General features: G+C 60.9%; 431 protein-coding genes, 4 tRNA genes, 1 other RNA gene and 4 pseudogenes (2 of these 440 running past the window's edge). 207 read left to right on the plus strand and 233 right to left on the minus strand.

All coding sequences use genetic code 11. The features are described from left to right. A protein-coding gene (locus EX00_RS09715) for a hybrid sensor histidine kinase/response regulator (RefSeq protein WP_047456666.1) crosses the window boundary here: on the plus strand, window positions 1-3,209 show its 3' portion. It extends 181 nt beyond the left edge of the window; the window shows 3,209 of its 3,390 coding nt (coding positions 182-3,390); its start codon lies off the left edge, out of view; its stop codon occupies window positions 3,207-3,209. Continuing rightward, the gene (locus tag EX00_RS09720) at window positions 3,202-4,125 is read left to right on the plus strand and encodes a response regulator transcription factor (RefSeq protein WP_047456667.1); all 924 of its coding nucleotides are present in this window, start codon (window positions 3,202-3,204) and stop codon (window positions 4,123-4,125) included. The genes EX00_RS09715 and EX00_RS09720 overlap by 8 nt, the downstream gene beginning before the upstream one ends. Window positions 4,126-4,218: 93 nt before the next feature. On the opposite strand, the gene EX00_RS09725 is transcribed toward EX00_RS09720, so the two are convergent. The 11 genes from EX00_RS09725 to EX00_RS09775 all read right to left on the minus strand — a co-directional run bounded on the left by EX00_RS09725 (window position 4,219) and on the right by EX00_RS09775 (window position 17,794). Beyond that, window positions 4,219-5,340 (minus strand): branched-chain amino acid ABC transporter substrate-binding protein, encoded by a 1,122-nt coding sequence (locus EX00_RS09725; protein ID WP_047456668.1) that lies wholly within the window; start codon window positions 5,338-5,340, stop codon window positions 4,219-4,221. 166 nt (window positions 5,341-5,506) lie between these two features. Further along, on the minus strand, window positions 5,507-5,860 hold the full coding sequence (locus tag EX00_RS09730; protein ID WP_047456669.1) for a DUF6867 family protein: 354 nt from the start codon (window positions 5,858-5,860) through the stop codon (window positions 5,507-5,509). A 24-nt stretch (window positions 5,861-5,884) separates the two neighbouring features. Continuing rightward, window positions 5,885-6,613, minus strand: coding sequence for an ABC transporter ATP-binding protein (locus EX00_RS09735; protein WP_047456670.1), 729 nt, complete (start codon window positions 6,611-6,613; stop codon window positions 5,885-5,887). Then, window positions 6,613-7,485, minus strand: coding sequence for an ABC transporter ATP-binding protein (locus tag EX00_RS09740; protein ID WP_047456671.1), 873 nt, complete (start codon window positions 7,483-7,485; stop codon window positions 6,613-6,615). The genes EX00_RS09735 and EX00_RS09740 overlap by 1 nt, the downstream gene beginning before the upstream one ends. After that, complete coding sequence (gene livM, locus EX00_RS09745) at window positions 7,485-8,876, minus strand: high-affinity branched-chain amino acid ABC transporter permease LivM (protein WP_047456672.1); 1,392 nt, start codon at window positions 8,874-8,876, stop codon at window positions 7,485-7,487. The genes EX00_RS09740 and livM overlap by 1 nt, the downstream gene beginning before the upstream one ends. Before the next feature lie 4 nt (window positions 8,877-8,880). Beyond that, window positions 8,881-9,783: a branched-chain amino acid ABC transporter permease gene (locus EX00_RS09750; protein ID WP_047456673.1), complete on the minus strand. Its 903-nt coding sequence runs from the start codon at window positions 9,781-9,783 to the stop codon at window positions 8,881-8,883. A gap of 307 nt (window positions 9,784-10,090) precedes the next feature. Beyond that, window positions 10,091-12,517, minus strand: coding sequence for a GcvT family protein (locus tag EX00_RS09755; RefSeq protein ID WP_047456674.1), 2,427 nt, complete (start codon window positions 12,515-12,517; stop codon window positions 10,091-10,093). Window positions 12,518-12,735: 218 nt separating this feature from the next. Further along, window positions 12,736-13,290 (minus strand): sarcosine oxidase subunit gamma, encoded by a 555-nt coding sequence (locus tag EX00_RS09760; RefSeq protein ID WP_047456675.1) that lies wholly within the window; start codon window positions 13,288-13,290, stop codon window positions 12,736-12,738. Between the two features lie 7 nt (window positions 13,291-13,297). Next, window positions 13,298-16,255 (minus strand): sarcosine oxidase subunit alpha family protein, encoded by a 2,958-nt coding sequence (locus tag EX00_RS09765; RefSeq protein WP_047456676.1) that lies wholly within the window; start codon window positions 16,253-16,255, stop codon window positions 13,298-13,300. Next, a complete protein-coding gene (locus EX00_RS09770) occupies window positions 16,252-16,527 on the minus strand; it encodes a sarcosine oxidase subunit delta (RefSeq protein WP_047456677.1) in 276 nt (91 codons plus the stop codon). The genes EX00_RS09765 and EX00_RS09770 overlap by 4 nt, the downstream gene beginning before the upstream one ends. Before the next feature lie 13 nt (window positions 16,528-16,540). Then, on the minus strand, window positions 16,541-17,794 hold the full coding sequence (locus EX00_RS09775; protein ID WP_047456678.1) for a sarcosine oxidase subunit beta family protein: 1,254 nt from the start codon (window positions 17,792-17,794) through the stop codon (window positions 16,541-16,543). A gap of 268 nt (window positions 17,795-18,062) precedes the next feature. On the opposite strand from EX00_RS09775, the gene cysQ reads away from it, so the two are divergent. The 5 genes from cysQ to EX00_RS31015 all read left to right on the plus strand — a co-directional run bounded on the left by cysQ (window position 18,063) and on the right by EX00_RS31015 (window position 20,610). Continuing rightward, window positions 18,063-18,857 (plus strand): 3'(2'),5'-bisphosphate nucleotidase CysQ, encoded by a 795-nt coding sequence (gene cysQ, locus EX00_RS09780; protein WP_047456679.1) that lies wholly within the window; start codon window positions 18,063-18,065, stop codon window positions 18,855-18,857. Window positions 18,858-19,088: 231 nt separating this feature from the next. After that, window positions 19,089-19,364, plus strand: coding sequence for a CtrA inhibitor SciP (sciP, locus tag EX00_RS31010; RefSeq protein WP_007533628.1), 276 nt, complete (start codon window positions 19,089-19,091; stop codon window positions 19,362-19,364). Between the two features lie 344 nt (window positions 19,365-19,708). Then, entirely contained in the window at window positions 19,709-19,990 is a 282-nt protein-coding gene (locus tag EX00_RS09790) for a GNAT family N-acetyltransferase (RefSeq protein WP_047456681.1), read from the plus strand. Window positions 19,991-20,060: 70 nt separating this feature from the next. Continuing rightward, entirely contained in the window at window positions 20,061-20,327 is a 267-nt protein-coding gene (locus tag EX00_RS09795; RefSeq protein WP_047456682.1) for a type II toxin-antitoxin system ParD family antitoxin, read from the plus strand. Further along, window positions 20,320-20,610, plus strand: coding sequence for a type II toxin-antitoxin system RelE/ParE family toxin (locus tag EX00_RS31015; protein ID WP_080761225.1), 291 nt, complete (start codon window positions 20,320-20,322; stop codon window positions 20,608-20,610). Before EX00_RS09795 ends, EX00_RS31015 begins: the two co-directional genes overlap by 8 nt. A gap of 179 nt (window positions 20,611-20,789) precedes the next feature. On the opposite strand, the gene EX00_RS09805 is transcribed toward EX00_RS31015, so the two are convergent. Further along, the gene (locus EX00_RS09805) at window positions 20,790-21,146 is read right to left on the minus strand and encodes a hypothetical protein (RefSeq protein ID WP_007703800.1); all 357 of its coding nucleotides are present in this window, start codon (window positions 21,144-21,146) and stop codon (window positions 20,790-20,792) included. 440 nt (window positions 21,147-21,586) lie between these two features. Here EX00_RS09805 and ctrA point away from each other — a divergent pair, with 440 nt between their 5' ends. Further along, a complete protein-coding gene (ctrA, locus tag EX00_RS09810) occupies window positions 21,587-22,288 on the plus strand; it encodes a response regulator transcription factor CtrA (RefSeq protein ID WP_047456684.1) in 702 nt (233 codons plus the stop codon). A gap of 132 nt (window positions 22,289-22,420) precedes the next feature. Here ctrA and EX00_RS09815 read toward each other — a convergent pair whose 3' ends face one another. Beyond that, the gene (locus EX00_RS09815; protein WP_047456685.1) at window positions 22,421-22,783 is read right to left on the minus strand and encodes a response regulator; all 363 of its coding nucleotides are present in this window, start codon (window positions 22,781-22,783) and stop codon (window positions 22,421-22,423) included. Window positions 22,784-22,991: 208 nt separating this feature from the next. Beyond that, window positions 22,992-23,639: a histidine phosphotransferase ChpT gene (chpT, locus tag EX00_RS09820; protein ID WP_047456686.1), complete on the minus strand. Its 648-nt coding sequence runs from the start codon at window positions 23,637-23,639 to the stop codon at window positions 22,992-22,994. A gap of 306 nt (window positions 23,640-23,945) precedes the next feature. Here chpT and EX00_RS09825 point away from each other — a divergent pair, with 306 nt between their 5' ends. Beyond that, the gene (locus EX00_RS09825; protein ID WP_234708994.1) at window positions 23,946-24,560 is read left to right on the plus strand and encodes a DUF1134 domain-containing protein; all 615 of its coding nucleotides are present in this window, start codon (window positions 23,946-23,948) and stop codon (window positions 24,558-24,560) included. A 185-nt stretch (window positions 24,561-24,745) separates the two neighbouring features. Beyond that, complete coding sequence (locus EX00_RS09830) at window positions 24,746-25,912, plus strand: hypothetical protein (RefSeq protein WP_047456687.1); 1,167 nt, start codon at window positions 24,746-24,748, stop codon at window positions 25,910-25,912. A 27-nt stretch (window positions 25,913-25,939) separates the two neighbouring features. Here the strand turns inward: EX00_RS09830 and EX00_RS09835 are convergent, their stop codons facing one another. Then, window positions 25,940-26,770: a TrmH family RNA methyltransferase gene (locus EX00_RS09835; protein WP_047456688.1), complete on the minus strand. Its 831-nt coding sequence runs from the start codon at window positions 26,768-26,770 to the stop codon at window positions 25,940-25,942. A gap of 10 nt (window positions 26,771-26,780) precedes the next feature. Next, a complete protein-coding gene (locus EX00_RS09840) occupies window positions 26,781-27,158 on the minus strand; it encodes a hypothetical protein (protein WP_047456689.1) in 378 nt (125 codons plus the stop codon). A gap of 49 nt (window positions 27,159-27,207) precedes the next feature. On the opposite strand from EX00_RS09840, the gene EX00_RS09845 reads away from it, so the two are divergent. Next, window positions 27,208-28,233 (plus strand): RluA family pseudouridine synthase, encoded by a 1,026-nt coding sequence (locus tag EX00_RS09845; protein ID WP_047457662.1) that lies wholly within the window; start codon window positions 27,208-27,210, stop codon window positions 28,231-28,233. 368 nt (window positions 28,234-28,601) lie between these two features. Next, a complete protein-coding gene (gene rpoH / locus EX00_RS09850; protein ID WP_047456690.1) occupies window positions 28,602-29,510 on the plus strand; it encodes an RNA polymerase sigma factor RpoH in 909 nt (302 codons plus the stop codon). 91 nt (window positions 29,511-29,601) lie between these two features. Here the strand turns inward: rpoH and EX00_RS09855 are convergent, their stop codons facing one another. The 4 genes from EX00_RS09855 to EX00_RS09870 form a co-directional block, all read right to left on the minus strand. Beyond that, window positions 29,602-31,881 (minus strand): hypothetical protein, encoded by a 2,280-nt coding sequence (locus tag EX00_RS09855; RefSeq protein WP_047456691.1) that lies wholly within the window; start codon window positions 31,879-31,881, stop codon window positions 29,602-29,604. Window positions 31,882-31,942: 61 nt separating this feature from the next. Further along, a complete protein-coding gene (locus EX00_RS09860) occupies window positions 31,943-33,238 on the minus strand; it encodes an adenylosuccinate synthase (protein WP_047456692.1) in 1,296 nt (431 codons plus the stop codon). 225 nt (window positions 33,239-33,463) lie between these two features. Continuing rightward, window positions 33,464-34,315 (minus strand): GNAT family N-acetyltransferase, encoded by an 852-nt coding sequence (locus tag EX00_RS09865; protein WP_047457665.1) that lies wholly within the window; start codon window positions 34,313-34,315, stop codon window positions 33,464-33,466. Between the two features lie 117 nt (window positions 34,316-34,432). Then, complete coding sequence (locus EX00_RS09870; RefSeq protein WP_047456693.1) at window positions 34,433-35,731, minus strand: amidohydrolase family protein; 1,299 nt, start codon at window positions 35,729-35,731, stop codon at window positions 34,433-34,435. Between the two features lie 279 nt (window positions 35,732-36,010). Here EX00_RS09870 and EX00_RS09875 point away from each other — a divergent pair, with 279 nt between their 5' ends. Together EX00_RS09875 and EX00_RS09880 are read left to right on the plus strand one after the other, a co-directional pair. Next, window positions 36,011-37,330 carry a UDP-glucose dehydrogenase family protein gene (locus EX00_RS09875; protein WP_047456694.1) on the plus strand — a complete coding sequence of 440 codons (1,320 nt, stop codon included), beginning with the start codon at window positions 36,011-36,013 and terminating at the stop codon, window positions 37,328-37,330. Window positions 37,331-37,344: 14 nt separating this feature from the next. Then, window positions 37,345-38,349 carry an NAD-dependent epimerase gene (locus tag EX00_RS09880; RefSeq protein ID WP_047456695.1) on the plus strand — a complete coding sequence of 335 codons (1,005 nt, stop codon included), beginning with the start codon at window positions 37,345-37,347 and terminating at the stop codon, window positions 38,347-38,349. Between the two features lie 10 nt (window positions 38,350-38,359). Here EX00_RS09880 and rutF read toward each other — a convergent pair whose 3' ends face one another. Continuing rightward, the gene (gene rutF / locus EX00_RS09885) at window positions 38,360-38,899 is read right to left on the minus strand and encodes an NADH-dependent FMN reductase RutF (RefSeq protein ID WP_047456696.1); all 540 of its coding nucleotides are present in this window, start codon (window positions 38,897-38,899) and stop codon (window positions 38,360-38,362) included. Between the two features lie 336 nt (window positions 38,900-39,235). Here rutF and EX00_RS09890 point away from each other — a divergent pair, with 336 nt between their 5' ends. Then, complete coding sequence (locus tag EX00_RS09890; protein ID WP_047457667.1) at window positions 39,236-40,033, plus strand: creatininase family protein; 798 nt, start codon at window positions 39,236-39,238, stop codon at window positions 40,031-40,033. Here the strand turns inward: EX00_RS09890 and EX00_RS09895 are convergent. Beyond that, complete coding sequence (locus EX00_RS09895; RefSeq protein WP_047456697.1) at window positions 40,021-40,989, minus strand: LysR family transcriptional regulator; 969 nt, start codon at window positions 40,987-40,989, stop codon at window positions 40,021-40,023. The genes EX00_RS09890 and EX00_RS09895 overlap by 13 nt on opposite strands. 184 nt (window positions 40,990-41,173) lie before the next feature. Here EX00_RS09895 and EX00_RS09900 point away from each other — a divergent pair, with 184 nt between their 5' ends. From EX00_RS09900 to EX00_RS09925, 6 genes are all read left to right on the plus strand, one after another. Next, complete coding sequence (locus EX00_RS09900; protein ID WP_047456698.1) at window positions 41,174-42,190, plus strand: ABC transporter substrate-binding protein; 1,017 nt, start codon at window positions 41,174-41,176, stop codon at window positions 42,188-42,190. Window positions 42,191-42,336: 146 nt separating this feature from the next. Then, window positions 42,337-43,161, plus strand: a complete 825-nt coding sequence (locus EX00_RS09905) for an ABC transporter ATP-binding protein (protein ID WP_047456699.1) — start codon at window positions 42,337-42,339, stop codon at window positions 43,159-43,161. After that, window positions 43,161-44,027 (plus strand): ABC transporter permease, encoded by an 867-nt coding sequence (locus EX00_RS09910; RefSeq protein ID WP_052210697.1) that lies wholly within the window; start codon window positions 43,161-43,163, stop codon window positions 44,025-44,027. The genes EX00_RS09905 and EX00_RS09910 overlap by 1 nt, the downstream gene beginning before the upstream one ends. After that, window positions 44,027-45,340, plus strand: a complete 1,314-nt coding sequence (locus EX00_RS09915) for a cytosine deaminase (protein WP_047456700.1) — start codon at window positions 44,027-44,029, stop codon at window positions 45,338-45,340. Before EX00_RS09910 ends, EX00_RS09915 begins: the two co-directional genes overlap by 1 nt. 1 nt (window position 45,341) lies before the next feature. Beyond that, on the plus strand, window positions 45,342-46,751 hold the full coding sequence (locus tag EX00_RS09920; protein ID WP_047456701.1) for an FAD-binding oxidoreductase: 1,410 nt from the start codon (window positions 45,342-45,344) through the stop codon (window positions 46,749-46,751). Continuing rightward, window positions 46,748-47,329 (plus strand): NAD(P)H-dependent oxidoreductase, encoded by a 582-nt coding sequence (locus EX00_RS09925; RefSeq protein WP_047456702.1) that lies wholly within the window; start codon window positions 46,748-46,750, stop codon window positions 47,327-47,329. Before EX00_RS09920 ends, EX00_RS09925 begins: the two co-directional genes overlap by 4 nt. 3 nt (window positions 47,330-47,332) lie before the next feature. Here EX00_RS09925 and EX00_RS09930 read toward each other — a convergent pair whose 3' ends face one another. The 4 genes from EX00_RS09930 to EX00_RS09945 form a co-directional block, all read right to left on the minus strand. Continuing rightward, complete coding sequence (locus EX00_RS09930) at window positions 47,333-48,061, minus strand: class I SAM-dependent methyltransferase (RefSeq protein ID WP_047456703.1); 729 nt, start codon at window positions 48,059-48,061, stop codon at window positions 47,333-47,335. A gap of 35 nt (window positions 48,062-48,096) precedes the next feature. Continuing rightward, window positions 48,097-48,579: a VOC family protein gene (locus EX00_RS09935; RefSeq protein ID WP_047456704.1), complete on the minus strand. Its 483-nt coding sequence runs from the start codon at window positions 48,577-48,579 to the stop codon at window positions 48,097-48,099. A 20-nt stretch (window positions 48,580-48,599) separates the two neighbouring features. Then, on the minus strand, window positions 48,600-48,989 hold the full coding sequence (locus EX00_RS09940) for a RidA family protein (protein ID WP_047456705.1): 390 nt from the start codon (window positions 48,987-48,989) through the stop codon (window positions 48,600-48,602). 62 nt (window positions 48,990-49,051) lie between these two features. After that, on the minus strand, window positions 49,052-49,948 hold the full coding sequence (locus EX00_RS09945) for a DMT family transporter (protein ID WP_047456706.1): 897 nt from the start codon (window positions 49,946-49,948) through the stop codon (window positions 49,052-49,054). A 216-nt stretch (window positions 49,949-50,164) separates the two neighbouring features. Between EX00_RS09945 and EX00_RS09950 the strand changes: the two genes are divergently transcribed. Next, window positions 50,165-50,590, plus strand: a complete 426-nt coding sequence (locus tag EX00_RS09950; protein WP_047456707.1) for a hypothetical protein — start codon at window positions 50,165-50,167, stop codon at window positions 50,588-50,590. A 111-nt stretch (window positions 50,591-50,701) separates the two neighbouring features. Here EX00_RS09950 and EX00_RS09955 read toward each other — a convergent pair whose 3' ends face one another. The 7 genes from EX00_RS09955 to EX00_RS09985 form a co-directional block, all read right to left on the minus strand. Further along, window positions 50,702-51,436 (minus strand): phosphotransferase, encoded by a 735-nt coding sequence (locus EX00_RS09955; protein WP_047456708.1) that lies wholly within the window; start codon window positions 51,434-51,436, stop codon window positions 50,702-50,704. 142 nt (window positions 51,437-51,578) lie between these two features. Further along, a complete protein-coding gene (locus EX00_RS09960; protein ID WP_047456709.1) occupies window positions 51,579-52,190 on the minus strand; it encodes an alpha/beta hydrolase in 612 nt (203 codons plus the stop codon). Between the two features lie 15 nt (window positions 52,191-52,205). Further along, window positions 52,206-53,138 carry a VOC family protein gene (locus EX00_RS09965; protein ID WP_047456710.1) on the minus strand — a complete coding sequence of 311 codons (933 nt, stop codon included), beginning with the start codon at window positions 53,136-53,138 and terminating at the stop codon, window positions 52,206-52,208. A 143-nt stretch (window positions 53,139-53,281) separates the two neighbouring features. Continuing rightward, window positions 53,282-53,983, minus strand: a complete 702-nt coding sequence (gene ung / locus EX00_RS09970; RefSeq protein WP_047456711.1) for a uracil-DNA glycosylase — start codon at window positions 53,981-53,983, stop codon at window positions 53,282-53,284. A 213-nt stretch (window positions 53,984-54,196) separates the two neighbouring features. After that, on the minus strand, window positions 54,197-55,453 hold the full coding sequence (mauJ, locus tag EX00_RS09975) for a methylamine utilization protein MauJ (protein ID WP_047456712.1): 1,257 nt from the start codon (window positions 55,451-55,453) through the stop codon (window positions 54,197-54,199). Window positions 55,454-55,587: 134 nt separating this feature from the next. Next, window positions 55,588-58,035, minus strand: a complete 2,448-nt coding sequence (locus EX00_RS09980) for a GcvT family protein (RefSeq protein ID WP_047456713.1) — start codon at window positions 58,033-58,035, stop codon at window positions 55,588-55,590. Window positions 58,036-58,044: 9 nt separating this feature from the next. Then, complete coding sequence (locus EX00_RS09985) at window positions 58,045-58,923, minus strand: phosphotransferase (protein WP_047456714.1); 879 nt, start codon at window positions 58,921-58,923, stop codon at window positions 58,045-58,047. Between the two features lie 335 nt (window positions 58,924-59,258). Between EX00_RS09985 and EX00_RS09990 the strand changes: the two genes are divergently transcribed. Next, window positions 59,259-60,068: a DeoR/GlpR family DNA-binding transcription regulator gene (locus EX00_RS09990; protein ID WP_047456715.1), complete on the plus strand. Its 810-nt coding sequence runs from the start codon at window positions 59,259-59,261 to the stop codon at window positions 60,066-60,068. Between the two features lie 14 nt (window positions 60,069-60,082). On the opposite strand, the gene EX00_RS30775 is transcribed toward EX00_RS09990, so the two are convergent. Next, complete coding sequence (locus EX00_RS30775) at window positions 60,083-61,711, minus strand: Hint domain-containing protein (RefSeq protein ID WP_052210698.1); 1,629 nt, start codon at window positions 61,709-61,711, stop codon at window positions 60,083-60,085. 122 nt (window positions 61,712-61,833) lie between these two features. Further along, complete coding sequence (locus EX00_RS10000; RefSeq protein WP_047456716.1) at window positions 61,834-62,715, minus strand: LysR family transcriptional regulator; 882 nt, start codon at window positions 62,713-62,715, stop codon at window positions 61,834-61,836. 115 nt (window positions 62,716-62,830) lie between these two features. Between EX00_RS10000 and EX00_RS10005 the strand changes: the two genes are divergently transcribed. Beyond that, on the plus strand, window positions 62,831-63,841 hold the full coding sequence (locus EX00_RS10005) for a YeiH family protein (RefSeq protein WP_047457673.1): 1,011 nt from the start codon (window positions 62,831-62,833) through the stop codon (window positions 63,839-63,841). Here the strand turns inward: EX00_RS10005 and EX00_RS10010 are convergent. The 7 genes and pseudogenes from EX00_RS10010 to EX00_RS10040 form a co-directional block, all read right to left on the minus strand. Beyond that, window positions 63,804-65,642 carry a GGDEF domain-containing phosphodiesterase gene (locus EX00_RS10010; protein WP_047456717.1) on the minus strand — a complete coding sequence of 613 codons (1,839 nt, stop codon included), beginning with the start codon at window positions 65,640-65,642 and terminating at the stop codon, window positions 63,804-63,806. The two genes, EX00_RS10005 and EX00_RS10010, sit on opposite strands and share 38 nt — an antisense overlap. A gap of 137 nt (window positions 65,643-65,779) precedes the next feature. Then, complete coding sequence (locus tag EX00_RS10015; protein WP_047457676.1) at window positions 65,780-67,564, minus strand: IlvD/Edd family dehydratase; 1,785 nt, start codon at window positions 67,562-67,564, stop codon at window positions 65,780-65,782. A gap of 7 nt (window positions 67,565-67,571) precedes the next feature. After that, window positions 67,572-68,456 carry an NAD(P)-dependent oxidoreductase gene (locus EX00_RS10020; protein WP_047456718.1) on the minus strand — a complete coding sequence of 295 codons (885 nt, stop codon included), beginning with the start codon at window positions 68,454-68,456 and terminating at the stop codon, window positions 67,572-67,574. Window positions 68,457-68,491: 35 nt separating this feature from the next. Then, window positions 68,492-68,671: pseudogene (locus tag EX00_RS10025) on the minus strand (D-erythronate dehydrogenase); the annotation flags it as partial. Between the two features lie 250 nt (window positions 68,672-68,921). Then, complete coding sequence (locus EX00_RS10030; RefSeq protein WP_047456720.1) at window positions 68,922-72,119, minus strand: efflux RND transporter permease subunit; 3,198 nt, start codon at window positions 72,117-72,119, stop codon at window positions 68,922-68,924. 127 nt (window positions 72,120-72,246) lie between these two features. Next, complete coding sequence (locus EX00_RS10035) at window positions 72,247-73,437, minus strand: efflux RND transporter periplasmic adaptor subunit (protein WP_047456721.1); 1,191 nt, start codon at window positions 73,435-73,437, stop codon at window positions 72,247-72,249. 182 nt (window positions 73,438-73,619) lie between these two features. Further along, window positions 73,620-74,432 carry an alpha/beta hydrolase fold domain-containing protein gene (locus tag EX00_RS10040; protein ID WP_047456722.1) on the minus strand — a complete coding sequence of 271 codons (813 nt, stop codon included), beginning with the start codon at window positions 74,430-74,432 and terminating at the stop codon, window positions 73,620-73,622. Between the two features lie 233 nt (window positions 74,433-74,665). Here EX00_RS10040 and EX00_RS10045 point away from each other — a divergent pair, with 233 nt between their 5' ends. Further along, a complete protein-coding gene (locus EX00_RS10045) occupies window positions 74,666-75,577 on the plus strand; it encodes a LysR family transcriptional regulator (RefSeq protein WP_047456723.1) in 912 nt (303 codons plus the stop codon). Window positions 75,578-75,632: 55 nt separating this feature from the next. On the opposite strand, the gene EX00_RS10050 is transcribed toward EX00_RS10045, so the two are convergent. After that, entirely contained in the window at window positions 75,633-76,091 is a 459-nt protein-coding gene (locus tag EX00_RS10050) for a carboxymuconolactone decarboxylase family protein (protein ID WP_047456724.1), read from the minus strand. Window positions 76,092-76,210: 119 nt separating this feature from the next. On the opposite strand from EX00_RS10050, the gene EX00_RS10055 reads away from it, so the two are divergent. Beyond that, window positions 76,211-77,095: a sigma-70 family RNA polymerase sigma factor gene (locus EX00_RS10055; protein WP_047456725.1), complete on the plus strand. Its 885-nt coding sequence runs from the start codon at window positions 76,211-76,213 to the stop codon at window positions 77,093-77,095. Between the two features lie 5 nt (window positions 77,096-77,100). Here the strand turns inward: EX00_RS10055 and EX00_RS31970 are convergent, their stop codons facing one another. Next, a complete protein-coding gene (locus EX00_RS31970; RefSeq protein ID WP_234708995.1) occupies window positions 77,101-77,256 on the minus strand; it encodes a helix-turn-helix domain-containing protein in 156 nt (51 codons plus the stop codon). After that, complete coding sequence (locus tag EX00_RS10060) at window positions 77,217-77,876, minus strand: AraC family ligand binding domain-containing protein (protein WP_234708996.1); 660 nt, start codon at window positions 77,874-77,876, stop codon at window positions 77,217-77,219. Before EX00_RS10060 ends, EX00_RS31970 begins: the two co-directional genes overlap by 40 nt. A gap of 158 nt (window positions 77,877-78,034) precedes the next feature. On the opposite strand from EX00_RS10060, the gene EX00_RS10065 reads away from it, so the two are divergent. From EX00_RS10065 to EX00_RS10095, 7 genes are all read left to right on the plus strand, one after another. Beyond that, window positions 78,035-78,961: a DMT family transporter gene (locus tag EX00_RS10065; protein WP_234708997.1), complete on the plus strand. Its 927-nt coding sequence runs from the start codon at window positions 78,035-78,037 to the stop codon at window positions 78,959-78,961. 66 nt (window positions 78,962-79,027) lie between these two features. Next, entirely contained in the window at window positions 79,028-79,756 is a 729-nt protein-coding gene (locus EX00_RS10070) for a GntR family transcriptional regulator (protein ID WP_047457678.1), read from the plus strand. A 102-nt stretch (window positions 79,757-79,858) separates the two neighbouring features. Beyond that, window positions 79,859-81,139 (plus strand): cysteine desulfurase-like protein, encoded by a 1,281-nt coding sequence (locus tag EX00_RS10075; RefSeq protein ID WP_047456727.1) that lies wholly within the window; start codon window positions 79,859-79,861, stop codon window positions 81,137-81,139. A 181-nt stretch (window positions 81,140-81,320) separates the two neighbouring features. After that, the gene (locus EX00_RS10080; RefSeq protein ID WP_047456728.1) at window positions 81,321-82,097 is read left to right on the plus strand and encodes an HpcH/HpaI aldolase family protein; all 777 of its coding nucleotides are present in this window, start codon (window positions 81,321-81,323) and stop codon (window positions 82,095-82,097) included. Window positions 82,098-82,293: 196 nt separating this feature from the next. Next, window positions 82,294-83,502, plus strand: a complete 1,209-nt coding sequence (locus tag EX00_RS10085; protein WP_047456729.1) for a pyridoxal phosphate-dependent aminotransferase — start codon at window positions 82,294-82,296, stop codon at window positions 83,500-83,502. Window positions 83,503-83,581: 79 nt separating this feature from the next. Next, the gene (locus tag EX00_RS10090; protein WP_047456730.1) at window positions 83,582-84,379 is read left to right on the plus strand and encodes an ABC transporter substrate-binding protein; all 798 of its coding nucleotides are present in this window, start codon (window positions 83,582-83,584) and stop codon (window positions 84,377-84,379) included. 98 nt (window positions 84,380-84,477) lie between these two features. After that, window positions 84,478-85,152 (plus strand): amino acid ABC transporter permease, encoded by a 675-nt coding sequence (locus EX00_RS10095; RefSeq protein WP_047456731.1) that lies wholly within the window; start codon window positions 84,478-84,480, stop codon window positions 85,150-85,152. 69 nt (window positions 85,153-85,221) lie between these two features. Here EX00_RS10095 and EX00_RS10100 read toward each other — a convergent pair whose 3' ends face one another. Both EX00_RS10100 and EX00_RS10105 read right to left on the minus strand, forming a co-directional pair. After that, the gene (locus tag EX00_RS10100) at window positions 85,222-85,737 is read right to left on the minus strand and encodes a MarR family winged helix-turn-helix transcriptional regulator (protein ID WP_047456732.1); all 516 of its coding nucleotides are present in this window, start codon (window positions 85,735-85,737) and stop codon (window positions 85,222-85,224) included. Window positions 85,738-85,835: 98 nt separating this feature from the next. Then, window positions 85,836-87,404, minus strand: a complete 1,569-nt coding sequence (locus EX00_RS10105) for a phytoene desaturase family protein (RefSeq protein ID WP_047456733.1) — start codon at window positions 87,402-87,404, stop codon at window positions 85,836-85,838. Window positions 87,405-87,801: 397 nt separating this feature from the next. On the opposite strand from EX00_RS10105, the gene EX00_RS10110 reads away from it, so the two are divergent. The 4 genes from EX00_RS10110 to EX00_RS10125 all read left to right on the plus strand — a co-directional run bounded on the left by EX00_RS10110 (window position 87,802) and on the right by EX00_RS10125 (window position 91,417). After that, window positions 87,802-88,584, plus strand: a complete 783-nt coding sequence (locus EX00_RS10110) for a cyclase family protein (protein WP_047456735.1) — start codon at window positions 87,802-87,804, stop codon at window positions 88,582-88,584. A gap of 72 nt (window positions 88,585-88,656) precedes the next feature. Beyond that, on the plus strand, window positions 88,657-90,246 hold the full coding sequence (locus tag EX00_RS10115) for a phytoene desaturase family protein (RefSeq protein ID WP_047456736.1): 1,590 nt from the start codon (window positions 88,657-88,659) through the stop codon (window positions 90,244-90,246). A gap of 26 nt (window positions 90,247-90,272) precedes the next feature. Next, window positions 90,273-90,779 carry a MarR family winged helix-turn-helix transcriptional regulator gene (locus tag EX00_RS10120; protein ID WP_047456737.1) on the plus strand — a complete coding sequence of 169 codons (507 nt, stop codon included), beginning with the start codon at window positions 90,273-90,275 and terminating at the stop codon, window positions 90,777-90,779. A gap of 113 nt (window positions 90,780-90,892) precedes the next feature. Further along, window positions 90,893-91,417: a hypothetical protein gene (locus EX00_RS10125; protein WP_047456738.1), complete on the plus strand. Its 525-nt coding sequence runs from the start codon at window positions 90,893-90,895 to the stop codon at window positions 91,415-91,417. Window positions 91,418-91,463: 46 nt separating this feature from the next. Here the strand turns inward: EX00_RS10125 and EX00_RS10130 are convergent, their stop codons facing one another. The 3 genes from EX00_RS10130 to EX00_RS10140 all read right to left on the minus strand — a co-directional run bounded on the left by EX00_RS10130 (window position 91,464) and on the right by EX00_RS10140 (window position 97,010). Next, window positions 91,464-93,023, minus strand: coding sequence for an indolepyruvate oxidoreductase subunit beta family protein (locus EX00_RS10130; protein WP_155294035.1), 1,560 nt, complete (start codon window positions 93,021-93,023; stop codon window positions 91,464-91,466). A 9-nt stretch (window positions 93,024-93,032) separates the two neighbouring features. Then, window positions 93,033-95,186: a thiamine pyrophosphate-dependent enzyme gene (locus EX00_RS10135; protein WP_047456740.1), complete on the minus strand. Its 2,154-nt coding sequence runs from the start codon at window positions 95,184-95,186 to the stop codon at window positions 93,033-93,035. 198 nt (window positions 95,187-95,384) lie between these two features. Further along, window positions 95,385-97,010 carry an AMP-binding protein gene (locus EX00_RS10140; protein ID WP_047456742.1) on the minus strand — a complete coding sequence of 542 codons (1,626 nt, stop codon included), beginning with the start codon at window positions 97,008-97,010 and terminating at the stop codon, window positions 95,385-95,387. A 292-nt stretch (window positions 97,011-97,302) separates the two neighbouring features. Between EX00_RS10140 and EX00_RS10145 the strand changes: the two genes are divergently transcribed. The 8 genes from EX00_RS10145 (at window position 97,303) to EX00_RS10180 (ending at window position 106,511) form a co-directional block, all read left to right on the plus strand. Then, window positions 97,303-99,621: a bifunctional salicylyl-CoA 5-hydroxylase/oxidoreductase gene (locus EX00_RS10145; protein ID WP_047456744.1), complete on the plus strand. Its 2,319-nt coding sequence runs from the start codon at window positions 97,303-97,305 to the stop codon at window positions 99,619-99,621. A 7-nt stretch (window positions 99,622-99,628) separates the two neighbouring features. After that, a complete protein-coding gene (locus tag EX00_RS10150; RefSeq protein ID WP_047456746.1) occupies window positions 99,629-100,417 on the plus strand; it encodes an SDR family NAD(P)-dependent oxidoreductase in 789 nt (262 codons plus the stop codon). Further along, on the plus strand, window positions 100,414-101,265 hold the full coding sequence (locus tag EX00_RS10155; protein ID WP_047456749.1) for an enoyl-CoA hydratase family protein: 852 nt from the start codon (window positions 100,414-100,416) through the stop codon (window positions 101,263-101,265). Before EX00_RS10150 ends, EX00_RS10155 begins: the two co-directional genes overlap by 4 nt. Before the next feature lie 4 nt (window positions 101,266-101,269). Beyond that, window positions 101,270-102,448, plus strand: a complete 1,179-nt coding sequence (locus tag EX00_RS10160) for an acyl-CoA dehydrogenase family protein (RefSeq protein WP_047456750.1) — start codon at window positions 101,270-101,272, stop codon at window positions 102,446-102,448. Between the two features lie 88 nt (window positions 102,449-102,536). After that, a complete protein-coding gene (locus EX00_RS10165; protein ID WP_047456752.1) occupies window positions 102,537-103,718 on the plus strand; it encodes an acyl-CoA dehydrogenase in 1,182 nt (393 codons plus the stop codon). Between the two features lie 8 nt (window positions 103,719-103,726). Then, the gene (locus tag EX00_RS10170) at window positions 103,727-104,158 is read left to right on the plus strand and encodes an acyl-CoA thioesterase (protein ID WP_047456754.1); all 432 of its coding nucleotides are present in this window, start codon (window positions 103,727-103,729) and stop codon (window positions 104,156-104,158) included. After that, window positions 104,136-104,531, plus strand: coding sequence for a RidA family protein (locus tag EX00_RS10175; protein WP_047456756.1), 396 nt, complete (start codon window positions 104,136-104,138; stop codon window positions 104,529-104,531). Before EX00_RS10170 ends, EX00_RS10175 begins: the two co-directional genes overlap by 23 nt. Before the next feature lie 12 nt (window positions 104,532-104,543). Beyond that, entirely contained in the window at window positions 104,544-106,511 is a 1,968-nt protein-coding gene (locus EX00_RS10180) for a 3-hydroxyacyl-CoA dehydrogenase NAD-binding domain-containing protein (RefSeq protein WP_047456757.1), read from the plus strand. A gap of 12 nt (window positions 106,512-106,523) precedes the next feature. On the opposite strand, the gene EX00_RS10185 is transcribed toward EX00_RS10180, so the two are convergent. The 3 genes from EX00_RS10185 to EX00_RS10195 all read right to left on the minus strand — a co-directional run bounded on the left by EX00_RS10185 (window position 106,524) and on the right by EX00_RS10195 (window position 109,618). Further along, window positions 106,524-107,735: an adenylate/guanylate cyclase domain-containing protein gene (locus tag EX00_RS10185; RefSeq protein ID WP_047456758.1), complete on the minus strand. Its 1,212-nt coding sequence runs from the start codon at window positions 107,733-107,735 to the stop codon at window positions 106,524-106,526. Window positions 107,736-107,892: 157 nt separating this feature from the next. Beyond that, window positions 107,893-108,795: an SDR family oxidoreductase gene (locus EX00_RS10190; protein ID WP_047456760.1), complete on the minus strand. Its 903-nt coding sequence runs from the start codon at window positions 108,793-108,795 to the stop codon at window positions 107,893-107,895. Window positions 108,796-108,877: 82 nt separating this feature from the next. Beyond that, entirely contained in the window at window positions 108,878-109,618 is a 741-nt protein-coding gene (locus EX00_RS10195; protein ID WP_047456762.1) for an SDR family oxidoreductase, read from the minus strand. A 123-nt stretch (window positions 109,619-109,741) separates the two neighbouring features. Between EX00_RS10195 and EX00_RS10200 the strand changes: the two genes are divergently transcribed. The 3 genes from EX00_RS10200 to EX00_RS10210 all read left to right on the plus strand — a co-directional run bounded on the left by EX00_RS10200 (window position 109,742) and on the right by EX00_RS10210 (window position 112,693). Next, window positions 109,742-110,653 carry a LysR family transcriptional regulator gene (locus tag EX00_RS10200; RefSeq protein WP_047456764.1) on the plus strand — a complete coding sequence of 304 codons (912 nt, stop codon included), beginning with the start codon at window positions 109,742-109,744 and terminating at the stop codon, window positions 110,651-110,653. 139 nt (window positions 110,654-110,792) lie between these two features. Next, window positions 110,793-112,139: an LLM class flavin-dependent oxidoreductase gene (locus tag EX00_RS10205; protein ID WP_047456767.1), complete on the plus strand. Its 1,347-nt coding sequence runs from the start codon at window positions 110,793-110,795 to the stop codon at window positions 112,137-112,139. Window positions 112,140-112,150: 11 nt separating this feature from the next. Next, the gene (locus EX00_RS10210) at window positions 112,151-112,693 is read left to right on the plus strand and encodes a carboxymuconolactone decarboxylase family protein (protein WP_047456769.1); all 543 of its coding nucleotides are present in this window, start codon (window positions 112,151-112,153) and stop codon (window positions 112,691-112,693) included. A gap of 159 nt (window positions 112,694-112,852) precedes the next feature. On the opposite strand, the gene EX00_RS10215 is transcribed toward EX00_RS10210, so the two are convergent. After that, the gene (locus tag EX00_RS10215; RefSeq protein ID WP_047456771.1) at window positions 112,853-113,281 is read right to left on the minus strand and encodes an OsmC family protein; all 429 of its coding nucleotides are present in this window, start codon (window positions 113,279-113,281) and stop codon (window positions 112,853-112,855) included. A gap of 153 nt (window positions 113,282-113,434) precedes the next feature. Between EX00_RS10215 and EX00_RS10220 the strand changes: the two genes are divergently transcribed. Then, window positions 113,435-114,700, plus strand: coding sequence for a glycerate kinase type-2 family protein (locus EX00_RS10220; protein ID WP_047456772.1), 1,266 nt, complete (start codon window positions 113,435-113,437; stop codon window positions 114,698-114,700). 2 nt (window positions 114,701-114,702) lie between these two features. On the opposite strand, the gene EX00_RS10225 is transcribed toward EX00_RS10220, so the two are convergent. Further along, the gene (locus EX00_RS10225; protein ID WP_047456775.1) at window positions 114,703-114,900 is read right to left on the minus strand and encodes a hypothetical protein; all 198 of its coding nucleotides are present in this window, start codon (window positions 114,898-114,900) and stop codon (window positions 114,703-114,705) included. A gap of 343 nt (window positions 114,901-115,243) precedes the next feature. Here EX00_RS10225 and ggt point away from each other — a divergent pair, with 343 nt between their 5' ends. Continuing rightward, complete coding sequence (gene ggt / locus EX00_RS10235; RefSeq protein ID WP_047456779.1) at window positions 115,244-116,989, plus strand: gamma-glutamyltransferase; 1,746 nt, start codon at window positions 115,244-115,246, stop codon at window positions 116,987-116,989. A 339-nt stretch (window positions 116,990-117,328) separates the two neighbouring features. Then, window positions 117,329-118,783: an MFS transporter gene (locus EX00_RS10240; protein WP_047456781.1), complete on the plus strand. Its 1,455-nt coding sequence runs from the start codon at window positions 117,329-117,331 to the stop codon at window positions 118,781-118,783. Between the two features lie 217 nt (window positions 118,784-119,000). On the opposite strand, the gene EX00_RS10245 is transcribed toward EX00_RS10240, so the two are convergent. Beyond that, complete coding sequence (locus EX00_RS10245; protein WP_047456783.1) at window positions 119,001-120,155, minus strand: MFS transporter; 1,155 nt, start codon at window positions 120,153-120,155, stop codon at window positions 119,001-119,003. Between the two features lie 109 nt (window positions 120,156-120,264). Between EX00_RS10245 and EX00_RS31430 the strand changes: the two genes are divergently transcribed. Beyond that, complete coding sequence (locus EX00_RS31430) at window positions 120,265-121,071, plus strand: AraC family transcriptional regulator (protein WP_162184542.1); 807 nt, start codon at window positions 120,265-120,267, stop codon at window positions 121,069-121,071. 346 nt (window positions 121,072-121,417) lie between these two features. Here EX00_RS31430 and EX00_RS10255 read toward each other — a convergent pair whose 3' ends face one another. Continuing rightward, a complete protein-coding gene (locus EX00_RS10255; RefSeq protein ID WP_007703204.1) occupies window positions 121,418-121,627 on the minus strand; it encodes a cold-shock protein in 210 nt (69 codons plus the stop codon). A gap of 508 nt (window positions 121,628-122,135) precedes the next feature. Here EX00_RS10255 and EX00_RS10260 point away from each other — a divergent pair. After that, on the plus strand, window positions 122,136-122,363 hold the full coding sequence (locus EX00_RS10260) for a hypothetical protein (protein WP_047456787.1): 228 nt from the start codon (window positions 122,136-122,138) through the stop codon (window positions 122,361-122,363). Window positions 122,364-122,501: 138 nt separating this feature from the next. Next, window positions 122,502-124,055 carry a VOC family protein gene (locus EX00_RS10265; RefSeq protein WP_047456788.1) on the plus strand — a complete coding sequence of 518 codons (1,554 nt, stop codon included), beginning with the start codon at window positions 122,502-122,504 and terminating at the stop codon, window positions 124,053-124,055. Between the two features lie 67 nt (window positions 124,056-124,122). On the opposite strand, the gene EX00_RS10270 is transcribed toward EX00_RS10265, so the two are convergent. Next, window positions 124,123-125,400, minus strand: a complete 1,278-nt coding sequence (locus tag EX00_RS10270; RefSeq protein WP_047456791.1) for an L-fuconate dehydratase — start codon at window positions 125,398-125,400, stop codon at window positions 124,123-124,125. A 40-nt stretch (window positions 125,401-125,440) separates the two neighbouring features. After that, window positions 125,441-126,601: a CaiB/BaiF CoA transferase family protein gene (locus tag EX00_RS10275; RefSeq protein WP_047456794.1), complete on the minus strand. Its 1,161-nt coding sequence runs from the start codon at window positions 126,599-126,601 to the stop codon at window positions 125,441-125,443. 241 nt (window positions 126,602-126,842) lie between these two features. On the opposite strand from EX00_RS10275, the gene EX00_RS10280 reads away from it, so the two are divergent. After that, on the plus strand, window positions 126,843-127,256 hold the full coding sequence (locus EX00_RS10280; RefSeq protein ID WP_047456795.1) for a carboxymuconolactone decarboxylase family protein: 414 nt from the start codon (window positions 126,843-126,845) through the stop codon (window positions 127,254-127,256). Between the two features lie 60 nt (window positions 127,257-127,316). Here the strand turns inward: EX00_RS10280 and EX00_RS10285 are convergent, their stop codons facing one another. Then, complete coding sequence (locus tag EX00_RS10285; RefSeq protein ID WP_047456801.1) at window positions 127,317-127,706, minus strand: BRA0787 family protein; 390 nt, start codon at window positions 127,704-127,706, stop codon at window positions 127,317-127,319. Between the two features lie 344 nt (window positions 127,707-128,050). Between EX00_RS10285 and EX00_RS10290 the strand changes: the two genes are divergently transcribed. The 4 genes from EX00_RS10290 (at window position 128,051) to EX00_RS10305 (ending at window position 131,438) form a co-directional block, all read left to right on the plus strand. Then, window positions 128,051-128,527 carry a cupin domain-containing protein gene (locus EX00_RS10290; RefSeq protein ID WP_047456804.1) on the plus strand — a complete coding sequence of 159 codons (477 nt, stop codon included), beginning with the start codon at window positions 128,051-128,053 and terminating at the stop codon, window positions 128,525-128,527. A gap of 213 nt (window positions 128,528-128,740) precedes the next feature. Then, a complete protein-coding gene (locus tag EX00_RS10295) occupies window positions 128,741-129,586 on the plus strand; it encodes a MetQ/NlpA family lipoprotein (protein WP_047456806.1) in 846 nt (281 codons plus the stop codon). Window positions 129,587-129,706: 120 nt separating this feature from the next. After that, window positions 129,707-130,792: a methionine ABC transporter ATP-binding protein gene (locus EX00_RS10300; protein ID WP_047456807.1), complete on the plus strand. Its 1,086-nt coding sequence runs from the start codon at window positions 129,707-129,709 to the stop codon at window positions 130,790-130,792. Then, the gene (locus tag EX00_RS10305) at window positions 130,782-131,438 is read left to right on the plus strand and encodes a methionine ABC transporter permease (protein WP_047456809.1); all 657 of its coding nucleotides are present in this window, start codon (window positions 130,782-130,784) and stop codon (window positions 131,436-131,438) included. The genes EX00_RS10300 and EX00_RS10305 overlap by 11 nt, the downstream gene beginning before the upstream one ends. Here the strand turns inward: EX00_RS10305 and EX00_RS10310 are convergent. Then, window positions 131,435-132,805, minus strand: coding sequence for an LLM class flavin-dependent oxidoreductase (locus EX00_RS10310; RefSeq protein ID WP_047457682.1), 1,371 nt, complete (start codon window positions 132,803-132,805; stop codon window positions 131,435-131,437). The two genes, EX00_RS10305 and EX00_RS10310, sit on opposite strands and share 4 nt — an antisense overlap. A gap of 223 nt (window positions 132,806-133,028) precedes the next feature. On the opposite strand from EX00_RS10310, the gene tauA reads away from it, so the two are divergent. From tauA to EX00_RS10325, 3 genes are all read left to right on the plus strand, one after another. Then, window positions 133,029-134,036 (plus strand): taurine ABC transporter substrate-binding protein, encoded by a 1,008-nt coding sequence (gene tauA, locus EX00_RS10315; RefSeq protein WP_047456813.1) that lies wholly within the window; start codon window positions 133,029-133,031, stop codon window positions 134,034-134,036. A 61-nt stretch (window positions 134,037-134,097) separates the two neighbouring features. Continuing rightward, window positions 134,098-134,895, plus strand: a complete 798-nt coding sequence (locus tag EX00_RS10320) for a taurine ABC transporter ATP-binding protein (RefSeq protein WP_047456814.1) — start codon at window positions 134,098-134,100, stop codon at window positions 134,893-134,895. Continuing rightward, window positions 134,892-135,731, plus strand: a complete 840-nt coding sequence (locus EX00_RS10325; RefSeq protein WP_047456817.1) for an ABC transporter permease subunit — start codon at window positions 134,892-134,894, stop codon at window positions 135,729-135,731. Before EX00_RS10320 ends, EX00_RS10325 begins: the two co-directional genes overlap by 4 nt. 20 nt (window positions 135,732-135,751) lie before the next feature. Here EX00_RS10325 and EX00_RS10330 read toward each other — a convergent pair whose 3' ends face one another. The 4 genes from EX00_RS10330 to EX00_RS10345 all read right to left on the minus strand — a co-directional run bounded on the left by EX00_RS10330 (window position 135,752) and on the right by EX00_RS10345 (window position 139,950). Next, a complete protein-coding gene (locus EX00_RS10330; protein ID WP_047456819.1) occupies window positions 135,752-136,747 on the minus strand; it encodes a prohibitin family protein in 996 nt (331 codons plus the stop codon). 95 nt (window positions 136,748-136,842) lie between these two features. Then, the gene (locus EX00_RS10335) at window positions 136,843-137,874 is read right to left on the minus strand and encodes a hydroxyacid dehydrogenase (RefSeq protein ID WP_047456821.1); all 1,032 of its coding nucleotides are present in this window, start codon (window positions 137,872-137,874) and stop codon (window positions 136,843-136,845) included. Window positions 137,875-137,931: 57 nt separating this feature from the next. Then, window positions 137,932-138,627, minus strand: a complete 696-nt coding sequence (locus EX00_RS10340; RefSeq protein WP_047456822.1) for a DNA-3-methyladenine glycosylase I — start codon at window positions 138,625-138,627, stop codon at window positions 137,932-137,934. Between the two features lie 120 nt (window positions 138,628-138,747). Continuing rightward, entirely contained in the window at window positions 138,748-139,950 is a 1,203-nt protein-coding gene (locus EX00_RS10345) for a multidrug effflux MFS transporter (RefSeq protein ID WP_047456824.1), read from the minus strand. Between the two features lie 223 nt (window positions 139,951-140,173). Between EX00_RS10345 and EX00_RS10350 the strand changes: the two genes are divergently transcribed. The 3 genes from EX00_RS10350 (at window position 140,174) to EX00_RS10360 (ending at window position 141,806) form a co-directional block, all read left to right on the plus strand. Next, window positions 140,174-140,842, plus strand: coding sequence for a TetR/AcrR family transcriptional regulator (locus tag EX00_RS10350; protein WP_052210717.1), 669 nt, complete (start codon window positions 140,174-140,176; stop codon window positions 140,840-140,842). Window positions 140,843-140,959: 117 nt separating this feature from the next. After that, window positions 140,960-141,220, plus strand: a complete 261-nt coding sequence (locus EX00_RS10355) for a DUF982 domain-containing protein (RefSeq protein ID WP_047456826.1) — start codon at window positions 140,960-140,962, stop codon at window positions 141,218-141,220. 283 nt (window positions 141,221-141,503) lie between these two features. Continuing rightward, window positions 141,504-141,806: a hypothetical protein gene (locus tag EX00_RS10360; RefSeq protein ID WP_047456828.1), complete on the plus strand. Its 303-nt coding sequence runs from the start codon at window positions 141,504-141,506 to the stop codon at window positions 141,804-141,806. A gap of 565 nt (window positions 141,807-142,371) precedes the next feature. Here the strand turns inward: EX00_RS10360 and EX00_RS10365 are convergent. The 9 genes from EX00_RS10365 to EX00_RS10405 form a co-directional block, all read right to left on the minus strand. Beyond that, window positions 142,372-142,881, minus strand: coding sequence for a hypothetical protein (locus EX00_RS10365; protein WP_047456830.1), 510 nt, complete (start codon window positions 142,879-142,881; stop codon window positions 142,372-142,374). Window positions 142,882-143,079: 198 nt separating this feature from the next. Continuing rightward, a tRNA-Met gene (locus EX00_RS10370) sits at window positions 143,080-143,156 on the minus strand. A gap of 164 nt (window positions 143,157-143,320) precedes the next feature. Further along, entirely contained in the window at window positions 143,321-144,520 is a 1,200-nt protein-coding gene (mnmA, locus tag EX00_RS10375; RefSeq protein WP_047456832.1) for a tRNA 2-thiouridine(34) synthase MnmA, read from the minus strand. Window positions 144,521-144,699: 179 nt separating this feature from the next. Continuing rightward, window positions 144,700-145,350: a CDP-alcohol phosphatidyltransferase family protein gene (locus EX00_RS10380; protein ID WP_047456833.1), complete on the minus strand. Its 651-nt coding sequence runs from the start codon at window positions 145,348-145,350 to the stop codon at window positions 144,700-144,702. 4 nt (window positions 145,351-145,354) lie between these two features. Further along, window positions 145,355-145,741, minus strand: coding sequence for a hypothetical protein (locus tag EX00_RS10385; RefSeq protein ID WP_047456835.1), 387 nt, complete (start codon window positions 145,739-145,741; stop codon window positions 145,355-145,357). Further along, the gene (locus EX00_RS10390; protein WP_047456837.1) at window positions 145,741-146,688 is read right to left on the minus strand and encodes a phosphatidate cytidylyltransferase; all 948 of its coding nucleotides are present in this window, start codon (window positions 146,686-146,688) and stop codon (window positions 145,741-145,743) included. The genes EX00_RS10385 and EX00_RS10390 overlap by 1 nt, the downstream gene beginning before the upstream one ends. Continuing rightward, window positions 146,685-147,374, minus strand: coding sequence for a lysophospholipid acyltransferase family protein (locus tag EX00_RS10395; RefSeq protein ID WP_052210700.1), 690 nt, complete (start codon window positions 147,372-147,374; stop codon window positions 146,685-146,687). Before EX00_RS10395 ends, EX00_RS10390 begins: the two co-directional genes overlap by 4 nt. A gap of 134 nt (window positions 147,375-147,508) precedes the next feature. After that, entirely contained in the window at window positions 147,509-149,104 is a 1,596-nt protein-coding gene (gene serA, locus EX00_RS10400) for a phosphoglycerate dehydrogenase (RefSeq protein ID WP_047456838.1), read from the minus strand. Between the two features lie 146 nt (window positions 149,105-149,250). Next, window positions 149,251-150,429, minus strand: a complete 1,179-nt coding sequence (locus EX00_RS10405) for a phosphoserine transaminase (protein ID WP_047456840.1) — start codon at window positions 150,427-150,429, stop codon at window positions 149,251-149,253. 280 nt (window positions 150,430-150,709) lie between these two features. Here EX00_RS10405 and EX00_RS10410 point away from each other — a divergent pair, with 280 nt between their 5' ends. Continuing rightward, complete coding sequence (locus EX00_RS10410; protein ID WP_047456842.1) at window positions 150,710-151,462, plus strand: glycosyltransferase family 25 protein; 753 nt, start codon at window positions 150,710-150,712, stop codon at window positions 151,460-151,462. A gap of 8 nt (window positions 151,463-151,470) precedes the next feature. On the opposite strand, the gene EX00_RS10415 is transcribed toward EX00_RS10410, so the two are convergent. Further along, the gene (locus tag EX00_RS10415; protein ID WP_047456843.1) at window positions 151,471-152,301 is read right to left on the minus strand and encodes an outer membrane protein; all 831 of its coding nucleotides are present in this window, start codon (window positions 152,299-152,301) and stop codon (window positions 151,471-151,473) included. A gap of 247 nt (window positions 152,302-152,548) precedes the next feature. Then, window positions 152,549-153,397 carry an outer membrane protein gene (locus tag EX00_RS10420; RefSeq protein ID WP_047456845.1) on the minus strand — a complete coding sequence of 283 codons (849 nt, stop codon included), beginning with the start codon at window positions 153,395-153,397 and terminating at the stop codon, window positions 152,549-152,551. 397 nt (window positions 153,398-153,794) lie between these two features. Between EX00_RS10420 and EX00_RS10425 the strand changes: the two genes are divergently transcribed. Further along, a complete protein-coding gene (locus EX00_RS10425; RefSeq protein WP_234708999.1) occupies window positions 153,795-154,271 on the plus strand; it encodes an SH3 domain-containing protein in 477 nt (158 codons plus the stop codon). Window positions 154,272-154,364: 93 nt separating this feature from the next. Here the strand turns inward: EX00_RS10425 and glmM are convergent, their stop codons facing one another. From glmM to ybgC, 11 genes are all read right to left on the minus strand, one after another. Then, on the minus strand, window positions 154,365-155,717 hold the full coding sequence (gene glmM / locus EX00_RS10430; RefSeq protein WP_047456850.1) for a phosphoglucosamine mutase: 1,353 nt from the start codon (window positions 155,715-155,717) through the stop codon (window positions 154,365-154,367). Between the two features lie 240 nt (window positions 155,718-155,957). Beyond that, window positions 155,958-157,901: an ATP-dependent zinc metalloprotease FtsH gene (gene ftsH / locus EX00_RS10435; protein ID WP_047456852.1), complete on the minus strand. Its 1,944-nt coding sequence runs from the start codon at window positions 157,899-157,901 to the stop codon at window positions 155,958-155,960. A gap of 125 nt (window positions 157,902-158,026) precedes the next feature. Beyond that, entirely contained in the window at window positions 158,027-159,349 is a 1,323-nt protein-coding gene (gene tilS / locus EX00_RS10440; RefSeq protein WP_047456854.1) for a tRNA lysidine(34) synthetase TilS, read from the minus strand. A 4-nt stretch (window positions 159,350-159,353) separates the two neighbouring features. Next, window positions 159,354-160,400, minus strand: coding sequence for a tol-pal system protein YbgF (ybgF, locus tag EX00_RS10445; RefSeq protein ID WP_047456858.1), 1,047 nt, complete (start codon window positions 160,398-160,400; stop codon window positions 159,354-159,356). Window positions 160,401-160,559: 159 nt separating this feature from the next. Continuing rightward, complete coding sequence (gene pal, locus EX00_RS10450) at window positions 160,560-161,093, minus strand: peptidoglycan-associated lipoprotein Pal (RefSeq protein ID WP_007703336.1); 534 nt, start codon at window positions 161,091-161,093, stop codon at window positions 160,560-160,562. Between the two features lie 155 nt (window positions 161,094-161,248). Further along, window positions 161,249-162,553, minus strand: coding sequence for a Tol-Pal system beta propeller repeat protein TolB (gene tolB / locus EX00_RS10455; RefSeq protein ID WP_047457689.1), 1,305 nt, complete (start codon window positions 162,551-162,553; stop codon window positions 161,249-161,251). Between the two features lie 20 nt (window positions 162,554-162,573). Next, window positions 162,574-162,963: a TonB C-terminal domain-containing protein gene (locus EX00_RS10460; RefSeq protein WP_234709008.1), complete on the minus strand. Its 390-nt coding sequence runs from the start codon at window positions 162,961-162,963 to the stop codon at window positions 162,574-162,576. Between the two features lie 20 nt (window positions 162,964-162,983). Beyond that, complete coding sequence (locus EX00_RS10465; RefSeq protein ID WP_047456860.1) at window positions 162,984-164,216, minus strand: hypothetical protein; 1,233 nt, start codon at window positions 164,214-164,216, stop codon at window positions 162,984-162,986. Window positions 164,217-164,225: 9 nt separating this feature from the next. Beyond that, complete coding sequence (gene tolR / locus EX00_RS10470; protein ID WP_047456862.1) at window positions 164,226-164,684, minus strand: protein TolR; 459 nt, start codon at window positions 164,682-164,684, stop codon at window positions 164,226-164,228. Window positions 164,685-164,711: 27 nt separating this feature from the next. Beyond that, window positions 164,712-165,434 (minus strand): protein TolQ, encoded by a 723-nt coding sequence (gene tolQ, locus EX00_RS10475; protein ID WP_047456863.1) that lies wholly within the window; start codon window positions 165,432-165,434, stop codon window positions 164,712-164,714. A 417-nt stretch (window positions 165,435-165,851) separates the two neighbouring features. Next, window positions 165,852-166,301: a tol-pal system-associated acyl-CoA thioesterase gene (gene ybgC, locus EX00_RS10480; RefSeq protein ID WP_047456866.1), complete on the minus strand. Its 450-nt coding sequence runs from the start codon at window positions 166,299-166,301 to the stop codon at window positions 165,852-165,854. 136 nt (window positions 166,302-166,437) lie between these two features. Here ybgC and EX00_RS10485 point away from each other — a divergent pair, with 136 nt between their 5' ends. From EX00_RS10485 to bioB, 5 genes are all read left to right on the plus strand, one after another. Then, window positions 166,438-167,658: an NAD-dependent epimerase/dehydratase family protein gene (locus EX00_RS10485; protein WP_047456868.1), complete on the plus strand. Its 1,221-nt coding sequence runs from the start codon at window positions 166,438-166,440 to the stop codon at window positions 167,656-167,658. Beyond that, the gene (locus EX00_RS10490) at window positions 167,658-168,521 is read left to right on the plus strand and encodes a glycosyltransferase (RefSeq protein WP_052210718.1); all 864 of its coding nucleotides are present in this window, start codon (window positions 167,658-167,660) and stop codon (window positions 168,519-168,521) included. The genes EX00_RS10485 and EX00_RS10490 overlap by 1 nt, the downstream gene beginning before the upstream one ends. Beyond that, window positions 168,518-169,438 (plus strand): NAD-dependent epimerase/dehydratase family protein, encoded by a 921-nt coding sequence (locus tag EX00_RS10495; RefSeq protein WP_047456870.1) that lies wholly within the window; start codon window positions 168,518-168,520, stop codon window positions 169,436-169,438. Before EX00_RS10490 ends, EX00_RS10495 begins: the two co-directional genes overlap by 4 nt. Before the next feature lie 344 nt (window positions 169,439-169,782). Beyond that, the gene (locus EX00_RS10500) at window positions 169,783-170,358 is read left to right on the plus strand and encodes a biotin transporter BioY (RefSeq protein WP_047456872.1); all 576 of its coding nucleotides are present in this window, start codon (window positions 169,783-169,785) and stop codon (window positions 170,356-170,358) included. Beyond that, window positions 170,355-171,341: a biotin synthase BioB gene (gene bioB / locus EX00_RS10505; protein WP_047456874.1), complete on the plus strand. Its 987-nt coding sequence runs from the start codon at window positions 170,355-170,357 to the stop codon at window positions 171,339-171,341. Before EX00_RS10500 ends, bioB begins: the two co-directional genes overlap by 4 nt. Window positions 171,342-171,387: 46 nt before the next feature. Here bioB and EX00_RS10510 read toward each other — a convergent pair whose 3' ends face one another. Genes EX00_RS10510 through ruvC form a run of 9 tightly spaced genes read right to left on the minus strand, consistent with a single transcriptional unit; the run spans window position 171,388 to window position 176,102 of the window. After that, entirely contained in the window at window positions 171,388-171,951 is a 564-nt protein-coding gene (locus EX00_RS10510) for a DinB family protein (RefSeq protein ID WP_047456875.1), read from the minus strand. Between the two features lie 14 nt (window positions 171,952-171,965). Next, entirely contained in the window at window positions 171,966-172,475 is a 510-nt protein-coding gene (locus tag EX00_RS10515; protein WP_047457697.1) for an NUDIX hydrolase, read from the minus strand. A 19-nt stretch (window positions 172,476-172,494) separates the two neighbouring features. Continuing rightward, window positions 172,495-173,538 (minus strand): Holliday junction branch migration DNA helicase RuvB, encoded by a 1,044-nt coding sequence (ruvB, locus tag EX00_RS10520; protein WP_047456876.1) that lies wholly within the window; start codon window positions 173,536-173,538, stop codon window positions 172,495-172,497. Next, window positions 173,535-173,933, minus strand: coding sequence for a PIN domain-containing protein (locus EX00_RS10525; protein WP_047456879.1), 399 nt, complete (start codon window positions 173,931-173,933; stop codon window positions 173,535-173,537). The genes ruvB and EX00_RS10525 overlap by 4 nt, the downstream gene beginning before the upstream one ends. Further along, the gene (locus EX00_RS10530) at window positions 173,930-174,190 is read right to left on the minus strand and encodes an AbrB/MazE/SpoVT family DNA-binding domain-containing protein (protein ID WP_047456881.1); all 261 of its coding nucleotides are present in this window, start codon (window positions 174,188-174,190) and stop codon (window positions 173,930-173,932) included. Before EX00_RS10530 ends, EX00_RS10525 begins: the two co-directional genes overlap by 4 nt. Before the next feature lie 56 nt (window positions 174,191-174,246). Beyond that, window positions 174,247-174,861: a Holliday junction branch migration protein RuvA gene (ruvA, locus tag EX00_RS10535; RefSeq protein WP_047456882.1), complete on the minus strand. Its 615-nt coding sequence runs from the start codon at window positions 174,859-174,861 to the stop codon at window positions 174,247-174,249. A 12-nt stretch (window positions 174,862-174,873) separates the two neighbouring features. Continuing rightward, a complete protein-coding gene (locus EX00_RS10540) occupies window positions 174,874-175,293 on the minus strand; it encodes a type II toxin-antitoxin system VapC family toxin (protein WP_047456883.1) in 420 nt (139 codons plus the stop codon). Further along, window positions 175,271-175,534 (minus strand): AbrB/MazE/SpoVT family DNA-binding domain-containing protein, encoded by a 264-nt coding sequence (locus EX00_RS10545; RefSeq protein ID WP_047456884.1) that lies wholly within the window; start codon window positions 175,532-175,534, stop codon window positions 175,271-175,273. The genes EX00_RS10540 and EX00_RS10545 overlap by 23 nt, the downstream gene beginning before the upstream one ends. A gap of 55 nt (window positions 175,535-175,589) precedes the next feature. Next, window positions 175,590-176,102, minus strand: coding sequence for a crossover junction endodeoxyribonuclease RuvC (ruvC, locus tag EX00_RS10550; protein WP_047456886.1), 513 nt, complete (start codon window positions 176,100-176,102; stop codon window positions 175,590-175,592). A 193-nt stretch (window positions 176,103-176,295) separates the two neighbouring features. On the opposite strand from ruvC, the gene EX00_RS10555 reads away from it, so the two are divergent. Then, a complete protein-coding gene (locus EX00_RS10555) occupies window positions 176,296-177,294 on the plus strand; it encodes an LLM class flavin-dependent oxidoreductase (RefSeq protein ID WP_047456887.1) in 999 nt (332 codons plus the stop codon). A gap of 57 nt (window positions 177,295-177,351) precedes the next feature. Here the strand turns inward: EX00_RS10555 and EX00_RS10560 are convergent, their stop codons facing one another. From EX00_RS10560 to EX00_RS10595, 8 genes are all read right to left on the minus strand, one after another. Continuing rightward, complete coding sequence (locus EX00_RS10560) at window positions 177,352-178,098, minus strand: YebC/PmpR family DNA-binding transcriptional regulator (protein WP_047456888.1); 747 nt, start codon at window positions 178,096-178,098, stop codon at window positions 177,352-177,354. A gap of 146 nt (window positions 178,099-178,244) precedes the next feature. Further along, window positions 178,245-179,087 (minus strand): MBL fold metallo-hydrolase, encoded by an 843-nt coding sequence (locus EX00_RS10565; protein ID WP_047456889.1) that lies wholly within the window; start codon window positions 179,085-179,087, stop codon window positions 178,245-178,247. A 127-nt stretch (window positions 179,088-179,214) separates the two neighbouring features. Continuing rightward, a complete protein-coding gene (locus tag EX00_RS10570; RefSeq protein WP_047456891.1) occupies window positions 179,215-180,039 on the minus strand; it encodes a TIGR00282 family metallophosphoesterase in 825 nt (274 codons plus the stop codon). Between the two features lie 2 nt (window positions 180,040-180,041). Next, the gene (locus EX00_RS10575) at window positions 180,042-180,629 is read right to left on the minus strand and encodes a 5-formyltetrahydrofolate cyclo-ligase (RefSeq protein WP_047456892.1); all 588 of its coding nucleotides are present in this window, start codon (window positions 180,627-180,629) and stop codon (window positions 180,042-180,044) included. A 103-nt stretch (window positions 180,630-180,732) separates the two neighbouring features. Continuing rightward, a complete protein-coding gene (locus EX00_RS10580) occupies window positions 180,733-181,410 on the minus strand; it encodes an HAD family hydrolase (RefSeq protein WP_047456894.1) in 678 nt (225 codons plus the stop codon). A 199-nt stretch (window positions 181,411-181,609) separates the two neighbouring features. Next, a complete protein-coding gene (locus EX00_RS10585; RefSeq protein WP_047456896.1) occupies window positions 181,610-183,007 on the minus strand; it encodes a virulence factor in 1,398 nt (465 codons plus the stop codon). Next, window positions 183,004-185,613 (minus strand): bifunctional lysylphosphatidylglycerol flippase/synthetase MprF, encoded by a 2,610-nt coding sequence (gene mprF / locus EX00_RS10590; RefSeq protein ID WP_047456897.1) that lies wholly within the window; start codon window positions 185,611-185,613, stop codon window positions 183,004-183,006. The genes EX00_RS10585 and mprF overlap by 4 nt, the downstream gene beginning before the upstream one ends. A 357-nt stretch (window positions 185,614-185,970) precedes the next feature. Next, window positions 185,971-186,453 carry an SRPBCC domain-containing protein gene (locus EX00_RS10595; protein ID WP_047456899.1) on the minus strand — a complete coding sequence of 161 codons (483 nt, stop codon included), beginning with the start codon at window positions 186,451-186,453 and terminating at the stop codon, window positions 185,971-185,973. 74 nt (window positions 186,454-186,527) lie between these two features. On the opposite strand from EX00_RS10595, the gene EX00_RS10600 reads away from it, so the two are divergent. Beyond that, a complete protein-coding gene (locus EX00_RS10600) occupies window positions 186,528-186,851 on the plus strand; it encodes an ArsR/SmtB family transcription factor (RefSeq protein WP_047456901.1) in 324 nt (107 codons plus the stop codon). Between the two features lie 12 nt (window positions 186,852-186,863). Here the strand turns inward: EX00_RS10600 and EX00_RS10605 are convergent, their stop codons facing one another. Next, window positions 186,864-187,742, minus strand: coding sequence for a helix-turn-helix transcriptional regulator (locus EX00_RS10605; protein WP_047456902.1), 879 nt, complete (start codon window positions 187,740-187,742; stop codon window positions 186,864-186,866). A gap of 101 nt (window positions 187,743-187,843) precedes the next feature. Between EX00_RS10605 and EX00_RS10610 the strand changes: the two genes are divergently transcribed. Both EX00_RS10610 and EX00_RS10615 read left to right on the plus strand, forming a co-directional pair. Then, on the plus strand, window positions 187,844-188,662 hold the full coding sequence (locus EX00_RS10610; protein ID WP_047456904.1) for an SDR family NAD(P)-dependent oxidoreductase: 819 nt from the start codon (window positions 187,844-187,846) through the stop codon (window positions 188,660-188,662). A gap of 47 nt (window positions 188,663-188,709) precedes the next feature. Further along, on the plus strand, window positions 188,710-189,426 hold the full coding sequence (locus EX00_RS10615) for an SDR family oxidoreductase (RefSeq protein WP_047456906.1): 717 nt from the start codon (window positions 188,710-188,712) through the stop codon (window positions 189,424-189,426). Between the two features lie 63 nt (window positions 189,427-189,489). Here the strand turns inward: EX00_RS10615 and ssrS are convergent. From ssrS to EX00_RS10625, 3 genes are all read right to left on the minus strand, one after another. Further along, window positions 189,490-189,648: non-coding RNA, 6S RNA (gene ssrS, locus EX00_RS31025), on the minus strand. 72 nt (window positions 189,649-189,720) lie between these two features. Then, a complete protein-coding gene (locus tag EX00_RS10620; RefSeq protein ID WP_047456908.1) occupies window positions 189,721-190,098 on the minus strand; it encodes a cell division protein ZapA in 378 nt (125 codons plus the stop codon). 51 nt (window positions 190,099-190,149) lie between these two features. Further along, complete coding sequence (locus tag EX00_RS10625; RefSeq protein ID WP_047456911.1) at window positions 190,150-190,425, minus strand: DUF4164 domain-containing protein; 276 nt, start codon at window positions 190,423-190,425, stop codon at window positions 190,150-190,152. Between the two features lie 401 nt (window positions 190,426-190,826). Here EX00_RS10625 and tkt point away from each other — a divergent pair, with 401 nt between their 5' ends. From tkt to EX00_RS10665, 7 genes and pseudogenes are all read left to right on the plus strand, one after another. Further along, the gene (gene tkt / locus EX00_RS10630; RefSeq protein ID WP_047456913.1) at window positions 190,827-192,809 is read left to right on the plus strand and encodes a transketolase; all 1,983 of its coding nucleotides are present in this window, start codon (window positions 190,827-190,829) and stop codon (window positions 192,807-192,809) included. Between the two features lie 63 nt (window positions 192,810-192,872). Continuing rightward, window positions 192,873-193,883 (plus strand): type I glyceraldehyde-3-phosphate dehydrogenase, encoded by a 1,011-nt coding sequence (gap, locus tag EX00_RS10635; protein ID WP_047456914.1) that lies wholly within the window; start codon window positions 192,873-192,875, stop codon window positions 193,881-193,883. A gap of 2 nt (window positions 193,884-193,885) precedes the next feature. Then, window positions 193,886-194,468, plus strand: a pseudogene (locus EX00_RS10640) (putative glycolipid-binding domain-containing protein). 339 nt (window positions 194,469-194,807) lie between these two features. Next, a complete protein-coding gene (locus EX00_RS10650; RefSeq protein ID WP_047456918.1) occupies window positions 194,808-196,637 on the plus strand; it encodes a potassium/proton antiporter in 1,830 nt (609 codons plus the stop codon). Window positions 196,638-196,710: 73 nt separating this feature from the next. After that, on the plus strand, window positions 196,711-197,913 hold the full coding sequence (locus EX00_RS10655; protein ID WP_047456920.1) for a phosphoglycerate kinase: 1,203 nt from the start codon (window positions 196,711-196,713) through the stop codon (window positions 197,911-197,913). Window positions 197,914-198,123: 210 nt separating this feature from the next. Next, window positions 198,124-199,146, plus strand: a complete 1,023-nt coding sequence (locus tag EX00_RS10660; protein WP_047456921.1) for a class I fructose-bisphosphate aldolase — start codon at window positions 198,124-198,126, stop codon at window positions 199,144-199,146. A gap of 173 nt (window positions 199,147-199,319) precedes the next feature. Next, entirely contained in the window at window positions 199,320-200,237 is a 918-nt protein-coding gene (locus EX00_RS10665; protein ID WP_047456922.1) for a PhzF family phenazine biosynthesis protein, read from the plus strand. A gap of 50 nt (window positions 200,238-200,287) precedes the next feature. Here the strand turns inward: EX00_RS10665 and EX00_RS31705 are convergent, their stop codons facing one another. Continuing rightward, window positions 200,288-200,449, minus strand: a complete 162-nt coding sequence (locus EX00_RS31705; protein WP_202903702.1) for a hypothetical protein — start codon at window positions 200,447-200,449, stop codon at window positions 200,288-200,290. Between the two features lie 225 nt (window positions 200,450-200,674). On the opposite strand from EX00_RS31705, the gene EX00_RS10670 reads away from it, so the two are divergent. The 4 genes from EX00_RS10670 to EX00_RS10685 all read left to right on the plus strand — a co-directional run bounded on the left by EX00_RS10670 (window position 200,675) and on the right by EX00_RS10685 (window position 203,528). Next, entirely contained in the window at window positions 200,675-201,949 is a 1,275-nt protein-coding gene (locus EX00_RS10670) for an MFS transporter (protein WP_047456923.1), read from the plus strand. 28 nt (window positions 201,950-201,977) lie between these two features. After that, window positions 201,978-202,169, plus strand: coding sequence for a DUF1192 domain-containing protein (locus EX00_RS10675; protein WP_047456924.1), 192 nt, complete (start codon window positions 201,978-201,980; stop codon window positions 202,167-202,169). A 366-nt stretch (window positions 202,170-202,535) separates the two neighbouring features. Beyond that, window positions 202,536-203,048 carry a protease adaptor protein RcdA gene (gene rcdA / locus EX00_RS10680; protein WP_047456926.1) on the plus strand — a complete coding sequence of 171 codons (513 nt, stop codon included), beginning with the start codon at window positions 202,536-202,538 and terminating at the stop codon, window positions 203,046-203,048. A gap of 111 nt (window positions 203,049-203,159) precedes the next feature. After that, window positions 203,160-203,528: a YybH family protein gene (locus EX00_RS10685; RefSeq protein ID WP_047457700.1), complete on the plus strand. Its 369-nt coding sequence runs from the start codon at window positions 203,160-203,162 to the stop codon at window positions 203,526-203,528. A gap of 60 nt (window positions 203,529-203,588) precedes the next feature. Here EX00_RS10685 and rpmE read toward each other — a convergent pair whose 3' ends face one another. Next, window positions 203,589-203,810, minus strand: coding sequence for a 50S ribosomal protein L31 (gene rpmE, locus EX00_RS10690; protein ID WP_007701269.1), 222 nt, complete (start codon window positions 203,808-203,810; stop codon window positions 203,589-203,591). Window positions 203,811-203,918: 108 nt separating this feature from the next. Between rpmE and EX00_RS10695 the strand changes: the two genes are divergently transcribed. From EX00_RS10695 to EX00_RS10710, 4 genes are all read left to right on the plus strand, one after another. Beyond that, window positions 203,919-205,805, plus strand: coding sequence for an ABC transporter transmembrane domain-containing protein (locus EX00_RS10695; RefSeq protein ID WP_404944009.1), 1,887 nt, complete (start codon window positions 203,919-203,921; stop codon window positions 205,803-205,805). 108 nt (window positions 205,806-205,913) lie between these two features. Further along, window positions 205,914-206,102: a YegP family protein gene (locus EX00_RS10700; protein ID WP_007701263.1), complete on the plus strand. Its 189-nt coding sequence runs from the start codon at window positions 205,914-205,916 to the stop codon at window positions 206,100-206,102. A 252-nt stretch (window positions 206,103-206,354) separates the two neighbouring features. Further along, window positions 206,355-206,693 carry a YciI family protein gene (locus EX00_RS10705; protein ID WP_047456930.1) on the plus strand — a complete coding sequence of 113 codons (339 nt, stop codon included), beginning with the start codon at window positions 206,355-206,357 and terminating at the stop codon, window positions 206,691-206,693. A 7-nt stretch (window positions 206,694-206,700) separates the two neighbouring features. Then, the gene (locus EX00_RS10710) at window positions 206,701-207,948 is read left to right on the plus strand and encodes an RNA polymerase sigma factor (RefSeq protein WP_047456932.1); all 1,248 of its coding nucleotides are present in this window, start codon (window positions 206,701-206,703) and stop codon (window positions 207,946-207,948) included. A gap of 3 nt (window positions 207,949-207,951) precedes the next feature. Here the strand turns inward: EX00_RS10710 and EX00_RS10715 are convergent, their stop codons facing one another. The 5 genes from EX00_RS10715 to EX00_RS10735 all read right to left on the minus strand — a co-directional run bounded on the left by EX00_RS10715 (window position 207,952) and on the right by EX00_RS10735 (window position 212,429). Continuing rightward, window positions 207,952-208,983, minus strand: coding sequence for a peptidoglycan -binding protein (locus EX00_RS10715; protein ID WP_047456933.1), 1,032 nt, complete (start codon window positions 208,981-208,983; stop codon window positions 207,952-207,954). Between the two features lie 3 nt (window positions 208,984-208,986). Next, window positions 208,987-210,030: a hypothetical protein gene (locus EX00_RS10720; protein WP_047456934.1), complete on the minus strand. Its 1,044-nt coding sequence runs from the start codon at window positions 210,028-210,030 to the stop codon at window positions 208,987-208,989. Between the two features lie 133 nt (window positions 210,031-210,163). After that, window positions 210,164-210,967, minus strand: coding sequence for an inositol monophosphatase family protein (locus EX00_RS10725; protein WP_047456936.1), 804 nt, complete (start codon window positions 210,965-210,967; stop codon window positions 210,164-210,166). 233 nt (window positions 210,968-211,200) lie between these two features. Further along, a complete protein-coding gene (locus tag EX00_RS10730) occupies window positions 211,201-211,848 on the minus strand; it encodes an NrsF family protein (RefSeq protein ID WP_047456938.1) in 648 nt (215 codons plus the stop codon). After that, a complete protein-coding gene (locus EX00_RS10735; RefSeq protein WP_047456940.1) occupies window positions 211,845-212,429 on the minus strand; it encodes a sigma-70 family RNA polymerase sigma factor in 585 nt (194 codons plus the stop codon). The genes EX00_RS10730 and EX00_RS10735 overlap by 4 nt, the downstream gene beginning before the upstream one ends. A gap of 172 nt (window positions 212,430-212,601) precedes the next feature. Here EX00_RS10735 and EX00_RS10740 point away from each other — a divergent pair, with 172 nt between their 5' ends. After that, window positions 212,602-213,381, plus strand: a complete 780-nt coding sequence (locus EX00_RS10740; RefSeq protein ID WP_047456941.1) for an alpha/beta fold hydrolase — start codon at window positions 212,602-212,604, stop codon at window positions 213,379-213,381. A gap of 77 nt (window positions 213,382-213,458) precedes the next feature. On the opposite strand, the gene EX00_RS10745 is transcribed toward EX00_RS10740, so the two are convergent. Together EX00_RS10745 and EX00_RS10750 are read right to left on the minus strand one after the other, a co-directional pair. Further along, on the minus strand, window positions 213,459-214,688 hold the full coding sequence (locus EX00_RS10745; protein WP_047456942.1) for a tetratricopeptide repeat protein: 1,230 nt from the start codon (window positions 214,686-214,688) through the stop codon (window positions 213,459-213,461). Between the two features lie 9 nt (window positions 214,689-214,697). Continuing rightward, window positions 214,698-215,351 carry a thiamine phosphate synthase gene (locus EX00_RS10750; RefSeq protein ID WP_047456944.1) on the minus strand — a complete coding sequence of 218 codons (654 nt, stop codon included), beginning with the start codon at window positions 215,349-215,351 and terminating at the stop codon, window positions 214,698-214,700. Between the two features lie 244 nt (window positions 215,352-215,595). Between EX00_RS10750 and EX00_RS10755 the strand changes: the two genes are divergently transcribed. Beyond that, window positions 215,596-215,856 carry an ArsR/SmtB family transcription factor gene (locus EX00_RS10755; protein WP_047456945.1) on the plus strand — a complete coding sequence of 87 codons (261 nt, stop codon included), beginning with the start codon at window positions 215,596-215,598 and terminating at the stop codon, window positions 215,854-215,856. Window positions 215,857-216,058: 202 nt separating this feature from the next. Here EX00_RS10755 and EX00_RS31030 read toward each other — a convergent pair whose 3' ends face one another. Continuing rightward, window positions 216,059-216,232, minus strand: coding sequence for a YdcH family protein (locus EX00_RS31030; RefSeq protein WP_047456947.1), 174 nt, complete (start codon window positions 216,230-216,232; stop codon window positions 216,059-216,061). Window positions 216,233-216,460: 228 nt separating this feature from the next. On the opposite strand from EX00_RS31030, the gene EX00_RS10765 reads away from it, so the two are divergent. From EX00_RS10765 to EX00_RS10790, 6 genes are all read left to right on the plus strand, one after another. Next, complete coding sequence (locus EX00_RS10765) at window positions 216,461-216,664, plus strand: YdcH family protein (protein WP_047456948.1); 204 nt, start codon at window positions 216,461-216,463, stop codon at window positions 216,662-216,664. Window positions 216,665-216,683: 19 nt separating this feature from the next. Next, window positions 216,684-217,178: a 5-(carboxyamino)imidazole ribonucleotide mutase gene (gene purE, locus EX00_RS10770; RefSeq protein ID WP_047457702.1), complete on the plus strand. Its 495-nt coding sequence runs from the start codon at window positions 216,684-216,686 to the stop codon at window positions 217,176-217,178. After that, complete coding sequence (locus EX00_RS10775) at window positions 217,175-218,233, plus strand: 5-(carboxyamino)imidazole ribonucleotide synthase (RefSeq protein WP_047456950.1); 1,059 nt, start codon at window positions 217,175-217,177, stop codon at window positions 218,231-218,233. The genes purE and EX00_RS10775 overlap by 4 nt, the downstream gene beginning before the upstream one ends. Window positions 218,234-218,385: 152 nt before the next feature. Then, entirely contained in the window at window positions 218,386-218,511 is a 126-nt protein-coding gene (gene ykgO / locus EX00_RS10780; protein WP_003542835.1) for a type B 50S ribosomal protein L36, read from the plus strand. 122 nt (window positions 218,512-218,633) lie between these two features. Continuing rightward, the gene (locus EX00_RS10785; protein ID WP_047456954.1) at window positions 218,634-219,263 is read left to right on the plus strand and encodes a tetratricopeptide repeat protein; all 630 of its coding nucleotides are present in this window, start codon (window positions 218,634-218,636) and stop codon (window positions 219,261-219,263) included. Window positions 219,264-219,351: 88 nt separating this feature from the next. After that, a complete protein-coding gene (locus tag EX00_RS10790) occupies window positions 219,352-220,404 on the plus strand; it encodes an alpha/beta fold hydrolase (RefSeq protein WP_047456955.1) in 1,053 nt (350 codons plus the stop codon). Here the strand turns inward: EX00_RS10790 and EX00_RS10795 are convergent. Then, complete coding sequence (locus EX00_RS10795) at window positions 220,383-221,324, minus strand: LysR substrate-binding domain-containing protein (RefSeq protein ID WP_047456956.1); 942 nt, start codon at window positions 221,322-221,324, stop codon at window positions 220,383-220,385. The two genes, EX00_RS10790 and EX00_RS10795, sit on opposite strands and share 22 nt — an antisense overlap. 110 nt (window positions 221,325-221,434) lie before the next feature. Here EX00_RS10795 and EX00_RS10800 point away from each other — a divergent pair, with 110 nt between their 5' ends. The 4 genes from EX00_RS10800 to EX00_RS10815 all read left to right on the plus strand — a co-directional run bounded on the left by EX00_RS10800 (window position 221,435) and on the right by EX00_RS10815 (window position 223,850). Further along, a complete protein-coding gene (locus tag EX00_RS10800; RefSeq protein WP_047456958.1) occupies window positions 221,435-221,812 on the plus strand; it encodes a tautomerase family protein in 378 nt (125 codons plus the stop codon). A 5-nt stretch (window positions 221,813-221,817) separates the two neighbouring features. Continuing rightward, complete coding sequence (locus tag EX00_RS10805; RefSeq protein WP_047456960.1) at window positions 221,818-222,213, plus strand: cupin domain-containing protein; 396 nt, start codon at window positions 221,818-221,820, stop codon at window positions 222,211-222,213. Window positions 222,214-222,216: 3 nt separating this feature from the next. Next, window positions 222,217-222,789: a DUF4865 family protein gene (locus tag EX00_RS10810; RefSeq protein ID WP_047456962.1), complete on the plus strand. Its 573-nt coding sequence runs from the start codon at window positions 222,217-222,219 to the stop codon at window positions 222,787-222,789. A gap of 89 nt (window positions 222,790-222,878) precedes the next feature. Beyond that, the gene (locus EX00_RS10815) at window positions 222,879-223,850 is read left to right on the plus strand and encodes a threonine ammonia-lyase (protein WP_047456964.1); all 972 of its coding nucleotides are present in this window, start codon (window positions 222,879-222,881) and stop codon (window positions 223,848-223,850) included. A gap of 3 nt (window positions 223,851-223,853) precedes the next feature. On the opposite strand, the gene EX00_RS10820 is transcribed toward EX00_RS10815, so the two are convergent. From EX00_RS10820 to EX00_RS10830, 3 genes are all read right to left on the minus strand, one after another. Continuing rightward, entirely contained in the window at window positions 223,854-224,489 is a 636-nt protein-coding gene (locus EX00_RS10820) for a LysE family translocator (protein WP_047457705.1), read from the minus strand. 154 nt (window positions 224,490-224,643) lie between these two features. Continuing rightward, a complete protein-coding gene (pyk, locus tag EX00_RS10825) occupies window positions 224,644-226,083 on the minus strand; it encodes a pyruvate kinase (RefSeq protein ID WP_047456965.1) in 1,440 nt (479 codons plus the stop codon). After that, entirely contained in the window at window positions 226,083-226,571 is a 489-nt protein-coding gene (locus tag EX00_RS10830; protein WP_047456967.1) for a DUF1036 domain-containing protein, read from the minus strand. Before EX00_RS10830 ends, pyk begins: the two co-directional genes overlap by 1 nt. A gap of 205 nt (window positions 226,572-226,776) precedes the next feature. On the opposite strand from EX00_RS10830, the gene EX00_RS10835 reads away from it, so the two are divergent. The 6 genes from EX00_RS10835 (at window position 226,777) to copC (ending at window position 231,107) form a co-directional block, all read left to right on the plus strand. After that, on the plus strand, window positions 226,777-227,574 hold the full coding sequence (locus EX00_RS10835; RefSeq protein WP_047456969.1) for an N-formylglutamate amidohydrolase: 798 nt from the start codon (window positions 226,777-226,779) through the stop codon (window positions 227,572-227,574). A gap of 65 nt (window positions 227,575-227,639) precedes the next feature. Further along, entirely contained in the window at window positions 227,640-227,945 is a 306-nt protein-coding gene (locus EX00_RS10840) for a DUF1244 domain-containing protein (RefSeq protein ID WP_047456971.1), read from the plus strand. A 277-nt stretch (window positions 227,946-228,222) separates the two neighbouring features. Then, window positions 228,223-228,477, plus strand: a complete 255-nt coding sequence (locus EX00_RS10845) for a DUF2312 domain-containing protein (protein ID WP_007701156.1) — start codon at window positions 228,223-228,225, stop codon at window positions 228,475-228,477. A gap of 171 nt (window positions 228,478-228,648) precedes the next feature. Further along, complete coding sequence (locus tag EX00_RS10850) at window positions 228,649-229,068, plus strand: hypothetical protein (RefSeq protein WP_052210702.1); 420 nt, start codon at window positions 228,649-228,651, stop codon at window positions 229,066-229,068. A 220-nt stretch (window positions 229,069-229,288) separates the two neighbouring features. Then, the gene (locus EX00_RS10855) at window positions 229,289-230,662 is read left to right on the plus strand and encodes a PepSY-associated TM helix domain-containing protein (protein WP_047456975.1); all 1,374 of its coding nucleotides are present in this window, start codon (window positions 229,289-229,291) and stop codon (window positions 230,660-230,662) included. A gap of 76 nt (window positions 230,663-230,738) precedes the next feature. Beyond that, on the plus strand, window positions 230,739-231,107 hold the full coding sequence (gene copC, locus EX00_RS10860; RefSeq protein WP_047456977.1) for a copper homeostasis periplasmic binding protein CopC: 369 nt from the start codon (window positions 230,739-230,741) through the stop codon (window positions 231,105-231,107). A gap of 72 nt (window positions 231,108-231,179) precedes the next feature. On the opposite strand, the gene EX00_RS10865 is transcribed toward copC, so the two are convergent. The 7 genes and pseudogenes from EX00_RS10865 to EX00_RS10890 all read right to left on the minus strand — a co-directional run. Continuing rightward, a complete protein-coding gene (locus EX00_RS10865) occupies window positions 231,180-231,881 on the minus strand; it encodes a polysaccharide deacetylase family protein (RefSeq protein ID WP_047456980.1) in 702 nt (233 codons plus the stop codon). 11 nt (window positions 231,882-231,892) lie between these two features. Continuing rightward, the gene (locus EX00_RS10870) at window positions 231,893-232,729 is read right to left on the minus strand and encodes a glycosyltransferase family 25 protein (protein ID WP_047456982.1); all 837 of its coding nucleotides are present in this window, start codon (window positions 232,727-232,729) and stop codon (window positions 231,893-231,895) included. 138 nt (window positions 232,730-232,867) lie between these two features. Beyond that, the gene (locus EX00_RS10875) at window positions 232,868-233,485 is read right to left on the minus strand and encodes a hypothetical protein (protein ID WP_047456984.1); all 618 of its coding nucleotides are present in this window, start codon (window positions 233,483-233,485) and stop codon (window positions 232,868-232,870) included. 111 nt (window positions 233,486-233,596) lie between these two features. Continuing rightward, on the minus strand, window positions 233,597-234,196 hold the full coding sequence (gene purN, locus EX00_RS10880; RefSeq protein ID WP_047456986.1) for a phosphoribosylglycinamide formyltransferase: 600 nt from the start codon (window positions 234,194-234,196) through the stop codon (window positions 233,597-233,599). 126 nt (window positions 234,197-234,322) lie between these two features. Next, window positions 234,323-236,257: a peptidoglycan L,D-endopeptidase MepK gene (locus EX00_RS10885; RefSeq protein ID WP_047456988.1), complete on the minus strand. Its 1,935-nt coding sequence runs from the start codon at window positions 236,255-236,257 to the stop codon at window positions 234,323-234,325. 174 nt (window positions 236,258-236,431) lie between these two features. Next, a pseudogene (locus EX00_RS32270) lies at window positions 236,432-236,623 on the minus strand (helix-turn-helix domain-containing protein); the annotation flags it as partial. A gap of 140 nt (window positions 236,624-236,763) precedes the next feature. Next, window positions 236,764-238,015: pseudogene (locus EX00_RS10890) on the minus strand (sigma-54-dependent transcriptional regulator); the annotation flags it as partial. Window positions 238,016-238,235: 220 nt separating this feature from the next. Between EX00_RS10890 and EX00_RS10895 the strand changes: the two are divergent. The 11 genes from EX00_RS10895 to hemH all read left to right on the plus strand — a co-directional run bounded on the left by EX00_RS10895 (window position 238,236) and on the right by hemH (window position 249,361). Continuing rightward, window positions 238,236-240,092, plus strand: a complete 1,857-nt coding sequence (locus tag EX00_RS10895) for a M3 family oligoendopeptidase (RefSeq protein ID WP_047456991.1) — start codon at window positions 238,236-238,238, stop codon at window positions 240,090-240,092. Between the two features lie 23 nt (window positions 240,093-240,115). Next, window positions 240,116-241,276, plus strand: a complete 1,161-nt coding sequence (locus tag EX00_RS10900; protein ID WP_047456993.1) for an aminodeoxychorismate synthase component I — start codon at window positions 240,116-240,118, stop codon at window positions 241,274-241,276. Continuing rightward, entirely contained in the window at window positions 241,261-241,902 is a 642-nt protein-coding gene (locus EX00_RS10905; RefSeq protein WP_047456995.1) for an aminotransferase class IV family protein, read from the plus strand. Before EX00_RS10900 ends, EX00_RS10905 begins: the two co-directional genes overlap by 16 nt. Before the next feature lie 4 nt (window positions 241,903-241,906). Beyond that, window positions 241,907-242,191 (plus strand): YciI family protein, encoded by a 285-nt coding sequence (locus EX00_RS10910; RefSeq protein ID WP_047456997.1) that lies wholly within the window; start codon window positions 241,907-241,909, stop codon window positions 242,189-242,191. A 19-nt stretch (window positions 242,192-242,210) separates the two neighbouring features. After that, on the plus strand, window positions 242,211-242,579 hold the full coding sequence (locus EX00_RS10915; RefSeq protein WP_047456998.1) for a nuclear transport factor 2 family protein: 369 nt from the start codon (window positions 242,211-242,213) through the stop codon (window positions 242,577-242,579). 9 nt (window positions 242,580-242,588) lie between these two features. Further along, a complete protein-coding gene (locus EX00_RS10920; protein ID WP_047457000.1) occupies window positions 242,589-243,482 on the plus strand; it encodes a heme-dependent oxidative N-demethylase family protein in 894 nt (297 codons plus the stop codon). Window positions 243,483-243,674: 192 nt separating this feature from the next. Next, complete coding sequence (locus EX00_RS10925; RefSeq protein WP_047457001.1) at window positions 243,675-245,126, plus strand: homospermidine synthase; 1,452 nt, start codon at window positions 243,675-243,677, stop codon at window positions 245,124-245,126. Window positions 245,127-245,308: 182 nt separating this feature from the next. Further along, entirely contained in the window at window positions 245,309-245,695 is a 387-nt protein-coding gene (omp10, locus tag EX00_RS10930) for an outer membrane lipoprotein Omp10 (RefSeq protein WP_047457003.1), read from the plus strand. A gap of 28 nt (window positions 245,696-245,723) precedes the next feature. Then, window positions 245,724-246,044: a hypothetical protein gene (locus EX00_RS10935; RefSeq protein WP_047457005.1), complete on the plus strand. Its 321-nt coding sequence runs from the start codon at window positions 245,724-245,726 to the stop codon at window positions 246,042-246,044. Window positions 246,045-246,192: 148 nt separating this feature from the next. After that, on the plus strand, window positions 246,193-248,238 hold the full coding sequence (locus EX00_RS10940; RefSeq protein WP_047457008.1) for a 5'-nucleotidase C-terminal domain-containing protein: 2,046 nt from the start codon (window positions 246,193-246,195) through the stop codon (window positions 248,236-248,238). A gap of 97 nt (window positions 248,239-248,335) precedes the next feature. Continuing rightward, window positions 248,336-249,361: a ferrochelatase gene (gene hemH, locus EX00_RS10945; RefSeq protein ID WP_047457009.1), complete on the plus strand. Its 1,026-nt coding sequence runs from the start codon at window positions 248,336-248,338 to the stop codon at window positions 249,359-249,361. A 21-nt stretch (window positions 249,362-249,382) separates the two neighbouring features. On the opposite strand, the gene EX00_RS10950 is transcribed toward hemH, so the two are convergent. Continuing rightward, window positions 249,383-250,291, minus strand: a complete 909-nt coding sequence (locus EX00_RS10950; protein ID WP_047457011.1) for a S1C family serine protease — start codon at window positions 250,289-250,291, stop codon at window positions 249,383-249,385. Window positions 250,292-250,595: 304 nt separating this feature from the next. On the opposite strand from EX00_RS10950, the gene EX00_RS10955 reads away from it, so the two are divergent. Then, window positions 250,596-251,612, plus strand: coding sequence for an SPFH domain-containing protein (locus EX00_RS10955; RefSeq protein ID WP_047457706.1), 1,017 nt, complete (start codon window positions 250,596-250,598; stop codon window positions 251,610-251,612). 3 nt (window positions 251,613-251,615) lie between these two features. Further along, window positions 251,616-252,074, plus strand: coding sequence for an NfeD family protein (locus EX00_RS10960; protein WP_047457012.1), 459 nt, complete (start codon window positions 251,616-251,618; stop codon window positions 252,072-252,074). Here the strand turns inward: EX00_RS10960 and EX00_RS10965 are convergent, their stop codons facing one another. Next, window positions 252,075-253,070, minus strand: a complete 996-nt coding sequence (locus tag EX00_RS10965; protein ID WP_047457014.1) for a KpsF/GutQ family sugar-phosphate isomerase — start codon at window positions 253,068-253,070, stop codon at window positions 252,075-252,077. Window positions 253,071-253,249: 179 nt separating this feature from the next. Here EX00_RS10965 and EX00_RS10970 point away from each other — a divergent pair, with 179 nt between their 5' ends. Next, window positions 253,250-254,752, plus strand: a complete 1,503-nt coding sequence (locus tag EX00_RS10970) for an outer membrane beta-barrel protein (protein ID WP_047457016.1) — start codon at window positions 253,250-253,252, stop codon at window positions 254,750-254,752. 308 nt (window positions 254,753-255,060) lie between these two features. On the opposite strand, the gene galU is transcribed toward EX00_RS10970, so the two are convergent. Continuing rightward, window positions 255,061-255,948 carry a UTP--glucose-1-phosphate uridylyltransferase GalU gene (gene galU, locus EX00_RS10975; protein WP_047457017.1) on the minus strand — a complete coding sequence of 296 codons (888 nt, stop codon included), beginning with the start codon at window positions 255,946-255,948 and terminating at the stop codon, window positions 255,061-255,063. Window positions 255,949-256,151: 203 nt separating this feature from the next. On the opposite strand from galU, the gene EX00_RS10980 reads away from it, so the two are divergent. Both EX00_RS10980 and EX00_RS10985 read left to right on the plus strand, forming a co-directional pair. Beyond that, window positions 256,152-257,375 (plus strand): lytic murein transglycosylase, encoded by a 1,224-nt coding sequence (locus EX00_RS10980; RefSeq protein WP_047457019.1) that lies wholly within the window; start codon window positions 256,152-256,154, stop codon window positions 257,373-257,375. Between the two features lie 88 nt (window positions 257,376-257,463). Further along, a complete protein-coding gene (locus EX00_RS10985; protein WP_047457021.1) occupies window positions 257,464-258,663 on the plus strand; it encodes an SGNH/GDSL hydrolase family protein in 1,200 nt (399 codons plus the stop codon). Window positions 258,664-258,729: 66 nt separating this feature from the next. Here the strand turns inward: EX00_RS10985 and EX00_RS10990 are convergent, their stop codons facing one another. Together EX00_RS10990 and gltB are read right to left on the minus strand one after the other, a co-directional pair. Beyond that, window positions 258,730-260,184, minus strand: a complete 1,455-nt coding sequence (locus EX00_RS10990; protein WP_047457022.1) for a glutamate synthase subunit beta — start codon at window positions 260,182-260,184, stop codon at window positions 258,730-258,732. Between the two features lie 177 nt (window positions 260,185-260,361). Then, window positions 260,362-265,101, minus strand: coding sequence for a glutamate synthase large subunit (gene gltB, locus EX00_RS10995; RefSeq protein ID WP_047457023.1), 4,740 nt, complete (start codon window positions 265,099-265,101; stop codon window positions 260,362-260,364). 563 nt (window positions 265,102-265,664) lie between these two features. On the opposite strand from gltB, the gene EX00_RS11000 reads away from it, so the two are divergent. Beyond that, window positions 265,665-266,711 (plus strand): threonine aldolase family protein, encoded by a 1,047-nt coding sequence (locus tag EX00_RS11000; RefSeq protein WP_047457025.1) that lies wholly within the window; start codon window positions 265,665-265,667, stop codon window positions 266,709-266,711. A 376-nt stretch (window positions 266,712-267,087) separates the two neighbouring features. On the opposite strand, the gene EX00_RS11005 is transcribed toward EX00_RS11000, so the two are convergent. Continuing rightward, window positions 267,088-267,945 carry a LysR substrate-binding domain-containing protein gene (locus tag EX00_RS11005; RefSeq protein ID WP_047457027.1) on the minus strand — a complete coding sequence of 286 codons (858 nt, stop codon included), beginning with the start codon at window positions 267,943-267,945 and terminating at the stop codon, window positions 267,088-267,090. A 108-nt stretch (window positions 267,946-268,053) separates the two neighbouring features. Here EX00_RS11005 and EX00_RS11010 point away from each other — a divergent pair, with 108 nt between their 5' ends. Further along, complete coding sequence (locus EX00_RS11010; RefSeq protein ID WP_047457028.1) at window positions 268,054-269,073, plus strand: bile acid:sodium symporter family protein; 1,020 nt, start codon at window positions 268,054-268,056, stop codon at window positions 269,071-269,073. A gap of 104 nt (window positions 269,074-269,177) precedes the next feature. Here the strand turns inward: EX00_RS11010 and EX00_RS11015 are convergent, their stop codons facing one another. Continuing rightward, entirely contained in the window at window positions 269,178-269,642 is a 465-nt protein-coding gene (locus tag EX00_RS11015; protein WP_047457029.1) for an Hsp20 family protein, read from the minus strand. Window positions 269,643-270,009: 367 nt separating this feature from the next. Further along, complete coding sequence (locus EX00_RS11020; protein WP_047457031.1) at window positions 270,010-270,426, minus strand: DUF2000 domain-containing protein; 417 nt, start codon at window positions 270,424-270,426, stop codon at window positions 270,010-270,012. Window positions 270,427-270,556: 130 nt separating this feature from the next. On the opposite strand from EX00_RS11020, the gene EX00_RS11025 reads away from it, so the two are divergent. Together EX00_RS11025 and EX00_RS11030 are read left to right on the plus strand one after the other, a co-directional pair. Then, the gene (locus EX00_RS11025) at window positions 270,557-271,036 is read left to right on the plus strand and encodes an Lrp/AsnC family transcriptional regulator (RefSeq protein ID WP_047457033.1); all 480 of its coding nucleotides are present in this window, start codon (window positions 270,557-270,559) and stop codon (window positions 271,034-271,036) included. Window positions 271,037-271,198: 162 nt separating this feature from the next. After that, the gene (locus EX00_RS11030; protein ID WP_047457035.1) at window positions 271,199-272,173 is read left to right on the plus strand and encodes an alpha/beta fold hydrolase; all 975 of its coding nucleotides are present in this window, start codon (window positions 271,199-271,201) and stop codon (window positions 272,171-272,173) included. Window positions 272,174-272,223: 50 nt separating this feature from the next. Here the strand turns inward: EX00_RS11030 and hisN are convergent, their stop codons facing one another. Together hisN and EX00_RS11040 are read right to left on the minus strand one after the other, a co-directional pair. Beyond that, window positions 272,224-272,997, minus strand: a complete 774-nt coding sequence (gene hisN / locus EX00_RS11035; protein ID WP_047457037.1) for a histidinol-phosphatase — start codon at window positions 272,995-272,997, stop codon at window positions 272,224-272,226. A 425-nt stretch (window positions 272,998-273,422) separates the two neighbouring features. Next, window positions 273,423-274,307, minus strand: a complete 885-nt coding sequence (locus EX00_RS11040) for an N-formylglutamate amidohydrolase (protein ID WP_047457709.1) — start codon at window positions 274,305-274,307, stop codon at window positions 273,423-273,425. Window positions 274,308-274,592: 285 nt separating this feature from the next. Between EX00_RS11040 and cpdR1 the strand changes: the two genes are divergently transcribed. Continuing rightward, window positions 274,593-274,955, plus strand: a complete 363-nt coding sequence (gene cpdR1 / locus EX00_RS11045) for a response regulator CpdR1 (RefSeq protein WP_004117561.1) — start codon at window positions 274,593-274,595, stop codon at window positions 274,953-274,955. An 83-nt stretch (window positions 274,956-275,038) separates the two neighbouring features. Then, window positions 275,039-275,113, plus strand: a tRNA-Val gene (locus tag EX00_RS11050). A 154-nt stretch (window positions 275,114-275,267) separates the two neighbouring features. On the opposite strand, the gene EX00_RS11055 is transcribed toward EX00_RS11050, so the two are convergent. Then, window positions 275,268-275,579 carry a hypothetical protein gene (locus EX00_RS11055; protein WP_007701009.1) on the minus strand — a complete coding sequence of 104 codons (312 nt, stop codon included), beginning with the start codon at window positions 275,577-275,579 and terminating at the stop codon, window positions 275,268-275,270. Between the two features lie 216 nt (window positions 275,580-275,795). Between EX00_RS11055 and EX00_RS11060 the strand changes: the two genes are divergently transcribed. Both EX00_RS11060 and EX00_RS11065 read left to right on the plus strand, forming a co-directional pair. Further along, window positions 275,796-276,026 (plus strand): hypothetical protein, encoded by a 231-nt coding sequence (locus EX00_RS11060; protein WP_047457038.1) that lies wholly within the window; start codon window positions 275,796-275,798, stop codon window positions 276,024-276,026. A gap of 94 nt (window positions 276,027-276,120) precedes the next feature. After that, on the plus strand, window positions 276,121-276,594 hold the full coding sequence (locus EX00_RS11065) for a hypothetical protein (protein ID WP_047457039.1): 474 nt from the start codon (window positions 276,121-276,123) through the stop codon (window positions 276,592-276,594). A gap of 68 nt (window positions 276,595-276,662) precedes the next feature. Here EX00_RS11065 and EX00_RS11070 read toward each other — a convergent pair whose 3' ends face one another. Next, window positions 276,663-276,911, minus strand: coding sequence for a hypothetical protein (locus EX00_RS11070; RefSeq protein WP_047457040.1), 249 nt, complete (start codon window positions 276,909-276,911; stop codon window positions 276,663-276,665). Window positions 276,912-277,340: 429 nt separating this feature from the next. Between EX00_RS11070 and EX00_RS11075 the strand changes: the two genes are divergently transcribed. The 13 genes from EX00_RS11075 (at window position 277,341) to EX00_RS11135 (ending at window position 300,494) form a co-directional block, all read left to right on the plus strand. Further along, window positions 277,341-278,441: a DUF475 domain-containing protein gene (locus EX00_RS11075; protein ID WP_047457042.1), complete on the plus strand. Its 1,101-nt coding sequence runs from the start codon at window positions 277,341-277,343 to the stop codon at window positions 278,439-278,441. Between the two features lie 265 nt (window positions 278,442-278,706). Further along, window positions 278,707-280,134, plus strand: coding sequence for a mannose-1-phosphate guanylyltransferase/mannose-6-phosphate isomerase (locus EX00_RS11080; protein WP_047457043.1), 1,428 nt, complete (start codon window positions 278,707-278,709; stop codon window positions 280,132-280,134). Window positions 280,135-280,414: 280 nt separating this feature from the next. Further along, complete coding sequence (locus EX00_RS11085) at window positions 280,415-283,738, plus strand: transglutaminase family protein (protein WP_047457045.1); 3,324 nt, start codon at window positions 280,415-280,417, stop codon at window positions 283,736-283,738. 13 nt (window positions 283,739-283,751) lie between these two features. Beyond that, entirely contained in the window at window positions 283,752-286,169 is a 2,418-nt protein-coding gene (locus EX00_RS11090; protein ID WP_047457046.1) for a circularly permuted type 2 ATP-grasp protein, read from the plus strand. Window positions 286,170-286,173: 4 nt separating this feature from the next. Further along, the gene (locus tag EX00_RS11095) at window positions 286,174-287,058 is read left to right on the plus strand and encodes a transglutaminase family protein (RefSeq protein WP_047457048.1); all 885 of its coding nucleotides are present in this window, start codon (window positions 286,174-286,176) and stop codon (window positions 287,056-287,058) included. Between the two features lie 105 nt (window positions 287,059-287,163). Continuing rightward, complete coding sequence (locus EX00_RS11100) at window positions 287,164-288,414, plus strand: vWA domain-containing protein (RefSeq protein ID WP_047457050.1); 1,251 nt, start codon at window positions 287,164-287,166, stop codon at window positions 288,412-288,414. A 297-nt stretch (window positions 288,415-288,711) separates the two neighbouring features. After that, window positions 288,712-291,174 carry a glycogen/starch/alpha-glucan phosphorylase gene (locus EX00_RS11105; protein ID WP_047457051.1) on the plus strand — a complete coding sequence of 821 codons (2,463 nt, stop codon included), beginning with the start codon at window positions 288,712-288,714 and terminating at the stop codon, window positions 291,172-291,174. Beyond that, window positions 291,171-293,378, plus strand: coding sequence for a 1,4-alpha-glucan branching protein GlgB (glgB, locus tag EX00_RS11110; protein WP_047457053.1), 2,208 nt, complete (start codon window positions 291,171-291,173; stop codon window positions 293,376-293,378). Before EX00_RS11105 ends, glgB begins: the two co-directional genes overlap by 4 nt. 26 nt (window positions 293,379-293,404) lie before the next feature. Continuing rightward, window positions 293,405-294,667, plus strand: coding sequence for a glucose-1-phosphate adenylyltransferase (gene glgC, locus EX00_RS11115; protein ID WP_047457056.1), 1,263 nt, complete (start codon window positions 293,405-293,407; stop codon window positions 294,665-294,667). A 3-nt stretch (window positions 294,668-294,670) separates the two neighbouring features. Then, entirely contained in the window at window positions 294,671-296,113 is a 1,443-nt protein-coding gene (glgA, locus tag EX00_RS11120; RefSeq protein WP_047457058.1) for a glycogen synthase GlgA, read from the plus strand. A gap of 4 nt (window positions 296,114-296,117) precedes the next feature. Further along, complete coding sequence (locus tag EX00_RS11125; RefSeq protein ID WP_047457060.1) at window positions 296,118-297,746, plus strand: alpha-D-glucose phosphate-specific phosphoglucomutase; 1,629 nt, start codon at window positions 296,118-296,120, stop codon at window positions 297,744-297,746. 218 nt (window positions 297,747-297,964) lie between these two features. Further along, a complete protein-coding gene (gene glgX, locus EX00_RS11130; RefSeq protein WP_047457062.1) occupies window positions 297,965-299,938 on the plus strand; it encodes a glycogen debranching protein GlgX in 1,974 nt (657 codons plus the stop codon). 67 nt (window positions 299,939-300,005) lie between these two features. After that, window positions 300,006-300,494 (plus strand): MaoC family dehydratase, encoded by a 489-nt coding sequence (locus tag EX00_RS11135; RefSeq protein ID WP_047457063.1) that lies wholly within the window; start codon window positions 300,006-300,008, stop codon window positions 300,492-300,494. 19 nt (window positions 300,495-300,513) lie between these two features. Here the strand turns inward: EX00_RS11135 and EX00_RS11140 are convergent, their stop codons facing one another. The 7 genes from EX00_RS11140 to EX00_RS11170 all read right to left on the minus strand — a co-directional run bounded on the left by EX00_RS11140 (window position 300,514) and on the right by EX00_RS11170 (window position 306,990). Beyond that, complete coding sequence (locus EX00_RS11140; protein ID WP_047457065.1) at window positions 300,514-301,074, minus strand: sarcosine oxidase subunit gamma; 561 nt, start codon at window positions 301,072-301,074, stop codon at window positions 300,514-300,516. Further along, window positions 301,067-304,060: a sarcosine oxidase subunit alpha gene (locus tag EX00_RS11145; RefSeq protein ID WP_047457067.1), complete on the minus strand. Its 2,994-nt coding sequence runs from the start codon at window positions 304,058-304,060 to the stop codon at window positions 301,067-301,069. The genes EX00_RS11140 and EX00_RS11145 overlap by 8 nt, the downstream gene beginning before the upstream one ends. Next, window positions 304,057-304,422: a sarcosine oxidase subunit delta gene (locus EX00_RS11150; RefSeq protein ID WP_007700939.1), complete on the minus strand. Its 366-nt coding sequence runs from the start codon at window positions 304,420-304,422 to the stop codon at window positions 304,057-304,059. The genes EX00_RS11145 and EX00_RS11150 overlap by 4 nt, the downstream gene beginning before the upstream one ends. 17 nt (window positions 304,423-304,439) lie before the next feature. Then, a complete protein-coding gene (locus tag EX00_RS11155; protein WP_080761227.1) occupies window positions 304,440-304,859 on the minus strand; it encodes a hypothetical protein in 420 nt (139 codons plus the stop codon). Continuing rightward, the gene (locus EX00_RS11160; protein ID WP_047457069.1) at window positions 304,859-306,112 is read right to left on the minus strand and encodes a sarcosine oxidase subunit beta family protein; all 1,254 of its coding nucleotides are present in this window, start codon (window positions 306,110-306,112) and stop codon (window positions 304,859-304,861) included. The genes EX00_RS11155 and EX00_RS11160 overlap by 1 nt, the downstream gene beginning before the upstream one ends. 178 nt (window positions 306,113-306,290) lie before the next feature. Beyond that, window positions 306,291-306,698, minus strand: a complete 408-nt coding sequence (locus tag EX00_RS11165) for a hypothetical protein (protein ID WP_047457071.1) — start codon at window positions 306,696-306,698, stop codon at window positions 306,291-306,293. A gap of 13 nt (window positions 306,699-306,711) precedes the next feature. Next, window positions 306,712-306,990, minus strand: coding sequence for a hypothetical protein (locus EX00_RS11170; RefSeq protein WP_047457073.1), 279 nt, complete (start codon window positions 306,988-306,990; stop codon window positions 306,712-306,714). A 350-nt stretch (window positions 306,991-307,340) separates the two neighbouring features. Between EX00_RS11170 and rpsU the strand changes: the two genes are divergently transcribed. The 4 genes from rpsU to EX00_RS11190 all read left to right on the plus strand — a co-directional run bounded on the left by rpsU (window position 307,341) and on the right by EX00_RS11190 (window position 311,671). Then, window positions 307,341-307,553, plus strand: a complete 213-nt coding sequence (gene rpsU, locus EX00_RS11175) for a 30S ribosomal protein S21 (RefSeq protein ID WP_018072771.1) — start codon at window positions 307,341-307,343, stop codon at window positions 307,551-307,553. 138 nt (window positions 307,554-307,691) lie between these two features. Then, window positions 307,692-308,567 carry a tetratricopeptide repeat protein gene (locus EX00_RS11180; RefSeq protein WP_047457717.1) on the plus strand — a complete coding sequence of 292 codons (876 nt, stop codon included), beginning with the start codon at window positions 307,692-307,694 and terminating at the stop codon, window positions 308,565-308,567. A gap of 116 nt (window positions 308,568-308,683) precedes the next feature. After that, window positions 308,684-309,766, plus strand: a complete 1,083-nt coding sequence (locus EX00_RS11185) for an NAD(P)/FAD-dependent oxidoreductase (protein ID WP_047457075.1) — start codon at window positions 308,684-308,686, stop codon at window positions 309,764-309,766. Between the two features lie 243 nt (window positions 309,767-310,009). Beyond that, window positions 310,010-311,671, plus strand: a complete 1,662-nt coding sequence (locus tag EX00_RS11190) for a sensor histidine kinase (protein ID WP_047457077.1) — start codon at window positions 310,010-310,012, stop codon at window positions 311,669-311,671. Between the two features lie 112 nt (window positions 311,672-311,783). Here EX00_RS11190 and EX00_RS11195 read toward each other — a convergent pair whose 3' ends face one another. The 6 genes from EX00_RS11195 to EX00_RS11220 all read right to left on the minus strand — a co-directional run bounded on the left by EX00_RS11195 (window position 311,784) and on the right by EX00_RS11220 (window position 318,926). Continuing rightward, window positions 311,784-313,178, minus strand: a complete 1,395-nt coding sequence (locus EX00_RS11195; protein WP_047457719.1) for an NAD(P)(+) transhydrogenase (Re/Si-specific) subunit beta — start codon at window positions 313,176-313,178, stop codon at window positions 311,784-311,786. Between the two features lie 10 nt (window positions 313,179-313,188). Next, window positions 313,189-313,587, minus strand: coding sequence for an NAD(P) transhydrogenase subunit alpha part 2 (locus EX00_RS11200; protein WP_047457079.1), 399 nt, complete (start codon window positions 313,585-313,587; stop codon window positions 313,189-313,191). Next, window positions 313,588-314,751 (minus strand): Re/Si-specific NAD(P)(+) transhydrogenase subunit alpha, encoded by a 1,164-nt coding sequence (locus EX00_RS11205; RefSeq protein WP_047457081.1) that lies wholly within the window; start codon window positions 314,749-314,751, stop codon window positions 313,588-313,590. It lies immediately after the preceding gene. Between the two features lie 109 nt (window positions 314,752-314,860). Beyond that, window positions 314,861-315,085 (minus strand): aa3-type cytochrome c oxidase subunit IV, encoded by a 225-nt coding sequence (locus tag EX00_RS11210; RefSeq protein WP_007700907.1) that lies wholly within the window; start codon window positions 315,083-315,085, stop codon window positions 314,861-314,863. Between the two features lie 200 nt (window positions 315,086-315,285). Further along, complete coding sequence (locus tag EX00_RS11215; protein WP_047457083.1) at window positions 315,286-317,589, minus strand: putative bifunctional diguanylate cyclase/phosphodiesterase; 2,304 nt, start codon at window positions 317,587-317,589, stop codon at window positions 315,286-315,288. A gap of 230 nt (window positions 317,590-317,819) precedes the next feature. Beyond that, window positions 317,820-318,926 (minus strand): TRAP transporter substrate-binding protein, encoded by a 1,107-nt coding sequence (locus tag EX00_RS11220; RefSeq protein WP_047457084.1) that lies wholly within the window; start codon window positions 318,924-318,926, stop codon window positions 317,820-317,822. 296 nt (window positions 318,927-319,222) lie between these two features. On the opposite strand from EX00_RS11220, the gene EX00_RS11225 reads away from it, so the two are divergent. After that, window positions 319,223-320,029: a gamma-glutamyl-gamma-aminobutyrate hydrolase family protein gene (locus EX00_RS11225; protein WP_052210703.1), complete on the plus strand. Its 807-nt coding sequence runs from the start codon at window positions 319,223-319,225 to the stop codon at window positions 320,027-320,029. Here the strand turns inward: EX00_RS11225 and EX00_RS11230 are convergent. The 3 genes from EX00_RS11230 to EX00_RS11240 all read right to left on the minus strand — a co-directional run bounded on the left by EX00_RS11230 (window position 320,013) and on the right by EX00_RS11240 (window position 322,667). Next, window positions 320,013-320,981 (minus strand): 2-hydroxyacid dehydrogenase, encoded by a 969-nt coding sequence (locus tag EX00_RS11230; protein ID WP_047457086.1) that lies wholly within the window; start codon window positions 320,979-320,981, stop codon window positions 320,013-320,015. The two genes, EX00_RS11225 and EX00_RS11230, sit on opposite strands and share 17 nt — an antisense overlap. 31 nt (window positions 320,982-321,012) lie before the next feature. Then, the gene (locus tag EX00_RS11235; RefSeq protein WP_047457088.1) at window positions 321,013-322,035 is read right to left on the minus strand and encodes a LacI family DNA-binding transcriptional regulator; all 1,023 of its coding nucleotides are present in this window, start codon (window positions 322,033-322,035) and stop codon (window positions 321,013-321,015) included. 119 nt (window positions 322,036-322,154) lie between these two features. Then, complete coding sequence (locus tag EX00_RS11240; RefSeq protein ID WP_047457089.1) at window positions 322,155-322,667, minus strand: MarR family winged helix-turn-helix transcriptional regulator; 513 nt, start codon at window positions 322,665-322,667, stop codon at window positions 322,155-322,157. An 86-nt stretch (window positions 322,668-322,753) separates the two neighbouring features. Here EX00_RS11240 and EX00_RS11245 point away from each other — a divergent pair, with 86 nt between their 5' ends. The 6 genes from EX00_RS11245 (at window position 322,754) to EX00_RS11270 (ending at window position 329,883) form a co-directional block, all read left to right on the plus strand. Next, a complete protein-coding gene (locus tag EX00_RS11245; protein WP_047457091.1) occupies window positions 322,754-323,545 on the plus strand; it encodes a creatininase family protein in 792 nt (263 codons plus the stop codon). A gap of 139 nt (window positions 323,546-323,684) precedes the next feature. Then, entirely contained in the window at window positions 323,685-324,785 is a 1,101-nt protein-coding gene (locus EX00_RS11250) for a CobW family GTP-binding protein (protein WP_047457093.1), read from the plus strand. Then, window positions 324,785-325,774, plus strand: a complete 990-nt coding sequence (locus EX00_RS11255) for a WD40 repeat domain-containing protein (RefSeq protein ID WP_047457095.1) — start codon at window positions 324,785-324,787, stop codon at window positions 325,772-325,774. The genes EX00_RS11250 and EX00_RS11255 overlap by 1 nt, the downstream gene beginning before the upstream one ends. Window positions 325,775-325,790: 16 nt before the next feature. After that, complete coding sequence (gene cysE / locus EX00_RS11260) at window positions 325,791-326,606, plus strand: serine O-acetyltransferase (RefSeq protein WP_047457098.1); 816 nt, start codon at window positions 325,791-325,793, stop codon at window positions 326,604-326,606. A gap of 242 nt (window positions 326,607-326,848) precedes the next feature. After that, on the plus strand, window positions 326,849-328,477 hold the full coding sequence (locus EX00_RS11265; protein WP_047457100.1) for a phospholipase C: 1,629 nt from the start codon (window positions 326,849-326,851) through the stop codon (window positions 328,475-328,477). A 20-nt stretch (window positions 328,478-328,497) separates the two neighbouring features. Beyond that, window positions 328,498-329,883, plus strand: a complete 1,386-nt coding sequence (locus EX00_RS11270; protein ID WP_047457102.1) for a cytochrome-c peroxidase — start codon at window positions 328,498-328,500, stop codon at window positions 329,881-329,883. Window positions 329,884-329,936: 53 nt separating this feature from the next. Here the strand turns inward: EX00_RS11270 and EX00_RS11275 are convergent, their stop codons facing one another. Further along, complete coding sequence (locus EX00_RS11275) at window positions 329,937-330,527, minus strand: GNAT family N-acetyltransferase (protein WP_047457104.1); 591 nt, start codon at window positions 330,525-330,527, stop codon at window positions 329,937-329,939. Window positions 330,528-330,623: 96 nt separating this feature from the next. After that, on the minus strand, window positions 330,624-331,757 hold the full coding sequence (gene odc2 / locus EX00_RS11280; RefSeq protein ID WP_007700859.1) for an ornithine/lysine decarboxylase: 1,134 nt from the start codon (window positions 331,755-331,757) through the stop codon (window positions 330,624-330,626). 531 nt (window positions 331,758-332,288) lie between these two features. Between odc2 and EX00_RS11285 the strand changes: the two genes are divergently transcribed. From EX00_RS11285 to EX00_RS11295, 3 genes are all read left to right on the plus strand, one after another. Further along, entirely contained in the window at window positions 332,289-333,182 is an 894-nt protein-coding gene (locus EX00_RS11285) for a LysR family transcriptional regulator (RefSeq protein WP_047457107.1), read from the plus strand. Between the two features lie 90 nt (window positions 333,183-333,272). Then, window positions 333,273-333,929, plus strand: coding sequence for a DUF1007 family protein (locus EX00_RS11290; protein ID WP_047457724.1), 657 nt, complete (start codon window positions 333,273-333,275; stop codon window positions 333,927-333,929). After that, on the plus strand, window positions 333,923-335,026 hold the full coding sequence (locus EX00_RS11295; RefSeq protein ID WP_047457109.1) for a nickel/cobalt transporter: 1,104 nt from the start codon (window positions 333,923-333,925) through the stop codon (window positions 335,024-335,026). Before EX00_RS11290 ends, EX00_RS11295 begins: the two co-directional genes overlap by 7 nt. A gap of 4 nt (window positions 335,027-335,030) precedes the next feature. On the opposite strand, the gene EX00_RS11300 is transcribed toward EX00_RS11295, so the two are convergent. The 3 genes from EX00_RS11300 to EX00_RS11310 form a co-directional block, all read right to left on the minus strand. Further along, window positions 335,031-335,273: a hypothetical protein gene (locus tag EX00_RS11300; RefSeq protein WP_047457111.1), complete on the minus strand. Its 243-nt coding sequence runs from the start codon at window positions 335,271-335,273 to the stop codon at window positions 335,031-335,033. Window positions 335,274-335,340: 67 nt separating this feature from the next. Continuing rightward, window positions 335,341-336,045 (minus strand): tellurite resistance TerB family protein, encoded by a 705-nt coding sequence (locus EX00_RS11305; protein ID WP_047457113.1) that lies wholly within the window; start codon window positions 336,043-336,045, stop codon window positions 335,341-335,343. Window positions 336,046-336,174: 129 nt separating this feature from the next. Then, window positions 336,175-336,813, minus strand: a complete 639-nt coding sequence (locus EX00_RS11310) for a 2-dehydro-3-deoxy-phosphogluconate aldolase (protein WP_047457115.1) — start codon at window positions 336,811-336,813, stop codon at window positions 336,175-336,177. 160 nt (window positions 336,814-336,973) lie between these two features. Here EX00_RS11310 and EX00_RS11315 point away from each other — a divergent pair, with 160 nt between their 5' ends. From EX00_RS11315 to trhO, 3 genes are all read left to right on the plus strand, one after another. Further along, window positions 336,974-337,459, plus strand: coding sequence for a CYTH domain-containing protein (locus EX00_RS11315; RefSeq protein WP_047457727.1), 486 nt, complete (start codon window positions 336,974-336,976; stop codon window positions 337,457-337,459). Then, window positions 337,437-338,345 (plus strand): CHAD domain-containing protein, encoded by a 909-nt coding sequence (locus tag EX00_RS11320; protein ID WP_047457117.1) that lies wholly within the window; start codon window positions 337,437-337,439, stop codon window positions 338,343-338,345. Before EX00_RS11315 ends, EX00_RS11320 begins: the two co-directional genes overlap by 23 nt. Window positions 338,346-338,477: 132 nt before the next feature. Next, on the plus strand, window positions 338,478-339,422 hold the full coding sequence (trhO, locus tag EX00_RS11325) for an oxygen-dependent tRNA uridine(34) hydroxylase TrhO (RefSeq protein WP_047457121.1): 945 nt from the start codon (window positions 338,478-338,480) through the stop codon (window positions 339,420-339,422). A gap of 33 nt (window positions 339,423-339,455) precedes the next feature. On the opposite strand, the gene EX00_RS11330 is transcribed toward trhO, so the two are convergent. The 8 genes from EX00_RS11330 to EX00_RS11365 all read right to left on the minus strand — a co-directional run bounded on the left by EX00_RS11330 (window position 339,456) and on the right by EX00_RS11365 (window position 350,411). After that, the gene (locus EX00_RS11330) at window positions 339,456-341,669 is read right to left on the minus strand and encodes a bifunctional diguanylate cyclase/phosphodiesterase (RefSeq protein ID WP_052210704.1); all 2,214 of its coding nucleotides are present in this window, start codon (window positions 341,667-341,669) and stop codon (window positions 339,456-339,458) included. Between the two features lie 110 nt (window positions 341,670-341,779). Beyond that, window positions 341,780-342,325 carry an NADPH-dependent FMN reductase gene (locus tag EX00_RS11335; protein WP_047457123.1) on the minus strand — a complete coding sequence of 182 codons (546 nt, stop codon included), beginning with the start codon at window positions 342,323-342,325 and terminating at the stop codon, window positions 341,780-341,782. Window positions 342,326-342,490: 165 nt separating this feature from the next. Continuing rightward, window positions 342,491-343,864: a GH1 family beta-glucosidase gene (locus tag EX00_RS11340; RefSeq protein WP_047457126.1), complete on the minus strand. Its 1,374-nt coding sequence runs from the start codon at window positions 343,862-343,864 to the stop codon at window positions 342,491-342,493. 208 nt (window positions 343,865-344,072) lie between these two features. Further along, entirely contained in the window at window positions 344,073-345,260 is a 1,188-nt protein-coding gene (locus tag EX00_RS11345) for a Gfo/Idh/MocA family protein (RefSeq protein ID WP_047457128.1), read from the minus strand. Window positions 345,261-345,485: 225 nt separating this feature from the next. After that, a complete protein-coding gene (locus tag EX00_RS11350) occupies window positions 345,486-346,538 on the minus strand; it encodes a sugar phosphate isomerase/epimerase family protein (RefSeq protein ID WP_047457130.1) in 1,053 nt (350 codons plus the stop codon). A 260-nt stretch (window positions 346,539-346,798) separates the two neighbouring features. Then, entirely contained in the window at window positions 346,799-347,746 is a 948-nt protein-coding gene (locus EX00_RS11355) for a substrate-binding domain-containing protein (protein WP_047457134.1), read from the minus strand. A gap of 65 nt (window positions 347,747-347,811) precedes the next feature. Further along, complete coding sequence (locus tag EX00_RS11360; protein WP_047457137.1) at window positions 347,812-348,825, minus strand: ABC transporter permease; 1,014 nt, start codon at window positions 348,823-348,825, stop codon at window positions 347,812-347,814. Between the two features lie 62 nt (window positions 348,826-348,887). Beyond that, window positions 348,888-350,411 (minus strand): sugar ABC transporter ATP-binding protein, encoded by a 1,524-nt coding sequence (locus EX00_RS11365; RefSeq protein ID WP_047457140.1) that lies wholly within the window; start codon window positions 350,409-350,411, stop codon window positions 348,888-348,890. 166 nt (window positions 350,412-350,577) lie between these two features. Between EX00_RS11365 and EX00_RS11370 the strand changes: the two genes are divergently transcribed. Both EX00_RS11370 and EX00_RS11375 read left to right on the plus strand, forming a co-directional pair. Further along, entirely contained in the window at window positions 350,578-351,603 is a 1,026-nt protein-coding gene (locus EX00_RS11370) for a LacI family DNA-binding transcriptional regulator (protein WP_047457142.1), read from the plus strand. 12 nt (window positions 351,604-351,615) lie between these two features. Continuing rightward, a complete protein-coding gene (locus EX00_RS11375) occupies window positions 351,616-351,972 on the plus strand; it encodes a VOC family protein (RefSeq protein ID WP_047457145.1) in 357 nt (118 codons plus the stop codon). Window positions 351,973-352,015: 43 nt separating this feature from the next. On the opposite strand, the gene xylA is transcribed toward EX00_RS11375, so the two are convergent. The 5 genes from xylA to EX00_RS11400 all read right to left on the minus strand — a co-directional run bounded on the left by xylA (window position 352,016) and on the right by EX00_RS11400 (window position 359,062). After that, window positions 352,016-353,326, minus strand: coding sequence for a xylose isomerase (gene xylA, locus EX00_RS11380; RefSeq protein WP_047457148.1), 1,311 nt, complete (start codon window positions 353,324-353,326; stop codon window positions 352,016-352,018). A gap of 242 nt (window positions 353,327-353,568) precedes the next feature. After that, window positions 353,569-355,026, minus strand: a complete 1,458-nt coding sequence (gene xylB, locus EX00_RS11385) for a xylulokinase (RefSeq protein WP_047457149.1) — start codon at window positions 355,024-355,026, stop codon at window positions 353,569-353,571. A 27-nt stretch (window positions 355,027-355,053) separates the two neighbouring features. Further along, on the minus strand, window positions 355,054-356,079 hold the full coding sequence (locus EX00_RS11390) for a LacI family DNA-binding transcriptional regulator (RefSeq protein WP_047457151.1): 1,026 nt from the start codon (window positions 356,077-356,079) through the stop codon (window positions 355,054-355,056). 146 nt (window positions 356,080-356,225) lie between these two features. Further along, window positions 356,226-357,833 (minus strand): DHA2 family efflux MFS transporter permease subunit, encoded by a 1,608-nt coding sequence (locus EX00_RS11395; RefSeq protein ID WP_047457153.1) that lies wholly within the window; start codon window positions 357,831-357,833, stop codon window positions 356,226-356,228. 17 nt (window positions 357,834-357,850) lie between these two features. Beyond that, window positions 357,851-359,062, minus strand: a complete 1,212-nt coding sequence (locus EX00_RS11400) for an HlyD family secretion protein (protein WP_047457156.1) — start codon at window positions 359,060-359,062, stop codon at window positions 357,851-357,853. A 164-nt stretch (window positions 359,063-359,226) separates the two neighbouring features. Between EX00_RS11400 and EX00_RS11405 the strand changes: the two genes are divergently transcribed. The 3 genes from EX00_RS11405 (at window position 359,227) to EX00_RS11415 (ending at window position 361,728) form a co-directional block, all read left to right on the plus strand. Continuing rightward, window positions 359,227-359,907: a TetR/AcrR family transcriptional regulator gene (locus tag EX00_RS11405; protein WP_047457157.1), complete on the plus strand. Its 681-nt coding sequence runs from the start codon at window positions 359,227-359,229 to the stop codon at window positions 359,905-359,907. A 104-nt stretch (window positions 359,908-360,011) separates the two neighbouring features. After that, window positions 360,012-360,851: a GyrI-like domain-containing protein gene (locus EX00_RS11410; RefSeq protein WP_047457160.1), complete on the plus strand. Its 840-nt coding sequence runs from the start codon at window positions 360,012-360,014 to the stop codon at window positions 360,849-360,851. Window positions 360,852-360,984: 133 nt separating this feature from the next. Then, window positions 360,985-361,728, plus strand: coding sequence for a TerC family protein (locus EX00_RS11415; RefSeq protein WP_404944010.1), 744 nt, complete (start codon window positions 360,985-360,987; stop codon window positions 361,726-361,728). 34 nt (window positions 361,729-361,762) lie between these two features. Here the strand turns inward: EX00_RS11415 and EX00_RS11420 are convergent, their stop codons facing one another. Further along, window positions 361,763-362,173, minus strand: a complete 411-nt coding sequence (locus EX00_RS11420) for a hypothetical protein (protein ID WP_047457164.1) — start codon at window positions 362,171-362,173, stop codon at window positions 361,763-361,765. A gap of 350 nt (window positions 362,174-362,523) precedes the next feature. Here EX00_RS11420 and gltX point away from each other — a divergent pair, with 350 nt between their 5' ends. Further along, a complete protein-coding gene (gene gltX / locus EX00_RS11425; RefSeq protein WP_047457167.1) occupies window positions 362,524-363,981 on the plus strand; it encodes a glutamate--tRNA ligase in 1,458 nt (485 codons plus the stop codon). Between the two features lie 15 nt (window positions 363,982-363,996). Further along, complete coding sequence (gene lysS / locus EX00_RS11430) at window positions 363,997-365,493, plus strand: lysine--tRNA ligase (protein ID WP_047457171.1); 1,497 nt, start codon at window positions 363,997-363,999, stop codon at window positions 365,491-365,493. An 83-nt stretch (window positions 365,494-365,576) separates the two neighbouring features. Here lysS and EX00_RS11435 read toward each other — a convergent pair whose 3' ends face one another. Genes EX00_RS11435 through EX00_RS11445 form a run of 3 tightly spaced genes read right to left on the minus strand, consistent with a single transcriptional unit; the run spans window position 365,577 to window position 368,643 of the window. After that, entirely contained in the window at window positions 365,577-366,740 is a 1,164-nt protein-coding gene (locus EX00_RS11435) for a Gfo/Idh/MocA family protein (protein ID WP_047457174.1), read from the minus strand. A 16-nt stretch (window positions 366,741-366,756) separates the two neighbouring features. Then, window positions 366,757-367,680, minus strand: a complete 924-nt coding sequence (locus tag EX00_RS11440; RefSeq protein ID WP_047457177.1) for a TIM barrel protein — start codon at window positions 367,678-367,680, stop codon at window positions 366,757-366,759. A 48-nt stretch (window positions 367,681-367,728) separates the two neighbouring features. Continuing rightward, the gene (locus tag EX00_RS11445) at window positions 367,729-368,643 is read right to left on the minus strand and encodes a sugar phosphate isomerase/epimerase family protein (protein ID WP_047457180.1); all 915 of its coding nucleotides are present in this window, start codon (window positions 368,641-368,643) and stop codon (window positions 367,729-367,731) included. A gap of 206 nt (window positions 368,644-368,849) precedes the next feature. Between EX00_RS11445 and EX00_RS11450 the strand changes: the two genes are divergently transcribed. Both EX00_RS11450 and EX00_RS11455 read left to right on the plus strand, forming a co-directional pair. Next, window positions 368,850-369,854: a LacI family DNA-binding transcriptional regulator gene (locus tag EX00_RS11450; protein ID WP_047457183.1), complete on the plus strand. Its 1,005-nt coding sequence runs from the start codon at window positions 368,850-368,852 to the stop codon at window positions 369,852-369,854. A 99-nt stretch (window positions 369,855-369,953) separates the two neighbouring features. Continuing rightward, a complete protein-coding gene (locus tag EX00_RS11455) occupies window positions 369,954-370,238 on the plus strand; it encodes a hypothetical protein (protein WP_047457185.1) in 285 nt (94 codons plus the stop codon). Window positions 370,239-370,279: 41 nt separating this feature from the next. Here the strand turns inward: EX00_RS11455 and EX00_RS11460 are convergent, their stop codons facing one another. Then, complete coding sequence (locus EX00_RS11460; protein ID WP_047457188.1) at window positions 370,280-371,107, minus strand: hypothetical protein; 828 nt, start codon at window positions 371,105-371,107, stop codon at window positions 370,280-370,282. Between the two features lie 194 nt (window positions 371,108-371,301). Between EX00_RS11460 and EX00_RS11465 the strand changes: the two genes are divergently transcribed. The 7 genes from EX00_RS11465 to EX00_RS31035 all read left to right on the plus strand — a co-directional run bounded on the left by EX00_RS11465 (window position 371,302) and on the right by EX00_RS31035 (window position 378,284). After that, a complete protein-coding gene (locus EX00_RS11465) occupies window positions 371,302-372,210 on the plus strand; it encodes a LysR family transcriptional regulator (protein WP_047457189.1) in 909 nt (302 codons plus the stop codon). 202 nt (window positions 372,211-372,412) lie between these two features. After that, window positions 372,413-373,573, plus strand: coding sequence for an ABC transporter substrate-binding protein (locus tag EX00_RS11470; protein WP_047457192.1), 1,161 nt, complete (start codon window positions 372,413-372,415; stop codon window positions 373,571-373,573). 172 nt (window positions 373,574-373,745) lie between these two features. Further along, window positions 373,746-374,732: an ABC transporter ATP-binding protein gene (locus EX00_RS11475; protein ID WP_047457194.1), complete on the plus strand. Its 987-nt coding sequence runs from the start codon at window positions 373,746-373,748 to the stop codon at window positions 374,730-374,732. After that, window positions 374,729-375,700 carry an ABC transporter permease gene (locus EX00_RS11480; RefSeq protein WP_047457197.1) on the plus strand — a complete coding sequence of 324 codons (972 nt, stop codon included), beginning with the start codon at window positions 374,729-374,731 and terminating at the stop codon, window positions 375,698-375,700. The genes EX00_RS11475 and EX00_RS11480 overlap by 4 nt, the downstream gene beginning before the upstream one ends. Further along, entirely contained in the window at window positions 375,690-376,505 is an 816-nt protein-coding gene (locus tag EX00_RS11485; protein WP_012652428.1) for an ABC transporter permease, read from the plus strand. The genes EX00_RS11480 and EX00_RS11485 overlap by 11 nt, the downstream gene beginning before the upstream one ends. Before the next feature lie 12 nt (window positions 376,506-376,517). Next, window positions 376,518-377,945 carry a gamma-aminobutyraldehyde dehydrogenase gene (locus EX00_RS11490; protein WP_047457200.1) on the plus strand — a complete coding sequence of 476 codons (1,428 nt, stop codon included), beginning with the start codon at window positions 376,518-376,520 and terminating at the stop codon, window positions 377,943-377,945. 165 nt (window positions 377,946-378,110) lie between these two features. Continuing rightward, the gene (locus EX00_RS31035; protein WP_047457203.1) at window positions 378,111-378,284 is read left to right on the plus strand and encodes a DUF1328 domain-containing protein; all 174 of its coding nucleotides are present in this window, start codon (window positions 378,111-378,113) and stop codon (window positions 378,282-378,284) included. 25 nt (window positions 378,285-378,309) lie between these two features. On the opposite strand, the gene EX00_RS11500 is transcribed toward EX00_RS31035, so the two are convergent. The 11 genes from EX00_RS11500 to EX00_RS11550 form a co-directional block, all read right to left on the minus strand. Then, a complete protein-coding gene (locus EX00_RS11500) occupies window positions 378,310-378,966 on the minus strand; it encodes a DUF1345 domain-containing protein (RefSeq protein WP_234709000.1) in 657 nt (218 codons plus the stop codon). A gap of 127 nt (window positions 378,967-379,093) precedes the next feature. After that, window positions 379,094-379,825: an SDR family oxidoreductase gene (locus EX00_RS11505; RefSeq protein ID WP_047457209.1), complete on the minus strand. Its 732-nt coding sequence runs from the start codon at window positions 379,823-379,825 to the stop codon at window positions 379,094-379,096. Between the two features lie 101 nt (window positions 379,826-379,926). Beyond that, the gene (locus EX00_RS11510; protein WP_047457211.1) at window positions 379,927-381,057 is read right to left on the minus strand and encodes an extracellular solute-binding protein; all 1,131 of its coding nucleotides are present in this window, start codon (window positions 381,055-381,057) and stop codon (window positions 379,927-379,929) included. After that, window positions 381,057-381,509, minus strand: coding sequence for a MaoC/PaaZ C-terminal domain-containing protein (locus EX00_RS11515; RefSeq protein WP_047457212.1), 453 nt, complete (start codon window positions 381,507-381,509; stop codon window positions 381,057-381,059). The genes EX00_RS11510 and EX00_RS11515 overlap by 1 nt, the downstream gene beginning before the upstream one ends. A 3-nt stretch (window positions 381,510-381,512) precedes the next feature. Beyond that, complete coding sequence (locus EX00_RS11520; RefSeq protein ID WP_047457215.1) at window positions 381,513-382,586, minus strand: Gfo/Idh/MocA family protein; 1,074 nt, start codon at window positions 382,584-382,586, stop codon at window positions 381,513-381,515. A gap of 174 nt (window positions 382,587-382,760) precedes the next feature. Beyond that, a complete protein-coding gene (locus EX00_RS11525) occupies window positions 382,761-383,090 on the minus strand; it encodes an L-rhamnose mutarotase (RefSeq protein ID WP_047457218.1) in 330 nt (109 codons plus the stop codon). Between the two features lie 14 nt (window positions 383,091-383,104). Then, window positions 383,105-384,217, minus strand: coding sequence for a mandelate racemase/muconate lactonizing enzyme family protein (locus EX00_RS11530; RefSeq protein WP_047457221.1), 1,113 nt, complete (start codon window positions 384,215-384,217; stop codon window positions 383,105-383,107). Between the two features lie 16 nt (window positions 384,218-384,233). Then, entirely contained in the window at window positions 384,234-385,331 is a 1,098-nt protein-coding gene (locus EX00_RS11535; protein ID WP_047457224.1) for an ABC transporter ATP-binding protein, read from the minus strand. A gap of 4 nt (window positions 385,332-385,335) precedes the next feature. After that, the gene (locus tag EX00_RS11540) at window positions 385,336-386,202 is read right to left on the minus strand and encodes a carbohydrate ABC transporter permease (RefSeq protein ID WP_047457227.1); all 867 of its coding nucleotides are present in this window, start codon (window positions 386,200-386,202) and stop codon (window positions 385,336-385,338) included. Between the two features lie 2 nt (window positions 386,203-386,204). Beyond that, window positions 386,205-387,098, minus strand: coding sequence for a carbohydrate ABC transporter permease (locus EX00_RS11545; protein ID WP_047457230.1), 894 nt, complete (start codon window positions 387,096-387,098; stop codon window positions 386,205-386,207). A gap of 179 nt (window positions 387,099-387,277) precedes the next feature. Beyond that, a complete protein-coding gene (locus EX00_RS11550; protein WP_047457233.1) occupies window positions 387,278-388,594 on the minus strand; it encodes a type 2 periplasmic-binding domain-containing protein in 1,317 nt (438 codons plus the stop codon). Between the two features lie 142 nt (window positions 388,595-388,736). Between EX00_RS11550 and EX00_RS11555 the strand changes: the two genes are divergently transcribed. From EX00_RS11555 to EX00_RS11570, 4 genes are all read left to right on the plus strand, one after another. After that, window positions 388,737-389,570 carry an IclR family transcriptional regulator gene (locus EX00_RS11555; protein WP_052210705.1) on the plus strand — a complete coding sequence of 278 codons (834 nt, stop codon included), beginning with the start codon at window positions 388,737-388,739 and terminating at the stop codon, window positions 389,568-389,570. 63 nt (window positions 389,571-389,633) lie between these two features. Continuing rightward, the gene (locus EX00_RS11560) at window positions 389,634-390,470 is read left to right on the plus strand and encodes an amidohydrolase family protein (RefSeq protein WP_047457236.1); all 837 of its coding nucleotides are present in this window, start codon (window positions 389,634-389,636) and stop codon (window positions 390,468-390,470) included. 30 nt (window positions 390,471-390,500) lie between these two features. Further along, on the plus strand, window positions 390,501-391,046 hold the full coding sequence (locus EX00_RS11565) for a MaoC family dehydratase (RefSeq protein WP_047457238.1): 546 nt from the start codon (window positions 390,501-390,503) through the stop codon (window positions 391,044-391,046). A 1-nt stretch (window position 391,047) separates the two neighbouring features. Continuing rightward, window positions 391,048-392,214 carry a CaiB/BaiF CoA transferase family protein gene (locus EX00_RS11570; protein WP_047457241.1) on the plus strand — a complete coding sequence of 389 codons (1,167 nt, stop codon included), beginning with the start codon at window positions 391,048-391,050 and terminating at the stop codon, window positions 392,212-392,214. 66 nt (window positions 392,215-392,280) lie between these two features. Here the strand turns inward: EX00_RS11570 and tal are convergent, their stop codons facing one another. Further along, window positions 392,281-393,246: a transaldolase gene (tal, locus tag EX00_RS11575; RefSeq protein WP_047457244.1), complete on the minus strand. Its 966-nt coding sequence runs from the start codon at window positions 393,244-393,246 to the stop codon at window positions 392,281-392,283. A gap of 503 nt (window positions 393,247-393,749) precedes the next feature. Here tal and EX00_RS11580 point away from each other — a divergent pair. Then, entirely contained in the window at window positions 393,750-394,739 is a 990-nt protein-coding gene (locus EX00_RS11580; RefSeq protein WP_047457247.1) for a sugar-binding transcriptional regulator, read from the plus strand. Window positions 394,740-395,000: 261 nt separating this feature from the next. Here the strand turns inward: EX00_RS11580 and EX00_RS11585 are convergent, their stop codons facing one another. Together EX00_RS11585 and EX00_RS11590 are read right to left on the minus strand one after the other, a co-directional pair. Continuing rightward, window positions 395,001-395,873 carry a methylated-DNA--[protein]-cysteine S-methyltransferase gene (locus EX00_RS11585; RefSeq protein WP_047457250.1) on the minus strand — a complete coding sequence of 291 codons (873 nt, stop codon included), beginning with the start codon at window positions 395,871-395,873 and terminating at the stop codon, window positions 395,001-395,003. A gap of 82 nt (window positions 395,874-395,955) precedes the next feature. Then, window positions 395,956-396,459, minus strand: coding sequence for a DUF2244 domain-containing protein (locus tag EX00_RS11590; RefSeq protein WP_047457252.1), 504 nt, complete (start codon window positions 396,457-396,459; stop codon window positions 395,956-395,958). A gap of 22 nt (window positions 396,460-396,481) precedes the next feature. Here EX00_RS11590 and nth point away from each other — a divergent pair, with 22 nt between their 5' ends. Continuing rightward, window positions 396,482-397,261, plus strand: coding sequence for an endonuclease III (gene nth / locus EX00_RS11595; RefSeq protein WP_047457255.1), 780 nt, complete (start codon window positions 396,482-396,484; stop codon window positions 397,259-397,261). A 20-nt stretch (window positions 397,262-397,281) separates the two neighbouring features. On the opposite strand, the gene EX00_RS11600 is transcribed toward nth, so the two are convergent. After that, entirely contained in the window at window positions 397,282-397,995 is a 714-nt protein-coding gene (locus EX00_RS11600) for a sulfate transporter family protein (RefSeq protein WP_047457258.1), read from the minus strand. 254 nt (window positions 397,996-398,249) lie between these two features. On the opposite strand from EX00_RS11600, the gene EX00_RS11605 reads away from it, so the two are divergent. Together EX00_RS11605 and EX00_RS11610 are read left to right on the plus strand one after the other, a co-directional pair. Then, entirely contained in the window at window positions 398,250-399,101 is an 852-nt protein-coding gene (locus EX00_RS11605; protein ID WP_047457261.1) for a MurR/RpiR family transcriptional regulator, read from the plus strand. A 665-nt stretch (window positions 399,102-399,766) separates the two neighbouring features. Next, window positions 399,767-400,816, plus strand: a complete 1,050-nt coding sequence (locus EX00_RS11610; RefSeq protein WP_047457264.1) for a porin — start codon at window positions 399,767-399,769, stop codon at window positions 400,814-400,816. 375 nt (window positions 400,817-401,191) lie between these two features. Here EX00_RS11610 and EX00_RS11620 read toward each other — a convergent pair whose 3' ends face one another. The 9 genes from EX00_RS11620 to EX00_RS11660 all read right to left on the minus strand — a co-directional run bounded on the left by EX00_RS11620 (window position 401,192) and on the right by EX00_RS11660 (window position 410,974). After that, window positions 401,192-402,775 (minus strand): FGGY-family carbohydrate kinase, encoded by a 1,584-nt coding sequence (locus tag EX00_RS11620; protein ID WP_047457269.1) that lies wholly within the window; start codon window positions 402,773-402,775, stop codon window positions 401,192-401,194. A 20-nt stretch (window positions 402,776-402,795) separates the two neighbouring features. Further along, on the minus strand, window positions 402,796-403,470 hold the full coding sequence (locus EX00_RS11625; RefSeq protein WP_047457272.1) for an HAD family hydrolase: 675 nt from the start codon (window positions 403,468-403,470) through the stop codon (window positions 402,796-402,798). A gap of 99 nt (window positions 403,471-403,569) precedes the next feature. Continuing rightward, on the minus strand, window positions 403,570-405,051 hold the full coding sequence (locus EX00_RS11630; protein ID WP_047457275.1) for a mannitol dehydrogenase family protein: 1,482 nt from the start codon (window positions 405,049-405,051) through the stop codon (window positions 403,570-403,572). Between the two features lie 123 nt (window positions 405,052-405,174). Then, entirely contained in the window at window positions 405,175-406,173 is a 999-nt protein-coding gene (locus EX00_RS11635; RefSeq protein ID WP_047457278.1) for an ABC transporter ATP-binding protein, read from the minus strand. Between the two features lie 11 nt (window positions 406,174-406,184). Then, a complete protein-coding gene (locus EX00_RS11640; RefSeq protein WP_047457283.1) occupies window positions 406,185-407,027 on the minus strand; it encodes a carbohydrate ABC transporter permease in 843 nt (280 codons plus the stop codon). A gap of 1 nt (window position 407,028) precedes the next feature. Then, the gene (locus tag EX00_RS11645) at window positions 407,029-407,901 is read right to left on the minus strand and encodes a carbohydrate ABC transporter permease (RefSeq protein ID WP_007699090.1); all 873 of its coding nucleotides are present in this window, start codon (window positions 407,899-407,901) and stop codon (window positions 407,029-407,031) included. Window positions 407,902-408,042: 141 nt separating this feature from the next. Then, window positions 408,043-409,359, minus strand: a complete 1,317-nt coding sequence (locus EX00_RS11650) for an ABC transporter substrate-binding protein (RefSeq protein WP_047457286.1) — start codon at window positions 409,357-409,359, stop codon at window positions 408,043-408,045. Between the two features lie 147 nt (window positions 409,360-409,506). Next, window positions 409,507-410,460, minus strand: coding sequence for a sugar-binding transcriptional regulator (locus EX00_RS11655; RefSeq protein ID WP_047457735.1), 954 nt, complete (start codon window positions 410,458-410,460; stop codon window positions 409,507-409,509). A gap of 58 nt (window positions 410,461-410,518) precedes the next feature. Then, on the minus strand, window positions 410,519-410,974 hold the full coding sequence (locus EX00_RS11660; RefSeq protein WP_047457288.1) for an RbsD/FucU family protein: 456 nt from the start codon (window positions 410,972-410,974) through the stop codon (window positions 410,519-410,521). A 229-nt stretch (window positions 410,975-411,203) separates the two neighbouring features. Between EX00_RS11660 and EX00_RS11665 the strand changes: the two genes are divergently transcribed. From EX00_RS11665 to EX00_RS11690, 6 genes are all read left to right on the plus strand, one after another. Further along, complete coding sequence (locus EX00_RS11665) at window positions 411,204-411,863, plus strand: response regulator (RefSeq protein WP_047457291.1); 660 nt, start codon at window positions 411,204-411,206, stop codon at window positions 411,861-411,863. Beyond that, entirely contained in the window at window positions 411,860-413,200 is a 1,341-nt protein-coding gene (locus EX00_RS11670; protein ID WP_047457294.1) for an ATP-binding protein, read from the plus strand. The genes EX00_RS11665 and EX00_RS11670 overlap by 4 nt, the downstream gene beginning before the upstream one ends. A gap of 93 nt (window positions 413,201-413,293) precedes the next feature. Continuing rightward, entirely contained in the window at window positions 413,294-414,220 is a 927-nt protein-coding gene (locus tag EX00_RS11675) for an ROK family protein (RefSeq protein WP_047457297.1), read from the plus strand. Then, on the plus strand, window positions 414,210-414,938 hold the full coding sequence (locus EX00_RS11680; protein WP_047457300.1) for a copper homeostasis protein CutC: 729 nt from the start codon (window positions 414,210-414,212) through the stop codon (window positions 414,936-414,938). The genes EX00_RS11675 and EX00_RS11680 overlap by 11 nt, the downstream gene beginning before the upstream one ends. A gap of 121 nt (window positions 414,939-415,059) precedes the next feature. Beyond that, window positions 415,060-415,941 (plus strand): DUF6030 family protein, encoded by an 882-nt coding sequence (locus tag EX00_RS11685; RefSeq protein WP_047457303.1) that lies wholly within the window; start codon window positions 415,060-415,062, stop codon window positions 415,939-415,941. A gap of 234 nt (window positions 415,942-416,175) precedes the next feature. Beyond that, on the plus strand, window positions 416,176-417,627 hold the full coding sequence (locus EX00_RS11690; RefSeq protein ID WP_047457306.1) for a DHA2 family efflux MFS transporter permease subunit: 1,452 nt from the start codon (window positions 416,176-416,178) through the stop codon (window positions 417,625-417,627). Between the two features lie 10 nt (window positions 417,628-417,637). Here EX00_RS11690 and EX00_RS11695 read toward each other — a convergent pair whose 3' ends face one another. The 14 genes from EX00_RS11695 to EX00_RS11760 all read right to left on the minus strand — a co-directional run bounded on the left by EX00_RS11695 (window position 417,638) and on the right by EX00_RS11760 (window position 429,462). Further along, a complete protein-coding gene (locus EX00_RS11695) occupies window positions 417,638-417,940 on the minus strand; it encodes a hypothetical protein (protein ID WP_047457309.1) in 303 nt (100 codons plus the stop codon). A gap of 42 nt (window positions 417,941-417,982) precedes the next feature. Continuing rightward, a complete protein-coding gene (locus EX00_RS11700) occupies window positions 417,983-419,530 on the minus strand; it encodes a SpoVR family protein (protein ID WP_047457311.1) in 1,548 nt (515 codons plus the stop codon). Further along, complete coding sequence (locus EX00_RS11705; protein ID WP_047457313.1) at window positions 419,530-420,801, minus strand: YeaH/YhbH family protein; 1,272 nt, start codon at window positions 420,799-420,801, stop codon at window positions 419,530-419,532. The genes EX00_RS11700 and EX00_RS11705 overlap by 1 nt, the downstream gene beginning before the upstream one ends. An 18-nt stretch (window positions 420,802-420,819) precedes the next feature. Next, a complete protein-coding gene (locus tag EX00_RS11710; protein WP_047457317.1) occupies window positions 420,820-422,766 on the minus strand; it encodes a PrkA family serine protein kinase in 1,947 nt (648 codons plus the stop codon). A gap of 526 nt (window positions 422,767-423,292) precedes the next feature. After that, a tRNA-Phe gene (locus EX00_RS11715) sits at window positions 423,293-423,368 on the minus strand. 196 nt (window positions 423,369-423,564) lie between these two features. Further along, window positions 423,565-423,780 (minus strand): DNA gyrase inhibitor YacG, encoded by a 216-nt coding sequence (gene yacG / locus EX00_RS11720; protein ID WP_047457320.1) that lies wholly within the window; start codon window positions 423,778-423,780, stop codon window positions 423,565-423,567. A 5-nt stretch (window positions 423,781-423,785) separates the two neighbouring features. Further along, window positions 423,786-424,406, minus strand: a complete 621-nt coding sequence (locus tag EX00_RS11725) for a Maf-like protein (protein WP_047457323.1) — start codon at window positions 424,404-424,406, stop codon at window positions 423,786-423,788. A gap of 55 nt (window positions 424,407-424,461) precedes the next feature. Continuing rightward, entirely contained in the window at window positions 424,462-424,680 is a 219-nt protein-coding gene (gene infA / locus EX00_RS11730; protein WP_004117876.1) for a translation initiation factor IF-1, read from the minus strand. A 142-nt stretch (window positions 424,681-424,822) separates the two neighbouring features. Next, complete coding sequence (locus EX00_RS11735) at window positions 424,823-425,290, minus strand: arsenate-mycothiol transferase ArsC (RefSeq protein WP_047457328.1); 468 nt, start codon at window positions 425,288-425,290, stop codon at window positions 424,823-424,825. A 5-nt stretch (window positions 425,291-425,295) separates the two neighbouring features. Next, on the minus strand, window positions 425,296-425,769 hold the full coding sequence (locus EX00_RS11740; protein WP_047457331.1) for a UPF0262 family protein: 474 nt from the start codon (window positions 425,767-425,769) through the stop codon (window positions 425,296-425,298). 3 nt (window positions 425,770-425,772) lie between these two features. Continuing rightward, window positions 425,773-427,071 (minus strand): histidinol dehydrogenase, encoded by a 1,299-nt coding sequence (hisD, locus tag EX00_RS11745; RefSeq protein ID WP_047457333.1) that lies wholly within the window; start codon window positions 427,069-427,071, stop codon window positions 425,773-425,775. A gap of 127 nt (window positions 427,072-427,198) precedes the next feature. Further along, window positions 427,199-427,642: a DUF2948 family protein gene (locus EX00_RS11750; protein ID WP_047457335.1), complete on the minus strand. Its 444-nt coding sequence runs from the start codon at window positions 427,640-427,642 to the stop codon at window positions 427,199-427,201. A 131-nt stretch (window positions 427,643-427,773) separates the two neighbouring features. After that, window positions 427,774-429,066: a UDP-N-acetylglucosamine 1-carboxyvinyltransferase gene (gene murA, locus EX00_RS11755; RefSeq protein ID WP_047457337.1), complete on the minus strand. Its 1,293-nt coding sequence runs from the start codon at window positions 429,064-429,066 to the stop codon at window positions 427,774-427,776. Between the two features lie 126 nt (window positions 429,067-429,192). Next, window positions 429,193-429,462, minus strand: coding sequence for a hypothetical protein (locus EX00_RS11760; protein ID WP_234709001.1), 270 nt, complete (start codon window positions 429,460-429,462; stop codon window positions 429,193-429,195). Between the two features lie 155 nt (window positions 429,463-429,617). Between EX00_RS11760 and EX00_RS11765 the strand changes: the two genes are divergently transcribed. Both EX00_RS11765 and EX00_RS11770 read left to right on the plus strand, forming a co-directional pair. Then, window positions 429,618-429,692 (plus strand) — tRNA-Thr (locus EX00_RS11765). Window positions 429,693-429,936: 244 nt separating this feature from the next. Further along, on the plus strand, window positions 429,937-430,743 hold the full coding sequence (locus tag EX00_RS11770; RefSeq protein ID WP_047457340.1) for a hypothetical protein: 807 nt from the start codon (window positions 429,937-429,939) through the stop codon (window positions 430,741-430,743). A gap of 127 nt (window positions 430,744-430,870) precedes the next feature. Here the strand turns inward: EX00_RS11770 and EX00_RS11775 are convergent, their stop codons facing one another. Continuing rightward, complete coding sequence (locus tag EX00_RS11775) at window positions 430,871-431,218, minus strand: hypothetical protein (RefSeq protein ID WP_047457343.1); 348 nt, start codon at window positions 431,216-431,218, stop codon at window positions 430,871-430,873. Between the two features lie 256 nt (window positions 431,219-431,474). Here EX00_RS11775 and EX00_RS11780 point away from each other — a divergent pair, with 256 nt between their 5' ends. Next, on the plus strand, window positions 431,475-431,948 hold the full coding sequence (locus tag EX00_RS11780; RefSeq protein WP_047457347.1) for a VOC family protein: 474 nt from the start codon (window positions 431,475-431,477) through the stop codon (window positions 431,946-431,948). A gap of 26 nt (window positions 431,949-431,974) precedes the next feature. On the opposite strand, the gene EX00_RS11785 is transcribed toward EX00_RS11780, so the two are convergent. Beyond that, on the minus strand, window positions 431,975-432,412 hold the full coding sequence (locus EX00_RS11785; protein ID WP_047457742.1) for a VOC family protein: 438 nt from the start codon (window positions 432,410-432,412) through the stop codon (window positions 431,975-431,977). A gap of 388 nt (window positions 432,413-432,800) precedes the next feature. Between EX00_RS11785 and EX00_RS11790 the strand changes: the two genes are divergently transcribed. Then, window positions 432,801-433,538: a metallophosphoesterase family protein gene (locus tag EX00_RS11790; protein ID WP_047457744.1), complete on the plus strand. Its 738-nt coding sequence runs from the start codon at window positions 432,801-432,803 to the stop codon at window positions 433,536-433,538. A gap of 72 nt (window positions 433,539-433,610) precedes the next feature. On the opposite strand, the gene EX00_RS11795 is transcribed toward EX00_RS11790, so the two are convergent. The 5 genes from EX00_RS11795 to EX00_RS11815 all read right to left on the minus strand — a co-directional run bounded on the left by EX00_RS11795 (window position 433,611) and on the right by EX00_RS11815 (window position 439,881). Further along, a complete protein-coding gene (locus tag EX00_RS11795; protein ID WP_047457350.1) occupies window positions 433,611-436,766 on the minus strand; it encodes an efflux RND transporter permease subunit in 3,156 nt (1,051 codons plus the stop codon). Between the two features lie 20 nt (window positions 436,767-436,786). Continuing rightward, entirely contained in the window at window positions 436,787-437,944 is a 1,158-nt protein-coding gene (locus EX00_RS11800) for an efflux RND transporter periplasmic adaptor subunit (protein WP_047457353.1), read from the minus strand. Between the two features lie 58 nt (window positions 437,945-438,002). Then, entirely contained in the window at window positions 438,003-438,611 is a 609-nt protein-coding gene (locus tag EX00_RS11805) for a TetR/AcrR family transcriptional regulator (protein WP_047457355.1), read from the minus strand. A gap of 122 nt (window positions 438,612-438,733) precedes the next feature. Further along, window positions 438,734-439,213, minus strand: a complete 480-nt coding sequence (locus tag EX00_RS11810) for a hypothetical protein (RefSeq protein ID WP_047457358.1) — start codon at window positions 439,211-439,213, stop codon at window positions 438,734-438,736. A 236-nt stretch (window positions 439,214-439,449) separates the two neighbouring features. Continuing rightward, entirely contained in the window at window positions 439,450-439,881 is a 432-nt protein-coding gene (locus tag EX00_RS11815) for an OsmC family protein (protein WP_047457359.1), read from the minus strand. 280 nt (window positions 439,882-440,161) lie between these two features. Between EX00_RS11815 and EX00_RS11820 the strand changes: the two genes are divergently transcribed. Together EX00_RS11820 and dgoD are read left to right on the plus strand one after the other, a co-directional pair. Further along, window positions 440,162-440,926: a FadR/GntR family transcriptional regulator gene (locus EX00_RS11820; protein ID WP_047457362.1), complete on the plus strand. Its 765-nt coding sequence runs from the start codon at window positions 440,162-440,164 to the stop codon at window positions 440,924-440,926. A gap of 62 nt (window positions 440,927-440,988) precedes the next feature. Continuing rightward, a complete protein-coding gene (dgoD, locus tag EX00_RS11825; protein ID WP_047457365.1) occupies window positions 440,989-442,137 on the plus strand; it encodes a galactonate dehydratase in 1,149 nt (382 codons plus the stop codon). A gap of 335 nt (window positions 442,138-442,472) precedes the next feature. Here dgoD and EX00_RS11835 read toward each other — a convergent pair whose 3' ends face one another. From EX00_RS11835 to EX00_RS11860, 6 genes are all read right to left on the minus strand, one after another. Next, complete coding sequence (locus tag EX00_RS11835) at window positions 442,473-443,189, minus strand: Bax inhibitor-1/YccA family protein (protein ID WP_012652482.1); 717 nt, start codon at window positions 443,187-443,189, stop codon at window positions 442,473-442,475. Window positions 443,190-443,211: 22 nt separating this feature from the next. Then, entirely contained in the window at window positions 443,212-443,982 is a 771-nt protein-coding gene (locus EX00_RS11840; RefSeq protein ID WP_047457746.1) for an anti-sigma factor family protein, read from the minus strand. Continuing rightward, entirely contained in the window at window positions 443,969-444,508 is a 540-nt protein-coding gene (locus EX00_RS11845; protein WP_047457370.1) for a sigma-70 family RNA polymerase sigma factor, read from the minus strand. The genes EX00_RS11840 and EX00_RS11845 overlap by 14 nt, the downstream gene beginning before the upstream one ends. A 65-nt stretch (window positions 444,509-444,573) precedes the next feature. Further along, the gene (locus EX00_RS11850) at window positions 444,574-445,497 is read right to left on the minus strand and encodes a bestrophin family protein (protein ID WP_047457373.1); all 924 of its coding nucleotides are present in this window, start codon (window positions 445,495-445,497) and stop codon (window positions 444,574-444,576) included. 119 nt (window positions 445,498-445,616) lie between these two features. After that, the gene (gene msrA, locus EX00_RS11855) at window positions 445,617-446,357 is read right to left on the minus strand and encodes a peptide-methionine (S)-S-oxide reductase MsrA (RefSeq protein WP_047457376.1); all 741 of its coding nucleotides are present in this window, start codon (window positions 446,355-446,357) and stop codon (window positions 445,617-445,619) included. Window positions 446,358-446,481: 124 nt separating this feature from the next. Next, window positions 446,482-446,691, minus strand: coding sequence for a SlyX family protein (locus EX00_RS11860; RefSeq protein ID WP_047457379.1), 210 nt, complete (start codon window positions 446,689-446,691; stop codon window positions 446,482-446,484). 238 nt (window positions 446,692-446,929) lie between these two features. Here EX00_RS11860 and EX00_RS11865 point away from each other — a divergent pair, with 238 nt between their 5' ends. Genes EX00_RS11865 through EX00_RS11885 form a run of 5 tightly spaced genes read left to right on the plus strand, consistent with a single transcriptional unit; the run spans window position 446,930 to window position 451,963 of the window. Beyond that, window positions 446,930-447,763 carry a metallophosphoesterase family protein gene (locus tag EX00_RS11865; protein WP_047457382.1) on the plus strand — a complete coding sequence of 278 codons (834 nt, stop codon included), beginning with the start codon at window positions 446,930-446,932 and terminating at the stop codon, window positions 447,761-447,763. After that, a complete protein-coding gene (locus EX00_RS11870; RefSeq protein ID WP_047457385.1) occupies window positions 447,760-448,923 on the plus strand; it encodes an ABC transporter ATP-binding protein in 1,164 nt (387 codons plus the stop codon). Before EX00_RS11865 ends, EX00_RS11870 begins: the two co-directional genes overlap by 4 nt. Continuing rightward, a complete protein-coding gene (locus EX00_RS11875) occupies window positions 448,916-449,839 on the plus strand; it encodes a carbohydrate ABC transporter permease (protein WP_047457389.1) in 924 nt (307 codons plus the stop codon). Before EX00_RS11870 ends, EX00_RS11875 begins: the two co-directional genes overlap by 8 nt. After that, the gene (locus EX00_RS11880) at window positions 449,836-450,672 is read left to right on the plus strand and encodes a carbohydrate ABC transporter permease (protein WP_047457392.1); all 837 of its coding nucleotides are present in this window, start codon (window positions 449,836-449,838) and stop codon (window positions 450,670-450,672) included. Before EX00_RS11875 ends, EX00_RS11880 begins: the two co-directional genes overlap by 4 nt. Window positions 450,673-450,697: 25 nt before the next feature. Continuing rightward, window positions 450,698-451,963 carry an ABC transporter substrate-binding protein gene (locus EX00_RS11885; protein ID WP_047457395.1) on the plus strand — a complete coding sequence of 422 codons (1,266 nt, stop codon included), beginning with the start codon at window positions 450,698-450,700 and terminating at the stop codon, window positions 451,961-451,963. A gap of 66 nt (window positions 451,964-452,029) precedes the next feature. Here the strand turns inward: EX00_RS11885 and EX00_RS11890 are convergent, their stop codons facing one another. Continuing rightward, window positions 452,030-453,022, minus strand: coding sequence for a substrate-binding domain-containing protein (locus EX00_RS11890; protein ID WP_047457748.1), 993 nt, complete (start codon window positions 453,020-453,022; stop codon window positions 452,030-452,032). Window positions 453,023-453,254: 232 nt separating this feature from the next. Between EX00_RS11890 and EX00_RS11895 the strand changes: the two genes are divergently transcribed. Both EX00_RS11895 and EX00_RS11900 read left to right on the plus strand, forming a co-directional pair. After that, a complete protein-coding gene (locus tag EX00_RS11895) occupies window positions 453,255-454,190 on the plus strand; it encodes an AraC family transcriptional regulator (protein WP_080761231.1) in 936 nt (311 codons plus the stop codon). Window positions 454,191-454,332: 142 nt separating this feature from the next. Beyond that, window positions 454,333-455,253, plus strand: coding sequence for a YncE family protein (locus tag EX00_RS11900; RefSeq protein ID WP_047457399.1), 921 nt, complete (start codon window positions 454,333-454,335; stop codon window positions 455,251-455,253). Between the two features lie 188 nt (window positions 455,254-455,441). On the opposite strand, the gene EX00_RS11905 is transcribed toward EX00_RS11900, so the two are convergent. Beyond that, window positions 455,442-457,028: an aldehyde dehydrogenase (NADP(+)) gene (locus EX00_RS11905; protein WP_047457402.1), complete on the minus strand. Its 1,587-nt coding sequence runs from the start codon at window positions 457,026-457,028 to the stop codon at window positions 455,442-455,444. 208 nt (window positions 457,029-457,236) lie between these two features. Here EX00_RS11905 and EX00_RS11910 point away from each other — a divergent pair, with 208 nt between their 5' ends. Beyond that, window positions 457,237-457,848: the start of a mechanosensitive ion channel family protein gene (locus tag EX00_RS11910; RefSeq protein ID WP_047457404.1), read on the plus strand. 900 nt of this gene lie beyond the right edge of the window; the window shows 612 of its 1,512 coding nt (coding positions 1-612); its start codon is at window positions 457,237-457,239; its stop codon lies off the right edge, out of view.

The following is a 457,848-nucleotide window of genomic DNA, read 5'->3' on the forward strand; positions in this document are numbered from 1 at the left end:
GCGCCATCACGCTTTCCTACGGCACGACCAACGCCTTCTACGCCATCATTGTCGCCAGCATCGCCATGCTGGCGATCGGCCTGCCGATCAGCCGCTATGCCATCCGCCACGGCGTCGACATCGATCTGCTAACCCGCGGCGCGAGCTTCGGCTATATAGGCTCGACCATCACCTCGCTGATCTATGCCAGCTTCACCTTCATGCTGTTTGCCATCGAGGCGTCGATTATGTCGGGCGCGCTGGAGCTGACGCTCGGTATCCCCTTATGGATCGGCTATATCATCAGCGCCGTCATGGTCATCCCGCTGGTCACGCACGGGGTCAGCCTGATCAGCCGGTTCCAACTGCTGACCCAGCCGTTCTGGATCGTCCTCAATATCCTGCCCTTCATCTTCATTGCCTTTTCCGATTGGGGGAAATTCGATCTCTGGCGGGCTTTCGCGGGCATCCATCATGCCTCGGGCGTGCCCGGGAGTGCTGCTCCCTTCAATCTCGTGGAATTCGGCGCGGCATCCGCCGTTATCCTCGCGTTGATGTCACAGATCGGCGAGCAGGCCGACTTTCTGCGCTTCCTGCCGCCGGAAGGTCATCGCAAATGGCGCCATCGCCTGGTGATCTTTCTTGCCGGACCGGGATGGGTCATCATCGGCGCGCCGAAGCTGCTGGCCGGCTCGTTTCTCGTCGTCCTGACCTTGAGCTCGGGCGTGCCCGCCGATCGCGCCGCCGATCCGGCGCAGATGTACCTCACCGCTTTCGGTTACATGATCCCCTGGCACAATGCGGCACTGCTGCTGATGGTTGCCTTCGTGATGATCTCGCAGTTGAAGATCAATGTGATGAACGCCTATGCCGGGTCGCTCGCGTGGTCGAATTTCTTCTCCCGGTTGACCCATAGTCATCCCGGCCGCGTCATCTGGCTGATCTTCAACGTCGCCATCGCGCTACTTTTGATGGAACTCGGCATCTACAAGCTGCTGGAGGAGACGCTCGGCATCTTCTCGATCATCGCGATGGCGTGGCTCTGCACCATCTCCGCCGACCTCTTCATCAACAAGCCGCTCGGCCTTGCCCCGCCCGGCATCGAGTTCAAGCGCGCCCATCTCTACGACATCAACCCGGTCGGACTAGGCGCCATGGCACTCTCGGCGACGATCTCGCTGATCGCCCATTTCGGCGTTTTCGGCGCGGTCGCCGCCTCGCTCGCCCCTTTCATCACCCTGATCGTCGCACTGATCACCTCGCCCGCCATCGCCTGGGCCACCAAGGGTAAGTTCTATCTCGCCCGCAAGCCGCGCCAGAGCTGGAAGAACCTCAGCACCATCACCTGCTCGATCTGCGAACATCCCTTCGAGCCGGAGGACATGGCCTGGTGCCCGGCCTATGCCGCGCCGATCTGCTCGCTCTGCTGCTCGCTCGACAGCCGCTGCCACGATATGTGCAAGCCAAAGGCACGGCTTAACACGCAGATCGGCACCGTCGCCAAGACGTTGCTACCGGCAACCATCGTCGCCAAGCTCGCCACCCGGCTCGGTCGCTACGGCATCGCCGTTGCCCTGGCGCTGACGGCCGTGGGTGCTATCCTCGCGATGATCGCGCATCAGGTCGGCTCGGCCTTGCCCGAGACCGCGCAGGTGGTCGACCGCACCATCCTGATCGTCTTCTTCGTCTTCGCCGTCATCGCCGGCGTTGTCTGCTGGTTCTATGTACTCGCCCATGACAGCCGCGTCGTTGCCGAGGAGGAGTCCTCCCGCCAGAACACGCTGCTGCTGAAGGAAATCGCAGCGCACAAGAAGACGGACGCCGCTTTGCAGAGCGCCAAGGAGGCGGCTGAAGCGGCGAATCGCGCCAAGAGCCGCTACGTCGTCGGCCTCAGCCACGAATTGCGCACGCCGCTCAACGCCGTGCTTGGCTACGCCCAGATCCTCGAGCGCGACGAGACGATCCCCGCGCCACGGCAATCCTCGCTGAAGGTCATCCGTCGCAGCGCCGAACACCTGTCGGGGCTAATCGACGGGCTGCTGGATATTTCCAAGATCGAGGCCGGCCGCCTGCAGGTCTATTCCAACGAAATCAACATCAAGGACTTTCTCGACCAGATCGTCGACATGTTCCGCCCGCAGGCGCAGGCCAAGGGTCTTGTCTTCGTTTATGAACCCACCGCCGCCCTGCCCGACTATGTCCGCACCGACGAAAAGCGGTTGCGACAGATCCTCGTCAACCTGCTTTCCAATGCCATCAAGTTCACCGATACGGGCAGCGTTCGTTTCGAGGTCGGTTATCGCAGCCAGGTCGCGACCTTCACCATTACCGATACAGGCCGCGGTATTGCCGAGAAGGACCTCACCCGCATCTACGAGCCGTTCCAGCGCGGCGAGGCCGAGAGCATCCGTCCAATGCCGGGCCTCGGCCTTGGGCTGACCATCACACAACTGCTCACCAACACGCTCGGCGGCGAGATTGCCGTTGTCAGCGAGAAGGACAAGGGTTCGACTTTCAAGGTGCGCCTGATGCTGTCGGCGGTGCTCCGGCCGATGAAGCCGCCGGCGCAGGAGCAGCGGATCGTCAGCTATGAAGGCCCACGCCGCACCATCGTCGTCGTCGATGACAACGAGGACCATCGCGAACTGATGCGCGAGGTGCTGTCGCCGCTCGATTTCATCGTGCTCACGGCCGCCGGCGGACCGGACTGTTTGACGCTGATCGAGGGTATCAAACCCGATCTTTTCCTCGTCGATATCTCCATGCCGGGCATGAACGGCTGGCAACTGGTCTCGCGGCTGAGGGAAAGCAGCCAAATGGCGCCGATCCTGATGCTGTCGGCCAATATCGGCGATGGCGCCGCCGCCAACGACAGCGATGACCGTCATAATGACGCCATCGCCAAGCCGATCGATATCCGCCAGCTTCGCGATAAGCTTGCCCTGCATCTCGGCCTGAAATGGGTCTATGCCCATGCCTCCGCACCGGTCCTGCCCAAGCCGCCTCTGCCGATGAGGAGCCCGGGGATAGAGCAGGTGCGCGAGTTGATACGGCTCGGTGAAATCGGCTATGTCAGGGGGATCGAGGCGAAGCTCGCGGACCTTGCCAAGCTGGATGAGAACCAACCCTTCACCGATGCCTTGCGCACCTATGTCCAGGCCTTCAACCTCGACGGCTTCCTGGATTTCCTGAGCAAATTCGACAACGAAAAGGTAGAACCGATTGGCTGAGCCCGCCCTTCCCCGCGATATAGTCTTGCTGGTAGACGATTCGCCGGAGGCACTCGGGTTCCTGACCGATGCCCTGGAACAGTCAGGCTTCTCCGTGCTGATCGCCACGTCGGGATCGGCAGCGCTGAACATTGTCGAGCGGATCACACCGGACCTGATCCTGCTCGATGCCGTCATGCCGTCCATGGATGGTTTCGAGACCTGCCGGCGGCTGAAGGCCAATGCCGGCGTCGCCCAGATCCCGGTCATCTTCATGACTGGGCTGACCGAGACCGAACATGTGGTGCATGCGCTGGAATCCGGTGGGGTCGACTATCTCTCCAAGCCGATCAACGTCGATGAGCTGCGCGCTCGCATCCGTGTCCACCTGCGCAACGCCCGCTCCGCCCAAAGCGCCCGGGTGGCGCTCGATGCCGCCGGGCGGCATCTGCTGGCGGTCAAGGGCGATGGCGCGATCCATTGGTCGACGCCGCAGGCAACCCGCCTGATCAACGCCGCCACCGGCAGCGACGACGGACTAGAGCTGGTCGTGAAACATATCGCCGCCTTCATGGCCGAGCGCGCGCGGCTGGGCCCGGCGCGCGACAACCTGGTCTCGATCAGCAATGGCGGCCAGGCCGCCCTGCAATTCTCATTTCTCGGCGCCATCGGCCCGGACGAATATCTCTTCCGTCTGACCGCCACCAACCAGCGCGCCGACGACGGCGTATTACGCCAGCATTTCTCGCTCACCCAGCGCGAATCCGAAGTGCTGCTGTGGATCGCCAAGGGCAAATCCAACCGCGACATCGGCGAAATTCTCGGGCTCTCCGCAAGGACGGTGAACAAGCATCTGGAACAGATCTATGTGAAGCTCGGCGTCGAGAACCGCGCCTCCGCCGCCGTCAAGGCGGCGCATGTGCTGCATGAGATCTGATTAAGACCATTCTTCCCAACCAAACGAAAGAAGCCCGGCCAATGGCCGGGCTCCCTAAATCGAACACAGCGCCGAAAACCGGCGTCGTGAAGATTACTTCGAGATTTCGTCGTAGGTGTACTTGCCGTCCGAACCCTTGGACCACTTGTACATGACGTAGTCCGGACGGGTGATGTCGCCCTTCGCATTGAAGCCGAGTTCGCCGATGGCGGTCTTGAACGGACCCTTTGCCTTCAGCGCGTCTGCAACTGCCATCGGGTCGTTGGAACCCGCAGCCTTGGCGGCGTCGGCAATGACCTGCACGGCGGAGTAGGCGTAGAGCGTGTAGCCTTCCGGCTCGTAGCCTGCAGCGCGGAACTTGGCGACGAGATCGACAGAAGCCGGGTTCTTGCGCGGATCCGGAGCGAAGGTCATCAGCGTGCCGTCAACGGCGTCGCCGGCGATCGAAGCCAGCTCGTTCGAGACGATGCCGTCACCGGACATGAAGTGAGCCTTGACACCCTGGTCGGCCAACTGACGCAGGATCAGGCCGGCTTCGGTGTGCAGACCGCCGTAGTAGACGAAATCGACGCCGGCGTCCTTCATCTTGGCGATGAGGGCCGAGTAGTCCTTGTCGCCAGGAGTGATGCCTTCATACATGACTTCCTTCACGCCAGCGGCGTTGAGGTTCTTCTTGGTTTCGTCGGCAAGGCCCTGGCCATAGGGGGTCTTGTCGTGAACGACGGCAACCTTGGCGCCCTTGAAGTTGTCGGCGATGTACTTGCCGGCGACTGCACCCTGCTGGTCGTCGCGACCGCAGGTACGGAAGGTGTTCCACAGGCCGCGCTCTGTGAAGGTCGGATTGGTCGAGGCAGGGGTGATCTGAAGGATACCGTTTTCGGCGTAGACTTCCGAAGCCGGAATGGAAACACCCGAGTTGAAGTGACCGACCACGAACTTCACGCCGTCAGCGACGAACTTGTTGGCAACCGAAACGCCCTGCTTGGCGTCGGAAACGTCGTCGCCGAGTTCGAGCTTGAGCTTTTCGCCATTGATGCCGCCGGCTGCATTGATGTCGGCAACAGCCTGTTCAGCACCCTTCTGGAGCTGAGCACCGAAGGCAGCATTCGGGCCAGTCAACGGACCGCCGACGCCAAGGAGAATGTCAGCCTTCGCAACGCCGCTGAAAGCGATCATCGCCGACAGAGCCACGGCCGACATGAGATACTTCTTCATATTGTTACTCCCAATTTTTTAAGCGGGTTCCGTTTGCTCGCCCTGCGCAATACCCACCAACCATCGCGCCGGTATATTTTTATTCCAAAGTCCGGAAAGCACGATCCCCAAAATAGTCGAGCATTTCCAGTCTAGTGTCCAAACTGTGCCTAGTTTCGACGCGGTGTCAATTCTTCTTCTTCCATGAGAAGGCCGAGGTCTTTTCATAGAGCCAGTAATAATTGTTCACCATCTGGTCCGTGCGCCGGTAACGATATCCTGCGGTGGCGAAGATCAGCAGAAGAACCACGTCGACAATATAGTTGAGAAGGTCGAATACCGGTCCGTTGAACAGCGCGTGATGCAGGAACTGCAGCGCAAGCCCGATCATGAACGTATAGATGACCGCCAATGGATAGGAGTTCCAGTTGGACGCCACGGCGCGGCCGGCGCGCCATGCGGTCCAGAAACCCAGGAGCACGATGACCGCGCGGATGACTATGCGCCCGCCGGTATCGCTGTCGATGAAAAGTCCCTGCATATCAAATTCTCCGCGAAACGGGGCTCAATGATGGCCACCTTCGAGATAAGCGGCGCGCACTTCTGGATTGGCAAGCAATTCCCTCCCCGAGCCGCTCATCGTCACTCGGCCATTGACCATGACATAACCTCGATCGGACAGCTTCAGCGCCGCAAAGGCGTTCTGCTCGACAAGGAAGACAGTCAATCCCTGGGTCTTGTTCAAAACCTTGATGGCCTCGAAGATGCCCTTGACGATCAGCGGCGCAAGACCCAGCGAGGGTTCGTCGAGCAAGAGCAGCTTCGGGCGCGCCATCAGCGCGCGGCCGATCGACAACATCTGCTGCTCACCGCCCGACAACGTGCCGCCGCGCTGCGACTGGCGCTCCTTCAGACGCGGGAACAGGGTGAAGATCTTCTCGACGTCCTCATTGAAATATTTGAGCTTGTCGAGGCTCGCGCCCATCTGCAGGTTTTCATAGACTGTCATGCGCGGGAAGATGCGTCGCCCTTCCGGCGACTGCGCGATGCGCAGCCGGGCGATCTCATGCGTCGGCATGCGGGTAATGTCGCGGCCATCGAAGGTCACCGAACCACTGCGGGCCTGCGGGCTGCCGCAGATCGTCATCATCAGCGTCGACTTGCCAGCGCCGTTGGCGCCAATCAGGCTGACGATTTCGCCGCTGTTGACTTCGACATTGACGCCGGCAAGAGCGCGGATATTGCCATAATAGGTTTCGACGCCGTCAACTTTCAGAAGCGGTTGGCCCGTCATCAGTGTTCACCCTCCTGGAGGTGCTCGACTTCGGCGATGACCTCTTCCACTTCTTCATCCTCGACGCCGAGATAGGCCGCAATCACTCTTGGATCGTTTTTGACCTGGTCCGGCGTGCCGTCGGCAATCTTCTGTCCGTATTCAAGCACGACCACATGATCGGAGATTTCCATCACCACCGACATGTCATGTTCGATCAGCAGGATCGACGTGCCGGCATCCTTGCGGATATTGCGAAGGAACTCGTTGAGCACCAGCGATTCGCGCGGGTTGAGACCCGCGGCCGGCTCATCCAGGCACAAAAGTTCCGGGCCGGTGCACATGGCGCGGGCGATTTCCAGGCGGCGCTGCGCACCATAGGGCAGATCGCCGGCCGGATCGTCGGCGCGATCGATGAGATCGGCCTTCTCAAGCCAGAAACGCGCCAGCTCAATCGCATTCTTGGCTTCAGCGCGATATTTGCCGATACCGAGCAGACCGAGGATCGTGTAGCCGGACGCCTTCATCAGTTTGTTGTGCTGCGCCACCAGGAGATTCTCGAGCACCGTCAGGCCCGAGAACAGACGGATATTCTGGAACGTACGCGCCACCTTGGCTTCGCGGGTGATCCGGAAATCCGGCAGCCGCTCCAGGAGATACTCCTTGCCGCTCTTCTGATGGAGCGTGATCATCCCCATCGTCGGCTTGTAGAAACCGGTGATGCAGTTGAACACGGTCGTCTTGCCTGCACCGTTCGGTCCGATCAGCGCGGTAATGTCGCCGCGCTTGGCCTCGAAGGAGAAGTCGTTGATGGCCATCAGGCCGCCGAAGCGCATCGAGAGATGTTCGACCCTTAGCAGGATGTCGTCAGGGGTTGCGGTCACAGCGTTCATCAGCCGTGGCCCTCCTTGGTAAAGCTGCCCGACACTGCTCTTCGCTCTTTGAGGAAGGCGGTCGGCTCACGGGTTCCGACAAAGCCACGCGGTTTCACCAGCATGACGACGACCATGGCGAGGCCGAAGATCAGCATGCGGTAAAGTTCTGGCGTAAAGTCGGCACCGAAGATAATCTTGAGGAAACCCATGCTGCGCAACAGTTCGGTGCCGCCGATCATGGCAATCGCGGCAATCGCGATGCCCTTCAGCGAACCCATGCCGCCGAGAACGACGATGGCAAGGATGACCGCCGATTCGAGGAACACGAAGGATTCCGGCGATACAAAGCCCTGGCGAGCGGCGAAGAAGGAGCCGGCAAAGCCGCCAAACATCGCGCCGGTGGAAAAGGCCGTCAGCTTGGTGGTCACGGTGTTGATGCCGAGCGAGCGGCAGGCGATCTCATCTTCACGGAGTGCTTCCCAGGCACGGCCGATCGGCATGCGGCGCAGCCGGATCGTCACATAGGCGGTCAGCGCGCAGAGCGCCAGGATGACGTAGAACAGGAAGATCTTGTACCAGGCCGAGGAGGTCGACAGGCCGAAGGTCCTGATGACGTTGTGCGGATCCTTCATATCGAAGGTGTAGAGGCCGAACAGCGATGCCTTAGTGATGTTGGAAATACCAAAGCTGCCCTTGGTGACATCGGTCCAGTTGGTCAGAACGATGCGGATGATTTCGCCGAAGGCCAGCGTCACGATCGCCAGATAGTCGCCACGCAGCCGCAGCACCGGAAAGCCGAGGATCATGCCCCAAAGGGCGGCGAAGATGCCGGACAACGGCAACAGGATCCAGAAGGACAGGCCGAAATGCGTCGACAGCAGCGCATAGGAATAAGCACCGACCGCATAAAAGGCGACATAACCGAGGTCGAGCAGGCCGGCGAGACCGACGACGATGTTCAGGCCCCAGGCAAGCATCACGTAGATCAGGATCTGGATGCCGAAATTGTCGACATAGGTCAGCGATCCCTGTGGGCCGAAAAGCGCCAGCGCCAGCATCGGATAGATGAGCAGGAAGGCCAGCGCCATCTTGTTGAAGTTCTTCGAGACGAAGCCTGGCTCGGCCACGACCGGCGGCGCCTTCGCCTTGGTTGCCTTCCTCGCATCCAGCTGAGGCTGTATGAAGACCGTCATGACGAAACGACCGACCGCCGCAATGGCAACGATGGATGCCAGCAGGCCCCAGCGCTGAACGATGACCAGCTGGTTGTCGATATTCTGTTCAGTCTTCAGGCCGATATAGAGCACGAACATGCCGAAGGTGATGACCGCAGTCCAGAGGGCATCGGTAAGCCCTTTCTGGACAAGGCCGGGCGCGGTCTTGCCTGCAACGAAATTTGAATTTGCCATGGCGTTATACCTTCTCGACTTCCGGCCGCCCGAGAATACCCGTCGGCTTGAAGATCAGCACGTAGGCGAGGATGGCGTAGGTCGCGACATCCTTATACGCGATGGCGAAATTGCCCGACCAGAACGATTCGATGAAACCGATCATCAGGCCACCGAGAACGGCGCCCGGCAGCGAGCCGATACCACCGAGAACGGCGGCCGTGAACGCCTTGACGCCGGGTGTAAAGCCATCGGTGAAATTGGCGACGCCATAATACATCAGGTACATCGTGCCGGCGACGGCGGCGAGTGCCGCGCCCATGATGAAGGTGACGGAAATGGTCCGGTCGACATTGATGCCGAGCAGCGCCGCCATCTTGCGATCCTGCTCCGTGGCGCGCTGGGCGCGTCCAAGTGCTGTTTTGTTGACCAGATACCAGAAGGCCGCGAGCAGGACGACGGTGATGACGAAGATGATGATCTGCTTCAGCGACAATGACACGCCGTCGAAGGTATAGACATCACCCACCAGCGGCGGGATCGGCTTGTTGCGCGGGCCTTGCGTGACCTGGATGAAATTCGACAGCACGATCGACATGCCGATTGCGGTGATCAGCGGCGCCAAGCGAAACGAACCGCGCAGCGGCCGATAAGCGATGCGCTCGATCACCCAGTTCCACAGGCTCGTCATCAGCATGGCGACGATGAGCATGACCAGAAGCAGGACCGCTACCGGCAGGCCGGCAAAGAACGATACAAGAACGAGGTAGGTGATGAGAGCGGCGAAGCCACCGAGCATGAAAACATCGCCATGGGCAAAGTTGATCATGCCGACAATGCCGTAAACCATGGTATAACCAATGGCGATCAGGCCATATATCGACCCGAGAGTCAGCCCGTTTAGGAGCTGCTGGATAAAATAATCCATATATCATTTCCCCTGGATGCGGAGCCTATGGACCGCATCTCTTATTGATTGAGGTTCCTTTCGAGAGGGCCCTTGGGCGCGATTCCATACTGCTTTCGAAGCAAATGTGAAGCCAAAAAGGCAAGAAATTGACAAATTCTTTTCAAATCACCGTGCGATGGCGCAATTCGAACCAAAAATGGTACAAAAGCGGCATCGGCTGGCTCAAAAATAGCCAAAATGGCCAGAAACATATTTCAAGCTGAAAACATCTCGTCAGAAACGGGCTTCATCTGAAGCCCGTTTCTGATCTGCTCAAGCCGGACGATCAGGCGCGCATTCGCGCGCCATCGGGGTCGAATAACGGTTGCTGCTGCAACATCGCCGGCAATATTTCGCCAAGCAGTTCGATCGACCACCCTTGTGCATCATCGGCAATTTCCTTCGACACATAACCAATAGCGACCGAGTGACCAGAGGCGTGCGCATAACCGCCAGAGGTTACCCAGCCACAGATGGCACCATCGTGATAGATCGGCTCATCGCCAATCACATCGGCATCCTTCACGGTCAAAATGAAGGTGCGCAGCTTCATTGCTCCGCCTTCAGCCTTTTCTCTGGCAGCAGCTGCCTTGCCGATGAAATCCGCCTCCTTGGAAAGCGCAACGAATCGGCCGAGCCCTGCCTCGAACGGCCCATAGAGCGGACGATATTCACGCGCCCAGCTGCCATAGGATTTGTCGAGCCGCAGCGCGTTCAGCGCTCTCAGGCCAAAAAGCCTGATGCCGAATTCGGCTCCCGCTTCCATCAGCAGGTCGAAAAGATAGCGTTGATGCTCCGGCTTCATCCAGATCTCGTAGCCGAGATCGCCGGTATAGGAGACACGGCCGACAATGGCCGGCGCCATGCCGAGATCCATGCGGCGGATAGACATGAAGGGAAACGCGGCTGAGGAGACATCCTGATGCGTCAGCTTTTCCAAGAGCTTGCGTGCATTCGGTCCGGCGATGGAGAGGCCGAGCAGCGACAGGCCGAGCGTCTTCAGCTCCACCGAGCCATCCTTCGGCAGCAAGTCCTCGAACCAGCGCATGTGATAGGCCTCGGCAATGCCGGAGCCAATGACGAGGAAATCCCCCTCGCCCAGCTTGGCGAGCGTGAAGTCGCCGATCAGCTTGCCGTCGTGCTTCAGCATCGGCGCCAGCGTCATCCGGCCGATAGCCGGAATACGGCAGGCAAGCAATTGGTCGAGAAAGGCTTCCGCGCCCGGTCCCTTGACCGAATATTTGGCAAAGCCGGAGGTTTCCATCAGCCCGACACTGTTGCGCACGGCCTTGGCCTCGGCGCCGACCACGTCGAAATCGTTGGAACGCCGCCAGGAGAATTGGTCGACCTCGCCCTCGGGCGCGAACCACAGCGCCTGCTCTAGCCCATAATATGCCCCGCAGACGCCACCCGCCGCCTTAAGCTTGTCGTAGATCGGCGTCGTCAGTAGCGGCCGCGCCGCTGGCAATTCCTCGTTGGGATAGCGGATGGAGAAGCGGCGCGTGTAATTCTCCCGCACCTTGGCATTGGTATAGGCAAGCGTCGCATAATCGCCGTAGCGTGAGACGTCCATGGCAAAGACGTCGAAGCCCGGGTCGCCATGGATCATCCAGTTGGCAAGCGCCAGTCCGACGCCGCCGCCCTGGCTGAAGCCGGCCATGACGGCGCAAGCCGACCAGTAATTCCTTAAGCCCCGCACCGGCCCGACCAACGGATTGCCATCCGGCGAGAAGGTGAAAGGCCCGTTGATGATCTTCTTGATGCCCGCATTGTTGAAGGCGGGGAAATGGCGGAAGCCGACTTCAAGTTCCGGCGTGATGCGCTCGATATCCTCGGCTAGTAGCTCGTGGCCGAAATCCCAGGGCGTGGTCACCGGCGACCATGGGCGACAGGCCTTTTCATAGGTGCCCATCAGCATGCCCTGCCGCTCTTGGCGCAGATAGATCTCGCCGTCGAAGTCGACGCAGTGCATCAGCTCCTTGCCGCTCGTCCTGTTGTAGTCCATCACCTCGGGCATGTCCTCGGTGATCAGATACATATGCTCCATGGCGAGCACCGGCAGCTCCAGCCCCACCATGCGGCCAACTTCGCGCGCCCAGAGACCGCCGGCGTTGACGACATGCTCGGCAATGATCTCGCCCTGATTGGTAATCACTCGCCAGGAGCCGTCCTCGCGCTGCACCAGTTCCTCGACCTTGGTGTGCAGATAGATGTCCGCGCCGTTCTTCTTTGCCGAGCGGGCATAGGCATGCGTGGTGCCATAGGGGTCGAGATGGCCTTCGACGGGATCGTAGAGCGCGCCGACGAACTGGTCCGGATCGAGAAGCGGCATCATCTCGTGCGCTTCCTTCGGCGTCAGCAATGTCGCCTCCAGACCGTTATAGCGGCCCTTGGCGAGGATCGACTTCAACCAGTCGAAGCGCTGCGGCGTCGCGGCCAGCATCAGGCCCGCGGTCATGTGCAGACCGATATCCTGGCCGGAATATTCCTGGATTTCCTTGTAAAGCTCGACCGTGTATTTCTGCAGCTTGGCGACGTTCGGATCGCCGTTGATCGTGTGCATGCCGCCAGCCGCATGCCAGGTCGAGCCCGAGGTCAGCTCGGAACGCTCAAGCAGGACGACATCCGTCCAGCCGAATTTCGTCAGGTGATAGAGCACCGAACATCCGACGACCCCGCCGCCGATGACGACGACCCTGGCATGGCTTTTCATCTGGCAATCCCCTGTGTTCGGCCCGAAGCCGCAGCGAGTTTTCCGCTGTGACCGACCGTATTTGCAGGGCAGCCTAGAGACTATCCGGAGGGCCAAATAGCCCGAACTGCGAAACCGATATGTCTGTTTGCGCCATCGCGATTGTTCGGATCGCGCCATTCGCTTTTGGACGCACGGGCACCTCGGAAAACCGCGTCACGCCGTTGCGGATCGCGGGTTCAATCGGCGAAGCCGGCCGTCAGCGCGAACTCGCGTCCCATCTCCATCACTTCCTCGAAAACGCTGCCGGCATAGGAGCGCGGAACAATGATCTCGACACGGTCAGGGCCGGTTCGGGCGAGATTGGCGCTGACATGGCAGCACAACATGCTGGCCGATTGCCCCTCGACAAAGACCTGCGGGTGCAGGTCGACCGCCACGCATTTTGCCAGGATGCGGCGAACGCTTGGGCCGGAAAGGCGCAACACCACGCGGCCATCACTCTGCTCGAAAAAGGAAGCGCGGGCCGCGTCCAGCATGGCGAGATCACGCGCGAGGCTCTCCGCCCCGAGAGTCTCGGACACCGCCAGCCACTCGCCAGGCCCGACATGGCGGACGGAAATATCCGGCATTGCCTTCAGCGCCGCCAACACCCAGTCCTCTTGCCCAGCATGGCCGAGCACGGAGAAGATGACGGGGCGACGGACGACGGCGAGATGGTTCGGATTGGGCTCTGCCTCGAAACCGGAGATATGATCTTCCAGAACGTGCCTATTTTGATATGCGGCGCTCATCAGACCCTCACCCTAAAAGCTTCTTGTTGTCGGGATCGACAAAGACCGGATTGCAGACCTCGGCAACCACCTCCTCGCCCCGCAATCCATCCCAGACGATCACATGTTCGCCGATCCGCTCGCGACCCGATTTCAGGAAGGCGAGCGCGATGAAATGATTGAGAACCGGCGAGAAGCAGGCCGAGGAGACATGCCCCTGATCATTCGCGGTCGACGGCTTGGCACCCTCCCTCAAGAGATGCGCGCCGGCCCGGATTTCCTTGTTGGCCTCAAGCGGCTTCAGCCCGACGAGCTGCCCACGGTCGGCGGCGGTCAGGCCAAAGCGGGTCGAGAGACGCTTGCCGATGAAATCCGGCTTCTGCGTCGACATCATCCGGCCGAGGCCAACATCGTCGGGCGTCGTGCGGCCGTCGAGTTCGTTGTGAGTGACATGGCCCTTCTCGATGCGCAGCACATTCAGCGCTTCGACGCCATAGGCGCAGATACCATGCGCCTTGCCCGCCTCCATGACCGCATCCGCCACCGCCTCGCCATAGCCTGCGGGAACGGCGAGCTCGTAGGCCAGTTCTCCGGAAAAGGAGATACGGAACAGCCGCGCCTTCAATCCGCCCTTCAGCATCACCTCGGCGGCGGCGAGGAACGGGAAGAACTCATCGGAAACATCGTCCTCGACGATCTGTTCCAGAACCAGACGCGCCTTCGGTCCGGCAATCGCCATCTGCGCCCATTGATCCGACGAGGAGACGAAACGCACGTCGAGTTGCGGCCAGAGGTTCTGGGAGCAGAACTCCATATGCGTCATCACCTCGCCGGCCATTGCCGTCGTGGTGGTGAGGAAGAAGTGATTCGGCGATAGATGGCTCGTCGTGCCGTCGTCGAACACGATACCGTCTTCGCGCAGCATCAGCCCGTAGCGCGCCTTGCCGATCGGCAGCTTCAGGAACGCGTTGGAATAGAGCCGGTTGAGAAACTCGGCGGCATCCTTGCTGAAGATCTCGATCTTTCCAAGCGTCGAGACATCGCAGAGGCCGACATTGCGGCGGACATTCAGCACCTCGCGGTCGACGCTGTCACGCCAGGTCTTTTCACCCGCGCGCGCAAACCATGAGGAACGATACCAAAGACCGGATTCGACAAAAACAGCGCCGTTCTTCTTCGCCCAGCCATGCAGCGGCGATTCCCGCACCGGATGCGCATGCTTGCCGCGCGACGTGCCCGCCAGGGCACCGAACGAGACAGGAGTATAGAAAGGCCGAAATGTCGTCGTACCGACGGCAGCCGGGCTGACGCCACGCATGCCGGCGATGATCCCGGCAGCGTTGACATTGCCGAGCTTGCCCTGATCCGTCGCCATGCCGCTGGTCGTATAGCGCTTGGCATGTTCCGCATGGCCGAAGCCTTCGCGCAGCGCCAGGCCGAGATCCTTGGTGTGCACGTCGTTCTGGAAATCGACGAAGGCCTTGTCCTTGGCGCCCGGCAGATGCCAGGTCGCCGCGAAGGACGGATCGTAATCGCCCTCGACCTCCGGCATCTCGGCCGCATGCGCCTTGCGGCCAAGGCTTTCGATCACCAAGCGAGCCTTTGCAGCGCCATCGGCAAGGCAGCCCGAAACGCCGTCGATGCCCGCAGCCGAACCAGCAATCTCCAGCTCGCCGCCGACCGTCGGCGCCATGAAGGCCTGCTTCTCCTCCGACCACACCGGCTTTGCGCCGCGCTGGCAGGCAAGATGGATGATCGGCGACCAGCCGCCGGAGATAGCCAGCGCATCGCAGGCGATGAACTCGTCTAGTCCGCCGCGATCGGCGATGACACCGCTGATGCGATATTTGCCCTTCGTCGCCTGCACGGTGCCACCATGGATGACCCGAACACCCTGTGGTGCTGCATCGGACGCCGCGCTACGCGTATCGATGATCGCCGATATCTCGACACCTTCGGCCGCCAGATCCTGCGCCGTGCGATAACCGGAGCCGCCATTGGTGAACACCGCTACCTTCTGACCGGCTACCACGCCGTAGCGATTGAGATAGCTGCGCATCGCGCCGGCTATCATCACGCCCGGCTTGTCGTTGCCGCCGAACACCAGGGGCCGTTCTTCTGCACCGGTCGCAAGGATGGCGCGTTTGGCGGCGATGCGCCACAGGCGCTCCACCGGCAGATCCGGCGACGGCATCACTACATGCTTCTGCACCTTTTCGACCGCGCCGAAGACATTGTCGTCGTACCAGCCGACCACCGTTGTGCGCGGCATCAAGGTGACATTCTCGAAGCTCTGAAGTTCCTCGAGCGCAGTATGCAAAAAGGCATCAGCGGAAACGCCGCCGATCGTCAGCCGTTCAGACAGCAGCGAACCGCCCAGACGAAATCCTTCATCGGCAAGGACAATGCGCAGACCGGCGCGCGCCGCCGTCAGCGCCGCCATCAACCCCGCCGGGCCGGAGCCGATCACCAGCAGGTCGCAATGCGCCCAGGCTTTTTCATAGCGATCCGGGTCGGGCTCCATCACCGCCTTGCCGAGACCGGCTGCGCGGCGGATCAGCGGCTCGTAGACCTTCTCCCAGAAGGCAGCCGGCCACATGAAGGTCTTGTAGTAGAAACCGGCGCCCAAGAATGGCGACAACAGCCCGTTGATCGCGGCGACATCATATTTCAGCGACGGCCAGCGATTCTGGCTGACGGCGGTCATGCCCTGATAGAGTTCGGCAACGGTCGCCCGCGTGTTCGACTCGGTGCGCCCATCCTTGCCGATCGTCACCAGCGCGTTCGGCTCAGCCGAACCCGCCGTCAGAATGCCGCGTGGCCGGTGATATTTGAAGCTGCGACCGACCAGCAGCCGGTCGTTGGCAAGAAGGGCGGCAGCGAGCGTATCGCCCTCCAACCCTTTCATATCCTTGCCGTCGAACTTGAATGAAAGCGGCCGACTGCGATTGACGAGACCGCCAGCGGCGAGACGATAGGCCGTCATTGCGCCGCCTCCCGCGCCTTGTCGGCCGCATCGGTGACGGAGAAAACTTCGTGGGTGACATTGCTGCGCTCGACGATCAGCCAGCGGCGGCAACCGGCCGCATGATGCCAATCCTCGAGAATGCGCCCGCGCTCATTGTCGCGAATGTAGACATAGCGATGCCAGTCTTCGTCCGGCGCCGATAGTGCCGGACGGACGACCGAGGCGCCGCGAATGGTGAACTCTTCTTTCGGGCGCGCGCCGCAATGCGGGCAGTTGATCAAGCTTGCCATTGGTGTCGTGCCCTCAATGCAGATTCGGCTGCGGACCCTTGCCGCTTTCGTCCATCACAAAACCGCGCTCGAAGCGATCAAGCCGCATGAAGCGGCTGACCTCGTGGCTCTCGCCCTTGGCGATCAGGTGTGCGAAGCAGAAGCCGGAGGCGGGCGTCGCTTTGAAGCCCCCATAATTCCAGCCGCAGTTCAGATAAAGATTGTCGATATGGGTGCGGTCGATGATCGGCGAGCCGTCCATGCTCATATCCATCACCCCGCCCCATGTGCGCAGCACGCGGACACGCGAGAGCCCGGGGATCAGCGACACCCCCTCCTCCATCGTATGCTCGACGGTGGCCAGATTGCCCCTCTGGGCATAGGAGCTGTAGTAATCGATATCGGCGCCGAAGACCAAACCGCCCTTGTCCGACTGCGATATATAGAAGTGTCCGGCACCATAGGTGATGACGTGGTCGATCACCGGCTTCAATCCTTCCGAGACGAAAGCCTGCAGCACATGGGTTTCGATCGGCAGCTCCAGATCCGCCATGTTGCCAAGAATTGAAGTATGGCCGGCCGCTGCCAGCGCCAGCTTACCGCAGCCGATGAAACCACGCGTCGTCTCGACGCCGGTCACCGCCCCGCTCTCGTCACGGCGAATGCCGATCACCTCGCATTGCTGGATGAGATCGACGCCACGGCTATCGGCGCCGCGCGCATAGCCCCAGGCGACGGCATCATGCCGCGCCGTGCCACCACGCTCCTGCAGCAGGCCGCCGAGGATCGGAAAGCGCGCATGATCAAAATTGAGATAGGGCATCATCTTGCGCACCTGATCCCGGTTCAGCAGCTCCGCATCGACCCCATGCATACGCATCGCATTGCCGCGCCGGGCATAGGCGTCGCGCTGCCCATCGGAATGGAAAAGATTGAGGACGCCGCGCTGCGAGACCATGGCATTGTAGTTGAAGTCCTGCTCCAGCCCTTCCCAGAGCTGCATCGAGAATTCGTAAAAGGGCTCGTTGCCCGGCAGCAGATAGTTGGAGCGGATGATCGTGGTGTTGCGGCCGGCATTGCCGGAGCCGAGATAGCTCTTTTCGAGCACGGCGACATTGGTGATGCCGAACTCCTTGGCAAGATAATAGGCCGTCGCCAGCCCATGCCCGCCGCCGCCAACGATGATCACGTCGTAATGCGGCTTCGGCTCCGGGGTTCGCCACACAGGCTGCCAATGTCGGTTTCCCGAAAGCGCCTGTTTTAGAAGCTGATATGCCGAATAACGCATGAATTCATCCCGATCTCTACCCGGCCGCACATTCGCATATGCAATAAAAACGACAAGTCCCGAAAAGACGGAAAATCTTCGTAAATGGGACATGTCGATGTTGCCGGGATCGGCGTGGGGGATGCAAAATCCGATTGCGGGTCACAATCCGATAGCCAGGCGGTAAAAACGTGATCAGCGGTGGGTCTACACTTCATAGCGAAGATCTCTTAAGTATCATAATTCTAGACTTGCAACGCAGACGAGCTGCGGAAAGACGAATAGGCAAATGCTCGCGACATTTGAAAAAGCAGCCCTTGAGGCAGGTAAGGCCATTTTGGAGGTCTACCGCGCGGGCTATGCTGTCGCCTTGAAGCAGGACCAGAGCCCCGTCACCCTCGCAGACGAGCGCGCCGAACATATCATTCTCGATCATCTGTCCCGCGACTTTCCGGAGATCCCCGCAATTGCCGAGGAATCGGTGGCAGCCGGCAGGATTCCCGACATTCGCGGCCGCTCCTTCTTCCTCGTCGATCCGCTGGACGGCACGCGGGAATTTATCGAGCATCGCGACGAGTTCACCGTCAACATCGCCTATATCCACAATGGTGTCCCTGTCGCCGGGATCGTTTTCGCGCCGGCACTCGGCATTGCCTTCACCGGAGAAGGCGGCGAGGCGCGTAAGCTCGTCATTTCGGACACTTTCACCGTCGCCGACCGCTCGATCATTGCCGTGCGCGGGCGGCCCGACAGGCTGCTGGCGCTTGCAAGCCGCTGCAACAGCAGCCCGAGAACGGACAGTTTCCTTGAGGAAAATGCCGTCTCCGCCTGCACCTCGATCGGTTCCTCGCTGAAATTCTGTCTTCTTGCCGAAGGCAAGGCCGACGTTTATCCACGCTTCACCCGCACGATGGAATGGGACACGGCTGCCGGCGATGCCGTATTGCGCGCCGCGGGCGGCTCGACCGTCACGCTCGACGGCCATCTCCTCGCCTACGGAAAGACCGACCAGAGCGAAGATTCCGACTTCGCCAACCCCAATTTCATCTGCTGGGGCGGAAAGAAAAATCTGGTCGACGCCTAGTTTTCGATCCTGAAACGTAAGTTTTTACTGACAAAAAATAGTAGCGAAGTCTGTTTTCTCCTACGAATTATAGGGGCTTGCTTGGCTTGTGGCTGCACTGCGCCGGCTGCAAATCAGCCTGCTGCCGCTTTTCTTAAAATTCTTAGCAAAGTGTTACTAAGCGCTTAGGCAATTTTTAAATGTGGCAAGCTAGAGTGGCTCTTGTGGTCTTGAGTATGTGTAGAGAGTCCAATGACCGAAATGATACGTCCCCGAGTAAAGTATGTCATCGGCCCCGATGGCAGCCCGCTGACGATAGCCGACCTGCCGCCGCCGAATACGCGCCGCTGGGTTATCCGTCGTAAGGCCGAGGTTGTCGCCGCTGTGCGCGGTGGCCTGCTGAGCTTGGAAGAAGCCTGCGAACGTTATACGCTCACTGTCGAAGAGTTCCTTTCCTGGCAGTCGTCCATCAATTCCCATGGCCTCGCCGGCCTGCGGACGACCCGCATACAGCAGTATCGTCACTGACGATTGCAGCCGCCGCGATATCCATTTGATCTTCGTTTCGGGCCTCCTTCCCTCCTCGACGGGATAAGAAGAAGGCCCGAAATCATGATGCAGCCAGCGTAAAAACCACAGACCTGGCTGGATGGACGTCGCGGCAAGCCCGCCTGTTTTGGCGATGGCCAAACGGCCGTTGGAAGCCACACTTGGCACATCAAGCACAAAATCCGTCCAACTAGACTGTTTGATGTTCTCCTGAATATCGACGCGATATTCGAGAAGGAGACGATGCGTTGCCGATTTCACCGGTTGGCAGCTCGCCTTCCGCATGTCAATCTTCCCAATATTCAACATTTGGGAGGCTGATCATGGATATTCGCAACGAAAACAATGCGTCAGGCGGCCGCTATGTCGCGGCGGTCGAGGGCCACGAGGCCGAGATGACCTTTTCTCGCGCCTCCCCAAGCCTTATCATTGTCGATCATACCGGTGTTCCGGATGCGCTTCGCGGCAAGGGCGTCGGCCAGGCACTCGCCCTTCATGCCGTTGAGGAAGCCCGCCGCGGCGGCTGGAAGATCATCCCGCTCTGCCCTTTTTTCAAGGCACAGTCCCTGCGTCATGCGGAATGGCATGATGTTGTGAATATGTAGGCGACCGATAAGAAAATTTGTGAATTTTACTTATCTCAAGTAAAGTAGGCCTCTCAATAGGAGAGCTTACATGGCGACCATGACCGTGTCCCTTCCCGACCAGATGAAAGACTGGATCGAGACCCAAATTCGCAAGGGTGAATATGCCAGCACCAGCGATTATGTGCGCGACCTTGTCCGCAAAGACCGCGCGCGGCGTGGCGAAGATTACACGATCGAAGAATTGCGCGCGATTGTTACGGATGCCAGAGCCGGCGGCATGAGCGATCGAACCACGGATGAGATTTTTGCCGAGGCGGAGCAGGTTGCTCGTGCCAGAGGCTTAGTACGTGAGTGAATATCAGTTATCTCGACGTGCCGACCGGGAACTTTTTGAGACATTTCTTGATAGCATCGACATGTTTGGCCTGCTTCAGGCGCGGAAATATCGCGATGAGCTAACCCACTGCTTTGAGCTATTGGCAGAAAATCCCAATATGGGGCGTCAAGATGAGACTCTCGGAACAGCCGTCAGACGACACGAGCATAAAAGCCATATTATTCTTTATGAGCAAAATACGGCAGGGGTGGCCATTCTCGCCATCGTTCATAGCCGCAGCTCTCGCAGGCTTAAACTTTAACGCCATCAACGGCGCCCATATCTCCTGAAAACACCAAAAACCGTGCATGGCCGGCCCACTCACGGCCAGTCATGCACGGCTCTCGTGCCGTTCCCGCCGCTTTCCGTATCCCCCGGAAAACATTCCGATTTCGGAACATAGTCGGCTTGGGGTCAACAGCTCGCGACGGAATGGTTACATCAGGCGCGCGCCCTTACCGGACCCGAGCCGTCACGCTCTTCCAAGGCTGCCGCCTTGGCATATTCGGCCTGCATTTCTTCCAGCGAAGTTTCCAACGCCTCTTCCTGCACCTGCAATTCCCGGATCGACACCTGCAGATTGTCCGCGCGCTGACGTGCGGCCTTGGCAAATGTCGGGTAGGCAAAGTGGCTCGGGTCGACAATGCCGGACTTTTTCTCTTCCAGCACGATCTGGCTCTCCAGATCCTTTGTCATGCGGTCGAATTCCGCCATCATCATCTGCAATTGCTGCAGCTGACGGCGTTTTTCGTTCACCTGAAACTCTTTCAGGCGCGTTAGGCTCTCACGTGACTTCATACGCATTACTCCCGTGATGCGAGACCCCGGCTCTCGATAAAATGACCCGCCGCGCCGCTTTGAGACGGTTTGGTTAAAAAAATTTCCAGCGATCTTAATAAAAACCTACCGCTGGTAACCTTTCGTTTACGGGCATCGTTAATGATAGGGGCAATGATTTAAGGGTCAGTAAATGCCGCAGTCGGAATTCGATATGTCGGCATAGGCGAGTCGAATGAATCACTTGGCGTGTCTTCTTAATGCAACACTTTAGGATTGATATTTGCCGATTGTCTTTGGAAAACAGTGCAATGGAAAAATTATTTAATAAATTCGATACGACTTGCCAGAGTGAATCAGAATTTGTTAACCATTCCATGGCAGCTTCCAAATCAGGCAGTGATTTGTTCGGTATCGCGTAGGGGGCTGACGACCTTTCGGCGGCGGTAAAGGGGATAATTATGCGGGTTCTACTCATTGAAGACGATAGCGCGACAGCGCAGAGCATCGAGCTGATGCTTAAATCCGAAAGTTTCAACGTCTACACCACCGATCTCGGTGAAGAAGGCGTGGATCTTGGAAAGCTCTACGACTACGACATCATTCTGCTCGATCTTAACCTTCCCGACATGTCCGGCTACGAAGTGCTTCGTACCCTGCGCCTGTCGAAGGTAAAGACACCGATCCTCATTCTCTCCGGCATGGCCGGTATTGAAGACAAGGTTCGCGGTCTCGGCTTCGGTGCAGACGACTATATGACCAAACCCTTTCACAAGGATGAATTGGTCGCACGAATTCACGCCATTGTCCGCCGTTCCAAGGGCCATGCCCAGTCGGTGATCATGACCGGCGAACTGATCGTCAATCTCGACGCCAAGACCGTCGAAGTCGGCGGCCAGCGCGTGCATCTGACGGGCAAGGAATACCAGATGCTGGAGCTGCTTTCGCTCCGCAAGGGCACCACGCTCACCAAGGAAATGTTCCTGAACCACCTTTATGGCGGCATGGACGAGCCGGAACTGAAGATTATCGACGTCTTCATCTGCAAGCTGCGCAAGAAGCTCGCAAATGCTGCCGGCGGCGCCAACTATATCGAAACCGTCTGGGGCCGTGGCTATGTGCTGCGCGAACCCGACAACCACGAGCTAGCCGAAAGCGCCTGAGCCGCCCGCCCCACACCGCCGCACCAATCGAAATCCCGCCGCATCAGGCGGGATTTTTTATTGTCCATCTCTCCGGGCAGTAAAAAGCCGCCCAAAGAGGCGGCCGTCATTCATCGAATAGCTCAGATTTGATCAGGCAGCGATGGCGCGGTTGCCGAAGACGGCTGTCAAGATCTTGCGGTCGAAGGGCTTCAGCAGGAAATCGGTGGCGCCGGCCCGCTTTCCGGCCATCAGCTTGCGCAGATCCGCCTCGATGACACAGTAATAGATCTTCACGTCCTTGCCGTTCGGCATGGCGCGGATATTGGCGATCAGGCCAAGCGCGCCGTCCATGCCGGCATCGACGATCAGATAGTCAGGCATCTCAGCCTGGCAGCGCTTCAAAGCCTCACCTGCATCACCGGCTTCGCTCACGAGGAAATCCAGCTCTGACAGAATGCGCTTGCCGACCTTGCGTACGACATCCGATGCATCCGTAATCATGAACCGCTGCATTATCCGCTCCTTCGCGCCCGGTCGCCATCGATCGGGCACCAACCTCAAATTGGAACGATAGGCGCGCGAGGCTAAGGATTCGTTACCGTTATATTGTCAATTGCGCGAACGATCGAAAGATTGCACGCACACGCACCGACACACGTAAAAATACCCCCGCGGCCGTTTTGGGCTGCGAGGGCTTCGAAAATGATCCTGCGAAAGCCGACTATTCGCCGCGCATTGTAGCGATGAACGTCAGCTCTTCCGGCGTGGCTTTATAGGAAAGTTCCATGCCGCTCTCGTCAGCCAGAAGCACCGTGTAATAAGGCTGGACCGAATGGGCATCGACCGCCTCTTCCAGCGTGCCGGAGCAGATTTCCGCGAATTTCGGCGGCACGCGCATCAGCCGGCCCTTGGTCGTGATCGTGAACTTGGCGTCAAGATCGGGATTTTCCAGCACCACGTCGATATTGCCGCCGCGCGGGATCGAGCCATAGGCAACGAGGAAGAGATTGAGCAGCAGCTTCACGCGGTTTTTGGGAATGATCGCGCGCGGGCCGGTCCAGCTTACCTCGGCCTTCTTCTCTGCGGCGGCGAATTCCTTGGCAGCGCGTTCAGCCTCGCCCGTATCGATCGAGGCGCCAACCGAGCCGGAGGCGCCGAAAGCAAGGCGTGCGAATTTGAGGCGGACCGAAGCATTGAGCGCGCTGGTGCGGATCAGGTCCATGGCATCGGCATCGGAACCGCCCTCATCGAGCAGCTCCAGGCCATTGTTGATCGCCCCGACCGGCGAGATCACATCATGGCAGACGCGGCTGCATAGCAGCGCGGCCAGATCCGGTCCGGTCAAGGTGAGGTTCGGATTCTTCGACATTCATTGTCTCCTGAATGCTGACAAGGCGGAACGCCGTATGATTTTACGTTGCCACGGCAAGATTGCTCGAGGATTGCCGCTGGCGGCGTACCACTCGCCATAAAGACACCATATTTGGTAAACCGATTGTTAAGATGATCGACGCAAAATGCATTCATCACCACCAGACTTTTTCGCGCGCGAATCGCTATGCGGAAATCGGGCGGAACAGTCTGGACTGGGGAGCGAGGCATATCCGGCGCGTTCAAGCGAATGCGCCATGCATCCGCTCCCAATCGCACCGACCATGATGAACGGATGACTGACATGCGCTATCAACTCCTGAAGAGAATGCCCAGCCCCGGCTCCAGAACGGTAGGCCTGGGCTTGATATTGGCCATCGTTGCGTTCGTGAGCTTCGCGTTGCCTGTTCGTCAGGCGGCGGCGGCGCCAACCAACAACCACTATTCGATGCAAGAAATCGTCGATGCCGGACACTCCTTCTTTGGCTCCACCAGCGGCGGCCTCGCCAAGGTGGTTGAGCGCGCCTTCCAGCAATATGGCTTGCCGAACGGTTATATCCTCGGCCAGGAAGGCTCTGGCGCCTTTATCGCCGGCCTGACCTATGGCGAAGGCCAGCTCAATACCAAGAATGCCGGAGAGCACTCGCTCTATTGGCAGGGTCCCTCGCTCGGCCTCGATTATGGTGGCCAGGGCGCCCGCGTCATGATGCTCGTCTATGACCTGCCGAGCATCAACAGCGTCTACACCCGCTTCGGCGGCGTCAGCGGCCAGGCCTTCATCGTCGCCGGCTTCGGCATGACGGTGCTGAAGAACAACAACATCGTCCTGGTGCCGATCCGCACCGGCCTCGGTGCCCGCCTCGGTGTCAATCTCGGCTATCTCAAGGTGACGCCGAGCGCCACATGGAACCCCTTCTGAGCCTCCGGACGATATCTCCTCCCGTGCACTCGATCTCCTGGCCCGCGTCGATCGCGGGTCTTTTCTTGTTGGGAACCTCGGCGCGCCGGTAAACCATATCCGATTTAAACCCTTGCCCGCCGGCCTACCCCCATGCTTAATCAATTCACCAATATCGAAAACAACTCCCAGATGCAGGCAGTGCCGTGATTGAATTTGCTCTTTTGTTCGGATTGGGCTTTCTGACCGCCGCCTTTCTGGCCTTCCTGGTTGCGCCCGCGATCCACCGCCGTATCGTTTGGTTCACGGAAAAGCGGCTGAAGGCCACGATGCCGCTAAGCCCGCAGGAAGTGCGGGCGCAGAAGGATATGGCACGCGCACTCTTCGCCGCCGAAAACGCCAAGACCGAACAGCGGCTCACCCAGGAACGTGACAAGGGCGTCGCGCTACAAATACACAATGGCAAGCTCCTGCAGGAAGCCAGCCGTTTTGCCGCCGAAAGCAGCGAATTGCAGACGCGCATCGACGATCTGGAGGCCGAGGCCGGCGAGCTGCGCTCCCGCCTGCGCCGTGAGGAAAGCTATATCAGCCAGCTCAAATCCGGCGTGCATACAGCAGAGCAGACAAGTACCGAGAAGGATGCCGACATCGACAGCCTGCGCAAGCGGATGACCAAGATGGCCGCGGATGCTGATAATCTGAAGATCGATCTGGCGGCCCGGGAAACCGAACTCGAAAGCCTGAAACTTCGCATCAACACGCTGCGGGACGAGCGTGATACGCTTCGCCAGGACCTGAACCAGGCAAGTCAGCGTGCCAAGGATGCCGAATTGTTGCTGAGACAGGAAAGCGACAAAGCCCGGCGGCTAGACGAACGACTAAACCGGGAGATTGCCGGCAATGCCGACAAGGAAACCGCGATGGCGCGCCTGAAGGAAAAACTGGAAGCTGCCAATGGCGAAACGCGGCCGGCCGGCCGGCCGCCGCGTGCCGCCAATCTCGTCTCTTCCGCCAAGCGGACCAATGGCGCGAAACCGCCAGCCGAACCGGCTATCATGGAAACTGCTGACAATAACGCCAACGCATCGGAACCGGAGCGCACCGTGGAAGACGACATCGCTCACATGACGGAAGAAGTCCGCAATCGCGCCGCGGCCCTTTCGGACCGCCTGTCCAAATCGCGCTCGCCGGCGCATGATCAGGCCATGCGCGAGGAAATCGCCGTCATCGCCGCCAACATGGTGGCCCTAACCGCCCGCCGGGAAGGCGATCAATCGCCGATCTTCGACCTCCTGCCGAAGGAAACGATCCCCACCGAACAGGGCGCGCGCCTCAGCCTTGCCCATCGCGCCGCCGCCCTCCTGCGGAAATAGCCGCAGGCGCTCGGCAAGGGCCAAAATTCAGACCCGTTTAAGCAAGGACGCCATCTCGAAAAGCGCGATGCCGCTTGCCGTTGCCACATTCAGGCTGTCCAGGCCGGGCGCCTGCGGTATCCGCACGCTGCCAAAAGCCGACAGGATCTCCCGCGGCAGTCCTTCCCCCTCGGTGCCGACCACCAGCGCCATGCGATCCGTCGGAGGAACCGCGCGGATGTCGGTTTCGCCCCGCGGCGACAGGCTCCAGATGGCAAAGCCACGCTCCGTGAGCGCCGTAAGCAGGTCGACATCGCTCAGCTGGCGACGATAGGGCATGGTCAGCACTGAGCCGACCGAGACGCGCAACGCCTTGCGATAGAGCGGATCGCAACAGGTCTCGTCGAGCAGCACCGCATCGGCGCCGAAGGCGGCCGCATTACGGAACATCGAGCCGACATTATCGTGATTGGAAATGCCGCAGCCCACCAGAACGAGTGAGCGTTCCGGCAATCGTCCGAGAAAGGCGTCCATATCCGTGTCCGCCGTCCGCCGGCCGAGCGCCAGAACACCCCGATGCAGATGGAAGCCGACGATGCCGTCCAACACCGAGCCTTCCGCGACATAGACCGGCACGTCGGGCGGAAAGGCCGAGATGATCTCGTCCAGCCCGGCGGCGCGATTGCGCAGCAGCAGCACCTTTTCGGCAACGAAATCTCCGCCCGCCGCATGCGCCCCGGCCAGAAGCCGCAGCACCACCGTACCCTCGGCGATGAAGCGGCTCTCGCGGCCGGTCAGATCACGCTCGCGGATATCGCGGAATTCGGCGATGCGCGGATCGTCGGGATGCGTGATCTGGATCAGCCGGTCGCCCACCATCACCAAGCCGTCAGTTCGGGAGCGCTATGGTCGCGACGATACGGCCTATACCATAGTCAAAGACGACGGCCTGGCGTTGGCCGCTGGCGAGCGTGCCGTAGAACAGCACCTGGTTGCCGGAAAGCGCCGTCGACTGGACGGTGAAGCCTTGCGGCAGCGCGGCCGTTACAGAGACCGGAGCATCCGAGGGAATATTCGATGCCGCAGCGCCCGCTGGCTTTGCCGGAGCGCGCATCGTCTTATAGACAACAGCGCCGAACACGGCCATAAGGCTCACCACCATGACGGCCGCCGAGACGATCTGCAGGCGGACCATCTTGCGTCGGACACTTTCCAGGGCCGGATCGAGGGGCTTCTCCTCTTGATCGTCTGGCTCGAGATTCGTCATCGATGCGTCCTTATTTCCTGAAGAGCGCCTGTGCGCCGGAGAAATGCGTTTGAGCGACCCCTTTAAAGAAGCCGAGGGCAATAGAAAAGTCCTAACTGCCGATGAAACCGCCGAGGGCCGCCTCGACGCGTGGTTGACAGCGCAAATGAACGAGGAGTTGTCCCGCAGCCGCGTCCAGGCGCTGATCAAGGCCAATGCCGTCCTGCTCAACGGTGCTCCGGTTACCGATGCCAAGCGTAAGGTGCGTCCCGGCGACACCTACGAGATCTCTATGCCCGAACCGGAGGATCCGACGCCGCAGGGCGAGGATATTCCGCTCGACGTGCTCTACGAGGATGACGACGTCATCGTCATCTCCAAGCCTGCCGGTCTCGTCGTCCACCCCGGTGCCGGCAACTGGACCGGCACGCTGGTCAATGCGCTGATCCATCATTGCGGCGACAGCCTCTCCGGCATCGGTGGCGTGCGCCGGCCGGGCATCGTCCACCGGCTGGACAAAGACACCACCGGCGTCATGGTCGTCGCCAAGAACGATATCGCCCACCGCCATCTGTCGCTGCAATTTGCCGACCACGGCCGCACCACCCCGCTGGAACGCGCCTATCAGGCGATCGTCTGGGGCCGTCCCCGCCAGCTCGTCGGCACCGTCAACGCGCCGCTCGGCCGCGCCACCGGCGACCGCACCCGGCGCGCCGTCAAACGTCCCGACAGTGCGGACGCCGACGAGGCCATCACGCATTATGAAGTGATAGAGCGCTTTCACGAGGCTCCGGACGCCACCGCGCTCGCCTCGCTGATCGACTGCCACCTCGAAACCGGCCGGACCCACCAGATCCGCGTCCACATGGCGCATATCGGCCATCCCCTGCTCGGCGATGCTGCCTATGGCGGCGGGTTCAAAACCAAGGCCAACCTGCTACCGGATGCGGCAAAGGAGGCCGTCAATCGCTTCCCGCGCCAGGCGCTTCACGCCTACCTGTTGCAGTTCGAGCATCCTCGCACCGGCGAAGTCATGCATTTCGAGGCTCCGTTGCCAGACGATATGGAAGAACTGGCGGCTATACTGCGGGGATGACGATCGGCAGCCCCTACAATCACACGGCTGGACGCCTGCCTCTCCGGCGCCTATAATACTCACCAGAACCGATCTCCGGCACATCCCTTATCCGCCCAGAACGCAATGCATTTGCTGTTCAAGTGGTTGGATCCCCCTAGGGCTGGAGCATTCGGGAGGATAGTCACAAGGGCGAATGTCACGGCGCGCTGAGCGTTCACGCCGGGTAACAGCTGCGTGACCACGTTCTTGAATCACTGTTTCGCCGTACTTATTTACATATTGGTTTAGTGCGGGGTCTTCAGACCTGCACGCCTTGGTCAGCTTCGCAAAGAGCGTGCAACACGCCCCCAGAAGGGACCAAATCTCGAATAGGAGGGTGCACATTCATGGCCCGTAATACCTTGCCGTCCATCGCCGCCGGTGAAGCCGGCCTTAACCGTTATCTCGACGAGATCCGCAAGTTCCCGATGCTGGAGCCGCAGGAAGAGTACATGCTCGCCAAGCGCTACGCGGAACATGCCGACCGCGAGGCCGCACACAGACTCGTCACCAGCCATCTGCGCCTCGTGGCGAAGATTGCCATGGGTTATCGCGGCTACGGCCTGCCGATCGGCGAAGTCGTTTCGGAAGGCAATGTCGGCCTGATGCAGGCCGTCAAGAAGTTCGACCCGGAACGTGGCTTCCGCCTGGCAACCTATGCCATGTGGTGGATCAAGGCCTCGATCCAGGAATATATCCTGCGCTCGTGGTCTCTGGTGAAGATGGGCACGACGGCCAACCAGAAGCGTCTGTTCTTCAACCTGCGCCGCCTGAAGGGTCGTATCCAGGCCATCGATGAAGGTGACCTGAAGCCGGAGCATGTCTCCGAGATCGCCACCAAGCTGAAAGTCTCCGAGGAAGAGGTCATTTCGATGAACCGCCGCCTCTCGGGCGACGCTTCGCTGAATGCGCCGATCAAGGCTTCCGAAGGCGAGTCCGGCCAGTGGCAGGATTGGCTGGTGGACGATCATGACAGCCAGGAAGCCGTGCTGATCGAGCAGGATGAGCTGGATACGCGACGCCGCATGCTGGCCCGCGCCATGAGCGTCCTGAACGACCGTGAACGTCGCATCTTCGAGGCGCGTCGTCTCTCGGAAGACCCGGTGACGCTGGAAGATCTTTCATCCGAGTTCGACATCAGCCGCGAACGCGTGCGCCAGATTGAAGTTCGGGCCTTCGAGAAGGTCCAGGAAGCCGTGCAGAAAGACGCACTGGAACGTGCCAAGGCGCTGCGTGTCGTCGAGGCCACCGCTTAACAAGCGAGACTCCGGACACCACACCATACGTTTCAAACAAAAAGGCGGGCCGCAAAGCCCGCCTTTTTTGATTCCAACTGTTTGAAACCAGTTACTGGCCGCTCGACGCGACACCACCAAGCGCCTGCCATTCGGTGATCGCCTTGTTGAAGGCGTCGCTGCCGGTCGGGCCTTTTTCCATGGTCAGCAAGGCGCGGCGGCCATTGCGATAAACCACGGGAATGTCGATCCAGTTGCGGGTTTTCAAGAGATCGAGGTTCGTCTTGCGCGCATCCGGGAAATCGTTGAGCGCGACCATGTAGACGTCGTCGGTGACCTTGGCCGGCACGGCAATCAGCGCGTCGCCACGATCCTGCTCAGTCGACTTGAGCGCAATGCGCTGCACATTGTCGATCGCGCCACCCTCGAAGTTCGGCGGAACCTGGAAGGCCAGCTCGACTAGATGGCTTGCCGGAAGCGAAGAGTCGGTATTGCGCGACACCGTGATCGTTGCCGTCAGCCCACGCTGCGGTACGCTGATGAGACCCTGGACGGATGGCTCGGGTCGACCATCGGCGCCCTTGCCTTCCTGCAGCGACCAGGTGACCGTGCCTTCGAAAGCCGTCGGCGATGTCTGGCCGAGACGCTCCTCATAAAGGAACACCTTCTGCCCATCCGTGACCGGCGCGGCCTGCTGAGGCGTGGTGGAGGCCTGCTGATCAGTGGCGGCCGCCGGTGGCGTCGTGGCCGGCGCGGTCGCAGCAGGGCTCTGCGGCGCCTGAGCGGCGCCTGCGTTGTTGGTGGGCGCAGCCGCAACTCCAGCCGCGGGAGCGGCGGAAGCGACGTTCTGTTCGGCGACGGACTTGCCTTCGGCTACGCCGGGCTGCCCGCCGGCGGCCGGACCTGCATCTTCTTCCGTGCCGTTCGCCAATAGGCGCTGGGTGAACTTGGTGTTGACCGTATTCGGATCGTTGTCGAGCGAGGCGACATTGGTATTGCCCGCTGCCGGCGTGGTTGCGGCGGCGTTGCCATTTTGCGCTGGCGTGGTCGCAGGCGAAGCTGCTGGAGCAGTGGTGGCCGGCGCGGTATTGTTGCCGGCGGTGTCGGAAGATGGCGTGCTGGTCGCGGTCTTCGGAGCCGAACTGATGAGATCAGTGACCATCTTGTCGAGCGCTTCGCGGTTCAGCCACGCGGCATAGCCGCCACCGGCAACGGCCGCAAGGCCGACAAGCGTCAGGATAACGCCAGTCGCGCCAAAACGACGGCGCTTCGGCTCCATGCGGAAGCTCTTGCCCTGCAGCCGCGATGCCATGTCTCGATCGAGATCCGGCGGCACGGAGGAGCCGTTGCCGCTATCCCCATTTTCGGCGAGCTTGTCGAAACCAGCCAGTTCCTTGAGTTCGCGCCAACCGTCACCGTCAACCTCGCCCTTCGGTGCCGCTTTCGGCGAAGAATGCACATCGGCAAAGAGATCGACATCGTCAAAGGCATTGTCTGGCATCTGCCGTACGGGCTGTGCCGGCTTTGCGGCCGGGGACGATTGCAACTCCCCGAAAACATCCGCGTCCCAGGCGAAACCATTGTCAGCGGCTGGAGCCTTCGCGGTAGCCGGCTCCTCGGCCGGATGACCGAACGGGGCCGGCGTGAAGGCGGCGGCAGGCATGACCGGTTCGGACGCTGCCTGCTTCGAAGGTGAACCGACCTCAGCCCAGATCTCCTCGACCTGGTCGATGACGTCATCGGCGGAAGAATGAATGACATGCGGCCGTTGCGGAGCCGGCTCAGGCTCGGCGACAGCCGGAAATTCCTCCGCATAATGCTGCGGCCCGTCCTGATGAACCTCTTCATGGACAGGCTCGAGATAGGGCTCGACATGATGAGCCGCCACGGGCTCCGGCTCTTGCGGCGCGTCGTGCCACGCTTCTACCGGCTCTTGTTCATCCACAACCTCGTGCTGGACATGCACTGGTTCTTCTTGATGGATGGGCTCTTCTTCATGGAGAGGTTCTTCCTCCGCCGGAACGTAAGCAGCTACTTCCTCTTGCGCATGGACCTCGGTGGGAGCCGGTTCCGGCTCCTCTACGACATGCTCTTCCTCGACATGAGGCTCTTCGGGAAGTGCTGTCTGCGGCTCTTCATGCACAACAGGGACTTCCGCGACTGGCTCCTCGGCCGCCAAGGCTTCAGCGTGTTCCGCCTCCACCTCGACGATCGCGGTTTCGAGCTTGTCGAGCTGGCGGCGCAGCATCTCCTCCGGCGGACGCGGCTTCATGCTCTCGAGCTGCCGCTGCACGGCACCACGAGCTCGCTCATAAACCTTGACCCGCATTTCGGGAGTGTTTTCGGTCAGGCCGTCCACGGCCCGCCGAATGACTGCTACAAAATCCGCCATCAGTACTTTCTCATGATGCCCGGCACGCAGCCGGACCGGGATTCGTCATTGATCCGTAACATTAGCCCTCAAACGGATCGGTCACAAGTATGGTGTCTTCGCGCTCCGGGCTGGTCGAAAGCATCGCCACGGGTGCGCCGATCAGCTCTTCAACCTGCCGAACATACTTGATCGCCTGCGCCGGCAGATCGGCCCACTTACGGGCGCCGACAGTCGATTCTTTCCAGCCTTCGAGCGTGATGTAGATCGGCTCGACACGAGCCTGCGCCGCCTGGCTCGACGGCAGATAGTCGATTTCCTTGCCGTCCAGCATGTAGCCAACGCAGATCTTCAGCTCGTCGAGACCGTCGAGCACGTCGAGCTTGGTCAGCGCAATACCGGTGATGCCAGAGGTCTTGACGGTCTGGCGAACCAGTACGGCATCGAACCAGCCACAGCGACGCGGGCGACCGGTGTTGACACCGACTTCGCGACCAACCGTCGATAGGTGCTTGCCGATCTCATCATGCAGTTCGCAGGGGAAAGGTCCTTCACCGACGCGCGTCGTATAGGCCTTGGTGATGCCGAGAACATAGCCGAGCGCCGTCGGTCCGAGACCAGAGCCAGCTGCGGCCTGCCCCGCCACCGTGTTGGACGAGGTCACGAAAGGATAGGTGCCATGGTCGTTATCGAGCAGCGCGCCCTGCGCGCCTTCGAACAGGATACGGGCGCCCGCCTTGCGCTGTTCGTCGAGCAGCCGCCAGACCTGGTCCATATAAGGAAGAATGTGTTCCGCGACCGAGCTCAGTTCCTCATGCAGCGCGTCGAAGGAGATTTCGTCCAAACCCATGCCGCGACGCAGCGCGTTGTGGTGCGTCAGCAGCCTGTCGATCTTGGCCGGCAGCGTTTCCGGCTCGGAGAGATCGATAACGCGGATGGCGCGGCGACCGACCTTGTCTTCATAGGCCGGACCGATGCCGCGACGCGTCGTGCCGATCTTCGTGCCGCTGTTGGAGGCGGCATCTTCGCGAAGCGCGTCAAGGTCGCGGTGTAGCGACAGGATCAGCGGCGCGTTTTCGGCAATGCGCAGCACATCGGGCGTGACCGCGATGCCCTGGGCGCGCAGCTTCTCGACTTCAGCCACGAAATGGTGGGGGTCGACGACGACGCCATTTCCGATGACACTCAGCTTGCCGCGAACCAGCCCCGAGGGCAGCAGCGCGAGCTTATAGCTGACACCATCGACAACCAGCGTATGACCGGCATTGTGGCCACCCTGAAAGCGCACGATCACGTCGGCGCGTTCCGAAAGCCAGTCGACAATCTTGCCCTTGCCTTCGTCACCCCATTGCGAACCGATCACAACTACGTTCGTCATTTCTCCATTCCCGCTTCCTGCGCGCAGAGACGCGCCTTGCTCAAACCCGCGCATCTATAAAGCTTTGTTTTTCGGAAAGCGACCCTGTTGTCTCAGGAGATTCGGCTTTTTACGTGACGAATCAGCGCCTCCAACAGGATTTTTCCTGTCGGCACACACCAACAAAAGCCCAACCGCTCCCGGATCCGCCAAATTTCAGCAGCAGAGACGTGAAAAGCAGAGATTCTATCCGAGTTCGAGGGTGGTGACGGCAAAGACGCGATTGAGCGGCATGTCAGGAGCCACACCTCGATACATCCGCGCCGTTTCAAACACGGGCGACAGGCCACAGGCTTCGACAAGGCTGATTGCCTCGGCGTTCTCAGCAGGCACATCCAGATACACCGGCTCGCCGTTGGCCTCCGACAACAGTGCCGCCAGCAAGGCGACCGCGACATCGGGGCTGTTTGCAAAGAGCGGGCCGATCTTGAGCCCCTCGAAACAGCGGCGGATCGTGCCGTAGCCACGGATCCGGCTGCCGCTGCCGACCATGAAGGATTTTCGCCGTTCGGGCGCGCCGCACCAGGCGGTGAGAAAGGAATAACGCAGCCCCGGGAAAATGCCGGCATCGTAGCGCAGCAGCGCCTCGAGCCTGCCCTGCGTGACCGGCACGACTTCCACGGCCTTGTCTATGTCGGGCACCTTGGCGACACCGCCATAGCGCAGCGTGCGATAGGCCGCCTCGAAGCCGTGACGGCGATAGTTTTCCTGCTGCGCGACGACGCCGTCGAGACCAACGGTGCGGTTGCCCGCGAAGGCCATGACCTTGTTCCAGAGCGCCTTGCCATAACCCTTGCCGCGAAATTCGGGATGGACCATGTAGAGGCCAAGAAAGGCGAAGCTTTCACCATAGCGTACGAGAGAAATGCAGCCGACCGGCACTTCGCCGATCGCGCCGACGAAGAAGCCGGAAGGATCCGCCTCCCAGAATGCCGGAGCATCGTCGACACCGGGATTCCATCCCTCCTGTCGAGCCCATTCGAGAGCGAGCTCCAATTCCCCGGCTCGCATTGTACGCACGGCAAAAGTCGACTTCATGCAAACGTCCCGCATCGCCCAATCCGCACCGTTCCCGTCGAAACGATGACGCCCGCGTCCATCATGGTGCAATGCGGTGCCAATCACAAGCAAAACGGGGTAATATCTCCGGCGGTTTCAGCCCTCGGCTGCATTCGGTGCGTAAGCAGCCGGGTCGACCGATCCCGGTCTTCCCGCAAGCGAGAGCTTTGCAACACGCGCCGGCGTCTCGCTGATCACCTTGCCGCGCCGGACCACAAAGAGCCTGCCAGCACGCATCCGGACGGCCTCGATCGTGTCTTGTGCCTGCAGCACGACGAGATCGCCGTTGCAGCCGACCTCCAGCCCATAGCCGTCGATGCCCATCACCTTGGCCGGATTGGCGGTGACGGCGTCAAAGCAGAACCGCATGGCCTCGCGCGACGCCAGCTGCCCGACATGCAGCCCCATATGGGCGACATCCAGCATGTCGGCGCCGCCGAGCGAATACCAGGGGTCCATGCAGCAATCCTGGCCGAAGGCGATATTGATGCCGAATTCGCGCATCTCCTTGACCCGGGTCAGTCCGCGCCGCTTCGGATAGCTGTCGTGCCGCCCCTGCAGCATGATATTGATCAACGGATTGGGGATCGCATGCACCCCGGCTTCCGCAATCAGCGGCAGGAGCTTCGAGACATAATAATTGTCCATCGAATGCATCGAGGTCAGATGCGAGCCGGCCACCCTGCCCTGAAGACCGAGCCGCGTCGTTTCGGCGGCAAGCGTCTCGATGTGGCGCGACAGCGGATCGTCGGTCTCGTCGCAATGCACATCGACCATCAGGCCGCGCTTTTCGGCAATCTCGCAGAGCGCCCGCACCGAACGCGCGCCATCCTCCATCGTCCGCTCGAAATGTGGAATACCGCCAACGATATCGACGCCGAGATCAAGCGCGCGCTCGAGATTCTGTACCGCCGTCGGCGAACGATAATAGCCGTCCTGCGGGAAGGCGACGAGTTGCAGGTCGAGATAGGGCGCGACCTGCTTCTTTACCTCCAGCAGCGCTTCGACGGCAAGCAGCCGGTCATCGCAGATATCGACGTGGGTGCGAACGGCCAAAAGCCCCTGCGATACCGCGAGATCGCAATAGCGCAAGGCCCGCTCCGCCACCGCCTCATGCGTCAGCAGCGGCTTCAGCTCCCCCCAGAGCGCAATACCCTCCAGCAGCGTCCCGGAGGTATTCAATCGTGGCAGGCCGAGCGACAAGGTCGCGTCCATATGAAAATGACAATCGATGAAAGGAGGCGATACCAAATGGCCGCCGGCATCGATCACGCGCCCCGCCTCCCCCTCTATACCCGGCTGGACAGCCACGATCTTGCCGCCGGCGATGGCAATATCCTGCCCCTTGCGGCCGTCGGGTAGGTTGGCATTGCGGACGACGAGATCGAATGTCATGGGGAATTGCCTTCGGATCGGTGGGAGACGCGTCTATCCTGAATGTCTAGCACGCCGTCGAAGGCTGGCAAGTCGTCGGCAGCTTGAAACCGCAGCGGTTCGCGCGTGTCATATTGCCTTTATCTTTATGGTCTTTATGACGCTTCTAGCGCAGTGCCCTGGATAAGCACCGCAACGTATAGGCGTCCCCCACGATCCTGTGTATAAGCGCAGGCGACCGCCAATGAAGGGATCGCGCCGCAGAGCTGAGCCCACTGCAAGCAAGAGGATTGAAGTTCCATGCACATCACGATGATCGGTTCGGGTTATGTGGGTCTTGTGTCTGGTGTCTGCTTTGCGGATTTCGGCCATGATGTGATTTGCGTCGACAAGGATGTCGGCAAGATCGAGGCGCTGCTTAAGGGCGAGATCCCGATCTTCGAGCCCGGCCTGGAACAGCTTGTCACTGATAATGTCCGCGCCGGCCGCCTGTCGTTCTCGACCGATGTCGAAACCAGCGTTGCCGCCAGCGACGTCGTCTTCATCGCTGTGGGCACGCCGTCGCGCCGCGGCGATGGCCATGCAGACCTTTCCTATGTCTATGCCGCCGCCCGCGAGATCGCCGAGCACGTCAAGGGTTTCACCGTCATCGTCACCAAGTCGACCGTACCGGTCGGCACCGGCGACGAGGTCGAGCGCATCATCCGCGAAACCAATCCGGATGCCGACGTCGCCGTCGTCTCCAATCCGGAATTCCTGCGCGAGGGTGCGGCCATCGAGGACTTCAAGCGTCCCGACCGCATCGTCATCGGCCTCAATGACGACCGGGCGCGCGGCGTCATGACCGAGGTCTACCGGCCGCTCTATCTCAACCAGGCGCCGCTGCTCTTCACCGCCCGCCGCACCTCAGAACTGATCAAATACGCCGCCAATGCCTTTCTTGCCATGAAGATCACCTTCATCAACGAGATGGCCGATCTCTGCGAGAAAGTCGGCGCCAATGTGCAGGAAGTGTCGCGCGGCATCGGGCTTGATGGTCGTATCGGCGCGAAGTTCCTGCATGCCGGCCCCGGCTATGGTGGCTCCTGCTTCCCAAAGGACACGCTGGCGCTCGCCAAGACCGCGCAGGATTATGACAGCCCCGTGCGCCTGATCGAGACGACGATCTCGATCAACGACAATCGCAAGCGCGCCATGGGCCGCAAGGTCATCGCGGCCATGGGTGGCGATGTTAGGGGCAAGACCGTTGCCGTGCTCGGCCTGACCTTCAAGCCGAACACCGACGACATGCGCGACAGCCCGGCGATCTCGGTCATCCAGACGCTGCAGGACGGCGGCGCCACGGTGGTCGGCTATGACCCCGAAGGCATGGACAATGCCCGCCAGGTGATCGACATTGCCTATGCTCCTGATGCCTACCGCGCGGCGCAGGGCGCTGACGCGCTTGTCATCGTTACCGAATGGAACCAGTTCCGCGCGCTCGACTTCGCCCGGCTGAAGAGCGTCATGAACGCTCCCGTCCTTGTCGACCTCAGAAACATCTATCGCCATGACGAAGTCACAAAGCACGGCTTTGTCTATACGAGCATCGGCAGACCCATGAACGGGGCCGAACTGTAAGCAAGGGCCGACGAATGCGTTACCTCATCACCGGAACCGCCGGGTTCATCGGCTTTCATCTTGCCAAGCGCCTGCTCGACGACGGACATTTCGTCGTCGGCTTCGACGGAATGACGCCCTATTACGACGTCAAGCTCAAGGAGAAACGTACCGCCATCCTCGCCCGCTCCAACGGCTTCAAGGCCGTGACCGGCATGCTGGAAGACAAGGCGGCGCTGGATCATGCCGCCGAGCTTGCGGAACCGGATGTCATCGTCCATCTCGCGGCCCAGGCCGGCGTGCGCTACAGCCTCGAAAATCCGCGCTCTTACGTGGATTCTAACCTTGTCGGCTCGTTCAACGTGCTGGAACTGGCGCGAAGCATCCAGCCGAAACACCTGCTGCTCGCCTCCACCTCCTCAGTCTACGGCGCTAACGAGAAGATCCCTTTCGCGGAAAGCGACAAGGCCGACGAGCAGATGACGATCTATGCGGCGACGAAGAAGAGCATGGAGCTGATGGCGCACAGCTACGCCCATCTCTTCCACATCCCGACCACCGTCTTCCGCTTCTTCACCGTCTACGGTCCCTGGGGCCGGCCGGACATGGCGCTGTTCAAATTCGTCGACGCCATCAAGAACGACCGGCCGATCGAGATCTACGGCGAAGGCAAGATGAGCCGCGATTTCACCTATATCGACGATCTGGTCGAAGGCATCGTCAAGCTGATCGGCGTCATCCCTTCGGAAGAAAACCGGGTCCTATCGGACACGATCAGCGATACGCTATCGAACAACGCACCCTTCCGCATCGTCAATATCGGCGGCGGCCAGCCGGTCGGGCTGATGAGCTTCGTGGAAACCATCGAGGCGATGCTCGGCAAGAAGGCGATCCGCCACATGCTGCCGATGCAGCCCGGCGACGTGCACAACACCTATGCCGTGCCGGACCTCTTGGTGGCGCTGACCGGCTTCAAGCCGCAGATCGAGGTCGACGAAGGCGTGCGCCGCTTCGTCGAGTGGTATGAGGAAAATTATTGAGCAAGCCGAATTATTCGGCCTGACCCGCTGGATGATAGGCGCGGTCGAAATAAACCAGCCCCTGCCCGCCGTCGCGCTGGCGGATGGCCTCGACTTCGCACATCAGGATATCATGCGTGCCGCCATCGGCGCGGCGCACGATGCGGCAGTCGAAGGAAACGAGTGCGTCCTCCAGTGCTGGCGAGCCGGTTGACAGTTCCGACCACGCGGCCGCGGCGAAGCGCTCGGCGACCGGTGTCTTGCCGCCGAAGAGGCGCGAGAGATCCTGGTGCCCGTCCGACAGCACATTGACGCAGAGTACGCCATTTTCCGTCACCGCCGGATGGACGGACGCACCACGATTGAGACAGACGAGCAGGGTCGGCGGGCTGTCGGTGACGCTGCAGACGGCGGTTGCGGCAAAGCCGGCGAGCCCCGCCGGTCCATTGGTCGTAACGATGTTCACGGCGGCGGCCATGCGCGCCATGGCATTGCGAAATTCGGCTCGCGCCACATCGGGATCGGCGACAGGCACCGCCTTTTCGAACGCCACGGATGTCTTCATGTTCATTCCCATTGTCCCCGCATGTCGTGCCGAAATCTGGATGCAAGCAACGTACCAAGTCAACCTGCTTATCTCAAGCAACCGCATTTCGCGAAACCGGCGTCCGCATGGCAATTAATTTTCTATAAAATCTATCAACAAAAGGAAAAACTATCCTGTCCATACGCCTTTGGGGCATTTCCTCCTGCCTTCCCAGAACGAAGCAGCATGGCCGGCAATCGTGATGGCTCTGGCCATCAGCGTACACAAAAAGGCAGCGGCACGGCCGCAAATTGATGCTTTCCTCCGTCATCATCCTTGCCGTATCCATTAGAAAAGAGACGCGCATGAGAGGTTATGGCCATGGCGAAGCCCTTCTACTGGAATGAACTGAACACCTATGATTTCGCCGGCCTTTCGCCCGACACCACCATCGCCGTCCTGCCGATCGCCTCGACAGAGCAGCACGGCCCGCATCTGCCGATCGCAACCGACGTCGCCATCGCTAACGGCATGCTGGCAGAGCTGAAGGTCCAGCGCCCGGACGATCTCGATTTCCTCGTGCTGCCGACCCAGGAAATCGGCAAGGCCAACGAGCATGTCTATGGCCCCGGCACGCTGTCCCTCAGCGCCGAGCTGCTGATCCCGGTCTGGACCGCAATCGGCGCCAAGGTCGCCGAGGCCGGCATTCGCAAGATGGTCATCGTCAATTCCCATGGCGGCAATCTCGACATCATGGGCATCGTCGCGCGCGAACTGCGCGTGCGCTACCAGATGGCCGTCGTCGCCACGCAATGGATGCGCTTCGGCACGCCCGACGGCATGATCAGCGAGCACGAGCAGCGCTACGGCATCCATGGCGGCGATGTAGAGACCTCGCTGATGCTGCATTTCCGTCCCGAGCTGGTGCGAATGGACAAGGCCGAGAACTTCGCCTCCAAGGCGGAATGGATGAAGGAACATTCAAACTACCTTCAGCCGCTGCCGCCGCACTCGCTCGCCTGGATCGCCCACGATCTCAACCCCAACGGCGTCGTCGGCAATGCCGCCAACGGCACGGCGGAAAAGGGCGCGCTCATCTGCAGCCATCAGATCAAGGGTTTCATCGAAATGCTACGCGATCTCAGGGACTATCCGCTGTCGAACCTCTATTCAAAATAAGCGTCCGACCGGCGTCGCTCCGACGGCATCAGGATATGTCCTTTCGCCTGCAGTTCCTCCACCAGGCCGGCCAGTTCGGCAAGCAGATATTCCACGAACAGGCTGGTCGCCGCATCCAGCGGCGCCCGCGCCCGCGCAAAAAGCTTCAACGGCTGGTGCCGTGAATGCGGCTCGGCGATCGGCCGGAACACAAGCTCGCCGCGCCGGCAATCGGTGATGACATCGAGCGGGTTGAGCAGCGTCAGCCCCGCCCCGCATTTGACCAGCTGCTTGAGCATCTCCGACGCATTGCTTTCCAGCACCGGCTCGACCTGCACCGACAGCCGCGCCAGCGTCAGATTGATGATATCGCGCAGGCTGGTGCCCGGCTGCGCCAGCAGCAGCCGCTCCTCCACCACATCGGCGAGATTGATCGGCCCCGGCCCGATCAGCGGATGCCCGGGCGGCAGCACCACGCCGATCGGGATGTCGAAATTACCGAGCGAGCGGATGCCGGGCGTCGCCGGGATATTGAAGCCGAGGCCGATATCGACTTCACCCGACAGCACCGGCGCCACGGTGGTCGAGCCGGAATCGTTGCGCAACTGAATGAAGACGCGCGGATGCTCGGAAAGAAACCGCGCGATGATCTCCGGCAACGGCCCGGAGGCAAGGCCGACCGTCGTCACGATCCTGACCTTGCCGGCCTGCTGCATCTTCAGGCTGCGGATGCGCCCTTCCAGCCGCTCGTAATTCTTCAGCACCTCGCGAATATGCTCGATGCAGAGCTCACCCGCCGCCGTCAGCCTGAGGCCACGCGGCAGCCGCTCGAACAGCGGCGCTCCCATCTCCTCTTCCAGCGCCAATATCTGCCGGTTGATCGCCGAGGACGCTACGTTCAGCCGCGCCGCCGCCTTGCGGATCGAGCCGCAGCGGGCGATCTCGTTGATGTAAATCAGTCGTCTCGAATGCAGCATAGGTGTCCCCATTGCATAAATTTTGCCCAGGCCGCACAATTTAGGCACAGGCGCCGGCTGAGATGCCTAAAAGGCATCAATGCGCACGAATTTTGATGCTTTTCAAAGCGCAACGCAATCGCTCAAATGCAGAAAATGGGCGTCACTGGCGGCGTCCCGTGGCGAATAAGGGGAACAACCAGCCATGTTCAATGCATTGAAGTCCAAAGCATTTCTGACCGCCATGGGCCTGGTGGCCGCCATTGCCGTGGCCGAGCCGGCAAGCGCCCTCGACAAGGTGACCTACGGCACCAACTGGCTCGCTCAGGCCGAACATGGCGGCTTCTACCAGGCGGTGGCCGACGGCACCTACAAGAAATACGGTCTCGACGTCACCATCGTCCAGGGTGGCCCCAATGCCGCCAACTCGGCACTGCTGATTTCGGGCAAGATCGATTTCTACATGGGCGGCCCGCAGCAGGAAATCGACGCCGTCAAGCAAGGCATCCCGATTGTCGATGTCGCCGCCATCTTTCAGAAGGACCCGCAGGTACTGATCGCCCATCCGGACGCCGGCGTCGAGAAATTCGAGGATCTCGCCAAACTGCCGACCCTGTTCATGAGCAAGGACGGCTACGTCACCTATTTCGAGTGGATGAAGGCAAATTTCTCCGGCTTCAAGGACGAGCAGTTCAAACCCTACAATTTCAGCGCGGCACCGTTCCTTTCCGACAAGCAGTCGGCGCAGCAGGGCTATCTGACCTCCGAACCCTATGAAATCGAAAAGCAGGCCGGTTGGAAGCCGAAAGTCTTCCTGATCGCCGACGCCGGCTATTCGCCCTATTCGACGATGATCACCGCGCAGACCGCGATGGTCCAGAAGAACCCGGACCTCGTGCAGCGCTTCGTCAACGCCTCGATCGAAGGTTGGTACAACTATCTCTACGGCGACAACAAAGCGGCCAACGATCTGATCAAGAAGGACAATCCCGACATGACGGACGGCCAGATCGCCTATTCCATCGCCAAGATGAAGGAATACGGCATCGTGGAATCCGGCGACGCCATCGACAAGGGCATCGGCTGCATCACCGATGCGCACTACAAGAAGTTCTTCGACGAGATGGTGCAGATCAAGATCTTCGACGCCGATACGGACTACAAAAAAGCCTTCGACCCACAGTTCGTCTGCAAGGGTTTTGGGATGGCGTTGAAGAAATAAGTCTTGGCACCTCCCCCTTGAGGGGGAGGTCGCCGCAAAGCGGCGGGTGGGGGGGACACGCCGAGGTTTCGAAGGATCACCCCACCCCGGAGCTTCGCTCCGACCCTCCCCCTCAAGGGGAGGGTGGATCAACAAAGAGCCAAACCATGACCCTGCCTGAAGCCGCTACGACCACCCGAACCGAACCGCGCAAGCGGCCGCTGGTCGTCATGGAGCAGGTCTCGAAAGTCTTCTCCAACGGCACGCTGGCGCTTTCCGGCATGTCGCTCAACGTGGAAAGCGGCGAGTTCATCAGCCTGCTCGGCCCCTCCGGCTGCGGCAAGTCGACGGCGTTGCGCATCATTGCCGGCCTCGGTGGCGCCTCCAGCGGCCGGATCGACTGGCCAAGCTCGCGCATCAATTCCAAGGGACTGCCGGACGGCGATATCAGCTTCGTCTTTCAGGAGCCGACGCTGTTGCCCTGGAAAACCGTCTTCGGCAACGTCCATCTGCCGCTGAAACTGCGCGGCGTCTCCGAGACATCAGCCCGTGAGCAGATCATGGCAACGCTCGCAACCGTCGGCCTGCAGGATTTCGCCGGGGCCTATCCGCGCGAATTGTCGGGCGGCATGAAGATGCGCGTCTCCATCGCCCGCGCGCTGGTCACCAAGCCGAAGCTGCTCTTGATGGACGAGCCCTTCGCCGCCCTCGACGAGATCACCCGCCAAAAGCTCAACGACGATGTGCTACGGCTATGGCAAACCACCGGCATCACGGTGATCTTCGTCACCCACTCCGTCTACGAGTCCGCCTATCTTTCCAACCGCATCGTCGTCATGAAGGCCCGCCCCGGCCGCGTCCATATGGACTTCCCCCTGAACACCAGCGGCGAGCGCGACCCCCTTTATCGGTCCTCCGAGGAATATCGGCAGGTCTGCGAGAAGGTGTCCCGTTCCCTGATCGAGGCCATTGGCTGGCCGGAGGCCCATTGATGAGCGACAGCACCAGCCTCTCCGCAAACCTGTCCACGGAAGCGGCGGACGCCCCGCCGAAGCCGGCCGTCCGCACCAGAAATGCCGAACGCTCCCTCGGTATCATCGTGCCGATCCTGACTGTCGTCGTCCTGATTGTCCTCTGGCAGCTTCTCGTCATCGGCGCCGATATTCCGCAATATATCCTGCCGAGCCCGCTTGCCGTCGCCAAGGCGCTGGTGTCCGACTGGGGCATCCTCTCGCCGGCGCTCTGGGTGACCACACAGATCACCTTCATATCCCTGGCGCTGGCGCTGATCGGCGGCGTCGGCTTCGCCGTCTTCCTGGTGCAGTCGCGCTGGATCGAGCTTGCCTTCTATCCGCTGGCGGTCATCCTGCAGGTAACGCCGATCGTCGCAATCGCGCCGCTGATCCTGATTTATGCGCCAACCCGCGAATCCGCGCTGTTGATCTGCGGCTTCCTCGTCGCCTTCTTTCCGATCCTCTCCAACATGGTGCAGGGCCTGAAGAGCGTCGATCATAACCTCCTGAACCTCTTCGATCTCTACGGCGCCTCACGCTGGCAGATGCTGCTGCATCTGAAGCTGCCGGCAGCCCAGCCCTATTTCATGACCGGCCTTCGGATCGGCGGCGGCCTGTCATTGATCGCCTCCGTCGTCGCCGAGTTCGCCGCCGGCTCCGGCGGTCCCAATTCCGGCCTCGCCTTCCGCCTGCTGGAGGCGCAATACCGCCAGAACATGCCGCGTCTGTTCGCCGCGCTGCTGCTGCTCTCGGCACTCGGCGTCGCCATCTTCGCCCTCACCTCCTTCATCTCATGGCTGAGCCTGCATCGCTGGCATGAAAGCAGCCTCAAGCGGGAAAACTGATGTCCTATTCCTTCATGTCCCCGCCAAATGCCGCGCGCTTCGTGTTGAGCAACGCCACCGTCCCCGCCGTTACCGTCGTGGGCTTCTCTGGTCCGTCCAGCGAAGGCCTCGTGAAAGCCGACATCGTCGTCGCCGATGGCCTCATCAGGGACATCCTGCCCGCCGGCACAGCACCGGCTGAATTCGCCAAGGCCGACATGCGCGACGGCATGGTCTGGCCGACTTTCGCCGACATGCATACCCATCTCGACAAGGGCCACATCTGGGAGCGCCGCGCCAATCCGGACGGCAGCTTCATGGGCGCGCTCGATGCCGTGCGCTCAGACCGTGAGGCCAATTGGTCGGCCTTAGATGTGCGCAAGCGCATGGAGTTCTCGCTGCGCGCGGCCTATGCCCACGGCACCAGCCTGATCCGAACCCACCTGGATTCGCTGGCGCCACAGCACCGCATCTCCTTCGAGGTGTTCTCGGAGGTGCGCGAGGCATGGAAGGACAAGATCGCGCTACAGGCCGTCGCCCTCTTCCCGCTGGATTTCATGGTCGACGATGCCTTCTTCACCGATCTAGTGACGGTCGTCCGCGAGGCCGGCGGCCTTCTCGGTGGCGTCACACAAATGAACCCCGATATCGACCGTCAGCTCGACAAGCTGATCCGCGCCGCCGCCGACAATGGTCTCGATATCGACCTGCATGTCGACGAGACCGAGGACCGGGAAGTGCTGACGCTGAAAGCGATCGCCGAGGCCGTGCTGCGTAACGGCTTCACCGCCAAGGTCACCGCCGGCCATTGCTGCTCGCTCGCCCGACAGGACGAAGACGTCGCACGCACTACCATCGACCTCGTCGCCAAGGCCGGGATTTCCATCGTCTCCCTGCCAATGTGCAACATGTACCTGCAGGACCGCCATCCGGGCCGCACGCCGCGCTGGCGTGGCATTACGCTTCTGCACGAGCTTGCCGCCGCCGGTGTGCCGACCGCCGTCGCCTCCGACAATACCCGCGACCCCTTCTACGCCTATGGCGACCTCGATCCCGTCGAAGTCTTCCGCGAGGCCGTGCGTATCCTCCATCTTGACCATCCGCTGGATACGGCCGCCCGCGTCGTCACCACCTCGCCCGCCTCAATCCTCGGCCGCCCCGATATCGGCCGCATCGCTGTCGGCGGCCCCGCCGATCTCGTCCTCTTCAGCGCCCGCCGCTGGAGCGAATTCCTCTCCCGTCCGCAGTCCGACCGCGTCGTCCTTCGCAAGGGCAAAGTCATCGACCGCAGCCTGCCGGATTACCGTGAACTCGATACTGTTATTGGAGCCTGACATGCCGGATTATCAGCTCATCAAGAAAGAACTCGAAGGCATCGCCATCGAAGACAATCCGGCGCTGGTGCGCCAGAAGAGCCGCGATTTCTACTGGTACTCGCCGATCCTGAAAGCACAGCTCGACAATGTCACCGCCGACCTCGTCGTCACCCCGAAGACCGAGGAAGAGGTGATCCGCACGCTGAAGGTGGCCTATGCCCATGACGTGCCCGTCACCCCGCGCGGCGCCGGCACCGGCAATTACGGCCAGGCCATGCCGCTCTCGGGCGGTATCGTGCTCAACCTCGCGGCCATGAACAAGGTCAAGGAAATCCACACCGGCCGCGTCATCTGCGAGCCCGGCATCGTCATCGCCGAACTCGACCGCCAGACCAAGGCCCATTCCGGTCAGGAACTGCGCTTCCATCCCTCGACCGCGCAGACGGCTACCATCGGCGGCTTCATCGCCGGCGGCTCCGGCGGCGTCGGTTCGATCACCTGGGGCGGCTTGCGCGACATCGGCAATATCCTGCGGCTGCGCGTCGTCACCATGGAATCCGAACCGCGCGTCCTCGATCTCACCGGCTGGGACCTGACCAAGGTCAGCCACGCCTACGGCACCAACGGCATCATCACCGAGATCGAAATGCCGCTCGCCCCTGCCTATGATTGGGTGGACGTGTTGGTCGGCTATGACGACTTCATGGACGCCGTGCGCTTCTCCGACGCGCTCGCCAAATGCAACGGCATCCTGGTCAAGGAAATCGCCCCGATCGCCGCCCCCATCCCGCACGAATATTTCACCCGCCACAAACCCTATATCCGTCACGGCCAATCGATCGTGGCGCTGATGATCGCGCCGCATTCCATGGAGCCGTTCGTCGCCTTCGCCAGCCAACAGAAAGGCGAAATCACCTTCCGCTCCGACAAGGTAGAAAGCATGAAGGGCATCCCGCATGCCTATGAACTCGCCTGGAACCACACGACGCTGCGCGCCATCAAGGTCGATCCCTCAATCACCTATCTGCAGGTGCAGTATCCAGGCCCCGACCATGTCGCCAAGGTGCAGAAGATGGTCGAGATCTTCGGCGATGAAGTGCCGGGCCATCTCGAATTCATCAAGTTCGACGGCCAGATCCAGTGCTCGGGCTTGCCGCTGGTGCGCTACACCTCCGAGGCACGGCTGGAGGAGATCATCAAGATCCACCAGGATCACGGCTGCCCGATCTTCAATCCGCACCGTTACACGCTGGAAGAAGGCGGCATGAAGCAGACGGACACCGTCCAGCTCGCCTTCAAGAAGGAGACCGACCCCAAGGGCCTGCTCAACCCCGGTAAGATGATCGCCTGGGACAATCCGGACTTCGACTTCAAGGCCGGCCAGAACTATCTTTTCCCGGGCCTCGCGGCGCTGATGGAGGCCTCATGAGGGTTCTCGTCCTTCATTCGCATCCCGTCGAAGAGAGCTATGGTGCTGCCCTCAACCGGCAGACGGTCGAGAGCTTGAAAGCCGCCGGCCATGAGGTCGACGACTGCAATCTCTATGCCGAGGGCTTCGACCCGGTTCTCTCCCGCCATGATCGGATGATCTATCACGATTACCCGGAGAATACCGAGACGGTGAAATCCTATGTCGAGCGGCTCGAACACGCCGAGGCCCTTGTCATTGTGACGCCGGTCTGGAATTTCGGTTTTCCGGCGATCCTGAAAGGCTATTTCGACCGGGTCTGGCTGCCGGGCGTCTCCTTCGAACTCGTGAACGGCAAAGTGGCCTCGAAATTGCGGCATATCCGCAAGCTCGGCGCGGTGATGACCTATGGTGCCGACCCCTTCCGCGCCTTCGTTGCCGGCAATCCGCCAAAGAAGATCGTCAAGCGCGTCCTACGGGCACAGATCAAACCCTTCGCGCCCGTGGTCTTCCTCGCCCACTACGATATGAACCGCTCAACCGACGAAACGAGAAAACGGTTTCTGGGGAAGGTGAAGCAGGAGATGGAGCGCTTCTAAAACTCACTTCATCGTCGATATCAGCAGGAACATCGGACGCTCGCGCTCGATCGCCCAATCCGGATGCGCGGCGAGATCGCCATCCGTCGGCGTCCACTCCTCGACATGCGTGATCGTGAAGCCTGAGTTGATCAGCAGGTTAAGCGTCGTCCCCATGGTGCGGTGTTGCTTCACCACGCCTTCGGCGAGCCAATTCGTCACCCGCGGCCCTTCCATCTGATAGCTGTCGAGCGGCCATGTCTTGCAGCCTTCAGTATCGACCAGCCAGTCCGGCCGTCGCGGCGCCATGTAGATCGGATGCTCGATGGAGAAAATCAGCCGTCCACCGGGCTTCAACGCCCGATGGATCGTCGCCAGAAGCCCGGAGACATTCTTGATATAGTGAAAGGCGAGCGAACTATAGGCGAGATCGAAAGCGGCCGCCGGAAGCTGTAGATCTTCCAGATCGGCCTTGCCGTAGCGAATAGCCTTGTCAGCCGTCTCGGCCTCAGCGCGGGCGAGCATATTGTCGGAGATATCGAGACCCAGCACATTGGCTGCGCCCTGCTCCCTCGCCCAGCGGCAGAACCAGCCGAAGCCGCAACCGAGATCGACAACATCCAGACCGCGCAAGTCGGGCAACAGCGCCCGGATCGACGGCCATTCAGCCGCGCCTGCCAGCCCATCGATCGATCGTTGCAGCTGGCTGTAGCCCTGGAAGAAGGCCGGATCATCATAGATGTTCTGGGTCATGCTCGCCTTTCAAGGCTCGATACCGCTGATCCCCGTCAGATCGCGGGTTTCGGCCGCGACAGCCATTGCGAATAGGGCTTAACACCAAAGCTCGGATCGGCCGCATCCTCAAGCACATGGATATACTCGATCGAATGCCCATCCGGGTCCAAAAAATATTGCGAAACTGCCGGCATCCAGCCGAGAACGACGGGCTCGTCCGATGGATTGTCATTCAAATCGAGCGGCTGAACGCCATGCGCCTTCAGCGCGGCGGCAGAGCCGAGAACATCCTCCAGAGTGACCCGAAAAGCAATGTGAAGCCGCATTCGCAGGGGCGCGCTGCCTATAGCCCAGAGGCCGAGCATGCCCTTCCTTTTGTCGTCGATCCAGAAGAACGCGACGTTCCTGTTCTCGATGACGGTCGCCAGCTCCAGCCCGATGACATCGCGATAAAACCGGATCGAACGATCCAGATCGACGACCGTCAGATGGGTCTCATACAGACCCAGGATTTGCGGCATCGGCACATCTGCCATTTCGTTTGAAGCTCCTGTCATCACACTACCTTCGCTGCGGTCACTTCGACCTCCGCTAAAAACTCCGGCCGCGTAAACCCGCCAACGATGATCAGCGTCGAGACCGGCTTCGGATCGAGCGTATAGCGGTCGCGGACAGCCATGTAGGCGGGGAAATCCTCGCGCCTGGTGACAAAACCGGAAATGCGGATGACATCGGCAAAGCTCATGCCCGCCTCATCGAGGATCGCCTTGATCGCCTCGAAGCAAAGCTCCGCCTGGCCGGTCACGTCGGAGGGAATAGTCTCATCAAGAGCAATCCCGAGCTGGCCCGAAGTCACGAGCAGGCTGGCGCCCGGCGGCACCAGCAGGCCGTGATTGTAGTTGCCGAACGGGCGGCGGACGGAGGGCGGATTGAACGTCTTCTTCATTGGCATCGGTTCCTCGTTTGTAGGGCCGATTTCAGCATTTCGACAGTCGATGGACAAGCCGCTCAGAGCACCTGAACGGGCTCCTTCACCCTATTTCGCCGCACTTCCAGGAGGATATGGCCGAAGAGCGCGGCAAGCACGATCGGCCCGCCGACCAATGTCGCCTTTGAGGGTAGCTCCGCCAGGAACATCCAGGTCCACAACGGCGTCAGCGGCACTTCGAGCGACGTTATCAACGTGGCGTCGGCGGCCGGGATCAGCCGCGAACCGAACGTATAGAGGCTGAGACCCATGGCGCTCTGGACGAGGCCGAAAGCGACGATCAGACCCAAGTCATGTCCCGACACCATGGATGGCGACGCAAACCAGAAGGTGACCAAGGAGCAGAGCCATGCGGACAGTGCCATCGCCGGCAGCATCGGCACATCTCGATGCTGGCGCATGATGACGGCAAGACCGGCAACCGCCAGGGTCATGATGACGGCAAGCCCCTTGCCGAGCCAGCTTCCATCACCGGCGGCCTCACCGGAAAGCATCACCAGCACTCCGGCCAAGGCGACGACGCTGGCAACGAGCGTCGTCGCACTCGGGCGCTCCCGGATGAAGACATAGGCGACACCGGCCGTAACGAACGGCACGGTCGCATAGATCACCATCGCATCGGCAATGGAGGTGTAATAGATCGAGCCGATACCGCCGATCATGGCTGTCGTGGAGAAAACCGTCGCGGCCAGCGACGGCCAGCGCATCGAACGAATAATCCGCCAGCCATTGCCGCGCTCGATGTAGAAAAACAGCGCGAAGACGCCAAAGCCGGTGACGATGCCGCGGCAGAAGAGAATAGTCATCAGATCGGCGTGGATGGTGCGCACGAACAGGCCTGATGTCGACCACGCCAGGGCCGAAAGCGCCACATAGGTCACGCCCAGCCGATATTGCTGCTGCTCCGCCAGCGTCACGACGAATCCTCCCGACTTCCTTTTGTTTTATGCCTCGACTATTAGCGAGCACCGGAACACCCTACAAGCCATGCTTGCGGCTCGCATGTCACGAACGCGAGAAGAAAATATAGCGGTTGCAGAACCGCCACGCCTGCTCCATCCAAACCAGCCTGTCCGTCTTGCGGATATTTCAGGCGCCTTTAGGGTATGGATGATTCGGCAGAGGGAGAAACAATGCAGCTATTGCTGGCAAGCCTGTTTGCATGCGGCTGCGTGAGCCTGGTCGACGCCGTGCCGTGGCCTGTTGCCGAGAGCTATATCAACCCCGCCGTGGAATGCAGCCAGAGCGCCAATCCCGGCGCTTGCCGGCATACGCGCGACACCTGGAAGACAGAGTACAGCGACGCCATCGACGGGAAATATCAGGGGCAGCAAAACGTCGCATTCTGCCTAAGCACGGGCTGCGACAAGGCGATCCAGCCCGACAAGATTCTTGGCTGCGCCTGGCGCATCGTCATCGCGAAATCCGGGCACGCGGAGCTGGACGCTGCGGATGCTGCGAACCTAAAGGTGTTCTGTGGGCCGGACTATATTGCCCAGGCGGACAGGCGAATGGCCGAGACGCAGGCGAGAAGCATGGTGATGATGGTCGGGAAATAGCTGGAGGTCCTAGGGTCGCGGTACGCCACGGACTGGACAACAGGAGACATCGAATTGCGATCGCCAGAGGTATCCGGTGTGGATATCGGCCTGTCGATCCTTCGAAACTGCTCAGACCGTTCGAACTTCGGCAAGCCGCTTGACTGCATACTCGTCCCGCCAGCAAACGGCGGCTTCCCATGCGGCTGACGCTTGCGCGGCGATGTCATACGCGCCGTCGTCGAGATCGGCAGCGTTGTTGGGCAACACCAGGTCAAGATCGGGGACGTCGACATGTGCCTCATCCCAGTCGATCAACGCGACGCGATCTGCGGTCATGCGGACGTTGCCAGGATTATTGGGGTTGCCGTGGACAACGCATGTCTGACGTCCGACGAGCCGCGCCCACGCCGCTCGACATCGAATAACACCCTCGGGAGGCATCTCGGTAAGATTGATCCTCGTTCCCGTTTCGGCATGGAGGAGGTCGGACGACGATCGCCAGCATGGGCGCTGCGGCCAGCCCTGCGTTAACCGATGCAGCTCCCGGAGCGTGTCAGCCACGCGACGCCAGTCGGTTATCGTCTCGGGCGGTCCGCCCTCTATGTATTTCATTACTACCAGACCGTCCGCGAACAGCCGGCCGCCAGTCGTCGGGATCGGCACTGGAACGGCCATACCTTCAAGACCGAGGTGCTGGAGCAGCTCGGTTTCCCAAGCGAGATCAACGTCGGTTCTGGAGCCGAGACGACCGACGGCGATCTGCCCATGGACGCGAACGCTCCAAACGTCGTTGGCAACCCCGCCAGTAAGTGGTTCGATACGAGCGGCGTCTTCACCCCATTGCCTGAGGGCTTCCCATCCCATTGGCTATAATCCTTGGCAGCCATGATTAGATTGATGGGAGAAGTAAGGAAAATTTACGACGTTACGATGGCCGCTTCTGGCGAAACCTTCCCGCCAGAAGCACTTCAGAAAAGCCAGCGGCATTTCCCACCGAATTCCCTCTTTACATGTAAGGCGCAAGAAACCCACGGATCGCCTCGATCTCATTCGGGCGGATATCGTGGCCGCCCGGATGCCAGTCGAGCATCACCTCGGCCTTCTGCCGCGTAAAATAATCCGCCAGCGCCTTGGTCACTGGCGCCGGTGAGATCGGGTCGCGTTCGCCGGCCGTGATCAACACACGCCGACCCTCGAGCTCGGCATTGTCGCGCGGCTGGAACGGGATCAGCGGATGCATCAGCACGGCGGCATCGAAGAGACCGCCGTGCTCGATCAGCACATTGGCGAGAATATTCGCGCCATTGGAAAAGCCGAGACCAAGCACCTGCGAGGCACCGTGGTCGATGGCGAGGCCTTTGACATAGGCCGCCATCTTTTCCGTCGCGCGGGCAAGATCGGCCATGTCGTAGACGCCCTCGCCGGTACGGCGGAAGAAGCGGGCGGCGCCATGTTCCGAAACGTCGCCGCGCGGCGAGACGATGGTAGCGTCCGGCAGCAGGCGGCTGCCGAAATCGAAGAACTGGTTCTCATCCCCGCCGGTACCGTGGAAGGTGAACAGGATGGGCTTGCCGGGTGCACCGGGCTTTACCCGGTGCACATAGGTCGTATCGGTCATGATCTTACCCCTCGCTTAGACGTCCAGCGGTTCGAGATGCTCCTCGAGCAGCGCACGCAGATGCGTATGCTGTTCCGGCAGCTTCAGCGCCTCGCCGAGATGAGCCGTATCCTCGTCGCGGTTGAAGCCCGGCTCGTTGGTGGCGACTTCGAACAGCACGCCGCCCGGCGTGCGGAAATAGATCGCCCAGAAATAGTCTCGGTCGATGACCGGAGTCACCTGATACCCCGTGTCCATCAAGGCCTTACGCACTTCCAACTGCTTGGCGCGGTTCTCGACGGAGAAGGCAACGTGGTGGACGGAACCGGCACCGGGAAGCGCGCGGTTGATGTTCGGCATGGTTTCGAGATCGACGACATCGGCACCATTGCCGCCGGGAATGGCGAGCCGCTTGACGCCTTCATGCGTATCGACCACTTCATAGCCCATATATTTCAGCAGCTCGGCCGTCGCGCCCTCGTCCCGCAGCCGCATGGCGACGGAGTGAAAGCCCCTGATCGCATGTTCGGCATCGACGCCGCCATGGGTCCAGGGATCACGCTTGTCATCCTTGACCTCGACGAGCGCGAAACCGTCGCCATCGGGACCGGAGAAATGCAGGCGCTTCTGGCCGAAGGATTCATCCGCCTTCAGTCCCTCGACGCCCTGCTTGCCAAGCCGATCGGCCCAATAGCCTATGGCCCCTTCCGGAACGGAGTAGACGGTATTGCCAACTTCGCCGGTACCCGGACGGCCACGCGCCATTTTCGGGAACGGGAAATAGGTCATGATCGTGCCGGGCGTGCCGATCTCATCACCATAGTAGAGATGATAGACATCGGGCGCATCGAAATTGACGGTCTTCTTGACCCGGCGAAGGCCGAGCGTGTTGGTGAAGAACTTGTTGTTGGTACGGGCATCTTCCGCCATCGAGGTAACGTGGTGAAGACCCTTGATCTGATTGAGCATCTCTAACCCCTTGTCTCGCCCGCAACGGCAGGCGTTTTCCATGAGCAGAAGATGGTCCGAGAGCGGACGTTTCGATAGCCCTCAAGTGCCAAACGGATTGTCTCTGATTATTGAACGATAAGATGGTATCGTTCAACGTGAAGTCAGCTATTGCCCGGATCACTCGGCAAAGCCCATTCAATCGGCTCCCGACCATGTTCTTCCAGATAGGCATTGGCCTTGGAGAAATGCCGGCAGCCGAGGAAGCCGTTATGGGCGGAAAGCGGCGATGGATGCACGGATTTTAAGACGAGATGCCGCTCGGTATCCACGAAAGCGGCCTTCTTCTGGGCGTAGGAGCCCCAGAGCATAAAGACGACGCCGTCGCATTCGTCGTTAACCTGGCGGATGACGGCGTCGGTGAAGCGCTCCCAGCCCTTGCCCTGATGCGAGGCAGCCTGCGATTCCTCGACGGTGAGCACGCTGTTCAGCAGCAGCACGCCCTGTTTCGCCCAGCTTTCGAGAAAACCATGACGCGCCGGCGGAATGCCGAGATCGGCCTCCAACTCCTTGTAGATATTGACCAATGATGGCGGAATGCGCACGCCGGGGCGGACGCTGAAGCAGAGCCCATGCGCCTGGCCGGCGCCGTGATAGGGATCCTGCCCGAGGATCACGACCTGAACTTCATCGAGGGGCGTCAGGTCCAGCGCCCGGAAATACTCGCTGCCGCGCGGGAAAATCACCTTGCCGCGCTGCTTCTCCTCGACCAGAAAGGATTTGAGCTGCTGCATGTAGGGGCTCTCGAATTCCGGCGACAACGCCTCTTTCCAGCTCTCCTCCAGCTTGATACCCGCTTCCGCCATCGTCTCTCGCCTCCGTCCGTTGTCAGCATGTCGATTGAGGATGAAAGCGGCGGCGTGTCAAGAAAATGGCGGATGTGGCGGCGGGGAGATCACAGTTTTTGAACGGTGGCAGGGCTTGGCTCCGATCTCGCTCGACGAATGCCATCAATAGCGGCCCTTGGCCCGAAGCGGACAACTTTCCATTAGCTATGGCGCGCTAGCTAACGGACGCGCTCAGTAAACAACCTGCGCGGTATCAATGAACTGGCGGAACAGGTCCTGCCATTCGCCCACTTCCCCCTTCTCTATGGCCCTGTTGATCATCGCCATGTCCGTGGAAATGACCAGCGCGTAGATGTGACCACCTTGCTCACTCACATTTTGTCGAATACGTTCCAGCATTTCCTGCTGATCGCCCTTTTGGTAGCTGAGCTTTCTAAGCTGGTCGAGTTGCTCACTTGTCATTCGCACGGCAGACGGCAAAGCACTTTGCGGCGGCCCAAACGGCTTCATCGTCATAACCATTCCCGTGAAATTCAGATCGAAATGGCCGTCAGCGCCAACCGGCACAACAGTTTGGATGTGAGCGACGGCTGTCGTCTTGTAATTCACGTATGTAGACGGTACCCCCATCACCAAGGAACCATCGAACATTTCTCTGGGGAACTGTCTGACTAGGGCCTTCCACAATAGTCGCCCTAGCGTGTCGATTACACTTTCATGAGGATCAGGCAGTGAACCTTCGATTTCCTTAAGCGTCGCTCCGTGCATGAGGCTGTTGCGGGTTTTATCGAGAAGGGCCACCGTTGCATCATCGCACCCCTCATCCGCATCCATCAGCAAGGCGCGGATAGCTTGTTTTGCGTAGGGCCTATGCTGCGGATAGGTTTCGCACCTTTCGCAATAAAGCGCGGACTGACAGTGCGGGCATTTGTCATTCACCTTCGCAACTGGCTTCTGAAACTCGGCCACGATCTCCAGCGCAAACCAAAAGTAGGTGAATTGGTCGTCCGGCGCTGAGGCGTCTATTCCCAATCGATACCATCGCAGAGCGCGCCTGATAGCTGGCGGAATGTCAAACTCCAGCAGATGTTCGATTGTCTTAGCGTGCTCATCGTCTAGGAATGGCTGCGGATCATCGTATTCAATCCTATCGCCCCACATGCGGATATCTCTCATTGCGCCTTTCAAGGACGGTTCGGCATCGACAATTTGCTTTATCCTATGCTTTCGAAAGCCAGAACCCGTCGTGAATGCGAGCATGTTGAGACACGTAGCTAGGTGGTCCTCCGCTGCATCAGCCGCCTCATCCAACGCCTCAGCATCGAAGTAGATATGAACCGAGAGCAAAAACGGGGTTGTGAACTCTGAGCGCGGGATGTTCCTGATCAGCACTTTGAAGGTGTCGCGAGGGTCACAGATGTTCAACACTTGACCATCAGCCACCACCGAAAGATCAGAGGTAACTTCGAAATTAGCTACACAGCGCATGGATTGTGTTCCTAGCTTACCCAATCAATCGATCTCGATAATGGGCTATAGTCAACACGTCGCCAAGCGTCGTACGAGTGACATTCGTTACAGAATCCGTATCATCTCGCCAGAACAAGCTCCCCCTTCCCCAATCACCCCTTGATCCGCACCATCTGCGGATCATAGAGCGGCTTCAGCGACACCTGGCATGGCACTCGACGCTGCGCGACATCGAGCTCGTAGCGGCCGCCAAGCACGAAATCCTCCGTCACTCCACTTGGATCGCGGACATAGCCGTAACCGATAGCCTTGCCGATCGTGTAGCCATAGCCGCCGCTCGACAGCCAGCCGACGCGCTGGCCGTCACGGTAGATAGTCTCGCGGCCAAGAAGAACGGTCTCGGGATCATCCGGCACGAAGCAGGCGAGCATCTTCTTCACGCCCAACGCCAGCTGCCGCTCGATGGCCTCGCGACCCCGGAAAGCAGTGCCCTTCTTCATCTTCACAGCCCAGGTAAGACCTGCCTCGACCGGCGTGTGGTCGGGACCAATATCGGAGCCCCAGGCGCGATAACCCTTTTCCAGCCGGCAGCTTTCGATGGCGCGGTAGCCGGCATTGACGAGGCCATGGTCGCGGCCGGCCGCCATCAGCGTGTCGTAGACAGTGGTCGCATATTCCACCGGCACATGCAGCTCGTAGCCAAGCTCGCCGACATAGGTGATGCGCAACGCCCGGACCGGGCAGCCGTCGATGCCGATGGTCTTCACCCGGCCGAAGGGGAATGCAGCGTTGGAAATATCGGCCGATGTTACGGCCTCCAGCACCGCGCGCGAATGCGGCCCCATCAGCGACAACACGGAATAGGCGGAGGTGACATCCACCAGCTCGGCATGCATCTCGGCCGGGATGCTCTTGGCGATCCAGTCGAAATCATGGGTGGCGAAGCCCGTGCCGGTGGTGATGTAGAATTCATTCTCGGCAACACGCGCCACGGTTACATCGCATTCGATGCCACCCCGGTCGTTGAGCATCTGCGTGTAGGTCAGCGCTCCCACCGGCTTGGCGACATCATTGGAGGCAATCCACGAGATCGCCGCCTCGGCATCGCGCCCCTTCAGTACGAATTTGGCAAAGGAGGTCTGGTCGAAAATAACGGCCGCCTCGCGCACCGCCTTGTGCTCGCGTCCCACTGCATCGAACCAGTTCTGCCGTCCGTAGGTATAGACATCGTTCGGCTCCTCGCCGGCGAAGAGATCGGCGAACCAGTTCGGCCGTTCCCAGCCGAGCTTTTCGCCGAAACACGCGCCTTGCGCCTTCAGCCGATCGTAGAGCGGCGACTTGCGGCAAGGACGGCCACTCGAATATTCCTCGAAGGGCCAGGCCATGGTGTAATGCTTGCCATAGGCTTCGAGCGTGCGGGTGCGGACCCAGTCCGTGTCGAAATGCGGACGGCCGAAGCGGCGGATGTCGACCGGCCAGAGATCATAGGGCGGCTCGCCCTTCGCCACCCATTCGGCAAGCGCCATCCCCGCCCCGCCCGCGGAGGCAATGCCAAAGGCGTTGAAACCGGCGCCGACAAAGAAGTTCTTCAGCTCCGGCGCCTCGCCGAGAACGAAATTACCATCGGGCGTAAAACTCTCAGGCCCGTTCAGAAGCTGCTTCACGCCAGCTGTGTGCAGCCCCGGCACGCGCGCCAGCGCCTGCTCCATGATCTGCTCGAAATGGTCGAAATTGCTGTCGAGCAGCGTGTAGTGGAAATCCTTGGGTATGCCGTCGACCGCCCAGGGGACGGGGTTCGGCTCATAGCCGCCCATGACCAGCCCGCCGACCTCTTCCTTGTAATAGGTCAACCTGTCGGGATCGCGCAGTGTCGGCAGGTTGGAGGGAACGCCGAAGGATTCGGTGATGAGATATTGATGCTCGACGGAGACGAGCGGCACGTTGACGCCAAAGCGCGCCGCGAACGCCCGCGTCCATTGCCCGGCGCAGACGACGACACGCTCGCATTCGATGCGGCCTTTGTCGGTGATGACGGCGCGGATCCTGCCCTTGTCGATCTCCAGATCGAGAACTTCGGTATCCTCGAAAATCGAAACGCCGGCCATGCGGGCGCCTTTCGCCAGCGCCTGGGTGATATCGGAGGGATTGGCCTGTCCGTCCGTCGGCAGAAAGGCCGCGCCGACCAGATCGTCTATATCCATCAACGGCCAGAGGTCGAAGGCTTCCTGCGGTGTCAGCAGATGCATCTGCAGCCCGAAGGATTGCGCCGTCGTTGCCTGACGCTTCACCTCTGTCCAGCGTTCCTCGTTGCAGGCAAGGCGCAAGCCGCCATTCATCTTCCAGCCGGTGGCAAGCCCCGTCTCGGCCTCCAGCCTCTTGTAGAGATCGACGGAATAGCCGAGCATCTGCGTGATATTGGCGCTGGTCCGCAATTGCCCGACAAGACCGGCGGCGTGGAACGTAGTGCCCGAGGTCAGTTTCTTGCGTTCCAGCAGCACCGTGTCGGTCAGTCCGAGCTTGGCGAGGTGATAGGCCGTCGAGCAGCCGATAATGCCGCCGCCGATGACGACCGCCTTCGCTGTTTTGGGCAGTTCCTTCATCGCATCACCTCAAGAATTCCGGAATGATTGATAGGCGCGTTCAAACCGCGCCAGATTTTCGCTCGTATAGGCTGAATAATCGAAGTCGATCTCGGAATGGATTTCCGACACCATGCTCCACATCGTCTCGCGCAATAGCGACGCACATTTCATCGCCTGATAGCGCCGCCACAGATCGCCGCTCACCGGTGCCTCGAAATAAGCCTCCAGCATTGCGGTTTCCTGATCCTCGGAAAAATCATTGTTGGAGGCGAGACCGCCGAGATCGAAGAGCGGGGTGTTGAAGCCGGCATAGTCCCAATCGATCAGCCAGAGCCGTTTACCATCGTCGAGAAAGTTCGCCGCCAGCAGGTCGTTGTGGCCGAAGGCGATGTCGAAGGGGCCGGCCGCCTGCTCCAGCCGCGCGGCACTATCGAGGAAGGAAGGCAGCAATGCCCGATGCCGGCTGTCCCCTTCCTCGAGAAGCGCGGCATAGTCGCGCACGACATGGAAAACCCAGAAAATCGCGGCGGCACCGCGAAAATGTTTGGAGACATCCCGGTGGCAGGACCGAATGAGAGGCACGATGCGCGCCAGCATCGACGGCTCGCGGATATCCTCGGCCGCAAGCGCCTTGCCGTCGATATAGTCGAGCACGAGGATACCGGGCTCATGATGGATGACGGCGGGCGACAACCCGGCCGCATGCGCGGCCCTGCTCGCCGCCGCCTCATTGGCCCGGCTGATGTGATGAACCGGAATATCGGTTCCGAGCCTGACGACAAAACGTCGGCCGCCATCCGTGACCAGATAATTGCGATTGGTGATGCCGCCCACCAGCGGAGCGATCTCGATCGGCCCGCGCCAGATGCCAAGAGCATGTATTCTGTCTTCGGGTGTTGCGGCCATCCCTACCCCAGCGCGGCGATTGCGCATCTCCTGGATGCAAGAGGTTCCCCACAAACGGGGAACTGTCAAGAAGCAGCCACAAAATGAAACGGCCGAGAGGCTTTTTGTTGAGTTCCATTGGGAAATTGGATCTGCGTCATATTAGGTTATGGATAGAGACAATAGAAAGCTTCATCGTCAGCGCGATTTGGCTTAAAAATTAAATCTCGGGATGATTGCAGCAAGACCGCTTGTCTTCGAAGCATTATCCCGCTCTACATATTCGTAGGCATGGCCTCCTCCTCCGCAAGCCACTTTCAACGTTTTCGGATCATGCCCCAGATAGGATCGAAACCATGACGGGCATCTCACAGGCGCCGCTTCATTCGAACCATCGGGAACGCGAGATCCTGGAGGAGCTCCGGCTCGCCGGCGGGGCTAGCCGCATCCAGTTTCTCGCCGAGCGGCTGGACGTCTCGGAAGAGACAATCCGGCGCAATATCCGCAGCTTGGAGGCCCATGGCCTCGTCACCAAGGTGCATGGCGGCGTCCACATCAAGGACTCGTTCATCGAGCAGCCCCTGCATTTCCGCATGAACGAGAACGCGGAAGCCAAGCGCATCATCGCCGCCCGTGTCGCGATGATCATACAGGACGGCGACACGATCTTCCTCGATATCGGCTCGACCACGGCCTTCATCGCCGTGGCGCTACAGAAGCACCAGAACCTCTTCATAGTTACCAATGCCGTCTCGGTCGCGCATGCGCTGGCGACCCGCAACGGCAATCGCGTCTTCTTCGCCGGCGGCGAGCTGCGCAGTCACGATGGCGGGGCCTTCGGTGCCGAAGCGAGCAATTTCCTGCGCCGCTTCAATGTCCGGCATGCTGTCCTGTCCGTCGGCGCCGTCAACGCCACCTCCGGCTTCATGCTGCACGATCTCGAGGAAGCGGAATATTCCCGTGAAGCGGCGCGGCGCGCCGAAAACCGTATCATCGTCGCCGACAGCGCCAAATTCGGCCGCACTGCCCCGATCATCATCGACGATCCCAGCATCTACAACATGATGGTCACCGACGACACGCCGCCTGCGGATATCCAGGCCATGCTCGAGCGCAACGAGATCGACCTCGTCGTCGCCAGCCAGCGCCGCGTGGAGCAGCGCTGAGGGGACGCTGTATCTTAAGCCGCGTGCGCCGAATGCTCCGCGATCGCAGGCTCTCCTGAAGACGCCGGCGGGATCCAGCGTGGCACGGCGGGGCCGGCAAAATCGATGGTCAGGGAAAAGGATCCACGGCAACCTCCCCAGAGAGACGAAGGCAAGCGTGCATGTCCGGTGGTCCAGCGGCGGTAACCGTCCTCGACATAATGAAAACCATCGATCAACCGGTCATCGTCCACGGAGATATATCTGGCATCCGTGACTTCATCATTGATGACCAGCTTCGAGACACAAACGCCGAGCTGGCGGCCGTCGCCGGAGGAACCGATCAGGTTCGGCGCGCCCCATTCCGAGGCGAGCCATAGTTCGGACACCGAGGCCGGCACATGAAACTTCGCGCGCCAGTCGTTGAGGACAGGATCGATGCGTTGTCCGTCGGCAACCAGATGCACATCGGCAAAGGGATCGTCGCTCAGGGTCCACCCCATGTCGAGGGCGCGCGCGCGGAGTTGCATCCGAACAGCCTCGACCAGCGGCCCCTCCGGGGCATAGGCTAGGCGTCTTTGGCCGCCATCCTTCACCAGCTGAATTGGATTGCCCGTTGCCCGGGAAAAGAAATTGCGGTTCCCATGGTCGATATAGCTTTCCGACGGCAATCCATTCGTCACGAGGATATCGTGCTCATCCAGTTCCACATGCCAGTATGTCACCTTCGCACATTCGACCTGTACGACTGTCGCTCCGTTCACGAGCGCCGAAGCGGGTATCAGAAGATCGGTCACGACGGTGGTGCAAATACCATGTGCCGGAGAGACATGGAGATCATATTCAGGCTTGTTGGGCCCAAGGGCGCCGGCGGCAATGCGGATCGGCCAGCATGCATGGACGTCTCGCGCATTGGCGCAATCCAGCTCCGCGCTTCCGATCCATCGGATGGGGCGTTGTTGTGAGGATGCCGTAATGGCAACGTCTCCAACCCGTAAATCCTCGACGGCAATGTCACCTCGTGTCGTGCGGACCAGCGTCCCCGTGACAAGGCAAACGACGATCGTTCCGGTGGCGGCATCCAGTATAAACGTCGAAGGGTTGAGATTGGCCGCGAAGTTGAGCGTGTAATTGCCGGCAGTCGTAACGAATGTTGCTATCTGACCGTCGACTGAAATACTCGAAACCGCTCCCGGGCCATTATAGGCTATGGTTGCCGAATTGGTTTGGCTGTACTCATAAATGGTACCGTCGAATTGCGTGGAAAAATTAAACTGTGCGCCATCGCCCAGCGTCACCACTTGAGAGGAGCCCGATCCGCCCCATTGATAGCTCCCCCCGACAAAAACCCAACCGACGGCCGAGGTTACTCCGCTGCCGGCTTCCAGGTGGGACAAGGAGCTAATGGAGATACCCCCGCCGCCGGTGATCGGTCCATCTATCTTTATCCAGGTTTGGCGGAAGCCGCCATAAAGGTTGAGGGTACTGGCGGGCGAAAGAAAGAGGCTGCCGATATCAGGCTGATGTCCAAAATAGGGGGTAACGGTGTCGCCATTATCAACGACAATAGAATCTCCAAAGCTGGGAAGAGCGTTCGTGGACCAATTGCCGGGATCGATCCAAAGACCGTTACCGTTGTCATTCGTCCAGGTGCAGGTTGCCATCGATATCCCCTCGGATCATGATGCCAGCTGGAAAAGTCGCAGAAGCGCCTAACGGCTACCGAGTATACGGTAGCACGCAACTCGCTTATTAGTCGAGTCGCATATATCATTACTCGAGTTGTTCAGCCCTTGCACATGGCTTCCAGCGTCAGCGCCGCCTTGCTGGCATGGCGCTCCTTATGGCGCAGCAGGCGAAAGCTGCGGACAGGCAGGTCGAAGGCTGCCCGGACCAGCAAACCCTGCTGCAGATAGGCCCCGGCAGCCGCGCTGGAGATCGCCGCGGCACTCTGCCCGGAGCAGACCGCCGACAGAACGGCCTCGTTCGACGGCAGCACCAGTGCCACGCTCAGATCGCGCGGCGAGGCGCCAAGCTTCGCGATGGCGTTTTCGAATTCGGACCGCGTGCCCGACCCTTCCTCGCGCATCACCCATGAGGTGCCCGTGGCAAGATCGGCTGCGGAAAGCCGCCTGCCGTCCGCCCAGGGATGAGCCGGCGGTACGACGATCACCAACGCATCTTGCGCCACCACCTTCATTGAGAGAGCCGGCGCATCCACCTCGCCTTCGACAAAGCCCAGTTCGGCGGTGCCCTCGATCACCGCCTCGGTGACCGTGCGCGTATTGCCGATCGTCAGATCGAGATCGATGCCCGGATAATCGCGGCGGAACCGCATCAACACGGGCGGCAGCCAGTAACTGGCGATGGTCTGGCTGGCGCACAGGCTGAGCCGGCCGCGCTGCAGGCCACCGAGTTCGGAAAGCATGAGTTCGGCCGAGCGAACACGCGCCAGCGTCGCCCTGGCCTCGCCGAGAAAGGTACGGCCGGTTTCCGTCAGCTCGATCCGCCGGCCGACACGATGGAACAGCTCGACGCCGTAATAGGCTTCGAGATTCTTGATCGCCGAACTCACCGCCGACGGCGTCAGGTGGATGGCCTCCGCCGCATGGGTCAAATGCTCCCGCTCGGCGACGGCGACGAAAATGGCGAGTTGCTCGAAGGTCATGGGAAATCATTCTAATTTATCGAATGAAACATAGGATAATATTCGATGGATGTCGACATCGGTAGATGAGACTTTCCCGGCACAGCAATTCTCCGTAGCCGAATGGCGGTGCCGCATGCCCCTTTTCCAACGAACAGCGATCATCCTTCCCGGCCTCGCCCTGACCAGCGCTGTAGCCCTTCTTGCCTATGCCGGCGAACGTGCCGAGATCGGCATCTTCGGCGGCAGATGGATCGAGAGCCTGGTGCTTGCCATTGCGCTCGGCATCGTCGTCTGCACCGTCAGGCCGCTCTCGCCCTCCCTGCGCCCTGGCATCGATTTCAGCGCCAAGATCCTGCTTGAAATCGCCATCGTCCTGCTGGGCGCCTCGATCAGTCTTTCGGCGATCGATCAGGCCGGTGTCTGGCTGATCGCCGGCATCGCCATCGTCGTCGTGCTGTCGATCGCCGCCACCTATGCCATCGGCCGGCTGCTCGGCCTGCCGCCGAAGCTGGCGACGCTGATCGCCTGTGGCAACTCCATTTGCGGCAACTCGGCCATCGTCGCCATCGCCCCGGTCATCGAGGCGGGATCGGAGGAAACCGCCGCGGCCCTTGCCTTCACCGCCGTGCTCGGCATCGCCGCCGTCTTTCTGCTGCCGCTTTTCTATTTCCATGCCGGCATGAGCGTGGGCCAATATGGGGTACTGGCCGGGCTCACCGTCTATGCCGTGCCACAGGTGCTTGCCGCTACCGCGCCGGTCGGTCTGCTGGCCGTGCAAACCGGTACGGTCGTCAAGCTCATCCGCGTGCTGATGCTTGGCCCGATCATCTTTCTGCTCGGCATCGTCACCAAGACCAAAACCGCAGGCGCGGGCCACCGCCGCTCGTTGGTTCCCTGGTTCATCTGCGGCTTTCTGGGGCTGATGGCGTTGCGCTCCTTCGGCCTGATCCCGGACACGCTGGTCGCGCCGATGGCCTTGGTCTCGAACCTGCTGACGGTGATCGCGATGGCAGCGCTCGGCCTGTCGGTGAACATCCGCTCCGTCGCCCATGCCGGCGGCCGGGTGATCGCGGCGGCAACGCTGTCATTGATAACGCTCGGCGTCATCAGCTACGCGCTGATCGCCGCCTTGCAGATCCATTAGCGCCACCCTTGCCTTGGGTGGCAATGGCACTCCGCTGCTCATTGGGCCTCTCGGCCGACACCAGCAACGTGGCAATCTCGTTGGCCGGAGATGGATAGCCGATCGCATAACCCTGGAGTCCATCGCAGCCGGCCTGCGCCAGGAGCGTTGCATGTTCCTCGGTCTCCACGCCTTCCGCCATGACCTCGACGCTAAGCGCTCTTGCTATCTCGACGATCGAGCCGACAAGACGGCGCTGCTCGTCCGAGACAGTAATCGCCGTCACCAATTGCCGGTCAATCTTCAGCCGTTTCGGCTTCAGCTTCACCAGGCCGATCAACGAGGCATGGCCGGAACCGAAATCATCGATCTCGATATCGATGTCCATCCTTTTGATCGCATCGACATTGGCGAGCACCCTGTCGTCGGGATCATCGAGAAAGATCGTCTCGATCAATTCGAAAACGACGGCATGGCGCGGTATGTTCAGCATATGTAACCGCTCGATCAGGCCCGGATCAGCCAGACGGCTTGCAGAAATATTGACGGCAATGCGCGGCGGTGTCAGCCCCTGCTCGACCCATACAGCCCGGTCTGAGAGCGCGCAATTGAGAACGGCCGCGTCGATCTCGGCCGTCAGCCCATATTCTTCCGCCACCTTCAGAAAAGCTGCGGGTACGAGCAGCCCCTTCTCTGGATGCCGCCAGCGGGCCAAAGCCTCGAGGCCAATGATCCGCCGGCTGCGCGCATCCACCTGAATCTGGTAGAAAGGCACGATCTCGCCTCGCATCAGCGCCAGCCGCAGTTCCTCCGCCAACTGCCGCTCGGCCTGCAGATCGGATTGCAGTTTCGGTGTGAAAAACTCGACTCGATTGCGGCCAAGCTTCTTGGCCTGATAAAGGGCAATATCGGATTCCGCCAGCAGATTGCTAGCGCCATCGGCAATACTCCAGGCCGCACCGATCGAGGCGCCCATCTGCAACATGTCGTGATCGAAGCGTATGTCGCGCCGCAACCGCCACAGAATGTCCTCGGCAACGGTTCCGACTTCATCTGATGTAGCAATGTTGACCAGCACCGCAACAAACTCATCTCCACCGACACGGGCGACCATATCGCCAGCAGCGATCGCTCCCAAAATTCGTGCCGCTGCCGTCTGCAGCGTCGTATCGCCGGCCGCATGCCCCCATTTGTCGTTGATCTGCTTGAAGCCGTCGAGATCGATATGAAGGATCGCCAGTGTCTCCACCGCCCTGTCCGCTTGCAATTCCGCCAGCCGGCGGTCGAAGTAGCGGCGGTTGGGAAGACCGGTCAGATAGTCATGGTCGGCGGCGTGCTCGGTGCGCGCACGGCTCTGTTCCAGCGCAATCGCGCGGGCTTCGGCGACCGCTTTCTGATTGGTCAGTTCGCGGTTGAGCAGAACATCGACGGTGACGTCCCATTCCGCCCCGATGAAGGCCGGCGCGCCGTCTGGCCCCTCGAAGAAATGGGCGCGCGAGCGCAGATAGCGAACGTTTCCATCGGGCAGGATGATGCGAAATTCCGAATTGTAGAAGCCTTTTTCCACGATGGCCGCATCGAAGTCGGCGATGGCCCGCTCGACGTCATCGGGATGCAGGGCATTCAACCAAACCGCCGCCGATACTTTGCGGTTGCGGAGACCGGTCTGATAAAGCTTGTGCATCTGCGAATCCCAGAGCACTTCCTTCTCGTTGATATTATGCTCCCAAACCCCGATTTGCGACGTCTCCAGCGCCAGCTCCAGTCTCCTCAAGAGGTTCTGGAACTCCAGCTCGGATCGCCCTGATATCGTCTCTCCCATTGAGTTCGAGCCCCTCCGGACACATGGAACGCCTGCATAGTCCAGGCGATATCCTGACAGTACTCCCTTTCACGATATTTAATAACGTTCGCATGATTGCAGGCTTTTGCCCGCAACCATCGTTGCAATCGTTTTTTTCAATGATTATGACGCGGCGGATTGGCCGCGAGATCACGGAAATCCGCGGCGCCTTCGAGCACCGCGCCGTCGGAAAGCTGCGTGACCGAGCGGCGATAGATGCGCTGCCAGGGCGTAGCGTCCGGCGGGACAGCCGGAATGCCATCACCCTTGCGCCGTTCGATTTCAGCCTCCTCCACCAGCATGTCGCAGAGGCCGAGATTGAAGTCGATCCGGATGGTATCGCCGGTTCTCAGCCAGGCAAGCCCGCCGCCCGCCGCACTTTCCGGCGAGGCATTGAGGATGGAAGGGCTATCGGCGGTGCCTGACTGGCGGCCATCGCCGATCGTCGGCAGGCTGAGGATGCCGCGCTTCAACAACGCATCCGGCGGCTGCATGTTGACGACTTCGGCCGAACCGGGCCAGCCGATCGGTCCAGCGCCGCGGATGACGAGAATGGTGTTCTCATCGATACCGAGATCCGCATCGTTGATGCGCTTGTGATAGTCCTCCGAGCCGTCGAAGACGACCGCCCTGCCCTCGAACACGCCTTCGCGGCCCGGCTCCAGCAGATAGCGATTGCGGAAATCCTCCGACACGACGCTCATCTTCATGATAGCGAAATCGAAGAGATTGCCCTTCAGCACCAGGAAACCCGCCCGCTCCTTCAGCGGCTGCGCAAAGGGGAGGATGACCTCGCGATCCGTCGCCTCACGCCCCTTCAGGTTCTCCGCCATGGTCTTGCCGGTCACCGTCGGACAGTCGCCATCGAGCTTGCCGACCTGCAGCAGTTCCCACATGATGGCCGGCACGCCGCCGGCGCGGTGGAAGCGCTCGCCGAGATAGGCGCCCGCCGGCTGCACGTTGGCGAGCAGCGGAATGTCGAAGCCATGCACCTGCCAGTCCTCGGGATGAAGCTCGACGCCGGCATGCTTGGCCATGGCGGCCAGATGCGGCTGCGCATTGGTCGAGCCGCCGATCGCCGAATTGACGCGGATCGCGTTGAGAAAAGCCTGCCGGGTCAACACGTCGGACGGCTTGATATTTTCGAGCACCAGTTCCACGGCGCGCCGCCCGGTGCGATAGGCCATCTGCCCGCGCTCACGATAGGCGCCAGGAATGGCGGCGCAGCCGGTGAGCGACATGCCGAGCGCTTCGGCCATGGCATTCATGGTCGAGGCCGTGCCCATGGTGTTACAGTGACCGATCGAGGGTGCCGAGGCGAGTGACGCCTCCATGAATTCCTCTTCGTCGATCTCTCCGGCCGCGAGCTTGCGGCGCGAGCGCCAGATCACCGTGCCGGAACCGGCCAGCTCGCCATCGTGCCAGCCATCCAGCATCGGCCCGCCGGAGAGCACGATCGCCGGGATATTGACGGTGGACGCCGCCATCAGCGCCGACGGCGTAGTCTTGTCGCAGCCCGTCGTCAGTACGACGCCGTCGAGCGGATAGCCGTAGAGCACCTCGACGAGACCGAGATAGGCGAGATTGCGGTCGAGAGCCGCGGTCGGGCGCTTGCAGTTCTCGAAGATCGGATGGGTCGGAAACTCGATCGGAATGCCGCCGGCATCGCGAATGCCGTCACGGACGCGCTTGGCAAGATCGATGTGATGACGGTTACAGGGCGTCAGGTCGCTGCCGCTCTGGGCGATGCCGATGATCGGCTTGCCGGAGCGTAGCTCCTCCGGCGTGATGCCGTAATTCATGAAGCGCTCGAGATAGAGCGCGGTCATGTCGATATGATCGGGATTGTCGAACCAGTCCTGCGAGCGCAGACGACGTTTGGATGGACTGTTGTCGCTCATGTCTTTCTCAAGCCTTTCCTCGGCCATTCTTGTCTTCCAGATGCAGCAACAGGCCGCTGTGATCGCGCTCCGCGCCACCATTTTCGACGAATTCGGCGAATTCCGTCCTGACGGTTTCGGTCAGCGGCAAATGAAGCGACAGGCTTCGGCCGGCGGCCAGAACCGCATCGAGATCCTTCAGCTGATTGCGGGAGGTTCCGCCAGGCTCGAAATAGCGGTCAATCATGCGCTGGCCATGCAGCTCGAGAATCCGGCTTTCGGCAAATCCGCCACGAATGGCGGCGCGAAATGCCTCGGGCGAGCCGCCACCGGCCTCGACCAGCAGCATGGCCTCGGCGATCGCCCCGATGGTGACGGCGACGATTTGCTGGTTGCCGAGCTTGGCGAGCTGGCCGGTGCCGCTCGGTCCGACATGGGTGACGCGGCCGAGCGGGGCGAGCACATCGCGGACACTATCGATGACATCGGCGTCGCCGCCGGCCATGATCGCCAGCGTCCCGGCAGCTGCCCCCACCACGCCGCCCGAAACGGGCGCGTCGATAGGGCGAAAGCCGCGCTCGGCCAATTTCGCCGCATGTTCGCGGGCGACTGGGGGAGCGATCGAGCCATTGTCGATGACGACGGCCCCGGGCGCCAGCGCGTCCGTCACCCCGCTTCCGAACAGAACCTCACTCACCGCGCCGCCATTGGTCAGCATGGTGAAAAGCACAGATGCGCCCTTCGCCGCCTCCGCCGCCGTCGCGGCAACGGTCGCTCCGTCAGCCGCCAGTGCATCCGCCTTGCTAAGGTCACGGTTCCAGACGGTGACGGCAAAACCGGCGCCAAGCAGGCGCCGCGCCATCGGAGCACCCATCAATCCTGTCCCGAGGAAGGCAATCTTCCGACCGGTCATGACAGCCGTCCTCCCAGCTCGTCCTCGATATGCGTGGACAGATCCCTGGCGCGCGCCTTGACCTTGCCGTTGAACCCTTCCGGCCATAGTGGCTCGATCACATCGACCAGCGTCAGCCGCTTGATCCCCCGACCACCAAGACCGCCATCGGCCACCAGCCGCGCCGTCAGTTTTCGGCCGATCATGCCGGCTGCTCCGATGATGGCGATACGCATGCATCCTCCCGCATAACGATGAACGGGACAGCTCCTCCGGCCCGATGTACGTCAGTCAATATGCTTATCTGCTTGATAAACCCATGGCGTCCGCATGCAAACGAAATTGGCGGGCGAGCGGTAAAATCTTTGAAAAACAGATTGGTTGAAATGGAAAATATCAAAGCGGTCCAAGCACAGAAAAGGGCGGGACCTTGCGGTCCCGCCCATGTCATATCGGGCACTGGGGGTGCTACCCGACACGGTATCCCTATTCCGCGGCGAGAGGGAGAGCCTCCGCCGAATGGTTGTTGTCGTTGCTGTGATGCTGCTTCAGCGGACGGTTGCCGGCCATCCTGCGAATCAGCACGTAGAAGACCGGCGTCATGAAGATGCCGAAGAAGGTGACGCCGATCATGCCGGCAAACACCGCGACACCCATGGCGGCGCGCATCTCGGCACCGGCACCGGTCGAGGTGACCAGCGGCACGACGCCCATGATGAAGGCCATGGAGGTCATCAGGATCGGGCGCAGTCGCAGACGGCTGGCCTCGATGGCTGCCTGAACCGGCGTGCGGCCTTCGAATTCCAGCTCGCGGGCGAATTCCACGATCAGGATCGCGTTCTTCGCCGACAGGCCCACCAACACCATCAAGCCGATCTGCGTGAAGATGTTGTTGTCGCCCCCCGTCAGCCAGACACCCGTCAAGGCGGCGAGCACGCCCATCGGCACGATCATGACGATCGCCAGCGGCAGGGCAACGCTTTCGTACTGGGCAGCCAGCACGAGGTAGACGAGCAGCAGGGCGAGCGGGAAGATAATGATACCCGAACTGCCGGCCAGGATCTGCTGATAGGTCAGATCGGTCCATTCGAAGCTGATGCCCTTGGGCAGAGTTTCGTTGGCGATACGCTCGGCGGCGGCCTGGGCCTGGCCGGACGAGAAGCCCGGAGCCGGACCGCCGTTGATATCGGCGGCGAGGAAGCCGTTGTAGCGCGTCGTCCGTTCAGGACCGGTACTGGCCTCGACCTTCAAGAGCGCGGACAGCGGGATCATCTGGCCCGATGCCGAGCGGACCTTCAACTGGCCGATATCAGCCGCATGCGAACGGAACTTGGCGTCGGCCTGCACACGCACGCTGTAGGTACGGCCGAAGGCATTGAAGTCGTTGACATAGAGCGAACCCAGATAGATCTGCAACGTATCGAAGACATCGGTCACCGAGACACCCAGTTGCTCAGCCTTGGCGCGATCGAGATCGGCGAAGAGCTGCGGCACGTTGATCTGGTAGCTCGAGAAGATGCCGGTGAGCTCCGGCGCCTGATAGGCCTTGGCGAGGAACGCCTTGTTGGCTTCGTCGAGCGCCTGATAGCCGAGACCGGCGCGGTCCTCGATCTGCATCTTGAAACCGCCGGTCGTGCCGAGCCCCTGGACGGGCGGCGGCGGGAACATGGCGATAAACGCATCCTGGATCGCGCCGAACTTCTGGTTCAGCTGCATGGCGATAGCACCACCCGAGAGGTCCGGCGTCTTGCGATCCTCGAACCCCTTCAAGGTCACGAAGACGATGCCGGCATTGGACGAGTTGGTGAAGCCGTTGATCGACAGGCCAGGGAAGGCAATCGCATGTTCGACGCCCGGCTGCTCCAGGGCGATCTTGCTCATCCGCTGGATGACATCATCCGTACGGTCGAGCGTCGCGCCATCAGGCAGCTGCGCGAAACCGATCAGATACTGCTTGTCCTGCTGCGGCACGAAGCCGCCCGGCACGGTCTGGAACAGGAAGTAGGTCGCGCCGATCAGCGCGATATAGACCACCATGACCAGGCTCTTCAGCGACAGGATGCCGCCGACACCCTTGCCATAGGCATTCGAGCCGCGGTGGAACACCTTGTTGAAGCCACGGAAGAACCAGCCGAATGCCAGGTCCATGACCCGCGTCAGCATATCCTTGGGCGCATGGTGATCCTTCAGGAGAAGGGCCGCCAGAGCCGGGGACAGCGTCAGCGAGTTGAAGGCGGAAATCACCGTCGAGATGGCGATCGTCAGGGCGAACTGACGATAGAACTGGCCCGACAGGCCGGAGATGAAGGCAAGCGGCACGAAGACGGCAACGAGCACCAGGGCAATGGCGATGATCGGGCCGGACACTTCCTTCATGGCGCGATAGGTCGCATCGCGCGGACTAAGGCCGTTCTCGATATTACGCTCGACGTTTTCCACGACCACGATGGCGTCGTCCACGACGATACCGATCGCCAGCACCAGGCCGAAGAGGCTGAGCGCGTTGATCGAGAAGCCGAAGACATACATCACCGCGAAGGTGCCGATGATCGAGACGGGAACGGCGATCAGCGGAATGATCGAGGCGCGCCAGGTCTGCAGGAACAGAATGACGACGACGACGACCAGCGCGATGGCTTCGAGCAGCGTGTCGACGACCTTGTCGATCGAGGAGCGCACGAACTGCGTGGTATCGTAGACGATCTCATACTTGACGCCGTCGGGCATCGCCGTCTGCAACTCGTTCATGGTCTTGACGACCTCGTCCGAGATGGTGATGGCGTTGGAGCCCGGTGCCTGGAAGACAGGGACCGCAACCGCCGGCTTGCCGTCGAGCAGCGAGCGCAGCGAATAGTCGGCGGCGCCAAGCTCGATGCGGGCGACATCGCGCAGGCGCGTGATTTCGCCGTTGCTGCCGCTCTTGACGATGATATTGCCGAATTCCTCTGGCGTCGTCAGGCGGCCTTGCGCGTTGACGTTCAGCTGCACGTCGATGCCCGGAGCGCCGGGCGAGGCGCCGATGATGCCGGCTGCCGCCTGGATATTCTGCTGGCGGATGGCGTTGGCGATGTCGCTTGCGGCAAGCCCGCGTTCGGCCGCCTTCTGCGGATCGACCCAGACGCGCATGGAATAATCGCCCGATCCGAACACGCGAACCTGGCCGACGCCGTCGATGCGGGCAAGCCGGTCCTTGATGTTCAGGGTCGCATAGTTGCGCAGATAGGTGATGTCATAGCGATTGTCCGGCGAGATGAGGTTGACCACCATCATCAGGTCCGGCGAACTCTTGACCGTGGTGATACCGAGATCGCGGACGTTCTGCGGCAAGCGCGGCTCGGCCTGCGAGACACGGTTCTGCACCAGTTGCTGTGCCTTGTCCGGATCGGTGCCGAGCTTGAAGGTAACGGTCAATGTCAGCAGGCCGTCGGATGTGGCCTGGCTGTTCATATAGAGCATGCCTTCGACGCCGTTGATCTGCTCTTCGATCGGTGTCGCCACGGTCTCGGCGATGACCTTGGGGTTGGCGCCGGGATATTGCGCGGTGACGACGATCGACGGCGGCACGACGTCCGGATATTCGGAAATTGGCAGCAGTCGCATGCCAATCAGGCCGGCGACCAGGATGAGGACCGATAGCACTCCGGCAAATACGGGACGGTCGATGAAAAATCTTGAGATGTTCATGGCAGAACCCTCTCCAGGGGTGATTAAAAGAGGGCGAGGCCCGAGCCCGTCCGCGACACGCGCAACGAGCATTTCGAAATCAGTGCATTGAGCGAGTGCCGGGAGGGTTCACCTCCCGGCATATCCGTTACTGAGCGGCCGCGACTTTTTCTTCCAGCTTCGGATCGACCACGGCGCCCGGGCGAACCCGCTGCAAGCCGTTGACGATGACCCGATCGCCGGCATTCAGCCCGGCTTCGACGATGCGTTGGCCGTCGGCGGTGTCGCCAAGGCTGATCTGGCGATAGACGACCTTGTTGTCGCCATCGACCACGAAGACAAACTTCTTGTCCTGGTCGGTGCCGATCGCCCGTTCGCTGATCACCAGCTTGCTCTCGGCCTTCGGCTGGCCCATGCGAACACGCACGAACTGGCCGGGGATGAGACGCCCGCCGGGATTGCCGAAGACGGCACGCACGGTGACCGTGCCGCTTGCCGCATCCACTTCATTGTCGATCAGTTGCAGCTTGCCGGTGATCGGCGTGCCACTGTCATTGGCCGTGCCGATCTGCACGGGGATCTGCTCGACCGGCGGAGCGGCGCCGTCGGTGACCGGAAGCTCAGCCAGCGCCCGGGTGACGGTCTGTTCGCTCGCATTGAAGCTGGCATAGATCGGATCGACCGAAACCAACGTCGTCAGAGCCGGCGAAGTGGATCCAGCGGCGACGAGATTGCCCACCGTAACGGCGATCCTGCCGACACGGCCGGCGATCGGAGCCCGGACTTTCGTATAGTCGAGGTTGAGCTGCGCCGTCTGCAAGGTTGCCTGCGCCGCCTTCAGATTGGCTTCCGCCTCGGCATAGTTGCTGGAACGCGTATCCATGTCGCTCTGCGAAATCGTCTTGTTGTCGAAGAGCTTCTGACCACGGCCGACTTCGACCTTGGTCAGGTCGAGCCTGGCATTGGCCGCGCCGAGTTGCGCCTGCGCCTGGGCGACGGCCGCCTCATAGGGTGCGGGATCGATCGTCACCAGCAAGTCGCCCTGCTTGACCAACGCGCCTTCGCGGAAATGCACCGACTCGATGGCGCCGGCGACGCGCGGACGAACCTCGACGCGGTCGATAGCCTCGAGCCGGCCGGAAAACTCCTGCCAGGCTGTGATATCCCGTGCCTGCACCGCCGCGACAGTGACGGGGATCGCCGGCATTGCCGCCGAAGCCGCGTTCTCGGTCGCTTGCGCGCCGCGCGGCAAATCCAGATAGAAGGCCGCGCCTGCAACAGTCGCAGCAACACCCATGCCGGCGCCCCACAGGGCCCAGCGCTTACCGTTGGACGTCATGTTAGTCTCTCCTTGTGGTCCCGGCTTGGGACACGGGACCGAAAATTCCTATCGTCTCGATATCGTCAGGACCCAGAGCGTCGCGCGTTCACACGAACGCTTGCGATTACTCTCATTCTTCACGTCCAGAGCATCTCATCCGCTTCCGGTGGTCCCACGCGATGGCGGGATGCTCTGGTCGATCAAGCCTGCACGTCTTCGACAAAACCCTTGAACGAACAGCAGACATCCTGCTGCCACGACGGCTTGTCCTTCGACTGCCCGCCGTAGAGGGTGGGCCAGCCTGTCCCGGCGGGGAGGACTTGCTGGCGAACACGGACGCCTGCCTCCTTGAGGCGGCGGCCGTATTCCATGCTCTCGTCGCGGAGCGGGTCGTCCTCGGCCGTGAGCACCAATGCCGGCGCGAGGCCCGAAAGCCGCGAACAATATCGAGGCGCCGCATAAGGATGACAGACACCACCCAGAAAACCCAGGTAACGGTTCCAGCCTTCCGTCCAGCGCTCGCGCATGCCGCTTTCCTCCGCCTGGAGGAAAGATTTCGATCCCATGAAGGGATCAAGAAGCGGCGATATCAACACCTGTCCGTCCAGCGAACCGGGCATCTGATCGCGCGCCTTTAAAGCAACACCCGCCGCGACATTGCCACCCGATTCCTCACCGGCGACAAACAGCAGCGATTTTTTCGCCCCGCCCAGCTCAAGCATGTTCCGCTTGTTGCCGAGATAGGCGAGAATTCCGTAGGCACATTCCAGCACCTGCGGAAAGGCATTCTGATTGCCGCTGGTATAGTCTGCGGCAATTACGATCGCACCGGCCTCCGCAAGACTGGCGGCGACAGGCCGTATGGTTGCATGCTCGGTATCGAGAAAAGCGCCACCATGCAGATAAAGCACGATGGGTGCCGCCTTCTTGAGACCTTCACCGTTATAGATCCGCGCTGCGACCGGTCCCGTAGGCACGTTTTCCAGCACAACATCTTTCCACGGCGCGCTCATGAACCCATATCCTTGTCTATTCTGTCGAACATGCCCCTTTCCTAAAGCCATTTCACAGGCTTGGCGACCATGTTCAGGATAATGCGGCCCCCAGCGCCCCGTGCCGCATTGCAACAATCACGAGGATAACATATTGTTATTCCGTTCTGAGAATAAGTGGCCTATATTCGATCAGACTATTCACGAATAACAAACAATCGACCTCTTTATCTGTGGTCGAAGGGCACCCTGAAATGGACCAGCTATCAGCAATGCGGGCATTCGCACGCGTGGTGGAAACAGGCAATTTCACCCGCGCCGCCGCAACTCTCTCCATGCCGAAGGCGACGGTGACGACGCTCATCCAGTCGCTCGAGGCGCATCTCCACGCCAAGCTTCTGAACCGCACGACACGGCGCGTCATGGTGACGACCGACGGTGCGCTCTATTACGAACGCGCCATTCAGATCCTCTCCGAGATCGACGAGCTCGACGGCAGCATCAGCAATTCGCAGAGCCTGCCGAGCGGCCGCCTGCGCGTCGAAATGGCCGGTGCCTTCGCCGAGAAGATCATCATGCCGGCGCTTTGCGATTTCTACCAACGCTACCCGGATATCCATATCGATCTAGGCGTCGGCGACCGGCTGGTGGATTACTTGGCGGAAAATGTCGACTGCGCGCTGCGTGCCGGCATGCCGAGCGACCAGTCGCTGATTGCCCGGCGGGTAGGCGAGATATCTCTCATCACCTGTGCCGCCCCCCGTTATATCGAGAAATTCGGCCTGCCCGAACGACCGGATGAACTGGAAAGCACGCATTATGCCGTCAGCTATTTTCGCGCCCAAACCGGGCGGGTTATCCCGTTCGAATTTCAGCGCGGCAATGAATCGCTGGAAATCAGCCCACGCTACATCCTCTCGGTCAACGACAGCCGCAGCTACGTTAACGCCGCAATGGCCGGCCTCGGCATAGCCCAGGCTCCAGCGTTCATGATTCGCGACGAACTCGCCAGGGGCGACCTCATCCCCGTCCTCCCCGGCTGGACCCGCAACCCCATACCGCTGCACATCGTCTATCCCCCCAACCGGCACCTGAGCAATAAGGTACGCGTCTTCGTTGACTGGCTGGCGAAGTTGCTGGTGACAGCGAAGTTGAACGAAGCCTGACATGCGCGCTAGCCGCCTCCCAATTGGGAGACGGTTCTTCCCGGCGAGATCCAGATCAGTTCCAGGATGCTCCCGCCTGCTGCCGGACCGTCGCGTTCAGCCGGTTCCAGACGTTGTCGACCGCAATCGAGACGATCAGCGCGGACAGCGCTGTCTCGTCATAGTGCCGAGCAGCCTCGTTCCAGATCTCGTCACTCACGGCCTCCGGCCGGTCGGCAAGCCGGGTGACGGCTTCGCCAAGCGCAAGGGCCGCACGTTCGGCCTCGGTGAAATAGGGCATTTCCCGCCAGGCGGAGACACCGACGATACGCTCGATCGTTTCCCCCGCCTTCTGCAGCTTGCGGAATCCCATGTCGGTGCAAACACTGCAACCATTGATCTGGCTAATGCGCAGATGCACGAGGTCCATGGTATTTTCGGACAGGCCGCGATCCCTAAGCGAGGCGCTGAGCGCCATCAGGGCCTGCAGGGTTTCCGGCAGGACGACAGCGGGGTTCTTCATACGAGCTTGCATCATTCTCTCCTTGGAGTGTTTTGATCTTGACGATACCGCTCCCCGTGCCGATCCATTGTCACATCAGCCGGACCTCGTTCGTCATAGGCATGACGGAACAGGATGAGGGAATGTGACCGATGGACGAAAAAAAGTGGCAGGCGGAAAAATTCGAAGCCAACCGGCCGCACTTGCGCGCCGTTGCCTATCGCATGCTGGGCTCACGGACGGAGGCGGAGGACGCGGTGCAGGAGGCATGGCTGCGGCTCAGTCGCTCGGATGTATCCGAGATCGATAATCTCTGCGGCTGGCTGACGACGGTCACCGCCCGCATCTGCCTCGATTGGCTGCGCAGCCGCAAATCCCGGCGCGAGGAGCCGCTGACCATCCGCGTCCCCGAACCTGTCGTCACCCATGAGGCCGGAAACGGCACGGATCCGGAGCAGGATGCCTTGCTCGCCGACTCAGTCGGTCTCGCGCTGCTGGTCGTGTTGGAGAAGCTGGCGCCGGCTGAACGGCTGGCCTTTGTGCTGCATGACATGTTCGACATGGCCTTTGACGATATCGCCCCGATCGTCGGGCGCAGCACGATCGCCACGCGCCAGCTCGCCAGCCGCGCCCGCCGGCGCGTTCAAGGAGTGCCGGCCACGGCAGAGACAGACCTCAGCCGTCAGCGCCATCTGGTCAATGCCTTCTTCGCGGCATCACGCAGCGGCGACATGACCGCCCTTCTCACGGCTCTCGATCCCGACGTTGTCTTCCGCGCCGATGCGGTCGCGACGCGGATGGGCGCGCTTGCCGAAATTCGCGGCAGATCCGCGGTTGCCGAAACCTTCCGGGGCCGCGCCCAGGGCGCCCGGCTTGCCGTCATCAACGGAGCCGTCGGCGCCGTCGTCATCCTCGGCGGGCAATTGCGCATCGCGCTTCGCATCACTCTGACGGGTGACGGCAGTATCACCGGCATCAACGCGATGGCCGATCCCGAGCAATTGCAAAAACTCGATGTGCTGCTGATCGATCCGTGAAGGGCTCACCCCAGCCGCGTCGGGCTCGTCCCCGTCAGCCGGCGAAACATGGCGATGAAGGCGGAGGCACTGCCATAGCCGAGCTGCGTCGCGATCCGCCGCACCGGTTCACCGGCCTCGATCAGCGCCAGCGCCTTGACCAGCCTCGCCGCTGGCGCCACTCGTTGAAGGAGATGCCGAGATCATCGCTGCAGCGGCGGGAGAGTGTCCGCTCGGTCGTTCCCATCCGGCGCGCCCATTCCGCCAGCGAATGGCGATCGCCGGGATCGGCCTGCAATGCCTTCAGCACCGGACCGAGCAGGGGGTCGTCGGTGAGCGGCAGATAGCTTTCGCAGCGCGGGGCAAGACGGATCTGATCGACCAGGACCTGCGCCAGCCGCAGATCCTCCTCCTTCTCCGGAAGCGTGATATCGCGGGCGGCGAAGTCCGCCAGGATCGCCTTCAGCAATGGGCTAATGCTCAGCGTCGAAGGCTCGGCCGGCAGATTGGCGCAGAGCGCTCGCTCGACATAGACGGTGACATAATGCAGGTCATGCTGGTTCCACGCGCCATGCATCGTATCCGGCGGCAGCCAGATGGCATAATAGGGTGGAGACAGATAGCGCACGCCTTCGATAACGAACTCGGCGACGCCCATAAGCGCATAGTTGAGTTCGCCCCACGGCTGGCTTTTCGCCGGGAAGACTGTGCCGCCTTTATAATGCTCCGTGCGGAAGGAAACCGGGCGCGGCGGATCTCCCTCAATGCGTGGTTCGCGTGTCGCCATCTTCTGCTCCGACATGTCCGCAATCCGCTACCTGTGTCTGAAATTCGCTATATACCAGAAATCGGACAGGCAGTAAAAGCAACATCGACAGAACCCCGACCCGGCCGACCATCCGGCAGGAGGACGCCATAAGCAACAAGCCGACCTCTCCCGCCAACGACACTGCCGCCATCATGACGAGCGCGGCGCTGGCGCCCCTGCTCACCGTCCTTATCTGGTCCGGCAATACCGTCGTCACCAAGGCGGCGGCCGGCGTCATTTCGCCCGGCTCGATCTCTTTCTATCGCTGGCTGCTGGCCTTCCTCATCCTGCTGCCTTTCGTTGGCCCGGCCGCATGGCGGAACCGCGCGCTACTCGGTCGATATTGGCTGAAGATCGCCACCCTCGGCGCACTCGGCATGGTGATCTACCAGAGCCTTGCCTATGAGGCGGCCAAGACTACCTCGGCAGTCAACATGGGTGTGATCGTGGCACTGATGCCGCTGCTATCGACATTGCTGGCCGGGGTGCTGGCCGGCGAAAGACTGACGGCGACTAGCCTTGCGGGCGGGGTCATCTCCCTGATCGGCCTGATCTACCTGACTTCGCAGGGCCACCCCGCGACCCTACTAAGCGGCGACTTCCATATCGGCGACGGGCTGATGATCGTCGCGGTGCTGTCCAACTCGCTCTATGGCGTGATGCTGAAGCGCTGGGCGATGCCGCTTCCCATATGGCAACAGCTTTTCTGGCAGATCGGCTTTTCGACCATTCTGCTGATCCCGGTTTTCCTGATGGGCGATATCTCGCCGATCACCGCAACCAACCTCCCGTTGATCCTCTATGCGGCGATTCCGACATCGCTGCTGGCGCCATTGTGCTGGATGATCGGCATCCAGAAACTCGGTGCCGCACGAACCTCGCTGCTCATCAATCTCCTGCCGATCGTCGTCGCGGCGCTTGCCTGGGCCGTCCTCGGGGAACAACTACACGCCTATCACGCCATCGGCGGCGCACTTGCCCTCATCGGTGTCGGCATCGGCCTTCGCCAGACAAAGGTCGCCAAGGGCGAAGAGGTGTCCGGCGCCGATCAGGCGGCTTGGGAAACCGAGGAGGTTTGACACCGCCGCCCTTCGCTCTACGATATCCGGCATGACTGGAATCGCCCAAGCATGAGGGAAACGAGCGTGCACATAGCCCTGGAACCGGTGTCTTCGAGAACGACCATCCAGGAGGGTGTCTACCAGCAATTGCGCAACGCGCTGATGGCCGGCAATTTCGATCCCGGCCAGACGCTGACCATCGCCTCCCTCGCCGAGACCTTCGGCACCAGCAATATGCCGGTGCGCGAAGCGCTGCGCAGGCTGGCGGCGGAAAATGCGCTGGACGTCGCGCCAAACGGTTCGGCCCGCATCCCGATCGTCACGCTTGCCCGCCTTGACGATCTCTGCCGCGCCCGCATCGCCGTCGAGGGACTGGCCGCTGAACTCGGCATTCCCAGATTGACCGCCACCGACATCGCGACCCTTGAACGCATTGCCGCCGAACAGCACGCCATCGGCCTTGGCAGCAATGTCTACGATCTCATGGTGCGAAACCAGCAGTTCCATTTCACTATCTACCGCGCCTCCGGTTCCGAAGTGCTGTTGCAACTGATCGAGACGCTGTGGCTGCGCTTCGGCCCCTATATGCGTATGCTTTCGGCCTCGGTCGAACCGCTGATGCGGACCGGCGAGATTGACCCTGCCGCACCGCATGTCCCGATCATCGAAGCAGTGAAGGCCGGAGATTTCGCCCGCGCCCGTGACGGCGTCATCGACGATATCCGTCGCACCCACGAGATCCTGCGCGACTATTGCCCAGCAACACAGGACGAACCGCGCACCAAGAAACCCACCTCGGCGTTGCGGCGCTGAGACTCCGAAACGGAACGGTGCGAATTTAGTTGAGCCTTCAAATATTTTGTGATCAAATGATCACATCTTGACGTCGAACCCGTCGTTTTCAGCGAGACCATGATGAGCGCCTCCCCTTCCGCATCGAATTTCTCCGGCCATAACAGCTTCCCGGTCGATGAAATCCGCGCCATGTTTCCAGCCATCCGCAAGGCTGGCGATTTCGTGTTTCTCGACAATGCCGGCGGCGCGCAGGTGCCTCAAGCGGTAGTCGATGCCGTCGCCAATCACCTGATCGACTTCAACGTTCAGCGCATGGCAAAATACCAGCACAGCCAGGGTGTCGACCGCAATTTGGACGAGGCGCGCGAAAGCGTCGCCATGTTGGTCAACGCTTACCGACCGGAAGAAATCTCCTTTGGCCTGAACGCCACCTCCTTCATCCGGCTGGTGAGCCTCGGCATCGCCAAGCTGCTCAGCGAGCGCAACGAAATCGTCATTACCGACATGGACCATGACGCCAACATCGCCACCTGGCTGGCGCTGGAAGCCGATGGCGCCAGGATCGTCTGGTGGCGCATGCGCGAAGACGGCACGCTGCACACCGAAGATCTGAAGCCGCTCCTGAACGACAAGACCCGCCTCGTCGCCTGCACGGTGACCGCCCACTCCATCGGCACGATCGTCGATGTCGCCACCGTCGGTCGGCTGGCGCATGCAGCCGGCGCCGAAGTCTTCCTCGATTGTGTCCATTACGGCCCGCATGGCCTGATCGACGTGCAGGCGTGGGATTGCGACTATCTCGTCTGCTCCGGCTACAAGAATTTCTCGCCGCATATGGGCTTCCTCTGGGGCCGCTATGATGCGCTCGTCAAGCTGCCGACCTTCAAGGAAGACTTCATCCCGGACGTGCCGCCCTACAAGATCGAGGTCGGCACCTTCACCTATGAGAACGTCGCCGGCATGAATGCCGCCATCCACTACCTGGAAGATCTCGGCCACCGCTTCCTGCCGACGGGCACTCACACCCGCCGCCAAGCGCTTGCCGCCGCCATGGGCGCGATCCGCGATTACGAACTGACGCTGTCTCGTGAAATGATCGCCGTCCTGAAGCGCCACGGCGCCATCATCTATGGCATTTCCGACGATACCCGCCTCGAACAGCGCGTGCCGACCATCTGCTTCAACATGCCAGACATCACGCCGCAGCAGTTCGCCGCCGAGATGGGCGAAGCAGGCATCGGCCTGCGCGATGGCCACATGTTCGCTCCGCGCCTGATGAAACGTCTCGGTCTTTCGATGGAAACAGGCGCAATTCGCGTTTCTCTGGTACACTACAACAAGATCGAAGAAATCGCCCGCTTCGAAAAGGTTCTTACCGAGGTCATGGCGCGGCACACATAAGCCGCGTGTGAGCGGTGGCGGCGCCCGAACAACTCCGCCACCGCAATGCCTCCCCTCCCCAATCCTGCCCGGCGGCTTGATGGCCAGCAAGATATTTTAAACCTAAAACAGATTGCCGCTTCGCAGCTTTGTTTTTTCGGTCTATCCCTCTCTCACCGACTGTTGGAGCGCGAGGAAAACAATGAGCAATTTCCGCAAGACCTGCATCGACAAGACCTTGCTCATCGGCACCTTCGCCGCCATTCCGCATCCCGTCGCCATCGAAGTCATTGCCGCCTCCGGCGTCGATTTTCTCTGTATCGACTGGGAGCACTCGCAGATCAGCCGCGAGCGAATCGAGGATCTGATCCGCGCCGCCGACGTCCATCGCGTCCCCGCCATGGTGCGCGTTCCCGGCCATGCGCCGGAATCGATCGCGTCCGTGCTGGATGCCGGTGCCGCCGGCGTGCTGGTGCCGCGCGTATCGACAGTGGCACAGGCGAAAGCCGCCGTTCTGGCAACGCGCTATCCACCGATCGGTGAGCGCGGGGTCGGCCCCGGCCGGGCAGCGGCTTACGGTTATCGCATTCCGGATTATCTCGCCAAGGCCAATGCCGAGCTGGTGCTCGCCGTCCAGGTCGAGACGGCGGAGGGCCTCGCCAATATTGCAGACATTGCCGCAGTCGACGGCATCGACGTCATTTTCATCGGTCCCGGCGACCTCTCGGTCTCGATCAATGCCATGGGGCCAGCCGGAAAAGACAGGCTCGATGCCGCCATCGAAACCATTGCGAAGACTGCCCTTACAGCCGGTAAAACGGTCGGCATTTTTCGGCCTTCGCCGGACGATATCGGCACCTGGTCGAAGGCCGGCATCAGCTTCTTCCTGCTTGCCAGCGATACAATGTTTCTGGGCGCCAGTCTGGCTACGGGCGCCGCTGAAGCGCGCGCACGCAACGGTTCGTCGAAAGGCGTATAAAACGCAACAATTTCAGTTCTTTAAGATGGTGGATAATCGCGCCGTAATCGACTGAAAAACTAGACTTTTTAAGCTTAAAACTTTCTTCTTGAAATGCATTCCGTTTTGGATAACGATCTCAAAATGGAGGGTGTTCCAGACACCGCCGCCCGCAATACGCCGGCCTTTTCGATACCAGCTTTCCAGGGGAAGTTTCTTGTCTCTTCTACCGCCGAACAGTCTGTCCGAGACGACACTCAACCGAAACGCCTTCGAAGGCATTCGCGCCCAGATCCGTGATCTGCGCACCGACAATATCGCCGTGCTTGCCAAGCGCGCCCGCGAGCTCGGCGGCGTCATCCCGCTATGGTTCGGCGAAGGTGACCTAGTGACACCAGCCTTCATTCGCGACGCCGCCAAGAAGGCGCTCGACGATGGCCAGACCTTCTATGTTCCGAACATGCGTGGCCTCCCCGCGCTGAACGAGGCGCTATCCGACTATCAATCGCACTGGCATGGCCGCCCGATCCCGATCGAACGGACCACCGTCGCGCCCGGCGGCATGCAGGCGCTCTATATGGCGCTGGAGCTGCTGGTCGATGTTGGCACCAATGTCGTTTATGTCGCGCCGCAATGGCCGAACATCCATAACGCCATCCATCTGATCGGCGGCGAGCCGCGCGCCGTTTCGCTCGATTTCGACACCGACTGGCGCCTTGATCTCGACAAGCTCTTCGCCCGCTGCGACGCCCGCACTCGCGCCATCTTCCTGTCGACGCCAGCCAATCCAACCGGCTGGACGGCAACGCGCGAGGAAATGCAGGCGCTGCTCGACTTCTCCCGTCGCACCGGCATCTGGATTATCTCCGACGAGGTCTATGCCCGTCTCTATTTCGACGGCGAGATCGCGCCATCGATCTTGCAGGTGGCAGAAGACGGTGACCGGGTGATTGCGATCAACAGTTTCTCCAAGGCCTGGGCGATGACCGGCTGGCGCGTCGGCTGGCTGACACACCCCTCCGCTATCGCCGATCAGCTCGGCGCGATGACCCAATATGTCAACAGCGGCACATCGGCGATGATCCAGGCAGGTGCCGCCGCCGCCATCCGTGAGGGCGAGCCGCTGGTGGCCGAAATCCGCGCCAGAATCAAGGCGGGCCTCGATCTTGCCTATGAAAAGCTGCCGCAAATCCCTGGCGTCATCCTGCCGGAAAAGCCGCGCGGCGGCATGTATGCCTTCTTCGCCCTGCAAGGCGAAGCCGATGCCACGGCGGTCTGCGAGCGCATTCTCGAAACCGCGCGTGTCGGCCTGGCGCCCGGCTATCATTTTGGGGAAGCGTCGCGTCCATTCCTGCGCATGTGCACCTTCCGCGACACCGAGCAGATGCGGATTGCACTCGATCGCATGGTCGATGCCATGACGTGACGGCCTGCCGGATAGGCTGGCCCGGCAATACCCACGAACAGAACGCGTCCGTGGCCATAACCAGAGGGAGAACAATGAAATGAAGCTTACCCGCCGCAATCTACTGGTCCTTGCGACCATCGCCGGCATGGCCGGTGGCAGCCACTTCGCCTACGCCGCCGATGTGCTGAATGTCGGCTCCTACCCGAACAACCCACCCTTCGAATACAAGACCGCGAACGGCACCTTCGAAGGCTTCGAGGTCGATATCGTCAATGAAGCCGCCAAGCGCGCCGGCATGACGACCAATATCGCCGACTATGGCTTCCAGGCCCTGTTCGCCGCCACCAGTTCCAAGCGCATCGACGTGGCGATCTCCTCGATCACCATCACGCCGGAGCGCCTGAAGTCGCAATCCTTCACTCAGCCCTATTACGATTCCGACATGGGCATCGCCACCAAGGATGGTAGCCCGATCAAGAGCCTTGCCGATCTCAAGGGCAAGACCATCGGCGTCCTCTCCGGCTCGACTGGCGAGAAGTGGGCCAACGACAACAAGGCCGCCGACGGCTTCGCCGACGTCAAGGGCTACAATGCCCAGCAGGATGTATTCCTCGATCTCGGCGCCGGCCGCATCGATGCGGTCGTCAGCGACGTTCCCGGCATGCAATATCTCTTCGTCAAGACCAAGGGCTTTGCCATCAAGGACCGCATCAAGACAGGCGAACAATACGGCCTGATGATGACCAGGGACTCGCCGCTGGTCGGCAAGATCAATGATGCCATCACCGCCATGAAGAAAGACGGCACGCTGGAAAAAATCCACGAGAAGTGGTTCGGCAGCAAGGCTCCCGCCGGCTCCTCCACCGTCACCGAAATGCCTATACCCAAGGCGTGATCAAAAGATCATATTCTACGCGAGCACTTACGCCGGCCCCACTCGGCCGGCGTCATTTTGGATAGACCTTCACTTTGTTCCGCCTGATGGGAGTGCCAATGTCGTTCGTCGATACCTTCTTCAATTCCGACGTCATGATTTCGGCTTTCCCGCAATTGCTGCGCGGCCTCTGGATGACGATCGCGCTTGGCGTGGTCAGCATCGTCATCGGCGTTTCGGCCGGTCTCATCGTCAGCCTGATCCGTCTCTACGCGCCCAAGCCGATCCGCCTGTTGATGGTCGGCTATATCGACATCATGCGCGCCATGCCGATGCTGGTGGTGCTGATCCTGATCTACTACGCCCTGCCTTTTGTCGGCATCAGCTTTTCCGCCTGGTGGTCGGCGATCCTGGGCTTCTCGATCGTGCTCGCCGCCTACTCGGCCGAAGTCTTCCGCTCAGGCATCGAAAGCGTGCCGCGCGGTCAGTTCGAGGCCGCCGCCGCGCTCGGTATTCCCTTCCTGATCACGCTCTACAAGGTGGTGCTGCCACAAGCGATCCGCATCGTCATTCCGCCGACCACCAGCAACTGCGTCTCGATGTTCAAGGACACGTCGCTCGCCTCGACCGTGGCATTGCCGGAGTTGCTGAAGGAGGGCCAGAATGCGCAAGGCTTCTATGCCAACCCCTCGCCGCTGATCATGGCGGCGCTAATCTACATCATCCTGCTCTGGCCGATGGTGCGGCTCGTGAGCGTGCTCGAAAAAAGGTTCAAGAGCGAGCAGGCGCGATAGAGTGTTTTTACGCAATTCCGGACGGAAAACCGCGGCGCACTTTTCCTGGAATTGCTCTAGGCACCGCCATCAATCGAAAGCCGCACCCGAGAGGTGATTGTTGACCGACGATTTGACCTCGCCGATATCCTTCCAGAGTTCGGCGATGATTGTCGGGTCGACATCGGCCATCAGGTCGCGCAGCCAGCCCTCATGGGCGGCAGCCATTGCAGCGAAAATCTCGTCGCCCTTCTTCGTCAGCTTGGCGACCGTGACACGCCGGTCACCGTCGGGTGTCTCGCGCAGCACCAGACCGTCCGTTTCCAGCCGCTCCACAAGTCCCGTGACATTGCCGTTGGTGACCATCGTGCGCTTGGAAAGCTCGCCGAGCCGCAGGCCATCATGCTCGCGATAGAGCTGCGCCATCAGGTCGAATTGCGGCAGCGTTGCGCCGAACTCGTTGCGCAGGCGCCGTCGGATTTCCTGTGATATCAGCTTGGTGGTCGATAGCATCCGCAGCCAGAGCCGCAGCTCCTGTTTCTTGCCCTCCTGGGTGCCCCGGACGATAATTTCCAGATCGACGGTTCCGCTCTCGGATTCTGCCATGGTTTAAGCTCAGATCGCCACGTTGCTATTTCATATATGAACGGTCTACGGAGCAATATTTCAAATGTCAAAGGTTTACGCGTCAAGCCCGAAGACGGTCACTTCGCCAGCATTTTCCCCAGCATGAAACCGGAGCCGGCACCCGTCCCCGCACCCGGCCAGGTGGAAGCCCCGCACATATAGAGCGAACCGACCGGCGTCTTGTAGCGCGAATAACCGGCGACCGGGCGAAATAGAAAATTCTGGTCGAGATGGTGGCTGCCGGAAAGATTGTCACCGCCGATCAGGTTCGGGTTCTCCCGCTCGATATCGACGGGCGAAAACACCGCTTGTGCCAATATTTTGCCGCGCAGGCCAGGCGCATAGCGTTCGATGATGTCGAGCACGCGCTCGGCATAAGCCTCCTTTACCTCGTCCCAACTCCGCCCGCCAATCTCACCCGCCGCATCGCCGCTGAATTCCGCCGGCAGAACGCGCACCTGTATCCAGAGCACATGCCGCCCATCCGGCGCGCGTGACGGATCGATCGCCGTTGGCTGACCGACCACCAAAACCGGCTCGGCCGGCAGGAACCCACCCATCGCTTCGGCATAGACGCGCGACATCATTTCGAGATCCGGTGCGATATGGACATAGGCGAAGGACTTGAGCGCCTCGCCTGCTGTCCAGTCCGGTAGATCGGAGAGCGCCAGATGGATCATCATCGTCCCCGGACCGGCGCGGAACTTGGCGACTTTGCGGTCGAACTCCTGACGCGACGCCTCCTGGTCGAGCAGCTTTCCGAACAGGATCTGCGGATGGACATTGGCGATGACGGCACGCTTGGCCTCGTAACGGCGTCCGTCGGCGAGGACCACGCCGGTCGCCTTGCCCCCGGAAGTGATGATCTTGTCGACCCGCGTGCCGAGCATCAGCTCACCGCCCTTGGCCTTGAGCACACCCGCCATCGCGTTCACGATTGTATCGGCGCCACCCTTGCCGATCACCATGCCGAAAGCCTGATTGGCCATGGATTCCAGATAGGAAAACAGCGCGCCGCCGGCGACATCGGGGGCGAAATCGAGATGCAGCCCCCAAGCCGCCATCATCGTCTTAAGCTTGGCACTCTCAAACCGCGCATCGAGAAAATCGCGCGGCGAGGCAAACAGCATGCGCGCGGTGTCGTAAAGCCAGCTGGTCCCCTTCTCCCGCCAGGCCTTCCAGATCACCTTGGCTGTCTTCGCCGACGGCATCGGTGCGCCAAGCAGGCCGAAAATATGCGGCGCGTCCGAACCGAATTCGGACAGCATGGCCCGCCATGCGGCGGCGTCCTTTGGCGAGATATCGGCGATCGCGCCCGTGGTCTTTTCCAGATCGGTGCTGACGCCGAGATAGGTACCGTCGCGAAAGACGCTGGCAAAGCAATCGGCCGCCGGTACGAAACCGATGCCCTCGGCGGTCAACTCGCTTTTGTACTGTGCGAAAAAGGCGGAGCCGGCGAACATCGAGAGGTTCATGGCACAGAGATCATGACGGAAACCCGGCAGCGTCACGTCGCGGGTTTTCACCGCACCGCCCGGCTCGGCATTGCCTTCGATGACGGCGACTTTCCAGCCCTTGGCCGCCAGATGCACCGCCGCCGCCAGGCCATTGTGACCGGCACCCACAATGATCGCATCATAGTTCATCGATCGCCCCTCTTATGCCGTGATTATTATCATCACATGCATACATTTTAAGTTTTAGGCTTCAAGTACCAGAAATCGGAAATCACGGAGACCGACCACAACCAAATGTCGAACATTCCAGTAAATGTAGTGAAAATAGCGTTTACTTTCCAGCGTTTGGATTGGTTGCAAAGTCTCAAAGATCCATCCGGTTTTTGCCCTCGACACCCCGGCGAAATGCTTGCATTATCATATATTGTAAACTAGGCTCGCCCCATCCTGCTGCCGCCGCACGGCTTCGCGATTTGAGGAAATGCGTCACGCGCCTGGCGGCAAGGGCTTTCAAAGCTGGTCCTGAGATGAAGGTCCGCGAAGCGGTCCCGCATGGAGGATCATGCCAAATCAAGGGGAACGCAACATGACCGTCAATACGCTTGCCAGCCTGGCCTCGGCGCTCGTCTCGGGTGCCATCAAGGTCGTCGACCTGACCGCGCCGCTCGGCCCGGAAACGCCGGTGCTCTACCTGCCGCCACAATTCGGCAAGAACACGCCGTCTGTCAAGGTGCACACGATTTCGGAATATAACCAGGATGGCCCCTTCTGGGCCTGGAACTGGCTGGAACTCGGCGAACACACCGGCACGCATTTTGACGCGCCCAGCCACTGGGTCACCGGCAAGGACAACCCGAACAATACGACCGACACCATCCCGCCGCAGAACTTCGTCGCCCCGGTCAACGTCATCGACCGCTCGAAGGAAGCCGCCGCCAATCCGGACTATCTGCTGACCGTCGACAGCATCAAGGAATGGGAAGCCGAGCACGGCGCAATCGAAGCCGGCACCTGGGTAGTGCTGCGTACCGACTGGTACAAGCGCAACGGCTCGACCGAAACTTTCCTGAACGCCGATGAAACCGGCCCGCATTCGCCAGGCCCGACCGCCGAAGCCATCGAATATCTGCTGACCAGGGGCATCATCGGCTGGGGTTCGGAAACGATCGGCACCGACGCCGGTTCCGCCGGCGGCATGAACCCTCCCTTCCCGGCCCATAACTTGATGCACAAGAACAATCGCTACGGCCTCGCCAGCCTGTCCAACCTCGACCAGCTTCCGGCCAAGGGCGCCGTGCTGATCGCAGCACCGCTGAAATTCGTCAAGGGTACCGGCTCTCCGGTGCGCGCACTGGCACTCATTGCATGATAGGCTGAGGGGTCGAAGCGTGGCGGCGCTTCCACCCCTTTCTTCGGGATTTCTCTTTGCCAGCGGGGCGGCATGGGCGACCATGATTACATTATCGTCGGCAGCGGCATCAACGCACTGGTTGCGGCCGCCATGCTCGGCAAGAAGGGCCGCAAGGTGCTCGTCCTCGAGCGCAACGACCGCATCGGCGGTTGCCTGCGCAGCGAGGAAATCACCGAGCCGGGCTTCATCCATGACGTCATGGCGACGACGCTGGTTCTGTTCCTGACCTCGCCCGCCTATGGCGCCATCGGCAAGGATCTGGAGGCACGCGGTCTCGAATTCTGCCATGCCGAGCTTCCGACCGGTGTGCTGAGGCCGGATGGTTCACATGTCATTCTCTCCAAGGACCGGCAGCGCAATATTGCCACCTTCGATGCGCTGTCGCCCGGCGACGGCCAGACCTTTTCGCGTGAGATGGATGCGCTGGCCGCCGACGCGCCCTTCCTGTTTTCGCTGCTCGGCGGCGCGCTATGGTCGCGCCCGACCTTGAAGATGATCGCCAAGCAAGGCTGGAACCGCGGCCTGCGCAATCTTGCCGCCTGGTTCGGCGAGGCCCTGACACCGGCGCGCGGCTATCTCGAAACCACCTATCGATCCGAAGACATCCATGCGCTCTGGGCGCCCTGGGTGCTGCATTGCGGCCTCGGGCCGGAAAGCGCCTATTCTGCCGAAATGCTGAAGGTCATCGGTTTCGCCATAGAGCTTGCCGGCGCGCCCGTCGTCAAAGGCGGAACGGGCACGCTGCTGACGGCCTTCGAGCGGCTAATTACGGACAATGGCGGCGAAATCCGCACCGGCACCGATGTCGAAAGCGTCATCTCCGGTCCCGGCGGCCGGGCCGGTGGCGTCAGGCTTGCGAGCGGCGAAACGCTGAAGGCCAATGCCGGCGTCATCTGCTCGGTGACGCCGAACCAGCTCTACGAACGGCTGATGAAAGACTGGCCGACGCCACTTCCCGCTGAGATCAAGTCCGGCGTTGCCAGCTATCGCTATGGCAAGGGCAACATGCAGATCCACTACGCCCTGTCCGAACCACCGCGCTGGAAAGCCGGTACGGACCTCGGCAAGGTGGCGCTGCTGCACCTGACCCCCGGCCTCGACGGCGTATCGCGCGCCGCCAATGAATGCGAACGCGGGCTGCTGCCGGCCGAGCCGAGTGTCTGCGTCGGCCAGCCCGTCTCCTTCGACCCCAGCCGCGCGCCGGAGGGCAGATCGATCCTCTGGCTGCAACTTCCCGAAGCACCGCGTCACATCAAGGGCGATGCCGCCGGCGAGATCGCGACGCCTGCCGATGGCCGCTGGACGGAAGAAGTACGCGAGCGCTATGCCGACCGCGTCGAAACGCTGCTCGCCAGCCACATCGAGAATTTCGCCAGTATCAAGCTTGCCCGGCGCGCTTATTCCCCGGCTGATCTCGAAGCCATGAACATCAATCTCGTCGGCGGTGATCCCTATGGCGGCTACAGCGGCATAGACCAGTTTTTCCTCTGGCGCCCCTTCAAGTCCTCTGTTAACCACCGCACTCATGTAGCAGGGCTATACCACATCGGTGCTTCGACACATCCAGGAGCGGGCCTCGGCGGCGGCTCGGGTTTCCTGCTCGCAGCATCATTGAAATAGCAAGATCCCACGAGGAGATATCGTTCATGGAGGAACGGTTTTCAGGCGCCGTTTTGCGGCATAACCATGATGGCGCGGAGAAGCGTCCGACCATGGGCGAAATCGGGCTCAACCACTTCGCTCCCTATCTGATGAACCGGCTGATGGCCCGCTGGAACATCAACATGTCGGAGGAACTGCGCGAATATGACATGACGACCGCAAAGATGCGCGCACTCGCCGTCCTCAGCGTCTCCTCCTCGGTCACCATCAACGAGCTCTCCATCTTTGCCGTCACCGAGCAATCGACGATGAGCCGAACCCTGGACTCGCTGGAACAACAGGGCTTCATCCGCCGCCAGCCCCGCGCCGAAGACATGCGCATCCGCGACGTCTCCATCACCGAAGACGGCCGCGCCGCTTTCGAGAAGGTCTGGCCGACCATGTACGACCTATTCCTGCAGATGTTCGACGGCGTGGAAGAAGCCGAATACCGCGCCTTCATCGCGACGCTGCATAGGGTGCTGCATAATATCAGGAAGCATGAGATTTGAAGCAAAAGTGAAATCTGCAATCTTTCAGGATGAAAGGTTTCGAAAGATAGAAAACCGGCCGGCCGCTTCCTGTTCCATCAAAGTACGGCTGAGGAAAAGGATAAGTCGAAATTATGGGCCACCTAACGATACGGACCATTGATGATGCCGACCAGCTGATGACGACAATAAGTAGGTCTGCTGCTCAGGCCCACGCTTGGATTTCTGCACAAGCAGGTGACCCTTTAGACATGCTGAAACGAATGAAATTCGAGCCCATTGGGTTTCATCCTGTTGAGAAACGCGCTTTAAATTTGATTGAGCAGATTAATCAGACTTGGACCTATGCTGTGGCTATTGCAGCGGTTCGTCAGCTTTTGTTACTACATCCTGAAGCTGGCGGGTTTAAGCTAGCGCCGGGCGCGCATGCGTCTCTTCCCCTTGATATTATGAGCGAAATTGACGGCCTGGTAGGCGCGGAAACCTTTGCAGCGGTTTCGCCACACAACAACAATAAACTAGCTCAGGATCTAAAAAAGCTTGAGCAGCACCATGAGACCTATCGTTATATATTCTTCATGTCGCCAAATTTTCCTGGCAACACACGTCACACGCGGTTCGAACGCGACGGAATTCAGGTTTGGTCGGTTGATATATAGTAGGATACGCTATTGTATGCGTTCGAGAATTAACCGAACAGGCTCCTTACAACGTCGCCACCGTCTTCAGCGCCCCATCCAGCGCAACGCCGTTCTCATCGAGCAGCGCCGCCTGCCGCAGCCGCTTCATCCAGGCCGCGCCATCCTCCCGATCCCGCAGCGTCGGCAGCGCCGACATCACGCGATCGAACTTCGACAGGCCGCGCGCATGCGTGTCGGAATAGCCTTTGACCAGGCGGCGATTGTTCAGCACCTCGACGGCCAGGTCGTAATTCATCGCCAACAGGTTAGCCGCGGCTAACAACCAGGCTTCGCGATGCTCCGCTTCGCGCATATGCCGCAGCGTGCCGCGGCGGGTGCGGCGCAATGCCGAAACCACATAGAGGCCGAGAAACCAGAAGAGCGTTCCGGTCTGCACCCGGCGGCCCTTGTTGACCATGCGGTCGAGCCGGTCGAAGAGCTTCGGTCGGTTCTCGATCCAGAGGCCGAGGCCCTTCGGCAGGGTCCCGCAGACCTCCTCCATGCGCGGGTGCATGTACTCGGTCATATAGACGATCTGGTCGTCCTTGGCGCCTACCTCCTTGCGCACGCGATCGAAGCGCGAAGCACGCACCTTCAGATCGGCGACACGGATGACATCGTCATAGGCCATGGCGACAGCGGTATATTTCGCCGCTTGCACGGTGAAGACAAAGTCCTTGGCAGCGCCACCGGCCTTGCGATCCAGCGTATAGAGCGCCGCCACGCGGCTCAGATATTCGTCGGCATAGTCCGGGTCCTGATAATCGGTGAGCTTCCTGACGCCGGCAAACAGCAGCGGCCGCGCTTCCTCGGGAAATTCGGCGCGGATGCGATGCACCAGCCGGTCGAGTGCCGGATGGCCAGCCGTCTCTGGCAACGCTTCGAAGTGTTTCGGCGGCGTTGCGGAAACCGCATCGCGCGGTCTGTCCTTGGCGCGGTCGAAGGCGGCATTGAAAGCCTTCAGGCTGGGCTCGATGCCCTTGCCGCCGGCGCGGATCATCGCTTCGAAGGCCTGCTTGCCAAAGGGTAGTGCCCCGGAGGCAGCGAGCGCGCCGAACATCGAAGCGGAAATCACACTGCCGTTCTTGATCGCCAGCGTCTCCATATCGAAGGCGATGGTGCGCTTGGCAGCAAAATCGGTGGCCTCGACCACCACTTCCGGATTGCCGATACCATCGCCCGGCTTTTCCTTTTCGCCGACGGCGAAGGAGCGATGCGTCGAGGCGATCAGCACGGTCTTGTCCGGTGTCACAAGCCCGCGCAGCACCGAGCGCCCGGCCTCCATCAGCTCCGCCGCCAAGACGACATCGACATCGCCCGGCGTCGGCATCAGCGAGAAGATCGGTGCATGGCCGTCACGGGCGGGTAGCATCTCGATATAGTAGATCGTCGCGCCGGTGCGCTGCGCGACGCCGGGAACGGAGGTTGTCTGCGCCATCCATCCCTCGGCTTCGGCAAGCCCAACGATCCAGTCGGCCAGAACGCCGCCACCCTGCCCGCCCATGGCGAGGACGGCCAGCGACAGTGGCTTGTCGGTCGAAAGGCGGCTTGCGCCGAAATCACTCATGCTCACATGCTCGTTCATATCGTCCCCTCAATCCGAAAAGACGATGCGGCCGGCCCGGCGGCGCGCCTGCAGCCAGCCAATGACGGCGGAGCGCAGGCGAGCGGCGAAACGGTCCCAACCCGTGGGGTTATGGATGATGTCGGCGCGATAGAAGGAAGGACAGAGGACGGCCGCCTCCGAGACCTCTCCGCAATTGCCGCAGCCGACGCAATTATTGTCGATCGCCGCCACTGGATCGTCCTTCAACGGATCATCGGTATGCTTGACCGACAGCGACGGACAGCCGGAAAGACGGATGCAGGCATGATCGCCGGTGCAGACATCCTCGTCGACGCCGAAGCGTTCCTTGACCATGCGCTTGCCATCCTTCACCGCCTTGGCGAATTGCGGCTTCACGCGGCGCTGCTTGTTGAGCATGCATTCCGACGACGCCACGATGATCTTCGGGCCCGGCTCCTTCGAGGTCAGCGCCTCGCGCAGCGTGTCGCGCATCTTGGCGACATCATAGGTGCGGTCGATCTGGCGCACCCAGGTGGCGCCGATGCCCTTGACCGCGTTGACAATGGAATTGTTGGTCTTGCGGCGCGGGTTCAGCGCGCGCGATGACGGGATGTCCTGCCCGCCGGTCGCGGCCGAATAAAAATTGTCGACAACGAGGATGACGCCGTCCTGCTTGTTGAAGACGGCATTGCCGACCGAGGTCGCCAGACCATTGTGCCAGAAACCGCCGTCTCCCATCACGGAAATCGCGCGCTTGTCGGCGGCGACATTGAAGGCGGAGGCCGCAGCCGGACCAAGGCCGTAGCCCATGGTCGTGCTGCCCAGGTTGAACGGCGGCAGTATCGAGAACAGGTGGCAGCCGATATCGCCGGAGATGTGGTGCTGACCGAGTTCGCCTTCCACCAGCTTCATCGCCGCGAAGATCGGCCGCTCGGGACAGCCGATGCAAAAGCCCGGTGGGCGCGGCGGAACGACTTCGGCCAGCGCCTTGATTTTCGGGTCGTTCAGGATCGGCGTCGGGTCCGGCAGCGGCGGCTGGTTGCCGAGCAGCACGCGCTGATGCGTCTCCAGGAAATTCTTGATGCCCTTCATCAGCACTGGCGCGGTATATTCGCCGCCCATCGGCAGGACATCCTTGCCGGAAATCCTAGTCTGAATATCGCGGCGGCGCAGGATGGTGTTGAGCGACTGCTCGATATATTCCGGCGCGCCCTCCTCAACCAAGAGCACGGCCTTCTTGTTGGCGCAGAATTCGGCCATCTGATCGTCGATCAGCGGATAGGCGACGTTAAGAACATAAAGCGGCACGGCGGAGTTGCCGTAGACATCGGCAAGCCCGAGCTGCTGCAAGGCGCGCATGACGCCATTATACGCACCACCGAGCAGGATGATGCCGACTTCGCCTTCGGACGGACCGAAATATTCGTTGAGCTTACGCTTCTTGATGAATTCGACAGCCGCCGGCCAGCGCTTCTCCAGCTTCTCTTTCTCATGCAGAAAGGAGGCAGGCGGCAGCACGATGCGGTTGACGTCGCGGATCGGATTTTCCAGCGCCTGCTTCAGCGTATAGGCCGGCCGCTTGTTATCCTTGGCTTCGAACTGGCCATGGACATGACAGCTGCGGATGCCGACCTGCAGCATGACCGGCGTGTTCGAGGCTTCCGAGAGTTCGAACCCCTCCTCGACCGCCTGCACGATCGACGGCAGGTTCGGGCGTGGATTGAGCAGCCACATCTGCGACTTCATCGCATAGGCGTGGCTGCGCTCCTGCATGATCGAGGAGCCCTCGCCATAATCCTCGCCGATGATGATCAGCGCGCCGCCCGTGACACCACCCGACGACAGGTTGGAGAGTGCATCGGAGGCGACATTCGTGCCAGCCGTCGATTTCCAGGTGACAGCGCCGCGCACCGGATACATGACAGAGGCCGAAAGCATAGCGGCGGCGGCAGCTTCCGAGGCCGAAGTCTCGAAATGGACGCCCAGCTCCTCCATCACATCCTTGGCGTCGGCCAGCACGTCCATGAGGTGGGAAATCGGCGATCCTTGATAACCGCCGACATAGGAAACACCCGACTGCAACAGCGCCTTGGTGATCGCGAGAATGCCTTCGCCGCGGAAGATGTCGCCCTCCCCGAGCTTCAGATCCTCGACCTCGCGCGCAAACGACCGTTCGGCCATCGAAGTTACCCCTTTGCCCTCACGGGCTTATTCTCAAATCATTTGCAAAATCATATTTTGAATTTCTTCAGGCTGTCAATGAACAAATGGGAAACTGCTCAGTTCGCATGATTATCAAAGCTAGCTATGGAAGTGGCGATAAAGAAATTGCTGGCCTTGGCCATTGATGGTGATCGCATATGTATGCAAATGCATAAATTATGAGCTTAGATGCTGCTTGAGGCGGAACCGCTGGATCTTGCCGGACTCAGTCTTCGGCAAGGCATCCACGAAGACGATCGATCTCGGATATTTATAGGGCGCGATCGTTGCTTTCACATGATCCTGCAGCGCCTTCGCAAGGCTCTGCGAACCCTCGACACCTGGCGCCGGCACAACAAACGCCTGGACGATATGTCCGCGCTCGTCGTCAGGCCTGCCGATCACCGCGCATTCCAGCACGTCGGTATGAGAAAGCAGGGCGGCTTCGACCTCGGGCCCGGCAATATTGTAGCCGGCGGAAAGAATGATGTCGTCGGAGCGCGCGGCAAAATGAAGATAGCCTTCCTCGTCCTGGATGAAGGAATCTCCGGTCAGGTTCCATCCATCGCGGACGTATTCGGCCTGCCTCGGGTCGGCAAGATAACGGCAGCCGATCGGCCCGCGAATGACCAGCTTGCCGATGACCCCGCAGGAAACATCGTTCATATCGGCATCCACGATGCGTGCCTCGTAACCTCGCAACGGTTTTCCGGTGCAATTGGGCTTTGCATCGTCGAGACGATTGGAGACAAAGATATGCAGCATCTCTGTCGAGCCTATTCCGTCCAGGATCGGCTTGCCCGTCTTGCGTGTCCACTCCTCGAAAATCGGGCCCGGCAAGGTTTCACCCGCCGACACGGCGATCCTCAGGGACGAAAGATCGGCCCCCTCTTCCATCGCCGCCAGCATGGCGCGATAGGCCGTGGGAGCCGTGAAGCTAATGGTCGCCCTGTAGTCCTGAATGATCTGCACCATGTTCTTCGGCGAAGCGTGCTCCAGCAGCGCTGTCGATGCTCCGAAGCGAAGCGGAAAGACGACCAGGCCGCCAAGGCCGAAGGTGAAGGCGATCGGCGGCGAACCGATGAAGACATCGTCGGGCGTGACACCGAGAATCTCCTTGGCATAGGCATCGGCGATGATGAGGATATCGCGGTGGAAATGCATGGTCGCCTTGGGAACGCCGGTGGAGCCGGAGGTGAAGCCCAAAAGGGCGACATCATCCCGGCCCGTCCTGACGGCCTCGAAGCGTACCGGCTTGTTCAATGCGATCCGGTCGAGTTCGGCGTCATGATTGGCGGTGCCGTCGAAACCGATCACCTGCTTCAGAAAGCGGCTCTCTTTCGCGACCGCCACCAGCTCTTCCATCAACCTGGTATCGCATAGCGCAAAGGCGATCTCGGCCTTGTCGACCACCTTGGCGAGCTCCCCGGCCCTCAGCATCGGCATCGTATTGACCGCGACCGCGCCGACCTTGGTCACGGCGAGCCAGCAGGCGATCATGGCGGGATTGTTGCCCGAACGGATCAGCACGCGATTGCCGGGCTGAATGCCGAAATCCTCGACCAGGGCATGGGCGATACGGTTGGTCCAGTCGGACAGCTCCTTGTAGGTGCGGCGTCGGCCATTGCCGATCAGCGCGATCCGATCGCCAAAGCCGCGCTCCACCATGCGGTCGCTCAGTTCCTCGCCGGCATTCAGCCATTCGGGGTAATCGAAACCGTCGAGGAGCAGTTCCGGCCATTCGGCGAACGGCGGTAGGTTGTCACGCGTGAAAGTGTCCAGATGACCCGTCGGCCCAAGCATCGGCTTTCTCTCCGTTCCTCTCTGCCCCAGCGACTGCATCGGCGATATCCTCCCGATCGCGCTTTATGAGGAAAGGATTGCATCGAAGCCCGAAATGTTCAAGCAAGAAATTTTAAACCTAAACTAAATAGCGACTACCCTGTTTCCAAAGGATTTTCCGGGATTCCATAAGCCACAATTGCATGCGGAAGGCCGTGCGCAGGTGAAAACAGCACTTGACGCAGCGTGGTCCTAGTTTATTTTAAACTTAAATTATTTTCGGGAGCGGCTTGATCCCAGGGAGAAGTAAGCGATGAAAATCGTCTGCATCGGCGGCGGCCCGGCCGGGCTCTATTTCGGGCTTCTGATGAAGAAGCTGCATCCCGATCATTCGATCCAGGTCGTCGAGCGCAACCGTGCCTATGATACCTTCGGCTGGGGCGTCGTCTTCTCCGATGCGACCATGGTTTCCATGCGCGAATGGGACCCTGAAAGTGCGGCCGAAATCGAGGATGCCTTCAACCATTGGGACGATATCGAAGTCTGGTTCAAGGGCACACGCCAGCGCACCTCCGGCCACGGCTTCGTCGGCATCGGCCGCAAGAAGCTGCTGAATATCCTGCAGAAGCGCTGCGAAGCGCTCGGCGTCGAGCTGATTTTCGAGACCGACGTCACCTCCGATCTCGACTTTCCGGACGCCGACCTGATCATCGGCTCGGATGGTCTGAACTCGCGGATCCGCAACCACTATCCCCAGATCTTCCAGCCGGACATGATCACCCGACCGAACCGCTACATCTGGCTCGGCACCAACAAGCAGTACGACGCCTTCACCTTCGACTTCCGCAAGAGCGAGCACGGCTGGTTCCAGGCGCATATCTACAAATTCGATGACCAGACCTCGACCTTCATCGTCGAAACCACCGAGGAAGCCTATCTCGCCCACGGCCTCGACAAGATGGATCAGGACGGCTCGATCGCCTTCTGCGAGAACCTGTTCTCGGACGTCCTCGACGGCGCTTCGCTGATGACCAATGCCCGCCATATCCGCGGTTCGGCCTGGCTGAACTTCAACCGCCTGATCTGCGGCAAGTGGAGCCATTTCAACGGCAATTCGCATGTCGTGCTGATGGGCGACGCCGCCCACACCGCGCATTTCGCCATCGGCTCCGGCACCAAGCTCGCCATTGACGATGCCATCGAGCTAACTAGGCAGTTCCAGATCAACGGACATAGCAAGGACAAGATCCCGACCGTTCTCGAAAGCTACGAAGAGATCCGCCGCGTTGATGTCGCCCGCATCCAGAATGCGGCGCGCAACGCCATGGAATGGTTCGAAGTTGTGGGACCTCGCTATGCCGACACACTGGAACCGGAACAGTTCATGTATTCGATGCTGACCCGCTCGCAGCGCATCAGCCACGAGAACCTGCGTTTGCGCGACAAGGATTGGCTAGAAGGCTACGAGCGCTGGTTTGCGAAAAAGTCCGGCCTTGCCGTCGGCAACGACCGCTGCCTGCCGCCGATGTTCACGCCCTATTCGCTGCGCGATGTGACGCTCGTCAACCGCATCGTCGTTTCGCCGATGGCGATGTATTCGGCGGAAGATGGCGTCATGAACGATTTCCATATCATCCATCTCGGCTCGCGGGCGCTCGGCGGCGCCGGCCTGATCTTCGCGGAAATGACCTGTGTTACCCCCGATGCCCGCATCACCCCCGGCTGCCTCGGTCTCTGGAACGAGGGACAGGCGATACAATGGAAGCGGCTCGTCGATTTCGTGCACACCAATAGCGCTGCCAAGGTCGGCATCCAGCTCGGCCATGCCGGCCGCAAGGGTGCGACGAAAGTCGCCTGGGAAGGCATCGACCAGCCGGTTGCCGAGGGCGAATGGCCGCTGATCTCGGCCTCCGCCATTCCTTATCTCAAGAACAGCCAGGTGCCGAAGGCCATGGACCGCGCCGACATGGATCGCGTCAAGGCCGATTTCATCCGCGCCACCGAACTTGCCATCACCACCGGCGCCGATTGGCTGGAGCTGCACGGCGCCCACGGCTATCTTCTGTCGAGCTTCCTGTCGCCGCTCACCAACCTGCGCGGGGACGACTATGGCGGCAGCCACGAAAACCGCGCCCGCTATCCGCTGGAGATCTTCAGGGCCATGCGCGAAATCTGGCCGAAGGACAAGCCGATCTCCGTGCGCCTTTCCTGCCACGACTGGACCGATGGCGGCAACACGCCGGAGGATGCGGCGATCTTCGCGCGCATGTTCAAGGACGCGGGCGCCGACCTGATCGATTGCTCCTCGGGTCAGGTGTCGAAAGAGGAAGAGCCAGTCTATGGCCGCCTGTTCCAGACGCCTTTCTCCGACAAGATCCGCAACGAAATCGGCATCCCCACGATTGCCGTCGGCGCGATCTCGGAAGCCGACCATGCCAATTCCATCATCGCCGCCGGCCGCGCCGATCTCTGCGCCGTCGCCCGCCCGCATCTGGCCGACCCCGCCTGGTCGCTGCACGAGGCAGCCAAGATCGGGCTGACTTCCATTCCCTGGCCGAAACAGTATCTCTCCGGCAAGACGCAATATGAAACCAACCTTGCCCGCGCGGCCACGACCGTACCGGCGAAGTGAGGATCAGATGACGACTTCGGGCAAACTTACGGGCCGTCACGCCCTCGTCACCGGCGCCGGCAGCGGCATCGGCACCGCCATTGCGCGGACGTTTGCCGCCGAGGGTGCGCGCGTGACGCTCGCCGGACGACGCAAGGAGCCACTGGAGACCGTCGCCGCCGAAATTGGCGCGAATGCTTTCGTCGTCGACGGTTTCGACGTCACGGATGCCGAAGCTATCGCCCGCGGGCTTGCAGCGGCCCGCGAAAAATTCGGGCCAGTCGATATTCTCGTCAACAATGCCGGCGAAGCGCCGAGCGCGCCCTTCGAGAAGACCAGTCTTGAGATGTGGAACCGCGTCCTGACCGTCGATCTCACCGGCGTTTTCCTGGTGACGCAGGCCACCCTGCCCGACCTCAGGGCCTATGGGTCCGGTGCACGCATCATCAACATCGCCTCGACTGCGGGGCTGACCGGCTACGGCTACGTTTCCGCCTATGTCGCGGCCAAGCATGGCGTCGTCGGCCTGACGCGCTCGCTGGCGCTGGAACTGGCAAAAACCGGCATCACGGTCAATGCCGTCTGCCCGGGGTTCACCGACACGCCGATCATCCAGCGCTCGATCGAGACCATCGTCGCCAAGACCGGACGCACGGCGGAGCAGGCGCTTTCGGAATTCACCAAATCCAATCCGCAGGGACGACTCGTCAAGCCGGAGGAGGTTGCCGACACCGTTCTGTGGCTGGCGTCGCCGGGAGCGGCATCGATCAATGGACAGGCAATCGTGGTTGCCGGTGGGGAGGTTTTAGCGGGATGAGCGAACAGGATATGACGATGCGGGGCCATCTTGCGCCCTTCAACACCTATGTGGCCCGCCATTTCCTCTGGGAAGTCAGCGACGACGGCCGCGTCGCCACCATCCGACTGAACCGCCCGGAGCGCAAGAACCCGCTGACCTTCGACAGCTACGCCGAACTGCGCGACCTCTTCCGCAATCTCACCTATGCCTCGGACGTTCGCGCCGTGGTGCTGACCGGTACCGGTGGCAATTTCTCCTCCGGCGGCGATGTCTTCGAAATCATCGAGCCGCTCACCCGCATGGCGATGCCCGAGCTGCTCGCCTTCACGCGCATGACCGGCGATCTCGTCAGAGCCATGCGCAAGTGCCCGCAACCGATCATTACCGCCGTCGACGGCATCTGCGCCGGTGCCGGCGCCATCCTTGCCATGGCCTCGGACCTGCGCCTCGCGACGCCAGAAGCAAAGACAGCGTTCCTCTTTACCCGCGTCGGCCTTGCCGGCGCCGACATGGGCGCATGCGGCATCCTTCCCCGCATCATCGGCCAGGGCCGTGCCGCCGAACTGCTGTTTACCGGCCGCTCTATGACAGCTGCCGAGGGCCAGGCCTGGGGCTTTTACAATGGCGTACACGCCAGCGCCGATCTTGAGCAGGAAGCTGTCAAGCTCGCCCGGTCGCTCGCCGACGGACCCTGGTTTGCCCATGGCATGACCAAGACCATGCTGAACCAGGAATGGGCAATGGGCATCGACGAGATGATCGAATCCGAGGCGCAGGCCCAGGCGGTCTGCATGGCAACACAAGACTTCCGCCGCGCCTTCGAAGCCTTCGCCGCCAAGCGCAAGCCCAAATTCCAGGGGAACTGAGGCAATGTCCGCTGCATCAGCTCTTCCAGGTCCGACACGGGACCATCTGGATTGGCCGTTCTTCGAGGAGCGTCACCGCAAATTCGCGGCAGACGTCGATGCCTTCGCCAAATCCTCGGCCATGGCAAACATCGACCATAACGATGTCGACGGCGCCTGCCGCAAACTCGTCAAGGCACTTGGCGAGGCTGGTCTTCTCGCCGCCGCTACCGGCTCTGCCGACATCGACCCGCTGATCGACTCCCGTCTTGTCTGCCTCGCCCGCGAAACGCTTGCCTGGCATGATGGCCTTGCCGATTTCGCCTTTGCCATGCAGGGTCTCGGCACCGGTGCCATCGGCCTTTCCGGCTCGCCCGAACTGCGCGCCGCCGTGCTGCCGAAAGTCCGCGCCGGCGACTGGCTTTCCGCCTTTGCGCTCTCGGAAAAGGATGCCGGTTCCGACGTCGCGGCCATGAGCTGTGCGGCCCGCGCCGATGGCGACCATTATGTCCTCGATGGCGAAAAGACCTGGATCTCCAATGGCGGCATCGCCGATGTCTACACCGTCTTTGCCCGCACCGGCGAAGCACCGGGCACACGCGGCATCTCCGCCTTCGTCGTCTTCGCCGACGATCCCGGCTTCTCGATCATCGAACGCATCGAGATGATCGCGCCGCATCCGCTGGCGACGATCCGTTTCGAAAATTGCCGTATCCCTGCGTCACGCCGCCTTGGCGCGCCGGGCGAAGGCTTCAAGATCGCCATGCGCACGCTCGATATCTTCCGCGCCTCGGTTGCCGCCGCAAGCCTCGGCTTTGCGCGGCGCGCGCTCGATGAATCGATCGCGCATGTCCGCACGCGTCCGATGTTCGGCGCGACGCTCGGTGACCTTCAATTGACGCAGGCAGCCCTCGGCGACATGGCGACCGGCATCGACGCTGCGGCCTTGCTCACCTATCGGGCTGCCTGGCGCCGGGACGCGCAGCACCTGCCGACGACGCGTGAAGCGGCCATGGCCAAGATGACAGCAACGGAAACCGCCCAAAGCGTCATCGACCGCGCCGTCCAGCTTTTCGGCGGACGCGGTGTCAGGACAGGCGAAATAACAGAAAAACTCTATCGGGAGATACGCGCGCTTCGCATCTACGAGGGTGCGACGGAGGTTCAAAAACTCATCGTCGCGCGCGAGCTTCTGAAGACCTAGAGCAATTCCAGGAAAAGTGCGAAACGAGGAAATTGAGCGGTTCAGTCCTTCCGAGAAACACTGAACCGCGGCAATGGGAGACACGCCGATGAGCCGCGAGATATTCGACTGGGCCGATCCGTTCCGGCTGGTGGAGCAGCTGAACGATGACGAACGCATGGTGCTGGACACAGCCCATGCCTATGCGCAGGAGAAGCTGGCGCCCCGCGTGCTCGACGCTTTCCGCCATGAGAAGACCGATCCGACGATCTTCCGCGAGATGGGTGAGCTTGGCCTGCTCGGGCCGACTATTGCCCCCGAATATGGCGGCGCTGGCCTCGGCTATGTCGCCTATGGCCTGATCGCCCGCGAAGTGGAGCGTGTCGACAGTGGCTACCGCTCGATGATGAGCGTGCAATCCTCGCTCGTGATGGTGCCGATCGATGCCTTCGGGTCGGAAGCGCAGAAGCAGAAATACCTGCCGAAGCTTGCCACCGGCGAATGGATCGGCTGCTTCGGCCTCACCGAGCCCAATCACGGCTCCGATCCCGGCTCGATGGCAACACGGGCGAAGAAGGTCGATGGCGGCTATCACCTCACCGGCGCCAAGACCTGGATCTCCAATGCGCCGATCGCCGATGTCTTCGTCGTCTGGGGGAAGACCGAGGACGGCGTCATCCGTGGCTTCATTCTGGAGAAAGGCTGGAAGGGTCTGTCTGCCCCTGCCATCCACGGCAAGGTCGGCCTGCGCGCCTCGATCACCGGCGAAGTCGTCATGGAGAATGTCTTCGTGCCGGAGGAAAACCTGCTGCCCAATGTCTCCGGCCTCAAGGGTCCGTTCACCTGCCTCAACTCCGCCCGCTTCGGCATTGCCTGGGGTGCGCTCGGTGCTGCCGAGGATTGCTATGCCAAGGCGCGGCAATATGTGCTCGACCGCCAGCAGTTCGGCCGACCGCTTGCCGCCAACCAGCTGATCCAGAAGAAGCTCGCCGACATGGTGACCGAAATCACGCTCGGCCTGCAGGGCTGCCTGCGTCTCGGCCGCATGAAGGAAGACGGCCATCCGCCGGTGGAGCTGACCTCGATCCTGAAGCGCAACAGCTGCGGCAAGGCGCTGGATATCGCCCGTGCCGCCCGCGATATGCTTGGCGGCAACGGCATCTCGGACGAGTTCGGCATCGCCCGCCATCTGGTCAACCTCGAAGTGGTCAACACCTATGAGGGCACCCACGACATCCACGCCCTCATCCTCGGCCGTGCCATCACCGGCATCGCCGCGTTTGCGAATTGAGGTCGGATTTGCCGTTCAAAACCACCAGACCCCTGCGCTTCGGAGACTGTGATCCCTCGGGGATTGCTTATTTCCCGTCATACCTGAACATCCTCGTCGGGGTGCTGGAGGACTATTTCGCCTCGCTGGGGTTCCCGTGGAAGACGCTGATCGACAGCCGCCGCATCGGTGTGCCGACCGTGCGGCTCGACGTAACGTTCACGAGACCCGGTTTTCAGAGCGACAACCTCGAATTCGCGGTCACTGTTCGCGGCATCGGTCGCTCCTCGCTCGATCTGGAACATCAAGTCTCAGCGAATGGCCAAGTCCTGTGGACCGCTCGCCAGCGCGTTGTCGCCACTTCGCTCGATACCCATCAATCACTTGCATGGCCGGACGATATCCGCGCCGCGCTGACCTCTCATCTGGAGATGACCGATGCACACCATCCTGCAACCTGAAGGCTGGGCCAAGCCGATTGGATATGCCAATGGCATGGCGGCGACCGGCCGCATGGTGTTCGTCGGCGGCCAGGTCGGCTGGAACGCCGCTTGCGAATTCGAAAGCGACGATTTCGTCGAACAGGTGCGCCAGACGCTGAAGAATGTCGTCGCCATCCTCGCCGAGGGCGGCGCCAAGCCGCAGCATATCACCTCCATGACCTGGTATTTCACCGACAAGGCCGAGTATCTTGGGAATCTCAAGGGCATAGGCCAGGTCTACCGCGAGATCATCGGCCGGCATTTCCCGGCCATGGCCGCCCTACAGGTCGTCGCCCTCGTCGAGGATCGCGCCAAGATCGAGATCCAGGCGACCGCCGTCATTCCGGAATAGGATGGGCTCGCCATGTCGGCATTGCACTTTTCGGAGACCATCTCGGCGACACTGACTGATGGCGTCCTCGTCGTCACCATCGACAATCCGCCGGTCAACGCGCTCTCGGCCAATGTCCGCGCCGGGATGATGGCGGCGCTCGATCATGCCGAGAAGGACAATGCAGTCGTCGCTATTGTGCTGACTGGCGCCGGCAGCACCTTCGTCGGTGGCGCCGATATCAAGGAATTCGGCAAGCCGCCCATCGAGCCGCTCTTGCCGCAGGTTATCGACCGCATCGAGAATTTTGCCAAACCCGTCACCGCCGCCATCAACGACGCTGCCCTCGGCGGCGGCCTGGAGGTGGCACTTGCCTGTCACGAACGCTACGCCAGCTCCGCTGCGAAGATCGGCCTGCCGGAAGTCAAGCTCGGCATCGTTCCCGGTGCCGGCGGCACGCAGCGACTGCCACGGCTGATCGGCACCATCGCTGCCATCGACTTGATCGCGAACGGACGCACCCTCTCGGCCAATGAGGCAAGCAAGCTCGGGATCGTCGATCACCTGATCGAAAGCGCGCTGATTGACGGCGCGATTGCCAGCGTCAGCCGTATGACCGCCTCCCCCTTGCGGCGCACCGGCGCGCTGCCGGTCCTACCGGAGCCCGCCGAAGCAATCGACAAGGCAGTCGCCGAAGCCCTGCGTAAAGCACGCGGCCAACGCGCGCCCGGCGAAGCCATCCGTCTCGTTCGCCTTGCCGCGACGACATCGCTTGCGGAAGGCCTCGCCGAGGAACGCCGCACCTTTGTCGAACTCCGCGACAGTGACGAGGCTGCAGCCCTTCGTCACGTTTTCTTCGCCGAACGCGCCGCCGGCAAGGTCGAGGGCCTGGAGAAGATCGCTCCGCGCAGAATCGAAACCGTCGGCATCGTCGGCACCGGCCTGATGGGCTCGGGCATCGCCGTTACAGCGCTGAACGCCGGCTATCGCGTCATCGGCATGGAGCAGACCCAGGAAGCCGCTGACAAGGGCCGAGACCGGATCGCCGGCATCCTTAACAAGGCAGTACAATCCGGCCGCCTCGATCTCGCCGGTCGTGACGACCGCCTGAACCGGCTAACGGTAACAGCCGATGCGCAGATGCTGGCGCGGGCCGACCTCGTCATCGAAGCGGTCTTTGACGATCTCACTATCAAGACCGAATTGTTCCTGCGATTGGATGGCATCGTCCGCGCCGACGCGATCCTTGCGACCAATACCAGCTACCTCGATCCGAACGCCATCGCCGCTACCACCGCCCATCCCGAGCGCATCGTCGGCCTGCACTTCTTCTCGCCCGCCAACATCATGCGGTTGCTAGAAGTCGTAAACTGCGAGAAGACCGCGCCCGATGTGCTGGCGAGCGCCCTCGCCTTCGCCAAGCTCCTCGGCAAACTCCCCATCGTCTGCGGCGTCACCGAGGGCTTTATCGGCAACCGCATCTTCTCCGCCTATCGGCGTGAGGCCGAATTCATGCTCGAGGACGGCGTGCTGCCGCATGAGATCGACGCAGCGCTCGAAGCTTACGGCTTCCCGATGGGCCTCTTTGCCGTCTACGACATGGCCGGCCTCGAAATCGCCTGGGCACGGCGCAAGCGCCAGGCTGCAACCCGCGATCCCAGCACGCGCTACGTCGTCATCGCCGACCGGCTCTGCGAAGCCGGCCGTTTCGGCCAGAAGGCCGGGCGTGGTTGGTACGCCTATCCCGATGGCAAACGTACCGTCGATCCGGACGTGACAGTGATGATCGAAGCCGTCCGCGCCGAAAAGGGCATCATGCCGAAGAGCTTTACCCCGGATGAAATCACCACCCGGCTGCTGAAAGCCATGGCCGATGAAGGCGACGCTCTTCTCGCGGAGGGCATAGCCGCTCGCGCCAGCGATATCGATCTGGTGATAATCAGCGGTTACGGTTTCCCATCACACAAAGGCGGCCCGATGTTTGCCGCCGGCCGCCGATGAAAAGCCGCCCCCTCAAGCGGCCGAGGATAGCAGCGTGAACAGCTCCTGCGGCCGGTTGACGCCACGCAGCGCATAGCGGCCGACCGAAACGAGATCGTTGCTCTGATCCGCCGCCAGGGTCTCCACAAAATTCGACGACATCAGGATATTGCGATCGGCAGAGCGGCACATGGAGGCGATGCGGCTGACCTCATTGACGGCCGGGCCGATGACGGTGAAATCCAGGCGGTCCATGCTGCCGATATTGCCGTAGAAAACATCGCCGATATGCAGGCCGAGATAGACATCGGTCACCGGCCTGCCCTCGATCTGCCGCTGGGCATTGAGGTCACGCAGCCGCTGGCGCAACAGTGACTCTGCCATCAGCGCGGCCGCGCAGGCATCGGCGGCGTCTCTCGCCTTGAAGATCGCCAGCGTGCCGTCGCCGATCAGCTTCAGCACATTGCCGCCGGCCTCGTGGATCGAGGAAATCACGGCATCGGCATAGGCGTTCAGCATCGGGATGATTTCGTCGGGCTCGGCCGTGTCCGAGATGCGGGTGTAGTTGGCAAGGTCGGAGAACCACAGCGCCGCCGAGATGCGCTCGGCCTTGCCGCGCGTGATCTTGCCCTCGAGAACATGCCGGGCGGCATCTTCGCCCAGATAGACCTCGGCGATGGTGCGGGCGATGCGGCTGGTACCGGTGCATTTGATCGCCAAGGCCAGGGCCGGCGTAAGCTTGCGCAGCACGCGCAGATCCTCGTCGGAGAAACCCACGGCGGCGGCGGTGGCGAAATTGGAATAGAAGCAATCCATCTCACCAATCGTGCCGCCCTCTTCAAAGCGGTGCACCATGGCGATGTAGTCCGTGTGACCATCAGCGTGCAGCGTATCAAGACCATAGAAATCGATCGGGTCGCCAAAACCGATACGCCGGCGTACCTCATCCCCACCTGTGGTCAGCATATGATGGAAGGCCGTCCGTTGCCAGTTCTCGGCAGCGATCCCCTGGTGCGACGGGCCATATTCGAACTCGCGCTCGATCGCCTGATTGCCGTCCCAGCGGAAAGCACGACCTTCATAGACCGGATGCAGCGTGTCCATCAGCGCCATGGCGCGGTCGACGTTCAGACCATGTCGGCGGCACGCCTCGCAGAAACCCGTCAGGATATCGGCCTCTCCCATGCCCTTGAGGCCAGCATGCATCAGCCAGCTGGCGATTTCGCCGATGTCCTGCGCGTCCATGGATTATCTCCCGACCCTCTAAAGGATTCGCTTTAATACGAAACTTATAGGCTTGGAATGCCGTACGACACAAAATTGTCCGGACGGAAGCAAGCGATCGCCGCTCCTGTGGCACAGAAGCGGCGATTTGACGCGCGGAAAGGGTGTAGGCGAAGCTTCAGCCCCTTGGATGCGGCTTCAGCAGATCCTCCAGGCCGATCCGGCGGAAGAGTTCGGCGCGCACGCGATCGGCGACGCCATTGACGATTTCCGCGCCGTCCTCGGACGGATCGATATGAACGCGGAAGGGACGCGTGCCGAAGGGCATGTTGACAACATCGACGATGGAGACGGCAACCGAGGCGGCATCGGCATCGGCGGGTTCGAGTGAAGCCAGCCCCTTCAGGGCCTGGTCCGGAACGCCGGCATAGGGACCATCGTCATATTCGGCAGCACGCGCCTTGTCGGCGGGCGAGCCGGAATGAGCGAAATGGTTCGTGCCCTTGGTGAAGGCGCCGGGCACGATGATGGCGGTCTCGATGCCCCAGCGGGTCAGCTCGGACGCGTAGGAGACGGCAAGCGAATCCATCGCGGCCTTGGCGGCGAAATAGGGCGACAGGTACGGAGGCGTGCCGCCGCGGGTGCTAGACGAGGACACCCAGACCACTAGGCCCTTGCCCTGCTGGCGCAGATGCGGAAGCACGGCGCGATTGACGCGCTGGGTGCTGAGTACATTGATGTCGTAGAGCTCGGCGAACTGTTCCGGCGTGAAGGCCTCTGCCGGGCCGAAGGACATATGGCCGGCATTGTGGATGATCGTGTCGATGCGGCCTTCCTGCGCGATGACCTTGGCGATACCGGCTTCGACCGAAGCATCCGAGGCGACGTCGAGTTCGACGGCTTTCAGGTCGACGCCGTTTTCCCTAGCGAATGCGGCGGCTTCAGCGACTTGCGGCGCGTTGCGGCCCTCGGTTTGGCGCATGCCGGCATAGACGGTGTGGCCGGCCTTGGCGAGAGCGCGGGCGGTCAAGGCGCCGAAGCCGCTCGATGCGCCGGTGATGACGATAACTTGCTTGCTCATGATCCTGTTCCTTGTCGAAGTGACTATCGTGCGGGTGAACGGGTGGCGCGCGGCGGGGAAAACCCGCCGCAGATCAGGAAGCTCAGACCATGCCGCCATTGGCACGCAGCGTCTGGCCGTTGATCCAGGCTCCGTCGGGACCAGCGAGGAAGGAAACGGCGGCGGCGATATCATCAGGCGTGCCGAGACGCTCGAGCGGGTTCATCTTGGCCATGCGGTCGATCAGCTCGTCGCTTTTGCCGTTGAGGAAGAGGTCGGTGGCGGTCGGGCCGGGTGCGACGGCGTTGACCGTGATCGAACGACCACGCATCTCCTTGGCCATGATGCCCGTCAGCGTTTCGACGGCAGCCTTGGTGGCGGCATAGACGCCATAAGTCTCGAGCTTTAGCCCAACGACGCTGGTCGAGAAATTGATGATGCGGCCGCCGTCGCGCAGACGCTTGCCAGCTTCACGCAGTGTGTTGAAGGTGCCCTTCAGGTTGATGGCGATCTGGCGGTCGAAATGAGCATCATCGGCATCGGTGATCTTGGCGAGCTGCAAGATGCCGGCATTGTTAACTAGGACATCGATACCGCCAAAGGCGGCTTCGGCCGCGTCGAACATCCGGCGCACAGCTTCGGCATCGGAAACATCAGCCTTGGCGGTCAATGCCTTGCCGCCCTTTTCTTCTATTTTGCGGGCCAGTTCCTCGGCGGCGGCTTGGCTACCGGAGTAGTTGATGACGACCGTGAAGCCGTCCTTTGCGAGGCGTTCCGCAATCGCGGCGCCAATGCCGCGAGATGCGCCGGTAACGATGGCTACTCTATTGGAATTATTGGTCATTGTCTTCATCCTTCATATCTCTGCGCCGTGGCGCGTTTCGATGAGGGGAAGATGCCTCTTTTCAATCAGCGGATAATCATCTATTAATCGACATCACTATCCGAAATTAACGAACAAAGAAAAATGGACAGATTCGATGCCATGCGGGTGTTTTCCCGCGTCGTGGAACGACGCAGCTTCACGCTGGCCGCCGAAGACACCGGCCTGCCACGCTCGACCGTGACCGACGCCGTCAAGCAACTGGAGGCACGGCTCGGCGTTCGCCTGTTGCAGCGAACGACGCGGCATGTCAGCCCGACACTCGACGGCGAGGCTTATTACCAGCGCTGCCTGCGCATCCTCTCGGACATTGAGGATGCCGAAGGCGCCTTTGCCGGCGCCAAGCCGAAGGGGCTGTTGCGTGTCGATGTGCATGGAACACTTGCTCGACATTTCGTCCTGCCGAACCTGCCGTCCTTCCTCGAAACTTACCCCGAAATCGAACTTTACATGACGGAGGGCGACCGTTTCGTCGACCTGATCCGCGAAGGCATCGATTGCGTGCTGCGCGTCGGCACCCCGCAGGACAGCGACATGATCGCCCGCCGCGTCGCCATGCTGGAGGAGATCACGCTGACAGCGCCTGCCTATATCGAGCGCTTCGGCATGCCAACGCATCCGGACGCTCTCGACGGCCACCGCATGATCGGCTTCCGCTCTTCGGCGACGGGTGGATTGCTGCCGCTGGAATTCATCATCGACGGCGCGGTCCGCAACATCACTTTGCCCGCCACGGTCTCCGTCAACGCGGCCGAGAGTTACTTTACGGCGGCCAAGCTCGGCCTCGGCCTGATCCAGGTGCCGCGCTATCACGCCGAAGAAGCCTTGAAATCCGGCGAGTTGCTTAACATCCTCAAGGACTTTCCGCCGACCAGAACGCCGGTATCGATGCTCTACCCCCGTAACCGCCAGCTCTCACCGCGCGTACGCGTTTTCATCGACTGGCTCGTCCGGGTATTTGCCCGGCAAACCGAGGCTGAAGGTGGTGGCGGATGAATATTTCTCCGAACCGATCAAATAAATGAAACCAGCTCTTTGAATGCGCCGACGGTGCTCCTACGTCGAAGGGGATAGTCTCGCCGGCGCCTGCCCACGCGCCGCCATGACCCCATGATTTTCGAGAGGGACTGGATCCATGACTGAACAGAAGCAATTGAAGCTCGGGGCCTTCATGCGTCCCGTCAGCCTGCACACCGGCGCATGGCGCTATCCCGGCGCCTACCCGGATGCGAATTTCAATTTCAAGCACATTGTCAGCTTTGCGCAGGAACTGGAAAAGGCGAAATTCGATGCCTTCTTCATGGCCGATCATCTTGCCGTGCTGAACATGCCGGTCGAAGCGCTAAAGCGCAGCCATACCGTGACCTCCTTCGAGCCATTCACGCTGCTCTCGGCGCTTGCCGCCGTCACCGAAAGGATCGGCCTCGTCGCCACAGCGTCGACCACCTTTGACCAGCCCTATCACATCGCCCGTCGCTTCGCCTCGCTCGACCACATCAGCGGCGGCCGCGCCGGCTGGAATATCGTCACGACCTCCAACCCGGACGCAGCACTGAATTTCGGTCTCGACGAACATATGGAGCACGGAGAGCGCTATCACCGCGCTCGTGAATTCTACGACGTCGTCACCGGCCTCTGGGACAGCTTTGCCGACGATGCCTTCATCCGCGATGCCGAAAGCGGCATCTTCTTCGATCCCGACAAGATGCATGTACTTGCCCATAAGGGCGAGGAACTGAGCGTGCGCGGCCCGCTCAACATCGCCCGCCCGCCGCAGGGTTGGCCGGTGATCGTCCAGGCTGGGCAATCCGACGTCGGCCGCCAGCTTGCGGCCGAGACAGCGGAAGCGGTCTTCGCCGCCCCTCGCAATCTCGCCGACGGCAAGGCGATCTTTGCCGACATCAAGAGCCGGATGAAGCGCATCGGCCGTAACCCGGATCACCTGAAGATCCTGCCTGCCGCCTTCATCGTCGTCGGCGATACCGTCGAGGAGGCCAAGGCCAAGCGCGCCAAACTCGACAGCCTGGTGCATTACGACAGCGCCATCGCCTCGCTGTCGATCTCCCTCGGTCACGACGCTTCCAGCTTCGACCCCGACGGCCCGCTGCCGGCAACGCCGGAAACCAACGCCAGCAAGAGCGGCCGCGAGCGCGTCATCGCCTTGGCCGAAGAAGAGAAATTGACGGTGCGCCAGCTCGCCCAGCGCCTCGGCGGCTATGCCGGCCTCGCCTTTGTCGGCACGCCGCAGACCATCGCCGACGAGATGGAGCAATGGCTGCACGAGGAAGGCTCCGACGGCTTCAACGTCGTCTTCCCCTTCCTGCCGCAGGGCCTGCTTGACGTCACCACCCGCGTCGTTCCGGAATTGCAACGCCGCGGCATCTTCCGCCGCGATTACGAGGGCACGACCTTGCGCGACCATCTCGGTCTGCCGCGCCCGGAAAATCGCTTCTTCAAGCACGTTTCCGAAGCGGCGCAATAAGAGACATGCCGATGAGCCATATCACGCCGATCGACTACGAGACCGCCTCCGACGCCGTGCGCGCCGAGCACGACCGCGAGGTGGCGCTGCGCGGCCGCATGACCAATATGAAGCGGACGCTGCTGCATTCGCCCGTGGCACACCGCATCTACGCCGAGTGGTTCACCCTACGCGAAGAGCTGCGCCCGGCGCTGGACGACCGCGCCGTCTGGCTCTTCTGCCAAGCCATTTCGCTGGAAAGCCGAGCGATCATCCCGGTCGGCTTTTTTCGCCGCGCGCTGATCAATGCCGGCCTGACGCCGGAGACCATTGTACCGACTGAAGACGAGGCCCCGCTGATCGATTTCGGCAAGGCGATCGTCAAGGATTCCAACGCCGTGCCGGAGGAATTGTGGGCACGGTTGAAGGTACGCTACGACGAACCGATACTCGTCAACCTGGTCGCCTTCGCCGGCATCATGATCGCCACGGCAGTTTACACTAATGTGGTGAAGGTGGATATCGATCCGGAACTTGGGGCGTATCTGGATGGGTTTGAATTACCCTCGAAATAATGAAAAGCCCCTCACCCCAGCCCTCTCCCCGTTTTGACGGGGAGAGGGAGCGACTTCGCCAAGGCCCCTTCGCCCCGCGTGCGGGGAGAAGGTGGACTCGAACAGTTGAGAAAAGCGAAACTGTTCGAGGACGGATGAGGGGCCTTTCAGAGCTCGGAGCTAGCCTGAAATCACCGTCTCGAACTTCGGGTTGCCACGGATCGTATTGCTGACCGTGCAGATCTCATCCTCGGCGGCATGCGCAATCGCATTGCGGATCTCATCGCCGAAATCGCCCTTGATAGTGAAAGCGATGTTGAATTTTTCGACGCGCGACAGTCCTTCCGTCGCCTTCTCGCCCGTCACGACGGCGGTGACTTCGGTGAGCTTGTCGAGCACGCCGAGGCTGCTTGCGGCCATGCGGGCGCTGAGCACGAGGCAAGCCGACAGCGAAGAATAGAGCAGATCGAGCGGGTTGAACCCCGGCTGCGACGGCGAGGTGACGATGTCGATCTCACCGCCCATCACCGATGTTACATGCGGAAAGCCAGTGCGACCGAGGGTGGCGGTGGCGCCTGTCTGTCTGGTCTTCACTCTCAATTCGGCCATATCGAAAATCCCTCAAATTAAAAGGTTGAAACTGTTGTTCGAAACATAGGGATTCACATTGCACGACACAATCGGCCTTCCCCACCCTTGCGCGTTGGCGCCAGTTGAGCCACCAAATGGTTACGAGCTCATCGCAGACAGGCAGATTTCGACATGACCGTTTCCGATCCCCGCGCCTTCCTCACTTCCCTCTTTAACGCCGCCGTCCGCGCCGCCGATCCAATGACCGGCATTCGCGCGCACCTGCCTGCAAAGCCGAAAGGGCGGACCATCGTCATCGGCGCCGGCAAGGGATCGGCGCAGATGGCAGCCGCGTTGGAGCAATGCTGGGACGGCCCGCTGGAAGGGTTGGTGGTGACGCGATATGGCTTTGCCGCTCCCTGCCGCCACATCGAGATCATCGAAGCCGCCCATCCCGTGCCCGACCAGGCCGGCCTTGTCGCCTCCGGGCGGCTGCTGAAGCTGGTCGATGGCTTGACGGAAGACGATCTCGTGATCGCGCTGATCTCCGGTGGTGGCTCGGCACTGCTGCCCTCACCTGCAGGCAGCCTCACCCTTGCCGACGAGATCGCCGTCAACAAGGCGCTCCTCGCCTCCGGCGCACCGATCTCAGTCATGAACGTCATCCGCAAGCACCTGTCGACCATCAAGGGCGGCCGTCTCGCCACGGCAGCCTATCCGGCCAGGGTCGTCTCGCTGGTCGTCTCCGACATTCCGGGCGACGATCCGGCCCTCGTTGCCTCCGGCCCAACCGTGCCAGGTGCCGGCACGCGCGCTGAAGCGCTGGACCTCATCCGTCTCTACCGCATCGACCTGCCCACCGCCGTCCTCGCGCATATCGAAAAGCCGGAGGCCGATGCGCCGCGGCCAGGCGATCCGCGCTTTGCCCGCAATGAAGTGCATCTCATCGCTTCGGCGGGTGTTTCACTTGAGGCAGCGGCCAAGATAGCGCGCGAAGCCGGCATCGAGGCCGCCATTCTTTCGGATGCGATTGAGGGCGAGGCCCGCGAGGCCGCTCACATGCATGCCGCCCTCGCTCGCGAGATCCTGCATCGCAATCGGCCCTTCACCAAGCCGATCGTGCTGCTCTCCGGCGGAGAGACGACCGTAACCCTGACAGGCAAGGGCAAGGGCGGACGAAACTCCGAATTCCTGCTGTCGCTGGCGATCGATATCGACGGCCATGCCGGCATTCACGCCATGGCCGCCGACACCGACGGCATCGACGGCAGCGAGGACAATGCCGGCGCCTTTGCTGACGCCGGCACGGTGGCGCGCCTGCGCGGGGCTGGACTGGTGCCCGCCGAGATGCTCAGAAACAATGATGCCTGGACGGCATTCAACGCGATCGGCGATCTCTTCGTCCCCGGTCCGACCGGTACGAACGTCAATGACATCAGAGCTATTCTGATCGCCTGACGTCAGGATTGAACGAGATCGGCGGTTTGCGCGCAATCGTCGCAACGCCAATAGGCCGGCGCCGTCGATATCCACCGGAAGAAATGCCGGCGGCAATGGCCGCATTCGATTTCGACGACATGCGTCTTTTCGGCAACGACGACGGGCTTGGGCCTATTCTTGCGCTCGTTCTTCCACTGCTCAAGTTTCGTGACGGCCATCGTTACTCTCCACGCAATACTTCGGCCTCGATATACACACCTAAAGTAGACTACTCTGATGAATAAAATATTGCGAGCGTGGAAAGCGCCGGTGTCCTGCATTTCACGGCGGCATTAATACGAAAGCGCGATCGCACGATTTGCATTTAATACTCGGAGGTTTCAAAGGCCGACAATGGCTCCGAGTATCGCGGCTGGAGGGCCGCCTTTTGCCGAGCCGTTCCTGCGCCGGCGGCCACGAAGACCAGTGCATTTACGCGGTCGGAAATCGCTTTTGTCACACTGGACACCCTGCCCGCGATGCGCTCCTTTATCCCGATAACAAACTCCAAGAGGGACCATCATGCGCCATTTCCGCCAGCGGGCGATATCCTCGGCAACCATCCTCGCCTTCGGGCTTTTCTCCATCACCACAGTCCAGGCCGCGGCACCCCAGCCGGTCGAGGCAGACCATGGGATGGTGGTGACCGCCCAGCATCTGGCGACAGACATCGGTGTGGACGTGCTGAAAAGCGGCGGTAATGCCGTCGATGCGGCAGTGGCGGTCGGCTATGCGCTCGCCGTGGTCTATCCGACCGCCGGCAATATCGGTGGCGGCGGCTTCATGACCATCCGGCTGAAGGACGGCAAGACCGCCTTCCTCGATTTCCGCGAACGCGCGCCGCAGGCTTCGACCAAGACCATGTACCTCGACGACAAGGGCAATGTCGTCAAGGGCGCCAGCACGGATGGCTATCTCGCCGTCGGTGTTCCCGGCTCTGTCATGGGCTTCGAAACTGCCCGCGAAAAATACGGCACGAAAACCCGCCAGGAGCTGATGGCGCCGGCGATCCGCTACGCCAAGGAAGGCTTCGTGCTGAACCAGGCCGATACCGCCGAACTGAACGAGGGCAAGAAGTGGCTGTCGCGCGATCCGGCGACCGCCGCGATCTTCACCAAGCCGAACGGCGCGCCCTTCTCGACCGGCGACAGGTTCACCCAGCCGGACCTCGGCGCGGCGCTGTCAAGCATTTCCGAACAGGGGCCTGATGGATTCTACAAGGGACCGACCGCCGATGCGATCGTCAAGGCCAGCCAGGACAAGGGCGGCATCCTGGCGAAGGTTGACTTCGACCAGTACAAGGTCCGCGAACTCGATCCGGTGAAGTGCAATTATCGCGGCTACGAGATCATCTCCTCGCCGCCGCCCTCTTCCGGCGGCGTGATCATCTGCGAAATCCTCAATGTGCTGGAGGGCTACCCGCTTCCCTATACAGGCTACGCCTCGGCCGACACCGTGCATCTCATGACCGAAGCCATGCGCCACGCCTATGTCGACCGCAACTCCACCCTGGGCGATCCCGATTTCGTCGACAATCCGGTCAGCAAGCTGCTGGACAAGGACTATGCCAGAAAGATCCGCGACAGCATCGATCCCTACCGTGCCGGCGTCTCGAAGGATCTGATGCCCAAGGGTCTCGGCGAGAGCCATGAGACAACGCATTATTCGATCATCGACAATGACGGCAATGCGGTGGCCGTCACCTACACGCTGAACGGCTCTTTCGGCGCCGGCGTCGTCGCGCCCGGCACCGGCGTCCTCCTCAACAACGAGATGGACGATTTCACCTCCAAGCCCGGCGTGCCGAACCTTTACGGCCTGGTGCAGGGCGAGGCCAACGCCATCCAGCCGAAGAAGACGCCCCTTTCCTCCATGAGCCCGACGATCATCGCCAAGGATGGCAAGCCCTTCATGGTCATCGGCAGCCCCGGCGGCTCGCGCATCATCACCATCACGCTCGAAACCATCATCAACGTCATCGATTTCGGCATGGATATCCAGCAGGCGATCGACGCGCCGCGCATCCATCACCAATGGCTGCCGGACAAAATCTATACCGAGCCCTATGCCCTCTCGCCCGACACGATCAAGCTGCTGACCGGTATGGGATACAATGTCCAGATCGGCGGCGACTGGCCGGTCTGGGGGAAGGCGGCCGGTATTCTCGTCGGCGGCAAGAGCCTCAGCGATATCGCCAAGGGCGATGGCGCCCGCTACAATGGCGCGATGGACAGCCGTGCCGGCTCGGGCCTCGCCGGCGGCTACTGATCCCTTCAGTCGATCCGGCCGGCGATGGCTCCGCTATCGGAGCGTATTGCCGGCCGAAAACCATCGACGAAACACACCATCTTACACGGGAAAACAGACTGCGATCGACACAACCACGCTCGATCGCGGCCCTTTGTTCATCTGGCATTCATCGGCTGTGGCATTCCTGCCCACCTGCGTCACTTTTTCCATTTCGATCAATAAGATTTGCGATTTCTGATATAGTCATCGCGCGCGAGCGAGAGTATACAACCCGCATTCCAATCGGCCTTTGCGCTGTTGTCAGACTTGCGGTTCTGTCTTTGGACCCCTCCGCACCATCGAGAGCGATCCCCGACAATGTCGGATCAGATTTTCCAGGCCGCCCCAACCCGGCGGGCCGCACCGAATTTTCGTGTAGTAGCGCTTATCGTCGCAAGCGCCATGTTCATGGAGCAGCTTGACGCAACCGTGCTCGCCACGGCCCTGCCGACCATGGCGAGGGACTTCGGCGTCAGCGCGCCGGCCATGAGCATCGCGCTCACCTCCTATCTGCTCAGCCTTGCAATCTTCATTCCGGCGAGCGGCGCCATTGCCGACCGCTTCGGGTCGCGCACCGTCTTTCGAACGGCGATTGCCATTTTCGTCGTCGGCTCGATCCTCTGCGCCCAGGCGCCGAACCTGTTTCTCCTCGTCATCGCCCGCCTGATACAGGGCCTCGGCGGTGCCATGATGCTTCCGGTCGGTCGCCTGGTGCTGATGCGCAGCGTCGCGCGCAAGGATATGGTGAACGCCATGTCCTGGCTGCTCATTCCGGCGCTTGTCGGCCCGATCCTCGGCCCACCGGTCGGCGGCCTGTTCGTCACCTATCTCGACTGGCGCTGGATCTTTTACATCAATGTGCCAATCGGCATCATCGGTTTCATCCTGGTGTCGATGTTCATCGAAGAGGTGAAAGGCCCCCGCAACGGCCGCTTCGATCTCTCGGGCTTCATCCTCTCAGGCATCTCGCTCGGCTCGCTACTGTTCGGCTTCGAAATGTCGAGCCGCGAGGGCGAAGGCTACATGGCCATCTTCCTGATCGCGATCGGCCTGCTCTTCGGCATCGCTTACCTGCGCCATGCCCGCAAGCACCCGTCGCCGATCATGGATTTCTCGCTGATGAAGGTGCCGACCTTCCGCACATCCGTCATCGCCGGCTCGCTGACCCGCATCAGCCAGGGCGCGCATCCGTTCCTTATCCCGTTGATGCTGCAGCTTGGCTTCGGAATGTCGGCGGCCGCCGCCGGCCAGATCGCTATTGCGACCGCGCTCGGTTCCATGGCGATGAAGCCATTGCAGGTCAGGATCCTGCGCACGCTCGGCTTCCGCACCGCCTTGCTGATCTTCGGCATCATTGGCACGCTCGGCTACGGGCTTTGCTCGATCTTTCAGCCCGACTGGTCGCTGCCGGTGATCTTTGCGATCCTGTTCTTCTGCGGCTTCTTCATGTCGTTCCAGTTCACGGCCTACAACACCATCGCCTATGACGAGATCGAACGCGACCAGATGAGCTCGGCGACGAGCTTCTACTCGACGTTCCAGCAGTTGATGCTCTCGCTCGGCATCTGCATCGCTGCCCTTGCCCTGCATGGCTCGATGCAGGCGCGCGGACATGCGACCGCCGAAATGAGCGACTTCTCCGTCGCCTTCATCGTCGTCACCGCTATCGCGCTTCTCGCCGGAATCTGGAACGCCCAATTCTCGCGCACCGCCGGCTCCGAAATCAGCGGCCACCGCAAGAAGCCGCCCGAGGATATGCTCGGCGGGCACTGAGAGCCGCAAGTGTTGATATAGGGTCCACCCGAAGCTGATGGGACAAAAGCGCCAGCCGTGGACGCCAGACACTAACTAAAATGCGGAATGCTCACTGCCGCAAAAAACGGTCGCACAACTTCGATGTCTGCGATTGAGTTTTGCGACAAAATCGATGACTCCGGCAAATCAATCGCCCACGTAGTTCATGCAAAAACTGCTGTGGGAGTTATCTTGTTTAGGGTCGCTTGAAAGCCATTAGAACCGTGAAGGCAAGGAGCCCTAAGCCAACGCTTGTTGGCACCGCAGCAGGCGAAATCAGGTCCATGACGAAGCCGGTACCAGTGGAACCCATTACGCTGCCCGCCGAGTAGGCGAGGGAAAAGCTGGCAGTGCCGGCAACCAGCATGCCGCCCTCGAACCTCTCGCCCAAAATTGTGAGGGCGCATGTGCTCAAGGCGAAGGTTGCCGCGCCGATGACCGCGAACGCCACCAGGATTGCAGCCTCGGAGTGCAAGAACGGGATCAGCAGGAACACGACCGCACCCAGAAGCCCGCAGCCGAACGCGACTCCTGCGCGCGAGGTTCTGTCCAGCAGCCATCCAACCAATGGCTGCGCAAGCGCGGTCGGTAGCGACAAAACGGTGATGGCATAGGCGGCAAAGGCTTCGGAGTGGCCGACGCGGACGAAATAGACGGCCATGCCCGAGATTGCGGCAATATCGGCGAATCCGAAGGCCAATTCCATGAGAACCAGAACGGGCGCAGCCCGGATGAAGCGGAACAGCGCGCCGGTGGGCGCGCGTTGGGGCAGTGTACGCGTGTTGCCGCTGAAGGCCACGCTGGCGAAGCCGATGAGCGCGACATAAACGGCCACCAAGGCAAAGGCGAAACCGTTCTCCGTACCGAGAAGGGGAATGGCCAGAGGCCCGGCAGCAAAGCCCGCGCACATTCCAGCCCCGTAAAATCCGGAGATGCGCCCACGGATGCGGTTCGGACTCGCGGTGTTCAGCCATGCGCCGCTCAGAATAGAGATCAGGCTGGCACAGAAGCCGATCACGAAGCGCGCGGCGAACCAGAGAAGAAGATGATCAGTCAGCGCAAATGCCGCCAAACACACGGAACAGCCAAACAAGGCTGCTATGATCAAACGGTCTCCACGAAATCTGGCGGTCAGCTTGTCGATCATCAGAACGGCGGTCGCCGCTCCCACCGCGTAACCCGCAGCATTGAGTCCAATTAGTCGTCCGGATATCCCTTTACCTTGCAGCATCAGAGAAATGAGCGGGAAAGTAAGACCTTGGGCTATCGCGAAAGCAGTGACGCTCAATATTACAATAGCGATAGCGGCCCAATCTGGCGCATCAGCCTCGTGTGATCTCGCGGCGATCATGTCGCATGCTCTCTCATATTGTGTGTTGGGGTATCTGGAATACTTTAACGGTTTTCGCTATGTCTTTCTGTCGGTAAAAGGACTAGATGCATCTAGGAATCGTCAGATCATGGACATCTCGCAGTACAGCTTGCCAAAGGCTCCAGCGGAGACACGGAGGCCCCGTTATCTCGGTGAGACAATCAGGCCAGCGTCTGGTGAAAGTTCCGACTGGCACACCCATGACTTCGGGCAGCTCACTTCAGCCGCTTCCGGCTCGATGTATGTCGGCACTCGGAACCGCGTTCTCTTGCTGAGCCCCGCGATGGTGGTCTGGATTCCGCCGGACGTAGAGCATTGGATGCGATACGGATCGAACAACGAGATGCTCTACGTCGATGTAAACCGGGAAGAGTCGCGGAAGCTCGGCACGGAAAGCCGCATTATGGCAATGACGCCGCTTCTGAGCACCCTGATATCCGCAACCATGCCCGAGAACGCATCTGGCCGCGCGAGCCGTCACACCGTCGCACTCCACGCTTTGCTTCGGCATGAAATCGTCGGGGCCAAGGATGTGCCGCTTTCGATCGTCATGCCCCAGGACAAGCGAATCCGAAAATTCGCCCAGGCCGCCCTGGACAATCCGGGTACGGTGGATCTGGTCGATTCATGGCTTGCCAATGCCGCCGCCAGCCGCAAAACGATCGAACGGCTATTCATCGCAGAAACAGGCATGCCACCTTCGCGCTGGTTGCGACAGGCCCGTATCCTTCACGCTGTATCGCAACTTGCGGCTGGCGAGAAAGTCAGTTCGGTGGCGCTCAATTCGGGTTATGAGTCATCGAGCGCGTTCACTTACATGTTCCGCAATACTCTCGGAGTGAGCCCAAGCGCTTTCAGCAAAGCAGCCGATATTCGCCGCAATCTGACGAATTAACAACAATGGGCTCTTTGCGACTGTTGCAAAAGTCCCAATTAAAGCAAGAGTTTTGCGACTAAATTTCGCAACGCCGCAAAACGGGCGCTCTGCAACAGCATGCAGAATGCTTCACGAAGACATTTCTGGCAAGAAAAACGCCCGCAACCCATGCCGCAAGTGGATTTGGCACTATTATTTGCCTTGATTCCACATCTCAGCTAAGCACTGGCTCTTGGACCAGGGCTTTTCGATCACGGCTCGCCTGGAGCAAAACACAAAAAAGGCCGGGGTGACCCGACCTCTTCCTTCATCGCCTCAACGATCTATACCAGTACATCCGTGGTCAAAGACCGGAGGCAGATGCTTACAGAGATTCCAGCTGATCAGCCGACATCTTGCCCGAACGCTTGTCCTTGACAAGCTCGTAGGAAATCTTCTGGCCATCACGGAGGCTGCTCATTCCAGCGCGTTCAACAGCGGAAATGTGCACGAAAACGTCCGTTGCGCCGTCGTCAGGCTGAATGAAACCAAAACCCTTGGCAGCATTGAACCACTTTACAGTACCTGTGCTCATAACGATGACCTTTCAATCACTCATATAAAGATCGCATTCCAGGCAACCACCCGGGTGCAGTAGACCGATTTTGAGAGGAAGTTCGTCAGTGTCGCGCAGAGTGCGTCGAGGCAAAGTTCATTCAGCAATATCGATGCACGGCTTATATCGGAGGATCGAATTCTCCACAAGGAAAAACATATAAAACATCGAAAACGACCAAATATTTCATAAAAATCAGCCTGCGCGACATAAAATCATCACGTCTTGAGAGGCAAGATTCATTGGTCTTTTTCCAGATATTTTCGTGATTTTTGGACTGAATCCCGCAAGGTTTATCGGAGTTTTTCTTTCCATATCCTCGGTTTCAACACTGAAATCTCGCCTTACGTCTTGGAAAGCGACAGAATTATATCGCCAATACCGGCGCCATCCGATACAGGATGGGATTTCTCGCCTTGCAGGCGCGCAGACTACCCGCGCAAGTCCGCAAGCAACGCCAACGCCGACACGAACCCTGGAGGCCAACATGGCGCCGCCTAACAAAGACAACCTATTCGGATCCAAGAAACAGGCATCCTTGGTCAAGGCCAGCCAGCTCGACTCCACCGTCAGGGATATCCTGGCCAGCGAGCAGACAATCCGCGAAAAGAAGACCGCGCGCCTGCGGGAGCTTCGCCTGCAGCAGGAAGCATTGCTGCCGCCAGACGAACCAAAGGCAAAGCCCAAGAAGAAAGCCGCCAAGACATCCGGATAAGCAAAGCCTGATCCGATCCGTGACAGGCAACGGACGCTATGCGTTTAGTGAACACTGTCTCCATGGACTGCGCATTGAATTGACGGCGGCTTCCGCCCTAAATAGCGACCAAACTTGCAATCCATTCTGGAGCATCCCATGGTCGCCGGCATTCACCACATCACGCTGATCACTCGCAAGGTGCAGGCGAATGTCGATTTCTACGCAGGCTTTCTTGGCCTGCGGCTCGTCAAGCGCACCGGCGGCTTCGAGGATGCGACGCAACTGCATCTCCTTTATGGCGACGCCACGGGATCGCCGGGATCGCTGATCACCTTCCTCGTCTGGGAAGACGGCGCCCCCGGCCGCGCCGGCGTCGGCCAGGTCGGCGAAATTTCGCTCGCCATCGACCCAATGAGCATCGGCTTCTGGCTGACGCGTGCCCTGAGCGCGGGCCTGAAGCCGGAAGGTCCCTCGGAAGAATTCGGCGAGCCGGTCCTGCGCCTGAAAGATCCGGACGGCGTCATCGTCAAACTGGTCGGTGCGGGAGAGCTGCCATCAGCCGCTCCCTGGACCAGCGGGACAATCCCGCCCGAACATGCCATCCGGCGTATTCGCGGCGCAACGCTGTTCAGCGAAACGCCGGAACAGACGCAAAGTCTTCTAGTCAAGCATTTCGGTTATCAGCCGCAGGCGGTGAACGGCGCGATCAGCCGCCTCGTCGCGGAACCCGGCGACATCATCGACATCCGCGATGCGAGCGGCTTCTGGGCAAGCGCGCCTGGAACCGGCACGGTTGATCATGTGGCCTTTCGAGCCGCCGACGATGCCGAGCTGCAAGCGGTTCGCGACGGACTGCAGGCGCTCAACTCCTCGCCGACGGTACTGCATGACCGGAAGTATTTCCGCTCGCTCTATGTTCGCGAGCCTGGTGGCATCCTGTTCGAGCTTGCGACGGATGAGCCAGGACTGCTGGTAGATGAAGATGAGGCGACGCTCGGCACGCGCCTGTTCGCGCCCGACGACAATCCAGAGCGGCTGACGGAGCTGAATGTCATCCTGCCGCAATTCTCGATGCCAAGCGAGCCGCGTGTCATCTATCGCGACCTGCCATTCATCCATCGCTTCTTCACCCCGCAGGAGCCGAACGGGAACACCTTCATCCTGCTGCACGGCTCGGGCGCCAGCGAGACGACGATGCTGCCGATCGCCCACAAGGTCGACCCACAGGCGACCTTGCTCGGCGTGCGCGGCCGGGCACTGGAGGAAGGCTCGCCGCGCTGGTATCGCCGCGTCACGTCCTTCTCCTTCGACCAGGTCGATATCGCCAGGGAGGCGGAAGCCTTCGCCGCCTTCATCGACGGCGCGATCCATGCCTACGGCCTCGACCCGGAGCGTATCGTCTATATCGGCTATTCAAACGGCGCCAACTTTCTCAACGCCATACTGTCGCTACAGCCGCACCTTATCCGTCGCTCCGTCCTGCTGCGCTCCATGGCCGTGCTCACCGACCCACCACAGGCAGACATGTCGGACGCCGACGTACTGATCATCGCCGGTGAGAAGGATATGTACGGCCCCTATTCGCAACCCCTCGCCGAACGCCTGCGGGCCGGCGGCGCAACGGTGAACCTGCAGACGATCCCCTATGGCCATGAACTGACCGATGCCGACGTGCCGCTCATCCAGGCCTGGTTGAAGCGCTCGAACTGAGCCGAGATAACGCAAAAAACAAAGGCCCACCAAACGGCGGGCCTTTGCTTCCTCATGGGATGACGCATCACCCCTTGAACGTATACTCCACAATCGACTCCGGCTTCATCTCGATCGAGAAGCCCGGCAGGCTTGGCGGCATATACGCGGCGTCGCGGATGATGCAGGGGTCGATGAAATGTTCGTGCAGATGGTCGACATATTCGATTACACGGCCGTCCTTGGTGCCGGAGACGGCGACGTAGTCGATCATCGACAGATGCTGCACATATTCGCAGAGACCGACGCCACCGGCATGCGGCCAGACCGGCAGGTTGTATTTGGCAGCGACCAGCAGCACGGCGAGAACCTCGTTCAGGCCGCCCATGCGGCAGGAATCGATCTGCACAATATCGATCGCACCTTCGGCGATGAACTGCTTGAACATGATGCGGTTCTGGCACATCTCGCCGGTCGCGACCTTCACCGGGCCAATCGCCTGGCGGATCTTGCGGTGCCCGGCGACGTCGTCGGGGCTGGTCGGCTCCTCGATGAAGAAGGGTTTGGCGAAGGCAAGTTTATTGACCCAGTCGATCGCCTGACCGACTTCCCAGACCTGATTGGCGTCAATCATCAGGTAACGATCCGGGCCGATCACCTCGCGGGCGATGGTGAGCCGGCGGATGTCGTCTTCAAGATCGCGGCCGACCTTCATCTTCACATGGTTGAAGCCGGCATCGATCGCCTCCTGGCACAAGCGGCGCAGCTTGTCATCGCCATAGCCGAGCCAGCCGGCCGAGGTCGTGTAGCAGGCATAGCCCTCGCGCTCGAGGGTGGCGACGCGCTCCGCCTTGCCGGGCTCGGCCTTCTTTAGGATGGCGACGGCCTCGTCACGGGTGAGGACATCGGTCATGTAACGGTAGTCGACGATATCGGCGATCTGCTCCGCATCCATATCAGCCACCAGTCGCCAGACCGGCTTGCCGGCCTCCTTGGCAAGCAGATCCCAGACGGCATTGACGACCGCGCCGGTGGCAAGATGCATGGCGCCCTTCTCCGGGCCGATCCAGCGTAGCTGGCTGTCGCTGGTCAGGTGCCGCCAGTATTTGCCGGGGTTTTCCAGCACGGTTGCAAGCTCGGTACCAACGACCAGATGCCGCATCGCCTCGATCGCCATGCAGCAGATGTCGTTGCCACGGCCGATGGTGAAGGTCAGGCCGTGGCCCGCAAGACCGGGCTTGTCGGTATCGAGAATGACGTAGGCGGCGGAATAATCCGGATCCGGGTTCATCGCATCGGAGCCGTCGAGGCTCTGCGATGTGGGAAAGCGCAGGTCGAATACGCGGAGATTGGTGATGCGTGTCATGGGAAACTCCTTCTAAATCTCTCGGGCGATCCCTCGGTCGTTAGCCGAGATCGAATTCTTCCCAGATCGCCGCATTATGCTCGCCGACTTCGGGGGCCGCACGCTCGAATTTCGGTCGCTCTCCGTCGATCCGGATGGGAGACCGTGTCGTCGCCAGGGAAACGCCATCGCCGCGACCAACCGTCTGCAACATGTCGAGCGCACCGAATCCTTCGCTCTGCAGCAGCTCCGGCCAGTCCAGCACCTTGGCGCACCAGATATCCGCCGGCTCGAGGATGGCAAGCCATTCATCGACCGTGCCGGCGACTATCCGCGCCGCAATCAGCGTCTTGATCTCGTCGCGCGCCGTGAACCAGCTTTTGGGATCGTCGCGATAGGGCGCAAGTTCGTCCATGCCGAGCAAGTCGGCGAGTTTCGAAATCGGCGTCATGGCAATGGCAAGATAACCGTCGCTAGCGGGATAGACACCATAGGGTGCCGAGAGATAGGCATGCGCGCTGCGAAAGCCGGAACGCTGCGGCAGCTTGTTGCCGCTGTTCATGTGGACGGTCAGAACCTCCACCTGCAGATCGACCAGCGCCTCCAGCAGGCTCGTCTCCACCAGTCCGCCCTTGCCAGTGACGCCGCGACGCACCAGCGCCGCCAGAATACCCTGTGCCGCAGCCGCCCCCGCCAGCATGTCGCCGATCGCCAGGCCGAACGGCACCGGCCCGTGCCCCTCGTCGCCGTTCAGCCACATGACGCCGGAGCGCGATTGCGCCAGCAGATCCTGCCCCGGACGGGGAACCCAGGGACCCTCCTCGCCATAGCCGCTGATCGAGCAATAGACGAGCCGCGGGTTGATCTTGCGCGCGGCCTCGTAACCCAAGCCAAGCCGCTCGATCACGCCGGGCCGAAAATTCTGCACCAGGACATCAGCCTGCGAGATCAGCCGGCGCAACGCCTGCATGTCGCGCTCGCTCTTCAGGTCGATCGCCAGGCTCTCCTTGGAGCGGTTGATGGCATGAAAAATCGTCGAATCGCCGCTCTCGTTGTCATTGAGATAAAGCCGGCGGGAGAGATCGCCGCCGTCCGGCCGCTCGATCTTGATGACCCTGGCGCCAAGATCCATCAGTCGGAGGGTGCAATAGGGTCCGGACAGGAACTGGCTCATATCCACAACTAGCAGGCCGGCCAGCGGCAATTCCCTTTCCACGACCATGGCTATTTCCGCTTCCCCGACATCGTCCCCGACAGGCCGCACATCTCGATATCAATCGACGCAACTATTGACCGGACCTTGCGCTCACCGCATTAAATCTTCTTATGTAAATAGTATTTTCACATATGGATATGTTTTGCAAACAAAAAGAGGCGGCGTAATCGATCCGTCCTTCTGCGCAGGCCGCCCGAAAATGCGCTATGCTTTCGCACCAACGCGGTCTGCTAAGAGGAGAGTTGAGATGACGACAGTCAAATTACTGAATGATACGGAGGCCGAGGCGATCCCGGCGGTCAAGGCCGTGTTTGACGACATCCGCACGGTGAGAAAATCCGATTTCGTCAATAATTTCTGGCGGGGCCTTGCCAATGATCCAGCACTTCTGAAGCGCACCTGGGAAGGGCTGAAGGCGGTGATGATGACTGAGGGGACGCTTGATCCGCTGGTGCGCGAGATGATCTATATTGCGGTATCCACGGCCAATGGCTGCACTTATTGCGTCCATTCACATACCGCCGCCGCCAGGGCAAAGGGCATGACGGACGCGCAGCATGGCGAGTTGTTGGCTGTCATCGGCCTTGCCGGACAGACCAACCATCTGGTGACGGCAATGCAGATTCCAGTTGATCCTGAATTCGATGTCAGCCGCCGCTGATATCGCAAAAAAGCCCGCCGGCATCAGCCGGCGGGCTCCTCGATAGATCACATGCTGTTTTTAGCGATCCGACTTTTCCGTCGCTTGGCCCTTTACGGCAACCGCGACGACATCGACGCCATTGCTGACGGCCAGGAGCCGCTTGCGGACGAGAACGCCCATCACCCGGGCAGCGGTCGAAAAGGTCATCGTATCCAGCGGACCTTCGCCCGCCCAAGGCTTGGTCAGCCGCTCGGTAACCGCCGAAACGATGTTGTTCGGCACGATGTCGGTGCATTCGCGCATGGCTTCAAAAACGACACTGACGGGAAGAATTCTTCCGTCGAACGTCACGATCGGTTCAGTGACCTCCGCATCCCATTCCTCGAATGCATAGAGCGCTTCCCGGAAGAGCTGCTGCAAGGTAATGGGGGCATGACCCTCATGAAGGGGCGGCAAGGCATTAGACATGTCTGTCTCCTTTCAAGTGGAAGTCCGGCGCATACATAATGTAGAAACTAATCGGCCTCTCCCCGAGGCCCACGCGCTGCTTCTGGATTTGGCGCGCCCCGGATGCATCAATCGGACAAGCGGCGCGGCAAATTATCTTTCATAACCGGCGCAACGCGGGAGCACACGAAATGTTCCCACCGGTCACTTAACTTGATCAAGTCTATAGATTAATCTCGACTTGAAAAGCCTCTTTCTAAATTTTCTGCAATTCCCTATATTTTTGAATGGCTTCGCCGTAGAGTGAAATCAGACTTCGCCATTGGAAAAAGTGCGAATCTCGCCCAGGTAGTGAAAGGACCGTCATGAGCAACGATCACGACCACCATCCTGCCGACCACTGGCGCGACAATGGCGTGAAGGTCATTCCGGGCAATTCGCTCGATCCGAACACGGCGCAGACGCCGGGCATGAACCGGGCGACCGCCATCAGCAAGGCCCGCGCCGGCGCCGAGAAGATCTGGGCCGGAACCGTAACGATCCACGCCAATGCCAAGACCGGCGCCCATCATCACGGCGACCTTGAAAGCATCATCTATGTCGTCAAGGGCAAGGCCCGGATGCGCTGGGGTGATAACCTCGAATTCGTTGCCGAAGCCGGTCCCGGCGATTTCATCTTCGTGCCGCCCTTCGTGCCGCATCAGGAGATCAATGCCAGCCGCGACGAAACGTTGGAATGCGTGCTGGTCCGCTCCGGTCAGGAGCCGGTCGTCGTCAACCTCGATATCGAACCGGTGGAAAAGCCCGAGGAAGTCCTCTGGATCGATCCAATCCATCGCTGACATGCACAATTCGCATGCAATCAGATTCCATGATGCACAATAATATATCATCCCTATAGAAAATTAGTTCTCGATCAGGCACAGCTCAAAAAGAGTTTTTCAGAAGTGCGGTGCACAACAAATGATCCTGCTTCGCGTGACCGACGGCGGTCTGAAATGATCGGGGCTGTCAACGAGACAATGGCGTCTCAATCACATGGAACAGGATTTCCCATGACGAAAAAGTCTTCTCAGGGTCTCGACACGCTGCGTTTCTCGCGCCGGGCCGGCCTTGCAGCCCTCATTGCCTCCGCTGTCGCCGTTGTTGGCTTGACTGTCGCCACCCCCTCTTTTGCCGCCGACAAGACGATCAAGGTCGGCATCATCAGCGGGGAAGACGAAGACGTCTGGCGCGTGGTCACCACGGAAGCCGCCAAGAAGGGCCTGAAGATAGAGACCGTCGTCTTCAACGATTATACCCAGCCGAACGAAGCCTTGGAGCGTGGCGAAGTCGACGCCAACGCCTTCCAGCACCAGCCCTATCTCGACAACCAGATCAAGCAGCACGGCTATCACATCGTCCGCGTCGGCTATACCGGCGTCTGGCCGATCGGCCTCTATACCAAGAAGTACAAGACCGTAGCCGAGCTGCCGAAGGGCGCCGTCATCGGCGTGCCGAACGATCCGTCCAACGAGGGCCGCGCGCTCCGCGTGCTGCAGAACGAGGGCGTCATCAAGCTCAAGGACGGCACCGGCATTCTCGCCACCATCGCCGACATCGTCGAGAATCCGAAGAATGTCGAAATCAAGGAACTCGATGCCGGCATCGTCGGCCGCTCGATCGACGACCTCGATGCCGCCGTCGTCAACACCGACTGGGCGCTGAAGAGCGGACTTTCGCCGAAAGACCGCATCGCGCAGGAGCCGATCGACGGCAACCCCTACCGCAACTTCATCGCCGTCAAGCAGGGCAACGAGAACGAGGCCTGGGTAAAGACGCTGGTCTCCGCCTACCAGAATGATACGGTCAAGGCCGAGTTCGAAAAGGTCTACAAGGGCACTGGTCTCAGCGCCTATTAACAGCAATTCAGCGCCGGGGGCTGCGCCGAAAACCAAGGCGGCCTGGGCATTTTTGCTCGGACCGCCTTCGGTGTTTTCAGCAGATCGGCACCCGACGACACAAGCCGAGAGTAGATTGATATGAATTCCTTCGTTCCCGCCACCGCCGTCAAGGGGCACGCGCCGCCTGGCTCACTGGGCAATGACGAGATCATCCGCCTCGTCGATGTTCGCCGCCGCTTCGACACGACGCCGGCGCTCGACGGTATTTCGCTGACTGCCCGGCGTGGCGAGATCGTCGGCATTATCGGCCGCAGCGGCGCCGGCAAGTCGACGCTGATCCGCTGCCTGAACGGGCTGGAACGTGCCGATAGCGGCGAGATCCATATCGAAGGACGCGATATCGCCCGCTTGTCAGAAAACGAACTGCAACCGCTGCGCCGCCGCATCGGCATGATCTTTCAGCACTTCAATCTTCTGTCGGCAAAGACAGTGGAAGAGAACGTCGCTCTGCCGCTGAAGATCGAAGGTGTGGCCAAGGCCGAGCGTCTGAAACGTGCCCGCGAGCTGCTCGACCTCGTCGGCCTCGCCGACAAGGCGAAGGCCTATCCAGCGGCTCTCTCGGGCGGTCAGAAGCAGCGCGTCGGCATTGCCCGGGCGCTTGCCGCCCGCCCCGCGCTTCTCCTCTCCGACGAAGCCACCTCCGCCCTCGATCCCGAAACAACGCGGTCGATCCTGGCGTTGCTCAAGGACATCAATCGCAAGCTTGGCCTCACCATCCTGCTCATCACTCATGAAATGGAAGTGGTGCGCTCGGTCGCCGATCGCGTCGCCGTCATCGATGCCGGAAGGATCGTCGAGGAGGGTGCCGTCTGGTCGGTCTTTGCCAATCCGCAGACCGAGATCACCGCAAGCCTGCTCAGCACTATCCGCCCGCAACTCCCCGATCATATCGCCGAACGCCTGTCGCAGACGCCGGGAGCCGAGGCTATTCTCAGCATCGACCTCGCAGGCCCCGCCGCGCAAGGCGCGCTGTTCGCCGATCTCTCAGCCGCGCTGCCGCATTCTTTCCGCCTGGTGCATGGCGGCATCGACCATACTCAGAACCAGCCCGTCGCCCGCTTTTTCATCGCCGTGCCGACGCGCGATTCGGCGCTGCCGGCACAGGTGACTGATTTTCTGACGGCCCGGTCCGCCCGGGTGGAGGTTCTAGGCTATGACAACTGACATCATCCTTAGCCTGCTCTGGCGCTCCTTCTGGGAAACCATCTGGATGACCGGCGTATCCGGCCTGCTCTCGCTCGTCATCGGCCTGCCGCTGGGTCTCGCTTTGGTCGTCACCGGCCGCGACGGCATCGCCGAGCAGCTCACCGTCAACCGCATCCTCGCGGCCCTGGTCAACGGCTTCCGCGCCGTACCTTTCGTCATCCTGCTGATCGCGCTGATCCCGCTGACACGGCTGATCGTCGGCACGGCACTCGGCACAACGGCGGCCATCGTACCGCTCACCATCGCCGCCATTCCCTACTACGCCCGCATAGCCGAGGTATCGCTGCGCGAAGTCGATCGCGGCCTGATCGACGCCGTGCGCGCCATGGGCGGCAATCGCTGGACCATCATCCGCGAAGTGCTGGTGCCGGAAGCCCTGCCCGGCATCGTCGCCGGCTTTACCGTAACATTGGTGACCCTGATCGGCGCCTCTGCCATGGCCGGCACCATCGGTGGCGGTGGCCTGGGCGATCTTGCGATCCGTTATGGCTACCAGCGCTTCGAAACCGGCGTGATGATTGCCGTCGTCGTCGTGCTGATCATTCTCGTCTGCGGCATGCAATGGCTCGGCGATCGCCTCGTCGCCAAGCTCGACCATCGCTAATCACCATGACGGAATGCGGCTGCCGGATGACTGGACGGCAGCCGCCCATCGCCTCGACCAAAGAGCTTCTGGCGCAATGTGCCCTCGGCATAATCCGCCTTGAACAGCCCGCGCTCCTGCAGCACCGGAATAACGAGATCGACAAAATCGCGCAGGCTTTCCGGTGCCACCGTCCGCGCCAGATTGAAGCCGTCGATGCCGCCCTCCTCCATCCATAGCTGAAGACGATCGGCAATCTGCTCCGGCGAGCCGACCATCGGCTTCTGCCGGCTGCCGAGCACCATCTGGTCGATGATCTCTCGTGGGGTCATCGCCGGCTTGCCGCTCACCTTGCCGGTCACAACGGCAAGAGCCGCCTGCTGCGCATTCGTCGTCTTCTGCTCGATCGGCTCGTCGAGGCCGAACTTGGAGAGATCGATGCCGATGGAGCTGGAATAATGCGCGAGCGACGCCTCGATGCTGGCGTGGCGGCGATAATCCTCCAACTTGTCCTCGGCCTCCTTCTCGGTTCGTCCGACGACGACGGTGATGAGATTGAGGATACTGATATCGTCGGCCCGCCGACCGAAATCCACGGCCCGCTGCCGCAGCGCATCCGTCATGGGTTTTGCCCCCTGCGGTGCGGGGCTAGCGATGAAGACGCATTCAGCATGCCGTGCGGCAAAATCCTGGCCCCGAGCCGAAGCGCCGGCCTGGAACAGCAACGGCGTGCGCTGCGGCGACGGCTCGCTCAGGTGAATGCCTTCCATCCGGTAATGGCTGCCTTCATGCCGGACGGCTCGCACCTTTGATGGATCGGCAAACAGCCCGCCCGCCTTATCACGCTTGACCGCGTCATCGTCCCAGCTACCCTCCCAGAGCTTGTAGACGACCTCGAGATACTCTTCGGCGGCATCATAACGGGCATCGTGATCCGGCTGGCGCTCCATCCCCATGCTGCGGGCGGCGCTGTCGAGATAGCCGGTGACGATGTTCCAGCCGATGCGGCCCTTGGTCAGATGATCGAGCGTCGACATCCGCCGCGCAAAGAGAAAGGGCGGCTCATAGGTGGTATTGACGGTGACGCCGAAGCCTAAATGCTTCGTCACATAGGCCATGGCCGAGAGCGGGATGATCGGGTCGTTGACCGGTATCTGCGCACCCGTGCGGATCGACGTCTCGGGACTACCCTTGTAGACATCATAGACACCGACGATATCGGCGAGGAAAATGCCATCCAGCTTGCCGCGCTCGGCCGTGCGCGCGAAATCCACCCAGTAGTCGAGATCGGTATAGTTCAGCGACAGATCGCGCGGATGCGTCCAGAGGCCGTGATTGATATGCCCGACGCAGTTCATATCGAAGGCGTAGATCTGCATCGGCTTCATTGCACGGTCCTCAACCCTTGAATTCATCGTCTCGCCTGTTTTCCATCATCGGCCGCAAAAAGATCCGGAGTTTCGCGATATTTGGAAGCAGGTTGCGACGGATGACCCGAATCCGGAATTTTGTATCTCTATATTTTCTATCAATTTCACGATCATTAGTGCGGATCAGCTGCCATGTCAGCGATTAAAGACCATTTCGAAGCACCATGCCCGGGGGAAAATCATGACCATCAATCGACGCAATCTTCTGACCACTACGGCTGTCACCGTTTTTGTCGCAACGTTCGGCTCCTACGCAAGTGCCGCCGACGTAACCCTCAATATCGGCTACCAGCCGATCGTCGAGCCGTCACGCGTACCGCAGGCCGATGGCGACTATGAAAAGGCGACCGGCGCGAAGATCAGCTGGCATAAATTCGACGGCGGCGCCGATGTCGTTGCCGCCATCGCCTCTGGCTCGATCGATATCGGCTATGTCGGCTCCTCGCCGCTTGCCGCTGCCGCCAGCCGCGAATTGCCGATCGAAGCCATCTACGTCGTCGGCAATATCAGCGATGCCGAAGCACTCGCCGTCAAGGGCATCGACAAGCCGGAGGACCTGAAGGGCAAGAAGATCGCCACACCCTTCGTCTCCACCTCGCACTATAGCCTGCTGACCGCGCTGAAGCATTGGAACATCGATCCCAAGACGGTGCAGATCCTCAACCTGCGCCCGCCGGAAATCGCCGCCGCCTGGGAGCGCGGCGACCTTGATGGCGCCTATGTCTGGGATCCGGTCCTGTCGCAGATTAAGAAGAACGGCAAAGTGCTCGCAACCTCGGGCGATGTGGCCAAATGGGGCGGCCCGACCTTCGACGCCTGGATCGTCAGCAAGAAATTCGCCGACGCCCATCCGGAGATCGTGACCAGCTTCGTCCAGGTCACCGGCAAGGCCTATGCGTCCTACCACGCCGATCCGGCAAGCTGGAACGCCTCGTCGCCGCAAGCCGCCAAGATCGCCAAACTCACCGGCGCCAAGCCGGAAGACGTGCCGGAGCTGCTGAAGGGCTATTATTTCCCGACGCTCAAGGAGCAGGCGAGCACCCAGTTCCTCGGCGGCGACACCACGAAGGCCATCGCCCAGACCTCCGCATTCCTACTGGAGCAAGGCAAGGTCCCGGCAGTGTTGAAAGACTATGCTCCCTACGTCAACGCCAAGTTCGTCACCGACGCGGCCAAGACTGGCCTTTGATTTATGCCCTTGGCGCAGGCAGGGGCTCCCTGCCCGCGCCTATTCATTGGAGTCCCCACATATGAGCATCCTCTCCCTGCAATCCGTCTCGCTGAACTTTCCAGGCGACCGCCGCCGGCAGGATGCCCGCCGTGTCCTTGATAATCTCACGTTGCATATCGCCTCCGACGAATTCGTCACCGTCATCGGCCGCTCCGGTTCGGGCAAGACCAGCCTGCTCAATCTCGCCGCCGGCTTCCTCGCGCCCAGCGACGGGCGCATCCTTGTCGACAGCAAGGAGATCGACGGGCCGGCAGCCGACCGCGCCGTCGTCTTCCAGGACGACGCGCTCTATCCCTGGCTCAATGCCCGCGACAACATCGCCTTTCCGTTGCGCCTGCACGGCATCGCGAAGGAAGAGCGCCGCCGTCGCGCCGATGGGCTGCTCGCCAAGGTCGGCCTGGAAGGTGCCGGCGATCGCAACATCTGGGAGCTCTCCGGCGGCATGCGCCAGCGGGTCGGCATCGCCCGGGCGCTGGCCTCCGATCCGCGTTTTTTGCTGATGGACGAACCGCTCGGCGCGCTGGACGCGCTGACCCGCACCCGCATGCAGCAATTCCTGTTGAAGGTCTGGTCGGAAAGCGGCACCGGTGCCCTGCTGATCACCCACAGCATTGACGAGGCTCTGTTGCTCGCTACCCGCGTCATCACCCTGACGCCCAATCCCGGCCGCATCACCGCCGATATCCCGCTGTCCTTCGGCAAGCGCTATCTCGCCGGCGAACCGCTCGCCGAGATCAAGGCCTCCGCCGAATTCAAGCGGCTGCATGATGATCTGACAAGCTTGATCCACGACGAGAATGAGGAGGAGGCAGCTTGACCGCCGATATCGAAAAGATCGCGACCGTCGCCGCCAAATCCGACGCCCTGCCCGTAACCAAGAACAGTTCGTCCGGCTCGACGCTGTGGATCTCGCTCGCAACCGTGCTGGCGCTGCTGGTGATCTGGGCCATTGCTGCGGCCTATAGCGTCGTTTCGCCCGTCTTCCTGCCCTCGCCGTGGACCGTCGCCAAGGCGCTCTACGCGCTGAACGTCACCGGCTTTGTCGACTCAACGCTTGTCGAACACGCCTTCGCCAGCCTTCTGAGAATCTTCGGCGGCCTCGCCGTCTCGCTGGTGATCGGCATCCCAGCCGGGCTGGCGATTGCCACCAGCCGTGTCGGTAAGGGTATACTCGACCCGATCGTCGAATTCCTGCGGCCATTGCCGCCGCTTGCCTATTTGCCGCTGGTCATCATCTGGGTCGGCATCGGGGAGGCATCGAAGATTACCGTCATCGCGCTCGCCATGCTGCCGCCGATCATCCTGTCGACCGCCGCCGGCGTGAAGGCCGCTCCCGTCGACTACGTCAACGCGGCCCGCTCCTTCGGTGCCGGCAGATTGCAGGTGCTGCGCCACGTCATCCTGCCGGGCGCCGTCCCCTCGATCCTCACCGGCATCCGCATCGCGCTCGGCGCCGGCTGGTCCACCCTGGTCGCCGCAGAACTGGTCGCGGCGTCACAGGGCCTGGGTTTCATGATCCAGTCGGCCGCGCAGTTCCTGGTGACCGATATCGTCATCAGCGGCATCATCGTCATCGCGCTGATAGCCTTCCTGTTCGAGATCACCGTCCGGCTGATCGAACGCCGCCTGGTGCCCTGGTCGGCCCATCGCTGAGCCGACCGGCCGAGCTGATCTTACTCCTGCCCCGTCGGCGCGGCGGAAGTCTGCCGCGCATCCAAATTGAGCATCGGCACGGAACCATTCGGCAGCATGGTGGTCGGCAACTGCCCGTTCCACTTTTCCGCCTGCGTCAGGAAGATCAGGTTCGGATTGTCGCGCAGCGCATCGCCCCGCGCCTTGATCGCCTTCGCCTCGGCATCGCCGCGAAGCTGGATCGCCTCTGACTCGGCTTCGGCCTGCAACCGCACTGCGTCGGCCTGCGCCTGCGCATCGGCGCGACGGGCGTCGGCCGCCGCTTGAGCCTGCGTCACCGTGATCTGCGCCTGCACCTTTTCGCGCTCGGCGTTCTGCCGCAGCTTCTGGACTTCGACCTCCGCCAGCATGCGCTGCTCTATGCTGTTCTCATAGGCGTCGGAGAAGTCGATATTCTCCACCTGAACGCTGTCGATCTGCACCGGCCCCTGAATGCCGGCCTCGATCGCCGCCTGAACGTCGGTGTTGAACTGCGCCCGGTTCTGGATGACGGAGGCGGCGGTGAACTTGCCGAACACCGTCTTCACATCCTGCGGCGCACGCCGCGACACCAGCCGCGATTCCAGATTACTGAGCGAGCCGAATTCGGAATAGACCTTCTCGACCGCATCCGGCGGCACATGCCAGGAAATGGTCACGCGCATGTCGGCAGGCTGCTGGTCCTGCGAATAGGCCTGCATCTGCGGATGCTCGCCGGCCTCGCAGCCCGCACCGGTCTGGCAGGTCCAGTAGGTCACCTGCTGCGTCACGGGGATTTTGACGACGGTTTCGATCCACGGCAGCTTGAAATGCAGGCCCGGCTCGGCCGTGCCGACCATGGCGCCGGTGCGCAGGATGACGCCGCGCTCGCCCTGGTCGATCGTGTACCACGAGCTGAGAACGAGCATGATAATAGCGATGACAGCGGCAATGCCTAGAAAGGCTGGCAGTCGACCCCTAGTTGCCGCATATGCCAAGTCGATTTCCCGGTTCGCCATCTCTGTCCCCACCATTTCCTCAATGGCCGAGACATAGATGAGTCGGAGTAAGAATGCACCCGTCCAGGTTTAGACGGCAAATCCGCTGCACTTCATCAGTTCCGGGTAACCGGCTTCGACCGCATCCGCGACACCGTCTCTCGCTCCGCCCGCTTGCAGCGCATCGGCGGCAGGCCGCGATCCATCAGGTCCATGTCCTCCAGCACCATATCGCCCATCTTCTTAAAGGCGCTGTCGAGCGCGCCGGCGCGGTGCGCCGATCGGATGAAGCCCTTGAGACTGCGCACCGGATGATCTCCGCTGAGCGGCTCCTCCGGATAGACATCGCTCGCCGCGACGATATGGCCGGAGGCAACCGCCGCCATCAGCGCTTCGAAATCCACGACATCGGCGCGGCTGAGCAGGATGAAGGCCGCTCCCTTGCGCATGCGCGCAAAGGCCGTTCCGCCGAGAAAGCCCTTGTTCTCGCTGGTGACGGAAGCGACGACGAAAACGAAATCGCTGTCCGACAGCACCTCGTCGAGGCTGGCTGGCTGGACGCCATGTTCTCTGAGAATAGACGGCGGCATCCAGGGGTCGAACACCCTGACCGTCGCACGAAATCCGGAGAGCAGCCGGTTCAACGCCTTGCCGAGATCGCCGAAGCCGACAATGCCGATTTCGCTGCCGGAAAGCAGCCGGGCGCTGGCATTGCCGTCCCCGCCCCAAAGCTCCTTGCCCTGACGAAAATCGACATCGGCATCGACGATGCCGCGCGCCAGGCTGAGCGCGAAACCAAGCCCGATCTCCGCCACCGGCTCGGCAAAGACCTGCCCGGTGGTCACGACATGGATGCCGCGTTCGAAGAGCACGTGATAGGGCATATTGTTGATGAGATTGCTCTCGACATTCAGGATGCAGCGCAGGCGCGGCATGCGGTCGAGCACCTCTTTGGACAGCGGCGGCTGGCCGATGACATAGCTGGCCTCGCCGAGTACATCGTCGCCTAGCCCGGCAATATCCTCCGGATCCGCCTCGACGATCCGATATTTTGAATGGAGGAGCGACAGCGCGTCCTTGCTGAAAATAAGCTCAAGCGAACGCGGCTCGGGCGCGCTGATGGCCAGTGGCCGGTTGTCGGTCGACATGATCGTTTCCTCCCACTTTCGAGGCGCGATCCAATATCATTCGGCGGATCAAATCAATCAGTCCTCGGCCTCTTCCCCCGGCATTCCGACCGAGAAGGCGCAGATGCGCGAGAGGTAGGTTTGCGGCAGGCCCGTTTCGGCGCCCCAAGCATTGAACTGGTCCTGGATCAGGCGCAGGTCCTTCTTGCCCGGCTTCGTTTCCGAGATCGGCAGGCCGGAGAGACGCAGGCAGACGAGCACGTCATGGCTCATGACGAAACTGTCGCGGCCGATGGCGCGCAGGAAATATTGACCGCTCATGCCGCCGAGCCGATCGGCGCGCTTATCGAGCACGGCGAGCAGCCCGATATGATCCTCCACCGGCCAATCGGCAAAGAACCGCCCGGCACTGCCATGCTCCTCGGCAAGCTGACGGATGAAATGCGCGTTAGCCCTGACCGACATGATCTTGGCGCCATTGCGCACCACGCGCGTATCGGAGGTCAGGTCATGCCAGTAATCGTCGGGCGCAAAATTGAGGAAAACCGGATCGAAACCCGAAAAGGCCGCTTCGAAACCCGGCCATTTGGAATCGATGATGTTGCGTACGAAGCCGGCATAGAAGACATAGCGCGTCATGTCCGACAGCAGCCGGTCGTCCGGCATGACACGCAAAGCGTTGTGATCCGGCGCCTTGGACATAAGCGCCTTCAGCCCTTCGGCCCCGCCCTTGCGCTTCTCCGCCCGCTCCAGAATCTCCGCGAAGCTGCCCATTAGCCGTCCTCCCTTTTGCTGAGGCCAAGTCTTTTATGATCTTTCGCTCCTCTGCAAGATGCCGGAATCGAAAAGGCCGGAGCAATGCCCCGGCCTCTTTCTTCTCCCTGTAAAAGCGCTCTATTCCGCAGCGGCTTCCACCACCGGCCGGCGAGCAATCGTCGCCTGTGTCAGCAGCAGGGCGGCAACGGCGCAGAGCGCGATACCGGCAACCATGGGCAAGGCGGTGCCATCGAAGAACACGGCGGCAATGACCATGGCAACGGCGGCCGTGACGAATTGCAGCGTGCCCATCAGCGCCGAGGCTGTGCCGGCAATTGCGCCGTGATCCTCCAGTGCCAGCACCGCCGTCGTCGGGATGACCAGGCCGAGGAAACCGTAGCCGACGAAGAGGAATACGACCAACACCGGCAACTGATTGAAGCCAAGGCTCATGACGATGGCCAGCAGCGCCATCGTGGTGGCAAAGGCGGTCACGGCAATGCGCATCACCCGCACCAAGCCGAAACGCTCGCCAAGCCAGCCGGTGAGCTGCGACACGGCAAAGAAGGAGACAGCGTTGACCGAGAAGGCGAAGCTATATTCCGTCGGCGTCAGGCGGTAGTGGTCGATCAGCACGAACGGTGAATTGGCGAGATAGACCAGAAAGCTCGATATGCCGAGACCGCCGATAAAGCTCAACGTCAGGAAATTGCGGTCACCGAGCAGCAGGCGGTAGGCCGCCATGGCACTGCGCAGGCCGCTTTCAGAGCGCTCTGCCTTCGTCCGGGTTTCCTCAAGCTGCGTGGAGAGCAGGATAAGGCCAATGATGGCCGCGATCGTCACGGCCCAGAACACGCCGCGCCAGCCATAGAAGGCGATGACGGCGCTGCCTGTCAGCGGCGCAAGGATTGGCGAGATGCTGAACACCAGCATCAACAGCGACATCAGCCGCGCCGCCTGAACGCCGGTATGCATGTCGCGAACGATGGCGCGCGGCACCACCATGCCGGCCGCCCCGCCGATGCCCTGCAGGAAGCGGAAGGCGATCAGCGTCTCGATATTGCTGGCCGTGGCGGCGCCAACGCTTGCCACCGCAAACAGGCCGATGCCGATATAAAGCGGCGCCTTGCGGCCCCACATGTCCGACAGCGGCCCATAGAGAAGCTGAAAGATGGCGAAGGGAATGAAAAAGAACAGCAGGCTGAGCTGAACGACATTGTTCTCCGCCGCAAGATCCTTGCCGATCGACGGCAGGGCTGGGAGATACATGTCGATTGCAAAGGGCCCGATGGCCGACAGCAGGCCAAGGATGATCGCATAGCGAAGGAAAGACGTCGTCATGATGATGATCTTTCAGAAAGTTTCGAGCGCGAAAGCCGGATTGCCGTCGCGCCGCATCTCCCCCGAGGGGAATTCAAATCTATAGAGTCATCGGAACGCCACGCGGTCTTGGGAGGAAAACGCGGGGTCCGAATTGCACTTAACAGTCTTGTCCAGTTTTTTGGACACATTTGTCAAATTAGACACTATTGTCCAAATCGTCAATACGGTTTATCGTCACCTCATGAACAGCCGAAACGCCATCGCCTTACGGGCAAGGACTGCAAGACCCGCACAATGCCTGAAGCGCGTTCCCATCCTTGATGCCGCCGCGGAGGTCTTCTGCCGCGAGGGGTTTTCGGGCGCGAGCATTGACGAGATCGCGGCGCGGGCCTGTGTCTCCCGCCAGACCATCTACAATCACTACCGTGAAAAAGAGACGCTGTTCATCGCTGTCATTGCCGACGTGACCGCACGGGCCAATACTGCTGTCTTCGCAGCGCTTGCCACCTTCCCCGACAGGCCGGAGAACCTGCGGGAAGACCTGGTCGCCTTCGCCGTCGATCTGAACCGCAACTGCCTCTACAATCAGGACGGAAAGTTCCTGCGCAAGCTCGTCCAGTCCGAAGGCCCTCGCTATCCGCACCTCTTCGAAGCCTGGCGCGAGCACGGCCCCTGCAAGATCGGCACGGCAATCGGCGCCATCTTCGCCCGCCTCCACCACCAAGGCCTACTCCGCGTCCCTGACTGCGACATCGCCGCCCGCCAATTCACGGCGCTGATCAACGCCGACCTGCAGATGACGACACTCTTCGGCGAAACGCCGACCGAGGCGGACATCGAACTCGCAGCCCAACAGGGCGTGGACATGTTCCTGCGGGGCTATGGGGCTCAAACGAAACCCGTCGCCTGAGCTATTTTAACGTCCGCTTTAGGACCTTCGCTGCGCAATCAATGTCGCTTCGAAATTTACTTGTGCCTTTGCCCAGCAAGGCGCTAACGTGCGCTGCATGGGTCGGAGCTTCAAACAATGAGCAACAGACAGTGGAATTATCCCGTTCTGGTCATCTGCACACGGACCGGGACAACCTACACCGTCAGCACGACGAAAGAAGCGCTGGACATGCTGCTGAACGCATGGCCGGTTGCCGAAGGCAAGGCGTTCCTGCGCGCCATGCTGGTCTGCGCCGACGTCGAAAGTGGGCTGAGGCAACCCCTTGATGCCCGCACCAGCTTCATCGCCGCCGCCACGGAAGCCGGCGTTCCGATCGAGACCGTGATGGCGGACTAAGCCGCTGGCGTCTCTTACGCCGCGTCCGTCCTCAAAGCCCTTCCATTGCAACCGGATGTCCTTCAGCTAGGCTTCAGCTTATGGTGGTAGACCGTTGCCGTGCGGACGAGCCCGCCGCCCCCCCAAAAAGCTCGTTCGCGCTTGAGCCAGTGCCTGGCCTCCCGGCTCTGCCTTTCCCTCGGAAGGCAGAGTCGATTCCTTGAGGCGAACTGCCTGCTCAGTGATCATTCATCCCCTGTTCAGCCCTTGGGTTTCAGGATGAGGAAGATGAGGGAGGTTCATCATGAAAATATTCAAAACTATACTTGCTGGAATTCTCGGTATCGGCTTGCTGATCGGCGCCGGCGCCGCATCGGCCACGCCGATGATGAATATGGCGAAGCCGGAAGTTCAATCGTCCGTCCAGACAGTCGACTATCGTCATCATCGCCACCATCGCGGCTGGCACGGTCCACGACACCACCGGCATCACTGGAAGCCGCATCGCAGCTACCGGAGCCACTACTGGCGCGGCCATCACGGCGGCTGGTACAAGCATCACCGGCATCATCCCCACTATCGGCATCATCGCTATTATCGAGCCTGAAACCGGCTCGCTGGGTAGCTTGATGACGATGTAGAACAGCAGCGCTCGCGAGAGCGCTGCTGTCTAGATGGTATTGCGCACTGATCGGCGATTTTAGCCATAACTGGCATTCCAACCTTGTGGTTGGCCCGCAAGACATTCGAAGCCATAATCTTCGAGAACGGATATTACCTACTATTGCTACCGTTCTATCTGATCGTATGGATCGTCGTTTTCCTCATTTCAGCCTATCGAGCCGAGAAGATTTTCGGGCGCCGGTGACTATCGGTACCTCAGCAGTGGCATGGGTTCCCCTTGGGAATGGCTAGTGGAACGGAAATAAAGGAGGAGGTTCGAATCCGGGACCCCCTGATTACAAATCAGGTGTTCTGCCAACTGAGTTATGTCGGCGAAATGTTCGAGTGACCAACTCACAGGTGGGACCGCACATGAGAAGCGACCTCATACTGAATGACACTCTCTGGCCTCCGTGTCCGGAGGATCTATTTCACACCCTCGGCTCACAATTGCTATTTCTGGCCTACGGGCCTCGCTTGATCTTAGTCGCCCCGGTGTCTACGCGCGCTCATTGTTTCGCTTCAAACTGCCTTTGGAAAGTTGTAACCGCATCGCGATTATCGGTGCTCATCTTCACGCTCTGATCACTTTTCTTTAGGAGATCATCGAAGAACGTAGGTTCGCTGTATTTCCCCCAGTCAAATTTCAGAGGCGGCTTCGCTCCGCCACCTTGGGTACTCGGATTTTGTGACGACTGAGTAGCCGTCTCCAGCTTGTTGAGGCGCTCGTTCGCAACCTTTAAGGCTTCGGTAGTCTGCCTAATGGTTTCATTGGCTTGGATATTGTCATCTGCCAGTTTCTTGACTTGGGAAGTAAGGTCAGCAGTTTCGTCGCGGCGAGTATATTTTAGGCCTCCGTCAGACCATTCAAAATTCGAAACCGACGGCAAAAGCACAAGCGCGGCCCCTGCAGCTAATACCATTGCATGCCCAGAAGAAACCTCTTTCCCTTTAATGATTAAGCCGAGCGTAAATACTATAAGAATAGCGCCCGCCGCCAAGGAAATATAATCAGACATTGCCCCATCCCTTTAGTTGTGGATTTGAACAATGACTCAACAATGAAAAATGTAAAGAGGTGGAGACTCGGCTCTACATTCGAATGTAGCATGGATTTACCGGCAGCAGAAGGAAACACCTGAAAATCAGGGAAAACAATACGCCGCGCGTTGCAACGCAACACGCCAATAAACATTGATTTCTCTTAAAGATTTGAATGGTAGCGGAGGAGGGATTTGAACCCCCGACACAAGGATTATGATTCCTCTGCTCTGACCTACTGAGCTACTCCGCCACGTCTGCACATAGTCATTACTTATGCGCAAGGGCCAAACGAAACCGCCGCTCGAAGAGCGCTGGCTCGTCGGTTGAGCGGCTTATAAGGTGCGGTTCGGCTTTGTGTCAAGCGGATGATTTGGAAAAATCAACGCTTTCCCCTGCACGGCCCACCGCCTGCCTTCAGGCCGCAACCGGGCTTGCCAGCAATGCCTTCAGCGACGCCTCAGCCATCGGCTCACGCTCGGAACGCTCGATAAAGCCGCCGCCATAGACGCGGGCGTCGTCGCCGGGAGCGGAATAGAGGGCGCAGGCCTGGCCGGGTGCGACGCCGGCTTCGCCGATCGTCAGGTCGACATAGATGCCGTCCTTGTCGGCACACAGCACCGCAGGCTCCGGCGCGCGGGTGGAGCGGACCTTGGCGTAGCAGGCAAAGCCGTCGCCGGAGGCTGCTTCCAGCAGCGGTTCATCGCCGAGCCAGTTGACGTCACGCAGATAGACGCGATGCGTTTCCAGCGCTTCCTTCGGGCCGACAATGACGCGGCGCGAGCGGGCGTCGAGATAGACGACGTAGAGCGGATCGCCGGTGGCGACGCCGATGCCGCGACGCTGGCCGATCGTATAATGCAGGATGCCTTCGTGACGACCGAGCACGCGGCCGTCGAGATGGACGATCTCGCCGGCAAGCGCCGCATTCGGCTTCAGCTTGGCGATGACGTCGGAATATTTGCCCTGCGGCACGAAACAGATGTCCTGGCTGTCGGCCTTCTTGGCGACGACAAGGCCCATGTCCTCGGCCAACGCGCGGGTTTCCGCCTTCGGCATGCCGCCAAGCGGAAAGCGCAGATAGTCGATCTGCTCCTGCGTGGTCGCAAAGAGGAAATAGCTCTGGTCGCGGTCGGCATCGGCGGGGCGGTATAGCGCGCGGCGGCCGGGACGGTCCGCGGACGGGTTCGGACGCGAGCGGATATAGTGGCCGGTCGCCAGAGCGTCGGCGCCGAGTTCCTTGGCGGTTGCCAAGAGATCGGCGAACTTGACGGTCTGATTGCAGGAGACGCAAGGGATCGGCGTCTCGCCGGCAACATAGCTCTCGGCAAAAGGATTGATCACCGTCTCGCGGAAGCGCTTCTCATAATCGAGCACATAGTGCGGAATGCCGATGGTCTCGCAGACACGGCGGGCATCGTCGATATCCTGGCCGGCGCAACAGGAGCCGGCGCGGTGTACGGCCGCGCCGTGATCGTAGAGCTGCAGCGTGATGCCGAGCACATCATAGCCCTGGCGCTTCAAAATGCCGGCGACAACGGAACTGTCGACGCCACCCGACATGGCGACGACGACGCGGGTGTCTTCCGGCTTCTTGTCAAAATCCAGTGTGTTCACGGTCCTGCCGCCAATCTCAGTCGATCTTCGGTGCTGTCTTCTTTCCACCGGTTGCCATGCAAAAGCGGCGGATTTTTATCGTCTGCGGGCACATGGCGGCTTTAATCGCCCGGCCTCAATCGATCAGGGATATAGAAAGGATTGCCCTCGCGCGCAAGAGGCGGCGAATCAGGGGACGCTCAGTGCTTCGCTTTCAGCTGCCGAATGAGGTTGAGCCCGCGCCGCAACGCCGTCACCGCGGCCCCGAGGGCAACGATCCAGAGGGCGATGGTCAGCACCCAGGTGCCGCCGTTCCAGAGCACTTCGAAAATGGAGAGCAGTGCTGCGGCTGTGATCGTCGCCATGCGATGCTGCTTGGCCATCGGCCCGCCGAAATCGCTGGGGTTGCCGGTGGCGCGGCCCAGTTCGCGGACATAGGCGGTGAGAACGGCAAAGGCGGCAGCGGCCCAGCCAAGGCCTGGCACGGCGATGCCATAGCCGACACCGGCAAAGATCAGGATATCGGCGACACGATCCGGGAATTCATTCCAGAACGGCCCATCCGCCTCGCCCTTGCCACCCTCGACGGCGACCATGCCATCAAGCAGATTGCACAGCAGCCGAAGCTGACAGAAGAGCGCCGCGAGAATCAGGAACAGGATGCGCAATCGGCTATCCCCCTGCCCCGACAGCCAGAAGGCACCGCCCGCCAGCGCCGCCATGACCATGCTTGCCTGCGATATCTGGTTCGGCGTCACCGACAGCGCGGTCATCCGCCGCGCCAATCCCTGCGCCCAGCGTGTGTTGCGGCTGGCCAACGGCCGCCTGTCACCCGTCCCTTCGCCCGCCATGACCCTAACGCCTCCCTCCGGAAATCGAATAATTGTAGAGCGCCGCATAGCTGGTCGACACCAGCAGCGGCACTGCGATGGTCTTCACTATCTCCGGCGTGCCGCTAAGCGCATGGATCGTCACCAATATGCCGGTGGAACCAAGACAGGCGATCAAGGGTGGCACCCAGAGGGCGGCAACACCACGGAACCGTTTCGACAGCGCCTCGATTACCGATTTGAGGAACAGCGTCAGGCAGGCTGAGAGAATGCCCTGAACAAGACCTGCGATTACGGGCCGAGGCATCGGATGCATCCGGTTGGCGAAAACGGCCCAGCCGCCCATGGCGAGGAAAGCGAAAAGCACATGCACGATGCTGCTGCTGGCAAGCGCCCTCACCCGCCCGCTCATCACGCCACCCACCAGTAGCGAACAAGATGAAAGAAGATCGGCGCGGAGAAGACGACGGAATCCAGCCGGTCGATCAGCCCGCCATGACCTTCGATCAGGTGCCCCCAATCCTTGACGCCGCGATCCCTCTTGATTGCCGACATCACCAGACCGCCAAAGAAGCCCATGATCGTAATGACGAAGGCAAGCAGCCCTGCCTGCCATGGCGTGAACGGCGTGATCCACCACAACGCAGCGCCAATCAGGGTCGCGCTGGCGACGCCGCCGACAAAGCCTTCCACCGTTTTCGATGGCGACAATTTCGGCGCGATCTTCGTGCGACCGAACAACTTGCCCCAGACATATTGCAGCACATCGCTGAGCTGCACGACAATGACGAGGAAGGCGATCAAAAGGACGTTGCGGCCCTCATAACCGGGAATATGCAGGGTCAGCAATGCCGGCACATGCGAGGCGCAGAAAACACAGATCATCAGCGCCCATTGCACTTCCGCAATGCGGATCAGGAAACGCTCGGTATCCCCTCGCAAGACCGCGATGATCGGCATCAGCAGGAAGGCGTAGACCGGGATGAAGATCGCATAGATGCCGTATTGCTCGGCCCAGAGCAGATAATATTGCACCGGTAGAGCGATGAAGAATGCGGCGGCAAGCGCCCAATGGTCGGCACGCCGGGTGCTGATCAGCGTGATGAATTCGCGCAGCGCCGCAAAGGAACAGAAGGCGAAGAGCAGGATGACGCCGGCGCGGCCCGCCAGAAAGGCGAGGCCGATCAGAATGACCATCACCCACCAGGCCTTGATGCGGGCATTCAGGTTTTCGATCGCCGCGTTCGATCCGTCCGGCGATAGCCGTTGCTGCAACACATAACCGATGACGGACGCGACAATCAGCACGCCGAAAATACCGAAAACCAGATGGATCAGATCGGAGCTTGCCGCACTCATTCGCCATGCCCCACTTGCTTGGGCGACAAAGCCAACAGCGCCGATTGCGCTCGCGCCAGAAAGTCCGCCTTCTCTTCGTCCGCGCCGATCCGCAGCGCCTCGCCGAAAGTCACCGTGCAGATCAACGGAATGGGCACGAACTCACCCTTGGGCATGACGCGGTTGAGATTGTTGATCCAGACGGGAACAAGATCGATATCGGGACGCGCGCTGGCCAGATGGTAAAGCCCGCTCTTGAACGGCTGCAACGGCGCATCCGTCAGGTTTCGCGTGCCCTCGGGAAACAGGATCAGCGAGGAACCGGCGTCGATCGCCGCAGACATCTGCTCGACCGGATCTTCCGTTCGCGCTTCGCGATCGCGCTCGATCAAGACGGCATTGAAGGCGTCGCGGCCAATAAAGCTGTTCAATTTCGACTTCAACCAGTAATCGGCCCCGGCGACCGGCCGCGTGCGCCGACGCAGCCGTGGCGGCAGCACGGTCCAGATCAAGATGAAATCACCGTGGCTGGAATGATTGGCAAAATAGACGCATCGGTCGGTCGGAGCACCGCTCTCGGGCCAGATCGCCCTGACAGCTGTAACGGCCCGTGCAAAGAGCACGATGGCAACGGATGCCGGTTTCGCAAGCCATTCGACCGGTTTGCCCAGCGTGTCCCCGAAAATACTCTTTTGCAACGCCCCCATGACAAAGAGATAGGCGTGTTTGCAGGCCCCCGATAGCCTGATGCGTGGACTTATCCACAGCCATAGAAGGTAAAGAAAAACCCGGCGCAACTCGCGTCGCGCCGGGTTTTCGCATAGCTCTTGGGAGGAGCAATTTAGTCGACGTTGAACACCAGCGGCTTGGCCTGACGGATCGCCTGATGCGCAGTCAACTTGCCCAGAACCTCGTCGCTAATCGGTCCGTCGACATAGAGCAGCGCGATGGCGTCGCCACCCTGCTTGTCGCGACCGAGCTGGAAGTTGGCGATGTTGACGCCGGCGGAACCGAGCGTCGAGCCGATGAAGCCAATCATGCCGGGAACGTCGGTATTGGCGAGATAGACCATGTGGTTGCCAACATCGGCATCGAGATTGATGCCCTTGATCTGGATGAAGCGCGGCTTGCCGTCGGAGAAAACGGTGCCGGCGACCGAGCGGCTCATGCTGTCGGTGGTGACCGTCAGTTTGATGTAGCCGTCATAGACGCCGGTCTTGTCGCGCTTGACTTCGGCAAGAACGATGCCCTTTTCCTTGATCATGATCGGCGCCGAAACCATGTTGACGTCGGCGACCTGATTGCGGATGAGACCGGCCAGCAGCGCGCTCGTCAGCGCCTTGGTGTTCATGCCGGCGGTGACGCCGTCATAAAGGATCTCGATTTCCTTGATCGGATCGTCCGTCACCTGGCCGACGAAGGCGCCAAGAACGTCGGCGAGCTTGATGAACGGCTTCAGAAGCGGCGCTTCCTCGGCGGTGATCGAGGGCATGTTGATGGCGTTGGAGACCGCCCCCTTGACGAGATAGTCCGACATCTGCTCGGCCACCTGCAGGGCAACATTTTCCTGCGCTTCCGTGGTCGATGCGCCGAGATGCGGCGTGCAGACAACGTTCGGCAGGCCGAACAGCGGGCTTTCCTTGGCGGGCTCCACTTCGAAGACGTCAAAGGCGGCGCCGGCGACATGGCCGGACTTGATGGCGGCGGCAAGCGCTGCCTCATCCACCAGACCACCACGGGCGCAGTTGATGATGCGCACGCCCGGCTTGATCTTGGCGAGCGCATCGGCGTCGATGATGTTGCGGGTCTTGTCCGTCAGCGGCACATGCAGCGTGATGAAGTCGGCGCGTGCGAAGAGCTCGTCAAGCTCGACCTTGGTAACGCCCATTTCCTCGGCGCGCTCCTTCGACAGGAACGGATCATAGGCAACGACGTGCATCTTCAGGCCGATGGCGCGGGCAATGACGATCGAGCCGATATTGCCGGCGCCGATGATGCCGAGCGTCTTGCCGGTGATTTCGACACCCATGAACTTCGACTTCTCCCACTTGCCGGCCTGGGTCGAGGCGTCGGCGGACGGAAGCTGGCGAGCAACGGCGAACATCAGGGCGATGGCGTGCTCGGCCGTGGTGATCGAATTGCCGAAGGGCGTGTTCATGACGATGATACCGCGGCGCGAGGCGGCGGGGATATCGACATTGTCGACGCCGATACCGGCGCGGCCGACAACCTTGAGGTTCTTGGCCGCCGCGATGATCTTCTCCGTCACCTTGGTGGCGGAACGGATGGCAAGGCCATCATAATTGCCGATGATTTCGAGTAGCTTGTCCTTGTCCTTGCCAAGCTGCGGCTGGAAATCGACTTCGACGCCACGATCGCGAAAGATCTGGACGGCAGTTTCAGACAGTTCATCGGATACGAGAACGCGAGGTGCCATGAGAGGCCTCCTGAAAAAGGGTCAGCGATGGTAGGCAATTCCATGAAAAGTGCGAAACGGCTTTCCGTCCGGAATTGCGTGAAAGCAAACAGAGAGTTCGGAATGCTGGGCTCCGCCCTTGTGGCGGAGCCGAATACGCTCAAGTCTCAGGCAGCAGCCTGGGAGAGCGTTGCCTTCTGCGTTTCGAAGGCCCAGGAAAGCCAGGGCATCAGCTTCTGCATGTCGGTGGCTTCGATCGTCGCGCCCGCCCAGATGCGCAGGCCCGACGGCGCGTCACGATAATGGCCGACGTCATAGGCGACGCCTTCTTTTTCGAGAAGAGCGACGAGACCCTTGGCGAAATTCGCCTGACCGTCATCATCGAGAGCGGCGACATCCTTGTCGACGATCTTCAGGCAGACGGAGGTATTGGACTGCGTCTCGACCTTGGCGGAGAGATTGGCGATCCAGTCGTTGGCGGCCACGAAGTCATGGATGACTTTGGCGTTGGCATCGGCACGGCCGATCAGAGCCTTGAGACCACCGAGGTCCTTGGCCCAGAGCAGAGCGTCGATATAGTCCTCGACGCAGAGCATCGACGGCGTATTGATCGTCTCGCCGGTGAAGATGCCTTCGATGAGCTTGCCGCCGCTGGTCATGCGGAAGATCTTCGGCAGCGGCCAGGCGGGCTGATAGGTGGTCAGACGCTCGACGGCACGCGGCGACAGGATGATGACGCCATGCGCGCCCTCGCCGCCGAGAACCTTCTGCCAGGAAAAGGTGACGACATCGAGCTTGGCAAAATCGAGGTCCTGAGCGAAAGCGGCCGAGGTGGCGTCGCAGATCGTCAGGCCCTTGCGGTCGGCCGGAATGAAATCGGCGTTCGGAACGCGGACGCCGGAAGTGGTGCCGTTCCAGGTGAAGACCACGTCGCGGTCAAAATCGACGGTGGAAAGATCGGGCAGCTCGCCGTAACCGGCTTCGAGCTTGCGGACGTCCTTGAGCTTCAGCTGCTTGACGACGTCGGTGACCCAGCCGGCGCCGAAGCTTTCCCAGGCAAGCATGTCGACGCCGCGCTCTCCGAGCAGTGACCAGAGCGCCATTTCGACGGCGCCGGTATCGGAAGCGGGAACAATGCCGATGCGGTAGTCCGCGGGCACGTCCAGAATGTCACGGGTAAGATCAATGGCCTGCTTCAGCTTGGCCTTGCCGACTTTCGCACGGTGCGAACGGCCGAGAGGCGCGTCGGAAAGAGCGTCGAGCGACCAACCGGGGCGCTTCGAGCAGGGGCCAGAAGAAAAATGGGTATTGTTCGGACGGATGTCCGGCTTGGCGAGCTTAGTCATGATGCTATCCTCTCAGATAGAAAGCTCCTCGTTGGGGAGGAGTGTCCCGCCGCCGGATATATTGGAAGCCGGGCTTGACCGCAATAGGCAAAATATACGTGTGGACAGCGCTTCACGAATTCGTGCAGGAACGCGCTGAGGAACACACTGAATTAGCCACACAAAAGCTCGCTTCTTTGCGGACACGCCACCATATGTTATGGCGTTTCATGGATTTGCGCCGACCGATGAAGAACAAATGTCTTTAATACATCAAGCCGCAATGTCCGAAAGTCCTCGCATGCCGGCGCAACCTTTGCCCGTCTACCTCATCAACATTGATCGAGCGACGGACCGATTGGCAGAGATTCGACGGCAGAGCGATGAAATCGGCATCGAAATCGAGCGCGTCGACGGTGTCGACGGCGCTCTTTTACCGCATGAGCAATGGGTCGACGTCGATCACAAACGTTTCCAGCGCCGGCACGGCAGGGTCATCCTGCCCGGCGAATATGGTTGCTACCGCAGTCACCTGCTGGCACTGCAGCAGTTTCTGGCGGGCGGCAGCCAATCCGCCATCATCATCGAAGACGACATAGCGCTGGACGGCAATTTCCTGGCTCGCGCCATGGCAGCGCAGGAAGCCGCCCCGGGCGCCGAGGTCATCAAGCTGGTCAATCATCGCTGGGGCGGCTTCCGCGCCATGACCCGCAGCCGCAGGGGGGACGTGGTCGGCCGCTGCCTCTTCGGCCCGCAGGGCTCGACGGCCTGCTACCTTGTGACACGCGGCGGCGCGGAAAAGATCGTAAAATCCCTCGCGGTCATGTCCCTGCCCTGGGATGTCGCCATCGAGCGCGGCTGGGACATGCAGACGTCCATCTTCACCACGCGAGTCAACATCGTCGGTTTCAGCCCGTTGCAGAGAACCACGATGATCGGCTGGCGTCGCGACTATCGCGCCGCGAAATCCACCGCCCTGCGGCGTATCCCGGCACACCTCTTCCGCACCTTGGATTTCTTCCGTCGCATCGCCTACGTGCTCAGGACGCCGTAAACGGCGTCTTACCAGGTAGTGATTCGCAAACCGACGCGGATTTCGTGGCGTGACAGGGCGCCGTCGCGGCCCATCGTACCGCCGGCGCCTGCCGCCGAATCGGCAGCGGAATAGCCGAACATGTCACCGCCGGCGACATGCGAGAAACGATAGCCGAGATCCAGCTTCACATTCGGCGCCACCTCATAGGCAACGCCGGCCATCAGGGCGTAGGTGAAGCGCCAGTCGCTATCGCCGGGATAACGGGCGCTGACCGAACTGCCGCCGCCACAGTTGGACGTGCCATCGACGCAGGAGCCGACGGCATTGACGCTGCTCCAGGAGATCCTGGTCGCGCCGAGACCGGCACCGACATAGGGCGTGAACCCGGCGAGCGTGCCGAGGTCGACATAGCCGTTCACCATCAGGCTGCCGGCCTTGAAGGAGGAGCGGGCCTTGGTAGAGCAACCCGTGCCGCCTGCCCCACCCGAGCAGGACGATGCGCTCGAGGCCCGGCCTTCGTAGTCGCCGCTGAAGTAATCGCCGGTGAGATCGGCTCGGAACAGATCGTTAAATTGGTAGCCGACGCCCAGTCCGCCGGAGAAATCGCCGCTGAAGCGATCCGAATCGAATCGGCTGGAGCTGTAGTCACCGCCAGCGGGATCATAGGCGCGGAAGGTCGTATCGCCATGGCTGGCATTGACGGCGTAACCAAGATCGGCGCGCGCATACCAGCCCTGAGCATCCTTGACGCTGACTTCCGGCATCTTGATTTCCGGCGGTAGATCGCCCGCAAGGGCAGCGCCCGCACATGCGCTCGCCATTATCGCAGCCAGCGCCAAAGCGTCGAAACGGATCATCACCCCTCGCCTTCCATCCTCGGGCAGGCGCCCGCATTCCAAGCCGGCCTGCTCTTGTCGTTCCCATATTCCGGCCGCAGGAAGGAAACGACGGGCCGGGCCACAGTCATTGTTATTTCGTTAACCATAGGGAATTCATGGTTAATGAAGGTTTAAGACATGGCGTAATTACTTAACGGTGGCGCTAAAAAGCAAAAACCGCCCGGACGAACCGGACGGCTTTTCAATGGCTTGGAGGTAAGGAGGCTTACTTGTAGACCGGCTGGACCGGGATATCGGCGGGCGGCATGTAGCTGGCGGTCTGGCAGCCGCCGAAGGTATAGCGGGCGCCGATGCGGGCTTCATGCAGGTTGATGCCCTTGTCGTAGCCGGGACCGCCGTTTTCCGCATAACCGAACATGTTGCCACCCTCGATATGACGATAGCGATATCCAACATCGGCCTTGAGGTTGCACGAGAGATCGATGGAGGTACCGGCCATCAGCGCGTAAGTGAAGCGCCAGCTTCCGCGGCCCTTATGCGAGACGGAGCCATCGCAAGAATCCGGATTGGCATCGGAACATGAGGTGTTCTTCAGGTCGCTCCACTTGACATAAGTGCCGCCGAGACCGCCGCCCACATAAGGCGTGAAGATGCTGTATGTGCCGAGATCGACATAGGCATTGGCAAGCAAGCTATAGGCCGTCAGCGATGCGCGATCGCGGGAGGTCGCCGGTACGGCAGTGAAGCCCGGACCGCAGCCACCGCAATCGCCGGTCGTCGAGCCTTTGAAACTGGATTTGAAGAGATAGTCGAGCGTCACGTCCGTGCGCAGGTAGTTGTTGATCTGGTAACCCACACCGCCGCCGAGCGTCATATTGCCATTAAGCTTGGCGCTATCGAAATCCACCAGGCTGGAGTTGGAACCCTGGAAGTAATTGGAGCCGCGCAGCTTGGTAAAGGCGTAGCCGACATCGCCGCGCAGATACCAGCCGCTGGATTGGCTAACCGCGACTTCCGGCGTCGGCTGCACCGGCTCCGGCGTATAAAGATCGGCAGAAAAGGCGGACGTGCCGACAAGCAGAGCGGCAACGGCCCCAATCAGGGATTTCATCATGGCTTTGGCTCCAAAGTTATTGCCATTGGCACGACAAACGCTTGCCAATCGAGAAAACATGACATGGATAATCATTGATAAGAGTTAAAACCCGATTAACTACGAATATTTACTCTGTTTAGTTGCGGGATATACTATATTTTATACATTAGTAATTCTTAATTATATCGTTATAACAGCACCATATCTTGGCTGATCATATTTTCACGCGGCAAGCCGAGGTGACCCGCAGCCCATGTCGCGACGGTTTTTAAACCAATTGGCAAGACTCAAGCAGCTACCATGACTGTCGCCGGGGCCTAAAACATGGAGGAAGTCGCTGACTTACTTTCGCAAGCTGTGTGCCGGCCTCTGCCTCGCGCTAAGCGTTTTGTCCTCGGGCGTCCCCGCCGCACCGATGCCGGCCTTGCCCGTCGCGGCTACGGCCTGGAACAAGGGGCGGGAGACGGGATTGCCGATCCCGCGCTACGTCTCGCTGAAAGCACACAGGGCGCGCATGCGCGTCGGACCATCGACAATCTACCCGACCAAATGGATCTATCTGAAACCCGGCCTGCCGCTGGAGATCATCGACGAATACGGTCGCTGGCGGCAGGTGCGCGATGACGCCGGCACCACCGGATGGATGCATGGCGCGCTGCTCTCGGGACAGCGGACCGCGGTGGTCGCTCCCTGGCTGAAGACGAATGCCATGCTGCGCGGCAGCCCGGAAACGACAGCTTCCCTCATCGCCGAGCTGCAGCCCCGCGTGCTGCTTTCGCTGCGCTCCTGTACAGGCATGTGGTGCAGCGTGTCCGTGCGGGAGCATTCCGTGCGCGGTTACATCAGGCAAAATATGGTTTGGGGCGCCTATCCCGGCGAAATGTTCCAATAGTCCGTGGCTTGCAGGCAGGCGCTGGAAACGGAAATGGCCGCCCTTGCTGAGGCGGCCACAGGTTCAATAGTTGGCAATAGCTGATCGCCCAAATCAGGCAGCGTTGCGAACGCTCGATATCACGTCGATCAGACCGCCAACAATCCGTTCGATCTGGCCACGATCATCGCCTTCCGCCATGACGCGGATGAGCGGCTCGGTACCAGACGGACGGATGACCAGGCGGCCATTGCGGGCGAGTTCGTTCTCCGCGTCGGCGATGGCCTTGCGGACCTGATTGTCCTCCAGCGGCTTGCCGCCGGAAATGCGGACATTGCGCAGCAGCTGCGGCACCGGCTCGAAACGCCGGCAGACTTCGCTGACCGGCTTGCCGGTACGCTTGACCACGGCCAGGATCTGCAGCGCCGCCACGAGACCGTCGCCGGTCGTGCCATAGTCGGAGAGCACGATATGGCCAGACTGCTCGCCGCCGACATTGTAATTGTGTTGGCGCATGTGCTCGACGACATGACGGTCGCCGACCGCAGTGCGAGCGAGCCCCAAACCGCGGTCTTCCAGGAAGCGTTCAAGGCCCAGATTGGACATGACCGTGGCGACGATGCCATTACCACGCAGCAATTGGCTTTCGGCCCAGCTCTCGGCGATGACGGCCATCAGCTGGTCGCCGTCGATGATCGTGCCGGTCTCGTCGACGATGATGACGCGGTCAGCGTCGCCGTCGAGCGCGATGCCGATATCGGCCCGCACTTCATCCACCTTCTTCTGCAAGGCCACCGGACTGGTGGAACCGCAGTTGAGATTGATATTGGTGCCGTTCGGTTCGTTGCCGATGGTGACGACATCGGCTCCCAGTTCCCACAGCACGGCTGGCGCGACCTTGTAGGCGGCACCATTGGCACAGTCGATGGCGATACGCAGGCCCTGCAGCGTCACGTCGCGCGGCAGCGTGCGCTTGGCATGCTCGATATAGCGGTCATGCACGCCATCGACGCGCTTGGCGCGACCGATGTCCTCGGACTTGGCGAGGTGCGCCGTCATGTCCTTTTCGAGCAGATCCTCGATCCTGGCTTCGAGCTCGTCGGAGAGCTTGTAGCCGTCAGGCCCGAAAAGCTTGATGCCGTTGTCTTCGTAAGGATTATGCGAGGCGGAGATCATCACGCCGATATCGGCGCGCAACGACCGCGTCAGCATGGCGACGGCCGGTGTCGGGATCGGGCCGAGAACGAAGGCATCGACGCCGGCTGCGGTGAAGCCCGCCACGATGGCGTTTTCCAGCATATAGCCGGAAAGGCGCGTATCCTTGCCAATAACCACGCGATGGCGATGGCTGCCCCGATGGAAGATCGTGCCAGCAGCGATACCCACGCGCATGGCGAGATCCGGCGTCATCGGATAGATGTTGGATTGACCGCGGATTCCGTCCGTTCCGAAATAGCGACGTTTCATATGCACTCCCGTGATTGCGGCGTCCCACTGTGGGACAGCGGCATCCCGTCCAGCTCCCGTGAAGTCCATGGGTGGCGCGAACATCGATGCTTGAGGCTCATGCCACAGATTGTAAAACTCGGCACTTAAATTACCGAGAATGCCTATTACAACGCGTTACCGTTAAAAAGCACTAAAAAAGGCCAGTTCCCGGTTGCAGGGGAGCTGGCCTCTTCGTCTAGGCTCGATCGCCTCTATCGTTTAGTGCGGCTGTGGTTCGAAACCGCCCTCGGGCTCATCACCTTTGGCACTGAGCGAACCGTCCTTCTTGGCACCGGTTTTCGGCACGGCCGAACCACGGCTCGGCGGCGTATCGTCACCAAGATCGCGGGCCGGCTTTTCGCCACGAATGAGGCCCTTGATCTCTTCGCCGCTTAGCGTTTCGTATTCTAGCAGGCCTTCGGCGATTGCCACGAACCCGTCATGCTGTTCGGTAAGGATATCCTTGGCCTGACGATAGGCCTGATCGATCAGGCGGCGTACCTCGTTATCGATCGTCTGGGCCGTCGCTTCCGAAACGTTCTTCGACTGCGAGACGGAGTGACCGAGGAAGACTTCCTGCTGGTTTTCGCCATAGGAAACCAGGCCAAGCTCGTCGGAGAAGCCCCACTGCGTGACCATGGCTCGGGCAAGCTTGGTGGCCTGCTCGATATCCGAGGATGCGCCGGAGGTGATGTTCTCCTTGCCGAAGGTCAGCTCTTCCGCGACGCGGCCGCCCATCATGATGCAGAGGCGCGACACCATCCACTTGTAGCTCATCGAGTAGCGGTCGCCCTCGGGAAGCTGCATGACCATGCCGAGAGCACGACCGCGCGGAATGATAGTCGCCTTGTGCAGCGGATCGGCGACGGCGACATAAAGCGCCGTGATCGCGTGACCGGCTTCGTGATAGGCCGTGAGCTTCTTTTCCGCTTCGGTCATCGCCGAAGAGCGGCGCTCGGCGCCCATCATGATCTTGTCCTTGGCATCTTCGAATTCCTGCATGGTGACCAGGCGCTTGTTGCGGCGGGCAGCCATCAGGGCGGCTTCGTTGACGAGGTTCATCAGGTCGGCGCCGGAGAAACCGGGCGTGCCACGGGCAAGCGTCTTCAGATCGACGTTAGGAGCCAGTGGAACGTTGCGGGCATGTACCTTGAGGATACGCTCGCGGCCGACGATATCCGGGTTCGGCACGACGACCTGACGGTCGAAGCGGCCTGGACGCAGGAGCGCCGGGTCGAGAACGTCGGGACGGTTGGTCGCGGCGATGAGGATGATGCCCTCATTGGCCTCGAAACCATCCATCTCGACCAGCAGCTGGTTCAGCGTCTGCTCGCGTTCGTCGTTACCGCCGCCGAGACCAGCGCCACGATGGCGGCCGACGGCATCGATTTCGTCGATGAAGATGATGCAGGGCGCATTCTTCTTCGCCTGCTCGAACATGTCGCGGACGCGGCTTGCACCGACGCCGACGAACATTTCCACGAAGTCGGAACCGGAAATGGTGAAGAACGGCACATTGGCTTCGCCGGCAATGGCGCGCGCCAGAAGCGTCTTACCCGTGCCGGGAGGGCCGACGAGCAGGACACCGCGCGGAATGCGACCGCCAAGGCGCTGGAACTTCTGCGGATCGCGCAGGAATTCGACAATTTCTTCCAGGTCCTGCTTGGCTTCATCGACACCGGCGACATCGTCGAAGGTGACGCGGCCATGCGCTTCGGTCAGAAGCTTGGCCTTGGACTTGCCAAAGCCCATCGCACCGCGCGAACCACCCTGCATCTGCCGCATGAAGAACAGCCAGACACCGAGGATCAGGAGCATCGGCAGCAGCGTGCCGAGATAGCTCAGGAAGCTCGAGGAGCCATCCGATTCCGGACGGCCGACAATGTTGACATTCTTGCTTTGCAAGCGATCAAGCAGGCTGTCATCCACGACCGGGGCGTAGGTCTGGAAGGGCGTTCCATTCTCGACATAGCTGCCGATCACGCGATTGCCGGTGACGGTGACGTCGCGGACGCGGCCGGAATCAACTTCCCGGAGGAATTGCGAATATGGAATTTCCCTGGAGCCTGTTTGTGCCGGCGCGTTCTGGAACATACTAAACAGGGCAATCAATAGCAGAGCTATGATTGCCCATAGAGCGAAATTACGAAAATTAGGGTTCATCGAACTCCCCAGCACTGAAACTTCCACCGTTGAACGGCGGCATTACTTGATCCCTAACATAGGGTTGCGCCAAGCCCTTGCCAAGGCAAACCACGCCGACACATGCTTTATTCCGTCAATAAGTCTCAAAGCGGCGGCGGCATATAGGGTTCGCGGCCGAGGCAAGCCGCCAACCGATTGGCGAATGTGCGATTGAATCGTGTCAAAAAGCGGTCGAAGGGCGCGAGATAAGGCGCAATCGTGACCGATGCAGCAGTGTCCTCATCGCTTGCGATGACTCTGGGCAACACCGCTCGCGCACGCTGCACGGCGCCTTTCGGTAGCCTTTCCGGAAATTCCGCCGCTCCCATTGCCCCCGCTGCTTCGACCCGAATGACCGATGGTCCGTGATTGACGATCCGGAAGCGACCATCCCAGATACCGACGGCTCCGGCGGCAAGCACAAGCGGCCGAATGTCGCGGCTTTCGCGCATGAGATAAAGCTCGTCCCGGCGCAGATCGAAGACAACACCGCCCGCGGTACGCCGCCCTGGCCTGCCCTCGCCGATGAAATCGAGGATGCGGCGCATCCGCGCACGACCCGGCCCGTATGGTTCCCCTCCCAATGAGGCGGCTAGATAGGAGAGCGCATAGACGATGACCGCCTCATCGGCGGAAAGCCCCGCGCGACTGATGGCACAGAGAACGCCCGCATGGATCGTGACATGTTCATCGAGCCATGTCGCGGCTTCAGCCGAAAGCGCCGCGCGCGTCGCACCGCCATCCGGCAAGGAGGCCGGCAGCGGATCCTGCAACAGGCGTTGGCGCGTACGCACGCGCTCGTAGCGAACATCCTCGTTGCTTGGGTCGTCCAGCCAGGACGTGCCGCGCTCGGTGAGATAGCTTCGGATATCCGCCCGCCTGCAGCCAAGAAACGGCCTGGCGATCCAGACGCGCCGGTCGAAAAGCACTGCGTCGGCAATGCCCGTACCGGCTCCAGCCTCACCTTCGTTCAGACGTGCCGTGCGCATGGCCAGCGTCTCTCGCTGGTCGTCGATCGTGTGGGCAGTGACGATGACATTTGCCGAGATTTCGGCGGCGATATCGGCAAGCAGCCCGTAGCGTGCCTCGCGGGCGGCGGCCATGATGCCATTCTTCGGCTTCTCGCCCTCCCATCGCCGCATGACATGCGCAATTCCGAGCGACGCACAGAGCACAGCGACATGGCGCGCCTCATCGGCGGCTTCAGTGCGCAAACCATGATCGATCGTTGCAGCGGAAAGGGTGACGTTGGAATTTGGAAGTGATTTCACATGCTCTGCAAGAGCGACCAGAAGGCCGGTGGAATCGCTACCGCCGGAAATGGCAACCAGAATATGCGAGGGTTTGAAAAGGGAGTAAATAAAATCGTCCGCTGCGGCTTCGGGCATTTGCGCTGTTGCAGCGCCAGTCACAGCGTCACTAGACATGACATCAGCAGGCAAGGCGCTTTTGTTCGCTCGCCACCTTGTTGGAAACAGCTTTCGAGGCCTTCGGATAACGCTTGTTCACCTCGCGCAGGGTCGCGCAGGCCGTATCCTTGTTGTCGAGGGCGGCAAGCGACATGCCGAGCTTCAGGAGCATTTCCGGCGCTTTCTCGGAGGTGCTGTATTTCTGATGCGCGTTCAGGAAAGTCTTGGCGGCATCGTTGTACTTGCCTTGCGAATAAAGCGCTTCTCCAAGCCAGAAATTCGCATCCGCCGAGCGGCCGCTGCTCGGATAGCTGTCGATATACTGACGAAACTCCTGTTCGGCGACACTGTAGTCGCCGGACAGGACGTGGCCATAAGCCGCCTTGTACTGATCATTCTCGCTGCCGAGCGAAGCCGTCTGCGTTCCCGAACCCGCGCTCGGCGGTGCGCCGGAGCCATTGTTGGTGCGCGATGCCGTCGCACCGACCTGCTTGCCGTTCTGATCGAGCTGGATCGAGCCGAGCTGGGTCGGCGGCTTGCCGGAGCCACCACCCTGTTGAGCCGTGGCCGGCATGTCGCTGCCTGAATCACCGATGACGCCGGCGATGTCGTCCTGCTGACCGCTGGACGGAGCCTGAGCCGGAACGTCGGCTTCGCTTTTCTTCATCGAGCCGCCGCCGATGGTGGTCGTACTACCACCGGAGGGAGGACTGGCCGAACCGCCGCCGCGCTTTTCCAGCTGCTGGAAGCGGAATTCATTGTCTTCCTGCGTCTTGCGAATCTGCTCCTGCATCTGCAGCAACTGATAGCTCATCTCCTCGACGCGGCCGTTCAACTGGCGCATCTGGTCCTCGAGTTGCTGCAGGCGGACTTCCGCATTGCTGCTCTGGACGTTGATGACGGGGGCTTGTTCGACCTGACCCTGACGAGCGGCATCGCTCGGAGCAGCCTGTTCCGAGGCACCGCGACCGCCTAGGTGCAGTCCGAAAAGCGAAAGGGCCGAGGCATCACGCTCACTACCGACAACAGCAGCGAGGCAAAGCAAGCTCGCCACGACAAGTTTTCTCATGGATCTATCCTGTTCCATTGATTCTTCGCGCCTTGGGCACAACACAGGAGATTTTTACAATTACTCTCAAAAAGCAACGGAGTTCGGCCAAAGTGTGGTCAAAAAACCAAAGGCGGCCACGGGGGCCGCCTTCGCACGCTTTGAGCGGAATTTCGGCTATCAGGAGCCGGCGCCGTTAAGCACCGTGACGGCGCGGCGGTTCTGCGACCAGCAGGAAATGTCGTCGCAGGTCGCAACCGGGCGTTCCTTGCCGTAGGAGATCGTCTTCATGCGCTGAGCCGGAACGCCGCGCGAAGCGAGATAGTCCTTGGTGGCGGCAGCACGACGTGCGCCGAGAGCCAGGTTGTATTCGCGCGTGCCGCGTTCGTCGGCATGGCCTTCGACGGTGATCGCGTAATTCGGATAACGGGCGAGCCACTGAGCCTGACGGTCGAGCGTCTGGGAGGCGTCAGAACGGATCGACGTGCTGTCGGTGTCGAAGAAGATGCGATCGCCGACATTGACCGTGAAGTCCTGCGGCGAGCCCGGAGTGGCACTGCCGGCACCATTGAGGCCAAGGCCGTTGGCATCGTTCGGCAGGCCCTTCTTGGAGGCGCAGCCAGCCAGCGAAAGGCCGACGAAAAGCGCGATCATGATCGGGTTGCGTGCGAGGGTCTGCATGTGGCCAAGGGCCGGGGTTGCGATGCGGCTCATGGCCGGTCTCTCCTTAAACATCTCTATCAGGGTTGCCAGACTGTAACCGGATGCGGTTAATCCGATTTCAACAAGTATGGTTAATGCTGTCTTAAAATTGTCCCGAACTGGTCAAGTCACAGGACTTTGCGGCGATAACGTGGCGTGCACCTTCCCTATTCGAGGAGCGGCGACCAGGCCGGGTCGGAAGCAAAGCCAGGGGTCGGGATCTTCTGCTCGTTGTAACCGGTCAGATCGATCGAATAGAGCTGCGGGCCGCTGGAACCGGCCGGTTCGCGGAAAAACATGACGACGCGGCCGTTCGGCGCCCAGGTCGGACCTTCATTGTGGAAGCCCGTGGTCAACAGGCGCTCGCCCGAGCCGTCCGTCTTCATCACGCCGATCGAGAAGCTCCCGCCCGACTGCTTGGTAAAGGCGATAAGATCGCCGCGCGGCGACCAGACCGGCGTCGAATAGGAACCGTCACCGAACGAGATGCGGCGCTGGTTGGAGCCATCGGCGTTCATGACGTAGATCTGCTGCTTGCCACCGCGGTCGCTTTCGAAGGCGACCTGGGTGCCGTCGGGCGAATAGGATGGTGAGGTATCGATGGCGGCCGTCGACGTCAGGCGCGTCGTGGTGCGCGAGCGCAGGTCCATCGTATAGATGTTGGCATTGCCTTCCTGCTGCAGGCTCATGATCACCCGCTGGCCATCCGGCGAGAAGCGCGGCGAGAAGGTCATGCCGGGGAAGTTGCCGACGATTTCCCGCTGGCCCGTCTGCAGCTGCAACAGGTAGACGCGCGGCTGCTGGTTGGCGAAGGACATGTAGGTCACTTCTTGCCGGCTCGGCGAGAAGCGTGGCGTCAGCACGAGGTCGCTGCCGTTGGTCAGCATACGAACATTGGCACCGTCCTGGTCCATGATGGCGAGCTGCGTCTTGCGAGCGGTCTTCGGACCACTTTCGGCGACAAAGACGACGCGGGTATCGAAATAGCCCTTCTCGCCGGTGATCTTCTCATAGATCGCGTCGGCAATAATATGGGCGACACGGCGCCAGTTGTCCGGCTGCGCATAGAATTGCTGGCCGAGCATCTGACTGTTGCCAAATGTGTCCCACAGGCGGAACTCGGCGCGAAGGCGACCCCCGTCCTGCGTCACGCGGCCGGTCACCAATGCCTGGGCATTGATCGCGGTCCAGTCCGGGAAGCGCGGCGTCGAATCCGGATTGGTGATCTTCTCGATGAAGGCCTGCTTGTTGACCGGCGCGAACAAGCCTGACCGCTGCAGGTCGGCGGCAATCACGCCCGAAATCTGCGCTCCGAGACCATCATTCGACAGCAGATCGGTAATGGCGATCGGCATGGGCTGGACATTGCCCTTGCTGATGTTGATCTCGACCACGGCATAAGCGGGCGAAGCATAGGCTGCCACCAGACCCGCCAGCACCAGCAGGAGACGAAGGAAGGGTTTTTTGAACATGTGTGCCAAGCCTTTCAGCATTAATGCGCCAGGTTGCTGGTGTCGAAGTTGATGATGACTTCTTTCCAGGCATCGTATTTATCAAGCGGCAAGTTCTTGAAGGGAGAGGATCTGAGAACAGCGCGATAGGCGCTCGTTGCAATGGCTTGTCGCGTCGGTGGAGGGCCGCCGGTCGCCATCACACTAGGCTTCCCAATAATTTGGCCGGATCGATCGAGTTTCATCCGAATTTTAACGCGCACTTTGTCCGCGCCTGCCAAACCCGGAACGATATTCCAATTCTGCATAACCTGATTGGGAATCGCGCTAGCATCACCAACGCGCCCATCTTCAGCGAATGCCGGAACGGCAAGCGCAGCCGCAAAAATGACCGGCAACAGCACAAGTCTGCGGAGACGACATTGGATCATCTGTACCAAGCTCTCCCGCATCACATTCCCAAATCCGCTGCGCTGAAATTGACGACGACTTCCTGCCAGTCGTCATACTTGTCCACCGGCAGGACCTTCAGATAATCCGACTGCGCCCGCATCACAGCGCGCACGGCGGCGCTCTGCATTGCCGACTGCGTCGAAGCCGGCCCGCCGCTCGTCGTGGCCTCCGGTTCGCCGACGATCTGCCCGGACTTGTCGAGCTTGAAGTGCACCTTGATCCGCACATCGCCCGCGCCTTCCAGTCCCGGCATCAGGTTCCAGTACTTGGCGATCAAGTCGCGCAAGCCGTCTTGCTGGCTCTGGCTGAGTTTGCCGCCGCCGAGCGATTTCATGCCGCCGCGCGAGGTGACCTGGGTATCGGCGCCGGCAGAAGCCTGCTGAGACGAGCGCTTCGCGCCACCCTTCGACGAGGTATTGTTCAGCATCGCCGAGATATCATCGGCGTTGAAATCACTGGCGCCCGACTTGGCGCTCTTGGCTGTCTCGCTCTTCTTGTCGGCGTCCTTCTTGCCATCATCGGCCGACGTGGTCTTGCTTGTACTCTGCGTCGTCGTCTTGTCCGTCGGCTTGGCGTCGGCCACCTTCACATCCGGCTTCGGCACCGGCTTGACTTCAGGCTTCTGCTCGGCGGTCTTCGGTGGCGTCGGCTGCGGCTTTATATCCGGTACGGGAACATTGTTCGGTAACTGGATTTCAGCCTGCTGCGTCGGCTGTTGGGCCGGCGGCGGTGTCGGCGTTGCATCGGCCTTCGGCGTCGGAGGCGTCGGATCGGTCTTCGGCGTCGGAGTGGGCGTCACATCCGGCTTCTGCTGCGGGACGGCAGCCACTTCCTTCGGCGCGGCTTCGGTGTCCTTCTGCTCGATCGTTTTGGCATCGTTCGGGCGCGGATCGTCCTGCGGAACGGGCGTATCCACCTTCTTCGGCGCCAATGCCGCCGTGTCGCTCTCCGGCCGTTGGGTCGGCACGACCGGATTTTTGATATCGACGTTGTTCTCGCCAGCGTTTTGAGCGTTGGCGACCTGGTCCTGCTTCGTGGTCTGCTTACGGGAGACGTGGTCCGTCACCGGCGCCTTCTTCTCACCCTGCTGGAGCTGGTCTGCCGTCACGATGTCGACATCCATCGCCGTGCTTTCAGGCGTCTCCAGCGGAGCCGGCGCGGTCAGCGTCAGCATGGCGCCAACCAGCACCAGGATATGAAAAACCGCCGATGTGACGAGACTGCGCTTCATGTCGATCCGTCAGTGGTCCGTTGTCTGCTGCGTGACCAGGCCGATGTTCTTGTAGCCGGCCTCCTGAATGCGCGACATGACGTCGGCGATCACGCCATAAGGCGCTTTTCCGTCGCCGCGCACGAAGATGCGTTCATTGTAGCCGGTCGTAGCAATCGCCTGCAGCTTGGCGGCGATATCAGCCGCATCGATCTGCGTTTCCTGCAAAAAGACCTGGCCATCTGCCTTGATGGAAAGAGTGATCGGCTGTGTCTGAGCGTTGAGCGCGCCGGCCTGCGTTTGCGGTAGGTCGATCGGTACGCCCGACGTCATCATCGGCGCGGCCACCATGAAGATGATCAAAAGCACGAGCATGACGTCGACCAGCGGCGTCACGTTGATTTCGGAGATCGGACCGCCCCGGCCTCCGCCGCGACGGCTGCCCCGGCGACCACCGCCGCCACCATTGCCTCCAACAGACATTCCCATATGAGTTACTCCGGTTCCGTCCGTGCTTTACTGGGCAGCCTGGCGAGGCTGCAGCTTCTCGTCGATCTGGCGCGACAGGATGGCGGAGAATTCATCCGCAAATCCTTCCATGCGACCCGTCAGCTTGCCGGCATCGGCCGAGAACTTGTTGTAGGCGATAACCGCCGGAATAGCGGCGACAAGGCCGATGGCAGTTGCGAGCAGCGCTTCGGCGATACCCGGAGCGACGACCGCGAGATTGGTCGACTTCGAACCGGCGATCGCCTGGAACGAGGTCATGATACCGACGACCGTACCGAACAGACCGATGAACGGACCGGCCGAGCCGATGGTCGCGAGCGATCCGAGACGAGCCCCTAGATGTTCCGATTCACGCGCCAGCGTCACGTCCATGGCGCGGTCGATACGCATTTGCAGGCCGATCGGCGACCGTGCGCCGCGCTCGAACGACTTCTTCCACTCGCGCATCGCGGCGACGAAGATGGCGCTGAGGCCGGTGTTGGTGCGCTCCGAAAGCGTGCGGTAGAGCTCTTCGAGCGACTGCCCCGACCAGAAGACCTGTTCGAAGTGATCGAACTGCCGGCGTGCCCGGGCAAAGCTCAGATATTTGTCGATGACGATCGCCCAGGTCCATACGGACGCCGCGAGCAGACCGAGCATGACGAGCTTGACCACCAAGCCCGCCTGCATGAAGAGTGACCAGAGTGTGATGTCCGGTGTGGTGGCCGCGGCCAATGCTACTTGTTCCATTGATCCAAAATCCCCGAATCCAAACGCCCGGTGCTAGACCGGGCGGCTAAAAGTGATCTCACAAGAATTGTTTGGCAGCCGCCGCTGAACGCCCTGGTCAAGCCTTCCAAGCTATACTGCCTTCTTGCCGTCAAATTTGGTCAAAGGAAGGCGTGCACCGCACAAACTCTGACGCGATCAGTAAGACACTATTATGGTTAAAAGAATGTTAGCGTCGAAACATGAAAGATTTAACAGTGAAGGCTAGTCTAGCTCCTGGAAAAAACTGACCGGACGGTGCCGGCGGCGAACGCAAACAGATCTTGCGCGCGGCAATTCCTTCACACGAAACTCATGTTTAAGCAAGAAGGCTTTTGGGCACCACAACATCGGCCCGTATAACGCCTCAAAAATCCGCAAGCAGCAGCTAATGCGACACTAGACCGCAGCCGCCACCAGCATCTGCGCTGCCAACGCCTCCGGCAGTCGCCGCGGCCGTCCCTTGGCATTGATCACGGCAATAATGACCTTGGCGGCGATCAGCAGCGTGTCGTCGCGCCGGATTTCCTGGGAAAGCACCATCTTGGCGCCGCCGGCCTTCTCGGTCACGGTGCGGATCGTCAGAATATCGTCCATCCGCGCCGGTCCCTTGAAGTCGATCTCCATGCGGTGGACGACGAAAACCAGCCCCTCTTCGTCAGCATTCAGAAGCTCGCGCTGCTCCACGCCGAGGCAGCGCAGATAGTCCGTGCGTCCGCGTTCGAGGAAGTGAAGGTAGCGCGCGTGATAGACGAGGCCGGAAAAATCCGTATCCTCATAATAGACTCGCTGCACCAGCCGGTGGCTACCGGCTTCCAGTTCCCCGGCAATCAGAAAGGGGCTGTTCATCGTTGCCGCTTCTCCAAAAAATTATCGGGCTCTCTTTGGCCGAAGTTCTGCCATCAAGCAAGCTTTGAACAATTGTCACAGATTCTGACTATCCGGGATGGTGCCGGATAGCGAACGATGCGGAAGGAACGATCTCATGAAAATAGCGGTAATGGGCGGCGACGGTTTCATTGGTTGGCCAACCTCGCTGCATCTCTCCGATGCCGGTCATGAGGTCCATATTCTCGACAATCTCTCCCGCCGCTGGATCGACACGGAACTTGGCGTGCAATCGCTGACCCCGATGGATTCGATCCAGGAGCGTACCCGCATCTGGCACGCCGAGACCGGCCGACGCATCCACTTCAGCCTCATCGATCTTGCCAAGGACTATGAGCTTTTGAAGAAGTGGCTTGCCGAGCATCGCCCGGATGCCATCGTGCACTTCGCCGAGCAGCGCGCCGCCCCCTATTCGATGAAGAGCGACCGCCATAAGAACTACACGGTCAACAACAATGTCAGCGCCACGCACAATCTGCTGAACGCGCTGGTCGAGCTCAACCTCGACGCCCATCTCGTCCATCTCGGCACGATGGGCGTTTACGGCTATTCGACGGTCGGCGCCGCCATTCCGGAAGGCTACCTGCCGGTCGGCATCGAGACACCAGACGGCCGTTCCGTCAGCCAGGAAATCCTTTATCCGGCCAATCCGGGCTCGATCTACCATATGACCAAGTGCCTGGATCAGCTTCTCTTCCAGTTCTATGCCAAGAATGACGGACTGAGGATCACCGACCTACATCAGGGCATCGTCTGGGGCACGCATACGGAACAGACCCGCCGTCACGAACAATTGATCAACCGTTTCGACTATGACGGCGACTACGGCACCGTACTCAACCGCTTCCTCATCCAGGCGGCGATCGGCTATCCCCTGACGGTACACGGCACCGGCGGCCAGACCCGCGCCTTCATCCATATCCAGGATTCGGTGCGCTGCATCGAGCTGGCGCTGAAGAACCCACCACCGCGCAACGCGCGTGTGGAAATCTTCAATCAGATGACGGAGACGCACCGCATCCGCGATCTCGCCGAAATGATCGCCAGGATGAGCGGCGCGGAGATTGTCCGCCTGCCCAATCCGCGCAAGGAAGCCCCGGAAAACGACCTGATCGTCAAGAACGACAAATTCCTCGATCTCGGTCTGGCGCCGATCACCCTGCAAGCGGGTCTCCTCAGCGAAATCGTCGATGTCGCCCGGAAATATGCCTATCGCGTCGACCGCTCGCGCGTGCCTGCCGTTTCCGCCTGGACCAAGGATCTGGCGACGACGGTCAACCACGATCCCGAAGGCAAGCGATTGAAGTCCGTCTCATGATGTTCGGAAGCGAACAGCTGCAGGGGGTACGGCCGCGCACCAGATCACGGTCGCGGCAAGCCTTCGTCACGCTCGTCACCAACGCCGATTACGCCATGGGTGCACTGGCACTGGCGCGCTCGATTACGCGCACAGGCACCAGGGCTGATATCGTCGTACTGCACACAGCCGGCGTTGACGAAAGCGACCTAGTGCCGCTGGAAGAGCTTGGCTGCCGGCTGGTGGAGGTGGACCATCTGCCGCTTTCCGACGAATTCAACGAGCGCCACGCACGCGGCAATCTCCACGCCAACGCGCCCTTCACCAAGGGCCGCAAGCCGTCCTTCCATTCGCCGCTCGATAATTTCTGCAAGATCCGACTCTGGCAGCTCATCGACTACGACACCTGCGTCTTCATCGACGCGGATGCGCTGGTGCTGAAGAATGTCGACAAGCTCTTCGACTATCCGGAATTCTCCGCCGCGCCCAATGTCTATGAGAGTCTGGCCGACTTTCACCGGATGAACTCCGGCGTCTTCGTCGCCAAGCCTTCGCTCGCGACCTTCAAGGACATGCTGACGCTGCTCGACAGCCCCGGTGTTTTCTGGCGGCGTACCGACCAGACCTTTCTCGAGACATTCTTCCCGGATTGGCATGGCCTGCCGATCTTCATGAACATGCTGCAATATGTGTGGTTCACCATGCCCGCGCTTTGGGACTGGAGCAGCATTTCGATCCTGCATTACCAATATGAAAAGCCCTGGGAAGAGAACCATCCGAAGGCCGACAGGCTGAAACCGTTGATCGATCTGTGGCACGATTTCCATGCTGGACGCGATGTGCCCAACATCGCCGCCTTCGCCAATCCGGAAGCGGCCGCATGAAAGTCCTGGTATCGGGCGGAACGGGCCTCGTCGGCCGCTACATCGTCGAGGAACTGCTCTCCGCCGGATATCACGTTGCCGTCGGCCACCGCGGCCCGCCACGACCCGGCCTCTTCACGCAGCCCGTCACCTTCGTGCCGCTGAGCCTCGATCCTTCCGAAAATCAAAGTACCGCTTTCGACGACGCCTATTTCTTCATCCACGCGGCTTTCAGCCATATCCCCGGCAAGTACCGTAGCGGCGAGGGTAACGACGCCGAAGGCTTTCGCCGGTTCAATCTGGACGGCACTGTCAAGCTGTTCGAAACGGCAAAGCAGGCCGGCATCCGCCGCTGCATCTTTCTGTCATCGCGCGCCGTCTATGGCAATCGACAAGCCGGCGAGGTGCTGACGGAGGCGAGCGAACTGGCACCAAACACGCTTTACGGCGAAGTGAAGCGCGACGCCGAGCATGCGCTCTTCTCGCTCGCCGCCCCCGGCTTTGCGACGGCAAGCCTCAGAGCCACTGGCGTCTATGGCGACCTTCACCCAAATAAATGGGATAGGCTCTTCGCCGATTATCTCGCCGGAAAGCCCGTTGCCTCCCGCGCCGGCACCGAAGTTCACGGCCGCGACCTTGGCCGTGCAGTGCGTCTGCTACTGGAAACCGAAACGAGCCGCATCGACGGCAAGGCGTTCAATCTCTCCGACGTCCTGACCGACACACATGAGATTCTCGGGCATCTGCAAGGGGCGACAGGCTGCCCGCACGCCCTGCCCGCTCCGGCCCCACAAGGCATCATCAGCGCCATGGACACGTCGAAGATCCGTGCACTCGGCTGGCGCGCCGGCGGCGTAGCTCTACTGAAAGAAACCATAGAGAGCCTGGCGAAAACCGCTCCGCAACATCATGCATCTTTCAACACCTCCGGCTTGTGAGATCAGCGCGCCAAGGCCAGCGTGAAGCTCTGGCAAAATTATCTATAAAAAAGCAATAACAGTTGAACGTGACGGGATCGGCAAACGCTCTTGCCATCTGGTCGTGATTTTCGCCCGATTTCGGAGATTTTGCAGCACATTCGGAGCAAAATGGCTGCTTGGACGCCTCGAGTAGATGCCCATCGAAACAGCAGACCACCTTCGAATCTCAGTGCTCCATTTGCCATTTTCCGCCTCAGTATAGATTTTTCCCGACCTGCTATTGCCATCGTCTCGATTTTGTAGATTATTTTAGCGATAGAATCGCAATATTATCTATAATTTTTCATTGAGGAGCGAGAAGCATGACTCACCCCGCCGCCAGCCCCATCGAGGGCCGGCTTACATCTCCCGTGAGAACCGCGCTGACAATCATTGCTGGCGCGGCGCTGATGACGATTGCCGCCAAGACGCAGATTCCGTTCTGGCCTGTGCCGATGACCCTGCATACGCTCGCTGTCATGGCCTTTGCCGTCACCTTTGGGCCGCGCATCGCCGTCGCGATTTTCCTGACCTATCTCGCAGCCGGCGCTGTGGGGCTGCCCGTCTTCTCCGGCTCGCCGGAGCGCGGCATCGGGCTTGCCTATATGGCTGGGCCGACAGGCGGCTATCTCGCCGGTTATCTCGTCGCCTCGTGGATGGTCGGCACGCTGGCACTTGGTAATGGCACCTTCGGACGCCTGAGCGCGATGCTCATTGGTCTCGTAACTGTCTATGCGCTCGGCGTAGCATGGCTCGCAGCCTTTGTGCCGCTCGATCGCCTGCTTGGCGTCGGCGTCATTCCGTTCCTGCTTGGCGACCTTGTGAAAATCAGTCTTGTCGCGGCAGGAGGAGCGATGTTGCCGGCAGTGTTCGCGCAGCTTCGGGGTAAGCGCTCATGATGGCGGCCGATGGTACGATGCGGCATGACTGGGGTATCGACGAGATCGTTGCCCTGCACAATCTGCCTTTGCTGGAGCTTGTCGGGCGAGCCAATGCTGTGCACCGCATGCATCACGACCCGAACAAGGTTCAGAAGGCCAGCCTGCTGTCGATCAAAACCGGCGGCTGCCCGGAAAATTGCGCTTATTGCCCGCAATCGGCGCATCATCGCGAGGTCGATCTGACCCGCGACAGGCTGATGGATCCCGTAAGTGTGGTAGCGATGGCCGCGACCGCCAGAGAGGCCGGAGCGGAGCGCTTCTGCATGGGTGCTGCCTGGCGCCAGGTCCGCGACGGCCGCGAGTTCGATGCCGTCATCGAAATGGTAGAGGGCGTCCGGGCCCTCGGCATGGAAGCCTGCGTCACGCTCGGCATGCTGAAACCCCACCAGGCCGAACGGCTCGCCGCCGCCGGCCTCACCGCCTACAACCACAATCTCGATACCAGCCCGGAATTCTACGGGCAGATCATCACGACCCGCACCTATCAGGACCGCCTGGATACGCTGGCGACGGTGCGCTCCTTCGGCATCGACCTGTGTTGTGGCGGCATTATCGGCATGGGCGAAACGATCCGTGACCGTGCCTCTATGCTGCATATCCTAGCGGGAATGAAGCCGCATCCAGAGAGCGTACCGATCAATGCGCTTGTTCCGGTCGAGGGCACGCCTCTGGCAAAGCGACCGGTGATAGACCCGCTGGAGCTGGTGCGTATGGTAGCCACGGCCCGCCTCGTCATGCCGACCTCGACGGTGCGGCTTTCAGCCGGCCGGTCGAACCTCAATCGCGAAGCACAGATCCTGTGTCTTGTCGCAGGCGCCAACTCGGTCTTCTACGGTGATACGCTGCTGACAACGCCCAATGCCGGCATTGGCGAGGATGCTGAACTCTTTGCCGCGATCGGGGAGTTGGACTGCGACCACGTTTCCGCTTCCGCGGCGTGAGCAAGGAGAGGCAACCAAGGAGGAGAGCTTGCCGACGGCGATGCGATTAGCGCATCAGCGTCGCTTCGTCCCAGCCAAGCTCTGCCAATTCCTCGCCGCGAAACCTGGCATCATCAGCAACGATGAATTCATCCAGTTGCGGCGGGGCAATGCGGCTGCCGGCTAGCATGGCATGCACCTGGCCACGATGATGGGTCTGGTGCTGGAATAGATGGCTGAGCACATCCTCGGTCCGCTCACGCTGGATGCGATTGCTGCGATGAAGATCGATCACCCTTGCCGGCGCGTCGGGATCGAGTGTTTCGCAAACAGTGACGAGCCGACGGTCGACCTTGCCCTGCTCAACCGACAGGGCTTCGAGTGCGTCAAACGGCTCATCAACATCAAAAGCCTTCATGCCGAGCGTGCCGCCTTCCAGCGCATCGACATAAAACCAGTCGACAATCAGGATATGATTGAGCGTCGCCTTGATCGATGGAAAAAAGCTGACACGTTTTGCTTCAAACTCGCCGGGTTGAAGCGTAGCGCAAGCCCGATAGAGTCGAGCGTTCGCCAGGGCATTGTTGTAGGCCAGCTTGCGAAAGACGCGGGTCGGATCAAAAGCGGACATGCGGCACTCTCCCTCTAGGCTTTGTCGAGGTCGCCATCCCGCCAGACCAGATGACGCGGCGCCAACGGCAGGCTCTCGATCTCGTCGGCAATGAAATAGGGAGGAATATCGAGAGCGACCAGTGCCGCTTTCGTCGCCCGCACCCATTTGAATTCGAGATGGTTGTCGCCATCCTCGATGCGGTGGATAATCTCCTCGGGGTGGAACGGAAAGCTCTGCGGGATATCCATCAGATAATAGAGCCCCAGCTCGTGCCAGTCGCGTTGCTCGTAGTGGAAGAAATTCTCCACCATCCAGAGCAGCCGCCCGACCGTCACCTCGACGCCCAGCTCCTCCACCATCTCCCGCTGCAACGTCTCCTCCGACGTCTCGCCGATCTCCGCCCGGCCGCCCGGAAAGGTCCAGAACGGCTCGTGCTCGGCACGATGGACAAGCACATGCCCCTCGCGAAAGCCGAGACCCGCTACGCGCATCTGAAACCGGGATTGACCGGCATTCAGCTTGATGAGCCTGCGTTTCGGCATTGTCTTCATCCAGGACCGATCACTCGGCCTCTCCCTGGAACAGCCCGAATTGCGCCGCCTCCAACTCCTTCGGCGGCTGCAAGCCAAGATGTTTCCAGGCAATCGCCGTCAGCACGCGGCCGCGCGGCGTACGCTGGATGAAACCCTGCTGGATCATGTAGGGTTCGATAATATCCTCGATCGCGTCGCGCGGTTCGGAAAGGCCGGCGGCGATGGTTTCGATACCGACCGGGCCGCCGCCGAAATTGACGGCGATCATGTTGAGATAGCGCTTGTCGAGCTGATCGAAGCCGACATTGTCGACCAGCAATCGCGTCAGGGCCTCGTCGGCGATCTCGCGCGTTACCGCTTCGGCTTTCGCAACCTCGGCAAAATCGCGCACGCGGCGCAGCAGGCGACCGGCGATCCGTGGCGTGCCACGAGCGCGCCTGGCGATCTCCCGCGCGCCCTCTTCGGTGATGCCGAGCCCCATCAGCCGCGCACCACGCCTGACAATGAGCTCCAGCTCTTCGACGGTATAGAAGCTCAGGCGGACCGGAATGCCGAAGCGATCCCGCAGCGGCGTCGTCAGCAAGCCTAGACGAGTGGTGGCGGCGACCAGCGTGAATTTCGCCAGATCGATCTTCACCGAGCGCGCGGCCGGGCCTTCGCCGATGATCAGATCGAGCTGGAAATCCTCCATGGCCGGATAGAGGATTTCCTCGACGGCCGGACTGAGTCGATGGATTTCATCGATGAAGAGCACATCGCGCTCTTCGAGATTGGTGAGGAGCGCGGCAAGATCGCCGGCCTTGGCGATGACAGGGCCGGAGGTAGAGCGGAAATTGACGCCGAGTTCCTTGGCCATGATCTGCGCCAGCGTCGTCTTGCCGAGACCGGGCGGGCCGACGAACAGCACATGGTCCAGCGCTTCGCCTCGTCCCTTGGCGGCCTCGATAAAGACCTTCAGATTGGCACGCGCTTCAGCCTGGCCGGTGAATTCGTCCAGCGACTGCGGCCGGAGCGTCACATCCAGGTCTTCGCCCCGCTTTTCCGGCGATATCAGGCGCGCGGCTTCACTCATGTCAGAAGTTCCATTCCCGGTATGCGTTTCGCGGCTTTGGCATCGAAGGTCATGGTCGCGACGCAACCAGCATTCTTATTGCGGAGTGCGATGAACGTATCGGCAAACTCAATTTCAGATGCCGCCATCATTCCCAGCACCTCTTCGACAACGGGCTCGTCTTCAAGCACGATATCCTCAGACTCCAAAAGGTCCGAAATGCCTTCCATGACCTGCGCTCTCGTTAAATTGATGCGTTTACGCAGAAACCAGGCAAACTCCATCAAGGTAATGCAATTTATGTAGCCAGGCCCGGTCTCGGGCAAACGCGCAAAGAGATGTGCGACTTTCTCATTCTGCCCCGGATCATCCTGCAGGAAAAAGCGGAGCAGAATATTGGTATCAAGTCCAATCATTTCGAACCCAAGACATGCTCGACAATCGCGTCCCCAATAGCCTCATCCATCTCTTCAATCGTTATCGGAGCTCTGTTCGGATCGTAGAACTTTCCAGCGAGATCGATTGAGCGCTTGTTCTTTGCCTTCAAGATGATCTCCCCATTGCGATGCACGTAGCGAATCTTGTCGCCTGGTTTCAGCTTCAAAATTTCCCGCACTTCCGCCGGCACCGTGGTTTGCCCCTTCGAAGTCATTGTTCCGTAAAATACCGTCATGATCCGCACCTCCTTACTTTACAACAATAGTAAGGAGCGAAGAAAAATTCAAGGAATTACCGCGCCAATTCCTTCAAACCCAGCCGGATCAGCTTGGCACTATCTGCCTCGTCTCCGGCCACCCTCATTGCGGCCGCGATGGCATTCGCGGCCTGGTCGCGGGAATAGCCGAGATTGGTGAGCGCCGAAACGGCATCGGATACCGGCGCCGAGGCAACGCCCTCGCCCAGGTCCTGCTTGAGGCCGATATTCGTCGCGTCGCCGGCAAAGGCCGGTACCTTGTTCTTCAATTCGGTGACGATGCGCATCGCCACCTTCGGGCCGACACCGGGCGCCCGCGACACGGCCGTTCGATCCTGCAGCGCGATGGCATTGGCAAGCTCCGACGGCGTCAAGGTCGACAGCAGCGCCAACGCCACCTTGGCGCCGACGCCCTGCACGGTTTGCAGAAGATTGAACCATTCCCGCTCCAGCACCGCCATGAAGCCGAAAAGTCGGATCTGGTCCTCGCGGACATAGGTCTCGATGAAAAGGATGCAGGCCTCGCCGACGGATCCGAGCTTCGACAGGGTCCGCGCCGAACAATAAGCGACATAGCAGACGCCATGCACGTCCACGAGCGCATAGTCCTCGCCGATCTCTTCGATAGTGCCTTTCAACTTGCCAATCATGAATGATGTCCGTCAGGGATGGGTTTCGGGAGTGATGAGGTCAAGTGAAGGAAAGTAGGAACGGTAGCGCGAGGCATCTCGCGTCAGCAGCCTGTGCCGTCGCCACTCGGCATGGGCGCCAATAAGGAAATCGGGAAGCGTCCTCTCTCTTTGACCACCAGCAAGCCGATAAAGACGATGGGCTTTGCCGGCGCGAAAAGCCGCCTCAAAAGGTATGGCTTCGCGCTTCATGTCGAGCCACGACAAAGCAACCGTCAAATCCTCCTCACTCAAAGGAGAAGCGGCCAGCTCCGACCAAACCACCGGACTTATAACGAGGTCGCCTTCGCCGATACATTGCTTCAACGATTTTGCGGACCATTGCCGATGGCTCGATGCCGGGCCGAGGATATCGATGAAGATATTGGTATCAACGAGGGTCGACGTCGTCACGCGGACCTCTCAGAAATTCCATAAATTCATCCGTCGTCATGCCGTCGAGGTCCATCGTACCTCTGACGCGCTCCAGCCAGTCATCGAAATCGCGAATAGCCGGATCCACCGCCTCAGCGATCTTGACGAGCATCGCCCCACTGCCAGAGGCAATAAAATCAACCTCCGAGCCCGGACCGATGCCCAACCTGTCTCGAATTTCTTTCGGGATGGTCACCTGACCTTTTTCCGTCACACGCATGGTAATACCTCTTCAGTATTACTTAGCAACCAAAACAGAACAAGTCAAGAACAAACTACCCCGCCAATGCCGCCTGCCGCAGCCGGTTGGCACCGCGATTGTGGGCGTGGCAGATAGCGATGGCGAGCGCGTCGGCGGCATCGTCGCCTTTGAATTCCGCTTTCGGCATCAGGATCTTCAGCATCATATGGATCTGGCGCTTCTCGCCATGGCCGACGCCGATGACCGCTTTCTTAACCGCATTCGGGGCATATTCGGCGACCGGCAAGCCGGCGCGCGCCGGTACCAGCATGGCAATGCCGCGTGCCTGGCCGAGCTTCAGCGTCGCCACCGCATCCTTGTTGACGAAGGTCTGCTCGACGGCGGCTTCATCCGGCTTGTAACTATGAACGACATCCGCAAGTCCGTCGTGAAGCTGGCAGAGGCGGGAGGCAAGATCCATATCGCCATCCGAGGTCACCGTTCCCGAGGCAACGAAGCGCAGGGAATTGCCGAGCGTGTCGATCACGCCCCAACCTGTACGGCGCAGGCCCGGATCGATACCGATGATGCGAATCGTATTCTGCATGGGTCAACCTATCTTTCGAGGCTGAGATGTGCCAGCAAAATGTGAACAAAACAAAAACAGACCACAAAAGGATGCCCGTTTCCGCCGCTCTGAGAGCATGACAACGAAAATGCCGAATGGGGTTTGGAATGGCGCGTCCGCACTCCTACATGGGAAGGATCAATCCTCCCTTTCACCACGCAGGTCTCTTGCCATGGTCCCCTTTTCCATCCTCGATCTTTCGCCTGTTGCCGAAGGCAGCACTGTCAGTCAATCCTTTGAAGGCTCCAAGAGGATGGCGCAGAAGGCGGAGGAGCTTGGCTACACGCGATTCTGGCTGGCGGAGCATCACGGCATGCCCGGTGTCGCCAGCGCCGCCACGGCGGTCGTAATCGGCCATGTTGGGGCCGCAACCTCGCGCATCCGCATCGGCTCGGGCGGCGTCATGCTGCCGAACCATGCACCCTTGGTGATCGCCGAACAGTTCGGCACGCTGGAAGCCCTCTTCCCCGGTCGTGTCGATCTCGGCCTCGGCCGCGCGCCGGGCACGGATATGCGAACCGCCCAGGCGCTGCGCCGCAATCTCGACGCCGGCGCACAGAGCTTCCCCAATGACATTATCGAACTGCAACATCTGTTCAGCCCGGCCGACGAGAACCAATCGATCCTCGCCGTGCCCGGCAACGGCGCCAATATCCCGATCTGGCTGCTCGGATCCAGCCACTACAGTGCCCATCTCGCCGCCATGCTCGGCCTGCCCTATGCCTTTGCCTCGCATTTCGCGCCGGAAGCCCTGCTCGACGCCGTCGCCATCTATCGCGATCGCTTCACGCCGTCGGCAACACTCGACAAGCCCTATGTCATGGTCGGCGTCATGGGTTCGATGGCAGATACGGACGAGGAAGCGCAATATCACTTCACCTCGGCCGAGCAGCAGTTCGTCAATCTGCGCCGCAATGTCCGCGGCCCCTTCCCGCGTCCGCGCAAGGACATGAACGATTTCTGGACGCCGATGGAAAAGCTGAATGTCGAGCACACGCTGCGCTACGCCGTCGTCGGCTCGCCCACGACTGCCGAGGCCAAGCTTTCGCAATTCATCAAGGATACGGAAGCCGACGAGGTCATCATTTCGATGCCGGTCCACGACATCGAGGCGCGGCTCAAATCGGTGGAGCTATTCGCCACGCTACCGAGTTTTCAGAAGACGCTATAAAATCAAAAAAGCCGGTCGCATTGCCGCGGCCGGCTTTTTTTCAAATGGTCGCACAACTCAAGCAGAAAGCTTGGCCATGACCTCTTCGGAGACTTCGAAGTTCGAATAGACGTTCTGCACGTCGTCGTCGTCTTCCAGGCTGTCGATGAGCCGCATCAGCGACTGCGCCTTTTCTTCGTCGACCGGCACGTTGTTCTGGGCGCGCCAGATCGCCTTGACGGTTTCGGCTTCGCCGAGCGTCGCTTCCAGCGCCTTGGCGACTTCGTTCATCGCCTCGAAGCCGCAGAAGATGGTGTGGCCGTCTTCGTCGCTCTCGACGTCGTCGGCGCCGGCTTCGATTACTGCTTCCATCACCTTGTCGGCATCGCCGACTGTCGGCTTGTAGGTGATCTCGCCGACATGGTCGAACGAGAAGGAGACGGAGCCGGTTTCGCCGAGCGCACCGCCAGCCTTGGTGAAGATCGAACGAACATTTGAAGCCGTGCGGTTGCGGTTGTCGGTCAGAGCCTCGACGATGATCGCCGTGCCGCCAGGGCCATAGCCCTCGTAGCGGACCGCATCGTAGTTTTCCCCGTCACTGCCGGCCGCCTTCTTGATGGCGCGGTCGATATTGTCCTTCGGCATCGACTGGGCCTTGGCGTTCTGGATCGCCAGACGCAGACTTGCGTTCATCGTCGGGTCGGGCAAACCCGCCTTGGCGGCGACGGTGATTTCACGCGCCAGTTTCGAGAACATTTTCGAACGCACCGAGTCCTGACGACCCTTGCGGTGCATGATGTTTTTAAACTGTGAATGGCCAGCCATGGCACCCCTGTTCACGTCTTTTGTTGGGAATGGGCCGCCTTATAAGAGCGAAGCGGCTTTCATTCAAGCAAAAAGCCCGTAAGGACGGCTCGCTTCGCTGTGATCCTTTGCAAGCATGCTTTGATGGAGAAGCCATGCTGATCGGCTCAGAGCCCCTTCAGCACATAGATCAGCGGCTTGCGCGGCAGCGTCTTCAACGACACGGTGGTCGTCGCGCCCGGCGCGTAGCCGACGTCGAATTCAGGACCGAAGAGAGCCAGGAACTGATCGACCGGCGGTCCCCAGCGATGCATCGGCAGGATCAGCGAGGAACGCAGCCGCTTCACCACGCGGCTCATGCTGTCCGCGCCCATGGTCAGGCCGCCATCGACCGGAACCATGACAACATCGAGCCGGCCAATCTCGGCATATTGCTTATCGTTGAGCTCGAAATGCAGGTGCCCGAGATGGCCGATGCAGAGGCCCGCTACCTCGAAGATGAAGATGGAATTGCCGTTGGGCTCCATACCACCGGACCAGGAGCGAATATCGGTGACGACGTTGCGGATCAGCGTATCGCCGACAGTCAGGTGAACCTTTGCCGGCTCGCCGGGCGTATCGCTCCAGCCATGCAGCACATATTGGATCGCCGGGTCCGGGGTCAGCGTGTAGTGCGTCGGATGCGCCTTGTTCATGGTGACGACGGTCGGCGGATAGGGCGGCGGATAGGTGCCGCTGAAATCCGTCGCGATCGATACGCCGCCGGGCGTTTCGATGAAGAAAGTCGCATGACCGAGGAAGGTGATCTTCACATCACCATTGACGGGATCCTTGGCAAGCGTCGGGCCGGGACCGGAAAAGCTCGCGAACGTCGCCTTCGGCAAAGACTGCGCGATCGCCTGGCATTGGCTGGGTTGAGGGCGGGAAGGTTTTTCCTGGGCGTCCGCGACATGCCCACCCGCCAAGGCGAGCAGGAAGAACACGGCGAAGACAGGAAATCGCACCATCATGCCACCCCCTCAAGCCTTACGGAAGCGGAGAGGATGCGGCACGGTTGGAGACAGGTCCAGCGGCAATCGGATCGAGATTGCTCACAATCGCGTCATTGCTGCCAGACGATGGATAATTGGGCAGTCGTTACCGCCAGAACTCCGGAATGGTCTCGGCCAGACGCGGCCCGAGCCGCAGCGGCGCAATCTTTTCCGCAAGCCCGGTCGCATCCGAAATCTCCACGCCGACGCCGCAGATGGTTGCCGGGCCAGAGGCGGCCTCGAAACGGCCCTTCGGCATCTTCGAGATGAAGCGGTTGAGCGGCTCTTCCTTCTCCATGCCGAGCGACGAATCGTAGTCGCCGCACATGCCGGCATCCGACATATAGGCGGTGCCGCCGTTCAGGATCTGTGCATCGGCGGTCGGCACATGCGTGTGCGTGCCGACGACAAAGCTGGCGCGGCCATCGACGAAATGGCCGAAGCACTGCTTCTCGCTGGTCGCCTCGGCATGGAAATCGAAGACGATGGCATCGGCCTGTTCCTTCAGCGGGCAGGCATCGAGGATAGCTTCCGCTGACTTGAACGGATCGTCCAGCTCCGGATGCATGAAGACGCGGCCCATGATGTTGGCAACAAGCACACGGGCACCGTTACGAGCATAATAGATGCTCGAACCACGACCGGGCGTGCCGGCCGGATAGTTGGCCGGACGCAAGAACTGGTCGTGGCGCTCGCAGAACACCACCGCTTCCTTCTGGTCCCAGACGTGATTACCTGTGGTCACCACATCGGCGCCAGCATTGATGGTTTCGAGGAAAATATCCTCGGTGATGCCGAAGCCGCCGGCGGCGTTCTCGCCATTGACGATGACGAAGTCGAGCTTCAGATCGGAAACCAGGCCCGGCAGGCGATCCCATACCGCAACGCGTCCGGTCTTTCCGACCATGTCACCCAAAAAAAGCAGCCGCATTCCTATTCAATCTCCACGGAAACAAAATTGAGTCCGCTCTCGGTCAAAATCGCGTCCAGACGGACATCATGCGGCTCAGCGGGTACTGATGGCACTTCCTGGCAGTCGAATGCAATGCCGATCAGGTGCGGATTCAACCCTTTTTGATGCAAACGATCGATGGCGCGGTCGTAATGGCCGGCGCCGTAGCCGATACGATGACCGGTGCCGTCAAAAGCCGAAAGCGGCACCAGCATGACTTCGGGGTCCAGAACCGCAGCCTCCGGCCCCGGCCCCGCCGTGCCGAAACCGGTAGGGACCAGCGGCGCACCGGGCACGAGCTCGCGAAAGACGATGGTGAGCTTGTCGAGGATGACCGGCACGCAGAGCCGCGCGCCCCTTTCCCGTAACCGCGCCATCAGCGGCCGAATATCGGCCTCCGACCGGATCGGCAGGAAGCCGGATACGATCGCCCCCGGCTCGACCTCGATCGCGTCGCCAGCATGGACAAGCATCGCCAGCCCTTTCTCGATGCGCTCATCCGGCGGAATCGCGTCGCGCGCCGCCAGGCGCTCGTTGCGATATCGGGCTTTCAGCTCTTTGGGGGTCATCAGGCTTTCACGAATTGAAACAATGTCGGGAAAACATAATGAGCCGGCGGCCTAATGCAATGCACGAAAGCGACACGACGGATCGTATGATGGTCGACGGACATCAAGCAGCCTTGCGTACCACCGACATCCGGCCATTTCCGTCGATATGGGCCCGAACATTCTTATAATTCGGCAACGTCGGATGAGCGGTCTCGAGCGGATGAGAATGCGTCGCCGTAATCACCACGACATCGGCGCCAGCGGCCTCGCCCGCCTTGATGCCGGCCATGACGTCTTCGAAAACCAGGCAATCGGATGGCCGCAACCCGAGGCGCTCGGCACCGAGGATGTAGCATTGCGGATCGGGCTTGCCGACCTTGACGTCTTCGGCCGTCACCATGAAACGCGGCACCGGAATGCCGGCGGCGGCAAGCCGTGCATGGGCGAGCCGAAGCGGCGAAGAAGTAACGATCGCCCAGCGCTCTGGCGGCAGCGAGGCCAGGAATTCGATGGCGCCGGGCAGCGGCACGACGCCTTCCAGATCAGTAATTTCCGCCTCCATGATCAATGCCGATTCCGCGACCGGATCGACGCCCGGCAGGTTCAGCTTGCCGATCGTGTCGATGCCACGCGCGCCATGCATGGTCGGCATGAATTTCTCGACATCCAGCCCCTTGCCCCGCGCCCAATCGCCCCAGACACGCTCGGCGGCGGCGATCGAGTTGATGATCGTGCCATCCATGTCAAACAGGAAACCGGAATAGCTTTTATCGAAGACGGAAGTCGATACGGCGGACAAGGTTCAGTCCCTCTCGGTTGGCGGGGTCGGTCATGGCGAACCGGGATCGACTCGCAATGTCTCTCTTCCGACTACCGGCAGCGGCGCCAGGAAGCAAATGAATGCTGGGCAGCAGACGCGGAAAACGCCGCCATGCCGCATGGGGCTGGATAGCTGGCGAAGCATGCGCGGCGGACCAAGCCGCCGCGCGATCGCTGCATCACTCGCCGAGCCTGCTCTTCAGGCCGTTGATGATATGATTGGCCAGCGTCTGGTAATCGTCGTCGAAATGATGGCCGCCATCCATGGCGATGACTTCGGCACCGGTACCAGTCAAGACCGGGCAGGCGACATCCTCGTCATCGTCCTTGCCGTAGATGCATTGCACCATCTTCGGATTGATCGATTTGAGGTCATTGGTGGGATCGCCGCCCTTGCCTGCGCTTGTGGCGCCCAGCCAGCCCATGACCGAGATCACGTAGTCGACCTTGCGCGATAGCGACAGCAGCGACATCTGCACGATCTTGTCCTTGTCGGCTTGCTTCAGACGATTATAGCTTGCCGGCAGCACGTCGGCACCGAAGGAATAGCCGACCAGCACCACATGCTTCACCTTGAAGCGCTTGGTGTAGTACTGGATCATCCGGCCGAGATCGTCGGCGGTCTGCTGCGGATCGCGCTCCGTCCAGAAATAATGCAGCGTATCGACGCCGACGACGGGAATACCCTGGTCCTGCAGATAGCTGCCGACTTCCTTGTCGATATCGCGCCAGCCGCCATCGCCGGAATAGACGATCGCCAGGGTGTCTTCCGTCGGCTTGGTGTCCATGACGTCGACAGGCAGGCCGAGCGGCGATTTTTCGCTGTCGATCGTCTTCATCAGATCCGCCAACCCGGTGCTGAGTGCGGCATAGGTATCGTCATCGTCGGAATCGGTCACCTGGACATCGGGATGATCCTTCTGGATCTCCTCGACATGGTCGCGTCCGTCCTTGGGAGCGTTTGACGTGAATGTCGCCACGATCGGGTTCGGCAGCGCGCCTTCCTGAAGACCGAAGGACACCATGTCGCCATCGCTCTTCTTTTCGGCGGGCGTGCAAAGCTCCTGCTTCAGCGCAATGCCGGACGTCGGATCGACGGCGAGCGTGCCGGCGACGGTGGCATCCGGGGTTTGCGCGGCAATCGTCAACGCCATGGCGCCGCCCGCGCCGACACCGGCGATGATCGGCAGCTGATAGGTGCTGTCGGCGAAGGAGCGCTGCACTTGCTGGCTGAGCGATTCCAGATCCGAGACCATGTAGATGCAGCCGTCATTCTGGCTGACGTCGTATTTGTTGAGCGACGCCAGGAAGGACGGATAATCGATGCCGATGACCAGAGTGCCGTTAGCGACAAGCTTGTCGGCGACACCCTTTTCCTTGTCGCCCCAGCCGCCAACGTCGGAGATCAGAATGACCTCGCTCGTCACCTTGCCCTGTGGGCGCAGGATATGCGGCGGGGAAATCATGCCGAGGTCGTATTTGGTATCGTCCTCGTCCGCCCGCGCCGCGCCGGATATCAGAAGACCTGCGGTGAGCAGCAATGCGGAAGCCAGGGATGTTGCGTATTTCAAGATCATTTCCTCACGACCCCCTTAAGTCCGCCCCCGATGAGGAATGTGGCATCCATCAACGCGATCATTGGACTGACACCTCCCGAAACGGCCAGATAGCGTGGCTGCCAGTCGGGATGAAACTTGGATTTGAAGGCACGAAGCCCTTTGAAATTGTAATAGCGTTCGCCATGCTCGAACACGGTCCCCCCGACCCTGTCCCAAACCGGCGCGGATTCCCGTCTCGACATGCCCGACAGCGGCGCCATGCCTAGATTGAAGCGCTGGAAACCCTGCTCCTTCAGATATTCGAGGATCTGCACGAACAGAAAATCCATCGATCCCTTCGGGGCATCAGGCGAAAAGCGCATTAGGTCGACAGAGCCCTCCTCCCTGGTCTCCGTCATCAGGATATTAGCGAAAGCGACGATCTTATCATCCTTTTTCAGCACGCCAATCGGTTGCGACGCCACATAATCGGGATCGAAGGCACCCAGCGAAAAGCCTTTTTCCTTGGCGTTATGATCGGCAAGCCACGATTCCGAAACCTCGGCAAGCTGATCCATGATGTCGGGCACATGCTGCGGCGCGATAACGGCAAATTCTAGTCCGTCGCGCACCGCGCGGCTCGCAGTTTGGCGAAGATTGGCCCATTTGCCGCCCTTCAGCTCGAAATTGGTGAGGTTGACCACCGCCAGCTCGCCGAGCTTGAAGGCGCGCAAACCAGCATCGGCGCAATAGGACAGAAGCGCCGGCGATATCTGATAGAAGACCGAGCGGCAGCCCGCCGCGCGGGCGGTTTCGACGAAGCGCCAGACAAGCTCAGGCAGCGCGTGCTTGGGGCCGATCGGATCGAACAGCGCGATCCACGAGCGGCCCTGCTTGCCGTACATGATGAAGGCGTCGCCCTTTTCCGAGAACATGATGCTCTTGTCGCCCATGCGCACCAGATTGGCGTCGGCGATGCCTTGGTCGCGGACGATCTCGACAGCCCGCTCCACCGCATCTTCGGAAACCGGCTCCAGGCGTGGCGTCGCCGGCCGCAACAGGCTGAAGATCGCGATCGCCGACGAGACGATGGAAATGCCGAGCACGGCGCGAAGCCCGCGCGGCGCCTCACCGGTGAATTCGAACTCCCACCAGAGCTGGTTGCTGTATTCCACATCGCGATAGACGAAAAACAGAATGACGATGGCGCCGATGCAGATCACCGCGATTGCCGTCAGCCACCCGGCCGTCAGGGCTTGGTTGAACAGCGATGCCCGTCGGGTGAAGAGTTGACGGCTGACGACGAGACTGAAAATGAGAAAGGCAAGCAGCCCGGCCTCGACAATGGCGATGGCTTTCAGCAAGGATAGCAGCAGCGCTAGAACAGCCGAGAAGATCGAGACCCACCAGGCGCCGTCGAGACGCTGGCCAAGGCCGCGAGCGGCAACGATCATCGCCAGCCCAAGAAGGCTGGAAAGGAAATGTGCTCCTTCGACGACGGGTAACGCCAGGTGATCGCGGAGGAATTCGAGATTCTGATCGGGCGTCGGCGTCACGCTCGAGAACACCAGCATTATCCCGAGCAACAGCGCAAAAGTCGACAGCAATTGCGGCATTAGCCGTCCGCCAATGCGGCGCATGCTGGAGGCGGCCGGATGATCGACGAAGCGACGCAGTTCGGCCACCGAAACGGCCAGGATGGCGATCACCAGCGGAATAACGTTGTAGATGACGCGGTAGAGAACCAGCGAACCCAGAACCGCGTCGGCATTCACCGAGCTGCCGAGCCAGGCGATGATGATCGTCTCGAACACGCCGAAGCCGGCCGGAACATGGCTCAGTACGCCGAGGCCGACAGCGATGGCATAGATGGCAAGGAAACCCGGCCAGCCGATGGCTGTGTCCGGCAGCAGCACATAGAGCACCGAGGCCGAGGCGGCGATATCGAAGGCGGTCACCAGGAATTGCCGAGACCAGGTGCGCGAATCCGGCAGGCGAACGGCGATCGGCCCGATCTGCACCTCGCGGCCGTTGCGGCCGATGACGATCACGACGGCAAGCGCTGCGAGAATGGCGCCGGCGATCAGCCGCAGCCACAGGCCGTCGACATTGATCAGCGGGCCGATTTCATCGGCGATGACCAGCAGCGCGATGGCGCCGACGGCAGCGAGGCCAAGACCGAAGGCCAGCGTGACGAAGGCAATGACGCGGGTAATGTCATCGGGCGACAATCCCAGCCTTGAATAGGCGCGATAGCGGATGGCGCCGGCGCTGAGCGCGCCGAAACCGGCCGTGTTACCGACAGCATAGGCGCTGAAAGATGTCAGCGCCACATGCGGAAACGGCAGGCGCTTGCCGATATAGTCCAGCGCGTTCTGGTCGTAGAAGATCAGCGAAGCGAAGCTGAGGCCCGTAAAAAACAGGGCAAGCAGGATGGAGGAGAACTTTGTCGTCTCCAATGCGTGCACAACGTCGTCATAGCGGACTTCGTTCGTGAGATCGAAGATCGCATAGGCGGCGATACAGAACACGGCGACGGTGAGGATGGCGACGATCAGCGTGCGGTTGCTGTTTAAAAAGCCGCTTATGCCGCCGCGCTCCTTCAGTTCCTCATCGGCTTTTTCCAGATCGATTGGGGTCGACATGCTCTACCTGTTTGAATTGGCTTTCGCCGGTCCCGTTTGCTCGGATGTGCAGTAACGCTAATATTGCATCTTTATGGTGTCGCCTGCACGTCTGTCCACGGGCTCTTTTTCTCGAGCGTTCCCATGTTTCTGAATTTGGGCAATTTTGGCGCAGGCCGCGTTCCTCTAGCAATGAATCGGTTATTATTAAAAGGAATTTGTCATTCACCCGGAATTTGAGCTTATCCACACAGAAAAGTGAACTGCATCGCCCGCAAGCGAATGCAGTTCACTATCAGAACATTCAGGCGGGTCATATTCCCTCGACAGGCGCCTGCGGACGCATATCACCGCACGGCGTGAGCTCGCCTGCCCTTCTCAGCGATCAGGTGCCTCGGCGGGCACACCGCGCATTTCGCTCAGGAAGAACCCTTCCCGCAGATTGATGCCATATTCGACGAAGGCCTTCATGCAGCAGAGCATCTGGGTCCAGCCTTCGCAATTGAGGTAAGTGCCGCGACGGCCGGCGGCATCCTCACGCCACCCGGATTCCGCGATCGTCACCAGGGTACCTCCATCATCGAGCGCTTCGAACATCATCTCCACCTTGGTCCTATAGCGTGCGCCCTCCTCATCGACGCCACCGTCCCAGTGAAAGACGATGCGACGATTGGGCTCGATCTCGTTCACCTCGACCGGCGCTTTCTCCCACCAAATGACGGTCGTCCCCGCCACGAGCGGCGCGCTGGCGCCGCCGACAGTGGTGAAATAGCCCGAAAGCTTCCGCGGATTGACGACCGCGTCGAAGACTTCCTCGACCTTGCGGCCGATGCGGCCTGAAATACGGATATCCAACGTCATGGCTTCTCCTCCTCTTTCCGATCGTCGCTGTTTCTCCATTGCGATCGATCACCATTATGTTATAAAATTATAACATGTCAAGCGAATCAGACAGCGACCTCATTTTCAAGGCCCTAGCGCACCGCCGCCGGCGCGAAATCCTCGATATTCTCAAGGACGCGCCGAGAACCACGGGCATGCTCTGCGAGACGTTCCCGGATATGGACCGGTGTACGGTGATGCAGCATCTGAAGGTGCTGGAGGAAGCCGAGCTGGTGATCGCCAAAAAAGAGGGCCGCGAGCGTTGGAACCACCTGAACAGCCTGCCGATCAAGCAGATTCACGACCGCTGGATCAGCGCCTATGCCGGCCATGCCTTGTCGATTCTCGATAGGCTCAAGAGCGATCTCGAAGGCTGAGATGATGAGGGTTCACGACGCCCCTGAATTGGCTATGCCGCTACGCCCCAGTAACACCCTAAGCTTCCCGCTAGTCCCGTCCTCGTCGAGCGGCGTGTAAACCACCAGCTTCATGTCGGGCCGGTCGATGACGGCAAGTGCGGTATATTCGAAACTCATCAGCCCACCCAAGGGATGGCGCAAGCGTTTATGGCCCGCCAGCGGCCGCAATACGTCCTGTCTCGGCCACCAGGCGCGAAACTCCGGGCTTGCCTGCGTCAAAGTGGCGATCAGCCGCTCGAAATCGGGATTGCCGGCATAGCGCGCGCTATCGGCGCGGAACATGGCGAGCGAGTTCGCCGCCACGATCTCCCAATCGACCAGCAGCTGCCGGTGCGCGGGATCGGTGAACACCCGATGGATGGTGTTGCGCGCATCGCCCTGCAGCAGGCCATAATCGCCGAAAAGCGCGACGGCGGCCGCATTCCAGGCAAGCACATCCCAGCGGCGGCCAAGGACATAGGCCGGCTGGCCGGTGAGGCTCGCAAGCATGCGCCGCAGCGCGTCCGGCACATCCTCCGGCCCATGTATCGGAAGTTCCGTCGACGGCCGATCGCTCAAGGTAAAGAGATGCCGCCGTTCGGCCGGATCGAGCTGGAGGGCATCGGCGAGCGCCGACAGCACTTCCACCGAGGCGCGCACGTCGCGTCCCTGCTCCAGCCATGTGTACCATGTGGTGCCGACACCGGCGAGAAGCGCCACTTCCTCGCGCCTGAGCCCCGGCGTCCGCCGGCGAAATCCGTCTGGAAGACCGACGCTTGCTGGCGTCAGCTTCTCCCGACGGGAGCGCAGGAAAGCTCCGAATTCACGACGCCGGGCGTCCAGAATGGTTTGGTTCTGGCTGATGGTCATGGCTCATCATAGCAGGATAAATACTAGGATAAAGTCAGAACTGTTTGCCGCTTCCGCAAACTGCCAAATATCGTTCAAGAGACGAGATAGAGGCGATTGCGATGGACATGAGCAACAAGACGATCCTGATCACCGGCTCGACCGACGGCGTCGGCCGCCGGGTTGCCGAGAGGCTCGCGGTGGCGGGCGGCGAGGTGCTGGTGCACGGCCGCGACCGGGCGCGCGCCGAAAGCCTGCTTGCCGGCATTGATGAAGCAGGCGGGAAAGCCGCCTTCTACCCCTCCGATTTTTCATCGCTGGACGAGGTTCGCGCGCTCGCAGACGCCATCGAGCGCGATTACAATCGCCTCGACATTCTGATCAACAATGCCGGCATCGGCACGGGCGACGGCGGCGCCGGGCGCCAGGTAAGCCGCGACGGGCACGAATTGCGCTTCGCGGTGAACTACCTTGCCGGGTTCCTGCTGACGCGCCGGCTGCTGCCGCTGTTGAAGGCGAGCGGCCCGGCCCGCATTGTCAATGTTTCCTCCGTCGGCCAGCAACCCATCGACTTCTCGGATGTCATGCTGACACGCGGCTATAGCGGCGTGCGCGCTTATTGCCAGAGCAAACTGGCGCAAATCATGTTTACCTTCGATCTCGCCGAGGAACTGGCCGGCTCCAGCGTTACCGCCAATTGCCTGCATCCCGCGACCTACATGAACACCACCATGGTCCGCCAGGCCGGCGTTGCGCCGATGAGCACCGTCGACCAGGGCGCCGACGCCATCCTCAATCTGGCCGTGGGTGCCGATCTCGAGGGAAGCACCGGCCTTTACTACAACGCGCGACACCCTTCCCGCGCCAATGCGCAGGCCTATGACGCGACCGCGCGTCAGCGCCTTCGCCTCCTCAGCCAGGACCTTACTGGCCTCAGCTGAACCCCTTCGGCAACTTCATCATTGTCAACTCAACAAGGAGACAGATCATGTCATCCCAACATGCCGTCATCATCGGCGGCTCCTCCGGCATCGGCCTTGCGACCGCCGCCCATCTTCTCGAAAAGAGCTATCGGGTTACCATCACCGGCCGCGATGCGGCGAAGCTGCGGGCGGCGGCGAAAAGCCTCAACGGCGACGTCGCTACAATCATCATGGACGCGTCCGACCTCACAGAGCTTGCCAAGACCTTTGAAACCATAGGACCCCTCGACCATCTGGTTCTGGCGCTCGGCGGCGGCAATGGCGGCGGTCCCTTGGCCACCGTCGATCTGGCCGATCTTAGAAAAGGCTTCGAGCAAAAGACGATGGCGCATTTCGCCTGCGCGCAAGCCAGCCTCCCTTATCTCTCGAAAGCAGGCAGCATCACCTTCGTCTCCGCCGTCTCGGCGCAGGCGGCCATGCCGGGAACGGCGGGGCTCGGTGCCATCAACGCGGCAATAGCCGCTCTCGCGCCAATCCTCGCGGTAGAACTCAAGCCGATACGAGTAAACTGCGTTTCGCCCGGCGTCGTGGACACCCCCTGGTGGGATTTCCTCGGTGAAGATCAGAAAGGTCCGACCTTTGCCGGCTTTGCCGCGCGCACGCCGGTCGGACGTGTCGGCCGCCCCGAAGACATCGCAGACGCCATCAGCTTTCTGATCGGCAACGGCTTTATGAGCGGCCACACACTGATCTGCGACGGCGGCATCCGGCTCGGTGAATAATCCGCCACGCGCCATTGCCGGTCATATCGGCAGTGGCGTTTTTTTCGAATACGAGAGAAGAAAGAGCGATCCACGACGACCGATGGAGTTTTACGATCCTGGGTGCCTACAAACGTAGGTGGGCGCCATATGTCCAAGCCCACGGGCCTGGCCAGGGACAGCTCCCTTTGGATCGAGTATGGCCCCAGGGATTGTGGTTCCTGTCGGGAAGCGCAGACCGCATCCTCTATATAAAGAGGTTTGTCGCCTTGTACCAGTGGCTGCGATGCCCAGTCTGAGAAATAAACGAAAGTCTCAGGTCGGCTCAGCGCCCGGACGGGCCGTGAGCTTTTCTGTGATGCCGCGAATGCGGGTCGCAACCTCGTCGATGACGGTCGCCAGCGTCTCCTCGTTGCGGGTATTCGCCGCAAGTACGGTGTCACGGTTGCCGCGCAAGGTTTCGAGTTCGGCTTCGAGCGCCGTGATCCGCCGCGTCAGTTCCGACACTTCGTCCATGATCATGATGCCTGCCATCACGGTGACGCGCAGATCGCCGATTTCGCCGAACTGGCTCTTCAGATGCATGACATAGCGGTCGAAGCGGGTGGCGAGATCCGTCAGATGCGCTTCCTGGCCCTCTTCACAGGCCATCCGGTAGGCTTTGCCGTCGATCGTTACCGTTACCTGCGCCATTCGACTTTCCGATCATTGCCGCTGAACGCGACAGCTGCGTCCCCAAGGGGATCAGCGGTCGAGCACGGCTCTTATGGTTTCCATCGCCGTCACAAGCCGGCGCGACACTTCGCGATTGACTTCTTCGAGCCTGTTCGCTCGGAACTCCGCCTGGTCGAGTTCCTGGGCGAGACGCGAACGATCGGCATGCACCCGGCGAACTTCGCCCTCGACATCGCTTTGCGCGCGTTCGCGTTCAAACCGTCCATCGACGGCGCTCTCCAAAGTCGAAAGCGCCTGGCGCAATTGAGTGAGCGCCGCATCCACCGTTTTGCCTGAGGGCTCCATGCCTTTCGAGTCTCCGCGCAAGGCCCGAATCAGAATATCCGGCCACTTGTCTGATTTCCCAACAATATTCAACTCAGCAACTGTACGTCAATAAAGGCGGCCATGCGGCAGGTGGCCTAATCTGTGGATGACGGTCACCTTTGCAGCTTACACAGGCTTTGTCTTACCATTGTCGTCTTTTGTCAAAGTCAGCGGGCAAATGTCAAAAAAATGCCAAACCACCCCCGTATCGACCGGTGGATTTATTGACTTGCGCGCCCTAACTGCTATGTCTCAGCCGCCTGAGGCAGTGCTGAAAGTGGAGTTGGCAGACGCTTCTCCGCTTCGGCCGTCTTTAACCGGTGACCCTGCTTTTCAAGCGTGTGGCCATCCCCCCGAACCCGGAACACTGCGGAAAAACCATGATCTCTCGCGAACAACACGACCGGATGGCGAATGCGATCCGTTTCCTTGCCATGGATGCTGTCGAGAAGGCCAACTCCGGTCATCCCGGTCTGCCGATGGGGATGGCTGATGTCGCCACGGTTCTCTTTAGCAAATATCTGCGTTTCGATCCGAAGAACCCGCGCTGGCCGGACCGTGACCGCTTCGTTCTGTCGGCCGGCCACGGCTCCTTGCTGCTTTATTCGGTCCTGTATCTGACCGGCTATCCCGACATGACGGTCGAGGAACTCAAGCGCTTCCGTCAGCTCGGCTCCAAGACCGCCGGCCATCCGGAATATGGTCACGCCACCGGCATCGAAACCACCACAGGCCCGCTCGGCCAGGGCATTGCCAATGCCGTCGGCATGGCGATCGCCGAGCGCAAGCTGCGCGAGGAGTTCGGCTCGGAGCTGCAGGATCACTACACCTATGCCATGTGCGGTGACGGCTGCCTGATGGAAGGCATCAGCCACGAAGCCATTGCGCTCGCAGGCCACCTGAAGCTCAACAAGCTCATCCTCTTCTGGGACAACAACTCGATCACCATCGATGGCGCTGTCTCACTCTCGGATTCGACCGACCAGGTCGCCCGCTTCAAGGCCGTTCACTGGAACACGATCGAAGTCGACGGCCACGACCAGGCCGCCATTGCCGCCGCCATCGAAGCCGCCCATAAGTCCGACCGCCCGACGATGATCGCCTGCAAGACGGTCATCGGCTTCGGCGCCCCGAACAAGCAGGGCACCCACAAGGTCCACGGCTCGCCGCTCGGCGCCGAGGAAATCGCCGCAACCCGCGTTGCACTGAACTGGCCTTATGAGCCCTTCGTCATCCCGAATGACGTCCTTGCCGATTGGCGCGCAGCTGGCGAACGCTCGGTTGGCACGCGCGAAGCCTGGGAAGGCCGTCTTGCCGCTGCCGAAGCGGGCAAGAAGGGTGAATTCACCCGCCGCTTTGCAGGCGAGCTGCCGGCCGGCTTCGACGCCGCCATCAGCGACTACAAGAAGAAGCTCGCCGAAACCAAGCCGACGCTTGCAACCCGCAAGGCATCGGAAGACGCACTCGAAATCATCAACGGCTTCATTCCGGAAACGATTGGCGGCTCTGCCGACCTGACGCCGTCGAACAACACCAAGACCAGCCAGATGAAGTCGATCACCCCGACCGACTTCTCCGGACGCTACATGCACTGGGGCATTCGAGAGCACGGCATGGCAGCCGCCATGAACGGCATCACGCTGCATGGTGGCCTGATCCCCTATTCCGGCGGGTTCCTGATCTTCTCGGATTATTGCCGTCCGCCGCTGCGGCTGGCGGCGCTGATGGGCATCCGCGCCATCCACGTTCTGACGCATGACTCGATCGGCGTCGGCGAAGACGGCCCGACGCACCAGCCCGTCGAGCAGGTCGCCAGCCTGCGCGCTATCCCGAACTTCATGCTGTTCCGTCCGGCGGACGCCACCGAAACGGCGGAATGCTGGCAGATCGCGATGAAGACGGCCAACCGTCCTTCGGGCCTCGCGCTTACCCGCCAGAACCTGCTCGCTGCCCGTACCGAATACAGCGAGAAGAACCTCTGCGAACTCGGCGCCTATACGCTGGCCGGCAATGCCGATGCCAAGGTGACGATCTTCGCTTCGGGCTCCGAAGTCGAACTCGCCGTTGCCGCCCGCACGGAACTTGAAGGCAAGGGCATTTCCACCCGCGTCGTTTCCGTTCCCTGCACGGAGCTATTCTTCGAGCAGCCGGACGCCTACCGTAAGGAAGTGCTCGGCAACTCGCCGATCAAGATTGCCGTCGAAGCCGGCGTTCGCGAAGGCTGGGACGCCTTCATCGGTCCGGAAGGCGCATTCATCGGCATGAAGAGCTTCGGCGCTTCTGCACCTTATAAGGACGTCTACAACCATTTCGGCATCACCAAGGAAGCGGTTGTCGCCGCCGCCGAGGCAAAGCTTTCCTGAGGGCGCTGACAAGCGCTCTCATTTCCACTAGATAACCGCCCTGAGTAAACGGGAGTGAATTGAATGACTGTAAAAGTTGCCATCAACGGCTTTGGCCGTATCGGCCGCAACGTTCTGCGCGCCATCGTCGAGTCCGGCCGCACCGACATCGAAGTCGTTGCCATCAACGACCTCGGCCCGGTCGAGACCAATGCCCACCTTCTGCGCTACGACTCGATCCACGGCCGTTTCCCGGCCGAAGTGAAGGTCGAAGGCGACACGATCATCGTTGGCGGCGGCAAGCCGATCAGGGTCACGGCGATCAAGGATCCGGCAACGCTGCCGCATCGCGATCTTGGCGTTGACATCGCGATGGAATGCACCGGCATCTTCACGTCTCGCGACAAGGCTGCCGCACACCTGACGGCCGGCGCCAAGCGCGTCATCATTTCGGCTCCTGCTGACGGCGCCGACCTGACTGTCGTTTTCGGCGTCAACCACGACCAGCTCACCAAGGAGCACCTGGTCATCTCCAACGCGTCCTGCACCACGAACTGCCTGGTGCCGGTCGTTAAGGTTCTCGACGACGCCGTCGGTATCGACCATGGCTTCATGACGACCATCCACTCCTACACCGGCGACCAGCCGACGCTCGACACCATGCACAAGGACCTGTACCGCGCCCGCGCCGCAGCCCTGTCCATGATCCCGACCTCGACGGGCGCCGCAAAGGCCGTTGGTCTCGTTCTGCCGCACCTGAAGGGCAAGCTCGACGGCACGTCGATCCGCGTTCCGACCCCCAACGTCTCGGTTGTCGACTTCAAGTTCGTGTCCAAGAAGGCAACGACGGTCGGAGAAATCAACGAAGCTATCAAGGCTGCATCAAACGGCAAGCTGAAGGGCATCCTCGGCTACACCGACGAGCCGCTGGTTTCCCGCGACTTCAACCATGACAGCCACTCGTCGATCTTCGCGACCGACCAGACCAAGGTCATGGAAGGCAACTTCGTGCGTATCCTCACCTGGTACGACAACGAATGGGGCTTCTCCAGCCGCATGTCCGACACGGCCGTCGCGTTTGCCAAGCTGATCTAACCATGGCTTTCCGCCCTCTCCTTCCGACGACAGTTCGCTGGCGTCCGCTGGAAGGAGACGGGCTGGAGCATCTGACGATCGCTCCTATCAATACTGCCACCGGCGCGGCCATTCGCGCCTGTGGCACCATTATCGGCGGCCGTGGCGGCTCGCCCTACGGCGTCTTCTACCGCATCGATTGCGCAGTCGACTGGACCGTCCTCTCTTTCTCGATCGAAACCACCGACGGCCGGCGTCTTGCCCTCTCCTCGGACGGCAAGGGCCATTGGCAAACCGAAGACGGTCTTGCCTTGCCGCAATTCGACGGCTGCATCGACATCGATCTCTATGGTTCGCCCTTCACCAACAGCCTGCCGATCCGCAGGCTCGAGATGATGCCGGAAGACGGGACAGTGAAGCTCTCGATGCTCTACATTCCCTTCGACAGCTTCGAACCCGTGCGCGACGGCCAGCGCTACACCTGCATCACCCCGGAAAAGCTTTATCGCTACGCTGCGGAAGACAGGGTTCACCGTCGACCTGCCTGTCGATGCGGACGGCCTGGTGATCGACTATCCGATCTATTTCAGGCGTGTGGATGTTTGAACCTCTGCGGATATCGCAGGCAGTTGCCCATAGCCCACATTATTCCTCCAATCCGCCCAAATCTTCCCCCTGCCTGCCCTGCTATGGTCCAGATTTACCTATAAATTTTTGATAGGAATTCTCCCTAGGGCATTCCGGAATCGATTCGTCGTTCTGGCGAAGCGCATCACACCATGAAGTCGCAGCCATCGGAGCGGGTTTTGATCCTGACGCCCTCCCCGACAATATTTGTTTTACTAATTTCAAACTGCGCGACAGCATACTGGATGGTGGGGAGAATTGCGATCGATCCGGGCGCGCGCCCGGACAGCAGCGGCGTACGGGAAAGGGGAAGACCGAGTGGAGGCATTTTACGTCATCGTGCTGGTGTGCACGGTTCTGATCCTGATCGCGGCCTTCTCGAGCCTGCTTGCCTTCCGTTTCGGCGCCCCGTTGCTGCTGCTCTTCCTGCTGATTGGTCTGCTGGCAGGCACGGATGGGCTCGGCATCGAATTTTCCAACAACTATCTTGCCTATATTCTTGGCTCCCTTGCCCTTGCCGTCATTCTCTTCGATTCCGGCTACGGCACGCCGATCCAGGCCTTCAAACTCGCGGCCGCCCCGGCATTGACCATCGCCTCCCTCGGCGTTCTCGTGACGGCGGCCCTGTTCGGCCTTGCCTCCACTTGGCTTCTCGGCTTCACCTGGTTGCAGGGTCTGCTACTCGGCTCGATCGTCGCCTCGACGGACGCGGCCGCCGTCTTCTTCCTGCTGCGCATCGGCGGCATCAACATCCGTGACAAAGTGCGCTCCACGCTGGAGGTCGAATCCGGCACCAACGATCCGATGGCGATCTTTCTGACATTGGCGCTCGTCGAACTGCTGGCGAGCGGCGAAGGCTATGGCGGCATCAACCTCACCATGCTCGCCACCTTCATCCAGCAGATGGGCCTCGGCGTCATCCTCGGCCTGCTCGGCGGCATGATGATCGTGCTGATCGTCAGTAATCTGGAGACCGACCGCGGCCTGACGCCGATCTTCGTGCTGGCGCTCGCCCTCCTCGTCTTCTCCTTCACCGGTGCTGTCGGCGGCAGCGGCTTTCTCGCGGTCTATGTCGCCGGCATCTATGCCGGCAATCGCAAGATGCCGGCGTCGGCCTCGATCAAGCGCTTCCAGGATGGCATGACGTGGCTCGCGCAGATCATCATGTTCCTCGTACTCGGCCTGCTCGCCACGCCATCGCAATTTCCGGCGATCGCCATTCCCGCGGTGGCGCTGGCCCTGTTCCTGATCTTCGTCGCCCGCCCGATCGCCGTCTGGCTCTGCCTGCTGCCCTTCGACTACACGCAACGGGAGACCGGCTTCGTCGCCTGGGTGGGCTTGCGCGGCGCCGTCTCCATCCTGCTCGCCATCATGCCGATCCTCGGCAACCTCGAAGCTGGCCAGACCTATTTCAACGTCGCCTTCATCGTTGTGCTGGTGTCGCTGCTCCTCCAGGGCTGGACGATCAAGCCGATGGCGCGCCGGCTCGGCCTTATCGTGCCGCCGCGCATGGGCGCGGTCGACAAGGTCGAGGTCGACCTTCCGGGCGCGGCCAATCATGAATTGCTCTCCTACCGCGTCGTCAAGGACAGCCCGGTCCTGCGCGGCGAGCGCATTCCGCGCTGGGCCATGCCGTCGCTCGTCGTGCGCGACGGCAAATCAATGCGCTATCAATATGCCGGCCGCCTGCGCGAAAACGATCTCGTCTATCTCTTTGTCACCCCCAGCTATTCACGCCTGCTCGACCGTCTGTTTGCGAGCCGCGCGCCGGTCGATCCGGAAGACACCGATTTCTTCGGCGCTTTCTCGATCTCGCCGCTGCGCCCGGCCGCCGACCTCGACGCCGCCTATGGACCTGGCCTTCTGAGCGAACAGGAAAAGGGACTGACGATCGCCGAGCTGATGCGCCAGCGCCTCGGCGGCAAGGCCGACTATGCCGACCGCGTCCGCCTCGGCGAGATCATCCTGATCGTCCGCGAGCTCGACGAAAACGACCATATCCAGTCCGTCGGCATGTCGCTGGAAGCGCTGGAACCGGCAACGGCCCTGCCGATTTTCGTCAATCTGCACGACATCCTCAACGGCATTCGCGGCTACCTGCGCAAGCGCCGGGAGCGCATCACGGGGGCCGGCAAAAACGACGCCTGACCGCCTTGCGTCTCAGATCATCCGTAGTATGGTCGGCGCACTTCACGGTACCAACAATATTGGATTCCTCCCCATGGCAGCCTTCAAAACCCTCGACAATCTCACCGACATCACCGGCAAGCGCGTGCTCGTGCGCGTCGACCTCAATGTGCCGGTCAAGGACGGCAAGGTCACCGACGCAACCCGTATCGAGCGTGTGGCCCCGACGATCCTCGAATTGTCCGGCAAGGGCGCCAAGGTCATCCTGCTTGCTCATTTCGGCCGCCCGAAGGATGGCCCCTCGCCGGATCTGTCGCTGTCCCTGATTATTCCGGCGGTCGAGGAAGTGCTCGATCACGCGGTTCTCTTCGCCGCCGATTGCATCGGCGCACCGGCGGCCGAAGCTGTCGCCAAGATGGGCAACGGCGACATCCTGCTGCTCGAAAACACCCGCTTCCACAAGGAAGAAGAAAAGAACGACGCGGCCTTCACCAAAGCACTGGCCACCAATGGCGATCTCTACGTCAACGACGCCTTTTCGGCCGCCCACCGCGCCCACGCCTCGACCGAGGGCCTCGCTCACCTCCTGCCCGCCTATGCCGGCCGCACCATGCAGGGTGAACTCACGGCGCTGGAAAAGGGTCTCGGCAATCCGGTCCGCCCGGTCGTCGCCATCGTCGGTGGCGCCAAGGTCTCTTCCAAGATCGACCTCCTGAAGAACCTGGTGCATAAGGTCGATGCGCTGGTGATCGGTGGCGGCATGGCCAACACCTTCCTCGCCGCTAACGGCATTAATGTCGGCAAGTCGCTCTGCGAGCATGATCTCGCCGGGACCGCCAAAGAGATCATCGCTGAAGCCAAAGCATCGAACTGCCAGATCGTCCTCCCGACGGACGGCGTTGTCGCCCGCGAGTTCAAGGCAGGTGCCGCCAACGAGGTGGTCGCGATCGATGCCATTCCGGCCGATGCCATGGTGCTCGATGTCGGCCCGAAGTCGGTCGAAGCCGTGAAAAAAATCATCGAGGGGTCCACGACACTGGTCTGGAACGGTCCGCTCGGCGCCTTCGAAATCACCCCGTTCGACGCAGCCACCGTCGCGGCCGCCCAATATGCCGCCGAACGAACCAAGGCCGGCAAGCTGACCTCCGTCGCCGGCGGCGGCGATACCGTCTCCGCGCTGAACCATGCCGGCGTCGCCGATGACTTCACCTATGTTTCGACAGCGGGCGGCGCCTTCCTCGAATGGATGGAAGGCAAGGTCCTGCCGGGCGTGGCCGTTCTTCAGGCCGCAAAGTAAGCAGCAGCATTAACCACGGAAAGAGCCGCGAAAGCCAAAACTTTCGCGGCTTTCCACAAGGTGATAGGATCGTCACACAAACTTTCAAACGTTTGAAATCAATTCAATCGTTTCAATAGCTTAGCTGAGCATTTCCCTCCTTATATACTTCTGTTATCGCCGATCTATATTGATCTCGTCGCCGACAGAAAACGCCTTGGAGAACGAAAAATGAGCGAAAGACTTGAAGACATTGCCGTAAAGATGGTTGCCGATGGCAAGGGCCTCTTGGCGGCTGACGAATCCACCGCCACGAACAAGAAGCGCTTCGACACCATATCTCTCGTTTCCACCGAGGAGAGCCGCCGCGACTATCGCGAAATGCTCTTCCGCGCCGACGAGGCGATGAAGAAATACATCTCCGGCGTCATCCTCTATGAGGAAACCCTCTTCCAGAAGGCCGCGAACGGCACGCCCTTCGTCGACATCATCAAGGCCGCCGGCGGCATTCCCGGCATCAAGGTCGATACCGGCGCCAAGCCGCTGGCCGCTTTCCCGGGCGAAACCGTCACCGAGGGCCTCGACGGCCTCGCCGACCGCCTGGCGAAATATTATGACGCCGGCGCCCGCTTCGCCAAATGGCGCGGCGTGATCTCCATTTCCGACACGCTGCCGACCTACGGCGCGATCAAGGCCAACGCCCATGCGCTCGCCCGCTATGCCGCTCTTTGCCAGCAGGCCAAGATCGTGCCGATCGTCGAGCCGGAAGTTCTGATGGATGGCGTTCCGGGAACGCAGGATCTCGACCGCAGTGAGGAAGTCACCCGCTGGACGCTACAGATCGTCTTCCAGGAGCTCGCCGAAGCCCGCGTCAGCCTCGAGGGCATGATCCTGAAGCCGAGCATGGTCATCGATGGCAAGAAGCTGCGTAAGGCATCGGTCGAACAGGTTGCTGAGCGCACCGTCAAGGTGCTGAAGGAAACCGTTCCTTCCGCCGTTCCGGGCATCGCCTTCCTATCCGGCGGCCAGACCTCAGAAGAAGCAACCGCACATCTCTCCGCCATCAACGGCTATGACCTGCCCTGGCACGTCACCTTCTCCTACGGCCGCGCCCTGCAGGACGCAGCACTGAAGGCATGGGACGGCAAGCCGGAAAACGTCGCCGCCGGCCAGCGCGCCTTCACCCACCGCGCCGAGATGAACTACCTCGCCGCCAAGGGCAGCTGGACCAAGAACAGCGAAAAGGCTGCCTGATTTAGGTTGATAGCTTGAAACGATTGTGAGTCCCGATCGCAACGCGGTCGGGGCTTTTTGCTTTTCGGATACCCTGAGCTCTCCAAATTGTCACCGCCACAAGTTCCGGCTTCCAGCAGCAAACGCCCTGCGGCTAAATCCTGCAAACCTATCCGAACTGGCAGGAGCCACACATGAACACCGTCGCTTACGTCACCACCGACGTCTTCACCTCCGAGCGTTTCGCCGGCAATCCGCTGGCCGTCATTCCCGACGCGCGCGGCCTGGGCGATGAGGCGATGCAGAAAATCGCGACCGAGTTCAACTATTCCGAAGTGACCTTCGTGCTGCCGCCGGAAAATCCGGAGCATACGGCACGCGTCCGCATCTTCACGCCGACCAAGGAAATCCCCTTCGCCGGCCATCCCAATGTCGGCACCGCCTTCGTACTCGGCCAGCAAACGGAGATCTTCGGAAAAACGCCGGGCGACAAATTGATCTTCGAGGAGAAGGCCGGGCTCGTGGATGTGCAGCTCCTTCGCACGGACAATGATGTCAGCGGCGCGAAAATACGCGCGCCGGCAAAACTACAACTCGGCGACACCGTTGCCGGCGACCTTATCGCCCGCTGCATCCAGGTCGACCCGGCATCCATTCGACACGCGACACACGCCCCGACCTTCGCTTCCGTCGGCCTGCCGTTTGCCTTTGCGGAACTGGATAGCATCGAAACGCTCGGTAAGGCGCGCCCGAATGCTGCCATCTTCGCCGAAGCAGCGACCCTTCATAAGGAAGACAAAACGGGCTTTTCGCTGTTCCTCTATACCCGCTCGGTCGATAAGCCCTGGCATATCCGCGCCCGCATGTTCGCGCCGCTCGACAATGTTCCCGAAGATCCGGCGACCGGCAGCGCCTCGGCCGCCCTCGGCGCCTATCTGACCTCGCTCCTGCCCGAAGGCGACGTCGAGAAGCAGATCACCATCGAACAGGGCGTGGAAATGGGCCGGCGCAGCCTGATCGGACTCGATGTCAAGAAATCCGGAGGTATCATCACCGACGTCTTTCTCTCCGGTCATTGTGTCAGCGTCATGCGTGGCGAAGTCACATTTTGACCTGCGGATAAGCTTTTCCGAAAGCCGATGCCGGCTTTCGGAGCGGTGCGCTAAAACGTCTCGTTAATGATCAGCGCGATGGTCCAGGCCGCGAAGGCGATAATGGCGATCTTCCAGAAATCAACACGCCGCTTGAGGCCCGGGAGCCCGAGCGGCTTGATGATCTGCACCGCCATGGCCAGCATCAGCAGCACCGCGATCACTTTTGTCACGGTATTTTTCCCCGTTTGCGCAAGAGTGAGCAAAACCCCTTCAAAAACCACTGCGCAGTTTTCGCGATCATGCTCTAATCGTCATAGGACGGACATCTTTCCGCGCCAACAGACTGTTTCTACACGCCGATAGCGGCAATCCGGGGCACAATCAATAGCGAAAACTGGCGGGAACCCATTCCTGCCTTATCGGTTCTTTAAGCGGAGCCGACTGAAAGTAGGGACATGAAAAGAAACATTCTGCCTGTTCTCGCCCTGCTTTTCGGCACGCTCTTCCTGTTCACGGGAAATGGCCTGCATGGCCTGTTGCTGCCGGTGCGCGGCACCGCCGAAGGCTATGCCACGACGACGCTCGGCCTTCTGGGCACGACCTGGGCCACCGGCTTTGTGCTCGGCTGCCTGACAGCACCGAAGCTCGTCCGACGCATCGGCCATGTTCGCGCCTTTTCCGGTTTCGTCGCCGTCATAGCCATCATCGCGCTCCTGACCGGCATCATCGTTGACCCCCTCTGGTGGGTGGCATTGCGCGCCGTGACCGGCTTCTGCACCGCCGGCACCTCGATGATCATTGAAAGCTGGCTCAACGAGCGCGCAACCAACGAAAGCCGCGGTGCGATCTTCTCGCTCTATATCGGTATCACCCTGATCGGCGCCGTCGCCGGCCAGATGATGGTCCCCTTCGCCGACATCCACACGCCCATTCTCTTCATGGTCTGCGGCATCTGCTATTGTGTCGCCATGCTGCCGACGACCTTGTCGACCGCCGCATCGCCGCAACCGCTGAAAACCGTCAGCCTCGACCTGAAGGCGCTCTATCGCAATTCACCGGTCGCCTCCCTCGGCATCCTGCTGGTCGGCATCGCAAATGGTGCTTATGGCACGCTTGGCGCCGTCTTCGGCGCCAATGCCGGCCTTTCCGAAAGCAATATCGCCGTGATGATGAGCTCGACCATCTTTGCCGGCGCTGTGATGCAGTTTCCGGCCGGACGGCTTTCGGATCGCATCGACCGCCGCTACGTGCTGGCCGGCATGGCGGCCATTGCCGCGCTCGACGGGCTATTGCTCTTCCTGATAAAGCCGGGCAACCCACATTTCCTGATTACCATGGTGATAATCTATGGCGCCGTCGCCAACACGCTCTATCCGATTGCCGTCGCCCATGCCAATGACTTCGCCGCGCCGGAGGAATACGTCAAGGTTTCCGGCGGGCTGCTCCTGCTCTACGGCATCGGCACGATCATCGGCCCGACGCTCGGCGGTCCGGTTATGTCGGCCGTCGGCCCTTATGCGCTGTTCTTCGTCACTGCGATCGCTCATGTCCTGATCACGGCCTATGCGATCGTCCGCAGCCGCCAGCGCGCGGCAAGGCCGGCGAGCGACCGCGACGCCTACACGACCATGCCGTCGGCGAACACGCAGATGATCACGCCGGAAAGCATGTCGCTTGCACGCAGCGAGGCTTCAAATAAGGACGATAACACTGTAAATTACGGCACCTGAGCCCAAAGAGGGGCAAGGAGGAGCCGAAATGAGCATTTTCGACGACGACCAACCAAAGCAGCCGTCTGTCCATGAGATCGGCAGCGATCTCTCGCTGCTCTCCGTCGACGAGCTCAAGTATCGTGTCACATTGCTGCAGGCGGAGATCGCCCGGCTGGAAGACGAGATCACCGCCAAGGCATCCGGCCGGCAAGCCGCTGAAAATCTCTTCCGATTTTAGGCTCGCCATCGGCGGAAAACCTGTGCGCCCGAACATGCGGACGGACATACTCAACGGAATATTAAGCTTTACGACATATTACTACATCATCCAGATTTGCTCTGGACTCAGGCAGTTCCTCCTCTTGTCGAATTGGTCTGATTTTTCTCCCTGTTTTACCTTGAGAGCCGCTTTTGCGGCTCTTCTTTTTTGCTGTCTCACGGGCCATTCGACGAAACTGTGGAGATTAACCCTTTCTTAAGAATCGTCTTGCGGATTTCAGTTAAAATCATCATCTTGAAGTCATAAGAACGGATGCCGAGAGTCCTTCTGGACTTGCCCGGCCTTTCCTGAACAAAAGTGTTGCGTGAAGCAGGGATTTCTTCGATGTCAGAACTTGGTTTGAACACGATCAGCTTTGCTGGCCATGCAGCGTCGTCGGCACAGTTCAGGATGCTGTACTCCGAAGGCATGTCGCTGGTCGAGGAAACCGCCGGCTATCTCGATGGCAACGGCCGCACCGCTTCCAAAGTTCTGCCGCGCATGGCCTCAGTGCTCTACGCCGCCGAATCCATGCGGCTCACCACCCGCCTGATGCAGATGGCCTCCTGGCTGCTGCTGCAGCGCGCCGTCAACAATGGCGAAATGTCGCGCGATCAGGTGCTCGCCGAAAAGAACAAGGTTCGCCTCGACGGCTTCAACGTCGACCGCAACGCGCCCGGCTGGAACGACCTGCCGGAAGCCTTCCGCGATCTCGTCGAACGCTCGCTGCGCCTGCAGAACCGCGTCGCCCTGCTCGACCGCGAAATCTACCGCCCGACGGAACCCCAGATTGTTCCGGACAACCAGAACAGCGTCAAGGCGCAGCTCACCCTTCTGCAGACGGCTTTCGGGGAATAATCGACAGAACATCCTATTGCGGACGAATTGAACCGGTCGTGCCTTGCACGGCCGGTTTTGCTTTGTTGGGAAAAGCGATTACCGTGGCGATTGCATCCTAGCGAGGTGATCATGCGTCCCGACGATGTCCTGAAGCTCTACGAAACCAAGATCAAGTTGCAGCGCTTTGACGAGTTGGCACCACTCATAGCCAACGATGCTGTGTTCTGGTTCTCCGATGGCTCCCATTGTGGCCTCAAGGAGATCCGGGCAGCGTTCGAAAGAACTTGGGAAAAATCTCAGGAAGAAGTCTATTGGCTCGAGGATCTCAGATGGATTGCCGTTGGCGATGACGCTGCGAGCTGTATTTACACCTTTCACTGGAAGGGACTGTGGGACGGCAAAGCCTTCGAAGGTAAAGGCCGGGGCACGACAGTTCTCCAGAAGAGATCCGGCGAATGGAAAATCACCCACGAGCATCTGAGTCATTTTCCTCGTTAACACACAACAAAAAAGCCCGGTAAAACCGGGCTCTTGTCAAAACGTCGGATCGCGAAGCGATTAGACGCCGAGGCTGCCGAAGCGCTTGTTGAACTTGGAAACGCGGCCGCCGCGGTCCATGAGCTGCTGGTTGCCGCCCGTCCAAGCCGGATGCGACTTGCTGTCGATTTCGAGATTCATGGTGGCGCCTTCAGAACCCCAGGTCGAGCGGGTTTCGTATTCGGTGCCGTCAGTCATGACTACCTTGATCGTGTGGTAGTCGGGATGGATGTTAGCCTTCATAACAATCTTCCTGTCATGCCAGGGTCCATTTGTCGCAAGCCATTGCGGCAACCGAACCGATTGAATAAATGAAGCCGCAGTCCGATTAGGCTACGGCTTCCAATTGAGATGGCGTGCCTATACATGAAGGCGGCAAGGATAACAAGGGCCGAAAAAGCGAAGCCCCTTGCTGATACGGGGATTGGAGACGACTTGTCAGAGACTGGCCAGACAGACGACAAAAAACGCGGATCCGTCCGTCCCCTCGGGCGGCTGACGCCCTATCTCAAGCGCTATCGCGGCATGGTGGTAGGCGCTCTCATCGCGCTGATCGCTGCCGCTGTCACTTCGCTCGCCCTGCCCCTTGCCGTCAGGCGTATGATCGACCACGGCTTCGATCAGGCTGACCGTGGCCTCATCGACAGCTATTTCGTCGCGATGATGATCATGGCCGTCGTCCTCGCTGTGGCGAGCGCAATGCGCTATTATTTCGTCATCACCATCGGCGAGCGCATCGTCTCGGATATGCGCCGCGAGGTCTTCGACCATGTGACGCGGCTATCGCCCTCCTTCTTCGACGTCAACCAGTCCGGCGAGATCGTCTCGCGGCTGACGGCCGACACGACGCAGATCAAATCCGCCGTCGGCGCAACGGCCTCCGTGGCGTTGCGCAATCTTATCCTCTGTTTCGGCGCCGTGGGGATGATGATCGTCACCAGCCCGAAACTGTCGAGCATCGTGCTCATCGCCATCCCGGTCATCGTGCTGCCGCTCGTCAGCTTCGGCCGTTCGGTGCGCAAACGCTCGCGCGCTGCACAGAACACCCTCGCCCAAGCATCAGCCTACGCCAACGAAACCATCGCCGCCAGCCGCACCATTCAGGCTTTCAATGGCGAGACAGCCGCGGCGCAGCGCTATGGCGCTTCGGTGGAAGACGCCTTTCAGGCAGCCCGCGCCGCGATCAAATCCCGCTCGCTGCTCACCGGCTTTGCCATCACCATGATCTTCGGCAGCATCGTCGCCGTGCTCTGGGTCGGCGCCGAGAATGTCCTCGCCGGCACGATGACGGCCGGAACGCTCGGTCAGTTCTTGCTCTATTCCGTCATCGCCGGCACCTCGCTCGGCTCCCTGTCGGAAGTCTGGGGCGAGCTGTCGCAAGCAGCAGGCGCGGCAGATCGCCTGGGCGAGCTTCTGGCGGAGGTATCACCGATCGCCGCTCCCTCCGATCCCCTCCCCCTGCCCCAGCCGCCGCAAGGCCGCGTCGACTTCACCGACGTGCATTTCTCCTATCCGTCGCGGCCGGGCAGGTCGGCGCTGCATGGCCTGTCGCTGTCGGTCAAGCCGGGCGAGACCGTGGCGATCGTCGGCCCTTCCGGGGCCGGCAAAAGCACGATCTTCTCGCTGCTCCTGCGCTTTTACGATCCGCAGCAGGGCAGCATCGCCGTCGACGGCATCGACGCCCGCCGCGTCACCCCGGACGACTTACGCGACCGCATTGCCATCGTGCCGCAGGACACGACGATTTTCGCCGCCACGATCCATGACAATATCGCCTTCGGCCGCCCCGGCGCCTCGCGTGACGAGGTGCGCGCCGCCGCGATCGCCGCCCAGGCGGATGAGTTCATCCTGCGTCTGGACCAAGGTTACGACACACAGGTGGGCGAGCGCGGCATCACCCTTTCCGGCGGCCAGCGCCAGCGCATCGCCATTGCCCGCGCCATCCTGAAGAATGCGCCGATCCTGCTGCTCGACGAAGCGACCTCCGCACTCGACGCCGAAAGCGAGACGCTGGTGCAGAAAGCGCTCGACGGCCTGATGGAAACGCGCACCACCCTCGTGATTGCCCATCGCCTGGCGACGGTGCTCAAAGCCGACCGCATCCTGGTGCTCGATCAGGGCCGCATTGTCGAGGAAGGCACGCACCAGAGCCTCATCCAACACGGCGGCATCTACGCCAAGCTGGCGCGGCTGCAATTCGACGCCGGCGTCGAAGATCGCATGCTCGTTGTGAAATAACGACAGATTGATCAAGTCATTGCGAATGCAACAGGTGGAAATGGCTTTGAAGTTGCGCTAGATTTCCAACGTTATCTCGCACTGATGCGATTCTAGGAGACGGGAACAATGTATAAATTTGAAGTCTATAAAGATAAGGCTGGCGAATTCCGATTCCGGTTCAAGGCCTCGAACGGCGAAACCATGTTTGGCTCCGAGGGCTACAAGGCAAAGGCTTCGGCCCTGCACGCTATCGAATCGATCAAGGCCCATGTCGGCGCCGCCGTCATCGACGACCAGACCACAGCCACCGCTTAAGACTTCACGTCGAGCGTCTGCTACAACAGCCTTCCACGGTCGGCCGCCTTCTGGTGCGCCGGCCGTTTTTGTTTGATCGTTGCACAAACTTTGGAAAATTCACCCGTTCTGTCGAAATCAGCCCGGCTCGTGGCTCATTGTATCGGAACGGCATGAAGCCGCTTCACCGGCGGCGTTGCGCATTTTGAGATTTACTCCCTAGATGCAGCATCCGGCCCGGAAAACCGTCAACACAGCGAGCAGGAGTTTCCCATGCAATACGCCTTGATCATCCGTGAATCGGCCGAGGACTTTAAGCGGCGCGAGGATCCCGCCTATAAAAACGGCTGGATCGCCTATACGCAGGCGCTGGTCCAGGCCGGCGTCATGACCGGTGGTGCCGGATTGACCGCGCCGGAAACAGCAACGATCGTCCGACTCCGTGGTGACGATCACCATGTCCAGGACGGCCCCTTTCCGGACGGCAAGGAGCAGCTCGGTGGCTTCTACCTGATCGACGTGCCGGATCTCGATGCTGCCCTGGAATGGGCTATGCGCGTGCCGGTCTCCCCGCAGGGCTCCGTCGAGATACGGCCGCGCCTATTGGTATGAGATACCCATGAGTCTCGACGTCGGGCGCGCTACCGAGCGGGTAGCGCGCCAATCTTACGGCAAGCTGATCGCCTTTCTCGCGGCACGCTCGGGTGATGTGCCGTCGGCGGAAGACGCGCTCTCCGAGGCGCTTGCCGTTGCGCTGAATACCTGGCTGGAGCGGGGTATCCCGGATAATCCAGAAGCCTGGCTGCTGGTCGCTGCACGGCGAAACCTCTATCGCGCGGCAAGGCACACAAAAGTCAAAATGGCTGCCCGCGATACTATCGCCATGGCATTCGAGGAAGCGGAGGAGCGCATGAATGCGGATAACCCAGCCTTCCCCGACGAGCGGCTGAAGCTGTTGTTCACCTGCACCCATCCCGCCATCGACCGCTCAATGCATACACCGCTGATGCTGCAAACTGTCCTCGGCATCGACGGTAAAACCATCGCGCGGGCCTTTATCGTCTCGCCCGAAACCATGAGCCAGCGGCTGGTGCGGGCAAAGGCCAAGATCCGCGAAGCGCGCATTCCTTTCAGTGTTCCTGATCGCTCCATGCTGCCGGGACGACTGGCGGGGGTGCTCTCGGCAATCTATGCCGCTTACGGCCTAGGCTGGGATGGGCTCGACGGTGAAGACGGCAAGCGTGGCTCGCTGGCGGACGAGGCCATCTGGCTCGGCCGCGCCCTGCTCGCCACCCTACCGGAGGAGCCGGAAGCAGCTGGCCTGCTGTCCCTGATGCTCTATTGTGAAGCCCGCCGCAGCGCTCGCCGGGACGGCGATGGCCGCTATGTGCCGCTCGACGAACAGGACACCACACGCTGGAACGCCATCATGATCGCCGAAGCCGACGGCCTGCTGAGACAGGCGGGCGCTTTCGACCGTTTCGGCCCGTTCCAATGCCAGGCGGCGATCCAGTCTGTCCACGCCGAACGCCGCCGCTCCGGCATCACCGACTGGACGGCGCTCGCAACACTCTATGATGCACTCGTCCTGATGACACCAACCGCCGGCGCCCGCGTCAGCCAGGCAGCCGTCATCGGCCGAGCACAGGGCGCGACCGCAGGGTTGCAGCGTTTGAACCAGATAGCCAAACGCGATATCGCCACCTACCAGCCCCATTGGGCCGTCCGTGCTCATCTGCTTGCTGAAGCCGGAGAAACGGAAAGCGCTGTCGTAGCCTATCGCACCGCGATTGGCCTCAGCGATAGTCCCTCCGTGCGGGAGTTTCTCCAGACTCGCCTCGACGCCGTTCAGGTCGACAAGAGCTGACGACTACTTCTCCGTCAGCTTCAGCTCAATACGCCGATTGGTAGCACGCGCCTCCGACGTGTCGCCGGGTGCGATCGGCTGGAACTCGCCGAAGCCGGCGGCCACGAGCCGGTCGGCGGGAACGCCCTGGGAAATCAAGAACTTGACGACGGCAATGGCGCGGGCCGACGACAGTGCCCAGTTGTCCGGGTAGCGGCCATTGCCCGAGAGTTGCACATTGTCCGTATGCCCGTCGACGCGCAGCACCCAGTTGATCTCGGGCGGAATTTCCTTGGAAAGATCGACCAACGCGGCGGCGAGCTTGGCCATCTCCGTCTGGCCGGCCGGATTGAGATCGGCAGCGCCTGAGGGGAACAGCACTTCGGACTGGAAGACGAAGCGGTCGCCGACGATGCGGATGTTGTCGCGGTCGGAGAGGATTTCGCGCAAGCGCCCGAAGAAGTCGGAGCGATAGCGGTTGAGCTCCTGCACACGCTGCGCCAGCGCCACATTCAGCCGCCGGCCGAGGTCAGCGATCTTCACCTGCGACGACTGATCCTTGTTCTCCGACGCCTGCAGAGCGGCTTCGACGGCGGCGATCTGGCTGCGAAGTGCGGCAATCTGCTGATTGAGGAGTTCGACCTGGCTGAGCGCACGGGCGCTTGCCTGCTTCTGGTCATCAAGCTGCTGCGACAGCGTGCCGACCTGCTGTTGGGCGGCCTGGCTATTGCCGGAGCCGGCGCTAAGCAAGGCCTGCAGGCGCGAGCGCTCGCCCTCCGCCAACGACAGCGACGCTTGCAGATTGGCGACGGAATCCTCCAGATCCTGCTTGCCGTTCTTCTCCAGCGCCAGCTGCTCCACCAGATCGTTGATACGGCTGTTGAGACGATTGAGCGCCTCGTCCCGGCCGGAAATCTCGCGGCTCAGAATGAACTGGCCGAGGACGAACACCGTCAGCAGGAACATGATCGCCATCAACAGCGTGGACAACGCATCGACGAAGCCAGGCCAATAATCGACCGTTCGCTGATGGCGGCGGTTTCGCGCGAGCGCCATGGCTTACTTGCTCCCGGTCTTCTCGGTATGGCTGATGCGGTCGGCAAGACGATCGAGCGTGCGACGCATCGATTTCGCCTCCTCCTGTTGCGCCTCGATCCAGTCGCGCAGCATCTGCTGTTCGTTGCGCATGTTCTTGACCAGGCCCTGAATGCCTTCCGCGAGGTTCGCCATCGCCGTTACCGAACGCTGACCGCCGCCCTCGTCGGCGATCTTGCGCAGATAGTCCGAAAGCGCGCGCACATCCTCGGAGGATGCGCCGCTGGTACCCTCGATGACCGGTCCGAGGTCGGAGCCGACATCGGTGACGGAGGAAAGCCAGTTTTCCAGTTCGGTGTAAAAGCGGTTCTGGGCTCGGCCGGCCTGCAGGTCGAGAAAGCCCAGGATCAGCGAGCCGGAAAGACCGAGCAGCGACGAGGAGAACGCCGTGCCCATGCCGACCAGCGGTCCCGAAAGGCCGGACTTCAGCGAACCGAGAATATCGCTGCTGTCGCCCGAGCCGACATCAAGGCTCTGGATGACGTCGTTGATCGAGCCGATCGTGCCGATCAGGCCCCAGAAGGTGCCGAGCAGGCCGAGGAAGACCAGCAGGCCGATGAGATAGCGCGAGGTGTCGCGCGACTCGTCGAGGCGGGTAGCGATGGAATCGAGGATTGAGCGCAGCGTCGCGGTCGAAAGCTGCATGCCGCGGCGGTTGCCGATCAGCGCCCGCATCGGCGCCAGAAGCCGGGGATTGCGGCCGACCTTTTCAGCGTTGCCGACTGCACGGAAATGATTGAACCAGCGGACTTCCGGCCGCAGCATCAGCACATGGTTGAAGACCAGCAGGATGCCGACGGCAAGCACGCCGAGGATCAGGCCGTTGAGACCGGGATTGTGCATGAAGGCGACTTGAGCCTGACGAAACAGGATCGCCACGATAAAACCGACGATGACCAGAAAGAGGATCATCGTCCAGAAGAAGGCCATTGGGCTGGAGAGCTTGTAGGTATAGTTGCCCGACACATTGTCGGTCGACCCCAGATCCCCCAGGTTCACATTTTCCATCGCACGCTCAGCCTCCGGAGTTTCCGCAGGCGGAGACTAGAGCAACATTGAGCCGAATTGAAGAGACGGAAAGCACAAAACGACCCGTTGGCAACAGGCAGTTTTGCCACAGGTGATTGGGCTGGGTCCGACCTTATTTCGTCGGGATCGGCCGCTTGACGACCTCGGCAAGCGCCTTGTGAATATGCTCGTTGCCGCAGATGATCGAGCTGGTGGCGAGCATGTCGCTGCCGCCGTCGAAATCCGACACGAAACCACCGGCTTCGCGCACCAGAAGGATGCCCACCGCCATATCCCAGGGCGACAGCCCCACTTCCCAGAAACCGTCGAAACGGCCGGCGGCGACATAGGCAAGATCGAGTGCCGCCGAACCGACGCGACGCACACCAGCGACTTCGCTCATGACATGACGCAGCTCGACGAGGAACTTGCCATGATTGCCACGGCCAAGATGCGGAACGCCGCAACCGATGACGCAATCCGACAGCACGCGGCGCGAGGCGACGCGCAGGCGGCGATCATTGAGGAAGGCACCGCCGCCGCGCTCAGCGGTGTAGAGCTCGTCCGTCGCCGGATTGAAGATGACACCGGCCACGATCTCGCCGTTGCGCTCGAGCGCGATCGACACAGAGAACATCGGAATGCCGTGCAGGAAGTTGGTCGTGCCGTCGAGCGGGTCGACGATCCAGCGATGCGCGCCGTCGGTGCCCTTGATATCCTCGTCGGCCTCTTCGCCGAGGAAGCCGTAGGTCGGCCGCGCCTTCAGCAGTTCGTCGCGGATGATCTTCTGCGCCTTCAGATCGGCCTGGCTGACGAAATCGCCCGGCCCCTTCACCGAAACCTGCAGGTTCTGCACTTCGCCGAAATCGCGGCTAAGCGACTTGCCTGCCTTGAGGGCAGCCTGAACCATGACATTGAGAAGAGCAGAACGGGCCATCGGTTTTCCTTGGGTAATATAGAAGGCACTGACCGGACCCGAAAAAGGCCCCGGCGGAGCGGGATCGGCAGCGCAATAAAAGATTGGCGGCCTCAAGACCACAAAATCGGGGGAATTTCAAGTGCCGAGGCAAATGCTGCCATTATCGGGCCGCCCTCGTGGTTCGGCGCTGCGGCCTTTGTCTCATGCACTTCACCACGAGAGCAGGTGAAGGAACTCGAATCCGGGCGATATCACCAGGCCAGTACGCGTTTGCCGACAAAGGCGCCCATACCCATCACGATCGCAATCGCGATGCTATACCAGACCGCCACGAACAGGCCGCCATCATTCTTGCAGACGAAAGCATAGGCAGCGGCCCCGAGAGCGCCCGCGAGAATGCCGGCCGCAGCACCCGCCATGGCCGGCCGGGTCGTGACGCCGGTTCGAAGCGCCGCGATGATCAGCGCCAGCGGCATGAGCGATAACAAGACCATGGCCATGAGGCAGCTCGGAACGGAGACGCCGGATCGGCCCATCAGCGGGAAGCCCGACAGATCCGAGGCAGCGCCGATCAGCAACAATGCCACCCCCGGCAACAGCATGGCGAGCGACAACGCTCCGGAGCCCGGCTTGCCGGCGTGACGCACGGCCAGAATGCCACCACCGGCCAGCACCAACATACTGGTGATTTTGTGATGGAATGACGCGCCGCGCAAAGTCGCTTGCAATTCGGGCTGAAAGCCGAAGGTGGCAAAGACCAGGACGATCGCGCAGATGAGCGAAAGGATCGTTGCAAGCAGCAAAGTGCGCTCAAAGGAAAGAACTAGAGGTCGCTGCTCTACCCCGGCCTCACCAGCCAGATTTCGGATCATGACACCAGTATCATCAGCGGTTTTCATATCTTGCCCCTGCTTGGTTTGTGTGGAGCAACGCCGGCGACCGAAGCCAGGCGTTGCAGCGCCCGGTGCAGCGTCACCCGCACAGCACCTTCGCTGGTCTGGAGCTTCTCGGCCGTCTCGCGCACCGACGCGCCCTCGATCGTCAGCGCCTGGACGACGGTGCGTTGACCAAGGGAGAGACCGTTCAAATGGCGGTCGAGATCGATCAGCGCCCGGTCGGCGTTTTCACGCGGCGCTTCGACCACATTGGACCATTCTTCCAGCGTCAGGTCGCTGCGATATCGCGCCTCCCGGCGACGGCGGCGCATCGCGTCGGACAGCTTGTAGCGTACAATGGCGTAAAACCATGGCAGAAACGCGCGATCCGCGTCCCAGCGATGCCGCATCGTATGCAGGCCGATTAATATTTCCTGAACGATATCTTCCGTCTCATGCGCGCTCATGCCGAGCCGCGACAGCCGTCCACGGACCAAGACGCGCAGCAATTTCGCGACATCGCCCAGCAGCCATTCATAAGCGGCAGCATCGCCCCGCCGCTCGGCCTTCATGGCATTGGCCCAAATCTGTTCGCGCGATTCCATATCTGTCTATTCGCCGCCAAAACGTATTTGTTACAGCCCACTCCAGATTTTTATCGCCGCACGCCAAACGCCAACACATTTCCGTGATGATGTTGCGCCGCGCCACAGCCGGTCGAATTGAGTTTCAGGAGCGTGAAGCATCCTCCCGACAATCAACCAAGGAAACCGATCGATGAAAACACTACAGAGACTTGCCATTGCCACAGCCGCACTATTGGCTGTCTTCGCAGCACAACCGGCCTTCGCCGCAACCGCGCCGACGATCAAGGCGCATAATGTCGTCCTCGTCCATGGCGCCTACGCCGACGGATCGAGCTGGTCCGAGGTGATCCCGATCCTGCAGCGCGCCGGCCTGCATGTGACTTCGGTGCAAAACCCGCTGACGTCCTTCGCCGATGATGTTGCCGCCACCAATCGGGTTCTGGCACTGCAGGATGGTCCGACCGTCCTCGTCGGCCACTCCTATGCCGGCATGGTCATCAGCGAGACTGGCATCGACCCGAAGGTCAGCGCCCTCGTCTATGTTGCCGCCCGCGCACCCGACGCCGGCGAGGACTATGCCGCACTCGCCGCCAAATTCCCCACCCCACCGGCAACCAAAGGTCTCGTCCATTCAGGCGGTTTCGCTCAGCTCAGCGAAGATGCTTTCGTCCATGACTTCGCCGGCGACCTGAAACCCGCCAAGGCTCGGGCACTTTATGCGGTGCAGGGGCGGATTTCGGACACCCTGTTTGCCTCGCGCACCACGCAGGCCGCCTGGAAGACCAAGCCGAGCTGGTACGCCATCTCCAAGAACGACCGCACGACATCGCCCGAGTTGGAACGCTTTCTCGCCAAGCGCATGAATGCGACCACCGTCGAACTCAACTCCAGCCATGTCTCACTGATTTCCCATCCTCGTGAAATCGCCAACATGATCCTTGCGGCCGCGGGCTACCCAGTGAAGAAATAGCTGACGCCAATCATCGGATAGATTTTCGAGATCGATTCAGCGATCTGCTTCGGAAAACCGCAAACACGCCCGGCGCGCTACCGCGCCCGGCGGAACTTGTTGGCCGCGTCGATCGCGGCCTTCTGCTGGTAATCCTCGATGCCCTGATAGAAATCCTCGAGCTCCGGATCCTTCAGGCCGGCACGGCGGGAAATCACATACCATGTGGCGGCCGCGACCGGATCCTGCTTCGTGCCGAGGGCATTGATATAGAGATGCGCCAGCTTGTTCTGGGCGACGATATTGCCGCGATAGGCGGCAACCCGCATCCAGTTGAAGCCATTTTCCAGGTCCTGCTTGCCACCGGTGCCGTTGATCAGCCAGACGCCCATGTCGAGCTGCGCGGTGTCGAAACCGGCATTGGCGGCGCGCGACAGCCATTCGCGGGCGCGCGCTTTCTTTTCCGGCGGCAGCTCGGGCATGTTGAGATAAAGCTGCGAGATGGCATATTGCGCGTCGGCAATGCCTTGCTCGGCGGACTTCTCATAATAGGGAAGAGCCATTTGCAGGCCCTTGAGACCGGGATTTTCGGCCGTCAGCATCTGCCCCAAGTTGAATTCGGCGGATGCCTGGCCGGCATCGGCCGCCTTTTTCATCCATTCGTCAGCCTTCTTCCGGTCGCGCGGCACGTCACGCCCTTCCATCAGGACGAGCGCATATTTGAACATCGCGGTGGCGTCGCCGCCCTCGGCCGCCTTGCTGTACCAGAAGGCGGCATCCTTGGTGTCGCGCTTGACGCCGAGACCTTGGGTCATCAGTTCGGCAAGCAAAGTCTGCGCGGCGGGATCGCCGAGCTGCGCCCGCGGCAGCGCCCGCTGGAACGCTGTCAGATAATAGCCACGCTGGAATGCCCCGTAGGCTTCGTCGACTTTGCCCTTGAAGGGTTTGTCCTTGGGCAGGTCGGGCAGATTCGCGCCCATGCGCTCAAAAACCCCGACACCTTCGGACGGCTTGACATTATCGGCCTTCGGCTCCGCGCCGGGCTGGATCTTCTCGGTCTTGAAAGTGTTCGTGCCCGCATCCAGAGGGCGTGTCACGACGCTCTCGCCATGCGTCGGGGCATCGTCCGGGGGCACGTCGGTATCGTCGGCAAGCCCACCTTCGGCAGGTTTGGCATTCTGATCCGGCTTATCCGGCTGCGCGGTGATGCCGGGCAGCGACGTATCGCCCTTGCTCGACTGCGCCACCGACAGCAACGGCAATGCCGTCAGCCCGACGGCGAGCGCGGCAAGGAAGGAATGGTGACGGAATCGAGGCGTGAACGACATGGTTTGCTATCAATCTTCAAACCGTGGCGCTTTTTCGTCCAGAAGCGCATTCACTTCCGCGACGATGGTCGCCGCCGCTGCGGGATCGGCAAAAACAGCCGTGCGCAACGCTACGAATTCGGCGCCCGACAAAGCCACCTCCAGCGCCGATTTCGGATCGGTGCCGCCCATGACGATGCAGGGGATAGCGATCATCGAGGCCCACCATTCGGCGAGCGCCACGTTTTTCGGATGCGCCTCCGGCTTGATGTCGCCCTCGATCTTGCCGAAGAAGATGTAATCGGGCCGCAGCTCGCCGATCTCAAGCGCATGGTGCCTGTCGGTGGCGTTCCCGCCGCCAACGATCAGCTTCGGCGCGTGTTTTTCCACCGCTTCGGTGAATTCCTCAAGATTGCCGGTAATATGCAGGCCATCGGCCTTGGCCCGGCCGGCCACGCGGCTGTCGCCGGCGATCAGCGCGGCAGCACCCGCCTCCTGCGCCAGCGGCACCAGCTTTTCCGCGTGCTTCTGGAAGAGGCCATCGTCAAGACCATATTGCGGGATGATAACCGAGGCGACGTCCCCACCTCTCAATGCATCGGCCAGCACCTTCGCCTGCTCCTCGATATCGGCAATATCGGGAACGATGAGAACGAGGCGGCAGCGATCTTTTGGCACAGACATCGAGAGTTTCCATATTTCACGGGTTCATTCGTCAGGGATGGCGTACCCGTTCGATGTTTGTGAGTAAATCCGTTGGAACGGTCTGACAAGGGGCAGGCCTGCGAAACCGCGCCGCGCCGTGAACCCTCATGGCTATTACGAAGCCTGCGGAACCTCCGGCCGAGATACCGGAAACAAAGCGCAATCCATCATTGCATCGCACAATTGACTTGCCGGTCCCCTGCGTTTGACGTAGCTTTTTGTCATGTCGACCACGGACCCCTTCGCAGCCATCGCTGATCCGAACCGGCGCCATCTGCTGGAAGAGTTGCGGCGTGCACCGAAAACAGTCAATGAACTGGCGCAGGGCCTGCCCATCAGCCGCCCCGCCGTGTCGCAGCATCTCAAGGCGCTGCTCGACAGCAATCTCGTTTCCGTCACCTCCGAAGGCACGAAACGCATCTACGCGGTCAACAGCCGCGGTTTCGACAAGCTCAATTTGTGGCTGGATCAGTTCTGGGCCTGAGAGCGCTCCCTGGCGCCCGTATAGCCAATTCCCAGTTTTTCGCGGGAAAATCGCGCCGACTTCCACTCGTGACATGTTGAAGCCGGCGCATTTGTTGAACTGGAATGCCCACCATCTTCGACCAGGAATTGTCCGGGGCCTTTCGACCCGCCGGTCCTTCTTCGCTATAATCGGTGGATTTGTCCCTTATAAAGATCTTACGTCAGTGGACTGACAATTTCAGACGGTGGATTTCGTCCTTGAGGCGCAGCTTCCTGCGCTTGATGTCGGCTATTTCGGTATCATTGATAGAGGGAGATGTCAGTGCAGAATGCAGCGCCTCCTCGAGAGCGACATGTTTCTTTTCGAGCGATTCAAGATGTGCTTGAACAGTCATATGACCCTTCCTTCCTCTTACAATCCCCGACTATCCTTCGCCAGGGATTTAGGTGTCAACCTTATCAGTGTGACATAATATTGAACCCTTGTCGAAGGCGAAAACGTGGCCTTTGGGCGACAAATTCATGATGAAGGATAACTTCCCGTTATCGTCATTTGGTGATAGAGGCTTGCGGAATTCATGAGGCGGAACGAACGCGATTCCGCAAGCATCGGGGAAATAAGCATGGCCGATCAGGAACAGGCGGAAATCAGGCTGATCGTGGCGCGGCTGCGCCAAGAGCACGAGGATTTCGACGCCGCGATCAATGCCATGATCCAGATGGGCTGCGAAGCCCTCCGCATCCAGCGCATGAAAAAGAAGAAGCTTGTCATCAAGGACAAGCTGACCAAGCTTGAAGACCAGATCATCCCCGACATTATCGCCTGAGGAGCAAGACGCGACGATGATGACAGAAAGACCGCCCGTCGCCATCATCATGGGCAGCCAGTCCGACTGGGAAACCATGAAGAACGCTGCAGACACGCTGGAAGCGCTGGAAATCACCTATGATGCGCGCATCATTTCCGCGCACCGCACGCCAGATCGGCTGATGAGCTTCGCCAAGGGCGCGCGCGAGGAGGGCTTCAAGGTCATCATCGCCGGCGCGGGCGGCGCGGCCCACCTTCCGGGCATGGCCGCCTCAATGACGCCGCTGCCGGTGTTCGGCGTGCCGGTACAGTCTCGCGCCTTGTCGGGCCAGGACAGCCTTCTCTCTATCGTGCAGATGCCGGCCGGCATTCCCGTCGGTACGCTGGCGATCGGCAAGGCCGGCGCCATCAATGCCGCCCTTCTCGCCGCCGCCGTCCTCGCGCTCAGTGACGAAGAGATTGCCGACAGGCTGGACGAATGGCGCGCCCGGCAGAGTGCCGCGGTTGCCGAATATCCAATGGACGACCTATGACCGCAAAAACGATCGGCATCATCGGCGGCGGCCAGCTCGGCCGCATGCTGGCCATGGCCGCGGCCCGGCTGAATTTTCAAACCGTCATTCTGGAACCGCAGGCCGATTGTCCGGCCGCGCAGATGGCAAGCGACCAGATCATCGCCGCCTATGACGATCCGGCTGCCCTTGCCGAACTGGCGAAACGCTGCGACGTCGTCACCTATGAATTCGAAAACGTACCGGTCATCGCCGCCGAAGAGCTGGCCAAGGATGTCCCCGTCTATCCGCCGCCGAAGGCGCTGGAAATGGCGCAGGACAGATTGACCGAAAAACGCTTCATCAACGATTGCGGTATTTCGACCGCCCGCTTCCACGCCGTCGACAGCCAGGCCGATCTCGAAGTCGCCCTTGCCGATTTCGGCGGACAGGGCGTGCTGAAGACCCGACGCCTCGGCTATGACGGCAAGGGCCAGCGCGTCTATCGTTCGTCCGCAGACAGCGCGGAAGGCGGCTATGCAGCACTTGGCAGCGTGCCGCTGATTCTCGAAAGCTTCGTGTCCTTCGAGCGGGAGATTTCCATTATCGCCGCCCGTGGCCTGGATGGCGCGATCGCCTGTTACGATCCGGCGGAGAATATCCATCGCGACGGCATCCTTCACACCTCCACCCTGCCCGCGAGCATTTCCACCGAGACGGCGACCGTGGCCCGCGAGGCTGCGGAGAAGCTCCTGGCCGCGCTCGGCTATGTCGGCGTCATCGGTATCGAGTTCTTCGCGCTTCCAGACGGCAGCCTGATCGCCAATGAAATGGCGCCGCGCGTCCACAATTCCGGCCACTGGACGGAAGCCGCCTGCGTCGTCTCGCAATTCGAGCAGCATATCCGCGCCGTTACCGGCCTGCCGCTCGGCAATCCCGTCCGCCATTCCGACTGCGTGATGCAGAATCTGATCGGCGATGACATCCTTTCGGTCCCCGATTGGCTGCGCCAGGACAATGTGCTAGTACATCTCTACGGCAAGACGGAGTCCCGCCCTGGCCGTAAAATGGGCCATATCACACAGCTTCATCGCTAACGGTACAGGGAAAAAGCCCTGACGTGGTTGACAGGGCCCAGGTGACAAGGTATTTGCTCCCCACCCTAAAGAGCGCGCCCTGAGCGCGCTTTTGATTGTTAAAAGATACGGGCGAATGTGACATTCCCCCTCAGAGATCGCGGATCAGAAAAATGAAGATCAAGAATTCGCTCAAGTCGCTCAAGGCGCGTCACCGTGACAACCGTCTGGTTCGCCGCAAGGGCCGCATGTACATCATCAACAAGCTGAACCCGCGCTTCAAGGCTCGTCAGGGCTGATTTTGCGTGGAGCCCGGTTGCGACCGGGCCGGCCGTCTGACGGCCGGGTTATGATCTCGCATCATGACCGTTCGAGATGATCACATCAAAATTGTTTTGATCTTCGACATTGGCGGGCTACTATGCCCGCCATGCGCATTTTTGCTTTGTCATATCCGGCCCTGTCGATTCTCCTTGCCCTGACCGTCATTGTACCGAATGTCGCCATGGCGGATGATTCTAGCGCGGTCGAGAAAAAAGACCCTGGCAGCGCTGCCGCCAGCCTGTCGCCGAAGCAGCAGATCGACAATCTTTTCATAGCTCTCAAGCGCCAGCGCGATCCCGATCAGGCAAATCTGATTGCAGACCAGATCCGCACGGAGTGGAGCGATTCCGGCAGCGCCACCATCAATCTCCTGATGCAATGGGCCGACAAGGCCGTCCAGGAAAAGCGCAATCCGGCGGCCATGGATTTCCTTGACCAGGTCATCTCGCTGAAGCCGGACTATGCCGAAGGCTGGAACCGGCGCGCGACGCTGAATTACGCCATCGGCGACTATCGCAAGTCGATGGAAGACATCGATCAGGTACTGCGGATAGAGCCGCGCCATTTCGGCGCGCTCGCCGGTATGGCCGCGATCCTGACCGAGGCCGGCAGGGACGAGATGGCGCTGAAGGCCTGGGAACGCTTCCTGGAAATCTATCCCGCGAATCGCGCCGCCCAGGAACAGGTGAATACGCTCTCGGAAAAAATCGCCGGGAGCCGAACATGAGATTTATCAACAACGGGTAGGCCCGCGACGGACGAGAGGCCACAAACGCCGGATAGGCTGACGGTCCCACTAGCTGCATCATACCGCAATGATCAATGTGCTGTTTTACGCCCTTGCTCTTATTTTCGTCGTCGCCGCAGCTTTCTCGGCCTTCAAGACGCGCGCCATAGAGCAGGCCTATCCCAACATCGGCGAGTTGACCGATATCGGCGACTTCCGCATCAATGCCGTGCATCTACCTCGCCCGGCCACCGCCGACCTACCACCCCTCATCTTCATCCACGGCGCCAGCGGCAACCTGCGCGACCAGTTCGAAGCCTTCGCCGGCCCGCTTGCCGGTCGCGCCGAAATGCTGTTCGTCGACCGGCCCGGCCACGGCTATTCCGAACGCGGCGGCCCGGAAAACGCCCTGCCCTCCGGCCAGGCCGACGCGATCGCCCGATTGATGGAGAAGCTGGGCATCGCAAACGCCATCATCATCGGCCATTCCTTCGGCGGTGCGATCGCCGCCTCCTTCGGTGTCCGCCATCCGGACAAGACCGCCGGTCTGCTCTTCCTCGCACCGGCAACGCATCCGTGGCCAGGCGGCATCGACTGGTACTATACGCTTGCCGCCATGCCGGTCCTTGGCTGGATCTTCTCGCATCTGCTGGTGATACCGATCGGCCTGCGCCGGGTGGAAAGCGGCACACTCAATATCTTCCATCCCAACGAACGCCCAGTCGACTACGTCGAAAAGACAGCACCGGAACTGGTGTTGCGCCCAAGGACTTTCCGCAACAATGCCGTCGATGTCGTCAATCTCTTCGCCTATGTTTCGGCCCAGGCGCCCCACTATCGCGAGATCGAGGCACCGACCGTCATCATCACCGGCGACAGCGACGATATCGTTCTGGAGGAACTGCATTCGCGTGGCCTGGCGCGAGACATTCCCGGCGCCGAACTCGTCACCATCCGCAATCTCGGCCACAAACCGGACTATGTGGCGACCGACGTCGCCATCGCCGCGATGGAACGGCTCGCGGGCGCATCACGCGATCTTCAGGCGCTTGCCCAGCAAGCGGAAGCCCGCATCGCCAGCCTGAAGCCGCAGCCGTCAACCGAAATCGCCGCGTCGCATCAGGCAGTCACGACCTCGTAATCCGGCTTGTCAGCAAAGACCCGCCCCCGCGGCATGGCCTCCACCGTTTGCCGCACCGCTTGCAGCATGATCGAGGCCAGTCGTTCCGTCGCCGGACTGGCCTCCGCCTCGGCGCGATGCAGCACGAGATCGAGCTTCGGCAGCGGCGGCAGGCCGGCTTCGCCCGCCATCAGCGGCCGCACCTTGTCCGGCAAGCCCAGCGGCGTACGCACCGTCAGGCCCAGCCCCGCCGCCGTGGCAGCCCAGAGACCGCCAAGGCTCGGGCTGACGAAGGAAATCCGCCAGCCGATGCCGGCGTGATCCAGCACCTTCGTCGCGATCGATCGTAATAGGCAAGGCGCTTCCAGCGATGCCAGCGGCAAAGGTTCGCCAACGGCAGCGTGCCAGTGAGTAGCCCCCTCAGCCGGCCCGACCCAGCACATCGGCACCTCTGCGATCCGCTCCGTATGGGCGGTGCGAAATCCATCACTCCAGGCGAGCGCCAGATCGAGCTTGCCGGACGTCACCCGCTCGATGAGCTCCGCATTGCGAACCACGCGCGCCTCAATGCGGACCTTCGGATGGGCACGAGCGAATCGCCCCAGCACCTCCGGCAACAACGTCTCCCCAAAATCCTCCTGCAGGCCGAGCCGCACCCACCCCTCCAGATCTCCGCCATGGATCGCGGTCGCCGCCTCGTCGTTGAGATCGAGCAACCGCCGCGCATAGGCGAGCATCGTCTCGCCGGCCTCGGTCAACGCCAGTCCGCGCCCCGCCTTGCGGAAGATCGGCGTGCCCGCCTGCTCCTCCAGCTTCTTCAACTGCGCGCTGACAGCGGATGTCGAGCGCCCGAGCCGATCGGCCGCCTTGGCGAAGCTGCCGAGCTCCATGCCGGTGACGAAACTGCGCAGGACGTCGAGATCGAAGATGACTTTCCGCACGGCTAACAATCCATATTTTCGGGACTATATGTCCAATATTTTCTGATTTTCGGAATGATTATCCCGTGACATGCTAAAATCGTCAAGTAGGCAGATCACAGGAGCACATCATGCCCTTCACCAATATTTCCCTTCTGCGCGGCAAGTCGCCCGAATATCTGAGGGCGCTCTCGGACAATTTCCACCGCGCCATGGTCGAGACATTCGACGTGCCGCCCACCGATCGTTTCCAGGCGATCCACCAGTTGGAACCGAACGAGCTGATCTTCGACCGTACCTATCTCGGCGGCCCGCGCTCGGACGATTACGTCTTCTTCCACATCACCATCGGCAAGCCGCGCTCAAGGGAGGTTAAGAAGGCCTTCTACCGCCGTCTCGTCACCCTGCTCGCCGATGCGCCGGGCGTGCGGCCCGAGGACGTCATGATCAACATCATCACGACGACACGTGAGGACTGGTCCTTCGCGGACGGCATCGCGCAGGATTGACCACGATGAGCCAGAGGACCGCTCGGCAGTCACCCGCGATCCATCGCGCCGGCGCGAGTACTCAACGTTCGCCCGATGGCATCGCCAGCGCACCCTTCTGGGTGGAGATACTGGTCGAAAGTCGGGAAGACGGCGGCCTGACCGCCATGCGCTGCACGCTCGAACCCGGCACCATGACCCATTGGCACACGCATCCGCACGGCCAGATCCTCTACGTTCTCTCGGGTGTCGGGCTGGCCGAGCGCGATGGCGAAGCGGCCGGGGAGTTGCGCGCCGGCGACTGCATTACCTTTGCACCGGACGAGCGCCATCGGCATGGCGCTACGCCACACAGCACCTTCGCCTATATCAGTATTCAGGCCGCCCAGAACGGCAGTGCCGTGACCTGGCTCGAGGATTGAACCATGATCGCCATGCAATACAGCTTCACCCTCCCCGCCGACTACGACATGGCGATCATCGATCGCCGCATCCGGGAGAAAGGTCCCTTGCTCGACAATCTGCCCGGCTTGAAATTCAAGGCCTATCTCACCGCCCGAAAGGGCGATCAGACAACGGGGAGCCGGGATAATTTCTATGCGCCCTTCTATGTCTGGAACAAGGACGAGGGCTTGAGTGACTTCCTCTGCGGTTCCGGCTTTGCCGGCGTGACAGAGAGCTTCGGCTGGCCACAGGTGAAGACGTGGGTGGTCTGGCGCGCCGACGTCTCGCCGGATATCCGCAAGGCTCGCTTCGCCACAAGGGAGCTGATCCAGACCGCCCCCTATGCGCCGCTTGCCGAGATCCGCCGGCAAGAGAGCGAGGAGGCCACCGCCGAAGTCGCCCATGGCAAAGCGCTTGCCTGCGTCGTCGCCTTCGAGCCGACGAGCTGGACGAGGGTGCGTTTCCGGCTGCTTGCCGATTTGCCGAAAGATGCGCTGCGGCCGGACGTGCAGGCCTATAATGTCGGCCATCTCTCCCTGCCGAATGCGGGTTGAAGTGTCACGAGGACAAAGTCGCTGTTTCAAAGAGGCGCGCGGCGTCTTATGGATGGGTAGCCTTTCCGCAGCAAAAGAGTGATCCCTTCATGGTCGATATCGCAATGATCGAAGCCGCCCGCGCTCGCATAGACGGACGCGCGCGGCGCACACCCCTTCTTTCCTCGCCCTTCCTCGACGAGATCGCCGGGCGGCGGCTGTTCGTGAAGGCGGAATGCCTGCAGCATACAGGATCGTTCAAGTTCCGGGGCGGCTGGTCGGCGGTGTCGGCACTGGAACCCTCGGTGCGCGCCAGGGGCGTCATCGCCTTTTCCTCCGGCAACCATGCCCAGGGCGTGGCGCTGGCCGCGCAGCTGCACGGCATTCCCGCCGTGATTATCATGCCGTCCGATGCTCCGACGCTGAAGATCGCCAATACCCGCGCTCTTGGCGCCGAAGTTGTGCTCTATGACCGCGTGAGGGAAGACCGAGACGAGATCGGCGCAAGGCTTTCCAGAGAACGCGGCTTGACGCTGATCAAGCCTTTCGACGAACCGCAGGTTATCGCCGGCCAGGGAACGACCGGGCTGGAGATCGCCGAACAGGCAGCCGAAGAGGGCATCGATACAGCAACCGTGTTGGTCCCATGCGGCGGCGGCGGCCTGACATCGGGCATCGCGCTGGCGCTCGAAGCTCGCGCTCCCGGCTTCAAGATCCGTCCCTGCGAGCCGAAGGGTTTCGAAGATACCACCCGTTCGCTGGCCTCGGGCCAGATCGAGCGCAATGCCGCGCTCCAGGGGTCGATCTGCGACGCCATCATCACGCCTCAGCCCGGCAACATCACCTTTCCGATCCTGAAGCGCCTCTGTGGTCCCGGCCTGGTCGTAACCGATGAAGAAGCGCTGGACGCCATGGAACTCGCCTTCAAGCGCCTGAAGATCGTGGTCGAGCCAGGCGGCGCAGTGGCGCTGGCCGCCGCCCTCTTCCATGGCAAGGAGATCGACGGCGACACGGTGATCGCGGTCACGTCCGGCGGCAATGTCGATACGGATGTTTTCGAGGCGGCGTTGCGCCGCCACTAACCCTTAGTTCGCGGCGCGACGATAAAGCGCCAGCGAACCCGCCAGAGCCAGAAGCGCGCCGCCACAGGCGCGTTCCAGCCATTTCGCGCCTTCCGCCTTCAGGAACCGCACGGCCTGCGAGCCGAAAACGGCATAGCCGAACATGATCGCGAAATCGAGCGCGGCGAAGACCAGCGCCAGGATGGCATATTGCGCCATCAGCGGCGCGGTCGGATCGATGAACTGCGGCAGGAAGGCCGAGAAGAACAGATATCCCTTGGGATTGGTCACCGCCACCATGAAGCTCTTCAGCCCGATGGAGAGCACCGTGCCTTTCGCCTGCTCGGCATTAGCCCTCAGCATGCCGTCGATCGTTCCCTTCGAGCGCAGCATCATGATCCCAAGGAAAGCGAGATAGGCCGCACCCGCCCATTTCAGCGCCGAAAACCAGAATTCCGATGCCGCCAGCAGCGCGCCGAGACCAATCGCGACCGCGCCGATCAGCACGAAATCCGACAGCACGGCGCCGACCATGCCCGCCAGCGCGCGACGCACGCCGAAGCGAGAACCGTTGGTCAGGGCCAAGAGCACCGTCGGTCCTGGCGTGGCGATACCGATGAAGGAGACGGTGATAAAGGCAAGCAGAGTAGTGGTGTGCATGGCTTCCTCCCTATGGTTGTCGGAAAGTTGCATGCGATGTCGCGCTTGGCAAGTGGGCACTCTTCCCACGGATGCGGCAATCTGCGCGCAGCAAAAAACCCGCTATCTTGCGACAGCGGGTTCAGGATGTTCTCAAAGGGGACGTCGGTAGGCGTTATACGCCGGACTGACCGTCCGAACCGATATAGGCAAGGCGCAGCATGTTGGTGGCGCCGGGCGTGCCAAGCGGCACGCCGGCCGAGATGATGATACGATCGCCGGGCTTGCCGAAGCCTTCCTCGGCAACGATACGGCAGGCATTGTTGACCATATCGTCGAGGTCGGTGGCGTCATGGGTGACGACGCAGTGCATGCCCCAGACCACCGACAGGCGGCGGGCCGTCTGGATGATCGGCGACAGCGCCAGGATCGGAACCTGCGGGCGTTCGCGCGACGCGCGCAGGCCCGTCGTGCCCGACGACGTGTAACAGACGATGGCGGCAAGCTTCAGCGTCTCGGCGATCTGGCGGGCGGCCAGCGAAATGGCGTCGGCGCCGGTTGCTTCCGGCTGGGCGCGCTGCGCGTAGATGATGCCCGAATAATGCGGTTCGCGCTCGATCGTGCTGGCAATCGACGCCATCATCGACACGGCCTCGACCGGATAGTCGCCGGAGGCGGATTCGGCCGACAGCATGACGGCATCCGCGCCTTCGAAGACGGCGGTGGCGACGTCGGAAACTTCAGCGCGGGTCGGAACCGGCGCGGAGATCATCGATTCCAGCATCTGCGTGGCGACGACCACCGGCTTGCCGGAACGGCGGCAGGCGCGGATCAACTGCTTCTGGATGCCCGGAACGGCTTCGAGCGGCATTTCGACGCCGAGGTCGCCACGGGCAACCATCAACGCGTCGGAAAGCTCGATGATTTCCTCGATGCGCTCTACGGCCTGCGGCTTTTCGATTTTCGACATCAGACCGACGCGGCCACGCGAGATCTTGCGGACTTCGGACAGGTCTTCCGGACGCTGGATGAAGGAAAGCGCCACCCAGTCGATTTCATTGGTGGCGAGAACGGCGTCAAGGTCGACGCGATCCTTCTCGGTGAGCGCGCCGACGCCGAGCAGCGTATCGGGCAGGCTGACACCCTTGCGGTCGGAAATCTTCGTGCCGGAAATGACGGTCGTGACGATGCTCTTGCCGTCGCATTTGTCAGCGCGCAGTGCCAGCTTGCCGTCGTCGATCAGCAGGCGATGGCCGGGCTGAACCGCTTCCAGGATTTCCGGGTGTGGCAGGAACACGCGGGTGTTGTCGCCGGGAGTGTCGTTATTGTCGAGCGTGAATGTCTGGCCGGGCTTGAGGTCGACCTTGGTGTCGGCAAACTTGCCAACGCGCAGCTTAGGACCCTGCAAGTCGGCGAGAATTCCGATCGGACGGCCACAGCGGGCCTCGACGGCGCGGATGCGCTGGATCAGCGCGCGCATGACGTCATGGCTGGCGTGGCTCATGTTGATGCGGAACAGGTCGGCACCGGCCTCATGAAGCTTCTGGATCATCTCCTCGGTGGAGGAGGCCGGGCCTAGCGTCGCTAGGATTTTGACTTTTCTGTTGCGTTTCATCAATTCTGGCTCTCTTGGCTGCCCGGGGTATCGGAAAGCTGAACCATCCAGCTCGCCTGACGCCCCGTGTCGTATTCCTTGAATCCCATTTTCTGGAAGCCGCGCGCGTAGCAATCTTTCACGCCTGGGATTTTGAATTCATTTTCCGCCACGCACATTTCGACGTCACCCGTCCAGCGACCGCCACGGGCCGCATCTTCTGCGTAGAGGTAATAATAGCGGGACTGAAGCGGCCCCTCGATCAATGTGGCGCAGGTGGTGGCCGGAACCTGCCACCATCCCTCGGTGGCCCAACCTTCCTTTGCCCGATAGCCGATCGCGACGCCCACAAGATTCTGCGTACCGTTGCAGACGCGAAAGTCGGCATGGGCTGCATTCGGCGTGAAGAAAAACGGCGCGGCGGCGGCAAGGGTGAAAAAAGCGAATCGGGCGAGCGGCCCTGACCGCGTAACGAAACTTGGCGCGACTTGGCTGAACACGGCTTCCAATGGGCTCCCGATTATTCGTTGTTGCGTCTTCTTGCGCCGCCATCCTACGAATGTCAACGCAACTCTAATCGATTATATTTTCTTCACGGGATGGTGACGACGCCCTCCAGCGCGCCCTTCGCCCGATCAATCAGGCGAGCCTTGCACCTTCCGCCCTCGCATGCAATCAAACAACGAGATGAAAATGCAATAATCGACAATCCACATGAATGACTTCAAATCCTTCGAGATCATATTGGGCAATCGTGACAAAGGCATGGTCATTCTCGGTGATCATGCGATGCGCCACCTTCCCAAAGCTTATGGCCGGCTTGGCTTGCCCGAAACCGCCTTCTCGCGGCACATCGCCTATGACATCGGCATTGAGGGATTGTGCCGCCAGCTTTCCGCGCGGCTCGGCGTCCCGGCGGTGCTCGGCGGCTTTTCCCGCCTGCTGATCGATCCCAATCGCGGCGAGGACGATCCGACCCTGATCATGAAGATTTCCGACGGGGCGATCATCCCGGGCAATCATCCGATCACCGACGAAGAATGGAATTATCGTATCGAGACCTTTCACCGGCCCTATCACCACGCCGTCGAAGAGACGATCGCCTCGGTCGCCAAGGCGACCGGCAAGGCACCGCTGGTGCTGTCGCTGCATTCCTTCACACCGGCCTGGAAAGGTGTTCCCCGCCCCTGGCATGCGAGCGTGCTTTGGGACAGCGACGAGCGCGCTGTCTTGCCGCTTCTTGCAAAGCTTGGCGCCGATACCAATCTCGTCATAGGCGACAACGAACCCTATGATGGGGCGCTGAAGAACGACACGCTGTATCGTCACTGCATGGTAAAGGGCATTCCGCATGCGCTGCTGGAAGTCCGCCAGGACCTGATCGGCGACGGGGCCGGCATTGCCGAATGGGCCGAGCGGCTGGCGCCGATCTTTTCAGCGATGAACGACGATCCGGCGCTGCACGAATACAAGATCTATCCGTCGCGCACCGGCCCATATGAAGAGGCTTGATCCCAAAAAGTGTGAAGCGGTTTTTGGATAAGATCATGCCACAGAAGAAATGTAAGGAAGTCACGATGAGCACGCTCAGCAAGCAACAACAGACCGAACTGGAAGCTGCCGCCTTCCGCCGTCTCGTCGCGCATCTGCGCGAGCGCAGCGACGTTCAGAATATCGATATGATGAATCTCGCCGGCTTCTGCCGCAACTGCCTGTCCAACTGGTATCGCGAGGCGGCCGAAGAGGCGGGCTTGCCGGTGACCAAGGACGAATCGCGCGAGATGGTCTACGGCATGCCCTACGAGGATTGGAAGAATCTGCACCAGGCCGAAGCCTCGGCTGTGCAAAAAGCCAGTTTTGAGCAGAACAAGCCGAAAGAATAGACCGGCTTTCGCCAAGACGGCTTGACCTCGCGCTCCATTCGCGGCACGTCAACGGCCCGATCGAATTCGAAACCCAACGCACTCCGGAGACGATGTATCCGAGGCCCCTGGCGTCACCGCGATCAGCTTTGCGCTTCCGCAGAAGCGGATCGAGCGGATGGACGCGCAAGACAAGCGCATGGGATTTCGGCCAGGAATTTCGTAACCCCCGTCTTCAAACAGGGGATTGCATGAACCACAAAGCAGCGCAGGCTGCCGCCTTGAAAGGAAAAAGAAAATGGACGACACGACGAGTGTTGAGAATGTCGCCGCCGCCGAATTGCGGGCGTTCATTGAGCGTATCGAGCGGCTGGAAGAAGAAAAGGGCGCCATCCAGTCCGACATCAAGGACGTGATGGGTGAAGCGAAGGGACGCGGTTACGACACCAAGGCGATCCGCACCATCATCCGCCTGCGCAAGAAGGACGCCAACGAGCGCCTCGAAGAAGAATCCATCCTGCAGACCTATATGGCTGCACTCGGAATGGAATAGGCCGCAGCCCGCCTTCGGGCGGCGCGCTGAAAGTCTATGATCAACAAAACCCAACGGCCGGCATTGTCCGGCCGTCGATCGTTTCGCCTGGACCAAGGATCAGGCGGCATACCAAATTGCCGCATTGAGCTTGCCCATCGAATGTCGTAGGTGCTTTGCCTGTAAGAGGCGATGGGGACGGCAGTGGGGACAAAACTCTCCGGGAGAACACAGTGGTTGCTGCGCTTCCTATGCGCCTTCGCACTGTTGTCCGTCGGCTTCGCCCATCAGCCCATCATTGCCAATGCCGATGAACTGACACCCTCGGCACTTGCCCAATACAGGCTGCCGGACGGGACCCTTCCGGTTCTCTGCGTCACCGAGAGGACGGCGGACGGCAAGGAACATAGCAAGGCGCATGTGCCGAGCTGCGAGGCCTGCCGGATCTCTTCGGCGGCCCTGCTTCCAGCACCGCCGATGGATATCTGCGAGCATCTCGCCTTCGCAAGCCAGGATATCCCGGCCCCGAAAACCGAGGCCTTCCACCGCCAGCTCTATCCGCCGAACACCGGCCCCCGCGCACCACCCCTCCTCCGCATCACCATTGCCTGAGCCTGCGTTGCGGCCCGCGCCGTGATGCTCGTCGTCAACGGCGGCCGGACCATGCACGAGATCTGATCGTGCCGGCTGCGGGTGGATTGCCTCCATGCTGATTATCGCTGCGCGAAACGGGCCGCCACGGCATCCCGATCGTGCTTGCAGATCCGCATGAGACTGCACTTCCCCGCAGATAGGCCCTCCCGCCGCCAGCCGGATTTCCGGAGGATTTTTCATGTCTGCCTTCACCGCGACCGAACCAGCGGCTGCAACCACCGACACCATCTCGCTTTATCGCGCGATCTGGCGCTGGCATTTTTTCGCCGGCCTGCTTGTCATCCCCTTCATGCTCAATCTGGCGATCACCGGATCGCTCTATCTCTTCAAGAGCGAGATCGACACCACCTTCTATAGCCATCGCCATGTCGTCGCCGATACCGGACCTGTGCTGACACCGCAACAGATCGTCGATGCGGCAACCGCCGCCATGCCGGGCGCCAACGGCACCTCCTATCGCGAGGCCCCGGCCGGCGATCGATCAGCTGCCGTCACCGTGTCGAAAGGCGGTCAATCGACCGTCGTCTATGTCAATCCGCACAACGGCGAAGTGCTGGATTCGGTCGGCTCCAAGCAGGATTTCGGCTGGGTCGTCCGGCGTCTTCATAGCCTCGACTATTTCGGGACATGGACCAACCGGCTCATCGAGATCGTCGGCGGCTTCGCGCTTGTGCTTGTCGTCACCGGCATCTATCTCTGGTGGCCGCGCAAGCAGACCGGCGGCGTCCTCACCGTTCGCGGCACGCCTTCGCGCCGCGTCTTCTGGCGCGATATGCACGCCGTCACTGGCGCTGGCGCGGGCGTCCTCATCTTTTTCCTCGCCCTCAGCGGCATGCCGTGGTCGAGCTATTGGGGGGCCAATGTCAAAACCTGGTTGACGGAGCACGATCTCGGCTTCCCCGCCGCCCTCTGGGACAACGTGCCGACATCGACGAAAGTCACGGACGATATCCTGCCGGCGCCGGGCTGGATCGTCGAAAAGGCACCAGTCCCCCTATCCAATGTGGCCGCCGCGCAATCCGCTGGGCCGATCGGCATCGACAAGGCGGTTGAGATCGCCAAGGGGCTCGGCATGGCGCCGGGCTTTGCCACCGCCATCCCCGCCGACAAAACCGGCGTCTACACCGCCGCACTCTATCCCGCCGATCTTTCCGACGAGCGCACCATCCATATCGACCAATATTCCGGAAAGCCCCTCGTCGATCTCTCCTTCAGCCAGTACCCCGCCCTCGGCAAGGCGATCGAATGGGGGATCAACGTCCATCTGGGCCAGGAATGGGGCCTCTTCAACCAGCTCCTGATGCTGGCGACCTGCCTGGCGATCATTCTATCCTGCGTGACGGCCGTCATCATGTGGTGGAAGCGCCGCCCGGCAGGGCGCCTCGGCGTTCCGCCCATGCCGCCACGGAAGTCCGTCTATATCGGCCTGTGGCTGATCGTGATCGCCTTCGGCGCGGCCTTCCCGCTCACCGGGCTCGCCATCGTCACCATGCTGCTCTTCGACCAGATCCTGCTGCGCTTCGTGCCGCCGTTCAGGCGCTTCTTCTCGTGACAGACGTCTCTCTTACCGTCACCAAAACCTGCCGCGGGAAGCCCCTGCGGATCATCAACCTGAAAGGACAATCACCATGCCCCAGATGAAGAAACTCCTTATCGCAGCATTCGCAGCCAGCCTCGCCCTAGCAGGTCAGGCCCTTGCCCATGCCCATCTCAAATCAGCTGTTCCCGCCACCGATGGCACCGTGAAAGAGGCGCCCTCGGAACTCGACCTAACCTTCACCGAAGGATTGAACCTCAAATTCAGCAGCGTGACCGTGACCGGCCCGAACAAAGCGGACGTGAAAACCGGCAAAGCCATGCTGATGAAGGGCGATACAACGCTGATGATCCCGGTCACCGACAAGCTGGCGACCGGCAAATACACCGTCGAATGGCACGTCCTTTCCACCGACGGCCACAAGACGAACGGCACCTACAGCTTCACCGTCGCGCCGTGAAATGCATCTGATCGCTCCTTGCCAAAGGCGGGGAGCGGTCAACTTGCAATCCCGTCGCCGTTAGGCGCCTGTCTATCCGGTCATGCATTTCCGGATGAAATGGAGCCAGCTGTCGTTGCGGCGAACCGTGGCGCGCGGCAGGCCGAAGGGATCGTGATTCTGACCCGCCCTGCCGCGCCGCGTCGTCGTTGCCGCGCTGTAGCCGGCCTCATAGGCCAGAACCCGATCGAGCGGCATTTCGTCCCCATAGGGGAAACAGAAGGAAGAGACGATCTCGTCGAGCATGTCCTCCAGCAACTCCCGGGAATGGCTGATCTGGCGGCGGGCTTCCGGCATCGGCAATTGCGGAAGATGCACATGATCGAGCGTATGCGAACCGACCTCATGTCCGAGGGCCACCCATTCGCGCAACTGCTCCAAGGACATGCAGGGCGCCCGCGCCACGCCGTTGGGAATGTCCCAGACGTTGCTGCCGCCGACCTGATTGGCGACCACGAAATTCGTCGCGGTGAAGCCGAACTCCTGCAAGACGGGCAAGGCGTTTTCGTAGACATTGGCGTAGCTGTCGTCGAAGGTGATGGCGGCAACCTTGCCGGTCTTGGCGCCCTGAATGTAGGGGAGCGCCTCGCGCAGCGAGAGGCCCTGCACGCCCAGTCTTTTCAGCCAGGCCATCTGACGATGAAAGGCCTCCGGATGCACCGCCATACTCCTAAAAGGCGCTTGGCGCGAGGGTGGAACCGCGATCTGATGATAAAGAAGAATTGGGACTGCCAAATTATATAGTCTCAGCTTGAACGGCGGGAACGTAGTGCGATTTTCGCACGATAGAGCGGCCGCAAGATCTCTCTGGACAGCTTTTCGAGCACGGTCTTCCGGCGCTTGATGGTGCTGCCGCCAAGTTGCGCGGATATTTCGTGCACGCCGCCCGGCATGACGGCAAGCGGCGACAGTCGCGTCATCCAGCTCATCTGGACAGTGGTATCGACCGGCCGGTCAAACAAAGCCGTCGCCTCCAGCAACCGGATGGCGGCATCACGACTGACAAGCTGCGCCACCATGCCCAGACCGACGCGGCCAGGCTGGATGACGCTGGCCTGACCATGCGTCAGAACGCACTTGCCATGTTCCTTGCCCATCCGGAAGGGAAAGCGAATGAAGGCGCCCGGCATGAGACAGGCCTGTGCGGCGACAAAAGCAGCGTGAAACGAGGCGTCGATCTCCACGTCATCTTCGAACACGAGGCCGGCATCAACACCCTGCTCGACGATCGCCGCCCATGCCTTGCGATGCGAGAGGAAACAGGCGATCTCGCCAATGCTCATCTCGAACGGATAGTGCGGCCTATATAAATGCCGCCGATAAACGCAGTCGATCTCCTCATCGGACAGGACGCCTGCGTCAATCGCACGGATGACTTCGCTTCGGACCGGAAGCATGGCCGCGAGCCTTTCCACCTGGGGCTGGCGGTCGCGCGCGCGATCCAGGTGAATGATGAAGCCGCATATGTTCGCTTGGTTCGGCCGGGCGTTGATCGTGCCCAGGGGAGCCTGATCCAACTCCAGCCCGGCATGAGCTCTTTCAAGTGGCGCCGCGGCCAAGGAGCCGAATTTATAGGTCTGCATCTGTGGGATCTCGGTGTCGTATGCGAGAATCCCCTAGCAATCGTGAATGAAGGCGGGCTTAGGCAAACCTGACGCGAAACTGAAGACGGCCACTTTCAATGCTCCCGTGCAGGCGCATCGCCCACGCACGGTGACGTCCTAGGCAAGCATGCCGAGACTGCCACTCACAATTCTGTCCTCGACCCAGTGGCGCTCCTCCTGCCAGGCATGGCGCTTCCATCCTTCCCAGGTGAAACCGCAGAGTTTCACCTGCCATTCGGCTTCGGGAAAGTTCGAGAGAACATAGCAAATGCCGAGAAATCCCGTGCTCGGAAAGACCTCATGCATCCTGGGGTCCGTCATCCCCAGGACCGCGCAGCCGTGAATATAGAACTGCGGCGGCATGATGCGGATCTCCTTCCCGGCGCCGCCGATCAGTTCGATCGCCTGCATCGTCCAATCGGCCTTCCTTCCCTTTAAGCGCGAAAGGATATTCGGCTTCGGGTGATACGTGCGAATGATGGCGGGATGGTAAACCAGCACCACCTCTTTCACCGCCTTAAGAGCCGCACTTTCCAGAAAGGCCGGATCGATCAATCGTCGCTGCATTACCTTGCTCGAAGCGGCCAGCATGAGCATATCCGTACGCGTGCCACTCATGCCGCCGGATAGGTTCGGCTCGTTGAAACGCATGACGAATTCCGCATTGCCCACGACCCCGGAGAGATCGCGATGCAGTGTTCCATTGCCGATGATAACAGCCGTCTTGCGTGCCAACAAAGGATATCCAGCTCTGTCGCTGGCGACGCACTAGCAGCGCTTGATGAGCCAAGGATGAAATTCGCCATGATCGCAAGAGGCAAGAGCGGGCAAGGGGCCGGCCCTTACCTACAACGGCAACGAAAGCTCGCCCGCCACGATCCTTTGTATCGTTTGGACGAAGAGATCGCATTCCGCCTGTATCACGCGGCGCTCGATGACAGCCACATCGTCCGAGGAATGTATGCGGACCGCCTTTGCAGCGATGACCCGGCCATGATCATAGTCCGCGTCCACCAGATGGATTGTGGCGCCGGTCACCAACTCCCCTGCGTCAAGGACGGCTTGATGTACCTTTCGACCATACATACCCGCACCGCCATATTTCGGCAGAAGCGCAGGATGAACGTTCAAAATTCTGCCTTCGAAGGCCGACAGGGTTTTAGGCCCCAGCCTTCGCAAATAACCCGAGAGAATAATCAGTTCCGCGCCGGCATCCATAAGAGCCGCATGGAGCCTTTCGTCAGCTTCGGATTCGACTCCTTTCGTCGGAATGCACAAGGCGGGGATATCGCACGCTCTGGCATAATCGAGCACAGGGACATTCAAGCGATTGCTCACCAGAAGGGAAATGGTCGCATTAAGCTTGCCTGCAACAATCGCCTCCGCGATTGCGCGAAGGGATGAACCATTGTTCGAGGCAAGAGCTGCGATACGAGGCGTTTTCATCAACGTTGATGCTCAATCAGTGTTTTCAGCATCGCCCGCGATGTTGAAATAAAAGATCGCCCGCAGCGCCATGCCGCAAGCGATCTTATCTTTAATCCAACATTTTCGAGGAACTCGGTCGCCCGACTATTCGACCGAATTGAACTTCTTGACCTGCAGGAAGTTCACGGCCGAGCCGCTGAAGCGCTCAGGGTCCATCGAGGCGGTCTGCACCTTGAAGCCTTCCGTGTAGACGGCGGTCGGCTGAGCGCGGAGCGTCGGGCTGACGAAGCGCGGCGCCTTGACCGGGCGATTGACGATCTCGACGCGGGCATTGGCGATCGCCCATTGCGAGATCATCTTATCCGTCAGCTTCGGCGGGGTGGTCACTGCGGCACGGCCGGAATCGGCCACCACGGCATCCTGCCTGTTCGGACGGCCGCCCTTCGTCGCGATGCCGGCGGCAATCGAACGTTCCTGCGGCGCCGTCACTTCAAAACTGTCGTTGAAGCGGCGGCTGCTGACCTTGATATCCTTGGTGGTCGGCGCAAGAGCCGCCACCTGCGTCGGCATCTGCTGTACCGGCCTCTTCTGTGGCAGGACGGCAGCGATAGCCCGCACGGCGTCATTGTCGGCTGCGACGTTATCGGTCGGCAACACCTCATCCTTTGATGCGACATTGTTGGCGGCCGCATTGACGGCAACGCCGGCATCCGCACCCGCCTGATTGGCGCGATGTTGCTCGAGCGCGGCGACGATCGAGGGTGACAGCGTGCCCTCATCGGCGGCATCGTCGATCGCATCCGGATCGGCATCGGCGGAAGCAAGCAGATTTTCAGCGACTTCCGGACGCTCGGCCGGAACCGGAACGCCGGCCGCCTGATCCGTCACGCCAGGCGAGACTGAGGCCATTTCCGCATCGCCGGGCGCACGGCGGTTGAGCAGAGCCGGAACCGGAACGCGATAGTCGCGCAGGTCGGCATATTGCTGTTGCTGGTCATCCGTTGTCGGCATCGCCGCGGCAAGCGCATCCTGAGCGGCGTTGCGCGGCGGCGACATCAAAGCCGAAGCGACCTCGCTGCCGGCCTGATTGCCAAAGGCCGGGCGCACCTGCGGAACAGGCGCATTGACGCTGGCAACCTGCGTCGGCTGGCTGTCTTCGCCGTCATCCGCAGCAGCCGGAGCCGGCTGGGTGTTCTTGGCAACCAATGTGGTCGACGCCGCCGCTGCCGGCGTGCCGGTATCCGCATTGTCCTCATCCTCGTCAGCACCGCCACCGCCAAACAGCCGCGCGAAGAAGCCACGACGCGAGGACGAAGAACTGGCGACCTGGATATCGTCGGAGGATGCGCGGCGTTTGTAGTCGGCCACAGCCTGCTGATAGCCTGGCAACGGCTTGCCATCGGCCGGAATATGCATGGTCTTGCCATCGGGGAACAGGCGGACGAGATCCTGGCGATCCATGCGCGGCCATGCGCGCACGCCGCCAACGTCCATATGGACGAAGGGCGAGCCCGAGGTCGGGTAATAGCCGACACCGCCGACCTGGAGCTTCATGCCGAGTTCGCGCAGCTTGGTGAGCTTGACGTCGGGAATATAGAAGTCCATCGCGTTGCCGAGCGTATGCTGGCTCTTCTTGGCGACCCCGGTATGGGCCGAACGCGTGCGCAGCATTTCATTGGTTCCCGGCGAGCGGAAACCGCAGATCACATAGATGAATTCATGCGAGCCGCTTTCGCGGTAGACTTCCCATATCAGGTCGAACAGGCGCGGATTCATCTTGGTCGGCTGGTTTTTACGCCAATCGCGGAGAATGCGGTTCAGCTTCTCCAGACCGTCCGGGTCATACTTGCCATTGCGCTTGTAGGTGATGACGGCCTTTTCGCCAGTATGGACATAATAGATCTTCAGGCTGCGGGTTTCCCCGCCAGCCTGAGACGGCGTGCCAACAAAAACTGGAGTGGAGACGGCCATCGCCAGCAGGCCAACGGCTACAACCTTGGCCACCTTACGAAATATCTCAGAGCACGCAGAATGCCAGCTCAAGCTATTAGGCTTGGTATTTCCACTCAGATTCGGCAATTCGATCCCCGTCCGACAGACAATGTCGCATCGTGTTCCAAATGGCTGTCAATTGCGGTGACACGATGGCAAAAATGCCACACATAGTCGCCCTCTTCATACATGGTGAACGATGCACTAACAAGTGCTTTACGACAGGTAACAAAATATGCTTGCCTAAAGGTTAAACGACGCTCAGGCCGCGTTTTTTTGCGGGTCATCCGGGTCTATCCCATAGTCTTTCAACTTGCGATAGAGCGTAGAACGGCCGATTCCGAGCTTCCTTGCCACCTGGCTCATTTGCCCTCGATAGAATTTGAGAGCGAACCGGATGAGCTCTTCCTCGACATCCGCAAGCTTTCTGACGTCGCCGGACGTGTCGGTGCTGACGATGACATTATCCGATGTTTGCGCGGACGACGCATCGACGATCGACAACGGCGAGGTTGTAGTTTCATCCGAAGACGCGACCCGCAACCCGCGCTCAAACTTGTCTGCCGCGACGCTATCGGCGCTGTAAGCCTGGGAATTATCCACAACTAAGGTCGGGTGCTCGCCAGTGAAATAGCCCGGCAGCTGCGCCGCAATCTGCGGGAAATCGGTTTCCAGCAGCTCCGGCCCCTCCGACAGCACCACCGCGCGGAAGACCGCGTTTTCGAGCTGGCGGATATTGCCTGGCCAGTCATAGGCCGTCAGCAACGCGAGAGCGCCATGGCTGATCGACAGCGAATGACCGAGCTTCTGTTCGAACGCAAAACGATCGGCGAAGGCGCGCGCGAGATGCGGGATGTCCTCCTTGCGGCGACGCAGCGCCGGCATGGTGATCGGGAAGACGTTGAGGCGATAGTAGAGATCCTCGCGGAACCGCCCGGCCTTCACCTCTTCGATCAAGTCCTTGTTGGTGGCCGAAATGAGCCGGACATTGACCTTCTGCGCCACGCGGGCGCCGACCGTCTCGATCTCGCCCTGCTGCACGGCGCGCAGGAGCTTGACCTGCACCTCCAGCGGCAGATCGCCGACCTCGTCGAGGAACAGCGTGCCGCCGTCCGCTTCCATGAACTTGCCGACATGCCGTTCAGTGGCGCCGGTGAAGGCGCCCTTCTCATGGCCGAAAAGAATGCTTTCGACCAGATTATGCGGAATGGCACCACAATTGACCGTCACAAAAGGCTTGCCGGAGCGATCGCTGGCGGCCTGGATGGCACGGGCCACCAGTTCCTTGCCGACGCCGGATTCACCTTCCAGCACCACGGGGATATTCGATTGCGCGGCGCGGTGCGCAAGATCTAGCACCCGCATCATCGCCGGGCTCGCCGAGACGATGTCGTCGAAGCTGATCGCACTCGAACGCGATTTGCGTCCGGCACGGGCCTTGGCCTCGCGCTGATCGAGCTTCAGCGCATTGGCGATCGACGCCCCTATCCGCTCCGGCGAAACTGGCTTGACGACAAAATCGAAGGCGCCGGCGCGCATGGCCTGCACCACGGTCTCGATACCGCCCTGCCCGGTCTGCACGATGACGGGGATATCGGTCCCCATGTCGCTCAAAGCGCCCAGAAGTTCGAGGCCGGTCATCTCCGGCATCATGAGATCGAGCACGATCACATTGATCTGGTCGCCATTGCGCTTCAGAAACTCGAGGCCGAAGCGGCCATTCTCTGCCAGATGAGCAACGTGTCCGTGCCGCTCGATAGCATTTTTCAGCAGGCGTCGTTGGATCGGATCATCCTCAACAACGAGAACCTGCGCGCCCCCCTTGGCGCTATTCAATATGGTCATTGGTGCCTCACTTCATGCGAAACCTGGGGGAACCTTCGCAGAAAGGCTTGAACACGAAGTTTTGCCAAACCATCGTATTTTAATCATTATGACGAATGTAACATCGTCTATGACTCCATTGTCCGACCCGCGATAATCCGCGCTTGCAGCGGCCTTTTCGGCCGAATAGACACGGATAGACCGGATCGTTCTGAAAAGAAAAATAGAGGAAATACTGTCCATGAGCCCGACCTCGCTCCATTCGTCCCTTACGTTTTCCACCGGCCAGGCCGCTGCCGCGACCAATGCCGCGCTTGGGGATCTGCCCGCCTGGAAGCTCAGCGACCTCTATCCCTCCGTCACCTCCACCGCTTTCACCGGCGACATGGAAAAGGCCGGCAAGCTGGCCACCGCCTTCGAGGAAAAGTGGAAGGGCAAGCTTACCGAGGCCGCGACCAAGAGCGGTGACGCCGGCATCGGCGCGGCGCTGAAGGAATATGAAGCCCTCGACGATATCATGGGCCGCCTCGGCTCCTTTGCCGGCCTCACCTATTTCTCCAACACCAGCGATCCGGCCAATGGCAAGCTCTATGGCGACGTACAGACCCGGCTGACCGACTATGCCGCCCATCTGCTGTTTTTCCCGCTGGAACTGAACCGGATCGACGATGCCGTGGTGGACGCTTGCATGGCAAACGACCTCGCCGCCGGTCACTACCACCCTTGGCTCGTCGACCTGCGCAAGGACAAGCCCTACCAGCTCGACGATAAGTTGGAGCAGCTGTTCCTGGAAAAATCCATGACCAGCGCTGCCGCCTTCAACCGCCTGTTCGACGAGACCATGGCGGAATTGCGCTTCGAGGTCGACGGCGAGAAGCTGCCGCTGGAAGTCGCCCTCAACATGCTGCAGGAAAAAGATCCCGAAGTGCGCCGCAAGGCAGCCGTGGCTCTGACCGCGACCTTCAAGGCCAACCTGCGCGTCTTCACGCTGATCACCAACACGCTCGCCAAGGACAAGGACATCGCCGATCGCTGGCGCGGTTTCGAGGACATCGCCGACAGCCGTCATCTGGCCAATCGCGTCGAGCGCGAGGTGGTCGATGCGCTGGCCGCCGCCGTCCGCGACGCCTATCCGCGCCTTTCGCACCGCTATTACAAGATGAAGGCCAAGTGGCTTGGCATGGAGCAGATGAATTTCTGGGACCGCAACGCGCCGCTGCCGGAAACCTCCAACGCGCTGATCCCCTGGACGGAAGCCAAGGAAACCGTGCTGTCCGCCTACGGTAATTTCGCCCCGGAAATGGCCGATATCGCCAAGCGCTTCTTCGATGAGGAATGGATCGACGCGCCGGTGCGTCCCGGCAAGGCGCCGGGCGCTTTCGCGCACCCGACCGTGCCCTCGGCCCATCCTTACGTGCTCGTCAACTATATGGGCAAGCCGCGCGACGTGATGACGCTGGCCCATGAACTCGGCCATGGCGTCCATCAGGTATTGGCCGGCGGCCAGGGCGCGCTGATGTGCCAGACGCCGTTGACACTTGCCGAAACCGCCTCGGTCTTCGGCGAGATGCTGACCTTCCGCGCGCTGCTCGACAAGACCAAGGACAAGCGCGAGCGCAAGGCAATGCTCGCCCAGAAGGTCGAGGATATGATCAACACGGTCGTGCGCCAGATCGCCTTCTACGAATTCGAGCGCAAGGTGCACGCCGCCCGCAAGAACGGCGAACTGACCTCAGAGGATATCGGCGAGCTGTGGCTCTCCGTCCAGTCGGAAAGCCTCGGGCCGGCGATCAAGATTTCCGAGGGCTACGAGACCTACTGGACCTATATCCCCCACTTCATCCACTCGCCCTTCTACGTCTACGCCTATGCCTTCGGCGATTGCCTGGTGAACTCGCTCTATGCCGTCTACCAGAATGCCGAGGAGGGCTTTCAGGCGAAGTATTTCGAGCTGCTGAAGGCCGGCGGCACCAAGCATCATTCGGAACTTCTGAAGCCTTTCGGCCTCGATGCCACCGATCCGTCGTTCTGGAGCAAGGGACTGTCGATGATCGAAGGGCTGATCGATGAGCTTGAGGCGCTTGATAAGAGCGCTTGATGCACACTGATGAAGACCCGCGCATGGCCGATGCCGAACCCTCCGTCCTCTTCCGGGACGATAGCACAGGACAGGTGATGCTCTTCGCCGAGCCGGCGGAGAGCATTATCGCCCGGACGCGCGCGGAATTCTTCGATGCCCTCGACCGGATGGAGAAGGCGAAGGCAGACGGTAAGTGGCTGGCGGGCTACATGGCCTATGAAGCCGGTCATCTCTTCGAGGAAAAGCTCGCGCCCTTCACCGAGGAAAACCGCGAAACGCCGTTGCTCTGCTTCGGTGTTTTCGATGCTCCGGCAGCGAACGGCCATCCCCTTGCCCAACCGCTGCAGCGCCTCGAAAACCAGGAGTTCCTGATCGATGCGACGGCTGCATGGAGTTTCTCTTTATATAAAGAGAGATTCGACCGGCTGCATGGGCACATCCGCCAGGGCGACTGCTATCAGGCAAACCTCACCATGCCGATCACGGCGCGCTGGAATGGCGATGCCAGGGCCGCCTTCTGGTCGCTGATCGAACGTCAACCGGTGAAGTACGGCGCGCTGGTCGATCTCGGCGGACCGGTCATCCTGTCACGATCGCCTGAACTCTTCTTCCGTACAGACGACGACGGCTGGATCGAAACGCATCCGATGAAGGGCACGGCCAAGCGCGGCGCGGATGCCACCGAGGACGCTGAGATCATCAGCGCCATGCTTGCCGACGAGAAGACGCAGGCCGAAAACCGCATGATCGTCGACCTCCTGCGCAACGATATCTCCCGCATCACCGAGGTCGGCACGCTCGACGTGCCGAAACTCTTCGAGATCGAGACCTATCCGACCCTGCACCAGATGGTCAGCCATGTGCAGGCGAAGCTGCGTCCCGGCATGACCATCCGCGACATCTTCGCCGCCCTCTTTCCCTGCGGCTCGATCACCGGCGCGCCGAAAATGCGGGCGATGGAAATCCTGCACGATCTCGAGGACAGCCCGCGCGACGCCTATTGCGGGGCGATCGGCATGATCTCGCCGTCAGGCGCAATGCGCTTTTCCGTGGCGATCCGCACCATCACCCTGTTCGACGACGGCCGCGCCGTCTTCAATGTCGGCGGCGGCATCGTTTTCGATTCGACGGCGGAAGCGGAATATGAAGAATGCCTCCTGAAGGCACGCTTCGCCGTGGGGGATCGATGGATCAAGCGCTAGAGGATTTTTCGCTGATCGAAACGCTGCGTTACGAGCCGCACACAGGCTTCGTGCGCCTGCGCCTGCACCTCGCCCGTCTGCAACGCTCCGCTCGCCGGCTGCGCTTTCCCGCGCCGAAGGATGCGTTGACGAAGCTGGATGCCGCCGTTGCCGGCGCGACCATTCCATTGCGAGTGCGCCTGACCTTCGACCGCGCCGGGCAAACCGACGTCACCACCGCCGCGTTCACACCTCTTGCCGCCGACACCGTTTGGCGCGTCCGCATCGCCGAGACCCGGCTTGATTCCGCCGACACGCTGCTGCGGGTGAAGACCACCCGCCGATCGATCTATGAAGCCGCCCGCGCCGAATATTCGCCAGCAGAAGCAGACGAAGTTCTGTTGCTGAATGAAAAAAGCGAGGTCTGCGAGGGCACGATCACCTCAGTCTTCATCGATGACGGCTCCGGCCCATTGCGAACACCGCCGATCTCTTGCGGCCTGCTCTCAGGCGTGTTGCGCACCGAACTCATCTGCCAGCGCAAGGCCCGCGTCGGCCGGATCAGGCTGGACGATCTGGAAAATACCACCCTTTATCTCGGAAACTCCCTGCGCGGTCTGATCCGCGCGCAACTCCTATGGAATTGACGCAATGCTCATCCTTTCGCTGACCTATCTCAAGGGCAATGACGAAGCCGACAAGCACATGGAGCCGCATATGGCCTGGGTGAAGGAGGGCTATGCCAAGGGCTGGTTTCTCGCCTCCGGCCGCAAGGTGCCGCGCACCGGCGGCATTATCTTCGCTCGCGGCGACCGCGCCGAACTGGAAGCCTATGTCGCCGCCGACCCATTCACCATTCATGGCGTCGCCGCCTATGAGATCACCGAGATAGCGCTGACGACGGTGACTGAAGGGCTGGAAGTGTTAAAGAGCTGACAAAAGGCGGAGAGCCCCGATGGATGACTTGCATGCGCATTTGAAAGAGCTGGAAGAACGGCTCTTCAACCCGGCTGTGCGCGGCTCGCGGCAGGCATTGGCGGAACTGCTCTGCCCGGAGTTCCGCGAGATCGGCAGCTCCGGCCGGCTCTTCGATCTGGAGGACATCCTGACAAGTCTTCCGACCGATCCGGAAGATATTGCCCTGCGGACACTTGAGGACTTCGATGCCCGTCTGCTCTCCGATAATATCGCCCTCGCCACCTATCGGTCCACCCGCGCATCTCCCGACAAGCCGACAGTCCGATCGCTCAGAAGTTCGATCTGGCGGCTGGAGGCAGACGGATGTTGGCGGATGCTCTTCCATCAGGGAACGCCGACGCGATAAGCTCTATCCATGACACAACTGACCTACACACCCTATGACGGTTCCGCCAAACCCTTCACCATCGGCCTCGTGCCGTTGGACCTCGCCCATTGGATCGAACCCGACGCCGATCTCGGACGTTATCTCGATGAGAAGCAACGTCTTTCCCATGATTATCTGAGCGAGATCTTTGTTGCCGAAGACAATACGCAGGATACCCAGCAAGAGGTGCTCGACCTGCTGGCTGCCTATCTCTGTGAACAGCATCCAGCCATCTGTCATCGCGATGGCGATATCGTTTCAGCCGCCGGCCATTCTGTGGATCTCGCCGACGCCTCGGTTCCGCCGTTGCTGAAGGCCGGTTCGCTGATCGCCGACGATCTCGTCATCATGCGCCGCAAGGCAGACGGCTGGCACTTTGTCGCCGGCCATGTCGCCTTCCCTTCCTCCTGGTCGCTTCAGGAGAAATTCGGCCGGCCGATGCAAGCGATCCACGCCGATGTGCCCGGTTTCGGCGAGGGCACCCGCAACGCCACCCTGATCACCCGCATCTTCGACAATCTGCAGGTGTCGCAACCCGTCGAGCGGCTGAACTGGTCGGTGAACGCAACAAGCGAGCTGTTTCTCTCGGCTTCGAAACACAGGCGCCCGCCAGTCACCACGGCCCCCACGCTCGAAACCCGCTTCGCCCGCGTAGAACGGCAGACACTGCGCAAGCTGCCGATCTCGGGCGATATCCTCTTCACCATCCGCGTCTATGTCGATCCGATCGCCGCGATCGCCAACCATCCCAGAGCCTCGGAACTGGCATCGAACTTCGCCACACAACTGGATGCATTGGACGAACACCAGACGGCGTATAAGGGACTGATCCATCAGAAAGCCGAGTTGGCGAAGCAATTGCGGGCGCTGGCCGGCATATAGCAATGCGACAAGCAACAAACCCGTCGCAAACCGCGTGTATGGTGCCATTCTATTGACTTTCCCCGACGTAGCCCGGAGAGCTCTTTATTGTGACATCAATTTGTGATTAGAGCCGTCCATCTCGCGTTTTTACGCAAACATTGATTGAATTTCATAGGCCGAACGGCGTCCTGCCTTTCGAAGGAGACAAGAATGACGAAACACAACTATCCGGTATATGCCGAAATTACCGGCCCGATCGTGATGATCGGCTTTGGCTCCATCGGCCGCGGCACCCTGCCCCTGATCGAGCGCCATTTCAAATTCGACAAGAGCCGGATAGTCGTCATCGACCCCCGCGAAGAACCAGCCGATATGGAAATCCTGGCAAAGCACGGCGTTCGTCACATCAAGGAATATGTCACCAAGGACAACTACAAGGAGCTACTGAAGCCGCTTCTGACGAAAGGTGGCGGCCAGGGCTTCTGCGTCAACCTCTCTGTTGATACCGGCTCGCTCGACCTGGTCAAGCTGTGCCGCAAGCTTGACGTGCTCTACATCGACACCGTCGTCGAACCTTGGCTCGGCTTCTATTTCGACAAGAGCCTGAAGAATGCCGACCGCACCAACTACGCGCTGCGCGAAACCATGCGCAAGGAAAAGGCGAAGAACCCGGGCGGCACCACGGCCGTTTCCACCTGCGGCGCAAACCCGGGCATGGTCTCCTGGTTCGTCAAGCAGGCGCTCGTCAACCTTGCCAACGACATCGGCGTGAAGTTCGAAGAGCCGGATCAGCATGACCGCGAAGGCTGGGCCAAGCTGATGAAGAAGGTCGGCGTCAAGGGCATCCACATCGCCGAACGCGACACGCAGCGCACCAAGCATCCGAAGCCACTGAACGTCTTCTGGAACACATGGTCCGTCGAAGGCTTCATCTCCGAAGGCCTGCAGCCGGCCGAACTCGGCTGGGGCACCCATGAAGAATGGATGCCGAAGAACGCCAAGAAGCACAAGAAGGGCTCCAAGGCCGCCATCTACCTGGAACAGCCGGGCGCCAACACCCGCGTTCGCACCTGGTGCCCGACGCCCGGTCCGCAATACGGCTTCCTGGTCACGCACAACGAATCGATCTCGATCGCCGACTTCTTCACGGTTCGCGACAAGGACGGCGACGTTACCTTCCGCCCGACCTGCCACTATGCCTACCATCCGGCCAACGACGCCGTGTTGTCGCTGCACGAAATGTTCGGCAATGGCGGCACGCCGCAGCCGGTTCACCACGTCCTCGACGAGCACGAACTGGAAGACGGCGTCGACGAACTCGGCGTGCTGCTTTATGGCCACGACAAGAACGCCTATTGGTACGGTTCGCGCCTGTCTCTCGAAGAGACCCGCCGCATTGCTCCCTACCAGAACGCGACCGGCCTGCAGGTAACCTCCGCCGTTCTCGCCGGCATGGTCTGGGCGCTCGAAAATCCGACCGCCGGCATCGTCGAAGCCGACGAGATCGATTACAAGCGCTGCCTCGAAGTACAGCTGCCCTATCTCGGCCCGGTTGAAGGCCACTACACCGACTGGACGCCGCTCGACGGCCGTCCGGGCCTGTTCCCGGAAGACATCGACACCAAGGATCCCTGGCAGTTCAGGAACATCCTGGTTCGCTGATCGACAGAACATTAGAATAATCGGAAATTAAAATGCTCGCACAGGTCGTGCGGGCATTTTTGTTACGCTCGCGAGATAAATCAAGGTGATGAGGCGGTGAAGCCTTGCTTTCAACAGATGGTCGCGCCATGTTTCTTGCAATCGCCACGACGCCAATCCGCCTTTTATCGCGGGAGAGATTTATGAAGATCAAGTCCAGCCTTGCCCTAATCACCGCCGCGGCAGCGCTTTCCGCCTGCGTCGATTTCGGCGGATCGAGACCCCCACCGGTAACCATGGGCGGAGGCGCGCAGCCGCGCGCAACGACGGTGGACGGCAACTGGAGCGATGCGAACGGGCTGAACTCGTCATTTTCGGGCGGCAGGTTCGAGACGCACACCACAGACGGCACGAATACGCAAATGGCTTCCGGAACCTACACGACGGACCCGTCCGGGGTGATCCAGATCAATCTGTATTCGAACGTCAAGCGTACGAGCTCCAAGGTCAATTGCTTCCTGGCCAACCCCAGCCAGCTTAACTGCACCGCGGAAGGCGGCGGCCACTTCTCGCTCAATCGCCAGGGCTGAGACCGGCATCGCGGACGGATAGGACGCCATGCGCAGGGTAGCGCTTTATATCCTTCTCGTCATCGCATTGCCGCTCGGCATTCTGGCGGCAGTTCTTCCAGCCAATAGCTATAAGGCCCAGGGCATCGCCGCGCTCGATTGCGACGGGCCGATGAGTGTTATCATTTTCGCCCTGCCCGCCTTGCTCATCTATGGCGGCGGCACCATCCTGCTTTATCGCGACAGGAGCCGGCGTCTTCACCGCGTCGCGGCGCTTTGCTGCCTGCTCGTCTCCCTCGTCATCGCCTGGAATCTCATCGACGCCGCGCGGGAAGCCTACGGCGACGCCTCGATCGAGGCCTGCGCCTGAGGCAATGACCTCCCGCCTGTGGATTTGCGAAATCCTAGTGAACCCAACAGCTTTCGCTTGCGCTCGTCCCGTCGTGGTGGAAACATCCGCGTGGGGACCGCCGTGGGGCACGGGCGGATCGGATTGTGAAAAATAACAGGAGAGAACGATGACGAAGCCCTTCGGAGTGGGTCTTTTGGCTGCGGCCGCCTTGGCGCTCAGCACAAGCGCCGCTTTCGCGGATTACCAGCTCAACATCCTGCACTTCAACGACTTCCATTCGCGCGTGGAGTCGATCAACAAGTTCGACACGACCTGCTCGGCGGCGGAAGAAGCCAAGAATGAATGCTTCGGCGGCGCCGCGCGGATGAAGACGATGATCGACCAGCGCCGCGCAGCCCTGGCCGGCCAGAATGTGCTGGTACTTGACGCCGGCGACAATTTCCAGGGCTCGCTATTCTATACGACCTATAAGGGTGCCGCCGAGGTCGAGTTCCTCAACGATATGAAGATCGACGCCATGACCGTCGGCAACCACGAATTCGACGATGGCGAAGACCCGCTGGCCGCCTTCCTCGACAAGGCGCAATTCCCCGTCGTCACCGCCAATATGGTCGTCGATGGCCAGTCGAAAATCGGCGATCGCATCAAGAAATCCATCGTGCTCGATATCGGTGGTCAGAAGATCGGCATCGTCGGCGCTGTCACCAGTGAGACGCCGGAACTCTCCTCGCCTGGCCCGCATGTCAAGATCACCGACGATGCCGCCGCGATCAGCGCCGAGGTGGATGCGTTGAAGTCGCAGGGCGTCAACAAGATCATCGCGCTCACCCATGTCGGCTATCCGCGCGATATCGAGAAGATCGCCAAGATCGCCGGCGTCAGTGTCGTCGTTGGCGGCCATTCGCATACGCTGCTGTCGAACACCGATCCGAAAGCCGCCGGCCCCTATCCGACCATGGTCGACAACCCCGCCGGCTACAAAGTGCCGGTCGTCCAGGCCGCCTCCTACAGCAGATATCTTGGCGACGTCGTCATCACCTTCGACGACAACGGCGCCGTCAAGGATGCCAAGGGCAATCCGATCCTGCTCGACGCTTCGGTCAAGCCCGACCCCGTGATCGCCGCCCGCGTCCAGGAAATGGCAAAGCCGATCGAGGAACTGCGCCACAAGGTGATCGGCATGTCCGAAGGCCCGATCGAGGGCGCACGCGAAATTTGCCGCGTGCAGGAATGCTCCATGGGCAACCTCGTCGCCGACGCCATTCTCGACCGGACAAAGGGACAGGGCATCAGCATCGCCATCCAGAACGGTGGCGGGTTGCGCGCCTCGATCGGCGCTGGCGACGTCAGCATGGGCGGCGTGCTGACTGTGCTGCCGTTCCAGAACACCGTCGCCACCTTCCAGTTGACGGGTGCCGAGGTAAAGACGGCGCTGGAGAACGGCCTCAGCCAGATCGACGAGGGTGCCGGCCGTTTCCCGCAGGTTTCCGGTCTCAAATATACCTACGACAAATCCAAGCCGCCGGGCGGCCGCCTGGTCTCCGTCACGGTGCGGGAGGGTACGGAATTCGTGCCGCTCGATCCCGAGAAGACCTATGGCGTCGTCAGCAACAACTATATGCGCGCTGGCGGCGATGGTTATGTCGTCTTCGCGCAGAACGGCAAGAACGCCTATGACTTCGGCCCTGATCTGGCGGGCGTGGTGGCCGACTATCTCGCCGCTCACAATCCATACAAGCCTTACACCGACGGCCGCATAACCCAGGCCGCCGCCGCACAGCCGGAGGCAGCAAAACCTGCGCAAACACAGGAGCCCGCGGCCGCACCGGATCAGAAGACTGCTCCGGCGGCTGCGAATACCGGCACAGCACCTGCTACCACCACGGCGCCGGCCACGTCAGCACCCGCCGCTTCGGCGCCCGCAACCACCGTACCCACCACCAGTGCACCGGCGGCAACCGCTCCTGCGGCGACGACAACCCCGCCCGTCGCAACGGCTCCAGCAACGGCGACGGAAGCTCCGGCAACCCAGAAAAGCGAACAACCGAAGACACCGACCACCCATGTCATCGTCGCCGGCGACACGCTTTGGGATATTGCCAAGGCCTACTACGGCAACGCCAACGACTGGCACAAGCTCCTGGCGGCCAACCGCAATCTCAAGCCGCACCGCCTTCTCGTCGGTGAGGAATTGAAGATTCCGGCCAAGTAAGGACGATTTGTCTCGCAGGACTTAGCCGGTCCGGGCTTTTCCGGGCCGGCTTTTGTTCCTATGTGAGGGGCTTCGTTTCGTTGAGAGGACATGATTGATGACAGCAGAAGCCGCGACCGGCCAATTACAGCAAAAATCCGGCAGGATCGGCGTCCTTCTCGTCAATCTCGGCACGCCCGACGGCACCGACTACACATCGATGCGGCGCTATCTGCGCGAATTCTTGACAGACAAGCGCGTCATCGAATGGTCGCCCTGGAAATGGTATCCGATCCTCTTCGGCATCGTCCTCAACACCCGTCCGCAAAAGGTGGGCAAGGCTTATGAGACGATCTGGAACAAGGAAAGAAACGAAAGCTTCCTGCGCACCTATACCCGCAACCAGGCGGAGCTGATGGCCGAGCGGTTGGCGGACCTGCCCGCTGTCGTCGTCGATTGGGCTATGCGATACGGCACACCTTCGATCGGCGACCGCATCCAGACGCTGAAGGATCAAGGCTGCGACCGCATCCTGCTGTTCCCGCTCTATCCGCAATATGCGGCGGCCACCACCGCCACGGTCAATGACAAGGCTTTCGAGAAGCTGGTGAAGATGCGCTGGCAGCCGGCCCTGCGCACGGTGCCGGATTATCACAGCGATCCCGCCTATATCGACGCACTCGCCAAATCCGTCACCCGGCATCTCGCTACGCTCGACTGGTTGCCGGAAAAGATCCTCGCTTCCTTCCACGGCATCCCGCTTGCCTATTCGGAAAAGGGCGACCCCTATTACGGTCAATGCATCGAAACCGGCCGTCTGCTGCGCGAAAAGCTCGGTCTTGCCGAGGATCAGTTCATCGTCACATTCCAGTCCCGTTTCGGCCCGGAGGAATGGCTGCAGCCCTATACGGACAAGACGGTGGAAAGCCTTGCCAGGGAGGGCACCAAGCGCATCGCCGTCCTCAATCCGGGCTTCGTCTCCGACTGTCTGGAAACACTCGAGGAAATCGCCGAACAGGCGGCCGAATCCTTCCACCATAATGGCGGCGAGAAATTCACGCATATCCCTTGCCTCAACGACGGCGAGGACGGCATGCGGGTGCTGGAGACGGTGCTGCGGCGGGAGCTGTCGGGCTGGGCCTGATCTGAAAGGCCGAGCGTCGCCTCATTGCAGATGCGGTTTTCTCAGGAAACTGCTTCGGTCGGCCGACTTGACCCTTAGCCATGCCTCGCGGCCATCGCGCAGGATCCTCATCGGAATTTCCGCTCCGGCGGAGCCGCTCTCCCATACCTTGCGGTAGAAATCGGCAAGGCCATCCACTTCGCCATCCCGAATTTCGGAGATGACGTCGCCGCGACGCAAGCCCGCCTTCGCGGCGGGGCCGCCCTCGGCCACGCTCATGACAACGACCTCGCCATCGCTTTCAGCGGAGAATGCTCCAAGCCAGGGTCTCGGCGGCTTGTTGACCTGACCCCGATTAAGCAGGTCATCCAGGATGGGCGGCAACAGGTCGATCGGCACGACCATGTTGATATCGGCGCTTCCGCCGTCTTTTGCCGCCATCTGCAGGTGCAGCGAGCCGATGCCCAGAAGCTTGCCATCGGCGTCGATGAGGGCAGCACCTCCCCAGGAGGGATGGGCGGGCGCGGTGAAGATCGCTTCATCGAGCAGATATTCCCAGTAGCCGGCGAACTCCTGCTTGGCGACAATGTTCGCCTGCACGAACTGGCCGATACCGTCGGCCATCATGACGGGATCGCCAATATCGGCCCTGGCGACATTGCCGAAATCCAGCGCGGGCATGTCGAGCCGTCCGAGCGCCTGCACCAGGCCAAAGCCGGTTTCCTGATCATAGGCCAGCGCATGGGCGGGAACCACGCGACCGTCATTGGTCGTCAGCCAGACCTCCTCGGCCTCTGTGATCAGATAGCCGATGGTCAGCACCAGCCCGTCGCTCCTGATGACCACGCCGCTGCCTTCCCGGCGCGTGCCGAGCGCTCCCGCTGTAAAGGCATCTTCCGGAATTTTGGAATGCACGGCCACGACCGACCGCAAGGTCCTATCGATATTCATAGCTTCACCTGCTGATGCGCAATGCTTTGGCTCGCAAGACTGCAGGGCAGCGGAGCCGGATCTTTCCTTCCCTTAAAGTATGAAGATGCAGTGCCGGAGGCAAGACCTTGGCGAGATTGAATATCCACACCGCCAGGCGCGAATGGTTGGATGACACAGCCCATTCCGCCCTTGCCGAGAACATGGTAACCCACCACATCTGATTGAGCTGCTTCGTGACCCACTCGACCGTGGGCGTCAGAAATGCAGCAATGCTTGGGAATGACGCAAACCCGCATGGCGGGGAGCGTCAATGGAGGATTTTATGGTCATCGGTGGATTCAGCATCTTTGTGATTGCCCTGGTTGTTTTGATCATCCTGGTGCTGTTTGCAGGGATCAAGACGGTGCCGCAGGGATATCGTTACACGGTCCAGCGCTTCGGCCGCTACACCCGCACGCTGGAGCCAGGGCTCAATCTGATCGTACCCTTCGTCGAGACAGTCGGCGCACGCATGAATGTGATGGAGCAGGTTCTGGCGGTTCCGACCCAGGAGGTCATCACCAAGGACAATGCCAGCATTTCCGCCGACGCCGTCGCCTTTTTCCAGGTCTTGAACGCAGCCCAGGCAGCCTATCAGATCACCAATCTCGAAAGCGCTATTCTCAATCTCACCAAGACCAATATCCGCTCAGTGATGGGCTCGATGGATCTCGACGAACTGCTGTCCAACCGCGATGCCATCAACGACCGGCTTCTGCGCGTCGTCGACGACGCCGTCCAGCCCTGGGGCATCAAGGTGACCCGCATCGAGATCAAGGACATCCAGCCACCGAAGGATCTAGTCGACGCCATGGGTCGGCAGATGAAGGCGGAGCGTGAAAAGCGCGCCCAGGTTCTCGAAGCGGAAGGCCTGCGTGCCGCGCAAATCTTGCGTGCCGAAGGGGCAAAACAGTCGGCCGTGCTCCAGGCCGAAGGCCAGCGCGAAGCGGCCTTCCGCAACGCCGAAGCCCGCGAACGTCTGGCGGAAGCCGAAGCCAAGGCGACCCGCGTGGTCTCGGAAGCGATCGCCGAGGGCAATGTGCAGGCGATCAACTACTTCGTCGCGCAGAAATACACCGAGGCACTGACCGCGATCGGCACCGCCGGCAATTCCAAGATCGTGCTGATGCCGATGGAAGCCACCTCCATCCTCGGCTCGCTTGCCGGTATCGGCGCAATCGCCCGAGAAGTTTTCGGCGAAAACAGCGACGGTAGCGCTTCGCCGCAGCCCCCTCGTCCGCGCCCCGGCCCGGCGCGCACCACACCCTCTATCAATCCGCTGACACCACGGGAGAGCTGATCCATGTTCGACAATCTCGTCGTTCAGCTCGGCCCGTGGAGCTGGTGGGTGCTGGGACTGGTGCTGCTCGCCGCCGAACTCGTATTGCCTGGCTTCTTCCTGATCTGGGTCGGCCTTGCCGGCATTATCGTCGGCGCACTCTCGCTGCTCTTCTGGGACAGCGCCTTCTGGGTCTGGCAGGTGCAATGGCTGATCTTCGCGGCATCCGCCGTCATCGTCACGCTGCTCGGCCGCCACTATGTCTATAGTAACAGCCAGGTGACGGACGAGCCGTTTCTCAACCAGCGCAGCGCCAGCCTCGTGGGCCGCACGGCAACGCTTGCCGAGCCGATCATCGAGGGCCGCGGCCGCATCCGTCTGGAGGATACCTATTGGATCGTGGCCGGGCCTGATCTGCCGGCCGGCACCCGCGTCAAGGTCGTCGCCAGCAATGGGCGCGACCTGACCGTCGAGGCCGCCTGATCAGGCGACGCCGATCCGCAGCAGATCGTGGAAATGGACGATGCCGATCGGCCGCTTGGTTTCGTCGACAACCATCAGCGCCGAGATATTGTAGCGGTTCAGCAATGCCATCGCCCCAGTCGCCAGCGTCGTTTCCTTCACCGTCTTCGGATTGCGGGTCATCACCTCGTCCACCCGCATTTCCGCAAGGCTGCTGCCGAGATTACGGGCAATATCGCCATCGGTGATGATGCCGCAAAGGCAGCCGTCGCCGTCGATCACGCCGACGCAGCCGAAGCGCATATTCGAGAGCGTCATCGCCGCCTCTTGCATGCCCGTGCCGAGATTAACCAGCGGAACGCGATCGCCCTTGTGCATGATATCGACGACATGCGAGAGGCTGGCGCCGAGCTTGCCGCCCGGATGGAAGGTGCGGAAATCCTCAGCGGTAAAGCCCCGCGCTTCCAGCAGCGCCACGACAAGCGCGTCGCCGATCGCGAGCTGCAACAGCGTCGATGTCGTCGGCGCCAATCCGTGCGGGCAGGCTTCCTGCTCCTTGGGCAGCAACAGAACCACATCGGATTCGCGCGCCAACGTCGATGTCTCTCCCGCGGTGATCGCGATCATCGGGATCGAGAAACGGCGGGAATAGCTGATGATACCGCGCAGTTCGGCGCTTTCACCGCCCCATGATATGGCGATGATGACATCGTCCTGGGTGATCATGCCGAGATCGCCGTGATTGGCTTCGACCGGATGCACGAAGAAAGCCGGCGTTCCCGTGGAGGCGAACGAGGCGGCAAGCTTGTTGCCGATATGGCCGCTCTTGCCGACGCCGGTAATGATGACGCGGCCGTCGATGCCGCCGATCACCTCCACCGCGCGGCTGAAAGGCCCGGCCAAACCGTCGGACAATGCGCGTTCCAGCGCTTCCAGCCCCTGCCTTTCGATCTCGATCGTCCGCATCGCCGATTCGATCGCACCGTTCTCGATGAATTTCACTGCTCTCTTATTCATGACGGAGGCCTACCGCTTTTCTTTATTTCTGTCCACCTGCGATCGTTTTTGCGAGGCAGAGACCAAACCACCCGTTATCCCTGCTCCTTATCGATTCCTGGCAAGGAAGCGTTAACCATGAGGCTTTAGAATTGGGTAAGACTTTAAGGTATTTCCAGTAAGATCAGACATAGGATCAAATGGACATCGGCAAAAACAAGGCGGGTGGACGCTCCCTCCGGCTGACGGCATGCGCTGCATCCGCTCTGCTCGGCTGGGGCGTATTTGCCATGCCGATGCCGGTCCACGCGCAATCGGCCGACACCAGCCAGGCAGGCTCGACCGACACCGATAGCCTCGATCTTCCGGTCACGACCACGACATCCGCTAAATCCAAGACGTCCAAAGCCGCAAATCAGAGCTCGACGGATACGGACACACCGCTCAATGCCCGCCTCCGGCTCGGCAGTATAGACCCGACGACAACGGGCTCGACACTTGATGACGATCTGCGCCGCGTCAATCTGCGCGAGACCGGTGTCAATGATCTGAGAGCGCGGCAATATCCGGACCGCGCGGACGCGCAGGGCATACCGCTCGGCACCTTTACCCTGCGTCCCTCCATCAACCAGTCCGTCAATGTCGAGCGCAACCGCACCGGCTCGACCAATGACGATCGCAGCTTCCTGCAGACCGATCTGCGCAGCACACTGACCTCGGATTGGGACCGGCATGCGCTGACCATCACCGGCGAGGGCGTCTGGCAAAAGAACCTCAGCGGCAGCGGCGCGGAGCAGCCGACCGTCAATCTCAACGCCGACCTGCGCCTCGACCTTCCCGCCGATACCGTCGCCCACATCACCGCCGGCTATCAATTCTTCCGCGAGGATACCAGCGACCCGAACGCCATTGCCAACGCCTCGAAGCAATCGGCCGTCAACCAGTTCAACACCGGTCTCTCGCTGGAGCGTGATTTCGGCGTGCTGCGCGGCTCGACCGCCGTTGCCTTGACCCGCACCATCTATTCCGACGCAGTGCTCTCGGATGGAACGCCGGTCACGCTCAGCGACCGTAACCAGACGGCCGGTACCTGGCGCGGCCGCATCGGCTACGAGCTGTCGCCTGCCCTCATTCCCTTCCTTGAGGCCGATCTCGGCCTCGCCGTCTACGACCAATCGCATGACAGCAACGGCTACGCCCGCTCGAACCAGAGCTTCGGCGGCAAGGCAGGCGTCGAGCTCGACCTCGGTGAGAAGTTGAAGGGTGAGCTCGGCTTCGGCTATCAGCACACGGAATTCGATGATTCGCGGCTCGCCGGGATCGATTCGCCGACTGTCGACGGCAAGCTCGCCTGGTCGCCGCAGCGCGGCACCGATGTCAGTATCGGTCTTGCGACCACGGTGCAGCCCTCCACCACGGCGGGCGAAAGCGGCTACACCGCCTATCAGCTCACCAGCACCTTGAGCCACCAGCTGCGCGACGACCTCACCGCCAAGCTGACCGGCGGCACGATCTGGCGCAATTATCCGTCCGACAGCTCTTTCGCCGACGAAACGGAATATGACGCAGCCCTCGGCTTCACCTGGGGCATCAACCGCTACCTCGACCTCACCAGCAATGTCGGCTACCAGCTGACATCACGAAAGACGGGCGACGATACACGCCAGGTCCAGGCGGGCGTGGGATTGACGGTGAAGAGATAGTTACTATCGGGATAGACTTGATGCGCGCGGCGAACGCAGAGCTCATCTCGCCCTTGGCGGGCGAGAAAGCAATTTCACTGGTTTAGGAATTGCGATGCAGGAGGCGCCATATATTCAGAAGCCTAGCGCAATTTCTAAGCCATTGAAATTGCAAGAGCCGGGGTCCGCTTCTTGCTCAGATCAGTTTGGGGTTCTGTGCGTCCCTACCTACCCCCTCTCTTGCAATTTCTAAAAATTAGACGAGGGACAAGCCCTCGCCTAATCCTAAGAAATTGCTTTCTCGCCCGCCAAGGGCGAGATAAAGCTCGCTACTTCAGCGCCGCGACCAGCGCCTTTAAACCATCTTCGACAGTCGGACGAATATCGGCGCGGGCGAGCGCGAAAGCGACGTTGGCCAGGATGAAGCCATCCTTGGCGCCACAGTCAAACGTCTGGCCCTGGAAGTGGTAGCCGGCGAAATCCTGCTTCTGCGCAAGCTTCAGCATGCCGTCGGTCAACTGGATCTCGTTGCCCGCGCCGCGTTCCTGGCTTTCCAGGATCTCGAAAACCTCCGGCTGCAGGATGTAGCGGCCGTTGATGAAGAAATTCGACGGAGCCGTGCCCTTGGCAGGCTTTTCCACCATCTCGGTGATGCGGAAGCCATTGCCGATGGTGTCGCCGACGCCGACGATACCATATTTGTGGGTCTGATCCGGAGCGCACTCTTCGACGGCGATGACGTTGCCGCCGCTGGTTTCATAAAGCTCGATCATGCCCTTCATGCAGCCCTTCTCGGCACGCATGACCATGTCGGGCAGAAGCAGCGCGAACGGCTCGTCGCCGACGATCTCGCGGGCGCACCAGACGGCGTGGCCGAGGCCGAGCGGCTCTTGCTGGCGCGTGAAGCTCGCCGTGCCAGCCTTCGGCAAGAGGCCACTCAAAAGCGTCAGCTCGGCATTCTTGTTGCGCTGACGCAACGTCTGCTCAAGCTCGAACTGAATGTCGAAATAATCCTCGATGACATGCTTGCTGCGGCCAGTCACGAACACGAAATGCTCGATGCCCGCCTCCATCGCCTCATCGACGACATATTGGATCACCGGCTTGTCGACAACGGTCAGCATCTCCTTCGGCACCGACTTGGTTGCCGGCAAGAAACGCGTCCCGAGCCCGGCGACCGGAAATACTGCCTTACGCACCTTTTTATGCTGTCCCACTCATACCTCCTGGGGAATTAAATCGTTCTGCGCCAACGCTATTCGAGGGTCAGTAGTATAAGTTTACGACTGTTTTGCAATGATGACTGCCCCCGGCTTCCATGGTAAAGAATTTGTTGACTTCGTTCCTGTAATGTCATGCTTGGGCGAATGCCGCGCGCATCGCCGCTCCGAAATCCAAGTATTGATGGACACGGCTGTAAATGACTTCAAACCGCAAACACTCCCTTCTTGGTCTCGCTCTGGCGCTCGCGCTTGGCACCTTTGCGGGATTGGCCCCCATTAACGCAAATGCGGACCCAGGGTTCCAAAAATGGATTGCGGGCTTCTACGGCACCGCTGCCAAGAGTGGCATTACGCAGTCGACCTATCGCAATGCATTTGCCGGCGTGACGGACCCTGACCCCACAGTCCTCGAAAAAGCGCAATACCAGCCGGAATTCAAATCCCAGATCTGGGATTACCTAGATTCGCGCGTCAACCCCTATACCGTCGATGTTGGCCGCAAGATGGCGACCAAATACGGTTCCACACTACGTTCACTTGAACAGCATTTCGGGGTGGACCGCAATATCATGCTCGCCATCTGGTCGATGGAATCGAATTACGGCGCGGTGCTGGCCAACGACGAGAAGCTGCATTATGTGCCGCGCGCGCTGGCGACGCTTGCCTATGCCGACCCGAAGCGCGCCAACTATGCCAAGAAGCAATTGATCGCGGCGCTGAAGATTCTGCAGAACGGCGACATATCGCGCAAGGAACTGACCGGTTCCTGGGCTGGCGCCATGGGCCATACGCAATTCATCCCGACCAGCTACCTGCTCTATGCCGTCGATGCCGATGGCAGCGGCCACGCCGATATCTGGAATTCGGTTCCCGACGCGCTGGCGACGACGGCAAACCTTCTGGCCAAGAACGGCTGGAACACCGGCCATACCTGGGGCTACGAAGTCACCGTGCCTGCGGGTGGCAGCGCGCAGGCCGGCAAGACCCACACGCTCGCCCAATGGGCGGCCCTCGGCTTCGCGCGCCCCAACGGCAAGGGCTTCCGCCTGAACTCCGAACGCGCCCAGCTGAAAATGCCGGGTGGACCGAACGGTCCCGGCTTCCTGATGACCGGCAACTTCTTCACCATCAAGCGCTACAACGCCTCCGACAGCTACGCGATTGCCGTCGGCCTGCTCGCCGACCAGCTCGCCGGCTATGGCGGCATGCAGCAATCCTGGCCGCGCCCGAGCGGCACGCTGGATGTCAAACAGAAGTTCGAGCTGCAGACGCGGCTGAAGGAACTCGGCTATTATGACGGCGTCGTCGATGGCAATTTCGGCTCCGGCTCGAAGGCCGCCATCGCCGCGGTTCAGCAGCGTATCGGCATGGACGCCGATGGCGAACCCTCGATGAGCCTGTTGAACAGGCTGCGCAAATAGGTCGCCGCCATCAACCGTGAACCTTGGATCGGCTGGACGGCGATACCGTCCTCATGCGACCATGGGGCATTGAGCGGAAAAGAGCCCGATGAAAAACCGACCTGCCCGCACAATCATGGCTGCCGCGAAATCGACCCTCGCGGCGCTTCTTGCCGTCTGCCTTACCCTTGCCTGCCTGTTGACGGCCGCCGAGGCGCAGGAGCGGCCGCGCAAGACGCTGCTCGACATATTGTTCGGCCGATCCGAGCCGGATATTCCCGACCGGTCCTACGATCAGCCGGCGCCGAGGCGCTCGACGCAACCACGCAAACGGGTCGCACCACCGCCGAAACCGCGCCAAGTCGTGGTTCAACCGGAAACGCCGCCACCCGCGGAAAAGCTGCCCGATGCCAAGACTATCCTCGTCGTCGGTGATTTCCTGGCAAGTGGCCTCGGCGACGGATTGGCAGACGCCTTTTCGACATCGCCCGGCGTTGTCGTCCAGACCCGAGGCACCGTCGCCTCCGGTCTCGTGCGCCAGGACTATTACAACTGGCCGCAGCAGCTGCCGACCATGGTAGATCAGCTGAAACCGGCGATCGTCGTCGTCATGATCGGCGCCAACGACCGCCAGCAGATTATCGGCGACGGCCTCAACGAAAAATATGGTACCGACCCCTGGTTCCTCGCCTATGAAGAGCGCGTGCAGCAGTTTGCCAAGCTGGTGACGAACCGCCATATTCCCCTCATCTGGGTCGGCCTGCCGGCCTTCGGCTCGGACCAGCTGACGGAGGGCGCGGTGAAGCTCAATCAGCTTTATCAGAGCCAGGTCGCAAGCGTTGGCGGCGAGTTCATCGACATCTGGGACGGGTTTACCGACCAGAACGGCGAATTCATCGTCACCGGCTCGGATATCAACGGCCAACAGGTGCGGCTCAGAACCGCCGATGGTGTCAACCTCACGGCAGCAGGCAAGCGCAAAGTCGCCTTCTATGTCGAAAAGCCGGTACGCCGGCTGCTCGGCGATCAGGCAAGCCCCGATATCACGCGCCTCGACACCGGTAATCCGCTGGCGCCCGAACAGGCAAACCTGCCGGCAACGGAGATGGAAAAGATCACCCGCACCCAGCCGATGAGCATCTCCGATCCAAATCTGGACGGTGGATCACAACTCCTCGGCGGCGCTCCCGCCCCGGCTCCAGCGGCGCCCTCACCCCGCGACCTCCTGGTTGAAAAAGGCCAGATGACTCCAGCCCCGACAGGCCGCATCGATGATTATCGGGTGCCGGGGGCGGCGGCCACGCCATAGGCTCCGGGCGTAAAAAAGAGGCCCCGCAACTGCGGAGCCCCTTCAATCAGGCAACAACTCGAGCGCTTACCGCGGCAACACCGTGGCCCCCATCAGGGTCTCGTCAATCGCGCGAGCGGCCTGGCGTCCCTCGCGGATAGCCCAGACGACCAGGGACTGGCCGCGGCGGACGTCGCCGGCGGTCCAGAGCTTATCGACTGAGGTCTTGTATTCCTTGTCGTCGGCAACGACGTTGGTCGAGCCGCGCTTGTCGGTGTTGAGCGTCAGCTTGCCATCGAGATCCTTCAGCACGCTGTCGGTGAACGGGCCGCGGAAGCCGATGGCGATAAAGGCGAGATCGGCGCGAATGATGAATTCCGTGCCGGCGATCGGCTTACGGCGCTCATCCACTTCGCAGCACTTCACGCCGGTCAGCACGCCGTCCTCACCGACGAATTCCAGCGTCGCGACCTGGAATTCGCGCACGGCGCCTTCAGCCTGCGAGGAGGAAGTGCGCATCTTCGTGGCCCAGAACGGCCAGACGGCGAGCTTGTCTTCCTTTTCCGGCGGCTGCGGGCGGATGTCGAGCTGGGTCACCTTGACGGCACCCTGGCGGAAGGCCGTGCCGACGCAGTCGGACGCGGTATCGCCACCACCGACGACGACAATATGCTTGCCGCCGGCGAGGATCGGGTCGGAAGGCCAACCGATGCTGTCGATGTTTTCGCGGCCGACGCGGCGGTTCTGCTGCACGAGATAGGGCATGGCATCATGGACGCCGGCAAGCTCGACGCCGGGAATGCCGGCCTCGCGCGGGGTTTCCGAGCCGCCGCAATAAAGAACGGCATCGTGGTCGGCCAGAAGCTCCTCCATCTTGACGTCGACGCCGACATTGACGCCGCAATGGAAGGTCACGCCCTCGCCCTTCATCTGCTCGACGCGGCGATCGATGAAGTTCTTCTCCATCTTGAAGTCCGGAATGCCGTAACGCAGCAACCCACCGGCCTTCGACTCGCGCTCGTAGAGATGAACCTCATGGCCGGCGCGGCCAAGCTGCTGGGCAGCCGCCATGCCGGCGGGGCCGGAGCCGATGACGGCAACCTTCTTGCCGGTATGGACCGTTGCCGGCTGCGGGCGAATGAAGCCAAGCTCATAGGCCTTGTCGGCAATCGCCTGCTCGACCGTCTTAATCGCGACCGGCGCATCCTCAAGGTTCAGCGTGCAGGCTTCCTCGCAGGGCGCGGGGCAGACGCGGCCGGTGAACTCCGGGAAGTTGTTGGTCGAATGCAGGTTGCGGATCGCCTCTTCCCAGTTGTTGTTGTAGACGAGGTCGTTCCAGTCCGGGATCTGGTTGTGCACCGGGCAGCCGGTCGGGCCGTGGCAATAGGGGATGCCACAGTCCATGCAGCGCGCTGCCTGTTTCTGCACTTCCGGGTCCGACATGGGGATCGTGAATTCGCGGAAATGCCGGATACGGTCCGACGCCGGCTGATATTTGCCAACCTGCCGGTCGATTTCCAAGAAGCCTGTTACCTTGCCCATGCTTTCGTTTCCTCACTCTAAAGAGAAGCCCGATGGCTCCCGTGCCTGAAGGCAAGTCCCGCTGCCTTGTCCGGCGCTGTAATTCAAATCTGATTCCGCTGTTCGACAGTCGCGATCGCCACACCAGCGATCGCAATCAGGCGCGAAACCCTCGAATGGAAAGGGCGCTGCCGCGGATCACTCCGCCGCCACGCTCATCCGGTTCCGCTCCATGTCCTCAAGGGCGCGACGGTATTCAACCGGCATGACCTTGCGGAATTTCGGACGGTAATCGGTCCATTGATCGATGATTTCCTTCGCACGCGTCGAACCCGTGTAGTGGAAATGGTTCGAAATCAGCTGGTAAAGCCGCTCCTCATCGTGGCGCGTCATGTCATCGGAGACGTCGACGCGTCCCTTGTGCATGAGGTCGCCGCCATGATGGTGCAGCTTCTCCAGCAATTCGTCCTCTTCCGGAACCGGCTCCAGTTCGACCATCGCCATGTTGCAGCGGCGGGCAAAATCGCCCTTCTCGTCGAACACATAGGCAACGCCGCCCGACATGCCGGCTGCAAAGTTGCGGCCGGTTTCGCCGAGCACGACGACGACACCGCCGGTCATGTATTCGCAGCCATGGTCGCCCACGCCTTCGACAACGGCAACGGCACCGGAGTTGCGCACCGCGAAGCGTTCGCCGGCAACGCCACGGAAGTAGCATTCACCTTCGGTCGCGCCGTAGAGCACGGTGTTGCCGACGATGATCGAATGCTCGGCCAAGATCTTCGAGTTCTCCGGCGGACGGATGATGATGCGGCCGCCCGAAAGGCCCTTGCCGACATAGTCGTTGCCGTCACCGATGAGGTTGAAGGTGATGCCCCGCGCCAGGAACGCGCCGAACGATTGTCCGGCGGTGCCCCTCAGCGTGACGCTGATCGTATCGTCCTTCAGGCCTCGGGCACCGTAACGCTTGGCAACAGCGCCCGAGAGCATCGCGCCGGCCGAACGGTCGACGTTCTTGATACCGACCTCGATGGCAACAGGCGTCTTGCTGGTAAGCGCCGGCTCCGCCTGCTCGATGAGCTTGCGATCGAGAACGTCGTCGATCGGGTGCTTCTGCAGTGATGTCCAGTAGGTTGCTTCCTTCGGCGCGTCGACCTTGTGGAAGATGCGGCTGAAGTCGAGGCCCCTGGCCTTCCAATGGGCGAGCATGTCGTCCTTCTCCAGCAACTCCGAAGCGCCGATGATGTCGTCCAGCCTGGCAAAGCCAAGCGAGGCGAGAATCTCGCGCACTTCCTGGGCGACGAAGAAGAAGTAGTTGATGACATGCTCCGGCGTGCCCTTGAAGCGCTTGCGCAGGACCGGGTCCTGCGTCGCGACACCAACCGGACAGGTGTTGAGGTGGCACTTGCGCATCATGATGCAGCCGGCCGCGATCAGCGGCGCGGTGGCAAAGCCGAACTCGTCCGCGCCGAGCAGCGCGCCGATGATGACATCGCGCCCGGTCTTCAGGCCGCCGTCGACCTGCAGGGCGATGCGCGAGCGCAGCCCGTTCAGCACCAGCGTCTGCTGTGTCTCAGCAAGGCCGATTTCCCAAGGCGAACCGGCATGCTTCAGCGAGGTGAGCGGCGAAGCGCCCGTGCCGCCGTCGAAACCAGCGACGGTGATGTGATCGGCGCGCGCCTTGGCCACGCCAGCGGCAACCGTGCCGACGCCGACTTCCGAGACGAGCTTGACCGAGACATCGGCGGTCGGGTTGACGTTCTTCAGGTCGAAGATCAGCTGTGCCAGGTCTTCGATCGAGTAGATGTCATGGTGCGGCGGCGGCGAGATCAGGCCGACGCCCGGCGTCGAATGCCGGGTCTTGGCAACGGTCGCGTCGACCTTGTGGCCGGGTAGCTGACCGCCTTCGCCGGGCTTGGCGCCCTGCGCGACCTTGATCTGCAGCACATCGGCGTTGACCAGATATTCGGTGGTCACACCGAAGCGGCCGGAAGCGATCTGCTTGATCGCCGAGCGTTCAGGGTTCGGCGAGCCGTCGAAGAGCGGCACGTAGCGATCGGACTCTTCGCCGCCTTCGCCGGTGTTCGACTTGCCGCCGATCCGGTTCATGGCGATCGCCAGCGTCGTATGCGCCTCGCGGCTGATCGACCCGAAGGACATGGCGCCCGTCGAGAAGCGCTTGACGATATCGACGGCGGCCTCGACCTCATCGACCGAAATCGGCTTGCGGCCGAGCGCTGCGGCATCCTTGATCTTGAACAGGCCACGGATGGTGTTCATTCGCAGCGCCGAGTCGTTGACCATATCCGCGAACTCGCGATAGCGATCCTCGGCATTGCCGCGCACGGCATGCTGGAGGGCTGCCACTGCATCCGGCGTCCATGCATGGCTTTCTCCGCGCATGCGGTAGGCATATTCGCCGCCGATCTCGAGCGTGCTCGCGAGAATCGGGTCCGCGCCGAAGGCCGACTTGTGACGGGCGACGGTTTCCTCGGCAATGGTCTCGAGACCGATGCCTTCGATCATCGTCGCAGTACCGAAGAAATACTTCTCGACCAGCTCTTCTTGCAGGCCGATCGCATCGAAGATCTGCGCGCCGCAATAGGATTGATAGGTCGAAATGCCCATCTTCGACATGACCTTGAGGATGCCTTTGCCGACCGCCTTGATATAGCGATAGACAACTTCGCTGGCGTCAACTTCCTTCGGGAAGTCGCCGCGCTGATGCATGTCGAGCAGCGTGTCGAAGGCAAGGTAAGGGTTGATCGCCTCGGCGCCATAGCCAGCGAGCAGGCAGAAATGATGCACTTCGCGCGGCTCACCGGTTTCGACGACGAGACCGACCGAGGTGCGCAGCCCCTTGCGGATCAAGTGATGGTGCACGGCGGCGGTCGCCAGCAGCGCCGGGATCGCGATGCGGTCCGGCCCGATCTGGCGATCGGAAAGCACGATAATGTTGTAGCCGCCGCGAACAGCCGCTTCGGCGCGCTCGCAGAGACGGTCCAGCATTTCCGGCATGCCTTCGGCGCCACGATCGACATCATAGGTGAAGTCGAGCGTCTTGGTGTCGAAACGGTCTTCCGTGTGGCCGATCGAGCGGATCTTCTCCAGATCGCCATTGGTCAGGATCGGCTGGCGCACTTCCAGCCGCTTGGCGTTGGCCATGCCGGTATGATCGAGCAGGTTCGGGCGCGGGCCGATGAAGGAGACGAGGCTCATCACCAGCTCTTCGCGGATCGGGTCGATCGGTGGGTTCGTCACCTGCGCGAAGTTCTGCTTGAAATAGGTGTAGAGTAGCTTCGGCTTGTCGGACATGGCCGAGATCGGCGTATCCGTACCCATGGAGCCCATCGCCTCCTGCCCCGTCGTCGCCATCGGCGACATCAGGAGCTTGGTGTCCTCCAGCGTATAGCCGAAGGCCTGCTGGCGATCGAGCAGCGACACGTCGCGGCGCAGCGCACGGGGCTCCACGGGCTTCAGGTCTTCCAGGATCAACTGCGTGCGCTTGAGCCAGCTCTGATAGGGATGCTTGCTGGCAAGCTCGGACTTCACCTCGTCATCGGAGATGATGCGGCCCTTTTCCATGTCGATCAGCAGCATCTTGCCCGGCTGCAGGCGCCACTTCTGGATGATCTTCTCTTCGTCCACCGGCAGAACGCCGGCTTCCGACGCCATGATGATGCGATCGTCATTGGTGACGAGATAGCGGGCCGGACGCAAGCCGTTGCGATCGAGCGTCGCGCCGATCTGCTTGCCGTCGGTGAAGGCGACGGCGGCAGGGCCGTCCCACGGTTCCATCAAAGCAGCGTGATATTCGTAGAACGCCTTGCGTTCGGCCGCCATCAGCTGGTTGCCGGCCCAGGCTTCAGGAATGAGCATCATCATGGCATGCGCCATGGAATAGCCGCCGCGCACGAGGAATTCGAGCGCGTTGTCGAAACAGGCGGTGTCCGACTGTCCCTCATAGGAGATCGGCCAGAGCTTGGAGATATCGTCGCCGAACAGCGGCGAAGACACCGACGCCTGGCGGGCGGCCATCCAGTTGACGTTGCCGCGCAGCGTGTTGATTTCGCCGTTATGGGCGACCATGCGGTACGGATGCGCGAGCTTCCACGACGGGAAGGTGTTGGTCGAGAAGCGCTGGTGCACCAGGGCAACCGCCGTCTCGAAACGCGGATCGGCCAGGTCCTTATAATAGGCACCCACCTGATAGGCGAGGAACATGCCCTTATAGACGATGGTCGAGCTCGACAGCGACACGGGATAAAAGCTGCTCTCTTCGCCTTCGTATTCCGCATAGATGCGGTTGGAGATCACCTTGCGCAGGGTGAACAGACGACGCTCGAATTCCTCGTTCGTGCCGGCATCGCGGCCGGCGCCGATGAAGACCTGCACATGATGCGGCTCGGTGGCGGCGATATCCGGCGCCTTCGACAGCGAGGAATTGTCGACCGGCACATCGCGGAAGCCGATCAGGACCTGACCTTCCTCTATAACCACCTGCTTGATGGCGGTCTTGAAATGCTCGATCAGCGCTTCGTCGCGCGGCAGGAAGAAATGGCCGACGCCATATTCGCCCGCCTTCGGCAGGGTGATGCCCTGCAAGGCCATTTCCTCGCGGAAGAAACGATCCGGAATCTGCACGAGAATACCCGCGCCATCGCCCATCAGCGGATCTGAGCCGACGGCGCCGCGATGCGTCAGGTTCTCGAGAATGAACAGGCCGTCGCGCACGATCTGGTGCGACTTCTGGCCCTTCATGTGCGCGACGAAGCCGACGCCGCAGGCGTCATGTTCATTGCGCGGATCGTAGAGGCCTTGCTTCCGTGGGATGCCCCCCGATGTTAAACGATCGGCGCGTTTCGACGTTTTGGCCGCAGCGACAGCATTGGCTGCAGCAGTCTGGTCAAAAGTCATGGACGGCGTCCTGTTCGTCATCGTCTTCCCTCCGGTAAGGCCCGCGGCGCGGGCGATCCTTCGTCCCGCGTCGCCCCGTTAGCCGGTCCGACGCGCGACAGCGCTGTTGCATTGTGAAGATCCGGTCGCAGACCTGGCCCATGGTGGAGCCTGTCGTCAGCGTTCCGCGCCTTGCTATTCCACCGCCGCTCCGCCCATCGCCTTGAAGGCTTCAAAGAGCGTGCTCCCGGTAACTATAGCTCGAAATCCCGACATCGTCAGGACCCTTGACGCATCTTCGGCCTCGGTGGCCAAAATAGGACAGCAACCCTGTCCTAATTCACCAGCTCTATGACAGAAAGCGTCTGCCTTCGCAAGAGCAAAACGGCAAAATTTCGTCAACGCGCGACGGAAGATTGCCAATGTTGCAAATTTCAAGCAAGAAAGTTTCGCTGCGACGCATCATTTTGTTTATTGATTGCTTAGATCAATTTCTGTGATGAGTCCTTCAGCACTGCACTCTTGATAGCCCGCACCATTGGATTAATGTCCGGCAGACCTTAACTACCTTTCCCGCAAACCTATAGTCTCAGTTGGTGTTATCAATGTTTTTTGCTTCCGATAATTGGGCCGGCGCCCATTCCAAGATCGCCGAACGTCTGCTTGCCGAATCCGGCGGCTTCGCCTCGGCCTACGGCACCAGCGATCTCGACCAAAAGGTCGAAGCCAAGTTTGCCGAGATTTTCGAGCGCGAAGTCTCCGTCTTTTTCGTTGCCACCGGCACCGCCGCCAATTCGCTATCGCTCGCCAGTGTCCAGAAGCCGGGCGGGATCAGCTTCTGCCACAGCGAGGCACATGTCGCCGAGGACGAATGCGGCGCGCCGGATTTCTTCAGCGGTGCGAGGCTCGCGACCGTTGACGGTGCTCTCGGCAAGATCGACCCAAAGGCGCTCGCCACCAAGGTCGCGCGCTTCCCACAGGACGCCGTGCATCATGGCCGCGCCGCCGCCGTGACCATCACCCAGGCAACGGAAATCGGCACGGTCTACTCGCTCGCCGAGATCGACGCCATCGCCGCCATCAGCAAGGCGAACGGGCTGCCGCTGCACATGGACGGCGCGCGTTTCGCCAATGCGTTGGTCGCGCTCGACGCCAGCCCGGCAGAGATGACCTGGAAGCGTGGCGTCGACATCCTCTCCTTCGGCGGCACGAAAAACGGCTGCTGGTGCGCCGAGGCGATCGTCTTCTTCAATCCGGAACAGGCGAGAGAGATGCACTTCATCCGCAAGCGTGCCGCCCAGCTTTTCTCGAAATCGCGCTTCATTGCCGCGCAATTCGACGGCTATTTCCAGGATGGCCTCTGGCTCGACCTTGCCCGCCACTCCAACCGCATGGCCGATCGCCTGCGCGCCGGCATCGAACGGACGCCTGATGCACACCTTGCCTGGCCGACGGCCTCGAACGAAGTCTTCGCGATCATCTCGAAATCGGCCGCCAAAACCGCCGAGGACAAGGGCGCTAAGTTCTATGAATGGCCGATCCCGGAATCGCAGCCAGACCTGGTGAACAACAACGAGACCCTGATCCGCCTCGTCACCAGCTTTGCCACGACCGAGGACGATGTCGCCGGCTTCCTCGCCTGCCTTGCTTGACGATCGAACAAAAAAGAGCGCCGAACTGGCTTTTGGCCAGCCGGCGCTCAGTCTGGCGACAAAAGCCTAGTTCTGAGCCCGATGCGTCAACATCGTGAAGTTCGATGCGCCCTCATAAGGAGGCGCATGATGAACGATCATCGTCATTGCCACTACGCAAGCTACAAGTCCGGAAATGAAGATCGCACCATAGATCATAAGGGCTGATATCCTCGCTTCAGCTCATTCACTGCCAAATACGATAGCAGCGCAAGCTGACTCGAACCTGAATCGCGTGCATTACAGAAGAGAGACACGCGAAAAGGGATATGGCAGCCGGCGAATGAATCCCGTTAAATTCTTTACGTCTATCCACACGATCCGAAGCGGCCGGAGTTCATATCGATCGCAATCCCCTCACCTTCGCCAGGATATCCTCCGACAGGGCGCTGACCAGCAGTTGATCCGCACCCTTGCGCGGCACCAGCACGAACTCGACATCCTCCAGGGCCGGCAGCCAGCCCGGCGCGATTTCCGACAATCCCGCCGGCGCCATGCTGCGCGGCTGAACGAGGACGCCCATGCCGGCGCGCGCTGCCGCCGTCAAGCCGCTGAGGCTGCCGCAGGTACAGACGATGCGCCATGGCACCTGCTGGCGGCGCAGCGCTTCAAGTGCTACGGCGCGGGTAACGCTCGGCGCCGGAAAGGCGATCAGCGGTAAGGGGCCGGCAAGTGAGCGAATGCGCTCCGGATCACGCGCCAGCCAGACCAGCGGCTCGCGATAGACCAGCCTCCCCCTGACATCGCCAAGACGGCGCTTGGCGAGTACAAGGTCGAGATCGCCATTGTCCTGCATCTCGTAGAGCGTGCCGCTGAGCGCAACCGTCAGCTCGAGATCGACGGAGGGATGCGAGCGGACGAATTCCTCCAGCACATCCGGCAACTGGCTGGTGACGAAATCCTCTGAAACGCCGAGCCGCAGACTGCCGCGCAGGCTATTGCCGGCAAAGAGCTGCTGCACCTCTCCTTCGATCGACAGCATTTGCCTTGCATGACCCAGCAGCGCCTCGCCGTCACCCGTCAGCACCACCCGATGCGTATCGCGCGCCAGCAGCCTGCGCCCGAGTATGGCTTCCAGCCGCTGGATATGCTGGCTGACCGTCGACTGGCCAAGGCCAAGGCGCTCGGCGGCGAGCGTGAAGCTACCCATCTGCTCCACCGCGACGAAGCTGCGCAATTGCGTGAGATCGAGCATCGCTTTTATCCTGAATTGCGATAACTGTTATTCCTTGCATCGTGGATCACGATAGGTCTAACTGCAAGGCAAATGATGTAGCTTTGTAATTGCGATTGGATTTGCGCGATGCGCCGCTTTCTTCCAGATACCTTCACCATGCTGCTCGTCCTGACGGTCCTGACGGCATCCTTCCTTCCGGTACAGGGAGCGAGCGCCCACTATTTCAGCGTCGCCACCAACTTTGCCATCGGCCTGCTGTTCTTCCTGCACGGCGCGCGCCTATCGCGCGATGTCGTCATTGCCGGCATGCTGCATTGGCGGCTGCATCTCGTTATTCTGCTCACGACCTTCGGCATCTTCCCGCTGCTGGTGCTCGGCATCGGCCAGGTCGTGCCGAACAGCGTCCTGCCTGTATCGCTCTATACCGGCTTGCTGTTCCTGAGCGTGCTGCCCTCGACCGTGCAGTCATCCATCGCCTTCACCTCGATCGCCGGCGGCAACGTTCCGGCCGCCATCTGCTCTGCCTCCGCTTCGAATATCTTCGGCATGTTCCTCACCCCACTGCTCGTCGGCGTGCTGTTTTCGGTCGGCGGCCAAGGCGGCGGCTTTTCCTGGGACGTGCTGTGGCAGATCATGCTGCAACTGCTCGCTCCCTTCATCGCCGGCCAGTTGCTACAGCCGTGGATCGGTAACTGGATTCGCTCGAAGAAGAAGATCCTGATGCCGGTCGATCGTGGTTCGATCCTGATGGTCGTCTATTCCGCTTTCAGCGAGGCCGTGGTCGAGGGACTGTGGCATACGTTTTCGGTGCTCGACATCGCCACCGTCATCGTCGCCAACATGGTGCTTCTGGCAACGGTACTGTGCATCACCATGTTCGGCAGCCGCGCGCTCGGCTTTTCCAAGGCCGACGAGATCACCATCACCTTCTGTGGCTCGAAGAAGTCGCTGGCGAGCGGCGTGCCGATGGCCAACGTCATCTTCGCCGGACAGGGTATCGGCGCCATCGTCCTGCCGCTGATGCTGTTCCACCAGATCCAGCTGATGACCTGCGCCTTCCTGGCCCAGAAATATGCGGATGCGGCCAAGAAGCGCGAGGCAGCCAAGGCGGATGCCCAGACGACCGGGGCGACCAACGCCGCTTGAGCATCCCCAATATCGCTTCCCATACAAAAAGCGGCGCCCCGATGGAGCGCCGCTTCTTTTTTGATCTTGGGAGGATCTGTCCTCAGCCTCTCGGCTGACGACGATTAGCTGACATGGGCTTCGATCGCCTTCGGGGTATCGACCGGCTCGGCGGCGATGGAGATACGGCGGGGCTTCATGGTCTCGGGAATGTCGCGCAACAGATCGATGTGCAACAGACCATTCTTCAGCGAAGCCGCCTGGACCTCGACATGATCGGCGAGCTGGAAGCGGCGCTCGAAAGCGCGCTTGGCGATGCCGCGATAGAGATATTCGCTGGCTTCCGCCGGCTCTTCGCTCTTTTCACCCTTGACCTGCAGAACATGGGCATGAGCTTCGATGCTCAGTTCGTTTTCATCAAACCCGGCAACGGCCATGGTGATGCGATAGGTGTTCTCGCCGGTGCGCTCGATGTTGTAGGGCGGATAGGTCTGACCCTGATCCGGCTGCGCAAGGCTGTCGAGCATGGTGAAGAGACGGTCGAAACCGACGGTGGAACGGTAAAGGGGAGTAAAGTCTACGTGACGCATGGTGTCCTCCTGTGAGCGACGATTGCGATTTACGATTTGCCCCGCAGCCCCGCTCTGGGCGGCCTCGGGACGGTTTTGCAGGCCCGTTTGGCACCCGCAGAATGGAGATGGGGATCGTTTTTCGGGAGTTCAAGGCCTCAATGGCCCGCACCGGATTTCGCCGAAAACCCGCGTGAACCGCAGATGAACACCCGGTTCGGCGCCCGTTCAGGCTGGCGGGACTATCAATATAACCGTCGGATGCATCAAATACATCCGATGACTGAAGCATATCGTCCCTTCTTCTTCAGTCCTTACTCGGCCGGCTCAGCGGATCTCTCTATCTCCGCAAGCCGGCCTTTTTTATGCGATGCGGTAGCTATCAAGCCTACCGCAAAAGCTTCAGCGATCCCGTCAGCGATTTCACCCATTTCGATGGGCCGGCAAACCCCAGGCCGTCGATCACCTCTTCCGATAGATCCCGACCGGGGAATGTCGCCTCGTAGTCCGCATAGTCGTGCAGCGACCGCGCGAAGGCCGGAAAGGGGACGATTGCCTGTTCTCCCGGCTGCGGCAGGGCCTTCAGCATCAGCGCCCGGATCGTATCCGCATCCGCCTGCAAAATCGGAACCGGCAAGTTCGAACTGATATCGATGGCGCGACCGTCGCGATCGCTAAGTTGTCGTGCCGCGAGATCCGGAAATCTGGCGCCAAGGCCGATAGCGATCGCGCCCGCCGTATTGGCGATCAGGCCGAGCGGCAGTTCCGGGTTGATGATGATGGCGAGACGGATATCGGGGAACATGGCGACCTGTAGGAAGAGTGGATTTGCGCCGCAGAATATCTCTCTCCCTGAGAATTATCCTGCCTTTCATTGCAGTAAATTCGGAAATTATGGTAGACTTTACCTAATTTAATTCCTCTTCAGGTGAATCATGCCCTTTCCGCTCGAGCCCGTCGACACACGCATCCTGGGCGCGCTTCAGAACGACGGCCGCCTGACGAATCAGGCGCTCTCCTCCGAGGTCGGGCTTTCGACCTCGCCTTGCTGGCGGCGGGTTCGGCAACTGGAGGAGAGCGGCGTCATCCAGAGTTATACGGCGGTTCTCGATCGTCGGCAGATCGGCCTCGGCGTGCTTGCCTTCATCCGGGTCAAGATCGACAGCCATAGCGAGGCGGAAGCGGAGGAGTTTTCGCAGGATGTCCTGAAATTGAGCGAGGTCGTCGCCTGCTACAGCATCGCCGGAGACGCCGATTTCCTGCTGCAGGTCGTGGCGGCGGATCTTGACAGCTACGCCGACTTCGCCATGACCATCGTACGCCGCCTGCCCCGGATCAAGGAAATGCAGACGACCTTCGTTCTCAAGGAGATCAAGCCGTTCCGGGGCTTTCCGCTGGATGTGGCGGGCCGTTAAGTCTCTGCCTGGGCAGCGTCTTGGGGGCACCTCCCCGCTCGACGAGACACGCCTGCGCCAGCCGCATTGCCTCCTAACCCTCTCAACAAAGCAGTTGCAATTCCCCCTGCCTGCGCTATCCCCTTCTAAAGAACCACCCTGCTAGCGAGGCGCGACATCGTCATGGATTCGATCCTCTATTCCACGCCAGACAATCCGGTGCCGGAAAACCGCATCGAGGGGTTTTTCGAGAGTTTTGACGGGCGCAAGCTGCGCTATGTCGTCTTCCGCAGCGAACAGCCCGTCGCCAACGGAACCGTGGTGCTTTTGCAGGGCCGCAACGAGTTCATCGAGAAATATCTGGAGACGATCCGCGATCTGACCGCCAAGGGTTTATGGGTCGCGACCTTCGATCTGCGCGGCCAGGGCGGATCCGAACGACTTCTGAAGGACCCGCGGCGCGGACATGTCCACCATTTTTCCGACTACGAGCGCGACCTGACCGCGTTTCTCGACAAGATCGTGCTGCCGGATACGCGCCTGCCCTTCTTCCTTTTGGCGCATTCGACCGGCGCGCTGATCGCGCTGTCGGCGGCACCCCGGCTTGCGAGCCGGATCGAGCGCATGGTGCTGCTCGCGCCCTTCGTCGGCCTGATGGGCCAGGGAGCTTCGCCCGGCTTCGTACGCGCCATCTCAGGCGCAGCCAGCGCCATCGGTCTTGGCCGGATACAATTCAGCAAGAAAAATCTGGAACGGCCCTTCCCCGAGAACCCATTGACCGGCGACGAACGGCGTTACCGGCGCAATACAACGATCGGCGCCACCTATCCGCAGCTCATCCTCGGCCCGCCGACGGCGCGCTGGCTGTCGGAAGCCTTCCGCGCCATCAATCGCGTCACCAGGCCCGAACATCTGTTCTCGATCAGCATTCCGACCATACTGATCGCGCCGACCCGCGACGGCATCGTGCCCTATGCCGATCAAGAGCGGCTGGCGCGCTATTTCCGCGCAGCCCAACTCGTGCCCATATACGGATCGAAGCACGAAATCCTGCAGGAACGGGATATCTACCGGAACGCCGCGCTCGCCGCCATCAATGCCTTCATTCCCGGCAGCGACGCCGAAGCGAATGCCGAGGCAATGGACGTCGGAAGCTAACGCAATTCCAGGTGTGCTTCGGTTTTCCGTCCGGAATTGCGCAAAAAGAGCTAGCGCGACAGGATCGCCCGCGCCTGCTCATAGACCGCACGGCTGCCGGCGGCGATGATGGAGCCGCCCATTTCCGGGCGGCCACCATCCCAGGTGGTGATGATACCGCCCGCCTGTTCGATGACAGGGATGATCCCGCCGACATCATAGGGCTTCAACGAATTTTCGATGACCAGATCGACATGGCCGGCGGCAAGCAGCGCATAGGCGTAGCAATCCGTACCATAACGGAAAAGCCGCACCTGGCTCTCGATCTCGCGATACTTGGTCATCTCCTCGCCGACGAAGAGATGCGGCGAGGTCGTGAAGAGAATGGCCTTCGACAGGCTGCCACAATCACGCACTCGGAGGCGCTTTTCGCCATCCGGGCCGGAATAGGTCGAGCCGTTGCCATCGGCGAAATAGCGCTCGCCGGTAAACGGCTGGTCGATCATGCCCATGATGGCGCGACCGTTTTTCTGCAGGCCGATCAGTGTTCCCCAGACCGGCACGCCGGAAATGAAGGCGCGCGTGCCGTCGATCGGGTCGATCACCCAGACATGCTCGCGGTCGAGGCCGACACTGCCGTGCTCCTCGCCCAGAATGCCGTGATCGGGAAATTCCGCGTCGATCAGCGCCCGGATTGCCACTTCGGCGGCCCGGTCGCCCTCGGTCACGGGGTCGAACCCTTGCGCTTCCTTGTTGAGCACATCGACGCCGGCACGAAAGCGCGGCAGGGTTTCGGCCTTGGCCGCTTCGGCCAGACGATAGAAGAACGAGCGATCAGGAAGCATGGTCGATCCGGATAAATGACGGGGCGGGCGAAGTCATAGCGCATAAAGATCGGGAAGCAAACCGAATGCCGATGCAAGAGGCGGAATGCTCGCGCATCAAGCAGAAATTCCTAAACTGCCTAAATATCTTGCACTGCAATATTCTGCTTGACATTTGTGCAGTGCGATAGCATCATCCACCTACAGTCTTCTGACTGTAAATACCCTCCTTGGGTGTTTCCTCCCTAGACTTAACCGCGCCACAAGCGCGGTTCTTTTTTTGTCGAAGGGAGTCTCGCACTTGCGGGAACAGGGGCCACACGCTCACGCGCGGCAACGGCAGATATGCCTGACCATCACTATAGTCAGACGATTCGGCAGATTCCGTTTGCTCTGAAATATCCGGGATAGCCTCTCATCCGAGGCGTCGATGCGGAGCCTTGCGCTTACTCCGCCGCCAGCGCCGGGTCACCCGCGTAGGACTCCACATGCTCGGCGATGCGCTTCATGAACAGGGTGATGGCAGCGGCCACCTGATCGAAATCAGCACGCTTCTCCAGCGTCGCCTCGTCGACATAGAGCGAACGATTGACCTCGATCTGGAGGGCATGCAGCCCGCGGGAGGGGCGGCCGTAATGCTCGGTGATGAAGCCACCGGCATAGGGCTTGTTGCGCACGGCGTTGAAACCGAGCTCCTCGAGAATCTGCATGGCGGCGCGCGAAAGCTCCGCCGAGGCGCTGGTGCCGTAGCGGTCGCCCAGGATGAAATCGGGCCGCATATTGCTTCCGGCGATACGGATATTGCCCGGCATGGAATGGCAGTCGACCAGAACACCGAAACCGAACTGGACATGGGTGCGGGCAATCAGCCGCCGCAGGGTCGCATGATAGGGCTTGTAGATCGTATCGATACGCCTGAGCGCATCTTCAACCGGCACGCGCCGGGCATAGATTTCCATGTTTTCCGCGACGATTCGCGGGATCGTGCCGAGACCGCCGGCGACCCGCAATGAATTGACGTTGGCATAAGGCGGCAACGCGCCATCGAACATGCGCGGGTCAAGCTCATAGGGCTCGCGATTGACGTCGATATAGGCGCGCGGAAAATTGGCGAGCAGCAGCGGCGCGCCAAGGTCGCTCGCCGCCGAAAACAGCTCGTCGACGTAATGATCTTCCGAGCGGCGGATGGCGATGCCCTGGAGGCGGGACTGGGCGATGAAATCGGGCGGATAGATGCGACCGCTGTGCGGCGAGCTATAGACAAATGGAATTGTCTGGGAGACGGGCTCCAATACCTCGAAAATCTCGAAATTACGCATTTCTGCGGACATCAACATTTTTACCGTGTCTACAACCTGTCGCAACATTCATGTTGCCAGTTGCACGCCCGCAAGTCCATACTAACTTTAGCAAAATGGCCTTAATCCAACGCTGAGAAACGACCGGCCCTGAAGTCCGACCCGGACCCGCCGCGCAAGGCGACCTCTGGATACAACCACTTCGCAGCGAACACGGATGATTATATCCCATCCGACCATTCACGGCTTGTTTACGGCCAGAGGCTACCTTACACGCTGGACAAGTCCAACAAGACAAAAGTTGATTAGCGAACAGATATGACCCAGAAGATACTTCTTGCCGAAGATGACAACGACATGCGTCGCTTCCTTGTGAAGGCACTGGAAAAGGCCGGCTATAAGGTCTTGTCCTTTGACAACGGAGCAAGCGCCTATGACCGGCTGCGCGAAGAGCCTTTTTCGCTGCTCCTGACCGATATCGTCATGCCGGAAATGGACGGCATCGAGCTGGCGCGTCGCGCCACCGAACTCGATCCGGACCTGAAAGTGATGTTCATCACCGGTTTTGCCGCCGTGGCGCTGAACCCTGATTCGAAGGCGCCGAAGGATGCGAAGGTACTTTCCAAGCCCTTCCACCTGCGCGAATTGGTCGACGAAGTGAACAAACTCCTTGCCGCATAAGGCTTGCCGCGCACGGCGTCATAAAATTGAAAAAGCCTATTGACGGCTCCCAAGGTTTTATGATCTATGCGCCGCCATTGGATGGGCGTGTAGCTCAGCGGGAGAGCACTACGTTGACATCGTAGGGGTCACAGGTTCAATCCCTGTCACGCCCACCATCCTAATTCGCTGAAAAGCAAGGGCTTTCGGGAAACCGAGAGCCCTTTTTCATATGGCCTCGGCATATCGGCCCAGCCTCTCTTCCAGACGAAAAAGTGCCCTTTCCAAATTGTGGAAAAGGCACTCCCGAATGCGACAACAAACCGTGGTCGATCAGAGGTCCAGGAAGTGCTGGAACACTGCCGACGTGGGATAGGCATAGAAGCCACGGTCCACGAAACCGTGTCTATACAAACAATTTCTCAATGCCAGAATGTACAGGGTGCTGTTCGGATCGGGCGATCCGCGACGCCAGGAATAGGCCTCCGGTTCGCAACGGTTCAGTGCCCTGTCATATCGCTCCAGAAGCACGGGATCGCTGTCGGCGCGGATGCCGCCGTGGTATGACTGATAGTTCGAGGGTGCTTCGCCTGCGGAGACGCAAGCCAAGCTCAATAGAGCTCCCAACGCTAACATCATTCTCATCTGCTTTGACCTCTCGCTCGTGGCGCCTCGAATACTCGATCGCGCAGCCTGAGAATAATAGTCTTTCCTTCAATATCCAATCACATGCTGATGTTCGGCGCCTGAACCCGTCGCGGCAGGCAGGATCCGCACAATTTCCATTCGCGAATCGCTTGACTTCCGCTCGCGCTGTCACACTACTGTTATGCTAAGACATTGATCGTACGGGAGGACGAGATGGCGATTGTAAAGAAGCAGTTCTATAAAAATCACAAGCCCAACGGTGATGAGTATCTGTTCCATCTCGCCCGAGACACCGATAGCGGCGAGGTCTACATCATCCGCCAATCCGACTACATCGTCGATGGCGGCGCCGAAAAGCAGATGACCCTCTATGACTTCCTGGCCGGCGGCGGCAACCGGCAGAATGCGCTTCTCCAACTGATCGGAACGCTTGTGCCGGATTAATCCGGCACCCTGCCCGCGGTCGTATCTGGGCGCTGCGGGTTGACTGCCACATTTCGATCGGCAAACCTGTCCGGGCTTTAAAGGAGCCCGTAACATGCGATTCGCAGGCCTTGCCATTGCTTTGACAGTCATGACCGTTGCCACGAGTGCCGGCGCACAGAATTTTCCTGGCCCCGGCGTGGCCGTCATCGACGGCAAGTGTTCGAAGCTCGTCGTCGGTAAGCTCGATGCGTCCAAAGGCTGCACGCCCCAGATCGCCAGCGTGACGGGACCGGACGGCTCGGTGACGTTTATCTTTTCAGCCGGCGGCAAGATGCTTGGCTTCCAGGGTGACGGGCGCGGGATCAAGCCCGGCGCGACCAAGGGGACGATACAATTGCCGGTCGAGGTCATCTCCACCGGCGCCGGCAACAAGATGGCCGGCCAGGTTGAGGCAAAAGGCGTCTGCACCTTCTCCAACCCTTATTCCGGCAAGCCTGTCACGTTCCAATGCTCGGCGAAATCGACCGAACTGAGCTTTACCGGCAGCTTCCTGTCGAACGGCAAGCCGCCGCGCACCAAAAAGTAACCGCTAGCTTCAGGCGGACCAAACGCATCCCTGTCGAGGAGGGCGCCCGAGAGCGCCCTTTCCGAATTTTACTGGGAGCCGCCCTTTTTCTTGCTCCCGTGATTGGCATCGCCCGGCGCTTCGCGCGAAAGATCCGCGCCGCTGACATGCGCCGGCACATGAACATCATCACGCGTCTGGGGCTGCAAGGTCAGATCGACATTGTGCGGCGGCAGCACCTGCGCCTGGCGCAGCGAATTTGGCCGGGCACGTTTCTGCCGTGCCGTCAGTTCCGGCCTTTGTTCCTTCGCCTTGGGGTGGATGGGGTGGGGGCTCATGGGAGGTTCTCCTTGTCCGTTGCTCTCTATCCGACAATGGAATCCGCCTGAGGAATCCGTTCGACAACGGACATTGCCCTGCCCGCCTTAAGGTCAAACGTCCCCTTTGCCCATTTGGTTCCGGAAAATTCCAGATAAACGGAGGCCAGAGCGCCCACATCCAATTCGGCTCTTGACGCGCCTTGCAACTTCACTAACTAATGGTGGCATCTTCGCGCCTTCTGACATCGGCTGCGGAGTGAACTATGGTGCCGGGCCCCTCTGGCGAGAGTTTTTACGGCGCTCTCGCGATGTCGGTACCGCCTGCAGATGAGCCGGCGGATTTCTTTTCATGAATAGTTTGACCATGCCTTACCCGCATGCCGTCTTTGGCACGCGGCTGCGCTTTCGACCCGAATATCTTCCTTCCGTTTGCGGTGAGGTGCGCCCATGACGCAGCCCACCTCCTCCAGATCCGTGCTCGGCTATTTCGGCTGGGCTTTCGCTGTTACGGCCGCTGGTCTCGCCCTTGGCGCGCTGCTGGGCTGGAATGCGACCGGCACGTTCAGTGGCCTCGCGACAGCCTTTTTCATCTGCGCGGTGCTGGCCGTGCTGGAGATATCGCTCTCCTTCGACAACGCCATCGTCAATGCCAACAAGCTGAAGGAAATGACGCCGCTCTGGCAGCACCGCTTTCTGACCTGGGGCATCGTCATTGCCGTCTTCGGCATGCGTATCGTCTTCCCGCTGGCGATCGTCGCCATCGCGGCCTGGATCAATCCCTGGGAAGCGCTGAAGCTTGCGGCCGCAGAGCCGGAGCAGTATGCGCGGATCATGCAGGACGCGCATTTGCCCATCGCCGCTTTCGGCGGCACCTTCCTGATGATGGTCGGCCTCACCTATTTCTTCAATCAAGAGAAGGATGTGCACTGGATCGCTTTCCTGGAAAAGGCGATGGCGCGTTTCGCCACCATCAAGGGTATCGAGATCGCCTTCGTGCTGATCCTCATTCTGGTCTTTTCTTCCCTGCTCGGCGGCGAGGAGGCGACGACATTTCTCCATGCCTCCATCTACGGTCTCCTGACCTTCCTGCTGGTGGAAGTTCTCGCCGGCTTTCTCGATGCATCGCAGAAGACGATGAGCGCCGCCGCCAAGGGTGGCTTCGGCGCCTTCCTCTACCTCGAGGTTCTCGACGCCAGCTTCTCCTTCGACGGCGTCATCGGCGCCTTCGCGCTCACCCAGAATCTCTTCATCATCGCCATCGGCCTCGGCATCGGCGCCATGTATGTGCGCTCCATGACGATCATGCTGGTGGAAAAGGGTACGCTTGCCCACTATCGCTACCTGGAGCACGGCGCCTTCTACGCCATCCTGATCCTCTCGGTGATCATGTACATCCAGACGCTCATGCATATTCCCGAGGTCATCACCGGCCTTGGCGGAGCGGCCCTGATCGGTATCTCGCTGTGGTCGTCGATCCGCTACAACAAGCGCAACGGCGTCACGCATGAACCCGCTCATGAAGAACCGGGCGATCGGGCCGAGGCGTAGCAGAGAATGTATGATCGTTGCCGCACCCAATGGCGGCAACGATCATGTCTCGTGGCAAACGATCCGCCACACGACTGCCTCCTTTTCGTCGAAACGTAACCTCCCCGATGACAGTCTATTAGAATTTCCACACTAAGATCGATGAAGTTCCCAGTCGACGGCAGATCGCAATGACGATATGAGTTGTCGAGAGAATGATATTGATAATCTTATAGGTTGCAAACCTTCGCGTAACGCTTGAATAAGTGTCTAGGAGAGAGAAAGAATGGCAGCAAGAATCGTCCCGGTGATCATGGCCGGAGGCAAGGGAACACGGTTATGGCCGCTGTCTCGTGCCTCGGCGCCGAAGCAATTCATTCAGTTCATCGGCGACAGGACGCTCTTTCAGAACACGCTGGAGCGCGTTTCCGATCCCGAGCTTTATGAAGCGCCGATCGTCCTCACCAACGAAGAATTCCGCTTTCTCGTCGCCGAACAGGCACGCGAGCTCAACCTGAAGCTGGCCGCCGTGCTGCTGGAGCCGGTGGCTCGCAACACCGCCGCCGCCGTCGCCGCCGCCGCCGCGCTCGTCACCGAGCTCTTCGGCAAGGACGCGACCATGCACGTCCTTGGCTCCGACTACGAGATCGACGCCACCACGACCTATTATGATTGCGTCCGGATCGCCCGTGATACAGCACTTCAGGGCAAGCTCGTCACCTTCGGCATCGCGCCGACCGAACCGGCAACCGGTTACGGCTATATCGAAAGCGGCAAGGCGCTGCCGACCGGCGCCCATGTCGTCAAGCGCTTCGTCGAAAAGCCGGTGCTCGAAAAGGCCAAGGAGATGATCGCCAGCGGCGGATTCTACTGGAACTCCGGCATGTTCATGTTCTCCGCCGCCCAGCTCCTTTCCGAAATTGGCGAATATGCGCCAGAGGTCGAAAAGGCGGCCAGCAAGGCTGTTGCCAAATCGAAGCGCGACCTCGATTTCACTCGCCTCGATGCCGACGCCTTCGCAAAGAGCCCGGACATCTCCATCGACTACGCGCTGATGGAAAAGACGGCAAACGCAGCCGTCGTCCCCTCGCCCTTCACCTGGTCTGATCTCGGAAGCTGGGATTCGGTCTGGAAGGTCGGCAAGCAGGACGACAACGGCAATGTCGCCGCCGGCAGCACGACGCTGATCAACACCAAGAACTCGCTCGTCATGACCCATGGCATCCATCTCGCCGTGCAGGGGCTTGAGGATGTCGCGGTCATCGCCAGCGAAGACGCCGTCTATGTCGGCCATCTCAAGGACAGCCAGGAAGTCGGCAAGCTGGTCAAGCTGCTGGCCGGCCACAAGACCACGGCCAAGCTCACCGAGACGCATCCGACATCCTATCGTCCCTGGGGCGGCTATACCTCGGTGCTGAATGGCGAACGCTTCCAGGTGAAGCGCATCTTCGTGCTGCCCGGCAAGAAGCTGTCGCTGCAGAAGCATCACCACCGTTCCGAGCACTGGATCGTCGTCAAGGGCACGGCCGAGGTGACGGTCGGCGAAAACGTACAGATGCTGCGCGAGAACGAGTCGGTCTACATCCCGCTCGGCGAGGTGCATCGCCTGTCCAACCCCGGCAAGATCCTGCTGGAGCTGATCGAGGTGCAGACGGGCTCCTATCTCGGCGAAGACGACATCATCCGTCTAGTCGATGAATTCGGCAGAAGCTAGCGCATAACCCCTTAAATCGGAATCGATTTAAGGAAAGGATTTTGCGCCAGTTCAAAGTGTTACAGCGACCCTAGCGCGTCCGGTTGGACGCACGGCGCAGTAAGGTCTTAGACAGCAATGATTTCCAGGCGGCGGGCAAAAGCCCGCCGTTTTATTTTTGCATCCGTGTGCTGACCCCGATTGACCGCCAAGACGCCTTGCATTCTCTCGCTGCATTGCACACACTGCCGACGGGAACAGCAACTGCCGCACAACGATGCGGGGCTAGGCAAAGAGACATATGGCGATCAAAGCAAGCATCTATCATCTCACCCACTATAAGTACGACAATCCGGTCCGCCTCGGCCCTCAAGTCATTCGCCTGAAACCCGCCTCGCATTCCAAGACCCGCGTGCTCAGCCACTCCTTGAAGGTCACGCCCTCCAATCATTTCGTCAATCTGCAGCAGGACCCCTACGGCAATTATCTCGCCCGCTTCGTTTTTCCCGATCCGGTGACCGAGCTGAAGATCGAGGTCGATCTCGTTGCCGACATGACGGTCTACAATCCCTTCGATTTCTTCGTCGAGGAAGAGGCCACCAAATGGCCCTTCGACTATCCCGAAACCCTTCGCGAGGATCTGTCGATCTACATGAAGCCGGAGGTGCCGGGGCCGCGCCTCGAAGCCTTCCTCGCCACGCTCGACCGCTCCGAGCAGCAGCCTACAGTCGACATGATCGTCGGCATCAATGCACGGCTGCAGCAGGAGATCGGCTACGTCATCCGCCTGGAAACCGGCGTGCAGACGCCGGAGGAAACGCTGGAGACAGCCAAAGGGTCCTGTCGCGACACCAGCTGGCTGCTCGTCCAGGTCCTTCGCCACCTTGGCCTCGCCACCCGCTTTGTCTCCGGCTACCTCATTCAGCTCACCCCGGACCTGAAGGCGCTCGACGGCCCCTCGGGCACGGAGGTGGACTTCACCGACCTGCATGCCTGGGTGGAGGTCTATCTTCCCGGCGCCGGCTGGGTCGGCCTTGACCCAACCTCGGGGCTTCTCACCGGCGAGAGCCATATTCCGCTCGCCGCGACGCCGCATTACCGCAACGCCGCCCCGATCTCCGGCGGCTATTCCGGGCAAGCCAATACCGAGTTCGACTTCGCGATGACGGTCACCCGCGTCGCCGAGCACCCACGCATCACCAAGCCTTTCTCCGACGAAAGCTGGGATGCGCTGAACGCGCTCGGCGAAGAGGTCGATCGCGTCCTGCAAAGCGACGACGTACGCCTGACCATGGGCGGTGAGCCGACCTTCATCTCGATCGACGACTTCGAGTCAGAAGAATGGAACACCACCGCCGTCGGCCCGACCAAGCGCGACATGGCCGATCAGCTGATCCGCCGCCTGCGCGACCGCTTCGCGCCCGGCGGCTTCCTGCATTACGGCCAGGGCAAATGGTATCCGGGCGAAAGCCTGCCGCGCTGGACCTTCTCGCTTTACTGGCGCAAGGACGGCAAGCCAGTCTGGCAGAACCCCGCTCTGATTGCGCAAGAGACCGCAAAGACCGGCGCCAACGTGGAGGATGCCGGAAAGCTTCTGAGCGCGATTGCCAGGGAGCTGGCGATCGAGCCCGAGATGGTGCTGCCAGCCTATGAAGACCCGGCCGAATGGATCATCAAGGAAGGCAGCCTGCCGGAAAACGTCGATCCGTCCAACTCGAAACTCAAGGACCCCGAGGAACGCAGCCGCATCGCCCGCGTCTTCGAGCGCGGCCTGACGACGGCGACCGGCTATGTCCTTCCCGTGCAGGCCTGGAATGCGCGCGCCTCGGGCACACGCTGGCTCAGTGAGAAATGGAGCACACGGCGCGGCAAGATCTACCTGATGCCGGGTGACTCGCCGATCGGCTACCGCCTGCCGCTGGGCACCCTGCCCTATGTGCCGCCATCACGTTATCCCTATATCCATACCGTCGACCCCTCCATCCCGCGCACGCCTTTGCCCGATGTCATCGTGCCGGCGGGCCGCGCCATGCCTGAAGCGTCCTTCCAGGCCGGCGAAGGCGCGCAATCGCGCGTCGAACAGACACTTGGCGATATCCGTGGTGCTGTGCGCACGGCCATCTCGGTCGAGCCGCGCGACGGACGGCTCTGTGTCTTCATGCCGCCGACCGAAGGGATCGAACAGTATCTCGAACTGCTGGCCGCTGCCGAAAATGCGGCGGCGGAACTCGGACTGCCGGTGCATATCGAAGGCTATTCACCGCCTCAGGACGAGCGCATCAACGTCATCCGCGTCGCCCCCGATCCCGGCGTGATCGAGGTCAACATTCACCCGGCGTCGAACTGGCAGGACTGCGTTGACATCACCACAGCGGTCTATGAAGAGGCCCGGCAGACCCGCCTCGGCACCGACAAGTTCCTGATCGATGGCCGCCACACCGGCACCGGCGGTGGTAACCATGTCGTCGTTGGCGGCGCCAATCCGGGCGACAGCCCCTTCCTGCGCCGGCCGGACCTGCTGAAGAGCCTGGTGCTGCATTGGCAGCGCCATCCAGCGCTCTCCTACCTTTTCTCCGGCCTGTTCATCGGCCCGACCAGCCAGGCTCCGCGCCTCGACGAGGCGCGTCACGACAGCCTCTACGAGCTGGAAATCGCGATGTCCCAGGTGCCGGCGCCGGGCCACGGCATCCCGCCGCTGCCCTGGCTCGTCGACCGCCTGTTCCGCAATCTTCTGACCGACTCCAGCGGCAACACCCATCGCTCCGAAATCTGCATCGACAAGCTGTTTTCACCGGATGGACCGACCGGCCGCCTGGGGCTGGTGGAATTCCGCGGCTTCGAAATGCCGCCGAACGCCCGCATGAGCCTTGCCCAGCAGTTGCTGGTCCGCGCCCTCATCGCCCGCTTCTGGCGCAATCCGATCGACGGTAATTTCGTCCGTTGGGGTACCGCATTGCACGACCGTTTCATGCTGCCGCATTATATCTGGCAGGATTTTCTCGATGTGCTCGCCGACCTCCGGCAAAACGGCTTCGACCTCCGTCCCGAATGGTTCCAGGCCCAACTCGAATTCCGCTTCCCCTTCTGCGGCGAAGTCGAATACGAGGGGAGCAAGCTGGAACTGCGCCAGGCGCTCGAACCTTGGCATGTCATGGGCGAAGAAGGTGCGGTCGGCGGCACTGTCCGTTATGTCGATTCATCGTTAGAGCGGTTGCAGGTGCGGCTCGAAACCAACAATCCCGAACGCTACACCGTCGCCTGCAACGGCCGCGCCATGCCGCTGACGCCGACGGGTGCCTCCGGCGTTTCGGTTGCCGGCGTCCGTTACAAGGCCTGGCATCCGGCTTCCGGCCTGCATCCGGTTCTGCCGATCAATACGCCACTGACCTTCGATATTTATGATACATGGTCGAAACGTTCGATTGGCGGCTGCATCTACCATGTTGCCCATCCGGGCGGCCGGAACTATGACACTTTCCCCGTCAATGGCAACGAAGCCGAAGCGCGACGCTTGGCGCGCTTCGAGCCTTGGGGGCATACGGCGGGCGATTATACCCTGCGGGCGGAAACGGTGTCGGGGGAATTTCCGCTGACGCTTGATCTCAGGCGGCCGATAGGAGTTTGAAACAGGAATAAGCATGCGCAAAAAAACAGCGACGAAACGGCGTGACGAGGTGAAGGCTGGCATCGGCAACGATCCGGCCTTTGCCTATTCCGCCCTGCCTGGCGTCGCCGACGAGATGGTGGACAATACCGGAGCAGTGCGCCCGGTGTGGCAGAACCTGCTCTCCGCGCTCAGCCGCATGCCGGAACAGGAACTTCTGGAACGGTTCGCTCGCGCCGACCGCTATCTGCGCGACGCCGGCGTCTTCTATCGTGCCTATGGCGCAAAGGGCCTCAGCGAACGCAACTGGCCGATTTCGCATATTCCGGTGCTGATCGACGAGCGCGAATGGCAGACGTTGTCGGAAGGACTTTGCCAGCGCGCCGATCTGCTCGAAGAGGTCATCGCCGATATTTATGGCGAGAACCGGCTGGTGCAGGAAGGCCTGCTGCCGCCGGCGCTGGTCGGTGGCAATCCAGAATTCCTGCGGCCGCTTGCCGGCATCAAGCCCGCCGGCGGTCACTATCTGCATTTCCTCGCCTTCGAGATCGGCCGCGGTCCCGATGGCAATTGGTGGGTGCTGGCCGACCGTGCCCAGGCGCCATCCGGCGCCGGCTTCGCGCTGGAAACCCGCGTCGCCACCACCCGCGCCTTTTCCGACATCTACGCCGAAACCAACGTGCATCGCCTCGCCTCCTTCTTCGGCGCCTTCCGCGATACGCTTCAGGGCGCAAAGCGCGGCGCGACGGATCGCATCGCCGTCCTGACGCCGGGGCCTGCCAACGAGACCTATTACGAGCACGCCTATATCGCCCGCTATCTCGGCTTCATGCTGCTCGAAGGCGAGGATATCACCGTCGTCAACGACCAACTCATGGTCCGCACCGTCGCGGGGTTGCGGCCGATCAGCGTGCTCTGGCGCCGCCTCGACGCGTCCTATTCGGACCCGCTGGAGCTCAACCAGCAATCCCATATCGGCACGCCGGGCCTGGTCGAGGCGCTGAGGGCGCAAACGGTCTCTATCGTCAACGCGCTTGGCTCCGGCATCCTCGAAACCCGCGCGTTGCTTGCCTTCATGCCCACCATCTGTCGGCATTTGCGCGGCGAAGAGCTGAAGCTGCCGTCGATCGCCACCTGGTGGTGCGGACAGAAGGCCGAGCGCGCCCATGTCGCCAAGCACATCGAAAAGATGGTGATCGGCCCGGCCTATTCCTGCATGCCCTTCTTCGACGATAGCGGCCAGTCCGTGCTGGGCTCGACGCTGCGCACCACCGCCAAGGAATCGATCGCCGACTGGCTGGCGAAGGATGGCCAGAAGCTGGTTGGCCAGGAGGTCGTCACGCTCTCAACGACGCCCGCCTGGGTCAATGGCAAGCTGCTGCCAAGGCCGATGAGCCTGCGCGTCTTTGCCGCCCGCACCGAAAAGGGCTGGCAGATCATGCCCGGCGGCTTTGCCCGCATCGGCAGCGGCGACGATGTCGCCGCCATCGCCATGCAGGCCGGTGGTTCGGCCGCCGACGTCTGGATCGTCTCCGACAAGCCGGTCGAGCGTCACACACTGCTGCCGGCCGAAGAAACCTTCACCCGCAACATGCCCGGCAGCCTGCCGAGCCGAGCCGCCGACAATCTCTTCTGGCTCGGCCGCTATATCGAGCGCGCCGAGGGGGCATTGCGCATCCTGCGCGCCTGGCACGCGCGCTTTGCCGAATCGGCCGATCCCACCCAGCCGCTACTCGCCGATGTCAGCGCCTATCTCGGGGCCGTCGATATCGACACCGAGGAGGCCGTGCCGGAAAGTCTGCTGCGCAACATCGAAAGCGCCGTCTATTCCGCCAGCAACATCCGCGACCGCTTTTCTCCGGACGGCTGGCTGGCGCTGAACGATCTCGCCAAGACCGCTCGCCGCTTCCACGAAACGGTCAAGCCCGGCGATGATGCCAGCCATGCCATGACCATCCTGTTGCGCAAGCTTGCGGGCTTTGCCGGTCTCGTGCATGAAAACATGTACCGCTTCACCGGATGGCGCTTCCTGTCGCTCGGCCGCTATATCGAGCGCGGAATGCACATGACGCGCCTGCTCGGCCATATGTCCGGCCCGGAAGCGCCCGACGGCGCGCTCGACATGCTGCTCGAAATCGGCGACAGCGTCATGACCCATCGCCGCCGCTACAACGTCAACACAGCGCGGCTGACGGTGACCGATCTGCTGGCACTCGATCCGCTCAATCCGCGCTCGATCCTGTTCCAGATGAACGAGATCCACCGCGAAGTGGAGCAACTGCCGAACGCCTTCGTCAACGGCCAGATGTCGCCCTTCTACCGCGAAGCCATGCGGCTGCATTCGGGCCTGGCCGTCATGACCCCGGAAACGATGAACGACGAGGTCTATCAGCGGCTGGAGCGCGAGCTCGAACGGCTCTCCGACCTCCTGGCCCAGACCTATCTCGGATGATGTGATGCTTTACGACCTGTCGCTGCACATGGGCTATATCTACGACGTACCGGCGAGTGGCGCGCGCCACATCATGCGCTTGCTGCCGCTGTCGCTTGCCAACCGCCAGCGCCTGATTGCCGGCTCGCTGAAAGTCTCGCCGCATCCGGACGAGCAATCGAACTTCACCGATTTCTTCCAGCATCCCACGACCTCGATCCTGGTGCGCAATCACCACGAAAAGCTGGATATCCACATGCAGGCGCGCGTGCAGGTGGAGAGCCAACCGGTCGCCGCCGACTTCTCGCCCGTGCTTGCCAATCTGCCGGACGAGATCAGCGACTGCTGGACGGTCGACTCGTCCTCGCCGCATCATTTCCTCGGAACCAGCCCACGCCTGCCGGAAACACCCGAGATCGCGAGCTATGCCCGGCAATGGGAGGCGACCAATCTGACCGTGATGCAGATCGCCCATGCCGTCTGCACCCAGATCTACAAGGATTTCACCTATGACGCCAAGGCGACGACGGTGGATACCACGCCGAAGGAGGCGTTTCGCCTGAAACGCGGCGTCTGCCAGGATTTCGTGCATGTTATGATCATCGCACTGCGCAGCCTCGGCATTCCCGCCGGCTACGTCAGCGGCTTCCTGCGCACCATCCCGCCGCCCGGCAAGGAACGGCTGGAAGGGGCCGACGCCATGCATGCCTGGGTGCGCGTCTGGTGCGGCGAAACTGCCGGCTGGATCGAGCTCGACCCGACCAACAACATCCCCGCCGGCACCGACCACATCGTCGTCGCCTATGGCCGCGACTATTCCGACGTCGCCCCCGTCATCGGCGTACTGAAGGGCTATGGCAGCCAGAAGACGGTCCAGGCCGTGGATGTTATTCCACTAAAGCAGCAATAATTACATCATTCACTAAAAGTCGAACGACCATCTAAACCGCGAACTTAGACTTTTCGCCGACATTCGCCACCAGTCTGAGGCTATTACTTCGTTGGGGCGAACGTGATGATCATTGGTTCGAGTAAATTTCGCGATATATTACAACTTATACACGATCGCGCGGGCAATTTCGGCATCCTGACCGCAGTTGCTCTTCCGGTCGTGGCGGCGACAGCAGGCGTGGCCGTCGACGTTTCCAACATGGCCGTTTCCAACAGTCAGCTGCAGCAGGCAACCGATGCGGCCGCGCTTGCGACGGCAACGGCGCTTGGCAACGGCACCGCAACGACAACCAATGCCCAGCAATTGGCGACCCAGTTCGTGACCGGGCAAATGTCGAACTATCTTGACGGCGATACGGATGCCATCAACTCGCTCAAGACCGGCACGAGCGCGAGCGTGACAAAAACCACGGATTCCTCCGGTAACGCTGGTTATACCGTCGTTGTGGATGCATCCTATTCGATGCAAACGAATGGCATGACACGCATGCTCGGTTTCTCGTCGATGAACGTTGGGGCATCGAGCACAACGACCAGCGGCGTCGGAGCCTCTTCCGAAACGCAAAAGAACCCACTGTCGATGTATCTCGTTCTCGATCGGTCCGGCTCGATGGACGAGGCGACGAACACAGTCAATACTGAGAAGCCGACCACCACTTATACCTATACCTGCAGAACGACGAACTCATGGGGCTTACCGGTCAACGGCAGCTGCACGGGCACAAAAACCAACTATTACACAAAGATAGAATCGCTGAAGATCGCGGTCACCAACCTCGCGACGCAGCTCAACAAAGCCGATCCGAATAACCAATATGTTCGCACAGGTGCAGACTCGTATAACTCCATCGCTCAGACACCTTCGGCGCTAGCTTGGGGTACAACCGGTGTCACCAGATACGTCAACAATCTGACGGCAAGCGGAACGACGAATTCGGCGCCGGCCTTCACGGCGGCGGTGACGGCTCTGACACTGGCATCCACGACACCGGGACTCACAAACGAACAGCTGCAACACAAAAACAAAAGTGGAATAGCGAACCCGTCCACATACATCGTCTTTATGACAGACGGCGAAAATAACGTCGCAAACGCTGATACAGACACCAAGAAGCAGTGCGATAAAGCACGCAATGCCAGCATCCGCGTCTACACCATCGCCTTCATGGCACCGGAAAACGGCGAAGCATTGCTGAAGTATTGCGCGACGACGGCCTCCGACTATTTCACTCCGCAGAATGCCGCAGATTTGTTCAGCGCCTTCTCATCAATCGCCAGCCAGACATCGAAGCAAATCACTCTTCTGAGCAAATAAAGTCCGGCGCGGGCACTGACCACCTCGGATAGATCATAAACGACAAAAGCCGCTCCGGGTCGTTCCGGGGCGGCTTTTTCTAGTCAATCAATCCCGCGATAAGAGCCGGAAAAACAATTGAAATCAAGTCTTTTCGCCGCCCCTGGAGCTCCGGTCCGCTATTTTCATCTCCGTCCGAATTCACCTGTTGCAACAACTTTACATCGGTGCGTAAACTGCTAGTTAGACGAGATGGCAATTTGGTTTACTCAGGCGTAACATCCTGAATATAAATCACAAATGGCGAGAGTTGATAGTATGAATAACTTGACGAAGGCCAATCTCCCCGCCCCAGCTCCCCGCAGTTCCCGCTCTGAAATCCTCGCGGAGGAAATCATCGAGCGCCTGACCTACCGCATCGGCAAAGACGCGAAAGTCGCCAAGCCGCATGACTGGCTGACCGCGACCATCCTCGTCATTCGCGACCGCGTCATCGACAAATGGATGGAATCGACCCGCAAGGTCTACGAGACCGGTGCCAAGCGCGTCTATTATCTCTCCCTCGAATTTCTCATCGGCCGTCTGATGCGGGACGCCGTCTCGAACCTCGGCCTCATGGAGCAGATCACCAGTGCGCTCTCCTCACTCGGCGTCGACATTCGCGTCATCGCCGGCCTCGAGCCCGACGCCGCACTCGGCAATGGCGGCCTTGGCCGTCTCGCCGCCTGTTTCATGGAATCGATGGCGACCGTCGAGGTCCCGGCCTATGGCTACGGCATTCGTTATGTCCACGGCCTTTTCCGGCAGCAGATGGCCGACGGCTGGCAGGTGGAGCTGCCGGAAACCTGGCTTGCCCATGGCAATCCCTGGGAATTCGAGCGCCAGGAAAGCGCCTATGAAATCGGCTTCGGCGGCTCCGTCGAAACCGTTGGCGGTCACGATGACCAGCCCCGCTATGTCTGGAAACCGGCCGAGCGCGTTATTGCCGCCGCTTTCGACACGCCCGTGGTCGGCTGGCGCGCCAAGCGCGTCAACACGCTACGCCTCTGGTCGGCACAGCCGATCGACCCGATCCTGCTCGACGCCTTCAACGCCGGCGACCATATCGGTGCGCTGCGCGAAAGCAACAAGGCCGAAAGCCTGACGCGCGTCCTCTATCCGGCCGATGGCACGCCTGCCGGCCAGGAACTGCGTCTGCGCCAGGAGTTCTTCTTCTCCTCGGCCTCGCTGCAGGACATCCTGCGCCGCCATCTGCAACAATATGACGACCTGAACAATCTGGCCGACAAGGTCGCGATCCAGCTCAACGATACCCACCCGGCCGTTTCCATCGCCGAAATGATGCGCCTGCTGGTCGACGTGCACGGCATGGAGTTCGAGCACGCCTGGGATATCACCCGCAACACCTTCGGCTACACCAACCACACGCTTCTGCCCGAAGCGCTGGAAAGCTGGCCGGTGCCGCTGTTCGAGCGGCTGCTGCCGCGCCACATGCAGATCATCTACACGATCAATGCCAAGATCCTGCTCGAGGCCCGCAAGACCCGCAATTTCAGCGACGCAGAAATCCGCTCGATCTCGCTGATCGACGAGAACGGCGACCGGCGCGTGCGCATGGGCAATCTCGCCTTCGTCGGCTCGCACTCGATCAACGGCGTTTCGGCGCTGCATACCGACCTGATGAAGGTCACGGTCTTCGCCGACCTGCACAAGCTCTATCCGGACCGCATCAACAACAAGACCAACGGCATCACGCCGCGCCGCTGGTTGATGCAGTGCAATCCGGGCCTGACCGGCCTCATCCGCGAGGCCATCGGCGATGAGTTCCTCGACGACGCAGAAAAGCTGAAGCCGCTCGATAAGTTCGCCCACGACAGCGCCTTCCAGGAAAAATTCGCCGCCATCAAGCGCGCCAATAAGGTGCAGCTTGCCAATCTGGTCGCCAGCCGCATGGGCATCAAGCTCGATCCCAACGCGATGTTCGACATCCAGATCAAGCGCATCCACGAATACAAGCGCCAGCTTCTGAACATCATCGAGACCGTGGCGCTCTACGACCAGATCCGCTCGCATCCGGAGCTGGACTGGCAGCCGCGCGTGAAACTCTTCGCCGGCAAGGCGGCGCCGAGCTATCACAATGCCAAGCTGATCATCAAGCTCATCAACGATGTCGCCCGCGTCATCAATAACGACCCGTCGGTGCGCGGCCTGCTGAAGGTCGTTTTCGTGCCGAACTACAATGTCTCGCTCGCCGAAATCATGGTTCCGGCAGCCGATCTCTCGGAGCAGATCTCGACCGCCGGTATGGAAGCATCCGGCACCGGCAACATGAAGTTCGGCCTCAACGGCGCGCTGACCATCGGCACGCTGGATGGCGCCAATGTCGAGATGCGCGACAATGTCGGCGCGGACAATATCGTCATTTTCGGCCTGACGGCCGATGAAGTCGCTAATCTGCGCAGCGACGGCCACGATCCGCGCGCCGTTATCGCGCGCTCGCGCGAACTGGCCCAAGCGCTCGATGCCATCGCCTCGGGCGTCTTCTCTCCGGACGACCGCACTCGCTATGCCAGCCTGATCGACGGTATCTACGCCCACGACTGGTTCATGGTCGCGGCCGATTTCGATGCCTATGCCGCAGCCCAGCGCGAAGTGGATGCCCTCTGGGCCAAACCCTCCGAATGGTACACCAAGACGATCAACAACACCGCTCGCATGGGCTGGTTCTCCTCCGACCGGACGATCCGTCAATATGCCAAGGAAATCTGGAGAGCCGGATGAAGAAGCCGAAAAGATCCGCTGACGGCGTAGCCTTGAGGGATATTTCGGCAGACGAGATTGCTGCAATTCTCGCAGGCACCCATTCAGATCCTTTCTCCGTCCTCGGCGTACATCGTACGGATGATGGCTTCATCGCCCGTTGCTTCATCCTCGGCGCGGAAGCCGTGACCGCCATGGCGCTCGACGGCACCGTCATCGGCGAACTGGATTGCCTCGACCCGGCCGGTTTCTTTGCCGGCAACGTCAAAATTACCAAGCTGCAGCCGGTCCGTTATCGCGCTCGGCGCGGCGACGTCGAATGGGCGGTGACAGACCCCTACAGCTTCGGTCCGGTCCTCGGCCCGATGGACGACTACTTCCTCAGCGAAGGCACGCATCTGCGCCTGTTCGACAAGATGGGCGCGCACCCGCTGAAACACGAGGGTGTGCAGGGCTTTCACTTCGCCGTATGGGCGCCGAACGCGCAACGCGTTTCGGTGGTCGGCGATTTCAACGGCTGGGACGGCCGCCGGCATGTCATGCGCTTTCGCTCCGACTCCGGCATATGGGAGATCTTCGCGCCGGATGTTCCGGCGGGCATTGCCTACAAGTTCGAAATCCGCGGCCATGACGGCGTGCTGTTGCCACTGAAGGCCGATCCCTTCGCCCGCCGCAGCGAGCTGCGGCCGAAGACGGCCTCGGTCACCACCAACGAGATGACCCAGGTCTGGGAAGACACAGCCCATCGCGAGCATTGGGCAAGCGTCGACCAGCGCCGTCAGCCGATCTCGATCTACGAAGTGCATGCCGGCTCCTGGCAGCGCCGCGATGATGGCTCGATGCTCACCTGGGATGAACTCGCCTCGCGCCTCATCCCCTATTGCGTCGACATGGGCTTCACCCATATCGAACTCATGCCGATCACCGAGCACCCTTACGATCCGTCCTGGGGCTATCAGACCACCGGCCTCTACGCACCGACGGCACGCTTCGGCGAACCGGAAGGCTTCGCGCGCTTCGTCAATGGCTGTCACAAGGTCGGCATCGGCGTCCTTCTCGATTGGGTGCCGGCGCATTTCCCGACGGACGAACACGGCCTGCGCCAATTCGACGGCACAGCACTTTACGAGCATGAAGACCCGCGCAAGGGTTTTCATCCCGACTGGAACACGGCGATCTACAATTTCGGCCGCACCGAAGTGCTCGCCTATTTGCAGAACAATGCGCTCTACTGGGCCGAGAAATTCCATCTCGACGGCGTGCGTGTCGATGCCGTCGCCTCGATGCTCTACCTCGACTATTCCCGTAAGCACGGCGAATGGATCCCGAACGAATATGGCGGCAACGAGAACCTGGAGGCCGTTCGCTTCCTGCAATCGATGAACAGCAGGCTCTATGGAGCGCATCCCGGTGTCATGACCATCGCCGAGGAATCGACGTCATGGCCGAAGGTGTCGCAGCCGGTCCACGAAGGAGGCCTCGGCTTCGGCTTCAAGTGGAACATGGGCTTCATGCACGACACGCTGAGCTATCTCGCCCGCGACCACGTTCACCGCAAGTATCACCACAACGAACTGACCTTCGGCCTGATCTACGCCTTCTCGGAAAACTTCGTCCTACCGCTCTCCCATGACGAAGTGGTGCACGGCAAGGGATCGCTGATCGCCAAGATGGCGGGCGACGACTGGCAGAAATTCGCCAATCTGCGCGCTTATTACGCCTTCATGTGGGGCTATCCCGGCAAGAAGCTGTTGTTCATGGGCCAGGAATTCGCGCAGTGGAGCGAGTGGAGCGAAGAGCGGGCGCTGGACTGGAACCTGCTGCAATATCGCATGCATGAAGGCATGCGGCGCCTCGTGCGCGACCTCAACTTCACCTATCGCAGCAAGCCGGCCCTGCATGCACGCGACTGCGAGGGCGAGGGTTTCGAATGGCTGATCGTCGATGATTTCGAAAACTCGGTCTTCGCCTGGCTGCGCAAGGCGCCGGGTGAAAAGCCGGTGGCTGTCATCACCAATTTCACGCCGGTCTATCGGGAGAACTACACTTTGCGCCTGCCGGCTGAGGGACGGTGGCGCGAAATACTGAATACCGATGCCGACATCTATGGCGGCAGCGGCAAGGGGAATGGCGGGCGCGTCCAGGCCGTCAATGCGGGCGGCAGCATACAGGCAACGATAACGCTGCCGCCGCTGGCAACCATCATGCTCGAACCGGAATTTTAAGACCATTACGGACAGGGAGGAATGAAATGGTAGAAAAACGCTTTCAGCCGCTGGCGCGCGACGCCATGGCCTACGTTCTTGCCGGGGGCCGTGGTAGCCGCCTGAAGGAACTGACCGACCGCCGCGCCAAGCCGGCCGTCTACTTTGGCGGAAAAACCCGGATCATCGATTTTGCACTCTCGAATGCGCTCAATTCCGGTATCCGCCGCATCGGCGTGGCGACCCAGTACAAGGCGCACTCCCTGATCCGCCACATGCAGCGCGGCTGGAACTTCTTCCGGCCCGAACGAAACGAGAGCTTCGACATTCTGCCAGCCTCTCAGCGCGTCTCCGAGACGCAATGGTATGAAGGCACGGCCGACGCCGTCTACCAGAACATCGACATCATCGAGCCCTACGGCCCGGAATACATGGTCATCCTTGCCGGCGACCACATCTACAAGATGGACTATGAGTGGATGCTGCAGCAGCACGTCGATTCCGGCGCCGAGGTCACCATCGGCTGCCTGGAAGTGCCGCGCATGGAAGCCGTCGGCTTCGGCGTCATGCACGTCAATGAGAAGGATGAGATCATCGACTTTGTCGAGAAGCCGGCCGACCCACCAGGCATTCCCGGCAATCCGGATTTCGCGCTGGCATCGATGGGCATCTACGTCTTCCACACGAAATTCCTGATCGAATGCCTGCGCCGGGACGCCGCCGACCCGAACTCCAGCCGCGATTTCGGTAAGGATATCATCCCCTACATCGTCAAGAACGGCAAAGCTGTTGCCCACCGCTTCGCACAGTCTTGCGTTCGCTCCGATTTCGAGCGGCAAGCCTATTGGCGCGATGTCGGCACGATCGACGCCTATTGGCAAGCCAATATCGATCTCACCGCCGTGGTGCCGGAACTCGACATCTATGACAAATCCTGGCCGATCTGGACCTATGCGGAAATCAGCCCGCCGGCCAAGTTCGTCCACGACGACGAAAATCGTCGCGGCTCGGCCGTTTCCTCCGTTGTTGCCGGCGACTGCATCATCTCAGGCGCCAGCCTGTCGAACAGCCTGTTGTTTACCGGCGTGCGCGCCAACTCCTATTCCAAGCTGGAAGGAGCCGTGGTGCTGCCGAGCGTCAAGGTCGGGCGTCATGCCCAGTTAAAGAATGTCGTCATCGACCACGGCGTCAATATCCCGGAAGGCCTGGTGGTCGGCGAAGATCCTGTACTGGATGCCAAGCGCTTCCGCCGCACGGAAAGTGGTATCTGCCTGATTACGCAGACGATGATCGACAAGCTGGATATCTGACAGATGAAAGTTCTTTCGGTTTCGTCCGAAGTCTTCCCTTTGATCAAGACAGGGGGCCTGGCCGACGTGGCCGGCGCCCTGCCTATTGCGCTCAAGCCCCATGGTGTCGAAACGAAGACCCTGATTCCGGGCTATCCCGCGGTCATGAAGGTCATCCGCAATCCGGTGGCGCGCCTCGAATTCGCCGACCTGCTCGGCGAAAAGGCGACAGTCTTCGAAGTCGAGCACGGCGACATTTCCTTTCTCGTGCTTGACGCTCCGGCCTATTACAACCGAACCGGAGGTCCTTATGTCGACGCCACCGGCAAGGATTATCCCGACAACTGGCGGCGTTTCGCCGCCCTGTCGCTCGCCGGCGCGGAAATCGCCGCCGGCCTGATGCCGGGCTGGCAGCCGGATCTGGTGCACGTGCACGACTGGCAATCGGCCCTGGTGCCGGTCTACATGCGCTATTCCTCGACGCCGGAACTACCGAGCGTGCTCACCATCCACAACATTGCCTTCCAGGGCCAGTTCGGCCCCAGCATCTTCCCCGGCCTGCGCCTGCCCGCGCATGCCTTCTCCGTGCAAGGCATCGAATATTACGGCGATATCGGCTTCCTGAAGGGCGGCTTGCAGACGGCTCATGCGCTGACCACGGTCAGTCCTTCCTATGCCGAAGAGATCCTGACGCCGGAATTCGGCATGGGTCTGGAAGGCGTCATTACCAGCCGCGCCGCCAGTCTACACGGAATCGTCAACGGCATAGACGACAGCATCTGGAATCCCGAAACCGATCCGATGATCGCGCGAACCTACGGAGCCTCGACGCTGAAAGACCGCGCCGCCAACCGCAAGCTCGTGATCGAGCATTTCGGCCTGGATGACGATGACGGGCCGATCTTCTGCGTCGTCAGCCGGCTGACTTGGCAAAAGGGCATGGACCTGCTCGCCAGCATTTCCAGCGATATCGTCGCCATGGGCGGCAAGCTCGCGATCCTCGGCGCCGGCGACGCCGCCCTGGAAGGGGCGCTCTTTGCCGCCGCCGGTCGCCATCGCGGCCGCGTCGGCGTTTCCGCCGGCTATAACGAAGCGATGTCGCATCTGATGCAGGCCGGTTGCGACGCCATCGTCATCCCGTCCCGCTTCGAACCCTGTGGCCTGACGCAGCTTTATGGCTTACGGTATGGCTGCCTGCCGATCGTCGCGCGCACGGGTGGCCTCAACGATACCATCATCGATGCCAACCATGCCGCGTTGCAGGCGAAAGTCGCAACCGGCATTCAATTTTCGCCCGTCACCGCCGAAGGACTACTGCAAGCCATCCGCCGCGCCATATACCTTTTCCAGGACCGAAAGGTCTGGACGCAGATGCAAAAGCAGGGCATGAAATCCGACGTATCCTGGGGTAAGAGCGCAGAACGCTACGCGGCTCTCTACTCCAGCCTTGTCTCGAGAGGCGCTTAACCCGATGATTAAAACCGTTACCACCACCCCCTTTGCCGATCAAAAGCCTGGTACGTCAGGCCTTCGGAAGAAGGTTCCGGTATTCCAGCAACCGAACTACGCCGAGAACTTCATCCAGTCGATCTTCGATTCGCTCGAAGGCTATCAGGGCAAGTGCCTGGTCATCGGCGGCGACGGCCGATACTACAATCGCGACGTCATCCAGAAGGCCATCAAGATGGCCGCCGCCAACGGCTTCGGCAAGGTAATGGTCGGCAAGGGCGGCATTCTCTCGACGCCCGCGGCCTCGCACATCATCCGTAAATACAAGGCGTTCGGCGGCATCATATTGTCGGCCAGCCACAATCCCGGTGGCCCGACCGAGGACTTCGGCATCAAGTACAACATCAGCAATGGCGGTCCGGCGCCGGAAAAGATCACCGACGCGATCTACGAGCGCTCCAAGGTGATCGATAGCTACAAGATCGCCGATTTCCCCGACATTAATCTCGATCGCATCGCCCGCGAGGATGTCGGCGGCATGATCGTCTCGGTCATCGACCCGGTCGAGGACTATGCGGCCCTGATGGAAGAGCTGTTCGATTTCGGCGCCATCCGCAACCTCATCAGCCTCGGCTTTCGCCTCAACTTCGATGCGATGAGCGCGGTGACCGGCCCATATGCCAAGGAAATCTTCGAAATCCGTCTCGGAGCGCCGGATGGCTCGGTGCGCAACTTCCTGCCGCTGCCCGATTTCGGCGGCCATCACCCCGATCCAAACCTCGTCCACTGTAAAGAACTCTATGACGAGATGATGGGTGAGGATGCGCCCGATTTCGGCGCGGCATCGGACGGCGACGGCGACCGCAATCTGATTATCGGCAAGGGCATCTATGTCACGCCCTCGGATAGCCTGGCGATCCTGGCTGCCAACGCCAACCTTGCACCCGGCTATTCGAGCGGGATTGCCGGCATCGCCCGGTCCATGCCGACCAGCGGTGCCGCCGACCGCGTCGCCGAAAAGCGCGGCGTCGGCATGTATGAAACCCCGACCGGCTGGAAATTCTTCGGCAATCTGCTCGACGCCGGCATGGCGACGATCTGCGGCGAGGAAAGCTCCGGCACGGGCTCGAGCCATGTCCGTGAAAAGGATGGCCTCTGGGCCGTGCTGCTCTGGCTCAACATCCTCGCCGTGCGCGGCGAAAGCGTCATCGACATCGTGACCCAGCATTGGGCGACCTATGGCCGCAACTATTATTCGCGTCACGACTATGAAGGCGTCGACACCGATGCCGCAAACGGCCTGATCGATACACTGCGCGAAAAGCTGCCGACCCTGCCGGGCACGAAGTTCGGCGATCTCACCGTTTCGGCCGCCGACGACTTCGCCTATCACGACCCGGTCGACAAGTCCGTCAGCCAGCATCAGGGCATCCGCATCCTGTTCGAGGGCGGCTCCCGCGTCGTCTTCCGCCTATCCGGCACCGGGACGACGGGTGCGACCCTGCGCGTCTATATCGAGCGCTACGAGCCCGATTCGACCCGCCACAACATCGAGACGCAGGAAGCGCTGGCCGATCTGATCGACGCCGCCCAGGCGATCGCCGACATCAAGGGCCGCACCGGCCGCGACGCGCCGACGGTCATTACCTGACGGCAAAACCCTTCGCCCCGCAAATGCGGGGAGAAGGAGGCCAGGCGCTGCTGAACGAAGTGAGGCGGCTGGTCGGATGAGGGGCCTTCTCAAAATTCGCCACGGCGGCACGGTTTGCCGAAGGCTCCGCCCCTCACCCTAGCCCTCTCCCCGCCCTTCGATAAACTCAGGAGCGGGGAGAGGGAACTATCTCGAGCCATCCGGAGAGCCCGCGAGACATGTCAGAGCCCGCTACCCGCTCCCTTGGCGCCACCCTCACCGACGACGGCGTCGAATTCGCAGTCTGGTCCAAGCATGCCGACAGGATTGAGCTTTGCTTGTTCGATGCCGAGGGCAAAAAGGAGATTGAGCGCCTGCCGTTGACGCGTGAAGGCGAAGAGCATCGCCTGTTCGTGCGGGGCATCAAGGCCGGCGCGTACTATGGCTTTCGCGCGCAAGGCACCTATGATCCCGACCAGGGCCTGTGGTTCGATCTGGCAAAGCTGCTCGTCGATCCCTATGCCAAAGAGCTCGATCGGTCGTTTCACTACGATCCGCGTCTCGGCACATTCGGCGAGGATACGCAGGATTTGATGCCGAAGGCGATCGTCTCGCGCGATGTCCCGGTCAAGCCGGCCAAACCATTGTTCCAGCCGGGCGGCCTAATCTACGAAATTGCCGTCAAACCCTTCACCATGCTGCATCCGGACGTACCGGCTGAGAAGCGCGGCACGCTGGCCGCCCTCGCCCACCCCGCCATCATCGCCCATTTGAAGCGCCTGCATGTCGACGCCGTCGAACTCATGCCGATTACCGCATGGATCGACGAACGGCATCTGCCGCCGCTCGGCCTTACCAATGGCTGGGGCTACAACCCCGTCGCCTTCATGGCGCTCGACCCGCGTCTCGTGCCCGGCGGCGTCACGGAATTGCGCGAGACGGTCGCCGCCCTTCATGCCGAGGGCATCGCCGTCATCCTTGATCTCGTCTTCAACCACACTGGCGAAAGCGACCGTCAGGGGCCGACGCTGTCCTTGCGCGGCCTCGACAATCCCACCTATTTCCGCCATCAGCCGGATCAGCCGGGCATACTTGTCAACGACACCGGCACCGGCAATACCGTTGCCTGCGACCAGTCGGCGACGCGCCGGCTCATCATCGACAGCCTGCGCCATTTCGTGCTCCATGCCGGCATCGACGGCTTTCGCTTCGATCTCGCCACCGTCCTCGGCCATACGCCTAGGGGTTTCGACCCCGAAAGCCTGATCCTGCGGTCGCTGTTTGCCGACGAGGTGCTTCAGGATCGCGTCATGATCGCCGAGCCCTGGGATATCGGTCCCGGCGGTTACCAGCTCGGCAATTTCCCCGCCCCCTTCCTCGAATGGAACGACCGCGCCCGTGACGACCTGCGCTGCTTCTGGCGCGGCGAACCCAACAAGATCGGCGACATCGCCACCATCCTTGCCGGCTCGTCCTCCGTCTTCGGCCGTGACGGTCGAACCCAGACCCGCAGCGTCAATTTCCTCGCCGCCCATGACGGCTTCACGCTGATGGACATCGTCTCCTACGCCCAGAAGCACAACGAGGCGAATGGCGAGAACAACCGCGACGGTCACAACGAAAACTTCTCCTGGAACAACGGCGTCGAGGGCAAGACGGACGATCCGGCCTTCCTCAGCAAGCGCCGCACCGACATCGAGGCCATGCTCTCCACTCTCTTTGCCACGCGCGGCACGATCATGCTGACCGCCGGCGACGAAGGCGGCCGCACGCAGCGCGGCAACAACAATGCCTATTGCCAGGACAATGACATCACCTGGATGGACTGGGCAGCACTGGACGAGGATCTGATCGGCCACACCGCCTGGCTCGCCAGCCTCCGCCGCCGCTTCTCAGCCTTCAGTGATATGAGGTTTTTCAATGGTGACGGCGACGTGCTCTGGTTTTCCGCCGAGGGCACGGCGATGACGGTGTCCGATTGGGAAAAGCCGGATGCCGGCCTGCTCGGCATGGCGATCGAGACCGAGGATCGCGACAGCAACAAGAAGACGCGTCTCGCAGTACTGCTCAACCGCGGACATCAGGAACAGCGTTTCAAACTGCCGGCGTCGGGCCAAGGTGGCTGGTCGATGCTAACCTCTAAGGGGGCGACGGCAGTTCAGAACGACATCACGGTATCAGCGCGCTCCGTCAGCTTCCTTATCGAAAACTGATTTCCTTGCACTTTCCGGCCTTCTTCGCCAGAAAGGGCAAAGAAGCAGCTGAACGGATGAGGACCCTATGCCCGGCGATATTTCGCTTGTTGAGATCATGAAGCGTGTCGGAACCGAACTCGGCATCTCCGACTGGATTACGGTCGACCAGACCATGATCGATACGTTTGCCGACGCGACGCTCGACCATCAGTTCATCCATGTCGATCCCGAGCGTGCCAAGGCCGAAACGCCCTATGGCGGCACGATCGCGCACGGTTTCCTGACGCTGTCGCTGCTCTCCGCCATGAACTACAGCGCCCTGCCCAAGATCCGCGAACAGACCATGGGCATCAACTACGGCTTCGAAAAGATCCGCTTCATGTCGCCGGTCAAATGCGGCGCACGGGTACGCGGCCGCTTCACGCTTGCCGAAACGCGGCTGCGTGGCGCCAACATGCTGATGCTGACCTATGATGTGACAGTTGAAATTGAGAACGAGCGCAAGCCGGCACTCACCGCGACATGGACAACCATCTCGCAGTTCGATCCGAAGGACCGGCCGGAAGAGGGCTAAGCCTCCTTTTACCTTCTCCTCAAGAGGAGAAGGTATTTTCCGCATCCTCCGCCGCCTCACCCAGCAGTCCGAAGGCGTAATCGGAGAAAGATCGCCAGACTTCGACGCGGAACGTCTCATCGTCGAGCCGCAGCAGCACGATTTCCACCTTACCGAACAGCGTGCGCGAGCAGGCACCGACAGGAAACGCGACAAGCGACAGATCCTGCGAGCAACCGCCGGCAAGCGTCGCTTCCGCGCCGGGGCCGGAGACGATGATCGCGGTGTTGCGATGCGAGACATCGGTTGCCGAATGCAGCACGCCGGCGGACGCCGCGAGAGCGACCAGATCGGCGCCGCTCTCATCAATCACAAGCCATTCATCCGGGCCAAGCCAGAGGGCATAGCGGCCATTGGCGCGGGCCGATGTCTTCGGCTTACGCGGCAGTTTCAGCGCGAGCGCCTTGGAAAGACCCGCAATCGAATCATCAGGCGCGCGCAGCGCAATGCGGCTGGCGGGAGCAGATGGGGTCAGGCGGACGGTGGCGGAGCCGCCATGGCGACCGGCGAGCGGCAGTTTACGGGTTGCGAGATCAACCATTGATCCGGCCTCCTTCCTTGTCAAAGAACACCAGATCCGTCACCTCGACGGCGATCGTCTTGTCGGGCATCGGCACGTAAAGCGTCTTGCCCATGCGCTGGCGGCCGCCGGCGACCAGCGCGAAGGCAATCGAGCGGCCGAGATTTTCCGACCAGTAGGCCGAGGTGACATGACCGAGCATGGTCATCGGCTTCGGCTCGTTCGGATCAGCAACAATCTGCGCGCCTTCCTCCAGCACTACTTTCGGGTCGCGCGTGACGAGGCCGACGAGCTGCTTACGGCCTTCCTTGATGAGATCCGGCCGCTTCAGGCCGCGAATGCCGACGAAATCCGTCTTCTTCTTGGAGACGGCCCAGGAGAGACCAGCATCATCCGGCGTCACCGTGCCGTCCGTATCCTGGCCGACGATGATGTAGCCCTTCTCGGCGCGCAGAACGTGCATGGTCTCGGTGCCGTAGGCACAGGCGCCCAGCGGCTCGGCTCGCGCCCAGACAGCTTCCAGAACCGACTGGCCGTAATCGGCCGGCACGTTGATCTCATAGCCGACTTCGCCGGTAAACGAGACACGGAACAGCCGCGCCGGCACGCCGCAGACCTTGCACTCGGCAACACTCATATGCGGGAAGGCCCCGTTGGAAAGATCCTGTCCTTCGACCAGCGGCTCGATAATCTCGCGCGCCTTCGGTCCCTGCACGGCGATAACAGCCCATTGCTCCGTGGTCGACGTCAGCCAGACTTTCAGATGCGGGAATTCGGTCTGAAGATAGTCTTCCATATGATGCAGCACGCGCGGCGCCCCGCCGGTCGTGGTCGTCACATGGAAGCGGTCTTCAGCCAGACGACCGACGACGCCGTCATCATAGACGAAGCCATCCTCGCGCGTCATGATGCCGTAGCGGCAGCGGCCGGGCTTCAGTGTGTCCCAGGCGTTGGTATAGAGCAGGTTCAGGAACTGAGCCGCATCCGGCCCGACCACTTCAATCTTGCCGAGCGTCGAGGCATCGAACACGCCGGCCACTTCGCGCGCCGTGCGGCATTCGCGGTCGACGGCCTGATGCATGGTTTCGCCGGCGCGCGGATAGAACCAGGCGCGCTTCCAGTTGCCGACATCCTCGAAGATCGCGCCATGCGCCTCTTCCCAGGCATGCATCGGCGTCTTGCGCGCGGGGTCGAAGAAGGCGCCGCGCGAGTGGCTGATCAGCGTGCCGTAGGTGACCGGCGTATAAGGCGCGCGGAAGGTGGTGAGACCGACCTGCGGGATGTCCTTGCCAAGCATTTCGGCGGCAATCGCCAGACCGTGCATGTTGGAAAGCTTGCCCTGGTCGGAAGCCATGCCATTGGTGGTGAAGCGCTTGATGTGCTCGATCGAATGCATACCCTCGCGCACGGCAAGGCGGATATCCTTGGCGCAGACATCGTGCTGGAAGTCGACGAAAGCCTTGGCATTGGTGTCCGGCCCCGCTCCTTCTGCAGCGCCGATCATGCCGCCGGTCCATTCGAAGGCCTGTTCGGCATGGAGTGATATCTTGCCCTCGCCGCTGGCTCCGGTGGCCTTCGCCATCAGCTCGCCGGCGGCAAGCGATTCTTCGATTGCGGCCTGCAGGCCATCGGTGCCGTTGCAGGCACCAACAGACAGACAATCCTGAACATAAGTGCCCGGCAGGAAACGCTGCTTCTCTGCGTCGAACTTCAGCTTGCCGCGCGACTGCGAGAACAGGTGCACGGAAGGCGTCCAGCCGGAGGAGACGAGCAACGCATCGATGGCGATCTTGCGTGAGCCCGAGCCGCCATTGCGCGCCACCGTCATCGAGGAGACGCGCAGCTTGCCGGCCGTGTCGATGACGGCATAATCGCTCAGCACTTCGATGCCGAGCCGCTTGGCTTCGGCGGCAACCGCTTCGCCCGGCCGCACGCGGCTGTCGACGATGACAGCAATGGAGACACCGGCGCGCTTCAGGTCGAAGGCTGCTTCATAAGCAGAGTCATGCGCCGTGTAGACACCGATCTTGGCCCCGACCGCGACGCCATAATGGTTGAGATAGGTGCGGGCCGCCGATGCCAGCATGATGCCCGGACGGTCGTTGTTTGGGAACACCATATGGCGCTCGATCGCGCCGGTCGCCAGGATGACGCGCTTGGCGCGGACTTGCCACAGCCGCTCGCGCGGCAGATCACGGCCGGGCTTGGCGAGATGATCGGTGACGCGCTCGGCAAGGCCGAAGAAATTGTGGTTGTAATAGCCGAACGCCGTCGTGCGGGTCAGCACCTCGACATTGTCCATCGACTTGAGTTTGGCGATCACGCCCTGCGCCCAGGCGTAGCCCTCGGTCCCATCGATCTTGACGCTGGCATCGAAGCGCAGCGCGCCACCGGCTTCGGCCTGTTCGTCGCAGAGGATAACCTTGGCGCCGGCTTCGGCTGCGGCGAGCGCCGCCGAAAGACCGGCAACACCGGCACCGACCACCAGCACATCGCAATGAGCGTAGCGGCTGGCGTAATGATCGGGGTCCTCTTCCGTCGGCGCCACGCCGAGACCGGCCGCGCGGCGGATGAGCGGCTCGTAAATATGCTTCCAGGCCGCCTTCGGCCACATGAAGGTCTTGTAGTAGAAACCGGCGGCGAAGAAGGATGACAGCAGATTGTTGGCGCCGCCGACATCGAAGGCAAGCGAGGGCCAGCGGTTCTGCGACTGCGCCTTCATGCCGTCGAAGACCTCCTGCACGCTGGCGCGCACGTTCGGCTGGCGGCGGGCGGCATCGCGGGAAATATCGAGCAGCGCATTCGGCTCTTCGGCACCAGCCGAGAGGATGCCGCGCGGACGATGATATTTGAACGAGCGGCCGACGAGGTGAACACCATTGGCAAGCAGGGCGGAGGCAACGGTGTCGCCTTCGAGCGCCGTGTAGCTTTTACTGTCAAAGGTGAAGCGGGCGGTTCTGGCAGGCGTCAGACGACCCTTGCCCGCAATACGATTGGCGCCGCTCATTCCGCAGATCCCTCTTTTTGTGCCGTTTGCTCTTGTGCGTTTTTATCCTGCGCCACTGGCTCATTGGCCGTCGGCAGCAATGTCGAAAGATCCGGCTTCGGCTCGCCGGCCTTGTAGGTGAGATAGAAGCGGTCGCTGACCGTATCGCGCGCCGCATTGAAGAAGCGGCCGCAGCCATGGATATGCCGCCAGCGCTCGAAGATCAGGCCCTTCGGATTGTCGCGCAGGAAGAAATATTGCTCGAACTCCTCGTCGGAAATCCCGGCAATGTTTTCCGGCCGCACGATATGCGCGTCGCCGGCATTGCGGAATTCCAGTTCCGAACGCTCTTCCTCGCAATAGGGGCAGTAAATCAGCAGCATCGTTTTCTACCTAAATGTTAAAGCTCGGAGCCGGAAAGGCTTGTGCCGGAAGGCTGTGCGCAGAGCTGGCGCCCCATGGTGACGAAAGGTGTTATGCGCACCACAAGCTCTTCCAGCGATCCATAGGGTTTCAGCACGTCGGTCATCCCCAGATTGACAAGGCTCATGGCGAACAGATCCGTATCGAGCACGAAAGCCCTCGTTGCCTCAGGTTTCTGCTCCGGGACGAAAAAGACACCCGGCTTGTTCAGCACCTTGGCGCAGAGCAGCGTTCCGCCTTCGGCAACGAAGGGCCATTCGGCTTCATCCTTGGCCCTGTGGATCACCTGCATGCGAAAATCCTCAGCCCCTGGAAAGAGGTCGTTGACTTCGGTCGCGATCGTTCCTGCCGGCAATGAAAGCCCCGCCGCAAGAAAGATCCCGACCAGCGCCAGCATCAATGCGCCACGGCGGCAGCCGCCGCTTCGTCGATCAAGCGGCCGGTGCGGAAGCGATCCAGATTGAGCCCGGCATTGAACTTGTGCGGTTCGTCGCGGGCGATCAGATGCGCAAACAGGTTGGCCGAGCCCGGCGTCGCCTTGAAGCCGCCCGTGCCCCAGCCACAGTTCACATAGAGGCCCGGCACCGGCGTCTTCGACTGGATGGCCGAACGGTCCGGCGTGTTGTCGACGATACCGCCCCAGGAGCGCATCATCTTGACGCGCCGGAACATCGGGAACAGCTCGCAGATCGCATCCAGCGTATGGGTGATGATCTGGAGGCCGCCGGTCTGGCTGTAGGAATTATACTGGTCCGTGCCGGCACCGATGACCAGCTCGCCCTTGTCCGACTGCGAAATATAGGCATGCACCGTGTTCGACATGACGACGCAGGGGAAGATCGGCTTCAGCGGCTCGGAAACCAGCGCCTGCAACGGGCTCGATTGCAGCGGCACGCGCACGCCGGCCATCTGCATGACGACCGTCGTGTGACCAGCCGCCGAAACGCCGATTTTCTTGGCGCCGATGAAGCCACGGTTCGTGTCGACGCCGGTGACGCGTCCGTCCGGTCCGCGCTGGATGCCCGTCACTTCGCAATTCTGGATGATGTGCACGCCGCGATCGGAGGCTGCGCGGGCAAAGCCCCAGGCAACCGCATCGTGACGCGCCGTGCCGCCACGACGCTGGAGCGCCGCGCCGTTGATCGGGTAGCGCGCGCTGCCTGAAATATCGAGCGGCGGACAGAAAGCTTTCGCCTGCTCCGGCGTCAACCATTCATTGTCGATGCCATAGAGCCGGTTGGCGTGGATATGCCGCTTGAAGGACTGCTGGTCATGCACATTATGCGACAGCATCATCACGCCGCGCGGCGAATACATGACATTGTAATTGAGATCCTGAGACAGCCCTTCCCAGAGCTTCATCGAATGCTCGTAGATGTGCATGCTCTCTTCATAGAGATAGTTCGAGCGGATGATGGTGGTGTTGCGGCCGGTATTGCCGCCGCCGAGCCAGCCTTTTTCGAGCACGGCTATATTGGTGATGCCATGCTCCTTTGCGAGGTAATAGGCAGCACCCAGACCGTGGCCGCCACCGCCGATGATGATGACGTCATACTCCTTGCGCGGCTCCGGCGAGCTCCATTGGGCTTCCCAGCCCTTGTGAGCCCGCATCGCTTCCCGTGCCACGGCAAAAACCGAGTATTTACGCATTCGCCCTCAACTCCTTCAGGCAACAAGCCCGTTTCATCGGCCATACAAATCGCAAATCGAAAACCGACACAACGGCTCTTTTGCGACGCATTCAGCACCGGCTTTCGACACGGTTAAAAAGAATAGTCAATTGACGCGGGCCGACCGCAGCCGATAGCGCGGATTGACTCGATCGAAATCACGTCCGCTGAGGAACAAACCACAATGTTGCGTCACGCGTAAAAAGAAGACACGCGGCAAGCAGATACAACGGGGCAGTCACAATTAGGAAAAAGAATTCCAAAGCTGTGGACTCGGTATCGCCTTTCATGCCGAAACCAACACCAATGATAAACAGCATGATGAATTGCGTGCAAAGCGTCATCCAGCGCGCCCAGTTCACCCGTTTATAAAAAACCAGCCAAACCCAGAAGATTTGAACGCAAAGCATCGCGATTTGTAAAATCGTGAAAGCGACCGGCGCTTCAGCAAACTGACTGGTCTGTTTATCCCAGTTCACCAATTGACGAATAAAAATGAGCGCCATCGCAGCATATGTGAACCACTTGGAATATCGAACGCTGGTCGGCATGGTCTGATCACTCATGAATTCCCTACCCCTACTTGAGCTGCAAATGGCAAATCTTCACCCGGCCACCATGGCCGCCTTTGCGCCAGACGCATCCTTCTCTCTGCGGCTTATGGTTGTAAAGATAGATTCTTGCCCGATGATTGCTATCGAAGGTCTGGTTTGAAAAATCGTGGCCGCCGACGCGGACATTCTTGCCGAAACGGACTTCGCTGGCGGCGACTGGAGCAGGTGTCGCGGCCAGAACGGTACAGGTAAGCGCCAGCGCCGCAAACAGCCGTCCGGCGGGCAGGACGCTCGTGAATGTCATACCGCGATTCTCCTTCGACGCTCGCTGGAACTGCCGGGATCGGATAGCCGCGACAGCATATGGTAACAATGTGAAGCAGGCTCTTCGCACAGGCATGTCAGTCTCATAAAACATGCCGAGGAAATCCATATTCGATAGCCACGGCAACACGATTGAGATATAGCGAGCTCATCTCGCCTGGGGCAAATTGCTTTTTCCCCTGCTAATGCACGATCCGGCTAGACTTTGGTAAAGCGATCTGATATCTCGCCAGACCAATCGCAAGGCTATGGCCGAGCGGACGTTATTTTTTTGCCTCTCGGCGCCTCCGTCGCCACAGGCATCAACCAAACTAAAGGAACGTGATTCTCGTGCAGGTACTTGTCCGCGATAACAATGTCGACCAGGCTCTCCGCGCTCTCAAGAAGAAGATGCAGCGCGAAGGCATTTTCCGCGAAATGAAGATGCGCGACTATTACGAAAAGCCGTCGCAGAAGCGTGCTCGCGAAAAGGCTGAAGCTGTTCGTCGCGTTCGCAAGCTGGCCCGCAAGCGCGCACAGCGCGAAGGCGTGGTTGCACGGTAATCGTCGTTTTTTCGACGTTTTCAAATGCATGTTAGGCGGGGGCGAATCGTTCGCCACCGCCTTTTTGATTTATTCTCCGTGCAAATCGGATTAAATCAGAACAGCCTGATATGACGCATGGCGAAAGCGAACCCGATAATGGCAATGACGACGTCCGAACAGTTCCGTACTTCGAACCTCACCTCCTTTGTTTCGAAGCGCGCAGCTGCCCTGCCAGTTTTGGCGCTTCTCGCTGCGATCGGCCTTTCTGGCTGCCAGACAGCCTCTACCGATACGGTAATCCGTATCGACAAGGCGCAAGGCTCTTCGGAAAATATTGCCTCGCTGACCTCGGTCATCAGCGCGAACCCGCAAGATCCTGAAGGCTATAACGTTCGCGGCACCGCCTATGGCCGCGGCGGCGACTTCAACCGGGCGCTGGCGGACTTCAATCAGGCGATCCAGCTTAATCCGAAGTTCTATCAGGCCTACGCCAACCGCGCGCTCATCTACCGCAACATGGGCAAGCTGCCGGAAGCCGTCGCCGACTACAGTGCCGCGCTGCAGATCAATGGCAATTACGATGTCGCCTATATCGGCCGTGGCAACCTCTATCGCCAGTCCGGCCGCGATAATGACGCCTTCAACGATTATTCCAAGGCGATCAGCCTCGGCACGACGGACGGCCGCGCCTATAATGGCCGCGGCGTGATCCTTCAAAAGCGTAATCAGCAGGACAAGGCGATCGACGACTTCTCGAAGGCGATCTCGCTGTCGCCGAATTCGCCCGAGCCCTATAACAGCCGCGGCATCTCCTATCTCGCGCAGAACGACGAAGACAATGCCTTCGCCGATTTCAATCACGCGATCGATCTCGACAACAAGGTTGCCGAATCCTGGGCCAACCAGGCTTTCGTCTACGAGCGTCGCGGCGACAAGGCCAAGGCCCGCCGTTCCTACCAGCATGCCGTCAACCTCGACCCGAACTACCAGCCGGCCAGGGATGGCCTGGCGCGTGTCGGCGCGGGCGCATAGGATCGCGGCATATCATCGAAACAGTGGGCCGCCCGGCGATCATCCGCCCGGCGGCTTTTCTTTGCGCTGTTGAGCGCATAGTCTCGCGCTAAACTCAAATTTGAACGAGACACGACATGCCCTCTCCCCAGAAAATCATCGTGGTCGGCGCCGGCATCATCGGCGCATCCATTGCCTGGCATCTCCAGCGCAAGGGCGCTGATGTCACCGTGATTGCCAGGAAAGCCGGCGGCGACGCCACGCCAAATTCCTTTGCCTGGATCAATGCAAGCTGGGGCAGCCCCGAATTCTACTACCGCTTCCGCCGCCGCTCGATGGCGGAATGGTCGCGGCTGGCGACCGATATTCCCGGCCTGCCGCTCTCCTGGTGCGGCGGGCTCCGCTGGGACATGCCGGAGGCCGAGCTCGAAGCCTATCTCGCGCAGCATCACGGCTGGGGTTATGACATACAGCCGGTCAACCGCGCGACGAGTGCGGCCATCGAACCCAACCTCATCGATCCGCCCGCCTTTGCCGTGCATGTTGCAGAAGAAGGCGCCGTCGAACCCGTCGCCGCCGCCAATCTCCTGCTGGAAGACGCCGCTCGCCGTGGCGCGACGCTGTCATACGGCACGGAGGTCACCGGGCTTTTGCAGGAGAGCGGCAGGATCGCGGGCGTCGAAACGACGAACGGCACGCTGCTTGCCGATCATGTCGTCCTTGCCGCCGGCGCCGATACTCTTCCGCTCGCCGCCGCCATCGGCATCGATGTGCCGCTCGAAACGCCGCCGGGCCTGATTGCGCATTCCCACCCTCACCCTCGGCTGTTGAGTGGCCTGGTCATGGCGCCGGAACTGCATATGCGCCAGACGCAGGAAGGCCGGATCATCGCCGGCAGCGATTTCGGCGGCGGCGATCCCGGCGACGACCCGCGCAAGGCCGCCGAGGAGATTCTTGCCAAGGTCAGAGCCATGCTGCGCGGCGGCGATCAGCTCGAACTCGATTTTTACACGATCGGCTATCGCCCGAACCCGAAGGACGGTTTCCCGATCATTGGCGGTGTCGACGACGCGCCGGGTCTCTATCTCGCAGTCTTGCACTCAGGCGTGACGCTGGCGCCACTCGTCGGACTGCTTGCCGCGGAAGAGATTGTCAGTGGCCATCCGGACGCGCAGCTCACTCCATTCCGCCTGTCGCGATTTGTGAAGGCGGGCGAATGAGCTGTGCGATAGTCGACGTCAAATCCATGCCGCATGCATCCGAAGCGTCCGGCGTCACTTACGATTTAGCGACGGTGACTTTTCGTATGTTGCAACAAAATTTACCGGGCCCTAACATGACGCTTTCGAGAACATGCTGCTCGGATAAAAGCATGGGGGCGCTCGGCATGATGACTGAAACCGCTATTTCCGCTTTCGCAAACGCGCTCGAACCCTATGGTGGTCCGATCGGTTGATCGCGTTATGAAAAAGCTGCATTTCCCGAGGGCTTCGATTGGAGCTTATCTGATCGCCATAGCACTGGCGATTGCCTTGCCGATCCTGGCCTTCGTGGCACTGCTGTTGGTTCAGCTCGAAAACAATGAGCGCGACGTGTTGAAGCGCGATGCGGTTCAGGACGCACAGGCGTTGGCGCGCACCATCGACCGGCAATTGCAGGATATGGCAACGACCCTGCGGCTGCTCTCCTCCTCGCCGGAACTGGAACACAACGATATCGCCACCTTCTTCTACCGGACGGAGACGGTGCTGCGTACCGATTCGCTGTTCGTCCTGCTGCTCGACAAGGATGGCCAGATGCGGCTGAATACGCGGTGGCCGCTCAGCACGCCGCTTGGCAAGACCGGCAATATGGCCGCCCTGCAATCGGCGCTCAACTCGAGACGCATCGAGGCTTCCGACGTCTTCGTTGGATCCGCCATCCGTCGCTGGGTCTATAATGTCACCTTGCCGCTCGACCATTCGCCGGCCGGCGCCGCCCTGGCCATGACGCAGGATGCCGACGAACTTGCCAAGCTCGTCACAACGGATGCCCTCGCCCCTGGCTGGTCCGCCGCGGTCATTGACAGTTCCGGCCATATTATCGCTGCCAGCGGTCCCGCCAATCACTCTCCCGGTGACCCGTTCAGCAAAGACATCCTGCCGAAGCTGATCGCCTCGAGCGGCGTCTATCAGGACGAGAAGATCCTGCCGCACTCATTGCTCGGCTATGCGCAAATCCCCGGCTGGTCCTGGAAAGCCGTCGTGTGGGGACCCGTCGCCTCCGCGCAGGCTTCGCTCATGAGCACCTGGCGTTTCCTGATTTACGGCGGTGTCACCCTGCTCTTGGTTGCCCTGATTGCCGTCTATGCCTTGGCACGCCAGGTGCGCACCACGATACGCAGCATCGCCGACATGGCCGAACGCATGGGCCGCGGCGAGATCGTTTCGCCGGTCGAAACCAGCGTCATCGAGGCCAATCAGGTGGCCATCGCGCTGTCCAACGCCTCCTTCGATCGCAGCGAGACGGAGGACCGGCTGCATTTTGTCATGCACGAGCTCGTCCATCGTACCAAGAACCTTTTGGCGCTCGCCCAGGCGATGACCCGCCAGCTCGCCCGGCAAACCGACAGCGTCGACACCTTTCAACGCGCCGTCGCCGACCGGCTGGAGGGGCTTGCACGTTCGATCGAGGTGCTGACCAGCGAACAATGGTCGGGCGTATCGCTGCGGCGGGTGATCGACATTCATCTCGCCACTTTCCTGCAGGCGCCACAACAGCTCGACATCAACGGTCTGGATTTTGTGCTGAAGCCGGAAGCCGTGCAAAATCTCGGACTGGTCCTGCATGAGCTGGCGACGAATTCGGTGAAGTACGGGGCGCTTTCCGCGCCCGAGGGCAAGATCGCCATCGAATGGACGAATGTCGACGGCGATATCGGACCGATGATCCAGCTCACCTGGACGGAAAGCGGCGGTCCGCGCGTCAAGAAGCCAACTCTCACCGGCTTCGGCACCACCGTCACCAAGGCCCATGCGGCGGCGGCCTTTGGCGGTCACGTCGAGATCGACTTCCGGCCAACGGGCCTCGTCTGGGTGCTGAATGCCTTGCGGAGCACCATGGAGCGGGAACGCGAGCGGACGTGAGGCTCGGCCTACGACGTGGACCTCCGTATCGTCGGCGGACGCGACAGTCTCCGGAAATTCGTGTCAAAGCCAGCACACCTTCCCCCTTACGTCGGAGAAGGCAGGCGCCTTTCTACTCGTTCATCGCCTTGACGATATCGTCCGTCACCTTCTTGGCGTCGCCCAGCAGCATCATGGTGCCATCCTTGTAGAACAGCGTGTTGTCGATGCCGGCATAGCCGGAGCCGAGGGAGCGCTTGACGAAGAGGCAGGTCTTGGCCTTGTCGACATCGAGGATCGGCATGCCATAGATTGGCGAGGTCTTGTCGTCGCGCGCCGCCGGATTGGTGACGTCGTTGGCGCCGATGACATAGGCGACATCGGCCTGGGCGAGTTCCGAATTGATGTCCTCGAGCTCAAACACCTCGTCATAGGGAACATTGGCCTCGGCAAGCAGTACGTTCATATGGCCGGGCATGCGGCCGGCAACCGGATGGATGGCATATTTCACGTCGACGCCATGCGCCTTCAGGCGATCGGCCATCTCGCGCAGCGCATGCTGGGCCTGGGCGACCGCCATGCCGTAACCCGGCACGATGATGACCTTTGAGGCATTCACCATCAGATAGGCCGCATCCTCGGCCGAGCCGAGCTTGACCGTCTTGTCGCTGTTATCAGTACCGCCGGTAGAAGCCTCACCGCCGAAGCCGCCCAGAATGACGGAGACGAAGGAGCGGTTCATGCCCTTGCACATGATGTAGGACAGGATCGCGCCGGAGGAGCCGACCAGAGCGCCGGTAATGATCAGCGCCAGATTGCCGAGCGTAAAGCCGATGCCCGCCGCCGCCCAGCCGGAATAGGAGTTCAGCATCGATACGACGACCGGCATGTCGGCGCCGCCGATCGGCACGATCAGAAGCACGCCGAGCGCCAGCGCCAGCACGACGATCGCCCAGAAATCGAAATGGCTCTCGCTGATCGCCAAGCCCACCATGAAGAACAGGATCAGCGCCAGCAGCGCCGCATTGATAAGATGACGATAGGGCAGCAGGATCGGCTTGCCGGACATGCGCCCATCGAGCTTCAGGAAGGCGATGATCGAGCCGGTGAAAGTCAGCGCGCCGATGGCGACGCCGATCGCCATTTCGATGCGCGCCTCGGTGTGGATCGAGCCGATATTGCCTATGCCGAAAGAGGACGGCGTATAGAGTGCCGAAGCCGCGACCAGCACCGCCGCCAGGCCGACCAGCGAATGGAAGCCGGCAACGAGCTGCGGCATCGAGGTCATCGGGATAACACGGGCGATATAGGCCCCTGCCCCGCCGCCGATGGCCAGACCCAGAACGATCAGCACCAGGCCGCCGAAGGACGGCGTCGCCAGTACCAGCGTCGTCGCGATGGCGATACCCATGCCGACCATGCCGTAGAGATTGCCACGGCGGCTAGTGGCCGGATGCGACAGGCCGCGCAGCGCCAGAATGAACAGCACGCCGGAGACGAGATAGAGGAAGGCCGCGATATTGCTCAGCATGCCGCTCTCACTTGTCTTTCTTCTTGTACATCGCCAGCATGCGCTGGGTGACAAGGAAGCCGCCGACGATATTGACCGAGACGAGTACCAGCGCCACGAAGCCGAAGCCCGTCGCAAGCCCACTCGCGGAAATGCCGACCGCCAGAAGCGCGCCGACGACGATGACTGAGGAGATCGCGTTCGTCACCGCCATCAGCGGCGTATGCAAGGCCGGCGTCACCGACCAAACGACGTAATAACCGACGAAGATCGCAAGCACGAAGATCGCAAGCTGGAAAACGAAGGGATCGATTGCGCCGCCGGATGCGGCACTGACGGTCTCCGGGGCCTGCGCGGCGGCGGTCCTCACCGCAGTCACGGCGTTATCCAGTTGTTGGAGCGCTTGATCTATTGCCTGGCTGGCCATTTAGACATCTCCCTTGTTGACGGTCGGCTGATCCGGGTCGACAAAATTCGGATGCACGACTTCGCCGCCATCGGTCAGCATCGTCGCCTTGATCAGTTCGTCGGCGCGGTTCAGCCCGAGGCTCTTGGTATCCCTGTCGACCATCGTCTCCAGGAAAGTGACGAGGTTCTTGGCGTAGAGAGCCGAGGCGCTCGCCGCAACGCGACCGGCCATATTGGCATAGCCGACCACCTTGACGCCTTCGACATCGGCCACTTCACCGAATTCCGCGCCCTCGATATTGCCGCCGCGCTCGACGGCGAGATCGACGGCAACGGCACCGGGCCGCATCGCCTTCAGCATCTCGCGGCTGACGAGCCGCGGCGCCGGGCGGCCGGGGATCAGAGCCGTCGTGATGACGATATCCTGCTTGGAGATATGCTCGGCCACGAGTGCGGCCTGCTTGGCCTGATAATCCCGCGACATTTCCTTGGCGTAACCGCCGGCCGTTTCCGCCGCCTTGAACTCTTCATCCTCGACGGCAATGAATTTCGCGCCGAGCGAGGCGACCTGCTCCTTGGCGGCCGGACGAACATCCGTCGCCGACACCTGCGCGCCGAGCCGTCGCGCCGTCGCAATCGCCTGCAAGCCGGCAACGCCCGCCCCCATCACGAAAACCTTTGCTGCCGGCACCGTTCCCGCCGCCGTCATCATCATCGGCAGCGCTCTGTCATAGACTGCGGCCGCCTCGATAACGGCCTGATAGCCGGCAAGATTGGCCTGCGACGACAAGACGTCCATCGACTGCGCGCGGGTGATGCGCGGCATCAGCTCCATGGCAAAGCTCGTCAGCCCTGCCTTGGCCATCTCGACCAGTGCTGCCTCATTGCCATAGGGATCCATGATGGCGACAACGATGGCGCCGCTTTTGTAGCCGGCGATCTCCTTGCGCGTCGGCCGCCGCACCTTGAGAATGACATCAGCCCGCTTGGCATCCTTGATCGCGCCGATGCGCGCGCCGATAGCCTCGTATTCATGATCCGGAATGCGCGACAAGGTGCCGGCGCCCGCTTCCACCACGACATCGAAGCCGAGGCCTCTCATCTTCTTCACCGTTTCGACGGATGCCGCGACACGCGTCTCATCCCCCACGGTCTCCTTGGCGACGAAAACCAGATTGCCCAACGACACCACCTCGCATCAAACGACAGCCCCGCTGAAGACAGCAGCGCAACAGCCTGCGAAATCAGGCCAGAATCTCAGGGAAGGCGCGGGCCGGACGGCCCTGCGTCGTTCAGCGCGCGAGAAAGGCGCCAACGATTGAAAGAACCACGAAAATGAGAAACCCGCCGAACAGGCCAGCATGACCGAAGAAACCCGCCGTCATCGCAATCAACAGCGCGGCGATGATCGCCGATCCGACCCTGGCGACCAAAAGAAACCCGTTATAGGTTTTCTCGTGCTCCTTGTAGTCCATCGGAGCACCGGTTTCGATCGGTCCGGTATGATGTTCGGCCATGCAAAAGTCTCCCCTCAATCCGCTCCCCGACAGACCTTGCAACAGCTGCCGGCTGGAGTTCGCCCTCGAAAGCTGCGGCATCTCCCAATAGGGCACCGCAGCCAGATTTCCTCTACCGAGGCGTTACACAAAGCGAGAAAAAATGCAATGCACGAGAACGTCGCAGAGGTTCAATCTCCTCGTTCCACCGCCGTCTCGTCTTAGGCCGGGATATCCTGGCGCAAGGCCGACCGATTGCGATCGAGACTGTCTATCATCTCGCTAACCCGCGCCGGCGACACCGGCATCGAAAAGACGTAGCCCTGGATCACATCGGCCAAGCCGCGCTCGTTGATGAGCGCCAACTGTTCCGGTGTCTCGACGCCTTCGACAACGATTTCCAGACCCAGAGCCCGTGAGAGGTCGGCAATGCCGCACAGGAGCTTGAAACGACGGCTGTCTCCGGTGATATCGTGCACGAAGGAGCGATCGATCTTGACGATATCCACCGGCAGTGAGTCGAGGTAGCTGAGACTGGAAAACCCGGTCCCGAAATCATCGATGGCAATGGTGATGCCCTTGGCCCGGAGATCGGCGAGAATGGAGCGCACGGTGGCAATCTCATCCATGAGGCAGCTTTCGGTTACCTCCAGATGCAGGCGTGACGGTTCCAGCCCCGATGCCTCCAGCGCTTCCGTAACCACAGCGACGATGTCATTGCTGCGCAAATCCTGCGCCGAGAGATTGACCGAGACCGAGAGAGACCGGGGCCAGCCGGCACAATCCCGGCAGGCCCGATTGAGCATGAAGCGGGTGATGCCGGAAACGATTCCCATCTCCTCGGCGATCTGTACGAAAACGTTGGGCGGGACCGGCCCTTTTTCCGGATGAACCCAACGCGCCAGCGCTTCGCAGCAATCGATACGGCGGCCATCCGGCGTGAACATCGGCTGATAGACCGCATGCAGCTTGCCGGCCTCGACCGCCTCGCGCAGATCAGTCTTCAGCTTTTGCCGCTCGATGTAGCGAGCATCCATTTCCTCTTCGAAAGCGGAGCAACCGCCCTTCGTCCGCAACTTGGTGTCGAACAGCGCCAGATCGGCTTTGATCGGCCATTCCTCCGGACGGAATTCTGAGCTCGACATGGTCACATAGCCGCCACTGAAAGAGATACGAAGGCTATGATCATCGACCTCGTAAGTGCCTGCCATCGCGGCATGCAACGCGGCTATGCGTCCATCGAGATCCTGGACGCCGTCATCGTTCGGAAAGAACAGCACGAACTGATCCCCGACCAGTCGTGCGCAAAGCGCCCTATCGCCCGCCGTGTCCCTCAACCGCGCGGCGATGGCGACCAGCAGCCGGTCGCCGGTCACATGCCCCTTGAAATCATTGACATGCTTGAAATCATCGACATCGAGAACCAGAAAGCCGATCCGGCCGTCACCGACACGCGCGGCCAGCTTCTCCTTCGTCAATTCGGCGAAGTATTCACGGTTCGGCAAGCCCGTCAGCGGATCGAAGCGCACCATATGCAGGATCTTCCGCTCTGCTCGAACGCGCGCCGTTACATCCTCGAAAATCAGGATGACGGCGCCATCGGCGCGACGGCTTGCTGAAAATTCCAGAAACAGGTCTTCGCCGAGCTCGATCAACGTGCGCGCCAACGAACCGTCGATGAGCCGCACCATCTGCTGTTGGATCAGGCCCGGAAAAGACCCGTCAATGGAGGCATGACGCACGCCATAGCGCAACACGACATCGAAATCGCAATCCCTGAGCTGCTCGGGATTCGTCAGGTTCAGGAGCTCGCAAGCCTTTCGATTGACCACTAGGATGCGGTTGTCGGCATCCAGCATGAACAGGCCATGTGTCATATTGTTGAGCGCCGTATCGAACCGATCGGCGATCAGCGATATCTCGCGCGACGCAATGACGTTCTTGTAGAGGAACTCACGCAGGCCGTTGGCCATCGAGCGCGTTGTCAGCCCGAAGGGCACCAGCATGATGGAAACGATTGCCATGTAAAGCTGCCCCGACATCAGGCAGGCGATGATGATCGGCAGGCAACACGCCGTGGTCTGCAGGTCGATAGCCTTCCGCGAGCCGTAGTTGCGGCCGAGGATCGATACCATTGATCCCATGGTTACCGCGATGCAGATGAATTCCGCCAGCGGATTCTGGACGATCAGGATGGCATAGCCGCTGGCAACGCCGAGGATCAGCGTCGTCGCCGTCGCGCCGACCACATAGCGGGTTTCCCAACGCGCGATATCAGCGCGCGAAAGGGTGCTTTTATCGACCGTGTCGAACTGCCGGAACGAATGGATGCGGAGAGCGAAGATGATGGCTAGGACAAGGCAGAAACCAAGATAGATGCCGGCGCCCGTGCTCAGGAAGACAATGATATAGCTGAGGATATGAACCAAGACACCCGTAAGCAATGTGCTACGGTTTCCGAAAAGCGAACCGACGAACGACAGATAAACATCCGTCGGCACGGTGTTCGGGTTTTGAAGTTTCATTCAGAGTTCCCCTGATGCGGCGCGAACTCTAGTTGGAACGTTTTAAAATTTGATTGCGCAAATAGTATCCATCTGGATAGATATTCTAAGTATGCCGACAATTTACATTGATTTTGAGTTATATTTTGCACCATATTCGTGCAGTCGATGGAGCCGTGCTCTACTTTGATTATAGTTCCTTGCTTACGAAACGCTAAAATAGAAAATGGAAATCAGCAAAGCATCCTCGGTTAAATCTTGCCCGCCCGTTGCTGGATCATCATGAAAGTATCGAAAGTGTACTCGGAAAGCTGCATCCAGAGATAGGCATCCTTCTTGTAAGCAACCTGATCCTCATAGATCCGTTTGAAATAATCATTCGATTTCGAAAGGTCGGCATAAATGCCCGTGGCCGCCTGGAAGCAGGCTTCGAGAATTTCCTGGCTGAAGGGGCGCAGCGTCACGCCTTGCTGGACGATATCCTTCAGGGCCTGCGGATTTTTCACGTCATATTTCGCCAGCATGTTGGTATTGGCAAAGGCGCAGGCATCCGCGAGGATGGCCTGGTAGTTCTTCGGCAGCCCGTTCCACTTTTCCAGATTGAAAAAGGCGTGCACGACGGCGCCGCCTTCCCACCAGCCGGGATAGTAGTAATATTTGGCGATCTTCTGGAAGCCGAGTTTCAGGTCGTCATAGGGGCCGACCCACTCGACGGCGTCGAGCGTGCCTTTGTCGAGCGCGGCATAGATGTCGCTGACGGGGATGTCCTGCTGCGGCACGACGCCGATCTTCTCGATCACCTTGCCAGCGAGGCCGGCGATGCGCATCTTCAGGCCCTTGAGATCATCCAGCGTATTGATTTCCTTACGGAACCATCCGCCCATCTGCACACCGGTATTGCCAGCGGGCAGGCCAAGGATGCCCTGCGTGGCATAGAACTCGTTCATCAGCTTATTGCCGTCGCCCTGATAGAACCAGGCATTGGTGAGCCGAGCATTGAGCCCGAAAGGCAATGCCGTACCGATGGCGTAGGTCGGGTCCTTGTTCCAGAAATAGTAGGAACAGGTATGCGCGGCCTCGACCGTGCCGGCGCTCACCGCATCAGCCGCCTGCGCGCCGGGAACGATCGCTCCGGCCTCATAGGTTTGAATGACGAAATTGCCGTTGGTCGCGTCCGAAACATGCTGCGCGATATCCTCCGCGCCGCCATAGATCGTATCCAGACTTTTCGGGAAGGACGACGTCATCCGCCAGGTGATCTTCGGATATTCCTGGGCGATGGCGGGACTGGCAAGCGCTGAGGCGGCTGCGCCCGCGCCAACTGCTCCGGCCCGTCTGATGAACGAACGGCGATCCATTATAACCTCTCACACGGATAACATTGCGGGAAATACAGTCTCCCGATCATGGCGCTAGCGTTGGAGCTTAACCATGCCGCGTATTGTCTTTCAAGTTTGCTTTTGCACTGCATTATGGCGATTCCTGTACATCGTCATGACAAACGGAAACAAAGCCCAGCCACAGCCGTCCCGCGTTGCCGAACGCCTGCTCTTCGCGTAGATTTGCCGACAAGTTGGCCCATCGCGGCATCGACACCATATTCACTCTGGGTCTCGACCAGGCCCGACAGTTTTGCATGTTTCCGGAGCCTTGAATGTCCAGGCCGATCATCGCCATTCCCGCCGATATCCGCGAACTCGATGGCGCGACCTGGCATGCGGTGCAGCAGCAATATGTCCGCGCCGCCGTCAAGGCCTCCGGCCTCATGGCGCTGATCGTTCCGGCCATGGAGGACGGCAACGATGTCGACGCCATTCTCGATCGCGTCGACGGGCTGCTGGTGTCCGGCTCCGCCACCAACGTGCATCCTTCGCTCTACGGCAAGCAAGTCGACGAGAGCGACGGCCCCTTCGATCCGGCCCGCGACGCCACATCCTTGCCGCTCATCCGCCGCGCCATCGAGCGCGCCATTCCCATGCTCGCCATCTGCCGCGGCATCCAGGAGCTGAACGTCGCGCTCGGCGGCACGCTTGCCAGCGAAATCCAGGAACAGCCGGGGATCTGGGATCACCGCAAGCCGCAGAATGTCGACCGCGACACCATGTATTCGATCCGCCAGAGCGTTTTCGTCAAGGAAGGTTCCTGCATTGCCGACGTCGTCGGCCCCGGCGAAGTGCGCGTCAATTCGCTGCATCGCCAGGCAATCGCGGAAACGGCGCCACGGCTGCAAGTGGAAGCCATCGCCGAGGACGGCACGATCGAGGCCGTTTCCGTCATCGACGCCAAGGCCTTCGCTGTTGGCGTGCAATGGCATCCGGAATATTGGGCCGAAACGGACTCTCCATCGCGCAAGCTGTTTGTCGCCTTCGGCGACGCGGTGCGCGACTATGCGGCGGCCAAGGAGCGGCCGATTGGCGGCTCTTCGCCGCCAATCGGCACTCTGATCAGCCCTTTGGCTTGACCGGGGTTTCCGGCACCGGCGTCAGCGCCGCCCCCTTGCCGAACCACTCGATGATGTTGTCCGCCACGAGATCGGCCATCGCATTACGCGTTGGCACCGAGGCTGATGCCACATGCGGCAGCAGCGAAACGTTCGGCAAGGAAAGATAGCCGGACGGAACATTCGGCTCGTCGTAGAAGACATCGAGGCCGGCTGCTCCGAGCGTGCCGTTTCCAAGGGCGGCGATCAGCGCGTCGTCATCCACCGACCAGCCGCGCCCGACATTGATGAACACACCCTGCGGCCCAAGCGCCGACAGGATTTCAGCGTCGATGACCTTATGCGTCTCCGGCGTCTTCGGCACGATACTGATCAGCGTATCCACCGCCTCCGCCATCGCCTTCAGCGACGGATAATACTCATAGGCCAGCTCCTTGCGCGGCGTACGGGTATGATAACCGATCTTCACCTTGAACGGCTCCAGGCGCTTGGCGATCTCCTGACCGATACGTCCGAGGCCATAAATGCCGACGCGGCGCCCCTTCAATGAGAAAGGCGAAAGCGGGAAAGGCCCCTCGTTCGCCCAGCGTCCCTCCCGCAACCAGCTTTCCGCCTGCGGAAACAGGCGCAGCGTGTTCAAAAGCAGCGCAATCGCCGTATCGGCCACTTCGTCGTTCAGCACATCAGGCGTATTGGTAACGACGATACCCTTCGCGGCCGCATGATTGACATCGATACCGTCATAGCCGACACCGAAATTGGCGATGACCTCGATATTCGGAAAGGCGTCGATCCAGGCCGCGTTGAAACCACCGGCAACGGCAACACCGCGCACGCGCGCCGCGGTCCCGGCATCGACCTGGGGGGTCTCGCTGCGATCGGCGGCGATGACATCGAAATGGCCGCCAAGCCTTTCGAGGACACGCGGATGTATCTTCCCCGGAACGAGGATGGCGGTGCGGTTATCGGACATGGATCTTTCCTCTTGAAGATGTCGTGCGGCGCTATTGGCGGGCCTGATAGGGAGATGTCGACTGGCGAATGCGCATTTCCGGCTTGATAAGATGAATACCATCCGGCTCATGGCTGCCCGCCAGCCTATCCAAAAGTGCGCGTGCTGCAAGCCTTCCGACTTCCGCCTGGCCGTTCCACACCGTCGTCAGCGCTGGCGTCGCGATCGACGCCTCCTCAAGATCGTCATAGCCGGTGACCGAAATATCCTTACCCGGCACAAGGCCGGCGCGGGAAATGCCGTTCATCAGGCCTATCGCCACCAGATCGTTCCAGCAGACGGCCGCCGTCGGCTTCTGCGGCAATGACAGGAGATGCACCGCCGCCTCGAAACCACCCTGCTTGGAACGAGCACCGGGAATGCGCAGATCGGGATCGACCTCGATGCCCGCCTTGCGCAGGGCGTTGACATAACCTTGATAGCGATCACGGCCGGTCGAGGTCTGGTCCGTGCCGCCGATCATCGCAATGGTGCGGTGGCCAAGGCTGATCAGGTGATTGGTGGCAAGCGAAATGCCGTAGCTGTCGTCGCCGCGAAAGGTCGGAAGATCCAGCCCCTCCATCGAACGGGCGACAAGGATGGCCGGCATGCCGTTCTCCTCCGCCAGATCGAAATCCTCCGGCGGTGTGCCGATCGCCGGCGACATGATGATGCCATCGCCGCCAAGCTGCAGCAGGGTTTCGACGAAGGTTCGCTGCTTCTCGACTGAATCGTAGTGGTTGGAGAGAATGAAGGTGTGGCGGCTGCGATCGAGCTCGCTTTCGATCGCCTTGAGGATTTCGCCGTAGAACGGGTTCATGATGTCGTGGACAACGACGCCAATGATGCCGGATCGCGATGTCCTGAGGCTGGCCGCGCGGCGATTGTAGATATAACCCAGCGCCCGCGCCTGATCCTTGATCTTCTCACGCGTATTGACCGCCACCAGCGGACTGTCGCGTAAGGCCAGGGATACGGTTGCCGTTGAAATGCCCAGCGATTCCGCAATGGTAGACAATTTTATCTTTTGCGCCATGCGCTCCCCTCCCCGTGAAACGCAGCCGAATATGTATTCCGTCGTTTTACGATTCCGGAATTTAAAAACTTTAATTAAAAGCTTTAATCGCGCCGTGCAACTCGAATCCTCGGGGATTCTTAAAATTCCCCATCATCCTCGTCATGGTCGCCGATATGAAGGTTGCCCTCGATCGCCTTCAGCAGGCGCACCAGAGAACGGACGTCCTTCTCCGAAAAACCGCGCGTGGCGAGTTCGTCGCAAGCAGCAGCCGAACTTTCGATCTCGCTGACGCTGTTGCGGCCTGCCTCGGTAAGATAGACCTTGGTCAACCGCGCATCCTCGGCGTCCGGCCGGCGCTCGAGGAAGCCCTGTGCTTCCATGCGGCCTATGGTGCGGGTCATGGTCGGCGCCTTGACGCCGAGCTTTTGCGCCAGCGTTCCCGCCGGCAGACCGTCGCTGGCCGCAAGCGCCAGGATGACACCATCCTGGCCCGCATAGAGGCCGCTAGCCGTCAGGTTGCGCGTCAGAACCGTGCGCATCGACCGTGCCGCCTGCGTCAACGCCGGCGACAGATCGGCGAGCGTGTACTCGCCGTGGTCCTTCTTTTTACCCGACTTACTTTTCTTGCCGTCTTTGTTCTTCTTACCCATCGTGATTCCGTTGCTCTTTCCGCCACTGCATCATCACGTTATGACATTGCCTAGCTTATTGACATAAACAAGGGGCACACCCGCAGATGGCACAGCCTTTGCCACGTTTCGATGACAATGATAGGACGCTGGCGCCTGCGGAGAGAGCAAACTGGATCGCCGTGCTGCCACTTGGCGCCCATGAGCAACACGGTCCCCACCTGCCGTTCGACACCGATACGCTGATCGCCGAAGGTATCGTTTCGCGTTTGAGGGCCGCCCTACCGGCGGATTTACCCGTCACTTTCCTCCCCGTGGAGCCAGTCGGCTACTCCATCGAGCACATGGATGTCGCCGGCACCAGAACACTCGGCTTCTATGAGACCGTCAGCCGCTGGCTCGGTATGGCCGAAAACATGCACCGTCTCGGCATCCGCAAATTCGTCATGCTGAACGCCCATGGCGGCAACTCGCCCCTGATGACCATCGTCGCGACCGAGGCGCGCGTCCGCTTCAACATGTTGGCGGTGGCGACCAGCTGGACGCGCTTCGGCGTACCGGACGGCCTGATCGCGCCGGAAGCCAAGGCCATCGACATCCACGGCGGTGACATCGAGACATCGGTGATGCTGGCGCTGCATCCGGGAGAAGTCGACATGACCAAGGCTGCGAATTTCCCCTCCCGCCAGTCCGACTACACGCACCGCTTCAAGCACTTGCGAGCCTATGGGCCGCATGCGTTCGGCTGGAAAATGTCGGATCTAAGCGCTAAAGGCGTTGCGGGAAACGCAGGCATCGCTACGGCGGAAAAGGGCGAGCGGCTGATCGCCCATGCTGTGCGAGGGCTGGTGGAGCTTTTGCAAGATGTCGATGCGTTTGATGTGACAACGCTGAGGTAAAGCCCGATCGATCCGCAGGTCTCAAACCTAATGTGATCTTATAACATACAAAAGCCTTTGAACTGACGCCTTCAACTCCTTATATGGAACCCGATCATTTTCCGCCCCCTTGGGGGAAATCCCATATTTCGAGGCTCCCATGACCGAAACAGCCACGCAAAAGCCCATTCCCGTCACCGTTCTCACCGGTTATCTCGGTGCCGGCAAGACGACGCTGCTGAACCGCATTCTTACCGAAAACCACGGCAAGAAATACGCCGTCATCGTCAATGAGTTCGGCGAGATCGGCATCGACAACGACCTGATCGTCGAGTCGGACGAAGAAATCTACGAGATGAACAATGGCTGCGTCTGCTGCACCGTGCGCGGCGACCTGATCCGCGTCGTCGAGGGACTGATGCGCCGCCCCGGCCGTTTCGACGGCATCATCATCGAGACCACCGGCCTTGCCGATCCGGTTCCCGTCGCCCAGACCTTCTTCATGGATGACGACGTCCGCGCCAAGACCGAGCTCGATGCCGTCGTCGCGCTCGTCGATGCCAAGCACCTGCCGCTCCGTCTGAAGGACAGCCGCGAGGCCGAGGACCAGATCGCCTTTGCCGACGTCGTCGTCATCAACAAGTCCGATCTGGTGTCTTCGGAAGAACTGGCGCAGATCGAGGACATCGTTCGCGCCATCAACCCGGCTGCTCGCGTCTACAAGACCACCCGCTCCGGCGTCGATCTCGCCCGCGTCCTGAACCAGGGTGCCTTCAACCTCGAGCGCGCGCTGGAAAACGATCCGCACTTCCTCGATCAAAGCCATGACGATCATGTCTGCGGCCCGGATTGCGATCATGACCATCACGACCATGATCACCATCATCATGGGCACGATCACGACCATCATCACCATGATCACGATCATGGCCATCATCACGCCCCATCGCCGATCCATGACGTGACGGTGCAGTCGGTCTCGCTGCGCGGCGGCGAGATGAACCCGGATCGCTTCTTCCCGTGGATCCAGAAGGTCACCCAGACCGACGGCCCGAAGATTCTCCGCCTGAAGGGCATCATCGCCTTCAAGGGCGACGCCGAGCGCTATGTCGTCCAGGGCGTGCACATGATCATAGAAGGTGACCACCAGCGCCCCTGGAAAGACGGCGAAAAGCATGAGAGCCGTCTGGTCTTCATCGGCCGCGAGCTCGACCGCGAAAAGCTGGAAAACAGCTTCAAGGCCTGCGAGGCGGCTGCCTGATGCCGACTGTCGCTCCGCTTGATATCGACGGCCATGTTCTGGCCGTCGAATTTTTAGGGGATACCCCCATCTTCGCCAGCGCCGCCGGCACGATCCATCGGCTGGAAGGCGGGGAAAAGGTGAGCGAAGCCCACCAGGGCATGCTCACCTGTATCCGCGATCCCCATAGCGACAGCCTCATTTCCGGTGGCGAAGACGGCAAGGTCCTGCGGATCGCAGCCGATGGCGCTGTGACAGTGCTTGCCGAAGCGCCGCGCAAATGGATCACCCAGCTTGCCGCCGGCCCGCAAGGCGCGGTCGCCTATGCCTATGGAAAAAGCAGCTTCGTGCGGCTTGCCGATGGCTCGACCAAGGAATTCACCGAGGATCGCACCGTCGAGGGCCTCGCCTTCGCGCCCAAGGGCCTGCGCATCGCCGCCGCCCGCTATAATGGCGTCTCGCTGCATTGGGTCGGCATGAGCGCGCAACCGGTCAATCTGGAATGGAAGGGCGCCCATACCGGCGTCACCTTCTCGCCGGACGGCCAGTTCGTCGTCACTACCATGCAGGAAAACGCCCTGCACGGCTGGAAGCTGGACAGCAAGCCGGGTGGCGAAGCCCGGCATATGCGCATGACCGGCTATCCCGCCAAGGTGAAGTCGCTCTCCTGGTCCGCCAAGGGCAAGTGGCTCGCCTCGTCCGGCGCCCCGGCGGCGATCGTCTGGCCCTTCCAGAGCAAGGACGGCCCGATGGGCAAGGCGCCGCAGGAACTCGGCACCCGCGCCAACATCATGGCGACCTGTGTCAAGTTCCACCCGGTGGAAGACATACTGGCGATCGGCTTCATTGACGGCATGATCCTGGCGGTGCGCATCGGCGATGCCAAGGAGGCGCTCTTGCGCCGTCCGGGCAAAGGTGCGATCACCTCGATGAGCTGGAGCAAATCCGGCAAGCTGCTCGCCTTTGCCTCCGAGGCCGGCGATTGCGGCGTTGTTGATATTTCCGCCTGACGAGAAAGACACGACCATGTCCCAGACAGGTACGGCAATTGCCGGACATTCCACTGCCACACCCGGCAGCGTCTGGGACGTGATCCGCCATGAGGCCATCGACCTAGCCGGCCGCGAACCAACGCTGAAGCCGCTGCTTGCAACGCAGATCATCGCGACGCAATCGGATGCCGAAAGCCTCGCCAATGTTCTGGTCGCCCGGCTCTCCACTACCGGGATAGAAACCCGCGACCTCTTCGCCCTCTTCCAGGATGTGCTGAAGCGCCACCCCGGTATCCTGCCGGCGACGGAGGCCGATCTTGTCGCCGTACGGACCCGCGATCCCGCCTGCACCACCTATCTGCATGCGCTGCTCAATCTCAAGGGCTTCCACGCCCTGCAGACCCATCGCATCGCCCATGCGCTTTGGATGGAGGGCCGGCCGGAGATCGCCAGCTGGCTGTCCAACCTCGCCTCGCTCGTCTTCGGCCCGGATATCCATCCGGCGGCTCAGATCGGCTCGTCCATCATGCTCGATCACGGCTCCGGCATCGTTATCGGCGAAACCGCCGTCATCGAGGATGAAGTCTCGATCCTGCAGAACGTCACCCTCGGCGGCACAGGCAAGGAAACCGGCGACCGGCATCCGAAGATCCGCCATGGCGTGATGATCGGCGCCGGCGCGAAGATCCTCGGCAATATCGAAGTCGGCGCCTTCAGCAAGGTGGCGGCGGGCAGCGTCGTCGTCAAGGCTGTGCCACCCCACTGCACCGTCGCTGGTGTCCCGGCCGTGGTCGTCCGCATCCATCCCGCCGACGAGATCCCGGCGGAAACGATGGATCAGAATATCTAGCGGACAGATGCCCCGTGACATAAGGTAGCATCATCGTGCCCCCATGCTTCACCGGCGCATGATGTCCTCTTTCATTCCAGCAAAATCAATCGCTTGGCTATACCCTCCGTAGCCGCGACGGCCTCTCCGATGACGCACCGTCACGGAACTGTCATGTACGCTTGATAGCCCGGCATGGCTCCCTCTGCCCCGGCGCGGCGCAACCAAGCGCCAGGGCAATACCCCCTCGAGAGGATATCACCATGACCCGTCTTTCGCGTCGCGCCGCCCTTGCAGCCGGCAGCGCGCTTGCCCTTGTTTCGCTCTGTTCCACCGCCGGCGCCGCTGACACGGCGGCGTCGACGAATACCGCCACCCCGATCAAGCACCTAGTCGTCATCTTCCAGGAAAATGTCTCCTTCGACCATTACTTCGCGACCTACCCCAAGGCCGCAAACGTCGCCGGCGAACCGGAATTCAAGGCGGCCGACAACACGCCGACCGACATCAACACGCTCGCCAATGCCGGTCTTATCGACAACAACCCGAACAAGACCAATGCGGCCAACGGCGCCGATGCCGCGGCCCCCTTCCGCCTCGACCGCACCCAGGCGGCCACGCAGTCGCAGAACCACGGCTACACCGCCGAGCAGGCGGCCTACAACAATTTCGCCATGGACCTTTTCCCCGCCAACACCGGCAAGGCTACCAAGGGTGCGGCCGGCGCATTCGGCACCAAGGGCCAGGTCATGGGCTATTATGACGGCAACACCGTCACCGCCATGTGGAATTACGCCCAGCATTATGCGCTGAGCGACAATTCCTTCTCCACCAATTTCGGCCCTTCGACCCCCGGCGCGCTGAACCTGATCTCCGGCCAGACCAACGGCGTCATCCTGCCGCCCGGCTACACGCTGGAAAAGGACGGCACCTATTCCAAGGGCCGCATCGTGCCCGACAGCAATGGCGGCTGGACGGCCATCAGCGACTTCGACCCGACCGGCGACGTCTGTTCCGTCGGCCAGACCGCGCTGATGTACGGCAAGAATATCGGCGACATGCTGAACGCGCGCGACATCACCTGGGGCTTCTTCGAAGGCGGCTTCGATCTCACCCAGACCAATGCCGACGGCACGACGAACTGCAAGCGCGCCACGACCTCGACCGTCACGCAGGTCAATAGCACCGACTACATCCCGCATCACCAGCCGTTCCAGTATTATGCCTCGACGGCCAATCCGACGCATGCGCGCCCGTCCTCGGTCGCAGCGATCGGCACCACCGACGCTGCCAATCACCAGTATGACGTAACCGACTTCTACGCCGCGCTGAAGAACGGCAGCATGCCGACCGTCAGCTTCCTGAAGGCGCCTGCCTATCAAGACGGCCATGCCGGCTATTCCGATCCGCTTGACGAGCAGGAGTTCGTGACGCAAGTCGTCAACACCGTGCAGAATTCGCCGGACTGGAAAGATACGGCCATCATCGTCCTCTATGACGATTCCGACGGCTGGTATGATCACGCTCATGCGGTCGTCAATCCGTCGAAGCTCGGCGTCAAGGGCTATGACGTGCTCAGCGGCGATAGTTGCTCGACCGGTACGCCGCTGCCGGGCCTTAATGGCCAACCCGCCCAGGGTCGTTGCGGCTATGGCACGCGCCAGCCGCTGCTGGTCATCTCGCCCTATGCCAAGTCCAACTTCGTCGACCACACGCTGACCGACCAGACCTCCGTTATGCGCTTCATCGAGGACAACTGGATGGGCGGCGCGCGCCTCGGCGCCGGCTCGTTCGATGCCCTTTCCGGCTCGCTGAACGCCATGTTCGACTGGTCGAAGAGCGATACGCCGAAGCTGATCCTCGACCCGAAGACCGGCAACAGCGCATCCTAAGCGAGAGAAGGGAGACGGCGATGTCTCAGAAATCCAATCACCGTCTCCTGCCGCTCATTGCACTCGCGGGCGTCTCACTCGCGGGGGCGAGCATCGGCATGGCGAACCAACCTGCCGCAGATGCTTCCTCGGCCACGAATACCTATGAGAATACGGTGCCACTGAGCGCCGTTGCCCAACTCGGCAAGAAGCTGTTCTACGATCCCTCACTGTCGGGCGGCGGACAGATGTCCTGTTCCACCTGTCACGATCCGAACAATCACTATGCGCCGGCCAATGGCCTACCCGTGCAGCTCGGCGGCCCGCATCTCGACCAGCCGGGCATCCGCACCGTGCCAAGCCTCGCCTACAAGATGTCGACGCCGTCCTTCTCGATCGGGGAGGAAAGCGCTGCCGACGAGGCGGCCGAAGCAGCACCCATGACCGAAGCCTCCGGTGTTGCGCTCGCCAACGCGCCGGCAACGGTTGCGGGACCGCTGACCGCGCAAGCGGTCGTCAAGGCCGATGCGGCGGCTGCAAACCTTGTGCCGCAAGGCGGCATGTTCTGGGATGGCCGCGTCGATTCGCTGGAAGAGCAGGCTTTGCAGCCGATGATCTCGCCCTTCGAAATGGCCAATGCCGACGCGGCAACCGTTTATGCCAAGCTGAAACAGGGCTATGGCAAGGACATCGCCGCCCTTTTCGGCAACAATGTCCTCAACGATCAGGACATGGCGATTGCCGAAGTCGGCTTCGCGCTTGCCCGCTACCAGATCGAAGAGCCCTCCTTCCATCCCTATTCCAGCAAATACGACTACTATCTGCGCGGCAAGGCGACGCTCTCCGACGCGGAACAGCGTGGGTTGAAATTGTTCGACGACGCCAACAAGGGCAATTGCGCCTCCTGCCATCTCGACAAGTTGCTGGGTGACGGCCAGATGCCGAACTTCACAGATTTCGAATTCGAAGCGCTGGGCGCTCCGCGCAATCCCGATATTCCCGCCAATGCCGATCCGCATTATTACGACACCGGCATCTGCGGCCCGCTGCGCAACGACACCTATTCCGCCCAACCCCAGAATTGCGGGCTGTTCAAAACGCCGACGCTGCGCAATGTCGCCAGCCGCAGCGTCTTCTTCCACAATGGCGTCTACCACTCGCTGGAAGACGTCACCCGCTTCTACGTCAAGCGCGACACCAATCCGGAGGAGATCTACCCGAAGGATGCCAGCGGGAATGTGCAGAAATTCAATGATTTATCGCCGCAATATCAGGCCAATATCGATGTCATCGATGCGCCGATGAACCGCAAGTACGGCGACACCCCGGCTCTGAACGATACGGAGATCGCCGACATCGTGACGTTTCTGAAGACGCTGACGGATGGATATGATCCGGCAAAGGCTGGGGTAAAGGCGGCAAAGTAAGATCATGCCCTCGCCCGTCGGGGCGAAGGCAAATCAGCTTCAAGCGGCCCTCTTCAAGCGGCCTTTGCGACCGGCAGCTGGGCCAGTTTGCGGCCGTTGGCGATGATCATGCCGGCAGCACCAGCAAGCCAGCCTTCCTTCAGCTCGAGCCCCAGGAAACGCTCGCGCTGGAACGGTCCCGGCATGACGAGATGACGGGCCTTTTCGGCAAAGAAGCCGAAACGCTCGTAGTAAGCCGCATCGCCGACGAGCAGGATAGCGCCATGGCCGCGCTTCTTGGCTTCAAGAATAGCAGCGCGCATCAGCGCCGAGCCGATACCCTTGCCTTCATGGGCGGCATCGACAGCCAGCGGACCGAGGAGCAGTGCCTCGACCGGACGGGTTTCGCGATCGACGCCGGCTTCGACGCTCCACAGGCGAACCGTGCCGATGACATGGCCGGTGCGATCGCGGGCGACCAGCGCCAGACCCTCGGCCGGAACGCGGCCGCGGCGGATCTTTTCGGACGACTTCTTGCGACGATCAGCGCCCATGGCCTGATCGAGCAGATTTTCGCGAGCAACGACATCGCCTGCGTTTTCCAGGTCGAGCGTGAAGGTAGACGGCGCAAAGAATGCGCGTACAGAATCAAGAACAGCGGCCATCTCGGCCTCCCGTTGCCCAATACCGTTATCAGCGGTGGTGACAAATCATTGTGAAGGTGCCGCCCCGACTGATTACGGGGTCGGCGAAGTCGGACCTTAGATGATGTAGGACTTCAGCGGGTCGAACCCGTTAAAGGCTACAGCCGAATAGGTCGTCGTATAGGCACCGGTGCCTTCGATCAGGACCTCATCGCCAATGGTGAGCGTCACCGGTAGCGGATAGAGGTTCTTTTCATATAGCACGTCGGCCGAATCGCAGGTCGGGCCGGCGATGATGCAGGGTTCCATCTCGTCGCCGTCACGCTCGGTGCGGATCGGGTAACGGATCGCCTCGTCCATGGTCTCGGCGAGGCCGCCGAACTTGCCGATGTCGAGGAAGACCCAGCGCGCATCGTCATTGTCCGACTTCTTGGAAATCAGGACGACTTCAGCCTTGATCACACCGGCATTGCCGACCATGCCACGGCCCGGCTCGATGATCGTGTGCGGGATCTGGTTGCCGAAATGGGCGCGCAGAGACGCAAAGATCGCCTTGCCATAGGCTTCAGCGGACGGAACGTCGCGCAGATACTTGGTCGGGAAACCGCCGCCCATGTTGACCATCTGCAGGTGGATGCCCTGCTTGGCCAGTGAGACGAAGACGCGCTTGGCATCGGCCAGAGCAGCATCCCAGGCATCGACCTTGGTCATCTGCGAGCCGACGTGGAAAGACACGCCGTAGGATTCCAGACCGAGCTGATGAGCGTAGACGAGAACGTCGACGGCCATCTGCGGGACGCAGCCGAACTTGCGCGACAGCGGCCATTCGGCGCCTTCGCCATCCGTCAGGACGCGGCAGAACACGCGAGCGCCGGGAGCGGCACGGGAAATCTTCTCGACTTCCTCGTGGCTATCGACAGCGAAGAGGCTGATGCCGAGTGCATGTGCACGGGCGACATCGCGCTCCTTCTTGATCGTGTTGCCGAAGGAAATGCGGGCGGCAGTCGCACCGGCGTCGAGCGCCATTTCGATTTCAGCGACAGACGCGCAATCGAAGTTGGAGCCGAGGCTTGCGAGCAGGCGCAGCACTTCCGGAGCCGGGTTGGCCTTGACGGCATAATAGATGGCGCTGTCCGGCATGGCGTGACGGAAGGCACGGAAATTGTCGCGGACGACGTCGAGGTCAACCACAAGGCAGGGACCGTCAGGACGTCGGGTAGCGAGAAAGTCGCGGATACGTTGCGTGGTCATGTCAATTCCCTTCTCAATTCCAATAGCTCCGGGAAAGACCCAGAGGACAAAGGGCGACGCTCATTCGCTAGGTACCAGCCGGTGGAGACCCCGGAACCGTGCAAACGCGCGAAGCGCAGATGATGAACCAGTGCTACGAAAGCAGCGCTAATTCGGCTTTGTCTGCCATGGATTGGAGGGAATATCCCAACCGCACTTCCGGCAATGAAGGTGTGCCTCTTCAGTAACCCCGGCTGATGGAAAGCCGGGAGAGAACAAAAAGGCCCGCACCGTCGTTGCTTCAGATGTCCTCGCATTTTTCGGTTGGCCGAAATAGCGACTGGAGGGGTTAGTTCCAGGTACCTTACCGATTTTCTCACCACATCGAGGATCGGCGGACACCCACGGGCACGTGCGACTTTGGGCTGAGGGGGAGATAAGAATATTCGGCGTCATAATCAAGAAATTTTTTCATTGATGGCCTAAAAAAATAATTGAACAAACCGGCGTGTTTTGTTCAACATCTCTCAACAGTTAACGGGAAGCATCGCCATGGACACTTTGACGCGGATTCGCGCCTTCATCGACGTGGTCGAAGCGGAAGGGTTTTCGGCTGCCGCCCGCAAGACCGGTCGCTCCAAGGCGCTGCTGTCCAAATATGTCCGGGAACTCGAGGACGATCTCGGCGCGCTCCTGCTCAACCGCACTACGCGGCAATTCTCGATGACCGAAGCGGGCCATACCTATTATCGCACCGCATCCGACATATTGAAGGAGATCGACAACCTTGCCGATCTCGTGCGCGAGAACAACCAGCAGCTCAAGGGCCGGCTGCGCGTCTCCGTGCCGCGCACCTTCGTCGACGCCGATGTCGGGCAGTCGCTGATCGACTTCGCCAAGGAAAATCCCGATCTTTCGCTGGAGATCGCCGCCGACGACCGCTTCGTCGATCTGATCGAAGAAGGCTTCGACGTCGCGGTACGCGTGACCAAGCTCGAGGATTCCGGCATGATCGCCCGCAAGATCTCGGATTTCCGCATCCATCTCTGCGCGACCCAGGAATTTCTCGACCGCTATCCAGCTCTGGAGCATCCGAGCGATCTCGCGCGCGTGCCGTTCATCATCGACACCAACACCCGCTCGCAAGGCAATATTCGCTTCGTCGACGCCGACAGCAGCACCTTCAATGTCGCGATCAACGGCACGCTCGAAGTCAACAGCCCGCATGCAACGCTGCGCGCGGCGCTGGCCGGTCTCGGCATCGCCATTGTCCCGGATTTCATCGGACGCAAGGCGATCGAGAGCGGCCAACTTTTGACCCTGTTCAACGATTATCTTCCGACGGACCGCGGCATCTACGCCGTCTATCCGCACCGCCGCTATCTCCCGGCCAAGGTGCGGATCTTTGTCGACTACCTCCATAACTGGTTCCGCAAGCACGGCTGACCGCCCCAGTTCCGCCGGACGGTCCCAATTCCGTCTCATTTCCTGACCAGAAGTCGAAGTGAATCAATGCTCACGAAGCACATCGGACGCATGAGAAAATCCACCCTTGTCCATACCGCCGCCTTGGCTGGAGGCCTGTCGCTTGCGCCTGTCGCGGCATGGGCGCATCCGCATATTTTCGTCGAGGCCCGCCTGGAAGTGCTGGCCGGCGCCGACGGCAATGTGCAGGAGCTGCGCAATGTCTGGCGCTTCGACGAGGTTTTCTCCTCCTCGGTGCTGATGGATTTCGATAAGAACACCAATCTGAAGCTCGACCCGGACGAGCTCAAGGAAGTCGGCAAGACGGTGCGCGATTCACTGGCCGACTACGATTATTACACAAACCTGACGCTCAACGGCAAAGCCATCAAGGTCAACAAGCCCGACGTCATCAATGTCGACTATCAGGAAGGGCAGCTCCTGATGTTCTTCGCCGTCAAGCCGTCCGAGACGATGCCGCTGAAGGGCAATAAACTGAGCTTTGGCATTTACGATCCGACGCTCTACACCTCGATCGATTTCCCCACCGACAATGAGCTGGTGACCGAGGGCGCGCCCTTCAAGGACTGCAAGCAGCAGGTCGTGCGCCCCAATCCGGACGAAGTCATCGCCGAGAACAAGACGACCCTGACGGACGCCTTCTTCAACGACCCGACGGGAACGACGATGTCGAAACTCTTTGCAACGCGGATAGACGTCCAATGCTGATATCGCGGATATGGAGGCTGGTTCCGGCTATTGCGCTCGCCTTTCTGGCGGCGACGAGCCTTGCCCATGCCACCGGTTCCCCGCTCGGCATCGGCACGGCGGAGCCGAGCTTTCAGCCGACTGGCGGGCCACTGGCACCGATCTTCCTTTATGTGAATTACGAGCAGCAGGCCTTCTATCGGGCGCTCACCAAGTCGATCGAGGCCATGCGCCAGGATCCCTGGCAGCTCTGGACGCTGATCGGCCTCTCCTTCGCCTACGGCATCTTTCACGCCGCCGGCCCCGGCCACGGCAAGGCGGTCATCTCCTCCTATATGGTCGCCAACGAGATCGAGCTGAAGCGCGGCATCGTCATCTCGTTCATTTCGGCCCTCATACAGGGCCTGGTCGCCGTCCTCGTCGTCGGTGCCGCCTATTTCGTCCTGCGCGGCTCGGGCATCACCATGACGATGGCCACCAACGCCATGGAGATCACCAGCTTCGTCATGGTGATCATGTTCGGCAGCTGGCTGCTATTCCGCAAGCTGCGCTCGATGATCCAGAGTCGCCCGCAACGACAGGAAGTGCAGCTTGCGACCTCAGCCGGCCCGATCAGCATGTCGCTTTTTGCCGACGAGCCGGGATCTGCGAAAAAGCTCTCCCGTCACAACGCCGCGCCACAAACCGGCGGCCAATACCAGTGCTATGACCCGGCCCATGATCTGGACAATGGCATGGTCTGCGAGACCTGCGGCCATTCGCACCTGCCCGATCCGAAAATGCTGTCGAACGAAAAGTTCAGCGCCCGCGAAGCCTGGTCGGCAATCATCACCGTCGGCCTGCGCCCCTGCTCCGGCGCGCTGCTGGTCATGACCTTCTCGATGCTGAACGGGCTTTATCTCGGCGGTCTTTTGTCGGTTCTTGCCATGTCGATCGGCACGGCGCTGACCGTCTCGCTGCTCGCCATCATCGCCGTCTTCGCCAAGGGTGCGGCGGTGCACTTCACCGGTCGTGGCTCGAAGCTCTCGGCATGGGTCGGCAATGGCATAGAGATTTGCGGTGCGCTACTGGTGATCTGCACCGGCGTCGTGCTGCTCGGCGCCTCGCTGCAAACCTGATCGATTACAGGTCCCTGCGCCGCTGGTAACGGGCTCTCAGCCAGAAGATCAGGAAAAAGGCCAGAATGACCAGCACGCCGAAGGCGGTGCCGAGCCACGGCGAGATATCGCCGAGCCGAACGATGACATCCGGCATGAAGTACAGAAGCGTCATGGCAACGAGCAGGATGATGGCGGCGGCGATGGCCGTCGAGCGCGTTTCGCTGTTCTTATCCGTCAAGATGACCAATCCCTCGCGCATCGCCATTCATTGTCCGGCGAAGGCTTAGGCCAGCCGCCCGCGAAAGGCAACCGGCCCCGTCCGAGGCAAACGATCAGACCTTGGCGGCCGTGACCGTCGCATCGATATGATCGACCAGCGCATCGGCAAGCCCGAGCCGGCCGGCGAGCTGATCGAGATAACCGCGCTCGGCCCGTGAGTCCGGCTCGATCGCCAGGCGCGACGCTGTATAGACCTGCACGCGCTGCTCCTCGGTCTGCGCCGATGCGACGATAGCGTCGAGATCGACTGGGTTGGCAAGCTCGCGCTCAAAAAAGGCTTCCGCTTCCGAGCCAACACCCGCCTGCTGCACCTTGCCGAGGATATGCTGCCGCTCCGCGTCGTCGATATGCCCATCGGCGCGCGCCGCTGCGATCATGGCGCGAACGAGCGTCAGCGCGAAATCATTGCTGGCGACGGCGGGCGACGTGCTGAAACCGGAATTCGACGGCGGCGGCAGGAATTGCGGCTCCGCCTGGGCGGGCTGCGGCTCAGGCTGCGGCGCATTGCCGGCCTGATAATTCTTGTAGGCCTGGTAGCCAAGCCCGGCAATGGCGGCGAGCCCGCCGAGCACCAGCGTATTGCCGGCAACCTGACGCCCGGTCTTGGTTCCGAGCAGCACGCCGGCGATGGCGCTGGTCGCCATCGGATTGTCCCTGGCGAGATTGATGGCCTGCGTTGCCTTGTCTTTCACGCTTCCTTGCAGTCCTGGAACCTGCGACCCCAGAAATTGGTCCAGAAGCTTGCGGGCGTCGATCATATGGTGCTCCTCCGTCCTTGTGATGGCCAGAGTGAGATAGGAACTCCGGCTACAAATACAAATCCGCAGCAAGCAAAAAGGGCGCGCATGGAGCCCATGCACGCCCTTCGATCAAGCTTTTTACGACGTTCAGCCCTTTAGCGCGGCCGCCTCGGCGGCGAGCTTGGTGATCCCGGCCCAATCGCCGGTAGCGACCAGCTCCTTCGGCGCGACCCAGGAGCCGCCAACGCAGATGACGTTCGGCAGCGACAGGTAATCAAGGGCGTTCTTCAACGATATGCCGCCGGTCGGGCAGAACAGCGTGCCAGCGAGCGGCGAGGACAGCGCCTTCAGATAGGCGGCTCCACCGGCCTGCTCGGCCGGGAAGAACTTCAGCACCTTGTAGCCTTCTTCTCGCAGCGCCATGACCTCGCTCGCGGTTGCCGCACCCGGCAACAGCGGCACGTCGGACGTGCGGGCAACATCCAGCAGCTCCTGCGTCGTACCCGGGCTGACGATGAACTTGGAACCGGCCGCGACGGCTGCATCCCACTGCGTGACATTCAGGATCGTGCCGGCACCAACTTCGGCACCTTCGACCTCCTCGGCGACAGCACGGATGGCATCGAGCGCGCCGGCGGTCCGCAGCGTGATCTCGATGGCCTTCAGGCCGCCGGCGACAAGCGCGCGGGCAAGCGGCACCGCCGACTTCGCATCCTCGACGACGAGGACGGGAACAACGGGCTGCAGTTTCAGGATGGAAAGAAGCTTTTCGGTTTTCTCGCCCATGGTCGGCGCGCTCCCTTAAAACGATTGAAATCGGGTCCTCGAATAGCCTTCCCGAGGGTCCTTGTCGAGACAAAAGCTAAGTTTGGATGCAACGGGTAGGAAATCCCGAAAACTTCCGTTAGTCTATCCAGATATGATGCTGACGGAGCATGTCGAGCATATGGCAAAAGAGATCGAGCGAAAGTTTCTGGTCCGCGGCGATCGTTGGCGCGACCTTGCCTCCGAGAGGCTCATCCTGCGGCAGGCCTATGTTGCCGCCATGGATGATCGTTCCGTGCGGGTACGGCTGACGAACGACACCATCGCGACCTTGACGATGAAAATCGGCAAGGCGATGACGCGTGACGAGTTTGAATATGAGATCCCCGTCGGCGACGCCGAGGAACTGCTCGGCAATGCCATCGGGACTGTCATCGAGAAGACCCGCTACAAGGTGCCCTACAAGGGGTTCGTCTGGGAAGTCGACGTCTTTCGCGGCGCGCATCGCGGCCTGGTGGTCGCCGAGGTCGAGCTGGAGGACGAAAGCGACGATCCGGAACTGCCTGACTGGATCGGCCGCGAGGTGACCGGCGAATACCGCTATTCCAACCAGGCGCTCGCGACGCAGTTCGAACAGGAATACGATGAGTTATCGCATTCGGCCTGACAAGGCCCTCGATGACGAAGTCCACGCCGTCGCAGCGCGAGAGCTCGGCAAGGCGATCGCAGTCCTGACCGATCGGCCGGAGGGATTGCACGAGGCGGTGCATCGGGCGCGCAAGCATATCAAGCGAGTGCGGGCACTTTACCGGCTCATTGCCCGGCGCGCACCCGAGTTCCAGCGCCGGGAAAACGACAGGCTGCGGGAGATGGCCAGAACGCTCTCCGGCGTTCGTGACGCCACCGCCCTGATCGAGGCCAGCCACTATCTGCACGAAACGGCAACATCGAGGGACGAGGCAAGGACGCTTGTCCGCGTCACCAAGGTGCTCACTGCCCGGCGCGATCGTTTGTCGGAAGCCGAAACCGATCTCGAGGACAAGGCGAAAGCGGCGATTGCCACCTGCCACAATGCGCTGGAGGCGCTGAAAGCCGCCACCTTCGAAAGCGGCCGGCGCGAAACCGCCCGTCTCTTTCAAAAGAGCTGGCACAGGACCGGCCACAAGGCGAAGGCAGCGCTCTCCGAATGCCACGTCGAGGCCCATGCCGACCAGTTCCACGACCTGCGCAAGCGCAGCCAGGATTGCTGGATGCATCATGCACTGCTGCGCGACATCTGGCCGGCGGCAATGCATGCCAAACAGCTCGAAGCCAAGGCGCTGGTCGACATGCTCGGCCGTTATCTAGATCTGTCGATGCTGTCGGAAGTCACCGACCGCGAGCCTCATCTCTTTAATGGCAGCGACGACCGCGCCCGCCTGCTGGAAGCCATCATCTCCCGCCAGCAAACCGCCCGCCAGGAAGCGCTCGCCAAAGCCCGTTGGGTCTTCGCCGACGAGCCGGAACGCGAGGCGCGGACGATCAAGCGGCTTTGGCTGGAAGCGGGGGATTGAGGCATGGCGTGGGCGTTGAGACCCACTCTACCCTCATCCTGAGCTCGTCGAAGGCCGAGAGTAGCCCCATGGCGCAGCGTCAAAATAAGAATCCCGATTGCCTGACGGCACGCAAAATTGTATTTCCCCGGCATGACGGACATTCTTTCGACCTCGCGACACGAGGCAGGTGGCGCATTTCTCGTTGCCGCGCTTTATCATTTCGTTTCCATCCCGCGCTTTGAAAGCCTGCGGGAGCCTTTGCTTGCGCTCTGCGAGGCGAACGGCGTCAAGGGAACGCTGCTGCTCGCCCATGAAGGCATCAACGGCACCGTCGCCGGCACGGATGCCGGCATCGGCGCGGTGCTCTCTTTCCTGCGCGCCCAGCCGGAATTTACCGGCCTGGAGCACAAGGAAAGCCGGGCATCGAAAATGCCGTTCGTGCGTATGAAGGTGAAGCTGAAGAAAGAGATCGTCACCATGGGCGTCGAGGATATCGACCCCACCAAGGTCGTCGGCACCTATGTCGCGCCCAAGGACTGGAATGCGCTGATCTCCGATCCCGACACCATCGTCATCGACACGCGCAACGACTACGAGACCGCCATCGGCCTGTTCAAGGGCGCGGTCGATCCCAAGACTAAGACCTTCCGCGAGTTTCCGGAATGGGTGCGCCAGAACGAAGGCCTGCACAACAAGCCGAAGATCGCCATGTATTGCACCGGCGGCATCCGCTGCGAAAAGGCGACCGCCTTCATGAAGGAACAAGGTTTCGACGAGGTCTTTCACCTGAAGGGCGGCATCCTCAAATATCTCGAGGACGTGCCGGCCGAGGAAAGCCTGTGGGAAGGCGCCTGCTTCGTCTTCGACGAGCGCGTTTCCGTCGAACATGGCCTGAAGGAAGGCAACCACAAGCTCTGCCATGCCTGCCGCCAGCCGATCACCGAGGAAGAGATCACCTCGCCCTTCTATGAGGCAGGCGTATCCTGCAGCCATTGCTATCACGAGCGCAGCGAGGAAGACCGCGAACGTTACCGCGAGCGGCAGCGCCAGATCGCGCTTGCCCGCAAGCGTGGCCATGAGCATATTGGCGGCTGATCTTTGGGAAAATCCGCGAAAAGCTGAAGCGTTTTAGGCGGCGGTGTCGCGTTCCCTGTCCGGGATACGAGCCATTTGTGCCACCAAGCGCCTGCTGATTTCGGCTTCTGGCATAGGTTTGCCGAAGAAATACCCCTGCAGTTCGTCGCAGCCGAAGAGTTTCAACGCCGTCCCCTGCTCTTCCGTCTCGATGCCCTCCGCCGTCACCGGCAGGTCGAGCGATCGCGCCAGCGCCACCGTCGCCTGTAGCATGTCGCGAGAGCGACTGTCCGTCAGCACGTCCATGGTTAGCGAACGGTCGATCTTGATGCGGTCGAAGCCGAATTGGCGGAGATAGCCGATCGAGGAGAAGCCGGAGCCGAAGTCATCCAGCGCCACCTTGACACCCAGCCTCTTCAGCCGCTCGATCGACTGGCGGGTGCGCTCCGGATTCTGGATCATGTAGCCTTCGGTGATTTCCAGCGTGACGCGCTCGGCTTCGATCTCCGCATCCTTGAGGACGTGCCGCACATAGTCGGTGAAGGCGGGGTTGCGGAATTGCCCCGGCGAAACATTGACGGCAATCCGCAGACCCGGCCATTGCCGTGCCGCGGCACACGCCTTGCGCAGCACGAGCAGTCCCAGCGCCTCGATCAGGCCGCTGGTTTCGGCAATGGGAATGAAGGCATCCGGCGAGATCGGCCCATGACCCGGCCTGTTCCAGCGCACCAGCGCCTCGACGCCGGTGATCTCATGGCTCACCGCGTCGACCAGCGGCTGATAGGCAACTGTCAGCTCTTGCCTGTCGATGGCATTGCGCAGGTCGAGCTCCAGCGCATTGCGCTCCTCGCGGTCGGTATCCATGGCCGTCTCGTAGCAGATCATGCGGGCGCGGCCGGCTTCCTTGGCCTTGTACATGGCGAGATCGGCGCGACGCACCAGTTCCTCACGGTCGATCCGGCCCTCCGGCGAGCTGGCAATACCGATGCTGGCACCGACGACGATCACGCGGCGGCCGATCTCCAGCGGTTCGGAGAAGAAATCCAGCACCTGTTCGGCAAGCCGTAGCGCCGGCGCGTGGTTCAGCTCCCTGGACGGAAAGGCAATCGCGAACTCGTCGCCGCCGAGCCGCGCCAGCGTTGCATTCGGTGGGATCAGCACATTGAGACCGGCGGCGACCGAGCGGATCAACTGATCGCCGGTGCCGTGGCCATAGGCATCATTGATCTCCTTGAAGCCGTCGAGGTCAAGATAGAGCAGAAGCACATTGCTGCCGTCGGCGCGGGCGCTGTCGACCAGCCGATCGACATCGAGGCGCAGCCCTTCGCGATTGAAAAGGCCGCTCAGACGGTCGCGCAGCGAGCCCTGACGCGCCAGCACCTCCTCTGCTCGCAGCCGGCGCCCCGCCAGCGATCCGAGAATCAGCAGCACCAGGAAGAACATGCCGACCAGGCCGAGCGCCCCGAGCACCAGCGGACGCGCTTGCTGATAGCTCATGTCGCCGGGTCCGCGCGAGTTCCAGACCAGCCGTCCGAGCGACTTGCCGAGCGGATCGACGATCGAAACGGCGTAGCGTGCTTGGGTGTCCGCCGACACCAGCCTCAGCCCGCTGATGACATAGGTATTGGAGAGCATCTTGAGCTTGGCGGCATCAAGATGCCGGGCGAAGACCAGGTAGCGGCGACTGCCCTCGGGCACGGGGATGCGGCCGGATGTATCGCGGATCGTCGCCACGCCGACAGCGGCGATGCCCCTGGCGGTCATCACATAGCCGCTCGCCTCCGGCTCGCCGGTTATCCGTGTCTTGCGCACCTGATCGACGAGGGCCCAGATCGAGGCATCGAAGAAATCCTCAGCCTTCTCGGCCATCGGTTTACCGTCCCGATAGGCGATGATCGGCTTGTTGTTGTCATCGACCACCAGCGCCGTATCGAACAGGGTGCCATCGGCGGTCATCTCGCCGTAATTGTCGACAATCCATTCCCGACCGTTTTCCGCGTAGACATTTCTGGCGGCGGCGTCTCGCGCCGCGTAATTGTGCAGCGTCGCGTCGAGCTGGCCTTCGAAGGTCTTCAGCGCCCCCGCCGTGGTTTCCCAGGAGCGTTCGTCGTCAAGCTTGTTGGAATAATCCGCAACGCGGCCGATCGCCGTCAACACCATCAGCGTGACCACGGTAACGACCAGGGCGAATGAAAACAAAACGGCCGTCACGATGGAATGACGACCGAGCTGCTTGCTCCGCCCGAATGACCTGAAAATTGCTCCCAACACGCTTCTCCTTGAGCGGCGAAGTCTGCCGTCAGGTCTTCAAGAAACGGTTAAAGCGAGCCTATGATTCTTACAGGAAAGGGTTGTATTTTTATCGCCATGGTGGTCGATCAGGCAGCCGCCACGATCGCCTGCGCAAAACGATCGAGAGCAGCCGTCAGCGCGCCGCTTTTCTGCGCCTCCGCAAGGATCACCGCCTGCGCCTCATCGCTCTTGCCGGCGAGCGGCACGCGCAAAAAAGCCTCGGGCACGATGCGGAGCGACATGGTTTGCAGCACGTCCGTTAGTTGCTCCAGCACAAGATCGCCGCGATGCGAGGCATGCGCGAACATCAACGGCTTGAACGGCACCTCGTCGCGCGACACAAGCCAATCCAGAGCATTCTTGAACCCGCCGGGAATGCCATGCGCATATTCCGGACAGGAGATAATCAACCCATCGGCATGACGGATCTTTTCCGCAAAAGTTGCGACAATAGCAGGTGTCCTGTCGCTTTCGTCATCCGGATTGAAGATCGGCAGATCGCCGATGAAATCGCAGATCTCGATACAAATGCCGTCGGGCGATGCGGCACCCAAAGCCTCCAGCAGCCTGCGGCTGGTCGAGGCCCGTCGCAGACTGCCGCAGAGGGCATAGAGGGAAAGCTGTTTGGCCATGAGGACCTTTAATCCGAAAAGCCGATTCGGGCGATAGCCACCCTCCCCTTGATGGGGAGGCTCGGATCGAAGGTCCGGGGTGGGGTGATCTTCTGCGGATACCGAGCGTCACCCCCACCCGCCGCTTTGCGGCGACCTCCCCCTCAAGGGAGAGGTAGAACCATGTCAATCCGCCTTGTGGTTCCCCTTCGGGAACTGAGCGGCGAGTTCGCTGTACCATTTGCCGCTCTTCTTCACCGTGCGCACCTGCGTCTCGTAATCGACATGCACGAGGCCGAAGCGCATGCGATAGCCTTCCGCCCATTCAAAATTATCCATCAGGCTCCAGGCGAAATAGCCGCGCATCGGATAGCCGTCCTTGATCAGATCGGCGACGACGCCGAGATGCTCGGTGTAATAATCGAGACGCGGCTGGTCATCGACCTCGCCGTCGACGATTCCCATGTTGTAGCAGGCGCCGTTCTCGGTGATGTAGCACTCCGGCAGCTCGTAGCGCTTGTAGAGGTCTTCGACGACGTGCTTCAGGCCCGGCGCATAGATTTCCCAGCCGATATCGGTTTTCACGTCGCTGACCGGTGGCGCCTCCTTCGTCCAAGGAAAATCACCGTTCTTCGCCGCATCGTCGAAAACGCGGTTCGGCGTGTAGTAGTTGAGACCCCACCAGTCGAGCTTCTGGTTGATGGTCTTCAGGTCGCCATCCTCGACCTTGGGCATCCGGTCGCCGAGCGCCTCGACGAATTCCTTCGGATACTCGCCCTTGAAGATCGGATCGAAGAAGGCGCCGTTGTGGAATTGGTGGGCGCGCTCGACCGCTGCCTTGTCCTCGGCGCTGTCGGAGCCCGGCAGGATCGAGGCGGCGTTCAGCACGATGCCGACCGGTACCTTCGGCGCTTCCGCACGGATCGCCTCGACGGCAAGACCGTGCGCGAGGTTCATGTAGTGCATGGCGTAAAGTGCCGCCTGCATGTTGCGTTCGCCAGGCGCATGGATGCCGTAGAGGTGGCTCAGCCAGACGATGCACCAGGGCTCATTGAAGGTGGCAACGGAATCCAGGCGGTCGCCGAGACGAGCCATGACGGTCTTGGCGTAACGCTGAAAGGCATGCGCCGTCGAGCGCGCCGTCCAGCCGCCATCGCCGGCAAGCGTCAGCGGCAGATCCCAGTGATAGAGCGTCGCGAAGGTCTTGATGCCGCGCGCCTTGCAGCCATCGACCAGACGATCATAGAAATCGAGGCCGGCTTCGTTCACCGGGCCGGTGCCATCAGGAATGATGCGCGGCCAGGCGATCGAGAAGCGATAGGCCTCGACGCCCATATCCTTGATCAGGTCGAGATCCTGTTCCAAGCGATTGTAGTGATCACAGGCGACATCGCCATTGTCGCGGTGATAGACGCGGCCGGGCATGTTGGCAAAGGCATCCCAGATCGACGGCTTGCGGCCATCCGCCTTGGTGGCGCCTTCGATCTGGAAGGCGGCGGTGGCAACGCCGAAGGTGAAATCGCCGGGAAAGCGGCCTGCAAGAAGCTTCGGATCGATCATGGTGAGAATCCCGTCTGGTGTGGCTTCGTTGACGGCGGTTTAGCCAAGCTGCATGACAAAGTACAGGGTCGGGCGAAGAAAAACTGCAACGTTGCAGATGTCAAAAATAAGCCGGCTACAAGCTTTTACCAACTGCGGCAAGCGATAGCGGCTTGGGCAAAACCAGCTCCAAGGCGGCAACCCGCGCCGCCTTGGATGGCTCTCGGTCTTAGACCTTGACCCAGGCGCCGTTGCGCTTCGATGAGGCAACGCAGGCCTCGACGAAAGCAACACCCTTCACGCCGTCATCGACGGTTGGGTAGACGACGGCCGGATCGACCGCCACGCCCTTCTTGGCGGCATTGATGGCACGCGCGGCTTCGGTATAAATCGTGGCAAACGCTTCCAGATAACCCTCCGGGTGGCCCGACGGGATACGCGAGACACGGGCAGCCGCAGCGCCAGAACCGGCACCATTGCGCGTGATCAACCGCTTCTGCTCGCCGAACGGCGTGTACCAGAGATAGTTCGGATCAGCCTGCGTCCATTCGATGCCGCCCTTGGTGCCGTAGACCCGGAGCTTCAAGCCGTTCTCGTGGCCCGGCGCCACCTGGCTGCACCACAGCATGCCCTTGGCCGGCTTTTCCGAACCCTTGGCCTTGAAGCGCAGCAGCAGATGGGCGTTGTCGTCGAGACGGCGGCCTTCGACGAAGCTGTCGAGATCGGCAGCGAGGCTGTCGAGCTCCAGACCGGTGACGAAGGAGGCGAGATTATAGGCATGCGTGCCGATATCGCCGGTGGAACCGCCAGCACCCGACTGCGACGGGTCTGTGCGCCACGCCGCCTGCTTCTGGCCCGACTGCTCGATATTCTCCGTCAGCCAGTCCTGCGGATATTCCGCCTGTACGATACGGATATCGCCGAGCTCGCCATTGGCGATCATCTCGCGCGCCTGACGGATCATCGGATAGCCGGTGTAATTATGCGTCAGGATGAACAGCGCACCGCTTTCGTCCGCCACCTTCTTCAGCTTCTTGGCATCGGCAAGATTGGACGTCAGCGGCTTGTCGCAGATGACATGAATGCCACGGCGGAGAAACTCCTTAGCGGCGTCATAATGCACATGGTTCGGCGTGACGATCGAAACCGCTTCGATACCGTTCTTGAGCTTGGCTTCACGGATCGCCATGTCGCGATAGCTGGCATAGGTACGAGCGGGATCAAGACCGAGATCGCGGCCGGAAGCCGCCGCCTTTTCCGGCGAGGACGACAGCGCGCCGGCGACGAGATCGAACTGGTCGTCAATGCGTGCGGCGATGCGATGCACCGCGCCGATAAAGGCGCCAGCGCCTCCGCCCACCATGCCGAGCCGAATGCGCGGCTCGCGCGTCTGTTCCGATGATCCTTCGATTGCCATTTGGTCCTCCTGGGAAATTGAATTGTGTGGATGCGATCGCTTGCCGCAATCGTCCCCTCTCCCCGCTTGCGGGGAGAGGGCTAGGGTGAGGGGCTACCGCAGGTCCGGCAAACTCTACCGTCGCGATGAATATCGAGAAGGCCCCTCATCCGTCCTCTTACGGTTTCGCTCCGCTCGCCCGTTCGAATCCACCTTCTCCCCGCCTTGCGGGGCGAAGGGGCTTGATTAGATACCCAGCATACGCCGGTTGGCCGCCTGATCCGTGCCGCTGCCGGCGAAGTCGTCGAAGGCCTTCTCCGTCACGCGGATGATGTGCGACTTGACGAATTCAGCACCCTCGCGCGCGCCGTCCTCCGGATGCTTCAGCGCGCATTCCCATTCGACCACGGCCCAGCCATCGAAATTGTTGGCTGTCATCTTCGAGAACACCGCGCCGAAATCGACCTGGCCGTCGCCCAGAGAACGGAAGCGGCCGGCGCGCTCAACCCAGCCCTGATAGCCGCCATAAACACCTTGCCTGCCGGTCGGATTGAACTCCGCGTCCTTGACGTGGAACATCTTGATCCGGTCCTTGTAGATGTCGATGTTGTCGAGATAGTCGAGGCACTGCAGGACGTAGTGCGAGGGGTCATAGAGCATATTGGCGCGCGGATGGTTCTTCACGCGCTCGAGGAACATCTCGAAGGTGATTCCGTCATGCAGGTCTTCGCCCGGATGGATCTCGTAGCAGACATCGACGCCATTTTCGTCGGCATGATCGAGGATCGGCGTCCAGCGGCGGGCAAGTTCGTCAAAGGCAGTTTCGACCAGACCGGCCGGGCGCTGCGGCCACGGGTAGATGAAGGGCCAGGCGAGCGCGCCGGAGAAGGTCGCATGCGCCTTGATGCCGAGGTGCTTCGACGCCGTCAGCGCCATCTTCACCTGCTCGACGGCCCATTCCTGCCGCGCCTTCGGATTGCCGCGCACTTCCGGCGCCGCGAAACCGTCGAAGGCCTCATCATAGGCCGGATGGACGGCAACGAGCTGGCCCTGCAGATGGGTCGAAAGCTCGGTGACTTCGACGCCGTTGGCGCGGGCGACGCCGGCGAATTCGTCGCAATAATCCTTGGAAGAGGCAGCCTTCTTCAGGTCGATGAGCTGGCCCGCCCAGGTCGGCACCTGCACGCCGACATAGCCGGCGTCAGCCGCCCATTTCGTGATCGAATCCCACGAGTTGAACGGCGCTTCGTCGCCTGCGAATTGTCCGAGAAACAGGCCGGGGCCCTTAATCGTCTTCATGCGTAATTCCTCCCTGATCGCGTTCTGTAAACGTTTCCGATCCATCTTAACGCCCAGTTCCAGATGAACAAGGCGCAATTTCCTCGAAAAACAATAGGGCCGTCCGGCCGAAAGTCGAATGCATCGCGACCTAATCATGGCCCGTCGCGGACGGCAAGAGGTACGTGCCGCAAAAATCGTCGCGCCGTGCTAAACTCTTGGGCGGGGCGCATAAAAAACGCCCGCCGAAACCGGCGGGCGCATGTGTTTAAAGCAGCCAATCAGAACGGCGAATCGGGGAAATAGAAATCCTTGGCATTGTCCTTGGTGACGAGGGTCGCATCCAGGATGTAACTGCCACGAACCGGAATCTGATTGTAGAAGTTGGCGGCGGTCAGCTCCATGGCCGTCCCGACCATTGCCGGCGGATAGAGCACGTCGACCGGGATCAGCTTGTCGCCATCCATGACCTTCTTGATCATATCCTTGGAGCCGGCGCCGGCGATGACATACTGGATGTCGGTACGCTTGGCCTGATCGATCGCCTGCAGCACGCCGACGGCCATGTCGTCATCCTGGCACCAGACGACGTCGATCTTCGGGAACTTTGTCAGATAGTCCTGCATGACCTTGAAGGCGTCGTCGCGGTTCCAGTTGCCATACTGGCGGTCGAGAATCTTGACATTGGAGCCGGCGATACCCTTGTCGAAACCGTCCTGGCGCTGCTGATCGATCGGGATCGGCAGGCCACGGATGACGACGACCTGCGCATCCGGCGTATTCTTCTTGATGTATTCGCCCGCCGTCTGGCCCAACGCTGGATTGTTGCCGGCGACATAGAGATCGCGGACGGAATTGTCGTTGTTGCTCGGCGCACGGTCGACGAGCGTGACGAACTTGCCCTTGTCCTTGACTTCCTTGATGGCGTTGACCAGCGGATCCGGATCGGAGGGCAGGATCACGAGGGCATCGATACCCTGGGTCTCGAGGTCCTGAACCGCATTGGCCTGGCTTGCCGGATCCGGCGAAGTCTTGACGATGACGGTGAGCCCCGGATGTTCCGCCATCAAGAGCTTGGCGACGCGTTCGGCATGGAAGACGACGCCCGAGGTCCAGCCATGATCCGCCGCCGGAATGGAAACGCCGATGGTCACTTTCTTGTCTTCGGCGTGCACTGTGCCGGCCAGAGCCGCCATCACGATCGCCAAACCAAATAGTCTTTTACGCATGTTTCATCCTCCCAGATAGAGACAGGGCCTTGTCATAAGAACCGGGCGCCCCCTGACCCGGTTATTCACGATTTGCGCGCAAGCGAACGCTGAACCAGCATGGCGATGATGATGATCGCGCCCTGGATAGCGCTCAGCAGATACTCGCTGATGAAATTGGAAAGCAGCATGATGTTGCCGACGAGCTCGAGGATGAAGGCACCGCAGATCGTGCCCCATACCCTGCCCGCACCACCTTTCAGCGCCGTTCCACCGACAACGACGGCGGTGATCGCCTGCAACTCCCAGAGAATACCCGTCGTTGCCGATGTGGAGCCAAGCCGTGGCACATAAAGAAGCACCGCGATGGCGACGCAAAACCCCTGGATAATGAAGGCGATGGTCCGCACGCGATTGACCGCCACGCCGGAATAACGCGCGACGTCACGGCTAGAGCCGACGGCGATGACGTGCCGCCCGTAGCGGGTGCGATAAAGAATGAAGGCCGCAACACAGGTGACGGCAAGGATGACCACGATCGGAACTGGTACACCGAGCACTGAGCCGTAATAGGCGGGCTTATAAAGCGCCTGCACCTCGGCCGAGCGCAGGGTGATCGCGCCGCCCTGCGACAACCATGTCGTCAAGCCACGGTAGACGCCCATGGTGCCGAGCGTCGCGATGAAAGGTTCGATCTTGCCCATGGTCGTGATCAGACCATTGGCCAGGCCGCACAGGACACCGGCGACGATCGCGAACAACACGGCGGCGGCCAGCATCAGGGTCGGATCCGCGATGACGCCCGAATTCATCAGGAGGATCATCAGGCTGGCAACGAAGGCGACCATTGCGCCGACCGACAAATCGAGATCGCCCGCCGAGATGACGAAGGTCGCTCCCACGGCGATGATCGCGATAAAGGCGCATCTCGTCGCGACATTGGTGAGATTGGTCATGCCGATGAAGTTCGGATTGACCAATGCGCCCACGATCAGAAGCAGTATCAGCGCCGCAAACGGTGCCACGGCCCTGAGATCGACATCCCGCCAGGAACGGCCCCGCCGACCGGTTTTCTCGCTACTATCCTCGCCCACGCTCATATCCAAAACCAACCTCCCGTCCCATTATACCTGGGAATTCGCCCGTGTTTTTTGCCGCCTGATTAGGCAGCCGCCTTTTTCTTCAAACCCGCCGCGTAGCGCATGATTTCCTGCTCGGAGATCTCCTCGCCTTCGAGCACGCCGACGATCCGGCCCTCGCGCATCACGGCAACGCGCGTGCACAGCCCGATGACCTCGGGCATCTCCGACGAGACCACAATGATCGAGTGGCCGTCGCGCGCCAGCGCCGAAATGAAATGATAGATCTGCTGCTTGGTGCCGACGTCGATGCCGCGGGTCGGCTCGTCGATGATGATGATCTGCGGCTCGGTCTCCATGACCTTGGCCAGAAGCAATTTCTGCTGGTTGCCGCCGGACATGCGGCCGGCGACGATATTGCCGTCGCGCACGCGGATATCAAAACGACGGCGCGCCCGCGTGAGCGCATCGGCCTCGCTTGCGGCACTGAGATAGCCAAACTTGCCGTGCCGATCGAGCGATTGCAGGGTGAGGTTCGCCGTCATGCCCGAATTGAGAAGTAGGCCCTTGGATTTACGGTCCTTGGTCATATAGGCAAGGCCCGAGCCGATCGCGGCGTGAACGTCATGCGCCGGCACGGATTGCCCGTTGACGATGACCTCGCCGGCAGCGCGCGAGCGTAGCCCGACCACCGCCTCCATCAACTCCGTGCGCCCGGACCCAATCATGCCGGAAAAGCCGAGAATCTCGCCCTTGCGCACCTCAAAGCTCGCATCGTGGACATAGCCCGTCGAAACCGAGTTGACGCTGAGCACGATCTCTTCGTCGACATCAGGCTCATGTTTGGCGGGATAGAGGCTGGAAAGCTCGCGCCCGACCATCAGCTGGGCAATCGATTCACCATCGAGCAGCGATGTCGGCGATGTCTTCACCCACTGGCCGTCGCGCAGGACCGTGACCCGGTCCGTCAACTCCATGACCTCATCGAGCTTGTGGGAGACGAAGACGAAGCTCGTTCCCTGGTCGCGCAGCTTTCGCACCTGCTTGAACAGGAAGTTGGTTTCCTCCCGCGACAGCACGGCGGTCGGTTCGTCCATGAAGACGATCCGCGCGTCGCGGCTGATCGCCTTGGCGATTTCTACCATCTGCTTGTCGGCAATGGAGAGCGTGCCGATCAGCGCATTCTCATCGACATGCGAACCGAGAAGATCGAGGACACGCCGCGTTTCCGCCCGCATATGCTTACGATCGAGCACGCCGTAACGCGTAACCTCGCGGCCGAGAAACAGGCTCTCGGTAACCGTCAGATGTTCAGCGAGATTGAATTCCTGATGGATGATGACAATGCCGAGGGCTTCGGCGGCGCCATTCGGCGGCAGCTTCACCGGCTTGCCGTCGAGCAGGATCTCGCCGGAGCTTGGCTGCTCGAAACCGGAGAGAACCTTGACGAGCGTCGACTTGCCGGCGCCGTTCTCACCCATGAGTGCATGGATCTCGCCGGCCCGTAGATCGAAATTGACGCTGAACAGAACCTGCACGCCACTGAAGGACTTGCAAATCCTCCTCGCGGACAGCACCACAGCGCCGTCGACGGCCTCCGAACCCATCACTTCCTCCCTGTGGCTCCACCCACTTTCCATGCTATGTAAACCTTTACATATGGAGTGTAAAGGTTTACATCGTTGGTTATTGCACAAATCTTCAAGGTCGCCTTTGACCTCCACCGAAGTCTGTGTAGTGTCCGGTCCGAGACGAGACCCAAGGCAGAGCGCAGTGTCGAATTCCACGCCCGCAACCATCGAAGACGTCGCCCGAATTGCCAATGTTTCGATCGCCACAGTCTCCCGGGCCATCCATATGCCGGAGAAGGTCGCAAATTCGACGCGGCTGAAGGTCAATCAAGCGATTGCGATCACCGGCTATACGACCAACGCCATGGCGCGCAGCCTGCGGCTCGGTCGGTCGAACATGATTCTGGTCGTTGCCCCTGATATCGGCGATCCCAATTTCTCCAATATTCTCATTGGACTGGAAAACGAGGCGCGGTCGCACGGCTACGGCATTTTGATCGGCCACACGCAGAACGATGCCCAGCGCGGGCTGGAATATCTGAAATTCCTGAATTCCAACCAGGCGGCCGGATTGATCCTGTTCACCGGCATTCTGCCCTTCGGACACCAGACGATGACGGCACGTCTACCGCCGAGCGTCGGCGTCTTCGAGCCGGTCTTCAACGGCGGCATTCCCTATGTCGGGGTCGACGATATCGCCGGCGCCCGCAAGGCCGTCGACCTCCTGATCGCCGAGGGCCACCGCAAGATTGCCTTCATCGGCGACTCCCGCACCCGCCTTGCCTATAGCCGGCGGCGCATGGGCTATGAGGCGGGGATGGACGCCGCCGAGATCGCGGCCGAGCTCCGCATCGTCTTCGAAGGCGACGGCACCATCGAAAGCGGGCGGCTGGCCGTCGAGCAGCTTTTCATGCGCGACACGCTGCCGACAGCCTTCATGTGCGTCAACGATCAGACCGCAATCGGGGTGATGATCGGGCTGAAGGCACGCGGCTATGATATCCCCGAGGATTTCTCGGTAACCGGCTTCGACGACGTGCCGCAGGCCGTGTTCATGTCGCCGTCGCTGACGACGATCCGGCAACCGCGCACCGCCATCGGCAAGCATGCGATGGCGCTCCTGCTCGAGCTCCTCTCGGACGGCCAGCCCCCCGAGGCGGAAATCCTGCTGCTGCCCGACCTGGTAGTCCGCAACTCTGTCTCGGCACCCTCGCGTATGCGGCGATAGGGATCCATAGCGATGCCACTCGGTAGGATCACCCTTTACGTCCGCGATGTGGAAGCGACGATCGGCTTTTACGAGAAGCATTTTGGCTTCAAGCCACTCAGGCTCGAAGGCGATCGGATTGTCGAGTTGCTGTCGCAGGATGGCGGCGCCAATTTGATGATCCATCCGGCGGGAAAGGCCCAGAAGATGGGCCAGGTGCTGGTGAAACTGGGCTTCGACGTGGAAGATGTCGAAGCATTCCGCGCCAAATGCGCTGCCGAAGGACTTGAATTCGGACGCTTGCATCAGGCAGACGGCTATGTGTTCGCCAATGCCAAGGACCCCTCCGGAAACCCCATAGCGATTTCCAGCCGCGCATTCAGGCGGTAGCTCGGGAGGCGATGAGCACCGCCTCCCGGATATCATCGATCCATCAAACGTAACGGTTGACGATATTTTCCAGCAGTTCCTGCTTGCCGGACTTCGGCTGCGGGTTGATGTTCTTGGCCTCGACCCATTCTGCGATCTGGTCGAGCGAGTATTCGCCGCGGAGCAGCTTCTGGCTTTCAGCCGAATCCCAACCGGCGTAACGATCGGCGAGCGGCTGCGACAGGGCCTTGTCCTCGATCATCTTAGCGGCTGCCTTCAGACCACGGGCGCAGCAATCCATGCCACCGATATGGCCGATCAGCAGGTCTGCCGGATCGAGCGACTGACGGCGCAGCTTGGAATCGAAGTTGGTGCCGCCGCTCGTGAAGCCGCCGCCCGCCAGAACCTGGTAATAGGCAAGCGACATTTCCGGAACATTGTTCGGGAACTGGTCGGTATCCCAGCCAGACTGGTAGTCGTTGCGGTTCATGTCGATCGAGCCGAAGATACCGAGCGCGTTGGCAAGCGCCAGTTCGTGCTCGAAGGAATGGCCGGCGAGGATCGCGTGGCCTTGCTCGATGTTCAGCTTCACTTCGTTTTCGAGGCCGTTCTTCTTCAGGAAGCCATAGACGGTCGCGACATCGTAGTCATACTGATGCTTGGTCGGCTCCTGCGGCTTCGGCTCGATCAGGATCGCGCCCTTGAAGCCGATCTTGTGCTTGTACTCGACCACCAGGTTGAGGAAGCGGCCCATCTGGTCCAGTTCGCGCTTCAGGTCGGTGTTGAGCAGGGTTTCATAGCCTTCGCGGCCACCCCAGAGCACATAGTTTTCGCCGCCGAGCTTATGCGTCGCGTCCATGCAGGTCTTCACGGTCGCTGCCGAGAAAGCGAAGACATCCGGATCCGGATTGGTCGCGGCACCTGACATGAAGCGGCGGTTGGAGAACAGGTTCGCGGTGCCCCACAAAAGCTTGACGCCGGTGTCGGCCTGCTTCTGCGCGAAATAGTCGACGATCTCGTTGAGGTTCTTGGTGTTCTCGGCGAAATTCTTGCCTTCCGGACGCACATCGGCGTCGTGGAAGCAGTAGTAGGGCGAACCGAGCAGGGTGAAGAATTCGAAGGCGACGTCGGCCTTCAGCTTGGCGGCTGCCATCGTATCTTCAAACCAGGGACGCAGGAAGGTCTGGCCGCCAAAGGGGTCGCCGCCCGGCCAGGTGAAGGTGTGCCAGTAGGCAACGGCAAACCGCAGATGGTCTTCCATGCGCTTGCCGAGGACCACTTCGTCCTTGTTGTAATGGCGGAAGGCCAGCGGATTGGTGCTGTCGGGGCCTTCGTATTTAACCTTGGCGATATCGCCGAAAAATCCGGTATTCATGTCCTGTCTCCTCAGGGTTTTAGTATTCGATATTGTTGTTCGTGCCGTGTAGCCTTGCCCCTCACCCTAGCCCTCCCCCTGCAAGCGGGGAGAGGGGACGACCTCTGTACCCTCGCCTAAACCAGTGATGAGAGGGACGATGATGGTGCGTCTATCCCCTTCTCCCCGTCAAAACGGGGAGAAGGTGCCCGCCCCTTCGACAAGCTCAGGAGGGCGGATGAGGGGCTTTAGGCCACGGTATTTCAATGCGCGCTTAGCGGCTTGATCGCCGGGTAGAGCGCGCGGTAACGCTTGTAAGCATCCTCATAGGCACCCGTCAGTGCCGTAACCGGCTCGATCGTGCCGGCCGTTTCCGGAGCCGAGCACACGGCGACCGGATCGGCACCGGTTGCGGCGATCAGGCCGAGACGGGCAGCGCCGAAGGCCGCGCCGAAATCGCCGTCGGCCGGCAGGTCGACGGGAACGCCGAGTGCCGTTGCGATCGAGGCCAACCAGTAGCGAGACCGCGAACCGCCGCCGATGGCGGTGACGCGGGCAATGTCGGTGCCGGCCGAGCGCAATGCTTCGAGATTGTCCCGGATGGCGAAGCTGACGCCTTCAAGCACCGCCTGCGTCAGCACGGCGCGGCCACTCTCATGGCCAAGGCCGATGAAGGCGCCGCGAATGGTGGCATCATTGTGCGGCGTGCGTTCGCCGGAAAGATAGGGAAGGAAGGTGACGCTCGACGGCGCCTTCAGCGTGTCTCCGAGTTCGCCGGTGAGGTCTGCGGCGGATTTGCCGGTGACGGTCGAATGCCAGTTCAGCGCGTCGGTCGCCGATAGGATGACGCCCATCTGGTGCCAGGTGTTCGGCAGCGCGTGGCAGAAGGCATGCACGGCACTTTCCGGCTTCGGCAGGTAGGAGCCATTGGCGGCAAAAAGCACACCCGAGGTCCCGAGCGAGACGAAGGCGGCGCCATGACTGACCGTGCCCATGCCGCAGGCGGAAGCGGCGTTGTCCCCTGCCCCGCCAGCCACGACGACGTCGCCGGCAATCCCCCACTTCGAGGCCAGTTCGCCACGCAGCTTGCCGGCGGCGTCCGTGCCCTCGACCAGGGTCGGCATTTGCTTTTCATCGAGATCGGTCGCGGCCAGCAGCTCGGACGACCATTTGCGCTTGCCGGTATCGAGCCAGGAGGTGCCGGCGGAATCCGACATTTCCGAGATATGTTCGCCCGTCAGCCAAAGGCGCAGATAATCCTTCGGCAGCAGCACCCAACGCACTTTGGCGAAGACATCAGGCTCATGCTTGGCGACCCAGGCAAGCTTCGGCGCAGTGAAGCCGGGGAAGACGATATTGCCGGTCAACGCCCGGAACCGCGGATCGGCGTCAAGCGCTGCGGCTTCATGATAGCTGCGCGTATCGTTCCAGAGGATGCAGGGGCGCAGCACCTTGTCGTCGGCGTCGAGCAGCGTCGCGCCATGCATCTGACCGGAAAGCCCGATACCGCGCACGGCCGCCAGCTCCTTCGGATGCGCCGCCCTCAGACCGGCGATCGCCTCTTCCGTGGCGCGGATCCAGTGCGACGGCTCCTGTTCCGACCAGCCGGGATGCGGACGCGACACGTCGAGCCCGCCATTGGCCGAGCCGATAATCTTCTGGTCACCGTCGATCAGCATCGCCTTGACGCCGGACGTTCCGAGATCGAGACCCAAATACATTAGATAATACTCCCTAGAGTCCGCCGTTCACGGCAGATTGTCTTTCACGAAAATGTCGAGACGAATGCGTTCCTGGCCGGCGATGAAACCCTGGCCGTCCGCCGTTGCCTTCAGGACGCGGATGGCGCTGCGCACCTCATGGCCGGCATCCTGGTTGAGCACGGCATCGATCGTGCCGTCCTGCAGCGCAGCGCGCGTATGTTCGGTGAGTTCATGCGCCACCACCGTCAGGCCGCGCCCCTGCCCGGCCGCCTTCAGTGCTCTGATCAGGCCTCGATTACCGGCGCCGAGACTATAGACGCCGATAATGTCATTGCTGCCGGTAAGCGCCTTGGAGATGAGCCTGCTGGTAATTTCCGGATCGTCGCGGCCCTCGAGCACCGGCAGCAGCCGCAATTGCGGAAACTCTGCCGCCATGACGGCGGCAAATCCTTCAAGGCGCTCGCGATGGTCGCGAACTAGCATGGAGCCGGCAAGAATCGTGATATCGCCCTTGCGGCCACCAAGAAACCGGCCAAGCAGCCGCGCCGCCGTCCGTCCCGCGGCAATATTGTCAACGCCGGCATAGTGATGCCGCGCGGAACCGGTGAGATCAGAAACGAGAGTGACGACGGGAGTGCGCGCATCCACCAGCCGGTCGACGGCGGCGCGCACCTCCGGAGCATCGGTCGCCACCAGCGCCACGCCGGCGATATCCTGTCCTCGCAAAGTATCGAGTGCGGCCACCAGCGCTGGCGGATCGAAGGCAGGCACCTCGACGATGCGGATTTCGGTGCGCTCGAGGGACGAGCGTGTCATCGCCTGGCGCACCTCGGCATAAAGCCCGTGCATGAAGGAATTGTCGCCGGTCGGCAGGATGAAGACCAGCGGATAGACGCGACCCTTGGCAAGATTGGCCGCCGCCACGTCGCGCACATAGCCGATGTCGCGGATGGCCGCTTCCACCTTCTCGCGCGTGACGATGCGCACGCCCGGACGCTGGTTCAACACCCGGTCCACGGTCGCAAGACTAACGCCCGCGGCTGCAGCGATATCGTATACGGTGGGTCTCATCAGCGCCTCCTGACGAGATCCTTATCGCCATTTCTGATGTACGTAAATCAGAAATTTTTTCGCCTCGATATTTTCCTGCCGGCTGCCACAACGAAAAAGGCTCCTCGATGTGAGGAGCCCATTCATTGCAAGAAGATAGGACGAGATCAATGGCCTCCGCCGCCACCGCCACCCGCCGTCTTCGGTTTGCTCAGCATCATCACGCCGAGGATCATCGCCAGAAACAGGACCGTCAGCATCAGGAAGATATCGCTGAAAGACATGATCATCGCCTGCTGCGTCGTCATGTTGACCATTTGCCTTAGCGCAGCCTGAGAACCATCCAGACCCGAGGCCGTGAAGCTGGTGGCCATGTTGTTCAACTGGTCGACAGCAATCTGGTTACCCCAGTTGATATTGTCGCGCAGGTTGAAGTAGTGCAGATCCTGCCGGTTCGTCAGCAAGGTGTTGATGATGGCAAGACCGACCGCGCCGCCGAGGTTACGCGTCAGGTTGAACAGGCCGGATGCGCCGCGCATGCGGGCGGGCGGCATGGTTCCGAGCGCGATGTTGTTGATCGGCACCATGCAGAGCATCAGCCCGAAGCCACGCAGGATCTGCGGGATCAGCAGTTCGTAGAAATCCCAGTCCGTCGTCAGATGCATCATGATGTAGGTGCCGGCGGAGAAACTGGTGAAGCCGATGATCATCAAGATGCGCAGATCAAGCTTGCCCGACAGGAAGCCGGCAAGCGGTGCCGTGAAGAACATCGTCAGGCCCGACACGAACATCGTCTCGCCGATCTGCAGCGAGTCGTAGCCGCGAATACGGGCGAGATAGAGCGGGTAGATATAGGTCAGGCCGTAAAGACCGATGCCCATCACGAAAGAGAACACCGAACCGAAGGAGAAGTTCTTGTTGGCGAAAGCCTTGAGGTCCACCACTGGGAAGTCCACCGAGAAAGCACGGTAGAAGAAGACGATGGCGCCGATGCCGGAGGCGATGGCGGCAATGGTGATGTAGCTGTCGTTGAACCAGTCGTTGGTGTTGCCCTCTTCCAGCACATATTCCAGCGCGCCGAGGAAGACGCCCATGGAGAACAGACCCCACCAGTCGAACTTCTTCATCAACGACAGCTCGGGCTTGTCGAAATCGATGTAGTTCCAGGTGACGATGGCAACGACGATGCCTGGCGGGATATTGACCAGGAACAGCCAGTGCCAGGAAAAGGCATTGGACAGATAGCCGCCGACGGTCGGGCCGATGGTCGGCGCCAGCGTGGCGATCAGGCCGATGATCGGCGAGACGATATTGCGCTTCGACGGCGGGAAGATGGTGAAGGCTGCCGCGAAGACCGATGGGATCATACCGCCGCCGATGAAGCCCTGGATCGCGCGGTAGATGATCATCTGGTCGATATTGGTGGCGGTGGCCGCCAACGCGCTCGCCGCGGTGAAACCGGCGGCGGAAATCGCAAAGAGGTAACGCGTCGAGATGATGCGCGCCAGCGTCCCCGACAATGGGATCATGATGACTTCGGCAATCAGATAGGCGGTCTGTACCCAGCCGATTTCATCCGAGCCGGCGCTGAGGCCGGCCTGGATTTCGCTGAGCGAGGCCGAGACGATCTGAATGTCGAGGATCGACATGAACATGCCGAGCACCATCGCGAGGAAGGCGATGAGCTTTTTCGGGTCTATGCGGTCGTCCGCCGGAGAAATGGCGGGCGCCGGCGCCCGCGGAGGGGCGCCTGCGGTAGTGCTGGCCGACGACATGATTGTCTCTCCCGAGCTTACTTGTCCGGCGCCGTGCGGGTGTCGACGTCTACGACGACACTCAGGCCGGCGCGCAGGCGACCGCTATCGAGCGCATCCTGCGGCAGAGCGATGCGAACCGGCACGCGCTGGATGATCTTGGTGAAATTGCCCGTCGCGTTTTCCGGCGGCAGTAGCGAGAAGACGGAGCCAGAAGCCGGCGAAATCGACTCGACGGTACCGACGATCGGATGATTGCTATAGGCGTCGACATGAACGTTGACCTTCGAGCCGGGAACCAGATGCTGGATCTGCGTTTCCTTGAAGTTGGCGTCGATGTAGAGCTGGCGGGTCGGAACGATCGCCATCAACTTCTGGCCGGGAGAGACGAGATCGCCTTCCTGGACGGACCGGTTGCCGACGACGCCGTCATAAGGTGCCTTCAGCACGGTGAAGGAGAGATCACGGGCAGCCTTGTCGCGAGCGGCTTCAAGGCCCTTGATCGTGCTTTCCGCCTGCGTGCGCTGCGCCTGCAGCAGGTTGATATTGGCCTGGGCCGATGCGATGGCGGCGTCGCCGCCGACGAGATTGGCCTTGGCCTGGTCAAGCGCGATATTGGCGCTGTCGAGCGAGGCCGTGGTGCCGACCGACTTCGCCTGAAGTTCGGCAGCGCGGGTCTGGGTGATCTGCGCACCGCGTACCGTTGCCTGCAGAGCGACCTTCTGGGCCTGCGACTGGGCAAGGGTTGCCTGACCGGCGGCAATCTGCGCGTCGATCGTGTGCAGCGACAGCTGCTCGGTGACGAGCGAGGACTGCGCCTGTTCCAGCGCCAGCTTGTAGTCGCCGTCATCGAGGGTGGCGAGCACGTCGCCTGTCTTGACCAATTGGTTGGCGACGACATTCACCTTGGCGACATAGCCGGTAACCTTCGGCTGGATGGTCGCGATGTCGCCTTCGATGTAGGCGTCGTCGGTGGAGACCATGAAGCGGCCAGTCGTCCACCAGTCATAACCGTACCAGCCGCCGCCAACGAGCGCCAGAACGACAACGATCGGCATAACCAGGCTGCGCCGCTTCTTCTCGGCGGGCGGTGGGGCCGCCTCGGCCGGAGATGCAGGCGCAGCCTGGGCGGGGGCTGGTTTGCCGCGCGTTTCCGCGGCGGGAGCTTCAGCGGTTACGCCGGCTTCCATTTCGGTATCAGCAGCATCGTCAACGATGCGCGCTACATTGTTACCATGACTTGACGACATTGCCCTACCACCGGAGAATCTGGGTAAAATAATCGAACTGAACGGTTCGGTTCAGTTGACATAGATCGTTTTCCACTCCATATCAAGTGGTATCGAACCGCTCAGTTCGATTTATTTGACGAATCTGATTAAGGTTCTCAAAAAATGATCGAGTGAAGGAGACCATGAAGCACGAACCGCAAAATGTCGCCGTCTTGAACGCACCCGCATCCGGTGGACGATGGGCCGCTGGTGAGGATCCGGTCAAGCGCCAGCAGATTCTGGAAGGCGCCAAGCGTGTCTTCATGAAGATGGGGTTCGATGCCGCGAGCATGAACGACGTCACGCGCGAAGCGGGCGTCTCCAAGGGCACGCTTTACGTCTACTTTGCCAATAAGGAAGACCTGTTCTCCGCCATGATGGACAGCGAACGGGCGCATTTCGTTCAGATCCTCCGTACGACACTTGCCGACGACGCCGACATGGCAGCCAGCCTCTATGAATTCGGCATGGTCTTCGTGACCCACGTCACCTCCGAAAAGACCATTAGCGCCATGCGCACCCTCATCGGCGTGCGCGAACGCATGCCCTCCCTCTGTCGGCAATTTTTCACCGGTCCGGAAAATTTGCGTACCATATTGCGCGACTTCCTTGAACGTCAGGTTGCGGCGGGCCGGCTCCACATCGAAGATTTCGACTTGGCTGCGCGTCATTTCCTCGAAATGGCCAGCGGCAGCTATTTCAAGATAAGACTACTTGGCGAAATGGACGCCCCTCCCTCGAAAGAGGAAATTGACTATGTTGTGCGCGGTGCTATTCGCGTCTTCCTGGCTGGCTATGGTATCCATCAGAAAGATCAGACCTGACCGCCCTCCGATAGCCAGCGGATATCGGCTCCAATCCCGCAATCGCGATCAAACCCCACTGCCGGTCAGCGCCTAACAATGGGCCGGCAACCAGGGAGATAAACATGAGCGCGGTCGGAAGAGCGATATGGTTCATCGAAAGCCATTTTGCATCGGATATCTCACTCGACGAGATTGCCGATACGGCCGGTCTGTCGCGTTACCATCTGTCGCGCGTCTTCGGGCTCGCCACCGGCCATTCGATCAGCGGCTATATCAGGGGCCGGCGCCTTAGCGGGGCCGCGCTTGCGCTGATCGAAAGCTCATCGACCATTCTCCAGGTTGCCCTCGATGCGGGCTACGGCTCGCATGAGGCTTTCACCCGTGCCTTCCGCGAGCAATTCGGCATGACGCCGGACAGCTTGCGCAAACAGGGGCACGTCCGAAACCTTGTCTTACTGGAGCCGATCAGAATGGACGATACCCGCCTTCCCAAGCTCGACGCGCCGCGTTTCGAGACCCGCCCCGCAATGCTGCTTGCCGGCCTCGCGGAAACCTATGCCCACGAGGCCACGCAGGGAATCCCCTCGCTCTGGCAGAAGTTCAACCAGCATTTCGGCCATATCCCCAACCAGATCGGCAATGTCGCCTATGGCGTCTGCACCCAGGCCGAAGGCGAAACTGAAACCTTCCGCTATATGTCCGCCGCCGAGATCAGCACGGCTGACGAGCTGCCCGAGGGCTTCACGACCCTTAAGTTGCCGCAGCAGCGCTACGCGGTCTTCACCCATCGCGGCCACATCTCCGGCATTTCCGCCACGGTTCAGCAGATCTTCGGCGACTGGCTGCCGCAATCCAGCCACCAGCACGGCGGCATGCCCGACATGATGGAGCGCTACGACGACCGTTTCGATCCTCAAACCGGTATGGGCGTAACGGAGATCTGGATTCCCCTGAAGGCATAGAAGCAATGGCGGCGTCTCCAAAAATGGCGCCGCCGCTTGCACCTATGAATTCGCTCCTTACATTACCGACCATTGTTGAGGAGCCGGAGCTGGGGGTCAGCGTTCGGCGAACGCTGACCAAAGGGAACCATTGATGGACATTGTTGGCTTGATTCAGGATCCGAGCGCATGGGTTGCGCTGATCACGCTCGTCGTCATGGAGGTGGTCCTTGGTATCGACAACCTCATCTTCATCTCGATCCTAACCAACAAACTGCCGCCCGAGCACCGCGAGAAGGCCCGCAAGATCGGCATCGGCCTTGCGCTCATCATGCGCCTCGCCCTACTCGGCACCGTCGCCTGGATCGTTCAGCTGACGACGCCGGTCTTTGAACTCTTCGGTCACGGCTATTCGTGGAAAGACATGATCCTGATCGGTGGCGGCCTGTTCCTGGTCTGGAAGGCCACCAAGGAAATCCATCACAATGTCGACCCTGCCGAACACGGCGAGGACTTCATCGCCAAATCGACCACAACGGGCTTTGCCGCCGCCATCGGCCAGATCCTGCTGCTCGACCTCGTCTTCTCCGTCGACAGCATCATCACCGCTGTCGGCATGACGCCGCATCTGCCGATCATGTTCGTCGCCGTCATCGCCGCCGTGACCGTCATGCTGGTGGCCGCGAACCCGCTTGCCAATTTCATCGAGAGGAACCCGACCATCGTCATGCTGGCGCTGGCCTTCCTGCTGATGATCGGCACGACGCTGATCGCAGAAGGCATGGGCTTCCACGTTCCCAAGGGCTACGTCTACACCGCCATGGCCTTCTCGGCCGCCGTCGAAGTGCTGAACATGGTGGTGCGCAACAGGCGGAAAAAGACGGCTGGCGGCCATTGAGGGAAAGGTCCGCACCCGAATATGGGTGCGGCGCTCACTCCTGGACGTGGACGTCGACCCATTCGCCGATGTCACCCCGGCCGTAAATGTCGACTCTGATCCATATGTTGCCGCGAACGATATCGTTTGCGGCATCGTCGGTGATGGTGCCGCTTGCGAGCATCGCTTCCAGACGCTGGCGGTTGGCGGGGTCCGAGAAGAAGCTGTCGCCCCGGTCGCCCCGATCACGGCGGCGGTAGGCATGATAGTTCGCACGATCCTGCCGGATGATCTGCCACGGCAGCGCCAGGCGCTCTCCCTTGGAATTATAGAGATCGTCGTGACCGATATAGGCCCGATAGCTGTCGAGAAGACGGGCCGAACCATCGCGTGTGATCGTCGATTGGGCGACGGCGGGACTGAGCATGGTACCCACGAATAAAAAGCTCAAAATGAATTTCTTCATCGCTTTCTCCCACTGGTGAATTGAAGATCAATTCTGCCACTATCGCAAAAATTGCAAATGAAAAATGACACGCACACCTTTCTCTTCCGACTTTTCCTGGTGGAAATAGGCGGAGGCATCGTGATGGACGAAGCCCCGGGGCGGCATCGTGCTTGCGTCCACGCCATGTCACGACGCACTTTCCCTTGACGTCATCCAATGAATATGCGCTAAGGCCAGCCAAACGGAAAACGCGGAATTGAAGCGGCAGGACGCCCTTTTCCGGCCGGTTTCCTGATCCAGATAAACATTTCCAGCCGGGCAGCGCTTATCCCACGCGGCGGCCTGGCTTTTTCTGACGGGCAAACAAAATGACCACTTCAGGCGTTCGCGTCCGCATCGCACCCTCCCCGACCGGCGAGCCCCATGTCGGCACCGCCTATATCGCGCTGTTCAATTATCTCTTCGCCAAGAAGCATGGCGGCGAGTTTATCCTGCGCATCGAAGACACCGACGCGACACGCTCGACGCCGGAATTCGAGACCAAGGTGCTCGACGCGCTGAAATGGTGCGGCCTCGAATGGTCGGAAGGTCCCGATATCGGCGGTCCCTACGGCCCCTATCGCCAGAGCGACCGCAAGGACCTCTACAAGCCCTACGTCGAGAAGATCGTCGATGCCGGCCATGGCTTCCGCTGCTTCTGCACGCCGGAACGCCTGGAGCAGATGCGCGCCGCCCAGCGTGCCGCCGGCCTGCCGCCGAAGTACGACGGGCTCTGTTTGAACCTTTCGGCCGAGGAAGTCTCGTCGCGCGTTGCCGCCGGCGAGCCGCATGTCGTGCGCATGAAGATCCCGACCGAAGGCTCCTGCAAGTTCCATGACGGCGTCTATGGCGATGTCGAAATTCCGTGGGATGCCGTCGATATGCAGGTCCTGCTCAAGGCCGACGGCATGCCGACCTATCATATGGCCAACGTCGTCGACGACCATCTGATGAAGATCACCCATGTGGCGCGCGGCGAAGAATGGCTGGCCTCGGTGCCGAAGCACATCCTGATCTATCGCTATCTCGGCCTCGAACCACCGGTCTTCATGCATCTGTCGCTGATGCGCAATGCCGACAAGTCGAAGCTGTCGAAGCGCAAGAATCCGACGTCGATCTCCTATTACACGGCCCTCGGCTATATCCCCGAAGCGCTGATGAACTTCCTCGGCCTGTTCTTCGTCCAGATCGCCGAAGGCGACGAGCTGCTGACCATGGACGAGCTGACCGAAAAGTTCGATCCGGAAAACCTCTCCAAGGCCGGCGCGATCTTCGATATCCAGAAGCTCGACTGGCTGAACGGCCGCTGGATCCGCGAAAAACTGTCGGAAGAGGAATTCCAGCAGCGTGTGCTGACCTGGGCAATGGAAAACAGCCGCCTGCAGGAAGGTCTGAAGCTGTCGCAGTCGCGCATCTCCAAGCTTGGCGAGCTGCCCGACCTCACCGGCTTCCTGTTCAAATCCGACCTCAACCTCGACCCCTCTGCTTTCGCCAGGATCAAGTCGACACCGGAAGAGCTGCTGGACATCCTGAACACCGTGCAGCCGGACCTCGAAAAGATCCTCGAATGGAACGTCGAGACGATCGAAGCCGAACTGCGCGCCATCGCCGACCGCATGGGCAAGAAGCTGAAGGTCATCGTCGCGCCGCTCTTCGTCGCCGTATCGGGCTCCTCGCGCTCACTGCCGCTTTTCGATAGCATGGCGATCCTCGGCCGCTCCGTCGTGCGCCAGCGGCTGAAACTTGCCGCCCAGACCGTTGCGACCCTCGTCGGCCCGAAGAACTGAACCGGACGTAGAACCATGAACGACAAGACCGAAACATCAGCCCTCTCCTCCGACGCAACGGAAGTTCGCGCCCAGAAGCTGAAGCTGCTGCGCGAAAAGATCGGCGACGTCTATCCGGCGCATTTTCACCGGACACTGACCAATGCCGAATTGATCGCGAAATATGAGGGCCTGGAGCCGGACACCGAAACCGCCGATGTCGTTACCGTCGCCGGCCGTGTCTACTCCTCGCGCAATTCCGGCATGTTCATGGATATCCATGATGCCTCCGGCAAGATCCAGATCTTCAGCCACAAGGACGTCACCGGCGAAGACGCCCGCGGCCTACTGCCGATGATCGATATCGGCGACATCATCGGCGTCACCGGCGTCGTCCGCCGCACCAAGCGCGGCGAGCTGACGATCAACGCACAGCAGATCACCATGCTGACCAAATCGCTGCTGCCGATGCCCGAGAAGTGGCATGGCCTCTCCGACATCGAGCTGCGCTATCGCAAGCGCCATCTCGATATCATGACCAACGAGGAATCCAAGCTCCGCTTCCAGCAGCGCAGCCGCATCGTCTCCGGCATCCGCCGCTTCATGGAAGATGACGGCTTCATGGAAGTCGAGACGCCGATGCTGCATTCGGTCTATGGCGGCGCCACCGCCGAGCCGTTCAAGACGCATCACAACACGCTGAAGCTCGACATGTATCTGCGCATCGCGCCGGAACTGTTCCTGAAGCGCACGCTGGTTTCGGGCCTCACCGACAAGGTGTTCGAAATCAACCGCAACTTCCGCAACGAAGGCGTCTCCACCCGGCACAATCCAGAATTCACCATGATGGAGTGCTACTGGGCCTATGCCGACTACGAGGACATCATGGACCTCGTCGAGCGTTTGTTCTCGACGCTGGCCATGTCGATCCACGGCAGCACGGAATTTGCCTTCGGCGACAAGCAGATCTCCTTCAAGGGTCCGTTCCGCCGCGTGCCCATGCCTGACGCCGTCAAGGAAGCGACCGGCATCGACTTCCTGGCGATCAAGACCGACGAGGAAGCTCGCGCCGCCTCCAAGGCCGCCGGCTTCGCCGTCGAGAAGGACGCCACCTGGGGCGAATGCCTCGCCTTCATCTTCGAAGAAAAGGTCGAGGGCACGCTGATCCAGCCGTCGCACGTTACGCATTTCCCGAAGGACATCTCGCCCTTCGCCAAGGAAGTGCCGGGCGAACCGCGCCTCGTCGAACGCTTCGAGACCTATTGCAATGCCTGGGAACTCGGTAACGCCTTCTCGGAACTCAACGATCCGGAAGAGCAGCGCGCCCGCATGGTCGAGCAGCTCGAGCAGGCGCATGCGCGCGGCGAGAAGCAGAAGGAACTGGACGAGGAATTCCTCGACGCCATTGACCAGGGCATGCCGCCCGCCGGCGGCCTCGGCATCGGCGTCGATCGCCTGATCATGCTGCTGACCAACTCTCCGTCGATCCGCGACATCATCCTCTTCCCGGCACGGCGCGCCAAGGCAGACTGAGCCAGCCTCGCCAAGACAGCATAACAAAAAACAAAGGCCGCCAGGGTAACCCCATGGCGGCCTTTGTCGTTCATCCGTCAGCGTTACTTGTATTCCACCCAGACACCGCCCGCATCAGCGGACCGCACGCAGTTTTCCACCCATCGCACACCCTCCAGGCCGGCATGGACATCGGGAAAGCCAAGCTCTTCCATTCCAGCCGGCGCGAGGCCGCGCTGTCCGTCAATGGCAAAGCCGAAGCGGCGGTAAAGATTGGCCCAGGCTTCGAACAGACCCTCCGGATGACCGCCGCCGATACGGTCGTCGATCCGGGCCTCCGGATAGAGATAGTCCATGCCGCGCTCGAGGATGCGGACCGGTTCACCCTGGATCTCGTAGGAGAGCTGGTTGGGGCGCTCGTCCCACCATTCGACGCTCGCCTTCGATCCGACGATGCGGACCTTCTGCCCATGCATGGAGCCGGCATTGACGGCGCTCGACCAGACGGTCGCGAGCGCGCCATTGTCGTACTCCATCAGGGTCACGGCATTGTCCTCGAGCGGCGCCCGGCTCTTGACGAAGCTCTGGCGTGTGCACATCAAGCGCCTGATCTTCAGATGCGGCAGGATGACCTCCGAGATATAGAGCGGATGCGTCCCGACGTCGCCCAGTACATAGCTCGGGCCGGCGAATTTGGGATCGACGCGCCAGCGTGTGGACGGGTTCAGCTCCTCGACCGCCGCGCTATGAAAACCATGGGCGAACTGCAGATTGACGATACGGATCTCGCCGAGATCGCCATTCCTCACCATGGCCCGCGCCTGCTCGATCATCTGATGCCCGGCATAGCCATAGGTAACGCCGACGATGCGGTTCCGCGCCTGCGAAAGTGCCTTCAGCTCTTCGGCCTCGGTAACCGTGAAGCAAAGCGGCTTCTCGCAGATGACATGCAGATTATGCTCGAGTGCTGCCTTGCAGATGGCGAAATGGGTATTGTTCGGGGTCGCGATCGAGACGGCCTGGATACCATCTGGTCGCTTGGCCTCTGCGGCAAACATGGCCAGATAATCCGCATAGCTGCGCGCCTCGTCGAGCCCGAGCTCCACACCGAAGGCACGGCCGCGCTCCGGATCGATATCGAAGGCACCGGCCACGAGTTCGAATATGCTGTCCCTGAGCGCGGCCGAGCGATGGATATAGCCGATCTGGCTACCGCGTCCACCTCCGACCATGCCCCAGCGGATCGGCTTTCTCTTCATTCCTGACATTGTCTATTCCCTGTTCCTAGAAGCCGACCGACCGCAGATAATCACGGCTTTCCTTCACATCATCGAGGCTGCCCGCCACGCTCAGCGGATCGCGTTCCTGCTCGACGGTGATGAAACCGTGATAGCCGATCTCGGCGAGCGCCCGCTTCACCTCGGGATAGTCGATGATGCCCCGGCCGATCGGGCACATGACGCCCTGGGCGCAAGCCTCGAAGAAGCGGATCTTCTCGCCGAGCACGCGCTCGAACACCGCCTGGTCGATATCCTTGAAATGGACATAGTCGAGCCGGTCTGCGTAACGGCGCAACGTCTCCACGGGATCCATGCCGGCATAATAGGTGTGCCCTGTATCGAGGCAGAAGCCGGCCGTCTCCGCCAGTACATCCCCGGCAATCCGCTCGATCTCGTCGGCGAACTCGATATAGCCGCCAGCATGCGGATGGATGACGGCGCGGACGCCGTATTTGTCCCGGGCAAGCTCGGCGATGGCCTTGATGTTGGCCACCATGCCCGCCCAGTCTTTATCGGACAGCCGTGGGGCGCGGTTGGAATGACCGGCGGCATAGTCCCTCTCGTCATGACCCCAGTCCATGACGGTGAGATAGGGCGTCTTGAATCGCTGGCCCTCAGCCTGCCCCGGCTGCGGCAGCCTCGTGATCACGGCGCAGATCTCGTCCGTCTGGCGGAGCAGGTTCTGGCGATTGTCCGGAGAGACGAGATCGTCGAAGATCGTGCCGGCGACGATGAAGAGATTGCGCTCTGAGAGTGCCTCGGCGACCCGCTGATGATCGAGCGGCACATAGCCGTATGGCCCAAGTTCAAGGCCGCCATAGCCGGCGGCGGCGGCTTCGTCGAAGACGCGCTCCCAGGCGGGCAGGTTCGGATTTTTGACGTCGTCCACGCCCCAGCAGCATGGAGCGGTCGTAATCGTGATGGTCACGGGGTCATTCCTGTCTGATATCGAAAAGGTCGAACGGCGGGCCGGTGATCAGGCACGCTTTGCCGGCCAGTATTTGTCGACATATGTCTGGATTTCCGAGCGCATGAACTTTCCGGAAGCGTCAGCCCGCTCTTCCCAGCCGAAGACGCAGGCCGTGACGATACCGTCGAAGCCGACCGCCGCCAGAGACGAGAAGAAGACGTCCCAGTCGATCTCGCCCTGATACATGTCCATGTGCTGGTGGATCGTCACCTTCGCGCCCGGCGGATTGACGATGTAGCGAAGGCCGGAGGACGCTTTGTGATTATAGGTGTCGGCCACATGCACATGGTTGATCAGCGGACCCGCATCCCGGATCATCCTCGCCATGTCGTCGCCGAAGTAGAAGGTGTGTGGCGCGCAGTAGAGGAACTTCACATTGTCCGAACCGATCGTCTTCAGCATGTCGATGGCCGGATGCAGCGTCTCGCACCAGTCTTCCGGATGCGGCTCCATGTTGAGGGTAACGCCTTCCTTTTCGAACACCGGAACGAGTTCCTCGATCGAGCGCCACCAGGCCGCCTCGCTGTGTTCATGGGTATGCATGCCGCCGCAGCAGTTCGAGCGATGGCTCCGGTCGGGCGAAGGGCCTCGGCCGAATTCCGAGTTCATCGTGTCGCAATCCATCTCGACGGCGATCCGGATCGCTTCCTTCCAATAGCCAACCGCCGCCTGCCGCTCATCTTCGTGCGGGCTTGCCCAGCGATACATCGGCAGGAGCGATGCGAGCTTGACGCCGTGGTCCTTCAGCGCCGCCTTGAATTCGGCGATGCGTTCCTTGTGGGCACGCGGCCGCACCCACCAGGGAAGGAAATCGTCGCGCGGCGACAGTTCGATATGGTCAAAGCCAAGCTCCGCTGCCTTGCGGCAAAGCTGATCAAGCGGCAGGTGCCGGTGCATATGCGGGTCGAGTGCGATCTTCATGGAGCTCCTCCGTCATCCGGCGTGACCACGAGCGGGCCAACGGATGATCTTTCGTCTGGATCGTTTTGGGATTCGGTTTTCCTCCCGAATTGCCCAGAGGATAGGCCCGCTCCGTGCTGGCTCTCCAATCCTTCCTTGATCAAATTTGATCATTGGCGTAGGGCAGCATGAACGCAGGGCTGAACTACTGGTGCCGGAGGAGCGGGATGACGAAAGTCACTTTAAAGGATGTGGCGGAAGAGGCTGGCGTCGGCACGGCCACGGTCGAGCGCGTCGTCAATGGCCGTGGCGGCGTCCGGCCGGAAACCGTGGAAAAGGTGTTTCTCGCCGCCAAAAGGCTGAACTACCGGCATGCGCTATCGAACGCCCATCGCGGCCTGATCCGGATCGAGGTGATCCTGGTGCGGCCGGAAACCAGCTTCTATTCACGGATGAACCAGGCCTTCGAACGCATCGCCGCCTCGCTCGACCATGGTATCGTCGTTCACCGCACCTTTGCCCGGGAAAATGACCCGGCGGACTTCGCGCACTACATCGCCAATCCGAAAGTGCGCAGATCGGCGCTGATCGTCGTCGCGCCGGACCATCCGGATGTGGTCACAAGCGTCAGGCAGGCACGCGAACTCGGCGTCCCCGTTGTCCAGATCATGACCCGCCCGGCGCCGGAGCTACCCTATGTCGGCATTGACAACTACGCCGCCGGCCGCACCGCCGCCTACTATATGTCACGTATGCAGAGCGGGCAGGCAGGCGCCTTCGTCGCACTCTGCCACAGCGGCGCCTATGAGAACCACAGGGAGCGCGTCCGCGGGTTTTCCGCCTATCTCGCCGAGCAGGGCCAGAACACCCACGCCTTCACCGAGGTGATGTTCGATCTCGACGACGAACACAATGCCATGGAATTGCTGCGCGCCGCGCTTGACCGCGACCCGACCATCATCGGCGTCTACAGCGCCGGCGGCGACAATGTCGCCGTCGCCTCCGTTCTCCGGCAAAACCGGCAGCGAGGGATCTTTTGGGTTGGTCATGAATTGACCGAGCAGACGCGTGGCTACCTGCGCCAGGGCATCCTGTCGATCGTGCTGGATCAGGCGCCGGAGATCCAGGCACGCCGATCGATAGACCTGACATTGAAAACATTGGGCCTGATCGATGTCGAGGTCAGTTCGGAGCCCGTGCGCTTTCTGACCGTGACCTCGGAGAACCTCTGAACCAATGGCGGTTACAGGTGGCCATTGCCTCCAGATGGCGTATAAGTCCCGCCAATCGCAGCGAAATCTTCGCCGCCCTCAAATCAAAGGTGCAAATCCATGACCGATAAAGAAAACCTGACCGCAGACATCGACAACGAACAGCAGCGGCTGGCCGATCTTGCCGAGATTGGCGATGTCGACCTGTCTCAGTTCGCGCCGGGGACTTTCGGCTGCCACGAGGCGATGCACACCGCATCGCTCATGCTCGACATGACCGACGATCACCTGCTGCAACACCCCGCCATCCTCGCCGATCCGGAATTCTACCGCCTTGCCGGTAACGTACACGAAGCGCTGTTCGCGCTGTACCAGGCCATTGGCGAGAAGCATCTGGCGGACTGAGGATTTCTATCTCCGACCCAGCGACACAAAGCTAGCTTGGATCAATTCGTGACCGGCGACCGCCGGCCGCTGGCACCTGTCATTGTCGGGTCTAGACCCGGCGGTGGTGCCGTCTTCGGATCGGTGGCGTCGACACCGATGAATTCGTCGCCCTTGTCAGGCTCGGGCGGCAGGTTGCCGGTCGTTGCCGGCTCGGGCAAAGCATGGGCGGCCTCCTTCGCCGTTGCCTTCTCTTCCGCCGCCACCGCTGCCTTATGCTTGTCTGACCTGGCGTCGCCCCCCTTGTCGTTCTCGGCGGCCAGCGGATTGTCGCAATCGCTGTAATTTTTCAGCGCGGCCAGTGTCTCGTCGATATCGTTGGGCAACATATTGATCTGCTCGCCGTAGAACAGGCCCTGGGCACTCGCACCGCCATTGTAATACCGCGCCGTGACCGGCGCCTCGACGGCGCCACTGGCCACCTTGTCGGGATGCGGCACATAGACGACATCGGCGCCCAGCGCTCGTCCGCGAATATCGGATCGCAACGTCGGGCCGTTCTGGTCGAGAACCACCACCTGAACAAGATCCGGCTTCTGCTCCTCATAGACCGCCTTGGCGACGCGAAGCGCCGTTCTCACGCGCGTCAGGCCATCGGTCGGGTCGGTACGAATATACTTGCGCACCCAGAAGCGGTTTTCCTTGCGGATGGTGATGAGGCTGACATTGCTGCACTCCAGGCCGTTTGGAGAGGCCGAGACAAAACCCTGGAACCTGTCCTTGCCCAGATAAAGCGCGAAAGCGCCGGAGGAGCCTATCAACAAGGCCACTCCGCCGATGAGGACGACAAGCTTCCGGGGGGACCGGAACATATGCAGTAAGGCGCTCACGCCAACTGCTCCAGCATAAAGCACTCCAACGCGACAAGATGATTGATCCTCACGTTAAGGATGTGGCGTTTCGGAATGCTTAAAACAGATATGAAACTTGTGTCGCTCTCGCTGCTTTTACCAAAAAAGGTCCAGATTTTTCAGGCCGATGCCGGTGCTTGCCTTGCACCGCGCGGCCATGCTCTAACCGGGACATGGCGTTCACCTTGAGACAGCTTCAATATTTCGTCGCCGTGGCGGAACAGGGCTCGGTCACCCGCGCCGCGCAGAACCTGTCGATCTCCCAATCCTCGGTTACCGAAGCCCTGAAGGAACTGGAAAGCGATCTCGGCGTCGAGCTGTTCGACCGCCATCCGCGCGGGCTCACTATCACCCACAACGGCCACCAGTTCCTGCGGCACGCAACGAAAATCCTTTCGACCGTTTCGGACGCCCGCACCAGCTTTTCCGGCCAGCAGAATGCCACCGGCGGCACATTGAACATCGGCGTCACCTCGCTCGTCGCCGGTTATGTGTTGTCCGACCTGCTCGCACGCTATCGCCGCGTCTGCCCCGGCGTCGAGGTCAGCGCCATTGAGGATAATGGCGGCTATCTCGAGCATCTTCTGGTCGGCGGCGAGCTCGACGTCGCCGTCATGGTCATTTCCAACCTGCGCGACCGCATGGCGCTGCAGGCTGAAATCATCGAGACATCCCCCTATCGCCTCTGGCTACCCATGGGCCATCCCCTCGTCTCCGCCGATATCATCAGCGTCGCGGACATCACGCGCGAGCCTTTGATCATGCTGACCATCGACGAAATCGAGGAAAACACCGGCAAGCTGCTGACGGCGCTCGGCGCCCGCCCGCATGTCGCCTTCCGCACCCGCTCCGTCGAGGCGGTGCGCAGCCTGGTCGCTACCGGTGCAGGCGTTGCATTGCTGCCGGATCTCGTCTACCGCCCCTGGTCGCTAGAAGGCGATCGCATCGAGAGCCGCGACGTCTCCGGCTCGCTGCCGGTCGTCCAGGTCGGCATGGTCTGGCGCAAGGGATCGAGCCTGCCGCAGGCTGCCCGCGACTTCGTCGGCGTCGCCGAAAGCATGCGATCGGGGCGGCAGAGGTAGGCGAGCGTGATCCCGAAAAGTGTGAAGCGGTTTTCGGACAAGATCACGCTCAATCAAATAAGGGAACCTATCGGAAATTCCGATATCGACTTTCTGATAAATGAATTTGCGAATGCGGCAAAATCGCGTCACCTTTTCTCCGGGAACAAAAATGCCAGGCACTGGCTCCGATACCAACTGGCTCAAAAACCGGGAGACTCCGATGAAGCATTTGCTGAAATCATGCACTGCCGCACTCGCATGCCTAAGTTTCGCCACGCAGGTCATCGCCGCCGAGCCGCTGAAGACGCTCGGCAAGGGCGAAGGCGCCGTCAGCATCGTTGCCTGGGCCGGCTATATCGAGCGCGGCGAGAGCGACAAGAATTACGACTGGGTGACCAGCTTCGAGAAAGAGACTGGCTGCAAGGTCAGCGTCAAGACCGCCGCGACGTCGGATGAGATGGTGGCGCTGATGAACGAAGGCGGCTTCGACCTCGTCACCGCCTCGGGCGATGCGTCGCTCCGCCTTGTTGCCGGCAAGCGCGTCCAGCCGATCAACACCGACCTGATCCCGAGCTGGAAGACCCTCGACGACAGGCTGAAGAATGCCCCGTGGCATACAGTCAACGGTGCCCACTACGGCGTACCCTATCTCTGGGGACCGAACGTGCTGATGTACAATACCGACGCCTTCAAGGATCAGGCGCCGAAGAGCTGGAATGTCGTCTTCGAGGAGATGACCCTGCCGGACGGCAAATCCAACAAGGGCCGCGTCCAGGCCTATGACGGCCCGATCTACATCGCCGACGCCGCTCTTTATCTGATGGCCCACAAGCCGGAACTCGGCATCAAGGACCCTTACGAACTCAACGAAGACCAGTATAAGGCAGCCCTCGACCTGCTGCGCGGCCAGCGCAAACTGGTCAGCCGCTATTGGCATGACGCGATGATCCAGACGGACGATTTCAAGAACGAAGGCGTCGTCGCCTCCGGCTCCTGGCCGTTCCAGGTGAACCTGCTGCAGGCCGACAAGCAGAAGATCGCCTCCACCTTCCCCGACGAAGGCGCGACCGGATGGGCCGATACGACCATGCTGCATGTCGACAGCGAGCACCCGAACTGCGCCTATATGTGGATGGAACATTCACTTCAGGCCAAGGTCCAGGGCGACGCCGCCGCTTGGTTCGGCGCGGTCCCCTCGGTTCCCGCCGCCTGCAAGGGCAATGAACTGCTCACCGACAGCGGTTGCGCCACCAACGGCTATGACCACTTCGACAAGATCAAGTTCTGGAAAACCCCGGTCGCCAAGTGCACGAGCGAAAGCGAATGCGTGCCTTATCACCGCTGGGTTTCCGACTATATCGGCGTGATTGGGGGCAGATAGCTCACGCCGATCACGGCGATCGCCTCTCCACTGCAAGGAGTGGCGATCCCGCCGGGACGATGAGGGGAGCGGCATCCAAAGCCCCTCATCGCCTCGCCGAGCTCTCCTCGGAAGGGAGAGGGCAAGATGGAAATATACGCCCTATTATCTCTGCATATCCTTGGAGCATCCCATGACCGCCGTTCGTTTCCAGCAGGTATCGCGCCATTTCGGCCAGGTCCGCGCCGTCGACCACGTCGATCTGGAGATCGCGCCCGGTGAGTTCTTCGCCATGCTCGGCCCCTCCGGCTCCGGCAAGACCACCTGCCTCAGATTGATTGCGGGCTTTGAGCAGCCGACCGACGGCCATATCGAAATATTCGGCGAAACCGCCGAGGGCGTGCCGCCCTATCGCCGCAACGTCAACACCGTGTTTCAGGATTATGCCCTCTTCCCGCACCTCAACATCCTCGACAACGTCGCCTACGGGCTGATGGTCAAGGGCATCGGCAAGGCGGAGCGGTGGAAGGCTGCCGAACAGGCGCTGGACATGGTGAAGCTGCCGGGCTATGGCGCCCGTCGCCCCGGCCAGCTCTCCGGCGGCCAGCGCCAGCGCGTGGCGCTGGCCCGCGCGCTCGTCAACAAGCCGAAAGTCCTTCTTCTCGACGAGCCGCTCGGCGCGCTGGACCTGAAGCTGCGCGAGCAGATGCAGGAGGAGCTGAAGAGCCTCCAGCGCGCGCTTGGCATCACCTTCGTCTTCGTCACCCATGATCAGGGCGAGGCGCTGTCCATGGCCGATCGTGTTGCCGTCTTCAACAATGGCAAGATCGTGCAGGAAGGCACGCCGCACGACATCTATCAGCGGCCGAAGACCCGCTTCGTCGCCGATTTCGTTGGCTCCTCCAATGTAATCGCGCCCGAGACCATGTCATCGCTTGGCGGCGAACGCCGCTGGGCGAGCCTGCGGCCCGAGGCAATTCGTCTTGGCGACAGCGCCGGCCTTGCCGCCACCGTGCAGGCGACCAGCTTCCTCGGCGCCGCTACCCGCCTTTCCGTCGAAGCACACGGCACGCGGCTGCATGTCACCGTGCCGGCCGGCCAGCCCATCCCGGAAACCGGCGCCTCGATCCGCCTTGCCTGGGCATCCGCCGACGTGCACTACATGGACGACGCGGCATGACGATGGCAAGCATCACCACGGCCGCGCCGCCGCCCACCTCGATCCTGCCAAGCCGCGGCGGTTTCTTCGGCCGCCTTTCGGATCTCTTCTGGCGCCGCCCGAAACTCTTCCTCTTCCTGATGCTGACGCCGCCGCTCCTCTGGCTCGGCATCATCTATATCGGTGCGCTGATCGCGCTGCTGTTGCAGAGCTTCTTCTCGGTCGACGATTTCTCCGGAATGGTGAATTACGAATTCACGCTCTCGACCTACGCACAACTGTTGAATTCCGCCAATTTCGACATCATCGTCCGCACCGTCGTCATGGCGGCGCTGGTGACCATCGCCTCCGCCTTCGTCGCCTTCCCCATCGCCTATTATGCGGCGCGCTATGCGCAGGGAAAATGGAAAGCGCTGTTCTATCTCGGCGTCATGCTGCCGCTTTGGTCGAGCTACCTCGTCAAGGTCTACGCCTGGAAGCTGATCCTCGCCAAGGAAGGCATACTGACCTGGCTTTTCAGCAAGCTCTACCTCGGCTGGCTGCTCGACGGCGTGCTCGCACTGCCCATCATCGGCGGCAACTCGTTGTCGGTGAGCTACATCGGCACCTTCCTTGTCTTCGTCTATATTTGGCTGCCCTACATGATCCTGCCGACCCAGGCTGCCCTTGAGCGCGTGCCCACCAATCTGCTCGAGGCCTCCTCCGATCTCGGCGCCATGCCGAACCAGACCTTCCGCACGGTGCTGCTGCCGCTGGCGCTCCCCGGCATCGTCGCCGGCTCGATCTTCACCTTCTCGCTGACGCTTGGTGATTACATCATCCCGCAGATCATCGGCTCGTCGCGCCTCTTCATCGGCCAGGCGGTCTATGCGCAGCAGGGCACGGCCGGCAATGTGCCGCTTGCCGCCGCCTTCTCGGTGGTGCCGATCGTCATCATGGCCATCTATCTCTGGATCGCCAAGAAACAGGGAGCTTTCGATGCGCTCTGATCGCGGCCAACGCGCCTCCCTGCCTCTGAAGACCGCCGCCGCCTGCGGCCTGCTCTTCCTGCATCTGCCGATCCTCTTGATCTTCGTCTATGCCTTCACGACGGAGGAAAAGAGCTATCAGTGGCCGCCGCCGGGCTTCACGCTGCAATGGTTCGGCATTGCCTGGAACCGGCCGGATGTCTGGTCGTCGCTGGCTCTGTCGGTCCAGGTGGCGACCATCGCGACCGCCATCGCCCTGGTGCTCGGCACGCTCTGCGCCGCCGCCGTCAGCCAGACGAAATTCTTCGGCCGTGAGGCGATCTCGCTGCTGGTCATCCTGCCGATCGCGCTCCCCGGCATCATCACCGGCATCGCGCTGCGCTCCGCCTTCAGCCTGTTCGACATTCCCTTCTCGGTCTGGACCATCGTTCTCGGCCACGCCACCTTCTGCGTCGTCGTGGTCTACAACAATGCCGTCGCCCGCTTCCGCCGCACTTCGGGTTCGCTGATAGAAGCTTCGATGGACCTCGGCGCCGACGGCTTCCAGACCTTCCGCCATGTCATCCTACCGAATATCGGCACGGCGCTGCTGGCCGGCGGCATGCTTGCCTTCGCGCTGTCCTTCGACGAGGTCATCGTCACCACTTTCACCGGCGGCCAGCAGATGACGCTGCCGATCTGGATGCTGCAGGAGCTCATTCGCCCGCGCCAGCGTCCCGTCACCAATGTCGTCGCCATGGTCGTGGTGCTCGTCACCTTCCTGCCGATCCTGGCAGCCTATTATCTTACTCGCGACGGCGACCAGATCGCCGGCGGCGGCAAATAAAGGGAGATTATTATGGACACCCAGATGTTGATCGGTTCCCGCTTCGAGGCCGGCACGGAGACGGAAGAACACGTCCTCAACCCAAAGACCGGCGAAACCGTGCTCAATCTGCCCGAGGCGTCGCTCGGCCAGATCGACGCCGCCGTCGATGCCGCCGAAAAGGCGTTCACGAGCTGGTCGCAGACCACGCCCGGCCAGCGCTCCACCTATCTTCTGAAGATCGCCGACGCCATCGAGCGGGATGCCGAGGGCTTTGCGGCGCTGGAAGCGCTGAACTGCGGCAAGCCGATCAATGCCGTGCTCAACGACGAGATCCCCGCCATCGTCGACTGCTACCGCTTCTTTGCCGGCGCGGTGCGCAACCTGCATGGCCCGGTCGCCGGCGAGTATCTCCCCGGCCACACCTCGATGATCCGCCGCGACCCGATCGGCATCGTCGGCTCGATCGCGCCATGGAACTACCCGCTGATGATGATGGCCTGGAAGCTGGCCCCGGCGATTGCCGGCGGCAACACCGTCGTCTTCAAGCCTTCCGAACAGACGCCGCTGACGGCGCTGAAGATGGCAAAGCTGCTGGCGGACATTCTGCCCGAAGGCGTCGTCAACGTCATCCTCGGCCGTGGCGAAAGCGTCGGCAACGCGCTGATCAACCATCCGAAGATCGGCATGGTCTCCATCACCGGCGATGTCGCCACCGGCAAGAAGGTGTTGCAGGCCGCCGCCAAGACGGTGAAGCGCACGCATCTCGAACTCGGCGGCAAGGCCCCGGTCATCATCTTCGACGACGCCGATATCGACGCCGTCGTCGCCGGCATCCGGACCTTCGGCTATTATAATGCCGGCCAGGACTGCACCGCCGCCTGCCGCATCTATGCCGATGCCAAGGTCTACGACAATTTCGTCGCCGACCTCACCTCAGCCGTCTCCAGCATCAAGTTCAACCTTGCCGACGACACCGAAAACGAAATCGGCCCGCTGATCTCCAAACGCCAGCGCGACCGCGTCGAAAGCTTCGTCACACGCGCTGCCGAACACAAGCACATGGAGATCACCACCGGTGGCAAGACCTCGGGCGACCGCGGCTTCTTCTATGCTCCGACCATCGTTGCCGGCGCGACGCAGGATGACGAGATCGTCCGCCGCGAAGTCTTCGGTCCCGTCGTCTCCGTCACCCGCTTCACCAATCCCGACGACGCCGTTGCCTGGGCCAATGACAGTGATTACGGCCTTGCCTCCTCCGTCTGGACCAAGGACATCAGTCGCGGCATGCAGACCGCCGCCCGCCTGCAATATGGCTGTACCTGGATCAACACCCACTTCATGCTGGTCAACGAGATGCCGCATGGCGGCCTGAAGCAATCCGGCTACGGCAAGGACATGTCGGTCTATGCTCTGGAAGACTACACCGCCGTCCGGCATGTGATGATCAACCATGGGTGAGGGTGAGACGCGGTTCGGCGCAGCCGAAGCGAAGGGCCGGATGGTGCGGCATAGGACGAACCTGATCTCGCTCTCAGCGGCGAGATCACATGCCGATCAAAACGGCAGCGGAACAATTTCCCCTTTCATGCGTCTCCATTGAACGCAACGCAGAGGAGATTTCTCATGCTGAAGTGGGCCATCATATTTTTCGTGATTTCGCTGATCGCCGGCTTTTTCGGCTTTTCCGGCGTCTCCGCCGCAACGGCGACGATTGCCCGTGTGCTCTTCGCCATCTTCCTGATCGTCTTCCTGGTGTTCCTGATCATGGCGGTCATGGCCGGCAACATGGTACTGTGACGACCGGCAGCGATCCGAGGGCGGGCTATACCAGGCTCGCCCCGACGTTGATCGCAAGCGCCAGGATCGTCGTGTTGAACAGGAACGACAGGATGGAGTGCAACAGCACCAGCTTGCGCATGCTGACGGAGGAAACACCAATATCAGCGGTCTGGGCGGCGACGCCGATGGTGAAGGAGAAATAGAGAAAGTCCCAATAGATGGGCTCCTCCAACGGTTCGGCGAATGTCAGCCCCTGCCCCTTGCCCGATTCGCCATAGAAGCGGTGCGCATAGTGGATGGTAAACAGCATATGCAGGAACACCCAGGAAATCAGGATCGTCACGATCGCCATCGACACGCGGAAAAACGCGACCTCGGGCGACGCCTCCTTGATGCCGAGCAAATCCAGGACGATCCCACCAATGCTGGCGACTGCCGCCGCGCTCGACAGGAGCAGCAGCAACACATCCGAGGAATCAAGATCAGCGGAACGTTGGCGGATACGGTGCGCATCGGCCGTCAGCATGCGATAGAGGCTGAACAGGATATAGACCATGGCGGTCGTATTCCAGGCAATGAGCAAATTGCCCGCGTTCAAGGCGCGCGATGTCAGAAGCAGAAAAACCGCCACTCCGACAGCGGTAGCGATTAAAATCACCTGATGCTTACGCAGCAGTACGAGGCCTCTGGAACGATGCATCCGTCCGTCCACGCCCATGCCGCTCTCCTGATTGCAAATCGTCTTTCAGACGCCGATTCGCGGACGAGAGTGGCAAATAAAAAGAGGCCCCGCAATACGGAGCCTCTGATCTGGAGGAAGATGGCGCTCAGGCCGTCCAGCCGCCGTCGATGACGTGGATCTGGCCGGTGGTGAAGCCCGCCTCGTCGCCGGCCAGATAGGTTACCAGCGCCGCGATCTCCTTGGCGTCGGCGATGCGGCCCATCGGCTGGCGGCCGATGAAATCGGCCATGGCCTTTTCGTAGTCGCCGGTGGCGCGCAGGCGATCATGCAGCGAAGGACTGTCGACCGTGCCGGGGCAAATGGCATTGGCGCGGATGCCCTTGGAGACGAAATCGGCGGCGATCGACTTGGTAAGCCCGATGACGGCGGCCTTGGAGGCGCAATAGGCAAAGCGGTTGGGCACGCCCTTCACGCTGGAGGCGACAGACGCCATGTTGACGATCGAGCCCTTGCCCTTTTCCAGCATGCCCGGCAGGAAGGTACGGCAGGTTGTGTACATCGCCTTGGCGTTGAGATTGAAGGAGAAATCCCAGTCCTTCTCTTCGCAGTCGAGAATGGTGCCGGAATGCACGAAACCGGCGCAATTGAAGAGCACGTCGATCGGGCCGATCTCGCTGGCGTAAGCCTTGACCGCAGCGCTATCGAGTACGTTCAGCACATGCGTAGTGGCGCCTTCCAGCGTCGAGAGCGTCTGCTCGTTGATATCGGTAGCGTAGACATGCGCGCCGAGCGAAATGAAGCGCTCCGCCGTCGCCCGGCCGATGCCCTGTCCCGCCGCCGTGATGACGACCTTCTTGCCTTCCAATCCGTGACCCATAATCCTGATCCTTTCCTCCATGGCTTGTTTCCGATCCAGGAAAGCCCGAGGCCATTTCCGGATAAGAACAAGCAAAAACAGACGGCTAGAGCCGTTCCACTCTAGCCTTCAAACGATTGCGCGAAGCGCCGGTTGAGTTTGTCGATAAGGACTGTATGCCGCTCGGCGGTGCGCAGTCCATGGGTAATAATCTCCGAAGCATCACTTTGAAACGCCATATAGCCGTCATGGCGCGGCCGGACATAGGCGCCTTCCAGCGTGGCCCGCGTGTTGCGATAGAAATCGAGTGCCGGCGCGTTGACGATATCGCTGACCCAGGCATCCGCGTGGCCCGGTTGGCCGTTGCTCGCGGCATAGGCTGTCGCCTGCACCCGGCCGCCGGCGATCCAGCGCGCAAAGGCCTTGGCCTCCTCCGGCGCCCGCGTCGCGGCCGAAACGGCAATGCCCGTGCCGCCAAGCGCCGACCCGTTGGGCGCGCGACCATCGATCACCGGCATATCGGCGAAGGCGATACGCGCCGGCCGGAATCCGGCGAAGGAATAGCTGACATAGCCGTATATGAAGGGGGAGACATCATAGGGGCAATCCGGCTCGCCCATCAGATCGAACACGGCGATCGGGTCCATGTGATAGCATCGGGCATCCATGCTACCGACGATCCGCGCCATCCAGTCGAGCACGACTTCGCCATCCGCCCTGGCGATAAACTCCGGCCCTTCGATACTACAGGGCGTGCCGAGATGCGCCGCCAGCGTGAAGAAGGTCATCAGCACATGCGGCGAGCGCATCGGCAGGATCGCTCTGCCCTTCGCAGCCAGCCCGACGATCTCGGCGAGATCGGTGATCGGCCCGCTCAGCCGATCCGGTCGGTAAGCCTGAACTTGCGTTGCCGCGTCGATCGGGAAGGCCCATTGCCGGCCCTGCCAATGATAACTCGGATAGGAGTGACCGACCGTACCAGCGGCAATAGCGGCGAGTTCGTCAGTGTGCTCCGCGTCATCGAGCGGCAATACGCAATTCTCGCGGGTGATCTGGCCGACATGCGGGTGGTCGATGACGATTAGATCGTAAGCGGCGGCAAGCTCCTCCACCGGAAAGGTCTCGAAATCCTGCAGCGAACGCTTTTCCCAGGCGATCTCAACACCGGTCTTTTCCAGCCAAAGCTTCGAGCAGGCCACCATCGGGTCATAGCCGCGCGGATGCGACCAGGTCATGCCTTTGAGTTTCACCATTAGCCTGCCGCCTTGCGCTCGGCGATCAGGATATGATCGGCGGCGAGTACGACTTCGTCGCGCTGATTGAGCACCTCGCAGCGCTCGACCACCCGGCCGGATGCAGGGCGCTTCGGATCGTCCTCTTTCGCCGATATCGTCACCCGCGTACGGATCGTGTCACCGATATGCACCGGACGGATAAAGCGCAGCCGGTCGTAACCATAGGAGAAAGCGACGGGATTGATCAGCGAGGCCGTCAGTCCGACACCGATCGAGAAGATCATCGTGCCATGCGCGATGCGCTGGCCGCCCGGCAGGGTCTTGGCGAACTCCGCGTCCATGTGATGCGGAAAGAAATCGCCGGTATGGCCGGCATGAACGACGAAATCAGTCTCCGTGATCGTCCGTCCGGTCGTCACCCTGACATGGCCGAGTTCATAGTCTTCGAAATGGATCGTTTGTTCAGCCATGGGTCATACCTTCGGGAGTTCGGCAATCGGCGTCGCCGGCTGTGCACTCGATTGATAGGCGGCCTCGACCAGCGCCATGGTCTGCCAGGCATCTTCGACGGAGCCGACCAGCACCTTGTCCTCGCCCGAGGCGAAGCGCTGCAGATTGGCCATGCGGTTGACGAAAGCATCCGGGAACCAGGCGCCTTCGAGCTTCACCTCGACCCAGTCGCTGCCGCCATCAGGCTTAATCCAAAGCTCGTCGGGCTCGCCGCGCGGATAGTCGAGATTGACGCCGAGCTTGATATAGGCCGCACCCTTGGTTCCCGAGATGCGGAACTCGCAGGCCTGGAACTTGCGGCCGAAATCATGATCATGATTGACCGAGAGCACGCAGCGCACCCTGTCGCCATAATCGAGGATCGCGGCCGTGCGCGTCTGCGCCATCTCATGGTTCGGATGGCCGATGGTCTTGGCATGCACGCCCTTGGGATTGCCGAGCAGGCCACGGATGAAATCGAGATAGTGGATCGAGTGCATGGCAATCTCGATGCGCGGCAAACCTTTCAGGAAAGGCCAAAGCCCCCAAGGGGTCGCCAGCGCCAACCAGGCGTCGAAGTCGACGACCTCGCCGAGATAGCCCTTCTCGATCGCATCATGAAGCGCCAGCATCATCGGCGCGAAGCGGAGCTGGAAATTGACGGCCGCCTTGATATCGCGCTCGCGGCATACCCTAAGTATCTCCGTCGCCCCGGCAAGATCACTGCCCATCGGCTTCTGGATCAGAGCGAAGGAACCGTGCGGCAGCTTGGCAAGAATGGCGGCGTGAGCGACGGGTGGGGTAGCCAGATCGAAGATCGCCCCTTCGACGGCCAGCGCCTCGGCTTCGGTGGTGAAAGCGTGGATACCCCATTGATCCGCCAGGGCCTGCGCCTTTTCAGCATTCGGATCATAAAGACCCACCACCGGAAAGCCACCCTTCTTGTAGGCCGGCAAATGGGCGTCGCCGACGATGCTGCCGGCGCCGAAAATTACAATCGAGCGCGGGACGCTAGGCTTGGGCCACCATTGGCGGAGCGATTGGGGATCGAAGGTCATCACACCCTCCCCTTGAGGGGGAGGGTCGGACCGAAGGTCCGGGGTGGGGTGATCTCTCCTAGAGCAAAAAAATCAGATATGAGCGTTCCGAGCGTCACCCCCACCCGCGCGTTCCGCGCGACCTCCCCCCTCGAGGGGGAGGTCGCCGCTTCGCGGCGCTTTCCATTCCGATCTCTAGTCAAGATGAAACACCTCCTCCATCATCGCCCACCATTCACCCTCCTTGCGGGTCTCAAGCGGCTTCTGGCAGGGGATACAGACCGACCACCATTCCTGGTTCTTCGGGCTCGCTGCCATCTTGGCCATATCGGTCTCAAAATCCGTACCGATATATTCCCAATAGCCGAAGAGCAGGTTTTCCGGCTCCTTCAGGAAGATCGAATAGTTCGTGATGTTGCAGTCGGTGATCAGCGCCAGGATCTCGGGCCAGACGGCCGCATGCAAGCGCTTGTATTCCTCGATCTTCGACGGCTCCAGGCCGATCACCATTCCCATACGCTGCATGATCGTTCCCTCCCTCAGCCGTGAATCTCTCTGGTGAACTCACCGATCGACCGTGCCTTCACCGCCTCCCAATCCCAGGCGATACCGATACCGGGCTCGGACGGCGCAAGCGCCTTGCCATCGACGATGTCCATGCCCTTGGTCGTGAGGTCGTCGAGCTGCGGAATGTATTCGACATATTTCCCGTTCGGCACGGCGCAGACGAGGCTGACATGCAGCTCCATCAGGAAATGCGGGCAAACCGGAATGTCGAAGGCTTCCGCCGCATGCGCCACTTTCAGCCAGGGCGTGATCCCGCCGATGCGGGCGACGTCGACTTGCACGATCGAGCAGGCGCCTTTCTGCATGTACTCGCGGAAATGCCGGATCGAATAGATGGATTCCCCAACCGCGATCGGCGTCGGCGTCGAGCGGGTCAGGCGAATATGGCCATCGAGATCGTCAGCCGGCAGCGGCTCCTCGATCCAGGCGAGATCCAGCTCCTTCAACCGCGCGGCACGGCGGATCGCCTCGTCGACAGTAAAGCCTTGATTGCAGTCCGTCATGATCTCGAAGCCGGCCCCAAGCGCCAGACGCATGGCCGACAGACGATCATAATCCTCCGAGCCATGCGGCTTGCCGATCTTCACCTTCGAACCGGAAAAGCCCTTGGCCTTAGCTTGCAGGGCATCCTCGACCAGGGCTTCTTTATCGATATGCAGCCAACCGCCCTCGGTCGTATAGAGCGGGCAACGATCCCTGGCGCCGCCGGCAAGTTTCCAGAGCGGCAGGCTCTGCTTTTTGGCGCGCAGGTCCCAGAGCGCGGTATCGACAGCGGCAAGCGCCAGCGCCGTGATCGCGCCGATGGTCGTCGCGTGGGTGGCGAATTCCATTTTATGCCAGATCGCCTCGATGCAATCGGCATCCTCGCTGATCAAGAGCGGCGCCAGATGGTCGGCCAGCAGTCGCATCACCGACGAACCGCCGGTACCGATCGTATAGCTGTAGCCGGTGCCAACCGCGCCATCAGAATCGATGATGGTGACGATCGGCGTTTCCTGGCTGACGAAGCTCTGGATCGCATCCGTCCGCTTCACCTTCGGCGGTAGGTCGACCATGCGCAGTTCAATTTTCTCGATGCGGGCCATGTCTCGCCTCCCTCGCTCAGATCGCCAGGCTCTTACCGGTTTCGATGGAGAAGAGATGTGCCTGGCTGAGATCGAAGCTCATCTTCAGCTGCTCGCCGCTCTTCAGGCCACGCGGATTGAGCATGCGCGACACCCATTCGCGGCCGGCGAATTCGACGAAAACAAGGGTTTCGTTGCCGAGCGGCTCGGTGATGGAGACCGGCAGCGTCACCTCATGCACCGCCGCTTCCGCGCCGGAATGCAGGCCATGACCGGTGGGGAAGATATCGTCCGGGCGCAGGCCGAAAGCGACCTTTTCGCCATCCTTGACCCGATCCGTAAACTGGCTCGGCAACGGCAGCCTGTCGCCATTCTTGAACACCAGCGCGCCGGCAGACACCAGCGCCTCCTCGATATTCATCGGCGGCGAACCGATGAAGCCGGCGACAAAGCGGGTAGCCGGGCGCTTGAACACCTCGTCCGGCGTGCCGACCTGCTCGATATAGCCGTCGCGCATGATGACGATGCGGTCGGCAAGCGTCATCGCTTCCACCTGGTCATGGGTGACGTAGATCACCGTCGACTGCACCTTGGCATGCAGCTTCTTGATCTCGGTACGCATCTGCGTGCGAAGCTTGGCGTCAAGGTTCGACAGCGGTTCGTCGAAAAGGAAGACTTCCGGCTGGCGGACGATGGCGCGGCCCATGGCGACGCGCTGGCGCTGGCCGCCAGAAAGCTGCGCCGGGCGGCGATCCATCAGCGTATCGAGGCCGAGGATGGCAGCCGCCTCGTTCACGCGCTGGTCGATCTCCGTCTGTGGCTGCTTGGCAATCTTCAGCGAGAATCCCATGTTCTCGCGCACAGTCATGTGCGGATAGAGCGCATAGGACTGAAATACCATGGAGATGTTGCGGTCGCGCGGCGGCAGGTCGTTGACGACGGTATCGCCGATCTCGATCGTGCCGTCGGAGATATTTTCGAGGCCGGCGATCATGCGCAGTGTCGTCGACTTGCCGCAGCCGGACGGCCCGACCAGAGCGATGAATTCCTTGTCCTTGATATCGAGATCGATCCCGTGGACGATTTCCAGGGCACCGTAGCGCTTGACGAGTTTTTTGAGCGAGACCTGAGCCATGGGATCAACCTTTGACCGCACCGAATGTCAGACCTGACACCAGATGCTTCTGAATGATGAATGTGAGTGCGAGCGCCGGAACGATCATCACCACGGCGAGGGCACACATGCCGCGCCAGTCGATGGTGAATTCGGCCGTGTAATCGAGCAGGCCGACCGGCAGCGTCTTGGAATTGACCGAACGCGTCAGCTGCGAGGCCAGCGCATACTCGTTCCAGCAGGTGAGGAAGGCGAAGATGCCTGCCGATGCGATGCCGGGGCCGGCAAGTGGAAACTCCACCTGCCAGAAGGCCTGCCAGCGCGTACAGCCGTCGATCTGCGCCGCTTCAGCCAGATCCTTCGGCACCTGCCGGAAGAATCCGTCGATCAGCCAGATGGTGAAAGGCACATTCAGCGCGACATAGGTGAGTATCAGGCCGAAATGCGTGTCGATGATCCCAAGCCGCGCATAGACCATGAACAAAGGCAGCGACAAAGCGACACCCGGCACGGAGCGCGTCAGCATCAGGCCGAGGAACACCGTCGACTTGCCGGTGAAGCGGAAGCGGGCAAAGGCATAGCCGCCGGACATACCGATGATGAGCGCGATGGCGGTGGAGGTGATGGAGATCACCAGCGAATTGCGGAAATAATCCCAGACGGGAATGCCGCCCTGCCCCGCGCCGCTGAACATGGCGCGATAGGCTTCAAGGGAAAGTTCGTGCGGGATCCAGACCGGCGGCTTCGCCATGATCTCGACTGTTGGGCGCAGCGAACTCAGGATGATCCAGAAGCCCGGCAGGCAGATGATGAGCATCGCGATGAAAAGGCCAAAGAGATAGGCGACTTTTCCGATGCGGCGGCGCAGGCGTTGTTCGGCATTGCGATCCATGATTACCACTCCGCTCCGATCTGGGTGCGGGCAAGCGCCAGCTTACGGAAGAAATACACTGTGAAGGCGATCGACAGGAGGATCGAGACATAGGCCATGGCATTGGCGAGCCCCATTTGCGCATCGGCGTAGGCCGTGCGTCCAACCAACGTCCAGATCAGCTCCGTGCGCCGCGCCGGGCCGCCATCGGTCATGATCTTGACGATGTCATAGGCACGGGCGACGTCGAGCGAGCGGATGGTCATGGCGATGAAGGCAAAGGGCATCAGGAACGGCCAGGTGACATAGCGGAAGGTCTGCCAGCCCGTACAGCCATCGACTTTCGCGGCCTCCACCGGCTCCTGCGGCATGGCGAAGAGGCCAGCGAGGATGAGGATGGCGAAGACGGAGGTGGACGACCAGACTTCCGCGACGATGATCGAAAACAGCGCCAGATTGCCGTCGATCAGCCACGGAATGGCATCATTGGTGATGCCTAGCGACTGCAAGGCATTGTTGATGATGCCGACATTGTCGTTGAACATAAACTTGAACTGGAAGCCGACAAGCACCGGCGAAAACATCATCGGAAACATCATCAGCGTGCGCAGGATGCGCTTTCCGTGGGTCGCCTTGTTGACCAGGAGCGCCAGGCCGAGACCGAGCAGCATTTCCAGATTGAGCGCGATCGTCAGCAGCACGACGGTGCGCACGAACGCCGCCAGGAACACCGGATCGGTCAGGATGCGGATGTAGTTGCGCAGACCGATGAAGGTGAAGAGCGTCGACGGCCGCGTCAGGCGAAACGGCGTGAAGCTGGAATAGAAGGACAGAAGCAGCGGAAACAGCACCACCGCCACAAGCACGATGATCGCTGGAAGAAGCAGCAGGACCGGTGGGGATATTTTCTTGAACATGGTTTGCACCTGTCGGCATTCCTCAGCAGCGTGGCCCGGACTGCGTGGAATGCGATTGCACGGGGCCGAGAGGCCGGAGGCACGTCCGGCCGGACAGACCGGCCCCTAAAGGCGCAGGTCATAGGCATTTTCAAAGACGTCCCGCACCCGTTTCCGGGCGCAGGACCTGATTGCGTCGATCAGAGCGAACCGGCATCCTTCAGAACATCGGTCGCCTTCTGCGCGGCCGTGTCGAGTGCTTCCTTGGAGGTCTTGTCGCCGAGGATGGCGGCCTGAAGTTCAGGATAGACGACGTTGGAAATCTCGATCCATTGCGGCGTGCGCGGAACCGGGAAGGCGTATTTCATCGATTCCTGGAAGGTGCTCAGCACTTCCTTCTTGTAGGGATCGGAAGCAGCCTGCTGGATATCCCACTCCCAGACCGCCTTGCGGGTCGGCAGCGTGCCGTTGGCGGCTTCGAGCTTCTGCGAATCGTCATTGGTGAGGAACCAAACGAGCGAGGCAGCCGCGTCCTTGTGGGCGCAGGCCTCGGTCACCGAGAAGCCGTGATGGCCAGACCAGCCGGTATGCTTGCCGGACGAGCCGACGGGCTGCACGACGACGCCGACATTGCCGGCAACCTTTGAGGATTTCGGATCGTTGAAATAGGTCGCCCAGCCCGGCCAGTCGAGATCGAGCGCGACGGTGCCCGAGGCAAAGCCGGCGCCGAGATCGTCCCAGAGATAGTTGGTCGTGCCGACCGGAACGGCCTTCGCCTTGTACATGTTCACGAACCAGTCGAGCGCACGCACGCCGGCTTCGGAATTGAAGACCGGCTTGCCGTCCTTGTCGAGATATTCACCACCTTCCGCGACCAGCATTTCAAAGAAGCGGCCATTGATCGCCTCTTCCTTGCCGGGGAATTGCGTGCCGAAGAAATTCGGCGGATTGGCGAAGAACACCGCCTGATCCGACACTTCCTTCCAGGTCTTCGGCGGTGAGAGATCGTAGCCGTACTTGGCCTTGAACGCCGTCTTCTTCGCCTCATCGCTATAGAGGCTCTTCTGATAATAGAGCGCCGAGACGTCGAACTGCGCGCGCGGCAACATGATCAGCCGGCCGTCGATAGTGGAGGCCCCGATCGTTGAATCGACGAACTGGGCAATCTCTTCCTTCGGCAACAGCTTGTTGAGATCGGTGTAAAGGTCGGGATATTGCGGCGCGAAGGACGAATGGTTCGAGCCGACGCACCAGGAGATATCACCCGATGCCATGTCCGACTTGATTTCCTTGTCGAGCTCGAAATGGTTCTTCTTGGAGAGGATGTTGACCTTGGCGCCGGTCTCCTTCTCCCACTCGGTAATGCGCGCATAGAGCGGCTCATATTGCTGGCCGCCGATCAGCTTGGCATCGATCGTCACGCCCGGAAACTTGCCGGGCAGGTCGGCGGCAAAAGCCGCGGTGCTCGCGAGCAATGCCATCACGCCGGCGGCAAAACCGGCCTTCAAATTCTTCATTGTCATTCCTCCCTAAAGAACCGGACTCCCCGCCCGATCGCCCACGTGACCCAAATATGGATCATTAATTTATAAGTAAACATCTTATTCATTGGCCGTCAAGCCGAGATCAGGGGCGCTTGCAAATCGTATTCATTCACATATGAATGATGAATCATGTTTCATTGACGAGAGGCCGACCGTGACCATTGAAGACGACAGCGATCGATATCGCGCCCCGGCGCTGGACAAGGGCCTCGATATTCTGGAGCTGCTGGCGCGCATCGATGGCGGGCTGACGCAGGCGGAAATCGCCAAGGCGCTCGGCAAGAGCCCGAATGAATTCTACCGCATGCTCGACCGGCTGGTGCGGCGCGGCTATGTGCAGCGGCAGGATGGCGACCGTTTCTATCTGACACTGAAGCTTTTCGGCCTGGCGCATTACCATGCGCCGGTGCGCCGGCTCGTTTCCTTCGCCACGCCGCTGATGCGCGAATTCTCCAACCGCGCCGAGCAAGCCTGCCATCTGGCGATCTTCGACCGTGGCTCGGTCGTGGTCATCGCCCAGCAGGATTCGCCGACCTATTGGGGCATCTCTATCCGCGTCGGCGCACAGATCAACCTGTTCAACACCGGCTCCGGCCATATCCTCCTCGCCTTTCGCGACGAGAAGCAGCGCCAGATGATGATCAACGAGCAGCGCCGCCAGCAGGACCAGGAGGACGACCGACCGCCGGCCGATCTCGACGACAGGCTGCGGTTGATCCGCGACAAGGGCTTCGAGACCATGGACAGCCTGCAGACCAATGGCGTACGCAATATCTCCGCGCCGATCCTGGCCATGGATGGTAATGCGCTGGCGGCACTCACCTGCCCCTATATCCAGCCGGTCAATCCCAATGCGCCGACCTATGATCAGGTCATCGACTATGTGCGGGACGCGGCAAAGCAGATCTCCGAAACAGTGGTCGGGACCGTGGATACCAGCGACATATAATTTCTATTTGAATAAACTATTCTTCTGTGAGTATATATTGGCCAGCATGATGGGAGGATCGCCATGCTTTTCGATAGTCACCTGCACATCGTCGATCGCGAGAAACTTGCATATCCCTGGCTGGAAGGGGCCGGCGCGCTAAACCGCGACAGCTTCTACGAGGACTATGCCCGCGAAGCGCATCGCTGCGGGATTACCGACACACTGCATATGGAAGTCGATGTCGACGAGAGCGATATCGAGCGGGAAACAGACTATGTCAAAGGCTTGAGCCGAAAGCCCGGCAGCCTGATCCGCGGCGCCATCGCCGCCTGCCGTCCGGAGGATGTCGGCTTTCCCGCCTATCTGGAGCGCGTGCTCGCCGATCCCTTCGTCAAGGGCTTCCGTCGCGTCCTGCATGTCGTGCCGGATGATGTTTCCGAAGGCGCGCTCTTCCGCGAAAACCTGAAGCGGCTGGCCGGCACGCGCCTTACCTTCGATCTCTGCGTGCTGCCGCATCAGATTTCCAAGGCAATCGCGCTCGCTGACCTCAATCCCGACGTCCAGTTCATTCTCGACCATTGCGGCGTGCCCGCGATCAAGAAGCAACTCGGCCAGGTCTGGTCCTCGGGAATAACCGAGATTGCCAGGCGTCCGAATGTCGTCGTCAAGATTTCCGGTATCGTCGCCTATGCCGATCCAGACAGCTGGACCGTCGACAGGCTGCAACCCTTCGTCGAGCATTCGATCGCAAGCTTCGGCTGGGATCGCGTCATCTGGGGCAGCGACTGGCCGGTCTGCACGCTCGGCGGCGGTCTCTCCACCTGGGTCGCCGCCACGCATGCGCTGATGCAAGGGGCAAGCGCCGACGAACGCGACCGGCTGTATCAGCGCAACGCCAAGCGTCTCTGGTCTCTCTGAGCGCCCGCCATATCACCGAAAGACCATGCCATGACTGCCACCGTCGGCATTTCCAGCACCCATCCGAAGACCATGCCGGTCGGTCATGCCGATATTCCCGTCTGGAACTCGGAAAACTGGTTCTACGAAGACTTTGAAATCGGCCACAAGATCCGCTCGCTGCGGCGCACGATTTCCGAAGGCGAGTCCCAGCAGTTCAACGCGCTGGTGCTCGACATGCATCCCTATGTCAGCGACCAGATCTTTGCCGAAACGGAAGGCCTGTTCGGCAAGCGACTGGTGGCCGGCGCCTTCGTCTTCTCCGCCGGTCTCGGTCTCGTCGCCACCAATTGCATCAATGCCTTTTCCTATGGCTATGACAGGCTGCGCTTCATCAAGCCAACCTTCATCGGCGACACGATCTACACCATCCGCACCAACCTGGATAAGCAGCCGAAATATAAAGATCTCGGGCTGATCCGCTCATCCTATGAGGTCTTCAAGGGCGAAGGCGAGCTGGTGCTTTACTGCGAGCATATACAGACCGTGCGCTACAAGGACGGCCGTCCTGCCGACGCTCCGGAGCTGAAGGGCTGAAATGATCGAGCAAAACAATGAGGGCCTGCTTGCCGGCATAGTGGTGCTCGATATGAGTCAGTTTCTGGCCGGCCCGATGGCAGCACTGCGGCTCGGCGATCTCGGCGCGCGGGTAATCAAGATCGAGCGGCCTGATGGCGGCGATCTCTGTCGGCGGCTCTATCTCAGCGACACCGAGATCGGCGGCGACTCGACCTTGTTCCACGCCATCAATCGCGGCAAGGAAAGCTTCGCCATCAACATGAAGGACGAAGGCGATCTGCGGGATCTTCGCGCGCTGATCGAAAAGGCCGACGTCATCATCCAGAATTTTCGCCCCGGGGTTATCGAGCGCCTCGGCCTGGATTACGCCTCGGTCACCGCGATCAACCCCCGCATCGTCTACGGCAGCATCACCGGCTACGGACCGGACAATGAATGGCGGCATTTTCCAGGACAAGACCTGCTCGCCCAGGCACGCTCCGGCGCCATGTGGCTGAACGGCGAGGCCGATGACGGCCCTGTGCCCTTCGGCCTTGCGGTTGCTGATATGCTGGCCGGCAATCTCATCGTCCAGGGCATTCTCGCCGGTCTCGTGCGGCGCAGCGTTACCGGCCGTGGCGTCCATGTCGAAACCAGCCTGCTGGAAGCGATGATCGACTTCCAGTTCGAGGTACTGACCACGCATCTCAACGACGGCGGCCGCCTGCCGAAAAAGTCCTCGGTGCGCAATGCCCACGCCTATCTCTCGGCACCCTACGGCGTCTACCACTGCGCCGACGGCTGGCTGGCACTGGCCATGACGCCGCTGCCGAAACTGGCGCCACTCCTCGATCTGCCCGCACTTGCCGATTACACGCCGGACGAAGCCTTTTCCCTGCGCGACGAGATCAAGAGCCTGATCGCCATCCGCCTGCATCAGAAGACGGTGGCGGAATGGCTCACCATCCTCGAGCCCGCCGATATCTGGGCGACAGAAGTGCTCGATTGGCCGCAGCTACTGGAAACCGCCGCCTTCCGCCAACTCGACATGCTGCAAACCGTGACCCGTGGCGACGGCATTTCCGTCCACACGACGGCAAGCCCGATCCGCGTCAATGGCGTGCGCGCTAAGAACGATCTCGCGGCCCCGACGATTGGCAGCGGCTCGGAGAAGATCCGGGCGGAATTCGCAATCAGCGCCGACTAGACGCGACCAAAGAAAAAGCGCGGCCACCCTTCGGTAGCCGCGCCTTGTTCATCTCAGTTCAACTGCTTATGCGGCAGCGAGCTGTAGTTCCTTGCTGACCATGGCGCGAAGCGTGCCGAGATCCTTGGCGAATGCGCGGATGCCTTCGGCGAGCTTTTCGGTCGCCATCGCATCCTCGTTCATCTGCCAGCGGTAGGTCTTTTCATCGACGATGATCTTGGCGACGGAGGTCTTGTTTTCCGGCGAGAGCTTGCGCTCCAGCTTGCCTTCGTCCTTGGCGAGTTCGTCCAGCAGGTTCGGGCTGATCGTCAGGCGATCGCAACCGGCCAGAGCTTCGACTTCGGCGGCACTGCGGAAGGAGGCGCCCATGACGATCGTCTTGATGTCGTTGGCCTTGTAGTAGTTGTAGATTTCGCGAACGGACAGAACGCCCGGATCTTCTTCCGGGGTGTAGTCCTTGCCGGTCGACTTCTTGTACCAGTCGAGGATACGGCCGACGAAGGGCGAGATCAGGAAGACCTTGGCGTCAGCGCAGGCGACGGCCTGGGCCTTGCTGAAGAGCAGCGTCAGATTGCAGTCGATGCCTTCCTTCTGCAACACTTCGGCGGCACGGATGCCTTCCCAGGTGGAGGCGAGCTTGATCAGGATACGGTCGCGCTCGATGCCGCGCTCCTTGTAGGCGGCGATGATGGCGCGAGCCTTGGCAAGCGATGCCTCGGTATCGAAGGACAGGTCGGCGTCGACTTCGGTCGAAACACGGCCGGGAACGAGGCCGGAGAGAGCAGCACCGACGGAAATCGCCAGACGGTCGGCAACCGCAGCGGCAACAGCATCCGGCGTGCCACCCTGCTTCTTGCCCCAAACGACGGCTTCCTTGATCGCGTCGGCGAACATCGGCGTGCCGAGCGCCTTCAGGACGATGGTCGGGTTGGTCGTGCAATCGACCGGCTTCAGACGGGCAACCGCCTCGATGTCACCGGTATCGGCCACGACCGTCGTCATGGCGCGAAGTTGGTCAAGCTTGGATGTCATGATACCTATCCTTGTTGAATTTGGCCCATTGGGTTGGGAAATACTGACCGGCGATTCCGTCCGGTTCGATGGACGACACGAAGACTGAGAGCGGATCGCGCCGCACTGCCTCCCATGCCTCGGTAACGGCAGAAACAGTGCGATGGTTCCAATTCCGGTGAACGGCCGGAGCCGCGAGGAAACAACTTTCCGGGGACTGGCTTTTCGTCGGGTGAGAGCGCCCTATATGGCTCCCTGCCCAGACAAGCATTCCCACGGCGCAGCACTTGCACATTGCCCTCCTCGACTGGACAAAGACCGTATTCCTTGGGGCGACTATCATCAATCTCGCCGGGAAAAGTCAAGCGACATTTGTGCATTTCAATTGACATAAGTTTCAAGCCATAGAATATCTCCAGGCGAAGAGCCGATCTCGCCGCCCCTGCCCTGCGCCGCCGCGGCAACCCTGGTTGCCTGCGATCAATCGAGCAGAATGGGCGGGCGAAAATCTTGCTGGAGGACCTGTGGCCAAACTCAGACGCGGGACACACACTGCCTATTCCGAGACGGCGTCTCTGCGGCTGCGCGCCGCTTGGCTCTATTATAATCAGGGCCTGACACAGAAAGATGTCGCCGAACAGTTAGGCATCAGCCGCACCACCGTCATCCGCTTGCTCGACGAGGCGATGCGCCGCAGCGAGGTGCAGATCTGGATCAATGAAGGTATCGACGACTGCGTCGAACTGGCGATCAAGCTGGAGCGCATTTACGGGCTGGACGAGGCGATCGTCGTTCCGGCTCCAGCCGGCGGCGACGTCAATGCCCAGGCGAAAAGTGTCGGCCTGGCGCTCGGCCAGTTCCTGACGGAAGCGATCCCCGACAACTACACGATCGGCGTCGGCTGGGGCCGGACGATGACCGCTTCGCTCGCAAGCTTCCGCCCGCCCCGCCGCGACAATTGCAAGGTGGTCTCGCTGCTCGGCGGCATCGTCGCCGTCCACCAGACCAACCCGATCGACTATACCTGGCGCCTGGCAAGCCAGCTCGGCGCGGAATGCTATATGTTCCTGGCGCCGCTACTGGTCGATTCCATCGAGACCAAGCGCAATCTGATCGAAAAATGCGGGCTGGAGGCGATCTACCGACTGGCCGAAAACCTTGACCTCGCCATCGTCAGCTGCGGCGACATCGGCCCGCAATCGACATCGCTATCCGAAGGATTCATCTCGAAACGCGAGCTGGATCAGCTGATCGACGCCGGCTGCGTCTGCGACACCATGTTCAATTTCCTCGACGCCGAGGGCAATTCAGTCGACCATCCGATCAACAAGCGCGTGATGTCCGTTGATCTCGATACGCTGAAAAAAGCCAAGCACATCGTCATCTCCTCAGGCGGCGCGCACCGCGCACTCGCCATCAGCGCCACCATCAAGCGCATCGGCTGCAACACGCTGATCACGGATGAAAGTGCCGCCAAGGCATTGTTGCAGATGGCGGTGGCGAAGGCGGCTTGATCGTCGGCGCCGAATTCGCGGAGAGCGCATACCCCCCTCTGTCACTTTCGTGACATCTCCCCCACAAGGGTGGAGATTGGTAACCCGTTGCACGTATTTGCCTCAAACTGACATTGTGCCTGCTGAAACAGAGATTCGTTGTTTAACGAAAAGGGGCGGCATCCTCCCAACGATCTCCACCCTTGTGGGGGAGATGTCACGAAGTGACAGAGGGGGGTGCCAGAGGCACGGCAAACTCAAGATCTCTGAAGAGCAAAAACCTCAAGCCTGCCCCGCCTCCCAGCCGAGCATCGCCCGCTTGCGCGTCAGGCCCCAGTGATAACCGGTGAGATCGCCATTCTTGCCGAGCGCGCGATGGCAGGGGACGACGAAGGAGACCGGGTTGCGGCCGACCGCGGCGCCGACAGCGCGCATTGCCGTCGGCTGGCCGATATCCCTGGCGATGTCGGAATAGGTGACGGCGCGGCCCATCGGGATCTTCAACAGGCTTTCCCACACCCTCACCTGGAAATCCGTGCCGATCAGCACCACGCGCAACGGCTGATCACCCGACCATTTCGAGGGCTCGAAAATCCGCGCCGCATAGGGCATGGTCGCTTGCAGGTCCTCGGCATATTGCGCATTCGGCCAGCGGCAGGTCATATCCTCCAGGCAAGCCTTCTCGTCGCCAGTGTCGCTGAAGGCAAGGCCGGCAAGACCACGGTCAGTGACCATGATCAGGGCAAGCCCGAATGGCGAGATGTGGAAGCCGTAGCGGATAACCAGCCCACCGCCCTTCGCCTTCCATTCGCCCGGCGACATCGCCTCATGCGTGACGAAGAGATCGTGCAGCCGGCTCGGGCCGGAAAGGCCCAGCTCGAACGAGGTTTCTAGCAGCGGCAAGTCTTCCTGGCGCAGCAGCCGCTTGGCGTGATCCAGCGTCACGGCTTGCAGGAAGGCTTTCGGGGATAGACCGGCCCAGCGGGTAAAGGTTTTCTGCAACTGGGTCGGTGACTGCCCGAGCCTGTCGGCGATCGCTTCCAGCGACGGCTGGTCGCGATAATCCTCGGTGATGAGTTCGATCACCCGGCGAACGGTATCGTAGTCCGGTCCTTCCGGCGTGATGTCTTTCTTCAACTGTGCAATGGCATTCATAATCTTTCTCCTTAACAAGGAGAACACCATGAAGAGAGGAGCAAAACCACCCGTTTCTTGCGCAAAGGCGTTACCAAGCGAGCTATATCCTTTGAGTCACGGTCGCCAAAGCGCGCTTGAATGCCTTGGCAAAACTCTCGCGGTCTTCCGGATTGAGGAAAGAGCCGACATCGGTGTCATGACTTCTGTCGCGGACATGCATCGACACCACGCCGATCTCGCTGTGGCGGCGAACAAGGAAGCGTGTCCAGAAGGGATTGAAACGATGCTCGACCATGCGGCCCGACGGCGAGAATTTGCGGATCGAGACATCGGTGCGCGACACCGTTACCTCTTCCCGCACTCGGCCCGACCGGTAGTTCAGCCAGAAGGCGCCGTAGAGCAGAAAGAAATCCGCGCCGAAGAAGATGCCGATCGGCCATGCGCCGCGGATGACGAACAGGATGCCGTAGACCAGGCAGAACGTACCCATCAGCGCCAGCATAACCCTGAACCCCTTTCGCCCCAGGGAGCGATGAGGAAACAATTCAGCCGCAAAAACCGGCCTGCTGTTGTTGGCGCCCGGATCGGCGTTGCGTTCCATCATGGGTCTTGAGTATAGGTCGTTCATGGCAAACCCCAAGATCAAATCCAGCGCTCAAAACATGAAAAAGTCAAATGCGACCGCAAGCCGCAAGCCGGCTTTCAAATGTCCTTACTCCAAGGCGGAGCTGGAGGAGATCTTCCGCCGCTTCTCCATCCAGCGGCCGGAGCCGAAGGGGGAGCTGGAGCACGTCAACCCCTTCACCCTCGTCGTTGCCGTGGCTCTCTCGGCGCAGGCGACCGATGTCGGTGTCAACAAGGCGACCCGTGCCCTGTTCGCCGCCGCCGATACGCCGCAGAAGATGCTCGATCTCGGCGAGGATCGCATCCGCGACTACATCAAGACGATCGGCCTTTACCGCAACAAGGCGAAGAACGTCGTGGCATTGTCGGAGATACTGCTGCGGGATTTCGATGGCGAAGTGCCGCAGACGCGCGAGGAGCTGATGACGTTGCCGGGTGTCGGTCGCAAGACCGCCAACGTGGTGATGTCGATGGCCTTCGGCCATGCGACGCTTGCCGTCGACACCCATGTTTTCCGCATCGCCAACCGCCTGCTGCTAGCCCCCGGCAAGACGCCGGACGAGGTCGAACAGCGGCTGTTAAAGGTGATCCCGGACCAATATCTCTACCATGCACACCACTGGCTGATCCTGCATGGGCGCTATGTCTGCAAGGCGCGCAAGCCGGAATGCGAGCGTTGCGTCATCGCCGACCTCTGTCGTTCGCCGGAAAAGATCTGCGATGTGCCGGCGCCACTGGTCGAGCTACCGCAGCAACCGATCGCCGCCGAGGCCGCCAATTAGAGTAGCGATCGTGGCCGCGCTCAGACGCGGCGTGTCGCTTCCTTCCGGGAAATCAGCTTGTACAGATGCACCATCATCCCCGCGGCGAACAGCGGCGTCAGAAGATTGACGATGGGAATGGCGAGGAAGGCGGCTATCACCAGTCCCGCAAGGAAGACGGTGAACGCATGCTTGATGCGGAATTGCCGCGCCTCTTCCGGTGAACGAAAGCGCATGGCGGCGAATTCGAAGAATTCCCGGCCGAGCAGATAGCCATTGACCAGGAAGAAGGCCACCAGGTTGACGCCGGGAATGAAAAGCAGAAGCAGCGCGATGAGGTTGCCGACGATCACGACGCCGAGGAACTTCAGCGAACTCTTCATCGCCGGACCGAAGGGCAGAGCCTTTCCCGGCGGATCGGCCGGATAATCCCGCTTCTCCACCACATCGGCGACATCATCGAGAAACAGGCCCGCGATCAGCGCCGTCACCGGCGAGATCAGCAGCGCTAATGCCAGCGCCAGACCGAGGCCGGCCAATATCCCCAGAAACAAGGTAAGCCAACTCGTCCAGTCCGGCGCGGATGGCATGAAGCTCTGCAGCCAGGGCAGCGCAAAGGCGATGAAGGTGCCGCGAAGCGTAAACCACAGGACGACGAGCGCCAGCAATGTCAGGCCGAGGACTTTCCAGAAAACCTTGCGCGTTTCGGCGGCAAAGAGATTGGCGAGGGAAAGGCGCGCGGCATCAATGATCATTCGTTCGATGTCTCCTGGGGATACACCCGAGAGGTAGGTAACGATTGCAAATATATCAATATCTTCCCGGCATGCGGGCGCGGATTGCGGGAAATTGAATTATTGTAATAAAGAATTAGCTAATATATTATGGGCGTCATATTAAAAACAACAACCTAAACATGATCGACGACTTCAGCAGCCTGCACGCTCTCCGATTGTTCACGCAATCGGCGCGATAGCAGGTCGGATGAACCGTTAGCGAGGCATAACATTTGGAAGACCTTGGCCACAAGCTTAGACAATACATGAAGAGCGGCACTCCCGCCGAGCGCCGAATAGCCAAGTATTTTTCCGAACACTTGAACGAGTTGCCTTTCGAAACCGCTTCCTCCGTGGCCGACAGGCTGGAGCTGAGCCCGATGACCGTCGGGCGCTTCCTGCGGTCGCTTGGCTATCAGGGCCTGGACGGGATCAAGGTCCACCTGAAGGAAAACGTTCCGTCGGTGACGCTGCAACTGCCGAACGTTCTCGAGCAGTTGCAGAAGGATGCCTATGAGGGTCTTTCACTCGCCGGCCAGATTGCCGAACAGGTCGAGATGCTGCAGCATCTCTACCATCTCACCAGCCAGCCACAATGGCTGGACGCCGTGGCGTCGTGTCTGTCCTCCAGTGAGATCTTCGTTGCCACGCATCTTAGTCTTGCGGGCCTTGGACGCCATTTTAGCGACCGTCTCGAATTCGCCCGCGACCATGTGCAATTCCTCGACGGCGCCAATGGCAGCTATATCGAGCTGTTCGGCCGCCAGGGAAACGACGCTCTGGTGGTGATCATCGACTCGCCGCGCTTCATCACATCGCGGTTGCTGGCGCGTTCCGCGCGACGCACCGGCTACAAGGTGCTGCTGATTACCAGCCAGTATACCGAATGGGCGCATGAGTTCGCCAATATCACGCTCGCGCTGCCGCCCCTGCGCATCGGCAGCAGCAGCGATTTCTCCGCGATGACAGCACTCCTCGAATGCCTGGCTTCCGCCGTCATTCAGGCGGCGGGCGAAGAGGCGGAAAAGCGCATCCGAAAGATCGAAGAGCTGGAAGGCATGTTTACCTACACGCCGCTTCGTTAGAGCATGATGCCGAAAAGTGTAAGCAGTTTTCGGACGACATCATGCTCTCCTTATTTGATTGTAGAGCGGATTCAATTTTTTAAGTCGAGTCGACCTAAAATCATCCGACTCTAGCTATCTCCTCCCCACAAGGACGGCCGGTTCTCGCCCTTCCGGGACGGCCAGCGCTGACGTCATGCGGACGTCCATGGCTTCCTCAACCACTCGAAGCCTTTCTCCAGTCACTCATCGAGTGCAGCCGCAAAGTGCCGTTCCGACATCATCATTCGCGGAGCGCTTGCTCGATATTGGCGGGTCCGATTCCCGAGACCTAATGGACCGAATCAAAGAAAAAAACAATATAATTTGTAATGCATACTTATTATATTGGCGATTTTTAAGGGTAATTATATACATCTGGTATGTTTATTAAGTGTATCTCGAAAAATATACTATGGTAGACTTATCTATATTGCCATAGTCTGATGTATTTTTGCATCTATGACACTTTTACGTCGAGAATTACAGAAACATAGGAAACTATTGTATTTCGAAGCCGGCATGCCCTCGCTAGTTTGCCTGCGCGGACATCTTGTGACGTTCCGCGAGAGGGAACAGCTGGATAGATGGAACGTGGCGGTTAGTCACCGACGTTGTTCTGATCCGGCAATCAGATTGGAGAAAAAATGAATATCAAGAGCCTTCTTCTCGGCTCCGCTGCTGCACTCGTAGCAGTTTCCGGTGCTCACGCGGCTGACGCTATCGTTGCTGCTGAGCCGGAGCCCCTGGAATACGTCCGCATCTGCGACGCATACGGTGCCGGTTACTTCTTTATCCCGGGCACGGAAACCTGCCTCAAGATCGGCGGTAAGGTTCGTACCGAAGGTAAGTGGTACGACGCCTACAGCCCGGACTCGCATTACGGCACGCTGTGGCACACCCGCGCCGAGCTGCAGTTGCAGACAGCTACGGACACCGAATATGGTCCTTTGAAGACCAACACCGAAATTCGTTGGGACTGGCAAGAAGGTAACGCGACCGGCACCAACCTGCTGCACGCCAGCATCAGCCTCGGCGGCTTCACGGTCGGTAAGGAAGACTCACAGTTCAACGTCTTCACCGGTTATGCTGGCGACGTTATCAACGACGACGTCATCGGTGATGGCCCGTACGAGCTGAACCAGATCACCTACAACTATGACGCCGGCAACGGCTTCACGGCTGTAATCTCGTTGGAAGACAGCAACTCCGGCGCTGGCGCAACCGGCGTCAACGGCGAAGACAGCTCTGATCATTACGCTCCTGACGTTGTCGCCGGTCTCGGCTACAAGGCTGGCGCATGGGGCTTCAAGCTCGTTGGTGGTTACGACTCGATCGTTGAAGAAGGCGCCATCAAGGCTCGTGTAGACGCTGACTTCGGCGTTCTCTCGGCCTTCGTCATGGGCGGCTGGAACACGGACGGCGACAAGCTGAACAAGTATGCGAATGGCGACTCGATCGGCCAGAGCTGGGGCGATTGGGCTGTTTGGGGCGGCGTTGGCGTTCCGATCAACGAAAAGCTGAAGTGGAACCTGCAGCTCGCCTACACCGACAACAAGACCTTCGCCGCTACGACGAACGTCAAGTGGAACCCTGTTAAGAACCTCCTGATCGAGCCGGAAGTCTCCTACACCAATTGGGACTCCATCAATCAGGACCAGTGGGCTGGTATCCTGCGTTTCCAGCGCAGCTTCTAAGCCTGTTCAGATCTAATCTGATCTGAACTAGACCTCCGATCAGAAAGGGAGGAAGGTCCGGTTTCCCTCCGGACCTTCCTTTTGATTTTCATTCTAAAAGTCATGATATCCCGCGGTCTTGGCCGTGTTCGGAGGACATCGAGGCGCTGGCCTCTCAAGACGTCGCGAGCGAGCTTCCGGCTATGGCCGGCCTGCCGCATGATCTGCCGAATTGAGGTTCCCTTCTTAGACAACTCCCGGACCGCCTCGTTCGTTTCCTGACGGCGTAAATATCCCTCGTACTGCAGCTTCTCAGCGTAGGTCAAAAGCTTAGGATCAAACACCTAGCGCAATTCCAGAAAAATGTGCTGCGGTTTCCGTCCGGTCGACAGCGACTTACTCCATCGAATCCAGCTCGGTGCGATGGCGGTACATGGCAAGAAATCGCCGGTAATCGCGATCATAGAGCGATTTCTTTTGCTGGTTCGGCAGGCGTTCGTGACCGCCGGAATACATCGCCGCGCCAGCCGCCGCGAGGCTCTTATAAAGCCCGCAGGAGACGGACGCCGCCATCGCCGTTCCCAAAAGCACCGCCTCGTTCATCTTCGGTACCACCACCTTGCAGCCGGTGACGTCGGAATAGAGCTCCATGAGCACGGCATTCTTCACATGGCCGCCGGCGACATGCAGCGTGTCGGGCACGTAGCCATAGTCATGCATCTTCTCGAGGATATGGCGGATGCCGAGCGCGATGCCGACGCTGGTGCGCCAATAGAGACGGCAGAGCCCATCGAAGGAGGTGTCGAGCGTCAGGCCGCTGATGACGCCGACCGCGTGCGGATCGGCAAGCGGCGAGCGATTGCCATGAAAATCCGGAAGCACCTGGATACGCTCGGCAAAGGCATCACCCTCGGCGGCACGCAGTTCGGCTATGCGCTTGACAATGCGGTCGTGCAGCGCAGCCGTCGGTTCGCCGCCGGCCGCATGCATGCCGACGATATGATCCAGCAGCGCACCGGTCGCCGACTGGCCGGCCTCGGCCAGCCATGTGTCGGCAAATACGGCTTCGTAATAGGGACCCCATAGTCCGGTGCTGCGCTTGCGTTCGCGCGAGAAGGCGACGATGCAGCTCGACGTGCCGGCAATCAGCGCTAGCTGACGCTCCAGCGCATCGTGGTCGCCGGCATGGCCGCCGAGCGCACCGAGCGCTCCGGCATAGGCGTCGACCATTCCCGCACCGACGTGGCATTCGCGGTCGAGCCCCAGGGCTTCGGCCGCTTGCGCGGTCAGCATGCCCACGCTTTGCCCGACGGGCGCGGTCTCTTCCGGCAGGTTGCCGCGTTGACGCAGGTCGCCAAGGCCGATCACATCGAGAAAATCCGCCTGCCAGCCGGGCCTGCGATGGGAAAGATAATTCCACTTCGCCGTCAGCGTACAGCGCGAACGCGCCAGCGAGCCGGTCGCCTTCCACGTCATAAAATCGGCGAGATCGAAGAAGTAACCAGCCTTGCCCCAACTCCGCGGCAGGTTTTTCTTCAGCCACATCAGCTTCGGCATCTCCATCTCCGGCGACATGAAGTGGCCAGAATGCTCGAGAACCTGATGCCCTGTCGCCGTGCAGAAATCCGCCTCGGCAAGCGCGCGGTGATCGAGCCAGACGATGGTGTCGAACCGGTCCTCGCCGCCGGTCGAAACCGTGAGCGGCTTGCCCTCTATATCGCGCACCACCAGCGAACAGGTAGCGTCGAAACCAATGGCGCCAATGACGGATGCATCGACCCCCGATACGGTAACCGCACTGCGCACGGCCGAACAAACCGCAGCCCAAATATTTTCGGAACTATGCTCGGCGTGGTTCTCACGCGGGCGGTTCATGAGGATCGGGTGTTCGCCCTTTGCGAGCAGGGCGCCGCCTGATGTGAACACGCCAGCGCGCGCGCTGCCAGTGCCGATATCGACCGCAACCACATGATCACGCATACAGAAGGGGCCCCGTCCGCTTATCTCTTGTTGCGGACAAGGTGTATCAAATCCGGCATCGCGTCAAACACCACTTCGGGCGAAAGCCGCTCCAATTCCGACCGATAACTTGGCGAATGCGCATGCGAACCACCGGTGAAGGCGAAAACAGTCATGCCCGCCGCCCGCGCCGCCATGATGCCGGCCGGGCTGTCCTCGACGACGATGCAGTCTTTCGGCGCGACCCCCATTTGACCGGCAGCATAAAGGAAGAGATCGGGCGCCGGCTTGCCGCGCTTGACCATGCTCGCGCTGAAAATATTTGGCTCCAGCCGCTCCAGAAGGCCCGTGACACCAAGCGAGAGCCGGATGCGCTCCAGCTGGCTGGAAGAGGCGACGCAACGCGGAACGGTAAGCGCGTCCAGCGTCTCGGCAATCCCATCGATCGGCTTCAGCTCTTGGCGGAATCGTTCGTAAAGGTCGTTGCGGATGCGATCGAGAAAGGCCTGGTCGATGAAGACGTCGAACTCAGTCTCCAGCGTATCGACAAGCGTGGCGAGGCTCTTTCCGAGAAAGCGGCTGTAGACATCCTCCTCGCTCATATCCACGCCGACATCGCGCATGGCGTCGATGAGCACGCTGACGGACAGCGGCTCGCTGTCAACAAGCACGCCATCGCAGTCGAAGATTACGAGTCCCTTCTCCGCATTCGTCATAGCAGATCCAACCCGAACCCTGTTTCGGCCGCGTCTCTTTCGAGCGCCGGCCTGGCCATAAAAATCGGCCGGGACTTGAGCGCCCCGGCCGACAGACAATTAATCCGCGAGTTTGTTGTCGAGGTATAGCTGCAGGGTGACGCGGGTACCCTTTTCCCACAGCGTTTTTAGTGCATGCGCAAAGCGCTTGCGGAAAAGATCCGACTTGGCGACATCGCCGAAGATATCGTCGAAGACGAGGAAGGCAGCCGGATCGTCCTTGGCCTTCAGCGCTGCCGCATGCAGCCGGTCGGCACTGGCGTCGTTGAAGACGATGTCCTGACCGCTGTCGGTCTTGCCGGCGAAGTAGCGGCACCAGAGCGCCGAAACCAGGGCGAGACCCACCACGTCCTCATTGCGGGCAAGACGATCGGCCGTCGACGGCAGGATGAATTTCGGCTGGCGGTTCGAGCCGTCCTGCGCCAGGCGCGGAATGGTGTCGGCGATCTTCGGATTGGAGAAGCGGTGCTCGATCAGCTTGAAATAGTCGGCCAGCACCGTGTTCGGCACCGGTGGAATGACGGGAATGATCTCGTCATTCTCGAGCTTGGCGAGATAGGCGCGGATCAACGGCTCTTCCATCGCCTCGTGCACGAAATGCACGTCCATCAGCGCCGCCGGATAGGCGATGGCTGCATGGCCGCCATTGAGGATGCGGATCTTCATGTGCTCATAGGGCGTCACATCCGGCACGAAGGTGACGCCGACCTTTTCCAGCGCCGGCCGGCCGGCCGGGAAATTGTCTTCCAGCACCCACTGCTTGAACTCTTCGCAATAGACCGGCCAATTGTCCTCGATATCGAAGGCGCTTTTCAGGAGATCGATTTCGCGCGCGCCGGTTGCCGGCGTGATGCGGTCGACCATGCCGTTCGGGAAGGCAACATTGGAGGCAATCCACTCGGCGAAAGCCGGATCGGAAAGCTTTGCCGTGCCGACGATGGCGGCTTTGGTAACGCCACCATTATGGGGAATGTTGTCGCAGGACATGACGGTAAAAGGCTGCAAGCCGGCAGCGCGGCGGGCCTTGAGGCCGGCGACAACAAGGCCGAACACCGTCTTCGGCGCATCCGGGTTCTGGCCGTCGGCAACGATTGCGGGGTGAGCCGGATTGAACTTGCCGGAGGCATCGATGAAGTAGCCCCCCTCGGTGATCGTCATCGAGACGATGCGGATCGAAGGATCGGCAAGCTTGGCGATGATCGCCTCGGCATCGCCGACCGGCAGGATGTCGACCATCGGCGCGGTGACGCGGGCCGCAGTGCGGTTGTTGTCCTGCTCGACCACCGTCGTCAGGAAATTCTGGGCAGCGAGCTTTTCGCGCATGGCAGCGTCTGAGGGCAGTACGCCGGCGCCGATGATCGCCCAATCGTGGTCCTGGCCAATATTGAAAAGATCGTCGAGATAGATCGCCTGATGGGCGCGGTGGAAGTTGCCCACGCCAAAATGAACGATGCCCGCCGATAGCGACTTCGGATCATAGGCCGGAATAGCAGCGGTTGCGGCCGCTTCCTGAAGCGTTGCGAGCGATAGTTTGCACGTCATGTCTCAAGTCCTTCTGAAAGGTCTTTTTGCTCCGGATGGCTTGGGAGAGCCGCTCCGGTTGGAATGACCCCGGCCCGCTTGCATCGACAGATGTGGGCCTGGGTTGAATGGCATTCGCCCGGCTTAGATCGCCAGTCCGCTTCCGTCGAAGCGGTGGATTCTGGTTTTGTCTGGCGTCATGTAGACGGTATCACCGGCACGAGCCGGGAAATCGCCGGTTCCGCGCGCGGTGATGGCGCCGATGCCATCGGCCTCGATGTGCAGGAAGGTGTCGGAGCCGAGGTGTTCGGCATGGTTCACCCGGCCCTGCCAGTCTCCGCTTTCAGTCGACAGCAGCACATGTTCCGGACGAACGCCGATGGTGTCGGCGCCGAGGTTTTGCGCATAGGCGCCCGTAACGAAGTTCATCTTCGGCGAGCCGATGAAGCCGGCGACGAAGAGATTGCGCGGGCTCTTGTAAAGCTCCAGCGGCGAGCCGACCTGCTCGATATTGCCGCGGTTCAACACCACGATCTTGTCGGCCATGGTCATCGCCTCGACCTGGTCGTGCGTCACATAGACCATCGTCGTCTTCAGTTGATGGTGCAGATCGCTGATTTCGAGGCGCATGTTGACACGCAGCGCGGCGTCGAGGTTCGACAGGGGCTCGTCGAACAGGAAGGCCTTCGGCTGGCGCACGATGGCGCGGCCGATGGCGACGCGCTGGCGCTGACCGCCGGAAAGCTGGCGCGGCTTGCGCTCCAGATAATCGGTGAGATTGAGAACACGTGCGGCATCGGCGACCTTCTTGTCGATCTCGGCCTGCGGCATGTTCGCCATCTTCAGCGGAAAGGCGATGTTCTTGCGGACGCTCATATGCGGATAGAGCGCATAGGACTGGAACACCATGGCAAGGCCGCGCTGGGCCGGCGCCAGATTGGTGCCGTCCTTGCCGTCGATCAGGATCTGGCCGCCCGAGACATCCTCCAGGCCGGCGATCAGCCGCAGCAGCGTACTCTTGCCGCAACCGGACGGGCCAACGAATACGACGAACTCGCCTTCATTGATCTCGAGGTCGATGGAAGGAATGACCTTGGCTTCGCCAAAGACCTTAGAAACCTTCTTAAGGACAATGCTACCCATGTTTGTCTTCCTTACTTAACCGCGCCGAAGGTCAGGCCGCGTACGAGTTGTTTCTGGCTGAACCAGCCGAGGATCAGGATCGGGGCGATCGCCATCGTCGATGCCGCCGAAAGCTTGGCGTAGAACAGACCTTCCGGGCTGGAATAGGAGGCGATGAAGGTGCTGAGCGGTGCTGCGTCGACCGACGAGAGGTTGAGCGTCCAGAAGGCTTCGTTCCACGACAGGATGATGTTGAGCAGCATCGTCGAGGCCAGCCCCGGGATCGCCATCGGCGTCAGCACGTAGATGATCTCTTTCGCCAGCGACGCCCCATCCATGCGGGCCGCCTCTAGGATCTCGCCGGGGATTTCCTTGAAGTAGGTGTAGAGCATCCAGACGATGATCGGCAGGTTGATCAGCATCAGCACGACGACCATGCCGACACGGCTGGCGAACTGGCTGTTGAGCAGGCCGAAACCCTGGAACAGCAGGTAGATCGGAATGAAGGCGCCGACCGGCGGCATCATCTTGGTCGACAGCATCCACATCAGCACGTCCTTGGTGCGCTTGGTTGGCGAGAACGCCATGGCCCAGGCGGCGGGAACCGCGATGATCAGACCGAGGATCGTCGAACCGAAGGAGATGATCACCGAGTTGGCGAAGTGGAGGAAATAGTTCGAGCGCGACTGCACCTCGAAATAATTCTCCAGCGTCCAGTGGAAGAAGAGGAACTGCGGCGGCGAGGCAATCGCATCGCCTTCCGACTTGAAGCTGGTCAGGATCGTCCAGAGAATCGGGAAGAAGATCAGGAGCGCGACGGCCCAGGCCGCCACCGATACGACCACCTTGCGCCGTGTAGAGACATTGCGTGCCATCTCAGGCCTCCAGGTTCTTGCCAACCGCGCGCATCACGAAGATGGCGACGATATTGGCGAGGATGACTGCGATGATGCCACCCGCCGATGCGCCGCCGACATCCTGCGACAGGACAATCTGCGAATAGACGAGATAGGTGAGGTTGGTCGTCGCCGTGCCGGGACCGCCATTGGTGGTGACCAGGATCTCGGCGAAGGCGGAGAGCAGGAAGATCGTCTCGATGAGGATGACGACCGTGATCGCGCGGGCCAGATGCGGCAGGGTGATGTAGATGAACTTCGAGACCGCGCCGGCGCCGTCCATTTCGGCGGCTTCCTTCTGCTCTTCATCCAGAGACTGCAATGCGGTCAAAAGGATGAGCGTTGCGAATGGCAGCCACTGCCAGGCGACGATGATGACGATCGAAAATAGCGGCACGGTCTCCAGCCAGGTCAGCGGATCGAGCCCGAAAAACTTGAACAGATGCGCCAGGAGCCCGTTCACCGGGTTCATGAACATATGTTTCCAGATGAGGGCGGCGACCGTCGGCATGACGAAGAAGGGCGCAAGCACCAGCATGCGGACGATGCCTTGGCCGAAGATCGGCTGATCGAGAAGGAGCGCGAGAGCGATGCCGCCGACCACGGTGATGATGAGCGCGCCGCCGACCAGCAGCAGCGTCACGATCAGGGAGTTCAGGAAGGCGGGGTCGGTGACGAAGTATTCGTAATTGAGCAACCCGATGAAATCATGCGCGCCGGGCGACAGGAGATTGTAGTTCAGCGTCGAGAAGTAGATCGTCATCACCAGCGGGACGATCATCCACGCGAAGAGCAGCAAAACCGACGGCGTCATCATGACGCGGGCAGCAGAACGGGTGTGTAACGTTGCCATGGCAAGTACCGACCTATCTTTTGAGCGGGAAAGGTGGCCGTAGACCGGCTGGATAAAGGGGCCGCCGAAGAGCATTCAGGCATTCGGCGGCCAAGGGAAGGAAGCACCCGGGGGCACTTCCCGCCATCCTCAAGAGGTTGATTATTTCGGATAACCAGCCTTGGTCATTTCGCGTGTGGTCAGCTGTTGCGCAGCCTTGAGAGCGGCATCGACGGTGATCTGGCCGGCAAGGGCAGCGGAGAACTGCTGGCCGACGGCGGTGCCGATGCCCTGGAACTCAGGGATGGCCACGAACTGGACGCCGACATACGGGACCGGCTTGACGGTCGGGTGGGTCGGATCGGCCGAGTTGATCGAGTCGAGCGTCATCTTGGCGAAGGGAGCAGCCTTCTGGTAATCCGCATTCGCATAGAGCGAGGAACGGGTGCCGGGAGGAGCGTTCAGCCAGCCTTCCTTCTCGGCGACAAGGTTGGTGTAGTCCTTGCCGGTTGCCCAGGCGATGAACTTCTCGGCAGCTTCGGTCTTCTTCGAGGAAGCCGGGATGGCGAGGTTCCATGCCCAGAGCCAGTTGCCGCGCTTACCGAGGCCGTTATCCGGCGCCAGAGCGAAGCCGACCTTGTCGGCAACCTTCGATTCCTTCGGATCGGATACGAACGAGGCGGCAACCGTCGCGTCGATCCACATGCCGCACTTGCCGGTCTGAAACAGCGAGAGGTTCTCGTTGAAGCCGTTGGACGACGCGCCCGGAGGGCCGGCGTCCTTCATCAGCTTGACGTAGAAGTCGAGCGTGCTCTTCCATTCCGGCTGATCGAACTGCGGCTTCCACTTCTCGTCGAACCAGCGGGCGCCGAAAGAGTTGGCCGTTGCCGTCAGGAACGCCATGTTCTCGCCCCAGCCGGCCTTGCCGCGAAGGCAAATGCCGTAGACTTCATGGCTCTTGTCGGTGATCTTGCGGGCAGCATCGGCAATAAAGGTCCAGGTCGGCGCGTCCGGCATCTTCAGGCCGGCCTTTTCGAACAGGTCCTTGCGGTACATCACCATCGAGCTTTCGCCGTAGAACGGCGCGGCATAAAGCTTGCCGTCGGTGGTCAGGCCGCTGCGGATGGCCGGGAGAAGATCGTCGACGTCGTAGGTCTTGTCGGCGGTGAGCTTGTCGAGCGGCGCCAGCCAGCCGAGCTTGCTCCAGATCGGCACTTCATAGGTGCCGATGGTCAGCACATCGTATTGGCCGCCCTTGGTGGCAATGTCGGTCGTGACCTTCTGGCGCAACACGTTTTCTTCGAGCGTAACCCACTGAAGGTCAATGTCAGGGTTCTTCGCTTTGAAAGCATCCGTAAGCTTCTGCATACGGATCATGTCGCCGTTGTTAACCGTCGCTATCGTCAGCGTTTCGGCGGACGCCATTCCGGCAAACATCAGGGCCGAGCAGGCGCTCAGCAGAAAAGTTTTCAATTTCATATCTTCCTCCCCAGAAGATCAAATCTGAGCATTCGCTTCGCTCATGGGCAATTACTCATCCCTTGCGACAAAATGTCAATGCGGATTCGTTGCTGCGATGCCGAACATCCAGCTCATCCATTTGTTTTCATGATTATATTTTTTTGCTCAGCCCTTGAGCAGAAACTCGGCGGTCGCTTCGTCGGTGATCAAACCATTGATCTGATGACCGGTCACTGCCGCCCTGATCGCCTCGAACTTGCGTTTGCCCTTGGCTATTCCGATGACCGAAGACGTATCGCGCGGCGGGATGGAAGCGCTGGCGACGCGATCATTGACGGCGTCCGACATCAGCTTTCCGTCGCCGTCAAAAACCCAGCCGCAGATTTCGCCGGCCGCTCCGCGCTGCATGAGCGCCATCATCTCGTCTTTCTCCAGAAAGCCGTCGAGGCAAAGCGGCGCCTCGATACCCAGCTCGCCGACACCGACGAAGGTGACGTCGGCCTGGGCGCTGATATCGAGCGTCGAGCGCACCAGCGCCTGCGCATGCAGTAGCTCTCGCTCCTCGGCCGAGGAGACGAGTACCGGCAACGGCATGGGATAGTGCCGCGCCTTGATCGCGTCGGCCATGCTGAAGATGACGTTGTAATAGGCAGCCGATCCATCCGGACCGATATTGCCGGTCAACGACACGATCCGGTGCTGCGGACATTCGATCGCCGGTAGCTGATCGACCGCCGCCTTCAGCGTGCGCCCTGTGCCGATCGCCAATACGATCGGATCGCTGCGCTTCAGCCAGCGCTCGATCTCAGCCGCCCCCGCCTCGGCGATCCCCACTGTGGACGAAGCCCCGTCAGGATCACTCGGCACCACTTCGACATGCCTAAGCTTGAATTTTTCGCGCAGCGCCGCGCCATATTCAAGGCACACGGCAATCGGGTGATCGAGCCGCACCTTGATCAGCCGCTCGGCAACGGCCAGCGACACCAGCCGCTGTGCCGACTGCCGGGAGATTCCCATGGCGCTGGCGATCTCGTCCTGCGTCCGCCCGGCTACGTAATACAGCCAGCCGGCTCGCGCCGCGTCGTCAAGGCGCCCCTGGGAATCCAACTTCCTGGCCATCATAGTCCTTTGCGAAAACAGCGCCTCTTGCCCAGGTCGAACGACCTGGCGCGGTCGGTTACTCAGTTTCCGGCGGGATGACGCCCTTGGTCAAGGTGAAACAACCATAGAAGCGGCGTTCGCCGGTCTGGATCACGCAATAGGCCTCTTTCGCCCGCTCATAGAAAGCATAACGTTCGACCGGAACGAGCGGCCAGTGCTTGCCTTCGGCGCGATCGATCGCCGCCTGCACTTCGCCCTGGACCTTCGGCATCTCCTCCGGCGCGCCCACCACTTCCATGCGCGTCGCGGCATCGTCGATGAAGGTATCGAGCGGCATCAGCGATAGCACCGCCTCGACGGCCTCGGCCGCCGACACGTTGTCGATCCTCAGAAGATGGCCGAGCATCGTCTGCTGCGCAATCGACTCGGCGGGGAAATTGGTATCGACGACGACCAGCATGTCACCATGTCCCATCGATGCCAGCGCGTGCAGCACATCCGCATTCAAGCGCGGCGAAATTCCCTTCAGCATGAAAGCCTCCTCCAGTTCCTCATCAGCGACGGCCCTGCCCTCGCCCTCTTCTCTTTGGGAGCAAACAAGTAATCGTGGTCACGATCTCTGTCCATAGCTGCCGTGAACGTTACCGGCCGGAGAATCCCCGGAGCAGAATAGCGCTTCTCATCCTGGCTTATTTCAGCCTTTATTGACCAGATAGGTTCGACGGCATTAACTGAAGCACAGGCACTGGTTGCGAGGGCAAGTGAGAATTCTTCTGGTTGAGGACGATGAAACGATTGGCGGCGCGGTTCGCGACCATATCGCGGCAACCACCCACGCCGTCGACTGGGTGAAGAACCTCGCGGACGCGACGGAAGTCACCAGCGCCGTGAAGTACGGCCTGATCCTGCTCGATCTGCAACTGCCCGACGGCGTCGGCATCGATTTCCTCAAGAAGCTGCGCCGCAAACCGGATGAGACACCGGTGATCATCCTCACCGCCCGCGACCAGATTTCCGACCGCATCGAGGGATTGAACAGCGGCGCCGACGACTACCTCGTCAAGCCCTTCAACCTCGGCGAACTCTCCGCCCGCATCCTGGCGGTGGCTCGGCGCTACAGCGGCAGCCCGCAACCGACCATCCGTTTTGCCGACCTCGAAATCGATCAACCGCAACGGCGGGTCCGGCTGGATGGCAAGGATGTCGTGCTCACCGGCCGCGAATGGGCCGTGCTCGACCTCCTGGTGACTCGGCCGGGCGCCATTATCTCGAAAGACCAGATCGAGGAGGCGCTCTATGCCTTCGGCTCGGAAATCGAGAGCAACACGGTGGAGGTCTATGTCAGCCGCCTGCGCAAGAAGATCGGCAAGGACCGCATCCGCACGGCTCGCGGCGTCGGCTATTGCCTGGGTGAGAGATGACGCTGCGCCCCACCAGCATCACCCGCCGCCTGATCGCGGCACTCACGGGTACGGTCGTTGTGTTCTGGCTGATCGCCGTTGGGATCGGCGTCTATGTCGTCAACCACGAGCTCTCGGAGACCTTTGACGGCGCGCTGCAGGAAACCGCCGAACGGCTGATGCCGCTGGTGGTCGACGATCTCGCCAACCGCGACCCCTCCAGCGATCCGCAAAGCCTCGAGGAACTGAACAAGGGGCTGAACCGGGAGTACCTGACCTATCAGGTGCTCGACGCCTCCGGCAAGGTCATCCTGCATTCGCACGACGCGCCGCCGGTGGCCTATGAAGTACCGCTGAAGATCGGCTTCCATAATACGCCGAGATATCGAATCTACACCGAATCCTCGCTAAACGGCACAATCTTTCTGCATGTCGCCGACGCCTTCAAGAACCGGCGGGAAGCGTCGCGCGAAAGCGGTGTCGCTCTGCTCTGGCCGCTGCTCGCCCTTATCCCGGCCAGCATTCTCGCCATCTGGTTCGCCGTCGGTCGCTCGCTGCGGCCAATCGACCGGTTGCGCTCGGACATCGCTACCAAGGACGGCGGCAACATGATGCCCCTCGAAAGCGACACGCTGCCGCGCGAGCTCCAGCCGATCGCCCGCTCGGTCAACCTGCTGCTCGAACGCCTGCGCTCAGCGCTTGAAGCCGAGCGGGAGTTCACCGCCAACAGCGCCCATGAACTACGCACGCCGATCGCCGGCGCGCTCGCCCAGACGCAGCGCCTGATCGCCGAATTGCCGAAGGGGCCGCTTGTCGAACGCGCCGGCCGGATCGAAACCTCGCTCTCCAATCTCGGACGCCTGGCGGAGAAATTGCTGCAGCTCTCTCGCGCCCAGGCCGGCATCGGCACCGGCGATAAGCCCGCCGACCTGATGGCCGTCATTGAAACCATCATCGGCGACTATGATCGCGACACCGCCACCGCCGGCCGTATCCTGCTGGACACCGGTCCGGACGAAACACTGATCCGCAACGTCGATATCGATGCCTTCGCCATCGTCATGCGCAACCTGATCGAGAATGCGCTGATCCATGGTCCGACGGACGACGAGGTGACCGTCAAGGTCGATGGCGACGTCATTCGTATCCTGAACGGCGGCCATGTGCTTTCCGCTGAAGAGTTGGCTGACCTGAAGAAACGCTTCTGGCGCGGCAAGACGAAAGCCTCCGGCTCCGGCCTCGGCCTTGCCATTGCCGAGCGCATCGTCGGCCAAATCGGCGGACGCCTCGATCTCCTGTCGCCCGCCGCCGGCCAGATGGACGGTTTCGAAGCCCGGATCACCTTGCCTTCAGCCTGATCCAGCCTCGCAGGATGCCGCTCGCTTATTGACCTTGCAAAGAACGGCAAAGGGTGCGAGCAAGTGCCGCATGTTTCCCGCGGGTCAAGTTTTATGATCGTTTCCTTCGACATCGGCGGCACCGCCATCAAGGGCGGCATCGCCCGCTCCGTAACGGACATCACCCCGCTTGCCCGACGCCCGACCCCGAAAGATGATTTCGGTGAATTCGTCGCTGCCTTGCGTGCCGTCATCACTGACGTCGGCGAGAGACCGGACGGCCTTTCCTTTTCCATCGCCGGCGTCGTCGATCCTGACACCCAGGCGCTGATCTGCGCCAACATTCCCTGCATCCATGGCCGGCGTCTCGCCGCCGAATTGGAGACGGAACTCGGCTATCCCGTCCTGATCGCCAATGACGCGGATTGCTTCGCCATGGCGGAGGCCATGTCCGGCGCGGGACGAGGCCATCGCATCGTCCTCGGTGCCATTCTCGGCACTGGCGTCGGCGGCGGCCTGGTGGCGGACGGTCGTCTTGTCAACGCCGCCGGCGGCTTTGCCGGTGAGTGGGGTCACGGCCCGATCATCGCCTCTTTCGCCGGCAATCCGCCGGTCGCCATCCCCGCCTATCCCTGCGGCTGCGGCCAGAAGGGCTGCGTCGACACCGTCGGTGGCGCCCGTGGCATCGAGCGCCTGCACAGGACCCTGCACGGCCTGGAATTTTCCAGCGAGGAGATCATCGGCCAGTGGCTGGAGGGCGACGCCAATGCGGAGCGCACGATCGACGTACTGGTCGATCTCGTCGCCTCGCCGCTGGCGCTGACCGTCAATATCACCGGAGCGACCATCGTTCCCGTCGGCGGCGGCCTTTCCAATGTCGAACCGCTTTTGGCACTGCTGGACGCGGCGGTGCGCACCCGCATCCTGCGCAAGTTCGACCGCCCGCTCATCGTGCCGAGCCAATGCAAGGTCGAGCCCGGACTGATCGGCGCGGCCCTGCTGGGGCTGAAATTTATCGAGGAGCGGAACCATGCTGCTTGAGGTCTGCGTTGAAGATATCGCCGGCCTTGCCGCCGCCATCGCCGGTGGTGCGGACCGTATCGAGCTTTGCAGCGCGCTTGCCATCGGCGGCCTGACGCCAAGCGCCGGGCTGATGGCGGCAGCGGGGCGCGCGTCAATCCCCGCCTACGCCATGATCCGCCCCCGCGCCGGCAGCTTTGTCTACTCCGCCGATGAGCTTGCCGTCATGAAGGCCGATATCGATGCCGCCCGCCGAGCGGGCTTGCCCGGCGTCGTGCTCGGCGCCTCGCTGCCGGACGGCCGCCTTGATCGCGACATGCTCGCCGCGCTTGTCACCCATGCTGGAGGCCTCGGCAAGACATTGCACCGCGCCTTCGATCTCGTACCCGATGTCGAGGAAGCGGTGGAACTCGCCATCTCCCTCGGCTTCGAGCGCATCCTGACCTCGGGCTGTGCGAAGACGGCCGTGGACGGCATCGATGTCCTCGAACAGGCCATCGCCATCGCCGCCGGCCGCATTTCGATCATGCCCGGCTCGGGCATCAATGTCGGGACGATCGGCGCGCTTTGGCCGCGACTGGCGATCAGCGAAGTGCATGCCTCCTGTTCCACTGCCCAGGCGGAGACGGATGAACGCCTGCTCGCCTTCAGTTTTTCCGCACCCACGACGCGCCGCACGGACGCCGTGACCGTCAGCGCGCTCAAGGCACATTTCGCCAGAACGGCAACTGCGAATTGACAAAGAAACGGTAGAATGATCAATCGTTCATAAACGTATATTCTGTAGCTACTCATTGGCTGTGGAATGCCAACCCATTGCAGTTAAGCAGATTTCTCCGGAGTAGCTGTAGATCTAAACCATGTCGGTGACGCCACCTCGCAAGAAAAGCAGGGCTGTCTTTTGGATTGCGGCGATCGTCATCGGCTCGATCATTTTGGCGACGGCGCTGCTTGCCAATGACATGCGCAATCTCAAGGCGCTCGACATCCGTTATCATCTGAACCTGTTCAGCCCACCCGCGCATCCGCCTCCCGTCCCCGCGGCAGCCGTAGCCGCCCCGCAAGCTACCAGCGTCGCCCGTCCCACACCAACACCGGTCGCGACATCAGCGCCGGCCAAGCCGGTCAAAGCGGTGCAGGGTACGCAGACAGCGAAACCGGCGCCTGCCCGTTCCTCGTCCCATATATTCGATCCGCCCGTCGATGCCCTGCGCGGCGCGTTCCTGCGGAGCTGGCGAGTATCGGGCCAGAGGCTCTGCGCCGATCTGACGAAATTCGGCCTGCCGGTCGGAGAATGGAAGCAAAGCGCGCTGGGCGTCGGCACGTTCGAATGCAGCCACCAGATCCAGAAGGGGGACTTGGGAAATCCGAACGGGGCGTCATTCTTCGTCATTGCCCGTGGCACGCCCACAGGAGATCTCGACAATATCCGCATCAAGGTGATCATGCCCGACAATGCCGACGGCCGCGCCGTCGGCGAGACCTTCATCGACGCCGTCGTCATGCTGCTGACGGAAACCCACTGGCTTGATTTCCAGGAGGCGCTCGACGCGATCGGCAAGCTGCAGGACGTGAGGCAAGAACATTTCGGCGCGAAGCTCAGTTTCTTCCGCGAATTCCAGAACGACAGGAACTTCAATCTTCAACTGGAGCTGCACAGGACAACGCCGGAACAGATCCGCACGGCAATCGTCTTCGATAAGGCACGCTGGACGCTCCAGTCGGTCCCTCCCGGCAACTAGCAAAACCTCCGCGCGAATTTTCCGCTGGACTTGCGACGAAACGTCTCCATCAACTTGCTTTTTGTTGCACCGCGCCATCGATGGTGGTCATATGGGAATGATTTCGATGGCCGACGGAAAGCCGGCTGACCACAGCATGATTCCCAAAAATGCGAAACGGTTCTTGGATCAGATCATGCACCAGCATTGACGCGCCGGACCTCCCATCCGGCCGTGGAAAGTCATAGCATTCCCATGGACTCGCCAGATACCGCCCCGCAAGGCCAGACCTTCGCGATCGATCGCGACCCTCGCCTGCGCTACATCATCCCCGCCGTGGTCGCCGTTGCATTCCTGATGGAACAGCTCGATTCGACGATCCTCGTCACCGCCGTTCCCGATATCGCCAGAAGCCTCGGCACCACACCGGTGCGCATGAACCTCGCGGTCACGACCTATATTCTGACACTCGCCATGTTCATCCCGGTGAGCGGCTGGTTCGCCGACCGTTTCGGCGCCCGGCGCATCTTTGCCCTGTCGCTATTCATCTTCACCCTCGGCTCGATCCTGTGCGGCCTGGCGACGAGCCTGCCGATGCTGATCGCCACCCGCGCCTTGCAGGGCCTTGGCGGCGCGATGATGACGCCAGTCGGCCGCCTCATTCTCATCCGCAGCTTCCCGCGCAGCCAACTCGTCACGGCGATGACCTACATGACATTGCCGGCGATCATAGGCCCGGTGATCGGCCCGCTTCTGGGCGGTTTTCTGACAACCTATCTCTCCTGGCGCTGGATCTTCTGGGTCAACCTGCCCTTCGGCATCATCGGCATGGCGATGGCGCTGAAATATATCGAGGACACCGTTCGCGACACCTCGCTCAAATTCGACTTTCCAGGCTTCATCATGGTCGGCGTCGGCTGCCTGCTGCTGCAGTATGGCATCGAGAATATCGGCAGGCCGGCCATCCCCGTCTGGGCCATCGTCACGGTGCTCGCCGCGGCCGGCCTGCTTCTCGTCGGTTTCGTCCGCTACGCCAGGACGGCGGAATCGCCGGCAGTCGATCTCACCCTGTTCAAGCTGCGCACATTCCGCGTCGGCACGCTTGCCGGCGGCATCTGTCGCGTCGGCCTCAATGGGGTGCCTTTCCTGCTGCCGCTGATGCTGCAGGTCGGTTTCGGCCTGAGCCCGATCGTCTCGGGCAGCTTGACCTTCGTCAGCGCCCTGAGTGCGCTTGCCGTGCGTCCTGTCTCGTCAAAGATGCTGCGGCTATTCGGTTTCGATCGCGTGCTGACCGCAAGCGCTATTTTCGGTGCAGCCATCGTCGCCGGCTTCGCCCTGATCGGGCCGGATACGCCGCACTGGGTCATCATCGTCTATGTCTTTGTCTTCGGTCTGGCGCGCGCGGCGCAGTTCATGACCTCCAACACGCTGTCCTACTCCGACACGCCCGCCGCCCAGCTCAGCCGCGCGACCAGCCTCGGCGGCGTGCTGCAACAGTTGAGCGTCAGCTTCGGCGTTTCCATCGCCGCCATGCTGCTCGGCCTGGTCACGCTGGACGGCTCGGCGCTGACGCCGGAAAAATTCCATATAGCTTTTCTGCTGATGGCGGTGATCCCGCTGCTCGGCCTGCCAGGTTTCCTGAAGCTGCGGCCGGAAGATGGCAGGCAGGTCAGCGGCCATTATCGCCGGTCGAAGGAAACTGTTTGAAAATTGCGACTTAGTCTTCGTCGCCTACTCCGCTACTTCCATTAAAGCGCGCCTCATTGTTTTTCGGCTTGACATAACTGGAAAGAACAATTTTTTGCCAAAATAATGCAGCATAGAGATACCCAAATCCACCGACAATCAATAATATTAGCCAATATGGTGGCTCCACAAAACTGAAAAACAGGAATGCTCCCACAAAGTAAGAGCCAAGATATACATAGATTGACTTCTTACTTATCTCATCAATTACATATGGGTCATTCTTTTCGGGATATTTTTTCTCACTCCCATCCAAATATCGCTTATTGGTCATGTAACGCTCCCCAGCAGCCAATAAATTCTAATGTCTGCTTCTTCAAGCTGCCAGCGATGACAGGCGCGGATGGACCAGATGCTCGCGCAGCACCAGACCGGTGCTGTCGACTTCCTGCATCAGCACATCGTAGCTCCAGAGATCGGCCAGATGTTGCAGCACGCGCTTGGCGTCGGCATCCTCCAGGAAGCCGCCGTTCAGCACGGTGTGCTTGACCAGCAGCCTGCGGTCGCCGGCAAGGTCGACGTCAACGATCTCGATATGCGGATCGATCCAGCCGACATCATATTGCCGCGCCAGCTCGCGCCGGATGCGGCGGTAGCCGCGCTCATCGTGGATTGCCGCCACGCGAAGCCCCTCTTCCTCTTCCGGATCGTCGGTGAGGTGAAACATGCGCATCTTGCGCATCAGGTGCGGGCTGAGAAACTGCGACACGAAGCTTTCATCGCGATAGTTGGCCCAGAGATCGCGCAGGACCGCCATGGCGTCGCCGGTGCCGGCAATCTCGGGGAACCATAGCCGGTCCTCTTCCTTCGGCTTGGTGACGATCCGCTCGATATCCTGCATCATCGCAAAGCCGATTGCATAGGGATTGAGGCCGGAATAACGCTGGTCGTTGAAGGTCGGCTGGAAGACGACATTGGTGTGGGACTTCAGGAATTCGAGAAAATCGCCGTCGCCGATGCCGCCAAGCTCGTGCAGCCGCGTCATGATCCGGTAATGCACATAGGTCGCCGTGCCCTCGTTCATCACCTTGGTCTGGCTTTGCGGATAAAAATACTGGGCGACATGCCGGACGATGCGCAGGATCTCCCGCTGCCATGGCTTCAGGCGCGGCGCCATCTTTTCGAGGAAATAGAGGATATTCTCCTGCGGCAGACCGGCAAGCGAACGGCGGCGTTCCAGATCGAGGTCGGGCATGACCTTGCCCTTCCCGACCGGGACCGTACGCCAGAGATCGTTGAAGATCCGCTCGTCATATTCGCGGCGCTCGCGCTCGCGCGTTTCCTCCTCGCGCAAGCTGGGCGTCTTCCGGCCGGCATAGCGATGGACGCCATGCGACATCAGCGCGTGCGCGGCATCGAGCGTCCGCTCGACGGCGGCGTGGCCGTAGCGCTCCTCGCAGCGGGCGATATAGCCCTTGGCGAAGTTCAGATAGTCGAGAATGCCCTCGGCATCCGTCCAGAGTTTGAACAGGTAATTGTTCTTGAAGAAGTGATTGTGACCGAAGGCGGCATGCGCAATCACCAGCGCCTGCATCGTCGCCGTATTCTCCTCCATGAGATAGGAGATGCAGGGCGAACTGTTGATGACGATCTCATAGGCAAGCCCGCGCAGGCCCTTGCGGTAGAAAGCCTCGTGATGGGCGAAATGCTTGCCGAAGGACCAATGCTTGTAGAACAATGGCATGCCGATCGAGGAATAGACGTCGAGCATCTGCTCGGCGGTGATGATCTCGATCTGATTGGGATAGACGTCGAGGCCGAGCTCGTCGATGGCGATCCGCTCACAAGCATCGTGGATCCGCTGGATGGTGGAGAAATCCCAGTCAGCACCGTCGAAAAGTCGTTCCATCGATGCTTTCGCCATTAGCCGCCCCTTGTTTCCGCCGCCCGCCGCTGAAAGAGATCATGGAAGACCGGATAGATCTGGCTGCGATCGCTGACACGCCGCATCGACAGCATCGGCCAACCCGCCTGGATGCGCTCATAGAGCGACCACAGCGCCGAGCCGGAGGAGATCGCGACGCTCCGCGCCTCGCCCACTTCCAGATAGGCGAAATACTGGCTGACCGGCAGGATGGCGTCGGTGAGCAGCGCCGCCGTCGTCGCATTGTCGGAATAGGCATTGTCGCCGTCCGACGCCTGCGCGGCGTAGATGTTCCAGTCCGATGCAGGAAAACGATCCTGAACGATCAGCCGCATGGCTTCGAGCGCGCTCGACACCTGTGTGCCGCCGGTTGCCGGGCTGCGGAAGAACGTCTCCTCGTCAACCTCCTCGGCCACATCGGTATGACGGATGAAGACGATCTCGACGCGGCGGTACTGCCGGGTCAGGAAGATGTAGAGCAGCATGTAGAAGCGCTTGGCGAGATCCTTCATGTGTTCCGACATCGAGCCGGACACGTCCATCAGGCAGAACATCACCGCCTGCGCAACCGGTTTCGGCTCGTTCTCGAAACGACGGTAGCGGATGTCGATCGGATCGATATAGGGAATGCGCCGGACTTTCGATTCCAGCATCTTGATCTCAGCCTCGAGGGCTGCGCGCCGCTTCTCATCCTTGCATTCCGCGGCTTCGGCGACAAGCTCCGCGACCGCTTCCGGTTTCGGGCGATGCAGCGCCACGCGTCGCATCATTGCCAGCCGCATGGTGCGGTTGATGGCTAGATTGGCCGGCGAACCGGTCACCGAATAACCGGCGCGAACCGGATTGATCTGGTCGGCCGACACCAGCCGCTTCTTGGCGAGATCGGGTAGCTCGAGGTCATCGAGGAAGAGATCGAGGAATTCGTCACGCGTCAGGATGAAGCGGAAGGCATCCTCGCCGCTGCCCTCGCCGCCGGCCTTCGGCTTACCGCCGCCGCTCTCGGGCCGTGGAAGGATGTCGCCTTCCAGGAATTCCTTGTTGCCGGGGAAAATATGCTCCCGCAGGCCCTCCGGGCCACGATGGAACCGAGGCTCCTCGGTCCCATCTAGGGGGATACTGATCTCGCCACCCTTCAGAATATCCTGAATGTCGCGATTTTGAGAGGATTCATAGACCGCTCTCTGCACCAGCGCTTTTGCTCTTCGCAAAAACCGTTGACGATTTTCTAGACTTTTTCCGCCTGGGTTCAGGCGTCGGTCAACAATGTGCATTCCTTCTTCCTTGGTGGCTCATCCCGCCTGTTTCACACGCATGTACCATTCCACAAGCCGCCGAACCTGACGCTCGGTATAGCCGCGCGCCATCATGCGTTCGACGAATTCGCCATGTTTCTTTTCCGATTCGCCGTCCTTCTTGGACCCGAACGAGATGACCGGCAGAAGATCCTCGACCTGGGAGAACATCCGTTTTTCGATGACTTCGCGGATCTTCTCGTAACTCGTCCAGGACGGGTTCTTGCCACCATGGCTCGCTCGTGCCCGTAAGCAGAACTTGACGATCTCGTTGCGGAAATCCTTCGGATTGGCGATGCCCGCCGGCTTCTCGATCTTGGTCAGTTCCTGGTTGAGGAGCTCTCTGTCCAGAAGCTGCCCGGTGTCGGGATCCTTGAAATCGACATCCTCGATCCAGGCGTCGGCGTAGTCGACATAACGGTCAAAGAGATTCTGGCCGTAGTCTGCATAGGATTCCAGATAAGCCTTCTGGATCTCATGTCCGATGAATTCCGCATAACGCGGCCCGAGCTCGCTCTTGATGAACTCGATATAGAGCTTCTCGGTTTCAAGTGGCAGTTGTTCGCGACGGATCGACTGCTCCAGCATATACATCAGATGCACCGGATCTGCGCCGATCTCCGTCGTGTCGTAGTTGAAGGTCGCCGCCAGCACCTTGAAGGCGAAACGGGTAGACGCCCCATCCATGCCTTCGTCGACACCGGCCGAGTCGCGATACTCCTGCACGCTGCGGGCCCTCGGATCGGTCTCCTTCAGGCTTTCGCCGTCATAGACCCGAAGCTTGGAGAAGGCCGTCGAGTTCTCGTGCTTGGCAAGCCTCGTCAAAACCGTGAAGCGGGCAAGCGTCTCCAGCGTCGAAGGTGCGCAGGGCGCATCGCTAAGCTCGGATTCCTCGATCAGCTTCTCGTAGATCTTCTGCTCTTCGGTCACCCGCAGGCAATAAGGCACCTTGACGACGCAGATGCGGTCGATGAAGGCCTCATTGTTCTTGTTGGCCTTGAACGTCTGCCATTCCGACTCGTTGGAATGAGCAAGAATGATGCCGGAGAAGGGAATGGCGCCGATATTCTCGGTGCCGATATAATTGCTTTCCTGGGTCGCCGTCAGCAGCGGATGCAGCATCTTGATCGGCGCCTTGAACATTTCGACGAATTCGAGAATGCCCTGGTTGGCGCGGTTCAACGCACCCGAATAGCTGTAGGCGTCGGGATCGTTTTGCGCCAGGCTTTCGAGCTTGCGGATATCGACCTTGCCGACCAGCGAGGAGATATCCTGGTTGTTCTCATCACCCGGCTCGGTTTTGGCGATGGCAATCTGCCGCAACCTCGACGGCTGAATGCGAACGACCTGGAAGCGGGAAATATCGCCTTCGAACTCTTCCAGCCGCTTCAGGCACCATGGGCTCATCAGCCCGGTCAGGCGCCGGCGCGGGATGCCATAGCGCTCCTCGATCATCGGCCCCATGGTCACGGGATCGAAGAGGCTGAGAGGGCTTTCGAACACCGGACTGAGCTCGTTGCCGGCCTTCAGCACATAGATGGGGTGGACCTCCATCAGTGACTTCAGCCGCTCGGCAAGCGAGGACTTACCCCCGCCGACAGGCCCGAGCAGATAGATGATCTGCTTGCGCTCTTCCAGCCCCTGCGCCGCATGGCGGAAGAAGGCGACGATACGCTCGATCGTCTCCTCCATGCCGAAGAAGCCGGCAAAGGCGGGATAGGTCCGGATCGTCCGGTTCATGAAGATACGCCCAAGGCGAATATCCTTGGCCGTATCGATCAGCAACGGTTCACCCATCGCGGCCAGCAGGCGCTCCGACGCATTCGCGTACATGAGCGGATCGTCCCGGCACGCTTCCAGGTATTCAGAGAATGACATCTCGACTTCGCGCCGTGCTTCGAAAGAACGGGCGAACGTGTTGAATAGGACATCGTTGTTTGACATGGCGCCTCGTTAACTTGCTATTGCAATAAACGTGGACTTAGCGAGACACTTTCCCGCTAGTATCTAAGGTGCGGTAATAGTCGCTTCGAATCAATAGGTGACCCTTCAATAATTCGTACGCTTGATTGCAGCAGCCATCAATATCTTGAAAGGTTCTTTCACCGGAATTAATTTTAATTTCACCCAAAGTTGAATGACTTTTATAAATTCCATCCATAGGGGCATGCGCCAGATCGCGAAAAACGCGAATCCGGATTCGCCCATCCGGTCGGCCCGGGTTGTTGCATCCTGATTGAAACAATGAGAAATTCGGAACGAGGATTGCCGGCAAGCCCCGAAACCTCCGCTTCCATTCCCGGCGAGCATGCACACCTATTGCGATCCTGCCCGACACTCCATGGCCGCCACAACCGTCCAACAACATGTAGTGCGTCGTTGAGGCTCAAATAATCCGGGCGGAACAGGCGGGAAAACCACCATCACATTCGCCGTGCATCTGAAAGTTTTTGTGATTTCTGGAGAAAAATGGTGCCCAGAGCCGGAATCGAACCAGCGACACGCGGATTTTCAATCCGCTGCTCTACCAACTGAGCTATCTGGGCATCCGTGCTTCACGCAAATCAGAAGGCCTTGGAAGGCCCTGGGCGCTTGGTTCACCCCGGAAGCGAGCGGGGTTATAGCATCTTGTTCGTCCATGTCCAGCCGCAAATGACTCTTTTTTGACAGGAAATGGATTTTTGGCAATTTATGAACAAAATGAATGGCTTCGCCCTACCGAATGTCGAAATGGCTACGGGACTATTCCTCGTCGGGATAGTCTGCCTTGGTCTCGTCCTCGGCAACGGGAATGGCATAGGAGCCGTTGAGCCACCGGGACAGATCGGCCGAGCGGCAGCGATCGGAGCAGAAGGGATAGTGCTCACGCACCGAAGGCCGGCCGCACTCCACGCAAGCCCGCGTCTTGCGCAGCGGCTCGATCTTTGCGCCAACCTTGATCTTGTCGTCATCCGCCATGACGGTCACCCTTCCTGCCAGGTGGCATGAACATCAAACCCCTCGCCCGCCAGAAGCAGCATGGTTTCATAAAGTGGCAATCCGACGACATTGGTGTAGGAGCCGATCAGCTTCTGCACGAAGGAGCCGGCGAGCCCCTGGATGCCATAGGCACCCGCCTTGCCACGCCACTGACCGGAGGCGAGGTACATGTCGATATCCCTGGCCGACAGCCGCTTGAAGCGAACCTTGGTCTCGACGACCTTCTGGCGCAATTTGCGGTCCGGCGTGATCAGGCAGACGCCGGTATAGACGACATGGCTGCGGCCGGAGAGCAGGTGCAGCGCCGAAGACGCCTCGTCGACGAACTCCGCCTTCGGGAGAATCCGGCGACCGACGGCGACGACCGTGTCGGCGGCAAGGATATAGCTCCCCTGCCAGGCGACATCGCCCTTCAGCGCGGCAAACGCCGCCTCGGCCTTTTCCGTCGAAAGCCTGCGCGCCAACGATCGCGGATGCTCCGACTTCTTCGGAGTCTCGTCGATATCCATGGGCATCAGGCGCGCCGCTTCGATCCCTGCCTGGTGCAGGAGGTCGACGCGGCGCGGCGATCCGGAGGCCAGTATCAGCTTGTGTTTCAGCGCCATAAAACCTCGACCTGTCAGGCGGGAGACGGACAGCCGGCTCGAAAACGAGCTGCGACTACTTGAAACGGTAGGTGATGCGGCCCTTGGTCAGGTCGTAAGGGGTCATTTCCACCAGCACCTTGTCACCGGCGAGAACGCGGATGCGGTTCTTGCGCATGCGGCCAGCAGTGTGGGCGATGATCTCGTGCTCGTTTTCCAGCTTCACGCGGAAGGTCGCGTTTGGCAGCAATTCGGTGACGACACCGGGAAATTCTAGGACTTCTTCTTTCGGCATTAAAGCTTCTTTTCCTGTAGGGTTGAGGCCGGCGCCCGTGGCAAAATGCGGGGTCGCCGGAAATTTGCGCGGAAACTACACAATCGCCGCGGTTTTGTGAACCACGTTGGCAAGGGTTTCTGCATTTGTTTCACGCGGCACCCTAAAGGGAGCCGCGATGTTCCACCAGCCTGCTTTCGATCAGGCCCTGAAGATAGTCCCGCACATCGCGGTAGGCACTCAGGATCTGCTCGCGCGTATCGCCGATCGCCGAGGGATCCATGGTCGGCCAATAGATGACATCGATGGCATTGGCCCGCGTCAGCTCCAGCGCCGCATGATGCGCCTCGGGGGAGAGTGTGATGATGAGATCGAAGAAATCATCCTCCAGATCCTCCAGCGTCTGCGGCTGACGGCGACCGAGCGAGAGGCCGATTTCCTCGAGCACGACATCGACGAAGGAATTGCGTTCGCCGGCGCGCACGCCCGCCGAAGCGATATAGGTGCCTTGCGGCAGCATTCCGCGCGCAATCACTTCCGCCATTGGCGAGCGGATCGTGTTGAGCCCACACATGAAGAGGATGGCGCCCGGCACCTTCACGCTATGGTCGATGGCCTCTCGCTGCTCCATCGCCGTCACCCGCGCCAGTAGAGCACGCAGACGAGGGTAAAGAGCCGCCGCGCCGTGTCGAAATCCACGGTGATCTTGCCCTGCAGCCGCTCCATCAGCGTCCGCGACCCCTCATTGTGGATGCCGCGTCGACCCATGTCGATTGCCTCGATGCGGCTGGGGGTGGCCGAGCGGATCGCCTCGTAATAGCTCTCGCAGATCATGAAATAATCCTTCACGATCCGGCGAAACGGCGTCAGCGACAGGATATGGGCGGCAACGACCACCCCATCCTCGGTCCGGATATCGAAAACCAGCTTCTGGTCGACCAGCGACAGGTTCAGGAGATAGGGGCCGCCCGCATGTCCCACCGGCTCGAAGTTGTTTTCCTCGATCAGGTCGAAAATGGCGACGGCGCGCTCATGCTCGACGTCGGGCGTCGAACGGCCGATCGTGTCGTCCAGGACCACATCGCTCAGCCGGAAGACGCCTTCTGCCATGCCTTACCCCTCGAGATTGAGGCGAATCGCAACCGATCGCGCATGGGCATCGAGCCCTTCTGCCTCAGCCAGCGCGATCGCCGCCGGACCAAGCGCGCGCAGCTGCTCCGGCCCGAGCCGCAGGATCGAAGTGCGCTTGACGAAATCGAGCACCGACAGGCCGGACGAAAAACGAGCGGAGCGTGCCGTCGGCAACACATGATTGGAGCCGCCAACATAGTCGCCGATCACTTCCGGCGTATGACGGCCGACGAAGATGGCACCGGCGTTGCGGATGCCTGCAAGCAGCGCATCGGGGTCATCGACCGCAAGCTCGACATGCTCGGCGGCAATGCGGTTGGCAAGCGGAACAGCTTGGCTCAGATCGGACACCAGAATAATGGCACCGAAATCCCGCCAGCTCGCCGCCGCCGTCTTCGCACGGCTAAGTCGCTTCAGCTGCCGCTCGACGGCACCTTCGACGGCCTTGCCGAACTCGGCGTCATCGGTGATCAGGATCGACTGCGCGCCCTCGTCATGCTCGGCCTGCGCCAGCAGATCGGCGGCCAGCCAGTCCGGATCATTGTTCTTGTCGGCGATGACAAGCACTTCCGACGGGCCGGCGATCATGTCGATACCGACAGTGCCGAACACATGGCGCTTGGCGGCGGCGACATAGGCATTGCCGGGGCCGGTGATCTTGTAGACCGGGGCAATCGTCTCCGTGCCATAGGCAAGGGCTGCAATCGCCTGCGCGCCGCCGATGCGGTAGATCTCCTCGACGCCGGCCATGCGAGCAGCGGCCAGCACCGCCGGATTGATCGTGCCGCCCATGGTCGGCACCGTGATGACGACACGCTCGACGCCGGCGACCTTGGCCGGCACCGCATTCATCAGCACCGAGCTTGGATAGCTCGCCGTGCCGCCGGGCACGTAGAGACCGACGGCCTCGATCGCCGTCCAGCGCGAGCCGAGACCGACGCCGAGATCGTCCTCGTAGATATCGTCCTTCGGCAATTGCCGGCGATGGTGCGATTCGATCCGGGTGGCCGCGACCTTCAGCGCGCCCAGCACTTCGGCGGGAACGGCGGCAACCGCCGCGTCGATCTCCGCCTCGTTGACGCGCATCGGCGTCGTGGCGAAATCGATGCCCTCGAATTTCTTGGAATAATCGGCCAGAGCCGCGTCGCCGCGCGCCCTGACATCGTCGATGATGGCGCGCACGACGGCATTCACGTCCTCGGACACTTCCCGCTTGGTCGTGAGAAAAGCGGCGAACTGCTCCTCGAACCCTTCCGACGCCTGATCCAGCCAGATAGCCACGCTGATAATCCTCTTCCATCGAGGCCGCCGCCGGCGGCCGAAACTTGTCCTTCATCCGGCCTGAAGTGCTTATTGCTCCTACGCAATTCCGGATGGAAAACCGCTACGCACTTTTCCCGGAATTGCTCTAGCTGGCGTCATCCGGATGACTGGGCTTATTAGCCGTTTCCCACGCGCCGCCGATATCCGCAAGCTGAACTTCGATACATTCGACATCGAGCGCGATCGTCGCCTTGCCGGCAAGCGTCAGCTCGATGGTACCATCAGGCCCATCGCCCTTCTGGTCGAAGCGGATGGCGAGCAGCGACAGCACCTCGTCGCGCCGGCGGCGGTCGACGCCGCTGGAGCGCACCGCCAGCACCCGCTTGAACACCAGCGCGGCGCGATGACGCTCGAACGTCTTGCTCTTCCGATCCGACAGTTCCCAGACGAAACGGTTGGCGGTCAGCGAAAATTGTCCGAGCTTTGGCGCATAGGACATGTCGCCGACTTTGAAGACGCTGTCCTGCATATGCGCGGAAACAACGCCTAAGTCTTCGGTGTCGAGTGCCAGTAGCTTGAGATTGGTCATTCGTCTGTTATCCCTGATCGCCCCGGAATTGCCGATAGCGGCACTTCCTCGTGATGAGATAGGATGCGTGCGGGAAAGACGCAACCGGAGAAAACGGGCTTCTCCGGTCTGTTCACGGGCAATAGCGGGAATTAGTCGCTGATACGCTCGACGATTGCGCCGCAGCGCGTCAGCTTGTCTTCCAGCCGCTCGAAGCCGCGATCGAGATGATAGATGCGCGACACCAGCGTTTCGCCCTCGGCGGCAAGGCCGGCGATAACCAGCGATACCGAAGCGCGAAGGTCCGTCGCCATGACCGGCGCGCCCTTCAGCCGCTCGACGCCCTCGATCTTGGCCGTCTGGCCGGAGAGCGAGATCTTCGCGCCGAGGCGGGCGAGTTCCTGCACATGCATGAAGCGGTTTTCGAAGATGGTCTCGGTGATATGCGAGGTGCCGGTCGAGCGCGTCATCAGCGCCATGAACTGCGCCTGCAGATCGGTCGGGAAGCCCGGGAAGGGATCGGTGACAACGTCGACCGGCTGGATGCCGCCGCCATTGCGCCTGACGCGAATGCCGTTATTGGTCGCCGAGATATCGGCGCCGGCCCGGCGCAGGCTGTCGAGCGCCGTGTCGAGCAGCACCATGTCGGTATTCTCAAGCGTGACGTCGCCGCCAGCCATGGCAACGGCCATGGCATAGGTGCCGGTCTCGATGCGGTCCGGCAGGACGCGGTGACGCGCGCCGGAGAGCGAGGTGACGCCTTCGATGGTGATCGTGCTGGTGCCGGCGCCGGTGATCTTGGCGCCCATGGCGATCAGGCAGTTGGCGAGATCGACGACTTCAGGCTCGCGGGCGGCATTGCCGATGATCGTCGTGCCGCGAGCAAGGGTCGCCGCCATCATCATCACATGCGTCGCGCCGACCGAAACCTTCGGGAAGTCATAGCGTGCGCCGATCAGGCCGCCCTTGGGCGCGGTGGCGTTGATATAGCCGCCATCGATTTCCATGTTGGCGCCGAGCGCCGTCAGGCCCTCGATGAACAGATCGACCGGACGCGTGCCGATGGCGCAGCCGCCGGGCAGCGACACGCGCGCCTGGCCTTCGCGGGCAAGCAGAGGCCCGATGACCCAGAAGCTGGCGCGCATCTTGGCCACTAGCTCGTAAGGAGCGGTGGTGTCGACGATGGTGCGGCAGGTGAAATGGATGGTGCGGGAATAGGCGTCTTCCTGGCGCTCGCGCCGGCCGTTGACGGCAACGTCGACGCCGTGATTGCCGAGAATGCGCTGTAGCAGCTCGACATCGGCCAGATGCGGCACATTTTCGAGCGTCAGCGTATCGCTGGTCAGCAACGACGCGATCATCAGCGGCAGGGCGGCATTCTTGGCGCCGGAGATCGGAATGATACCGTTAAGCTCGTTGCCGCCGACAATCCTGATACGATCCATATATGACTACGGGCCGAGCCCGCCTTTCCTGAAGTTCCGTCCGCCTGGGAGAAGGCGCTCTTTAGACGAAATAGATTAAAGCTTCAATTCGTTTGATTGGTGTTTGATGATGGGCGACATGAATCATTACGATTCGTCCATTTTTGCGGCGGCGGATTTTTCCGGCGCGGTATTTGCGGCCGGCAGCCCATCGGTCTGGTCCGCCTGGCCCGCGCGGCGCGCCCTCACCTGCTGCTTGCGACGACCGAGATTTTCACGCAGCTTCTGCGCCGCCCGCTCCCGCCGCCGATCCGCCTGGGTGACCGGAGCCGCAACCACGCCTTCGCCCACCTCGCCGGCCGTCACACCGCCTTGCGAGATCGCCTCATCACCATTTTTCGTCTTATCCACACCCATGCGCTTCCCATAGCCGAAATCCCGCGACTTCAAAAGGCCGACGCATTTTTTCCCGCGATCTTTTCACTGAAGTTGAATTTTGCGGCTTGCACTCCGCCCCGACCTATGGCAATAGCCGCCTCGCCCAATACGGCGCGCCAGACGCGCCACGGTTTGCTGCTATAGCTCAGGGGTAGAGCACTCCCTTGGTAAGGGAGAGGCCGAGAGTTCAAATCTCTCTAGCAGCACCAGTTTTCTATTTTCCCTGCCTTTAGAAGAATAACTGGCGCATTGCTAATCGCTCTTGCATGATGAAAAGCAATATCGGATCTGGCAACCAGATTGTGCATGCTTAATCCCCACCCCAGCTACTCACGAGAGTGCGTCGTCCTGGTAACCCAACCGGGATTCGGGCGGCAAAAGAAATCTTCGGTTGATAAACTACAATCATCGTGACAACCTCTGGGAAAAGACGGCCCAAATGAGAGTAGAAGCTTGAACGCTGGCGCCCACGAGAAACTTGAGGAAGCGTTCGAAAGCGCGTTTGGGTCCATTTCATGGTCAAATGAAAAGACAAAAGAATTTTCCAAAATAGTGGACGATTTCTTCCAAAAGCAACCTTTTGAAAAAATCATAGAAGTAGATAAGCAATCTGATCAACAGATTCATAAGATTAGAATGACTGCCGGTTTACCAAAACAACTTGCAAATGTCGCAAAAGATGCAGCTAGTAATCTAAGGGATGCGCTGGACCACGCTGTATATGCCAGCACCTCCATGCTCAGCGGAAAGGCTGATCCAAGCGACACGGGCTTTCCGTTCGGCACGGATGCCGCCAGTATTTCTCAGGAAGTAAATGGCAGACGCCTGCGCGGAAACGCGCCAGAAATCCGAGCAACTCTTGAGGCGCTTAAACCATATAGCGGTGGTAACGATCCCCTCTATCGCCTTAATAAGCTCAGGAATCCCAATACGCACCGCGTGATCGTGCCGGTTATCGCAGCCTCGATGGGCAACACCTTACAATTCAGCGGGTCTATCACAGGCCCTAGTCAGCTAGGCTACAATCATTGGGATCCCGTTGCGAGAGCAGTGGAATTTATGCGCGTCGGTGCCGGATCGGATTTCGACTACAAAGTTACCGTTAGCTGGGCTGTAACATTTGGTGCCATCGAAGCTGTGAAGGGACTCGAGGTGGTAACAACACTTCGGACAATGAGCAGTGAAGTCGAGGCTGCCGTGACCGCAATCAAAGTTGAAACTGCACGTATTTTGGGCGCTCGCTCAGCTGTCGCGACTTGATGCTTTAGCGGTTTCGAATCACCTTCATCGCCTTGGTATGACATTGCCTATACGCCGGCTGGTACCCACGAAAGTGTGCCTTAGCAAAGTTGTACGTTACGCCCTCGACTCAATAGCCCTCCCCCCATCAAACCTTCTCCGTCTTCTTAACCTTCACCTTCGGCTCCGCAGGCGCATCCGGCGTCGGGGCCAGCAGTTTGCGCAGGGTCGCGATCTTGTCCTTGACGAGCGGGCGGAAGCGGGTGGCGCGGTAGGGCATGTCGGCGGCGCCGTAGCCTTCGGGGCCGTCGTCGTTGCCGCGGTGGATCTCTTCCAGCTTCACGCCGATGAAATTGCCGTCGATATAGTGCGAGTATTCGCCGACCCAGCGGATCGTGTAGATCGTGCCCTTGCGGATCAGCTGGTCGATGCTGACATGCTTGAACTTGTCATCGATACAGACGACCTTCTGGCCCACATGGAAATCGTAGCTCACTCTCATCTCCTTGAAACGACGCTCCTGCATCGCCCTGTCGTCAGGCGCCAAGCATATTCGCATATGCACCGGCTCGTAAATGCAAAGAGCAGGATGGCGGTCGATTTATGATCATGCCGGGATAAGTCGCGCGCGGCGGCCGGGTTTAACGGCATGGCGCTGGTGGCCGGACAAACAAAAAAATTCCACTCCCCTGTCGGCTTCGCCCCCTCTTCATCCGTCCTTGGAATATTCCAACCGATAAGAGGAGCATCCCATGTCCAAAATTGCCCCATGCCTGTGGTTTGCAACCGAGGCCGAGGAAGCGGCCAATTTCTATGTGTCGCTGTTTCCGGGCTCGCGGATCGACCATGTGCAGAAGAATGTCGTCGAGACACCCGGCGGCCCGCAGGGCAGCGTGCTGGTGGTGAGCTTCACGCTTGCCGGCCAGCGCTTCATGGCGCTGAATGGCGGCACGCGCTTCGAATATACCCATGCGATCTCGCTGGAGGTGGATTGCGACGACCAGGCCGAGGTGGACCGGCTCTGGGACGGGCTTTCCGCCGGCGGCGCCATCGAGCAATGCGGCTGGCTGAAGGATCGCTATGGCGTCTCCTGGCAGATCGTCCCGAAAGTGGTCATGCAGATGCTGGCCGACCCCGACCCGGCCAAGGCCGGCCGCGTGCTGCAGGCGGTCATGGAGATGATCAAGCTCGACATTGCCGGCCTGCAGGCGGCCTATCGCGGATAGCGCGCAACGATCGCGAACTATCCGCCTCAGACCCGCTCTCTGCGCAGCCGCGCGATCGCCTGGAGCTGCAAGGCCTTCTCGCCGAGCTGCATCAGCTCGATGCGGTTGCCTTCGGGATCGGCGATCCAGGCCTGGTAGTTGTGATCGACACCGAGCTGCTTTTCGGACGTGAGCGCGACGCCCTTGGCCGTCAGCTCGGCAATCGCGCCGTCGATATCGTCGACCTCAAGGCAGAGATGATTGAAGCCGACATTGGCAAACGGCGGTGCGCTGTCGCCGACGGCATCGGGAAACAGCTCGAGATATTGCGTGTCGGTGATGCGCAGATAGACGATCCAGAGGCGATCGTCCTGTTCCAGCCGGAACATTTCCTCGAAGCCGAGCTTGTTGACGTAGAAATCGAGCGACCGCTCGATATCCTTGACGCTGACGGCGACGTGGCCGATCGATTTCACATGCTTCACGACAAATACCTCCTCTTTGGGCAATCTCCCTGACCGGAGCCATGGGGAGCAGAAGGCTGCGAGATCGTCAAGGCCGTTTAGCCGCCGCGCACCGACAGCGAGACGCATCACCCGCCCCAAAACGCTCCACCGCGCCTATCGCTCACCGTCGTGTCGGTCAGATTGACGCATGGCCGCCCTGGCCGCTTCCCGTTTCTTAACCGCGCGCAAGCCTCGTTCCCCAACGTATCTTGCGCTGCAACATCGGCGGGCCTACCGTCGCGTCATAACTTAAGTAGGTGTAATTATTGGTATATTTCACTAAAAAGTTGCGCCACCATGCCGGCGCTTGCGGATGTCGATGATGGGATTATTTTATCGGCTATTCAGCAGCAAAACGGCGAAATCCATGGAACAATCCCGACGCGCGCGCATCGATCTTTCGGCTCAGAATTACGCAGCCATTTATGCGCTGAGCGACATCCATGGCTGCCATGATGAACTGATCGAGGCCGAGCGGCGCATCGTCGCGGATGCCGCCAAAATTCCCGGCCGCAAGCTCCTGATGTTCCTCGGCGACTATGTCGATCGCGGCCCGCGATCGAGCGACGTGCTGCAGCATTTGTGCGACCCGCCGCCCGCCGGCTTCGACCGCTACAGCCTGCTCGGCAATCACGACGACGTCTTCCTGAAATTCCTCGACGATCCGCGCGGCAACAGCGATTGGCTGGAATATGGCTCAGGCCCGACGCTCGCCTCCTATGGCGTCGACATGGACTATCTGCTGCGCGAGGAAGGCCGGAGCGTCGAGGATCTCGGCGAGACCGCCCGGCGGGCCATCCCGGCGGCGCATGTCAAATTGCTGCGCTCGCTGCCGGTCGCCGTCACCGTCGGTTCCATCATCTTCGTCCATGCCGGCATTCAGCCGAACATAGCGCTGGTGGGGCAGACCGATGACGACCTGATCTGGATCCGCGAACCTTTCCTCTCCCAGGGCCCGCAATTGCCGGTGCTGGTGGTGCATGGCCATACGCCGAGCTCACGCCCGACCTTCGGCAGCGGCCGCATCGGCATTGACACCGCCGTGTCCATGGGCGGAACCCTGACCGTCCTCAAGATTGCCGACGGCCAGCCGACGATCCTCTAGGCGAGCATCAAGCAGGAAACAAAAAAAGGTCCCGACATCGGCCGGGACCCCTTTTTGCTCTCATTGCGCCTGTTATTCCGCGGCTATGGCCGGCGGCAGATGATCGACGGCGTCGTTGCTTTCCTGCGGCTGCTCGACCGTCGGCTCGGCCGATTTCTTCTTCGGCTCGCGGCCGAAGAACAAGGCGTAGCCCGCCGGCAGCACGAAGATGGTGAGCACGGTGGCAACCAGGATGCCGCCCATCATCGAATAGGCGAGCGGACCCCAGAAGACGCCGCGCGAGATCGGGATCAGCGCCAGAACCGCCGTCAGCGCCGTCAGCACGATCGGCCGGAAACGTCGCACGGCAGCCCCGATGATCGCTTCCTTCCGGTCCATCCCCACCGCGATATCCTGGTCGATCTGGTCGACGAGGATGATCGAGTTTCGGATGATGATGCCGAGCAGCGCGATAACGCCGAGGATCGCCACGAAGCCGAAGGGCGCGCCGCTGATCAAGAGGGCACCCGCGGCACCGATGATGCCGAGAGGGCCGGTGGCCAGCACCAGCATCGCCTTACCGAAATGCTGCAACTGCGCCATCAGGAGCACGACGATGATGATCAGCATGATCGGCGCCTTGGCGGCGATCGAGGCCTGGCTTTCGGCGCTGTCTTCGGCACCGCCCTGGATCTCGATCTTGTAGCCGGCCGGCAGGCTGTTCCGGAGATCAGCCATGTCGTTATAGAGCTTGGCGGTCACATCGTTCGACTGCACGCTGTCGGGCAATGTCGCCCGGACCGTGATCGTCGGCAGGCGGTCGCGACGCCACTCAATGCCCTGCTCCATCACGGGCTCGATCTTCGCCACCTGCGACAGCGGCACGAAACCACCGGTATCGGTCGGGATATAGATCGAATTGACCGAGGTCAGCAGATGACGGCTGGCTTGCGGCTCCCTGACGACGATGCCGACGGTCTCCTCGCCCTCGCGGTAATTGTCGAGAGTGGCGCCGGACATCGAGGCCTGCAGCATCTGGCGGATGCGCTGCGAGGTGACGCCGAGAGCGCGAGCGCGATCCTGATCAATCACCAGCTTCATCGCCGGCACCGGCTCGAGCCAGTCGTCATGGATGGCGCCAAGCAGCGGGTTCTGCATGAAGCGCTGCTTCACCTCGTCGGCGATATGGCGAACCTCCTGCCTGTCCGGACCCATGACGCGAAGCTGCACTGGCCAGCCGGTTGGCGGGCCGAGGAACAGGCGGTCGACCTTGCCGCGAACCGTGGGGAAGTCGGTGGCAAGAATGCCGCGCAGCTTGATGATCAGCCGCTCACGCGCGGGCTCGTCGTTTGCCATGACCAGCATCTGGGCATAGTTCGGATTGGTGAGCTGCTGGTCGAGCGGCAGGAAGAAGCGTGGTGCGCCCTGGCCGACATAAGTGGCAACAAAACGCTTGTCCGGATCGTCGGCCACGCGCGCCTGCAGCGCCTGCGCCTGCCGTTCGACTTCCTTGATGCTGGTGCCTTCCGGCAGCCAGAGATCGACCAGGATTTCCGGACGCGAGGACTGCGGGAAGAAGTTCTGCGGGATGAACTGGAAAGACCATAGGCTGCCGACAAAGGCGGCGATGGTCAGAAGCAGTACGATGACGCGATGGCGCACGGCCCAGGCAACCGACGAGCGCAGGCGGCGATAGAAGCGCGTGTCGAAGACATCGTGATGCTCGCCGACATGGTGGCGCTGCTTCAGGATCATATAGCCGAGCCAGGGCGTGAAATAGACCGCGACGAACCACGAGATAACCAGCGCGATGCCGACGACGTAAAAGAGCGTGCGGACATATTCACCCGCCGTCGAGGCGGCGAAGCCGACCGGAATGAAGCCGGCGGTGGTGATCAGCGTGCCGGTCAGCATCGGGAAAGCGGTCGAGGAATAGGCAAAGCTTGCCGCATCGAGCTTGGCGAGCCCCTCCTCCAGCTTGCGCTCCATCAGTTCGACGACGATCATGGCGTCGTCGACCAGAAGACCAAGTGCGATGATGAGCGCGCCGAGCGAGATGCGCTGCAAGTCGATGCCGAGTTCGTACATGATGGCGAAGGTCGCCGCCAGCACGAGCGGAATGGCGATGGCTATCACCAGGCCGGAACGCCAGCCGATCGATAGGAACGAGACGATCAGCACGATCACCAGCGCCTCGCCGAGCGCATGCATGAACTCACTGATGGCGTCGGTCACGACCTCAGGCTGGTTGGCAACCTGATCGACCTGTACGCCGACCGGCAGCGAAGCTGTGAAGCGCTTGTAGGTCTCTTCAACCGCAGCACCAACATCGGTCACCTTGTTGCCATTGGCCATGACGACGCCGAGCTGCACGCTCTCGTGACCATTGTAGAGGAACTTGGCCGTATAGGGATCCTGCAGACCGGCGCTCACCGTGGCGATATCGCCGAGACGCGCCACCTGGCCGCCGGCGGTCAACCGGAGGTTCTTGATGTCCTCGATCTTGTTGACGTCACCCTCGACCGAGATACGCACGGAGCGCGTGCTGGTGTCGACGGTGCCGGCCGGATCGACATTGTTCTGGCCGACAATGGCGTTCTGCAGGGCGGTCAGCGTCAGGCCGCGTTCGGCCAACACCTTGGAGGAGACATCGATATAGATCTGCTCCGGCTGGTCACCGATGATCACGGCCTTCTCGACGCCGGGCGTTGCGAGCAGCATGTCACGCGCCTGGATCGCGAATTTCTTCAGCTCGGGATAGGTATAGCCGTCGCCGCTGATCGAATGCAGGGTGATGTAGGTATCGCCGAATTCATCGTTGAAATACGGACCCTGCAAACCGGACGGCAAGGTATTGGCGATGTCGCCGATCTTCTTGCGCACCTGATAGAAGGCGTCCTTCACCTGTGCGGTGTTGGTGTCGCCCTTGATCTGGACGGTGGTGATGGCGAAGCCGGCGCGGGTATAGGATTTGACCCAATCGAGATGCGGCGTTTCCTGCAGCTTGCGCTCGATCTTGTTGACCACCTGGTCTTCCATATCCTGCAGCGAGGCGCCGGGCCAGACGGTCTGCACGACCATGACACGGAAGGTGAAATCCGGGTCTTCCTTCTGGCCCATATGGGTCAGGCCGAAGGCACCCGCGATGATGATCAGCGCGAACAGGAAGCGCGCGATGCTCGGATGGGCAATCGCCCAACGCGAGAGGTTGAAAGGCTTCTTCTCTTCCGAGGTGCTGTTGATAGTCATGGTCCCGCCCCTCGTTCTACTTAACGCACGATATCGGCAGCGGCCGTGGCGGCACTGCCATTGGTCGCGGCCGATACCTGCTGGGCATCCGGCACCTTGACCTTCATATTCTCGGTCATGAATTGCGTGCCGGCGGCAACCACGACATCGCCGGTCTTCAGGCCATCGGCGACGCGCACGCCGTCGTCGGCGAAATCGGCGACCTTGACGTTGCGGGAATGCACCGTGCCGGCGCTGCGGTCGACCAGCCAGACGATCTGCTGGCCGTCCCTCTGGGCAAGCGCGCTCAGCGGAATGGACACGTAAGGCTGGGTATTGCCGGCTTCGGCCTCGATCGTCGCGGTCATGCCGAGCAGCACGCGCGGATCGCTGGGCAGGCTGACGCGCACGGCGAAAGTCCGCGATTGCGCATCGGCGCTGCCAGACACTTCACGCACCTTGCCGTCGAGCACCAGCGCATCGTCGGACCAGAAGCGCGCCTTGACGTCCTTGCCGACCTTGAATTGCGCGATATCCATTTCCGGCACGGCGATCAGCACTTCCTTCTCGCCGTCGACAGCGACGGTGATGACGGGCGTACCGGAGCTCACCACCTGGCCGACATCGGCATTGACGGTCGTCACGATGCCGTTCATGTCCGACGTCAGATCGCCATAGGCGACCTGGTTCTTCGCCTCCGTCAGCGCCGACACGGCGGAATCCCGCGTCGAGACGGCCTGGTCATAGGAAAGCTCGGCCTGTTCGAGCTGCGATTTCGAGCCGACACTCTTGTCGAAGAGCTGCTGGGCGCGATTGCGGGCAAGCGCCGTTGTCTGCATCTGCTTTTCAGCCGAATCGAGATCCGCCTGCGAGCGGCGCACCGCCAGAGCGTAGTCCGTGGGGTCGATGCGGGCGAGCACATCGCCGGGTTTGACCTTCTGGCCGATATCCACCTTGCGTTCAACGATCTTGCCGCTGACGCGGAAGCCGAGGTTCATATCCGTCCGCGCCTTGACCGAGCCGGAATAATCGAGCTTGCGCACCGTATCCGCCTGCGCGATCTCGACAACCTTCACCGGCCGGATCACCTCGGCGGCCTCTTCCTTCTTCTCGTTGCAGCCGGAAAGCGTGAGACCGATAGCGGCAATGAATGCAACGCCGGCTATGGATCGTATCGTGGTGGTCGTCAGCGAACGCATGTCGCTCTCCTTAGTCAAACGGAATGCAAGCACGGCCGATCATTCGGCACGCGGACTGCTATTTCTTCAGCGCCCTGATGGCGAATTCGATAAGGTCTTCGGGTTCGGCCCGGTTCGGCTTGGCAAGGCATTGGGCCACCATCTGAGGATGACAGAGGTTGACCGTCGCCGCGCCGAAGCATTTCGATGCAACATAGGGGTCCTGTTCAAGAAATTCGCCGGCGGCGATACCCTCGGCGATGATCTCGGCTATCAAATCCTGAATGCGATCGATAAACTTTTCGATGACATGCCAATCGTGCTCGATGGCGATGATCACCATCTCATGAACTTTCTGCTCATCGAGCATGGTTTCGCACGTCTGCTTGTATTGCGCATAAACATAGGCGTGCAGCCGGTCGGCGGCGCTTATCGGGCGGCGGCGGATTTCCAACGCCATCTGGTAGTTATATTCAAGCATCCGGCCGCAAACCGCCTGGCGGATCTCAGTCTTTGAAGCAAAGAAGCGGTAGATATTCGCCGTGGACATGCCAAGGTCGCGGGCAATGTCGGCAACTGTCGTCTTGGCGTAGCCGTAGTGACGGAACAGCCTTTCGGCCGCATCAAGGATTTTCGTGATGTTTTCCTGACGCGCCGGATCGGCGGTGACATCGGAAAGATCAAGCATGGTTTACTTTCGGTTTACGAGTGACGATTTTTAATTTTCATCACTCGTAAACCATAGAACCACACCTGTCAAGAAACCGCCCCTGGCGATGAGGCGGTTCAAACAACGATTATGATCAGGGATCAGGCGCCGAGAATCTGCGGGCGGAACCGACGTACGCTCAGCAAGCCGACAATCAGGAATGCAATGAGCAGCACGGCCTGAATAGCCAGAAGTGGCGGCTCGTTCCCCTGCGGAGCAAGCGCGTTCAACGCTGGAATCTTCTGGAAGGACTGAACGATCAGCACCACGCAATTAAGGTAGTGCATGAACAGGCTGCCTATGATGAAAACGAGCCGCCAGATACCGGTCATTTGAAATTTATAGCGCGCAATCGCTGTGGGAATGAAGATCAGAACCGTGATGACGCCGAATATGATGCCTGGCGTCACGCCGTTGAACGGAAAGAGAAATCCGGCCAGGCTGGTCAGCAAAATCGTGACCATGTAGACGAGTGTCGACCGCTGATGGCGGTCGCCGGTAATCAATCCCTGTGCGACGATAACGCCGGCAACGATGGCGATCAGGCTGATGATGACGTGAATCCAGGTCAGTGCGGACATGCGAAACCTCTCCATCGCGCGGGACTTTTCCACGGCAAGACTAGTTCGGCGCGATAATGAGGGATTGTAGATTTATGCGCGAAACCGCGCCCTAGCGGCCCGTCTTACGGCGGCAACCGGCTCCCAAGACCACCAATACCCGTTGCGTGCGGAGATTGCCACCCTTGCCATCACGGGGCATCGTTCAACAGGCTCTTCGCGCCGCGGAGAGCCTGTTGAATCGTTGGATTCCAAGCCTAGGCCAGACGAACATCCAGCGAGATCGGCACAGAGGCCAACGCCTTGGAGACCGGGCAACCCGCCTTGGCCTTATTGGCAAGCTCAGTGAACTTGGCCTCGTCGGCGCCGGGAACCTTGCCCGTCAGCGTCAGATGGATCGCGCTGATCGCAAAACCACCTTCGACACTTTCGAGCGTGACCTTGGCCGTCGTCTCCATGCTCTCGGCGGTCAGGCCCGCTTCATTCAGGATCAGCGACAGCGCCATGGTGAAGCAGCCGGCATGGGCAGCACCAATCAACTCTTCCGGATTGGTGCCGGCAACGCCTTCGAAGCGGCTGGCGAAACCATAGGGATATTGATTGAGCGCGCCGCTCTGGGTCGAGATCTGGCCCTTGCCATCCTTCAGACCGCCGGACCATTGGGCCGAACCTGTGCGATTGATCTGCATATCGTCCTCCTTGTCGTTGATTGAGCGTCGGGAAAATGGGTCTCTGCCCTCCCGGCAGGGATCGATGGGAAGCCGCCTCTTGGCCGCCCCAATCCACAATATAGTGCTCTATCCGCCGATGACGACAGCGCCATAACAATGAGTGTTTCGCTGTCCCGAAAAGGCGCATCGCCCCTCCCCGTTCGTACGAGCCACTCGATAAATCATCATACCAGGGAATTGCCTGTGTATGATGATTGTAGTAAGATGATTTCCACTGTGAGGAGCGGGGAAGAGATAGTTGGATTCGTTTGAACGGCAAGAGCATGGCTTGGTCAATCGGCCCGAACGCCGTCCGCGCGTGCGCCGGAACGTGACGGCGGCGATTGCCGAAGACATCTGCTCCGAACGCTATCCCTCCGGCTCGGCCCTGCCGCGCGAAAACGATCTCTGCGAGCTCTATGGCGTCAGCCGCACCGTCATCCGCGAATCCCTGAAGATCCTGGAATCGAAGGGCCTGGTTCGTGGCAAGCCCCGCATCGGCACCACCGTCTGCGACAAGGATGACTGGAACATCCTCGATCAGGACGTGCTCGAATGGATGGGGCCGTATATTGCCGAATTCGATATTCTCGGCAGCATCCTCGAGGCGCGGCGCACCATCGAGCCGGTGGCCGCCGAATATGCCGCCGAGCGCGCCACCGCCCAGGAGATCGCCGATCTCGACCGGGCCTGGCGGCAGATGTGCGCTTCCGGCGACGATCCCGAGCGCTTCACCGAAGCCGACGTGATGTTCCATACGGTGCTCCTGGGCGCCAGCCACAACCAGGTGTTCCGCCGCCTGTCCAGCGCCATCCATGCCGGCCTCAAATATGCGCTGCACGCCTCGAATGTCGCCGCCGACAGCCGCGACGAGGCGATCGCCGTGCATGGCGAGCTGGTGGAAGCGCTGCGCCTGCGCAACGGCACCGCCGCGCGTGACTGCACTCACCGCCTGCTCGACCTTGCCGCACGCGACCTTGCCGCTGGAAAGGCGACGGGCCGAGCGGAGAAGCGCAGGACCTGAAACCCCGAAATCCGCGGCCTTCCGCCGCCGATGTGACCAAAAGCCGAAACGGAAGCATTCCCATGAAAATCACCAAACTGACGACCTATATCGTGCCGCCGCGCTGGATGTTCCTGAAGATCGAAACGGACGAGGGCATCGTCGGCTGGGGCGAGCCGGTCGTCGAAGGCCGTGCATTGACCGTCCAGGCCGCCGTGCACGAGCTGGAAGACTATCTGATCGGCAAGGACCCCTTCCTGATCGAAGACCATTGGAATGTCATGTATCGCGGCGGCTTCTATCGCGGCGGCGCCGTCCACATGAGCGCGATTGCCGGCATCGACCAGGCGCTGTGGGACATCAAGGGCAAGGCGCTGGGACAGCCGATCCATTCGCTGCTCGGCGGCCAGGTCCGCGACAAGATCAAGGTCTATTCCTGGATCGGCGGCGACCGTCCTTCCGACGTCGCCAACAATGCCAAGGACGTCGTCGCTCGCGGCTTCAAGGCGATCAAGCTCAACGGCTGCGAGGAAATGCAGATCGTCGACACCTATGACAAGGTGGAGAAGGCGGTCGAAACCATCGCCACCATCCGCGAGGCGATTGGCCCCCATATCGGCATCGGCGTCGATTTCCATGGCCGCGTCCATCGCCCGATGGCCAAGGTTCTCGCCAAGGAGCTGGAGCCCTACAAGCTGCTGTTCATCGAAGAGCCGGTGCTCTCCGAAAACCGCGAAGCCTTGAAGGAAATCGCCAATCATTGCTCGACGCCGATCGCGCTCGGCGAGCGGCTGTTCTCGCGCTGGGACTTCAAGCAGGTCCTGTCGGACGGCTATGTCGACATCCTCCAGCCCGACCTTAGCCACGCCGGCGGCATCACCGAATGCCGCAAGATCGCAGCCATGGCGGAAGCCTATGACGTGGCGCTCGCCCCGCATTGCCCGCTCGGCCCGATCGCGCTTGCCGCCTGCCTGCAGGTCGACGCCGTCAGCTACAATGCCTTCATTCAGGAACAGAGTCTCGGCATCCACTACAACAAGGGCAACGACATCCTCGACTACATCTCCAACAAGGAAGTCTTCCACTATGCCGACGGCTTCGTCTCGATCCCGCAGGGCCCCGGCCTCGGCATCGAAGTGGACGAAGCCTACGTCATCGAACGCGCCAAGGAAGGCCATCGCTGGCGCAACCCGATCTGGCGTCATGAGGATGGCAGCGTCGCCGAGTGGTAGGTCGCTGATATTTTCCGAGGATGGGTGTCAGAGGGCGTAATCTCTATACGACGCGCCTCTGATACCCTCCACGAACTCGAAAGCTGCCGCCACGTTCTGACGCCGCCGCACGCACGCCCAGACCGTATCTCCCCGCGCGCTCGCGAAAAGATCCCTGCGATCAAAGACGACCGGGGGAAATCCCACCCCCAAAATAAAATACGCCTGCGGTATCGGCGCAGATACCGCAGGCGCGTCATGCGTCTCACAAACCCCCAGGGAGACGCATTCTCGGAGCATGACCAGCGAAAGAGTGGAGTAACTTTCAGATCATGCCCAAGCTCTAAAGTCCGATGCTATTCCCGCTCGCCCGTGAAGTTCAGGAGGAGCTGGAAGATGTTGACGAAGTTCAGGTAGAGCGACAGGGCGCCGAAGACGGCGAGCTTCTGAGAGGTCTCCTGATCGTGATTCTCGGCATACTGTTCCTTGATGTTCTGCGTATCCCAGGCGGTCAGGCCGACGAAGACCACGATGCCGATGATCGAGATGGCGAATTGCAGCGCGCTGGAACCCAGGAAGATATTGACGACGCTGGCGATGATAACACCGAACAGGCCCATCATCAGGAACGAGCCGATATTGGCGAGATCACGCTTGGTCGTGTAGCCGTAGAGGCTGGTCGCGCCGAACATCGTCGCTGCGATGAAGAAGGTCCGCGCGATGCTGGTGCCGGTGAAGACCAGGAACACCGACGCGAGCGAAAGGCCCATGACGGCGCAGAAGGCCCAGAACATCGTCTGCGCGGCGCTCGCCGACATCGTCTGGATGCGGAACGAGAAGAACAGCACGAAGGCGAGCGGCGCCAGCATGACGACCCACTTCAGCGGCGACTGGAAGATCGGCACATAGAGCGCCGGCGTCGTGCCGACGATCATCGCGACGATACCGGTCACCACAAGGCCGATGCCCATGTAGTTGTAGACGCGCAGCATGTGCTTGCGCAGGCCTTCGTCGAAGAGCGCCTGCGAGCCGGCGGCGGCGCCATAGCCGAAGCGCGGATTGGTCGGGTTCATAGTCGATCTCCTTTGATCCAAACTAATAAAGGGTACGGGCGAGCTTTTCAGCTTCGCCATCGAGTTCGTTCGCCTTGCCGCCGCCGATCAGGGCATAGGCGACTTCGCCGATCTGCCAATAGGCAGCCTGGACGTTGTCGCGCGTGACATGGCTGACCTTCTGGACGGCGAAGTTGCCAGGCCGGATGGCAAACAGCGACAAATGCCCGCCCTCGCCGGCATCGACCGTCATTTCAACGCTCGGGCCGAATTCGGACGGATAGATCTGCGCATCGGTGACGCGCCAGCCCACGGGCATGTCCGGAAGGACGATCGCCGTGGAGGCGCGGATCTCTTCCGGGCTGTAGCCCGCCTGCCCAGACTGCACTTTGATCGTATCGCGCGTGGCGGTCGCCTGATAGGCGCGCACGGCATCGTCGACGAAAGCGGGTGCTGGAACCGAAGCATTGACCTCGCTCGCCGTGAAGGCGCCGAAGGATGTATGCGCCACCCAGCCGGTCGCCATCAGCATGGCCACAGCCGCCACTCGCTGGAAGGAACTGAGCACACGACCATAGGCAAGCCCGCGCTCCAGCCGACGGGCGGCCTCGCGGGTTTCCGCCTTCGCCGCCAGGTCTTCGCCGGCCAACGCCATGCGCAGCTCGCCCCGCATGCTGAGATCGGCCATGACCTTGGCGGCGATCGCCGGATGTTCCGACAGATAGGATTCCACTTCGACGCGGCGCGCCACGGTCAGCTCACCATCGACATAGGCGTCGAGATCGCTATCGATGATCGGATCAATTGTTTTCATTGCCGCCCCCATCGATGAGCCGAAGATGCGAGATCTTGGGTGCCATCTCCTCGAAACTCCGGAGGCTAGCGCGGGCCCTGGCGATGCGCGACATCAGCGTCCCCATGGGGATACCGAGCGCGGAGGCCGCCTCCTGATAGGAAAGATCCTCGATCGCCACCAGATGCAGCGCCTCGCGCTGCTCTTCCGGCAAATTGAAGAAGGCGTCGCGTACTTGGCTCAGGCGTACGGCATGATCCTGCGAAGCCGGCAGCGTCGGCTCGAACTCGATAGCCGCCTCTTCATGGCGACGGTTCAGCGAACGCTTCTGGCGCAGGCGGTCGATATGGGCATTGTGCAGGATCGACAGCAGCCACGTGCGCAGGTTCGCGCCGCGCCGGAAACTCGTCTTGCGCTCATAGGCCTTGACCAGCGCATCATGCACCAGGTCTTCCGCCTCATCCGCGTTGCGGACAAGCGAACGGGCATAGCGTCTCAGCGAACCGAGCTGCCCTAAAACGTCGAATGTCCGTTTGTTGCGTTCCATACCCCAATATACGGAAGCCGGGCCGATCTTATTCCATGGTCCGGCAAATATTTTTTGGCGGGCTCCTACATCAGCACGAAATCCCTGGGCTGTGGCATGGGCGGCAGGTCGGTTTCGCCGAGCGCTTCCCTGAGATTGATCTCGATCGTATCGGCAAGAGCGCCAATCGCCAACGCGTTAGGACGATTGCCGAACGGGTCCTCCAGCTCGTCGCCAAGCGCATCGAGACCGAAGAATGTGTAGGCCACCAGCGCGGCTACGAAGGGCGAACCCCAGCCGAGCGTATCGACGAAGCCGAAGGGCAGCAGGAAGCAGAAAAGGTAGGCGGTGCGGTGCAGAAGCAGCGTGTAGCCGAACGGCAGCGGCGTGTTGCGAATACGCTCGCAGGCCGCCTGCACCGCCCCCAACTGGCCGATGCTGGCATCGAGCATCTGGTACTGGATATCCGAAATCCCGCCCGCCGCCTTCAGCCGCGCCAGATCCGCCGACATCAGGCGCAACAGGAGGTCCGGTCTATTTTGAGCAGTATGATAGAAATCGACTTCGCTGGGCGCCAGGTGTTGCAGCACCTTGTTCTCGTCGCCGCCGGGCCGCAGATGACAGACAAGCGCCTGCGCGAAGGCCATCGTCAGCCGCAGTAAATCCCTCCGTGCCTGACGCCCGGCTTCACCGGCCGCTTCCAATATCAATGTCTGCCGCGCAAAGCCACGGCTGACCTGGATAAGCTGTCCCCAATCGCGCCGCCCTTCCCACCAGCGGTCGTAGCAGGCGTTGTTACGGAAGCCAAGGAATATGGAGAGCGCGATGCCGAGCAGCGAAAAGGGCGATCCGTTGAAGGAGAGGATAACGTTGGGACGCTCTTCATGCCCCCAGACGATCAACGCCGACAGCAGGAAGATCACGACGATCTGCGGTAATATCCGTCGGATCACCGACCCGCGGAGAATGAAGAAAAGCTGGAAGAGGTTCGGCCGGTCGCGGACGATCATGGTAGGAGGCGCTCTCGATTGATGTCTGGCGTTGCCGAGCAATACACCAGACACCGGGAGAATAACGAGCATTTCCTGCAAACCCGCCGTGACCGGCCCGCATTGCTAGCCGGTCTTCTTCAATTCCCGGAGGCGTTGGCTGCGACCAGCACCGGATCGGAGCGATAATCTCCAGGGAACATGCGCTGCAGGTTTTTGACCTTCGGCAAGTCGTTGACGACGATGTAGGGATAATTGGGGTTCATCGTCAGGAAGTTCTGGTGATAGCCCTCGGCGGCATAGAACTGCCGCTCCGACTCGATCTTGGTGACGATCGCCGCATCGAAGACCTTGGCGTGATTGAGCTGGCCGATATAGGCCTTGGCGACGTCAGCCTGTTCGGCAGTGGTCGGGAAGATTGCCGAGCGATATTGCGTGCCGCTGTCCGGCCCCTGATAATTCAGCTGCGTCGGATCATGAGCGACCGAGAAATAGATCTGCAGCAGATGCCCGTAGCTGACCTTATGCGGATCGAAGACGATCCGCACGGATTCGGCATGGCCCGTATCACCGCCGCTCACTGTCTCGTAGCGAGCCGTATCCTTCTTGCCACCAGCATAGCCCGAGGTGGCGCTGACGACGCCATTGACGTGCTGGAACACGCCCTGCACGCCCCAGAAGCAGCCACCGGCAAGAACGATGGTTTCCGTGCCGCCCGAGCCCGGCTTTTCGTCCACGGCGGGCGCCGGAATGACGCGGGCATCTTCAGCCGAGGCGTGGCCCACGAATTGCAGCGCAACCCCGGCCAGCAGCACGGCGCCCACGGCAAAGGCAGCCGGGCGGGCAACATGCGACAGGGCCTTGCGGATCGTATCTTTCATGATCATCTCCTCTCGACCGCGAGTGTAAAGTCTCCGGTCAAAAGGGATACGGGAGGATAGAGGCTTTTGTTACACACGCCCGCGTGAAACACCGAAACGTGATGGCGCGGCAGGCCAAGCCCGGTCAGTAATGCGGCGGCTTGGTGATGGCCGGCGCGTCCATCGACTGCTCTTCCAGCGTCAGGAAACGCTCGGCCAGCCGGTCGAGCTTCAGCCTCGTCTGCTCGACCACTTTCCATTGCTCCGCCACCTGGTCGGACAGTTCCTCGATGGTCTTTGCCTGATAGGCAACCAGTTCCTCGAGCGTGGTGATGCGGCTTTGTTCGTCTGACATCTCTGTTCCTCTTTCGGCTGCGATCTATATCACCCGAACCGCCGACGTATAGTCTCTCAATTAGGCATATGACAGGCACTGGCGCCATTTGACGAATATATGACAAAACTGGAAAACAGGTGAAAAGACCTGTTACCTAACTGACATCGGGGCCTTCTAAAGAGATCGGCAAGAAGCGCAGTTTTTGAGGGAAATTCCCTCCACAAGCGCGCTCTTTCAAGATTTCCGGAGAAGCGCCTTGAAGATCATCCAGATCACCGACACGCATTTGAGCCCGAACAAGCCGCATTTCAACGGCAATTGGGAGCCGCTGGCGAAATGGATCGAGGCAAGCGGCGCCGATCTTATCGTCCACACTGGCGACCTCAGCGTCGATGGCGCCGACAAGGACGAAGATCTCACCTTTTCCATGGACCTGATGCGTCAGGTCTCCGTACCGATGCTGATCGTGCCCGGCAACCATGATGTCGGCCACCTGCCAGGCTCCTACCAGCCCGTCAATCCCGAGCGTCTGGCACGCTGGCGTCGTCTCGTCGGTCCGGACTATTGGGCTAAGGACGTGGACAACTGGCGGCTGATCGGCCTCAACAGCCTGCTGATGGGCTTCGAGGATACCGAGGAGCAGAAGCAGTTCGACTGGCTGCAGGAAAGGCTCGAAAGCCGTGGCGACCGCCGCGTGGCGCTCTTCGCCCACAAGCCGCTGTTCGTCGATGCGCCCGACGAGGGCGACACCGGCTATTGGAGCATACGCCCGGCGCAGCGCAGCCGGCTCTATGATCTGATCGCATCCCATGACGTCGCCCTGCTCGGCAGCGGCCACCTGCATTGGACCTGGGAAGGCCGGTTCAACGACACGGCGCTGGTCTGGGCGCCGCCCGCCGCCTTCATCCTCGACACGATGGAGCGGGAAATGCCGGGCGAACGTCTGATCGGCGCCGCGATCCACGAACTCGGCGACGACGTCACCACCGAGATCGTCGCGGTTCCCGGCATGACGGCCTATTTCCTCGACGACGTCGTCATGGAAGTCTATCCGCAGGCAGTTCCCAAGGCGAAGGAGCCGACGGAATGAGCGCGCTCTCGCTTCGCGGTATCACCAAATCCTTCGGCGGCAACGCTATCCTGAAAGGCGTCAGCCTTGACGTCGAGCCGGGCGAGTTCATCGCCCTCGTTGGTCCCTCCGGCTGCGGCAAGAGCACGCTGCTGCGCATTCTCGCAGGCCTCGATCATGCCGACACCGGTGAAATCATTCTCGGCGGCAACGACGTCTCCGGCGTCGCGGCGGTCGACCGCAACATCGCCATGGTTTTCCAGTCCTACGCGCTCTATCCGCATCTGACGGCCTCTGAAAATATCGCCGTGCCGCTCGCCATGCACCGCCTGACGCGCATGCAGCGCCTGCCCTTCATCGGCGCGATGATCCCCGGCCAGCGCGCGACCCGCAGCGGCATCATCCGTGATGTCCGCGAGATGGCGACCTCGCTGAAGATCGACCATTTGCTCGACCGCAAGCCCGGCCAGATGTCCGGCGGCCAGCGGCAGCGCGTAGCTCTCGCCCGCGCCATGGTGCGCCGTCCGAGCGTCTTCCTGATGGACGAGCCGCTCTCCAATCTCGACGCCAACCTGCGCGTCCATGCGCGCGGCGAGATCGTCGATCTGCATCGCCGCGCCGGCGTTCCCACCGTCTATGTCACTCACGATCAGGCGGAAGCCCTGTCGATGGCCGACCGCGTCGCCGTGATGATCGGCGGACAGTTGCTGCAGCTTGCCTCACCGCAGACAATTTATGACGATCCGGCCCATGTCGAGGTCGCCCGCTTTGTCGGCCAGCCGCGCATCAACCTCCTGCCCGCACGGGCCGAAAACGGCACCGTCGCCTTCGGCGGCATCAGACTGGCGTTGGAGGAAAGCACCTTTGCCGGCTCCGCCGTCACCCTCGGCATCCGCCCGGAATTCGTTCGTCTCGCCGGCAGCCGCCAGGACGCGCTTGCCGCTCATATCGAGCGAATGGAGTTCCTCGGCTCGGAAGTCATTCTGCATGCCAAGCTCGACGCCATCGGCGAGAGCATCGTCGCCAAGCTCACGCCCGCCGACACAGCGGGCCTCTCCGCCGGAATGCCGGTCGCGCTGACGCTAGCGCCGGAACAGGCCTTGGTCTTCGCCGAAGACGGCCGCCGCCTGCGTGCTGCTCCCGTTACGATCGATGCCGGCAGGGAGAAAGCCCATGGCTAGCATCGCCGCAACGACCATGACGATGCGTTCGGCGGCGAAGCATGAGCGCAGCGAAGCCCGCACCGCCCTCTTGCTGGCGCTTCCGGCGATCATCCTGATCGTGCTGTTCGTTCTCCTGCCGATCGTCGCCGTCATCTGTCTGGGATTCACCGATTTCCAGCTTGGCGACAAGGGCCTGCGCTTTGTTGCCTTCGAGAACTACGCGCATCTCATGAAGGACCGCACGTTCCAGAAATCGCTGTGGAATACGGCAGTCTATACAGCCATCGTCGCTCCCACCTCGATCGTGCTTGGCCTCGGCGTCGCGCTGTTGATCGAGAGCGAGAATATCGGCCGCAGCTTCTTCCGCACGGCCTATTTCCTGCCCGTTGCCTCACTGATCGTCGCCATGGCAACCGTGTGGCAATACCTTTTCCATCCGACCATCGGCCCGATCAACGCCCTGCTCGGCGAAATCGGCCTGCCGCGTCCGAACTGGCTCGCCTCCTCGGCGACCGCCCTCTACAGCCTGTCGATCATCGGCGTCTGGCAGACGGTCGGCTTCAACATGGTGCTGTTCCTCGCCGGCCTTACCGCCATCCCGCGCGAGCTTTATGCCGCGGCCGAAGTCGATGGCGCGAAATCGGCGCTCGACCGCTTCTGGCTGGTCACCTGGCCGATGCTCGGGCCGACGACGCTGTTCGTCACCACCATCAGCATCATCAATGCCGTCAAGGTCTTCGATACCGTCAAGACGCTGACCGAAGGCGGCCCGAACCATGCCTCGGAAGTGCTGCTCTTCACCATCTACCAGGAGGGCTTCGTCTATATGCAAGTCGGCTATGCCTCGGCGATGACGACTGTCTTCCTCGCTATTCTGGTGGTGCTGGCCTTCCTGCAATATCGCGTCCAGGACCGGCAGGTGCATTACACATGACCTCCACTGGCTTCACTCCCGGCCGCATCCTGCGCCTTTCGCTGCTGATCCTCGGCTCCCTCGTCTTCCTTGCGCCCTACATCTTCATGATCTCGACCGCCGGCAAGGCACAGGACGATATCTTCACTTCCGCCCTGAAGCTGATCCCGACGCATTTCTTCTATGTCGAGAACATCACCAAGGCGCTGAGCAAAGTGCCGATGGGCACGCTGCTGCTGAACGGCGTTGTCATCTGCGGCCTAATCTTCTTCTTCCAGGTGCTGATCGCCATCCCCTGCGCCTATGCCATGGCGAAGCTGAAGTTCCCTGCCGCGCGCCTGATGATGGTGCTGGTCATGCTCGGTCTGCTGATCCCGATCCACGCGACCGCCCTGCCGCTCTATGTCGCCTTCAACAGCCTGTCGCTGTTGAATAGCTACACCGCGCTGGTGGCACCCTTCTCGATCTCGGTCTTCGCGATCTTCATGTTCCTGCAGTTCTTCCGCGCCATGCCGGATGATCTGATCCATGCGGCCCGCCTAGACGGCATGTCGGAGCTCGGCATCGTCGCCCGCGTCATCGTGCCCAACGCCTGGCCGGCCGTCACCGCCTTCGCGATCTTCTCGGTCGTGGCGCATTGGAACGATTTCTACTGGCCGCTGATCGTCATCAGCAACCAGAACTACGCCACCCCACCGCTGGGCCTCATGTATTTCCGCGCGGCCGAGGCCGGCGACGACTACGGCGCGCTCATGGCGGCAACCTTGATCATCACCCTTCCCCTCGTCGCCGCATTCCTTCTCGCACAGAAGCGCTTCGTCGAGGGCATCACCATGACCGGTCTCAAGGGCTGACCGGTTCGAAACAGGAGAACGAGCGATGAAGCATATCACCCAGATTCTCGCCGCCGCGGCCATTTCGATGGTCGTGTCGGCCCCGGCTTACGCCGAGACGACCTTGACGGTTCACTATCCGATGCCTGGCTTCTTCAAGAACGTGATGGACACGATCTCGAAGAAATTCATGGAAGAAAACCCGGATATCAAGATCCAGTTCGCCGCGCCCTCAGCCACCTATGAGGAGGGCATCCAGACCATCCTGCGCCAGGCCGGCACCAGCGAGATGCCCGATGTCACCTTCATCGGCCTCAACCGCCTGCGGATGATCGACGAGCGCAATGTCGCCGTCGATCTCGGGCCGCTCGTCCAGAAGGACGGCAACATGGCCGAGCAGGGCTTCTCCGACACCATCCTGAAGCTCGCCCAGGTCAAGGGCAAGCAGGTCGGCCTCGCTTTCGCGACCTCCAACCCGATCATGTACTACAATGCCGATCTCGTGAAGGCCGCCGGTGGCGACCCGGACAGCCCGCCGAAGACCTGGGATGAGGTGATCGCGCTCGCCGGCAAGATCAAGGCGCTCGGCAACGGCGTCGACGGCATGGACTTCCGCTGGCAGGGCGACGACTGGATGTTCTCCGCCCTCCTCTTCGGCGCCGGCGGCAAGATGCTGAGCGACGATGAAAGCAAGGTCGCTTTCAACGGTCCCGAGGGACAGAAGGCCGTCGAGTTGATCCAGCGCTTCGTCAAGGAAGGCGGCCTGCCGGTCTTCACCAAGTCGGCCGGCGAACAGGCTTTTGCCGCCGGCAAGGTTGGCTTCGAATTCCAGACCACCGGCGCGCTGGTTAACACGGTCAAGAATGTCGGCGCCAAGTTCGACCTGCGCACCGCCAAGATCCCGCTGATCGACCCGGTCAAGGGCCGCCTGCCGACCGGCGGCAACGCCGTCGTCATCCTGACCCATGAGCCGGTCAAGGAAGCAGCCGCCTGGAAGTTCGCCAAGTTCGCCGCCGGCCCTTACGGCGCCTCGGTCGTGGTTCCCGGCACCGGCTATGTCCCGAACAACGAACTCGCCGCCAAATCGGCCGAGTATCTCGGTGACTTCTACAAGAAGAACCCGCTGTTCCAGGCCGGCCTTAGCCAGATGCCGGTGATGATCCCCTGGTACGCCTTCCCCGGCGCCAACGGCGTCAAGGTCACGCAGACGATCGTCGACAACCTGTCGCGCATCATCGACGGCTCGGCCGAGCCGAAGGAAGCGCTCGATGACGCCGCTTCCGACGTCGAAGGCATGCTGCCGCGCAGCTAAGCTTAGTTGACCGCCAGACGCGCCGCCTCCTTTCCCGGAGGCGGCGTTTCCATGTCTACGAATGCGTCAGGACGAAATGTTGAGATTACGGACCGTCCCGCCCGGCCGCAGCCGGTAGGGTACGGTCAGGTGGCGCGGCGGCGCGGCATTTTCCGCCATGTCCAGCAGCAGCGAGGCCGCTGCCGCGCCCATGGTCGCATCCGGTATCTCCACCGTCGACAGCGGCTGATCCATCAGCCGGCCGATGGCAATGCCGTCAAAACCGGCAACGGAAATGTCGCGCGGGATTAAAAGGCCTTGCCGCCTGAGGGCACCCATGACCCCGAGGGCCAGAAGATCGTTGGACGCAATGATGGCCGTCGGCTTTAGCCGCGATACGACGTCTCCGAGATCGAGTTGCTCCAGGCTGTCGATGAAAGGTATCTGCAATGCTTCGATCGGCGGCTGACCGGCCTCCTCCATCGACCTGAGATAACCCAGATAACGCAACTTGGCGCGATCCGACGCGGCGAAGTGGCCGGCAATGAACAATATGCGGCGATGCCCCATATGCAGCAGATGCTCGGTCAGCTCCCGGCCGGCGCCGAAATTGTCGGTCGCCACCGCAGCCGTGAAGCGTGCCGTCGGCAGATTACCGAGCAGCACGGTGGGCGGCAATGCCAAGGAAAGCGCCGGACTACGCTCGGGATCGCAGACGGTGAGGATGAGCCCGGTCGGCCGCTGGTGCAGCAGCGAGGCCACGGCATCCGCCTCCTGCGCCGGATCGTAGTTCGACTGCGCGATCAGCACGCTATGGCCGGCATGCAGCGCCCGGTGCTGGATGCTGGAAAGCGAAGCAGCAAAGACCGGATTGGTGATGCTGGGGATGAGCACGCCGATCGCTGGCCGACGGCTGATATAGCTGCCGGCGCGGCCGCTGGCGCGATAGCCGAGCTCGGCCGCCGCCCGGCGCACGCGGCGCACCATCTCGTCGCTGACCGGACCGTTGTGATTGAGCACCCGGCTCGCGGTCGCGATCGAACAGCCGGCACGAAAAGCGACTTGCTGGAGCGTCGACATGATTTCATGCATCTCCGGCTTCAGGTCCGCCGTTGAAGGCCGGCAGGCCATGGGAATGGCGGGGATTTATAGCAGTTCGATGACAGTTATTTGAATGGGGTCGAAACGGGATTTGCGGTTGGCACTCCCCTTATGACCGGCGCTGGCATGATTGCTATATTAGCAATAGTATATTTATATCATATTTTAACGCGACTGACGGCTTTCGCTTTGCACTATCTAGGATAGCGGCGTGAAAATTGGTAATCGTCAGTGGCATCGGTCCCGAAGGGGCCGGCTGTTGTTGGCATGGGGCGTGGCAACGATGCTGCAAGGTGTGGAGTCCGAGGACTATTTCAGGCTGAGCGCGCCGGCGTGCTCGCTTCGCGCTATCCTCTGTAAAAACGGCATTGACATCGACTGTCCCGAGACGCCTGCTTTCGTGCTTGGCCTGCAACATCAGGAGCCGGCGCTGGACCGGGTCACGCTTGACGAATGTGTCGTTCCGGTCATCCCCTTCCCCCACAGCATGATCGCGCTTGCCCGCCTGATCCTCGACCCGCCTGCGGAGGCGGATGGTGGGGAGACGATCAGCCTCTATCTGCCACGCCACAGCTTCGACCGAATTACCGAACTTTCGCTTACACCTGGCTGCGCGACGGGCGATACCGTCCTCGAAAACCTGTTGTCTCGCCTGACCTCGGCCGTCGAGCATCCTGACCGGACAAGCTCTTTGCTGCTCGATCCCATCGGCAAGGCCTTCAACGCCCATATCGCGGAGCGCTATGGCCGCATGCGCACGGCGCGATCCGCTGTTATCGGCGGCCTGACACCATGGCAGCTGCGCCGTGCCCGCGATACGATCAACGCCCGGCTGGATCGGGATGTGTCCCTGGCGCAGCTGGCCAGTAACTGCGGCCTTTCCACCAGCCATTTCGCCCGTGCCTTTGCGCGCAGCACCGGCATCCCGCCGCATCGCTGGCTGATGCAGCGCCGTGTCGACCGCGCCAAGGAGCTGATGCGCAAGGGGACGCCACTTGCTGAAATCGCACTGATGTGCGGCTTCTCGGATCAAAGCCATTTGACGCGAGTCTTCTCGCAATCCGTCGGCCTCACGCCGGGACGCTGGCGGGAATCGCAGGGACCGGCAGCCTTCGACATGACATCGATCGCATTGGGCGAAGCGTGACCCGCGACATCTAGGCGCTTGATCTTCGCTGCATCGCAGCAGATCCTCAATAAGACCACGAAGACGAATGATGCTGTCATCAAGCGATGCCATCATCGCCTTGCTGTGATCCGCAGATCCGCCCCTTTGAAAGGATGCTCTCATGTCTGAAGCAGAAGCACGGACGCCTGCCATTTCCCCTGATAAGACCGAACGGCTGTTCTTCCTCGATATCAATGACGGCCGAATTCTTTCCTCCGCCATCGACGGAACCGACCTCCAGCTGATCATCCAGCGGCCGGGTCGCAGCCCGGACGGCATTCTCGTCGACAGCGAAAACGGCTGGCTCTACTGGACGGAGATGGGCACCGACTACAACGCCCATGACGGCTCGATCGAGCGCATCGATCTCGACGACGGCAATCATGTGACGCTTATTCCGCCCGGCAGCACGCTGGTGACGCCGAAGCAGATCCAGATCGATTACGGCAATGGCAAGCTCTACTGGTGCGACCGCGAGGGCATGCGGGTGATGCGCGCCAATATCGACGGCTCCGACATCGAGACGCTGGTGCAGAACGGCGACAGCCCGCAAGACAGCGCCGATATCGAACGCTGGTGCGTCGGCATCGCGCTCGACCTGCCGCTCGGACAGATCTACTGGACGCAGAAGGGTCCCCCGGACGCCGGCCTCGGCCGCATCTTCCGCGCCGGTGTCAACATTCCCGAAGGCGAGACGGCGACAAGCCGCAGCGATATCGAAGTTCTGCTCGATAAGCTGCCGGAGCCGATCGACCTCGAACTCGATCTCGCCACCCGCACCATCTACTGGACCGACCGCGGCAATCTTCCGCGCGGCAACACTGTCAATTGCGCCCAAATGGACGATCTCGCGGCAACCTCCGAAGTCGTCCTCGAGGGCCTCGACGAAGGCATCGGCCTGTCGCTCGACCTGCCGAACAACCGCATGTTCTTCACCGACATCGGCGGCAATCTCTATTCGGCGAGCCTCGATGGCTCGGGCGAACGCGAGTTGCTGCATCATGCAGGCTCGTTCACCGGGATTGTCTACGCGGTGGTTTGAGGTTCCAGCCAACTACAGGTCGCGGGATTGCCCCTCACCCTAGCCCTCTCCCCGTTCTGACGGGGAGAGGGAACAACCTCTGTACCCTCGTCCAATGAGTAATTGGAGGGAAGGTGGTGGGTGCGCCTAATCCCCTTCTCCCCGTCAAAACGGGGAGAAGGTGGCCGACAGGCCGGATGAGGGGCTCCTCAGTTACCCCCGCGCACGCCATCCAGCAGATGCGGCAGGCCCTTGACGCCTTCATCTCTCAATTCAGCCGGCAGCAATCCGTCCGGAATATCCTGATAGGACACCGGACGCAGGAAGCGGCGGATGGCAAGCGTGCCGACCGAGGTGGTGCGGCTGTCCGACGTCGCCGGGAACGGGCCGCCATGCACCATGGCGTGGCTGACTTCGACACCAGTCGGCCAGCCATTGGCGAGAATGCGCCCGGCCTTGCGTTCCAGCACCGGCAGCAGTTTGGCGGCAGTGGCGTGATCGCCGGCATCGAGCTGCAGGGTCGCGGTGAGCTGGCCTTCGAGCTTTTCGGCAACGGCGATCATCTGGTCGATATCCTTGCAGCGCACCAGCAGGCTCGCCGCACCGAAGACCTCGTGACCGAGCCGCTCATCGGCAAGGAATTCCTCGGCATCGGTTTCGAAGAAGATACCCGGGCTACGGTTGACGCCTTCGGCCGGCGCACCGTGAGCAACCGTCTTCACCGCCTCATGGTCGGCCAGAGCCGCAACGCCAGTGTCGAAAGCAGCATGGATGCCGGGTGTCAGCATCGGCGCCGGTGCGCGGCCGGTCAGTGCTGCGCTGGCAGCCTCGACGAAACGGTCGAGATCAGGGCCGTCGATGGCGAAGACCAGGCCGGGATTGGTGCAGAACTGGCCGGCACCGAGCGTCAGCGAATCGATGAAGCCGGTGCCGATTGCCTCGGCGCGGGCGGCAAGCCCTGCCGGAAACAGGAAGACCGGGTTGACGCTGCTCATCTCGGCATAGACCGGGATCGGCTCCGGCCGTGCGGCCGCGATCGCGCCGAGCGCCAGACCGCCGCCGCGCGAGCCGGTGAAACCGACCGCCTTGATATGCGGATTGCGCACCAGCGCGGCGCCGGTTTCATTGGCGCCGGTTAGAAGCGAGAAGGTGCCTTCCGGTAAGCCACAAGCGACCACGGCGGCGCGGATGGCGCGTCCCACAAGTTCGCCGGTACCCGGATGGGCGAGATGGCCCTTGACGACGACGGGGCAGCCGGCCGCCAGCGCCGAAGCGGTATCGCCGCCGGCAACCGAGAAGGCGAGCGGGAAATTGCTGGCGCCGAAGACGGCGACAGGGCCGAGCGCAATCTGGCGCAGGCGCAGATCCGGGCGCGGCAGCGGCTTGCGTTCCGGCAATGCCGGATCGACGCGCAGGTCGAGCCATTCGCCGGAACGAACCACTTGCGCGAACAGCCGAAGCTGGCCAACGGTGCGGCCGCGCTCGCCCTGCAGGCGGGCAGCCGGCAGGCCAGTCTCTTCCGTAGCGCGCTCGATCAGTATATCGCCGATCTCCATGATCTTGTCGGCGATGGTCTCGAGAAACGTCGCCCGGGCTTCGGGCGTGGTCGCGCGATAGGTGTCGAACGCCTGGCCAGCAAGCGCGCAGGCGCGGGCGACCTCCGCCTCGCTGGCAATGGCGAAGGCCGGCTCGAGATTTCCGCCGGTCGCCGGGTTGATAGCGCGGGCGGACTTGTTTTCACCGGTCGACTCCGCGCCAATCAGCAGATCGCCGCTAATCACAAAAGACTGTGTCATGGGTATTCCTTGATGATGCCGGGGCGCTGGGAGGTGCGCCCGTCAGGAGCAGATAGCAGGATGAAATGACAGATGTAAGATGATAATCGTCATCTAAATATCAAGCCTTGGCCGGGGAGATAAGGCGGCGACCGTCGCCATATGGCATTATAGAACGGTTCGTGCCAATTTACCGCCCATCCGAACGATTGATTGCGGCAAAGTCCTCATGTCCATTGCGCTTCTCGCCGATCCCATCGTCCAGTTCTGTATCCTGGTGATCGTCGGCACATTTGCCAGCCGCTTCCTGCTGCGTCACCGGCGTGCTGGACGGCTGATCGGCCAAATCGCCTTTTTCGTCAGCCTCACCGCGTTGCTGCTTTACCACGGCATCGTGCCCTATGAGCAGAGCCCGCCGCAGGAGACGGTGACGTTGCGCGTCTTCACCGGCTTCGCCAAGATCGTCTGGTGGATCAACGGCGCCTGGGTACTGGTCGCCTTCGTCCGCCTGTTCCTGATCTTCGAACGTAAGCCGCGCGAGGGCCGGCTGCTACAGGATGTGGTCGTCGGCATCATCTATCTCGGCGCTATCCTCTCCGTCATCGCCGATGTCTTCAGCGTCCCCATCGGCACCTTGATCGCAACCTCCGGCGTCTTCGCCATCATTCTCGGCCTGGCGCTGCAAAGCACGCTGAGCGATGTCTTCTCCGGCCTGGCGCTCAATCTCGGTCGGCCCTATTCCATCGGCGATTGGGTGGTGCTCGACAACGATATCCAGGGCCGCGTCGTCGAGACCAATTGGCGAGCCACGCATCTGCTCAACGGTACAAACGACCTCGTC

Origin of the sequence: Martinezella rhizogenes, assembly GCF_000799715.1 — a bacterium.
In the GTDB taxonomy this organism is placed as follows: Bacteria; Pseudomonadota; Alphaproteobacteria; order Rhizobiales; family Rhizobiaceae; genus Rhizobium; species Rhizobium rhizogenes_C.

Excerpts from the sequence above, each read along its gene's own strand:
- EX00_RS09725 (WP_047456668.1), bottom strand. The coding sequence starts at position 5,340 with ATGAAGAAGTATCTCATGTCGGCCGTGGCTCTGTCGGCGATGATCGCT.
- EX00_RS09730 (WP_047456669.1), bottom strand. The coding sequence starts at position 5,860 with ATGCAGGGACTTTTCATCGACAGCGATACCGGCGGGCGCATAGTCATC.
- EX00_RS09735 (WP_047456670.1), bottom strand. The coding sequence starts at position 6,613 with ATGACGGGCCAACCGCTTCTGAAAGTTGACGGCGTCGAAACCTATTAT.
- EX00_RS09740 (WP_047456671.1), bottom strand. The coding sequence starts at position 7,485 with ATGAACGCTGTGACCGCAACCCCTGACGACATCCTGCTAAGGGTCGAA.
- livM (WP_047456672.1), bottom strand. The coding sequence starts at position 8,876 with ATGGCAAATTCAAATTTCGTTGCAGGCAAGACCGCGCCCGGCCTTGTC.
- EX00_RS09750 (WP_047456673.1), bottom strand. The coding sequence starts at position 9,783 with ATGGATTATTTTATCCAGCAGCTCCTAAACGGGCTGACTCTCGGGTCG.
- EX00_RS09755 (WP_047456674.1), bottom strand. The coding sequence starts at position 12,517 with ATGAAAAGCCATGCCAGGGTCGTCGTCATCGGCGGCGGGGTCGTCGGA.
- EX00_RS09760 (WP_047456675.1), bottom strand. The coding sequence starts at position 13,290 with ATGAGCGCCGCATATCAAAATAGGCACGTTCTGGAAGATCATATCTCC.
- EX00_RS09765 (WP_047456676.1), bottom strand. The coding sequence starts at position 16,255 with ATGACGGCCTATCGTCTCGCCGCTGGCGGTCTCGTCAATCGCAGTCGG.
- EX00_RS09770 (WP_047456677.1), bottom strand. The coding sequence starts at position 16,527 with ATGGCAAGCTTGATCAACTGCCCGCATTGCGGCGCGCGCCCGAAAGAA.
- EX00_RS09775 (WP_047456678.1), bottom strand. The coding sequence starts at position 17,794 with ATGCGTTATTCGGCATATCAGCTTCTAAAACAGGCGCTTTCGGGAAAC.
- cysQ (WP_047456679.1), top strand. The coding sequence starts at position 18,063 with ATGCTCGCGACATTTGAAAAAGCAGCCCTTGAGGCAGGTAAGGCCATT.
- sciP (WP_007533628.1), top strand. The coding sequence starts at position 19,089 with ATGACCGAAATGATACGTCCCCGAGTAAAGTATGTCATCGGCCCCGAT.
- EX00_RS09790 (WP_047456681.1), top strand. The coding sequence starts at position 19,709 with ATGGATATTCGCAACGAAAACAATGCGTCAGGCGGCCGCTATGTCGCG.
- EX00_RS09795 (WP_047456682.1), top strand. The coding sequence starts at position 20,061 with ATGGCGACCATGACCGTGTCCCTTCCCGACCAGATGAAAGACTGGATC.
- EX00_RS09805 (WP_007703800.1), bottom strand. The coding sequence starts at position 21,146 with ATGAAGTCACGTGAGAGCCTAACGCGCCTGAAAGAGTTTCAGGTGAAC.
- ctrA (WP_047456684.1), top strand. The coding sequence starts at position 21,587 with ATGCGGGTTCTACTCATTGAAGACGATAGCGCGACAGCGCAGAGCATC.
- EX00_RS09815 (WP_047456685.1), bottom strand. The coding sequence starts at position 22,783 with ATGCAGCGGTTCATGATTACGGATGCATCGGATGTCGTACGCAAGGTC.
- chpT (WP_047456686.1), bottom strand. The coding sequence starts at position 23,639 with ATGTCGAAGAATCCGAACCTCACCTTGACCGGACCGGATCTGGCCGCG.
- EX00_RS09825 (WP_234708994.1), top strand. The coding sequence starts at position 23,946 with ATGCGCTATCAACTCCTGAAGAGAATGCCCAGCCCCGGCTCCAGAACG.
- EX00_RS09835 (WP_047456688.1), bottom strand. The coding sequence starts at position 26,770 with ATGGTGGGCGACCGGCTGATCCAGATCACGCATCCCGACGATCCGCGC.
- EX00_RS09840 (WP_047456689.1), bottom strand. The coding sequence starts at position 27,158 with ATGACGAATCTCGAGCCAGACGATCAAGAGGAGAAGCCCCTCGATCCG.
- rpoH (WP_047456690.1), top strand. The coding sequence starts at position 28,602 with ATGGCCCGTAATACCTTGCCGTCCATCGCCGCCGGTGAAGCCGGCCTT.
- EX00_RS09855 (WP_047456691.1), bottom strand. The coding sequence starts at position 31,881 with ATGGCGGATTTTGTAGCAGTCATTCGGCGGGCCGTGGACGGCCTGACC.
- EX00_RS09860 (WP_047456692.1), bottom strand. The coding sequence starts at position 33,238 with ATGACGAACGTAGTTGTGATCGGTTCGCAATGGGGTGACGAAGGCAAG.
- EX00_RS09865 (WP_047457665.1), bottom strand. The coding sequence starts at position 34,315 with ATGAAGTCGACTTTTGCCGTGCGTACAATGCGAGCCGGGGAATTGGAG.
- EX00_RS09870 (WP_047456693.1), bottom strand. The coding sequence starts at position 35,731 with ATGACATTCGATCTCGTCGTCCGCAATGCCAACCTACCCGACGGCCGC.
- EX00_RS09875 (WP_047456694.1), top strand. The coding sequence starts at position 36,011 with ATGCACATCACGATGATCGGTTCGGGTTATGTGGGTCTTGTGTCTGGT.
- EX00_RS09880 (WP_047456695.1), top strand. The coding sequence starts at position 37,345 with ATGCGTTACCTCATCACCGGAACCGCCGGGTTCATCGGCTTTCATCTT.
- rutF (WP_047456696.1), bottom strand. The coding sequence starts at position 38,899 with ATGAACATGAAGACATCCGTGGCGTTCGAAAAGGCGGTGCCTGTCGCC.
- EX00_RS09890 (WP_047457667.1), top strand. The coding sequence starts at position 39,236 with ATGGCGAAGCCCTTCTACTGGAATGAACTGAACACCTATGATTTCGCC.
- EX00_RS09895 (WP_047456697.1), bottom strand. The coding sequence starts at position 40,989 with ATGCTGCATTCGAGACGACTGATTTACATCAACGAGATCGCCCGCTGC.
- EX00_RS09900 (WP_047456698.1), top strand. The coding sequence starts at position 41,174 with ATGTTCAATGCATTGAAGTCCAAAGCATTTCTGACCGCCATGGGCCTG.
- EX00_RS09905 (WP_047456699.1), top strand. The coding sequence starts at position 42,337 with ATGACCCTGCCTGAAGCCGCTACGACCACCCGAACCGAACCGCGCAAG.
- EX00_RS09910 (WP_052210697.1), top strand. The coding sequence starts at position 43,161 with ATGAGCGACAGCACCAGCCTCTCCGCAAACCTGTCCACGGAAGCGGCG.
- EX00_RS09915 (WP_047456700.1), top strand. The coding sequence starts at position 44,027 with ATGTCCTATTCCTTCATGTCCCCGCCAAATGCCGCGCGCTTCGTGTTG.
- EX00_RS09920 (WP_047456701.1), top strand. The coding sequence starts at position 45,342 with ATGCCGGATTATCAGCTCATCAAGAAAGAACTCGAAGGCATCGCCATC.
- EX00_RS09925 (WP_047456702.1), top strand. The coding sequence starts at position 46,748 with ATGAGGGTTCTCGTCCTTCATTCGCATCCCGTCGAAGAGAGCTATGGT.
- EX00_RS09930 (WP_047456703.1), bottom strand. The coding sequence starts at position 48,061 with ATGACCCAGAACATCTATGATGATCCGGCCTTCTTCCAGGGCTACAGC.
- EX00_RS09935 (WP_047456704.1), bottom strand. The coding sequence starts at position 48,579 with ATGGCAGATGTGCCGATGCCGCAAATCCTGGGTCTGTATGAGACCCAT.
- EX00_RS09940 (WP_047456705.1), bottom strand. The coding sequence starts at position 48,989 with ATGAAGAAGACGTTCAATCCGCCCTCCGTCCGCCGCCCGTTCGGCAAC.
- EX00_RS09950 (WP_047456707.1), top strand. The coding sequence starts at position 50,165 with ATGCAGCTATTGCTGGCAAGCCTGTTTGCATGCGGCTGCGTGAGCCTG.
- EX00_RS09955 (WP_047456708.1), bottom strand. The coding sequence starts at position 51,436 with ATGGGATGGGAAGCCCTCAGGCAATGGGGTGAAGACGCCGCTCGTATC.
- EX00_RS09960 (WP_047456709.1), bottom strand. The coding sequence starts at position 52,190 with ATGACCGATACGACCTATGTGCACCGGGTAAAGCCCGGTGCACCCGGC.
- EX00_RS09965 (WP_047456710.1), bottom strand. The coding sequence starts at position 53,138 with ATGCTCAATCAGATCAAGGGTCTTCACCACGTTACCTCGATGGCGGAA.
- ung (WP_047456711.1), bottom strand. The coding sequence starts at position 53,983 with ATGGCGGAAGCGGGTATCAAGCTGGAGGAGAGCTGGAAAGAGGCGTTG.
- mauJ (WP_047456712.1), bottom strand. The coding sequence starts at position 55,453 with ATGCGCTGTGTAGCTAATTTCGAAGTTACCTCTGATCTTTCGGTGGTG.
- EX00_RS09980 (WP_047456713.1), bottom strand. The coding sequence starts at position 58,035 with ATGAAGGAACTGCCCAAAACAGCGAAGGCGGTCGTCATCGGCGGCGGC.
- EX00_RS09985 (WP_047456714.1), bottom strand. The coding sequence starts at position 58,923 with ATGGCCGCAACACCCGAAGACAGAATACATGCTCTTGGCATCTGGCGC.
- EX00_RS09990 (WP_047456715.1), top strand. The coding sequence starts at position 59,259 with ATGACGGGCATCTCACAGGCGCCGCTTCATTCGAACCATCGGGAACGC.
- EX00_RS30775 (WP_052210698.1), bottom strand. The coding sequence starts at position 61,711 with ATGGCAACCTGCACCTGGACGAATGACAACGGTAACGGTCTTTGGATC.
- EX00_RS10000 (WP_047456716.1), bottom strand. The coding sequence starts at position 62,715 with ATGACCTTCGAGCAACTCGCCATTTTCGTCGCCGTCGCCGAGCGGGAG.
- EX00_RS10005 (WP_047457673.1), top strand. The coding sequence starts at position 62,831 with ATGCCCCTTTTCCAACGAACAGCGATCATCCTTCCCGGCCTCGCCCTG.
- EX00_RS10010 (WP_047456717.1), bottom strand. The coding sequence starts at position 65,642 with ATGGGAGAGACGATATCAGGGCGATCCGAGCTGGAGTTCCAGAACCTC.
- EX00_RS10015 (WP_047457676.1), bottom strand. The coding sequence starts at position 67,564 with ATGAGCGACAACAGTCCATCCAAACGTCGTCTGCGCTCGCAGGACTGG.
- EX00_RS10020 (WP_047456718.1), bottom strand. The coding sequence starts at position 68,456 with ATGACCGGTCGGAAGATTGCCTTCCTCGGGACAGGATTGATGGGTGCT.
- EX00_RS10030 (WP_047456720.1), bottom strand. The coding sequence starts at position 72,119 with ATGAACATCTCAAGATTTTTCATCGACCGTCCCGTATTTGCCGGAGTG.
- EX00_RS10035 (WP_047456721.1), bottom strand. The coding sequence starts at position 73,437 with ATGACGTCCAACGGTAAGCGCTGGGCCCTGTGGGGCGCCGGCATGGGT.
- EX00_RS10040 (WP_047456722.1), bottom strand. The coding sequence starts at position 74,432 with ATGAGCGCGCCGTGGAAAGATGTTGTGCTGGAAAACGTGCCTACGGGA.
- EX00_RS10045 (WP_047456723.1), top strand. The coding sequence starts at position 74,666 with ATGGACCAGCTATCAGCAATGCGGGCATTCGCACGCGTGGTGGAAACA.
- EX00_RS10050 (WP_047456724.1), bottom strand. The coding sequence starts at position 76,091 with ATGCAAGCTCGTATGAAGAACCCCGCTGTCGTCCTGCCGGAAACCCTG.
- EX00_RS10055 (WP_047456725.1), top strand. The coding sequence starts at position 76,211 with ATGGACGAAAAAAAGTGGCAGGCGGAAAAATTCGAAGCCAACCGGCCG.
- EX00_RS10060 (WP_234708996.1), bottom strand. The coding sequence starts at position 77,876 with ATGTCGGAGCAGAAGATGGCGACACGCGAACCACGCATTGAGGGAGAT.
- EX00_RS10065 (WP_234708997.1), top strand. The coding sequence starts at position 78,035 with ATGACGAGCGCGGCGCTGGCGCCCCTGCTCACCGTCCTTATCTGGTCC.
- EX00_RS10075 (WP_047456727.1), top strand. The coding sequence starts at position 79,859 with ATGAGCGCCTCCCCTTCCGCATCGAATTTCTCCGGCCATAACAGCTTC.
- EX00_RS10080 (WP_047456728.1), top strand. The coding sequence starts at position 81,321 with ATGAGCAATTTCCGCAAGACCTGCATCGACAAGACCTTGCTCATCGGC.
- EX00_RS10090 (WP_047456730.1), top strand. The coding sequence starts at position 83,582 with ATGAAGCTTACCCGCCGCAATCTACTGGTCCTTGCGACCATCGCCGGC.
- EX00_RS10095 (WP_047456731.1), top strand. The coding sequence starts at position 84,478 with ATGTCGTTCGTCGATACCTTCTTCAATTCCGACGTCATGATTTCGGCT.
- EX00_RS10100 (WP_047456732.1), bottom strand. The coding sequence starts at position 85,737 with ATGGCAGAATCCGAGAGCGGAACCGTCGATCTGGAAATTATCGTCCGG.
- EX00_RS10105 (WP_047456733.1), bottom strand. The coding sequence starts at position 87,404 with ATGAACTATGATGCGATCATTGTGGGTGCCGGTCACAATGGCCTGGCG.
- EX00_RS10110 (WP_047456735.1), top strand. The coding sequence starts at position 87,802 with ATGACCGTCAATACGCTTGCCAGCCTGGCCTCGGCGCTCGTCTCGGGT.
- EX00_RS10115 (WP_047456736.1), top strand. The coding sequence starts at position 88,657 with ATGGGCGACCATGATTACATTATCGTCGGCAGCGGCATCAACGCACTG.
- EX00_RS10120 (WP_047456737.1), top strand. The coding sequence starts at position 90,273 with ATGGAGGAACGGTTTTCAGGCGCCGTTTTGCGGCATAACCATGATGGC.
- EX00_RS10125 (WP_047456738.1), top strand. The coding sequence starts at position 90,893 with ATGGGCCACCTAACGATACGGACCATTGATGATGCCGACCAGCTGATG.
- EX00_RS10130 (WP_155294035.1), bottom strand. The coding sequence starts at position 93,023 with ATGAACGAGCATGTGAGCATGAGTGATTTCGGCGCAAGCCGCCTTTCG.
- EX00_RS10135 (WP_047456740.1), bottom strand. The coding sequence starts at position 95,186 with ATGGCCGAACGGTCGTTTGCGCGCGAGGTCGAGGATCTGAAGCTCGGG.
- EX00_RS10140 (WP_047456742.1), bottom strand. The coding sequence starts at position 97,010 with ATGCTTGGGCCGACGGGTCATCTGGACACTTTCACGCGTGACAACCTA.
- EX00_RS10145 (WP_047456744.1), top strand. The coding sequence starts at position 97,303 with ATGAAAATCGTCTGCATCGGCGGCGGCCCGGCCGGGCTCTATTTCGGG.
- EX00_RS10150 (WP_047456746.1), top strand. The coding sequence starts at position 99,629 with ATGACGACTTCGGGCAAACTTACGGGCCGTCACGCCCTCGTCACCGGC.
- EX00_RS10155 (WP_047456749.1), top strand. The coding sequence starts at position 100,414 with ATGAGCGAACAGGATATGACGATGCGGGGCCATCTTGCGCCCTTCAAC.
- EX00_RS10160 (WP_047456750.1), top strand. The coding sequence starts at position 101,270 with ATGTCCGCTGCATCAGCTCTTCCAGGTCCGACACGGGACCATCTGGAT.
- EX00_RS10165 (WP_047456752.1), top strand. The coding sequence starts at position 102,537 with ATGAGCCGCGAGATATTCGACTGGGCCGATCCGTTCCGGCTGGTGGAG.
- EX00_RS10175 (WP_047456756.1), top strand. The coding sequence starts at position 104,136 with ATGCACACCATCCTGCAACCTGAAGGCTGGGCCAAGCCGATTGGATAT.
- EX00_RS10180 (WP_047456757.1), top strand. The coding sequence starts at position 104,544 with ATGTCGGCATTGCACTTTTCGGAGACCATCTCGGCGACACTGACTGAT.
- EX00_RS10185 (WP_047456758.1), bottom strand. The coding sequence starts at position 107,735 with ATGGACGCGCAGGACATCGGCGAAATCGCCAGCTGGCTGATGCATGCT.
- EX00_RS10190 (WP_047456760.1), bottom strand. The coding sequence starts at position 108,795 with ATGAGCAAGCAAGTTATCGTCATCACCGGCGCATCGAGCGGCTTCGGC.
- EX00_RS10195 (WP_047456762.1), bottom strand. The coding sequence starts at position 109,618 with ATGACCAATAATTCCAATAGAGTAGCCATCGTTACCGGCGCATCTCGC.
- EX00_RS10200 (WP_047456764.1), top strand. The coding sequence starts at position 109,742 with ATGGACAGATTCGATGCCATGCGGGTGTTTTCCCGCGTCGTGGAACGA.
- EX00_RS10205 (WP_047456767.1), top strand. The coding sequence starts at position 110,793 with ATGACTGAACAGAAGCAATTGAAGCTCGGGGCCTTCATGCGTCCCGTC.
- EX00_RS10210 (WP_047456769.1), top strand. The coding sequence starts at position 112,151 with ATGAGCCATATCACGCCGATCGACTACGAGACCGCCTCCGACGCCGTG.
- EX00_RS10215 (WP_047456771.1), bottom strand. The coding sequence starts at position 113,281 with ATGGCCGAATTGAGAGTGAAGACCAGACAGACAGGCGCCACCGCCACC.
- EX00_RS10220 (WP_047456772.1), top strand. The coding sequence starts at position 113,435 with ATGACCGTTTCCGATCCCCGCGCCTTCCTCACTTCCCTCTTTAACGCC.
- EX00_RS10225 (WP_047456775.1), bottom strand. The coding sequence starts at position 114,900 with ATGGCCGTCACGAAACTTGAGCAGTGGAAGAACGAGCGCAAGAATAGG.
- ggt (WP_047456779.1), top strand. The coding sequence starts at position 115,244 with ATGCGCCATTTCCGCCAGCGGGCGATATCCTCGGCAACCATCCTCGCC.
- EX00_RS10240 (WP_047456781.1), top strand. The coding sequence starts at position 117,329 with ATGTCGGATCAGATTTTCCAGGCCGCCCCAACCCGGCGGGCCGCACCG.
- EX00_RS10245 (WP_047456783.1), bottom strand. The coding sequence starts at position 120,155 with ATGATCGCCGCGAGATCACACGAGGCTGATGCGCCAGATTGGGCCGCT.
- EX00_RS31430 (WP_162184542.1), top strand. The coding sequence starts at position 120,265 with ATGGACATCTCGCAGTACAGCTTGCCAAAGGCTCCAGCGGAGACACGG.
- EX00_RS10255 (WP_007703204.1), bottom strand. The coding sequence starts at position 121,627 with ATGAGCACAGGTACTGTAAAGTGGTTCAATGCTGCCAAGGGTTTTGGT.
- EX00_RS10260 (WP_047456787.1), top strand. The coding sequence starts at position 122,136 with ATGGCGCCGCCTAACAAAGACAACCTATTCGGATCCAAGAAACAGGCA.
- EX00_RS10265 (WP_047456788.1), top strand. The coding sequence starts at position 122,502 with ATGGTCGCCGGCATTCACCACATCACGCTGATCACTCGCAAGGTGCAG.
- EX00_RS10270 (WP_047456791.1), bottom strand. The coding sequence starts at position 125,400 with ATGACACGCATCACCAATCTCCGCGTATTCGACCTGCGCTTTCCCACA.
- EX00_RS10275 (WP_047456794.1), bottom strand. The coding sequence starts at position 126,601 with ATGGTCGTGGAAAGGGAATTGCCGCTGGCCGGCCTGCTAGTTGTGGAT.
- EX00_RS10280 (WP_047456795.1), top strand. The coding sequence starts at position 126,843 with ATGACGACAGTCAAATTACTGAATGATACGGAGGCCGAGGCGATCCCG.
- EX00_RS10285 (WP_047456801.1), bottom strand. The coding sequence starts at position 127,706 with ATGTCTAATGCCTTGCCGCCCCTTCATGAGGGTCATGCCCCCATTACC.
- EX00_RS10290 (WP_047456804.1), top strand. The coding sequence starts at position 128,051 with ATGAGCAACGATCACGACCACCATCCTGCCGACCACTGGCGCGACAAT.
- EX00_RS10295 (WP_047456806.1), top strand. The coding sequence starts at position 128,741 with ATGACGAAAAAGTCTTCTCAGGGTCTCGACACGCTGCGTTTCTCGCGC.
- EX00_RS10300 (WP_047456807.1), top strand. The coding sequence starts at position 129,707 with ATGAATTCCTTCGTTCCCGCCACCGCCGTCAAGGGGCACGCGCCGCCT.
- EX00_RS10305 (WP_047456809.1), top strand. The coding sequence starts at position 130,782 with ATGACAACTGACATCATCCTTAGCCTGCTCTGGCGCTCCTTCTGGGAA.
- EX00_RS10310 (WP_047457682.1), bottom strand. The coding sequence starts at position 132,805 with ATGAAGCCGATGCAGATCTACGCCTTCGATATGAACTGCGTCGGGCAT.
- tauA (WP_047456813.1), top strand. The coding sequence starts at position 133,029 with ATGACCATCAATCGACGCAATCTTCTGACCACTACGGCTGTCACCGTT.
- EX00_RS10320 (WP_047456814.1), top strand. The coding sequence starts at position 134,098 with ATGAGCATCCTCTCCCTGCAATCCGTCTCGCTGAACTTTCCAGGCGAC.
- EX00_RS10330 (WP_047456819.1), bottom strand. The coding sequence starts at position 136,747 with ATGGCGAACCGGGAAATCGACTTGGCATATGCGGCAACTAGGGGTCGA.
- EX00_RS10335 (WP_047456821.1), bottom strand. The coding sequence starts at position 137,874 with ATGTCGACCGACAACCGGCCACTGGCCATCAGCGCGCCCGAGCCGCGT.
- EX00_RS10340 (WP_047456822.1), bottom strand. The coding sequence starts at position 138,627 with ATGGGCAGCTTCGCGGAGATTCTGGAGCGGGCGGAGAAGCGCAAGGGC.
- EX00_RS10345 (WP_047456824.1), bottom strand. The coding sequence starts at position 139,950 with ATGACGACGTCTTTCCTTCGCTATGCGATCATCCTTGGCCTGCTGTCG.
- EX00_RS10350 (WP_052210717.1), top strand. The coding sequence starts at position 140,174 with ATGAACAGCCGAAACGCCATCGCCTTACGGGCAAGGACTGCAAGACCC.
- EX00_RS10355 (WP_047456826.1), top strand. The coding sequence starts at position 140,960 with ATGAGCAACAGACAGTGGAATTATCCCGTTCTGGTCATCTGCACACGG.
- EX00_RS10360 (WP_047456828.1), top strand. The coding sequence starts at position 141,504 with ATGAAAATATTCAAAACTATACTTGCTGGAATTCTCGGTATCGGCTTG.
- EX00_RS10365 (WP_047456830.1), bottom strand. The coding sequence starts at position 142,881 with ATGTCTGATTATATTTCCTTGGCGGCGGGCGCTATTCTTATAGTATTT.
- EX00_RS10380 (WP_047456833.1), bottom strand. The coding sequence starts at position 145,350 with ATGGCGGGCGAAGGGACGGGTGACAGGCGGCCGTTGGCCAGCCGCAAC.
- EX00_RS10385 (WP_047456835.1), bottom strand. The coding sequence starts at position 145,741 with ATGAGCGGGCGGGTGAGGGCGCTTGCCAGCAGCAGCATCGTGCATGTG.
- EX00_RS10390 (WP_047456837.1), bottom strand. The coding sequence starts at position 146,688 with ATGAGTGCGGCAAGCTCCGATCTGATCCATCTGGTTTTCGGTATTTTC.
- EX00_RS10395 (WP_052210700.1), bottom strand. The coding sequence starts at position 147,374 with ATGGGGGCGTTGCAAAAGAGTATTTTCGGGGACACGCTGGGCAAACCG.
- serA (WP_047456838.1), bottom strand. The coding sequence starts at position 149,104 with ATGGCACCTCGCGTTCTCGTATCCGATGAACTGTCTGAAACTGCCGTC.
- EX00_RS10405 (WP_047456840.1), bottom strand. The coding sequence starts at position 150,429 with ATGACTAAGCTCGCCAAGCCGGACATCCGTCCGAACAATACCCATTTT.
- EX00_RS10410 (WP_047456842.1), top strand. The coding sequence starts at position 150,710 with ATGCCGGCGCAACCTTTGCCCGTCTACCTCATCAACATTGATCGAGCG.
- EX00_RS10415 (WP_047456843.1), bottom strand. The coding sequence starts at position 152,301 with ATGATCCGTTTCGACGCTTTGGCGCTGGCTGCGATAATGGCGAGCGCA.
- EX00_RS10420 (WP_047456845.1), bottom strand. The coding sequence starts at position 153,397 with ATGATGAAATCCCTGATTGGGGCCGTTGCCGCTCTGCTTGTCGGCACG.
- EX00_RS10425 (WP_234708999.1), top strand. The coding sequence starts at position 153,795 with ATGCCGGCCTTGCCCGTCGCGGCTACGGCCTGGAACAAGGGGCGGGAG.
- glmM (WP_047456850.1), bottom strand. The coding sequence starts at position 155,717 with ATGAAACGTCGCTATTTCGGAACGGACGGAATCCGCGGTCAATCCAAC.
- ftsH (WP_047456852.1), bottom strand. The coding sequence starts at position 157,901 with ATGAACCCTAATTTTCGTAATTTCGCTCTATGGGCAATCATAGCTCTG.
- tilS (WP_047456854.1), bottom strand. The coding sequence starts at position 159,349 with ATGTCTAGTGACGCTGTGACTGGCGCTGCAACAGCGCAAATGCCCGAA.
- ybgF (WP_047456858.1), bottom strand. The coding sequence starts at position 160,400 with ATGAGAAAACTTGTCGTGGCGAGCTTGCTTTGCCTCGCTGCTGTTGTC.
- pal (WP_007703336.1), bottom strand. The coding sequence starts at position 161,093 with ATGAGCCGCATCGCAACCCCGGCCCTTGGCCACATGCAGACCCTCGCA.
- tolB (WP_047457689.1), bottom strand. The coding sequence starts at position 162,553 with ATGTTCAAAAAACCCTTCCTTCGTCTCCTGCTGGTGCTGGCGGGTCTG.
- EX00_RS10460 (WP_234709008.1), bottom strand. The coding sequence starts at position 162,963 with ATGATCCAATGTCGTCTCCGCAGACTTGTGCTGTTGCCGGTCATTTTT.
- EX00_RS10465 (WP_047456860.1), bottom strand. The coding sequence starts at position 164,216 with ATGAAGCGCAGTCTCGTCACATCGGCGGTTTTTCATATCCTGGTGCTG.
- tolR (WP_047456862.1), bottom strand. The coding sequence starts at position 164,684 with ATGGGAATGTCTGTTGGAGGCAATGGTGGCGGCGGTGGTCGCCGGGGC.
- tolQ (WP_047456863.1), bottom strand. The coding sequence starts at position 165,434 with ATGGAACAAGTAGCATTGGCCGCGGCCACCACACCGGACATCACACTC.
- ybgC (WP_047456866.1), bottom strand. The coding sequence starts at position 166,301 with ATGAACAGCCCCTTTCTGATTGCCGGGGAACTGGAAGCCGGTAGCCAC.
- EX00_RS10485 (WP_047456868.1), top strand. The coding sequence starts at position 166,438 with ATGAAAATAGCGGTAATGGGCGGCGACGGTTTCATTGGTTGGCCAACC.
- EX00_RS10490 (WP_052210718.1), top strand. The coding sequence starts at position 167,658 with ATGTTCGGAAGCGAACAGCTGCAGGGGGTACGGCCGCGCACCAGATCA.
- EX00_RS10495 (WP_047456870.1), top strand. The coding sequence starts at position 168,518 with ATGAAAGTCCTGGTATCGGGCGGAACGGGCCTCGTCGGCCGCTACATC.
- EX00_RS10500 (WP_047456872.1), top strand. The coding sequence starts at position 169,783 with ATGACTCACCCCGCCGCCAGCCCCATCGAGGGCCGGCTTACATCTCCC.
- bioB (WP_047456874.1), top strand. The coding sequence starts at position 170,355 with ATGATGGCGGCCGATGGTACGATGCGGCATGACTGGGGTATCGACGAG.
- EX00_RS10510 (WP_047456875.1), bottom strand. The coding sequence starts at position 171,951 with ATGTCCGCTTTTGATCCGACCCGCGTCTTTCGCAAGCTGGCCTACAAC.
- EX00_RS10515 (WP_047457697.1), bottom strand. The coding sequence starts at position 172,475 with ATGCCGAAACGCAGGCTCATCAAGCTGAATGCCGGTCAATCCCGGTTT.
- ruvB (WP_047456876.1), bottom strand. The coding sequence starts at position 173,538 with ATGAGTGAAGCCGCGCGCCTGATATCGCCGGAAAAGCGGGGCGAAGAC.
- EX00_RS10525 (WP_047456879.1), bottom strand. The coding sequence starts at position 173,933 with ATGATTGGACTTGATACCAATATTCTGCTCCGCTTTTTCCTGCAGGAT.
- EX00_RS10530 (WP_047456881.1), bottom strand. The coding sequence starts at position 174,190 with ATGACGGTATTTTACGGAACAATGACTTCGAAGGGGCAAACCACGGTG.
- ruvA (WP_047456882.1), bottom strand. The coding sequence starts at position 174,861 with ATGATTGGCAAGTTGAAAGGCACTATCGAAGAGATCGGCGAGGACTAT.
- EX00_RS10545 (WP_047456884.1), bottom strand. The coding sequence starts at position 175,534 with ATGCGTGTGACGGAAAAAGGTCAGGTGACCATCCCGAAAGAAATTCGA.
- ruvC (WP_047456886.1), bottom strand. The coding sequence starts at position 176,102 with ATGCAGAATACGATTCGCATCATCGGTATCGATCCGGGCCTGCGCCGT.
- EX00_RS10555 (WP_047456887.1), top strand. The coding sequence starts at position 176,296 with ATGGTCCCCTTTTCCATCCTCGATCTTTCGCCTGTTGCCGAAGGCAGC.
- EX00_RS10560 (WP_047456888.1), bottom strand. The coding sequence starts at position 178,098 with ATGGCTGGCCATTCACAGTTTAAAAACATCATGCACCGCAAGGGTCGT.
- EX00_RS10565 (WP_047456889.1), bottom strand. The coding sequence starts at position 179,087 with ATGATGGTGCGATTTCCTGTCTTCGCCGTGTTCTTCCTGCTCGCCTTG.
- EX00_RS10570 (WP_047456891.1), bottom strand. The coding sequence starts at position 180,039 with ATGCGGCTGCTTTTTTTGGGTGACATGGTCGGAAAGACCGGACGCGTT.
- EX00_RS10575 (WP_047456892.1), bottom strand. The coding sequence starts at position 180,629 with ATGACCCCCAAAGAGCTGAAAGCCCGATATCGCAACGAGCGCCTGGCG.
- EX00_RS10585 (WP_047456896.1), bottom strand. The coding sequence starts at position 183,007 with ATGATCTTGAAATACGCAACATCCCTGGCTTCCGCATTGCTGCTCACC.
- mprF (WP_047456897.1), bottom strand. The coding sequence starts at position 185,613 with ATGTCGACCCCAATCGATCTGGAAAAAGCCGATGAGGAACTGAAGGAG.
- EX00_RS10595 (WP_047456899.1), bottom strand. The coding sequence starts at position 186,453 with ATGACGTTGGATATCCGTATTTCAGGCCGCATCGGCCGCAAGGTCGAG.
- EX00_RS10600 (WP_047456901.1), top strand. The coding sequence starts at position 186,528 with ATGTCAAGCGAATCAGACAGCGACCTCATTTTCAAGGCCCTAGCGCAC.
- EX00_RS10605 (WP_047456902.1), bottom strand. The coding sequence starts at position 187,742 with ATGACCATCAGCCAGAACCAAACCATTCTGGACGCCCGGCGTCGTGAA.
- EX00_RS10610 (WP_047456904.1), top strand. The coding sequence starts at position 187,844 with ATGGACATGAGCAACAAGACGATCCTGATCACCGGCTCGACCGACGGC.
- EX00_RS10615 (WP_047456906.1), top strand. The coding sequence starts at position 188,710 with ATGTCATCCCAACATGCCGTCATCATCGGCGGCTCCTCCGGCATCGGC.
- EX00_RS10620 (WP_047456908.1), bottom strand. The coding sequence starts at position 190,098 with ATGGCGCAGGTAACGGTAACGATCGACGGCAAAGCCTACCGGATGGCC.
- EX00_RS10625 (WP_047456911.1), bottom strand. The coding sequence starts at position 190,425 with ATGGAGCCCTCAGGCAAAACGGTGGATGCGGCGCTCACTCAATTGCGC.
- tkt (WP_047456913.1), top strand. The coding sequence starts at position 190,827 with ATGATCTCTCGCGAACAACACGACCGGATGGCGAATGCGATCCGTTTC.
- gap (WP_047456914.1), top strand. The coding sequence starts at position 192,873 with ATGACTGTAAAAGTTGCCATCAACGGCTTTGGCCGTATCGGCCGCAAC.
- EX00_RS10655 (WP_047456920.1), top strand. The coding sequence starts at position 196,711 with ATGGCAGCCTTCAAAACCCTCGACAATCTCACCGACATCACCGGCAAG.
- EX00_RS10660 (WP_047456921.1), top strand. The coding sequence starts at position 198,124 with ATGAGCGAAAGACTTGAAGACATTGCCGTAAAGATGGTTGCCGATGGC.
- EX00_RS10665 (WP_047456922.1), top strand. The coding sequence starts at position 199,320 with ATGAACACCGTCGCTTACGTCACCACCGACGTCTTCACCTCCGAGCGT.
- EX00_RS10670 (WP_047456923.1), top strand. The coding sequence starts at position 200,675 with ATGAAAAGAAACATTCTGCCTGTTCTCGCCCTGCTTTTCGGCACGCTC.
- EX00_RS10675 (WP_047456924.1), top strand. The coding sequence starts at position 201,978 with ATGAGCATTTTCGACGACGACCAACCAAAGCAGCCGTCTGTCCATGAG.
- rcdA (WP_047456926.1), top strand. The coding sequence starts at position 202,536 with ATGTCAGAACTTGGTTTGAACACGATCAGCTTTGCTGGCCATGCAGCG.
- EX00_RS10685 (WP_047457700.1), top strand. The coding sequence starts at position 203,160 with ATGCGTCCCGACGATGTCCTGAAGCTCTACGAAACCAAGATCAAGTTG.
- rpmE (WP_007701269.1), bottom strand. The coding sequence starts at position 203,810 with ATGAAGGCTAACATCCATCCCGACTACCACACGATCAAGGTAGTCATG.
- EX00_RS10695 (WP_404944009.1), top strand. The coding sequence starts at position 203,919 with ATGGCGTGCCTATACATGAAGGCGGCAAGGATAACAAGGGCCGAAAAA.
- EX00_RS10700 (WP_007701263.1), top strand. The coding sequence starts at position 205,914 with ATGTATAAATTTGAAGTCTATAAAGATAAGGCTGGCGAATTCCGATTC.
- EX00_RS10705 (WP_047456930.1), top strand. The coding sequence starts at position 206,355 with ATGCAATACGCCTTGATCATCCGTGAATCGGCCGAGGACTTTAAGCGG.
- EX00_RS10710 (WP_047456932.1), top strand. The coding sequence starts at position 206,701 with ATGAGTCTCGACGTCGGGCGCGCTACCGAGCGGGTAGCGCGCCAATCT.
- EX00_RS10715 (WP_047456933.1), bottom strand. The coding sequence starts at position 208,983 with ATGGCGCTCGCGCGAAACCGCCGCCATCAGCGAACGGTCGATTATTGG.
- EX00_RS10720 (WP_047456934.1), bottom strand. The coding sequence starts at position 210,030 with ATGGAAAATGTGAACCTGGGGGATCTGGGGTCGACCGACAATGTGTCG.
- EX00_RS10725 (WP_047456936.1), bottom strand. The coding sequence starts at position 210,967 with ATGGCCCGTTCTGCTCTTCTCAATGTCATGGTTCAGGCTGCCCTCAAG.
- EX00_RS10730 (WP_047456938.1), bottom strand. The coding sequence starts at position 211,848 with ATGAAAACCGCTGATGATACTGGTGTCATGATCCGAAATCTGGCTGGT.
- EX00_RS10735 (WP_047456940.1), bottom strand. The coding sequence starts at position 212,429 with ATGGAATCGCGCGAACAGATTTGGGCCAATGCCATGAAGGCCGAGCGG.
- EX00_RS10740 (WP_047456941.1), top strand. The coding sequence starts at position 212,602 with ATGAAAACACTACAGAGACTTGCCATTGCCACAGCCGCACTATTGGCT.
- EX00_RS10745 (WP_047456942.1), bottom strand. The coding sequence starts at position 214,688 with ATGTCGTTCACGCCTCGATTCCGTCACCATTCCTTCCTTGCCGCGCTC.
- EX00_RS10750 (WP_047456944.1), bottom strand. The coding sequence starts at position 215,351 with ATGTCTGTGCCAAAAGATCGCTGCCGCCTCGTTCTCATCGTTCCCGAT.
- EX00_RS10755 (WP_047456945.1), top strand. The coding sequence starts at position 215,596 with ATGTCGACCACGGACCCCTTCGCAGCCATCGCTGATCCGAACCGGCGC.
- EX00_RS31030 (WP_047456947.1), bottom strand. The coding sequence starts at position 216,232 with ATGACTGTTCAAGCACATCTTGAATCGCTCGAAAAGAAACATGTCGCT.
- EX00_RS10765 (WP_047456948.1), top strand. The coding sequence starts at position 216,461 with ATGGCCGATCAGGAACAGGCGGAAATCAGGCTGATCGTGGCGCGGCTG.
- purE (WP_047457702.1), top strand. The coding sequence starts at position 216,684 with ATGACAGAAAGACCGCCCGTCGCCATCATCATGGGCAGCCAGTCCGAC.
- EX00_RS10775 (WP_047456950.1), top strand. The coding sequence starts at position 217,175 with ATGACCGCAAAAACGATCGGCATCATCGGCGGCGGCCAGCTCGGCCGC.
- ykgO (WP_003542835.1), top strand. The coding sequence starts at position 218,386 with ATGAAGATCAAGAATTCGCTCAAGTCGCTCAAGGCGCGTCACCGTGAC.
- EX00_RS10785 (WP_047456954.1), top strand. The coding sequence starts at position 218,634 with ATGCCCGCCATGCGCATTTTTGCTTTGTCATATCCGGCCCTGTCGATT.
- EX00_RS10790 (WP_047456955.1), top strand. The coding sequence starts at position 219,352 with ATGATCAATGTGCTGTTTTACGCCCTTGCTCTTATTTTCGTCGTCGCC.
- EX00_RS10800 (WP_047456958.1), top strand. The coding sequence starts at position 221,435 with ATGCCCTTCACCAATATTTCCCTTCTGCGCGGCAAGTCGCCCGAATAT.
- EX00_RS10805 (WP_047456960.1), top strand. The coding sequence starts at position 221,818 with ATGAGCCAGAGGACCGCTCGGCAGTCACCCGCGATCCATCGCGCCGGC.
- EX00_RS10810 (WP_047456962.1), top strand. The coding sequence starts at position 222,217 with ATGATCGCCATGCAATACAGCTTCACCCTCCCCGCCGACTACGACATG.
- EX00_RS10815 (WP_047456964.1), top strand. The coding sequence starts at position 222,879 with ATGGTCGATATCGCAATGATCGAAGCCGCCCGCGCTCGCATAGACGGA.
- EX00_RS10820 (WP_047457705.1), bottom strand. The coding sequence starts at position 224,489 with ATGCACACCACTACTCTGCTTGCCTTTATCACCGTCTCCTTCATCGGT.
- pyk (WP_047456965.1), bottom strand. The coding sequence starts at position 226,083 with ATGAAACGCAACAGAAAAGTCAAAATCCTAGCGACGCTAGGCCCGGCC.
- EX00_RS10835 (WP_047456969.1), top strand. The coding sequence starts at position 226,777 with ATGAATGACTTCAAATCCTTCGAGATCATATTGGGCAATCGTGACAAA.
- EX00_RS10840 (WP_047456971.1), top strand. The coding sequence starts at position 227,640 with ATGAGCACGCTCAGCAAGCAACAACAGACCGAACTGGAAGCTGCCGCC.
- EX00_RS10845 (WP_007701156.1), top strand. The coding sequence starts at position 228,223 with ATGGACGACACGACGAGTGTTGAGAATGTCGCCGCCGCCGAATTGCGG.
- EX00_RS10850 (WP_052210702.1), top strand. The coding sequence starts at position 228,649 with ATGGGGACGGCAGTGGGGACAAAACTCTCCGGGAGAACACAGTGGTTG.
- EX00_RS10855 (WP_047456975.1), top strand. The coding sequence starts at position 229,289 with ATGTCTGCCTTCACCGCGACCGAACCAGCGGCTGCAACCACCGACACC.
- copC (WP_047456977.1), top strand. The coding sequence starts at position 230,739 with ATGCCCCAGATGAAGAAACTCCTTATCGCAGCATTCGCAGCCAGCCTC.
- EX00_RS10870 (WP_047456982.1), bottom strand. The coding sequence starts at position 232,729 with ATGCAGACCTATAAATTCGGCTCCTTGGCCGCGGCGCCACTTGAAAGA.
- purN (WP_047456986.1), bottom strand. The coding sequence starts at position 234,196 with ATGAAAACGCCTCGTATCGCAGCTCTTGCCTCGAACAATGGTTCATCC.
- EX00_RS10895 (WP_047456991.1), top strand. The coding sequence starts at position 238,236 with ATGAGCCCGACCTCGCTCCATTCGTCCCTTACGTTTTCCACCGGCCAG.
- EX00_RS10900 (WP_047456993.1), top strand. The coding sequence starts at position 240,116 with ATGGCCGATGCCGAACCCTCCGTCCTCTTCCGGGACGATAGCACAGGA.
- EX00_RS10905 (WP_047456995.1), top strand. The coding sequence starts at position 241,261 with ATGGATCAAGCGCTAGAGGATTTTTCGCTGATCGAAACGCTGCGTTAC.
- EX00_RS10910 (WP_047456997.1), top strand. The coding sequence starts at position 241,907 with ATGCTCATCCTTTCGCTGACCTATCTCAAGGGCAATGACGAAGCCGAC.
- EX00_RS10915 (WP_047456998.1), top strand. The coding sequence starts at position 242,211 with ATGGATGACTTGCATGCGCATTTGAAAGAGCTGGAAGAACGGCTCTTC.
- EX00_RS10920 (WP_047457000.1), top strand. The coding sequence starts at position 242,589 with ATGACACAACTGACCTACACACCCTATGACGGTTCCGCCAAACCCTTC.
- EX00_RS10925 (WP_047457001.1), top strand. The coding sequence starts at position 243,675 with ATGACGAAACACAACTATCCGGTATATGCCGAAATTACCGGCCCGATC.
- omp10 (WP_047457003.1), top strand. The coding sequence starts at position 245,309 with ATGAAGATCAAGTCCAGCCTTGCCCTAATCACCGCCGCGGCAGCGCTT.
- EX00_RS10935 (WP_047457005.1), top strand. The coding sequence starts at position 245,724 with ATGCGCAGGGTAGCGCTTTATATCCTTCTCGTCATCGCATTGCCGCTC.
- EX00_RS10940 (WP_047457008.1), top strand. The coding sequence starts at position 246,193 with ATGACGAAGCCCTTCGGAGTGGGTCTTTTGGCTGCGGCCGCCTTGGCG.
- hemH (WP_047457009.1), top strand. The coding sequence starts at position 248,336 with ATGACAGCAGAAGCCGCGACCGGCCAATTACAGCAAAAATCCGGCAGG.
- EX00_RS10950 (WP_047457011.1), bottom strand. The coding sequence starts at position 250,291 with ATGAATATCGATAGGACCTTGCGGTCGGTCGTGGCCGTGCATTCCAAA.
- EX00_RS10955 (WP_047457706.1), top strand. The coding sequence starts at position 250,596 with ATGGTCATCGGTGGATTCAGCATCTTTGTGATTGCCCTGGTTGTTTTG.
- EX00_RS10960 (WP_047457012.1), top strand. The coding sequence starts at position 251,616 with ATGTTCGACAATCTCGTCGTTCAGCTCGGCCCGTGGAGCTGGTGGGTG.
- EX00_RS10965 (WP_047457014.1), bottom strand. The coding sequence starts at position 253,070 with ATGAATAAGAGAGCAGTGAAATTCATCGAGAACGGTGCGATCGAATCG.
- EX00_RS10970 (WP_047457016.1), top strand. The coding sequence starts at position 253,250 with ATGGACATCGGCAAAAACAAGGCGGGTGGACGCTCCCTCCGGCTGACG.
- EX00_RS10980 (WP_047457019.1), top strand. The coding sequence starts at position 256,152 with ATGACTTCAAACCGCAAACACTCCCTTCTTGGTCTCGCTCTGGCGCTC.
- EX00_RS10985 (WP_047457021.1), top strand. The coding sequence starts at position 257,464 with ATGAAAAACCGACCTGCCCGCACAATCATGGCTGCCGCGAAATCGACC.
- EX00_RS10990 (WP_047457022.1), bottom strand. The coding sequence starts at position 260,184 with ATGGGCAAGGTAACAGGCTTCTTGGAAATCGACCGGCAGGTTGGCAAA.
- gltB (WP_047457023.1), bottom strand. The coding sequence starts at position 265,101 with ATGACGAACAGGACGCCGTCCATGACTTTTGACCAGACTGCTGCAGCC.
- EX00_RS11000 (WP_047457025.1), top strand. The coding sequence starts at position 265,665 with ATGTTTTTTGCTTCCGATAATTGGGCCGGCGCCCATTCCAAGATCGCC.
- EX00_RS11005 (WP_047457027.1), bottom strand. The coding sequence starts at position 267,945 with ATGCTCGATCTCACGCAATTGCGCAGCTTCGTCGCGGTGGAGCAGATG.
- EX00_RS11010 (WP_047457028.1), top strand. The coding sequence starts at position 268,054 with ATGCGCCGCTTTCTTCCAGATACCTTCACCATGCTGCTCGTCCTGACG.
- EX00_RS11015 (WP_047457029.1), bottom strand. The coding sequence starts at position 269,642 with ATGCGTCACGTAGACTTTACTCCCCTTTACCGTTCCACCGTCGGTTTC.
- EX00_RS11020 (WP_047457031.1), bottom strand. The coding sequence starts at position 270,426 with ATGTTCCCCGATATCCGTCTCGCCATCATCATCAACCCGGAACTGCCG.
- EX00_RS11025 (WP_047457033.1), top strand. The coding sequence starts at position 270,557 with ATGCCCTTTCCGCTCGAGCCCGTCGACACACGCATCCTGGGCGCGCTT.
- EX00_RS11030 (WP_047457035.1), top strand. The coding sequence starts at position 271,199 with ATGGATTCGATCCTCTATTCCACGCCAGACAATCCGGTGCCGGAAAAC.
- hisN (WP_047457037.1), bottom strand. The coding sequence starts at position 272,997 with ATGCTTCCTGATCGCTCGTTCTTCTATCGTCTGGCCGAAGCGGCCAAG.
- EX00_RS11040 (WP_047457709.1), bottom strand. The coding sequence starts at position 274,307 with ATGTCCGCAGAAATGCGTAATTTCGAGATTTTCGAGGTATTGGAGCCC.
- cpdR1 (WP_004117561.1), top strand. The coding sequence starts at position 274,593 with ATGACCCAGAAGATACTTCTTGCCGAAGATGACAACGACATGCGTCGC.
- EX00_RS11055 (WP_007701009.1), bottom strand. The coding sequence starts at position 275,579 with ATGAGAATGATGTTAGCGTTGGGAGCTCTATTGAGCTTGGCTTGCGTC.
- EX00_RS11060 (WP_047457038.1), top strand. The coding sequence starts at position 275,796 with ATGGCGATTGTAAAGAAGCAGTTCTATAAAAATCACAAGCCCAACGGT.
- EX00_RS11065 (WP_047457039.1), top strand. The coding sequence starts at position 276,121 with ATGCGATTCGCAGGCCTTGCCATTGCTTTGACAGTCATGACCGTTGCC.
- EX00_RS11070 (WP_047457040.1), bottom strand. The coding sequence starts at position 276,911 with ATGAGCCCCCACCCCATCCACCCCAAGGCGAAGGAACAAAGGCCGGAA.
- EX00_RS11075 (WP_047457042.1), top strand. The coding sequence starts at position 277,341 with ATGACGCAGCCCACCTCCTCCAGATCCGTGCTCGGCTATTTCGGCTGG.
- EX00_RS11080 (WP_047457043.1), top strand. The coding sequence starts at position 278,707 with ATGGCAGCAAGAATCGTCCCGGTGATCATGGCCGGAGGCAAGGGAACA.
- EX00_RS11085 (WP_047457045.1), top strand. The coding sequence starts at position 280,415 with ATGGCGATCAAAGCAAGCATCTATCATCTCACCCACTATAAGTACGAC.
- EX00_RS11090 (WP_047457046.1), top strand. The coding sequence starts at position 283,752 with ATGCGCAAAAAAACAGCGACGAAACGGCGTGACGAGGTGAAGGCTGGC.
- EX00_RS11095 (WP_047457048.1), top strand. The coding sequence starts at position 286,174 with ATGCTTTACGACCTGTCGCTGCACATGGGCTATATCTACGACGTACCG.
- EX00_RS11100 (WP_047457050.1), top strand. The coding sequence starts at position 287,164 with ATGATCATTGGTTCGAGTAAATTTCGCGATATATTACAACTTATACAC.
- EX00_RS11105 (WP_047457051.1), top strand. The coding sequence starts at position 288,712 with ATGAATAACTTGACGAAGGCCAATCTCCCCGCCCCAGCTCCCCGCAGT.
- glgB (WP_047457053.1), top strand. The coding sequence starts at position 291,171 with ATGAAGAAGCCGAAAAGATCCGCTGACGGCGTAGCCTTGAGGGATATT.
- glgC (WP_047457056.1), top strand. The coding sequence starts at position 293,405 with ATGGTAGAAAAACGCTTTCAGCCGCTGGCGCGCGACGCCATGGCCTAC.
- glgA (WP_047457058.1), top strand. The coding sequence starts at position 294,671 with ATGAAAGTTCTTTCGGTTTCGTCCGAAGTCTTCCCTTTGATCAAGACA.
- EX00_RS11125 (WP_047457060.1), top strand. The coding sequence starts at position 296,118 with ATGATTAAAACCGTTACCACCACCCCCTTTGCCGATCAAAAGCCTGGT.
- glgX (WP_047457062.1), top strand. The coding sequence starts at position 297,965 with ATGTCAGAGCCCGCTACCCGCTCCCTTGGCGCCACCCTCACCGACGAC.
- EX00_RS11135 (WP_047457063.1), top strand. The coding sequence starts at position 300,006 with ATGCCCGGCGATATTTCGCTTGTTGAGATCATGAAGCGTGTCGGAACC.
- EX00_RS11140 (WP_047457065.1), bottom strand. The coding sequence starts at position 301,074 with ATGGTTGATCTCGCAACCCGTAAACTGCCGCTCGCCGGTCGCCATGGC.
- EX00_RS11145 (WP_047457067.1), bottom strand. The coding sequence starts at position 304,060 with ATGAGCGGCGCCAATCGTATTGCGGGCAAGGGTCGTCTGACGCCTGCC.
- EX00_RS11150 (WP_007700939.1), bottom strand. The coding sequence starts at position 304,422 with ATGCTGCTGATTTACTGCCCCTATTGCGAGGAAGAGCGTTCGGAACTG.
- EX00_RS11155 (WP_080761227.1), bottom strand. The coding sequence starts at position 304,859 with ATGCTGGCGCTGGTCGGGATCTTTCTTGCGGCGGGGCTTTCATTGCCG.
- EX00_RS11160 (WP_047457069.1), bottom strand. The coding sequence starts at position 306,112 with ATGCGTAAATACTCGGTTTTTGCCGTGGCACGGGAAGCGATGCGGGCT.
- EX00_RS11165 (WP_047457071.1), bottom strand. The coding sequence starts at position 306,698 with ATGAGTGATCAGACCATGCCGACCAGCGTTCGATATTCCAAGTGGTTC.
- EX00_RS11170 (WP_047457073.1), bottom strand. The coding sequence starts at position 306,990 with ATGACATTCACGAGCGTCCTGCCCGCCGGACGGCTGTTTGCGGCGCTG.
- EX00_RS11180 (WP_047457717.1), top strand. The coding sequence starts at position 307,692 with ATGGCAATGACGACGTCCGAACAGTTCCGTACTTCGAACCTCACCTCC.
- EX00_RS11185 (WP_047457075.1), top strand. The coding sequence starts at position 308,684 with ATGCCCTCTCCCCAGAAAATCATCGTGGTCGGCGCCGGCATCATCGGC.
- EX00_RS11190 (WP_047457077.1), top strand. The coding sequence starts at position 310,010 with ATGAAAAAGCTGCATTTCCCGAGGGCTTCGATTGGAGCTTATCTGATC.
- EX00_RS11200 (WP_047457079.1), bottom strand. The coding sequence starts at position 313,587 with ATGGCCAGCCAGGCAATAGATCAAGCGCTCCAACAACTGGATAACGCC.
- EX00_RS11210 (WP_007700907.1), bottom strand. The coding sequence starts at position 315,085 with ATGGCCGAACATCATACCGGACCGATCGAAACCGGTGCTCCGATGGAC.
- EX00_RS11215 (WP_047457083.1), bottom strand. The coding sequence starts at position 317,589 with ATGAAACTTCAAAACCCGAACACCGTGCCGACGGATGTTTATCTGTCG.
- EX00_RS11220 (WP_047457084.1), bottom strand. The coding sequence starts at position 318,926 with ATGGATCGCCGTTCGTTCATCAGACGGGCCGGAGCAGTTGGCGCGGGC.
- EX00_RS11225 (WP_052210703.1), top strand. The coding sequence starts at position 319,223 with ATGTCCAGGCCGATCATCGCCATTCCCGCCGATATCCGCGAACTCGAT.
- EX00_RS11230 (WP_047457086.1), bottom strand. The coding sequence starts at position 320,981 with ATGTCCGATAACCGCACCGCCATCCTCGTTCCGGGGAAGATACATCCG.
- EX00_RS11235 (WP_047457088.1), bottom strand. The coding sequence starts at position 322,035 with ATGGCGCAAAAGATAAAATTGTCTACCATTGCGGAATCGCTGGGCATT.
- EX00_RS11240 (WP_047457089.1), bottom strand. The coding sequence starts at position 322,667 with ATGGGTAAGAAGAACAAAGACGGCAAGAAAAGTAAGTCGGGTAAAAAG.
- EX00_RS11245 (WP_047457091.1), top strand. The coding sequence starts at position 322,754 with ATGGCACAGCCTTTGCCACGTTTCGATGACAATGATAGGACGCTGGCG.
- EX00_RS11250 (WP_047457093.1), top strand. The coding sequence starts at position 323,685 with ATGACCGAAACAGCCACGCAAAAGCCCATTCCCGTCACCGTTCTCACC.
- EX00_RS11255 (WP_047457095.1), top strand. The coding sequence starts at position 324,785 with ATGCCGACTGTCGCTCCGCTTGATATCGACGGCCATGTTCTGGCCGTC.
- cysE (WP_047457098.1), top strand. The coding sequence starts at position 325,791 with ATGTCCCAGACAGGTACGGCAATTGCCGGACATTCCACTGCCACACCC.
- EX00_RS11265 (WP_047457100.1), top strand. The coding sequence starts at position 326,849 with ATGACCCGTCTTTCGCGTCGCGCCGCCCTTGCAGCCGGCAGCGCGCTT.
- EX00_RS11270 (WP_047457102.1), top strand. The coding sequence starts at position 328,498 with ATGTCTCAGAAATCCAATCACCGTCTCCTGCCGCTCATTGCACTCGCG.
- EX00_RS11275 (WP_047457104.1), bottom strand. The coding sequence starts at position 330,527 with ATGGCCGCTGTTCTTGATTCTGTACGCGCATTCTTTGCGCCGTCTACC.
- odc2 (WP_007700859.1), bottom strand. The coding sequence starts at position 331,757 with ATGACCACGCAACGTATCCGCGACTTTCTCGCTACCCGACGTCCTGAC.
- EX00_RS11285 (WP_047457107.1), top strand. The coding sequence starts at position 332,289 with ATGGACACTTTGACGCGGATTCGCGCCTTCATCGACGTGGTCGAAGCG.
- EX00_RS11290 (WP_047457724.1), top strand. The coding sequence starts at position 333,273 with ATGAGAAAATCCACCCTTGTCCATACCGCCGCCTTGGCTGGAGGCCTG.
- EX00_RS11295 (WP_047457109.1), top strand. The coding sequence starts at position 333,923 with ATGCTGATATCGCGGATATGGAGGCTGGTTCCGGCTATTGCGCTCGCC.
- EX00_RS11300 (WP_047457111.1), bottom strand. The coding sequence starts at position 335,273 with ATGGCGATGCGCGAGGGATTGGTCATCTTGACGGATAAGAACAGCGAA.
- EX00_RS11305 (WP_047457113.1), bottom strand. The coding sequence starts at position 336,045 with ATGATCGACGCCCGCAAGCTTCTGGACCAATTTCTGGGGTCGCAGGTT.
- EX00_RS11310 (WP_047457115.1), bottom strand. The coding sequence starts at position 336,813 with ATGGGCGAGAAAACCGAAAAGCTTCTTTCCATCCTGAAACTGCAGCCC.
- EX00_RS11315 (WP_047457727.1), top strand. The coding sequence starts at position 336,974 with ATGGCAAAAGAGATCGAGCGAAAGTTTCTGGTCCGCGGCGATCGTTGG.
- EX00_RS11320 (WP_047457117.1), top strand. The coding sequence starts at position 337,437 with ATGAGTTATCGCATTCGGCCTGACAAGGCCCTCGATGACGAAGTCCAC.
- trhO (WP_047457121.1), top strand. The coding sequence starts at position 338,478 with ATGACGGACATTCTTTCGACCTCGCGACACGAGGCAGGTGGCGCATTT.
- EX00_RS11335 (WP_047457123.1), bottom strand. The coding sequence starts at position 342,325 with ATGGCCAAACAGCTTTCCCTCTATGCCCTCTGCGGCAGTCTGCGACGG.
- EX00_RS11340 (WP_047457126.1), bottom strand. The coding sequence starts at position 343,864 with ATGATCGATCCGAAGCTTCTTGCAGGCCGCTTTCCCGGCGATTTCACC.
- EX00_RS11345 (WP_047457128.1), bottom strand. The coding sequence starts at position 345,260 with ATGGCAATCGAAGGATCATCGGAACAGACGCGCGAGCCGCGCATTCGG.
- EX00_RS11350 (WP_047457130.1), bottom strand. The coding sequence starts at position 346,538 with ATGAAGACGATTAAGGGCCCCGGCCTGTTTCTCGGACAATTCGCAGGC.
- EX00_RS11355 (WP_047457134.1), bottom strand. The coding sequence starts at position 347,746 with ATGCGTAAAAGACTATTTGGTTTGGCGATCGTGATGGCGGCTCTGGCC.
- EX00_RS11360 (WP_047457137.1), bottom strand. The coding sequence starts at position 348,825 with ATGAGCGTGGGCGAGGATAGTAGCGAGAAAACCGGTCGGCGGGGCCGT.
- EX00_RS11365 (WP_047457140.1), bottom strand. The coding sequence starts at position 350,411 with ATGGGTTCGGAGGCCGTCGACGGCGCTGTGGTGCTGTCCGCGAGGAGG.
- EX00_RS11375 (WP_047457145.1), top strand. The coding sequence starts at position 351,616 with ATGCCACTCGGTAGGATCACCCTTTACGTCCGCGATGTGGAAGCGACG.
- xylA (WP_047457148.1), bottom strand. The coding sequence starts at position 353,326 with ATGAATACCGGATTTTTCGGCGATATCGCCAAGGTTAAATACGAAGGC.
- xylB (WP_047457149.1), bottom strand. The coding sequence starts at position 355,026 with ATGTATTTGGGTCTCGATCTCGGAACGTCCGGCGTCAAGGCGATGCTG.
- EX00_RS11390 (WP_047457151.1), bottom strand. The coding sequence starts at position 356,079 with ATGAGACCCACCGTATACGATATCGCTGCAGCCGCGGGCGTTAGTCTT.
- EX00_RS11395 (WP_047457153.1), bottom strand. The coding sequence starts at position 357,833 with ATGTCGTCGGCCAGCACTACCGCAGGCGCCCCTCCGCGGGCGCCGGCG.
- EX00_RS11400 (WP_047457156.1), bottom strand. The coding sequence starts at position 359,062 with ATGTCGTCAAGTCATGGTAACAATGTAGCGCGCATCGTTGACGATGCT.
- EX00_RS11405 (WP_047457157.1), top strand. The coding sequence starts at position 359,227 with ATGAAGCACGAACCGCAAAATGTCGCCGTCTTGAACGCACCCGCATCC.
- EX00_RS11410 (WP_047457160.1), top strand. The coding sequence starts at position 360,012 with ATGAGCGCGGTCGGAAGAGCGATATGGTTCATCGAAAGCCATTTTGCA.
- EX00_RS11415 (WP_404944010.1), top strand. The coding sequence starts at position 360,985 with ATGGACATTGTTGGCTTGATTCAGGATCCGAGCGCATGGGTTGCGCTG.
- EX00_RS11420 (WP_047457164.1), bottom strand. The coding sequence starts at position 362,173 with ATGAAGAAATTCATTTTGAGCTTTTTATTCGTGGGTACCATGCTCAGT.
- gltX (WP_047457167.1), top strand. The coding sequence starts at position 362,524 with ATGACCACTTCAGGCGTTCGCGTCCGCATCGCACCCTCCCCGACCGGC.
- lysS (WP_047457171.1), top strand. The coding sequence starts at position 363,997 with ATGAACGACAAGACCGAAACATCAGCCCTCTCCTCCGACGCAACGGAA.
- EX00_RS11435 (WP_047457174.1), bottom strand. The coding sequence starts at position 366,740 with ATGTCAGGAATGAAGAGAAAGCCGATCCGCTGGGGCATGGTCGGAGGT.
- EX00_RS11445 (WP_047457180.1), bottom strand. The coding sequence starts at position 368,643 with ATGAAGATCGCACTCGACCCGCATATGCACCGGCACCTGCCGCTTGAT.
- EX00_RS11450 (WP_047457183.1), top strand. The coding sequence starts at position 368,850 with ATGACGAAAGTCACTTTAAAGGATGTGGCGGAAGAGGCTGGCGTCGGC.
- EX00_RS11455 (WP_047457185.1), top strand. The coding sequence starts at position 369,954 with ATGACCGATAAAGAAAACCTGACCGCAGACATCGACAACGAACAGCAG.
- EX00_RS11465 (WP_047457189.1), top strand. The coding sequence starts at position 371,302 with ATGGCGTTCACCTTGAGACAGCTTCAATATTTCGTCGCCGTGGCGGAA.
- EX00_RS11470 (WP_047457192.1), top strand. The coding sequence starts at position 372,413 with ATGAAGCATTTGCTGAAATCATGCACTGCCGCACTCGCATGCCTAAGT.
- EX00_RS11475 (WP_047457194.1), top strand. The coding sequence starts at position 373,746 with ATGACCGCCGTTCGTTTCCAGCAGGTATCGCGCCATTTCGGCCAGGTC.
- EX00_RS11480 (WP_047457197.1), top strand. The coding sequence starts at position 374,729 with ATGACGATGGCAAGCATCACCACGGCCGCGCCGCCGCCCACCTCGATC.
- EX00_RS11485 (WP_012652428.1), top strand. The coding sequence starts at position 375,690 with ATGCGCTCTGATCGCGGCCAACGCGCCTCCCTGCCTCTGAAGACCGCC.
- EX00_RS11490 (WP_047457200.1), top strand. The coding sequence starts at position 376,518 with ATGGACACCCAGATGTTGATCGGTTCCCGCTTCGAGGCCGGCACGGAG.
- EX00_RS31035 (WP_047457203.1), top strand. The coding sequence starts at position 378,111 with ATGCTGAAGTGGGCCATCATATTTTTCGTGATTTCGCTGATCGCCGGC.
- EX00_RS11500 (WP_234709000.1), bottom strand. The coding sequence starts at position 378,966 with ATGCATCGTTCCAGAGGCCTCGTACTGCTGCGTAAGCATCAGGTGATT.
- EX00_RS11505 (WP_047457209.1), bottom strand. The coding sequence starts at position 379,825 with ATGGGTCACGGATTGGAAGGCAAGAAGGTCGTCATCACGGCGGCGGGA.
- EX00_RS11510 (WP_047457211.1), bottom strand. The coding sequence starts at position 381,057 with ATGGTGAAACTCAAAGGCATGACCTGGTCGCATCCGCGCGGCTATGAC.
- EX00_RS11515 (WP_047457212.1), bottom strand. The coding sequence starts at position 381,509 with ATGGCTGAACAAACGATCCATTTCGAAGACTATGAACTCGGCCATGTC.
- EX00_RS11520 (WP_047457215.1), bottom strand. The coding sequence starts at position 382,586 with ATGACCTTCGATCCCCAATCGCTCCGCCAATGGTGGCCCAAGCCTAGC.
- EX00_RS11525 (WP_047457218.1), bottom strand. The coding sequence starts at position 383,090 with ATGCAGCGTATGGGAATGGTGATCGGCCTGGAGCCGTCGAAGATCGAG.
- EX00_RS11530 (WP_047457221.1), bottom strand. The coding sequence starts at position 384,217 with ATGGCCCGCATCGAGAAAATTGAACTGCGCATGGTCGACCTACCGCCG.
- EX00_RS11535 (WP_047457224.1), bottom strand. The coding sequence starts at position 385,331 with ATGGCTCAGGTCTCGCTCAAAAAACTCGTCAAGCGCTACGGTGCCCTG.
- EX00_RS11540 (WP_047457227.1), bottom strand. The coding sequence starts at position 386,202 with ATGGATCGCAATGCCGAACAACGCCTGCGCCGCCGCATCGGAAAAGTC.
- EX00_RS11545 (WP_047457230.1), bottom strand. The coding sequence starts at position 387,098 with ATGTTCAAGAAAATATCCCCACCGGTCCTGCTGCTTCTTCCAGCGATC.
- EX00_RS11550 (WP_047457233.1), bottom strand. The coding sequence starts at position 388,594 with ATGAAGAATTTGAAGGCCGGTTTTGCCGCCGGCGTGATGGCATTGCTC.
- EX00_RS11555 (WP_052210705.1), top strand. The coding sequence starts at position 388,737 with ATGAATGATGAATCATGTTTCATTGACGAGAGGCCGACCGTGACCATT.
- EX00_RS11560 (WP_047457236.1), top strand. The coding sequence starts at position 389,634 with ATGCTTTTCGATAGTCACCTGCACATCGTCGATCGCGAGAAACTTGCA.
- EX00_RS11565 (WP_047457238.1), top strand. The coding sequence starts at position 390,501 with ATGACTGCCACCGTCGGCATTTCCAGCACCCATCCGAAGACCATGCCG.
- EX00_RS11570 (WP_047457241.1), top strand. The coding sequence starts at position 391,048 with ATGATCGAGCAAAACAATGAGGGCCTGCTTGCCGGCATAGTGGTGCTC.
- tal (WP_047457244.1), bottom strand. The coding sequence starts at position 393,246 with ATGACATCCAAGCTTGACCAACTTCGCGCCATGACGACGGTCGTGGCC.
- EX00_RS11585 (WP_047457250.1), bottom strand. The coding sequence starts at position 395,873 with ATGAATGCCATTGCACAGTTGAAGAAAGACATCACGCCGGAAGGACCG.
- EX00_RS11590 (WP_047457252.1), bottom strand. The coding sequence starts at position 396,459 with ATGATGGAACGCAACGCCGATCCGGGCGCCAACAACAGCAGGCCGGTT.
- nth (WP_047457255.1), top strand. The coding sequence starts at position 396,482 with ATGGCAAACCCCAAGATCAAATCCAGCGCTCAAAACATGAAAAAGTCA.
- EX00_RS11600 (WP_047457258.1), bottom strand. The coding sequence starts at position 397,995 with ATGATCATTGATGCCGCGCGCCTTTCCCTCGCCAATCTCTTTGCCGCC.
- EX00_RS11610 (WP_047457264.1), top strand. The coding sequence starts at position 399,767 with ATGAATATCAAGAGCCTTCTTCTCGGCTCCGCTGCTGCACTCGTAGCA.
- EX00_RS11620 (WP_047457269.1), bottom strand. The coding sequence starts at position 402,775 with ATGCGTGATCATGTGGTTGCGGTCGATATCGGCACTGGCAGCGCGCGC.
- EX00_RS11625 (WP_047457272.1), bottom strand. The coding sequence starts at position 403,470 with ATGACGAATGCGGAGAAGGGACTCGTAATCTTCGACTGCGATGGCGTG.
- EX00_RS11630 (WP_047457275.1), bottom strand. The coding sequence starts at position 405,051 with ATGACGTGCAAACTATCGCTCGCAACGCTTCAGGAAGCGGCCGCAACC.
- EX00_RS11635 (WP_047457278.1), bottom strand. The coding sequence starts at position 406,173 with ATGGGTAGCATTGTCCTTAAGAAGGTTTCTAAGGTCTTTGGCGAAGCC.
- EX00_RS11640 (WP_047457283.1), bottom strand. The coding sequence starts at position 407,027 with ATGGCACGCAATGTCTCTACACGGCGCAAGGTGGTCGTATCGGTGGCG.
- EX00_RS11645 (WP_007699090.1), bottom strand. The coding sequence starts at position 407,901 with ATGGCAACGTTACACACCCGTTCTGCTGCCCGCGTCATGATGACGCCG.
- EX00_RS11650 (WP_047457286.1), bottom strand. The coding sequence starts at position 409,359 with ATGAAATTGAAAACTTTTCTGCTGAGCGCCTGCTCGGCCCTGATGTTT.
- EX00_RS11655 (WP_047457735.1), bottom strand. The coding sequence starts at position 410,460 with ATGGCCAGGAAGTTGGATTCCCAGGGGCGCCTTGACGACGCGGCGCGA.
- EX00_RS11660 (WP_047457288.1), bottom strand. The coding sequence starts at position 410,974 with ATGCTGAAGGGAATTTCGCCGCGCTTGAATGCGGATGTGCTGCACGCG.
- EX00_RS11670 (WP_047457294.1), top strand. The coding sequence starts at position 411,860 with ATGACGCTGCGCCCCACCAGCATCACCCGCCGCCTGATCGCGGCACTC.
- EX00_RS11675 (WP_047457297.1), top strand. The coding sequence starts at position 413,294 with ATGATCGTTTCCTTCGACATCGGCGGCACCGCCATCAAGGGCGGCATC.
- EX00_RS11680 (WP_047457300.1), top strand. The coding sequence starts at position 414,210 with ATGCTGCTTGAGGTCTGCGTTGAAGATATCGCCGGCCTTGCCGCCGCC.
- EX00_RS11685 (WP_047457303.1), top strand. The coding sequence starts at position 415,060 with ATGTCGGTGACGCCACCTCGCAAGAAAAGCAGGGCTGTCTTTTGGATT.
- EX00_RS11690 (WP_047457306.1), top strand. The coding sequence starts at position 416,176 with ATGGACTCGCCAGATACCGCCCCGCAAGGCCAGACCTTCGCGATCGAT.
- EX00_RS11695 (WP_047457309.1), bottom strand. The coding sequence starts at position 417,940 with ATGACCAATAAGCGATATTTGGATGGGAGTGAGAAAAAATATCCCGAA.
- EX00_RS11700 (WP_047457311.1), bottom strand. The coding sequence starts at position 419,530 with ATGGCGAAAGCATCGATGGAACGACTTTTCGACGGTGCTGACTGGGAT.
- EX00_RS11705 (WP_047457313.1), bottom strand. The coding sequence starts at position 420,801 with ATGCACATTGTTGACCGACGCCTGAACCCAGGCGGAAAAAGTCTAGAA.
- EX00_RS11710 (WP_047457317.1), bottom strand. The coding sequence starts at position 422,766 with ATGTCAAACAACGATGTCCTATTCAACACGTTCGCCCGTTCTTTCGAA.
- yacG (WP_047457320.1), bottom strand. The coding sequence starts at position 423,780 with ATGGCGGATGACGACAAGATCAAGGTTGGCGCAAAGATCGAGCCGCTG.
- EX00_RS11725 (WP_047457323.1), bottom strand. The coding sequence starts at position 424,406 with ATGGCGCTGAAACACAAGCTGATACTGGCCTCCGGATCGCCGCGCCGC.
- infA (WP_004117876.1), bottom strand. The coding sequence starts at position 424,680 with ATGCCGAAAGAAGAAGTCCTAGAATTTCCCGGTGTCGTCACCGAATTG.
- EX00_RS11735 (WP_047457328.1), bottom strand. The coding sequence starts at position 425,290 with ATGGAGCAGCGAGAGGCCATCGACCATAGCGTGAAGGTGCCGGGCGCC.
- EX00_RS11740 (WP_047457331.1), bottom strand. The coding sequence starts at position 425,769 with ATGGCAGAAGGCGTCTTCCGGCTGAGCGATGTGGTCCTGGACGACACG.
- EX00_RS11750 (WP_047457335.1), bottom strand. The coding sequence starts at position 427,642 with ATGACCAATCTCAAGCTACTGGCACTCGACACCGAAGACTTAGGCGTT.
- murA (WP_047457337.1), bottom strand. The coding sequence starts at position 429,066 with ATGGATCGTATCAGGATTGTCGGCGGCAACGAGCTTAACGGTATCATT.
- EX00_RS11760 (WP_234709001.1), bottom strand. The coding sequence starts at position 429,462 with ATGGGTGTGGATAAGACGAAAAATGGTGATGAGGCGATCTCGCAAGGC.
- EX00_RS11780 (WP_047457347.1), top strand. The coding sequence starts at position 431,475 with ATGTCCAAAATTGCCCCATGCCTGTGGTTTGCAACCGAGGCCGAGGAA.
- EX00_RS11790 (WP_047457744.1), top strand. The coding sequence starts at position 432,801 with ATGGAACAATCCCGACGCGCGCGCATCGATCTTTCGGCTCAGAATTAC.
- EX00_RS11795 (WP_047457350.1), bottom strand. The coding sequence starts at position 436,766 with ATGACTATCAACAGCACCTCGGAAGAGAAGAAGCCTTTCAACCTCTCG.
- EX00_RS11800 (WP_047457353.1), bottom strand. The coding sequence starts at position 437,944 with ATGCGTTCGCTGACGACCACCACGATACGATCCATAGCCGGCGTTGCA.
- EX00_RS11805 (WP_047457355.1), bottom strand. The coding sequence starts at position 438,611 with ATGCTTGATCTTTCCGATGTCACCGCCGATCCGGCGCGTCAGGAAAAC.
- EX00_RS11810 (WP_047457358.1), bottom strand. The coding sequence starts at position 439,213 with ATGTCCGCACTGACCTGGATTCACGTCATCATCAGCCTGATCGCCATC.
- EX00_RS11815 (WP_047457359.1), bottom strand. The coding sequence starts at position 439,881 with ATGCAGATCAATCGCACAGGTTCGGCCCAATGGTCCGGCGGTCTGAAG.
- dgoD (WP_047457365.1), top strand. The coding sequence starts at position 440,989 with ATGAAAATCACCAAACTGACGACCTATATCGTGCCGCCGCGCTGGATG.
- EX00_RS11835 (WP_012652482.1), bottom strand. The coding sequence starts at position 443,189 with ATGAACCCGACCAATCCGCGCTTCGGCTATGGCGCCGCCGCCGGCTCG.
- EX00_RS11840 (WP_047457746.1), bottom strand. The coding sequence starts at position 443,982 with ATGAAAACAATTGATCCGATCATCGATAGCGATCTCGACGCCTATGTC.
- EX00_RS11845 (WP_047457370.1), bottom strand. The coding sequence starts at position 444,508 with ATGGAACGCAACAAACGGACATTCGACGTTTTAGGGCAGCTCGGTTCG.
- EX00_RS11850 (WP_047457373.1), bottom strand. The coding sequence starts at position 445,497 with ATGATCGTCCGCGACCGGCCGAACCTCTTCCAGCTTTTCTTCATTCTC.
- msrA (WP_047457376.1), bottom strand. The coding sequence starts at position 446,357 with ATGAAAGATACGATCCGCAAGGCCCTGTCGCATGTTGCCCGCCCGGCT.
- EX00_RS11860 (WP_047457379.1), bottom strand. The coding sequence starts at position 446,691 with ATGTCAGACGAACAAAGCCGCATCACCACGCTCGAGGAACTGGTTGCC.
- EX00_RS11870 (WP_047457385.1), top strand. The coding sequence starts at position 447,760 with ATGAGCGCGCTCTCGCTTCGCGGTATCACCAAATCCTTCGGCGGCAAC.
- EX00_RS11875 (WP_047457389.1), top strand. The coding sequence starts at position 448,916 with ATGGCTAGCATCGCCGCAACGACCATGACGATGCGTTCGGCGGCGAAG.
- EX00_RS11880 (WP_047457392.1), top strand. The coding sequence starts at position 449,836 with ATGACCTCCACTGGCTTCACTCCCGGCCGCATCCTGCGCCTTTCGCTG.
- EX00_RS11885 (WP_047457395.1), top strand. The coding sequence starts at position 450,698 with ATGAAGCATATCACCCAGATTCTCGCCGCCGCGGCCATTTCGATGGTC.
- EX00_RS11890 (WP_047457748.1), bottom strand. The coding sequence starts at position 453,022 with ATGTCGACGCTCCAGCAAGTCGCTTTTCGTGCCGGCTGTTCGATCGCG.
- EX00_RS11900 (WP_047457399.1), top strand. The coding sequence starts at position 454,333 with ATGTCTGAAGCAGAAGCACGGACGCCTGCCATTTCCCCTGATAAGACC.
- EX00_RS11905 (WP_047457402.1), bottom strand. The coding sequence starts at position 457,028 with ATGACACAGTCTTTTGTGATTAGCGGCGATCTGCTGATTGGCGCGGAG.